The 451,876-nt window shown below is 63.5% G+C and carries 414 protein-coding genes, 1 tRNA gene, 37 pseudogenes and 1 riboswitch; of the genes and pseudogenes, 196 read left to right on the top strand and 256 right to left on the bottom strand.

The window, feature by feature from the left end; all coding sequences use genetic code 11:
• Positions 1-49: 49 nt before the first annotated feature.
• Positions 50-841, bottom strand: a complete 792-nt coding sequence (locus tag AC0V7N_RS19300; RefSeq protein WP_475450056.1) for an ABC transporter ATP-binding protein — start codon at positions 839-841, stop codon at positions 50-52.
• Positions 842-969: 128 nt separating this feature from the next.
• Between AC0V7N_RS19300 and AC0V7N_RS19295 the strand changes: the two genes are divergently transcribed.
• Positions 970-1,374 (top strand): cupin domain-containing protein, encoded by a 405-nt coding sequence (locus AC0V7N_RS19295; RefSeq protein ID WP_015317160.1) that lies wholly within the window; start codon positions 970-972, stop codon positions 1,372-1,374.
• Positions 1,375-1,391: 17 nt separating this feature from the next.
• Here AC0V7N_RS19295 and AC0V7N_RS19290 read toward each other — a convergent pair whose 3' ends face one another.
• From AC0V7N_RS19290 to hydA, 3 genes and pseudogenes are all read right to left on the bottom strand, one after another.
• Positions 1,392-1,769, bottom strand: coding sequence for a hypothetical protein (locus AC0V7N_RS19290; RefSeq protein ID WP_475450055.1), 378 nt, complete (start codon positions 1,767-1,769; stop codon positions 1,392-1,394).
• Positions 1,770-1,792: 23 nt separating this feature from the next.
• Positions 1,793-2,164: a hypothetical protein gene (locus tag AC0V7N_RS19285; protein ID WP_496627194.1), complete on the bottom strand. Its 372-nt coding sequence runs from the start codon at positions 2,162-2,164 to the stop codon at positions 1,793-1,795.
• A 2-nt stretch (positions 2,165-2,166) separates the two neighbouring features.
• Positions 2,167-3,556 (bottom strand): annotated as a pseudogene (hydA, locus tag AC0V7N_RS19280) (dihydropyrimidinase).
• Between hydA and AC0V7N_RS19275 the strand changes: the two are divergent.
• On the top strand, positions 3,443-3,679 hold the full coding sequence (locus AC0V7N_RS19275; RefSeq protein WP_496628045.1) for a hypothetical protein: 237 nt from the start codon (positions 3,443-3,445) through the stop codon (positions 3,677-3,679). The pseudogene hydA and the gene AC0V7N_RS19275 overlap by 114 nt on opposite strands.
• A gap of 2 nt (positions 3,680-3,681) precedes the next feature.
• Here AC0V7N_RS19275 and AC0V7N_RS19270 read toward each other — a convergent pair whose 3' ends face one another.
• The 3 genes and pseudogenes from AC0V7N_RS19270 to aptA all read right to left on the bottom strand — a co-directional run bounded on the left by AC0V7N_RS19270 (position 3,682) and on the right by aptA (position 6,813).
• Positions 3,682-4,932 carry a Zn-dependent hydrolase gene (locus tag AC0V7N_RS19270; protein WP_475450052.1) on the bottom strand — a complete coding sequence of 417 codons (1,251 nt, stop codon included), beginning with the start codon at positions 4,930-4,932 and terminating at the stop codon, positions 3,682-3,684.
• A complete protein-coding gene (locus tag AC0V7N_RS19265) occupies positions 4,933-5,358 on the bottom strand; it encodes an endonuclease domain-containing protein (protein WP_475450051.1) in 426 nt (141 codons plus the stop codon). It abuts the gene before it with no gap.
• Positions 5,359-5,485: 127 nt separating this feature from the next.
• Positions 5,486-6,813 (bottom strand): annotated as a pseudogene (gene aptA, locus AC0V7N_RS19260) (omega-aminotransferase AptA).
• A 209-nt stretch (positions 6,814-7,022) separates the two neighbouring features.
• On the opposite strand from aptA, the gene AC0V7N_RS19255 reads away from it, so the two are divergent.
• Positions 7,023-7,676 carry a TetR family transcriptional regulator C-terminal domain-containing protein gene (locus AC0V7N_RS19255; protein WP_475450050.1) on the top strand — a complete coding sequence of 218 codons (654 nt, stop codon included), beginning with the start codon at positions 7,023-7,025 and terminating at the stop codon, positions 7,674-7,676.
• A 290-nt stretch (positions 7,677-7,966) separates the two neighbouring features.
• Here AC0V7N_RS19255 and AC0V7N_RS19250 read toward each other — a convergent pair whose 3' ends face one another.
• A complete protein-coding gene (locus tag AC0V7N_RS19250) occupies positions 7,967-8,839 on the bottom strand; it encodes a helix-turn-helix transcriptional regulator (RefSeq protein ID WP_475450049.1) in 873 nt (290 codons plus the stop codon).
• Positions 8,840-8,943: 104 nt separating this feature from the next.
• Between AC0V7N_RS19250 and AC0V7N_RS19245 the strand changes: the two genes are divergently transcribed.
• Complete coding sequence (locus tag AC0V7N_RS19245) at positions 8,944-9,783, top strand: SDR family NAD(P)-dependent oxidoreductase (protein ID WP_475450048.1); 840 nt, start codon at positions 8,944-8,946, stop codon at positions 9,781-9,783.
• Entirely contained in the window at positions 9,780-10,502 is a 723-nt protein-coding gene (locus AC0V7N_RS19240; protein WP_496627193.1) for an SDR family oxidoreductase, read from the top strand. The genes AC0V7N_RS19245 and AC0V7N_RS19240 overlap by 4 nt, the downstream gene beginning before the upstream one ends.
• Here AC0V7N_RS19240 and AC0V7N_RS19235 read toward each other — a convergent pair.
• The 9 genes and pseudogenes from AC0V7N_RS19235 to AC0V7N_RS19195 all read right to left on the bottom strand — a co-directional run bounded on the left by AC0V7N_RS19235 (position 10,499) and on the right by AC0V7N_RS19195 (position 18,038).
• Positions 10,499-10,822 (bottom strand): hypothetical protein, encoded by a 324-nt coding sequence (locus tag AC0V7N_RS19235; RefSeq protein WP_475450047.1) that lies wholly within the window; start codon positions 10,820-10,822, stop codon positions 10,499-10,501. The genes AC0V7N_RS19240 and AC0V7N_RS19235 overlap by 4 nt on opposite strands.
• Positions 10,819-11,925, bottom strand: a complete 1,107-nt coding sequence (locus tag AC0V7N_RS19230; protein WP_475450046.1) for an IS5 family transposase — start codon at positions 11,923-11,925, stop codon at positions 10,819-10,821. Before AC0V7N_RS19230 ends, AC0V7N_RS19235 begins: the two co-directional genes overlap by 4 nt.
• Before the next feature lie 169 nt (positions 11,926-12,094).
• Entirely contained in the window at positions 12,095-12,472 is a 378-nt protein-coding gene (locus tag AC0V7N_RS19225) for a DoxX family protein (RefSeq protein ID WP_475450045.1), read from the bottom strand.
• A 68-nt stretch (positions 12,473-12,540) separates the two neighbouring features.
• A complete protein-coding gene (locus AC0V7N_RS19220; protein WP_475450044.1) occupies positions 12,541-12,999 on the bottom strand; it encodes a carboxymuconolactone decarboxylase family protein in 459 nt (152 codons plus the stop codon).
• An 11-nt stretch (positions 13,000-13,010) separates the two neighbouring features.
• On the bottom strand, positions 13,011-13,541 hold the full coding sequence (locus AC0V7N_RS19215; protein WP_475450043.1) for an RrF2 family transcriptional regulator: 531 nt from the start codon (positions 13,539-13,541) through the stop codon (positions 13,011-13,013).
• Positions 13,542-13,651: 110 nt separating this feature from the next.
• A complete protein-coding gene (gene preA / locus AC0V7N_RS19210) occupies positions 13,652-14,965 on the bottom strand; it encodes an NAD-dependent dihydropyrimidine dehydrogenase subunit PreA (RefSeq protein WP_475450042.1) in 1,314 nt (437 codons plus the stop codon).
• Positions 14,966-14,977: 12 nt separating this feature from the next.
• Positions 14,978-15,601: pseudogene (locus tag AC0V7N_RS19205) on the bottom strand (class I SAM-dependent methyltransferase); the annotation flags it as partial.
• 240 nt (positions 15,602-15,841) lie between these two features.
• Positions 15,842-17,182: pseudogene (locus AC0V7N_RS19200) on the bottom strand (NAD(P)-dependent oxidoreductase); the annotation flags it as partial.
• Between the two features lie 121 nt (positions 17,183-17,303).
• Positions 17,304-18,038, bottom strand: a complete 735-nt coding sequence (locus tag AC0V7N_RS19195; RefSeq protein WP_475450039.1) for a gamma-glutamylcyclotransferase — start codon at positions 18,036-18,038, stop codon at positions 17,304-17,306.
• 165 nt (positions 18,039-18,203) lie between these two features.
• Here AC0V7N_RS19195 and AC0V7N_RS19190 point away from each other — a divergent pair, with 165 nt between their 5' ends.
• On the top strand, positions 18,204-18,980 hold the full coding sequence (locus AC0V7N_RS19190; protein WP_475450038.1) for a VOC family protein: 777 nt from the start codon (positions 18,204-18,206) through the stop codon (positions 18,978-18,980).
• A gap of 81 nt (positions 18,981-19,061) precedes the next feature.
• Here AC0V7N_RS19190 and AC0V7N_RS19185 read toward each other — a convergent pair whose 3' ends face one another.
• On the bottom strand, positions 19,062-19,550 hold the full coding sequence (locus tag AC0V7N_RS19185; protein ID WP_475450037.1) for a hypothetical protein: 489 nt from the start codon (positions 19,548-19,550) through the stop codon (positions 19,062-19,064).
• A 218-nt stretch (positions 19,551-19,768) separates the two neighbouring features.
• Between AC0V7N_RS19185 and AC0V7N_RS19180 the strand changes: the two genes are divergently transcribed.
• A complete protein-coding gene (locus AC0V7N_RS19180) occupies positions 19,769-20,161 on the top strand; it encodes a DoxX family protein (RefSeq protein WP_475450036.1) in 393 nt (130 codons plus the stop codon).
• 21 nt (positions 20,162-20,182) lie between these two features.
• Here AC0V7N_RS19180 and AC0V7N_RS19175 read toward each other — a convergent pair.
• Positions 20,183-22,608 (bottom strand): annotated as a pseudogene (locus AC0V7N_RS19175) (GcvT family protein).
• A 243-nt stretch (positions 22,609-22,851) separates the two neighbouring features.
• Positions 22,852-24,390, bottom strand: coding sequence for a trimethylamine methyltransferase family protein (locus tag AC0V7N_RS19170; protein WP_475450035.1), 1,539 nt, complete (start codon positions 24,388-24,390; stop codon positions 22,852-22,854).
• 217 nt (positions 24,391-24,607) lie between these two features.
• Here AC0V7N_RS19170 and AC0V7N_RS19165 point away from each other — a divergent pair, with 217 nt between their 5' ends.
• Positions 24,608-25,198, top strand: a complete 591-nt coding sequence (locus AC0V7N_RS19165) for a transglycosylase SLT domain-containing protein (protein ID WP_475450034.1) — start codon at positions 24,608-24,610, stop codon at positions 25,196-25,198.
• 4 nt (positions 25,199-25,202) lie between these two features.
• Here AC0V7N_RS19165 and AC0V7N_RS19160 read toward each other — a convergent pair whose 3' ends face one another.
• From AC0V7N_RS19160 to AC0V7N_RS19135, 6 genes and pseudogenes are all read right to left on the bottom strand, one after another.
• Entirely contained in the window at positions 25,203-27,524 is a 2,322-nt protein-coding gene (locus AC0V7N_RS19160) for a dipeptide ABC transporter ATP-binding protein (RefSeq protein ID WP_475450033.1), read from the bottom strand.
• 47 nt (positions 27,525-27,571) lie between these two features.
• Positions 27,572-28,730 (bottom strand): annotated as a pseudogene (locus AC0V7N_RS19155) (ABC transporter permease).
• Between the two features lie 12 nt (positions 28,731-28,742).
• On the bottom strand, positions 28,743-29,777 hold the full coding sequence (locus tag AC0V7N_RS19150) for an ABC transporter permease (protein WP_475450031.1): 1,035 nt from the start codon (positions 29,775-29,777) through the stop codon (positions 28,743-28,745).
• A 227-nt stretch (positions 29,778-30,004) separates the two neighbouring features.
• Positions 30,005-31,663, bottom strand: a complete 1,659-nt coding sequence (locus AC0V7N_RS19145) for an ABC transporter substrate-binding protein (RefSeq protein ID WP_475450030.1) — start codon at positions 31,661-31,663, stop codon at positions 30,005-30,007.
• A gap of 325 nt (positions 31,664-31,988) precedes the next feature.
• Positions 31,989-38,041 (bottom strand): annotated as a pseudogene (locus AC0V7N_RS19140) (translocation/assembly module TamB domain-containing protein).
• Between the two features lie 2 nt (positions 38,042-38,043).
• Positions 38,044-39,972, bottom strand: a complete 1,929-nt coding sequence (locus AC0V7N_RS19135) for an autotransporter assembly complex protein TamA (protein WP_475450029.1) — start codon at positions 39,970-39,972, stop codon at positions 38,044-38,046.
• Positions 39,973-40,252: 280 nt separating this feature from the next.
• Here AC0V7N_RS19135 and AC0V7N_RS19130 point away from each other — a divergent pair, with 280 nt between their 5' ends.
• From AC0V7N_RS19130 to AC0V7N_RS19085, 10 genes and pseudogenes are all read left to right on the top strand, one after another.
• Positions 40,253-45,751, top strand: coding sequence for an alpha-2-macroglobulin family protein (locus AC0V7N_RS19130; RefSeq protein ID WP_475450028.1), 5,499 nt, complete (start codon positions 40,253-40,255; stop codon positions 45,749-45,751).
• 108 nt (positions 45,752-45,859) lie between these two features.
• Positions 45,860-47,116 carry a transglycosylase domain-containing protein gene (locus AC0V7N_RS19125; protein WP_475450027.1) on the top strand — a complete coding sequence of 419 codons (1,257 nt, stop codon included), beginning with the start codon at positions 45,860-45,862 and terminating at the stop codon, positions 47,114-47,116.
• Positions 47,017-47,949 (top strand): penicillin-binding protein 1C, encoded by a 933-nt coding sequence (locus AC0V7N_RS19120; protein ID WP_475450026.1) that lies wholly within the window; start codon positions 47,017-47,019, stop codon positions 47,947-47,949. The genes AC0V7N_RS19125 and AC0V7N_RS19120 overlap by 100 nt, the downstream gene beginning before the upstream one ends.
• Before the next feature lie 206 nt (positions 47,950-48,155).
• The gene (locus tag AC0V7N_RS19115; RefSeq protein ID WP_475450025.1) at positions 48,156-48,983 is read left to right on the top strand and encodes a M15 family metallopeptidase; all 828 of its coding nucleotides are present in this window, start codon (positions 48,156-48,158) and stop codon (positions 48,981-48,983) included.
• A gap of 107 nt (positions 48,984-49,090) precedes the next feature.
• Positions 49,091-53,464: a beta strand repeat-containing protein gene (locus AC0V7N_RS19110; RefSeq protein WP_475450024.1), complete on the top strand. Its 4,374-nt coding sequence runs from the start codon at positions 49,091-49,093 to the stop codon at positions 53,462-53,464.
• An 80-nt stretch (positions 53,465-53,544) separates the two neighbouring features.
• Positions 53,545-54,648 carry a TIGR03032 family protein gene (locus AC0V7N_RS19105; protein WP_475450023.1) on the top strand — a complete coding sequence of 368 codons (1,104 nt, stop codon included), beginning with the start codon at positions 53,545-53,547 and terminating at the stop codon, positions 54,646-54,648.
• A 212-nt stretch (positions 54,649-54,860) separates the two neighbouring features.
• Positions 54,861-55,889, top strand: a complete 1,029-nt coding sequence (locus AC0V7N_RS19100; RefSeq protein WP_475450022.1) for a sulfate ABC transporter substrate-binding protein — start codon at positions 54,861-54,863, stop codon at positions 55,887-55,889.
• Between the two features lie 81 nt (positions 55,890-55,970).
• Positions 55,971-56,822, top strand: a complete 852-nt coding sequence (gene cysT, locus AC0V7N_RS19095; RefSeq protein ID WP_475450021.1) for a sulfate ABC transporter permease subunit CysT — start codon at positions 55,971-55,973, stop codon at positions 56,820-56,822.
• Positions 56,815-57,699 (top strand): sulfate ABC transporter permease subunit CysW, encoded by an 885-nt coding sequence (gene cysW, locus AC0V7N_RS19090; protein ID WP_475450020.1) that lies wholly within the window; start codon positions 56,815-56,817, stop codon positions 57,697-57,699. Before cysT ends, cysW begins: the two co-directional genes overlap by 8 nt.
• A gap of 13 nt (positions 57,700-57,712) precedes the next feature.
• Positions 57,713-58,752: pseudogene (locus AC0V7N_RS19085) on the top strand (sulfate/molybdate ABC transporter ATP-binding protein).
• Between the two features lie 53 nt (positions 58,753-58,805).
• Here AC0V7N_RS19085 and AC0V7N_RS19080 read toward each other — a convergent pair.
• Together AC0V7N_RS19080 and AC0V7N_RS19075 are read right to left on the bottom strand one after the other, a co-directional pair.
• Entirely contained in the window at positions 58,806-59,291 is a 486-nt protein-coding gene (locus AC0V7N_RS19080; protein ID WP_475460399.1) for a GNAT family N-acetyltransferase, read from the bottom strand.
• Positions 59,291-59,572 carry a type II toxin-antitoxin system TacA family antitoxin gene (locus tag AC0V7N_RS19075; RefSeq protein WP_475450018.1) on the bottom strand — a complete coding sequence of 94 codons (282 nt, stop codon included), beginning with the start codon at positions 59,570-59,572 and terminating at the stop codon, positions 59,291-59,293. Before AC0V7N_RS19075 ends, AC0V7N_RS19080 begins: the two co-directional genes overlap by 1 nt.
• Positions 59,573-59,818: 246 nt before the next feature.
• Between AC0V7N_RS19075 and AC0V7N_RS19070 the strand changes: the two genes are divergently transcribed.
• From AC0V7N_RS19070 to AC0V7N_RS19060, 3 genes are all read left to right on the top strand, one after another.
• On the top strand, positions 59,819-60,805 hold the full coding sequence (locus AC0V7N_RS19070) for a sulfate ABC transporter substrate-binding protein (protein ID WP_475450017.1): 987 nt from the start codon (positions 59,819-59,821) through the stop codon (positions 60,803-60,805).
• 251 nt (positions 60,806-61,056) lie between these two features.
• Positions 61,057-61,506 carry an RrF2 family transcriptional regulator gene (locus AC0V7N_RS19065; RefSeq protein ID WP_027029809.1) on the top strand — a complete coding sequence of 150 codons (450 nt, stop codon included), beginning with the start codon at positions 61,057-61,059 and terminating at the stop codon, positions 61,504-61,506.
• 178 nt (positions 61,507-61,684) lie between these two features.
• Positions 61,685-62,821, top strand: a complete 1,137-nt coding sequence (locus tag AC0V7N_RS19060; RefSeq protein ID WP_475450016.1) for a hypothetical protein — start codon at positions 61,685-61,687, stop codon at positions 62,819-62,821.
• Here AC0V7N_RS19060 and AC0V7N_RS19055 read toward each other — a convergent pair.
• The 9 genes from AC0V7N_RS19055 to AC0V7N_RS19015 all read right to left on the bottom strand — a co-directional run bounded on the left by AC0V7N_RS19055 (position 62,816) and on the right by AC0V7N_RS19015 (position 72,760).
• The gene (locus tag AC0V7N_RS19055; protein WP_475460397.1) at positions 62,816-63,298 is read right to left on the bottom strand and encodes a gluconokinase; all 483 of its coding nucleotides are present in this window, start codon (positions 63,296-63,298) and stop codon (positions 62,816-62,818) included. The two genes, AC0V7N_RS19060 and AC0V7N_RS19055, sit on opposite strands and share 6 nt — an antisense overlap.
• A 68-nt stretch (positions 63,299-63,366) precedes the next feature.
• On the bottom strand, positions 63,367-64,353 hold the full coding sequence (locus AC0V7N_RS19050) for an ABC transporter permease (protein WP_475460395.1): 987 nt from the start codon (positions 64,351-64,353) through the stop codon (positions 63,367-63,369).
• Positions 64,354-64,367: 14 nt separating this feature from the next.
• Positions 64,368-65,348, bottom strand: coding sequence for an ABC transporter permease subunit (locus tag AC0V7N_RS19045; RefSeq protein WP_496627192.1), 981 nt, complete (start codon positions 65,346-65,348; stop codon positions 64,368-64,370).
• A complete protein-coding gene (locus AC0V7N_RS19040; RefSeq protein WP_475450015.1) occupies positions 65,345-66,892 on the bottom strand; it encodes a sugar ABC transporter ATP-binding protein in 1,548 nt (515 codons plus the stop codon). Before AC0V7N_RS19040 ends, AC0V7N_RS19045 begins: the two co-directional genes overlap by 4 nt.
• A gap of 80 nt (positions 66,893-66,972) precedes the next feature.
• Entirely contained in the window at positions 66,973-68,100 is a 1,128-nt protein-coding gene (locus AC0V7N_RS19035) for a sugar ABC transporter substrate-binding protein (protein ID WP_095202062.1), read from the bottom strand.
• Between the two features lie 309 nt (positions 68,101-68,409).
• On the bottom strand, positions 68,410-69,438 hold the full coding sequence (gntR, locus tag AC0V7N_RS19030) for an HTH-type transcriptional regulator GntR (RefSeq protein WP_475450014.1): 1,029 nt from the start codon (positions 69,436-69,438) through the stop codon (positions 68,410-68,412).
• A gap of 132 nt (positions 69,439-69,570) precedes the next feature.
• Positions 69,571-70,800: an MFS transporter gene (locus AC0V7N_RS19025; protein ID WP_475450013.1), complete on the bottom strand. Its 1,230-nt coding sequence runs from the start codon at positions 70,798-70,800 to the stop codon at positions 69,571-69,573.
• Positions 70,801-70,984: 184 nt separating this feature from the next.
• Positions 70,985-71,761 (bottom strand): FadR/GntR family transcriptional regulator, encoded by a 777-nt coding sequence (locus AC0V7N_RS19020; RefSeq protein ID WP_475450012.1) that lies wholly within the window; start codon positions 71,759-71,761, stop codon positions 70,985-70,987.
• Positions 71,762-71,869: 108 nt separating this feature from the next.
• Positions 71,870-72,760 (bottom strand): NAD-dependent epimerase/dehydratase family protein, encoded by an 891-nt coding sequence (locus AC0V7N_RS19015; protein WP_475450011.1) that lies wholly within the window; start codon positions 72,758-72,760, stop codon positions 71,870-71,872.
• Between the two features lie 119 nt (positions 72,761-72,879).
• Here AC0V7N_RS19015 and AC0V7N_RS19010 point away from each other — a divergent pair, with 119 nt between their 5' ends.
• Positions 72,880-73,818 (top strand): NAD(P)-dependent oxidoreductase, encoded by a 939-nt coding sequence (locus tag AC0V7N_RS19010; RefSeq protein WP_475450010.1) that lies wholly within the window; start codon positions 72,880-72,882, stop codon positions 73,816-73,818.
• 18 nt (positions 73,819-73,836) lie between these two features.
• Here the strand turns inward: AC0V7N_RS19010 and AC0V7N_RS19005 are convergent, their stop codons facing one another.
• Together AC0V7N_RS19005 and AC0V7N_RS19000 are read right to left on the bottom strand one after the other, a co-directional pair.
• A complete protein-coding gene (locus AC0V7N_RS19005; protein ID WP_475450009.1) occupies positions 73,837-74,619 on the bottom strand; it encodes a FadR/GntR family transcriptional regulator in 783 nt (260 codons plus the stop codon).
• A 183-nt stretch (positions 74,620-74,802) separates the two neighbouring features.
• Entirely contained in the window at positions 74,803-75,792 is a 990-nt protein-coding gene (locus AC0V7N_RS19000; RefSeq protein WP_475450008.1) for a sugar-binding protein, read from the bottom strand.
• 486 nt (positions 75,793-76,278) lie between these two features.
• Here AC0V7N_RS19000 and AC0V7N_RS18995 point away from each other — a divergent pair, with 486 nt between their 5' ends.
• From AC0V7N_RS18995 to AC0V7N_RS18945, 11 genes are all read left to right on the top strand, one after another.
• Positions 76,279-77,019, top strand: coding sequence for an ATP-binding cassette domain-containing protein (locus tag AC0V7N_RS18995; RefSeq protein ID WP_475450007.1), 741 nt, complete (start codon positions 76,279-76,281; stop codon positions 77,017-77,019).
• Between the two features lie 35 nt (positions 77,020-77,054).
• Positions 77,055-78,053: an ABC transporter permease gene (locus AC0V7N_RS18990; RefSeq protein WP_475450006.1), complete on the top strand. Its 999-nt coding sequence runs from the start codon at positions 77,055-77,057 to the stop codon at positions 78,051-78,053.
• Between the two features lie 178 nt (positions 78,054-78,231).
• Positions 78,232-79,059: a helix-turn-helix domain-containing protein gene (locus AC0V7N_RS18985; protein WP_475450005.1), complete on the top strand. Its 828-nt coding sequence runs from the start codon at positions 78,232-78,234 to the stop codon at positions 79,057-79,059.
• A 120-nt stretch (positions 79,060-79,179) separates the two neighbouring features.
• On the top strand, positions 79,180-79,623 hold the full coding sequence (locus AC0V7N_RS18980) for an SRPBCC family protein (RefSeq protein ID WP_475450004.1): 444 nt from the start codon (positions 79,180-79,182) through the stop codon (positions 79,621-79,623).
• Between the two features lie 11 nt (positions 79,624-79,634).
• A complete protein-coding gene (locus AC0V7N_RS18975; RefSeq protein WP_475450003.1) occupies positions 79,635-80,429 on the top strand; it encodes an FAD binding domain-containing protein in 795 nt (264 codons plus the stop codon).
• Between the two features lie 61 nt (positions 80,430-80,490).
• A complete protein-coding gene (locus AC0V7N_RS18970) occupies positions 80,491-80,973 on the top strand; it encodes a (2Fe-2S)-binding protein (RefSeq protein WP_475450002.1) in 483 nt (160 codons plus the stop codon).
• Positions 80,974-80,985: 12 nt separating this feature from the next.
• A complete protein-coding gene (locus AC0V7N_RS18965) occupies positions 80,986-82,353 on the top strand; it encodes a xanthine dehydrogenase family protein molybdopterin-binding subunit (RefSeq protein WP_475450001.1) in 1,368 nt (455 codons plus the stop codon).
• Between the two features lies 1 nt (position 82,354).
• Entirely contained in the window at positions 82,355-83,359 is a 1,005-nt protein-coding gene (locus AC0V7N_RS18960) for a xanthine dehydrogenase family protein molybdopterin-binding subunit (RefSeq protein WP_475450000.1), read from the top strand.
• 8 nt (positions 83,360-83,367) lie between these two features.
• Positions 83,368-84,249, top strand: coding sequence for an AAA family ATPase (locus AC0V7N_RS18955; RefSeq protein WP_475449999.1), 882 nt, complete (start codon positions 83,368-83,370; stop codon positions 84,247-84,249).
• 202 nt (positions 84,250-84,451) lie between these two features.
• A complete protein-coding gene (locus AC0V7N_RS18950; RefSeq protein ID WP_475460393.1) occupies positions 84,452-85,588 on the top strand; it encodes a vWA domain-containing protein in 1,137 nt (378 codons plus the stop codon).
• Positions 85,588-86,475, top strand: a complete 888-nt coding sequence (locus AC0V7N_RS18945) for an amidohydrolase family protein (protein ID WP_475449998.1) — start codon at positions 85,588-85,590, stop codon at positions 86,473-86,475. Before AC0V7N_RS18950 ends, AC0V7N_RS18945 begins: the two co-directional genes overlap by 1 nt.
• Positions 86,476-86,520: 45 nt before the next feature.
• On the opposite strand, the gene AC0V7N_RS18940 is transcribed toward AC0V7N_RS18945, so the two are convergent.
• The 12 genes and pseudogenes from AC0V7N_RS18940 to AC0V7N_RS18885 form a co-directional block, all read right to left on the bottom strand.
• Positions 86,521-87,786, bottom strand: coding sequence for an ABC transporter substrate-binding protein (locus AC0V7N_RS18940; RefSeq protein ID WP_475449997.1), 1,266 nt, complete (start codon positions 87,784-87,786; stop codon positions 86,521-86,523).
• A 40-nt stretch (positions 87,787-87,826) separates the two neighbouring features.
• Complete coding sequence (locus AC0V7N_RS18935; RefSeq protein WP_475449996.1) at positions 87,827-88,663, bottom strand: carbohydrate ABC transporter permease; 837 nt, start codon at positions 88,661-88,663, stop codon at positions 87,827-87,829.
• Entirely contained in the window at positions 88,660-89,583 is a 924-nt protein-coding gene (locus AC0V7N_RS18930; protein ID WP_475449995.1) for a carbohydrate ABC transporter permease, read from the bottom strand. Before AC0V7N_RS18930 ends, AC0V7N_RS18935 begins: the two co-directional genes overlap by 4 nt.
• On the bottom strand, positions 89,576-90,733 hold the full coding sequence (locus tag AC0V7N_RS18925) for an ABC transporter ATP-binding protein (RefSeq protein WP_475449994.1): 1,158 nt from the start codon (positions 90,731-90,733) through the stop codon (positions 89,576-89,578). The genes AC0V7N_RS18930 and AC0V7N_RS18925 overlap by 8 nt, the downstream gene beginning before the upstream one ends.
• Positions 90,730-91,566 (bottom strand): metallophosphoesterase family protein, encoded by an 837-nt coding sequence (locus tag AC0V7N_RS18920; protein WP_475449993.1) that lies wholly within the window; start codon positions 91,564-91,566, stop codon positions 90,730-90,732. Before AC0V7N_RS18920 ends, AC0V7N_RS18925 begins: the two co-directional genes overlap by 4 nt.
• A gap of 245 nt (positions 91,567-91,811) precedes the next feature.
• A pseudogene (locus AC0V7N_RS18915) lies at positions 91,812-92,218 on the bottom strand (carboxymuconolactone decarboxylase family protein).
• Positions 92,219-92,601: 383 nt separating this feature from the next.
• Entirely contained in the window at positions 92,602-94,098 is a 1,497-nt protein-coding gene (locus AC0V7N_RS18910) for an ATP-binding cassette domain-containing protein (RefSeq protein ID WP_496627191.1), read from the bottom strand.
• Complete coding sequence (locus AC0V7N_RS18905) at positions 94,098-95,147, bottom strand: WD40 repeat domain-containing protein (RefSeq protein WP_475449992.1); 1,050 nt, start codon at positions 95,145-95,147, stop codon at positions 94,098-94,100. The genes AC0V7N_RS18910 and AC0V7N_RS18905 overlap by 1 nt, the downstream gene beginning before the upstream one ends.
• The gene (locus AC0V7N_RS18900; protein WP_496627190.1) at positions 95,144-97,267 is read right to left on the bottom strand and encodes an ABC transporter permease subunit; all 2,124 of its coding nucleotides are present in this window, start codon (positions 97,265-97,267) and stop codon (positions 95,144-95,146) included. The genes AC0V7N_RS18905 and AC0V7N_RS18900 overlap by 4 nt, the downstream gene beginning before the upstream one ends.
• A gap of 75 nt (positions 97,268-97,342) precedes the next feature.
• On the bottom strand, positions 97,343-98,368 hold the full coding sequence (locus AC0V7N_RS18895) for a substrate-binding domain-containing protein (RefSeq protein WP_496627189.1): 1,026 nt from the start codon (positions 98,366-98,368) through the stop codon (positions 97,343-97,345).
• Between the two features lie 86 nt (positions 98,369-98,454).
• On the bottom strand, positions 98,455-99,441 hold the full coding sequence (locus AC0V7N_RS18890; protein WP_475449989.1) for an ABC transporter permease: 987 nt from the start codon (positions 99,439-99,441) through the stop codon (positions 98,455-98,457).
• Positions 99,442-99,710: 269 nt separating this feature from the next.
• Positions 99,711-101,143 (bottom strand): annotated as a pseudogene (locus tag AC0V7N_RS18885) (DHA2 family efflux MFS transporter permease subunit).
• Between the two features lie 122 nt (positions 101,144-101,265).
• Here AC0V7N_RS18885 and AC0V7N_RS18880 point away from each other — a divergent pair.
• Together AC0V7N_RS18880 and AC0V7N_RS18875 are read left to right on the top strand one after the other, a co-directional pair.
• The gene (locus AC0V7N_RS18880; protein ID WP_496627188.1) at positions 101,266-102,267 is read left to right on the top strand and encodes an ornithine cyclodeaminase family protein; all 1,002 of its coding nucleotides are present in this window, start codon (positions 101,266-101,268) and stop codon (positions 102,265-102,267) included.
• The gene (locus AC0V7N_RS18875; RefSeq protein ID WP_475449987.1) at positions 102,264-103,772 is read left to right on the top strand and encodes an HAL/PAL/TAL family ammonia-lyase; all 1,509 of its coding nucleotides are present in this window, start codon (positions 102,264-102,266) and stop codon (positions 103,770-103,772) included. The genes AC0V7N_RS18880 and AC0V7N_RS18875 overlap by 4 nt, the downstream gene beginning before the upstream one ends.
• Here the strand turns inward: AC0V7N_RS18875 and AC0V7N_RS18870 are convergent, their stop codons facing one another.
• From AC0V7N_RS18870 to AC0V7N_RS18805, 14 genes and pseudogenes are all read right to left on the bottom strand, one after another.
• Complete coding sequence (locus tag AC0V7N_RS18870; RefSeq protein ID WP_475449986.1) at positions 103,773-104,576, bottom strand: 3-methyl-2-oxobutanoate hydroxymethyltransferase; 804 nt, start codon at positions 104,574-104,576, stop codon at positions 103,773-103,775.
• A 56-nt stretch (positions 104,577-104,632) separates the two neighbouring features.
• Entirely contained in the window at positions 104,633-104,944 is a 312-nt protein-coding gene (locus tag AC0V7N_RS18865) for a MocE family 2Fe-2S type ferredoxin (RefSeq protein WP_475449985.1), read from the bottom strand.
• 14 nt (positions 104,945-104,958) lie between these two features.
• Positions 104,959-106,041 carry a fatty acid desaturase gene (locus AC0V7N_RS18860; RefSeq protein ID WP_496627187.1) on the bottom strand — a complete coding sequence of 361 codons (1,083 nt, stop codon included), beginning with the start codon at positions 106,039-106,041 and terminating at the stop codon, positions 104,959-104,961.
• 49 nt (positions 106,042-106,090) lie between these two features.
• Positions 106,091-107,265, bottom strand: a pseudogene (locus AC0V7N_RS18855) (aldose 1-epimerase family protein).
• Positions 107,266-107,275: 10 nt separating this feature from the next.
• The gene (locus tag AC0V7N_RS18850; RefSeq protein ID WP_258589388.1) at positions 107,276-108,058 is read right to left on the bottom strand and encodes an ATP-binding cassette domain-containing protein; all 783 of its coding nucleotides are present in this window, start codon (positions 108,056-108,058) and stop codon (positions 107,276-107,278) included.
• Positions 108,055-109,059: an ABC transporter permease gene (locus AC0V7N_RS18845; protein WP_475449982.1), complete on the bottom strand. Its 1,005-nt coding sequence runs from the start codon at positions 109,057-109,059 to the stop codon at positions 108,055-108,057. The genes AC0V7N_RS18850 and AC0V7N_RS18845 overlap by 4 nt, the downstream gene beginning before the upstream one ends.
• Positions 109,060-109,120: 61 nt before the next feature.
• Complete coding sequence (locus AC0V7N_RS18840) at positions 109,121-110,065, bottom strand: sugar ABC transporter substrate-binding protein (protein ID WP_475449981.1); 945 nt, start codon at positions 110,063-110,065, stop codon at positions 109,121-109,123.
• Positions 110,066-110,088: 23 nt separating this feature from the next.
• Positions 110,089-111,003: a sugar phosphate isomerase/epimerase family protein gene (locus tag AC0V7N_RS18835; RefSeq protein ID WP_475449980.1), complete on the bottom strand. Its 915-nt coding sequence runs from the start codon at positions 111,001-111,003 to the stop codon at positions 110,089-110,091.
• A gap of 55 nt (positions 111,004-111,058) precedes the next feature.
• Positions 111,059-112,144 carry a Gfo/Idh/MocA family protein gene (locus AC0V7N_RS18830; protein WP_475449979.1) on the bottom strand — a complete coding sequence of 362 codons (1,086 nt, stop codon included), beginning with the start codon at positions 112,142-112,144 and terminating at the stop codon, positions 111,059-111,061.
• Positions 112,145-112,179: 35 nt separating this feature from the next.
• Positions 112,180-113,241 carry an ABC transporter ATP-binding protein gene (locus AC0V7N_RS18825; protein ID WP_475449978.1) on the bottom strand — a complete coding sequence of 354 codons (1,062 nt, stop codon included), beginning with the start codon at positions 113,239-113,241 and terminating at the stop codon, positions 112,180-112,182.
• A gap of 1 nt (position 113,242) precedes the next feature.
• Positions 113,243-114,334 (bottom strand): ABC transporter ATP-binding protein, encoded by a 1,092-nt coding sequence (locus AC0V7N_RS18820; RefSeq protein ID WP_475449977.1) that lies wholly within the window; start codon positions 114,332-114,334, stop codon positions 113,243-113,245.
• Positions 114,331-115,287, bottom strand: coding sequence for a carbohydrate ABC transporter permease (locus AC0V7N_RS18815; RefSeq protein WP_475449976.1), 957 nt, complete (start codon positions 115,285-115,287; stop codon positions 114,331-114,333). Before AC0V7N_RS18815 ends, AC0V7N_RS18820 begins: the two co-directional genes overlap by 4 nt.
• On the bottom strand, positions 115,284-116,144 hold the full coding sequence (locus tag AC0V7N_RS18810; protein WP_475449975.1) for a carbohydrate ABC transporter permease: 861 nt from the start codon (positions 116,142-116,144) through the stop codon (positions 115,284-115,286). Before AC0V7N_RS18810 ends, AC0V7N_RS18815 begins: the two co-directional genes overlap by 4 nt.
• An 83-nt stretch (positions 116,145-116,227) precedes the next feature.
• Positions 116,228-117,841, bottom strand: coding sequence for an extracellular solute-binding protein (locus tag AC0V7N_RS18805; RefSeq protein ID WP_475449974.1), 1,614 nt, complete (start codon positions 117,839-117,841; stop codon positions 116,228-116,230).
• Positions 117,842-118,198: 357 nt separating this feature from the next.
• Between AC0V7N_RS18805 and AC0V7N_RS18800 the strand changes: the two genes are divergently transcribed.
• Positions 118,199-119,227 carry a LacI family DNA-binding transcriptional regulator gene (locus tag AC0V7N_RS18800; RefSeq protein WP_475449973.1) on the top strand — a complete coding sequence of 343 codons (1,029 nt, stop codon included), beginning with the start codon at positions 118,199-118,201 and terminating at the stop codon, positions 119,225-119,227.
• 14 nt (positions 119,228-119,241) lie between these two features.
• Here the strand turns inward: AC0V7N_RS18800 and AC0V7N_RS18795 are convergent.
• The 10 genes and pseudogenes from AC0V7N_RS18795 to AC0V7N_RS18750 all read right to left on the bottom strand — a co-directional run bounded on the left by AC0V7N_RS18795 (position 119,242) and on the right by AC0V7N_RS18750 (position 128,681).
• Positions 119,242-120,190, bottom strand: a protein-coding gene (locus AC0V7N_RS18795) for an IS630 family transposase (RefSeq protein ID WP_475449972.1) whose coding sequence is annotated in 2 segments (ribosomal slippage) — positions 119,242-119,853 and positions 119,855-120,190 — 948 coding nt in all. Because the reading frame shifts where the segments join, the coding sequence is not laid out codon by codon here.
• Positions 120,191-120,280: 90 nt separating this feature from the next.
• Positions 120,281-120,730, bottom strand: coding sequence for an aconitase X swivel domain-containing protein (locus AC0V7N_RS18790; RefSeq protein WP_475449971.1), 450 nt, complete (start codon positions 120,728-120,730; stop codon positions 120,281-120,283).
• Positions 120,727-121,976 (bottom strand): annotated as a pseudogene (locus tag AC0V7N_RS18785) (aconitase X). The gene AC0V7N_RS18790 and the pseudogene AC0V7N_RS18785 overlap by 4 nt, the downstream one beginning before the upstream one ends.
• Positions 121,977-122,040: 64 nt before the next feature.
• Positions 122,041-123,105 carry an ABC transporter ATP-binding protein gene (locus AC0V7N_RS18780; protein ID WP_475449970.1) on the bottom strand — a complete coding sequence of 355 codons (1,065 nt, stop codon included), beginning with the start codon at positions 123,103-123,105 and terminating at the stop codon, positions 122,041-122,043.
• Entirely contained in the window at positions 123,105-123,893 is a 789-nt protein-coding gene (locus AC0V7N_RS18775) for an ABC transporter permease (protein WP_475449969.1), read from the bottom strand. The genes AC0V7N_RS18780 and AC0V7N_RS18775 overlap by 1 nt, the downstream gene beginning before the upstream one ends.
• Complete coding sequence (locus AC0V7N_RS18770) at positions 123,893-124,762, bottom strand: ABC transporter permease (protein ID WP_475449968.1); 870 nt, start codon at positions 124,760-124,762, stop codon at positions 123,893-123,895. The genes AC0V7N_RS18775 and AC0V7N_RS18770 overlap by 1 nt, the downstream gene beginning before the upstream one ends.
• A gap of 66 nt (positions 124,763-124,828) precedes the next feature.
• On the bottom strand, positions 124,829-125,890 hold the full coding sequence (locus AC0V7N_RS18765; protein WP_475449967.1) for an ABC transporter substrate-binding protein: 1,062 nt from the start codon (positions 125,888-125,890) through the stop codon (positions 124,829-124,831).
• Between the two features lie 38 nt (positions 125,891-125,928).
• Positions 125,929-126,912 (bottom strand): PfkB family carbohydrate kinase, encoded by a 984-nt coding sequence (locus AC0V7N_RS18760; protein WP_496627185.1) that lies wholly within the window; start codon positions 126,910-126,912, stop codon positions 125,929-125,931.
• Positions 126,909-127,952, bottom strand: a complete 1,044-nt coding sequence (locus AC0V7N_RS18755) for an ADP-ribosylglycohydrolase family protein (protein ID WP_496627184.1) — start codon at positions 127,950-127,952, stop codon at positions 126,909-126,911. Before AC0V7N_RS18755 ends, AC0V7N_RS18760 begins: the two co-directional genes overlap by 4 nt.
• 3 nt (positions 127,953-127,955) lie before the next feature.
• Entirely contained in the window at positions 127,956-128,681 is a 726-nt protein-coding gene (locus tag AC0V7N_RS18750; RefSeq protein WP_475449964.1) for a GntR family transcriptional regulator, read from the bottom strand.
• 189 nt (positions 128,682-128,870) lie between these two features.
• Here AC0V7N_RS18750 and AC0V7N_RS18745 point away from each other — a divergent pair, with 189 nt between their 5' ends.
• From AC0V7N_RS18745 to AC0V7N_RS18735, 3 genes are all read left to right on the top strand, one after another.
• A complete protein-coding gene (locus AC0V7N_RS18745; protein ID WP_475449963.1) occupies positions 128,871-129,128 on the top strand; it encodes a hypothetical protein in 258 nt (85 codons plus the stop codon).
• 206 nt (positions 129,129-129,334) lie between these two features.
• Complete coding sequence (locus tag AC0V7N_RS18740; protein WP_475449962.1) at positions 129,335-129,628, top strand: hypothetical protein; 294 nt, start codon at positions 129,335-129,337, stop codon at positions 129,626-129,628.
• A gap of 361 nt (positions 129,629-129,989) precedes the next feature.
• The gene (locus AC0V7N_RS18735; protein ID WP_475449961.1) at positions 129,990-131,060 is read left to right on the top strand and encodes a sensor histidine kinase; all 1,071 of its coding nucleotides are present in this window, start codon (positions 129,990-129,992) and stop codon (positions 131,058-131,060) included.
• Positions 131,061-131,066: 6 nt separating this feature from the next.
• Here the strand turns inward: AC0V7N_RS18735 and AC0V7N_RS18730 are convergent, their stop codons facing one another.
• From AC0V7N_RS18730 to AC0V7N_RS18710, 5 genes are all read right to left on the bottom strand, one after another.
• Positions 131,067-131,552 (bottom strand): pyridoxamine 5'-phosphate oxidase family protein, encoded by a 486-nt coding sequence (locus AC0V7N_RS18730; RefSeq protein ID WP_475449960.1) that lies wholly within the window; start codon positions 131,550-131,552, stop codon positions 131,067-131,069.
• 465 nt (positions 131,553-132,017) lie between these two features.
• A complete protein-coding gene (locus AC0V7N_RS18725) occupies positions 132,018-132,182 on the bottom strand; it encodes a DUF3309 family protein (protein WP_475449959.1) in 165 nt (54 codons plus the stop codon).
• A 191-nt stretch (positions 132,183-132,373) separates the two neighbouring features.
• On the bottom strand, positions 132,374-132,913 hold the full coding sequence (locus tag AC0V7N_RS18720; protein WP_475449958.1) for a hypothetical protein: 540 nt from the start codon (positions 132,911-132,913) through the stop codon (positions 132,374-132,376).
• Between the two features lie 344 nt (positions 132,914-133,257).
• Positions 133,258-133,884 (bottom strand): hypothetical protein, encoded by a 627-nt coding sequence (locus AC0V7N_RS18715; RefSeq protein ID WP_475449957.1) that lies wholly within the window; start codon positions 133,882-133,884, stop codon positions 133,258-133,260.
• Between the two features lie 550 nt (positions 133,885-134,434).
• Positions 134,435-135,130 carry a methyltransferase family protein gene (locus tag AC0V7N_RS18710; RefSeq protein ID WP_475449956.1) on the bottom strand — a complete coding sequence of 232 codons (696 nt, stop codon included), beginning with the start codon at positions 135,128-135,130 and terminating at the stop codon, positions 134,435-134,437.
• Between the two features lie 271 nt (positions 135,131-135,401).
• On the opposite strand from AC0V7N_RS18710, the gene AC0V7N_RS18705 reads away from it, so the two are divergent.
• Positions 135,402-138,209, top strand: a complete 2,808-nt coding sequence (locus AC0V7N_RS18705; protein ID WP_496627183.1) for a tetratricopeptide repeat protein — start codon at positions 135,402-135,404, stop codon at positions 138,207-138,209.
• On the opposite strand, the gene AC0V7N_RS18700 is transcribed toward AC0V7N_RS18705, so the two are convergent.
• The 8 genes and pseudogenes from AC0V7N_RS18700 to AC0V7N_RS18665 form a co-directional block, all read right to left on the bottom strand.
• Positions 138,206-139,222, bottom strand: coding sequence for an ABC transporter substrate-binding protein (locus tag AC0V7N_RS18700; RefSeq protein WP_475449952.1), 1,017 nt, complete (start codon positions 139,220-139,222; stop codon positions 138,206-138,208). The genes AC0V7N_RS18705 and AC0V7N_RS18700 overlap by 4 nt on opposite strands.
• Positions 139,215-139,982 (bottom strand): ABC transporter ATP-binding protein, encoded by a 768-nt coding sequence (locus AC0V7N_RS18695; protein WP_475460388.1) that lies wholly within the window; start codon positions 139,980-139,982, stop codon positions 139,215-139,217. The genes AC0V7N_RS18700 and AC0V7N_RS18695 overlap by 8 nt, the downstream gene beginning before the upstream one ends.
• A complete protein-coding gene (locus AC0V7N_RS18690) occupies positions 139,979-140,800 on the bottom strand; it encodes an ABC transporter permease (RefSeq protein WP_475449951.1) in 822 nt (273 codons plus the stop codon). Before AC0V7N_RS18690 ends, AC0V7N_RS18695 begins: the two co-directional genes overlap by 4 nt.
• 35 nt (positions 140,801-140,835) lie before the next feature.
• Positions 140,836-141,444 carry a YkoF family thiamine/hydroxymethylpyrimidine-binding protein gene (locus AC0V7N_RS18685; RefSeq protein ID WP_475449950.1) on the bottom strand — a complete coding sequence of 203 codons (609 nt, stop codon included), beginning with the start codon at positions 141,442-141,444 and terminating at the stop codon, positions 140,836-140,838.
• Positions 141,435-141,548, bottom strand: a riboswitch (TPP riboswitch). Its footprint overlaps the gene before it by 10 nt.
• Positions 141,549-141,608: 60 nt before the next feature.
• Positions 141,609-142,646: a formyltransferase family protein gene (locus AC0V7N_RS18680; protein WP_475449949.1), complete on the bottom strand. Its 1,038-nt coding sequence runs from the start codon at positions 142,644-142,646 to the stop codon at positions 141,609-141,611.
• Positions 142,647-142,970: 324 nt separating this feature from the next.
• A complete protein-coding gene (msrA, locus tag AC0V7N_RS18675; protein WP_475449948.1) occupies positions 142,971-143,489 on the bottom strand; it encodes a peptide-methionine (S)-S-oxide reductase MsrA in 519 nt (172 codons plus the stop codon).
• Between the two features lie 54 nt (positions 143,490-143,543).
• A pseudogene (locus AC0V7N_RS18670) lies at positions 143,544-143,660 on the bottom strand (hypothetical protein); the annotation flags it as partial.
• Positions 143,661-143,663: 3 nt separating this feature from the next.
• The gene (locus tag AC0V7N_RS18665) at positions 143,664-145,232 is read right to left on the bottom strand and encodes a glycosyltransferase family 39 protein (protein ID WP_475449946.1); all 1,569 of its coding nucleotides are present in this window, start codon (positions 145,230-145,232) and stop codon (positions 143,664-143,666) included.
• Between the two features lie 178 nt (positions 145,233-145,410).
• Between AC0V7N_RS18665 and AC0V7N_RS18660 the strand changes: the two genes are divergently transcribed.
• Both AC0V7N_RS18660 and AC0V7N_RS18655 read left to right on the top strand, forming a co-directional pair.
• Positions 145,411-146,118 carry a hypothetical protein gene (locus tag AC0V7N_RS18660; RefSeq protein WP_475449945.1) on the top strand — a complete coding sequence of 236 codons (708 nt, stop codon included), beginning with the start codon at positions 145,411-145,413 and terminating at the stop codon, positions 146,116-146,118.
• A gap of 70 nt (positions 146,119-146,188) precedes the next feature.
• Entirely contained in the window at positions 146,189-147,589 is a 1,401-nt protein-coding gene (locus AC0V7N_RS18655; protein ID WP_475449944.1) for a flavin monoamine oxidase family protein, read from the top strand.
• Between the two features lie 127 nt (positions 147,590-147,716).
• Here the strand turns inward: AC0V7N_RS18655 and AC0V7N_RS18650 are convergent, their stop codons facing one another.
• Positions 147,717-148,187 carry a GNAT family N-acetyltransferase gene (locus AC0V7N_RS18650; protein ID WP_475449943.1) on the bottom strand — a complete coding sequence of 157 codons (471 nt, stop codon included), beginning with the start codon at positions 148,185-148,187 and terminating at the stop codon, positions 147,717-147,719.
• A gap of 1,009 nt (positions 148,188-149,196) precedes the next feature.
• Between AC0V7N_RS18650 and AC0V7N_RS18645 the strand changes: the two genes are divergently transcribed.
• Positions 149,197-149,433: a Y4oE-related protein gene (locus AC0V7N_RS18645; RefSeq protein ID WP_475449942.1), complete on the top strand. Its 237-nt coding sequence runs from the start codon at positions 149,197-149,199 to the stop codon at positions 149,431-149,433.
• A 119-nt stretch (positions 149,434-149,552) separates the two neighbouring features.
• On the opposite strand, the gene AC0V7N_RS18640 is transcribed toward AC0V7N_RS18645, so the two are convergent.
• From AC0V7N_RS18640 to AC0V7N_RS18620, 5 genes are all read right to left on the bottom strand, one after another.
• On the bottom strand, positions 149,553-149,870 hold the full coding sequence (locus AC0V7N_RS18640) for a hypothetical protein (RefSeq protein ID WP_475460386.1): 318 nt from the start codon (positions 149,868-149,870) through the stop codon (positions 149,553-149,555).
• 97 nt (positions 149,871-149,967) lie between these two features.
• Positions 149,968-150,162 carry a hypothetical protein gene (locus AC0V7N_RS18635; RefSeq protein WP_475449941.1) on the bottom strand — a complete coding sequence of 65 codons (195 nt, stop codon included), beginning with the start codon at positions 150,160-150,162 and terminating at the stop codon, positions 149,968-149,970.
• Positions 150,147-150,386 (bottom strand): ABC transporter permease, encoded by a 240-nt coding sequence (locus AC0V7N_RS18630; RefSeq protein ID WP_475449940.1) that lies wholly within the window; start codon positions 150,384-150,386, stop codon positions 150,147-150,149. Before AC0V7N_RS18630 ends, AC0V7N_RS18635 begins: the two co-directional genes overlap by 16 nt.
• Positions 150,383-150,583 (bottom strand): hypothetical protein, encoded by a 201-nt coding sequence (locus AC0V7N_RS18625; RefSeq protein WP_475449939.1) that lies wholly within the window; start codon positions 150,581-150,583, stop codon positions 150,383-150,385. The genes AC0V7N_RS18630 and AC0V7N_RS18625 overlap by 4 nt, the downstream gene beginning before the upstream one ends.
• Before the next feature lie 2 nt (positions 150,584-150,585).
• Positions 150,586-151,332, bottom strand: coding sequence for a glycoside hydrolase family 108 protein (locus AC0V7N_RS18620; protein WP_475449938.1), 747 nt, complete (start codon positions 151,330-151,332; stop codon positions 150,586-150,588).
• Between the two features lie 326 nt (positions 151,333-151,658).
• On the opposite strand from AC0V7N_RS18620, the gene AC0V7N_RS18615 reads away from it, so the two are divergent.
• Positions 151,659-152,348, top strand: a complete 690-nt coding sequence (locus tag AC0V7N_RS18615) for a class I SAM-dependent methyltransferase (protein ID WP_475449937.1) — start codon at positions 151,659-151,661, stop codon at positions 152,346-152,348.
• Between the two features lie 607 nt (positions 152,349-152,955).
• Positions 152,956-154,095 carry a class I SAM-dependent methyltransferase gene (locus tag AC0V7N_RS18610; RefSeq protein ID WP_475449936.1) on the top strand — a complete coding sequence of 380 codons (1,140 nt, stop codon included), beginning with the start codon at positions 152,956-152,958 and terminating at the stop codon, positions 154,093-154,095.
• Positions 154,096-155,047: 952 nt separating this feature from the next.
• On the opposite strand, the gene AC0V7N_RS18605 is transcribed toward AC0V7N_RS18610, so the two are convergent.
• The 3 genes from AC0V7N_RS18605 to AC0V7N_RS18595 form a co-directional block, all read right to left on the bottom strand.
• Positions 155,048-156,868, bottom strand: coding sequence for a hypothetical protein (locus tag AC0V7N_RS18605; protein ID WP_496627182.1), 1,821 nt, complete (start codon positions 156,866-156,868; stop codon positions 155,048-155,050).
• Positions 156,826-157,179 (bottom strand): terminase large subunit domain-containing protein, encoded by a 354-nt coding sequence (locus tag AC0V7N_RS18600; RefSeq protein ID WP_496627181.1) that lies wholly within the window; start codon positions 157,177-157,179, stop codon positions 156,826-156,828. The genes AC0V7N_RS18605 and AC0V7N_RS18600 overlap by 43 nt, the downstream gene beginning before the upstream one ends.
• 546 nt (positions 157,180-157,725) lie before the next feature.
• A complete protein-coding gene (locus AC0V7N_RS18595; RefSeq protein WP_475449933.1) occupies positions 157,726-158,886 on the bottom strand; it encodes an FAD-dependent oxidoreductase in 1,161 nt (386 codons plus the stop codon).
• Positions 158,887-158,959: 73 nt separating this feature from the next.
• Between AC0V7N_RS18595 and AC0V7N_RS18590 the strand changes: the two genes are divergently transcribed.
• A complete protein-coding gene (locus AC0V7N_RS18590) occupies positions 158,960-159,412 on the top strand; it encodes a MarR family winged helix-turn-helix transcriptional regulator (protein ID WP_475449932.1) in 453 nt (150 codons plus the stop codon).
• Positions 159,413-159,442: 30 nt separating this feature from the next.
• Here AC0V7N_RS18590 and AC0V7N_RS18585 read toward each other — a convergent pair whose 3' ends face one another.
• The 4 genes from AC0V7N_RS18585 to AC0V7N_RS18570 all read right to left on the bottom strand — a co-directional run bounded on the left by AC0V7N_RS18585 (position 159,443) and on the right by AC0V7N_RS18570 (position 161,325).
• Positions 159,443-159,796, bottom strand: a complete 354-nt coding sequence (locus AC0V7N_RS18585) for a hypothetical protein (RefSeq protein ID WP_475449931.1) — start codon at positions 159,794-159,796, stop codon at positions 159,443-159,445.
• A gap of 84 nt (positions 159,797-159,880) precedes the next feature.
• Positions 159,881-160,576: a terminase large subunit domain-containing protein gene (locus AC0V7N_RS18580; protein ID WP_475449930.1), complete on the bottom strand. Its 696-nt coding sequence runs from the start codon at positions 160,574-160,576 to the stop codon at positions 159,881-159,883.
• A complete protein-coding gene (locus AC0V7N_RS18575) occupies positions 160,533-160,928 on the bottom strand; it encodes a hypothetical protein (protein WP_475449929.1) in 396 nt (131 codons plus the stop codon). The genes AC0V7N_RS18580 and AC0V7N_RS18575 overlap by 44 nt, the downstream gene beginning before the upstream one ends.
• Positions 160,921-161,325, bottom strand: coding sequence for a hypothetical protein (locus AC0V7N_RS18570; protein ID WP_475449928.1), 405 nt, complete (start codon positions 161,323-161,325; stop codon positions 160,921-160,923). Before AC0V7N_RS18570 ends, AC0V7N_RS18575 begins: the two co-directional genes overlap by 8 nt.
• A 627-nt stretch (positions 161,326-161,952) precedes the next feature.
• On the opposite strand from AC0V7N_RS18570, the gene AC0V7N_RS18565 reads away from it, so the two are divergent.
• From AC0V7N_RS18565 to AC0V7N_RS18555, 3 genes are all read left to right on the top strand, one after another.
• Positions 161,953-162,222 (top strand): hypothetical protein, encoded by a 270-nt coding sequence (locus AC0V7N_RS18565; RefSeq protein WP_475449927.1) that lies wholly within the window; start codon positions 161,953-161,955, stop codon positions 162,220-162,222.
• A gap of 121 nt (positions 162,223-162,343) precedes the next feature.
• Positions 162,344-162,649, top strand: coding sequence for a hypothetical protein (locus AC0V7N_RS18560; RefSeq protein WP_475449926.1), 306 nt, complete (start codon positions 162,344-162,346; stop codon positions 162,647-162,649).
• 97 nt (positions 162,650-162,746) lie between these two features.
• A complete protein-coding gene (locus tag AC0V7N_RS18555) occupies positions 162,747-163,343 on the top strand; it encodes a TMEM175 family protein (protein WP_475449925.1) in 597 nt (198 codons plus the stop codon).
• 8 nt (positions 163,344-163,351) lie between these two features.
• On the opposite strand, the gene AC0V7N_RS18550 is transcribed toward AC0V7N_RS18555, so the two are convergent.
• Positions 163,352-163,777: a DoxX family protein gene (locus AC0V7N_RS18550; protein WP_475449924.1), complete on the bottom strand. Its 426-nt coding sequence runs from the start codon at positions 163,775-163,777 to the stop codon at positions 163,352-163,354.
• A 223-nt stretch (positions 163,778-164,000) separates the two neighbouring features.
• On the opposite strand from AC0V7N_RS18550, the gene AC0V7N_RS18545 reads away from it, so the two are divergent.
• The 6 genes from AC0V7N_RS18545 to AC0V7N_RS18520 all read left to right on the top strand — a co-directional run bounded on the left by AC0V7N_RS18545 (position 164,001) and on the right by AC0V7N_RS18520 (position 166,618).
• Positions 164,001-164,369, top strand: coding sequence for a VOC family protein (locus tag AC0V7N_RS18545; protein WP_475449923.1), 369 nt, complete (start codon positions 164,001-164,003; stop codon positions 164,367-164,369).
• A 56-nt stretch (positions 164,370-164,425) separates the two neighbouring features.
• Positions 164,426-164,611, top strand: a complete 186-nt coding sequence (locus AC0V7N_RS18540) for a hypothetical protein (protein WP_475449922.1) — start codon at positions 164,426-164,428, stop codon at positions 164,609-164,611.
• Positions 164,612-165,145: 534 nt separating this feature from the next.
• Entirely contained in the window at positions 165,146-165,325 is a 180-nt protein-coding gene (locus AC0V7N_RS18535; RefSeq protein ID WP_027052489.1) for a DUF3606 domain-containing protein, read from the top strand.
• A gap of 204 nt (positions 165,326-165,529) precedes the next feature.
• On the top strand, positions 165,530-165,985 hold the full coding sequence (locus tag AC0V7N_RS18530; protein ID WP_475449921.1) for a GFA family protein: 456 nt from the start codon (positions 165,530-165,532) through the stop codon (positions 165,983-165,985).
• A gap of 118 nt (positions 165,986-166,103) precedes the next feature.
• Entirely contained in the window at positions 166,104-166,340 is a 237-nt protein-coding gene (locus AC0V7N_RS18525; protein ID WP_172227022.1) for a DUF982 domain-containing protein, read from the top strand.
• Positions 166,341-166,372: 32 nt separating this feature from the next.
• Positions 166,373-166,618, top strand: a complete 246-nt coding sequence (locus tag AC0V7N_RS18520; protein WP_475449920.1) for a DUF982 domain-containing protein — start codon at positions 166,373-166,375, stop codon at positions 166,616-166,618.
• A gap of 83 nt (positions 166,619-166,701) precedes the next feature.
• Here AC0V7N_RS18520 and AC0V7N_RS18515 read toward each other — a convergent pair whose 3' ends face one another.
• The 3 genes from AC0V7N_RS18515 to AC0V7N_RS18505 all read right to left on the bottom strand — a co-directional run bounded on the left by AC0V7N_RS18515 (position 166,702) and on the right by AC0V7N_RS18505 (position 167,675).
• Positions 166,702-166,836 (bottom strand): hypothetical protein, encoded by a 135-nt coding sequence (locus AC0V7N_RS18515; protein ID WP_280175430.1) that lies wholly within the window; start codon positions 166,834-166,836, stop codon positions 166,702-166,704.
• Positions 166,837-166,926: 90 nt separating this feature from the next.
• Positions 166,927-167,214 carry a hypothetical protein gene (locus AC0V7N_RS18510; protein ID WP_475449919.1) on the bottom strand — a complete coding sequence of 96 codons (288 nt, stop codon included), beginning with the start codon at positions 167,212-167,214 and terminating at the stop codon, positions 166,927-166,929.
• A gap of 86 nt (positions 167,215-167,300) precedes the next feature.
• Complete coding sequence (locus AC0V7N_RS18505) at positions 167,301-167,675, bottom strand: MgtC/SapB family protein (protein ID WP_475449918.1); 375 nt, start codon at positions 167,673-167,675, stop codon at positions 167,301-167,303.
• A 272-nt stretch (positions 167,676-167,947) separates the two neighbouring features.
• Between AC0V7N_RS18505 and AC0V7N_RS18500 the strand changes: the two genes are divergently transcribed.
• The 3 genes from AC0V7N_RS18500 (at position 167,948) to AC0V7N_RS18490 (ending at position 169,717) form a co-directional block, all read left to right on the top strand.
• Positions 167,948-168,244 carry a hypothetical protein gene (locus tag AC0V7N_RS18500; RefSeq protein WP_475449917.1) on the top strand — a complete coding sequence of 99 codons (297 nt, stop codon included), beginning with the start codon at positions 167,948-167,950 and terminating at the stop codon, positions 168,242-168,244.
• A gap of 612 nt (positions 168,245-168,856) precedes the next feature.
• Positions 168,857-168,930: transfer RNA gene (locus AC0V7N_RS18495), tRNA-Gln, on the top strand.
• A gap of 595 nt (positions 168,931-169,525) precedes the next feature.
• Positions 169,526-169,717: a hypothetical protein gene (locus AC0V7N_RS18490; RefSeq protein WP_475449915.1), complete on the top strand. Its 192-nt coding sequence runs from the start codon at positions 169,526-169,528 to the stop codon at positions 169,715-169,717.
• 1,051 nt (positions 169,718-170,768) lie between these two features.
• Here AC0V7N_RS18490 and AC0V7N_RS18485 read toward each other — a convergent pair.
• Positions 170,769-170,933 carry a hypothetical protein gene (locus tag AC0V7N_RS18485; RefSeq protein ID WP_475449914.1) on the bottom strand — a complete coding sequence of 55 codons (165 nt, stop codon included), beginning with the start codon at positions 170,931-170,933 and terminating at the stop codon, positions 170,769-170,771.
• Between the two features lie 291 nt (positions 170,934-171,224).
• Here AC0V7N_RS18485 and AC0V7N_RS18480 point away from each other — a divergent pair, with 291 nt between their 5' ends.
• Positions 171,225-171,431: a hypothetical protein gene (locus AC0V7N_RS18480; RefSeq protein ID WP_475449913.1), complete on the top strand. Its 207-nt coding sequence runs from the start codon at positions 171,225-171,227 to the stop codon at positions 171,429-171,431.
• 7 nt (positions 171,432-171,438) lie between these two features.
• Here the strand turns inward: AC0V7N_RS18480 and AC0V7N_RS18475 are convergent, their stop codons facing one another.
• Together AC0V7N_RS18475 and AC0V7N_RS18470 are read right to left on the bottom strand one after the other, a co-directional pair.
• On the bottom strand, positions 171,439-172,566 hold the full coding sequence (locus tag AC0V7N_RS18475) for a PAS domain S-box protein (RefSeq protein WP_496627180.1): 1,128 nt from the start codon (positions 172,564-172,566) through the stop codon (positions 171,439-171,441).
• Between the two features lie 79 nt (positions 172,567-172,645).
• Positions 172,646-172,885, bottom strand: a complete 240-nt coding sequence (locus AC0V7N_RS18470) for a hypothetical protein (RefSeq protein WP_475449911.1) — start codon at positions 172,883-172,885, stop codon at positions 172,646-172,648.
• A gap of 272 nt (positions 172,886-173,157) precedes the next feature.
• Here AC0V7N_RS18470 and AC0V7N_RS18465 point away from each other — a divergent pair, with 272 nt between their 5' ends.
• Positions 173,158-173,463 (top strand): hypothetical protein, encoded by a 306-nt coding sequence (locus AC0V7N_RS18465; protein WP_496627179.1) that lies wholly within the window; start codon positions 173,158-173,160, stop codon positions 173,461-173,463.
• 78 nt (positions 173,464-173,541) lie between these two features.
• Here AC0V7N_RS18465 and AC0V7N_RS18460 read toward each other — a convergent pair whose 3' ends face one another.
• Positions 173,542-174,192: a hypothetical protein gene (locus tag AC0V7N_RS18460; RefSeq protein ID WP_475460126.1), complete on the bottom strand. Its 651-nt coding sequence runs from the start codon at positions 174,190-174,192 to the stop codon at positions 173,542-173,544.
• A gap of 247 nt (positions 174,193-174,439) precedes the next feature.
• Here AC0V7N_RS18460 and AC0V7N_RS18455 point away from each other — a divergent pair.
• The 3 genes and pseudogenes from AC0V7N_RS18455 to AC0V7N_RS18445 all read left to right on the top strand — a co-directional run bounded on the left by AC0V7N_RS18455 (position 174,440) and on the right by AC0V7N_RS18445 (position 177,764).
• A pseudogene (locus tag AC0V7N_RS18455) lies at positions 174,440-175,440 on the top strand (aldo/keto reductase).
• Positions 175,441-175,658: 218 nt separating this feature from the next.
• Positions 175,659-176,567, top strand: a complete 909-nt coding sequence (locus AC0V7N_RS18450) for a tyrosine-type recombinase/integrase (protein ID WP_475454997.1) — start codon at positions 175,659-175,661, stop codon at positions 176,565-176,567.
• A 3-nt stretch (positions 176,568-176,570) separates the two neighbouring features.
• Positions 176,571-177,764: an IS91 family transposase gene (locus AC0V7N_RS18445; RefSeq protein WP_475453809.1), complete on the top strand. Its 1,194-nt coding sequence runs from the start codon at positions 176,571-176,573 to the stop codon at positions 177,762-177,764.
• 471 nt (positions 177,765-178,235) lie between these two features.
• Here AC0V7N_RS18445 and AC0V7N_RS18440 read toward each other — a convergent pair whose 3' ends face one another.
• The gene (locus tag AC0V7N_RS18440) at positions 178,236-179,111 is read right to left on the bottom strand and encodes an MEDS domain-containing protein (RefSeq protein ID WP_475460121.1); all 876 of its coding nucleotides are present in this window, start codon (positions 179,109-179,111) and stop codon (positions 178,236-178,238) included.
• Positions 179,112-179,272: 161 nt separating this feature from the next.
• On the opposite strand from AC0V7N_RS18440, the gene AC0V7N_RS18435 reads away from it, so the two are divergent.
• Together AC0V7N_RS18435 and AC0V7N_RS18430 are read left to right on the top strand one after the other, a co-directional pair.
• Positions 179,273-180,991: a putative bifunctional diguanylate cyclase/phosphodiesterase gene (locus AC0V7N_RS18435; protein WP_475460119.1), complete on the top strand. Its 1,719-nt coding sequence runs from the start codon at positions 179,273-179,275 to the stop codon at positions 180,989-180,991.
• A 4-nt stretch (positions 180,992-180,995) separates the two neighbouring features.
• Positions 180,996-181,280, top strand: a pseudogene (locus tag AC0V7N_RS18430) (aldo/keto reductase); the annotation flags it as partial.
• Between the two features lie 25 nt (positions 181,281-181,305).
• Here the strand turns inward: AC0V7N_RS18430 and AC0V7N_RS18425 are convergent.
• Entirely contained in the window at positions 181,306-182,232 is a 927-nt protein-coding gene (locus tag AC0V7N_RS18425) for a quinone oxidoreductase family protein (RefSeq protein WP_475460116.1), read from the bottom strand.
• 199 nt (positions 182,233-182,431) lie between these two features.
• A complete protein-coding gene (locus AC0V7N_RS18420; protein WP_475460114.1) occupies positions 182,432-183,838 on the bottom strand; it encodes an amidase in 1,407 nt (468 codons plus the stop codon).
• 168 nt (positions 183,839-184,006) lie between these two features.
• On the opposite strand from AC0V7N_RS18420, the pseudogene AC0V7N_RS18415 reads away from it, so the two are divergent.
• Positions 184,007-184,569: pseudogene (locus tag AC0V7N_RS18415) on the top strand (TetR/AcrR family transcriptional regulator).
• 24 nt (positions 184,570-184,593) lie between these two features.
• Positions 184,594-184,770: a hypothetical protein gene (locus tag AC0V7N_RS18410; RefSeq protein ID WP_475460108.1), complete on the top strand. Its 177-nt coding sequence runs from the start codon at positions 184,594-184,596 to the stop codon at positions 184,768-184,770.
• Positions 184,771-184,817: 47 nt separating this feature from the next.
• Here AC0V7N_RS18410 and AC0V7N_RS18405 read toward each other — a convergent pair whose 3' ends face one another.
• Together AC0V7N_RS18405 and AC0V7N_RS18400 are read right to left on the bottom strand one after the other, a co-directional pair.
• On the bottom strand, positions 184,818-185,348 hold the full coding sequence (locus AC0V7N_RS18405; protein ID WP_475460106.1) for a dihydrofolate reductase family protein: 531 nt from the start codon (positions 185,346-185,348) through the stop codon (positions 184,818-184,820).
• Positions 185,349-185,665: 317 nt separating this feature from the next.
• Positions 185,666-187,660, bottom strand: a complete 1,995-nt coding sequence (locus AC0V7N_RS18400; protein ID WP_475460384.1) for an AI-2E family transporter — start codon at positions 187,658-187,660, stop codon at positions 185,666-185,668.
• A gap of 173 nt (positions 187,661-187,833) precedes the next feature.
• On the opposite strand from AC0V7N_RS18400, the gene AC0V7N_RS18395 reads away from it, so the two are divergent.
• The 3 genes from AC0V7N_RS18395 (at position 187,834) to AC0V7N_RS18385 (ending at position 190,336) form a co-directional block, all read left to right on the top strand.
• On the top strand, positions 187,834-188,403 hold the full coding sequence (locus tag AC0V7N_RS18395; RefSeq protein WP_475460103.1) for a TetR/AcrR family transcriptional regulator: 570 nt from the start codon (positions 187,834-187,836) through the stop codon (positions 188,401-188,403).
• Between the two features lie 116 nt (positions 188,404-188,519).
• A complete protein-coding gene (locus AC0V7N_RS18390) occupies positions 188,520-189,389 on the top strand; it encodes an SDR family NAD(P)-dependent oxidoreductase (protein WP_475460101.1) in 870 nt (289 codons plus the stop codon).
• 44 nt (positions 189,390-189,433) lie between these two features.
• The gene (locus AC0V7N_RS18385; RefSeq protein ID WP_475460098.1) at positions 189,434-190,336 is read left to right on the top strand and encodes an SDR family oxidoreductase; all 903 of its coding nucleotides are present in this window, start codon (positions 189,434-189,436) and stop codon (positions 190,334-190,336) included.
• Between the two features lie 7 nt (positions 190,337-190,343).
• On the opposite strand, the pseudogene AC0V7N_RS18380 reads toward AC0V7N_RS18385, so the two are convergent.
• From AC0V7N_RS18380 to AC0V7N_RS18370, 3 genes and pseudogenes are all read right to left on the bottom strand, one after another.
• A pseudogene (locus AC0V7N_RS18380) lies at positions 190,344-191,422 on the bottom strand (D-alanine--D-alanine ligase family protein).
• Between the two features lie 16 nt (positions 191,423-191,438).
• Positions 191,439-192,056, bottom strand: coding sequence for a C39 family peptidase (locus AC0V7N_RS18375; protein ID WP_496627178.1), 618 nt, complete (start codon positions 192,054-192,056; stop codon positions 191,439-191,441).
• A 448-nt stretch (positions 192,057-192,504) separates the two neighbouring features.
• Positions 192,505-193,020, bottom strand: coding sequence for a hypothetical protein (locus tag AC0V7N_RS18370; protein WP_475460090.1), 516 nt, complete (start codon positions 193,018-193,020; stop codon positions 192,505-192,507).
• Positions 193,021-193,448: 428 nt separating this feature from the next.
• Here AC0V7N_RS18370 and AC0V7N_RS18365 point away from each other — a divergent pair, with 428 nt between their 5' ends.
• Positions 193,449-193,703, top strand: a complete 255-nt coding sequence (locus AC0V7N_RS18365) for a hypothetical protein (protein WP_475460087.1) — start codon at positions 193,449-193,451, stop codon at positions 193,701-193,703.
• A 203-nt stretch (positions 193,704-193,906) separates the two neighbouring features.
• Positions 193,907-194,815 (top strand): rRNA adenine N-6-methyltransferase family protein, encoded by a 909-nt coding sequence (locus AC0V7N_RS18360; RefSeq protein WP_496627177.1) that lies wholly within the window; start codon positions 193,907-193,909, stop codon positions 194,813-194,815.
• Between the two features lie 18 nt (positions 194,816-194,833).
• On the opposite strand, the gene AC0V7N_RS18355 is transcribed toward AC0V7N_RS18360, so the two are convergent.
• Both AC0V7N_RS18355 and AC0V7N_RS18350 read right to left on the bottom strand, forming a co-directional pair.
• Positions 194,834-196,033 (bottom strand): aminotransferase-like domain-containing protein, encoded by a 1,200-nt coding sequence (locus tag AC0V7N_RS18355; protein ID WP_475460382.1) that lies wholly within the window; start codon positions 196,031-196,033, stop codon positions 194,834-194,836.
• A gap of 132 nt (positions 196,034-196,165) precedes the next feature.
• Positions 196,166-196,617: pseudogene (locus AC0V7N_RS18350) on the bottom strand (GNAT family N-acetyltransferase).
• A gap of 340 nt (positions 196,618-196,957) precedes the next feature.
• On the opposite strand from AC0V7N_RS18350, the gene AC0V7N_RS18345 reads away from it, so the two are divergent.
• Positions 196,958-197,893 (top strand): IS110 family RNA-guided transposase, encoded by a 936-nt coding sequence (locus AC0V7N_RS18345; RefSeq protein WP_475460083.1) that lies wholly within the window; start codon positions 196,958-196,960, stop codon positions 197,891-197,893.
• A gap of 73 nt (positions 197,894-197,966) precedes the next feature.
• On the opposite strand, the gene AC0V7N_RS18340 is transcribed toward AC0V7N_RS18345, so the two are convergent.
• Positions 197,967-198,722: a pyridoxamine 5'-phosphate oxidase family protein gene (locus tag AC0V7N_RS18340; RefSeq protein WP_475460081.1), complete on the bottom strand. Its 756-nt coding sequence runs from the start codon at positions 198,720-198,722 to the stop codon at positions 197,967-197,969.
• A 56-nt stretch (positions 198,723-198,778) separates the two neighbouring features.
• Between AC0V7N_RS18340 and pdxR the strand changes: the two genes are divergently transcribed.
• Together pdxR and AC0V7N_RS18330 are read left to right on the top strand one after the other, a co-directional pair.
• Positions 198,779-200,194 (top strand): MocR-like pyridoxine biosynthesis transcription factor PdxR, encoded by a 1,416-nt coding sequence (pdxR, locus tag AC0V7N_RS18335; RefSeq protein ID WP_475460380.1) that lies wholly within the window; start codon positions 198,779-198,781, stop codon positions 200,192-200,194.
• A gap of 95 nt (positions 200,195-200,289) precedes the next feature.
• Positions 200,290-201,240, top strand: a complete 951-nt coding sequence (locus AC0V7N_RS18330; protein ID WP_475460078.1) for an IS481 family transposase — start codon at positions 200,290-200,292, stop codon at positions 201,238-201,240.
• A 193-nt stretch (positions 201,241-201,433) separates the two neighbouring features.
• Here the strand turns inward: AC0V7N_RS18330 and AC0V7N_RS18325 are convergent, their stop codons facing one another.
• The gene (locus tag AC0V7N_RS18325; protein ID WP_496627176.1) at positions 201,434-201,739 is read right to left on the bottom strand and encodes a hypothetical protein; all 306 of its coding nucleotides are present in this window, start codon (positions 201,737-201,739) and stop codon (positions 201,434-201,436) included.
• Positions 201,733-201,930 carry a hypothetical protein gene (locus tag AC0V7N_RS18320; RefSeq protein WP_496627175.1) on the bottom strand — a complete coding sequence of 66 codons (198 nt, stop codon included), beginning with the start codon at positions 201,928-201,930 and terminating at the stop codon, positions 201,733-201,735. The genes AC0V7N_RS18325 and AC0V7N_RS18320 overlap by 7 nt, the downstream gene beginning before the upstream one ends.
• Positions 201,931-202,048: 118 nt before the next feature.
• Between AC0V7N_RS18320 and AC0V7N_RS18315 the strand changes: the two genes are divergently transcribed.
• Positions 202,049-202,645 carry a DUF922 domain-containing Zn-dependent protease gene (locus AC0V7N_RS18315; protein WP_475460073.1) on the top strand — a complete coding sequence of 199 codons (597 nt, stop codon included), beginning with the start codon at positions 202,049-202,051 and terminating at the stop codon, positions 202,643-202,645.
• A 6-nt stretch (positions 202,646-202,651) separates the two neighbouring features.
• Here the strand turns inward: AC0V7N_RS18315 and AC0V7N_RS18310 are convergent, their stop codons facing one another.
• Positions 202,652-203,185 (bottom strand): RBBP9/YdeN family alpha/beta hydrolase, encoded by a 534-nt coding sequence (locus tag AC0V7N_RS18310; RefSeq protein ID WP_475460070.1) that lies wholly within the window; start codon positions 203,183-203,185, stop codon positions 202,652-202,654.
• Between the two features lie 109 nt (positions 203,186-203,294).
• Here AC0V7N_RS18310 and AC0V7N_RS18305 point away from each other — a divergent pair, with 109 nt between their 5' ends.
• Complete coding sequence (locus tag AC0V7N_RS18305) at positions 203,295-203,774, top strand: Lrp/AsnC family transcriptional regulator (protein WP_475460067.1); 480 nt, start codon at positions 203,295-203,297, stop codon at positions 203,772-203,774.
• Between the two features lie 10 nt (positions 203,775-203,784).
• Here AC0V7N_RS18305 and AC0V7N_RS18300 read toward each other — a convergent pair whose 3' ends face one another.
• Positions 203,785-205,317, bottom strand: a complete 1,533-nt coding sequence (locus tag AC0V7N_RS18300; protein WP_475460065.1) for an acid phosphatase — start codon at positions 205,315-205,317, stop codon at positions 203,785-203,787.
• A 371-nt stretch (positions 205,318-205,688) separates the two neighbouring features.
• Between AC0V7N_RS18300 and AC0V7N_RS18295 the strand changes: the two genes are divergently transcribed.
• Complete coding sequence (locus tag AC0V7N_RS18295) at positions 205,689-206,945, top strand: cytochrome-c peroxidase (RefSeq protein WP_475460062.1); 1,257 nt, start codon at positions 205,689-205,691, stop codon at positions 206,943-206,945.
• 162 nt (positions 206,946-207,107) lie between these two features.
• Complete coding sequence (locus AC0V7N_RS18290; protein WP_496627174.1) at positions 207,108-209,543, top strand: EAL domain-containing protein; 2,436 nt, start codon at positions 207,108-207,110, stop codon at positions 209,541-209,543.
• 320 nt (positions 209,544-209,863) lie between these two features.
• Here AC0V7N_RS18290 and AC0V7N_RS18285 read toward each other — a convergent pair whose 3' ends face one another.
• Both AC0V7N_RS18285 and AC0V7N_RS18280 read right to left on the bottom strand, forming a co-directional pair.
• Positions 209,864-210,568: an SDR family oxidoreductase gene (locus AC0V7N_RS18285; protein ID WP_475460054.1), complete on the bottom strand. Its 705-nt coding sequence runs from the start codon at positions 210,566-210,568 to the stop codon at positions 209,864-209,866.
• Positions 210,565-210,696 (bottom strand): hypothetical protein, encoded by a 132-nt coding sequence (locus tag AC0V7N_RS18280; protein ID WP_496627173.1) that lies wholly within the window; start codon positions 210,694-210,696, stop codon positions 210,565-210,567. The genes AC0V7N_RS18285 and AC0V7N_RS18280 overlap by 4 nt, the downstream gene beginning before the upstream one ends.
• Between AC0V7N_RS18280 and gcvA the strand changes: the two genes are divergently transcribed.
• Positions 210,695-211,594 (top strand): transcriptional regulator GcvA, encoded by a 900-nt coding sequence (gcvA, locus tag AC0V7N_RS18275; RefSeq protein ID WP_475460051.1) that lies wholly within the window; start codon positions 210,695-210,697, stop codon positions 211,592-211,594. The two genes, AC0V7N_RS18280 and gcvA, sit on opposite strands and share 2 nt — an antisense overlap.
• A 126-nt stretch (positions 211,595-211,720) precedes the next feature.
• Positions 211,721-212,317 carry a hypothetical protein gene (locus AC0V7N_RS18270; protein ID WP_475460048.1) on the top strand — a complete coding sequence of 199 codons (597 nt, stop codon included), beginning with the start codon at positions 211,721-211,723 and terminating at the stop codon, positions 212,315-212,317.
• Here AC0V7N_RS18270 and AC0V7N_RS18265 read toward each other — a convergent pair.
• The gene (locus AC0V7N_RS18265; protein WP_475460046.1) at positions 212,314-213,063 is read right to left on the bottom strand and encodes a hypothetical protein; all 750 of its coding nucleotides are present in this window, start codon (positions 213,061-213,063) and stop codon (positions 212,314-212,316) included. The genes AC0V7N_RS18270 and AC0V7N_RS18265 overlap by 4 nt on opposite strands.
• Before the next feature lie 318 nt (positions 213,064-213,381).
• Here AC0V7N_RS18265 and AC0V7N_RS18260 point away from each other — a divergent pair, with 318 nt between their 5' ends.
• A complete protein-coding gene (locus AC0V7N_RS18260) occupies positions 213,382-214,512 on the top strand; it encodes an NAD(P)/FAD-dependent oxidoreductase (RefSeq protein WP_475460044.1) in 1,131 nt (376 codons plus the stop codon).
• A 121-nt stretch (positions 214,513-214,633) separates the two neighbouring features.
• Positions 214,634-215,316 (top strand): annotated as a pseudogene (locus tag AC0V7N_RS18255) (YoaK family protein).
• 13 nt (positions 215,317-215,329) lie between these two features.
• Here AC0V7N_RS18255 and AC0V7N_RS18250 read toward each other — a convergent pair.
• Together AC0V7N_RS18250 and AC0V7N_RS18245 are read right to left on the bottom strand one after the other, a co-directional pair.
• Positions 215,330-217,405: a tetratricopeptide repeat protein gene (locus tag AC0V7N_RS18250; protein WP_475460042.1), complete on the bottom strand. Its 2,076-nt coding sequence runs from the start codon at positions 217,403-217,405 to the stop codon at positions 215,330-215,332.
• Positions 217,406-217,518: 113 nt separating this feature from the next.
• Positions 217,519-217,992: a MarR family winged helix-turn-helix transcriptional regulator gene (locus tag AC0V7N_RS18245; RefSeq protein ID WP_475460039.1), complete on the bottom strand. Its 474-nt coding sequence runs from the start codon at positions 217,990-217,992 to the stop codon at positions 217,519-217,521.
• 124 nt (positions 217,993-218,116) lie between these two features.
• Here AC0V7N_RS18245 and AC0V7N_RS18240 point away from each other — a divergent pair, with 124 nt between their 5' ends.
• Entirely contained in the window at positions 218,117-218,932 is an 816-nt protein-coding gene (locus tag AC0V7N_RS18240) for a p-hydroxycinnamoyl CoA hydratase/lyase (RefSeq protein WP_475460037.1), read from the top strand.
• Positions 218,933-218,957: 25 nt separating this feature from the next.
• Positions 218,958-220,478 carry an AMP-binding protein gene (locus tag AC0V7N_RS18235; protein WP_475460034.1) on the top strand — a complete coding sequence of 507 codons (1,521 nt, stop codon included), beginning with the start codon at positions 218,958-218,960 and terminating at the stop codon, positions 220,476-220,478.
• Between the two features lie 5 nt (positions 220,479-220,483).
• Here the strand turns inward: AC0V7N_RS18235 and AC0V7N_RS18230 are convergent, their stop codons facing one another.
• Positions 220,484-221,197, bottom strand: coding sequence for a 3-keto-5-aminohexanoate cleavage protein (locus AC0V7N_RS18230; protein ID WP_475460032.1), 714 nt, complete (start codon positions 221,195-221,197; stop codon positions 220,484-220,486).
• Positions 221,198-221,384: 187 nt separating this feature from the next.
• Here AC0V7N_RS18230 and AC0V7N_RS18225 point away from each other — a divergent pair, with 187 nt between their 5' ends.
• Complete coding sequence (locus AC0V7N_RS18225; protein WP_475460030.1) at positions 221,385-221,579, top strand: hypothetical protein; 195 nt, start codon at positions 221,385-221,387, stop codon at positions 221,577-221,579.
• Here AC0V7N_RS18225 and AC0V7N_RS18220 read toward each other — a convergent pair whose 3' ends face one another.
• From AC0V7N_RS18220 to AC0V7N_RS18210, 3 genes are all read right to left on the bottom strand, one after another.
• Entirely contained in the window at positions 221,580-223,679 is a 2,100-nt protein-coding gene (locus tag AC0V7N_RS18220; RefSeq protein ID WP_475460027.1) for an EAL domain-containing protein, read from the bottom strand. It abuts the gene before it with no gap.
• A 92-nt stretch (positions 223,680-223,771) separates the two neighbouring features.
• Positions 223,772-225,421, bottom strand: a complete 1,650-nt coding sequence (locus AC0V7N_RS18215) for an ABC transporter substrate-binding protein (RefSeq protein WP_475460025.1) — start codon at positions 225,419-225,421, stop codon at positions 223,772-223,774.
• A gap of 24 nt (positions 225,422-225,445) precedes the next feature.
• Positions 225,446-226,678, bottom strand: a complete 1,233-nt coding sequence (locus AC0V7N_RS18210) for a M24 family metallopeptidase (RefSeq protein WP_475460023.1) — start codon at positions 226,676-226,678, stop codon at positions 225,446-225,448.
• 185 nt (positions 226,679-226,863) lie between these two features.
• Between AC0V7N_RS18210 and AC0V7N_RS18205 the strand changes: the two genes are divergently transcribed.
• Complete coding sequence (locus tag AC0V7N_RS18205) at positions 226,864-227,757, top strand: LysR family transcriptional regulator (protein WP_475460021.1); 894 nt, start codon at positions 226,864-226,866, stop codon at positions 227,755-227,757.
• A 226-nt stretch (positions 227,758-227,983) separates the two neighbouring features.
• Here the strand turns inward: AC0V7N_RS18205 and AC0V7N_RS18200 are convergent, their stop codons facing one another.
• From AC0V7N_RS18200 to AC0V7N_RS18180, 5 genes and pseudogenes are all read right to left on the bottom strand, one after another.
• A complete protein-coding gene (locus AC0V7N_RS18200; RefSeq protein ID WP_475460018.1) occupies positions 227,984-228,406 on the bottom strand; it encodes a nuclear transport factor 2 family protein in 423 nt (140 codons plus the stop codon).
• Between the two features lie 123 nt (positions 228,407-228,529).
• The gene (locus tag AC0V7N_RS18195) at positions 228,530-228,886 is read right to left on the bottom strand and encodes a c-type cytochrome (RefSeq protein ID WP_496627172.1); all 357 of its coding nucleotides are present in this window, start codon (positions 228,884-228,886) and stop codon (positions 228,530-228,532) included.
• Positions 228,887-228,920: 34 nt separating this feature from the next.
• Positions 228,921-231,126: pseudogene (locus AC0V7N_RS18190) on the bottom strand (xanthine dehydrogenase family protein molybdopterin-binding subunit).
• Positions 231,127-231,128: 2 nt separating this feature from the next.
• On the bottom strand, positions 231,129-231,599 hold the full coding sequence (locus tag AC0V7N_RS18185; protein ID WP_475460010.1) for a (2Fe-2S)-binding protein: 471 nt from the start codon (positions 231,597-231,599) through the stop codon (positions 231,129-231,131).
• A 155-nt stretch (positions 231,600-231,754) separates the two neighbouring features.
• Positions 231,755-232,579, bottom strand: coding sequence for an SDR family NAD(P)-dependent oxidoreductase (locus AC0V7N_RS18180; RefSeq protein WP_496627171.1), 825 nt, complete (start codon positions 232,577-232,579; stop codon positions 231,755-231,757).
• Positions 232,580-232,699: 120 nt separating this feature from the next.
• Between AC0V7N_RS18180 and AC0V7N_RS18175 the strand changes: the two genes are divergently transcribed.
• Positions 232,700-233,638 (top strand): GlxA family transcriptional regulator, encoded by a 939-nt coding sequence (locus AC0V7N_RS18175; protein ID WP_475460005.1) that lies wholly within the window; start codon positions 232,700-232,702, stop codon positions 233,636-233,638.
• 38 nt (positions 233,639-233,676) lie between these two features.
• Here the strand turns inward: AC0V7N_RS18175 and AC0V7N_RS18170 are convergent, their stop codons facing one another.
• The 4 genes from AC0V7N_RS18170 to AC0V7N_RS18155 form a co-directional block, all read right to left on the bottom strand.
• Entirely contained in the window at positions 233,677-233,886 is a 210-nt protein-coding gene (locus AC0V7N_RS18170; protein ID WP_475460003.1) for a hypothetical protein, read from the bottom strand.
• A gap of 52 nt (positions 233,887-233,938) precedes the next feature.
• Positions 233,939-234,598, bottom strand: coding sequence for a DUF3313 domain-containing protein (locus AC0V7N_RS18165; RefSeq protein WP_475460000.1), 660 nt, complete (start codon positions 234,596-234,598; stop codon positions 233,939-233,941).
• 2 nt (positions 234,599-234,600) lie between these two features.
• Positions 234,601-234,936 carry a hypothetical protein gene (locus AC0V7N_RS18160; RefSeq protein WP_475459997.1) on the bottom strand — a complete coding sequence of 112 codons (336 nt, stop codon included), beginning with the start codon at positions 234,934-234,936 and terminating at the stop codon, positions 234,601-234,603.
• 254 nt (positions 234,937-235,190) lie between these two features.
• Positions 235,191-235,799 carry a TetR family transcriptional regulator gene (locus AC0V7N_RS18155; protein ID WP_496627170.1) on the bottom strand — a complete coding sequence of 203 codons (609 nt, stop codon included), beginning with the start codon at positions 235,797-235,799 and terminating at the stop codon, positions 235,191-235,193.
• Positions 235,800-236,242: 443 nt separating this feature from the next.
• On the opposite strand from AC0V7N_RS18155, the pseudogene AC0V7N_RS18150 reads away from it, so the two are divergent.
• Together AC0V7N_RS18150 and AC0V7N_RS18145 are read left to right on the top strand one after the other, a co-directional pair.
• A pseudogene (locus AC0V7N_RS18150) lies at positions 236,243-236,691 on the top strand (ester cyclase).
• A gap of 239 nt (positions 236,692-236,930) precedes the next feature.
• Positions 236,931-238,001, top strand: a complete 1,071-nt coding sequence (locus tag AC0V7N_RS18145; protein ID WP_475459991.1) for a phosphatase PAP2 family protein — start codon at positions 236,931-236,933, stop codon at positions 237,999-238,001.
• Between the two features lie 89 nt (positions 238,002-238,090).
• Here AC0V7N_RS18145 and AC0V7N_RS18140 read toward each other — a convergent pair whose 3' ends face one another.
• Both AC0V7N_RS18140 and AC0V7N_RS18135 read right to left on the bottom strand, forming a co-directional pair.
• Positions 238,091-238,627, bottom strand: a complete 537-nt coding sequence (locus tag AC0V7N_RS18140) for a hypothetical protein (RefSeq protein WP_475459989.1) — start codon at positions 238,625-238,627, stop codon at positions 238,091-238,093.
• Between the two features lie 121 nt (positions 238,628-238,748).
• Positions 238,749-239,075 (bottom strand): DUF1330 domain-containing protein, encoded by a 327-nt coding sequence (locus AC0V7N_RS18135; RefSeq protein ID WP_044550660.1) that lies wholly within the window; start codon positions 239,073-239,075, stop codon positions 238,749-238,751.
• A gap of 177 nt (positions 239,076-239,252) precedes the next feature.
• Here AC0V7N_RS18135 and AC0V7N_RS18130 point away from each other — a divergent pair, with 177 nt between their 5' ends.
• Positions 239,253-239,945 carry a winged helix-turn-helix transcriptional regulator gene (locus AC0V7N_RS18130; RefSeq protein ID WP_496627169.1) on the top strand — a complete coding sequence of 231 codons (693 nt, stop codon included), beginning with the start codon at positions 239,253-239,255 and terminating at the stop codon, positions 239,943-239,945.
• Positions 239,946-240,001: 56 nt separating this feature from the next.
• On the opposite strand, the gene AC0V7N_RS18125 is transcribed toward AC0V7N_RS18130, so the two are convergent.
• Positions 240,002-240,400 (bottom strand): helix-turn-helix domain-containing protein, encoded by a 399-nt coding sequence (locus AC0V7N_RS18125; protein ID WP_475459986.1) that lies wholly within the window; start codon positions 240,398-240,400, stop codon positions 240,002-240,004.
• On the bottom strand, positions 240,400-240,696 hold the full coding sequence (locus AC0V7N_RS18120) for a type II toxin-antitoxin system HigB family toxin (protein ID WP_475459984.1): 297 nt from the start codon (positions 240,694-240,696) through the stop codon (positions 240,400-240,402). The genes AC0V7N_RS18125 and AC0V7N_RS18120 overlap by 1 nt, the downstream gene beginning before the upstream one ends.
• A 131-nt stretch (positions 240,697-240,827) precedes the next feature.
• On the opposite strand from AC0V7N_RS18120, the gene ada reads away from it, so the two are divergent.
• The 4 genes from ada to AC0V7N_RS18100 all read left to right on the top strand — a co-directional run bounded on the left by ada (position 240,828) and on the right by AC0V7N_RS18100 (position 243,840).
• Positions 240,828-241,940 (top strand): bifunctional DNA-binding transcriptional regulator/O6-methylguanine-DNA methyltransferase Ada, encoded by a 1,113-nt coding sequence (gene ada, locus AC0V7N_RS18115; protein ID WP_475459982.1) that lies wholly within the window; start codon positions 240,828-240,830, stop codon positions 241,938-241,940.
• A 12-nt stretch (positions 241,941-241,952) separates the two neighbouring features.
• Positions 241,953-242,171 (top strand): hypothetical protein, encoded by a 219-nt coding sequence (locus AC0V7N_RS18110; RefSeq protein ID WP_496627168.1) that lies wholly within the window; start codon positions 241,953-241,955, stop codon positions 242,169-242,171.
• Positions 242,172-242,554: 383 nt separating this feature from the next.
• Positions 242,555-243,100, top strand: a complete 546-nt coding sequence (locus tag AC0V7N_RS18105; protein ID WP_475459977.1) for a methylated-DNA--[protein]-cysteine S-methyltransferase — start codon at positions 242,555-242,557, stop codon at positions 243,098-243,100.
• Positions 243,097-243,840 (top strand): 2OG-Fe(II) oxygenase, encoded by a 744-nt coding sequence (locus tag AC0V7N_RS18100; RefSeq protein ID WP_475459974.1) that lies wholly within the window; start codon positions 243,097-243,099, stop codon positions 243,838-243,840. The genes AC0V7N_RS18105 and AC0V7N_RS18100 overlap by 4 nt, the downstream gene beginning before the upstream one ends.
• A 9-nt stretch (positions 243,841-243,849) precedes the next feature.
• Here the strand turns inward: AC0V7N_RS18100 and AC0V7N_RS18095 are convergent, their stop codons facing one another.
• Positions 243,850-244,752, bottom strand: coding sequence for a LysR family transcriptional regulator (locus tag AC0V7N_RS18095; protein WP_475459971.1), 903 nt, complete (start codon positions 244,750-244,752; stop codon positions 243,850-243,852).
• A gap of 121 nt (positions 244,753-244,873) precedes the next feature.
• Here AC0V7N_RS18095 and AC0V7N_RS18090 point away from each other — a divergent pair, with 121 nt between their 5' ends.
• Positions 244,874-245,788 (top strand): alpha/beta fold hydrolase, encoded by a 915-nt coding sequence (locus tag AC0V7N_RS18090; protein WP_475459968.1) that lies wholly within the window; start codon positions 244,874-244,876, stop codon positions 245,786-245,788.
• A gap of 96 nt (positions 245,789-245,884) precedes the next feature.
• On the opposite strand, the gene AC0V7N_RS18085 is transcribed toward AC0V7N_RS18090, so the two are convergent.
• From AC0V7N_RS18085 to AC0V7N_RS18075, 3 genes and pseudogenes are all read right to left on the bottom strand, one after another.
• Positions 245,885-246,814, bottom strand: coding sequence for a sigma-70 family RNA polymerase sigma factor (locus AC0V7N_RS18085; protein ID WP_475459965.1), 930 nt, complete (start codon positions 246,812-246,814; stop codon positions 245,885-245,887).
• Between the two features lie 183 nt (positions 246,815-246,997).
• A pseudogene (locus tag AC0V7N_RS18080) lies at positions 246,998-247,737 on the bottom strand (alpha/beta hydrolase).
• A 187-nt stretch (positions 247,738-247,924) separates the two neighbouring features.
• Positions 247,925-248,512: a dihydrofolate reductase family protein gene (locus AC0V7N_RS18075; RefSeq protein WP_475459961.1), complete on the bottom strand. Its 588-nt coding sequence runs from the start codon at positions 248,510-248,512 to the stop codon at positions 247,925-247,927.
• A 110-nt stretch (positions 248,513-248,622) separates the two neighbouring features.
• Between AC0V7N_RS18075 and AC0V7N_RS18070 the strand changes: the two genes are divergently transcribed.
• Positions 248,623-249,039: a winged helix-turn-helix transcriptional regulator gene (locus AC0V7N_RS18070; RefSeq protein WP_475459958.1), complete on the top strand. Its 417-nt coding sequence runs from the start codon at positions 248,623-248,625 to the stop codon at positions 249,037-249,039.
• Positions 249,040-249,289: 250 nt separating this feature from the next.
• The gene (dinB, locus tag AC0V7N_RS18065) at positions 249,290-250,537 is read left to right on the top strand and encodes a DNA polymerase IV (RefSeq protein ID WP_475459956.1); all 1,248 of its coding nucleotides are present in this window, start codon (positions 249,290-249,292) and stop codon (positions 250,535-250,537) included.
• 21 nt (positions 250,538-250,558) lie between these two features.
• On the opposite strand, the gene AC0V7N_RS18060 is transcribed toward dinB, so the two are convergent.
• Together AC0V7N_RS18060 and AC0V7N_RS18055 are read right to left on the bottom strand one after the other, a co-directional pair.
• Entirely contained in the window at positions 250,559-250,903 is a 345-nt protein-coding gene (locus AC0V7N_RS18060; RefSeq protein ID WP_475459954.1) for a hypothetical protein, read from the bottom strand.
• A 25-nt stretch (positions 250,904-250,928) separates the two neighbouring features.
• Positions 250,929-251,941 (bottom strand): annotated as a pseudogene (locus AC0V7N_RS18055) (PIN-like domain-containing protein).
• Between the two features lie 344 nt (positions 251,942-252,285).
• On the opposite strand from AC0V7N_RS18055, the gene rsgA reads away from it, so the two are divergent.
• Positions 252,286-253,323, top strand: coding sequence for a ribosome small subunit-dependent GTPase A (gene rsgA, locus AC0V7N_RS18050; protein WP_475459951.1), 1,038 nt, complete (start codon positions 252,286-252,288; stop codon positions 253,321-253,323).
• 130 nt (positions 253,324-253,453) lie between these two features.
• Here rsgA and AC0V7N_RS18045 read toward each other — a convergent pair.
• Positions 253,454-253,863: pseudogene (locus AC0V7N_RS18045) on the bottom strand (sterol desaturase family protein).
• A gap of 305 nt (positions 253,864-254,168) precedes the next feature.
• On the opposite strand from AC0V7N_RS18045, the gene AC0V7N_RS18040 reads away from it, so the two are divergent.
• On the top strand, positions 254,169-254,639 hold the full coding sequence (locus AC0V7N_RS18040; RefSeq protein ID WP_475459945.1) for an NUDIX hydrolase: 471 nt from the start codon (positions 254,169-254,171) through the stop codon (positions 254,637-254,639).
• 116 nt (positions 254,640-254,755) lie between these two features.
• Here AC0V7N_RS18040 and AC0V7N_RS18035 read toward each other — a convergent pair whose 3' ends face one another.
• The gene (locus AC0V7N_RS18035; protein ID WP_475459943.1) at positions 254,756-255,682 is read right to left on the bottom strand and encodes a LysR substrate-binding domain-containing protein; all 927 of its coding nucleotides are present in this window, start codon (positions 255,680-255,682) and stop codon (positions 254,756-254,758) included.
• 131 nt (positions 255,683-255,813) lie between these two features.
• On the opposite strand from AC0V7N_RS18035, the gene AC0V7N_RS18030 reads away from it, so the two are divergent.
• The 5 genes from AC0V7N_RS18030 (at position 255,814) to AC0V7N_RS18010 (ending at position 260,998) form a co-directional block, all read left to right on the top strand.
• A complete protein-coding gene (locus tag AC0V7N_RS18030; RefSeq protein ID WP_475459941.1) occupies positions 255,814-256,620 on the top strand; it encodes an ABC transporter ATP-binding protein in 807 nt (268 codons plus the stop codon).
• A gap of 18 nt (positions 256,621-256,638) precedes the next feature.
• Positions 256,639-257,430, top strand: a complete 792-nt coding sequence (locus AC0V7N_RS18025; RefSeq protein ID WP_475459938.1) for an ABC transporter permease — start codon at positions 256,639-256,641, stop codon at positions 257,428-257,430.
• A 115-nt stretch (positions 257,431-257,545) separates the two neighbouring features.
• Complete coding sequence (locus AC0V7N_RS18020; RefSeq protein WP_475459936.1) at positions 257,546-258,466, top strand: ABC transporter substrate-binding protein; 921 nt, start codon at positions 257,546-257,548, stop codon at positions 258,464-258,466.
• Positions 258,467-258,552: 86 nt separating this feature from the next.
• Positions 258,553-259,467: a nucleoside hydrolase gene (locus AC0V7N_RS18015; protein WP_475459933.1), complete on the top strand. Its 915-nt coding sequence runs from the start codon at positions 258,553-258,555 to the stop codon at positions 259,465-259,467.
• A 199-nt stretch (positions 259,468-259,666) separates the two neighbouring features.
• Entirely contained in the window at positions 259,667-260,998 is a 1,332-nt protein-coding gene (locus AC0V7N_RS18010) for an APC family permease (RefSeq protein WP_475459931.1), read from the top strand.
• Positions 260,999-261,363: 365 nt separating this feature from the next.
• Here the strand turns inward: AC0V7N_RS18010 and AC0V7N_RS18005 are convergent, their stop codons facing one another.
• The gene (locus AC0V7N_RS18005) at positions 261,364-262,140 is read right to left on the bottom strand and encodes a helix-turn-helix transcriptional regulator (RefSeq protein ID WP_475459929.1); all 777 of its coding nucleotides are present in this window, start codon (positions 262,138-262,140) and stop codon (positions 261,364-261,366) included.
• Positions 262,141-262,271: 131 nt separating this feature from the next.
• Here AC0V7N_RS18005 and AC0V7N_RS18000 point away from each other — a divergent pair, with 131 nt between their 5' ends.
• Positions 262,272-263,702, top strand: coding sequence for an amidase (locus AC0V7N_RS18000; RefSeq protein WP_475459927.1), 1,431 nt, complete (start codon positions 262,272-262,274; stop codon positions 263,700-263,702).
• A gap of 24 nt (positions 263,703-263,726) precedes the next feature.
• On the opposite strand, the gene AC0V7N_RS17995 is transcribed toward AC0V7N_RS18000, so the two are convergent.
• Entirely contained in the window at positions 263,727-264,911 is a 1,185-nt protein-coding gene (locus tag AC0V7N_RS17995) for a Gfo/Idh/MocA family protein (protein WP_475459924.1), read from the bottom strand.
• A 290-nt stretch (positions 264,912-265,201) separates the two neighbouring features.
• On the opposite strand from AC0V7N_RS17995, the gene AC0V7N_RS17990 reads away from it, so the two are divergent.
• From AC0V7N_RS17990 to AC0V7N_RS17915, 16 genes and pseudogenes are all read left to right on the top strand, one after another.
• Positions 265,202-266,095 (top strand): MurR/RpiR family transcriptional regulator, encoded by an 894-nt coding sequence (locus AC0V7N_RS17990; RefSeq protein WP_475459922.1) that lies wholly within the window; start codon positions 265,202-265,204, stop codon positions 266,093-266,095.
• A 78-nt stretch (positions 266,096-266,173) separates the two neighbouring features.
• Positions 266,174-266,956 (top strand): SDR family oxidoreductase, encoded by a 783-nt coding sequence (locus AC0V7N_RS17985; RefSeq protein WP_475459919.1) that lies wholly within the window; start codon positions 266,174-266,176, stop codon positions 266,954-266,956.
• On the top strand, positions 266,953-268,497 hold the full coding sequence (locus AC0V7N_RS17980) for a mannitol dehydrogenase family protein (protein ID WP_475459916.1): 1,545 nt from the start codon (positions 266,953-266,955) through the stop codon (positions 268,495-268,497). Before AC0V7N_RS17985 ends, AC0V7N_RS17980 begins: the two co-directional genes overlap by 4 nt.
• A 130-nt stretch (positions 268,498-268,627) precedes the next feature.
• Positions 268,628-269,542, top strand: a complete 915-nt coding sequence (locus AC0V7N_RS17975; protein ID WP_475459913.1) for a sugar phosphate isomerase/epimerase family protein — start codon at positions 268,628-268,630, stop codon at positions 269,540-269,542.
• 125 nt (positions 269,543-269,667) lie between these two features.
• Positions 269,668-270,483: a substrate-binding domain-containing protein gene (locus tag AC0V7N_RS17970; protein WP_496627166.1), complete on the top strand. Its 816-nt coding sequence runs from the start codon at positions 269,668-269,670 to the stop codon at positions 270,481-270,483.
• The gene (locus tag AC0V7N_RS17965; RefSeq protein ID WP_496627165.1) at positions 270,372-270,701 is read left to right on the top strand and encodes a hypothetical protein; all 330 of its coding nucleotides are present in this window, start codon (positions 270,372-270,374) and stop codon (positions 270,699-270,701) included. The genes AC0V7N_RS17970 and AC0V7N_RS17965 overlap by 112 nt, the downstream gene beginning before the upstream one ends.
• Positions 270,702-270,995: 294 nt before the next feature.
• A complete protein-coding gene (locus AC0V7N_RS17960) occupies positions 270,996-272,540 on the top strand; it encodes a sugar ABC transporter ATP-binding protein (RefSeq protein ID WP_475459908.1) in 1,545 nt (514 codons plus the stop codon).
• Positions 272,537-273,508 (top strand): ABC transporter permease subunit, encoded by a 972-nt coding sequence (locus AC0V7N_RS17955; RefSeq protein WP_496627164.1) that lies wholly within the window; start codon positions 272,537-272,539, stop codon positions 273,506-273,508. Before AC0V7N_RS17960 ends, AC0V7N_RS17955 begins: the two co-directional genes overlap by 4 nt.
• A 258-nt stretch (positions 273,509-273,766) precedes the next feature.
• Positions 273,767-274,747 (top strand): ABC transporter permease, encoded by a 981-nt coding sequence (locus AC0V7N_RS17950; protein WP_475459901.1) that lies wholly within the window; start codon positions 273,767-273,769, stop codon positions 274,745-274,747.
• 364 nt (positions 274,748-275,111) lie between these two features.
• Positions 275,112-275,477: an Ig-like domain-containing protein gene (locus AC0V7N_RS17945; protein WP_475459899.1), complete on the top strand. Its 366-nt coding sequence runs from the start codon at positions 275,112-275,114 to the stop codon at positions 275,475-275,477.
• A 9-nt stretch (positions 275,478-275,486) separates the two neighbouring features.
• Positions 275,487-276,329 carry a COG3904 family protein gene (locus AC0V7N_RS17940; protein ID WP_475459897.1) on the top strand — a complete coding sequence of 281 codons (843 nt, stop codon included), beginning with the start codon at positions 275,487-275,489 and terminating at the stop codon, positions 276,327-276,329.
• Between the two features lie 7 nt (positions 276,330-276,336).
• A pseudogene (locus tag AC0V7N_RS17935) lies at positions 276,337-276,573 on the top strand (ABC transporter permease); the annotation flags it as partial.
• 240 nt (positions 276,574-276,813) lie between these two features.
• A complete protein-coding gene (locus tag AC0V7N_RS17930; RefSeq protein WP_475459894.1) occupies positions 276,814-279,438 on the top strand; it encodes a hypothetical protein in 2,625 nt (874 codons plus the stop codon).
• A 144-nt stretch (positions 279,439-279,582) separates the two neighbouring features.
• The gene (locus AC0V7N_RS17925) at positions 279,583-279,990 is read left to right on the top strand and encodes a transposase (RefSeq protein ID WP_475450548.1); all 408 of its coding nucleotides are present in this window, start codon (positions 279,583-279,585) and stop codon (positions 279,988-279,990) included.
• A complete protein-coding gene (locus AC0V7N_RS17920; protein WP_475450547.1) occupies positions 279,987-280,844 on the top strand; it encodes an IS3 family transposase in 858 nt (285 codons plus the stop codon). The genes AC0V7N_RS17925 and AC0V7N_RS17920 overlap by 4 nt, the downstream gene beginning before the upstream one ends.
• A gap of 577 nt (positions 280,845-281,421) precedes the next feature.
• Complete coding sequence (locus tag AC0V7N_RS17915; RefSeq protein ID WP_475460378.1) at positions 281,422-282,444, top strand: aminopeptidase; 1,023 nt, start codon at positions 281,422-281,424, stop codon at positions 282,442-282,444.
• A gap of 539 nt (positions 282,445-282,983) precedes the next feature.
• Here AC0V7N_RS17915 and AC0V7N_RS17910 read toward each other — a convergent pair.
• Entirely contained in the window at positions 282,984-284,051 is a 1,068-nt protein-coding gene (locus AC0V7N_RS17910; RefSeq protein ID WP_496627997.1) for an alpha/beta fold hydrolase, read from the bottom strand.
• Positions 284,052-284,238: 187 nt separating this feature from the next.
• Here AC0V7N_RS17910 and AC0V7N_RS17905 point away from each other — a divergent pair, with 187 nt between their 5' ends.
• Positions 284,239-284,874 carry a class I SAM-dependent methyltransferase gene (locus tag AC0V7N_RS17905; protein ID WP_475459888.1) on the top strand — a complete coding sequence of 212 codons (636 nt, stop codon included), beginning with the start codon at positions 284,239-284,241 and terminating at the stop codon, positions 284,872-284,874.
• A gap of 18 nt (positions 284,875-284,892) precedes the next feature.
• Here the strand turns inward: AC0V7N_RS17905 and AC0V7N_RS17900 are convergent, their stop codons facing one another.
• The 4 genes from AC0V7N_RS17900 to AC0V7N_RS17885 form a co-directional block, all read right to left on the bottom strand.
• Complete coding sequence (locus AC0V7N_RS17900; RefSeq protein ID WP_475459885.1) at positions 284,893-285,714, bottom strand: sulfotransferase family protein; 822 nt, start codon at positions 285,712-285,714, stop codon at positions 284,893-284,895.
• Complete coding sequence (locus AC0V7N_RS17895) at positions 285,714-287,210, bottom strand: glycosyltransferase family 4 protein (protein ID WP_475459882.1); 1,497 nt, start codon at positions 287,208-287,210, stop codon at positions 285,714-285,716. Before AC0V7N_RS17895 ends, AC0V7N_RS17900 begins: the two co-directional genes overlap by 1 nt.
• A 650-nt stretch (positions 287,211-287,860) precedes the next feature.
• Positions 287,861-288,910: a DUF5666 domain-containing protein gene (locus tag AC0V7N_RS17890; protein WP_475459879.1), complete on the bottom strand. Its 1,050-nt coding sequence runs from the start codon at positions 288,908-288,910 to the stop codon at positions 287,861-287,863.
• Positions 288,907-289,776, bottom strand: a complete 870-nt coding sequence (locus AC0V7N_RS17885; protein WP_475459877.1) for a DUF6502 family protein — start codon at positions 289,774-289,776, stop codon at positions 288,907-288,909. Before AC0V7N_RS17885 ends, AC0V7N_RS17890 begins: the two co-directional genes overlap by 4 nt.
• Positions 289,777-290,160: 384 nt before the next feature.
• On the opposite strand from AC0V7N_RS17885, the gene AC0V7N_RS17880 reads away from it, so the two are divergent.
• Positions 290,161-290,550 carry a Ros/MucR family transcriptional regulator gene (locus tag AC0V7N_RS17880; protein WP_475460376.1) on the top strand — a complete coding sequence of 130 codons (390 nt, stop codon included), beginning with the start codon at positions 290,161-290,163 and terminating at the stop codon, positions 290,548-290,550.
• 34 nt (positions 290,551-290,584) lie between these two features.
• Here the strand turns inward: AC0V7N_RS17880 and AC0V7N_RS17875 are convergent, their stop codons facing one another.
• The 3 genes from AC0V7N_RS17875 to AC0V7N_RS17865 form a co-directional block, all read right to left on the bottom strand.
• A complete protein-coding gene (locus AC0V7N_RS17875; RefSeq protein WP_475459875.1) occupies positions 290,585-291,400 on the bottom strand; it encodes a sulfotransferase family protein in 816 nt (271 codons plus the stop codon).
• 6 nt (positions 291,401-291,406) lie between these two features.
• On the bottom strand, positions 291,407-292,912 hold the full coding sequence (locus AC0V7N_RS17870; protein ID WP_496627996.1) for a helicase HerA domain-containing protein: 1,506 nt from the start codon (positions 292,910-292,912) through the stop codon (positions 291,407-291,409).
• Positions 292,913-293,235: 323 nt separating this feature from the next.
• Positions 293,236-293,883, bottom strand: a complete 648-nt coding sequence (locus AC0V7N_RS17865) for a glutathione S-transferase family protein (protein ID WP_475460374.1) — start codon at positions 293,881-293,883, stop codon at positions 293,236-293,238.
• Between the two features lie 252 nt (positions 293,884-294,135).
• Here AC0V7N_RS17865 and AC0V7N_RS17860 point away from each other — a divergent pair, with 252 nt between their 5' ends.
• Positions 294,136-294,444, top strand: coding sequence for a hypothetical protein (locus tag AC0V7N_RS17860; protein ID WP_475459872.1), 309 nt, complete (start codon positions 294,136-294,138; stop codon positions 294,442-294,444).
• A gap of 123 nt (positions 294,445-294,567) precedes the next feature.
• Entirely contained in the window at positions 294,568-294,939 is a 372-nt protein-coding gene (locus AC0V7N_RS17855; RefSeq protein WP_475459870.1) for an endonuclease domain-containing protein, read from the top strand.
• An 84-nt stretch (positions 294,940-295,023) separates the two neighbouring features.
• On the opposite strand, the gene AC0V7N_RS17850 is transcribed toward AC0V7N_RS17855, so the two are convergent.
• The 3 genes from AC0V7N_RS17850 to AC0V7N_RS17840 all read right to left on the bottom strand — a co-directional run bounded on the left by AC0V7N_RS17850 (position 295,024) and on the right by AC0V7N_RS17840 (position 297,883).
• Entirely contained in the window at positions 295,024-295,854 is an 831-nt protein-coding gene (locus tag AC0V7N_RS17850; protein WP_475459867.1) for an aldo/keto reductase, read from the bottom strand.
• A 142-nt stretch (positions 295,855-295,996) separates the two neighbouring features.
• The gene (locus AC0V7N_RS17845; protein ID WP_496627995.1) at positions 295,997-296,629 is read right to left on the bottom strand and encodes an outer membrane protein assembly factor BamB family protein; all 633 of its coding nucleotides are present in this window, start codon (positions 296,627-296,629) and stop codon (positions 295,997-295,999) included.
• A 33-nt stretch (positions 296,630-296,662) separates the two neighbouring features.
• Positions 296,663-297,883 (bottom strand): helix-turn-helix domain-containing protein, encoded by a 1,221-nt coding sequence (locus AC0V7N_RS17840; protein WP_475459865.1) that lies wholly within the window; start codon positions 297,881-297,883, stop codon positions 296,663-296,665.
• Positions 297,884-298,215: 332 nt separating this feature from the next.
• Between AC0V7N_RS17840 and AC0V7N_RS17835 the strand changes: the two genes are divergently transcribed.
• The 3 genes and pseudogenes from AC0V7N_RS17835 (at position 298,216) to AC0V7N_RS17825 (ending at position 300,344) form a co-directional block, all read left to right on the top strand.
• Positions 298,216-298,965 (top strand): DUF899 domain-containing protein, encoded by a 750-nt coding sequence (locus AC0V7N_RS17835; RefSeq protein WP_475459863.1) that lies wholly within the window; start codon positions 298,216-298,218, stop codon positions 298,963-298,965.
• A 77-nt stretch (positions 298,966-299,042) separates the two neighbouring features.
• Entirely contained in the window at positions 299,043-299,294 is a 252-nt protein-coding gene (locus AC0V7N_RS17830; protein WP_475459860.1) for a hypothetical protein, read from the top strand.
• A gap of 46 nt (positions 299,295-299,340) precedes the next feature.
• A pseudogene (locus tag AC0V7N_RS17825) lies at positions 299,341-300,344 on the top strand (zinc-dependent alcohol dehydrogenase family protein).
• On the opposite strand, the gene AC0V7N_RS17820 reads toward AC0V7N_RS17825, so the two are convergent.
• Genes AC0V7N_RS17820 through AC0V7N_RS17810 form a run of 3 tightly spaced genes read right to left on the bottom strand, consistent with a single transcriptional unit; the run spans position 300,341 to position 305,056 of the window.
• Entirely contained in the window at positions 300,341-301,822 is a 1,482-nt protein-coding gene (locus AC0V7N_RS17820) for a pyridoxal phosphate-dependent decarboxylase family protein (protein ID WP_475459858.1), read from the bottom strand. The pseudogene AC0V7N_RS17825 and the gene AC0V7N_RS17820 overlap by 4 nt on opposite strands.
• Positions 301,822-303,411, bottom strand: coding sequence for a hypothetical protein (locus AC0V7N_RS17815; RefSeq protein ID WP_496627994.1), 1,590 nt, complete (start codon positions 303,409-303,411; stop codon positions 301,822-301,824). The genes AC0V7N_RS17820 and AC0V7N_RS17815 overlap by 1 nt, the downstream gene beginning before the upstream one ends.
• A complete protein-coding gene (locus AC0V7N_RS17810; RefSeq protein WP_475459854.1) occupies positions 303,398-305,056 on the bottom strand; it encodes an ATP-grasp domain-containing protein in 1,659 nt (552 codons plus the stop codon). The genes AC0V7N_RS17815 and AC0V7N_RS17810 overlap by 14 nt, the downstream gene beginning before the upstream one ends.
• A 413-nt stretch (positions 305,057-305,469) precedes the next feature.
• Here AC0V7N_RS17810 and AC0V7N_RS17805 point away from each other — a divergent pair, with 413 nt between their 5' ends.
• Positions 305,470-305,742, top strand: coding sequence for a hypothetical protein (locus AC0V7N_RS17805; RefSeq protein WP_475459852.1), 273 nt, complete (start codon positions 305,470-305,472; stop codon positions 305,740-305,742).
• On the opposite strand, the gene AC0V7N_RS17800 is transcribed toward AC0V7N_RS17805, so the two are convergent.
• Positions 305,743-306,753: a zinc-dependent alcohol dehydrogenase family protein gene (locus AC0V7N_RS17800; RefSeq protein ID WP_475459849.1), complete on the bottom strand. Its 1,011-nt coding sequence runs from the start codon at positions 306,751-306,753 to the stop codon at positions 305,743-305,745.
• A 94-nt stretch (positions 306,754-306,847) separates the two neighbouring features.
• Here AC0V7N_RS17800 and AC0V7N_RS17795 point away from each other — a divergent pair.
• Positions 306,848-307,776, top strand: a pseudogene (locus tag AC0V7N_RS17795) (LysR family transcriptional regulator).
• A 103-nt stretch (positions 307,777-307,879) separates the two neighbouring features.
• Here AC0V7N_RS17795 and AC0V7N_RS17790 read toward each other — a convergent pair.
• The 5 genes from AC0V7N_RS17790 to AC0V7N_RS17770 all read right to left on the bottom strand — a co-directional run bounded on the left by AC0V7N_RS17790 (position 307,880) and on the right by AC0V7N_RS17770 (position 313,632).
• Positions 307,880-309,034 carry a substrate-binding domain-containing protein gene (locus AC0V7N_RS17790; RefSeq protein ID WP_475459845.1) on the bottom strand — a complete coding sequence of 385 codons (1,155 nt, stop codon included), beginning with the start codon at positions 309,032-309,034 and terminating at the stop codon, positions 307,880-307,882.
• Positions 309,035-309,123: 89 nt separating this feature from the next.
• Entirely contained in the window at positions 309,124-310,110 is a 987-nt protein-coding gene (locus AC0V7N_RS17785) for an ABC transporter permease (protein WP_475459843.1), read from the bottom strand.
• Positions 310,107-311,681 (bottom strand): sugar ABC transporter ATP-binding protein, encoded by a 1,575-nt coding sequence (locus AC0V7N_RS17780; RefSeq protein WP_475459841.1) that lies wholly within the window; start codon positions 311,679-311,681, stop codon positions 310,107-310,109. The genes AC0V7N_RS17785 and AC0V7N_RS17780 overlap by 4 nt, the downstream gene beginning before the upstream one ends.
• Before the next feature lie 454 nt (positions 311,682-312,135).
• Positions 312,136-312,867, bottom strand: a complete 732-nt coding sequence (locus AC0V7N_RS17775; protein ID WP_496627993.1) for a DeoR family transcriptional regulator — start codon at positions 312,865-312,867, stop codon at positions 312,136-312,138.
• Between the two features lie 144 nt (positions 312,868-313,011).
• Complete coding sequence (locus tag AC0V7N_RS17770) at positions 313,012-313,632, bottom strand: TetR/AcrR family transcriptional regulator (RefSeq protein WP_475459838.1); 621 nt, start codon at positions 313,630-313,632, stop codon at positions 313,012-313,014.
• Positions 313,633-314,007: 375 nt separating this feature from the next.
• On the opposite strand from AC0V7N_RS17770, the gene AC0V7N_RS17765 reads away from it, so the two are divergent.
• The 3 genes from AC0V7N_RS17765 to AC0V7N_RS17755 are packed head-to-tail and all read left to right on the top strand — an operon-like array spanning position 314,008 to position 317,755.
• Complete coding sequence (locus AC0V7N_RS17765; RefSeq protein WP_475459836.1) at positions 314,008-314,481, top strand: (2Fe-2S)-binding protein; 474 nt, start codon at positions 314,008-314,010, stop codon at positions 314,479-314,481.
• Positions 314,478-315,461 (top strand): FAD binding domain-containing protein, encoded by a 984-nt coding sequence (locus tag AC0V7N_RS17760; RefSeq protein WP_475459834.1) that lies wholly within the window; start codon positions 314,478-314,480, stop codon positions 315,459-315,461. Before AC0V7N_RS17765 ends, AC0V7N_RS17760 begins: the two co-directional genes overlap by 4 nt.
• Positions 315,458-317,755: a xanthine dehydrogenase family protein molybdopterin-binding subunit gene (locus tag AC0V7N_RS17755; protein WP_475459831.1), complete on the top strand. Its 2,298-nt coding sequence runs from the start codon at positions 315,458-315,460 to the stop codon at positions 317,753-317,755. The genes AC0V7N_RS17760 and AC0V7N_RS17755 overlap by 4 nt, the downstream gene beginning before the upstream one ends.
• A 153-nt stretch (positions 317,756-317,908) precedes the next feature.
• On the opposite strand, the gene AC0V7N_RS17750 is transcribed toward AC0V7N_RS17755, so the two are convergent.
• Together AC0V7N_RS17750 and AC0V7N_RS17745 are read right to left on the bottom strand one after the other, a co-directional pair.
• Positions 317,909-318,550, bottom strand: coding sequence for an outer membrane protein (locus tag AC0V7N_RS17750; RefSeq protein WP_475459829.1), 642 nt, complete (start codon positions 318,548-318,550; stop codon positions 317,909-317,911).
• Positions 318,551-318,803: 253 nt separating this feature from the next.
• Complete coding sequence (locus AC0V7N_RS17745; protein WP_475459828.1) at positions 318,804-319,763, bottom strand: AraC family transcriptional regulator; 960 nt, start codon at positions 319,761-319,763, stop codon at positions 318,804-318,806.
• Between the two features lie 347 nt (positions 319,764-320,110).
• Here AC0V7N_RS17745 and AC0V7N_RS17740 point away from each other — a divergent pair, with 347 nt between their 5' ends.
• The 4 genes from AC0V7N_RS17740 (at position 320,111) to AC0V7N_RS17725 (ending at position 325,233) form a co-directional block, all read left to right on the top strand.
• Complete coding sequence (locus AC0V7N_RS17740; protein ID WP_496627992.1) at positions 320,111-323,773, top strand: autotransporter outer membrane beta-barrel domain-containing protein; 3,663 nt, start codon at positions 320,111-320,113, stop codon at positions 323,771-323,773.
• A 238-nt stretch (positions 323,774-324,011) separates the two neighbouring features.
• Complete coding sequence (locus tag AC0V7N_RS17735; protein ID WP_496627991.1) at positions 324,012-324,731, top strand: SPFH domain-containing protein; 720 nt, start codon at positions 324,012-324,014, stop codon at positions 324,729-324,731.
• Positions 324,728-324,862: a hypothetical protein gene (locus AC0V7N_RS17730; RefSeq protein ID WP_496627990.1), complete on the top strand. Its 135-nt coding sequence runs from the start codon at positions 324,728-324,730 to the stop codon at positions 324,860-324,862. Before AC0V7N_RS17735 ends, AC0V7N_RS17730 begins: the two co-directional genes overlap by 4 nt.
• An 83-nt stretch (positions 324,863-324,945) precedes the next feature.
• Entirely contained in the window at positions 324,946-325,233 is a 288-nt protein-coding gene (locus tag AC0V7N_RS17725) for a hypothetical protein (protein WP_475459817.1), read from the top strand.
• 25 nt (positions 325,234-325,258) lie between these two features.
• On the opposite strand, the gene AC0V7N_RS17720 is transcribed toward AC0V7N_RS17725, so the two are convergent.
• The 10 genes from AC0V7N_RS17720 to AC0V7N_RS17675 form a co-directional block, all read right to left on the bottom strand.
• A complete protein-coding gene (locus AC0V7N_RS17720; protein ID WP_475459815.1) occupies positions 325,259-326,140 on the bottom strand; it encodes an EamA family transporter in 882 nt (293 codons plus the stop codon).
• Between the two features lie 182 nt (positions 326,141-326,322).
• Positions 326,323-327,408, bottom strand: a complete 1,086-nt coding sequence (locus AC0V7N_RS17715) for a histidine kinase dimerization/phosphoacceptor domain -containing protein (protein WP_496627989.1) — start codon at positions 327,406-327,408, stop codon at positions 326,323-326,325.
• Between the two features lie 119 nt (positions 327,409-327,527).
• Complete coding sequence (locus AC0V7N_RS17710; RefSeq protein WP_475459812.1) at positions 327,528-328,214, bottom strand: aspartyl/asparaginyl beta-hydroxylase domain-containing protein; 687 nt, start codon at positions 328,212-328,214, stop codon at positions 327,528-327,530.
• Positions 328,215-328,272: 58 nt separating this feature from the next.
• The gene (locus AC0V7N_RS17705; RefSeq protein WP_475459810.1) at positions 328,273-329,766 is read right to left on the bottom strand and encodes an efflux transporter outer membrane subunit; all 1,494 of its coding nucleotides are present in this window, start codon (positions 329,764-329,766) and stop codon (positions 328,273-328,275) included.
• An 11-nt stretch (positions 329,767-329,777) separates the two neighbouring features.
• The gene (locus AC0V7N_RS17700; protein ID WP_475459806.1) at positions 329,778-332,933 is read right to left on the bottom strand and encodes an efflux RND transporter permease subunit; all 3,156 of its coding nucleotides are present in this window, start codon (positions 332,931-332,933) and stop codon (positions 329,778-329,780) included.
• A gap of 3 nt (positions 332,934-332,936) precedes the next feature.
• Positions 332,937-334,196, bottom strand: coding sequence for an efflux RND transporter periplasmic adaptor subunit (locus AC0V7N_RS17695; RefSeq protein ID WP_475459803.1), 1,260 nt, complete (start codon positions 334,194-334,196; stop codon positions 332,937-332,939).
• Positions 334,180-337,329, bottom strand: coding sequence for an efflux RND transporter permease subunit (locus AC0V7N_RS17690; protein ID WP_496627987.1), 3,150 nt, complete (start codon positions 337,327-337,329; stop codon positions 334,180-334,182). Before AC0V7N_RS17690 ends, AC0V7N_RS17695 begins: the two co-directional genes overlap by 17 nt.
• Entirely contained in the window at positions 337,326-338,480 is a 1,155-nt protein-coding gene (locus tag AC0V7N_RS17685; protein WP_475459798.1) for an efflux RND transporter periplasmic adaptor subunit, read from the bottom strand. Before AC0V7N_RS17685 ends, AC0V7N_RS17690 begins: the two co-directional genes overlap by 4 nt.
• Positions 338,461-338,673 carry a hypothetical protein gene (locus AC0V7N_RS17680; protein WP_475459795.1) on the bottom strand — a complete coding sequence of 71 codons (213 nt, stop codon included), beginning with the start codon at positions 338,671-338,673 and terminating at the stop codon, positions 338,461-338,463. The genes AC0V7N_RS17685 and AC0V7N_RS17680 overlap by 20 nt, the downstream gene beginning before the upstream one ends.
• A 122-nt stretch (positions 338,674-338,795) precedes the next feature.
• Positions 338,796-339,509 carry a hypothetical protein gene (locus tag AC0V7N_RS17675; RefSeq protein ID WP_475459793.1) on the bottom strand — a complete coding sequence of 238 codons (714 nt, stop codon included), beginning with the start codon at positions 339,507-339,509 and terminating at the stop codon, positions 338,796-338,798.
• 255 nt (positions 339,510-339,764) lie between these two features.
• On the opposite strand from AC0V7N_RS17675, the gene AC0V7N_RS17670 reads away from it, so the two are divergent.
• The 4 genes from AC0V7N_RS17670 to AC0V7N_RS17655 all read left to right on the top strand — a co-directional run bounded on the left by AC0V7N_RS17670 (position 339,765) and on the right by AC0V7N_RS17655 (position 344,295).
• Positions 339,765-340,490: a response regulator gene (locus AC0V7N_RS17670; protein ID WP_475459790.1), complete on the top strand. Its 726-nt coding sequence runs from the start codon at positions 339,765-339,767 to the stop codon at positions 340,488-340,490.
• Positions 340,487-341,728 (top strand): ATP-binding protein, encoded by a 1,242-nt coding sequence (locus AC0V7N_RS17665; RefSeq protein ID WP_475459788.1) that lies wholly within the window; start codon positions 340,487-340,489, stop codon positions 341,726-341,728. The genes AC0V7N_RS17670 and AC0V7N_RS17665 overlap by 4 nt, the downstream gene beginning before the upstream one ends.
• A 161-nt stretch (positions 341,729-341,889) precedes the next feature.
• Positions 341,890-342,471, top strand: coding sequence for a DUF1353 domain-containing protein (locus AC0V7N_RS17660; protein WP_475459786.1), 582 nt, complete (start codon positions 341,890-341,892; stop codon positions 342,469-342,471).
• 105 nt (positions 342,472-342,576) lie between these two features.
• Positions 342,577-344,295 carry a caspase family protein gene (locus tag AC0V7N_RS17655; RefSeq protein WP_475459784.1) on the top strand — a complete coding sequence of 573 codons (1,719 nt, stop codon included), beginning with the start codon at positions 342,577-342,579 and terminating at the stop codon, positions 344,293-344,295.
• 128 nt (positions 344,296-344,423) lie between these two features.
• On the opposite strand, the gene minE is transcribed toward AC0V7N_RS17655, so the two are convergent.
• From minE to AC0V7N_RS17635, 4 genes are all read right to left on the bottom strand, one after another.
• Positions 344,424-344,699: a cell division topological specificity factor MinE gene (gene minE, locus AC0V7N_RS17650; RefSeq protein ID WP_095200674.1), complete on the bottom strand. Its 276-nt coding sequence runs from the start codon at positions 344,697-344,699 to the stop codon at positions 344,424-344,426.
• Complete coding sequence (gene minD / locus AC0V7N_RS17645; protein WP_475459780.1) at positions 344,696-345,511, bottom strand: septum site-determining protein MinD; 816 nt, start codon at positions 345,509-345,511, stop codon at positions 344,696-344,698. Before minD ends, minE begins: the two co-directional genes overlap by 4 nt.
• A gap of 70 nt (positions 345,512-345,581) precedes the next feature.
• Positions 345,582-346,412, bottom strand: a complete 831-nt coding sequence (minC, locus tag AC0V7N_RS17640; protein ID WP_475459777.1) for a septum site-determining protein MinC — start codon at positions 346,410-346,412, stop codon at positions 345,582-345,584.
• An 85-nt stretch (positions 346,413-346,497) separates the two neighbouring features.
• On the bottom strand, positions 346,498-346,953 hold the full coding sequence (locus AC0V7N_RS17635) for a hypothetical protein (RefSeq protein WP_475459774.1): 456 nt from the start codon (positions 346,951-346,953) through the stop codon (positions 346,498-346,500).
• A 103-nt stretch (positions 346,954-347,056) separates the two neighbouring features.
• Here AC0V7N_RS17635 and AC0V7N_RS17630 point away from each other — a divergent pair, with 103 nt between their 5' ends.
• From AC0V7N_RS17630 to AC0V7N_RS17620, 3 genes are read left to right on the top strand one after another with little or no spacing between them, the layout of a single operon-like run.
• Positions 347,057-347,605, top strand: a complete 549-nt coding sequence (locus AC0V7N_RS17630; protein WP_475459771.1) for a hypothetical protein — start codon at positions 347,057-347,059, stop codon at positions 347,603-347,605.
• Between the two features lie 43 nt (positions 347,606-347,648).
• Positions 347,649-348,050: a UvrD-helicase domain-containing protein gene (locus AC0V7N_RS17625; RefSeq protein WP_475459769.1), complete on the top strand. Its 402-nt coding sequence runs from the start codon at positions 347,649-347,651 to the stop codon at positions 348,048-348,050.
• 38 nt (positions 348,051-348,088) lie between these two features.
• Positions 348,089-349,597, top strand: a complete 1,509-nt coding sequence (locus AC0V7N_RS17620) for a 3'-5' exonuclease (RefSeq protein WP_475459766.1) — start codon at positions 348,089-348,091, stop codon at positions 349,595-349,597.
• 15 nt (positions 349,598-349,612) lie between these two features.
• Here AC0V7N_RS17620 and AC0V7N_RS17615 read toward each other — a convergent pair whose 3' ends face one another.
• Together AC0V7N_RS17615 and AC0V7N_RS17610 are read right to left on the bottom strand one after the other, a co-directional pair.
• Positions 349,613-350,065, bottom strand: a complete 453-nt coding sequence (locus AC0V7N_RS17615) for a hypothetical protein (protein ID WP_475459763.1) — start codon at positions 350,063-350,065, stop codon at positions 349,613-349,615.
• A gap of 52 nt (positions 350,066-350,117) precedes the next feature.
• A pseudogene (locus AC0V7N_RS17610) lies at positions 350,118-350,342 on the bottom strand (hypothetical protein); the annotation flags it as partial.
• Positions 350,343-350,441: 99 nt separating this feature from the next.
• Between AC0V7N_RS17610 and AC0V7N_RS17605 the strand changes: the two are divergent.
• The 6 genes and pseudogenes from AC0V7N_RS17605 (at position 350,442) to AC0V7N_RS17580 (ending at position 354,653) form a co-directional block, all read left to right on the top strand.
• Positions 350,442-350,882: a VOC family protein gene (locus AC0V7N_RS17605; RefSeq protein WP_475459761.1), complete on the top strand. Its 441-nt coding sequence runs from the start codon at positions 350,442-350,444 to the stop codon at positions 350,880-350,882.
• Between the two features lie 264 nt (positions 350,883-351,146).
• Positions 351,147-351,671, top strand: a complete 525-nt coding sequence (locus AC0V7N_RS17600; RefSeq protein WP_475459759.1) for a hypothetical protein — start codon at positions 351,147-351,149, stop codon at positions 351,669-351,671.
• Positions 351,672-351,685: 14 nt separating this feature from the next.
• Positions 351,686-352,099 (top strand): phage holin family protein, encoded by a 414-nt coding sequence (locus AC0V7N_RS17595; protein ID WP_475459757.1) that lies wholly within the window; start codon positions 351,686-351,688, stop codon positions 352,097-352,099.
• On the top strand, positions 352,080-352,745 hold the full coding sequence (locus tag AC0V7N_RS17590) for a hypothetical protein (RefSeq protein WP_475459755.1): 666 nt from the start codon (positions 352,080-352,082) through the stop codon (positions 352,743-352,745). Before AC0V7N_RS17595 ends, AC0V7N_RS17590 begins: the two co-directional genes overlap by 20 nt.
• A gap of 288 nt (positions 352,746-353,033) precedes the next feature.
• A pseudogene (locus AC0V7N_RS17585) lies at positions 353,034-353,986 on the top strand (DMT family transporter).
• Positions 353,987-354,218: 232 nt separating this feature from the next.
• Entirely contained in the window at positions 354,219-354,653 is a 435-nt protein-coding gene (locus AC0V7N_RS17580) for a hypothetical protein (protein ID WP_475459752.1), read from the top strand.
• A gap of 39 nt (positions 354,654-354,692) precedes the next feature.
• Here AC0V7N_RS17580 and AC0V7N_RS17575 read toward each other — a convergent pair whose 3' ends face one another.
• From AC0V7N_RS17575 to AC0V7N_RS17540, 8 genes are all read right to left on the bottom strand, one after another.
• Positions 354,693-354,842 carry a hypothetical protein gene (locus tag AC0V7N_RS17575; RefSeq protein WP_140708733.1) on the bottom strand — a complete coding sequence of 50 codons (150 nt, stop codon included), beginning with the start codon at positions 354,840-354,842 and terminating at the stop codon, positions 354,693-354,695.
• A gap of 24 nt (positions 354,843-354,866) precedes the next feature.
• A complete protein-coding gene (locus AC0V7N_RS17570; RefSeq protein WP_475459749.1) occupies positions 354,867-355,190 on the bottom strand; it encodes a DUF2934 domain-containing protein in 324 nt (107 codons plus the stop codon).
• A gap of 113 nt (positions 355,191-355,303) precedes the next feature.
• Positions 355,304-355,909, bottom strand: coding sequence for a BA14K family protein (locus AC0V7N_RS17565; protein WP_475459747.1), 606 nt, complete (start codon positions 355,907-355,909; stop codon positions 355,304-355,306).
• Positions 355,910-356,035: 126 nt separating this feature from the next.
• Positions 356,036-356,557, bottom strand: coding sequence for a DoxX family protein (locus tag AC0V7N_RS17560; RefSeq protein WP_475459744.1), 522 nt, complete (start codon positions 356,555-356,557; stop codon positions 356,036-356,038).
• A gap of 334 nt (positions 356,558-356,891) precedes the next feature.
• On the bottom strand, positions 356,892-357,371 hold the full coding sequence (locus AC0V7N_RS17555) for a tetratricopeptide repeat protein (protein ID WP_475459742.1): 480 nt from the start codon (positions 357,369-357,371) through the stop codon (positions 356,892-356,894).
• 35 nt (positions 357,372-357,406) lie between these two features.
• Positions 357,407-358,378: an MBL fold metallo-hydrolase gene (locus AC0V7N_RS17550; RefSeq protein WP_475459740.1), complete on the bottom strand. Its 972-nt coding sequence runs from the start codon at positions 358,376-358,378 to the stop codon at positions 357,407-357,409.
• A gap of 115 nt (positions 358,379-358,493) precedes the next feature.
• Positions 358,494-358,715 carry a DUF680 domain-containing protein gene (locus tag AC0V7N_RS17545; RefSeq protein ID WP_475459737.1) on the bottom strand — a complete coding sequence of 74 codons (222 nt, stop codon included), beginning with the start codon at positions 358,713-358,715 and terminating at the stop codon, positions 358,494-358,496.
• Positions 358,716-358,763: 48 nt separating this feature from the next.
• Entirely contained in the window at positions 358,764-359,012 is a 249-nt protein-coding gene (locus AC0V7N_RS17540) for a DUF680 domain-containing protein (protein ID WP_475459735.1), read from the bottom strand.
• Positions 359,013-359,452: 440 nt separating this feature from the next.
• On the opposite strand from AC0V7N_RS17540, the gene AC0V7N_RS17535 reads away from it, so the two are divergent.
• The 3 genes from AC0V7N_RS17535 to AC0V7N_RS17525 are packed head-to-tail and all read left to right on the top strand — an operon-like array spanning position 359,453 to position 364,658.
• Positions 359,453-363,565, top strand: a complete 4,113-nt coding sequence (locus AC0V7N_RS17535; RefSeq protein ID WP_496627986.1) for a Pls/PosA family non-ribosomal peptide synthetase — start codon at positions 359,453-359,455, stop codon at positions 363,563-363,565.
• On the top strand, positions 363,562-364,023 hold the full coding sequence (locus tag AC0V7N_RS17530; protein ID WP_475459733.1) for a GNAT family N-acetyltransferase: 462 nt from the start codon (positions 363,562-363,564) through the stop codon (positions 364,021-364,023). Before AC0V7N_RS17535 ends, AC0V7N_RS17530 begins: the two co-directional genes overlap by 4 nt.
• Positions 364,020-364,658, top strand: coding sequence for a 4'-phosphopantetheinyl transferase family protein (locus AC0V7N_RS17525; RefSeq protein ID WP_475459731.1), 639 nt, complete (start codon positions 364,020-364,022; stop codon positions 364,656-364,658). Before AC0V7N_RS17530 ends, AC0V7N_RS17525 begins: the two co-directional genes overlap by 4 nt.
• Positions 364,659-364,667: 9 nt before the next feature.
• Here the strand turns inward: AC0V7N_RS17525 and AC0V7N_RS17520 are convergent, their stop codons facing one another.
• Positions 364,668-365,762 (bottom strand): KamA family radical SAM protein, encoded by a 1,095-nt coding sequence (locus AC0V7N_RS17520; RefSeq protein WP_475459729.1) that lies wholly within the window; start codon positions 365,760-365,762, stop codon positions 364,668-364,670.
• A gap of 401 nt (positions 365,763-366,163) precedes the next feature.
• The gene (locus AC0V7N_RS17515; protein ID WP_475459726.1) at positions 366,164-367,210 is read right to left on the bottom strand and encodes an SDR family oxidoreductase; all 1,047 of its coding nucleotides are present in this window, start codon (positions 367,208-367,210) and stop codon (positions 366,164-366,166) included.
• A 114-nt stretch (positions 367,211-367,324) separates the two neighbouring features.
• Between AC0V7N_RS17515 and AC0V7N_RS17510 the strand changes: the two are divergent.
• Both AC0V7N_RS17510 and AC0V7N_RS17505 read left to right on the top strand, forming a co-directional pair.
• A pseudogene (locus AC0V7N_RS17510) lies at positions 367,325-367,809 on the top strand (cupin domain-containing protein); the annotation flags it as partial.
• Between the two features lie 75 nt (positions 367,810-367,884).
• On the top strand, positions 367,885-368,280 hold the full coding sequence (locus AC0V7N_RS17505; protein ID WP_496628015.1) for a helix-turn-helix domain-containing protein: 396 nt from the start codon (positions 367,885-367,887) through the stop codon (positions 368,278-368,280).
• A gap of 188 nt (positions 368,281-368,468) precedes the next feature.
• Here AC0V7N_RS17505 and AC0V7N_RS17500 read toward each other — a convergent pair whose 3' ends face one another.
• From AC0V7N_RS17500 to AC0V7N_RS17490, 3 genes are read right to left on the bottom strand one after another with little or no spacing between them, the layout of a single operon-like run.
• Positions 368,469-368,681 carry a tautomerase family protein gene (locus AC0V7N_RS17500; RefSeq protein WP_027046318.1) on the bottom strand — a complete coding sequence of 71 codons (213 nt, stop codon included), beginning with the start codon at positions 368,679-368,681 and terminating at the stop codon, positions 368,469-368,471.
• Between the two features lie 30 nt (positions 368,682-368,711).
• Positions 368,712-369,602 (bottom strand): SDR family oxidoreductase, encoded by an 891-nt coding sequence (locus AC0V7N_RS17495; protein WP_475459720.1) that lies wholly within the window; start codon positions 369,600-369,602, stop codon positions 368,712-368,714.
• A gap of 11 nt (positions 369,603-369,613) precedes the next feature.
• On the bottom strand, positions 369,614-370,351 hold the full coding sequence (locus AC0V7N_RS17490; protein WP_475459717.1) for an SDR family oxidoreductase: 738 nt from the start codon (positions 370,349-370,351) through the stop codon (positions 369,614-369,616).
• A 103-nt stretch (positions 370,352-370,454) separates the two neighbouring features.
• Between AC0V7N_RS17490 and AC0V7N_RS17485 the strand changes: the two genes are divergently transcribed.
• From AC0V7N_RS17485 to AC0V7N_RS17470, 4 genes are all read left to right on the top strand, one after another.
• Positions 370,455-371,348, top strand: a complete 894-nt coding sequence (locus AC0V7N_RS17485; RefSeq protein ID WP_475459715.1) for a LysR family transcriptional regulator — start codon at positions 370,455-370,457, stop codon at positions 371,346-371,348.
• Between the two features lie 127 nt (positions 371,349-371,475).
• The gene (locus AC0V7N_RS17480) at positions 371,476-372,411 is read left to right on the top strand and encodes a hypothetical protein (RefSeq protein WP_496627985.1); all 936 of its coding nucleotides are present in this window, start codon (positions 371,476-371,478) and stop codon (positions 372,409-372,411) included.
• Between the two features lie 207 nt (positions 372,412-372,618).
• On the top strand, positions 372,619-373,209 hold the full coding sequence (locus tag AC0V7N_RS17475) for an ankyrin repeat domain-containing protein (RefSeq protein ID WP_475459708.1): 591 nt from the start codon (positions 372,619-372,621) through the stop codon (positions 373,207-373,209).
• 6 nt (positions 373,210-373,215) lie between these two features.
• On the top strand, positions 373,216-373,725 hold the full coding sequence (locus AC0V7N_RS17470) for a YHS domain-containing (seleno)protein (protein ID WP_475459706.1): 510 nt from the start codon (positions 373,216-373,218) through the stop codon (positions 373,723-373,725).
• An 11-nt stretch (positions 373,726-373,736) separates the two neighbouring features.
• Here AC0V7N_RS17470 and AC0V7N_RS17465 read toward each other — a convergent pair whose 3' ends face one another.
• The 5 genes from AC0V7N_RS17465 to AC0V7N_RS17445 all read right to left on the bottom strand — a co-directional run bounded on the left by AC0V7N_RS17465 (position 373,737) and on the right by AC0V7N_RS17445 (position 381,408).
• Positions 373,737-375,914 carry a tetratricopeptide repeat protein gene (locus AC0V7N_RS17465; protein WP_475459704.1) on the bottom strand — a complete coding sequence of 726 codons (2,178 nt, stop codon included), beginning with the start codon at positions 375,912-375,914 and terminating at the stop codon, positions 373,737-373,739.
• Between the two features lie 176 nt (positions 375,915-376,090).
• Positions 376,091-377,056, bottom strand: a complete 966-nt coding sequence (locus AC0V7N_RS17460) for an IS481 family transposase (protein WP_475455276.1) — start codon at positions 377,054-377,056, stop codon at positions 376,091-376,093.
• Positions 377,057-377,494: 438 nt separating this feature from the next.
• The gene (locus AC0V7N_RS17455; RefSeq protein WP_475453809.1) at positions 377,495-378,688 is read right to left on the bottom strand and encodes an IS91 family transposase; all 1,194 of its coding nucleotides are present in this window, start codon (positions 378,686-378,688) and stop codon (positions 377,495-377,497) included.
• A 3-nt stretch (positions 378,689-378,691) separates the two neighbouring features.
• Positions 378,692-379,600 (bottom strand): tyrosine-type recombinase/integrase, encoded by a 909-nt coding sequence (locus tag AC0V7N_RS17450; protein ID WP_475453807.1) that lies wholly within the window; start codon positions 379,598-379,600, stop codon positions 378,692-378,694.
• A gap of 236 nt (positions 379,601-379,836) precedes the next feature.
• On the bottom strand, positions 379,837-381,408 hold the full coding sequence (locus tag AC0V7N_RS17445) for a serine hydrolase (RefSeq protein WP_475459702.1): 1,572 nt from the start codon (positions 381,406-381,408) through the stop codon (positions 379,837-379,839).
• A 170-nt stretch (positions 381,409-381,578) separates the two neighbouring features.
• On the opposite strand from AC0V7N_RS17445, the gene AC0V7N_RS17440 reads away from it, so the two are divergent.
• The gene (locus AC0V7N_RS17440) at positions 381,579-383,240 is read left to right on the top strand and encodes an acyl-CoA synthetase (RefSeq protein ID WP_475459699.1); all 1,662 of its coding nucleotides are present in this window, start codon (positions 381,579-381,581) and stop codon (positions 383,238-383,240) included.
• A gap of 73 nt (positions 383,241-383,313) precedes the next feature.
• Here the strand turns inward: AC0V7N_RS17440 and AC0V7N_RS17435 are convergent, their stop codons facing one another.
• Both AC0V7N_RS17435 and AC0V7N_RS17430 read right to left on the bottom strand, forming a co-directional pair.
• Complete coding sequence (locus AC0V7N_RS17435) at positions 383,314-384,075, bottom strand: hypothetical protein (protein ID WP_475459697.1); 762 nt, start codon at positions 384,073-384,075, stop codon at positions 383,314-383,316.
• A gap of 39 nt (positions 384,076-384,114) precedes the next feature.
• The gene (locus AC0V7N_RS17430; protein ID WP_496627984.1) at positions 384,115-385,176 is read right to left on the bottom strand and encodes a hypothetical protein; all 1,062 of its coding nucleotides are present in this window, start codon (positions 385,174-385,176) and stop codon (positions 384,115-384,117) included.
• Positions 385,177-385,592: 416 nt separating this feature from the next.
• Between AC0V7N_RS17430 and AC0V7N_RS17425 the strand changes: the two genes are divergently transcribed.
• A complete protein-coding gene (locus AC0V7N_RS17425; protein ID WP_475459693.1) occupies positions 385,593-386,567 on the top strand; it encodes a nucleoside hydrolase in 975 nt (324 codons plus the stop codon).
• 66 nt (positions 386,568-386,633) lie between these two features.
• Here AC0V7N_RS17425 and AC0V7N_RS17420 read toward each other — a convergent pair whose 3' ends face one another.
• Both AC0V7N_RS17420 and AC0V7N_RS17415 read right to left on the bottom strand, forming a co-directional pair.
• Positions 386,634-387,143 carry a DUF1036 domain-containing protein gene (locus AC0V7N_RS17420; protein WP_475459690.1) on the bottom strand — a complete coding sequence of 170 codons (510 nt, stop codon included), beginning with the start codon at positions 387,141-387,143 and terminating at the stop codon, positions 386,634-386,636.
• A 179-nt stretch (positions 387,144-387,322) separates the two neighbouring features.
• Positions 387,323-387,604: a hypothetical protein gene (locus AC0V7N_RS17415; RefSeq protein WP_475459688.1), complete on the bottom strand. Its 282-nt coding sequence runs from the start codon at positions 387,602-387,604 to the stop codon at positions 387,323-387,325.
• A 362-nt stretch (positions 387,605-387,966) separates the two neighbouring features.
• Between AC0V7N_RS17415 and AC0V7N_RS17410 the strand changes: the two genes are divergently transcribed.
• From AC0V7N_RS17410 to AC0V7N_RS17385, 6 genes are all read left to right on the top strand, one after another.
• Complete coding sequence (locus AC0V7N_RS17410) at positions 387,967-388,830, top strand: hypothetical protein (protein WP_475459685.1); 864 nt, start codon at positions 387,967-387,969, stop codon at positions 388,828-388,830.
• 339 nt (positions 388,831-389,169) lie between these two features.
• Positions 389,170-391,056, top strand: coding sequence for a molecular chaperone HtpG (htpG, locus tag AC0V7N_RS17405; RefSeq protein WP_475459682.1), 1,887 nt, complete (start codon positions 389,170-389,172; stop codon positions 391,054-391,056).
• A gap of 166 nt (positions 391,057-391,222) precedes the next feature.
• The gene (locus AC0V7N_RS17400) at positions 391,223-392,059 is read left to right on the top strand and encodes an ABC transporter permease subunit (protein WP_496628014.1); all 837 of its coding nucleotides are present in this window, start codon (positions 391,223-391,225) and stop codon (positions 392,057-392,059) included.
• A gap of 13 nt (positions 392,060-392,072) precedes the next feature.
• On the top strand, positions 392,073-392,912 hold the full coding sequence (locus tag AC0V7N_RS17395) for an ABC transporter permease (RefSeq protein WP_475459678.1): 840 nt from the start codon (positions 392,073-392,075) through the stop codon (positions 392,910-392,912).
• On the top strand, positions 392,909-394,051 hold the full coding sequence (locus AC0V7N_RS17390; protein ID WP_475459675.1) for an ABC transporter substrate-binding protein: 1,143 nt from the start codon (positions 392,909-392,911) through the stop codon (positions 394,049-394,051). The genes AC0V7N_RS17395 and AC0V7N_RS17390 overlap by 4 nt, the downstream gene beginning before the upstream one ends.
• Positions 394,044-395,222, top strand: coding sequence for an ABC transporter ATP-binding protein (locus AC0V7N_RS17385; protein WP_475459673.1), 1,179 nt, complete (start codon positions 394,044-394,046; stop codon positions 395,220-395,222). The genes AC0V7N_RS17390 and AC0V7N_RS17385 overlap by 8 nt, the downstream gene beginning before the upstream one ends.
• A 48-nt stretch (positions 395,223-395,270) precedes the next feature.
• On the opposite strand, the gene AC0V7N_RS17380 is transcribed toward AC0V7N_RS17385, so the two are convergent.
• Positions 395,271-396,251 (bottom strand): GlxA family transcriptional regulator, encoded by a 981-nt coding sequence (locus tag AC0V7N_RS17380; protein ID WP_475459670.1) that lies wholly within the window; start codon positions 396,249-396,251, stop codon positions 395,271-395,273.
• Between the two features lie 220 nt (positions 396,252-396,471).
• Positions 396,472-397,173, bottom strand: coding sequence for an alpha/beta fold hydrolase (locus AC0V7N_RS17375; protein WP_475459668.1), 702 nt, complete (start codon positions 397,171-397,173; stop codon positions 396,472-396,474).
• Between the two features lie 187 nt (positions 397,174-397,360).
• On the opposite strand from AC0V7N_RS17375, the gene AC0V7N_RS17370 reads away from it, so the two are divergent.
• On the top strand, positions 397,361-398,905 hold the full coding sequence (locus AC0V7N_RS17370; protein WP_475459665.1) for a winged helix-turn-helix domain-containing protein: 1,545 nt from the start codon (positions 397,361-397,363) through the stop codon (positions 398,903-398,905).
• A gap of 57 nt (positions 398,906-398,962) precedes the next feature.
• On the opposite strand, the gene AC0V7N_RS17365 is transcribed toward AC0V7N_RS17370, so the two are convergent.
• Positions 398,963-399,331: a hypothetical protein gene (locus AC0V7N_RS17365; protein WP_475459663.1), complete on the bottom strand. Its 369-nt coding sequence runs from the start codon at positions 399,329-399,331 to the stop codon at positions 398,963-398,965.
• Between the two features lie 337 nt (positions 399,332-399,668).
• Between AC0V7N_RS17365 and AC0V7N_RS17360 the strand changes: the two genes are divergently transcribed.
• The 5 genes and pseudogenes from AC0V7N_RS17360 to AC0V7N_RS17340 all read left to right on the top strand — a co-directional run bounded on the left by AC0V7N_RS17360 (position 399,669) and on the right by AC0V7N_RS17340 (position 404,405).
• On the top strand, positions 399,669-399,953 hold the full coding sequence (locus AC0V7N_RS17360) for a hypothetical protein (RefSeq protein WP_475459660.1): 285 nt from the start codon (positions 399,669-399,671) through the stop codon (positions 399,951-399,953).
• A 333-nt stretch (positions 399,954-400,286) separates the two neighbouring features.
• On the top strand, positions 400,287-401,831 hold the full coding sequence (locus AC0V7N_RS17355; protein WP_475459657.1) for an FAD-dependent monooxygenase: 1,545 nt from the start codon (positions 400,287-400,289) through the stop codon (positions 401,829-401,831).
• 746 nt (positions 401,832-402,577) lie between these two features.
• Positions 402,578-402,864: pseudogene (locus AC0V7N_RS17350) on the top strand (aromatic-ring hydroxylase C-terminal domain-containing protein); the annotation flags it as partial.
• A gap of 101 nt (positions 402,865-402,965) precedes the next feature.
• The gene (locus AC0V7N_RS17345; protein WP_475459655.1) at positions 402,966-403,673 is read left to right on the top strand and encodes a hypothetical protein; all 708 of its coding nucleotides are present in this window, start codon (positions 402,966-402,968) and stop codon (positions 403,671-403,673) included.
• A gap of 90 nt (positions 403,674-403,763) precedes the next feature.
• Entirely contained in the window at positions 403,764-404,405 is a 642-nt protein-coding gene (locus tag AC0V7N_RS17340; protein ID WP_475459652.1) for a glutathione S-transferase family protein, read from the top strand.
• A gap of 61 nt (positions 404,406-404,466) precedes the next feature.
• On the opposite strand, the pseudogene AC0V7N_RS17335 reads toward AC0V7N_RS17340, so the two are convergent.
• The 3 genes and pseudogenes from AC0V7N_RS17335 to AC0V7N_RS17325 form a co-directional block, all read right to left on the bottom strand.
• Positions 404,467-405,275 (bottom strand): annotated as a pseudogene (locus tag AC0V7N_RS17335) (hypothetical protein); the annotation flags it as partial.
• Between the two features lie 176 nt (positions 405,276-405,451).
• Positions 405,452-405,622, bottom strand: coding sequence for a hypothetical protein (locus AC0V7N_RS17330; RefSeq protein WP_475459650.1), 171 nt, complete (start codon positions 405,620-405,622; stop codon positions 405,452-405,454).
• 144 nt (positions 405,623-405,766) lie between these two features.
• Positions 405,767-406,117 carry a hypothetical protein gene (locus AC0V7N_RS17325; protein ID WP_475460370.1) on the bottom strand — a complete coding sequence of 117 codons (351 nt, stop codon included), beginning with the start codon at positions 406,115-406,117 and terminating at the stop codon, positions 405,767-405,769.
• Between the two features lie 287 nt (positions 406,118-406,404).
• On the opposite strand from AC0V7N_RS17325, the gene AC0V7N_RS17320 reads away from it, so the two are divergent.
• Both AC0V7N_RS17320 and AC0V7N_RS17315 read left to right on the top strand, forming a co-directional pair.
• Entirely contained in the window at positions 406,405-406,845 is a 441-nt protein-coding gene (locus AC0V7N_RS17320) for a lipid-binding SYLF domain-containing protein (RefSeq protein ID WP_475459648.1), read from the top strand.
• Between the two features lie 181 nt (positions 406,846-407,026).
• Complete coding sequence (locus AC0V7N_RS17315; protein WP_475459646.1) at positions 407,027-407,464, top strand: VOC family protein; 438 nt, start codon at positions 407,027-407,029, stop codon at positions 407,462-407,464.
• 45 nt (positions 407,465-407,509) lie between these two features.
• Here AC0V7N_RS17315 and AC0V7N_RS17310 read toward each other — a convergent pair whose 3' ends face one another.
• Complete coding sequence (locus AC0V7N_RS17310; RefSeq protein ID WP_475459643.1) at positions 407,510-409,132, bottom strand: ABC-F family ATP-binding cassette domain-containing protein; 1,623 nt, start codon at positions 409,130-409,132, stop codon at positions 407,510-407,512.
• Positions 409,133-409,542: 410 nt separating this feature from the next.
• Between AC0V7N_RS17310 and AC0V7N_RS17305 the strand changes: the two are divergent.
• Together AC0V7N_RS17305 and AC0V7N_RS17300 are read left to right on the top strand one after the other, a co-directional pair.
• A pseudogene (locus AC0V7N_RS17305) lies at positions 409,543-409,853 on the top strand (hypothetical protein).
• A gap of 31 nt (positions 409,854-409,884) precedes the next feature.
• The gene (locus AC0V7N_RS17300) at positions 409,885-410,232 is read left to right on the top strand and encodes a hypothetical protein (protein ID WP_475459639.1); all 348 of its coding nucleotides are present in this window, start codon (positions 409,885-409,887) and stop codon (positions 410,230-410,232) included.
• A 158-nt stretch (positions 410,233-410,390) separates the two neighbouring features.
• Here AC0V7N_RS17300 and AC0V7N_RS17295 read toward each other — a convergent pair whose 3' ends face one another.
• Both AC0V7N_RS17295 and AC0V7N_RS17290 read right to left on the bottom strand, forming a co-directional pair.
• The gene (locus tag AC0V7N_RS17295) at positions 410,391-411,020 is read right to left on the bottom strand and encodes an NADPH-dependent F420 reductase (protein WP_475459636.1); all 630 of its coding nucleotides are present in this window, start codon (positions 411,018-411,020) and stop codon (positions 410,391-410,393) included.
• A gap of 23 nt (positions 411,021-411,043) precedes the next feature.
• Positions 411,044-411,742 carry an SDR family NAD(P)-dependent oxidoreductase gene (locus tag AC0V7N_RS17290; protein ID WP_475459633.1) on the bottom strand — a complete coding sequence of 233 codons (699 nt, stop codon included), beginning with the start codon at positions 411,740-411,742 and terminating at the stop codon, positions 411,044-411,046.
• A 430-nt stretch (positions 411,743-412,172) separates the two neighbouring features.
• Here AC0V7N_RS17290 and AC0V7N_RS17285 point away from each other — a divergent pair, with 430 nt between their 5' ends.
• Together AC0V7N_RS17285 and AC0V7N_RS17280 are read left to right on the top strand one after the other, a co-directional pair.
• Entirely contained in the window at positions 412,173-412,802 is a 630-nt protein-coding gene (locus tag AC0V7N_RS17285; RefSeq protein WP_475459630.1) for a glutathione S-transferase family protein, read from the top strand.
• Positions 412,803-412,902: 100 nt separating this feature from the next.
• A complete protein-coding gene (locus AC0V7N_RS17280) occupies positions 412,903-413,391 on the top strand; it encodes an RrF2 family transcriptional regulator (RefSeq protein ID WP_475459628.1) in 489 nt (162 codons plus the stop codon).
• Here the strand turns inward: AC0V7N_RS17280 and AC0V7N_RS17275 are convergent.
• From AC0V7N_RS17275 to AC0V7N_RS17260, 4 genes are all read right to left on the bottom strand, one after another.
• Positions 413,374-414,405, bottom strand: a complete 1,032-nt coding sequence (locus tag AC0V7N_RS17275) for a mechanosensitive ion channel family protein (protein WP_475459626.1) — start codon at positions 414,403-414,405, stop codon at positions 413,374-413,376. The two genes, AC0V7N_RS17280 and AC0V7N_RS17275, sit on opposite strands and share 18 nt — an antisense overlap.
• Before the next feature lie 66 nt (positions 414,406-414,471).
• Positions 414,472-414,900, bottom strand: a complete 429-nt coding sequence (locus AC0V7N_RS17270) for a cupin domain-containing protein (RefSeq protein ID WP_475459624.1) — start codon at positions 414,898-414,900, stop codon at positions 414,472-414,474.
• Positions 414,901-414,960: 60 nt separating this feature from the next.
• Positions 414,961-415,713 (bottom strand): SDR family oxidoreductase, encoded by a 753-nt coding sequence (locus AC0V7N_RS17265; protein WP_475459622.1) that lies wholly within the window; start codon positions 415,711-415,713, stop codon positions 414,961-414,963.
• A gap of 64 nt (positions 415,714-415,777) precedes the next feature.
• Complete coding sequence (locus AC0V7N_RS17260) at positions 415,778-416,257, bottom strand: carboxymuconolactone decarboxylase family protein (protein WP_475459619.1); 480 nt, start codon at positions 416,255-416,257, stop codon at positions 415,778-415,780.
• Positions 416,258-416,384: 127 nt separating this feature from the next.
• Between AC0V7N_RS17260 and AC0V7N_RS17255 the strand changes: the two are divergent.
• Positions 416,385-417,361 (top strand): annotated as a pseudogene (locus tag AC0V7N_RS17255) (LysR family transcriptional regulator).
• On the opposite strand, the gene AC0V7N_RS17250 reads toward AC0V7N_RS17255, so the two are convergent.
• Positions 417,340-417,939 carry a YdeI/OmpD-associated family protein gene (locus AC0V7N_RS17250; protein ID WP_475459614.1) on the bottom strand — a complete coding sequence of 200 codons (600 nt, stop codon included), beginning with the start codon at positions 417,937-417,939 and terminating at the stop codon, positions 417,340-417,342. The pseudogene AC0V7N_RS17255 and the gene AC0V7N_RS17250 sit on opposite strands and share 22 nt — an antisense overlap.
• Positions 417,940-418,251: 312 nt before the next feature.
• Between AC0V7N_RS17250 and AC0V7N_RS17245 the strand changes: the two genes are divergently transcribed.
• The 3 genes from AC0V7N_RS17245 (at position 418,252) to AC0V7N_RS17235 (ending at position 419,529) form a co-directional block, all read left to right on the top strand.
• Positions 418,252-418,386 (top strand): hypothetical protein, encoded by a 135-nt coding sequence (locus AC0V7N_RS17245; RefSeq protein WP_475459611.1) that lies wholly within the window; start codon positions 418,252-418,254, stop codon positions 418,384-418,386.
• 3 nt (positions 418,387-418,389) lie between these two features.
• The gene (locus tag AC0V7N_RS17240; RefSeq protein WP_475459608.1) at positions 418,390-418,821 is read left to right on the top strand and encodes a type II toxin-antitoxin system VapC family toxin; all 432 of its coding nucleotides are present in this window, start codon (positions 418,390-418,392) and stop codon (positions 418,819-418,821) included.
• A gap of 96 nt (positions 418,822-418,917) precedes the next feature.
• Positions 418,918-419,529 carry a hypothetical protein gene (locus AC0V7N_RS17235; protein WP_475459605.1) on the top strand — a complete coding sequence of 204 codons (612 nt, stop codon included), beginning with the start codon at positions 418,918-418,920 and terminating at the stop codon, positions 419,527-419,529.
• Between the two features lie 25 nt (positions 419,530-419,554).
• On the opposite strand, the gene AC0V7N_RS17230 is transcribed toward AC0V7N_RS17235, so the two are convergent.
• Positions 419,555-420,028: a cupin domain-containing protein gene (locus AC0V7N_RS17230; protein ID WP_475459603.1), complete on the bottom strand. Its 474-nt coding sequence runs from the start codon at positions 420,026-420,028 to the stop codon at positions 419,555-419,557.
• Between the two features lie 65 nt (positions 420,029-420,093).
• Here AC0V7N_RS17230 and AC0V7N_RS17225 point away from each other — a divergent pair, with 65 nt between their 5' ends.
• Positions 420,094-420,549: a MarR family winged helix-turn-helix transcriptional regulator gene (locus tag AC0V7N_RS17225; protein WP_475459600.1), complete on the top strand. Its 456-nt coding sequence runs from the start codon at positions 420,094-420,096 to the stop codon at positions 420,547-420,549.
• Between the two features lie 130 nt (positions 420,550-420,679).
• On the top strand, positions 420,680-421,408 hold the full coding sequence (locus AC0V7N_RS17220) for an SDR family oxidoreductase (protein WP_475459597.1): 729 nt from the start codon (positions 420,680-420,682) through the stop codon (positions 421,406-421,408).
• A gap of 25 nt (positions 421,409-421,433) precedes the next feature.
• Here AC0V7N_RS17220 and AC0V7N_RS17215 read toward each other — a convergent pair whose 3' ends face one another.
• Genes AC0V7N_RS17215 through AC0V7N_RS17205 form a run of 3 tightly spaced genes read right to left on the bottom strand, consistent with a single transcriptional unit; the run spans position 421,434 to position 423,852 of the window.
• The gene (locus AC0V7N_RS17215) at positions 421,434-422,390 is read right to left on the bottom strand and encodes a LysR family transcriptional regulator (protein WP_475459595.1); all 957 of its coding nucleotides are present in this window, start codon (positions 422,388-422,390) and stop codon (positions 421,434-421,436) included.
• 5 nt (positions 422,391-422,395) lie between these two features.
• Positions 422,396-422,935, bottom strand: a complete 540-nt coding sequence (locus AC0V7N_RS17210) for a hypothetical protein (protein WP_475459592.1) — start codon at positions 422,933-422,935, stop codon at positions 422,396-422,398.
• An 11-nt stretch (positions 422,936-422,946) separates the two neighbouring features.
• On the bottom strand, positions 422,947-423,852 hold the full coding sequence (locus AC0V7N_RS17205) for a S1C family serine protease (protein WP_172226514.1): 906 nt from the start codon (positions 423,850-423,852) through the stop codon (positions 422,947-422,949).
• A gap of 484 nt (positions 423,853-424,336) precedes the next feature.
• On the opposite strand from AC0V7N_RS17205, the gene yghU reads away from it, so the two are divergent.
• Positions 424,337-425,203, top strand: a complete 867-nt coding sequence (gene yghU, locus AC0V7N_RS17200) for a glutathione-dependent disulfide-bond oxidoreductase (RefSeq protein WP_475459589.1) — start codon at positions 424,337-424,339, stop codon at positions 425,201-425,203.
• Positions 425,204-425,287: 84 nt separating this feature from the next.
• Here yghU and AC0V7N_RS17195 read toward each other — a convergent pair whose 3' ends face one another.
• Both AC0V7N_RS17195 and AC0V7N_RS17190 read right to left on the bottom strand, forming a co-directional pair.
• Positions 425,288-425,617 (bottom strand): DUF1236 domain-containing protein, encoded by a 330-nt coding sequence (locus AC0V7N_RS17195; protein ID WP_475459587.1) that lies wholly within the window; start codon positions 425,615-425,617, stop codon positions 425,288-425,290.
• Between the two features lie 704 nt (positions 425,618-426,321).
• A complete protein-coding gene (locus AC0V7N_RS17190) occupies positions 426,322-426,537 on the bottom strand; it encodes an exopolysaccharide production repressor protein (protein WP_475459585.1) in 216 nt (71 codons plus the stop codon).
• A 236-nt stretch (positions 426,538-426,773) separates the two neighbouring features.
• On the opposite strand from AC0V7N_RS17190, the gene AC0V7N_RS17185 reads away from it, so the two are divergent.
• The 4 genes from AC0V7N_RS17185 (at position 426,774) to AC0V7N_RS17170 (ending at position 429,516) form a co-directional block, all read left to right on the top strand.
• Positions 426,774-427,514, top strand: coding sequence for a sulfotransferase (locus AC0V7N_RS17185; protein ID WP_496627982.1), 741 nt, complete (start codon positions 426,774-426,776; stop codon positions 427,512-427,514).
• Positions 427,515-427,636: 122 nt separating this feature from the next.
• Positions 427,637-427,921: a hypothetical protein gene (locus AC0V7N_RS17180; RefSeq protein ID WP_475459581.1), complete on the top strand. Its 285-nt coding sequence runs from the start codon at positions 427,637-427,639 to the stop codon at positions 427,919-427,921.
• Positions 427,922-428,032: 111 nt separating this feature from the next.
• Entirely contained in the window at positions 428,033-429,373 is a 1,341-nt protein-coding gene (locus tag AC0V7N_RS17175; protein WP_475459579.1) for a DUF535 family protein, read from the top strand.
• Entirely contained in the window at positions 429,370-429,516 is a 147-nt protein-coding gene (locus AC0V7N_RS17170) for a hypothetical protein (RefSeq protein WP_496627981.1), read from the top strand. Before AC0V7N_RS17175 ends, AC0V7N_RS17170 begins: the two co-directional genes overlap by 4 nt.
• Positions 429,517-429,530: 14 nt before the next feature.
• On the opposite strand, the pseudogene AC0V7N_RS17165 reads toward AC0V7N_RS17170, so the two are convergent.
• Positions 429,531-429,822: pseudogene (locus AC0V7N_RS17165) on the bottom strand (hypothetical protein); the annotation flags it as partial.
• A 127-nt stretch (positions 429,823-429,949) separates the two neighbouring features.
• On the opposite strand from AC0V7N_RS17165, the gene AC0V7N_RS17160 reads away from it, so the two are divergent.
• Positions 429,950-430,177 (top strand): hypothetical protein, encoded by a 228-nt coding sequence (locus tag AC0V7N_RS17160; RefSeq protein ID WP_258582499.1) that lies wholly within the window; start codon positions 429,950-429,952, stop codon positions 430,175-430,177.
• A gap of 147 nt (positions 430,178-430,324) precedes the next feature.
• Positions 430,325-430,537, top strand: coding sequence for a hypothetical protein (locus tag AC0V7N_RS17155; RefSeq protein WP_475459574.1), 213 nt, complete (start codon positions 430,325-430,327; stop codon positions 430,535-430,537).
• Between the two features lie 51 nt (positions 430,538-430,588).
• Here the strand turns inward: AC0V7N_RS17155 and AC0V7N_RS17150 are convergent, their stop codons facing one another.
• The 4 genes and pseudogenes from AC0V7N_RS17150 to AC0V7N_RS17135 form a co-directional block, all read right to left on the bottom strand.
• The gene (locus AC0V7N_RS17150; protein ID WP_475459572.1) at positions 430,589-431,809 is read right to left on the bottom strand and encodes an amidohydrolase family protein; all 1,221 of its coding nucleotides are present in this window, start codon (positions 431,807-431,809) and stop codon (positions 430,589-430,591) included.
• 345 nt (positions 431,810-432,154) lie between these two features.
• Positions 432,155-432,646 (bottom strand): annotated as a pseudogene (locus AC0V7N_RS17145) (isochorismatase family protein).
• A gap of 91 nt (positions 432,647-432,737) precedes the next feature.
• Positions 432,738-433,205: a WapI family immunity protein gene (locus AC0V7N_RS17140; protein ID WP_475459570.1), complete on the bottom strand. Its 468-nt coding sequence runs from the start codon at positions 433,203-433,205 to the stop codon at positions 432,738-432,740.
• Between the two features lie 61 nt (positions 433,206-433,266).
• Positions 433,267-434,805: a WD40 repeat domain-containing protein gene (locus AC0V7N_RS17135; RefSeq protein ID WP_496627980.1), complete on the bottom strand. Its 1,539-nt coding sequence runs from the start codon at positions 434,803-434,805 to the stop codon at positions 433,267-433,269.
• Between the two features lie 374 nt (positions 434,806-435,179).
• Here AC0V7N_RS17135 and AC0V7N_RS17130 point away from each other — a divergent pair, with 374 nt between their 5' ends.
• Complete coding sequence (locus tag AC0V7N_RS17130) at positions 435,180-435,287, top strand: putative RiPP precursor (protein ID WP_475459565.1); 108 nt, start codon at positions 435,180-435,182, stop codon at positions 435,285-435,287.
• A 1-nt stretch (position 435,288) separates the two neighbouring features.
• Here the strand turns inward: AC0V7N_RS17130 and AC0V7N_RS17125 are convergent, their stop codons facing one another.
• From AC0V7N_RS17125 to ku, 5 genes are all read right to left on the bottom strand, one after another.
• Positions 435,289-436,482 (bottom strand): hypothetical protein, encoded by a 1,194-nt coding sequence (locus AC0V7N_RS17125; RefSeq protein ID WP_475459562.1) that lies wholly within the window; start codon positions 436,480-436,482, stop codon positions 435,289-435,291.
• Between the two features lie 129 nt (positions 436,483-436,611).
• On the bottom strand, positions 436,612-437,382 hold the full coding sequence (locus AC0V7N_RS17120; RefSeq protein ID WP_475459560.1) for an exodeoxyribonuclease III: 771 nt from the start codon (positions 437,380-437,382) through the stop codon (positions 436,612-436,614).
• Between the two features lie 173 nt (positions 437,383-437,555).
• A complete protein-coding gene (locus AC0V7N_RS17115; RefSeq protein ID WP_475459558.1) occupies positions 437,556-438,209 on the bottom strand; it encodes an alpha/beta hydrolase family protein in 654 nt (217 codons plus the stop codon).
• Positions 438,210-438,438: 229 nt separating this feature from the next.
• The gene (locus tag AC0V7N_RS17110; RefSeq protein ID WP_475459555.1) at positions 438,439-439,551 is read right to left on the bottom strand and encodes a tetratricopeptide repeat protein; all 1,113 of its coding nucleotides are present in this window, start codon (positions 439,549-439,551) and stop codon (positions 438,439-438,441) included.
• Positions 439,548-440,456, bottom strand: a complete 909-nt coding sequence (gene ku, locus AC0V7N_RS17105; RefSeq protein WP_475459553.1) for a non-homologous end joining protein Ku — start codon at positions 440,454-440,456, stop codon at positions 439,548-439,550. Before ku ends, AC0V7N_RS17110 begins: the two co-directional genes overlap by 4 nt.
• A 342-nt stretch (positions 440,457-440,798) precedes the next feature.
• Here ku and AC0V7N_RS17100 point away from each other — a divergent pair, with 342 nt between their 5' ends.
• On the top strand, positions 440,799-441,749 hold the full coding sequence (locus tag AC0V7N_RS17100; RefSeq protein WP_475458680.1) for an IS481 family transposase: 951 nt from the start codon (positions 440,799-440,801) through the stop codon (positions 441,747-441,749).
• A 122-nt stretch (positions 441,750-441,871) separates the two neighbouring features.
• Here the strand turns inward: AC0V7N_RS17100 and AC0V7N_RS17095 are convergent.
• The 4 genes and pseudogenes from AC0V7N_RS17095 to AC0V7N_RS17080 form a co-directional block, all read right to left on the bottom strand.
• Positions 441,872-442,160, bottom strand: a pseudogene (locus AC0V7N_RS17095) (GIY-YIG nuclease family protein).
• Positions 442,161-442,276: 116 nt separating this feature from the next.
• Positions 442,277-444,775, bottom strand: coding sequence for a DNA ligase D (gene ligD, locus AC0V7N_RS17090; RefSeq protein ID WP_475459551.1), 2,499 nt, complete (start codon positions 444,773-444,775; stop codon positions 442,277-442,279).
• A 109-nt stretch (positions 444,776-444,884) separates the two neighbouring features.
• Positions 444,885-445,109, bottom strand: a complete 225-nt coding sequence (locus AC0V7N_RS17085; RefSeq protein ID WP_475460368.1) for a hypothetical protein — start codon at positions 445,107-445,109, stop codon at positions 444,885-444,887.
• Positions 445,110-445,220: 111 nt separating this feature from the next.
• Complete coding sequence (locus tag AC0V7N_RS17080; RefSeq protein ID WP_475460366.1) at positions 445,221-445,397, bottom strand: Flp family type IVb pilin; 177 nt, start codon at positions 445,395-445,397, stop codon at positions 445,221-445,223.
• 440 nt (positions 445,398-445,837) lie between these two features.
• Here AC0V7N_RS17080 and AC0V7N_RS17075 point away from each other — a divergent pair, with 440 nt between their 5' ends.
• A complete protein-coding gene (locus tag AC0V7N_RS17075; RefSeq protein ID WP_475459549.1) occupies positions 445,838-446,152 on the top strand; it encodes an EthD family reductase in 315 nt (104 codons plus the stop codon).
• Between the two features lie 4 nt (positions 446,153-446,156).
• On the opposite strand, the gene AC0V7N_RS17070 is transcribed toward AC0V7N_RS17075, so the two are convergent.
• The 6 genes from AC0V7N_RS17070 to AC0V7N_RS17045 all read right to left on the bottom strand — a co-directional run bounded on the left by AC0V7N_RS17070 (position 446,157) and on the right by AC0V7N_RS17045 (position 451,495).
• A complete protein-coding gene (locus AC0V7N_RS17070) occupies positions 446,157-446,465 on the bottom strand; it encodes an EthD family reductase (protein ID WP_475459547.1) in 309 nt (102 codons plus the stop codon).
• 77 nt (positions 446,466-446,542) lie between these two features.
• The gene (locus AC0V7N_RS17065) at positions 446,543-447,763 is read right to left on the bottom strand and encodes a GNAT family N-acetyltransferase (protein ID WP_475459544.1); all 1,221 of its coding nucleotides are present in this window, start codon (positions 447,761-447,763) and stop codon (positions 446,543-446,545) included.
• Between the two features lie 29 nt (positions 447,764-447,792).
• Complete coding sequence (locus AC0V7N_RS17060) at positions 447,793-449,025, bottom strand: GNAT family N-acetyltransferase (RefSeq protein WP_475459541.1); 1,233 nt, start codon at positions 449,023-449,025, stop codon at positions 447,793-447,795.
• A 3-nt stretch (positions 449,026-449,028) separates the two neighbouring features.
• Positions 449,029-450,123 carry a polysaccharide biosynthesis protein gene (locus tag AC0V7N_RS17055; protein ID WP_496627979.1) on the bottom strand — a complete coding sequence of 365 codons (1,095 nt, stop codon included), beginning with the start codon at positions 450,121-450,123 and terminating at the stop codon, positions 449,029-449,031.
• Positions 450,120-450,329 carry a hypothetical protein gene (locus tag AC0V7N_RS17050; protein ID WP_496627978.1) on the bottom strand — a complete coding sequence of 70 codons (210 nt, stop codon included), beginning with the start codon at positions 450,327-450,329 and terminating at the stop codon, positions 450,120-450,122. The genes AC0V7N_RS17055 and AC0V7N_RS17050 overlap by 4 nt, the downstream gene beginning before the upstream one ends.
• Positions 450,326-451,495 (bottom strand): glycosyltransferase, encoded by a 1,170-nt coding sequence (locus tag AC0V7N_RS17045; protein ID WP_475460364.1) that lies wholly within the window; start codon positions 451,493-451,495, stop codon positions 450,326-450,328. Before AC0V7N_RS17045 ends, AC0V7N_RS17050 begins: the two co-directional genes overlap by 4 nt.
• Between the last annotated feature and the right edge of the window lie 381 nt (positions 451,496-451,876).

Here is a 451,876-nt window from a genome sequence, read left to right as displayed (position 1 = left end):
GGCCACCCTCTCCCCGTTGGGGAGAGGAGGAAGACCGTCGTTCACCCCCTCAATCATCATAGCTGTGCCCTGCCCTCAAGCCGTCGCGCACGCGCGCGGCGATCGCCAAAAACTCCGGCGTCTCGCGGATGTCGAGCGGCCTTTCCTTCGGCAGTGTCGATTCGATGATGTCGCTGACCCGGCCGGGCCGCGGCGACATGACGACAATGCGCGTCGAGAGATACACGGCTTCCGGTATGGAGTGGGTGACGAAGCAGATGGTCTTGTTGGTCCGCCCCCACAATTCCAGCAACTGCTCGTTGAGGTGGTCGCGCACGATCTCGTCCAGCGCGCCGAACGGCTCGTCCATCAAAAGCAGGTCGGCGTCGAAGGCCAGCGCGCGGGCGATCGAGGCGCGCTGCTGCATGCCTCCGGACAGCTGCCAGGGGTATTTCTTCTCGAACCCCGAGAGGTTGACGAGGTCGAGCGTGCGCTTGATGCGCTCCGCCTGCTCCGCCCCGGACAGGCCCATGATCTCCAGCGGCAGCCCCACATTGCGTTCGATGGTGCGCCACGGAAAAAGCGCCGCAGCCTGGAAGACATAGCCATAGGCGCGTTTCTCGCGCGCCTGTTCCGGCGTCATGCCGTTGACCGAGATCGTCCCCGAGGTCGGCTTCTCCAGATCGGCGATGACGCGCAGCAGCGTGGTCTTGCCGCAGCCCGATGGCCCGATGAAGGAGACGAACTCCCCCTTGCCGATGGTCAGGTCGACATTGGACAGTGCCTGCACCGGCCCGTCATTGGTCTGGAAGGTGAGGCCCAGTTTGCTTGCCGCGACGACGGCTGGCGAAGTCCCGGTCATCGGCTGCAGCCTGCCTGTTCCCGCCCCTGCGCCGGCCGGATTCCGATTGCTTTTATCGCGATGTTGTTTTCCACTCGCCCAGTCCCATTGGTCTTTGTTCCACTCAATCGACGCCCGGAGTTTCCCCGATGTCGCCCAAACCCACTTGCCATCTTATCCGCCCTGAAAGCACTTATGAAGGCAAGCAGGGTTTGACCTATTTCGCCGGCATCGCCACCGAGTCGGTCGGCTCTTCCGGCATCTGCATGCATGTGCTCACCATGCCGCCCGGCGCCCGCGCCAAGGCGCATCTGCATGAGAACCATGAAACGGCGATCTACGTGCTCTCCGGCGAGGTCCATACCTGGTATGGCGACCGGCTCGAGCACCACATCGTCGTCAAGGCCGGCGACCTCTTCTACATTCCGGCCGGCGTACCGCATCTGCCGGCCAATCTGAGCAACGCCCCGTCCTCGGCCGTCATTGCCCGCACCGATCCCAACGAGCAGGAAAGCGTCGTCCTGCTGCCGGAACTGGATGCACTGGTCGCCTGACGCTGACGGGATCGCCGTCATTTGCACCGCGAGACTTCCCCCATGACGTTGCCATCTTCGTCGGTGATCGTCAGCTTCTTGGCATTTTTGGCACTGTGCTTGATGGTGAACTTGGTCGGCTCCTGCCCCTCTTCGCCTTCCGCCTCGCATGTCGCTGTCACCACCAGCGATCCGTCGGCCTGCGCTTGCGTCTTCGTGAACGTGCAGGCGCTGGCGGCGGTGATCAATTCCTTGTCGGTCAAAAGCAGCATCTGATCGGCGGCGACTTCCTGGCCGTTGCGGTTGATACAGCCATATTTGTCGCCATAGGGTTTCGACAGATCGATACCTGCCGCGGAAGCCTGGCCAGCAGCCAAAACGACAACCATCGCAACAGACAGACTAAAACCACGCATGCTCATTCCCCCATTGCCCAACGTTAAGAACATGATTGCAGCGGCCCCAGTTCCTCAAGGCCGGGAATGGTGACGAAGAAACCATCCTCTCCCTTGTTGGTGACCACGATGGTTTCGATCGTTGTCCCCGCCTCACCCTCGGCGGAACAGGTAGAATTCACGGACTGCGCACCCGGCATCGTCGTCAATTGCTGCTCGAACCGGCAGCCGCTGCCATAGGTCTCGATGCCTTCTGCCGTCAGCAGGACATAGGCGTCGCTGTCCTGATACCCGGCCTTAACGCCGGCACAGCCGACATCATTGCCCCAGGAACCGGCCAGCACACCGGCCGCATTTGCCGGACCACCGGCAACTGCCGCCAGGACCAGTAAGATGAGCGCGGCCGAACGCGCCAAGCTCAGACCCCGGTCGCCGGAATACCTGACCGTTCCACCTTGCGCGGCGCGGTGATGTCTTTCCACGTCGACAGCGCCCGGTTGACCGCCGCGTTCGGCTCGCGGCCGACGAACTGGCCATGGCCGGGCTTGGCCTTGACCTCGGCTTCCTCGATCGATAGCTCGCCGCGCGAGAAGACGAAGCGCGGCAAGCCGGTCACTTCGAAGCCTTCGAACACGTTGTAGTCGATGACCGACTGCTGTTTCTTCGACGAGATCGTCTTTTTGCGCTTCGGATCCCAGACGACGATGTCGGCGTCAGCACCTTCGACGATGGCGCCCTTTTCGGGTACATGTTGAGGATCTTGGCGATGTTGGTCGAGGTCACAGCAACGAACTCGTTCATCGTCAGCCGGCCGGTGTTGACGCCCGTGGTCCACAGCACCGGCAAACGGTCTTCCAGACCACCGGTGCCGTTGGGGATCTTGGTGAAATCGCCGACGCCGTTGCGCTTCTGCTTGGTGGTGAAGGCGCAATGGTCGGTCGCCACCACTTGCAGCGATCCAGCCTGCAGGCCGGCCCACAGCGAATCCTGATGCAGTTTGTTGCGGAAGGGCGGGCTCATCACGCGGCGCGCCGCATGATCCCAGTCCTTGTTGAAATATTCGCTTTCATCGAGCGTCAAATGCTGGACCAGCGGCTCGCCGAACACGCGCATGCCCTTCTGCCGCGCCCGGCGGATGGCCTCGTGCGCCTGCTCGCAGGAGACATGCACGACATAGAGCGGCACACCCGCCATGTCGGCGATCATGATGGCGCGGTTGGTCGCCTCGCCTTCCACTTCCGGAGGGCGCGAATAAGCATGACCCTCGGGTCCGTTGTTGCCGGCGGCGAGCAGCTTCTGCGACAAAGCGGCGACCACGTCGCCATTCTCGGCATGCACCAAAGGCAGCGCGCCAAGATCGGCGCAGCGCTGGAACGACGCATACATCTCGTCGTCATCCACCATCAGCGCGCCCTTGTAGGCCATGAAATGCTTGAACGAGGTGATGCCCTTGTCGACGACAGTGGCCATCTCGTCGAACACCTGCTTGCCCCACCAGGTGATCGCCATGTGGAAGGAATAGTCGCAGGCGGCCTTGGAGGTCTTGTTGTCCCACATCTGCAAGGCTTCCAGCAGCGACTGCTGCGGCGCCGGCAGGCAGAATCGACCACCATCGTCGTGCCGCCGGCAAGGGCCGCGCGCGTGCCGGATTCGAAATCGTCGGCCGAATAGGTGCCCATGAACGGCATTTCGAGATGGGTGTGCGGATCGATGCCGCCCGGCATGACATAGCAGCCGGTGGCGTCGTACTCATGGTCGCCATGCAGGTCCGAGCCGATGGCGACGATCTTGCCGTGGCTGAACAGCACGTCGGCTTTCCACGAGCGGTCAGCGGTGACGACGGTGCCGTTCTTGATGACTTTGGTCATTTTCTTGTTCCCTTGTTCTCTTCGCGCTTCTTTACGAGCGGCGTTTGGAATCTAGATCTCTAAGCTCACTCCACGATGACAGCCGTCTCCACCACCGCGTGGAACAGCACATCGGCGCCCGCCGAAGCCCATTCCTTGGAGATCTCTTCAGCCTCGTTGTGTGACAACCCGTCAACGCAAGGGCACATCACCATGGCGGTCGGCGCGACGCGGTTGATCCAGCAGGCGTCGTGGCCTGCGCCGGACACGAGATTGCGGTGTGAATAGCCGAGGCGTTCGGCGGCGTCGCGGATCGCCTTGACGCAACCGGCGTCGAAGGTGACGGGATCGAACGCGCCGACCTGTTCGACCTTGTACTGGATGTCGAGCGCCTCGCAGATCGTGTCGATGCCTTCGCGGATGCGGCCATCCATCGCGTCCAGCACTTCCTTCTCGGGCGAGCGGATGTCGATGGTGAAGACGGTGCGGCCGGCAATGATGTTGCGCGAATTGGGAAACACTTCCATGTGGCCGACCGCGCCGACGGCGTCGGGCTGGTAGTCCATGGCGATCTCATGCACCAGTTCGATGACGCGGGCCATGCCGAGACCGGCATTGCGGCGCTTCGGCATCGGCGTCGAGCCGGTATGGGCTTCCTTGCCGGTCAGCGTCACCTGCAGCCATTTCAGGCCCTGGCCGTGGGTGACGACACCAATGTCGATGTCTTCATCTTCCAGAATAGGACCCTGCTCGATATGCAGTTCGAAGAAGGCGTGGATCTTTCGGTCGCCGACCTTCTCGGTTCCCTTCCAGCCGATACGCTCCAGCTCCTCGCCGAATTTCTTGCCCTGCTTATCGGTATGTTCGTAGACATCGGCCTGCTCAAGCACGCCGGCGAACACGCCGGAGGCCATCATCGCCGGGGCAAAGCGCGAGCCTTCCTCATTGGTCCAGTTGGTGACGACGATCGGATGCTTGGTCTTGATGCCCAGGTCGTTGAGCGAGCGCACGACTTCCAGCCCGCCGAGCACACCGAGCACGCCGTCATATTTGCCGCCGGTCGGCTGCGTATCGAGATGGCTGCCGACATAGACCGGCGGCAGGCTGGGATCGGTGCCTTCGCGGCGGGCAAACATCGTGCCCATCTCGTCGAGGCCCATTTCGAGCCCGGCGGCCTCGCACCAGCGCTTGAACAGATGCCGGCCCTCGCCGTCCTCGTCAGTCACGGTCTGGCGATTGTTGCCGCCGGCAATGCCGGGGCCGATCTTCGCCATCTCCATCAGCGAATCCCACAAACGGTCTGAATTGATTCGCAAATTCTCGCCGGGTGCGGCCATTCAAAACCTCTCCAATTGCGCGGCGTCCCCCTCCCCCTCGAGGGGAGGGTGGCCGCGAAGCGGTCGGGTGGGGTCGCCTGACATAAGCTCGACCTTCCCTTTGACCACCTGCGCGACATGCCAGGCGCTGTTTATGACATCGGGCTCGTCAACGCGAAAGATATCGAACCCGAGCGAACGCAGATAGGCATCGCGAACGGCGTCGTGCCGTTTGCCCTTTTCGTGTTCGTGCAGATCGCCATCCACCTCGACCACCAGCTTCACAGCGAAGCAAGCGAAGTCGACGATATACGGCCCGATCGGGCACTGACGGCGAAACTTTATGCCGATCGATTTGAGATCGCGCAGCTCGTACCAGAGCAGGGATTCACCCTTGGTCGCGTGAACTCGAAGCGCGCGCGCCTTTTGGCGCATTTCGAAGCTCACGCGAGTCCGGGGCATCAGCGGCAGCCTCGCGGCAAAAGATCAGGTCGGCGCCCCGTCGCACCGACCCCACCCGACCGCTTCGCGGCCACCCTCCCCTCGAGGGGGAGGGATATCCGCGCCCAGTTTGTCAATCGATCGACCTCAGCACTTCACGCACATGGTCGATCAATTCATTGATCTGGCCCTTGGTGATAATCAGCGGCGGCGACAGCGCGATGATGTCGCCGGTGGTGCGGATCAGCGCGCCGCGCTCGAACGCCTTGACGAAGGCCGAGAAGGCCCGCTTGGTCGGGCTGCCGGCGATCGGCGCCAGTTCGATCGCGCCGATCAGGCCGATGTTCCTGATGTCGATGACATGCGGCTCGTCCTTCAGCGAATGCAGCGCGTCTTCCCAGTATGGCGCCAGTTCCTCGCCACGGGTGAGCAAGCCCTCTTCCTTGTAGGTGTCGAGCGTGCCGAGTGCCGCGGCGCAGGCAATCGGGTTGCCCGATAGGTGTAGCCGTGGAAGAACTCGATCATGTGCTCGGGGCCGGTCATGAAGGCGTCGTGGATTTCCTTCTTCACGAACACCGCGCCCATCGGGATGACGCCGTTGGAGACGCCCTTGGCGGTGGTCATGATGTCGGGAGTGACGCCGAAATAGTCGGCGGCGAACGGCGCGCCGAGACGGCCGAAACCGGTGATGACCTCGTCGAAGATCAGCAGGATGCCGTGCTTCGTGCAGATTTCGCGCAGCTTCTGCAGATAGCCCTTGGGCGGCAGGATGACGCCGGTGGAGCCGGCGACCGGCTCGACGATGACGGCGGCGATGGTCGAGGCATCATGCAAAGCGACGATGCGCTCCAGCTCGTTGGCGAGCTCCGCGCCATATTCCGGCACGCCCTTGGAGAAGGCATTCTTCTCCGGCAGATGCGTGTGCGGCATGTGGTCGACGCCACCGAGCAGCGTGCCGAACATCTTGCGGTTGGTGACGATGCCGCCGACCGAGATGCCGCCGAAATTGACGCCGTGATAGCCGCGTTCGCGGCCGATCAGGCGGGTGCGCGAGCCCTCGCCCTTCACGCGGTGATAGGCGATCGCCATCTTCAGCGCCGTCTCGACCGATTCCGAACCGGAATTGGTGAAGAAGACGTGGTCCATGCCCTTGGGCGCCAGGTCGACCAGGCGGTTGGCCAGTTCGAAAACGATCGGATGGCCCATCTGGAAGGCCGGCGCGTAGTCGAGTTCGGCGGCCTGGTGCTGGATCGCCTCGGTGATCTTCGGCCGGCAATGGCCGGCATTGACGCACCAGAGGCCGGCGGTGCCGTCCAGCACCTTGCGGCCGTCGCTGGTGGTGTAATGCATGTCCTTGGCGGACACGAACATGCGTGGCGCCTGCTTGAACTGCCGGTTTGCCGTGAACGGCATCCAGAATGCGCTGAGATCGTTCGGCGTGACTTTCAGCCGGTTGGACATGACCAAGACTTCCCCTTGTAAACTGTTTCGGTGCGTCCAACGCTTGGTCTTTGCCGCGCTTTCATGCTACGCAAATTTTTGACCGATTGGACAAACGTTAGCACCGCCCTGTCGGCGGTCAAGGGATTACTAGCGGAAATGCGGCTCCTGAAGTGCGTTCCACAGGCTAGGGAAAAACTGGTCCAGAGAATTGGTCCAGATGACCCTCAATGCGAGGGCTTGCAACGGTGAACACCGGCACGGACGCCCCTCGCCGCACCCGCATCCAGCAGGAAAAGCGGGAACTCATCCTGGAGGCCGCACTCGAGGTGTTCTCCACCAACGGCTTCCGCGGCTCGACCATCGACCAGATTGCCGAAGCGGCCGGCATGTCGAAGCCCAACCTGCTCTATTACTTCCGCCGCAAGGAGGACATTCACGAGACGCTGATGCAGCGCCTGCTCGACACCTGGCTGGCGCCGCTCAGGGAACTCGACGACATCGGCGATCCGATGACCGAGCTCAGGAGCTACATCAGGCGCAAACTTGAAATGGCGCGCGATTTCCCGCGCGAGAGCCGGCTGTTCGCCAACGAGATCCTGCAAGGCGCGCCGCGCATCATGCCGCTGCTGGCCGGCGAGCTGAAAACGCTGGTCGACGAGAAAGCCGCCGTCATCAAGGGCTGGATGCGCGCCGGCAAGATCGCCAGGACCGACCCCTGGCACCTGATCTTCTCGATCTGGGCAACGACGCAGCACTACGCCGATTTCGACGTCCAGGTCCGCGCCGTGCTCGGGCCGAACCGCGGCGGCGACGGCCGCTTCGAGGACGCCGCGAGGTTCCTGGAGCAATTGTTTCTTGAGGGGCTGAAGCCGAAGGGGTAGCAGCGAGATCACGTCTGGTATCAACTTGGCAGTCGCCGGGCTATCCCAGACGGTGGAGATTGGCCGAAGCGCACATTGATTTCGTCATTCTAGGGCGAAGCAAGGAGCGAAGCGACGCGGCGTAGACCCTAGAATCCATGCCGCGACTTCAACGCGCCGCAACGGTACAAATTCTGCTCCGCTGCATTCATTGTTCAAGGTCACGGAATGGATCCCAGGGTCTCCGCGACGCCGCTTCGCGGCTGCTCCGCCCTAGGATGACGAAGTTGAGGGGCTGCCGCCAGCCAACGTCAGGCGCTGCGCCGCTCGGCTGGCAGCGCGTCCAGCAGCGTCTGCAGCTTGGCGATCGAGTTCTGCTCGGCGAGCGGTGTGTAGACGATCAGCTTCATGTCCGAGCCGTCATCGATCGACAGGCTCATATGCTCGAACACCATCGCCCCGGCGATCGGATGCCGCAGATGCTTCATGCCCGACAGGCGGTGCACGACATCACGTTGCGGCCACCATTCGCGGAACTCGGGACTTGAGCGCATCATCAGCGCGATCAGCCGCTCGAAATCCGGATCGCCGACATACTTTGCGCTTTCGGCGCGAAACGCCGCAAGGGTTGCGCGCGCCAGTTGCTCCCAGTCGACGAGCAAATGCCGCCGGTGAGGATCCGTGAACACGCCGTGGATGATGTTGCGGGCGTCGCCCTCCAGCAGGCCGTAATCGCCGAAAATGGCAACGGCTCCGTCATTCCAGGCCAGCACATCCCAGCGCGGACCGACGACATAGGCAGGCTGCAGGACAAGGCTTTGCAGCATATGCAGCAGGGGGCCGTCGACCTTTCCAGCCGCGATGCGCCGTCGCTCCGGCTGCTGGCGGCCGGCGAGTGTGAACAGATGCCGCTTCTCGGCGGCGTCGAGGCGCAGCGCTCCGCACAGCGCCGTCAGCACCTCCACGGAAGGGCGCACATCCCTGCCCTGTTCCAGCCAGGTGTACCAGGTGGTGCCGACGCCGGCGATCATCGCCACCTCTTCGCGACGCAGGCCCGGCGTGCGCCGCCTGAGACCGGTCGTGATGCCGGTTGCCGAGGGCGTCAGCCTTTCGCGGCGCGAGCGCAGGAAAGCACCGAGTTCGCGCCGGCGGCTGTCTTCAGCGGAATGAGAGGGAGCATCCATGATGCCTATTATAGCAGTACTGATACCAGGATAAAGTTTGAACTGTTTGAGATCCGTCAGGCGTCCCATCTTGCGTCTGGAGCAACAGACAGGAGGCTCCCGACATGGATCTGAAAGACAAGACAATCCTCATCACCGGCTCGACCGACGGCGTCGGTCGCGTCGTGGCGCAAAGGCTGGGTGCCGCCGGCGCTCGCGTGCTGGTGCACGGTCGCGACGCAACGCGCGGCAAGGCGGCAATCGCAGAGATCGAAGCCGCCGGCGGCAAGGCCGAGTTCTTCGCCGCCGACCTCGCCTCGCTGGCCGAAATTCGCCGCCTCGCCGAGGCCGTACGCGCCCGAACGGACCGGCTCGATATCCTCATCAACAATGCCGGCATCGGCACCGCGGGTGCCAAAAGACAGGTCAGCGCCGACGGTTACGAACTTCGCTTCGCCGTCAACTATCTCGCCGGCTTCTTGCTGACCTCGGAGCTTCTGCCGCTGCTGAAGGCCAGCGCTCCGGCGCGCATCGTCAATGTTGCCTCGGCCGGCCAGCAGGCGATCGACTTCAGCGATGTCATGCTGACCCACGGCTATAGCGGCGTGCGCGCCTACTGCCAGAGCAAGCTGGCGCAGATCCTGTTCACCGTCGATCTGGCGGAACAGCTGAAGGGCACCGGGGTCACCGTCAACGCGCTGCATCCGGCGAGCTACATGAACACCACCATGGTCCGCCAGGCCGGCGTGACGCCATGGAGCTCGGTCGAAACCGGCGCCGACGCCATCGTCAACCTCGCCACCTCACCCGCGCTCGAAGGACGCGCCGGCCTCTATTTCGACGGCCTGCGTGAATCCCGCGCCGACGCCCAGGCCTACGACGCCAAGGCGAGACAACAATTGCGAAGCCTGAGCCTCGACCTTGTCGGCCCGGCCTCCTCAAAATCGAAGGAACAACACTCATGACCGACAGAACCGAACACACAGTCATCATCGGCGGCTCGTCCGGCATCGGCCTGGCAACCGCGCGCAAGCTGATTGGGCCCGGCATGAAGGTGACCATCACCGGGCGCAACCAGGACAAGCTCAACAGCGCCTGGAAGAGCCTCGGCGGCGCCGCCGACAAGGCCGCCTTCGATGCGTCGAAGCCGGACGAAGTGCGCCAATTCTTCGAGCGCCTCGGCCCGTTCGACCACCTCGTTCTGGCGGCGAGCGGCGGCAAGGGCCTTGGCCCGTTCGAGACCCTCGACCTTGCCGACATCGGCAGCGGCGTCGAAGAGAAAGTACGGCCGCAACTGTCCTGCCTGCAGGCAGCCCTGCCGACGCTGAACAGATCGGGGTCGGTGACCTTCATATCGGCGGTGTCGGCTCAGGCCACCATGCCCGGCGTCGCCGGCATCGGTGCCGTCAACGGCATGCTGCTGACCGTGACGCCGATCCTGGCTGTCGAACTGAAGCCGTTGCGCGTCAACGTCGTCGCGCCCGGCGTCATCGACACGCCGTGGTGGGACTTTTTGCCCGACGAGCAGCGGCAGGCGGTCTTCGCCGAATATGCCGGCAAGACCCCTGTGGGCAGGATCGGCCGCGCCGAGGATGTCGCCTCGGCGATAGCCTTTCTCGTCTCCAACGGCTTCATGACAGGCCAAGTGTTGACCTGCGATGGCGGCTTGCGATTTGCCGCCTAGCAGGCTGTTGAAGAAGTCCACTTGCGGGCGACGAAGTCTGCTTCGTCACCGCCATGGAAGCAGATTTGTCCACTGATGGAGCCGTCTGGTTGGATTTCGGCCCAGCCATTGCCTTGGGCTTCGTCCATTTCGTCATTGCCTTGCCAGGAGAAGGCGGCATTGTTGCCGTCGCCCGCGCCGAAGATCTGCCCAGTGACGCAGCCGAAGGCGAATTCGCCGGAGCCGTCGGCCGCGAACTCAATGTAGGCGGCCTCCATCATGTCGCGATAGTTCTCGACATAGTCGGGCATCGCGACGATCCAGCGGCCGGTGAGGCTCATATCGGCGCTGCCAGCAGCTTGGGCAAGCGGATCAGATTGTAGGCCGCCAGGTTCAAGGTGAAGGCCGCGCCCACACGGGCGCATCCTCGCAGCTTGACTTTGGCCATGCCGGCCGAGGCCTTGATCCAACCGAACACCTCCTCAATCCGCTTGCGGCGGCGCTGGCTGACCGCATAGCCGGCGTGGCGACGCGTGCGGCCATCGACCGCCGTCACGCGAGGCTTGCCGGTTTTGCTCAGATGGCCGTCGACGGCGATATGCGGCGTGACCTTGCGCTCGCGCAGATCCTTGATGAAAGCGCGCACGTCATACGCCTTGTCCGCACCCAGTGTGATGCGCCGCCGCGACGGTCTGCGATCCAACATGGCGAGCGCGGCATCACGTTCGCCCGTACCTGTCGCTTGGGTAATGCCGCCATCGACCGCCAGCCCATGACGGTTCTCCATCAGCGCATGCCCCATGTAGCAGAGCTTCGCCGGCTGCCCGTCGCCCTTCTTGTAGAGCCGTGCCTGCGGGTCGCTCGTGCTCTGATGTGTGTCGTTGGAGCGCTTCTCCTTGTGGAAGCCGCGCTCGGCGTTACGGCCCGCTCCATCCGGGTCGTTGTCGTCCCCGTCCTTGCGGCGGAAGCTCTTGATCGAAGCCCAGGCCTCGATCAGCGTCCCATCCACCGAGAAGTGGTCCGACGACAAAAGCCGCTTCACCTTTGGCTGAGCAAGCACCGCGCGCAGAAACTTTGCCGCGATCTCACCTTCCAGCAGCCGATCCCGGTTCTTGGTGAAGCTCGAATGATCCCAGGCCGGCTCGTCTACACCAAGCCCCACGAACCAGCGGAACAGAAGATCAAACTCCATCCGCTCCATCAACTGACGCTCCGAGCGAATGCCGTAGAAGGCCTGCAGCAGCATCGCACGCAGCAAACGTTCCGGCGCGATCGACGGGCGGCCGAGTCCGGGCGGATAAAGCACCGCAAAATCGCCGTCCATCTCCACAAGAGCGGCGTTCACGATCTCTCGTATCACCCGCAGCGGATGGTCGCGGCGAACCCGCGCCTCAAGGTCGACATACGAAAACAGCGAACCTGTCCGTTCGTCTGAGCCGCGCATCCACAAATCCCCAAATCATCCGGGGAGCAGTGAATCACGCTCCAAACAGCCGCGCCAGTACTTCTTCAACAACCTGCTAGAGCAATTCCAGGAAAAGTGCGAAGCGGTTTTCCGTCCGGAATTGCGTCAAACAAGGAACTAGAGCGGTTCACCGCTCTAGCTCCGCCCTTCAGAGCGACTGCGCGATGAGCGCCAGGAACCCACCGCTCAGCGCGACGTTTCCGACGAAGCCGTTGATGCGCGCCGCGCGGTCCGGGCCCTGATGGTCCCAGAAATTGTGGAACATCGGCGTCGCGGCGATCAGGAACAGCACCAGCACCGCGCAGGCGATCGCGGTCCACAAGCCTGCCATCACCAGCACGCCGGCGATGACCTGCAGGACGATGCCGGCCCACAGCGCCAGCCGCGCCTGTGGCACGCCGCGCGCGGCCATCAGCCCGGTCAGGAAAGCCGCGTTCTGGATGTTGCGCAGGCCGGCGAAGACGAAAGCGCCGCCGAGCAACAGGCGGCCGAGAAACAACAAAGTCGAAGGCAAATCGGCAGACATCAAACACTCCCTTTGAAAACAGTTGGAGCGCCGCCTCCCCGGCGGCGCTCCCAAACACATCAGGACGATCAGGCCGCCTTGGCCTTCTCGACCGGGTGGATGGCCTGGAACGGAATGCAGAGCCGGTTCCAGGTGTTGATCATCCCGAGCGCGACGGACAGCTTGACCAGTTCCTCTTCCGAGAAATGCTCGAGCGTGCGGGCATAGAGCTCGTCCGATACGCCATTGTTGGCAATCAGGGTCACCGCCTCGGTCCAGGCAAAGGCAGCGCGCTCGCGCGGGGAAAACAGCGGCGATTCCTTCCAGGCCGCGACGAGATAGAGCCGCTGCTCGGTCTCGCCGTCGCGCCGCGCCTCGCGGCTGTGCATCTCGACGCAATAGGAACAGCCATTGATCTGCGATGCCCGGAGCTTGATCAGGTGCAGCAGGCTGACCTCGAGCCCGCATTCGTCGACCGCCTTGTTGAGCGTCGACACCGCCTTCATGATCTCGGGCGCCTTGGCGAAGAATTGCATCCTCTGTTTCATCGTCTTTCCTTTCACATCTGCTTTGGGGGTTGAGGGGTTGAACTGGGTTTCTGCGGCCGCTGTTGGCGCGCCACGAAGGCACAACTCGCGGCAAACGATCTCGGATCGCCCTCCGCCGCATAATCCGCCACGATGTCGGACAGCTTTGTTTCGGCGAGCGCTGCGCGATAGGCGCGCTCAGCCCTGAGCATCGCGGCATTGATGCCGCAGGGTTTGACATAGGCCGACGCATCGATCTTGACCGGACCGTTGCGGCGGATTTCGCCGCAGCGAAACGCCGGTTCGCGCCCTTCGACGGCCAGCACGATGTCGAGCAGCGTGATGCGTTCGGCCGGCCGCGCCAGTCTATAGCCGCCCGCCGGACCCGATACCGATTCCAGGATGCGCGCGGCGCTCAGCATGTTGAGATGTTTAAGCAGATAGCTCGGCGACAGGCCGAACGCCTCGGCGAGCGCCGCACCCGGCATGGTGCTGTTGCCCTCGACGCTCGCCAGCGTGGCCGCGCAATGGATGGCCGCTTCAACGCCCTCGCCCAGCTTCATGATGACGATCTCCTATTCATGGATATATTTTATCGTGGATAATTTTTATCTGCAATGGGAAAATGAAAACGGCGCCCGAAGGCGCCGCTCTTTCTGTTGAATGTCCGCCCCTACTCCGCCGCCACCTTGGCCATCGGGTTGTTCGGGTGCGTGGTCCAGTTGGCGTAGATCGGCGACACCGGCTTGCCGGTGCGCTGGTCCATCACGCCGACCGCCAGCGGCTCCATGGTGATGCAGTTCTCGACCGGGCAGACATTGACGCAGAGATTGCAGCCGACGCATTCGGCCTCGATCACCTCGAAATGCCTGACGCCGTCGACCATGCTGGTGATCGCCTGGTGGGAAGTGTCCTCGCAAGCGATGTGGCAGCGGCCGCATTTGATGCAGGCGTCCTGGTCGATACGCGCCTTGGCGATGTAGTTGAGGTTGAGATACTGCCAGTCGGTGATGTTGGGCGTGGCGCGGCCGACGATGTCGTCGAGCGAGCGGTGGCCCTTCTCGTCCATCCAGTTTTCAAGACCGGCGATCATCTCCTGCACGATCTTGAAGCCATAGGTCATCGCCGCCGTGCAGACCTGCACGTTGCCGGCGCCAAGCGCCATGAATTCGGCGGCGTCACGCCATGTGGTGATGCCGCCGATGCCGGAGATCGGCAGGCCCTGCGTTTCCGGATCACGCGCGATCTCGGCCACCATGTTCATGGCGATCGGCTTCACCGCCGGGCCGCAATAGCCGCCATGCGAACCCTTGCCGTCGATGGTCGGCTGCGGCGCGAAACTGTCGAGGTCGACGGAGGTGATCGAATTGATGGTGTTGATCAGCGACACCGCGTCGGTGCCGCCGGCAAGTGCAGCCCGTGCCGGCTTGCGCACATCGGTGATGTTGGGCGTCAGCTTGGTGATGACGGGCATGCGGGTGTTGGCCTTGCACCAGCGCACCACCATCTCGATATATTCCGGCACCTGGCCGACGGCGGCACCCATGCCGCGCTCCGACATGCCGTGCGGGCAGCCAAAATTAAGCTCGATGCCGTCGGCTTCCGTCTCCTCGACCACCGGCAGGATCGCTTTCCAGCTCTCCTCGACGCAGGGCACCATCAGCGAGACGACGATGGCGCGGTCGGGCCAGTCCTTCTTGACCTGCTTGATCTCGCGCAGATTGACCTGCAGGTCGCGGTCGGTGATCAGCTCGATGTTGTTGAGGCCGAGCAGGCGGCGGTCGGCGCCCCAGATCGCGCCATAGCGCGGGCCGTTGACGTTGACCACCGGCGGCCCTTCCTCGCCCAGCGTCTTCCACACCACGCCGCCCCACCCTGCCTTGAAGGCGCGGATGACGTTGTAGGCCTTGTCGGTCGGCGGCGCCGAGGCCAGCCAGAACGGATTGGGCGATTTGATGCCGACGAAATTGTTGCGGATGTCTGCCATGACAGGTCCCTTTCAGCCGAGACGAAGAAGCAGTTCGACGGGTGCGAGAATGCCGCCTTCAAGCGCGGCGGTGAGATTGGCGATCTTGGTGCGGGCGTTCTCACCCATGATGAGACCAACGCCGGGCGCCGGCTTTTTTCCCTCCGCCTGCGCGGCGGCCATCCGCGCACGCAACGCGGCGAAAAATTCGATGGCGAAGGCGCCGCGCGGGCGCTCCGCGATCACGGAGAAACCGGAAGCCGTAGCCGCTGAGCGATAGTCATCGGGCGTGGCGACGAAGGACATTGTCTCGTCGGATGCCCATGGCACCGGAAAGGTCAGCGCGCCGTCCTTCAGCCGCATCACATCATAGACGGCGAAGACGCCGCCCGACTTGAGCACGCGTGCGGCCTCGCTCATCAGTTTTTTCTTGTCGGGAAGGTTCATGCCGACATGCAGGATCATGGCGGCATCAAAGCTATTATCGCCAAACGGCATATCCAGCGCGCTGCCTTGCACGAACCGAACCTTGTCGGCCATTCCCACCCGCTTCGACAGGCTGGTCGCGATGTCGACATAGCTTTGCGTCAGATCGATGCCGGTGACATCGGCGCCGGTATTGTTGGCGGCAAAGCGGGCTGGACCACCGACGCCGGAACCGATGTCGAGCAGCCTGGCCCCCGGCTTCAACCCCATCTGACCGATGAGTTCCCTGGTGGCGGCGATACCGCCAATGTGGAATTCGTCGACCGCTTCGAGATCGCCGGCGCGCAAATGGGCAATGTCCACGCCGGTATCGGCGAGCACGGCAAGAATATGCTGCTCAAGACCCGATACGTCGTAGTGACGGGCGATGCCCGATTCCACCGAGGCCATGATCTCTATCCCTGTGTCAGAACTCCTGTTGATGCTCTCGGCCGCGTCGCGGCCCTGCGCCACGGCCGAGACGGTCAGGTCGTCGCCGCCGAAGATGCAGTCGCCGCCGGCCCAGACCTTTGCCAGCGAGGTGCGCCCTTCCGCGTCGACCTTGATACGGCCTGCTTCGAGCTCGATCGAGGCACCGCTGCCGTTGAGGGCGGCCGGGACAAAACTCTGGCCGATCGCCTTGAACACCTGATCGGCAACCAGCGTCAGCGTCTCGCCGGTGCCGGCGAGCTTGTCGCCGTTGAGCGCGGTGTATTCGAGTTCGATGCCCGATACCTTGCCACCCTCGGCGATAACGCGCTTCGGCTGCAGCCAGTGGCGGATGGTGACGCCGTTGGCGGCGGCCAGATCCTGTTCGAAGCCCGAGGCGTTCATGTGTTCCTGGCCGCGCCGGTAGCAGATCGTCACCTCCTCGGCGCCGAGCAGCTTCGACTGCACGGCGGCGTCGATCGCCGTCATGCCGCCGCCGATGACGACGACGCGCCGGCCAACCGGCAGGCCGGAGAGATCGCTGGCCTGGCGCAGCTCGGCGATGAACTCCACCGCGTTGGTGACACCGGCCGCGTCCTCGCCATCGGCGCGCAGCGCGTTGACGCCGCCAAGCCCCATGCCGAGGAACACCGCATCGTAATTGCGGATCAGGTCGGAGAGCTGGTAGTCGCGGCCGAGCGCCTTGCCGTTCTGGATATCGATGCCGCCGATCGCGGTGACATAGTCAACCTCGGCCTGGGCGAAATTGTCGACGCTCTTGTAGGCGGCGATGCCGTATTCGTTGAGGCCGCCGGCCTTCGGCCGCGCCTCCAGGATGGTCACATCATGGCCATGACGGGCCAGCCGGTGCGCGGCGGCAAGGCCGGCCGGGCCGGCGCCGACCACGGCAACCGTCTTGCCGGTCGGTTCCGGGCGCGGATAAAACTGCTTGTTCTCGGCCATCGCGACATCGGTGGCGTAGCGCTGCAGGCGGCCGATCTGCACCGGCTTGCCCTCTGCGATCTCGCGCACGCAGACCTCTTCGCACAGCGTTTCGGTCGGGCAGACGCGGGCGCACATGCCGCCGAGAATGTTCTGGTCGAAGATGGTCTTGGCCGAGCCGATCGGATTGCCGGTCGAGATCTGGCGGATGAACAGTGGAATGTCGATCGAGGTCGGGCATGCATTCATGCACGGTGCGTCGTAGCAGAAATAGCAGCGGTCGGATTCGACCAGCGCCTCGTGATGATCGAGCGGCGGATGCAGGTCGGAAAAATTGTCGGCGTACTGGTCGGCCTGGAGCCGGCCGCCGACGATACCTTCCTTGAACTGGCCTTCTGGCATTGTCAGTTCCCCATGTTTTCGTTTTGGGGAAGGCTAGCACGTTTTGTTTTTTTATCAATTGGTCAATTTTCGGCGCAAGTCGCTGAAAGGACTGAATAAAAACATGATTTTTTTACTCATGTTATACCATGGACGGCTGCTCTGGCCGGGGCGGGTAGCCCTCGTCGACCGGCCGGCCATGGATAGCCCGGACCTCGTCCGCCACCAGTTGCTGCAACCGCCACAGATTGCGGTCGTGGATGCCGAATGCTTCGAGGTGACTGACCGTGTTGTAGAGATATTCCGCACCGGAGCCGATATGCCCGCAGGCCCTGGCCAACACGCGCGCCACCTTGTCCAGCGGCTGGTTCGGTGACGTCCCCCTGCCCTTCACGCCAACCCAGAAGCCCAGCGCCCGCAGCCCGCCTTGCGCCGTATGCACCGGCAGCCACCGAACCGAGCTGATGCTCTCATGGTCGCTGATCTCGCGCCGCAGCAGCCTTTCGATCTGCGCCGGCTTTTCACCCTCCGGCAAGCGGTAGATCACCCCGTTGCAGCGTCCGCCCCGTTCGAGCGCCATCATCAGCCCCGGCTGCTCGGCACTGCCACGCCAACGCACCATGTCGAGGCAGAAGGAGCGGTGCCAGCCGAAGGCCGTGGCGAGCCGTTGCTCGACCGATTCGAATTCCGGCTTCCAGATCAGCGACCCGTAGGCGAACACCCAGAGCGGCCCCTCATCCGCTTCAGCGGCAAGCCGCATGGCGAGGGTCCGGAAATCCTCGTCGGTCAGTTCGGTCCAGTTCGGGTCCGGGCCGGGATCGGCCTCTTGCCGATGGCAGAGTGCAACAAGCTCAGGCGTGAGCGACATAAGGCGCATGAACAACCCCCTTGCCATACAGAAATCGAAAACCGCGGGACACGCAACCGGGGAACACATGTCATGGGCAGACATTATTGTTGGGCGGTTGTCGGATTTCCGTCGCCCGGATCGTCCTGGGGTGGATCGGATAACGATCAATGCTGAACGGTGAGGAGACCGACCATGCCGAAATCCCCGATGCCCTTCTTCTGGTACGAGCTGATGACAACAGACCTCGACGCCGCCGAGGCCTTCTACACCAAGATTGTCGGCTGGACGGCGCAGCCTTTCGACAAGGCGCCCGGCATGCCGCGCTATATCGTCATGAATGTCGGTGAGCGCGGCGTCGGCGGCCTGATGACGATGCCCGAGGATGTCAAAAAGATGGGCGCGCCGCCCGCCTGGCTCGGCTACATCCATACCAAAGATGCCGACGACGCAACGAAATCGCTGAAAGCAGCCGGCGGCGGCGTTCACTGCGAACCCGGCGATATTCCAGGCGTCGGCCGCTTTGCCGTCGTTGCCGACCCGCAAGGCGCGACCTTCATGTTCCTGCAGCCGAACGGCCCCGACCAGCCTGTCGTGCCTGCCAGCACGCCTGGCCACATCGGCTGGCATGAGCTTTACACCAGCGACTGGAAGGCCGCGTTCGATTTCTATTCCGACCAGTTCGGCTGGGCCAATGCCGGCGACTTCGACATGGGCCCGATGGGTATCTACCAGACCTTTACGGCCGGCCCTGAATCCGGCGGCGGCATCATGAACAAGCCTGCGCAGATCCCCGTCCCGGTCTGGCAGTTCTATTTCAATGTCACCGGCATCGACACGGCCGCAAAACGTGTCACCGACAATGGCGGCAAGATCCTGATGGGGCCGATGGAGGTCCCCAGCGGCAGCTGGATCGTGCAGTGCCAGGACCCGCAAGGCGCGCATTTCGCCTTGATGGCGCCGGTGCGCTGACGGCAATAAGCGCCGCTGGCACGAAGCGACGGCCTTTCATCGCACCACCGGTGAAAGGCCGCATGCCTCTGCGTGGCCAACTTATTCCGGCGTCAGCACCGCGACCTTCAGCTCAGCCTTTTTCGCGCCGCTGAACTGGACGGTGGCCAGGCCGGCCGCGAGCTTGAAACGCACGCTTTTGCGGATACCTGGGCAGGTTTTCACGCCGCTATAGCCCGCCGACTTGATTGCCTTGCCGTCCTGAATGACATCGATCCAGGCCTCGCCGGACAGGCTGATCTGAATGGCCCCCTCGGGCGGCACCACCACGCTGGCGACAGCGCCAAATGTCCCCTCTCCCGGGGCGTGTTCGGGCGGCAGCGTAAAACCGGCTTTCTCCGCCGGGACCAGCGCCATATCCGCGGCGGCACCCACCGCCAGCGCCGCTCCGGGCGGCGTTGCGGGCGCCGCGGCAAACAGCGCCTGCTCCCGCGTTACCGGCCATTTGAAGGCCTCGCAGCCGGCGTCCTCGGCCATGGCCAGGCTGGTGCCTGCAAGGAGTGCGAACAGGCTGATGATGATTTTTTTCATGGCAAGGGAACTTTCATGGCAGGGAACCCGCATGTTCAGAGTGTCCATATTAATACAACCATAGCGATACAAATGCAACCCAGGCGAGAACAATATCAAAGGGCATACCAGGGAACATTTCCAATCACCGATTGTTGATGGCATGCCATGGGAAGTGAATGGTCCAGCGCCGGGCGATAATCTATGGCCGGGCCGGGAGGGTGAAAATGGAGTTTCAGATGAAGCTTTTTGAAGGCCTCTCCAAATACCAGCCGCAGGCGCTCGGCTTGCTTCGCATCATGACCGCGCTGCAGTTCATCGAGCATGGCAGCCAGAAACTGTTCAATTTCCCCGTCAGCGCCGAGCCTCACGCCCTCACCGGGCTGACGACGGCCGCCGGCATTCTCGAATTCGCCGGCGGCATCCTGCTGGCGCTTGGCCTGTTCACGCGGCCCGTCGCGTTCCTCTTGGCCGGCGAAATGGCGATCGCCTATTTCATGGCGCACTACCCGCGCAACTTCTTCCCGGCCAACAATGGCGGCGACGCGGCGATCTCCTTCTGCTTCATCTTCCTCTATCTGGTCTTCGCCGGCGCCGGCGCCTTCGCCCTGGACAACCGCGGCAAGGCCTGACGTCCCAAGCGGGGTGAGTCCTCATCCCCGCATCCGTTCGAAATTCGCATCGAACAGCGGCGCCGCCTGCATGCGCGCCGCGTGGCGCTTGCCCAGCAGCTCGATTTCGAAGCCGTCACTCTCGTCGGCGATCTCCTTCGGCACATAACCGACGGCGACCGACTTTTTCGAGTGATGCGCGTAGCCACCAGACGTCACCCAGCCGCGCACCGCGCCGCCGAACCAGATCGGTTCGTCGCCGATGACATCGGCGTCGTCGGCATCGACGATGAAGGCGCGCAGCCGCAATTTGCCACCCTGCTTGCGCTCGGCCAATGCCGCCGCCTTGCCGATGAAATCCGCCTCCTTGCTATAGGCGACGAAGCGGTCGAGCCCGGCTTCCAGCGGCCCGTAGATCGGCCGGTATTCACGCCCCCATGAGCCATAATTCTTCTCCAGCCTGAGCGCATTGAGCGCGCGCGAGCCGAACAGGCCGATGCCGAAGTCTTCGCCCGCCGCCATTAGCGCCTGATAGGCGGCACGCTGATATTCCGGCGCCACCCAGATCTCGTAGCCGAGATCGCCGGTGTAGCTGACGCGGCCGACCAGGCACGGCGCCATGCCGACATCCATCTTCGCCACCGCCATGAACGGAAACGCCGCGTTGGAGACATCCGCGCGGCTGACCTTAGCCAGCACCTCCCGCGCCTTCGGCCCGGCAATCGCAAGGCCGGTGAGTTTCGCGCCCAGCGCCTCGATGTGAACCGAGCCGTCGCCTGGCAGATGCGCCTCGAACCAGCGCATGTGATATTGCTCGGCAATACCGGAGCCGGCGAGGAACCAGCCGTCAGGACCGAGATTGGCCAGCGTAAAATCGCCGATCAGTCTGCCGTCTTGCTTCAGCATCGGCGCCAGCGTCATGCGGCCAGGTTTCGGCAGCTTGCAGGCGAGCATCTTATCGAGCCACGCAGCAGCCCCCTCGCCCGTCACCTTGTATTTGGCGAAGCTCGAAATCTCCGACAGACCAACGCTGCCTCGGACCGCCGCGACCTCCCCAGCGACATGGGAAAAATCGCTGGAACGCCGCCAGGAGAACTCGTCCTTGATGCCTTCCGGGCATACCAGAGCGGCACTTCCAGCCCATAGGCGACGCCAAACTGCGCGCCCTTGGCCGACAACAAATCATAGACCGGCGTCGTCTTCAGCGGCCGCCCTGCAGGCAGTTCCTCATTGGGAAAGCGGATCGAGAAGCGCCTGGAATAGTTCTCGCGCACCTTGGCATTGGTGTAGGCCATCGTCGCCCAGTCGCCATAGCGCGCCACATCCATGGCCCAGATGTCGGCGCCGGGATCGCCCTCGATCATCCAGTTGGACAGCGCCAGACCGACGCCGCCGCCCTGCGAAAAACCGGCCATGACGCCACAGGCGACCCGAAAACCCGGCAGGCCGCGCACCGGCCCAACCAGCGGATTGCCGTCCGGCGCAAAGGTGAAGGGCCCGTTGATGATCTGCTTGATGCCGGTGTTCTGGAAGGCCGGGAAATGCCGGAACCCGACCTCCAGCGACGGCGCGATGCGGTCGATGTCGGGCGCCAGCAATTCATGACCAAAATTCCACGGCGTCTGGTATTCGGACCAAGGCTTGTTGGCTTTCTCATAGGTGCCCATCAGCATGCCGCCACGCTCCTGGCGCAGATAGAGTTCACCGTCGAAATCGACGGCATGCATGATCTCTTCTCCGGTCTTGGCGTTCCAGGCGGCGACTTCCGGCATGTCCTCGGTGATCAGGTACATGTGCTCCATGGCCAGCACCGGCAGTTCGAGCCCGACCATGCGACCGACCTCGCGCGCCCACAGGCCGCCGGCATTGACGACATGCTCAGCCACCATCTCGCCCTTGTTGGTGATGACGCGCCACATCCCGTCGGGCCGCCGTACGATGTCCTTGACCTTGGTGAAGCGTTCTATTTCCGCTCCAAGTTTCCGCGCGGCCTTGGCATAGGCATGGGTGACGCCGGAGGGATCAAGGTGGCCGTCCTCCTTGTTTCTGACGGCGCCGACGAACTGCTTGGGGTCGAGCAGCGGCATCAGTTCGGCCGCCTCTTTCGGCGAGATTTCTTCCAGCTCAATGCCGAGATAGCGGCCCTTGGCGACGACGCCGCGCAGCCAATCCAGCCGCGCCTCGGTCGCCGCCAAGAGCACGCCGCCGGTCAGGTGCACGCCGGTCGCCTGGCCGGAAAGCTCCTCGATCTCCTTGTAGAGGTTGATGGTGTATTTCTGCAGCTTGGCGACGTTGGGGTCGCCATTGATCGTGTGCATGCCGCCCGCCGCGTGCCAGGTCGAGCCTGAGGTCAGCTCGTCGCGCTCCAGCAGCACCACGTCGGTCCAGCCATGGCGGGCGAGATGGAACAGCACGGAACAGCCAACGACGCCACCGCCAATGACCACGACCTTTGCATGCGATTTCATAGGTTTTTCTCTGATATCAATGAGTTGGATGGGTGAAGTGAATCGGAAAGGGAGGAGCCAGGCGGCCCCCCTCTGGCCTGCCGGCCATCTCCCCCTCAAGGGGGGAGATCAGCAGCGGCTGCGCCGCGCTCTTCTTTTTAACGTCTATGATTGGCGAAAGAGAACATGACAGCCGATCTCCCCCCTTGAGGGGGAGATGTCCGGCAGGACAGAGAGGGGTGCACGCGCGCAAACCGGTGACCATCACGGTTCGCCCTGCCCGATCGCTTCCTTGCGCCTGGCGACATAGGCCTCCAGCGCCTCGCGCACGGCGACATCCATCACCGGCTCGACATAGTCTTCCAGCGCCTTCTTCCACAGCCGCGTCGCGCGCGCGGTGGCGTCGAGGCCGCCGGCCTCCTGCCAGGCTTCAAAGTTCTGCCAGTTGGACAGGATCGGCTGGTAGAAGGCGGTGGCGTAGCGCTCCAGCGTGTGCGGCTCGCCGAAGAAATGGCCGCCCGTCGGCACCGCGCCCAGGGCCTCGACGGCAAGCTCGGCCTCATCGACCACGATCGGGCGCAAAAACTCCATCATGTGCTGGATCATCTCGACATCGATGATGAATTTTTCGAACGACGCCGTCAGCCCGCCCTCCTGCCAGCCGGCGGCATGGTAGACGAGGTTGCCATGGCCGAGCACCGCGCCCCACAGCGCCATCAGCGTTTCGTAAGCGCCTTGCGCGTCCGCCGCATTGGAGGCTGAGCCCGGTGTCGTGCGGTAGGGCAGCCCATAGCGCCGCGCCAACTGCCCCGACGCGATGTTGGCCTTGGTATTCTCCGGCGTGCCGAAGGCCGGCGCACCGGACTTCATGTCGACATTGGAGGTGAAGGCGCCATACATCACCGGCGCGCCGGGACGCACGAGCTGCGTCAGCACGACACCGAACAGCGCCTCGGCATTCTGCTGCGCCAAAGCACCCGCCAGCGTCACCGGGCTCATCGCCCCCATCAGTGTAAACGGCGTCACCGCCACCGACTGGCCGAACTCGGCCATCGTCATCAGTCCTTCGGCCATCATCTCGTCGAAGCGGCGCGGCGAGTTGACCGAGATGATGGTGGCGATACCGGGGTCGTCGCGCAGTTGGTCCAGCGTCAATCCGCGCGCGATCGCCATCATCTCGATGCCGTCCAGCGCCCTGCCCCGGCCGATCGCCGAAACATGGAAACTCTTGTCGGTCAGCGTCAGATTGGTGAAGTAGGTGTCGAGATGGCGCGAATTGGCCGGCAGCTCGACCGGCGCGCAGACCTGGTTGCCGAGCATGTGGACGCAGTTGAAATGCTGTGCCAATCGGGTCAGGTCCGCGTAATCCCGCAGATTGCCGGCGCGGCGGCCACGCTCCATGTCGTGCACATTGGGTGGCCCGGCAACGAGTGTGAAATTGATGGTGCTGCCGCCGAGATGGATCGTGTTGGCCGGGTTGCGTGGTGTCAATGTGTAGTTGGACTGCGTAGTCTTCAGCGCCTCGTCGACCATGCCGCGATCGATGCGGACATTCGCCGAGGCGTGATCGACCCTGGCACCCGCCTTCTCGAACAGCGACAGTGCGCGCGGGCTCATCACCTCGATGCCGAAATTTTCCAATATATGCATCGATGCCTGGTGGATCGCCTCGATCTGGTCGGGCGCCAGCAACGCCATCGGCGGATAGGGATTGGTCACCCGCCTGGGGGGCAGCTGCGGGATCGGCGCGGGCCCCCGATTGCTGGTGCGCTCGGCGCCGCGCTTGCGTCTTGGTTCGTTCATGCCAGGCATCAAAGCCTTGGCAAACAAAGCGAGCTGTCAGAAATACGCCGTTTGCAGGCGTGATTTTAGCCACGGCGGCATTTTAGGAATATCGTTTTATAAAAAACGACAAGATGTGTCGGATTATTAATACGTCACTTTCTTAAGCCTTCGCGCCGGCGAAGCGTTAACAGCGACAGCAAGATTCCCTTTATGATTTCGGCCTATTGCTCGTCCCATGCGTAGGTCGAGTTTTAGTAAAATTGTAGCGATTGGCGTTCTGCTGGCACTGTCGGCCTGCGCGACAGCGCCCAGCCACATCAACAATGTCTGTGCCGTCTTCGACCAGAATGACGGCTGGTTCGACAATTGGCAGTCGGCCGCCGAACGCGCCTCGCAGAAATACGGCGTCCCCGTGCCCGTACTGATGGCGACCGTGCGCAAGGAATCCGGCTTCAAGAGCAACGCCCGGCCGCCGCGCACCAAGCTGCTCGGCTTCATTCCGTGGAAGCACGTCTCCTCGGCCACCGGCTTCTCGCAGGCGCTGGACGGCACCTGGTCGCAATATCAGCGCGAAACCGGCAACTGGGCGGCACGACGCACGAAGTTCGCCGACGCCGTCGATTTCGTCGGCTGGTATCATTCCAAGACCGCCGACACCTACGGTGTCGCCCGCAACGACACCTACAATCTCTATCTCGCCTACTATCTTGGCTGGACCGCCTATGGCCGCGGCAACCGCGGCGACGCCGGCGTCCAGGGCTATGCGCGGGCCACCGACAAGATGGCCCGAGACTATGAAGCGCAGCTACGGCAATGCGGCAGTTGACGGCCTAATGCCGCCGCGTCGTGTCTTTCGGCTTTGAGACACCGGTTTCCGAAACCTCGTCGCGCACTTCGTTGCGACGGGCTCGCATCCCAGCCTCACCCTGCTCCACGGCCTCGCCGATCTCGTCCGCTCCCGCGGTCGACGCTTTGCCACGCGGACGGTTGGGCGCTGTTCCTGTCGAACCCGGGCCGCTGCCATGCGGCGCATCTTCCGGCACGCCCTCATGGGCAGCGTGCTCCTTGTCGAACTTGATCACCGGCTCCATCGTCGCCAGCACGTCGTCGGACAGCCAGCACAGGCTCATATGGCCGTCGCCGAGATGCTTGACCGGCGGCACCTTGGTCTCGCACAGATTGTCCGGCACCAGCTTCTTGTAGCCGCAGCGTGTCTGGAACGGGCAGCCGGACGGCGGGTTCATCGCCGAGGGGATGTCGCCTTCCAGCACGATATGCCGTTTGACCACGCTGGTGTCGGCGATCGGGATCGCCGACAAAAGCGCCTCGGTATAGGGATGGTAGGGCGGCGCAAAGATCTGGTCGGTCGTGCCTTGCTCGACGATGTAGCCGAGATACATGACGACGACGCGGTCGGCGATGTAGCGCACGACGGACAGATCGTGGCTGATGAACAGCATCGTCGTCTTGTTCTTGCGCTGAATGTCCATCAACAGCTCGGTCACCGCCGCCTGCACCGACACGTCGAGTGCGGAGACCGGCTCGTCGGCCACCACGACCTTGGCGTCGCCGGCAAAGGCGCGCGCCACGCCGATGCGCTGCTTCTGGCCACCGGAAAGCTGGCGCGGCTTGCGCGTCTCGAAGGCGCGCGGCAGCTTCACCAGGTCGAGCAGTTCCAGCATACGCTTGCGGCGGTCAGCGACCGTCTTGCCGACGTTGAATTTCTCCAGCGTGCGGATGATCTGCGAGCCGACCGAATGGCTGGGGTTGAGCGTATCGAACGGGTTCTGGAACACCATCTGGATCGACGACACGGTTTCGACGCTGCGCTTCTCGATGCCGGTCGACTGGATTTCCTTGTTGCCCAAGGTCACCGTGCCGGCACTTGCCGTCTCCAACCCGAGCAGCACCTTGGCCAGCGTCGATTTTCCGCAGCCGGATTCGCCGACAATGGCGACGGTCTCGGATTCGCGCGCCATGAACGAGATGGTCTCGTTGGCCTTGACGACGCGGCCTTCACTCGAGCCGAACACCTCGCTGCCGCCGACCTTATAGTATTTCCTCAGATCCTCGATCTTGAGCACCGGCGCGCCGGGCACGACGCGCTCATTGACCTTCTTGGCGCCGGGCGGCAGCGCTTCCCAGTCGATCTCGTTGAAACGCACGCAGCGCGAGAAATGGCCCTCGTGGCCCGCGACCTCGATCATCGGGATCTCGGCGGCGTTGCAGACGCCCTCGACGAAATGGTGGCAGCGCGGGCCGAAATTGCAGCCCTTGGGCCGCTCATGCGGCAACGGCAATTGCCCGGGGATGGAGATCAACGGCCGCGAATTCTTGTCGGCGCCCGGCAACGGGATCGAACGGAACAGCCCTTGTGTGTAGGGATGGCGCATCCGGTCGAACACATCCTTGATCTTGCCGGTCTCCACCGCTTCGCCCGAATACATCACCGTGATGCGGTCGCAGGTTTCCAGGATGAGGCCCAGATTGTGCGACACGAAGATCATCGAGGTGCCGAACTTCTCACCAAGCCCCTTGACCAGTTCGACGATGCCCGCCTCCACCGTGACGTCGAGCGCCGTCGTCGGCTCGTCGAGCAGAAGCAGCGCCGGCTTCGACAGCAGCGCCATGGCAATGACGATGCGCTGCTGCTGGCCACCGGAGAGCTGGTGCGGATAGGAGCGCATCATGCGCTCGGGATCCGGAAGCTTGACCGCGCGTACCATGTCGAGGGAGCGTTTGTAGGCCTCTTCCTTCGACACCTTGTCGTGGATCAGGGGCACTTCCATCAGCTGCTGGCCGACCTTCATCGCCGGATTGAGGCTGGCCATCGGCTCCTGGTAGATCATGGCGATCTTGTTGCCACGGATGGCGCGCAGCTCCTCGTCGGAGAGCTCGCCCATGTCCTTGCCCTGGAACTTGATCTTGCCGCCAACGATCTTCCCGATGTTGGAGAGGTCGCGCATGATGCCGAGCGACACGGTCGACTTGCCGCAACCGGATTCGCCGACAATGCCCATCGCTTCGCCGGGCATGACCGTGCAGGAAAAATCCATGACGGCCGGTATCTCGCCCTTGCGGGTGAAGAAGGAGATCGACAGGTTCTCGATCTCGATGATCGGTTCTGCGGGATTTCGAACTGCCTCGTTCATGGGTCGCTCCAATCCAATTTTACCAGATGCGGGCCAGAGCCCGTCAATCAGTCCTTCATCGATTGCTCGCGCAGGGAATCGGCGAGCAGATTTCAGCCCCAGCACGAAGCTCATCAGCGCGATCGTCGGCGGCAGCGCCGGGTGGATGAAGGAGCGCAGCAAGCGGCTGGCGTCCTTGATCGCCGTGCCCCAATCCGGACTTTCAGGCGCCAGGCCGAGGCCGAAATAGCCCAGCGTACCGAGCAGGATCGTAGTGTAGCCGATGCGCAGGCACGCATCGACGATCAGCGGTCCGCGCGCATTGGGCAGGATTTCCCACAGCATGATGTACCAGGGCGATTCACCGCGCGTCTGCGCCGCCGCCACATAGTCGCGCGTCTTGATGTCCATCACCAGGCCGCGCACGATGCGGAACACGCCGGGACTGGAGGCAAACACCACCGCCACGAAGATGTTGAGCTGGTTGGGATCGATGTGGACGATATGCAGCGGGTCCTTGTCGAACACCAGGCCCAGATAAATCCAGCCGCCGACGATCAGGGTGATGCCGAGCAGGATGTACAGCCGGTCGGGCCGGTTCTTGTAGCGCGTCCAGAACAGCACGCTGAAGAAGATGATCGGAAACAGGAAGAACACGCCGGCCATGGCATAGGGGATTGGCGTGTCCATGATGCCCGGCGTCACCAGCAGGTAGAACAGCAGGATCACCGGGAACGCCAGCACCAGGTTGGCCAGGAACGACAACACGGTATCGATCTTGCCGCCATAATAACCGGCCGGCAGGCCAAGCGTGATGCCGACCATCAGCGCAAAGCCGGTCGCCGCCGGCGCGATGATCAGCACGATCTGGCTGCCATAGACCATGCGGGAAAACACGTCGCGCGCAAGCTTGTCGCCGCCGAACAGATAGACCAGACCTGACTGCGGCTCGACCGCGCCCGGCAGCACGTCCTTCATCACGGGGATCTGGGCCAGCGGATCGAACGGCGAGATGGTCGCCGCGAAGATCGCCGTGAACAGCCAGAACAGGCAGATACCGACACCGACGATGCCGACGCCGCTGTCGTACAGCTGTCCGTAGAGCGCGAGCTTCTTCTTGTAGGCGAAGCTCGCCCCCATGACGATGATGAGAGCGATCCAGACCGGCCAGAAGCGCGACAGCACTTCGAGAACGACGGTGAAGGCACTGATATATTGGACCTGCATGCGCTTCGCCCCCTACTGAACTCTGATACGCGGATTGAGAAACGCGTAGCCGACATCGGAAATGAGCTGCGTGATCAGGACGATGAACACCGAGACCAGCGAGCAGCCGAGCAAAAGATCGATGTCGTTGTTGCCGGCCGCCTCGACCAGCGTGTAGCCAAAACCCTGATAGCGGAACATCACCTCGACGATGACGACGCCGGTCAGCAGCCAGGGAAACTGCAGCATGATGACGGTGAACGGCGCGATCAGCGCATTGCGCAGCGCATGTTTGACCACCACGCTGCCGAAGGAGAGACCCTTCAACCGGGCGGTGCGGATATATTGCTGCGTCATCACCTCGACCATCGAGGCCCGCGTCATGCGGGCGATATAACCGATGCCGTAGATCGCCAGCGTCATGACCGGCAGCGTGAAATTGTAGAAGGTGATGCCTTGGCTCGCCGACGCGGCCGAGCCGTTCAGCCAGCCAAGCCACGAGGCGAAGATGACGGTGAAGATGACGCCCGACACATATTCGGGTGTCGCCGTCGAGGCGATCGAGGCCACCGACAGCACCCGGTCGGTTCGCGAGCCCTCGCGCATACCGGCCAGGATGCCGATCAACAGCGAGATCGGCACCATCACCACCAGCACCCAGAACATCAGGATGCCGGTCGCACCAAGGGCGGGGAACAATTTCGAGGCGACCGTTGCCTTGAACTTGGTCGAGCAGCCGAAATCACCCTCGAAAACGCCGGCGAAGGTCGGCACGATCGGATCATTGCAGAACGAGAAACGCTGCGCCGGCTTGCCGGTCGCCGGATCGGTCACCGGCTGCTTGGGCATGACGCCAAGCCACTGCCCATAGCGGACGAAGAAGTTCTGCCGGTAGCCATGCCCGGCCAGCCAGCTCTCGAGCTGCTCGGCCGACGTATGCATTTCGGTCTGGCTGATCGCCAGCTTCTTCAGATTGGGTTCAAGGTTGATCAGGAAGAAGACGACCATGGTCAGGCACAGCATCGTCAATGCCATGGTGCCAAGACGCCTGATAACGAAGGAAAGCATGGCGGCCCCCTGCCGATGGGTTGGGGTTTGAGCCGGCTATGAAAGCCAACCCTGCCGTGACCGGCGAGGCTGGCTGTCAAACAGGCCTTCGGATGCGATCAACCCTGTTTTTGTTGCATGACCTTGCCCGGGAGTCCGCAATTTTTTTAGAGAAGCGCGGACCAACGGGGACAGATGATGCAAACAGCAGGGAAAGAGGCTGACGCCCCTTTCCCTTGTCTGTGCGATCAAGCCTGGTCGAGCCAGATCTTGCCGTAGTCGCGCTCGAAGGTCGGGTGCATCTTGTAGTTCTGCACCGCCTTGACCGAGTGGCTGTAGAGCTTGCGCCAGTAGGGTTGGATGATGATGCCGGAATCCTGCAGGACCTGCTCGATATCCTTCATCATTTCCTTGCGCTTGGCGGCGTCGGCAACGGCGAGCGCCGCATTGAGCTTGGCATCCCAGTCGGGGTTCGACCAGCCGGCTTCGTTCCAGGCCTCGCCGGTGCGATAGGCCAGCGCCAGAACCTGGACGCCGAGCGGCCGCATGTTCCAGTTGGTCATCGACAGCGGATACTTCAGCCAGTCGTTCCAGAACGTAGAACCCGGCAGCACGGTGCGCTTCACCTTGATACCAGCGTCGCGCAGCTGCGCGGCGATCGCATCGCCGGTATTCTTGTGCCAGTCCTCGTCGACGGTGATCAGTTCATGTTCGAAATCGGCCTGCCCGGCTTCCGCCATCAGCGCCTTCGCCTTGGCCGGATCACGGGCAACCTTGGGCAGCTCGTAATATTCCGGATGGATCGAGCAGACATGGTGGTTCTCGGCGACCGAACCGGCATTGCCGTAGCCGAGCTGGAGGACGACGTTGTTGTCGACAGCAAGCTGCAGCGCGTTGCGCACCTTCTGGTCGCCGTAAGGCTTGTTGTTGACGTTGGTGCGGCAGACGATGGTCGAGGCGGTGACGACCTCGGACTTGACCAGGCTCATACCGTCGAGGATCGACACATAGTCGGCCGAGGTCTCGAAATTGGTGTGCACTTCGCCAGCTTCGAAAGCGCTGACCATGGCTGCCGGATCGGTGCCGTAGTCAATGAATTCCAGGCCATCGAGGAACACTTCGCCGTCCCACCATTTGTCGTCGGCGCGGCGCTTGTAGACCACTTTCTGGCCGACATCATAGGAGACGAGCTCGAACGGGCCGGTGCCGATCGGGCAGGCCTTGAAGTCGCCGCCCTTTTCGTCGAAGGACTTGTGGACGATGAGAGCAACATAGTCGCAAATGCCGGGGATGATCGAGATGTCGGGCTTGGTGAGCGACAGCTTGACGGTCATGTCGTCGACCTTGGTAACCGCGCCTTCACGCAGCTTGCCCGTCTTGTCGTCGAACAGCGTGCCAAGACGGCCGGGCATGGAATTGCCTTCGGCGGCCTTCTCGCCCCAGCGGTTGAAGTTGTGTACTACGTCATCGGCGGTGAAAGCATCGCCGTTGTGCCAGGTCACGCCCTTGCGCACATGCAGGATGTACTGCGTGGCGTCGTCGTTGACGTCCCAGCTTTCCAGCAGATAGGGGCGGAACGTGTATTCGGTGGTGTACTTGACCAGTGGCTCAAGCGCCTGGCGCTCGGCATTGGCGATCTCCGACCAGTCGGCCTTGCGTGGGTCCTTCGGATCCTTGATCCACTGGGCGATCTTGAGAGTGCCGCCCTTCTTGCCCTTTACCTCATCCGCCTTTGCCGGCGTCGGGTCGGCGAGACCGAGCAGGCCATAAGCCATCGCCGTCGAGGCGCCGAAGACGCTGGCGAGCGCCAGGAATTCGCGGCGATCGACATTACCTGCCTTAGCTTCTTCGGCCATGGCCAGGATGTGATCCGGAACGCTGTCGCCATTACTCTTATAGATTGTCATGACTAACTCCCATTGTTGGCTTTCCGCCGATTAACATTCCGCATCCAGGCCATGATGTCAAAGACGGCTTGGATTGGGAACATGTTAGCGAATGTGCAACTTTGAAAAGGGAGCGGTACGCGCGATAGCGACAGTCTTGACGCAAAATTGCTAGTGCGCCCAGATTCCGCCAAAATCTACTCACGGCGATTAAACTGAGACATTGGCACGGGTTACGACAGCGCCAGTTCTGGCCAGGATGAGGGCCAGTGCCTCACCCGGGATGAGGGCCAGTGCCTCACCCGGGATGAGGGCCAGCGCCTCACCCGGGATGAGGGCCCGAACCTCAATATTCCTTTTCGTAGAAGATGCCGCCCTTGGCCTCGCCGGCGTCCGTCGCCTCGCCGCGCAACTTGACGCCGCGCCCGACATTGAGGTCGATGGTCGCCTTGCCGGAACCCGGTTTGTCGCCCTTCTGGATGGTCACATAGGTGCGGTCGTTCAGGTATTTGCCGGCCGAGACCGCCGTTCCGCCCTGGCTGTCCGTGGTCACGTCGAGATCGTCGACGCCGATGGCGCTGCGCAGGTTCTCCAGCAGCGACGTCGATCCGCCAACGCCGGCCAACTGCGCGGCGGCTTCGGCCAGCTGCGCGATCTGCAGCGGCGACAGGTTCGACATTGAGCGGCCGAAGATCAGTTGCGCCAGCACCTCGTCCTCGGGCAGCGCCGGCACCGAGGAGAAGGTGAATTTCGGATTGGTCGCCTCGCCCGACACCACGATGGTGACGGTGGCGCTGGTCGTCGTCGTTGTCGCGGTCAGGTTGAGGTAGGGCACCAGCGAGCCGGAGAAGCCGACTGTGCCCTCGGTGAAGGTCAGCCGCTTGCCGAGGATCGACAGCCGGCCGCGCTGCAGGGTGAAGGTGCCGACCGCCTGTGGCGACGACGCCGGCCCGGTCAGCCTGAGCGAGCCGCCGAGCTCGGCATCGACGCCCCTGCCCTGGATGAAGATCTGGTTTGGCGCGTTGACGGTGACATCAAGGGCAAGCCCGCTGCCGCCGCCCTTGCCGCTGGTCGTCGCGGGGCGCAGCGCCTTGTCCTGCGCCTTGACCGCGCCCGGCGCGTTCTTGTGCTTGACGTCGAGTGCCGAGAGCGACCCGGCAATTTGTCCGGAACGGTGATGACGGTCTTGGCGAGGTCGACGGTGCCGGCAATCACCGGTGCCGATGTCAGCGGCCCCTTGATCGTCAGGTCGCCGCCGAGATTGGCCGTCACCACGCGCCCGTCCGTATAACGGCCGTCGGTGAGCTTGATCGACAGGTCGGCCGGAAAACCCTGCGCCGGGTTGATGCCGACCGTGCCGCTCGCCGACAGACTGCCGCGCGTCGACAAGGTTCCGGTCAGCCGGTTGATCCTGGCGACGCCGCCGCCGATCGAGACGTCGGCCGTGAGATCGTTGACGGCCAGCCCCGAACGCGCATCGACCAGCCGCGCACCCGAGGTGCTGACGCTGCCGCCGATGACGGGCGATGTCGCCGGACCACGCACCTGGACATTGACATTGGCGGTTCCCGTCAGTGCCAGGCCTTGCGCGGCAAGCTTCTGGCTGAGCATGCCGAACGGCGCGGCGCCGTTGAAGTCGAGCACCAGCGCCGGCGTACCTGCCGTCGTCATCGTGCCGCCGCCCTTGAGGCCAAGCCCGGCGCCGTCGCTGACATTGGCGTTGAAGGTCAGCTTGTTGCCGGCAAAGGTGCCGGACGAGGAGACGCCCACGGCACCGACACCGGCACCTCGGGTTTGAGACGTTTGCACGCCGGCCGCATCGATGTTGAACGCCACGGCGGGGTTCGCCGGCGCGCCGGTCACCTTGACCGTGCCGGAAATCGAACCTGCGGCATCGAGGCCTGGCGAGAAACTGTTGGCGAGCGACATCGGCACCTTCGCCAGCGTCGCATTGATGTCGAGCGCCTGCCCGACCTTGCCGGTCACTGTCGCCGTGCCGCCGCCGAGATTGAGCACCAGCCGGTCCAGCGTCGTCGTGCCGTTGGCGATGCTGAGTGTCGAAGCCTGGGCGATGGCCACCTTGATGCCCTGGACGGTCGCCTGGCCGGAAGCCAGCTCGATGGTGGTGGTGCCGTTGGCCACCTTCACCCGGCCGGCGGCCTTGGCCGGAATGCCCTTGACGGTGGCGCCACCGGAAAAGCCGGTCCAGTCACCGTCGCGCTTCAAATCGACATCGATGCCGCTGATCACGGTGCCGCCCGATGTGACAGTGTCGGCGCGGATCTTGCCCGAGATCACCGGAGCGGCGAGATAGTTGGCGATCAGCGCATCGATGGAAACCGCCTTCGCCTGCAAGTCGCCGCGCGTGATCGAACCGGTGGCCGCCTTGATGGCGACCTGGGGTGCTGCGCCGTTCTTGGTGAAGGCGATCGTACCGCGCACATCGCCTTCGGCCTTTTCCAGCGCCAGCGCGGCGAGCGGCCCAATGTCCGGCAGGTCGAGCGAGATGGTGCCTTCCGGCACGAACTTGTCGTCCAGCGCCAGATCGCCGGAGATCTTGTTCTTGCCCAGCGACAGAAGCAGGCCGTTGATGGCGCTCTTGCCGTCCGCCGTTGCCAGCACGGCGCTGCCTTGCAAGGCCTGTCCCGCGACATTGCCGGTCAATTGCACATTCGCCGCCGGATTGGAGGCATCCGCCTTGCCGGTGGCGGTGAGCCTCAGTCCGGTGATCTCGCGCTCCGCCACCAGCAGCCGATCGCTGTTGATGGTCAGCGACAGATCAGGTGCGATGGCCGGCCCCTGGGCATTCAGGGCAAAGGCAATGGCGCCCTTGGCGTCCTTGGATAGCAGCGAGATGTCGCTCAGCGCGCCTTTGATGTCGGCGGCCAGCTTGTTGTCGGCAAGGCTCGCTTGCCCGCCGGCGGTCAGCGCACCAGACGTCAGCTTCAATCCGTCTATGTTGATACTGCCGTTGGGGTCGCGCTTCAGCGTGGCGCTGATCTGAGCGCGTTCGCCAAGCATGCCGCGCGCCGCCGCCGGCAAGGCCGATGATGGGGCATCCGCATTCAGCTTGAGATCGATTGAGCCGTCGCGCAGCGATACCTGACCGGCGACCTGGCTGTTCAGCGCATCGCTTTTGAGCGAGCCGCTGTCGATCGCGACGGCGTCCGATGTCAGCCGGGCGTTGAGCGCGGCCGTGACCTTGCCGGCGATCAACGGCGCGATCGCGGCATTGTCGAGACCGACCTTGTCCACCGACACCGTGCTGGAAACCGGTCCGGCGCGGTTCTTGAGATCGAACGCGTCCGAATGCAATGTCAGGACAAGTCCCTCCACCTTAGCCGGGCTGGTGGTGACCGAAGGCAGGATCGCGGAGACATCGAGGCGGGCCTGCGTGCTCTCGCCCACCACCTTTGCCGACAAGGACTGGACCTCGATCTTCACCGGACTTGCGGCACTTCCGAAGGTCAGCGGCAGGCTGGGGCCGGATGAGGTGAGATCAAGCGCAAAATCGCTGGCGCCGTTCGGATTGATGGTGCCGGTGGCTTTGCCGGAAATCTTGTCGCCGGATAGCGTGGCATGGTCGAGGGCGACGCCGCCGGCCAAGGTGTAGGTGCCGGCCGCATCGACCGCGAGCGGCCCGAGCCCAGCCTGACGGGTCTGGCTGGTTTCGACGCCGGCCAGCTGCGCGTTGAACCGGACCTCCGGAGCAGCCGGCGTTCCGGTCATTTGCGCCGTGCCCCCGAGCGTACCCACGGCATCGAGGCCGGGCACAAAATCATTGGCAAGCGCCGCCGGCAGCGCTGAGAATTGCGCGGCGAGATCGAGCGTCTGGCCGGCGCTGCCCGACAGCGTCACCGCACCGCCACCGATGTCGAGCGCCAGCTTCTCGATGCTGGTGGTGCCATTGGCGATGGTCAGGGTCGAGGCTTCAGCGATCGCTGCCTTGATGCCGCGAACCGTGGCTTCGCCCGAGGCGATCTCGACGCTGGTGGTGCCCTGAGCGATCTCGACCCGGCCGGCCGCTGTCGCCGGAATGCCCGCTATGGTGGCGCCGCCGGTGAAATTGGTCCAGTCGCCGTCGCGCTTCAGGTCGACGCCGATGCCGCTGATTTCGGTGGCGCCCGACGTGACCGAGTCAGCCTTGATGGTGCCCGCGATCGCCGGCGCCTTGAGATAGTTGGCGATCAGCGCGTTGACCGCGATGGTCTTGGCCGTCACCTCGCCGCGCGCAATCGAGGTGCTCTTGGCATCGATGGTGACAGACGGCGTCTCGCCGTCCTTGGTAAAGCCGATGGTGCCGCTGATGTCGCCGGTTATCGCCTGGCCGGCGAGCGCCGCCAACTGGTCGATGGCGGGTGCGGCGAGCGTCAGCGTGCCCAGGGGCATGAACTTGTCATCGAGGGCCAGGTCACCCGAAACCTTGTTGTCGCCAAGCGAGACCAGAAAACCGTTGATCGAACGCTTGCCTTCACTCGTCACCAACGCCGCCTTGATGTCGAGCGGCTGGTCGTTGACGGTCCCGGTCAGCGAAACATCGGCCGAGGGGCTTGCTATGTCGGCCTTGCCGCTCGCCGTCAGCTTGATCGCCTTCACCGTGCGGCCCGAGGCGGTCAGGCTGTCGCTGCCGGCGGAGACGGTGAAGTCCGGAGCTGTCCTGGCGCCACTGGCCGACAGGGCGAAATCGACACCGCCGGCAACCGGCACGCCGACCATCGGCGACAGCACCGAAACGTCGCCCAGCGTGCCCTTGATGTCGGCCTGGATGTCGGTGCCTTGCGCGCTGGCGGTGCCGCTGGCGCTGAGCGAGCCGGAGGTGAACGAGATCGAATTGGCGGCAAACGAGCCCTGCGGATCGCGCGTCGCGGCGGCCGAGAATTTCACCCGCTCGCCCAGCACCGAGCTGATCTGTGGCGGCAAGGCGGTCGACACCGCGTCGGCATTCATCTTCAGCTGCATCGACAGGTCGGCGAGCGCCACCGTCATGGTCAGCGAGGCGTTCAGCGCATCGGAGCGCAACGTACCCTGGTCGATGGTGATGGCGTCCTTGCTGAGCGACCCCCCCAGATCGACATCGACCTTGCCGGTGATCAGCGGCGCCAGCGTCGCCACGTCGGTCTTCAGCCCACCCGCGGTCAGCTTGACGGCAAACGGCCCGGCGCGGTTCTGGATGTCGAAGCCGTCGGAGTGGATCTGCGCCGCAAGATCATTGAGCTGGGTGCCGCCCGCCACCACCGAAACCAGCGAGGCACCAATGTCGATGATCGGCGCCTTGCCGTCGCCAAGGGCGCGGGCGGTGACGCTCCTGATGACCACGGTGATCGGCTGTGCCGCATTGCCCACGGTGATCGGCACAGGTGCGCCCTTGGCAGCAATTTCAACCGACAGGTCGCTGGCGCCGGCTGGGTCGGCAATGCCGGTTGCGGTGCCATGTATGGCATCGCTCTCGATGTTGGCGCGGTCAACGCTGATACCACCGGCCGATGTGGCGGTGCCGGCGATGTCGAAGCTGGTCTTGCCGGCAAACAGCGGCCTCAGATTTTCCGGCAGGAAAGGCGCGAACGCGCCGTCGCCCTTGGCCTCGACATGATTGCCCTTGTCGGTAAGCTGATGACGGCCCGTCAGCTGGGTGACGATCTTGCCGTCGACGGTGAAGGTGGCGATGCCGTTCCAGTTGGCAAGCGGTCCCGTGCCCGAAACGGCTATGTCGACCGGCGGCGCATCGGGCAGCTTGAGCAGATTGGCGATGATGCCGCCGGCCGGTTCCGATGCCTTGAGGTCGAGGTCGAGCCTGTTGTCTGCTGGCGCGAAGTGGATCTTGGCGTCGACATTGCCTTGCTTGCCGTCATGGCGGGTGACGTTGAGCGTGGTCTCGACCGCCAGCGGCGCGGCATCGGCCTTGAGCATTCCCTTGGCGGCGAGTTCGGCGATGCCGCTGCCAGCCAGTTGCTGGCCAAGCGCGATTTCGGGCAGGTCGATCTGCTTGATGTCGATGGAAACCGGCAGCGTCGTCGTGCCGCTCTGCGCCGGCGGCTGCGTGCCGGCCACCGGCAGGCGTGCCAGTTCGATGCGCTCGGCCGCGATGCGGTCGGCACTGAAACTTTTGGACAGCAGTGACAGCGGCGACCAGTCGACGGCGACCTTGCGCGCCACCAGCCAGGCACCCTGGCGGTCTTCCAGCACGACATGGTCGACGCTGAGCGCGCCCGACCAGATGCCGTCAATGCCGCTGACGGTGATCTTGCGATCGTCGTTCGAGGCCAGCCGCGAGATGATGCCGGCGAGATTGTCGCGTCCGCGCTCGGTCTTGGTCAGCACGACGAGCGCGCCGACCGCGCCCGCGACCACGATCAGCAGTGTGTAGAGGACAAAGCGAAGGATGCGCCGGACCGTTTTCATCGTCAAAATGCCTGTCCGATGCCGGCATAGATGCCGAAATGCGGATCGCCGGGATCGCGGTTGAGCGGCACGGCCGCATCGATGCGCAGCGGCCCGAAGGGCGTCACATAGCGCAAGCCGACACCGGCGCCGACCTTGACGTCGGCGAAATTGGGCACCGACTTTGTCGACACCGTGCCGGCATCGACGAATGGCACGATGCCGATCGTATCGGTGACGGCGATGCGCATTTCGACCGAGGTCTCGAAGAAGGACAGGCCGCCGATCGGCTGGCCGTTGAAATCCTTGGGGCCGATGCCTTGATAGGCGTAGCCGCGCACCGAACCGCCGCCGCCGGAATAGAAGCGCCGGTCGGCCGGAACGTTTTCCAGACTGGTGCCGACGATCGAGCCTACGGCGACGCGCTCGGCCATCACGAACTTCGAGGCCGTATCCAGCGACTGATATGCCGATCCCTCGCCCTTCAGCTTGAGGAAGGCGGCCCCGCTCATGATGTCGTAGCTCGGTTCGGCATAGGCCAGCACCCGGAAGCCGCTGGTCGGGTTCAGCCGGTTGTCGCGGTTATCATAGACATATTGCAGCGGAATGCTGGCGATCAGGTACTTGTGCTTGCCGAAGGCGTCGTGGATGCGCGAGTAGTCGAGCGCGACCTCGGCCGAGACGGTCTGCTTCTTGTCGAGTTCATAGGACAGGCCGGTGCTGCCCTTGACCGAGAAATGGTCGTACGCGTCCGGATGCTCGAGCACGGTCTTCACACTGGCAAAGAATTTCGACGCCGGCCCGATCACGCCGGGTTTCTCGAACATGATGCCGGCATTGTAGTTCAGATCGGACAGATTGTTGCTGCCGATACCGCTGATAGCGCCGTCGATGCGCAGCTTTTCCGCGTGGCCAAACAGGTTGCGGTGCCCCCAATAGCCTTCCAGACCAAGGCCCTCGGTATTCGAGAAGGTGCCGCCAAGGCCGAAATAGCGCGGCTTGCGCTCGCTGACCTGGACGCCGATCGGGATGTTGCCGTCGGCGTCGAGCTTGTCGGCTTCCTTGAACGTCACGCTGTTGAAGACTTCCAGCGCCAGCAGCCGGTCGCGCGCGTCGCTGATCTCCTGCGGCGAGTACTGCTTGCCGCGTTTCAACCCGGTCATGTATTCGGTGAAGTCGCGGTCGACTTTCTCGGTGCCTTCCACCGTGGTCGCGCCATAGCCGGCGACCGGCCCGGCTGCGACCGTCAGCGTCACATCGAGCGTCGAGGTGGCATGGTCGGCGACGATCTGCCGGTCGGTGACCTTGGCCAGCGGCCTGCCCTGCTCCTTCAGCGTCCGCACGATCAGCGCCTCGGCCTTGAGCACCGCGCCGGAGCCGGCGTCGCCACCCGATATCAGACCGTAATCGGCGCTCATCAGCCCCGCAGCGTCGCCTTCCAGCCTGATATTGCCGAGGGTGAATTTGGGCCCGGCGGCGATGGTGATCGCCACCGGAATGGGCTGCGGGCCCTTGAATTCGGCGTCTGGCGGCAACTCGTCGAGCGGCTTGCTGTCGATGGTGATGGTGACAACGCCTTCGTAACGGGCATCGGCATAGAGGGCCGCAACCAGCTGTTCACGGTCGCTGCGCGCCTTGGCCATCAGCCCGAGCGAGCCTGAGACCGGCCGATCCTCATCGCCTTTCAGCGCCGAGGCGTTTTCAAGCTTCTTGACCAGATCCTTGTCGGCATCGGGCGCCGTGATGGTCACGGCATAGCGCAGCGGATCGACGATATCGGCGTCCTCGTCGTTGGACGATCCCCACAGTTTGATGCCGAAAAGCTCGAACGCGGCTGCTGGCCTCGATTCGGCGGCCAGCGCGGTCGCGCACATCATGGCCAAAAGCAGGGCGCGCGGAAGAACGCGCCCTGGCGCGGTCCTTCCTGACATCTGCTTTTCATGCGCCGGCATTAAGACAACCTAGGTTACAAAACTAAAATTGGAATGAAGTTCTGAAGCGCTCGTAAAGGGGCCACAATCCAATTGTCTGAAATATGACGGGCTTGGAATTCACACCTTCTGCGTTTCCGCAAGAAAGCGTGATCCCCTGTCCCGTGGAGGTTACTGTTCGCATACCGGTCCTTGGCCGGGAAATAAACCGTTGGCAGGCGGAACCTGCCGCGTTCGCGCGTTGACAAGCTTGACTGAAGCTTGAACATGCGCGGACGTCTGCATTTGTCTGGAGGGTGTTATGGCAATGCGCGCGGCTCGTGGTCTGTCTATCCTTATCCTTCTTTTCTTTGCCTGGGCCAATGTCTTAGCCTGGAGCAGCGTCGCGCAAGCGGCCGAGGCCCGGCGAATCGCAACATCAGACAATTCCGACTATTTCGGCTTTGACCTCAGATCCGACCAGAATGTCACCCTCGACCAGTGCAAGACGACATGCCTTGGCGATCCGGCCTGCCGCGCCTTCACTTACAACACCAAAGCCAAATGGTGTTTTCTCAAATCCGACTACAACCAGCTGAAGCCCTTCAGCGGCGCGGTTGCCGGCAAGATCGTCAACATTGACGGCGATCCCGATATCGGCGCCCCGCCGGAACTCGCCTTCTTCCCCAACTGGATGGCCGATCAGGCCCAGCAATACCGCAACAAGCTGCTTGGCCCCGCTTTTGACAAGCCGACCGAGGGCATGGCGGCCCTGATCAACGCGGCCGAGCAGGCCGTTCTGACCGGCGACCATCGCTCCGCCATGCAGAAATACGAAGCCGCGGTCTCGGTGATGCCCGACGATGGCCGGCTCTGGCTCGATCTGGCGCGTGAAACGCTGGCCGTGCAACCCGCCACCAACACCTCCGAGGCGTCTACCTTGCCGATGAACGGCACTTCGGCTGCTTTCAACGCCTACAAGCTTTTGCGCACCACCAAGACGCGCGCCGACGTGCTGGCCCTGCTTGGCGCCGGCCTCGACAAGCGCGATCTCTACCGCCCGGCGCTGCAGGCCTATGAGGCGAGCCTTGCGCTCGTAACGTCCCCGGCCGTCCAGGCCGACTATGCCGATCTCAAGGCCCGCAAGGGTTTCCGTGTCGTCGACCACAGCGTCGATGCCGACACCAGCGCGCCGCGCATCTGCGCGCAATTCTCCGAGGAACTGGTCAAGACCGGCGTCGACTACGCGCAGTTCGTCACCGTCGACAACGCACCGCCCAAGGGCGTCGAGGCCAAGGACAAGCAGATCTGCGTCGAAGGGCTCGAACACGGCCAGCATTACGACGTCACCTTCCGCGCCGGCCTGCCGGCGGCCATCGGCGAAGTGACCGCCGCTCCCGTGGTGCTGTCGATCTATGTGCAGGACCGGGCCCCATCCGCTCGCTTCACCGGCGACAGCTTCGTGCTGCCGGCCGGCGCACGCCGCGGCATTCCGGTCGTCACCGTCAACATGAACGCCGCCCAGATGAAGCTCTACCGCATCGGCGACCGTTCGCTGGCGCAGCTTCTGTCGGGCTACCAGTTCCTGCACCAGCTCGACAGCTATGACATCTCCAACATTTCCGAGCAGATGGGCGCGCCGGTCTGGCAAGGCCAGATCGACATCGTCAACGACCTCAACAAGGAGGTCACCACCTCCTTCCCGGTCGACGAAGCGCTGCCGCAACGCAAGCCCGGCGTCTACGTGCTGACCGCCCAGCCGGTCAACGACAAGAGCGACAACTATGGTTCGATGGCCACGCAGTGGTTCGTCGTCTCCGACATCGGCCTGTCGACCTATACCGGCCAGGACGGGCTCAATGTCTTTGCCCGTTCGCTGGGCTCAGCCAAGCCGATAGGCGGCGCCGAACTGACGCTGGTTGCCCGCAACAACGAGGTTCTCGGCACCGCGACATCAGACGCCGACGGCCACGCCGTCTTCAACCCCGGCCTGACGCGCGGCGACGGCGGCATGGTTCCGGCGGTGCTGATGGCCAAGCAGGGCGACAATGATTTCGTCTTCCTCGATATGTCCAAGGCCGGCTTCGACCTGTCCGACCGCGGCGTCACCGGACGCGCGGCGCCCGGCGCGCTCGACGTCTATGCCTGGACCGAGCGCGGCATCTACCGCGCCGGCGAGGATGTCCATGTCGCCGCCCTTGCCCGCGATGGCGCCGCCAAAGCGGTCGAGAACCTGCCGCTGACCTTCATCTTCGCGCGCCCCGACGGCGTCGAGGACCGCCGCATCGTCAGCGACGGCGCCTCGGCCGGCGGCCATGCCGTCGACCTGCCGCTCGAACCCAACGCCATGCGCGGCACTTGGTCGGTGTCGATCCACACCGACCCGAAGCAGCCGGCGGTCGCCAGCCAGATGTTCCTGGTCGAGGATTTCGTGCCGGATCGCATCGAATTCGACATGAAGGCCGACAAGCAGGAAATCGAGCGGGGCGAAACCGCCAACATCAACATCGACGGCCGCTTCCTCTATGGCGCGCCGGCGGCGGGCCTGGCGCTGGAAGGCGAGTTGACGCTGTCGACGGCGCGCGACTGGGACCGCTTCCCCAACTTTTCCTTCGGCCTCGCCGACGAGCAGTCGGCGGAGCCCTCGGTCACGCCGCTGACCAACCTGCCGGTGGTTGGCGATGACGGCAAGGCGACCTTCCCGATCTCCGTCGACCAGTTGCCCTCGACGACCAAGCTGGTCGACGGCAAGGTGACGGTGCGCATGCGCGAGACCGGCGGCCGCGCCATCGAGCGCTCGCTCAACATCGGCATCCGCCCGCAAGGCCATATGATCGGCATCCGTCCTGATTTCGCCGACGATGAAGTGCCGCAGGGCGGCACGGCCAAGTTCAGCCTGATCGCCGTCGATCCGGCCGGCAAGCGCGAGGCGCTGAAAGGCGCGCAGTGGACGCTGGTCAAGGTCGAACGCAATTACCAGTGGTACCGCTCCAACAATTCGTGGAACTACGAGCCGGTCACCTTCACCAAGTCGATCGCCAACGGCCAGATTGACCTCAACGCCGATGGCGACGCCACGGTCTCGGTCCCGGTCGACTGGGGCCAGTACAGACTCGAGGTCGAGACCTCCGATCCCGAGGGTCCCGCCACCAGCTACGAGTTCGACGCCGGCTGGTATGTCGCCTCGACCACCACCGAGACGCCTGACGGCCTGGAGATCGCCCTCGACAAGGACAATTATGCCGCGGGCGAAGTGGCTAAGCTGAAAGTCTCGCCGCACTTTGCCGGCGAACTTCTGATCAATATCGGCTCCGACAAGCTGTTGAAGACCATCACGGCAACGGTGCCGGTTGGCGGCAGCACCGTCGACATTCCGGTCGGCGACGACTGGGGCGCCGGCGCCTATGTCACGGCAACCCTGTTCCGGCCGGGCGATGCGCAGGAGACGCGCATGCCGGCCCGCGCCATCGGCGTGAAATGGCTGACGGTCGATCCGGGCTCGAAGAAGCTCGCCATCACCTTGACGCCGCCGGACAAGACCATGCCGCGCCAACAGCTGTCGATCCCGGTTTCCGTGGCCGGCGTGCAGCCGGGCACCAACGCCTATGTCATGGTCGCCGCCGTCGATGTCGGCATCCTCAACCTGACCAATTACAAGGCGCCGGACCCGGAGAACTGGTTCTTTGGCCAGCGCATGCTGGGCATGGAGATCCGCGACATCTATGGCCGCCTGATCGATGGCTCGCTCGGCACCACCGGCAAGCTCAGGACCGGCGGTGACGGCGCCAACATGCAGGCGCAAGGCAGCCCGCCCACCGAAAAGCTGGTCGCCTTCTTCTCCGGCCCCGTCCAGCTCGATGCCGACGGCAAGGCACGGATCGACTTCGACATCCCGCAGTTCAACGGCACCGTGCGCGTCATGGCTGTCGCCTGGACCAAGGAAGCGGTCGGGCATGCCCAGTCGGATGTGATCGTGCGCGACCCGGTGGTCATCACCGCCGGCCTGCCGCGCTTCCTGGCCCCTGGCGACGCCGCCGTCATGCGGCTCGACGTCGCCGACACCGACGGCCCGGCCGGCGACTATGCCTTCTCGATCGATACGACGGGCGATCTGTCGACCGGTGACAAGCCCCTGCCCCAGAAGCTGACGCTCGCCCAGGGCAAGCGCCAGACGCTGACCGTGCCGCTGATCGCAAAGACGGCGGGCAATGCCTCGCTCACCATCAAGCTGGCGCACGCCGACGGCACCAAGGTCGAGCAGACGCTCTACGTGCCGGTGCGCCCGGCGCAATTGCCGGTCACCACGCGCCTTGTGGTCGACCTCAAGGGCAATGGCGGCGCGCTGCGCGTCGACAAGGAGCTCCTGGCGGCAAGCCTGCTTGAGGGTGCCTCCGTCAGTGTCGGCGTTTCGCAGGCGGCAGCCTTCGACGTGCCGTCGCTGCTGATGACGCTCGACCGCTACCCCTATGGTTGCGCCGAGCAGACCACCAGCCGCGCCATGCCGCTTCTCTATGTCAATGAGATGGCTTCCGGCATCGGCATGGAAAGCGACCCCGACCTGCACGGCCGCATCCAGGATGCCATCTACAAGGTGCTGAGCTACCAGTCCTCGAGCGGCAGCTTCGGCCTGTGGGGTCCGGGCTCAGGCGATCTGTGGCTCGACGCCTATGTCAGCGAGTTCCTGACCAGGGCGCGCGAGCAGAAATACGATGTGCCGGCTCTCGCCATGAACCAGGCGCTGAGCAATCTGCAGAACTCGCTCGGCTACGACCAGAGCGTACAGGACCGCGGCAGCGAGATCGCATACGCCCTCTACGTGCTGGCCCGCAACAAGAAGGCCTCGATCGGCGACCTGCGTTACTATGCCGACACCCAGCTCGAAGCCTTCTCGAGCCCGATGGCCGTTGCCCAGCTGGCGGCGAGCCTTGCGCTCTACGGCGATACCCAGCGCTCGGAGGCGACGTTCAAGACCGCGCTTCAGCTCGCCAAGTCGCAGACCGACTACGACTGGTACCGCTCCGACTACGGCTCGGCGCTGCGCGACGGCGCGGCGATGCTGTCGCTGGCGGCGGAATCGAAGCCGGTGTCGACGATCGTGCCGGAGCTGATCAAGCTGGTGACCAGGGAACGCGCCGAAGTCCGCTGGACCAGCACCCAGGACGATTCCTGGATGCTGCTGGCGGCTCGCGCGCTGAAGGAAGGCAATGACTCGATCACGCTGACCGTCAATGGCGCGCCGCATTCGGGCGGCTATTCCAACCAGGTCAACGGCTCCGAGCTGGTCGACAGCCCGCTCGAAATCGCCAACACCGGCAAGACCCCGCTGCAGGCCGTCGTCACCACCGTGGCGTCGCCGATCCAGCCCCTGCCGGCCGGCGGTGACGGCTTCACCATCAACCGCACCTACTACAAGCTCGATGGCACCGAAGCCAATGTGACGGAGGCGACCCAGAACGAACGCTATGTCGTCGTGCTCAAGGTCACCGAACAGAACAGCTGGCCGTCGCGCCTGCTGGTCACCGACCTGTTGCCCGCCGGCTTCGAAATCGACAATCCCGGCCTGGTCTCCAGCGCCCAATTGACGAACTTCTCCTGGCTGGCACAGACCGACGCCGCGCATCTCGAATTCCGCGACGACCGTTTCGTCGCGGCGTTCAACCCGGCCGACGGCGAGCACGACCACAATCTGACCCTCGCCTATGTCGTGCGCGCCGTGACGCCGGGCACCTACGCCCATCCGGCGGCAACGGTGGAAGACATGTACCGGCCGCAATATTCGGCCCGCACCGCCACCGGCATGATGGAGATCAAGGCACCGTAAGGCGCCTGTTGTGACGATCATGCAAATGGCGATTGCGCTCAGCACAGCTCCCTTCTCCCCGTCACTATACGGGGAGAAGGTGGCGGCAGCCGGATGAGGGGCAGCGCCATGCTCTCCAGAAAATTTCTCCATCGAGCAGCGATAACCGCAGCGTCCTGCGCCGGCCTTGCAGTCCTCTCCGCAGCCTCCCTCTGGGAACTCGACCGCGCCTTTCCGCCGCCGCTGCCGGCGGAACTCACCGTCTCCACCGAAGTCCAGGACCGCGACGGCCAGCTGTTGCGCGCCTTCGCCACGCCGGACGGCTACTGGCGGCTCGAAACCCGGCTCGACCAGGTCGACAAGCAGTTCGTCGACATGCTGGTCACCTATGAGGACAAGCGCTTCTGGGACCATCAGGGCGTCGACGTGCTGGCACTCGGCCGCGCTGCCGGCCAGCTGATCACCAGCGGCCACATCGTCTCCGGCGGTTCGACGCTGTCGATGCAGCTCGCCCGCCTGATCGAGCCGCGCGAAAGCCGCAGCCTCGGCTCCAAGATCAAGCAGATGCTGCGCGCCATCCAGATCGAGCGGCGGCTGTCCAAGCGCGAGATCCTCGAACGCTACCTGACGCTGGCGCCCTATGGCGGCAACCTCGAAGGCGTGCGCGCCGCCTCGCTCGCCTATTTCGGCAAGGAACCGAAGCGGCTCACCGTCTCCGAAGCCGCCCTGCTCGTCGCGCTGCCCCAATTGCCGGAAAAACGCCGGCCCGACCGCAACCTCGAAATCGCGCATGCCGCCCGCGACCGCGTGCTGACCCGCATGGTGTCCTCGGGCCTGATCGGCGAACGCGAGGCGGCACGCGCAGCGCTCGACGATGTTTCGGGCCTGCGCCGCACCTTGCCGGCGCTCGCCGCGCATGCCGCCTATGCGATGCTGCCCAGGGCCGTTCCCGGTCAGCCGCTCAAGCTGACGATCCGCAAAAGCGTCCAGCAAGGGCTTGAACAAGTCGCGCGCGACGCCGCGACCAAGCTCGGGCCGCGTCTGTCCGTCGCCATGGTGCTGGCCGACTCCCGCACGGGCGACATTCTGGGCGAAGTCGGCTCGGCCAATTTCTTCGACGCCAGCCGTTCCGGCTGGATCGACATGACCAAGATCGTGCGTTCGCCTGGCTCAACGCTGAAGCCGTTCATCTATGGCCTTGCCTTCGAACAGGGGCTGGTGGCGCAGGAAACGCTGATCGAGGATAGCCCGGTCGATTTCGGCGGCTACCGGCCCAGAATTTCGACATGGGCTACCAGGGTGATGTCAGCATCCGCCAGGCGCTGCAATTGTCGCTCAACGTACCGGCGATCCGCGTGCTCGACGCGGTGGGGCCGGCGCGGCTGACGGCGCGCTTCCGCCAGGCCGGCGTCAACCCGATCCTGCCGGTCAACGAGGCGCCGGGCCTCGCCATCGGCCTCGGCGGCGTCGGCGTCACGCTGCGCGACCTCGTCCAGCTCTATACGGGGCTCGCCAATGGCGGCAAGACGCACACGCTGCATGACGGCACCGAGCCGGCCAATGCCGAGCGCACCACCGCCACCATCCTCAACGACCAGGCCAACTGGCAGATCATCGACATCCTCTCGGGTGTAAAGCCGCCGGAAGGCGCCTTGCAGCGCGGCATCGCCTACAAGACCGGCACCTCCTACGGCTACCGCGACGCCTGGTCGGTCGGCTTCGATGGCCGCTATGTGCTTGGTGTCTGGGTCGGCCGGCCGGATGCCAGCGCCGTGCCGGGCCTTTCCGGCTATGTCTCAGCTGCCCCGATCCTGTTCGAGGGCTTTGTCCGTTCCGGCCTGGCCACTGTGCCGCTGCCGGGCAAGCCACCCGGCGCCTTCACCCCCAAGCGCGAGGACCTGCCGGTGACGCTTGCCCGTTTCGGTGCCGGCGCCGACGGCCTGGTGCAGGCGACGCCGACCGAACCCGCGCCGACCATCATCTTCCCGCCGGACGGCGCCCGCGTCGACCTCGCCACCAATTCGGCCGATGCCTCGCCGCTGGTGCTGAAGCTGCAAGGCGGCCGCGCGCCATTCCGATGGCTGGCCAATGGCAAGCCGCTCTCCGGCATCGACCGCCGCCGCACCGCGACCTGGCTGCCCGACGGCGCTGGTTACTCGACGCTGACCGTGATCGACGCGGCGGGGCGGGCGGCGAGCGTGAAAGTGTTCGTTGAATAGACGGCTGGAAGCGATTCATCGAACTGGCTTTCTGAAAACTCTGCGAATAGCGAGATACCCTTCTGATGTTAGTCGCGAGGCGCCCCCCTCTGCCCTGCCGGGCATCTCCCCCTCAAGGGGGGAGATCGAATGTCCTTGCCGCTTTCGCCAATTGTCGATGGTGGAGAAAGACGCCAAAGCTGCCAATCTCCCCCCTTGAGGGGGAGATGGCCGGCAGGCCAGAGGGGGGTGCCTCGCGCAAACCTCTCTTGTCGGCAGCCTCGGCACTGGCAGCAACAATCCTCGTCACGGCAACCCCTTTCTCTGCTTGCGCCAACCCCCTGCCCGCCGGCTTCGTCCGCCTCACCGATATCGCTCCTTCGATCCGCCAGGACATCCGCTACGCCGGATCGGACGATTTCCTGCACCGCAAGGTGAATGGCTACGACGCGCCGGTCTGCATTCTAACCTTGCAGGCAGCGCAAGCCCTGGCTGGCGTCCAGCAGGCAATGGCCGCGAAAGGCCTGACACTGGTCGTGTTCGACTGCTACCGCCCTGCCCGCGCCGTCGCCGACATGGGCAAATGGACACGAGAGGGCGGGCCGCCCGATCCGCAATGGTATCCGAAGGTCCGGCGTGGCGACCTCATCGCCAAGGGCTATGTCGGTGAACTGTCAACCCATTCGCGCGGCTCGACCGTCGATGTCGCGATTGCGAGGCTTGGCGGTCCATCCGTCTCCAAGCCGGCCTGTGGCGCCATCGATGCCGATACGCTCGACTTCGGCACCGGTTTCGACTGTTTCGACCCGATGAGCGAGACGGCCCACCGCCCGCTCGGCAGTGAAGCGACAGCAAACCGCAAGCTGCTCGTCAGTGCCATGCTTGCCGGCGGTTTCAAGAACTATGCACGCGAATGGTGGCACTTCACGCTGACAAACGAACCGTTCGCCAGGGAGCGCTTCGACTTCCCGATCGCCGCCGAGCGAGGCGAAAGCGGCACCAGGCCGCAGGAATTGCTGTGCAGCAGGCCGCTAATTCAGAAAGTTGTTGTATAATTACAACATAAATTACTGGTAACTAATAATTGCCCAGAAATCGGGCAAACTCAAATTGCAATTTTCTTCCGTAAGGTTACCCATGTCCGTGGGTAGGAGGGCTTCTCATGAAGCTTACGTCGGATTTCGACGTCGCGTTTGCGCGCGGCGATGTTCAACTGTGTCCAAAGCGCCGCCGCCTGCTCCTTCTGGGAACAGCGCTCGGTTCGACGCTGATAGCACTCTCTGCTTCCCCGTCCTTCGCGGCCAACTGCACGCAACCGGCCTCGCCCTCACCAATCACCGTCACCGGTGCGGCGACACCGATATCCTGCACCAACACCGTTGCACGCACGGCAACCGTGGCCGGCGACAACGCGATCGGTATTGTGACGACGGGTAACGGCAACACCGTCGACATCACCAACAGCGGCCTGCTGACGACAAATCCGACCTCGCTCATTCCCGGTCCCAGCTTCTCGCAATCGAAAGGCGCGCGCGGCATCTATGCCGGCACCAACGGCATCGGCGCCGACATCACCATCAACAACACCGGTACGATCAATTCCTACAGCGACAGCATCAAGGCGGTCAGCGCCGCCACGAGCGGCCCTGTGTCAAGCAGCGACACGCATATCAGCATCACCAATTCGGGCAATTTGACCGCGGGCCCCAATGCCGAGGGCATTTTCGCCAACGCCAGCTATGGCTCCAACAATGCCGTGACGATCGACAACACCGGGGCCATCCAGACCGGCGCCAGCGCCTCGATGAACGGCACCTCCTCCGGCATCTTCGCCGATGTCGACGGCGACAACGGCAAGGTCAACGTCACCAACAATGGCGCAATCAGCACGACAGGCGCCAGCGCCGCCGGCATCTCGGCGATCGCCAGCTACTATCATGGCGATAACAGCAGCATCGTCATCAACAACAAGTCAGGTGGCACGATCACCACCGCCGGCGTCAGCGCCTATGGCATCTTCGCGCAGGCTGGCAGCATCGCACCAACCAACTCCCCGCCGAACCCCGACAATGGAGGCACCGTCAAGATCACCAACGCCGCCACCGTCAGCGCTGGTTACATGGGCATTGCCGGCTTCGCCTATGGCACCGGCGGCAACATCACCATCGACAACAAGGGCAATGTAACCTCCGGCACCGGCGGCGCTGATGGTTCCGATGGCATCAAGGCGTCGTCAAACAGCGGCAACTCGACGATCACCATCACCAACACCGGCAATATCGACACCACCAGCGGCGGCGACAAGTCGGTCGGCATCGAGGCCGTCAACGGCCCTGGATTCACCGGCTCCAACCTGAACATCTCGGTCACCAACTCGGGCAACATCACCACGGCCGCGGAATCGGTCGGCATCAAGGCCGCCTCGACCGGCGCCAACGGCGTGGTGACGGTCGACAACAGCGGCGCCATCCAGACCGGCGCCAGCGTCTCGACCATCGGCGGCTCGACCGGCATCTTCGCCGATGCCGATGGCGACAACACCAAGGTCAGCGTCACCAACAGCGGCGCGATCACTACGATCGGCACCAGCGCGGCCGGCATCTCGGCGATCGCCAATTACTACAATGGCAACAATGGCAGTGTCGTCGTCAACAACAAGGCCGGCGGCACCATCACCACGACCGGCAACGATGCCTATGGCATTTTTGCCCAGGCCGGCAGCATCGCGCCGAGCAACAACATTCCGAACCCGAACAATGGCGGCACGGTCAAGATCACCAACGCCGCCACCGTCAGCGCCGGTTACATCGGCGTCGCCGGCTTCACCTATGGCACCGGCGGCAACATCACCATCGACAACAAGGGCAACGTCACCTCCGGCACCGGCGGCGCCGATGGTTCCGACGGCATCAAGGCATCGGCCAACAGTGGTGACTCGACGATCACCATCACCAACACCGGCAACATCGATACCACCAGTGGCGGCGACAAGTCGGTCGGCATCGAGGCCGTCAACGGCCCGGGATTCAACGCCACAAACCTGGTCATCTCCGTCACCAATTCGGGCGACATCACGACAGGCGCGGAATCGGCGGGTATCAAGGCCGCCTCGAGCGGCGCCAACGGCATGGTGACCGTCGACAACAGCGGCGCCATCCAGACCGGCCCCAGCATTACGACCAATGGCGGCTCGACCGGTATCTTCGCCGATGTCAACGGCGGCAACAGCCTGGTGAAAGTCACCAACAGTGGTGCGATCACGACCAGCGGCACCACCGCGGCGGGCATTTCGGCGATCGCCAACTACTATGGCGTCGTCAGCGGTAAAGTCATCGTGCCCACCAACAACGGCAGCGTCGTCGTCAACAACAAGGCCGGCGGCGACATCACCACCACGGGCAGCGACGCCTTTGGCATCTTCGCCCAGGCCGGAAGCGTCAACCCACAGAACCAGAGCCCCAACGCCGACAACGGCGGCACCGTCACCGTCACCAATGCGGCGACCATCAATTCCGGCGGCAAAGGCATCGGCGCCTATACCTACGGCTCGAACGGCACGGTCACCGTCACCAACAGCGGCGGTATCTACTCGGCCAATGAGGAAGGCATCTACGCCAAGTCGAACGGCGACAGCAGCAACGTCATCGTCACCAATTCGGGATCCGTCAACGCCTATGGTGGCGTGGCGGGCGTTGCCGCCTATACAAGTGGCACCGACAGCAACATCGTCATCACCAACAACAAGAATTCCAGCCTCTACGGTGTCGGCTTCGGCGTCATCGCCGAGACCACCGGCGCGGCCAGCACCATCACCGTCACCACCGATGGTGAGGTGTATGGCGAACTCGGCGGCATCAAGGTGAATTCGACTGGCGGGGCCACCATCAATGTCGGCACGTCGGGCTATGTCGGCGCCGACAACTTCCTTGCCATCAAGTCGACAATCGGAACGGTCGAGATCAACGACAATGGCGTGATTGCTGGCAGGGTCGAGTTGAGCGACGCCGGCAACGTCATGAACATCGATGACAAGGGCACCTTCCGGGCGTTTACCGACAGCACTTTCGGCGCCGGCAACGACACGCTCAACAATGCCGGCGTCGTCAACGCGTCGGGCAGCTATTTCGGCTCGTCGCCGAACACGGTCACCCTCTCCGGCCTCGAAAACTTCATCAACGGCAGCCTTGGCTCCGGCCCCGGCCTGACGACGATGATCGACGGCGTGGTCGGCGACAAGCTGACCACCTCCGGCAATTTCACCGGCCAGGGCAACTCGAAGCTTGGCGTCGACGCCGATTTCTCGAACAACACAGCGGACACGCTGACGATCGGCGGCAATTCGTATGGCCACACCAATCTTGTGGTGAACGTCACCGCCATTGCGCCCGGCGTACCGACCGCGACCTTCATCCCGGTCGTCACCGTCACCGGCACGACCTCGGACAGCAATTTCGATGTCCCCGCACCGGTCAATGCCGGCCTGTTCGCCTACGACCTCTTCCTTCAAGGCAATCAGCATGGCCTGCGCTATGTCGGTCTCGGCAACGCAGCCTTCGAACTGCCGGCCGGCATCACCGGCGCGCAGAATGTCTGGCAGGACACGACCGGCTTCTGGCAGGACCGCATGGCCGACCTGCGCACGGAGGCCAGCGGAACGCACAATGCCGACATGCCCGAAGAGAACCTGAAAACGCGCATGGGCGGCATCTGGGCCCGTGCTTCGGGCGACTGGTCAAGCCAGGACGCCGACACCAGCTACACCGATCCGGTCTCGCAGCAGACAGAGACGCTCAATCTCGATCGCAGGCAACAAACCGGCGCTTTCCTTGGCGGCATCGATATGGGCCTGGAAGGTGTGGCCGGCGGCGACATGCTGTTCGGCGTCATGGCCGGCTACGTCACCTCGAAGCTCGACTTCAAGGCAACGGATGACAGCTGGGACTACAAGGGCGGCACGGTCGGCGCTTATGCGACCTATCTCAACTGCGGCTTCTACCTCGACGGCCTCGTCAAGGCCGACTTCCTCAATGTCGACATCAACGACGGCCAGGGCGGCGTCAGCGACAAGGCGAGCACCAACGCCACCAACATCGGCGTGCGTCTCGACACCGGCTACCGCGTCGCCACGAGTTGGGGCTTCGTCGAACCGCAGGCCAGCCTGGAATGGGTCCACACCACCATGGACTCGCTTTCGATCTTCGGTGGCGACGTCGACTTCCAGAACGGCAGCAGCGGCCGTGCCAGGATCGGCGTGCGCATCGGCACCGACATGCAGATGAATGGCATGACCGTCAGCCCCGACCTGACGCTCAGCGTGTGGAACCATTTCGGCAGCGACAACGCCGTCAACATAGACTTCCCCGGCAACGCCTTCTCGGCCACCGACAGCGCCGGCAACGGCACATCTGGTGAAATCGGTGTCGGCGTGAATGTGGCGAGCGCCAGCAACTGGTCCGGCGTGGTGCGCGGCAGCGTCCGCTTCGGCGACCACTACAGTGCCGGTTCCATCGGCGCGGCCATACGCTACGGCTGGTAGAGTCCGGCGATTGCATTGAAATTCTTGCGCCGGCCCTCGTGGCCGGCGTAGTCATGAATGGGTCCATCCATGGAGCAAGCGTGAGCACATCCAAGGTCACCGACGAGACCCCGGCAAAGCCGACGGAAACAGCTCCCGCCGGGCCGGCCGAGCAGCAGACGAACGTCTCGTTGTCGCGCGGCTTCATCGGCTGGATGGAGACGGCGCAATGTTCCCTCGCCTTCACTTCCTACCAGACCGGGCAACTGTTCCTGGTCGGCCTGACCGGCGACAAGAAGGCCTCGATCCACCAGACCAGCTTCACCAGGGCGATGGGGGTGACCGTTGCCGGGCAGCGCATCGTGCTTGCCTCCGACACCGCAATCTGGCGGCTCGAAAACATCCTTGGACCTGATCAGATTGCCAACAACGTCTACGACCGCATGTATATGCCGCGCGCCGCCTCCTACACCGGCGACCTCGACATCCATGAACTGGCGGTGCGGGAAGACGGGCAGATCGTCTTCATCAACACCAAATTCTCGTGCCTGGCGACGCTGAGCCCGACGCACTCCTTTCGGCCGCTGTGGAAGCCCTCCTTCATCAGCAAGCTGGTGCCGGAGGATCGCTGCCATCTCAACGGCCTGGCCATGCACAATGGCCGCGCGCGCTATGTCAGTGCCATCAGCCGCTCGGACTCGGTCAGCGGCTGGCGCGACCGCCGCTGGGAAGGCGGCATGATCATCGACATCGCCGAGGACAGAGTGGTGGTCGACGATCTGTCGATGCCGCATTCGCCGCGCGTCCATGACGGTGCGCTGTGGGTGCTCGATTCCGGCCGCGGCTTCCTGGTCCGCATCGGCCTCAAAACCTGGGAAAAGCAGAACATCGCCTTTTGCCCCGGCTTCCTGCGTGGCCTGAGTTTTCATGGCCGCTTTGCCCTCGTCACCACCTCGCTGCCGCGCGACGGTCTGTTCAAGGACCTGCCGCTGCAGGCCAATCTCCAGGCGCGCGACGCCGAGCCGCGCTGCGCGCTCTACATCATCGACCTCCACACCGGCGGCATCGCCGAGTGGATCGAACTCAAGGGGCACATCACCGAGCTGTTCGACATCGCCGTCATTCCGGGCTGCCGCTGCCCTTCCTCGGTGCCGCTCAACAGCCCCAACATGGCTTCGCTGATCACCATCGACAGCGAAGGTTGAGTGGCCGCCTCTCCGCGACGTCCTTGTCACCACCTGACTCGCGCCTAGTTGGGAAACCTGGCCAGCTTGCCTTCTCAGGCCATGAGGAAGAAATTTCTCCAAACAACGAAATCTCATCGAAGATTTTCTTCAGGAGGGCAAAAAAGGCAACATTCGATGCATCTAATTTCTATCAATTCGGTAGATTTGGCGCGGGTTCAACGGAGGCAGAAATGACCAAACCTCATTTCAGGAAACTGCTCGGCGCACTGGTCGCCACATCTGTCCAGTTCGGCACGCTCGGTTTCGCGTTTGCCGACACCACCATCCTCAACGTGTCCTACGATCCGACACGCGAGCTCTACAAGGCCTATGACGAAGCCTTTGCCGCCCACTGGAAGGCCGAGACCGGCGAGACGGTGACCATCCAGCAGTCGCATGGCGGATCGGGCGCCCAGGCGCGCGCCGTGATCGACGGCCTCGACGCCGACGTGGTGACGCTGGCGCTCGAGGGCGACATCAACGCCATCGTCTCCAAGTCGAAGAAGATCAACCCCGACTGGCGCAAGAAATTCGAAAACAATTCAGCGCCTTACACCTCGACCATCATCTTCCTGGTTCGCAAGGGCAACCCCAAGGGCATTCACGACTGGAGCGACCTCGTCAAGGATGGCGTCCAGGTGATCACGCCCAATCCCAAGACTTCGGGCGGCGCGCGCTGGAACTACCTCGCCGCCTGGGCCTACGCCAACGCCCATGATGGTGGCGACGAAGCCAAGAACAAGGAATTCGTCGGCAAGCTCTACGCCAATGCCCCGGTACTCGACACCGGCGCGCGCGGCTCGACCGTGACCTTCGCGCAAAAAGGCATCGGCGACGTGCTGATCGGCTGGGAAAACGATGCCTATCTGGCACTCGACGAATTCGGCGCCGACAATTTCGAGATCGTCTATCCCCCGACCTCGATCCTGGCCGAGCCGCCGGTGGCGATTGTCGACGCCAATGTCGATGCCAAGGGTACGCGCAAGGTGGCCGAAGCCTATCTCGGCTGGCTCTACTCCAAGGAAGCGCAGACGATCATCGCCAAGAACCACTATCGTCCGGCCAAGCCCGAGCTCGTGGCGCCGGCGGATATTCCGAAAACGCCGGAAATCAAGCTGATCTCCATCGACGATCCGCTTTTCGGCGGCTGGAAGAAGGCACAGCCTTATCATTTCGGCGACGGTGGTATATTCGACCAGATCTATAAGCCGGCCCAGTGAGGTTCGGTCGTCCCGAAGAAGCCCGCGAATGGGCTCCTTCGGCAAAGTCTGGTTGAATAAGAAGGGACAATCCAGAACTCCATGACCACAGCACCCGCGCAGGCGGGGTGGCGATTCAGGCAGCCGAGTGTCATTCCGGGTTTCGGATTGACGCTCGGCTTCTCGCTTGCCTACCTCACCCTCATCATCCTCATTCCGCTTTCCGGGCTGGTCTGGCGCTCGGCGTCTCTCGGCTGGGCTGAATTCTGGGCGATCGCCAGTGACCGCCGCACCCTCAACGCGCTGGAAATCAGCTTCGGCACCGCCTTCCTCGCGGCGATCGTCAATGTCGTCTTCGGCACGCTGGTCGCCTGGGTGCTGGTGCGCTACCGCTTTCCTGGCCGTCGCATCGTCGACGCCATGGTCGACCTGCCCTTCGCGCTGCCGACGGCGGTGGCCGGCATTGCGCTCACCACGCTCTATGCGCCGAACGGCTGGATCGGCAAATTGCTGATGCCGCTCGGCATCAAGGTCGCCTACACGCCGCTCGGCATCGTCGTCGCACTCGTCTTCATCGGCCTGCCCTTCGTCGTGCGCACCGTGCAGCCGATCATGGAGGAAATCGACAAGGAGGTGGAGGAAGCAGCCGCCACGCTTGGCGCCAGCCGCTTCCAGATCATCACCCGTGTGCTGTTTCCGGGCTTGGCGCCGGCCATCATCACCGGCTTTTCGCTGGCCTTTGCGCGCGGCGTCGGTGAATACGGCTCGGTCATCTTCATTGCCGGCAATCTGCCCTACAAATCCGAGATCGCGCCGCTGCTGATCGTCATACGGCTGGAGGAATACAACTACCCGGCGGCGACCGCGATCGCGGCGATCATGCTCGCTCTGTCGTTCGTCATGCTTCTGGTCGTCAATCTCGTGCAGACATGGAGCCGCAAGCGCTATGGCTGATCCCGAGATCAAATCCTACGAACCATATCACGAGAGCCGCTCGGCCGCGGTGACCGAAAGCCGTCCGGCGCAGGCCGTGCTGATGGCCACCGCTTTCGCCTTCCTCGGCATCTTCCTGCTCTTGCCGCTGATCATCGTCTTCCATGAGGCGCTGGCGAAAGGCATCGGTGCCTATACGCAAGCACTGGTCGAGGCGGACGCACGCTCGGCCATCCACCTGACGCTGCTCGTCGCTGCGATCTCGGTGCCGCTCAATGTCGTCTTCGGCATCTCCGCCGCCTGGGCCATCGCCAAGTTCGAATTCAAGGGCAAGGCCTTCCTGACCACGCTGATCGACCTGCCCTTCTCGGTCTCGCCGGTTATTTCAGGTCTGGTCTACGTGCTTTTGTTCGGCGCGCAAGGGTTGCTTGGAGCATGGCTGAAGGGACATGGCATCCAGATCCTGTTCGCCGTGCCGGGCATTGTGCTCGCCACTGTCTTCGTCACCTTCCCCTTCGTCGCCCGCGAGCTGATCCCGCTGATGCAGGAACAGGGCAATGGCGATGAAGAGGCAGCGCTCTCGCTCGGCGCCAATGGCTGGCAGACCTTCTGGTACGTGACGCTGCCCAACATCAAGTGGGGACTGCTCTACGGCGTGCTCCTGTGCAACGCCCGCGCCATGGGCGAATTCGGCGCGGTGTCGGTGGTGTCAGGCCATATCAGGGGCCTGACCAACACCATGCCGCTGCATGTCGAAATCCTCTATAACGAGTACAACGCCGTCGGCGCCTTTGCCGTCGCCTCATTGCTTGCCGGGCTGGCGCTGGTCACACTGGTCTTGAAAACACTGCTCGAGATGCGCTACGGCGCCGAGCTTGCCGCGACGCGCGGACATTAGCAGAGGGATTTGTATGGAAGTTCGCGTTGCCAACGTGCGCAAGGAGTTCGAGCGGTTTCCCGCACTCCACGACGTGTCGCTCGACATCAAGTCGGGCGAGTTGATCGCGTTGCTGGGGCCATCCGGCTCCGGCAAGACGACTTTGCTCAGGCTGATCGCAGGGCTGGAGCGGCCGACCCGTGGAAAAATCTTCTTCGGCGACGAGGATGCTTCGCAGAAGTCGATCCAGGAGCGCAATGTCGGCTTCGTCTTCCAGCATTATGCGCTGTTCCGGCACATGACCGTGGCCGACAATATCGGTTTCGGCCTGAAGGTCCGGCACGGACCCTCGCGTCCGCCGGCGCAGGAAATCCGCCGCCGTGCCTCCGAGCTTCTCGACCTCGTCCAGCTTTCCGGTCTCGAAAAGCGTTATCCGGCGCAGCTCTCCGGCGGCCAGCGCCAGCGTGTCGCGCTGGCCCGCGCCATGGCGATCGAACCCAGGGTGCTGCTGCTCGACGAGCCGTTCGGCGCGCTCGATGCGCAGGTGCGCCGGGAACTGCGCCGCTGGCTGCGCGAGATCCATGACCGCACCGGCCACACCACCGTCTTCGTCACCCACGACCAGGAAGAGGCGCTGGAACTTGCCGACCGCGTCGTGGTGATGAGCCAGGGCCGCATCGAGCAGGTCGGCACCGCCGACGACATCTACGACACACCGAACTCACCGTTCGTCTATGGCTTTATCGGTGAATCGAGCTCGCTTCCGGTCAAGGTCGAGAATGGCGAGATCTGGCTTGCCGACCGTCCGATCGGGCTGACGGCGCCGCATGCGCCGAGGGCGACGCGACGCTGTATTTCCGCCCGCACGATGTCGAACTGCTCGACGGCTGCAGCGGCTGCATCGCCGGCACGGTCGCCGCCAGCCGCCGCGTCGCCGGCACGAGGCGGGTTGAGCTCGAGATCGGCGGCGAGCGCCAGCGGGTCGAGATCGAACTGCCGGTCGACCATCCGGCGGCGCAAAAGAGCCGGGTGGCCTTCCGTCCGGGGCGTTGGAAGCTGTTTCCGGCGGCCTGAGACCACGGTGATCCTGGTACGCCAAAGCGACATCTCGGTCCGATGGCAGTGATCTACCCTTTCACCAGGCCTTTCAACGACAGCGCCAAGGTCATCGGATTTTTAGGGGAAGCCGCGAAGCCATAGTGCTCATAGAAGGCTTTCGCCTCGTCCGATATGGCATGAACAAAAATGCCGCGAATCCCGAGGATCGTCGCGGCGTGACCGGCGCGCAGAACGGCGTCTTGCAGCAACGCTGCACCCAGCCCCTTCCCTTGCCAGCCTGCGTCCACGGCGAGACGCCCGAGCACAACCATTGGGATGGGATCCGGCATGTTGCGACGGATGGGGCCAGGCGCCTCCGCAAGATCAAGCCCGCCCGAAGACAGGCAGTAATAACCGATAACGCGCAGGCCTTCCGCCACCACATAAGTACGCGACGCGCCACCGACCTGATTGGCCCGTGCCCTGCGGCGAAGCCATTGGTCGAGGCTTTCGGTACCACTTTGGAAAAGTTCGAGATCGTGGTTTTCGGCCAGGGGCGCGGGCGCCGATAGCATCAGTCCTGCCATGGCTTGGGCGCGTTCATAAGGCGCGCAAAACCTTCCCCGCCTGGCGGTTCATCAAGGATTTCGAGATAGTGCCGGTAACTCTCGGGATCCACCTTGATCAGGGTTTGGTCGAGTAGCGTGTCCTCGGCTGCACGGTAGGCGGCATCGATCATGAAGTCGGAACGGGTTTTCCCGCGTAATTTCGCGGCACGGTCAATCAACATGCGCATATCCTCTCGGATGCGCAGATTGACGGGCTTGGCGTGGGTCTCAGATGCGGCCTTTGTCATGGAAGACTCCTTTCCACCATTCTAGCACTTCGCATACACAATGTGTATCTATTTGTCGCCTTTGCCAGGGAGGGACTGGGAGGGGTCGGCAGAGCGACTCCACTTGAAAGAAAATCCTACGATCCGTCTGTTCGGGCAACGGTTTTTCTAGCAATGAGCGCCAAGCCCTCGACCCCATACCTCGTCGCGTGCCACGCGCCACGGCTATGGTCTGGACATAAACGCATTGCATCCGGAGCCTTTTTCATGAAGCGATTTTTCCTCGGCGTTGCCACTGTTGCCGGCCTGTTCCTCGCATCCTCCCAAGCCTGGTCCGCCGACAAGCTGCTCAACGCCTCTTATGACGTCGGCCGCGAACTGTTCGTTCAGGTCAACAAGGCCTTCGTCGCCGGGCATCCAGGCGTGACCATCGACCAGTCTCATGCCGGCACCTCGGCGCAGGCGCGCGCCATCGCCGAGGGTCTCGGCGCCGATGTCGTCACCTTCAACCAGGTCACCGACATCGACTTCCTGGTCAAGAAGGGCCTTGTCTCGGCCGATTGGCAGAAAGATTTCGCCAACAACGCCTCGCCCTTTTATTCGCTGCCGTCCTTCCTTGTCCGCGCCGGCAATCCCAAGCACATCAAGGACTGGAACGATCTGGTGCGCGACGACGTGCAGGTGATCTTCCCCAACCCGAAGACGTCGGGCAATGCGCGCTACACCTATCTGGCCGCCACCGCCTACGCCAAGGAAGCGTTCAAGGGCGACGACGCCAAGGTGAAGGAGTTCATCACCAAGCTGTTCAACAACGTGCCGATTTTCGACACGGGCGGCCGCGCCGCGACCACGACTTTCGTGCAGCGCGAGATCGGCGACGTGCTGATCACCTTCGAATCCGAAACGCGCGGCATCCGCAAGGAGTATGGCGACGACAAGTTCGAGCAGGTCACGCCGTCGGTCAGCCTGCTGGCGGAATTCCCGGTGGCGATCGTCGACAAGGTCGCCGACGAGCACGGCACCCGCGATCTGGCCAAGACCTATCTCGATTTCCTCTACACGCCCGAGGGCCAGGACATCCTGGCCCAGAACGGCAACCGGGTGCGCGACGCAGCCGTCGCCGCCAAATACAAAGCCGATTTCCCCGAAGTGCGCCTGCTGACGGTGGAAGACGTCTTCGGCGGCTGGGACAAGATCCAGAAAGAGCATTTCGCCGCCGGCGGCCTGCTCGACCAGGCCTATGGCAGCCGCTGACGGCTACGGCATACAAATAACAGATGAGGGAAAGCCGGCAACAAGCCGGCTTTCTTCATTTTTTGCCATCAGTCATGGCGAATACGGCGCCATCCCTGCAAAACGTTACAAAGAATCAACGCGTTTGTGCCTAACGTGCCATTTGGCGTCTTGTTGTCGCGAAATGCCTTCGCGCGGTGAAGCCGTCATTATTTGCACACAAACAGCCGCCAGATGCGAGGTGGTTGGGGCTTCAACGGGTTGACTCGGGCATGCTGACAAAAAAAGGCAAATACGGCCTCAAGGCCCTCGTGCATCTTTCCAGCCTTCCGATTGGCCAATTGGCCTTCGTCAACGACATCGCGGTCGCCAACAACATCCCGAAGAAATTCCTCGACGCCATCCTCGGCGAATTGCGCAATGCCGGCTTCGTGCAGAGTCGCAAGGGCAAGGAAGGCGGCTATCGCCTCGCCCGCCCGGCCTCCGAGATCAAGATCGGCCATGTCGTGCGCGTGCTTGATGGGCCGCTGGCGCCGATTCCCTGTGCCAGCCGCACGCAGTACCAGCGCTGCGAGGATTGCGACGAGGCGACCTGTCAGGTTCGGCACATGATGCTGGAAGTGCGCCAGGCGATCGCCGAGGTGCTGGACAATCGCAGCCTCGCCGCCATGCGCGATGCCGATAACGACGATTTCCCGGTCGAGCTGTCGTCGCAAATCTAATGCATGTCGCCCAAAAGTGACCTCGGTTTTGGGAGAACGACATGCATAACAACAAAGATCTAAAGCGCGTCGCATGACGCGCTTTAGATCGGCGGCTGGCGATCGGCGTTCATCACTGTAAGATTGCGCGATGCGCGCAGGCGCATTGCAGCAACAGGAACGGATGGACGCCCGCGGGATGAGGCTGTCGAAGTTCGCGAGATCCCGAAAAACGGCCCGCAGGCCGACCGCCACGGCCAGGTTCCAGACTGAAATCATCGCCGACGTCCCCGTGCCGGAAAGGGCCGAGGACGTGCGCTTCTTCAGCCGCAAGATCGTCCACCCCGGCAAGGTGCGCCGGTTCTCGAACCAGGACCTGCGCGAAAGCGCGATGGCTCTCTTCTATCTCGTGGTCGCGGCTTCAGTGCCGGTGCGCTGGTGGGCGTCGATCTGCGATCGAATGTCCAGGCTTCGCCGGAAACGCCATCTGCGCAAGCAATTTCCGGGCTATGCCGACGCGACGCGCGCCGTGCTTGGCAAGGATATCGATCCGCGCGGCCTGTTCGAGGCATTGCTCGCGGCGCGCCATCGCCGCCGGCTGCAGCTTGCCGCGCACCTCGCCGGCTTCCGATGGGCGCCGACAATCCGGCTGGAGGGACAGCAAGGACTGCAGGCAGCGTTGCGGCGCGGCCACGGCGCGATCGTCTGGTGCGATCAGTTCACCTCCCAGACCATCCTCGGCAAGCGCGCCCTGCACGAAGCCGGCATCGAGGCGCACCAGGTGAGCGTCAACTCCCACGGTGTCTCGGAATCGATGTTCGGACTGCGTTTCCTGAACCAGCCGCTGGTCAAGGTCGAGAACCGTTACCTCAAAAGCCGCATCGTCTTCGAACGCGACGACGCCTATCAGGTCACCATCCGCATCCAGAAGATTCTGAAGCGCAATGGCGTGGTGCTGATGACCAACACCATCCACGCAGGCTCGACCTTCACGGAGGTCGCGCTCGGCGAAGGCGGCTGGACGCATCTTGCCTCGGCACCGGCGAATTTTGCCGCAAGAGGCAAGGCGGCGCTGTTTGCCATGTCGACCTTCGAGACCGTTCCCTTCCGCGAATACCGGGCCGTCATCAGCCCGGAGCTGTTGCCGGCTGAAGCGGCGACGGGACGGGACGGAGCCAAGGACATGGTGCTGCAGGCACGCTATATCCTGCTCAAGCGCGACCGGCTGCTCGAAGCGCTGAAACTGTTTCCCGAACAGATGCTGGTCTGGTCTGGCAGCCGGAGGATGACGGAAGCCTCGGACGATGCCCTGATCGGCGACGATACCGGCTTATGACGTAGCCAGCAGCCGCGTCGCGTCGGCAACGACATCGGCAACGGGACGCGTCGCGTCGATTGTCAGGGCCTGCTCATCCCTCCCCGGCGGCTCCAGGATGGCGAACTGACTGTCGACCAGGCTTGCCGGCATGAAATGGCCCTTGCGGCTGGCCACGCGTCGACGCGCGGTGGCGGGATCGATCTCCAGATAGACGAAGACGATATCAGGGTAAAAAACGCGCAGCCGTTCGCGATAGCTGCGCTTCAGCGCCGAGCAGGCCGCGACCACGCCCTGCCCTTTGCCGACCGACGCAGCGATGCGCCCGCCGATCGCATCGAGCCAGCCTTCGCGCAACTGATCGGTGAGCGGCTCGCCGCTTGCCATGCGCGCCACATTCTCCGCCGGGTGGAGCCGGTCGCCCTCGATGAAGACTGCGTTCAGCGCGGCCGCCAGCGCGATGCCGACAGCCGACTTGCCGCAGCCGGCGACGCCCATCACCACGATGGCCGGAGATGCCGAGCCAGGAACGCCTATCAGCGCCGGCACTGCCCTTTCGTCCACGGTCAGCGGCTTGCCGGCGCGCGGCCGTAGAGCAGCAGCATGGCGACGATGACGACGCCATAGATGATCTGCCGCCCCGCCTCCGGCATCTGCATGACCGACAGGATGGATTGCAAGAGCGTGATCAAGATGACGCCGGCGACGGTTCCGAGATAGGACCCGCGCCCGCCGAGGATCGAAGTGCCGCCAAGCACCACCGCGGCGATCGACGGCAAGAGATAGGCATCACCCATCGATTGCGCCGCCTTGGAGGCATAGCCGGCAAGCAGCACGCCGCCGAAGGCGGAGAGCCCGCCGGAGACGGCGAAGGCGATCATCACCACCCGCCTTGTGTCGATGCCCGAGAGATAGGCGGCGCGCTCGCGGTTGCCGATGCCGTAGACGGTGCGGCCAAAGCCGGTGCGGGTCAGCACGAAGACCATTGCCGCGCCGATGACAGCCCAGATGATGACCGCGTTGGGCGCGCCCGGAATGGTAAAACCCGTCGCGAGGTAGCGCATGGCGCGGGTCGCCGAATCCTGGGGCGAGAAGCCGCCGGTGTAGACCACCATCAGCCCTTGCGCGACGGCGTTGGTGGCGAGCGTGATGATCATCGAGGGAATGCGCAGATAGGCGACGCCGATGCCGTTGACGATGCCGATCAGGACGCCGCAGAAGATGCCGAACGGAATAGCCAACACCACCCCGGCCGGACCGTAGGCGGCCGCAGCGCAGGCCATCATCGCGCCGGCCGCCACCGACCACGGCACCGACAGGTCGATCTGGCCGAGCAGCACGACCAGCATCATGCCGGTGGCGATGACGCCGAGGAACGAGGCCACCTTGAGCTGCTGCAGCAGATATTCAGGCGACAGGAAGCTTCTGGAATAGAGGCTGCCGAGGAACAGTAGCAGCACGATACAGGCGAATGCCGTCAGCACCGCCGGATCGGCGCGGCGGATGAATTTCGGCATGCGGCCGGCAATGCCGCCGTCGCTCTTCCCAACCATCGGCGTCGTTTCGCTCACAGGAACCACTCCAGCCGGTTGCGGACCCGAAACAGGGCGAAGGCGCCGAGGCTGACCGCGATCAGCAGGATAACGCCCTGGAACAAAGGCTGCCAGAGCGGATCGAAATCGAAGACGAACAACAAATCGCCGATGGTGCGGAAGGCAAGCGCGCCGAAGATGGCGCCGATAGCGCTGCCCTTGCCGCCGAACAGCGAGACGCCGCCGAGCACCACAGCGGCGATTGAGAACAGCGTGTAGGCGTTGCCGCTGGCATAGGCCGCGTCGCCCGTATAGGTGAAGAAGGTCAGGAACAGTCCGCCGATCGCGGCCAGCAGCCCGGCCAGCGTGTAGGCGGCGAACTTGCCGCGCCTTATCGGCACGCCGGACATGTAGGCCGCCGTCTCCGACGAACCCGCAGCGTAGGCTGCCCGGCCAAGCACCGAGCGGCTGAACGGCACCCAGATCACCAGCACGATGGCGAGGAGCACGACGAGGCTCGCCGGCACCACATCGAAGACGCGGCCGGTCATCGCATCGGCCAGATCCTCATTGACCGAACCGCCCGGGAACGGCCGCAGCAGAAGCCCGATGCCGTAGAAAACGGCTCCGGTGGCGATGGTGGCGACGATCGGCTGCAGCCGGCCGTAGATGACGATGGCACCGTTGATGGCGCCGCAGAGAAGACCGACCGCCAGCACGACGATGACGCCGAGCGCCGTCTGCATCGGCGTGCCCACCACCAGCCAGGACGCAAGACAATTGGTCAAAAGGAAGATCATGCCGACGGACAGGTCTATGCCGGCGGTGATGACCACCAGCGTCTGCGCCATGGCGACGAAGGCGAGCAGCACGCCCTTGTTCGCCGCCGTCTGCACCACATTGGCGGTGAAGCCGGCCGGATGGTTCGAGGTGTAGATGACGAACATGACGATGAAGATGCCGAGCGCCAGCAGCGTTCCGCGCTGCTCGGCCAGCCAATAGCGCCAATCCTTCACGCACTTGCTCCCAGGCCCACCGGGCTCTCCTCGCCATGGATATTGAGCGCGCTTGAAATCAGCGCCCGCTCGGTGATCTCGGCACCGATCAACTCGCGCTTGACCGCGCCGTCATAGAGCACCAGCACCCGGTCGCAGCAACCGATCAGCTCGTCATAGTCGGTCGAATAGAAGAGGATGGCGGCACCCGCATCCGCCAGCTTGCGCATCAGCTGGTAGAGCTCCTGCTTGGTGCCGACATCGATGCCGCGCGTCGGATCGTTGAGCAGGATGATGCGCGGTTGGCGCATCAGCCATTTGGCGATCACCACCTTCTGCTGGTTGCCGCCCGACAATGCGCCGACCGGGATGTCGAGGCCCGCCGTCTTGATCGCCAGAAGGCCGACCATGTCGTCGATCAGCCGCTGTTCGGCGGCGCGGTCGATGATGCCGCCCCTCGACAGCCTGTCGAGCGCGGCGAAGGACAGGTTTTCGCGCACCGTCATCGGCAGCATCAACCCTTCGGTCTTGCGGTCTTCCGGGATCAGCGCCATGCCGATACCATCCTGCCGCGCCTTGGCGGGGCTGCCGATCGCGACCGGCTTGCCGTCGATCAGCACCTCGCCGGAAAGGCCGCGCAGCACGCCGAAGAAGGCAAGCAGCAATTCGCGCTGGCCCTGGCCGTCGAGACCGCCGAGACCGACCACCTCGCCTGCCCTGACGGTGAGCGAGATGTTGTCCAGCCGGTCGGTCCACGACAGCTTGCGGGCTTCGAGCCTGGGGGCGGCTGTGGCTGGCACGGTCGCCGGCTTGGGCGGGAAGATGTGACTGTATTCGCGGCCGATCATCAGTTCGACCACCTCATTGTCGCTCTTGGAGCCGGCCTTGTAGCTGGCGACGTTGCGGCCGTTGCGGAACACCGTGCACTGATCGGCGAGTTCCGCGATCTCGTTCATGCGATGCGAGATGTAGAGCAGCGCCAGTCCTTCCCTGCGCAACCGCTTCAGCACGCCAAAAATGTTTGAGACATCCGCCGCGGTGAGCGCGGATGTCGCCTCGTCGAGGATCAGGATGCGCGGCTTTCTGGCCAGCGCCTTGGCGATCTCGACCATCTGCCGGCGCGACAACGGCAAGTCCTTGACCAATGCCAACGGGTGGATGTCGGCAGCACCCGCGCGGGCAAGGGCTTCCTCGGCGATGCGGCGCTGCGCCTTGCGGTCGATCATGCCGAAGCGTTTGGGCGGGTCGGATATGACGATGTTGTCGGCGACGCTGAGTTCGGGAACCAGCGACAGTTCCTGGAAGATACAGACGATGCCGGCCTTGTTGGCGGCAGCGGGCGAAGCGAAGGTCACCTCGCGGCCATCCAGCGTCATGCGGCCTTCGTCGGCCGCGACAACGCCCGCCATCACCTTGATCAGCGTCGATTTGCCGGCGCCGTTTTCGCCAAGGATGGCGTGGATGCTGCCGGATGTGACGACAAGCTCCGCCTTTTCCAGCGCCCGCACGCCACCATAGCGCTTGGATATGCCTTCCATCTGGAAGAGCGGAACCGTAGCGTCCATCGGCCCTCCCGAGGCACTTTGACGACTAGGATATCGAGTGGTCGGCGCCGCAGGAAATCCCACGGCGCCGGGTGTGCAGCCTACTGGTCAGCCTTGGTTTGACCCATGATTTCCTGCGCCGTGAAATTGATGCCGCAGGTCGGGAAGGAATTGCCGACGAAGAAATTGTCGGACTGGTCGGGGAAGAAATCCTGACCGGCCTTGAAGTTGGGATCCTCGACGATCGCCAGCGGCAGCTTGACCGACTGCGGGACGACATTGCCTTCAAGCGCTGCGATCGCCGTCTTGATGGCAACCGCCACCTGCGCCGGGCCGGTACCGGCTGACGAGCATTTCAACCCGTCGGCCGCGTGGGCCGCGCAGAACTTGCGGAAGCCGTTCTCGGTCTCGCCGCCGAACGGCACGAACGGATGCTTGGCGTCGATCATCGCCTGCACGATGCCGGTGTCACCGCCCTGTCCCGTGACGCCGTCGAAGGGGCCATTGGTGGCGATTGCGTCGGCCGAAGCCTTTTGCGCAACGCCGTCATCCCACTTGCCGACGACCTCGGTGACCGCCCATTTCTTGCCGGACGCATCAAGAACCTCGTGGATGCCATTGTGGCGGTCGGTGTCGACGGAGGTGCCGGCAACACCGCGCACCTCGAGCACCTTGCCGCCGTTCGGCACATGCGAGACCAGCCACTTGCCCCAAAGCTCGCCAAGACCTTTCTGGTCGACGTTGACGTTGATGGCGTCCTTGGTGTCGAGAATGTTGTCGAAGGCAACCAGCACGACGCCGGCCTCCTTGGCGCGCTTGATCACCGGGCCGAAGGCGGTCGGGTTCTGCGCGTTGACGACGATGGCGTCATAGCCGGAATCGATGAAGTTGTTGATCGCCGAAATCTGCGCCGGCACGTCTTCGCCGGTCGAGACGACCTTGAATTCCTTCAGCTTCGCCGCGACATCCTTCTGCGCCGCATAGGCCTTCGCGGTCTGCACCATCTGGATACGCCAGGTGTTGGCGATATAGCCGTTGGCGAGCGCAATGCGGTATGGGCCGGCCTTCTTGGGGAATTTGAAGAACAGCGTGTCCGCGGCCCAGGGTGCGAAGCAATCCGGCTCGGCAGCCGGGCCCTTGACGATTTCAGGGCCTGCGGCAATCGCCGACGAGCTCAACATAACGAATGCAGTGGCGGCAACGATGCCACCGACAAGTGACTTGATCATCGATAATCCTCCCAGTTGCAGTTCTGATTTGTCGGTTCAGTTTTTGTGGAATTTTTCGCGTTTCTGGGCGGCTCCTCCGCCTTGCCCAGTCACGCCTGCCAGGTGCCGAAGACCTCCGCGATCCCTCCCCTTGCCGCCCCATTCAGCGGGGCGAAATTTATCATATTATCCATAATAAACAAGCATGAGCTGTTGCTTATGTATAATAAACAGACCTAGCGCCTAAATGGCGATACCCGCGCAGGGGAAATGGTAGCGCTACCATGACGTAGTGTAAAGCGCCATTTGCAGGCCTTCTCGAAGGCGTGTTCAGCGCGCCGTGCTCTCGCGGCGCATGAGCTCGAAGCCGAGATCGACGATCCGCTGTTCCGGCCTATCGCCGGCGATCGCCGCCAGCGCCATGGCGACCGCGCGCCTGCCGATTTCGTAGCGGTGGGTGCGGACGCTGGTGATCGAGGGAAAGGCCACCTGCATCATGTCGAGATCGTTGAAGCCGACGATGCCGATCGTCTTCGGCACGTCGATCGAGGCCCGATGGCACTCGAACAGCACGCCGAGCGCAATGTCGTCATTGTTGCAGAACACGCCGTCGAGAGTCGGCATCTTGGCCAGCGCGTCGCGGAACAGTTCGCGGCCGAGCGGCACGCTGGACAGTACAGGCGTGGTGGTGACCAGGCGCGGATCGAACAGGCCGGCTTTTTCCATCGCCGCGCGATAGCCGGCAAGGCGCCGCTGCGAGCGTGGGTCCATGCGCGCGCCGATGAAGCCGATCCGCCGGTAGCCCGCCTCGATCAGGTGCTCGGTCGCCGTCCTGCCGCCGTCGAAATGCGAGAAGCCGACCAGCATGTCGACGGGATCAGGCCCGGTCTCCATGACCTGCACCACCGGGCAGCCGGCATTTTCCAGCAATTTTCGCGAGGTTGGCGTCTGGTCGATGCCGGCGACGATCAGTGCTGCCGGCCGCTGCGAGCCGAACACCTGTAAGAGCCGCTCTTCCTCGAGGCCGGAATAGTGCGTGTTGCCGAGCTGGATGCGGAACGGACTGTCCGACAGGCTGTCATAGATGCCGCGCACCACTTCGGCGAAGACGTTGTTGGTGAGCGACGGCACCAGCACGCCGAACACTTCCGCGCGCGCCGAGGCCAGCGCCCGCGCATTGGGGTCCGGCACATAGCCGAGTTCGTCGACGGCGGCCTGGATCTGGCGGCGCAATCCCTCGGAGACACGCTCCGGCTCACGCAGTGCGCGTGACACGGTGATGGCGCCGACGCCGGCCTTGCGCGCGACATCCGATATGGTCGGGCGGCCGCCGCCCCGGCGCGAGCGCGGCTTGATCAAGGCCACCGCCCGCAGCCGCCGAAGCGCACCCGCAATACGATCATCTCAGCTGTCGCCATCTCACCGGCCCGTTGCCGCACCCCATGGCCTCTGGGGTCGCGCAGTGCCTGCCCATTGTCAAGCCGAGGTGCCTCAGGCTGCTAAGACGGCCCTGTCCCTTGCCTTCCACATGAACAGCCCGACGGCCAGTATGTTCAGCAGATTCCAGGCGATGCCGTTAAGGAAGGCGGCAGCGTAGGAACCGGTCAGATCGTAGATCCAGCCCGACATCCAGCCGCCGATCGCCATGCCGAAAATCGTTGCCATCATGACGATGCCGATACGCTGGCCGGCCTCCTTGGCGGGCAGATATTCGCGCACGATGATCGCATAGCAAGGCACGATGCCGCCTTGCGACAGGCCGAACACCAGCGACACGACATAGAGCGAGGCGAGCCCGTCGAACGGGATGTAAAACAGCAGCGACAGGCATTGCAGCACCGAACCGATGATCAGGGTTTTCGCGCCACCGATGCGATCGGCGATAAAGCCGGAGGCAAGCCGGCTGACGACGCCCGCCGCCATCATGATCGACAGCATGTCGGCGCCATGCGCCATGCCGTAGCCAAGATCCATGCAATAGGCGACGATATGTACCTGCGGCATCGACATCGCCACGCAGCAGCCGAGGCCGGCAACGACGAGCAGCACCTGCAACGCCGCCGGCGACATTGGCATCGGCTGCACCGACCGGCTTCCCGGCGAACCGGCGGCAGCCGCCTCCGGGGCGCCGCGCCGCAGCAACAGCACCAGCGGCACCATGGTGACCAGGCAGAAGATGCCGATCGCCGCATAGGTGAAGCGCCAGCCTTCCGCCTTGATCATCGTCGGCATGATGGTCGGCCAGAGGGCGCCGGCGAGATAGTTGCCGGCGGCCGCCGCCGTGACGGCAACGCCGCGCCGGCGGTTGAACCAGTGCGAGATATCGGCGATCAGCGGTCCGAAGATCACCGACGTGCCGACGCCGATCAGCACCCCCTGGGCAAGGGTGAATTGCAGGATCGAGGTCGAAAGTGCTGCCAGCAGCAGGCCGGCCGAGAGCGCCACGGAAGAAATCAGCGCCGGGATCCAATAGCCCATCCGGTCGATGGCGCGACCGACCAGCACATTGCCGGCGGCAAAGCCCACCATGGTCGCGGTGTAGGGCATGGATGCCGCGGCGCGGTCGACGCCGAACTCGGCTTGCACGGCGGGCAGCACCACGACGACGGCCCACATGCCGACCGCACCGATCGTCGCCAGCACCATCGAGATGGCCAGCCGCATCCAGGCGTAGGAGCTGTCGATGCCGGGGCTGGCCTGGCTCAAGTCGGTTCGGGTCAAAGGCGTTTCCTGTCGGCGGTCTCGAAAACCGGCTGCCGTTTGCGCCACTATCGGCACATTCTGAGCTCGCAGCAGCGCCAGGGCGGGCAAATCCGTGGCTCCAGACCCGAAATATCTGCAATGGCCTCCCGCCGGGATCGCGCGCAAATAGCCGGAGCAATCATGATGCTGGCTGATTCGTTATCTAACGCGACTTGATCACGTGGTCGGTGTTGGCCAGCAATTTCCGCACCGCGGCGCGCGCGGCATCCGGCCGCTGCAGGCGGATGTTCTTCTCGATCGCCTCATGCAGTTTCTGCGCATGGTTGAGGTCGTCAACCGCTCGCGTCGTAAAGGCGAACAGGTGATCGAAGGCGGATTCGATCAGCACGCCGAGCGGCACCAGCAGATCGTTGCCCGAGGCCCGCAATATGGCGAGATGGAAGCGCGTGTCGGCGCGCGTGCGTTCCTGCAGGCTGGCCGCCTCGCCCATCTCACGGCAGGCCTGGCTGATCTCGGCCATCTGCTCGTCGGTCCGCCGCATGGCGGCGAAGGCGGTCGCCTCCGGCTCGATGATGTGGCGGAACTCCTGCACCGTCTTCAGGAACACCTCGCGGTCGGGCGACGTCGCGTACCAGGCGAGCACATCGCGATCGAGCAGGTTCCAGCGCTCCTTCGGCTCGACCCAGCTGCCGATCTTGGGGCGTGAGGCTAGCAGGCTCTTGGCCATCAGCATCTTGATAGCTTCACGCACCGCCGAGCGACTGACGCTGAAGGTCTCCGACCATTTGGCCTCATTGGGCAGGATGGTGCCGGGCGGATAGTCGCCGCGCACGATCCGCAGGCCAATTTCGCTGGCCAGCGACGTGTGCACGCTGGCGCCGGGAATGCGCGCCGCATCGGCCCGGCGAACACCGGCCGGGCGCTCGACGGCAGCCGCCTTTTTCGGCGATTTTTCCTTGTTCGGCTTCGCGTCCCGCATACGCTTCAGAAAGGCCGGTTTACGGAAGCTGTCAAGCGCGGCAAGCGCGTTCAACCCCAAAGGGGGCCGCTGTGCACAGATCAGGCCGCTATCCTATGCCCAGCGGTCCTACTTCACATATTTGCGCCAGCTATGCTCCGGGCGGAAACCCAGCATGTCGCGTGCCTTTCGGTTCGACAGCAGCGTCTCGTATTCGCCGAGTTCGGCCTTGACCGGCACATTGGGATAGAAGCGCTTCAGGAGTTCGGCCGTCGGCAGATCGGACGAGGTGTCGTCATTGGCGGCGTTGAACACCTGGAAGCCGAGGCCGTCCTTCTCGACGGCGCGCAGTGTGATCTGGCCGAGATCGCGCGCGTCGACATAACTCCAGGCGATGCGTTTGCGAAAACCGGGATCGGCGAACCATTTCGGGAACAGCGAATATTCGTGCGGCTCGATGACATTGCCGATGCGCAACGCATAGATGTCGGTGCCATTGCGCTGCGCGAAGGCACGCGCCGTCTTCTCGTTGACGATCTTGGACAGCGCATAGCTGTCCATCGGGTCGACGTCATACGCCTCGTCGAACGGGAAATATTTGGGGTCGCGTGGCTCGTTGGCGAACACCAGGCCATAGGTCGTCTCGCTGGAGGCGATGATCACCTTGCGGATGCCAAGCTTCACCGCCGCCTCGATGACATTGTAGGTGCCCATCGCGTTGATGCGGAACACCTCATTGTCCGGCGTGATCATGATGCGAGGGATGGCGGCGAAATGCACCACCGCATCGACCGGCTGCGGCCGCAGCGACGGATCGAATTCGTGCAGGCCCATATAGCTCGACAGCGCGTTGAACACCTGCCCGCTGTCGGTGATGTCGGTGATCAGCGTGCGCACCTTGGGGTTGTCGAGCGGCTTTGTGTCGATGTTGAGCACCTGGCAGCCCTGCTCGACAAGATATTGCACGACATGACGCCCAGCCTTGCCGCTGCCGCCGGTGAACATGATCCGCTTCGTCATTCTGGTCTCCATGACAGGCTCTGGAATTCCCGTGTATTGTCAGACAATATTGCTTTCTGCAACCGTATATGGCTAAAACGGCAACGCAATTATCGATAATCCGGGATAGGAACGACGACATGAACACCACCGCCGCGCGCGAAAAGATCGGCTTCATCGGCCTTGGCCTGATGGGGCACGGCATCGCCAAGAACATCGTCGACAAGGGCTATCCCCTGACATTCCTCGGCCGCAAGAACCGCAAGCCGGCCGAGGATCTCCTTGGCCGCGGCGCCAAGGAGGCCGCCACCTCTCGCGATGTGGCAGTGGCATCCGATATCGTCTTCATCTGCGTCACCGGTTCGCGCGAAGTGGAAGCCATCATCCGCGGCCCCGGCGGCCTCAAGGAAGGCCTGAAGAAGGGCTCGGTCGTCGTCGATTGCTCGACCTCCGATCCAGTCTCGACCGTGGCGCTCGCGGCGGAATTGAAGGAGGTCGGCGTCGACTTTGTCGATGCGCCGCTGAGCCGCACGCCGAAGGAAGCTTGGGAAGGCACGCTCGACGCCATGGTCGGCGCGCCCGACGCTCTCTTTGCCCGGGTCAAGCCGGTGATCGAAACCTGGGCCGGCCGCATCGTCCATATCGGCGACACCGGCGATGGCCACCGCATGAAGCTGCTCAACAATTTCATCTCGCTGGGCTATGCCGCCATCTATTCCGAGGCGCTGGCCCTGGCCGAAAAGGTCGGCATCTCACCGCCGCGTTTCGACAGTGTCATCCGCAACGGCCGCATGGATTGCGGCTTCTACCAGACATTCATGCGCTGGACGCTGGAAGGCGACCGAGACGCCCACAAATTCACCATCGCCAACGCCTTCAAGGATCTGACCTATCTGGAATCCATGGCGGGTGCGGCCGGCATCGCCAACCCGCTCGGCAATGCCACCAAGAATTCCTTCGCCGGCGCCCATGCCACCGGTCCGGCCGAGCAGTTCGTGCCGATGCTGGCCACGCATATCGCCAAGGTGAATGGGGTAGACCTGATGCCGACGAAGGATGGCAAGAAGCAGACGATCTGAAGCGCGAATGGCCGGCCCCTATCGCCGCCGGCTTCCGATCCCTTCATCGGTGTCGGCGAGCAGCTTGCGAACCGCGTTGCGCGCCGCCGCCGGCCGTTGCAGGCGGATGCTCTTCTCGATCGCCTCATGCAGTTTCTGCGCCCGCCGCTGGTCGCCGACCTGGCGCGTGGTGAAGACGAAAAGATGGTCGAGCGCGGACTCGATCAGCACGCCGAGCGGCACCAGAAGGTCGTTGCCCGAGGCCCGCAGGATGGCGAGGTGAAAGCGTGTGTCGGCGCGGATGCGTTCCGGCAGGTTCGCCGCCTCGCCCATCTCGCGGCAGGCCAAGCTGATCTCGGCCATCTGCTCGTCGCTGCGCCGCATGGCGGCAAAGGCGGAGGCTTCCGGTTCGATGATATGGCGGAACTCCTGCACCGTGCGCAGGAAGGCTTCGCGATCGGGTGCGGTCGCGTACCAGGCAAGCACGTCGCGGTCGAGCAGGTTCCAGCGCTCCTTCGGCTCCACCCAACTGCCGATCTTGGGGCGTGACGCCAAAAGGCTCTTTGCCATCAGCATCTTGATCGCCTCGCGCACCGCCGAGCGGCTGACGTTGAAGGTCTCGGCCCATTTGGCCTCATTGGGCAGGATGCTGCCGGGCGGATAATCGCCGCGCACGATTCTGAGACCAATCTCGCTGGCGAGCGAGGCGTGGACGCTGGACCCGACAAAGTGCGCCGCATCCGCCCTGCGCACGACCGCCGGACCGCTGTTGGCTTGAGCCTTGGCCCGGCTGGCTTGTTTCTTTGCCTTCTCGTCCGGCATCCACGTTCCAATAGGTCGGTCGTCTGTCGCCCGGATTGACCCGAAGCTGCACCGCGCGCCGATCCCGTTGCCGAAAATCCAAACCACGGACGCGTCAAGGCCGGAGCCTGTTGCCCCTCGCCACGGCGTCTCGCTCAGGAATTGACGGGGCGCCCGTCAGCGGAGCGCCCCGGATCGAAAGACTTACTTCTGGATACAGGTGTCGACCGTGTCCTTGGTACATTCGTCGAGGCCGGTGAACACCGGATCGGCGACCTTGGTGCCCTTGATGAGATCGATCATCACCGAAGGCGCCTTGTAGCCCATTTCGAACGGCCGCTGGCCGACCAGCGCGGTGACAAGGCCATCCCGGGCGATCGCCACCTCGTCGCCGATCGTGTCGGCGGCCCCGATGACGAAGTCGTTCTTGGCTATCCGGTCCTTGAGCGGCCCGAACAGATCGCGATAGGGCTGCGGCGCGCCGAACAGCGGCCAGCCGCCCATGATGCCGAAGGCATCGAGCTTGGGATTTGCGGCGAGGATGTCGGTCATCGCCTGCACGCCCTTGGCGCCATCGTCATTGGTGAACACCGGGCAGCCGGCGACTTCCGTCCAGCCGCCTTCACCGGCAAGTGCCGCGAGGCCTTCCTTGCCCGACAGCGCGTCACGCATGCCTTGCGCACGACGCAGGATGTTGTCGGCCGCAGGATTGCCTTCGATGGTGCAGATCGTGCCGCCGTTCGGCTTGCCCTTCTTGATGTACTCGCCGATCTTCTTGCCCATCAGATAGTTGTCGGTGCCGAGATAGGTCTTGCGAAGTGCTGCATCCTCCTTGGCGAGGTCGGCGTCGATGGTCATGATCGGGATCGTCGGGTTGGCGGTCTTGATCGTCTGCGCGATCAGCGGCGCGTTGGACGGTGAAATCGCCATCGCCACCGTGTCGGCCTTGCTCAGCATGTCCTGAACGATCTGCGCCTCGCCGGCTTCGTCGGAAGTCGATGCCGGACCGGTGTAGAAGCATTCATATTCCGAGCTGGCGTTTTCCTTGTTCCACTTCTCGCAACCCTGGTGGATGGCTTCGAAGAACGGATTGTCGAGACCTTTCACCACGATGACGAGCTGCTTCTTGGCCAAAGCCGGCCCAGCGCCCAGCGCCATGGCGGCGACGGCGGCGAGCAAAACTGTTTTCCTCATATCAGTCCTCCCTTGGAAACAGACGGACACGGCGTGCCCGCCACACAGACCAACCCGGGAGCGATGACAGAGGATCGTTATGCGAGCGCTCGTGTCACCAAGCCAGGTCGATAAGCATTTTTCAGTTCGGTCAGCCAGATCCAGAGTGGGCTGGCAAGGACCGACAATTTCCACCAGACCGCGCGCGATAAACCGGCAACAGGGTCGGTGGAGTACTCCTCCAGCACTCAGCTAATAACGGCGCGAAGCCAACGTCAATGCCATTTGTCCTACAAAACGGATTTTTCGAAATGGCAAAATCTGTGTCCTGGAAGTCGCCGACCTTATTTCCCCGACAATTGCCGGTTCTTATTCGTCTGACAATTGACGCCCGCGCGGGCATTTGCGTAAATGCCTGCCATCGCTGTTTCCGGGAGGAGCTGGAGAGAGCGATGTGAAAGCCGCATCCTGTCCTGGGCCTGCGGCAGCACGGGGAGGCAAAGGCTGGTGGCGGTTCTCGAACTCACCAACATCTCGAAGCATTTCGGCGCCATCCAGGCGGTCAACGACGTGTCGTTGTCGATCGAGCCCGGCCAGGTCGTCGGCCTGATGGGCGACAACGGCGCCGGCAAGTCGACACTGGTCAAGATGATCGCCGGCAATTTCCGGCCGAGCCATGGCTCGATGCGCATGGACGACAAGGAACTGATCCTGCACAAGCCCGTCGAGGCCCGCCAGCACGGCATCGAGATCGTCCACCAGGACCTGGCACTCTGCAACAATCTGACCGCGGCGGCGAACGTCTATCTCGGCCGCGAATTGCGGCGCGGCGTCGGCCCGTTCCGCATCCTCGACTACGCCACCATGTACAAGCGCGCCGGCCAGATTTTTGCCGAGCTGAAGTCCGAGACCCGGCCACGCGATCTCGTCAAGCAGATGTCCGGCGGCCAGCGCCAGGCGGTGGCGATCGCCCGCACCAGGCTGTCGCAGGCCAAGATCGTGCTGATGGACGAGCCGACCGCGGCAATTTCCGTCAGGCAGGTGGCCGAGGTCCTGAACCTGATCCGCCGGCTGCGCGACCAGGGCATATCAGTCGTGCTGATCAGTCACCGCATGCCCGACGTCTTCGACGTCGCCGACCGCGTCATCGTCATGCGGCGCGGTCGTAAGGTGGCCGACAAGACGATCGCGTCGAGCTCGCCCGAGGAAGTCACCGGGCTGATCACCGGCGCCATCGAACAGGTTTGATTTTCAAGCGTTTTCTCTATGGGGTAAGGTCGACGATGGCACTGACAATTGACCAGCCGATCGTGCACAAGCAGCAATCCTTGTTGACAAGGATGTTCGCCAGCCAGACCTTCTGGGTGGTGATAGCCGTGATCCTCGCCTGCCTGTTCCTGTCGTTTGCCACCGACGCGTTCGCCACCTCGAAGAACCTCTACAACATCACCCGTAATGTCACCTTCGTCGCTATCATCGCGCTCGGCATGACCTTCGTCATCATCACCGGCGGCATCGACCTGTCGGTTGGTTCGGTGCTGTGCCTGTCGTCGATGGTGCTGGCCGTCACCATGCATGCCGGCTATTCGATCGAAATCGGCATCCTGGCCTCGATTGCCACCGCACTCGCCATCGGCGCCTTCAACGGCATTCTGATCGCTTATATCGGCTTTCCACCCTTCGTCGTCACACTTGGCATGCTGTCGATCGCCCGCAGCCTGGCCATGGTTGCCTCCAACAACACCGTCGTCTTCCAGTTTGGCCCGGACCACAACAAGCTGCTGGCGCTTGGCGGCGGTGCCTGGGTATTCGGCATCGCCAATCCGGTGCTCTACACCATCATACTGGCGCTGATCACCGGCTTTACCCTGCGCTGGACCAAGTTCGGCCGGCATATCTTCGCCATTGGCGGCAACGAGCACGCGGCAACGCTGACCGGCGTCCCGGTGAAGCAGATCAAGGTCGCGGTCTACATGATCTCAGCGCTGGCGGCCGGCATTGCCGGCATTATCCAGACCGGTTGGCTGGGTGCGGTCACCACCAATCTCGGCACCGGCATGGAATTGCAGGTCATCGCCGCCACCGTCATCGGCGGCGCCAATCTGGCCGGCGGCGTCGGCACCGCCTTCGGCGCCATTGTCGGTGCGGCCCTCATCGAGGTGATCCGCAACAGCCTCGGCCTGCTTGGCATCAACGCCTTTTGGCAAGGTGTCTTCATCGGCGGCGCCATCCTGCTTGCCGTGCTGTTCGACCGCATCCGCAATTTCAGGCGCAGCGATTGAGATCTGTCGTCGTCGAAGCGTTATTCGTTCCGGTGCCTATCGCTCAGTCTGAAAATCGGCTGAAGCGGCTCGCCATGGCTACCCGCCAACAGCCTATGCCTTGACGGAGACCGGAAACCGGCCGCACAATCCTCGATGCAGGCGAAGGGAGGCCAGTCGTCTGCGGGAGGTTATACCCATGACGGACGCGATCAGGCTCTACTGGGGCCGGTTCGGACATGTTTCTGTCCTGAATGTCGCAAGCGACTTCGTCACCCATGCCCATGTCGAGGCGCATCTGATCATCTGGCTCGAAGGCACCGCCGGCGAGATGACCATCGGCCGCGAGACGGTCCGGCTCGGACCCTGCACCGCCGCCGGCATCAATTCCTTCCAGCCGCACAGCCACGTCCTGTCGCAGAACGGCAGGCCGGGCCTGTTCCTGGCCTTCTACATCGATCCCGACTGGGCGCGGCGTCGCCGCGACCTGCCCTCCTCCGCGCCGCTGTTTTCGCAGGCGGCCATCACGCTGGAGCCCTGGCTGCATCAGGCAGCCGCCAGCCTGCTCGACCATCTGACCGACAATGAAAGCGTCGACGATGTCGCCAATTACGAGATCGAGCGCTTTATCGACTCGGTGCTCGATGCCGCCGATGCCTCGGCGCCGCACGAAGCGCGCATTCGCATCAACACCATGCAGGATTTCCGCGTCCGCAAGGCTATCCAGCTGATGAAGGCCAATGTCTGCGAGCGCATCTCCTTCGATGACGTGGCGCGCAGCGTCGGCTTGTCGCGGCCGCATTTCTTCGCTTTGTTCAAGGAACAGACCAATCTGACGCCCAACGTCTACTGGAACACGCTGCGCATGGAGGAAGCGGTGCGGCAGCTGCAGTGGTCGCAGGAGCCGCTGATTTCGGTTGCCTGCAATCTCGGCTTCACCACGCAGGGCAATTTCTCGCGCTTCTTCCGCGACCATGTCGGCGTGCCGCCGACGCTCTACCGCGAAGCCGCGCGGGCGAACGCCTGAGCCTGCCTGCCGAGCCCGCTTTTTCAGACTCCTTGATACGCACACAAGACGCTTTGATAAGCGTCGCCGCGGCCGGCGCCCTACCCTTGCCCAGCTGTCGCATTCGCAAGGGAACGTCCTATGGCCAAAGTCACCATCTCCAGCGTCATCGACGCGCCGGTCGAAAAGGTCTGGGCGCGCATACGCGACTTCAACGGCCTGCCGGGCTGGCATCCGCGCATGGTCGAAAGCCATATCGAGGACGGCAAGGACGCCGGCACGATCGGCTGCGTGCGCAATTTCGAGCTCGCCAGCGGCGCCCGCATCCGTGAAAAACTGCTCGACTTCTCCGATGAGACCTTCCTCGTCAGCTATTCCATCCTGGAGACGCCGCAGCCGCTCACCAACCACAAGGCGACATTGCAGCTCAGGCGCGTCACCGACGGCGACCGCACCTATGCCGAATGGACCGCCAGCTTCGATGCAGCCCCCGAAGAAGCCGACAAGATCGCCGCTGGCATGGGCGCCAACGTCTTCCAGGGCGGCTTCAATGCCCTGAAGAGCCATTTTGCCGGCCAGAGCTGAAGGAGCGAGCCATGGCGCTGGCACTCCAGACTTTCGCAACGGTGAAGGACGCCAACGCGGCACTGAAAGCACAGGGCACTCGATATCTCGGCGGCGGCACGCTCGTCATCCGCGCGGCCAATGAAGGTGATGTCTCGATCTCCGGCCTTGTCAGGTCGACCGACCCGGCTTTGTCGGCCATCGCGGTCTCCGGTAGCAAGGTCCGCATCGGCGCTTCGGTGACGATGGCGGCGATCGCCCGTCATCCCGACCTCGGCACGCTCGCCAAGGCCGCGCGCGCCGTCGGCGGTCCGGCGATCCGCAACATGGCGACCGTCGGCGGCAATCTGTTCGCGCCGGCGCCCTATGGCGATTTCGCCGTGGCCTTGCTGGCGCTCGACGCCATGGTCGGTACTGATGACGGCGAATTGCCCATCGAGGCATTTCTTTCCGCGCGTGACGACAGCCGTGCCATCGTCACGTCAGTCAGCTTCACGCTGCCGAAGGCCGACAGCTTCCGCTTCCTGAAAGTGTCGCGGGTCAAGCCCAAGGGCGTCTCGGTGCTCAGCATCGCCGCGGTTCTGGAACAGGCTGCCGACGGCACTATCTCTTCGGCGCGGATCGCGCTTGGCTGCATGGCTGACCGGCCGGTGCGTGCCAAGGCGGCGGAAAAGGCGCTCAAGGGAAAGTCGCTTGACCAGAACGGCATCGCGGCAGCGCTGGCCGCCGCCACCGAAGGCACCGCACCGATCACCGATCCGATCGCCAGCGCCTGGTATCGCGCTGAAGTCCTGCCGGTCCATCTCGGCCGGCTGCTGCTGACCTGAAATCACCCGTTGGGGGGCGCGCGTCTGTCCGATCCGTCGGACAGGCGCGCAAGGAGGAAACATGGCGAAGGTCCCGGTTCAGTTCACGCTCAACGGCTCCGAAAAAGCCGAATTCATCGACAGCGGCACGACGCTGCTCAACGCCTTGCGCGACAAGGTCGGCGACACCTCGCCGAAAGGCGGCTGCCACCAAGGCACCTGCGGCGCCTGCTCCGTCATCATCGACGGTGAGCTGAGGCTGTCCTGCCTGACGCTGGCTGAAACCTGCAACGGAACAACCATCACCACGCTGTCAGGACTGTCGGAAAGTGGCGTCTTGCATCCCTTGCAGCGCGCCTTCCTCGACGCCTTCGCCACGCAATGCGGCTTCTGCACGCCGGGCATGATCATGGCCGCAAAGGTGCTGCTCGACCACACGCCCAACCCCAGCCGTGTCGAGGTGGTGGAGGCGCTGTCCGGCAACATCTGCCGCTGCACCGGCTACGAGCCGATCATCCAGGCGGTGCTCACCGCCGCGCGGTCCAACTCTCAGAACGCGGCTTGAGGGAGCAAAAGAATGGAACTGCGGAAAAACTACTTCGCCGATGTGCGCAAGGACGATCTGCACGAGATCGGCCAGCCGAGACCGCGCTCGGATTCGCCCGGCCATGTCACCGGCAAGACAGCCTTTTTCGCCGACCGCAACTTTCCCGGCATGCTGCACCTGAAGATGGTGCGCAGCCCGCACCACCATGCCCGCATCCGCTCGATCGACACCTCGGGAGCGGAGAAGCATCCGGGGGTGGTCAAAATACTGACCGCCAAGGACGTGCCGCACAATGTCTACACCATCCTGATCCTGATCCAGATCGGGCCGGAGGACGAGACGGTGCTGGCCGACGGCAAGGTGCGCTGGAAGGGCGAGGCCGTGGTGGCGGTGCTGGCCGAGACCGAGCGCGCCGCGCAGGAAGCCGCCGCCAAGGTCAAGGTCGACTACGAGGTGTTGCCGGCCGTCTTCGACATGGAGGAGGCGCTGAAACCCGGCGCGCCGCTGGTCAACGAATATCACGGCCAGAACTATTATCTCTATGACAGCGGCGAGTGCCGCAAGGTGCGTTTCGGCGACGTCGAGGCGGGCTTCGCCGGCGCCGATCACATCCTCGAACAAAGCTATCAGTCCTCGCCGATCGAGCATGCGCCGACCGAGACCACCGGCTGCATCGTGGCGCCCGAGGGCAATGACCGCTTCACCTGCTACACCAACACGCAGGCGATGTTCTTCACCCTCGACAACGCCTCGATCATCCTGCAGATGCCGGGCAGCAAGCTGCATTTCGTCGGCGGCACCGTCGGCGGCGGCTTTGGCGGCAAGGTCGACGTCATCGTCGAGCCGATCGCCATCCTCGGCGCCAAGCTCACTGGCCGCCCGGTCTCCTTCATCTACAGCCGCGAAGAGGAGATGCAGATCTCTTCGCCCCGCGCCGCCGAAAAGGTCGTCATCAAGGACGGCGTGATGAAGGACGGCCGCATCATCGCGCGCAAGGTTACCGGCTACACCGATGCCGGCGCCTACTCACGCCACTCGCCCTATGGCGCTCAGAAGGGCGCCGGGCACTATCCAGGCCCCTACACCATCCCGAATGTCTGGATCGACACCTACTGCGTCTACACCAACCGCACGCCGTCCTCGGCCATGCGCGGCTTCGGCGTCACCATCGGCGACTTCGCGCTGGAGGTGCAGATGGACAAGCTGGCGCGGCTGATCGGCATGGACCCGCTCGAATTCCGCTTCATCAACGCCTATCGCGACGGCGACATGAAGGCGCATCGCCAGCCGACCGAAGGCGCGGCGTTGATCGAGTGCATGCAGGAGGCCTCGCGCGCCGCCAACTGGCCGGTGGCGGAGAAGTACATGGCGATGTCCTCCTACGTGAAGGGAGCCTGAGATGGCGATCCGGCGCGGACGCGGCGTTGCCGCCATCAACTATCCCACGGGCATGAATCTCGGCGGCGACCCAACGCAGGCGCTGGTCCATTCGACACCGACCGGCAACTTCATGGTGACACTGTCGTCCGTCGATCTCGGCCAGGGCATGAAGCAGATCATGGCGCAGATCTGCGCCGAGACGATCGGCGTGCCGACCGACCGTGTCGTCGTCGACACCGCCGATACCGATACCGGCCCGCACTGCATGGGCACCTTCGCCTCGCGCGGCACCCACCGCGCCGGCAATGCCGTCATCCAGGCGGCGAAGGAAGCGCGCCAGGTGATGCTGGAAGTGGCGGCTGAGGAACTGGAGGTCAACGCCTCCGACCTCGAGACCGATGGCCAGGGCAACATACTGATCAAGGGTGCGCCGCAGAAATCGATCTCGATCTTCGATGTCGCGCTGTCGGCGCATTTCAAGCGCGGCCGCTCGATCTCAGGCCGCGGCATGTTCCTGATCCCGCGTTCCTATCCCGAGAAGGAAACCGGCGCGATGAAGCCGTCGACCTGCTATGCGCATGCCTGCACCGTGGCCGAGGTCGAGGTTGATGACGAGACCGGCGAGGTCACGGTGCTTAACGTGAAGAACGTCTTCGAGATCGGCCGCGCGCTGAATCCGAAAATGGTCGAGCAGCAGCTGGTCGGCGGTTCCTGGATGGGCATCAGCCACGCGCTCTACGAGACGACCGAGCCCTATTATCCCAACCGCGACCATGGCGGCACCGATTTCAACCAATATCTGATGCCTGGACCCGGCGACCTCGCCGAGACTGAGATCATTGTGTTGGAACGGCCGTCGGCCGACGGACCTTACGGCGCCAAGGGACCGGGCGAAATGTGCGCCAATCCGCAGATACCGGCGGTTGCCAACGCCGTCTTCGACGCGGTCGGCGTGCGCGTCGACACGCTGCCGATCACGCCGGAGCGCATCCTGCGCGCGCTCAAGGCGCAAGCGGCGAATTGAGAGACGCGATGTCTGGAGTGAATGCAGAGACTGTCGCGACCTCGCCGGAGGCGGTGGCGCAGCATCTCGCCGCCTCGCGCTATCTGGCCGACGACAGCCTGGCAACCGCCATCTTCCTGGCGATCCGGCTCGGCAAGCCGCTGCTGCTCGAAGGCGTACCGGGCGTCGGCAAGACGGAAGCGGCCAAGGCAATCGCCGAGCTGCTGGGCCGCGATCTGGTACGGCTGCAATGTTACGAAGGCATCGATGCCGCGCATGCGCTCTACGAATGGAATTATCAACGCCAGCTGCTCGCCATCCGCCATGCCGGCGAGCATGAGATCGATATCTATGACGACCGGTTTTTGATCGCTCGCCCGCTCCTGCAGGTGCTGAGGGCACCAGAGCAACGCGTGCTGCTGGTCGACGAGATCGACCGTTCGGACCATGAATTCGAGGCGCTGCTTTTGGAATTCCTCTCCGATTTCCAGATCAGCATTCCCGAGCGCGGCACCATCCGCGCCACCGCACAACCGATCGTCATCCTGACCTCGAACCGCACCCGCGAACTCGCCGAAGCGCTGCGCCGGCGCTGCGTCTACCACTGGATCGGCTATCCCGATGCCGAGCGCGAAGCCGCCATCATCATGCTGCGCGCCGGCGATGTCGCCGAGGCCACCGCGCGCGCCGTGGCGTCAGCCGTGCAGACCATCCGTGCTCGCCCGCTGGCCAAGCCGCCCGGCATCGCCGAGGCCGTCGAATGGGCCAATGCCGCCACCATCCTCGAAAAAGGCGGCAGCCCCTGGCCGGAAGCCTTCCGTCGCGCCATCGGCGTGCTGATCAAGGACGAGGAAGATTTGTCCTGCATCGCGCCGGAGCTTGGCCGGATTGTTGAGGAGGCTCTGGGGTGACGCGGGACCTCAATGATCCGCAACGCTGGCGGGACAGCCCCCCTCTCTGTCCTGCCGGACATCTCCCCCTCAAGTGGGGAGATCACCTGTCATTGCGGCTTTCGCCAATCTCCAGCGTCGCAGAGCTGAGCGAAGCGTCAAAGCTGCCAATCTCCCCCCTTGAGGGGGAGATGTCCGGCAGGACAGAGGGGGGCGACACACAATAATGCGGGGAGAAAGCTTGCCCCGCGCCGCCGCACCCTTGCTCGGTTTCGGCCGCCTGCTCCGCCGCTACGGCTTCGCCATCGCCCCCGAACAAGTCACCGGCTTCATGCAGGCAATAACACTGCTCGGACCACGCTCGATGGGCGACATCCGAGAGGCCGCTCTTGCCACGCTCGCCCCCTCGCCCGACCGCCGCGACGAATTCGAAGCGCATTTCCAGAGCCATTTCTACGGCAACACTTCAGCCGTGGTCGAAGGTGACGCCGATGAGGAAACCCGTATCAAGGATGATGGCGGCGCCGACGAAGAGCAGACCGAGGCCGATCGCAACGAAGAAGGCGGCGAACTTTCCTCGGTCCTGGAGCAATTGAGCACCCGCGATTTCCAGCGCGACGATCAAGGGCTGACCGCCTTCCGCCGCAAGCTGTCTACCGCCCTGCCCGCCCGCCGCTCCTTCCGCACCGTGCGCACCCATTCGCACGGCAAGCTCGATCTGCGCCGCTCGCTGCGCGAAATCGTCAGCGCCGACGGCGACGTCCCCTCGCCACTCCTGCGCCGCCGCCAAACGGTGCCGCGCAAGCTGCTGCTGCTGATCGATGTCTCCGGCTCGATGAAGCTGCACACGGCGGACTATCTCAAGCTGGCGCATGCCGCCGTGCAGGGTGCGGACCGCGCCGAAATCTTCACTTTCGGCACGCGGCTGACCCGCATCACCACGGCCCTCCGCATCCGCGACCGCGACCAGGCGCTGGCCCGCGCGGCCGCACAAGTTGATGATTGGGATGGCGGCACCAGAATGGGGCCGACCCTGCTCGCCTTCCTGTCGGTGCCACGCTTCTCGTCCTTTGCACGCGGTGCCGCGATCGTCATTCTCTCCGACGCGCTGGAGCGCGGCGACCATGCCGAGCTGGAGACAGCGATGCGAAGGCTGAGTGCCCGCGCCTTCCGGCTGTCGCTGGCAACACCTTTAGCCGGCGACCCGCGCTTTCGCCCAGTGACGGCGGCGCTCCGCGCCATCCTGCCGGTGCTGGACGATCTGGTCGACGGCTCCTCGCTCGCCGGCCTCGCCGATTTCATCCTGTCGCTCGCCCGCCCTGCCCCCGCGGCATCGACAATCTGGAAAAGGGTATCGTGATGCAGAAAGCCATCGACGCGCATTTCCACATCTGGCGCCAGCAGGACCAGCCCTGGCTGGTCGGGCCGATGGTGCCGCGCATCTTCGGCCCTTACGAGCCGATCCGCCGCGACTACCCGATCGGGGAATTCCTCGAAGACCAGAAAGGCGCCAGCGTCGAAAAGGCAGTCTATGTCCAGACCAACTGGGCGAAGGAGGATTTCGAGAAGGAAGTCGCCTTCCTGCAGAAAACGGCAGACGAGACCGGCTGGCCGCACGCCATCGTCGGCTATGCCGACATGACGGTCGACGATGTCCGCCACCAGATCGACCGGCTGATGAAATACAAGCTGCTGCGCGGCGTGCGCATGCAACTGCACTGGCACGAGACGCCGGCCTTCCGCTTCGCCGCCTCGGCCGATCAGGTCATCGCCCCCAAGGTGCGCGCCAATGTGGCCCGGCTGAAGGACTATGACCTGTCCTTCGACCTGCAGCTCTTCCCCGCCCAGATGAAGGACGGGCTGACGCTGGTCGGCGAAAACCCGCAAACCAATTTCATCCTCACCCATGCCGGCATGCTGACCGGCATGGAACCGGAAACCATCCAAGCCTGGACGGCCGGCCTGCGCACGCTGTCGGCGGCGCCGAATTTCTACGCCAAGCTGTCCGGCCTCGGCACCTTCGTCCACCGCAACGATCCGGCACTGATCGCCTATATCGTCGACAATGCGATCGACATTCTGGGCTCGGACCACCTGATGTTCGGCTCCAACTTCCCGATCGAGAAGCTCTGGACCAGCCACGCCGAGCTGATCAAGGCGCACCGCGATGCGGTGGCCAGGCATGGTGCGGCGGCCGAGGCCGATATATTCTGGAACACGGCGGAGCGGGTCTACAGACCCGTCTGACACAGGGGCAGCCGCCGCGCTGGGGCGGCTGCTCCTGGAAAACCCTTACTGCGTTGGCAGCATGCCTTCGACGTCGCTGGCCGCGTCGGTGAGCGCTTCCTTGGGCGTGGCCGACTGGTCGACGATGCGCGACAGATTGTCGACGATGGTCTGCGTTACCTTGACGCCGTTGGTGCCCGGGAAGGCATACCACGGAACCATCAGCGGCATCTGGCTCAGCCCGGCCTGGAACAGCGGGTTCTTCTTGTAGAAGTCGCCGAGATAGTCTGACGATTTCGCCGCCAGCTCATTGTTGGGGACATAGCCGGTGCCCGGCACGACGACGGAAGCGCCATAGGGGCCGGCGGCGAATTTCGCGAATTTCCAGGCGGCTTCCTGCTTGGCCGCGTCCTTGGTCAGGATAACCACGGCATTGCCGCCGGTCGGCAGATGGCCGTTGACCGGATCGATCAGCGGGATTTTGGCGGTGCGCAGCGTGAACTTGTCGCCGACGTTCTTGATCGTGTTGACCAGTGCACCAGTGGTCTGGAACTCGAAGCCGACCTTGCCGGCCGCGAAAGCCTGCTCGCCCGCCGGCTTGGTGAAGACCGGCATGCCGCCCTCCTTCACCATCCGCGCCAGGATCTCCACCGCCTTCTCGCCTTCCGGCCCGTTGAAGGCGACCTTGCTTTCGTCCTCGTTCAGCATCTTGCCGCCGGCGCCGAACAGCAGCGCCGAGAACATCCAGTCATCGCCCTGCCAACGGAAGTCGATGCCGTCGACACCGTTGCCAAGCGCCTTGATCTTGCCGCCAAGCGCGATGACCTCGTCCCAGGTCTTGGGCGGATTGTCCGGATCGCCACCGGCCGCCTTCACCAGGTCGGCGTTGTAATACATGATCGGGTTGGACGTGGCGAAGGCGAGACCAACCTGCTTGCCGTTGACTTGCGCGAGCTTCAGGATCGTGTCGGAGAAACCGAGCTCCGCCATGTTGCCTTCCTTCTTGACCAGCGGGCCGAGATCGACTGCAACGTCGCGCTCATTGAGCATGCGCAGGCGGTTGAGGCCGATGAAAGTGATGTCGGGCATTTCGTCGGTGCCGGCCTGGCGAAGGATGGTCTGGATGCCTTCCTCATAGGTCGCCGACGGGCTGGCGAACTGGATCTTGATGTCGGGATTTTCCTCCATGAACTTCTTCGAGATCGTGTCCATGACATTCTTGAAGAAGCCAGGCATCGGATAGTGGACCGTCAGCGTGGTTTCGGCATAGGCCGGAAGGGCCGCCGCCAGTGACGCCACTGCTGCGGCAAAAATCCTGGAAAAATGCTTCATTGCTCGTGCTCCTTGTTGGCCCAGTCAGTTATTGGCAAATTCAGCCTTTGAGACCGGTCATGGTGATGCCCTCGACGAAGCGCTTCTGCGCGAGCAGGAAAGCGGCGACGAGAGGAAGGGTGATGATCAGCGTGGCGGCCATCAGCGCGCCGTAGTCGTCGCCGGCCTCGGCTGCCCGGAAATACATCAGGCCGAGCGGCGGCGTGGCGTAGGCCTGCTTGCTGACCACGATCAGCGGCCAGTAGAGGTCGTTCCAGTGCGCAACGACGGAAAAGATCGCAAATGCGGTGACCGCCGGCCACGCATTGGGCACGATGACGCGGGCGATGATGCCGAGTTCCGACATGCCGTCGAGCCGTGCCGCGTGCAGCAGATCGTCGGGCATGGCGCGGAAGAACTGCAGGAACATGAAGATCGCGAACACCGATATGGTGAAGGGCGCCACCAGCGAGGTGTAGCTGTTGAGCAGCGACATCTTGTCGAAGGCGACATAGAGCGGCAGCGCCGTCGCATGGATCGGCACCAGCAGGCCGAGCATGACCAGCACCATCATCAGCCGCGCGGCGCGGAACTTCAGCTTGGCCATCGCATAGGCGCAAGGGATCGCGACCGCGACCTGGAAGAAGAAGATCAGGCCGCAGACGACGACGCCGTTCCACAGCAGCGTCGCCATCGGTACCTTGGCAAACGCCTTGGCGAAATTCTCGGCGAAGTAGAAATGCTGCGGGATGAGCGTCAGCGACGAAGTGAAGATGTCGCTCTGCGTCTTGCCCGCCGTCGAGATCATGAAGATGTAGGGCGCAAGGATCATCAGCGCGCCGAGCGAAAGCAGCGCGAAGCGGATGATGCGGCCGACTGGAATGGCGGTGCTGCTCATGTGTAGTGCACCCGCCGGTCGAGCACGCGGTATTGCAGAAGCATGAGCACGACCAGGATCGCCAGGAAGACGACCGTCATCGCCGAGGCGTAGCCGACGCGCAGATAGACGAACCCTTCCTGGTAGATGGTGAAAAGCAGCACTTCGGAGGCCTTGTTGGGGCCGCCATCGGTCAGCATCTTCACCGTTTCGAAAACCTTCACCGCATTGGTGATGCTGATGGTGACGACGAACAGCGTCGTCGGCCCGAGCATCGGCCAGGTGACCAGGAAAAACCGGTCGAGCGCCGATTTCGCGCCGTCGACGTGAGCGGCGGCATAGAGTTCGCGCGGGATCGCCGTCAGCCCTGCCAGGAACAGCACCATGTTGAAGCCGACCGACTGCCAGATGCCGATGATCGACAGGCTGTAAAGCACGGTGTTCGACGCGCCGAGCCAGTTCGGTCCGGGAATGCCGACCAGCGAGAGCAGCGCGTTGAGCGGCCCGATCGTCGGGTGGAAAATGTATTGCCAGACGGTGGCCATGGCGACGATCAGCGAGGCGACGGGCAGGAAATAGACGGTGCGGAAAAAGCCGCGCGCCCGCCCCTCGCCTTCGATCAACAGGGCAACGCCCAGGCCAAGGACGATCGAGACCGGCGCGACGATCGCCGTGTAGACCGATGTGTTCCACAGCGATCGGCGAAAGGTGCGGTCGTTCAGGAGATGCGCGTAGTTCTCGAAACCAACGAAGCGAAACTTGCCGTAGCCGAGTTCGAAATCGGTGAAACCGAGGAAGATGACGGCGGCCACCGGCAAGAGCGCGAACAGCAGCAGCAGCGCGATCGCCGGCGCCGCCAGCAGCCAGGCGGTCCGGTCCTCACTGCGCGCACGAAGTGCTGCGGCGCTCGGGACATTGCCCGCCAGCGCAACGCTAGACATAGGCCGGCTCCTGCGGCGCGCCCGCCACATCCGCGATGCGCAGACGCCGGCCATCCGGGCCGAAGACCATCGCTTGTTCGGGAGGCAGAAGAATGCCCACTGGCATTCCGGCGATCAGGTCCCTCGCCTCATGCGGCGCCAGCTTGGCGATGACACTGTCGCCGGAGGCGTCGAGGCGGCAATGGGCGATGACTTCCGAGCCGAGGAATTCGAGGCGCTCGATCTGCCCGGCAAGGCCGCTGCGCCCGCTGGGGGACAGTTTGACGGCTTCCGGCCGGATGCCGAGGCTGACCGGGCCGTTCGGCACTTTCTCCAGCAGGGCCAGCCGGATGCCCTCGAACCCGACGCGGCCGTTCTCGGCGAGTGCCTGGATGATGTTGATCCGCGGCTGGCCGACGAAACGCGCGACCTCGATATGGGCGGGATCGTTGTAGATCATTTCGGGCGCGGCAAGCTGCAGCAGATTGCCGCCGATCATCACCGCTACACGGTCGGCCATCGAAAGCGCCTCGGCCTGGTCGTGCGTCACATAGAGTGTCGGCACGCCGGCGCGGTGGTGCAGCTCGACGATCTCGCCGCGGGCATGGACGCGCAGATTGGCATCGAGGTTGGAGAGCGGCTCGTCCATCAGGAAGATGCTGGGATGGCGCACCATCGCCCGTGCCAGCGCCACGCGTTGCCGCTGGCCGCCCGACACCTGCCCCGGCTTGCGGTCGAGCAGATGGTCGATCTTGAGCAAACCCGCCATCTCGCGGACATCGCGCGCAATGCCGGTGCGGACTTCCCTCTGGCCGGGCAGCAAGGAGCCGACCAGCGGCAGACGCTGCGACCGGCTCAGCCGCTTCATGGCAAGCGGCACGGCGATGTTCTGGCCGGCCGTCAAATGCGGATAGAGCGCGTAGGACTGGAACACCATGGCGATGTTGCGGTCGGCCGCGGCAATCGGCGACATGTCCCTGCCGCCGACGAAGATGTCGCCGCTGTCGGCATGGTCGAGCCCTGCCAGGATGCGCAGCAAGGTGCTCTTGCCGCACCCGGAAGGGCCTACGAGTGCGATGAATTCGCCGGCTTCGACATCAAGGCTGACGCCGTTCAAAATGGCGTTGCCGCCGAAGGATTTCTTCAGGCCGCGAAGCGACAGCGCGCTCATGACGCGACCCGCTTTCGAACCTTGTGCGCCTCGTGCGGATAGACGTCGGCAACCACGTCGTCGAGGACGTAAGCCGTCATGCCGGGGATGGCGACAATCTCGCTGGCAACCGTGTCGCCGAATTGATGGATCACGGCGCCAAGCAGCCGCTCGCCCGGCATGTCGCGTTCCATCTCGCCGACGACGAAGGCGGCCGACGGACCCCATATCAGCGAGGTGTTTTCGTATTCGCCTTGCCAGGCTCGGTGCAGGTGGCCACTTGCAAACAGCGCGACATCGTGAGCGGCGATCAGATCGTAGAGGCGCTGGCGTTGCGCCGGCCTGACGCTCCAGTAGCCGGTATCGCCCTCACCCGGCTCATCGACAAACAGCGGCTTATGGGCGAAGAGCGCGACGCGGCGGCTGCCCCGGCTTTCAAGCGTGGTCCGCAGCCAGTCGAACTGCGCCTCGTCCTCGGCATCGTCAAACCCCATCAGCAGGCTGTCGAGCCCGATGAAGCGCCAACTTCCAGCGTCCTCCATCCAGTAATCCGGCCCGACCAGCCGGCGCCAGCGCTCGAGGCGTCCGGCATTGACCGGCTGCAGCGAACCCGGGAGATGGCCGACATCGTGATTGCCGGGCACCAGCAGCATCGGCGTGGAGATTTCCCGCATCAAATCCATGCAAAAGGCGATGTCGTCGTCCCTGTCGGCACCGTCGACGCTGAGGTCGCCGGTGTGGATGACAAGGTCCGCACCGCTCTGCTCGATCCAGGCGGCGAGCGGTTGCCAATTGCCGTTAAAGTGCGGCTTGGTCGGGCTGAAATGGGTATCTGTGATCTGAACGATTTTCATGCCGGCTCCACCATGCGAGCCGAGCCCCCCGGCGAGCGGCATCGCATGGGGCTTCCTTAGTGCCGTTCCATGTCACTTCCTTAACAGCGGCTGGGATAAATTGTGCAATTGCGAACAGTGGTCAGCGAAGAGCGTCAGAGAAGATTACCGCAGCACAGAAATTGAAGATATTTCAGATACTTACCGTCGTTAGTCGGCGCATCGGCCGCGCTCACAATCCTGTGACACGCGGCAGCAAGACAGGTTCACTTCACCTCGAATTGCGGATCGACCGGAATCTGCATCGCCGTCACCAGATGGTTGGTCTGGCCGGCGAGTCCGATGATCGACACCAACTCGCCATGCTGGGCGTCGGTCATGCCCTTGGCTCGCGCCGCCGCCGTGTGCGAGTGAACGCAGTAGGAGCAGCCATTGGCGGTCGACACCGCGATGTAGATCATTTCCTTGGTCAACGGATCGATGGCGCTATCGGCAACCATCACCACCTTGAGCTGCTCCCACACACGCTTCAGCGACGCCGGATCATTGGCCAGCCCGCGCCAGAAATTGTTGACGAAATCCGATTTGCGCGTCGCACGGATGTCGTCGAACACGGCCTTCACCGCCGGGATTTTTCCACCTCAGCATCGCTGAGGAGTTTTGTGGTGGCCATGGCGTTTTTCCTTCGTTTGGATCGGCGGATCAGGTCGTTGATTCATGTCTCTAACAAAGATGACTAATCGGCTCGTCTGATTCAGTTTTTGATGCGGATTGGAGCAAACCGTGGACGTCTGCGGAGCCCCCTCACCTTCGTCATCCTAGGGCGGAGCAGGCGCGAAGCGCCGTCGCGGAGACCCTAGGATCCATGCCGCGACCTTAGCCATAGAGTGCAGCGGAGCAGAATCCTGCACCGTAGCGGCGCTTAGGAGGCCCGGCATGGATCCTCGGGTCTGCGCCGCGTCGCTACGCTCCTTGCTCCGCCCGTGGATGACGAAGGGACAGGCGTTTTTGCCAATTACCAACGTATACGCACCGCCAAGCACCGGCCAGCACCCCCTAATGCACCGCCGCGTACATGATCTTCTCCTCCGTCGCTTCCGCCGGTGAGACTTCTTCCACGATGCGCCCCTGCCGACAGACGAGTATCCGGTCCGACAGGTTCATGATCTCCGGCAGGTAGGACGAGATGACGACCACGGCCAACCCCTCGTCGGCCAGCCGGTTGATGATCTGATGAATCTCGGCGATGGCGCCGACATCCACACCGCGCGTCGGCTCGTCGAAGATGACGATGCGCGGCTGCTGCACCAGCCCCTTGCCGATCACAACCTTTTGCTGGTTGCCGCCGGAGAGCTCGACCACGCGCGCATTGTCGTTGATCGCCTTGATGTTGAGCGTCTTCGTCCACTCGGCCGACAGCGCGCGCATCTCCTGCTGGTTGATCACCCAGGCCTTTTCGCGGCCCGCCGCCAAGAGCCCGCCGAACAGGTTTTCGGCAATGCCCATCGTCTCGAAAATGCCCTCGCTCTTGCGGTCTTCGGTGACATAGACGATGCCGTCGGCAACAGCTTCACTCGGCACGAGATAGCGTACCGGTTTGTCGTCGAGCTCGATCGCGCCGCCGCGCAAAAAGTCGCGCTTGTAGATGCCGGAGACGATCTTGAAGGTCTCGGTGCGGCCGGAGCCGATCAGCCCGAACACACCGGTGATCTGGCCCTCGAAGATCGAGAAGGAATTGTTGCGCACGACATTGCTCATCGAAATGTCCTGCACCGACAGCACCTTCTTGCCGGCCTTGCGCAGCTTGGCCTCGTCGCGCTGGCGATAGATCTGCCCCGACAAAGTGCGCCCGACCATGGCGGCGACGATCTTGTCGCGGTCGAAGGCGGATGTATCGTCGGTTACGACCAGTTCGCCATCGCGCAAAATGGTGATGCGGTCGGCGATGGCAAGCGCCTCTTCCAGCGCGTGGCTGATGAAGACGATCGAGACGCCGCTCGCCTTCAGCCGGCGGATCAGCGCGAAGAAGTGCCGTTTCTCTTCCGGCGTCAGCGTCGCCGTCGGCTCGTCGAAGATGATGATCTCGGCATTGTGGTGAACGGCGCGCGCGATCTCGACCATCTGCCGCTTGGCCGCGCCCAGCGTCGCCACCATGGCGTTGGGGTCGACCGGGAAATTCAGCGACTGCAGGAACTGCTGTGCTGAAATATACGTGCCGCGCAGCCGGTTGAGGAATTTTTCAGTACCGAGATAGAGGTTCTGCGCCACCGTCATCGACGGCACCAGGCTGGTTTCCTGGAACACCATGGCGATGCCGGCCTCGAGTGCCGCATGCGGCGAGGCGTAGGCGATCTCCCGGCCCTTGTGGAACATCTTGCCCGAGGTGGCGTCGACAACGCCGGCTATAATCTTGGTCAGCGTCGATTTCCCGGCACCATTTTCGCCGAGCAGCGCATGGATCTCGCCCTTGCGCAGGTCGAAGCTGACATTTTTCACCGCAGGCACGCCGCGATAATTTTTGGTCACGTTCTCCAGGCGAACGATCGGTTCCATCAGAAACCTCCCGTATCGACAGCCAGCACACAATCACCGCCCTTGGAGGCGATGAACAGCCGGCCGGCCTTTTCCGTCACGCTGCAGATGCCGTGACGCGTGCCGTTGGCGCGGCTGTGCAGGCTGAATTGCGGCTGCATCTCTGCGTCGAGCTTGACCACCAGCCCGTAAGAGCGGCTCGGCGACCATGGCTTATGGATGCCCATCGTGCGAATGCCGCCGCATTGCAGCGGTTCGAGGAAACTGCGGCTGGAGGCCAGCGCCGGCGCAATCCAGTAGGCCGGCGGCACCTGGTCGATCATGTCCTGCCGGTAGTGCGTTTCCTGCAGCACGAATTCGATCAGCCGGTTGCGCGGTGCAAACAGGGCCAGCCAGGCGCCGCCATCGCCAGAAGGCGAAAGCCGCGCGGGATAGCCGGGCAGATGCGTCAGCACGGTTGAACGGTTTCCGGTCGCGCCATCGAAGCGGATGATCTGATGGCGCCAGCTCTCGCTCACCAGCACATCCCTACCGACGGGATGGAGCCCATAGGGAAAAGCGAGATCGCCGGCCACCTTGCGGAATTCGCCGCCCGCCGCGTCCCGCCTCCAAAGCGAACCGGAGGCGCCTTTCTTCACCAGATCGGCGGCCCACTGCGACGCCAAGTGCTCCGCCGAACCATTGGCCAGCCACAACACGCCGTCTTCGGCATAGGCGAGCGCAGTGATGCAGCGGACCTCCGTCGGTAGCGAAACCTCCTTGCCTGATATCAGCAGCTTGCCACTTTCCAACCCGACCGTGAGTTCGCCCAATGGCGACAACGCCAGCGCAGTGATCGGAGACGCAAAGGTCTCGACGATTTTGGGCTCAGCTCCGGCGGCGAGCGAATAGACGGCGTTGCCACTGGAGGCGAGCAGCCTGTCATTGGAGGCCAGCAAATTATCCGGCTCGGTCAGCTCGGCAAAAGCCGGCGCATCATCGAGCCGCGTGTTGGGCCGGAAAGCGCCGTCGAGCGGCGGGATAGTGACCGCGTTGCCGCGAAACATATCCAGGATCGGATCGAGCATCATGGCTTTGCTCCCCAATAGGAAGCCGGGCTGGTCCAGTTCGGGTCGGCGCCCGAAATCTTGTAGCGGCCGATGCGGTTGTTGAGGATGCCGCCGACGAACAGAAATCCTTTGTGCTCGCGCATCGAGGTGACCATTGGATGCGCGCCGCCGGTGAGGTCCCCCATCGCCTCGACGATGCCACCCTTCTCCGTAAATTTCACCACGCCGCCGGTGTTGATGTTGGGGAACAGCCATTCGTCCTGCGGCAGCCGGCGCGTCATGCGCTTGCGCATGTCGGGATGGCGCAGCGACAGGTCGAAGCTCGGCGTGCGCATGCCGAGCCACGCCATCCAGTAATTGCCGTCCGACGCCCGGTTGATGTTGTCGGGATAGCCCGGCATGTCGCGGATGACGCATTCGGCGGTGCCGGCCTTCGGCCCCTCCAGCCAGTAGCGATGCACGCGGCAGGCCCAGCTCTCGGCGAAGAACAGCGACTTGCCGTCGTGCGCCATGCAAACGCCGTTGGTGTAGCGGTAGCCGTCGAGCAGCGTCTTGGTCGAGCCATCCCTGGGATCGTAGACCAGCAGCCGCCCGGTGGCGCGGTTCTCGATCGAGTCCAGCGCCCAGTCATGCGCGTCATAGCGCTTGGTCGAGTCGGTAAAATAGATGCGGCCGTCCGGTGCGATGTCGCAGTCATTGGGGTCGCGCAGGCGTGCATCGTCGACGATCGAGGTCCACGAGCGCGACGTCTCGGCCGACAGGCGTTTTACCTCGCGCTCCGGCGAAACAGAATAGAGCCCCATGGCACCGACGCAGCTGATCAGATTGCCCGATTTGTCGAAGGCCAGCCCCAGCGGAAAGCCGCCAATGTGAGCAAACACCTCCGACTTCACATAGTCCGGAGCGAAGAAACGAACGATCTCGCCATGGCGCGTGCCGCAATAGAGATTGTCGTCGCGGTCGAGGATGACGTCTTCCGGCCCTTCCAGTTCGCCGAGCCCGATATGGTCGGCGGCCGACAGACGGTTGTCGAGTTCGTAAGGCGTGCCGGAACCCGGCACCGCCGACTGTGTCTCGCCCATCTTGAGATAGACCGGCGCGACATAGACTTCGTTCAGCACCTTGTGGCGGTTCTTCAGCCAGCGGATGTCGATGGTCACCGCCACCGCCAGCATGATGCCGAGCACCATCTGGTTGGTGCCAGTGCCATAGCCCAGCCGGATCAACCCATTGGTCATGGTGAGCACGATGATGGCGCCCATCAGCCCCTTGATCACCGAGCCGCGGCCGCCGCCGAGGCTGACGCCGCCAACCACCGCCGCCGTCAGCGCCATGATTTCGAGGTTGAGGCCGGTGCCCGGCCCTGCGCCGCTCAAGCGGCAGGCGATGAGGAAGCCGCCGATCGAAGCGCAGAAGCCGGAGAAGACATAGGTCATGAACACGGTGCGGCGCACGCGGATGCCGGCATTGTGCGCCGAACGTCGGGAACCGCCGACCGCCAGCACGTGCCAGCCGGGCCGCGAACGCGTCAGCGCGATATGAGTGACGATGGCGAGGATGATCGCCAGCCACACCGAGACCGACAGACCCCAGAAAGTGCTGTCGCCGATGAAATCGAGCACATCCGAGGTAGCGGTCGAAAGCTGCACGTCAGCGGCATAGGTGGTGACCAGGATGTCGAACAGCGCCCGCCCGAAAATGAAGGTGACCAGCGTGGTGAGGAAGGCGCGCAGCCGCAGATACCCGACGAGGTAACCGTTGATGGCGCCGAAGACGAGACCGGTGGCGAGCGAGGCCGCCAGCGCCAGCCAGATCGACTGTTCGAGGATGAAGAAGACATAAACGGCGGAGAAACAGGACAACGCGAAGATCGAGCCGACGGAGAGATCGATGCCGCCGCCCAGCATCACCACCGTCATGCCGGTGACCACCATCGAGAATTCGCCGAGCTGGCGGGTCGATTCCTGCAGCGCGTTCAGCTTGAAGAAGCCCGGAATGACCGAGCCGAAGGTCACCAATGTCACCACCAGCGCCAGGAATGGAATGGCGTTGTCGGTCCAGCGTTTGGTCAGGATCTCGCCGACGAGATGGTCGGGCACGAGATTGTAGCGCCAGGACTGGAGGCGTTCGCGAAAGGACATTGGCTGCCGCTGATCAAGAGAAAGAGGTGGCCGAACTGTCCGGCCACCTCGTAGCATTCGGTCTGTAAAACCGGCTTACTTCGCCGCCGCCTCGGCCTGCAGCGCCTTCAAATCCCAGCAGCTGTCAGGCTTCAGGTCGGCCTTGGTCGTCGCCTTCTCCAGCGTGTAGATGTAGGTGTGCGAGGTGCCGGCCGGCTGGCCGCTCTGCAGCAGGAACTTGATGATGGCGTTCATGTCGCCAGACTGGCGGGCGAGATCGGTCATCACCACGGCACCATAGGTGCCGTCGGCCAGCTTGTCGCAATCGGCCGCCTTCTCGCCGCCGCCGGTGGTGACCAGAAACACCTTGCCGTCGAGCTTGGCGTCGCGGATCGCTGCCGATGCGCCGGTGGCGTCACCATCCCAGAAATCGATGATCGAGCAGATATCCGGATTCTGCTGCAGCATGGTCGTCGTCACGTTGCGCGAGGTGGTCGCATCCCAGTTGGAGTCGGGCTTGGCCACCACCTTGAAGTCGGGATGCTTGTCCAGCACCTTCATGATGCCGGCATACTGGTAAAGGCTGGAAGAGTTCGCCTGGTCGCCCTGCACCAGGCCGATCTTCTTCGACGAGTTCTCACCACAGCCCTTGATCGCCGCTTCGGCCTCGAGCTGGCCAAGCCGGTCCCAGTCGCTGCCGACGAAGGCGTCGGCCGGGAAGTTGGCGGGGTTGTCGACCAAAAGCACATAGGTGCCGGCGGCTTGCGCCTTCTTCATCAGCTTGGAATAGGAGTTGAGGTCCGGCGCATGGATGATCAGCACGTCGGGCCTGGTGTCCGACGAGATGGCGTCGGTGATCGCCTGCGCGCCGGCATCGACCACCCAGTTCGGGTCTCGCGTCTCGAACGTGCCACCCCAGGCGTCGACTTCCTTCTTCAGATAGTGCGCCCAGCCCTGCGCCAGGTCGAAGCCCATCGCCAGCGGTACCAGCATGACGCGCTTGCCCTTCAGCGCCTGCGCGTAGGCGGCCGGGCCGGGATCGTCGGCGGCGAAGGTCGGCGCCACGAAGGCGGTAACGGCGAGCGCCGTTGCGGCGGCCATAAGTGTCTTGATCAGTCTCATGTCACGTCCTCTGGTTCGGTTTTCATTGCCGGCCGATCGTCGCGATCGCGCCGGGTACCCGAGCAAGATGGGCTAGCCCATCTGCTCTAAATGTCGCCCTGTTGCGCGGTCTGTTCGTCGCGCGGATTGATGATGCCGTCGACGATGATGGCCCCTAACAGGATCGCCGCCTTGATCAGGTTTTGGTAAAGCAGCGGAATGTCGATGATGGTCATGGCGTTGAGCAGGATGCCGATCAGTGCCGCCCCGACCAGCACATTGCGCACCCCGCCCCGCCCGCCCGACAGGCCGATGCCGCCGATCACCGCCACCAGCACGATGTCGTAGAGCAGCGTCGAATTGACGATGCGGGTGTTGATCGAATGCAGGCTGGCCGCCGTCAGCAGGCCGGCGATCAGCGCGACGAAAGCCGAGAGCACATAGCGCAGCACCAGCATCGGCCGCACCGGAATGCCGATGTTGCGCGCGGCGACCGGGTTGTCGCCGGCGAAATAGATATAGCGACCCCATTTGGTGTAGCGCAGGAACAAGAAGAACAGGAAGGCTAGCCCGGCGAAGACGAACACTTCGATCGGGATGTCGAGGAGGCGCAGGCCGCCGAGCAGTTCGACCCAATGGCCCTGCGGCACCGGCACCGCATCCTGCGTGATCAGTTGCGAGCGCACATAGCCGAAGACGAACGAGCCTGTCGCCAGTGTCACGAAGATCGCCGGCACATCGGCATAGGCGACGAGAAAGCCGTTGAGCAGGCCGATGGCGAGCACGCCGGCCAGTACGTAGGCGAAGGCCAGCCCATCCGAGGTGCCGGTGTTGAGCAATTGCAGATACCAGGCGACCGACATCGCCATGATCGCCACCGCCGACAGATCGATGCCGCGGCCGATGATGACGACCGCCATGCCGAGCGCCAATATGCCCAGCACCGACACCGAGCGGACGATGGCGACGAGGTTGTTGGGGTCGATGAAGCCCGGCAGACCTATGGCAGCCGCAATGAACAGCACCACCGCGATGGCAAAGACAATGCCTTCCTGATTCAGGCTCGTGAGATTTAGCCAGCCAATCGCGTTCATGTCTGCATTTGCCCCGATGGCAGCGCTGCCATCCCGAACGCAGAGCTAATCGCCTCGGCGCCGGTTCGTCAAATGAATCTGCGTTCAGAACGAGGCTTGATGTCGATATTCGCCGAGTGGACGCATTGATTGCCGAAACTGGCGCAATGCCCGGAAACTCCTGCATTTTTGGCAATCGATTGCGCCATCGCAGTCATTCGCGAAAGTAGAGCATCAAGGCGAAAGGATGAGGCGGAATTTATCTCCGCATCTAGCGAAGAAACTCGATTTCAATTCCGGGCTTCATGGCCGGAAACCTCTGCCCCGGCGGCGGGCGGCAACACCAGAAAACGCAGCGCCGCCACCAGCCCGATGGCGCCGATGACGAGGAAGGCGATTCGAAAATCTATGAGGTCGAGTGCCGGCTGTGCCCTGGCGATCTGCGACAGATTGAGGATCGCCGCCGCCACTGCGACGCCAAACAGCATGGCGACCTGCTGCAGCATGGATGACAGCGTCGCCGCCGAGCTGCGCTGCGCCGCGTCGATATCGGCGAAAGCCAGCGTGTTAAGCGCCGTGAACTGCATCGAGCGCGACAGGCCGGCGATCAGCATCAGCGCCACCACCAGCGCTTGCGGCGTCTGCGGCGAGATTGCCCCGCAAGCCATGATCGAGGCCGAGGCGATGATGCCGTTGACCACCATCACCGAGCGGAAACCGAAACGCCGCAGCGTTGGCGTCGTCACCGTCTTCATGCCGAGATTGCCGAGGAAATAGGCCAGGATCATCAGGCCGGCGTCGACGGGCGAGAGGCCGAAGCCAACCTGGAACAAAAGCGGCAGCAGGAACGGCGTGGCGTTGATCGCCACCCGGAAGATGGTGCCGGCGGCAAGTGTCGAGATGGCAAAGGTCAGCACCTTGAACGAGGAGAGATCAAGCAGCGGATGCGGCGCGCGCCGCAGATGCCGCACCGCCAGCCAGCCGATGACGATGCCCGCCGCGATCAGCAGCACCGTCGGCAGCACGCCATCCTCGGGATGCGCGATGCGCTCGAGGCCGTAGAGCAGGCAGGCGAGCCCGAGCGAGGTCAGGAAAAATCCCGGCCAGTCGAGCGGCTTGGGATCGGCTTCGCGGTCGCCGGGGATGAAGCGGGCGACCAGCGCCAATCCGATCAGCCCAAGCGGAATGTTGATGAAGAAATTCCAGTGCCAGGACAGATAGGTCGTGATGAAACCGCCAAGCACCGGCCCGACCACCGGCGCGAATAGTGCCGGCCAGGTGATGAGCGCGGTGGCGTTGAGGAGTTCGGACTTAGAGGCATTGCGCAGGACAAGAATGCGGCCGACCGGCGTCATCAGCGCACTGGCCAGCCCCTGCACGGCCCGGGCGACAACGAATTCGGTCAAATTCCCAGAAAAGCCGCAGGCGAGCGAGGCCAGCGTGAACAGCGCGATCGCCACGAGAAGATGTTGCGCGCACCAAAGCGGTCGGCGAGCCAGCCCGACAGCGGCACGAACACCGCCATGGTCAGCATGTAGACGGTGATACCGATGCTCATCGCCACCGCCGGCACGCCGAAGGAGGCACCCATCTGCGGCAGCGAGGTCGAGATGATCGTCGAATCCAGCAACTGCATGAAGAAGGCGATGGCGACGATCAAGGCCACGCGCCGCGCATTGGTGGCCGTTTCGGCTAAGGCTTCAGTCTCGGGAATGGCAGTCATGACGGGTCCGGTTTGAACAGCATTTGCCCGGCTGCGTCCAGACACGGTGCAACAAACTTTCGTGTCGCGTCGCGGCCTGCTATGGGATGGGAGGGGTGGACCGAGGAAAGCATGCGCGTAAAATGAAGCCCATCTATATCGACTATCTCAATGCCCTCGACATCGAAGCGCTTGCCATGACCGATGGCGAGATCATCGCCGCCGTGGAGGCTGGCCTGGTCGCCCAGGGCAAGGGCCAGACGGTGATCGAGCCGCGCGTACACCTCGAACCGGACCCATCCTTCCACGGCCATTTCAACGTGCTGCGCGGCTATGTGGCGCCGCTCGACACGGCGGGCGTGAAGATCGTCGGCGACTATGTCGACAACTATCTGCACGGCCTGCCCTCGGAATTCGGCATCCTCAATTTGTTCGATCCGCGCACCGGCACACCGCGCGCCATTCTCGACGCCACCGTCATCACCGACATGCGCACCGGCGCCGTCACCGCCATCGGCGCCAAGCATCTGGCGCGCAAGAACTCCAAGGTGCTCGCCCATATCGGCGCGCGCGGCACCGCCTACTGGAATGTGCGGCTGCTCGACCATCTCTTCGACTTCGACGAGATCCGTGTCCATTCGCGCCGCCCGGAAAGCCGCGACGGCTTTGCCGCCAAGCTTTCGGCCGATCTCGGCAAGAAGGTCACTGCGGTCTCTGATTGGGAGAGCTGCGTCAAGGGCGCCGACATCGTCGTCGAGGCCTCGCGGCTGCCGGAGCCGCAGCCGCTGCTCAAGACCGAATGGATCAAGCCCGGCGCGCTGGTCGTGCCCTATGGCACGATGAGCGCGGTGGAGCTGTCGCTAACCGACATCATGCAGAAAATGGTCGTCGACGATTGGGGCCAGTGCAAGGGCGGCAAGTTCGGTTCGCTGCGCGCCCATGTCGAGACCGGACGGCTCAGCGAAAAGACGCTGCATGCCGAACTCGGCCAGATCGCCGCCGGCCTCAAGCCGGGGCGCCAAAGCGAGGACGAAACGATCCTGTTCTGGCATCGCGGCCTGTCGCTGTCCGATATTGCGTTGGGAAAGGCGATGCTGGCCAAGGCCCAGGCGCAAGGCATTGGCCAGAGGCTGCGTTTCGCATGAGCGCGCTCGTCCTCACCGGAGCCGGCGTCAGTGTCGGCGATGTCGCCAGCGTCGCCCGTGAAGCACGCAAGGTGGAGATCGGACCCGATGTTATCGGCAGGCTGGAAAAGGCGCGCAAAGTGCTCGACCAGGCCGCCGCCTCCGGCCAGCAGATCTATGGCTTGAACACCGGGCTCGGCGCCAATCTCGGCACGACGGTCGAGGGCGACGCCAGCGCCTTCCAGCGCCAGTTGCTTGAGGGGCGCAGCGGTGCCGTCGGCGAAGCCCTGCCGGTCGAGGCCGTGCGGGCAACCATGCTCGCCCGCCTGACAATGCTGTCCGCCGGCGGCTCCGGCCTGTCGCCCGCCGTCTTTGTCGCTCTGGTCGATGCGCTCAATGCCGGCGTCCATCCGGTCATGCCGTCGCTCGGCTCGATCGGCGCCGGCGACCTCGTGCTGATGACCGCCCTTGCCCGTGTGCTGATCGGCGAAGGCGAGGCCGATTACCAGGGAAGGCGCATGCCGGCGGCCAAGGCGCTGATGATGGCCCGCCTGGCCCCGATCAGCCTGGCGCCGAAAGATGGACTGTCGCTGATCAACGCCTCGGCGGTCTCCTCGGGCAGCGGCGCGCTTTGCGTTACGGATGCGCTGTCGGCGCTGGCCCAGCAGCAGCAGGCCGGCGCGCTGACCATGGAAGGTTTCGGCGCCAACCGCACCATCCTCGATCCGCGCCTGCAGATGGCGCGGCCGGCCGCCGGACAGCAGGAGGCGGCGAAGGCCCTGCACGATCTGCTAGCCCGCGACGAGATGCCGGCGCCGACCACTATTCAGGACCCGCTGTCGATCCGCTGCATGCCGTCGATCCATGGCGCGCTGATCGAGGCGATCGGACAGGCAAAACGCGCCGTCGAGATCGAACTCAACGCCGCCGCCGACAACCCGCTGGTGCTGGGCGATGATGAACTGGTGCTGTCGACCGGTAATTTCCACACGGCCGCACTTTCGCTCGCCTTCGAGACGCTCGGCCTGGCGATCGCGCAATGCGCCGCCGCGAGCGTCGCCCGCTTCATCCAGCTCTCCGGTTCGGGCCGCAACGGCCTGACCAAATATCTGTCGCCCATCGGCGGCGCTTCGGCCGGTTTCGTGCCGCTGCAGAAGACGGCGACATCGATCCTGGCCGCGATCCGCCACAAGGCCAATCCGGTGATGCTCGACTTCCTGCCCGTTTCGGAAGGTGTCGAGGATCACGCGACCCAGTCGCTCCTCACCGTTTCGAAATGCGCCGGAATGATTGCGCTGTGGCGACGGCTGATCGCCTTCGAGCTGATGGCAGCCGCCCAGGCCGTCGACCTGCGTGAAGGGTTGACGCTGGCGCCACGCACCGGCGCGATCTACGCGGCGGTGCGCGCGCATGTATCGATGCTGAAGGACGATCGGCCGCTGGGGGCCGACGCCGAGGTGCTTCACGCCATGCTCGCTGATGGAACATGGCAAGGCGCCGCGACGGTCGGCAAAGAACCCGAGTAGTCAGCTCTTTGCGTCTACCTTTTTCAGGAACAGGCTGAGCTCGGCCGGATCCATATGCACGATGTGCCTGTCCTCGGGATAGGCGCCGCTGTTGACGTCGGCGACATATTCGGAGAAGGCCGCCACCCGCTCGGCCTGCAGCCGGTCATATTCGGCGGCGAAGTTGCGGTAGACCTTGGAGTGGCGCGGCATGTGGCCCCGGTTCTGGCCAAGAATGTCCTCGGCGAACAGATATTGCGCGTCGCAGCCGGTGCCCGCCCCCATCGACAGCATGATCAGCGAGGTGCGCTCCGAGATCGCCTTGGCCACCTCGACCGGCACCACTTCGATCTCGGCGCCGATGGCGCCGGCGGCCTCCAGCTGCTTCACCGCTTCGAAGACCTGGATGGCGGTGTCGGCGGTCTTGCCGACCGCCTTGAAGCCGCCGGTCCAGGTGGCGCGGGACGGAATGAGGCCGACATGGCCGATGACGGGAATGGCGTCGTCCGCCATGCGCTTGATCGTGGCGTAGCCAGCACTGCAATAGACCGCGTCGGCGCCGGCCTTGTAGAGCCGGAAGGACCAGCGGACAAAATCATCCGCCGTACCGATCTCGAAGAAGTTTTCGCCCGGCATGGTGAACAGGCTGGGTGCCGCATCGCGGTACTGTGGGTTGAGCACCAGTTCGGGCGGCACCGAGACGATGTCGACCCCTGCCCGTTCGGCGGCCTCCGCCTCGTCGAGCGTCAGCACGCGCAGCATGGTCAGCTGACGCTTGCCCTTCATGGCGCGCAGATCGGCGACGGTCGGTCTCTTTCGGCTCATTAAAACGTCCCCTCTGTTGCTTGCCGCGATGCGCGATTGGTTGATCATGCCACGCGTCAGATCTGGATCATGACCTTACCGGCCTCGATCTTTACCGGATAGGTGGCGAGATTGACGCAGACCGGCGCGCCTTTGGCGGCACCCGTCTTGTAGTTGAAGCGGCCATTGTGCTTCGGGCATTCGATGATGTCGTCCATCACCAGCCCGTCGGCCAGATGCGCCCTCTCATGCGTGCAGAAGCCGTCGGTGGCGAAGTACTCGTCATCTGGGCTGCGATAGATGGCGAAGGTTCGTCCGCCATGATCGAAGCGGATGACGTCCTCTTCCTCGACATCGTCCACCGCGCACGCTTCAACCCAATCGGCCATCTCGGTCTCCTCAGCTATTCGGCCGCCGCCGACATATCGACCTCGTGGAACTCGCCGCGATAGGGCCTGGCCGTCGGCGGTAATTCGCGCTTGAGATAAAAATCCTCGTATTTCAGTTGCCGGAGCAGAACCGGCCAGACCTCGCGATAGGCATGCCACATTGACGGGTTCGGCTCAGGCAGATCCTGCTTGATCAGCTCGTGCAGCCTGGGCAGCGCGTGATACGGCACCATCGGGAACATGTGGTGCTCGACGTGATAATTCATGTTCCAGTAGATGAACCGGCTGATCGGGTTCATGTAGACGGTGCGGGTGTTGAGCCGATGGTCGACGACATTGTCAGCGAGCCCAATATGCTGCAGCAGGCCGGTCGTCACCATGTGCCAGGTGCCGTAAAGGCGCGGCAGGCCGATCAGCACCAGCGGCACCCATGACCGCAGCGCGATCGCCAGCGCGATCGTCGCGACATAGATGGCGACGTGCCAGCGGGCGACGACCACGGCCTTGTGCTGTTCCATCTCGGGTATGTAGCTCTTCTCGTCCTCCGACAGCGTGCCGAAGGCCTGGCGCACCAGCGTTGGCAGCGAATAGCGGAAGTCGAGAATGCCGGTGAAGGCCAGTCCTGCCTTCAACAGGTCGGGCGGCCGCATGACGGCGATCTCGGCGTCGCGGCCGACGATGATGGTGTCGGTGTGGTGGCGGGCATGGCTCCAGCGCCATTGCACGGGATTGCGCATCAGCATGAAGGAGGCAATGTGGTAGACGACGTCGTTCATCCAGCGCGTGCGAAAAGCCGTGCCGTGGCCGCATTCGTGCCAGCGTGAGTCGCTCGACGAGCCGTAAAGCACGCCATAGACGAACAGGAACGGCACCACCCACCACGAGCCCCAGAACCAGACGATGCCGGCAGCCGAGCCCACGATGACAGCGAGCCAGATGATGGTGTCGCGGATCGCCGGGCCGTCGGAGCGCTGCATCAGCTCCTTCATCGCCTTGCGCGGCACGTCGGTGTGGTACCACTCGGCCGAAGCCAGGCCGGTCTCGATCGAGGCCCGCGTGCTTTCGCCGACCAGGCTGTAGTCGCGTTTTTTGCCCATCACACCGACCTCCGGTTTCCGGCCCGCCAGCCGGAGCATTCCTGTCGCATCATGCCCCCAATCTCGGAAAATTTCCCGACGGACTGGGATAATCCTGCTGCGGCTGCCTTGCGATCGCTGCGATCCTGCCTTCCGCCGCCGCAATCTCACCGCCGCCATCGAGGACGCGAAACACCGCATCGTAGGCCCGGGCTTCGCCATGCTCCAGCCAGATCATCTCGCCGCGTTCACGCGCGGCGAGATCGCCGAGCACATGATGGGTCGAGGGCTCTATGCCCAGCGCATACTGGCCGGCCTGGAAATTCTGCCACTGATAGGCGCAAGGCAGCTGATCCTTGCGCGTCACCATTTCGAAGCCGAGACCGAGCCGGTCGTTGACCACCGCCACCGGCACTTGGCCTTTATCGTCGGCGCCCATCTCATGCTGCCAGACCTGCTCGCTGAACCCCAGCTGCGGCGCCGGCGCCGTGCGGTAGCCGACCTTCTGCGCCTCATAGCGCTCGCCGGCATGGCCGGCCCACACCACATCGCGGATCGGCGCCAGATAGCGCGAGCCCGCGTCGAGCAAGGGATGGCTGACATTGATGTGGTAGAAATACATATGCGGCGTGCGGTTGAAGCCGTGATTGACGACACGGTCGGAAAGCCGAATCTCGGTGCCGCCGACATCGGCCTCGATGCGCCGGATGAGATGCAGATCCTCGCCGAACACCGCCGACTGCTGGACGATGCCTTCGGCCCACAGCACGCAGCGGTCGCCATCCCAGCGCTCGCCATAGCCGGTCAGCCGCGCCGGGATCGCGCCGACGCGGCCATGCAGCGAATGGGTCACGGTCTTCTTGCCGGGATAGTTGTAGTTTTCCGCCGGCACTTCTTCGCGGCCCAATATGTGGTCGAGGCCGCAGGTGACCAGCAGGCCGGAAAGGAGCGTGCCCAGGCGAGCCCGCTCTCCCCCTCATAATCGTGCAGCCCAGGATGGCGAAAGCCGCTCGGCGAATGCCAGCCGATCGCCTGGCCCTTGAAGTCACAGTCCGAGATATCAAGCGCCCGGTCGACCAGCACGGTGAAGCGCAGGCCCGAGCCGGTGCGGAACTCCAGCATGCGGATGCCGCGCTCGACACCGTCGCCAAGCGTCATCAGCCGCACGCCGGCGAATTGCGACAGCATGCCGGAGCGCTCGGCCACTTGCCGTCGCGACAGCGTCTTGCCGTAAAGCTCTACCATGCGACGCCCTTCACTTTGCCCTCGCCTCCTTGAGCAGGGCCGACATGTCGGCGCCGGTGATGATGCTTTCCACGGTCAGGAGGTCGGTGTCGGCGACGATCTGTTCGGCGACGATTTCACCGCGGCGCATGACGATGATGCGGTCGGCGACCTGGAACACGTGGTGGATGTTGTGGGTGATCAAAAGCACCGAATGGCCGGCGTCGCGCACCTCCTTGACGAAGCGCAGCACGCCGTGGGTTTCCTCGACGCCGAGATTGTTGGTCGGCTCGTCGAGGATGATCACCTTGGCGGCGAACTGCATGGCGCGCGAAATGGCGATCGACTGGCGCTCGCCGCCCGACAGCGTCGAGACCAGCGCATCGGCGTCGAGCTTTTTCGAGATGCCGACGCGCTTGAGCAGTTCGGAAGCGGCCTTGCGCAACTTCGCCAGATCAAGCGGCGCGAAGACGCCGAGCCAGCCGAATTTGACCGGCTCGCGGCCGAGGAAAAGGTTGCGGGCGATGCTGAGATCCGGCGCCAGCGACGTGTCCTGGTGGATGGTCTCGATGCCGAGGTCCATCGCATCGCGGGTCGAGCGGATCGAAACCTTTTCGCCGCGCACGAAGATATCGCCACGATCGACGGGGAACACGCCCGAGATCGCCTTGATCAGCGTCGATTTGCCGGCGCCATTGTCGCCGAGCAGTGCCACCACTTCGCCTTCCCGCAGCGTGAGCGAGGCATTCTTCAGCGCACGCACGCTGCCGAAGGATTTTTGCAGGTTCTGTAGCCGCAGCACTTCCATCGTCAGCTCCTTGCGGCGTTCTTCTGCAGCAGAGCGTGCAGGATGAGCATGGCGAGAATGATGAGGCCGACAAAGATGTTATAGGCGAGCCCCGGCACGCCGATCAGCACGATGCCGTTGCGGATGGCGCGCAGCATCAGCGCGCCGACAATGGTGCCGAGGATGGTGCCGCGCCCGCCGGTCAGCGCCGTGCCGCCGACCACCACCATGGCGATGACTTCCAGCTCATAGCCGGTGCCGGCCACCGGCGAGGCCGCCGAGATGCGGAAGGCGCTGATCATGCCGGCAAGACCGGCCAGCACCGAGGTCGCGATGAACAGCCAGATCTTGACCGCGTCGGCCGGCACGCCGCGCGCCACCGCCGCGTTGCGATTGGAGCCGATGGCGCTGATCCAGTTGCCAAGCTTGGCGTAACGCAGGATGTAGATGGCAAACAGCGACAGGCCGATGAACCACCACAGCGACGTGTAGAAGCGGAACGAGCCGATGTTGAAGCTGCCGGCGAGCAGCGTCACGAAGAAGCCGGGCTGGTCCCAGGATTTCAGCGGAAACCCTTGCGTGATGTAGAGCGCTGCGCCGCGCACGACGAGCAGCATCGACAGCGTCACCAGGAAGGACGAGATGCCGATCTTGGTAACGATCAGCCCATTGATCGCGCCAATCGCGATGCACAGGAGAAGCCCCGCCAGCAAGGCGACGCCGATATCCCAGCCGCCGTTCTGCACCAGCAGCATCACCACCACCGGCGCCAGTCCGAACACGGCACCGACAGAAAGATCGAATTCGCCCGCCGTCAAAAGCAGCGTCATGCCGAGCGCGATGATGCCGAGCTCTGGCAGGAACGCCATCATGTTGGAGATGTTGAGCGGTGACAGGAAATTGCGGTCAGCGATGGCGAACACCGCCAGCAGGACAATGAGGATGACGAGCGAGGAGAATTGCGGCGAGCGTATCAGGCTCGATCTGCGTTTCCCGACAGGCATTTCGTCTTCTGCGGCGATCGTCATGACTGTTTGAACCATGCTTTGAAAATGGCGCCCGCCGCGCCAGGCGGCGGGCGCTGCTTTCTCACTTCTTGTCGTAGAGCTTCAGGATCGGGTCGACGCTCGACGCGTCGTAGAGGCCGAAAGTGTGGATGTCGTAGCCGATCGGTTCGCCCGAAGCGGCGAGGCCGAGCAGCGCCACCGGCATGAAGCCCTGCGCCGACGGGTACTGCCAGGCGGCGGCGTTGACGAAGCCGTCCTTGACGGCCTGCGCCGTCTCCTTGGAGTTGCCCCAGCCAACGACCGGGATCTTGCCCGCCGGCACGCCGGCGCCGTCGAACACCCGCTTGACGCTGGCCGCCACGGAATCGCCGAGCGCGATGATCGCCGGCGGATTGTTGGCCACCATATAATCGGTCATCTTGGCGATGATGCCGGCCGGATCGGTGCCGCAATCGACGACGTCATATTTGATCCCCAACGGGTCGAACACGCTGGCGATGCCCGCGGTTTCCAGCTGCTGATAGCTGGCGCCGGGCACTTCCACCGGCAGGAACACCTTGTCGCCCTGCTTCACCATCTTGTGGTCGACCAGATACTTGGCCCAGATGACGCCGGCTTCCTTCAGATCGGCGCCGACATAGGCCTGGCGTCCCGTCGCCGGATCGTCGGTGTTGAAGAACACGATCGGGATGCCGGCCGCCTTGGCCGCCTTCACTTCTTCCGTCCACAGGCCGGGCTGCGCCGACGTGGTGGCGATGCCGTCGGGCTTTGCGGCCAACGCCGAATTGAAGGCCTCCTTCTGCGCCGCCATGTCGCCGCCGCTGAAGGAGATCTTGCAGGTCACCTTGAGCTGGTCGCAGGCTTTTGTGGCGCCGGCGTTCCAGTCGATCCAGAACGCATCCGACGGGCCGCCATGCGACAGCAGATAGAAGGTCTTCTGACCATCCTGCGCCAGCGCCGGCGAGCCGAGGGCGACGCCGGCGAGCACCGTCGCGGCGGCCGCCAATTTCCAAGCGAATTTCAACATTGTTTCCTCCCTTGTTGGAGCCATCAGAGGCCGTTGGCGCGGAACTTCCCGTCGAGGAATGTCTTGGCGCGCGGCACGTCGTCTTCCGACAGATGCTCGATGATGACGGGGATGTTCGGGTGCTTTTCCGCCAGCCGCTTGAGGTAGAGGTCATAGTTCAGCGAACCGAGACCCGGCGCCGGCAGCTCAATCTCGCCGACGCCGCGGAAGGTGTGGCTTTCCATCGCATCGGCGTCGCCGATATCGGCGTGCTTCTCGGACTTGTCGTCGCCCGAGCGCTTGACGTCCTTGGCGTGGGCTATCTTGATCTTGTCGGTCAGCGTGTCGAACACCTGGTTCATGATCTGGTCCATCCTGTCGATGTTGTGCGTCTCGAAATAATTGGTCGGGTCCATCAGCAGGCCAAGGCCGGGATGGTCGACCTGCGCGAACATCTTCACCGTCTCCTCGACCGAACCGACGACGTTGTTGACATAGGTTTCGAGCAGGAAGACCGCGCCATGGTCATAGGCCGTCTGGGCGAGGTCGGCGATCACCTTGCGGCATTCCTCGAAACCTTCCTCGGTCTTGTTCTTGGGGTGATGCACCCAATCGGATTCGGTGTTGTAGGTGCCGGTTTCCGAGATCACGTAAGGGCTACCGAAATGGCGGGCGTTGCGGATGATCTCCTTGAGATAGCCGACGCGCTTGTCGCGCTCGGTCTTGTCGGGATGGATGATGTTGGTATAGCCCGACACGCAGCAGACGGGCAGATTTTGGTCGCGGAAGACGTCGCGCACCTTCTTCGCCTTGTCCTTGGTGATCTGGCCGGCGGACAGGTCGACATCCCGAAAATGCAGGTCGAGCTGCACCGTGTTGAAACCGAGCCCGCGGATCTTCTTCGCCGTCTCTTCGAGGCCGTACGGGAAATAGCCCGTGAAAATACCTGCCTGCATCATGGTGTGAATTCCTCCCTGTAAGCGATTCAGTTGTCTGGTGTTTCGGTTGTGGTGATCAGATAGCGATTTCGGAAAGCTTGACCGTGCGGCCTTCCGCCATCGAGCGGTAGCCCGCCTCGACCAGCGCCATGGTCTTGACGTTGTCGGCGACCGAGAGCGCCGGCGGCGCGCCGGTTTTCACCGCGTGCTGCAGCTGCTCCATGACGCCGATGAAGGCATGCGGGAACCACATGGTGTCCCAATGAGGCGTGACCCACTCGCCGCCGGTGGTTTCGGCCGAGGCATAGGTCAGTGTCGAGGCTGCCCCTGTCGGCCAGCCGATCGTACCCTTGGCGACGCCCTTGGTGCCGTCGACGCGCCAGTTGATGTGCTGGTCGTCCTTGTAGCCATCCTGCCGCGGACCGGACCAGACGTCCTCCAGCGATACGGCAAGCACGCCGGACGGGAAGCGCAGCGTCGAGACGGTGATGCCGTCCAGATGGTCGAATTTGGTGCGCGGATCCTTGCGCGTCAGCGTCGTGATCTCGTCGGGATCGCCAAACAGGAAGCGCAGCACGTCGAGATGGTGCACGCTCATATTGGCGAGCGTCAGCCGGTCGTAATCCTCGAGGAACGTCTGCCAGTGCGGGATGGCATGCATGTCGATCTGCGCGAAGACGATGTCGCCCAGCGCGCCGCTGTCCATGATCTGCTTCAGCACGCGCATCGACTGGTCGTAGCGCATGTTCTGGTTGACCGAGAGGATCTTGCCGGCCTTCGCCGCCTCGTCGCGCAGCTTGACGGCTTCCTCGACCGACAGCGCCAGAGGCTTCTGCGCCAGGATCGCCTTGATGTGCTTCTGCTTCAGCGCATGGCGGATCAGCGCCGGCTGCAAGTCGGGCGGGAAGGCAAGGTCGATGATCTCGACGTTGGTGTCCTCGATAAGCTGTTCCGGCGTGTCGTGCACGGTCGGGATGTCCCAGCGCGTCGCGACCTTCTGCGCATTCGCGGGGGTGCGCGAGGCGATCGCCACGACCGGAAACCCGGCTTCCTTGTAGGCGGCCAGATGACATTCGGCCATGATCATGCCGGCCCCGACACAGCCGATCTTGTATTCCTTGGTGCGGACCTTAACGTCCGGCTCGAAGCCTTTGGCTGTCATGTCTTCCTCCCGAAACTCTGTCCTCGCGGCCGCAATCATCGCGCCAACGCGCCTCCGCTTTGCCCGAAATAATGCACGCGGGCCGGCTCGCAGGATATCGCCACCATCGCATCCGGCCTGATGTCAGGCTGGCCGCGCAGCAGCGCCTTCAGCCGCGCCTGCCCGGCGGCGAGTGTCACGACGGTGTAGCCGCCAAGGGGCTCGACCTCGAACACCCGCGCCGGGCGGCCCTGGCCCCCATCCGCCCACGGCCTGACCTTGATGTCTTCCGGCCTCAGCCCGATCTCGACAGCATCGGCGGGAGCCGCCTTGTCGGCAATCCGGATCGTGCCTTCAGCGGCTTCGACCCCGCCCTCGCCCCGGGCGGATTTCAGAATGTTCATGACAGGCGAACCGAGCAGCCGCGCAACATAGGTGCTGGCCGGACGGTCATAGATCTCGGCCGGCGCGCCGATCTGCCGGATCCTGCCATTGTCCAGTATGGCGATGCGGTCGGCGATCGACATCGCCTCTTCCTGGTCGTGGGTGACATAGATCAGCGTCTTGCCGAGCTCGCCCTGGATGCGCTTCAGCTCGACACGCGTCTCCTCGCGCAGCCTGGCGTCGAGCGCCGAGATCGGATCGTCCATCAGATAGGCATTGGGGTCGCGCACCAGTGCACGCGCGATCGCCACGCGCTGCCGCTCGCCGCCCGAAAGCTGCGCCGGCGGCTTGTGCAGGATGTGGCCGATATGCAGCTTGGCGGCGACGTCGGCGACCCGCTTTTTGATCTGCAGCTCGGCAACGCCGCGTTCGACCAGCGGAAAGCGCACATTGTCGAGCGCGCTCATATGCGGGAACAGCGCCAGGTTCTGGAACACCATCGCCACATTGCGTTCGGCCGGCGACACCGCGTTGACCGGTCTGCCGCCGATCAGGATTTCACCGGCGTCCGGGCTCTCTAGCCCGAGCACCAGGCGCAGGATCGTCGACTTGCCCGACAGCGGCGGCCCGAAGAAACAGAAGAACTCGTTGTCGTTGACCGTGAACGACGCGTCGTCGACGGCGAGCGTGTTGCCGTAGCGCTTGGTCACATTGCGAAAGACGATGTCCGCCATCTCAAGCCGCCTTCATCGCAACGCCAGAGGCGGCATCGAAGACACGTACCGACGACGCGTCGGGGGCGACAACCGCGGTCTGTCCGATCGACAACCCGACATCATTGTCGAAGACCGCCTTCACGGCGCCCTCGCTTTGGCCGAGATGGACGATGGTGCGCGCGCCAATGCGCTCGACGAAGGTGACAGGCATCGCGAGCCCGCGCCCATCCTGCGCCAGGGCCACCTGCTCTGGCCGGAAGCCGTAAAGCACATCGCCGCGTGCCCCACGCAAGGTCGCCGCCAGCTCGCCCGGCAGCGGCGGCGTGATGCCCAGCGGCCCGAGATCGACGACCAGCCCGCGATCACTCTCCGCCGGCTTGCCCTTGAGCAGGTTCATGCCCGGCGCGCCGATGAAGCGGGCGACGAAGACATTGACCGGATTGTTGTAGACCTCGAGTGGCGTGCCGACCTGCTGCAGCACGCCATGGTCCATGACGGCGATGCGGTCGGCCATGGTCATGGCTTCGAGCTGGTCATGGGTGACATAGACCATGGTCTGCCTGAACTGGCGCTGCAGCTGTTTGAGTTCGGTGCGCATGACAGCCCGGAACGCCGCATCAACATTGGACAGCGGCTCGTCGAGCAGGAAGATCGCCGGCTCCATGATCGCCGAGCGGCCGATCGCCACGCGCTGCAAGATGTTGACCGAGAGCCGGTCGGCCTTGCGGTCGAGCAGCGGCGTCAGCTGCAGCAGCTCGGCGATGGCGCCGACGCGGCGGTCGATCTCGGCCTTGGCCGCACCGCGCATCCTCGGCCCGTAGGCCAGGTTCTGGCGCACCGTCATATGGGTGAAGATGGCATAGTTCTGGAAGACGAAGCCGACGCCGCGCCGGCCCATCGGCACGCCGGCCATGTCGCGTTCGCCAAACAGGATCCTGCCGCTGGTCGGCTCCTCCATGCCGGCGATCATGTTCATCGTCGTTGACTTGCCGCAGCCGGATGGCCCGAGCAGCGCCATGAACTCGCCATCGGCGATGTCGAGGTCCATGGTCTTCAGCGCGGTGAAGTCGCCGAACGTCTTGGTGAGGTTGCGCAGCTGGATCGTGCTCATGCCGCCACCTGCCTTGTCCGCGCCATGCGCTTCATGGCGAACACCGCAACGATGGAGAGCACGATCAGGATGGCGAGCGCGATTGCGGCGACATAGCCCCAGATCAGGTCTTGCGTGGTGACCTTGTAGATGTAGACGGAGATCGTCTCCGTGGCGACGCCGGGACCGCCGCCGGTCATGATATAGAGCGTGTCGAATATCTTGAAGTTCTCGATCACGCGGATCGCAAGCGCGATGATGATGATGGTCTTCATCTTCGGCAGCACGATGGTGACGAAGCGCTGCCAGGGATTGGCGCCGAGCAAGGTCGCCGCCTTGATCTGGTCCTCCGGCACGCCGACGAGGCCGGCGAGAAGGATGAGAAACATCAGCGGGGTCCACTGCCAGATATCGGCGATCATCACCGCGATCAGCGCCAGGGTCGGGTCCGACAGCCAGGCGATGGTGACGCGTGTACCCGTGATGGCGGACAGGATGTCGTTCACCGGGCCGCCCGACTGGAACAGCATGAAGAACATGTAGCCGGCCACTGCCGGCACCACCATCATCGGCATCAGCAGGATCGAATAGAAGATGCGCTTGCCGGGAAAATCGTCGGCAAACAGCGTCGCCAGTGCGAGGCCGAGCAGGAACTCCGCCGGCACGCAGACGACCATGACGATCGCCGTGCGCTTCAGCGCGCTCCAGAAACGCGCATCGGCGGCAAGATCGGTGTAGTTGGCAAAGCTGTTCCACATCTCCCACGCGTTCCACCAGCCGAGACCCGAAAGCGGCGACCAGTCGGTGACGCTGATGTAGAGCTGCATCAGCAGCGGAAAGACCGAGATGAACAGCACCAGAACCTGCGCCGACAGCGTCAGCCGGAAGCCCAGCCGCGCGCCTTCGTCCCGCAGGGCCGGCTTTGTCCGCGCGTCCATCTCGCCCTCCGAAATCGTCGTCATCACCGCGCTCATTGCTTGAGCGCTCCAAAGGTCAGCCCGCGCACCAGATGGCGCTGGATGGCGATGCCCATGATGACGGGCGGCACGGCGGCGATGAGCCCAAGCGCTGCCTTGGCGCCATAGAGCTGACCGGTCATCGAGGACGACAGCGAAGCCATGTAGACGGGGATGGTCACCCATTCGCGCGTCGTCAGAAGCAGCGCGATCAGATAGTCCGACCAGTTGAGGATGAAGACGAAGAGGGCAGCGCTGGCGAGCGGCGCACGCATCATCGGCAGCGTGATGCGGGTGAAGACGCGCAGCCGCGAACAGCCTTCGACCAAGGCGGCTTCCTCGATCTCGCGCGGCATGTCGTCGAAGAAGGTCTTCATCAGCCAGAAGGCGAACGGCAGAGTGACGATGCCGTAGATCAGCGCCAGCCCCCACCAGCTGTCGGTGAAGTTCAGGAAGGCCCACATGATCATCACCGGGATCATCACCGCCATCGGTGGAAACAGCCTGAGCTGGATCAGCGCCAGCGGCAGGTTCTGCCCGGAGCCGAAGCGCGACAGACCGTAGGCAGCCGCCGTGCCCGCCGACATGGCGATCGCGGTGCCGAACACTGCTGACAGCAGCGACGACAGGATCGGTTTCAGCGCGGTGCGGTCGAGCGCCACGATCAGGCTGTTGGTGGACTCGCCGAAGACGAAGCGGAAATTGCTGAGCGTCGGGTTCTTCGGCCACCATGTCAGCTCGGCACCCGTCGCCGACCATTCAGCGATCGGCTTGAAGGCCATCGACACCATCCACAGGATCGGCACCAGCGTCACCGCCATCGCCGCGAGGATCGCGGCGTAGCGGAATATCTCGAAAGGAACGGAACGCTTCATCTGGCTGCTTTTGCTGGTGGCGTTGAGTGCGGAGGGGAAGAGCTTTCGCCCCTCCCCCTCCGGCTCTGATCCAGGGAGACGGATCAGCTGATCGGATCGAGAACGGTCGGCCAGGCCTCCTTGTTGGTTCTGATGGCTTCGAGCAGTTTGTCCTCGCCGATGCGCCGGGCGATCTTCTTCCACTCGGTCTCGGTGTCGGCCATCGCCTGCTCCGATGTCTTGGCCTTGGTCAGCGAGGCCATCAGGTTTTCGTCCAGAGCGTTATGGAAGGCGGTGGCGCCGGGATAGTTGATGGTCGGCACCGTGCGGGCGACCGTCTCGCGCACCACGTCCATGTGGTAGGCGTGGTAGGTCTGGCGCACCAGTGGATCGGAGAAATCCGAAAGCCGGAACGGATCGAGATAGCCGCCCGGGTTAGCGCTCATCCAGGCATAGATGCGGGCCGAGCCCAGCCATTGCAGCAGGAGATAGGCGACCTCCTGGTTTTTCGACTGCGACGAGACCATGCCGGTCAGCGAGAACCACAGCACCGAGCGGCTGATCAGCTTGCCGTCGATCTCGCGGCCGGGCGGCAGCATCGAGCCGATCTTGCCGATGACGGCCGAATCCTTGTTGCCGGCATTGTCGAGGAATTTCGGCAGGTTGGAGAAGGCGCAGGTCATCGCCGCTCCGCCCTTGGCGAAATTGCCATACTGCTCCGGCCAGCCCCACGAGATCGCATCCGGCGAGTGATGGACGAGCGATTCGACATATTCGTTGGTGGCGGCGATGCCGTGTTCGGAATTGATCAGCGGCTTGCCGTCGTCGCCGAACAGGAACTGGTTGGGCGAAGCCATCGAGACATAGCGCTGGTACCAGTTGGTGTAGCCCCAGCCCTGGTTGCGCAGGTCGGTCGAGCCGAACAGGCCCTTGTCCGGACGCTGGAAAAAGGCGGCGATGTCGCCGTGCTGCTTCCAGGTCTTCGGCGGCGTCAGATCGTAGCCGTATTTGTCCTTAAAAGCCTTCTGTTCGGCGGCGTCGCCGAACAGGTCGGTGCGGTAGACCCAGGTCTGGAAGTCGCCGTCGAGCGACACGCCATAGTTCGAACCGCGATATTTGTTGAGCAGCGACACGCCCTTGGCGCCGTCGACATAACCGGTCTTGGGATCGTCCCATTCGGGCTTGTACTGGGCGACGAAGTCGTCGAGCTTGGCGATGCCACCGGTTTCGGCGAGGTCACCGAGGCGGTTCCATTCGGTCGAATAGATGTCATAGGCCCCACCCTTGGTGGAGATGTCCTGCATCGTCTTGGTGAATTCCTGGCCATTCGGCAGGCCGACGATTTCGATCGGAATGCCGGTCTCCTTCTCCCACAATTCCTTGATCGACGGCGCGCCGGCCGGGAAAGGCTGCGTGAGCTGGCCGATCGAGCCGTCCGACAGGCCGAGCACGATCTTCGCCGGCGCCTTGCCGGCGCCCTTCAGCGCCTTGGCCGCCTCGATGGCGCGGCCTTCCGGCGTGTCGGCGCCATACTGGTAGCGCTCGGCGCCCTCGAAGCCGGTCGGGCCACCGATCATGCCGGGTGCCAGTGCGTCGGCGGCATAGGCGCGGCCGGGACGAATGAATTGCGGTGCGATACCCGTGGCGGCAACGAACACCGCCGCCTTTCCTGCGGACGCCAGCAACCGGCGTCGCGATATGCGGATCAGATCAGACATTGGAATTCCTCCCTCAGGGCTCAATGTTCCTCCACGAGCCCATGAGGGATATTGACGGCAGGACAGGAAGACTGTCAACATCATAAATAATCAAAACACCTCACAACATCGCAATTGGGCGAGGAAATGCGTCATACCGGGGTCCATATATCGCTCCAGATGCCTCGATTTGATGGGAAATGTGTCTTCCCGTCCCGGAATAGGCGTGCCGGGCGATCTGATTTAGCCCGACGGCTTGCGCTTCGGCCAAGGCCGGATACATCATTTCCCATCAGAATCGCCGATGGCGAGGAGTCGTGGCCATCAGGCCGGCTGCCGGTGTTGCGTGATGCTGATGCGTTGAGGAGATGAAAGACGGTGCGTTCCACCCTGACTGACATAGCCCGGGAAGCCGGCGTTTCCGCCGCCACCGTCGACCGCGTGCTCAACAACCGCCCTGGCGTGCGAGCCCGCACGCGCGAAATCGTGCTCGAAATGGCGCAGCGCCTCGGCTACATCGCCGAAGGCCCGAACGGGATGCCGCCGCGGCCCTCGCCGGGCGAAGTCATCCGGCTCGACTTCGCGCTGCCGGCCGGCACCAATTCCTTCATCAAGATGCTGCACCGGCACATCGAGGCGCAGGCTTTGGCGCGCCCGGATCTCGATGTCCACATCGCCACCATAGAAGGTTTCAATCCCGACCGGCTCGCCCGCCTGCTGCAGGAATTGCGCGGACAGACGCAAGGCGTCGGCGTCATCGCACTCGACCATCCGACGGTGCGTGAGGCGATCCGCTCGCTGTCGGCCAATGACATCAAGGTGGTGACCATCGCCTCCGACATCCTGCATGTGCCGAGGGTCGCCTATATCGGCATTGACAACCGCGCCGCCGGGCGGCTGGCCGGCTATCTGCTCAACCGTTTCATGGGGCCGGAACGCCCCGGCAAGGTGGCGCTGTTCGCCGGCTCGCTGTCCTATCGCGGACACGAGGAACGCGAGATGGGATTCCGGCACATATTGACCGAGGAATCGCCCAATCTCGAGATCGTCGAAATGCGCGAAATGCTCGACGACCGCGAAAAGGCCTATTCGGAGGCATCAGCGCTTCTGGACGGGCACCCCGACCTTGCCGCGATCTACAATGTCGGCGCCGGCAACACCGGCATCGCCCGCGCGCTCAAGGAGCGCGGCCGCGCGCAATCCATGGTCTTCCTCGGCCATGAGGTAACGGACGGCACCAAGGACCTGCTGCTCGACGGTACGCTCGACGCGGTCATCGACCAGAACCCGCGCGTCGAGGCCCGCGAGGCGCTTAACACTCTGACCCATGCGGTCCGGGGATTGCCCTATGAACTGCACCAGCCGAGACTGCAGGTGATCTTCAAGGAAAACATCCCGGAGATTTGAGCGGCTAGAGCCTTTCACGTTTTGACGGAAGCGTAGCCTGCGTTTTCGAAGTAGTTCCTGCATTCGGCTGCCTCGATGGTTTCGACGAGGTGGCCGATGTGGCGCCAAGTTTCCTCGACGGTGCGTTTCTGAGCCTGACGCATCCAGTGTTTGATCTTGGCGAAGGCCTGCTCGATCGGATTGAGGTCCGGAGAGTAGGGCGGCAGGTACCAAAGCCTGGCGCCGGCAGCCTTGATCATCTGCCTGATGGCTGCCGACTTATGACTTCCCAGATTATCCATGACGACGATGTCGCCGGGCTTCAGAACGGTGATGAGCTGCTGCTCGACATACGCGCGAAAGCATTGGCCGTTGATCGGTCCGTCGAAGACGCAAGGTGCTGCGAGCCGATCCCAGCGCAGCGCGCCAAGGAAGGTCAGCGTGCGCCAGTGCCCGTGCGGAGCCAGGCCGCGCAGCCGCTTGCCCTTCGGCCCCCAACCTCGCAGCGGAGCCATGTTGGTCTTGATCCAAGTCTCATCGATGAAGACCAGGCACTGCGGATCGAGGCCGGTCTGCCAGGATCGCCATCGCTGACGCCTGCGGGCAATATCGGCGCGCGCCTGCTCAAGGGCGAACAGCGTTTTTTTTGAAGCTTAGGCCCTCGCGGCGCAGGAACAACCACACCGCGTTGTGCGAGACCTTGACCCCGCGACCAGCCAACTCATCCTTCAGACCGTGCAGCGTCAGATGCGGCATCTCACGTATACGCGCCTCGATGAAGGCACGGTGCGGCTCCAGTAGCCTCTTGCGATGCCCACCCATCTTGCCCGGCGCCACCGAGCCGGTCGTCCCATGGCGCTGCAACAGCTTCACCGCGGCCGAAATCGAAATGCCGAACCGTTTGGCGGCAGACCGGCGGCTTTCACCACTCAAAACTGCCGCCACAACCCGCTCGCGAAGGTCATTGGAAAGAGGTCGGGTCATCAGATGCTGGCCTCCACTCCAGCCAGCATCTTGAATCACAAAACCGACAAATCGGGAATCCCCTTCGATTCCATCAAGCCGTGAACCGCTCTAGCTTTCAGTTCTAACCCTGATGATCGCCCGGCCGTCCGCACCAGTACCGATTGCTATCCTGTCGCCGGAAACGATGCCCGCAATGTCGCAGACCACCAGCGGCATGTGGATGGCGTAGAGAAACTCGGCGACGATCGCCCCCACCGCCAGGATCGGATCTGGCCGTTGCAAAAGAATACCGGCCGGCGCCGTGCCCCGGCGGATCGCTTCGGCTAGCACCGAGGACGAGGAGGACGAGCCGCGTCCGCTCGGCATGACCAGGATCTTGCCGGTGACGTTCTGGCCGAGGCCCGGATGCGAATGATCCGTTATGTCGCCGGTCTCGGCATCGACACCGCCCCAGAAGCTGAGCGGCTGCGGGAACACCAGAGCTAGGCCATCGGCCTCGCCGGCCAGTTGGAAAGTGCCCAGCCGTTCGACGGCTCCTGTTGCAACCGGCTGCGTCATGAGGCACTCCGCACGACATGTCCGACCGCGGCGGAACGGATGCAATCCTTCATGTCGGCGAAGGCGACGGTCACGCCAATATTGCCCGGCGCGTAATGTGCCCACTTGCCGGAATTGGTCATCACCACGCCGTCGAGCCGCTCGAGGATGGAGGTGACATAGGTGCAGGTGTCGGCGACCGGGATCAGGCCGAAAGCCTCCATGCCGGCAAGCGCGCCCTCCTCCTGCAACCGCGTCAGCGTCGCGCGACCGGTGTTGACGTAGATCGGGATGCCCCGGCCAGGGGCTGTCTCGCGCAGCAGCGGCAACAGGCGCATCCATTCCTCATGCGAGAAATGCGGCGTGCCCAGTGAGACCGCCGAGAGCAGTGCACCGTCGGACACCATCGACAGCCTTGCAAGCGCATGATCGAGATCGGCACGGGTGATGCGGATCGTCTCTTCCGGCACGTGGCCGTGGAACGCCTCATCGAGCGTTCCAGCCTCCGGCGTGATGCCGACCGCATGAAACAGCGCCACGGCACCTGTCGTGGCAGCCGCCGCGCCCAGCGCCTTCAACTGATCTTCGTCGCGCGGCTGTGGCAGACCGGCAATGACCGGAACGCGGTCGCCACTCGATTGCCCGATGATCAGCCCGGCACCGACGAACAGGCTGTCGCTTGGTTCGGCCTCGGCGATATCCAGTTCGAACAGGATGCGGCCACGCCGGTTTTCGCTGAGATGCAGGCCCCAGGCCGGCGCGCGTCCGGTCATGGCGCAGCACAGATCGATGAAATCGCCATAGCGGTTGGTGCGCGCGCCGATCACCGAATTGGCAAAGACGATGGCATTGGATTCGCCCCAGGCGATCTGTTGCCCGAATTCAGGCCGAAACCGCGTCTGATACGGCGCGCAAGTGAAGGTCGCCTGGCAGCCAAGCTCCATATGCGCCTTCATCAGCCGCCGCGCCGGCACCTCTTCCGCCGCCGGCATTTTCACCATGCCGGGTGGATGAGGTCGAACGAGCCGACATTCAGCGTCGTCGGCACCTGCACGCGCCCGCCGCCCTCGACCAGCCGTTCGACGAAATCGAGCCCGGCCTTGCCGTGATAGAGGCAGCCATCGATGTGGGCACCGGTGATGTCGAGCAGGCTGCTGGCGCCGATGGCATTGGAGAAGGCGACGAGGATCTTCATGGCCGCCGCCGCGGATGGGCCTTGCCCGCCGTCGAGCATGGATCGGTCCTGTGCGGTCAGCTCAAGCGTCATCGGTGTGTTCCAGGCCTCACTCGACCTGATGGCGGGACAGCGCCCCAGCTGTCAATGCCATCACTCAACCCGCCGCGATCAACACTGTACTTTCCGGCGACCAGCGCAGCACCACGTCCTGCCCCTCAGCCAGCCTGTCGGCACCGGTGTTCTGCACGATGACCTTCAGCGTCTGGCCGGCACGCTCGACGAAGTAGGTGCTGTTGTTGCCGGCGAAGATGCGCTTGGAGACCTGGCCTTTCAGCATGTTGGCATCGCCATCCAAAGGCCCGGCATCGGTGGCAATGCGGATGCGTTCTGGGCGCACGGCACAGCTCGCCTTGGCGCCGGCGGCAACCGTCGCGCCCGCGCCGGCAGCGATCGCCGTGCCATCCGGCAGTCTGATGCCATTGCCCGTCGAGTCACCGCGAAAGATGTTGGCGTCGCCGAGGAAAGTCGCGGCGAATTCGCTCTTGGGCCGGTCGTAGATTTCTTCCGGCGGCCCTTCCTGCACCAGCCGGCCGTCACGCAAGATGCCGATGCGGTCGCTCATCGTCAGCGCCTCCTCCTGGTCGTGGGTGACGAAGATAGTGGTGATGCCGATCTCGCGCTGGATGCGCTTCAACTCGATCTGCATGTCGACGCGCAGCGCCTTGTCGAGCGCGCCGAGCGGCTCGTCGAGCAACAGCACGCGCGGCTTGGTGACGATGGCGCGGGCCAGCGCCACCCGCTGACGCTGGCCGCCGGAGAGCTGGTGCGGCCGGCGGCCGCCGAGCTTGCCCAGTTGCACAAGGTCGAGCGCGCGCTGCACTTCCGTCGCGATCACCGCCTTGGCTTCGCCGCGCACCGACAAGCCGAAGGCGACATTGTCGGCGACGCTCATATTGGGGAACAGTGCGTAGTTCTGGAACACCATGCCGATGCGCCGCTTCTCGACCGGCACCCGTTCGACGCTTTCGCCGCCGATGGAAATACGGCCGGAGTCGGGAAAGTCGAAGCCGGCGATCTGCCTGAGCAGCGTGGTCTTGCCACTGCCGGATGGCCCAAGCAGCGCATAGAAGCCGCCATCGGCGAAATCGATGGAGACATCGTCCAGAGCCTTGTGCGCGGCAAAGCTGCGGGAGACGTTCGATACCTGCACGCCGGCCATTATTTCTCTCCGCCGAATTTGAAGAAGCGCGCCGTGAGCAGCATCAGCGCCATCGACACGACGATGATGATCGTCGAGACCGCATTGATCTCGGGCGTAAAGCCCTTGCGGATCGCGGCGTAGATTTCGACCGGCAGCGTCGTCTGGCCAGGCGTCGCCAGGAAATAGGAGACGACGAACTGGTCGAACGAAACGGCGAAGGCGAACAGCCCGCCGGCAATGACGCCCGGCATGATCCAGGGCAGCGTGACCCGCATTGTAACCTGCCACTGGTTGGCGCCGAGCGAGCGCGCCGCCTCTTCCAGCTCCGGCGCGAAGGTCTGCAGCCGCGCCGAGACGACGACGATGACATAGGGCAGCGCCAACGCGACATGGCCGAGCAGGATGGCGAACAGGCCGCGACCAATGCCGACGCCGAAGAAGAAGATCAGCATCGCCGTGCCGGTGATCAGCCACGGAATGGCGATCGGCGGAAACAGCAGCGCCTGCAGCACTTTCTTGCCTGGGAATTCATAACGATAAAGCGCCAGCGACGCTGCCGAGCCCAGCACCACACTGATGATGGTGGTGATGACGGCGATCTCGAGGCTGTTCCAGGTGGCCGCGATCAGCTGGTCGTTCTGCCACAGCGAAGCGTACCATTCCGTCGTCCACTCGAACGGCAGCTGGTAGAAGGGCGAGACGTTGAACGACATCAGCGCCATGATGATGATCGGCAGATAGAGGAAGGCGAGCAGCAGTCCGATATACAGGCGACCAAGTCCTTCAAGGACGCGCGTCGTCATCATCACGCAGCCCTCCGCAGCACCGGCGATGCAATCGCCAGGATGACCAGCACCACGGCCAGCAGGATGAAGGAGAGTGCCGCCCCCAGCGGCCAGTTGAAGACGGCGACGAACTGGTCCTCGATCACCGTACCGTAGAAGGTGCCGGTGCGGCCGCCGAGGATGCGCGGCTCCATGAAGGAACCGACGACGGGCACGAAGATCAGTGCGGCGCCAGCGACCAGGCCGGGCATCGACAGCGGGATGATCACCCGCTTCAGCACCTGCAGCCGCGAGGCTCCGAGCGAGCGGCCGGCCTCGATCAGCGAGTCATCGATCGCTTCCAAGGTGAGATAACAGGTCAGCACCATGTAGGGCACATAGGAGTGCACCAGCCCGATGATGACGGCCGGGTAGGAATACATGAGATCGATGTTGATCCTAAACGGCAGCACGGCGTTGAGCGCGGTGTCGAGAATGCCGCCCTCGCGCAAAACCATTGCCCAGGAGAAGATGCGCACCAGTCCGTTCGACCAGAACGGCAGGATGACCAGCAGGAAGATCGCTTCGCGGCTGCGCCCCTTCAGCACCTTGGCCAGCACATAAGCGGCGGGATAGCCGATGACGATGCACCACAAAGTCACTTCGAGGCCGAGGCGCAACGAGGCGAGCAGCAGTGTCAGATAGAGGCTCTGCGAGAAGAAGGCGGCGTAGTTGCCAAGCGTGAACGCCCACGGCTTTCCCGACAGCGGCAGCTCGGTCATGAACGAGAAGAAGACCATGGCCGAGAGCGGCAGGAAGATCGCCACCGTCAGCCAGAGATAGGCCGGTGCCAGCAACGGCAGAGCCGATCTCAACTCGCTGCGCGATGCGGTCGCACTCTGTGCTGCCATGCCACCCTCCTCCCCAGGATTGAAGGACCAGCCGGCGCGAACCGCCGGCTGGTCCGGACGCGAACTTTACTTCACGTCGACCTTGAGCTGCTGCCAGAGCGCCAGATAGGCCTCGCGCTGGGCGTCGGTGATCGGCGCCTGGAACTGGATGCGCTTGGCGACCTCGGGATCACCCATCACCTTGCGGTTGAAGGCTTCCTCGGGCAGCGCGTCCACCGCCTTGGTGTTGGCGGAAACCGGAGCGCCGACCTTTGTGACCCATTCGACATAGAATTTCGGGTCGATCATGTAGTTGATGAAGGCTTGCGCACCCTCGACGTTCTTGGAGCCGACGGGAATGGAGAAGGCATCCAACCAGGCGACGGCGCCTTCCTGCGGAATGACCAGCGAAACCGGCAGCTTGAAGTGCGTCTTGGCGCGGTCGGCCGAGCCGCTCCAATAGGTGCCGATGTCGATCTGGTTGGAGGCGACCATCTGGTTCCAGTCGTTCTCCGAGCTCCAGAACGTCTTAATCTGCGGCATCAGCGAGGTCAGCTTCGTCTTGACCGCATCCATATCCTTGATGTCGTTGATGTTCTGGCCGGTGGCGATGGCGCCGAACTGCACCGCCTCGACGGCGTCGTCGCGGATGACGACGCGGCCCTTATGCGCGGGGTCCCACATTTCGGCGATCGACGTCGGCGGCTTGTCGAAGGATTTTTCATTGATGGCGAGCGCCGTCAGGCCCCACACCCACGGCACGCCATAGACCTTGCCGTCATGGTCGAGCATCGGCGAGCTGGCCTTGTCCTTGCTGATGTCGGCATAGTTCGGCAGCTTGGAGGTATCGATCGGCTGGATCAGCTTCTCGGCCATCGCCTGGTCGTTGAAGGCGGCGTTGATCATGACGACGTCGTACAGGCCGGGATTGGTCCGGATCTTGGTCAGCATTTCCTGTTCGGAATTGAAGAAGTCGTTGACGACCTTGTTGCCGGTCGCCTTCTCGAAGGCCTCGACGGCCCATGGCTCGTCGGCGCCGTAGCCTTTCCAGTTGAGCACATGCACTTCAGCGGCACTGGCGGCCAGCGTGAGCGCGGTGGTGAAGACGGCGGTCGCCGTCAGCAGAGCAGTCAGTCTTGGCATGCGCATGTTGGTTCCTCTCTTTGTTTGCCCGCTTCCCGGGCTTGTCAGGCTGTCTGATGGGCCTTCTGGGTCTGGCCCGGCGCGCCGGTCGAAGGACCATTGGCCTGGCTCAGGAAAGTCTGGATTTCCGCATCGGTCGGCGCCGATGAACCGCCATGGCGGGTCACCGAAATGGCCGCCGCCGCATTGGCGTAGCGCGCCGCCTCGAAGGGTGGCACGCCGCGCGCCAGCGCGCTGACGAAAGCGCCGATATGGGTGTCGCCGGCGCCGTTGGTGTCGATGGCATCGACCTTGAACCCGGCGATGGTCTGCGCCGTGCCGTCGGCCAGCCTGATATGGCAGCCCTTGGCGGCGGAGCGGATGACGACACCGGCGGCCTGCGGGCAGTGGTCGGCAAGCAGCCGCGCCGCGAGGCTCTCAGTATCACCAGGACCGACAATCTCGGCGGCTTCCGTCGTGTTGCAGCTCAGCCATGTGGTGCGGCCAAGCACACGCGACAGGATGGAGCGCGGAATGTCCGCAATGACCGGCGTCGGGTCGAAGACAAAGGGAATGTTTTCCGGCAGCGCCTCGATCCAGTCGGTGAGCGCGTCGCGGCTGTGGGGATAGCTCAGCGTATAGCCTGAGGTGAACACCCGATCACCCGGCGCCACCGATACCGGCGCCATCATGTCGAGGCTGAGCACACTTTCAGCACCTGGCCACGACACGAAAGTACGTTCGGCATCGCTTGAGATCATGGCAACGCAATTGCCGCTGTCCATGACAGGCGATGGCGGCGTCAGCGTGTCGATGCCCTCGGCGGCGAAGGCAGCGCGCAGGAAATCGCCATTCCGCCCGCTGCCGAGCTGACCGCCAAACACCACTGTCATGCCGGTTCGGATGGCCGCGACCATCATGTTGAAGCCGCCGCCGGCAACCTGGGCATAGCTCGATGCGGTCTTCTCGGTGCCCGGCGCCGGCAAGGCGTCGATGCGGTAGACATAGTCGACCACCGCGCTGCCGATATGGACGAGACGCCCGCTCATGCCGCCGCGTCCTTGCCGGAACCGGTTTTTTGCGCAAGGCCTTTGGACGTCCGCGCCGCAACCAGGTCGGCGGCCAGCGCCTGAACCTGTGCCATGTCGATACCCCTGAGGCCGGCGACGCGATCGCTTGGCAACCGCGAAAACCCAGCGCACGCGCCGGCCATGCCGGCCGCGATGGCGCCGATCGTGTCGGTGTCGCCACCCAGATTGGCGCTGATGACCGCCGCTTGCCATGGGTCGCCGCCGGCGACTTCCAGCACCGCGAAGGCCGCCGGAACCGATCCCTGACTGGCGACGCCGGTGCCGACCAGATCGGTGATCAGCCGGATCGCGTCCCTCGTCACCTTGCCGCGAACCAGATCCCGTGCCCAGACGATGCGCGCGGCGATGTCGCCGCCGGTCACCCAATGGCCAAGCGTCGCCCCTCGCCTCGCCGCCGCGATGGCACTGTCGGATGCGGCGCGCCAGTCGCCGCCGGCAACGCCGCGGCTGACGGCGGCCGCGACGGCGGCGGCCGAGGCTATGGCGATAGAGGTGTTGTGCGTCGCGCGGCAGGTCTCGGCCACCTTGGCGACGAACGTGTCGAGTGGCTCCAGCGGCATCATGATGCCGACCGGCGCGATGCGCATGGCCGCGCCATTGGTGTCGCCGCTACGTCCCGCCTCTTCCGCCGGCACGCCATTGTTGATGGCGTCGATGGCGCGCTTGGTCGACGGCCCCAGAAGATCGTAGCTGCCGCGCGCCTTGACCTCGCGCTCCCAGTCCAGCAGCGCGTTGACCCAGCGCGCATGGTCGAAACGCTCGCCCGACTCAACCAGGATGCGGCCAAGCAACAGCGCCTGTTCCGTATCATCGGTGATGGTGCCGGCCGCGAGCCCCTTCGACACCGGATGGTCGGCGAAGGGCGCGATGAAATCCTCGACATGGCCGTGGAGTTCGGCAATGCGGGCCGGCGACAAAAGCTGCGTCGGCATGCCGAGCGCATCTCCCAGCGCGCCACCGACAAGCGCGCCCATGGCGCGATCAAGCGTGTCCGGCATCGCTCAGAACCTCATATGCAGCGCGAAATGCGCGGGATTGAGCAGGCTGGTGACATATTCGATCGGCCGGTCATCGGCCGCACGCGTCAGCCGGCGTCCACGCAGGAACGGCGTGCCTTGCGGGCAACCGAGGATGGCGGCATCCTCGGCATTGAGCATCTCGATGCCGACCCATTCCTCGCCATGGTCGGGAATGAGGCCGGCGCCGCGCAGCGTCTGGTGCAGCGACCCTTCGCGCAGGCCGCGCAGTGGCACATCCTCCAGCTCCGGCGAAAGCGGCAGGCGGCTGCGCTCGATGGAAATCGCATGGCCGTCGCTGGCATTGGTGCGCACCCGGTCGACGGCGATGAAGAACGGGCTTTCGATGCCAAGCAAGGCAGCGAGATCGGCGTCTTCGATGACCTCCAGCCGCAGCGTCCTGGTCTCGGCATTGGCGCCAGCATTGGCCAGCGCTCGTGACCAGCCGATCGAATCGTCGACCGGCTTGCCGTCGAAAGTGACGAAGGAGCCGATGCCGACCTTGGTGGTGATCAGCCCGCGGCTGGACAGTTCCTCAAGGCCCTTGCGGACCGTGTTGCGGCTGACGGAGAAGCGCTGGACGAGCTCGTTCTCGCTTTGCAGGCGGTCGCCGAAGCCGAGAACGCCGGAGCGGATTTCATGCTCCAGAACGGTGGCGATCTGCTCGGGCTTGCCCGTGCCGGGAGACAGTTGAACCGTGTGCCGCTTCATATGCATACCTGTTCAGTGAACCTGTATAGTCCTGTTCAATATACGGCGACAAAACGCGTTGTCAATGCGATACCGAAGGCAACTCAAAGCAGGCAGCGGGTTCCGGAGACCCCGGCAAAATACGGTTGAAAGCCAGACAGCCGCCCCTTGGGTCCGGTAGTGTGATAGGTTGCGCGTCGAAGGAGCCACATGTCCCATTCAACAGAGCACAAGAATCCCAAGCTGATCGTCGTGGTCGCGTTCGACCGCGGCGACGACGGTGAATTGTTTCCAGCCTTCGGCCCCGCCGACCAGCAGAGCGAAGACCGCGCCATACGCACCGCCAGGGCGCTGGCGGCAAAACATGTCGGCGTCATCGCCTGGAGTCGCGATGCCGACCCGACACTTGGCGACTACGGGCCGCCGACCACGCTGTTTGTCAGCGGCGACGTCCCGGACATGGAGTAATCAGCCGGCGCCAGGATTCTGACCGGCGCTCAATGTCGCGGACATGGGTGGGAAATATCGCTAGAGTTCCAATTGCGGGCCCCAGTCAGAGCCAGAGAAATAAAATATCGTTTTAATATATATTCATCTAGGGGAACTGTTTTCTCTCGACCTCGTTTGTCCGCAGGTCGTTTATTCCAATGACCTCCACAGAGAGGAATACCCCAATGAACTTCAAGATGCTCACGATGGGCGCGATGGCGCTTGCAATGACCACTGGTGCGGCTCTTGCCGGCACGACCACGGGAACATCCGCGCTCGACGATCCGGCGAAGATGTCGCCGTTCTTCACCGATGCCGGCATGAAGACCATGAAGTCCGAAAAGGAATTCAAGACCGCCTGGATGGCCATGAAGGAAGAAGATCGCGCAGGCATGACGAAGGAATGCGGCGACAAGGCCATCGCCAAGTCGCATGACAATTTCTGCAAGATGACCAAGCAGCTCGGCGGCGCGAACTGACGCACCGCGATTTGGGCGAAGGCCTGAATGGAACAGCTGACAGAAGGCGGGCCAGATGCCCGCCTTTTTCTGTTCGGTGGCAGCAAAAAACCCGCCACCTCCCCCCGAAGGCAGCGGGTTCTTCGCGCGACCGGTGAGGGCATCCGAAAGAAAGACCGGCCGCCACGAGCGGGCTATCGATCGCACCGTTGCCGATGCGCCGTCATTCAAATTTGACATAGGACAAGCAACCTTGCCGTCGGCGGGGCGGGATGGGATCATCACATCGCCGTGCCGCCAGATTCAATTCGCGACAACGGTCAAGCAAAGATATAGAGCTTACCCTTGGAGCGGCAGAACGCTGCTCGTCTGGCTTTTGCCCATGTTTCAGCCCATTGCGAATATCGAGGATGCACAAACGCTGGCGCAGGCGATCGTCAACACGATCACCGAACCATTCCTGGTCCTCGACGAGCAGTTTCGCGTGCTGGCCGCCAGCCGCTCCTTCTACAAGACATTCGAAGTCGACCCCGCGCAGACCCAGGGCTCATTGCTCTACGCGCTCGGCGACGGCCAATGGGATATTCCCGCACTTCGCCTGCTGCTGGAAACGATCATCCCTGAGAAAACCGCCATGGACGGTTTCGAGGTGGAGCATGATTTCCCACGGATCGGCCGTCGCACCATGCTGCTCAACGCCCGCAAGGTGCTTTACGACCACAGTTCAGCCATCACCATCCTTCTCGCTTTCAACGACATAACCGCCCGTCGGGTGATTGAGAGAGAAAAGGAAGAGCTGCTCAAGCGCACGGAAGATCTGCTCCACCAGAAGGACGTGCTGCTGCGCGAGATGGAGCACCGGGTTGCCAACAGCCTGCAGATCATCGCCAGCATCCTGTTGCTGAAGGCACGCTCCGTCACCTCGGAAGAGACGCGCCAGCATCTCAAGGATGCCCACCAGCGCGTTCTGTCGGTGGCCGAAGTGCAACGCCATCTTCACACCTCGGCCGGCATCGACGAGATCGATGTCGGCTCCTACCTTCCGAAACTGTGCAGCAGTCTCGCCTCGTCAATGATTGGCGAAAGTCAGCCGATCACGGTCACAGCGACGGCCGAAGGCGGCAGGATGGACTCGCAAAAGGCAGTCAGCCTCGGTCTGATCGTCACCGAACTCGTCCTCAACGCCATCAAGTATGCCTTCCCCAAAGAGAAGGACGGTGCTCGGATACAGGTGAGCTATGAAACCGCCGGTAGCGACTGGAAACTGACGGTTTCGGACAATGGCGTCGGCAAGATCGCCAACGACCTGCCGGCCACCGGCCTTGGAACGGCCATCGTCGAGGCACTGGTGAAACAGCTCGATGCCAAGGTGGACGTCGTAAGCGACACCGACGGCACAAGCGTCTCGGTCACCCGGGCGACATTCACCTCACGTGTACCTCGCGCGGCGTAACAACCGCTACCACGAGGCCTGCCTTCCCGACATCGTCTCGATCCTGATCTGATAGAAGAGATGGCTGCCCGAGGGCGCGAGGGTATCGCCAGGCTTCAGGGCTCCCGGCTCCCACCAATTCGCGTGCGTGGCAAGAAGCGACCAGGCAAGCCGGCGGTCGCCATCGACCGGAGCTGTCATCCTTTCGACGCCGGTCATGCCGGCATCCGGATCAGGCGCTTTGAGCAATTCCTCGAACAGGCCTTCCACCACGACGCTCCTCCAGCCATCGACACCGCCGACATCGTCGACCTGAAGGCAGACATGGGGATTGGCCCGCATCCAGTCGACTTTCCTGCCGGGAAGCGAGAAACTGAAAATGGAATTCTCGCTAAAGGCGAAATGGACCGGCACCACATAGGGTTTCTGGTCACGCACGCAGGCCAGGCGACCAAGGCGTTGCGTCTTCAAAAGGGCGACGCAGTCCTGCCGCGTCATCTCCTTGATGTTCATCCAATCCTTCTTCCTGTTCAAGCCGCGCGATCGATGCGGCGTATCCCCTTGATAGCCTCTGCTTCCGCTATGCCGATCAAAGCGTCTATGCCCTGGATGGTCTCTATATGACCGCGAGCCGCCACCATCCGCCGCAGGATGTGGAGATCATCGCGAATTTCGCAGAGTGTCGCTCTGAGTGTTGCGGGCATTGGGCAGCCTTCCGCAAACTCAACTGTCTCGACGCAAGCCGGTTCCCTCGGCTCCAACGCAAAAGCCCGCTCCGGCATACCGGGGCGGGCCTTGGAGGAGGATGAAGGGGTGGGACCCTCTCCTCTTGTTTCCACGGGGGGTGTGGACCGAAATCAACATACGAGATTCCAGCCGGATTTCGGATCACAAGCCGGCTTGCTTGCATCACGATCCGGTGCGCTTCGGCCGCGACGCGGTCACGAGATTGCGATCGTCCCGACGACTTGCAGGCAGCTAGATACGCCCTAGCACGACAAGCACGACAATGATCAACAGCACAAGCCCGAGCCCGCCGCCGCCATAGTAGCCAGTGCCATAGAACGGACCGCCGCCCAGACCGCTGAAGCCGCCAAGCAGCGCAATGACAAGGATGATGATGAGTATGGTGCCTAAGCTCATGGTTCCCGCTCCCGTAGGCGCTGATGCGCCGGTTTGAGCACCGTCACATGCGGTGTTTCGAAGACGAGAACGTTCGAGCGCGCGTACTGTTCCGCCGGATCATAATGAGATGGGCGCACGGAGAATATTCGCCGGCAAAATGAAAAAAGGCCCGCCACCTCGCGGCAGCGGGCCTCATCACGTTTACCGCCTCAGCGGCGCGAGATCATCAGGCACAGCTGCCGCAGGTCGCGGTCGTAGCTGCCTGAGCTGGCCAGCACATCGACGCAGCGCTTCTTCATCCGCGCCACCTGGCTGTCCGACATTTCGGCGACAACACCTGACAGGCTGGGATTGCTTGCGTTGGACGGAGTGCTTGGGTTTGTTTCGCCAACGCCGATGCCAACGCCCGCACCGACGCCACTACCGATACCGACACCCGCGCCGACGCCAACACCACTTTGGCCGCCTACCGCGGCGTCGAGTCCTGCAGAGACGCCGTTGTTGCCGCCGACGCTGGCGCCCGCGCCCGCATTGACGCCTGTGCCGCCACCGATCGATGCACCGGCACCCGCATTGACGCCGCCACCGCCGCCGACAGAAGCACCGACGCCGGCATTGACACCGCCACTACCGCCGACCGAGGCGCCGGCGCCAACGCCGATCCCAGCGGCATGGGCCGGCATGCATAGAGCGGCTACGACTGCGCCGCCCGCGAGGATTGTGGAAAGTCTTTTTGCGATACCGAACATGGCTCTCTCCTTGGGTTGCCTTGAACAGACCGGACTTCAGAACCGGCTGTATCACCAACCCGAGCCTCTATCATTGGTTGCTAAAATACGAAGGACAACCACAGGTATAGTTACCCGTGTACCGGCCAATTCAAGACAACTGAACCCATTGGGGAGATATTGCCTCGGCGGAGACGTTCTTCGCCTGGAGGCCTGAGAACCGACCCCTGATTGTCGACGTTACGAACACGCTCCGCAGCAGAAAGCCCGCCGAAATGGCGGGCTTTCCGACCGGCCGGAGGCCAGGAGAGTGCTGTCAAGCCTCACGGCTGATTCTGCACTTCCGTTCCTGGCGGTCCTGGCCCTCAGCGGCGGGCGATCAGCAGGCAGAGCTGACGCAGATCGCGATCATAGGTGCCCTCACTGCTGAGCACGTCGACGCAGCGCTTCTTCATGCGCGCCACCTGGCTGCTGGACATCTGGGCCACGGCACCCGGCAGGCTCGGATTGCTGGGATTGGTGGGGTTCGAGGGATTGCTGGGGTTGGACGGATTTGACGGATTGCTGGGATTGGTTCCAGCACCGATGCCCACGCCGACACCGACGCCGATGCCACCAGTGCCGCCGACATTGGCGCCGAGCCCTGCAGTGACGCCGCCCGAACCACCAACATTGGCACCGGCGCCGGCATTGATGCCATTGCTGCCGCCGACGGAAGCGCCGAGCCCGGCGCTGACGCCGTTCGAGCCGCCGACATTCGCACCCGCCCCGGCATTCACGCCGTTGGAGCCACCGACAGAAGCGCCGACGCCAGCGTTGACGCCACCGCTACCGCCGACCGAAGCGCCGACGCCGGCATTGATGCCGCCGCTGCCGCCCACCGAGGCGCCGACACCGACGCCGAGCCCAGCTGCGTTTGCCGGCATGGAAAGAACGAGGACCATTGCACTACCTGCCAACACACTGGCGACTGTTTTGATGGTAAAAGCCATAACACTCTCCTGTTGTCGTTGCGCTAAGTCAGCCGGCGTACAGCCGACTGCAAATCCAGCCACGTGGCAGGTGAGATTCAGTTTCAAATCAGCGTATACTTGCTTAGATGATGGTATTTGTTGATAGAATATGGAAACTATAAGAGTAATAAAACTATAATACACGTGTAAAAAATATTCCACATCAAGAACGATGATTATCGGCATATTCGATCATAAAGAAAGAAAAACGATTCCTGGGAAATCGCTGCTTCCGTCATTGCTGGTAGACATCTCCGCCTGGCGCATAGCGTGAGGATGGACATCGGCCACGATGGCCGAGCCTGTCAGCAATCTGCAGAACCCGGCTGGAGGCATTGGAAAACCAGGCAGTCGACAGGCCAGTTCCAGGAAATGTGGGAACCGGTTTTCCCGCAGGAACCGCGCCAAAAACAAGAGAGGGAGCGGTCAGCGTTTCTGTGAAACGGCGAACTACCCTAGGGAAGCGCTGTCAGCCAACCCCAAGCCAGACGGGATCGGCCACTCCAGCCCTTCATCGACAGTCTTGCTCTCAGAATATGCGGTAGAACAGCCTGTAGTGCACACGTTCCATGTAAGCGCGATACTCCGGCGCGGCGGCCAGCAGGGCCTCCTCGCGCACGATGCGATATAGCTGCAGATAGGTGATGACCGCATAGACCGCGAGGTTGTGGAAGGAAAAGGCCGACAGCAGAAAGAGCACATGGCCGGCAAGGTAGCCGGCATAGATCGGGTGCCGCACAAGCCGGTAGGCGCCGCCCGTCATCACGCCGCGATTGGCAGGCAGGATGGCGAAGGACCGGCCCAGCGATATCTTGCCCCAGATGACAAACAACAGCGCAACCAACTGCAACGGCGCGGCGAAGTAGACCGGAACAAGCGCCACGCCAGGCTGGAGGCTGATCAACGCGACCCCGAAACTGGCGGTCACGGAGACGATGACCGTGAGCGGATTCCAGTCACGCGTCACGGGACGCCGCGACAACAGCAGCCAGGTGAAGGTGAGTATCTCGGAAATCGCCACCAGCGCGGCGTTGAGCCGGGTCGGATCCTCCACGACCTGATACACGCCGCGATAGACGAACAGCCCCGCGCACGCCAGGGCACAGAGGCGAAAGAAGCCTTCGCGCAGGTCGACCAGCAGGTCACGCCTTCGCGCGGCGGAGAAGAATCCGCCCCCGTTGTTATGCGAAAACGCTTCACTTTTTGACGTGAGCAAGGCAAGCACCCCGATGATCCCTCGAAGCGACCATTGCACGCAACCATTGCCGGGCAGTTAACCGGCAAGATCGGAAAGACGCTAATCGAACCTGCGTCAGGCGCGAGATCAGGTTCGGACACTGTCGGAAGCGGGGCTGCAATTTATGCTTGCATTTTGGAACAAATAAGGAACAATACACGGATTACCGCTGAGGCGGACCAAGGTTTTTCGGGGGAGGACCAGCGATATGGCGAGCTGGAAAGGTGCGGGTTTGCCCACAGCCGCGATTCGATTACCTGTGCCCATCAAGGTTTCGCTCAGCCGGCTTTTGGCTGGGCTCGCGGTCATTCTTGCCCTGAATGTGTCGGTGCTCGCGGCCGCCGCCCAGGACACGACAAGGGATCCCGCAGCCGCGAAAGTCCTGCTCGATCGCGCCGAGGTGCGGCTTATAAAACACGACTTCGAAGGCGCACTTCTCGATTATGATAAGGCGATCAGCCTCGATCCCGAGAACGCCGAAGCCTATTTCAGCCGGGCCGGCGCCAGGACACTGAACGGCGATATGGTCGGTGCAGGGGCGGATTGTCGTCGCGCCGCCGAACTCGATCCAAAATGGGAGGGAAGCTGCAGTGAACAGGTTGTGGGCAACGACAGCGAACCGGCACCGTTGCCAAACACACAACAGCCGACGCCGCGAGCCGTCTCTCCTGATGTAACGGCCACTCAAGACACGCTGGCCGCAAGGGCCCTGGCGGCGACCGACCCGCAGGCCCTGGAAGCGATCCTTGGAGGCGATGCTTTCCTGGACATGGGCAAGTACGATCAGGCGATCGGCGCCTACAACCAGGCGATCTCACTCGATCCGAACAACCGGTTCGCCTATTTCGGCCGCGGCAAGGCCTGGGCTGCCAAACGCGCCTATGAGCAGGCGATTGCCGACTACGACAAAGTCATCGAACTTGCTCCCAATTTTGCCGCGGCGCATTTTCGCCGGGGCCTCGCCAAGGTCACGTCAGGCGACATCGATGGCGCTCTCGCCGATTGCGACCGGGCCGCCACCCTCGATCCGAAGGCGCGCGCACACTTCTGCAAGGGCATTGTGTGGCAAGCGAAAGGCGACCCAGATCGCGCGTTCGCCGCTTATTCCGTGGCGATCGAGATCGATCCGGAGGACGATGCCAGCTATTACGGGCGCGGCATGGCGCGGGCCGGCAGGAAAGACTATGACGGCGCCATTGCCGATTTAGATCAGGCGATCAAGCTCGATCCGGGCAATGCGGACTATCTCGTCAGCCGCAAGGCGGCGGTGGCGGCGAAAGCCGAACTGCAACCCGGCACCGAACCTGCGGTCCCGCAGGACGCTGACAATGATACTCGGTCCGAAGGCAAGCTTTCGACCGCCGAGATGGCGGCACTCATTCAGGCGACCGACCCGCGCGTTCTGGCCGCGGTACAGCGCGGCGACAGCCTGTCGGATGCCGGCAATTATGACCAGGCAATCAGCGCGTATGGCAAGGCGATCGCGCTCGACCCCGACAGTCCGCTTCCCTATTTCGGCCGCGGCAATGCCTGGTCCGCCAAGCGCGCCTATGATCGGGCGATTGCCGACTATGACCAGGTGATCAAGCTCCTCCCGAATATGGTCTCTGCCTATGTTCGCCGGGGCATGGCCAAGGTCACCACCGAGGACGCCGAAGGTGCTCTTGCCGATTGCGGCAGGGCCGCCAAGCTCGATCCAAAGGTGCTGGATGCATATTTCTGCATGGGCATGGCCTGGCACGTAAAGGGCGACGCCCAGCGGGCGATCGCAGCCTATTCGGCGGCGATCGAGATCGATGCCAAGGATGCCCCCAGCTACTACGGGCGCGGCGTGGAGCGGGCCGACAGCAAGGATTACGACGGCGCCGTTGCTGACTTCGACCAGGCGATAGGGCTCTATCCAGGCAATCCAGACTACGCGGTCGCCCGCAAGGCGGCGGTGGCCGCGTTGAAGAAAGGTGGTGCCGCGCCGAGTGCCGTCGGATCGGATCCCAAGAACCTCAACGCCTTCATGGATAGTGGCGATGCGTTCTACAAGACGCGCAAATACGATCGCGCCATCGCCGAGTACAGCCGCGCGATCGCGCTCGATCCAAGGAAGGCCGCAGCCTATGTCGGCCGAGGGATGTCACGCGTCGAGAAGGGTGATTATGATGGTGCCATCGACGACTACGGCAAGGTGATCGAGCTTTATCCGACCTATTTCGACGCCTATTTCGGCCGCGCCGTTGCCTGGGGCAAGAAGGATCAATTCGATCGCGCCATCGACGACTACGATCGCGCGATCGAACTTGATGGCAGCTATGCGCCCGTTTATTTCGGGCGTGGCAGCACCTGGTTCGCCAAGCGCGACTACGATCGAGCCATTGCCGACTACGATCAGGCGCTCGAACTTGATCCAAAGCTGGCCATCGCCCGCAAAGGCCGCAAACTAGCGGTAGCAGCGAAAGCGAAAGCGCCCGCCCCCGCACCGGCCGGTCGGGTTCGAAACAAGGTTGCTGAAGAGGCCATCGAGTCGGGCACGATCTGGCGCTCTCAAAATCAGTTCGACCGTGCCATCGAACAATACAACATCGCGGTTGCCGTCGACCCGTCCAACGCCCGCGCCGACAGTTTACGCGGCTTCACCTTCTCGCTGAAGGGCGAACCCGACCGGGCGATGGCGGACCACGATAAGGCAATAGAACTCGACCCGAATTTCATCGACAGCTATTTCTATCGTGCCTTGCTCTGGCGGCAGAGGGGCGACATCGACCGCGCCATCGCGGATCTGAGCACGATCATTTCGATACAACCCAACAATGCGGACGCCTATATATTGCGCAGCCGCGGCTGGGCCGCCAAACACGATTGCGATCGCATTATTGCCGATTCCACAAAGGCAATAGGCCTTCGGCCGGCCAACGCGGAAGGCTGGTATAATCGTGGTTTCTGCTGGAACAAGAAGGGGAAATACGACCGCGCCATCGCCGATCTAGATGAAGCCCTGCGCCTCGATCCAAACTTTGCCAATGCCCGCAGGGAGCGCGATGCGGCGACCGCAGCCAGCTCAACTGCCGCCCCCTAGCCCAGAGTTGAATTGCTGAAATACTCCGCGAAATCAGGGCGCTGCGCCAAGACCTTGCCATCGGCATCGCGCAGAATGCCAGCCGTGAAGAGATAGTCGCCGATCGCGTCCATCTTGGTTGGATCCATCGTGCCGATGGCGCCGTTTTCACCGCGCAGATAGTGGCCGTCGATCAGCGCCTTCAGCGACGCCTCGATCAATGCCGGATTGGTCAGGGCATCCTTGTTGGCGGCGATCAGCAGCGTGGCGGCTTCCCCGGGATGATCGACGGTGAACTGATAGCCGCGCCGCGTTGCCTGGATAAAGGCCGCCGCCAATGCCGGGTTTGCCTGGAGATAGGCTTCGCTCGACGAGATCAGCGTCGTGTGCTCGTCGGGTACGCCATAATCGGCATAGACGAAGCTGCGCTGCTTGATGCCTTTGAGTTCGGCCTCCACGCCCTCCCAGGTCGAGACCTCGAGCGTGAAGTCGACCGAGCCATTGGCTAGCGCTTCATAGGCCGAGGTGCCGAGCGTCACCGTTTCGAAACTGCCCTTGCCGCCGTCGTGGCGGATGATGGTCGAGATCAGCGCGTTTTCCCAGGCGCTGCCGAAGCCGCCATAGGTCAGGCCGTCAAGGTCCCTCGCGCTCTTGATCTCGTTGCGCGCCGCATTGAAGACCACTCGTCCGGTTTCGGACTGCACCACCGCATAGACGGCCTTCAAGTCGGCACCGGTGGTCTTCTGGGTGAACAGGCTGATGGTGCCGTTGATGCCGAAATCGGCGACGCGGTTGGCGACCAGCGTGCCGGCGCCGGTATCGCTGTAGGGCAGAATGTCGACATCGAGGCCGGCCTCGCGATAAAAACCCTTGTCGCGGGCGACGAACAGCCCGACGTGGTTGGTGTTGACGGTCCAGTCCAGCGCGACGGTGACTTTTTGCGTTGCCGCGAAGGAGCGGTTCGGTCCGGCGATCAGCGGAAGACCGCTGGCAAGGGTGAGCAGCAAGGCCTGCCGGCGCGTCAAGTCAGTCATGGTCATGTCCTTTGGATGTTTGAGGGTCGAGCAAAATGTCGAGGATCTCGGCCTCGAGTGCGCTGGCCTGGCGCGCGGCGGCGCCGCTCGGATCGCGCGGGCGCGGCAACGGCACCCTGATTTCCCGCACCACACGGGCCGGGCGCGCCGACAGCACATAGATGCGGTCGGACAGGAACACGGCCTCGCGCACATCATGCGTGATCAGCAGCGCCGTCCAGCGATGATACCGCCACATCTGTTCGAGCCAGCGCTGCATGGCCGCGCGGGTCAGTGCGTCGAGCGCGCCGAACGGCTCGTCGAGCAAAAGCATGTCGCGCTCCTGCACCACCGTGCGCAAAAGCGCCGCGCGCTGGCGCATACCGCCCGAAAGCTGTGCCGGAAAATGCCGCTCGAAGCCGGCAAGCCCGAACTCGGCAAACAGCGGCGCGACGCGCGCCCGTGCCGCCTTGCGCCTGACGCCTTGCACTTCGAGCCCGAGCGTTGTGTTGTCGAGGATGCGCCGCCACGGCATCAGTGCGTCGCGCTGCGGCATGAATGCAAAATGCCTGCCATGATCGTCGAGTGGCGTGCCGTCGAAGAACAGCTCGCCCTCGCCATGTTCCGCCCCCGTCAAGAGCTGGAACAGCGTTGACTTGCCGGCGCCCGAAGGCCCAAGGATCGAGACGAATTCACCGGCATCGACGCTGAGCGAAATGTCGGCGAGCACATCGAGCCCGCCAAACGCCTTGCGCACATGCCGCAATTCGAGCCGGCTCATCGCCACGGCCCCTTCCCTGCCTGCTGCCGGTCGGCCCGCTCCCAAGGCATGGCGAGGCGCTGCAAGAGCACCGTCAGCCCGAATAGGACGAGGGTGAGTGCGGCACTGACACCGACGGCGGCCAGCACCAGATCGGGGCGGAAATTGTTCTTGGCGTTGAGCATGTAGATGCCCAACCCTTTGGCCGCGCCGGCATACTCGGCGAAGATGGCGCCGACCACGGCATAGGTGATGGAGATCCTCAAGCCCGCAAAGAAATACGGCAGCGCCGAAGGCAGCCGTGCCAGCACGAAGACGCGCCAGCGCCCTGCCCCCATGGCACGCAGCATCTGACCGATCTCGGCCTCGGTCGCCTCGTAGCCCTGCACCAGAGCCACAAGCATCGGGAAGAAGGTGACCAGCGCCACCAGCATGATCTTGGGCGTCAGTCCGAAGCCGAACCACAGCACCACCAGCGGCGCGATCGCCACCAGCGGTAAGGTCTGGCTGACGATGAAAACGGGAAACAGCGCGCGCCGCAGCGGCTGGAAGAAGTCGACCAGCATCGACAGCGCGAAGGCGGCACCAAGCGAGCAGGCAAAGCCGATCAGCGTGGCGCGGATGGTGGGAATGGCGTTGTCGATCAGCGCGTCACGATTGAGCATCGCCTGTTCGAAAACGCGTGAGGGTGCCGGCAGAATTGTCGGCTTGATGCCGGAATAGGTGGCGTAGAGCTCCCATGCCACAAGGAGCAACCCAACCGAGATGACGGCTGGTACTGCCTTGGCAAGGGAACTCGCGAGCGGGCGCGGCGCGACTGATGATGGGACCACGGGCATAACCTTTGACGAGGTCGCGCGGAAGCGCGGCCGGCTTAGACAGCCGACGGGCTGTTGGCCGAAACCGTGACGTCGAGGGTTACGTGGCCGGCGCCCGGGCCGAAGCGGCAGAAGGCTTCGTTCAGCGCCGAAAAGATCGCGCCCGTATCGCCGCGCAGTTTGGTGCAGAAGTTCTTGGAGCGATCGTAGACGCCGGACTGTTTCAGGAAATCGATGCAGCCGTAGATCTCGTCCATGTGGTCGCCGGTGCCCATCACATAGAGCGAGAATTGCGCCGCCGCCGGCTGGCCGGTGGCAGCGGCGTTGCGCACGGCGGCGATGGCGGCGTCCTTGCGTGGGCCGAGCGGCCCGACAGGTCCGCCAAACGCGTCGGAGCGGCAGATCGGATCGTCCGGCTCGCCCGGGCAGCCGCGCGAAATGGCCGCCGACAGCACGCAATGCTTGCCGCTCAGCGCCGCCGCCACGAACAGGTCGCGCAAAGCCGGGAACAACACTTCGGGTGGCCCGACCAGCAAGGTCGAGATGTCGTCGGTCTCGATCCTGAGCCTGTCCCGGTAGGGATCGAGCGCGCCGAGCGCGCCAAGGATGACGCCGACGAAATCGTCGGCCATGGGGTATAGGGAAATCTGTGCGCCTGAAAACATCGCCCGCCTCGCTCCGCTGGTATTACCCAGATCAGCTTCTAGGGTCTGTGGGCTTGCCGCCCCCGTCTCAGCCCCGACCGTACGGAGCACCCCTGTGGATGGCCGCGTTAAAGCACCATTCGAACGGAAGGGGAAGCCGTTTTTTCAGCGCACCGGGCCAACTCTCACGCCTGCCCGTCTTCCACCTCGCCGAAAAGCCGGATTTCGGGGCGCACTCTTCCGGCTTGAGAACGCGCGAAGATGGCATGCACTTTGACGAACCGTTTGAGCAGGCGGCCATAGGTGAGATAACGGACCCTGCCATCGGCAAGATCGAACTCGACGCTCCCCCATCGTCTGACTGGCACGTGTCCGCTCGGCGGGCCCAGCCGTCTGATCTGGAACCCCAGCCTGACCTTGTGCCCGGAGACATTCAGATAGATGCCTGGAACAGTGCCCAGCACATGCCACATCAGGACAACATGCCCGATCGACATCTCAGGCGAAATCATCGTGTGGGCCGCCTCGAGCCGCGCCCAGACGAAATCACCGGCCGGCTGCCGCATTCCCGAAACGCTGCCTTTGCAGTAGGCGGGCGCCACCTCGCTCACCAGCATGCGCATCGCGCTCGCCACGCTGTCGGTCAGGACGCGCAGCGACACCCAGTCCGCTTCGGAAAACGACACCTGCCCGAGAATGTCGCCATCATCGAAATCCGCGGACATCTTGTGCAGCGTCACGCCGCCATGAACGGCGTGCTGGCCGTCCACGGCCAGGCGATGGAGAGGGTGCGGCCCCCGATAGTTGGGCAACAGCGCCGGGTGAAGATTGAGGCCGCCCTTGGGAAAGGCGCCGAGCAAGTCCTGTGGTATCAGGGCTGGAAACGCAAAACAGATCAACACATCGGCTTTGGCCTCCGACAACTGGCTGGCGAGTGTGCCCCAATCATAGGGCCGGCCAAATTCGATCACCCTTGCCGGCGTGTTGCCGATATAGCGTTTGAGCAGCAGTTTGCGTCTCAGCCTTCGGCGAAAATTGCCGATGCTGAAATGTTTCTGGCGTTGACGGAACGCCGGCACGACAATCGCGTGGATCAGGTGACCTGCTTCAAGCCATCCTGCCAGCAGCGGTCCGGTGTAACGGGTGATGTCGAGCACAAACACGGCCGAAAGCCGGCCTGACCCGGTCTGCGGGCTCAAAAGCACCGGCCGTTCAAGGCGCACATCAAGCCAATCCCCATCGCGGGGCGTTCAGACGGCAAGCCAGCCTCATCGGCGGGCCTGACCGGGTTTGCAAAGTAAGTCTGTCGGTCAGGGAGCCTTGACAAGTGAGGACGGCACCGTGGCGGTGACATCGGAAAGCCGTCCGCCCTTCACCAGAAGTGGCTTCTCATAGATTTTCTTCATGCGTATCTCCTGAAGCAAATCAGCAGGTGCAGTTGGCCAGCAACGCCACCAACTGTCAATCGCCAGGCGGCGGCTGACAGTTGGCATTCACGCGGCCACAGGAATTCTGCCGCCTTACTTCTCGAAAATGATCCGCAAACCTTACGAAACGGCCTTCTCGCGCACCGGCAGTTTCCAGCCCGGCCTGACGAAATGGCAGGTGTAGCCGTTGGGATATTTCTCCAGATAATCCTGGTGCTCGGGCTCGGCCTCCCAGAAGGCACCAACTGGCGCGACTTCGGTGACGACCTTGCCGGGCCACAGGCCGGAGGCATCGACATCAGCGATAGTGTCTTCAGCAACGCGCTTTTGCTCGTCGCTGGTATAGTAGATCGCCGAACGGTAGCTCATCCCGACATCGTTGCCCTGGCGGTTGCGCGTCGTCGGATCATGTATCTGGAAAAAGCGCTCCAGCAACGTGCGATAGCTGATCACCGCCGGATCGAAATTGATCTCGATGGCTTCGGCATGGGTGCCGTGGTTGCGGTACGTGGCGTTGGGTACATCCCCACCGCTATAGCCGACACGGGTGGAGATGACGCCGGGATAGCGCCGTATCAAATCCTGCATACCCCAGAAACAGCCACCGGCCAGCACTGCGCGTTCGATCGAAGTCGCCATGTCACGTCTCCTCAAAAGGCAATTCCAGCTCAGGTAGCGGTTTCCCGTCCGGAATTACGCAGACAAAATTGGATTTTCCAATAAATGGGCATTGTCGTCTGCTTCGTCCAGTCGCGTAGAACGAACGCGGCCATCTGCGAACGATATCATGACCCGGCCGGGGGATCGACCGCTTCAGCCGCGCGGATGCCGGGTCCGGCTGTCGGCGGCAATCGGCAGATACCGTGTGCCGGGCGGAATGGCGGCAAAACTGATGGGCACAGGCGGCGCCTTGTGCGACCAGTTGAAAAGAACGGTCTTGACCGGGAGGTTGCCCAGCCATGCCCGCAATTGCGGCGGCACGCCATGCCCGGGCCAAACCATCAGCATGCCGTGGTCGCGCAATCGCTGGCTGGTGATCCAGGGCGCGAACCGCATATCGAGTTCGGTGAAGATCGACGGCTTGTCATAGGCATTGAGGCCCGCCAACATAGCCAGATCTGCATCACCACCGACGATGTCGAGCCGGCCGGGTGCCGCCGCATGCCAGACCGCCTCGGCCTCATCTGAGATCGGCCGCGCCGGCCAGCAGACGGGTTCCATGTGCCCCAACAAATTGCAGCTCGTCCAACGCATGGCCGCGTAGGCGCCGGACATGCTGACGATGCAGATCAGCGCGCAGATCGCCAGCCTTCGCATCTCGATGGCGCCAAGCCGATGACCCACAAGGGCGAGCACCAGGACACCGACAAGATTATACATCGGCGCGCCCCACGCCTCGCCGGTACCAGTGAACAGTGAAGCCACCATGATGAGGACCGCTGGTCCAAGCCCCATCCACGTGAGATAGACGAGCGTGCTGCGTTCGACAGGCTTATCCGGCGCGGGCGAGCGCCGCAGCAATCCGGATATCGCCAGCACCAGAAGAAAGCCGGAAAGGCCAGCCAGTTGGACGCCGATATAATAAAGGCGTGCGCGGTGCTCCATCACCCATTGGTCACGGTCGGCGAAATAGGTCAGCGGCAGGAAATCGATGCGGTAGAGCGCGATGGCCAGCGGCGTGGCAATGGCGAGAAAAACGGCAAGGCCAAGCCATGGCCAAGGCGTCGCCAGCCGGCTGCGTGCACGCGCATCGGACAACAGCCAGAGAGCACCGAAGGCAAGCAACAGGCCGGTGGAGAACTTGGCATAGAGCCCGACGCCCGACACCAGTCCGAGCGCTAGCCACCAGCCCGGCCCGCCGCCGCGGCCGGCGCGCCAGAGCAGCCAGCAGATGGCCGCCCAGAACGGCATCTGCGCATAGTCGTGATTGAATTGCGGGGTCGGCCATCCGAAGAAATAGATCGATGGCATCAAGAGCACCGCGGCGAGCGCGCGGTTTCGCCCAAGCATGTCGCGGGCCAGCAGATAGACCAGCACGAAGGTCGACGAGATCGTCAGCTGGGCGAGCAAATATTGCGGCCAGCGGAACGATCCGGTCAGAAGATGGCTGGTTTGGAGCAGCCAGCCGGGAAGCTGCGGGTGCTTGTAGGTCAAAAGCACCCATTCGCGGCCCCACATGAAGCCTTCGACGACATCGCGAGGCGGTGCGGCATCGACCAGCGCGGGCACCACCGTCCAGCAGGCGATCTGCACCAGGCACAAAAGCGCCAGCAAATACCAGGGATGACGGATGAGACCGGGCCAGACTGATGAACGGTCTATGCCCGCGACGGGCGACCTGGCCGGCAGCCAGCCATCTATGGAGTGATCAATTCCCGACATGCGGTGCTTAAATCACACCGACCGGTTTTCCGAATAGTGCCGATATCAAAGCTTACGAAAATGTATATTTGCGCCGCCATTGCGGGGCCAAGATTGAGCGCGAGTTTCGGCGGTCCGTTGCCCTCCCCCGGCAGAACAGCCCGCACATCTGATCCTGTCTGAACATCCCGGATATTCGATGCGTCACCAGCATGCCGTCATCCACCACCGCGCGCTCGACTTCTGGCTGGCGCGTGCGGCCGTCCTCGTCATCATCTGTCTGCAGCTCCTGGTGATCAACGATCTCTCGTTCGGCCCGCGCTGGCTGGCGCCGGCGCTGGAGGCTGCACTGCTCGTGCCTCTGTCCGTCGCCACCGCCTGGACACAAGCCGCCACCCTGAGAGCGGTCGAGGAAGAGCACTGGTATCTGGTCGGCCGGTTTCGCGTCATGATCCGCAGGACGGCGCTGGTGATGACCGGCGTCGTCAGCGTCATGAATTGCGGATCGCTGGTGTTCCTCGTGCGCGCCTTGCTGGCGGGCCATGCCGGCTCCAGCGGCGAGACGCTGCTGATCGACGCGCTCAACATCTGGGTCACCAATGTCATCGTCTTTGCCTTGTGGTTCTGGAGCACCGACCGCGGCGGGCCGCCGACCTGCGGCCTCGTCAAACGCGCCCAATCCGATTTCCTGTTCCCGCAAATGACCTTGAACGACCGTGAAATCCGCGACTGGCTGCCGGGATTTGTCGACTATTTCTTCCTCGCTTTCACCAACGCGACGGCGTTTTCGCCGACCGACACCTTGCCGCTCTCCCAGCGCGCGAAGCTTTTGATGATGGCCGAAGCAATGATCTCGCTGCTGACGATCGCGCTGGTTGCGGCCCGCGCCGTCAACATCCTCGCTTAGGTCTTGCCAAGCCGGGTGATTGACGCAAAGTTCGGTCCGGCCGGATGGCTGGGCTTTTGGCGGGGGCCAGGTGGAAACGGACGTTGCGATTGTCGGCGGCGGCATTGCCGGCCTGTACGCCGCCTGGCGGCTCGCGATCGTGGGTGGCAGGCGCATTCACCTGTTCGAAGCGTCCGGCCGGCTCGGAGGCCGTATCCATACGCTTCACCCCGCGCCGGGCCTGACGGTCGAACTCGGCGCGCAGTCAGTGCGCGACGACCATCATCTCCTCATCCGGCTGCTGCGGCAACTGCACATCGACACGGTTCCCGAGCAAGGTGACGATGCCGGGCTGGCGCATCTGCGTGGCCGGACCCGGTCGCTGGCCGAGGTCCGCAAGGCACGCTGGCGCCGTCCCTTTGCCTACGATGTCACGGTCCGCCTGCAGCGTGGCGGTCCCGGCAGGCTGCTGCGCATGGCGCGCAAAAGATCCACTGATGTGGCAGGGCTTGCCGCGGATCTCGGGCCGCGGCTCTCGCAACTGCTTGATGCCGAGGAGATCGCCTATCTGTCGGACCATTCGGGCTACGGTTTCTGGACGGCGAGGGCCAATGCCGAGGCTGTGCTCGACTGGGCCGAACACAGCCTGTTCAAGGGCACCCACCAACTGTTCGACATCCCCTCCGGCATGTCCAGCCTGGTCGACGCGCTGGCGGCGGCAGCACGCGGCCTGGGCGTGGAAATCGTCACCGGTTGCACCCTCGCCAGCCTGGAGTGCGACGCCGACGGTTCTGTCACACTGGGCTTTGGAGGAGGCCGGCAGCCGATTCGCGCGGCAAGCGTGATCCTGGCACTCCCCAAGGCGGGCATCGGCGGGATCGAGGGCTTCAACCGGCTCGGCACGGTCCGCGCATTGCTTGGCGCCGTCGACGCCTGGCCGGCGGTGACCTCGGCCATCCTCTATCGCGACTGCTGGTGGACAGAGATCGGATTGCGCACGGCGATCGCCGTGACCGATCTGCCGCTCGGCATGATCAGGCATTTTGGCGCCGAGGACTGGCGCGAACCCAATGGCCTGGGCGCACTTGCCATGTTCGCCAATGGCGAACGCAGCGCCTTCTGGCGTGACATGTCTCTTCCTGATGGTGAATGGCTGGCACCGGATCATCCCGCCATGACCGAAATCCACCGCATGGTCGAGGCGGTCTATGGGCCGAAACTGGGGCATGCGCCTCCGCTTCCCCTGAAGGCCATGATCCGCGACTGGACCGTCACGCAATTCGGCGGCGGCTTCCATCTCTGGGCGGCAGGCAGCAGTCCCGGCGAAGCAGGCGCGCTAGCCCTACGGCCGGTCGCCGATGCGCCGGTCCATATTTGCGGCGAGGCATGGGCGCCCAGGCAGGCATGGATCGAAGGCGCGCTGGAGACCACGGAAAGCATGCTGTGTCGCCATTTCCAGTTACCGGGATTTCTCAAGGGAACCGCGCCCTGAGCAAGCCATAGGGACAAACGCAAAATAGCCCGCCCGGCGAACCGGAGCGGGCTATTGATTTGTCTGCGGGCGCGTCAGTGGCGCTTGCTTTGCATCACTGCGGAAACGCGAGTGGCGGGCGACACCCTCAATCCGCGCCGAGATCGCGTTCGAAGACGACCTGGTCGCGCAGCGGAATGCCGTTCACAGCCAAGCCTTCGGGGTAACCGGTCGACGGCCCGAACGCATCCTGCACGATGCGATACATTCGAAAGCCCTGTCTTTGGTAAAATCGCAAATTGCCGATATCGGCGGTCGCGGTCGCAACGATCAGGCGCCGGCCGTTGCGCTCGCGACAGCGGGTGATTGCCGCCGCGACAAGGGCACGCCCCAACCCCTCGCTCTGCCTTGCCGGACGGACCGCAAGGCTCTTGAGTTCGAAGACACCGCCCTCGCCTGCCTCGATGACCTGCACATGGCCGATGATCCTGTTGCCATCGCGCGCGACCAGCACCTCGCCCTGATCGATATAGAAGGAGATCTGCGTCGGAGAATCGTCGGCAAGGGTAAACAGCGGCAGCAATATTTCGCGGTCCCCGTCATATCGTTCAATCTGCATCCGTAAGCCCAAGCTGGATCAATGCCGCCGTGAGTTCGGCAGCCTTGCTCCGGGATATAGCAGCGGCCGGTCAGGAGCCACAAAACGCAAAAAAGCCCGCCCCGGCGTGAGCCGAGGCGGGCTTTGGGTCGATCGAGCCGTCCGGTACGGATTTTCGACGCCGGGCAAAGCCTGGAGCTATTCCGCACGATCACTTCGAACAGAATATCCGAAGTTCACTCGCAGACACGCCGATCAGGAAGGCTGCGGCGAGCGTCCGAAGGGCAATTGATAGTGCCTTCATCTCGATCGAACCCCGGTTGCTCCTCGCCTGGATGCCTTCGCAGTCAGGAATGCATGTGAAGAATAGTGGCGGTCGATCGCGGCCCGCCGCGTGCAATCTGTCATCCAAACCAGCCAAACGTAACGCTAACCACCAAGACCGCGATCAGGATTGAGAGCGGCACCGCCATGAACAGTCCAGCTTCTAAAAATCGGGTTTCCTTGTCACTGAACATTAGGCCTGCCTCATTAAGCTTCGCTCAGATAGACGCTGCGAAGCCTGTTTCAGTTCCGAATGCCGGCGACCTGCGATCCACGAGCGGTTTGGCCAAACGTGGTTGCCTGGAGAGCGAAATCAGTTCGGTTCCCCAATGATGCCGGCCATCTATTTTGCAATGATACGGGAGGCCAGCGCATCATTCGATTGGTGCTCCCTTCCGCCTCAACAAAGGCGCGCGGGGCTTCCGAAGCAAATTAGCCCACCCAAATGCTGGTGTTCCTGGAGATGCGACAAGGCAGACTGAGGGCGAAAGTGCCCGACGAAAAGCCCGCCGGCCGGAGCCAGCGAGCCTTGCCCTTCCTTCGTTCGCATGTTTCGCCGATATGAGCAGGGGTGCATCATCTTCGCCAGTCGGCGCTGCCATCCTCAAGGCCCTGCCGGTCAGGCCCAGTGGCCTTCCGCTGCCAGTCCCCTCTAGCAACCAAGCCGCTGGGCCGCAGGTGACGTGATTTGCGCCTCATATGCGGCATGAAGGCGCCGAACAGAAGGTGTTGCTCGATGCTCCGGACTGACAATGGCGCGGCGCTCAGGCTTTCAGATTTTGCCGATCCTAACGATGCAGTGATTGCCGCAATCGAACTCTATGGGCCGGAAGCGCAGACTGCGGCGGCCTACTGTGCCATGGAAGCACACTTCGCCGGGCGACCGGCCGATTTCCGCCTCTGGTGCGAAGTCTTTCGCGCCTTCAAAACCAGATTCCATTGAGAGGCACATATATCGTGGCCTAAGGCCGGCCACGGCCATCAGCGCGTTCGCGCCGCGTAGCCTGCCGGGAAGATAACGAAGCAACCACCAGCAATACAGAAGCCCGCTTCTGCGGCCTTTCAGTCTTCCGTCGCCGGCCTGAACTTCCGCATGATCACCTCAAACAAAATATCCGATATCCACATGGCGCAGACGCCGATGAGAAACGCCGCCGCCAGCGTCGTCGTGTCGTCATTGGCCAGCGGCAGGCCGGTGGCGCGGGAATATTGGACCACGGGCAGCGTCAGATAGGCGGCCGCGAGCGCGCCGCAGATCGGCGACGCCACCATTTCGCGCAGCTTGTAGCGGTGCCGCGACAGGGCGCGCAGCACACCGCCAGCCAGACCGGCGACGACGACCGGTCCCTTGATGCCGAGCAGGTCGAAGAAATCGTGCATCATTTCATCGCCCTCGCGATGAGAAAGCCGAAGACCGATCCGGCGCCGAATATGCTCCACCCGCCGAGCAGCATGGCTGAGTCCAGGGCGACGACAGTCATGGCTTCCACCCGCACAGTTTTTCGCCCTTGCGGTTGTGCGCCAGCAGCGCCTTGACCTCGGCGTCCGACAGCGCATCGACAGCCGCCGCCGACAGGCGCAGCGGGGTCGACACCGCGCAGAACCCGCCTTTGACGGTCGTGCAGCCGGCCAGAGCGGCCAGGACGGACACAAGCATTAATCCCTTGCCCATGATCTGAGCTCCTTTCGCGCGGTAGCCGCCGGCAGCGCCCCGATATCGTTCTGGACCTGGTCGGCGATATCGTGCGCCGCGGCCTCGGCGGCCGCCTGCCGGGCACGCTCGCTGCGCTCGCCGGCAAGCCGCTGGCGAACGCCCCAGCCGAACGCCGCCAGGATCGCCGCACCGATGCCGAGAAGGGTCGGATTGCCAAGCAGGAAGGACAGCAGCGCGCTCATTGGTTTGGCTCATCCTTGACCAGATAGCCGACGGCAAAGACCGCGATCGGCAGAAGCGTGGCCCAAGTCTCGGCGTCGTACCAGGACGGCCATACGTTGCGCACGAAGACGCCGGAAACCGACACGGCCGCGGCGGCGATGGTCGCGGCCGTCAGCTTGTTGGTCGGGCGGATGGTCGGTTGGGTGATGGTGGCCATGATCAGAAGATCCCTTGCAGGGCGACGGCAATGTGGTGCCAGGCGGCATAGGCAAGCAACAGGCAGGCGGCGATGATCCCGCCTGCCTTTGCGGCAACCGGAATCCCCGAACCGGCAGCTGCCGGCAACGTCGGCTCGGTCGCGGGCATTTTGCCGGCCGGCGTTTCAACCTCGGGCGGCCGCGGGGCCGGTCCGGGCGCCGGCGTCGCAGGCTGCACGGGCGTGGGCACCGTCACTAGGCCCGACATGAGCAAGGCCTGGGCTCGCACGGACTTGACGCGATCGGACCAGCCGCGCCCGAATGTTGCCCATGTCGGCAATCGCTTGAGAAACGCCAGTCGTGCATCGCAAAGCTGGTCGATGACGACGCCGGCCGGCCTTGCCCTGGCCGCAGCCAGTGTAGCCGGACCGATGCGGCCATCCTGCGAGACACCGACGGTGGCCTGCAAGTATTTGGCCGCCCTGCCCGGCCCGCTGTTCACCGCGAAATCGAACACGGCGTAGTCGACGCCATCGGGCAATTCGGCGCCAAGCACGGCATCCCAATAGAAGCGCCGGTAGACGGTCGCGACCTGGTCATCTCCGATCTTCTTCAGATCGGCCTTGCTGGCGTCGGCCTTCACGTAACGGCGAAAATTCGCCAGCGTCACGCCCTTCATCGTAGCGCCGCCCGGATCGGCCGGATTGTCCGACCAGCCGCCCTCGGATTTCAAGACAAGCGCAAGCGCCCGCGCGAAGTTGCGGTCCATGGGTTTTCCTTTCGGATGGGGTTGGTCGAGGCCGGCGCCGAGCCGCGCGCCGATGCATTTCACAGTCGAACTGATGCGTGACGGCAAAGCCGTGAAACGTGCCGAGGTTCAGGCCGGCAGCAATGTTGAGGCCGTGCGTTCATAGAAGAAGAACTCGATGCGCTGGACGAGGATAACGTCCAGGAGTCAATCTCTATTGACCCGTCAGGTTCGATGAAGAGCCCGCTTGACCAGATCGTGCTCGCAGTCGTTTTGGGGAAGAAGTTTGCGTTTTCTTCTGCGCTCGCCTAAAGCACCTTAGGCAGCAACGGGGGTGTAATTGGCGTATGGGTGCTGGACGTATTTCCACAAACGAGCTGGATGAATTTGTATTGGAGTGTGACCGCCGAGGCGGTCCGCAGCACCCCAACTGCGGCTCTTATTTCAGTGATCTTTCACTTACCTACACGACTAAAGTCGACGAGGGACTTGATCCGTTTTCGGAAGCCTACACGGGACAACAGATCGCGCTCTATGAGGAAGTATCAGGGCGCAAGCTTGACCAGATAACCGGCGAACAGTCTGAGATCGGAATAGATGCTAGGACGAACACGGCCAATCCGTACGGCATTCGTCATGTCAGTTTCATCGCCAAGCATTCGCGGGCCGTTCTTTCCGCCCTTATGGCCGCCAATGTACCGCCATCTCCCAAGATTCTCGATATGGGCAGCGGCTGGGGTCTCAGCTCGGAAATCATGGCCTTTTGCGGCGCCGAAGTCACTGGCGTCGACATCAATCCCGATTTTGTGGAATTGAACCGCAGGAGAGCGGCGCGCATTGGCCTGCCCATCACGTCTATTCATTCGACATTCGATGCCTTCGAAACTGATGAGCGATTCGACATGGCGTTTTTTTATGAATGCCTTCACCATGCCGTACGCCCTTGGAGCGTGCTTGAACGTGTCGGCAAATTCGTCAAGCCCGGTGGCAAGATCGTAGTCGCCGGCGAGCCGATCAACGATCAATGGCGGCATTGAGGCATACGCACCACGGATCCTCTAGCTATCTACTGCATCCGCAAACACGGCTGGTTCGAAAGCGGCTGGTCCATGCCATTCCTACATGCGGCTTTTGACCGTGCTGGCTTCCGACTGGCAATTGCTCACGGTGTTGGCATCGACAACGGGCCAATAGGCGTCGCAGTCAGGAAAGATGAACCGGACCAGCACGATTTCACAATTGCTCTGCCGTACATGACGGCGCTCAGCCAGCTTCACGAGAGCTTGGCGAAGTGGTCCACCGAGCCACTCCGCCGCCCTGCGAGGATGCTAGCGCCGCTCCTCCGACTTGTCGGGTTGTAAGGATAACGCACCACCTTCTTGGCTGTCAGCGTGCCTGGGTGCGATATCCACGCTCGCTTCCCCGCCCCGATGACCGCTCCAAAGGCAGCGATGTCAGGCGCGGGAAAGTGTGGGGACCGGTGAAGGTTCCGGGCAGAGAGCCGGATTATGGCGAACTGATACGGGTGACGCAGGCTGGCGTCAGGACGAGCCCGTCTCAAGTTGGAGCGTGATGTATTTGCGCGGCCAGGTTGCCGATGCTGTGGTTCTGCTCTAACGCTGGTGGACACTGGAGGGACCGGCCATGATCAGAGAGATCGCGCGAAACACTCTGCCTCTTGGTCTGCGAATCGCCGTGCGAAAGTACTTTCCGCCTGACCCGCGTCGTGTCGCAATTGCCGACTTGGCGAGTCGCATCCGAGCAGCGGATCATACTAAAACACCGAGGGCGGCAAGTGAGCCGGCCACCATCAAGGAAGATGTCCTGCTGGCCCCAGAGGTCAGTGTGGAGGCGGTAAGGCCGGAGCCAGCTATCGCTCCGATAGCAGCGCCACGGGCGTCAAGGCCGATTTCATCGCTCGAGGAATTCGACAGCGTTCTTGCTGACGTCAAGGCCTTGCCGACAGAGTTGGAGCGCGTGAAGGTGCTTGCCAACTGCCATTTGGCCGACCCCAGCATCGTGACGATGCCAGAGGATCCCTTCTCGCCGGAGTACCATCAGCGCGTCCTCGAAATCTACTACAAGCTCTCCAATCGCAAAGAGTACAGCGCGGCCGAGTGCGAGCGAAGCCCGATTAACGTCGAAAGGACGATCTTGAAACCCGGCGTTTACACGCACGATGGCGGGTTCCTTGGGAACTACCTCGAAGCATACGGTCAGATCATCAAGCAGATGAATTTGAAGCCGGGAATGCGGGTTTTGGAGTATGGCCCAGGCGACGGGCAGATATCATTGTATCTGGCAAGGCTCGGCTGCGATGTCACAGTCGTGGATGTTGACGAGTCTTATCTTTCCATCATCCAGGGGCAGGCCCAACGGCTCGGCGTATCCATCAAGACCGTGCATGGCGACTTCCTGACCGGAGTCGATTTCGAGCCGTTTGACCGCATTTTCTTCTTCCAGGCCTTTCATCATTCGCTTGTTCACCAAGAAGCCCTGCAACAGATGCGCGGTATGTTGAACCCTGGGGGCTTTCTTCTCTTTGCCGCTGAGCCGATCATCGATCCCGCCGGCTATTGGGCTGATGCGGTTCCCTACCCGTGGGGACCTCGTCTCGACGGATTATCCCTCAGAGCCATCATGGCTCACGGCTGGATGGAACTAGGCTTCCATGAGTCATATTTTCGCGAGGCGCTTACGCGCGCCGGATGGATACCCGGCAAATATGATTCGCCCACTAATGGACTGGGCAATTGCTATTTTGGTAGGCTCACCGTTGCTTAAACCACGCGCTAACAATCCAGTGGCCGAGAGGCGGAGCCTTACCTGGATCCGCTTGCCTATGTCCTCGCGGCCGCCCTGCGCAGTACCGCACCGGTTCTGTACGTCGGCACAACTGTAATTCGAGCCAACCTAAGTACCGAGATCGACGGCTCCATCCGCGGGCACTGCCACGGAATTACTTGGATGACTATGCTGAAAGCTGCCAATTGCCAACCGTAGCGTGAAAAGCTGTCCTAGCTGAATGCGTCGGATGGGAGTGGCATATCGGTTTCGAGCTAGGCGGTTGCCTCGCCAGCCCTTTGCGCCCTGTGACATCAAGCGCATCAATCTTGATGCTGAGAATCGCAACAGCTGAATTGCTAAGGACAATCCGCGGGAATTAGGCGCTGGCCCTCTCTGTGCACAGCGTTGGCGCTTATCTAACTCGCCTAGCCCTGATGATGCCAAAGACGCTGCAAGTGCTGACAGCGAAGACGGCATTCGCCACTGCAAAGACATTGGTATTCCCACTTACGGATATCCGTAGTGGCGGTATAGCGAGGCCAATGGTGGACAAGGTGTTGAACGAAGTCGCGCCTGTGAATGGAAGCCCGACTTGTCTACCGACAGTGTTGTCCAACGTCGCCGTGGTGAGCGAGAGCGAGCCGATCAGGACTGTCAACGTCGTTGTTGCACCGCCCTTGAATTCAAACACGACATCGACGTCCCAGTCGCCGGCAGTCAACGCCAATGTTCCCATGTTTGCTGAAACACTATTGGTCAGTGCGACGGCCGACCCGGTGGCGACCACTGTCTCCAGATACTCTCCACATTGCCGGCTACGGCGTTGTCATTCGTCGCGGTGCCGACGGCCTGACCGTTGTCGTTGGCGGTCGAGGGTAGATTGCCGTTAACTTTCTTGGAGGACGCCGCCGTGTGGCCAGCAATCGCACCGCCCGCGTTACCCTGGAGGTCAACGCCCTTGATGATATACTTGTCGTTGGAGCCACCTAGGCCGATGCCGAAACCACCATTGCCGGTAAGGCCGTGACCGTCGCCGATCTTGCCGCCAACAACGCGGAACTTTGGACGCCGCTGCCGAATTGCAAACCATGGTTTCCGTTCTGGCACACGGCGGGTTGATGAAAGAAATGTTTGAAACACCGCTGTCGACCGCATTAAAGCCGAAGGATCCGTTCAAAAAGATGTGTGGGTTAATGAAGTCGATACCGTTAATGGTACCGCCCACAGAGGTCTGCAAACGAATCCCTTCATTGGCCGACGACGAAAACCAGCACTGATCGAATATGCATCTTGACACTGCGCCGCCGGACGCATCGATAAGAAGCGCCCGCTGAGAGGTGTCAAAAAAGCAATCATTTGCCCACAAGGAATTAATGCCTGCCGCGCCTGGGCTTAGGCAGAGATCATTCCCTCCGTGGATGATTTGGCATTCTGCCAGAGTAAGGTCACAGCAGGCACTGACGAAAATACCGGCGAACGGCTGCGATGCATTAGGAGCATCCATCAGGATATCGGAAACAGACAGATCGAAACCACCCTCGATCCGAATGCCGATACCAGAAGTTGCGACGGTGTTGATGATGTAGCCTCTCTCGATCGAGACGGACGCAGGACCATTGGCGATACGGACGCCTTGAAACGGCGAGTCCATATAGAAGTTTCTTAGCAAAAAGCGGCTAGCGCTGGCCTGTGCGTTCACATAGTTGCCGCCCGTGCGAGGCACGGACGACTTGAACGCCAGATCGCGGATCGAAACAAAGGAGGCCGCGACATCAATTACGTTGGCCGTCGCGGAAGTCGTGCGAAGCACGGTAGCGCTGCCCTGACCGGCAAACGTAACGTTGGCTGCCAGCGGGATGACTGTACCGTCGACATCGAACACGCCAGCCGGAAGTTCAACCAGTGCACCATTGGCGCCAGCTGCGTTCACGGCGTTGTTGATCGCAGCGCGATTGACGGCACCACTGGCTGCCGTACTGGCACCAAAATGTGTTGGCCTGATCCGCTCCTTGAGCACGGCTGGGATGGCAAGGGCGACTGCACCCGTTTCCGAGCGCTGGAAGAAGGTTCCGTTCTGAATCGCCTGCTTCGTCTGCAGCGGCGACATGATTTTGTTGGAAATAGCGCCAGCTTCCGCCTCGGCCTGGCTGGCGTATGTCAGGGTAGCCGCCGACACGGCCGCCGACGAAGCCGAGCCGGCGGCAGCGGTCGCTGAAGTCCCCGCATTGGTCGCCGATGTCGCAGCACTCGACGCCGAGCCGGCCGCCGCCGTGGCCGAATTGCCGGCGTTGGTCGCGCTGGTGGCGGCCGCGGATGCCGAGCCCGACGCGGCAGTGGCAGAGCTGCCGGCATTGGTTGCGGAGGTCGCGGCATTGCTCGCACTCGTCGATGCGGCAGTGGCCGATCCGGCGGCGGCGGAAGCACTGCCGGCCGCGGCCGTCGCGGCCGCTTGCGCATCGCCCAGCGTGTCGTCGGACAAATAGAGCGACAGCGTGATGTTGTCGGTGCCGATCACCGGCTCATCGGTCTGGAATGAATAGACCATGCCGGCATTTATCTCGCCCGCCTGAATGTGGACTGTCGTCCCCTTCTGCATGGTGCGCGAGGTGCGGGCGTCGGCCGCGCGGAACCACTGGCCCTCGCTTGCCGTATAGATGCCGTTCTGGCGCGCATCGGTCTGAGCCTTCACCAGGACGCGATCGCCGACTTCGAGCTGTATAGTGTCGATCACCTGCAGCCCGTAGAGGATTTTGTCTGCCGAGGTCGCCACGCGGCAGGGTTCGCGTTGGTGACATAGACAACATCGGCCTCCGTATCCCAGGCCAGCTCGACCGCGGCCGACGGATGGTCCCAGCCGAAATCGAGCGCGCCGATGCGCGGCCAGTAGCGTGGCAGCCGGAACGGCTCGCAGGCAATCAGCGCCTCGGCCACCGGAAAGATGCGGCCCGAGCCCAGCACCGGAATGCCGCGCGCGCGGGCCTCGCGCTCATGCGCGGGATAGGCGGCAACGATCGCCGCGCGTTCTTGCGCCGAATAATGCGCGGCATCGTCGATGGTCATGAAGGTGACGTGACGGGACATATGAGCTTGCCCTAATTATCTGCCGTGACGATCTGCGGCCATTGATAATACTGTTCATCAATGCGAAGTTGCTGATGACTCGGGGGAGATACATGATCCGCATAGCAATCGTTGTCGCCATTGCCGCCAGTGCATCAGCATGCCAATCGAACGTTCCGTATGATACGAGTAAGAAGACCTGCAAGATGTACGATCTCCACGGGTACCAGCACAAAGTCTGTGCCCCGGACACACCGAACAAAGTATGCAATGTCTGGTTCAATCCGATTTCGGGTGACGAAAGGATATGGTGCCAACCGCTTACCCGGAAAGCGACCGACCCTAAGGCCCGCGCCAGACAGCTTGCGGGCAGCCAATACCCCTGATCCGATCTCAGCCTCCTCTTTGATCCTCAACTCGACCTGATCGGCCATCGGGAACATCACGGCGGCAGCGCTGCTTGAGTTGGTGTGCGGCGCCCTACGAAGGCCCCTCTCCGACCGAGCTTCGCTCGGCCACCTCTCCCAACTCCGTGGGGCGAGGAACCCAAGTTCTGATAGGCCTCGTTCACCCAGCTGTCGCCATCTCGGCCCGCATCTCGGCGTGCTGGCGCACATGCTCCAGCGTCAGTTCGAGCCCGATATGCGACAGCTCGGTCGCGGCAGCCTCCGCGGCATGCGTGGCGGGTTCCACCACGCGCTCGAACATCTCCTGCTCGTAGAGCCTCACGGCTTGTCTCCAATCGCCGGCCTCGACCAGATGACGGGCGAGTTCGGCGGCGTCCAGCATGGCTGCGTTCACCCCTTCGCCGCCGAAGGGCGACATGACATGGGCGGCGTCGCCCAGCAGCGTGACGCCGGTCCGGTTCGGCCAGTGATGGCCGATCGGCAGCGCGTATATTCCACGCGCCACGATGTGGTCGTTGCCAGCGGCAATCAGCGCGACAAGCTCCGGCGCCCAGCCGTCGAATTCGGCGATCAGGCGGGCGCGCGCCGCCGCCGGCGCCGCGAAATCGAAGGTTCTCTCCGCCCAGTCCGCCGGCACGCGGAAGATGGCATAGCCTCGCAAATGCGCATTGGCGTTGCGCTGCACGATCATGCTGCGGCCGTCGCCCTCGGCGCCGATCTTGCCGCGCCCGACCAGTTCTGAGATCTCGGGATGACTGGCGTCGACGTCGTCGATGCCGAATTCGATGAAGGTCAGCCCGGAATATTGCGGCCGGTAGCGCGAGACCAGCGGCCGCACCCGCGACCAGGCGCCGTCGGCGCCGACGACGAGATCGAACGAGCCAAGCAGCTCGGCGCCGACGGCAAGATCATAGGCGCCGTCGGGCCGTGCATAGACTTCGCGCAATTCCTTGCCCCATTGCACGGTGCCCTCCGGCAGCGAGGCGAGCAGGATGTCGCGCAGCGCCGAGCGGTCGACTTCCGGCCGGTCGCCGCTGTCGTCGTCATCGGCCAGCACCAGGCGGCCATCCCTGTCGTAGAGCCGGCTGCCCTGGTCCTCATAGCGCGCGATACCCAGGAACTCTTGCTCCAGGCCGGCGCGCCGCAAGGCAAGCTGGCCGGATTCGGCATGCAGATCGAGCGTGCCGCCTTGCGGCCTGGCGAGCGCATGCTCTTCACGCTCGAAGACAGTGGCGGCGATGCCGTTGCGGTGGAGAATACGTGCCAGCGTCAGCCCGGCGGGGCCGGCGCCGACAATGGCGATGCGTGGATGCTGGGTCATGGACAGGGGTCTCGCATCGATTTATATAGGAGCCTATATAATAAACATAGGCACCAATGCAAGTCTGGGAATCATGACCGACTGGAAACTGTTCGAAAACCCCGCCCCGCTCATCAACATGGCCTCGCGCAGCCTCGCTCGCCTCGGCGAACGCCGGGTGAAAACCTTCGGCTTCTCGATCGGCCAGATGCCGGTGATCTATCTGCTGCGCGACGGCGGGGCGATGTCGCAGAAGGAGCTGGCGCGCTTCGCCAAGATCGAGCAGCCGTCGATGGCGCAGATGCTGGCACGCATGGAGCGCGACGGCCTGATCCGCCGCACGCCCGACCCCAACGATGGCCGAAGCCACCTGATTTCGCTGACAGAGGTGGCGCTGAAGAAACTGCCCGCCGCGCGCGAGGCATTGCATGAAGGCTCGGAGCAGGCGCTGGTTGGTTTCAGCGAAGACGAGGTGGCTGCGCTGCTGGGGATGCTGCGGCGGCTGAACGAGAACCTTGACCGGATGGTGGCTCGGGAAGCGGAGTGACAGGTCCAAAACCTGGGTTATGAAACCCACTTAGCCCTTATACCCCTCGTTCAAACAATCATTCTTCCAGGCCCAGTCGAAGTCGGCCCGTGACATGGACTGGCCCATGCCCGGCTCGACAAACGGGCCGGCGGAGTTGTCGATATAGACGATGAAGCGCGCCTCCTTGGTGAAGGCGCCAACCTTGGCGGTGATGACGCCGCAGGTCTGGCCGGTCGAACTGTCGCCGGTCAGCTGGACGTGTGAGAATGTGGCGGAAGGATCGTTCACCAGCTGGTGCATCTTGCCTTCGGCGGCAGTGATTGCATCGGCGCGCCAATCGCCGCTGCCGCTACAGGCTGAAAGCAGGGCGGAGAGGAGGAGCAGTTCTGCAATTTGGCGCATGTAAGACCCCGAACGTCGCGCCGGACGCTACTCGGACACCGGTCGCCGCAAAAGCGGCATTGCAAATCATGGTTTCGCGGCGGTTCATCCTTTCGCCATCCTCTCAACCTCACCCGCCGACAAAAACAGCAGCACCACATCGCTCATGCCAAGCAGCGGCGTGAATGTGACGATGGTGATGCCGCCCGTCGCGTTGGTGCGGGTCAGGCCTTCGGAATAGATGTCGAGCGGCGGTTCCTCGTCGAACCAGACGCCGTGCAGCGTCTCGCCCTGCCATTTCTCGCGGCCCTTCTCGAAACTCTTGAACGACAGCACGCTCTCGCCGGCCTGCACATCGCCGCCGCCGCCATGGCGCACCACGACACTGTCGAGCGCGCCCGGCGCGCCGCGCCCCAAAATGGTCTGACGAATAGCATCGGCCGGGATCATGCCGGTGCCCCAGGCCGCCTGCTGCTGCGGCGGGCCGATGAGCACGCGCTGCGGGTTGTCGCGCGTGCCCTCGCCGGTGACGCCGGCGGCCCACAGCCGCACGGGCGTGTCGAAAACCTTGCCTTGCCACCACGCGGGATAGCGGCCGGTGAGGTGCATGGCCCATTCGGCACCCCCTGCCCTGGTCTTGCCAAGCTGGTTGCCGGCCATGAACAGGCGTTCGCGGTTGACCGCGCCGGCAGCATGAAATTCGGCCTGGCGTTGATACGGCGTGTAGGCCGCCAGCTGGTTGGTGCGGCGCCGGCGATCAAGCTCCGCCAGCAGCGCCAGATATTCCGTCTTCGCCGCCATCAGCGGGGGCTTCGAGGAACGGCCTGAGGACGGCTTCGAGGCCGCGGATACGGCTGCGGATCTCTTCATCGCTCAGGGCATCCAGATGATTGATGGCGACATCAAAATCCTTGGGCAGGACTGACAGCACGATCTTCAGATACTGGTCCGGCTTGTCGGCCCGCACCTCGGCGATAACGCCGGCGCCATGCGCCCGGAAGTCGGCCCGCACGGCGGCGAGAAAGTCATCGCCCAGCGTTTTCCTCGTCCGCTTCGGGCGGGGTTTTTGTGCAACCGAGGCGCTGCCGGCGGACTTGCGCCTTGCCGGCCTCGCCTTGCGGCGTGCCGGCCCGGGGGCGAGATCATCAGCCATCGACCTGGCCCATCGTCTCTGCGGCGGCATCGCTGGCTGCCTTGCCCGCCTTCGGCGCCGGTCCGGCCGGCTTCCTCGAACGGTTTTTTTTCTTCGCCCGCTTGGCTCGTTTCGGCTTTGCCACCGCGGCAGGTTTTGCAGCACCGGCACGTTTTGCCGCGCTGGCCTGCGCCTTGAGCCGCGCCAACACGAGGCCCATGGCCTGCCCGCCGATGCCGGCTTGCGGAAAACCAAAGCCGCCGCCCGCATCCCGCATCATGCCGATCCGCACGCCGGGCGCGACCAACTCGATCCGGCCCAGACGCGGCTCGGGTGCGGCGCCCTCGAACGCGCCAATGGCGCTGACGATTTCGCGGCCGTCACCGTCGGTGATGATCGTGGCGTAACGTTGGGTCATTGGCTTCTCGCAAAGGTCGCGTTCTACGGCGCCCCCCTCTGTCCTGCCGGACATCTCCCCCACGAGTGGGGAGATTGGCTGTCATCCCGGCTTTCGCCAATCACCGACGTTGAAGGAAAGGCGCTGCCGCCAAAGCTGCCGATCTCCCTCCTTGTGGGGGAGATGTCCGGCAGGACAGAGGGGGGCGCTGTCCCGCCAGCATTTCAATGTTGGCACAAAGCCGCTTCGCTTGATGAAATCGCCAGAAACACAAAACCCGCCTCGGCGGCGGGTCGTTGGCGCAAATCAGCACCATGGACAAATATGTAGCATGGCTGCCCTCACCCGGTCAACAGTTTATAAGAAAAAATTCCTATTTCCCATTTTCGACGCCAAGACGAGGACGCGAACGCATCGCTTGAGGGGCAGCCGGAAAAACAAAACCCGCCTCGGGGGCGGGTCATCGGCGCAAATCAGCACCATAGCCAAAATTATAGCACAACTGCCCTCACCCGGCAACCGGATCGGCGTTAACCGGGCGCCTCCAGCCCGCATTGGCTAGCCGGCTTTTCATAAACCGGCGGCTGTGGGATCATCAGCGGAAGCTCATGGAATGATTCGCGTCGCACGGCCTTGTAGGAGAGGACGATGGACAGACCAGCCATGGCATCCGTGTTCAGGATGCGGCATGCTCCAGCCTCGGTTTCCGGTGTGCGCAGCACCGGTCAGGGCCAGGCCGACCCGGTGATCCGCGTGAACTCGCTCGGCGACGCGATCCGCTTCGTCGCCAATGCCTTTCCCCACTACGACATCAGCGCCGCCGCCATCACCTGCGGCGATCCGTCGATCCCGCGCCTCGACTGCCTGGACGTGAAGGCGGTGTGGCGCGAGTATGGCGAGCGCCTGACGCAGGAATAAGCCATTGGCCGCGCGCCGACGCCCTGCCCGGCATCCCCAGCCAAACCGGCTCCGCGCCTGGCTTCGGATCGGAAACGCCGCTGGCGCGTTTCACCTTTGGTCAATGGAGGGAGCAATCACCATGAACGTCGCCAATCTGCAACTCGAGGGCCTGCTGATGGCCGTCGCATCGATCAACCACGTCCTGGTTCGAAAAGGCATACTGACGGCGCAGGAGATCGACATTGCGCTGCGCAAGGCCGAGGCCGGCGAAACCGGTGAGGAGCGATCCGGCGGCATGTCGGCATCAAGCCGCGACGCCGTCAATTTCCCGATCCGGCTGCTGGAACTCGCCAACCAGTGCCAGCCCGAGGCGGACATGCCCTCATTCTCGAAGTTGGCCCGCATGGTCGGCCAGATGAAGGAGCCATACAACGACCAGATCTGAGACCAGCACGCGGTTGTCGCGCCTTTGACGCCGGCCTGCCCGCGGCTCGCCTTGTCGCGTCTATCCATTTTCATGCGCCTTCGCCTATAACAGCCGAATGCCCGCAACATCCCAACTCCCCCGCAATCGCCTGGACGCGCTGGTCGATGGCATCCTCGCCATCACCATGACGCTGCTCGTCTTCGGGCTCCGGCTGCCCGACGATATCCATGGCAATTTGTTCGGCGCGCTCGGCGAGCTGCGGCCGAAGATCGTCTCCTGGGTGGTCTCCTTCCTCATCCTGGCGCTGTGCTGGCAGCGCCATGTCATCGACTTCCGCCAGGTCGGGCATGTCGACGGGCGGCTGTTCCGGCTGGTCGTGCTCTGGCTGCTGGTGACCAGCGTGGTGCCGTTCACCACGACACTGATCGGCGAGCATGACGAACTCCTGCAATCGCACATCGTCTACGCCGTCAACATCACCGCTATCCAGCTTGCGGCCGTGCTGCGCGACCTGCACCTGAAAGCGCACCCGGAGCTGTTCGTCGACGGCAAGGCCGAGGGCCACGAGGTCGGCTGGCGGCCGGCCCTGATCATCGGCCTCAGCGCATTGGCCAGCGTCGCGCTTGCCTTCTGGCGACCGACCGAGGCGTCGCTCGCCTATCTGCTGATCTGGCCGCTGACGCTGCTCTCCAACCGGCTGCGGCAGCGATAGGGCAAGCCTCAAGCCCGGCCCGGCCAGCCCAGGTTCAGCGCCAGCACCCTGCCCGGCCCGTGCACGGCGGCGAACAGCAGGCCGGCCATGAAGGAAAAATGGTCGACGAAGAAGCCGAACTCGTTCTGGTTGGCGGCCCAGTGGCTGGGACCGTGGAAGGTGAAGCCGAGGAACAGCACATAGGCCGCGGCGACCAGGGCCGCCTGGGTGAAGAAGGCACCGCTCAGGAAACACAGCACCAGCGCCACCTCCAGGAACGCCGCGCACCAGGCGAGGAAGAGCGGGAAGGGAAAGCCGGCGGCGGCGATATAGCCCGCGGTGGCGCCCATGCCCATGAACTTGAACGTCACCGCCATCAGGAAGACGGCGGCAAAGATCAGGCGGGCAATGAGAAGGGCCGCGGTCTGCCACGGTGATTGAGTGATGTCCGGCATGCTGTCTCTCCAGGGTTTGCAATGGCTTTCGACCCAAGGACGAGCGACGCCCTGCAGTTCCGACACCGGCCCCGAGATTTTTTGTCCGCAAGCGTTGCCGCGCCGGATATAGGCACCGGTCTGGCGCCCGCGGGCAGGACGCCGTGCTGGGGCTCCAAGCTTGCCGCCGCCTACCCCGAAGGCTATTCCTCGCACTTGATCCGTTTGTGAGGAGAGCCAGCGAATGGCGACGGTCCGGTATCTCGTCAGCGATGTCGAGTTGGCGATAGCATTTTACACCAGGCATCTGGATTTCGTACTGCAGCAGCAGTTCGGTCCGGCGATGGCCATCCTGAAGCGCGACGACCTGACGTTCTGGCTTGCCGGCCCGATGGCGTCGGCGGCAAGACCGATGCCGGATGGCCGCACGCCCGAGCCGGGCGGCTGGAACCGCATCGTGCTGCAGGTGCAGGACCTGCCGGCGCTCGCCGCCCGGATGCGCGAGGCCGGCGTGCCGTTCCGCAACGAGATTGTCGACGGCCCGGGCGGCCGCCAGATCCTTTGCGAAGACCCGTCCGGCAACGTCGTCGAGCTTTTTGAACCAAGAGCATGATTTCGGTTTGCCGGCTGATGGTATGATCGTTCCCGCCCAAGGGGAGGGAATCAAGCATGGCCAAGGCCTTGACCATCGCCGCGCCACAGCATCCGGCATTGAGCACCGCCTATGAACGCCGGGAGATGCTGATCCCCCATCTCGACGCGCTGCTCGACAAGGTCGAGGCCGCCGGCTGGGATCGCGGTCAGGCCGCTTCGGCCCTCATGTATCTCGCCGCCAAGCGGCTGAGGCCGGCCTGAGGCAAGAGGGGCAAGCCGGCGCGTCTGACCTGCCGTCCGGCATTCACGAACAATTAATGATCAAGAAACTTGTTCGTAACCGGCAACGTGCTACTTTTAAGCCGGGGCTAATGCACTGATATGTCCGGTGCAGCTATTTGGGTGGGTTGTGTTTTGGGCGCGAGCGTAAGGTTCGGGACGAAGTCCTATCTGGTTCAGTCATCGGTTCTGGAATGTAACGGCTGCGGCGGCACCGGGCAGGTTTTCCAATGCCCGCGCTGGACAAGCTCCAACGGCCTTTGCTGCCCCGCCGGCACGCATCACCGCGGCTGTCCAGGCGCCAGCGCGCCTTGCGCCGATTGCGGCGCCACCGACCAGCACGGCGCCGACCCGACCCAGCCATCGGCCTGAATCGGCATCTTGCCACCGGGCCTTGTCCGGCCCGTCCGCCGCCTGCAGTGGAACCGGCAGCACAAATCTCTGTTATGTCTGACCGCGGCATCCCATATACCGGTGTCCGCGCGACCGTGCGGCTGACAGAAAGTGAGGCACGCCATGCCCGACGACAAATCGAAGATCAAACAGGACCGCAAGCTGGTTTCAAGCGAGGAGACCTATGAGGTCGCCGCCTTCGCGCGCAAATACGGCATCCCGCAGAGCGAAGCCCAGACCATCATCAAGCGCTACGGCCCTTCGCGCAAGAAGCTCGACAACCACATGGCCGCGCGCGGCTAGAAGGTGGCGGCCGCGCGCCGCAACCATTTCGCCGGCATGGGCGTTGAAGGGTCAACCGGGCTCGGCGGTACAGGTGAATAGGTTACGGGTGAACAGGATGTCGTTTTCCCGGTTTCAGGCCAGCGAATGACCGACGAGCCTCTGTTCCGCCCGAGCCCGTAGCGTGCCAGACTGCCGAAAGCCAGACTGAGGGAGGCTGCGACCATGTCCGACACCATACGCAGGACCGGCAGTTGCCTGTGCGGCGGCGTGCATTTCGTCGTCACCGGCCAGCCGACGCGGGTTGGTCTTTGCCACTGCAAGGACTGCCGCAAGGCGGGCGGCTCGGTCTATTCGGCCTTCGCCATCTGGCCACGCGACGTCTTCGAGACATTGGGCGAAGTCGCCAGCTACGGCACGCGCAGCTTCTGCCCGACCTGCGGCAGCCGCGTCGCCTGGCTCAGCGACACCGAGGTCGAGGTGATGCTCGGCAGCCTCGACGTCGCGCCGACCGACCTGGAGCCGCAATACGAATTGTGGATCACCCGCCGCGAGACGTGGCTGCATGCCTTGCCCGGCACCGATCAGTTCGAGCATGACCGGCCCGATGACCGACAAACGCCGGAAGCTACTGATCCGCCGACGCCGAGACCTTTGTCGGACGCCGTCGCGCACGATTGAAAATTGATCTTTCGGGCCTGGAACCCTCCTCCGCCGGCGGCGTTATCCGGCGCCCCTTGTGAGTGCCGTTGTTGCACAACCGCTGTCACTGTCGGGCGACATGCCACGGAGATTTCAGTTGAACGACAAGATGTTTCCCCGACCGATCCGCCTGAAATTCGCCTCCGAGCGCGAGCGCGTGGTGCGCAGCGCCTGGGAGGGCCTGGAATGCCTCGGCGACTGGCCCGCCGGCCAGGGCCGGCAATACCGGGCAGCGTTGCGCAGCTGCCGCGACGCGCTCGACGGCTGGACGCCGCCGGAAAAGGCGATGCGGGCGATGATCGACGCCGCACGCGAAGCCCACATCCTCCAATAGCGGGCCCACATCCTCTAATAGCGGGAAAGACAATGGCCGATGTGATGCTGTCGACACCGATGCGGATCAAGCCGCATGGCGCGGACACGATCCGCGAGGTGGCGACGCTTCAGGACGCCAGTGAAATCCTGATCGACTGGCCGCATGCCAGCCGCGGTCCTTTCTACCAGGCGGCGCGCGAGAAGATCGAGGCGGCGCTGGAAAACAAGGACGGTACGGCACAGGCGCAGGAGGCCTTCACGGCCCTTTGCGACCACGCCGGCGTGCTGGTTCGCTAGGTTATTTCGGGAAGCCAGCAGTTTTCTTCAACAAAAAAGCAGGCGATATCCTCGCCTGCTTTTTTGCGGAACCCGAGTCCTGATTATTCCGCGGGCAGATCGCCATCCACGATCGGATGGGAGGTTTCAAACCCAAAACCCTTCGGCGCCATCAGCATCAGGACGATCACTATGGCGATAGAGGCAATAATCGTGGCCGTTCCGGCAATATCCTTCAAGGCCCTGTCCTTCAATTTTAAACTCTCGAAAGAAACGTTTCCTGCTGGATGAGGTTCCGTTTTGCGGAAACAACGCCGACGGTCCGCCTTCTATTGAGCTGGCGGCTGCGCCGGCACTTCGCCCGGCTTGATCACCGGTGTCTTGCCTTCATCAGGCGCCGGCGCGGCCATGCCCTGATCGCCGGTGGCTGGCGGCTTCAGCACCCCGCCACAATCGTTGAGCTTTTCGGTCAGATTGCCGCCGCCGGACTGCTGCTTGCCGCCTTGATCCGTCTGTATCCGGCATTTGTCGGCCTGCTGTGCCGGGTTCTGCTGCGTCTGGGCCGCTGCCGGCACGGCCAGGGCCAGCACCAGCGACGCAATAGTGAGAGGTTTCATCTCGGCCTCCTTTTGCTTGCACGGCCGCCCGGGGCGGCCTTCCCTTCGCAGGGACAACGCCCGACTGCGCAAAAGGTTGGCTGGATCTAGCCGCGCGGCCGTTTGGCGGGTGCCGAAGCGGCTTTCTTCTCTCCGCCAAGGCCGACCCGTGGTTGAAGCCGATGCAGAAGCCCCGCGACGACCAGGACGATCAGCGTGGCAAACCCGGCCACCTGCCACAGGCCGAGACCACAGGCGACGCCGATCGCGCCGGCAAGCCACATGCCGGCCCCTGTCGTCAGCCCATGAACTTCTCCGCGCGAAAACAGGATCGAGCCGGAAGCGCGGAAAGCGACGCCGGCGGTGACCGCCTCGATCTCGTTCGGCTGCAATGAGCGGGCCTGGCTCTTGCCTATCTCGCCAGTCTGTTTCCTCAGTGCCTGATCAGCGAGATTGCTCTGCGTCGTCCTGGAACGGGACATCTGGCGGATCGGTTCTTTGCGGGCACGCCTCGTAGCGGTGCTCGCGGCTGCCGCAGAAGGAACAGCACATGGCTTCGCGGCCTTCGTTTCCCGGCCACCATTGCGGTGTTTCGTAAGGTTTCCTGCTGTCCATGCCCAGCAATGCGCGACGCGTGATTTGGTTGCGCGGCGGCCTCGCGCCACCTCTCGCCATGCCCCTGTCGTGGAACCGGCGGACAGCCAATGGGTTTTGTGGGACAATGCATGCTGCGTCAAAACAAAGAGAAACCGTCATGTCCGCTCGCCTTCTTATCCTGTCGATAACCCTCGGCACCGTGCTCGCGGCGACCGGGCTGGCCGAGGCCCGGCCCGACAGCCGCGGCATGAGCTGCGCCGAGATCCGGGCCATGATCCAGAGCCGTCGCGCCGTGGTGCTGACCACCGGCCCGAACACCTATGACCGCTATGTCAGGCAGTTCGGCAATGAATGTGACTGGCCGGAAGTGCCGATGTCGGCCTATATCCCGGCGCGCGATGGGCACTGCCCGGTCTACCGCTGCGAAGAGCCGGTCAACAACTTCCCGAATTAAGGGGCCGCCGCACCGGCACCCATCGATTTGAAAGCCCGCGCTCTCGGCCAGAGTTGCGCGGGCCGATCGGAGGCCCGATCTTCGGCAGGCGATGGAGGGCACCACCTGCCGCCAGGCACAAACTTTTAGAGACGGCTAATGTTCCATCAAGCTGGCGGCCCAACACGACAACGTTGCGGCTACATTAGCCTTCATGCATATTATAACTGCCGGGGGGCTCTCCATTTCCCGGCATGGCCCGGCTGCTCTCTCCCCCGAAGGAATGCGCGGCCGGGCCGCCTGGTGGTGGAAGGCCTTCCGCGTTCGCACCATATCCGCCCAAATTCAGTCTGGTATTGATCCTCCACGCAGCGGCCCTATGTCGTGCCGATCAACTTCCGTTCTTGGCTGGAGAAGGCAGGACCAAGGTCTTGCGCCTTGCTTGCTAAGGTCCGGCGTTACCGCTTTGGTTCCGGTAACATTCGTTGGACGTTCCGGTATTTTAGCCAATGCGCACATAGGGTTATGACGTTACGTCACTTCCATATCAGAGCAAGAAACGCTGCGAAGAGCCGCTCGGCAATTTCCCGAATTGACGGCACGCCGTGCCGGCTCCATAACCGTCCCCACTTCTCCCGCTTCGTCTAATGGTAGGACAGCGCCCTTTGAAGGCGTGAATCGTGGTTCGAGCCCATGAGCGGGAACCAAATAAAATCAAGACCTTAGTTGGAAAGCGGCGGGAAATGTCGAATATCAGTCTAATAAACGTTGGCGAACGGCAGAGAATTTGACGGTCATGCAAGACTACATCTACGATAGCGAGTCAGGCGTGCACGTAGCCTCAATTGTAGATGGAATGTCTACCAGGCGACTGATGGCCAATTAATCGCACTTAGAGACGGCAACATGTACGCGCCGAACGGTAAGTCCATCGGTGGCTTACAAGGCTTGGGATCGGCAACCACCGGGCAAGCGCTACCATCTGAGTTCAAAGCTCGATTGACGAAATAATTACCCGCCGCCTCACGGTGGCGGGCCAAAGTTTCTAGAGGAAGACGATACGAAGCGCCCCGAGATCATCACCACCACGCTCGCTGACGAGTAGGTCGCGGAACTCAATCGCCTGCTGTGCTGCCTTGGTGCGCTTGTCGAGATCATCGAACGTGACGAGCCTGGCCTTACGCTACCCTTCGCGTGGGTAGCAGCCTGGCTTTCGGCTTCTATTTGTCAGCGGTGAAAAAGACAGCGTGCCCGCGTGATCGATGGGCCGGAACGAATCCGCCTGCGAGGTGTTAACAACCCATGGACACCATGGAACACGCCAACGAGCGCTTCAAACGAACCGAGCTTGCGATAGAACAGTCGGAAGAAATGGTGGCCGAGAATGTCGCGCGGCGCGCCAGGCTGAGCACGCAGCGATGTCTCGTCGAGGCCACACACAGCTTGGTGGAGATCAATCCCGCCATCCGCAATCAAAGACTTCGGACTGGTTGAACCCGGTCGGCGATCATCTATCGGAACGGATCGTGTCGATGATGGAGCTTCAAAATGGGTCTGGCAACTTCCGCGGTGATGGTTCTGCTTTCTTGCAACCCTGGCGCCCCGTCCGTCTGCAAGCCGATCGACATGGCTCCCGCCATTTTTGCATCGCTTGACGAATGCCATCTGGCATTGGCTGACAGGCTCGCGGGCGCCCCCAACGGGGAACTGGTCGGGCGGTGCCGTTCGGTCGACCGGTCCGCAACAGGCTCACTGCCTGCCGGCTATAGGACGGTTGTCGTCACACGCGGCAAAGGGGCTGATGCCGTGAGCAGTCGGTACATCGTCCTGCACAAAGATTGAAGCCCGCCACAGTAGGGCGACACGTACCGGTGGTGGCTGGTGAAGCTCTGCTTCGAGAATGAAATCGATGCCTGCGAGGCCTTGCCCCCTGATGGCCCGCCGAGAAAACCCCAACGAAATCTCGGCGAGCCGGCCGCCCAGGTACAAGGGACAATAGAACGACCAACTGAGTTACGAGTCCGTCATCCACAAAGTTGCGGGAAATCGTCAAGCCGCCCAAACCACGGCAAGACCCGACGATCCATCGAATAAACGCCCGCGAATTTGCCTGAACTGATTCGCGGGCAGCAGCTTCCGAGTCCTAAGCCTAGCTTCCGCGATCACACCATAGGCTAAGGCGGTCATGTGGTTCACAGTACAACCACAAGCGGTCGATTCCTCAGGGATGTAGCCACTTAGAAAGCCCGCCGCAGGTCGCTCCTGTGGCGGGCTTTTCCTATGGGGACCAAGGTCTTGGTGCCCTCCTACAAAGGTCTGACGTAACCGCTTTGGTTCCGGTATCGTCCATTGGACGTTCCGCTATTTTATCCAATTGGAATATAGGGTGATCAGGCTTTGCGGGCGGGCAGAGACCCGCCGCCCCATTCACGGCGGCGGCGGGCGCCCCTAGGGATCGCGGGACTTGCCGGGGCGTTGGAACCCCTGCCGCAAAATCAACTTTCAGCGCCGCCTGATGTTCCGGCGCTCATTCTTGGCGGGCGTTTCAACGCTTCTCTGGCTTCGGCGTGATCTCATCGACCCGCACCTTGTCGCCGATCTCTTTCGCCAGCGCCAAGGCCTTGGTTTTGTCCTTTGTGGTCAAGACCGTACGCCAGGTGGGCTTTTCAAAGACGCTCACGACGTAGGTTGTGGCCGGCTTTTCAGTCATCGGCGGCCCTCCCTCCTTCGTCTGCATGCTTCATATATATTAGCATACTTGCATATAATTGTCAGCCAGCCGCCCAGGCCGGCCGGGCACGGCCCACTCCTTGTCCAACCAGCTTCTTGTGCCGGGCCGCCGCCCCTTTGCACGAACTTTGAAGGCGGCAAACGTGGTCGAGCCTATGCGCAGGAGCAGCCCTCCTGCGGGCATTCCCGGGGGCTTTGAACCGGTCTTCCTGAAACCATTTCATCGACCCTGCGTTGACCATCGGGGCATGGCCAGACACAGGAGATATTCATGACCGTCAACTGCCGCATATCCATCGACAACCGGCCGGACGCCACCGACGCCATTTTCCAGGCGGTGCCGCGGATCGGGGAAAGCGTTTTGCTGTCGGTCGACGGCAGTCCGCAGGATCTCCGGGTCTCACGTGTCGTGCATGTCCCCGACGGCACGTTGGAAGGCGCCGCCATCATCGTCGAGGTGACGACCAACATCCTCTAGTCGAAATCTAGATGCCGAAGCCCAGCGCGGAGGTGCCGTCCTCGGCGTCGACGCCGGCTTGCGGCACGATGATCGATGCCAGCGGCGCGCTGAGGCGCCAGCTGAGATGGCCGGGCGAGCGCTCCAGTTCGGCCGAGCCGCCCAGCGACTGCGGCGCCACACGCTGCAGGACGACGGTGCCGAACCCCTTGCGCACGCTGTCGTCGCTGCTTTCGCTGGGGCGCGGCGTGGATGTCTCGGTCCAGAGCAGCTGGAACTCCCGCCCGCCCGAAACACCGGAGCCCTGGGCACCGGTGCCCTGAGCGCCGGACTCGATTGTCCAGGTGATCTCGACCCGGCCGTCTTCGCTGCCCAGCGCGCCATATTTGGACGAGTTGGTGCCAAGCTCATGGAAAGCCATGCCGAGATTCTGCACCGCATTCGACTGCAGCGTCAGCACCGGGCCGGAGAGCAGGATCTGCTCGTCGCGGCCGAACGGCTTCAGATGTTCCTGGATCAGGTCGAACAGGCTGGCGCCGGCCCACTCCGAGGTGACAAGCAGATCGTGCGAGCGCGACAGCGCCATGATGCGGGCACGGATCAGTTCCTCGAATTCGCGCGGATCGCTCGAGCGCTTGCTCGTCTCCCTGACCATCGACAGGATGACGGCGAACTGGTTCTTGACGCGATGGTTGACCTCCCGCATCAAGAGCCTGATGCGGCGCTCGCTCTCCTTGGCGGCGGAAATATCGCGGGCGATCTTCGAGGCGCCGACGATCTCGCCCTGGGCGTTCTTGATCGGCGAAACCGTCAGCGAGACGGAAATGAGCGTTCCGTCCTTGCGCTTTCGTGTCGTCTCATAGCTCGCCACGCGATGACCACCGCGGACCCTGCTGATGATCTCGGTCTCCTCGCTCTTGAGGTGATCGGGGATGAGCATGAGGATGGACTGGCCCACCGCCTCCTCGGCGCTGTAGCCGAACATGCGTTCGGCCGCCAGGTTCCAGCTGGTGATGATGCTGGTCAAATCCTTGCTGATGATGGCGTCGAAAGAGGAATCGACGATGGCCGCGAGGCGTGCGTCGGCGGTCGCGGTCTGTTGCGGGTTGCTTGGTGCTATGTCAGCTGTCGCCGGCACGATGTCGCTCATTTGCATGAGGTAGCGCGCAAGCGGATCAAGGCAATCTTTCCCGGACGCAATTCGCACAGGCCGCGTGTCACGGCCAGCGCGGGCTTCACTCCGAAGGCCGATCGTTCGTCTTGCCTTCACCGTCAGGCAGCACACCGAACTCCTGCGACTTGACGCCCTGCTCGGCCATCAGGAACCCATCCGAGGCCAGGCCGCGCCGCAACAGCTCCCGGACCGCGGCCGAGCGGCTTGGCATGCGCTTTTCGAAGCGCCAGTTTTCAAGGGCCGCCAACTCATCGGCGGTAAGCATGATCTGCAGTCGCTCCGGGCGTTCCAGTTCAGCCATGTGCGCGCTCCTCGCTCAGGACTAAAAATACAGTGAGTTAGTATCTAGCTCATTCGGCTTATAATTATGGTAGTGCTCATCAGACGTCAAGACCGGCCAGTGAGCGCTCCACACATCAAACTCATGATGCGCATCAGACGCCGGATGCACATTCCTGTAACTATCCTAACTAATTGATTTTATTTTGATATTTAGAAAATCTAACTTGCCAGGTCGACGCCTGGGGCGCATGCTTCAAGCTGGACAGAAAACCGTTCCCTTTGGAGGTTTCGATGCGGTACGAATACTCCACGCGCCTGCGCGACGACGTCCATTCAGCGGTCGAAATGGCATTCAAGACGGCAGGCATCGTCAACATCTCGGCGACGGCCGAGCAGATCAGGGTCAGGAATCTGGCCGAGAACGTCGCCCTCGAGGACATTGAATACCTGGTGCTGCAGGCTGCCCAACTGCTTGGCGCGGCAATCGAATTCGACGCCTTGGGCAATGGCTTGGCACTGTCTGGAAACGGCGTTGTCGATGGTGAAGAACCAGCGATCAGCCCCCTCGTTTTTTCGCAGCCGGCCGCGATCCAATAGTCAAAAAGCAGTGCCGTCAGGCGGGCATTGTCCTGCCAACCGGCTCAAGCGGCGCTAGACCCAAACCAAGGTGGGGGTCTAGCCAAACAGCCTTGCTCCCAGGGTGAACGCACCGACAAGGGCTGCAGCGACCACACCCAAGGCTGTCCACAGTTGGGCGGGTTTCAGAGCACCCACTATCTCTGCGACAGTCATGTTGGACGGATCGAGCTCGACCTGCCCGACCGCAGCAGCCTGCACATTTTGCTGTTTAACCTTCAGGCGACCTCGCCAGCTTTCAAGGACACCGGTGAATTCCAGGGACCCGAACGATGCCGGCTCGACACTCAGATACTGCACGTACCAATCGTAACCTTTTTCAAGCAGCCCATCGACTCGTAGCCGATCATCGACAAGGACGAGCAAAGGCAGCCCACGGCTATATGCCATTGCGGCTTCGATTTGATTCCACGCGGTGGGAAAACTAACCGCTGAAAGAGTTTTCTCCTGAGTCGAACCCGGGCGCTCAATGCCTTCCACGAAGCGAAAGCGTTCGAGAGCGACCACGACAGCCCCTGCGCTGCGGTCCATCAACTCGGTAACGGCACGCAACGGCGCATCTGCGCTGAAAGTATTGCGTCCAATCGAGCAAGGGGTAAGCCCAACCGCGCGCAGTCGTGCTTCGAGTGCTTCGACAAAAGCTTCCTGCTTTGGACTTAAGCCCGTCCCGACGCTGACGAAGACGTCCATTCTCTGCCCCCCAGCAGGCAATTCATCATGTCAGACATTTATTCTTGAGAGAATAGCTGAATCTGAATCGGAGCAAAGCTGGGTTACCTTCGAAACCCTTGACTCAGCATCCCATCAGATATCAGCCGCAGCCTCGTGCGCGGGCAGGCCGCATGCCCTCCGTGGATCAGGCGGCGCCGCACGTCTGTGTGAATTGAACAAGTGCTCTATATAGTCTTGGCAAAACCCCCACCGGAGCACCGCGGCCATGACCCTCGCCACACGCAAACTCGGCAGCCAGGGACTGCAGGTCTCGGCCATTGGTCTTGGCTGCATGGGCATGAGCCAGTCCTACGGCCCGGCCGACGACGCCGAATCCATCGCCACGCTGCACCGCGCCATCGAGCTTGGCTGTACCTTCCTCGATACGGCGGAAGTCTATGGTCCGTACACCAACGAGGGACTGCTCGGCCGGGCGCTGAAGGGCAAGCGCGACCAGGTGACGATCGCCACCAAATTCGGCTTCCGCATCGAAAACGACAAGCAGGCCGGGGTCGACAGCCGGCCGCAACACATCCGCGAGGTCGTGGAAGCCTCGCTCGGCCGGCTCGCCACCGACCATATCGACCTGCTCTACCAGCATCGCGTCGACCCTGATGTGCCGATGGAGGATGTCGCCGGCGCGGTCGGCAGGCTTGTCGCCGAGGGCAAGGTGCGCTTCTTCGGTCTGTCGGAGGCAGGTGCCGCCAACATAAGCCGGGCGCATGCCGTCTTTCCGGTCTCAGCCGTGCAGAGCGAATATTCGCTGTGGGAGCGCAATCTGGAGCCCGAGATCATCCCGCTGCTCCAAAAACTCGGCATCGGCCTGGTGCCGTTCTCGCCGCTGGGCCGCGGCTTTCTCACGGGCGACGTCAAGCGCGCCGAGGATTATCCCGAGAGCGACTACCGCCGCAACGACCCGCGCTATCAGGGCGAAAACTACGACGCCAATGTCGAGGCTGCCGCCAAGGTGCGCGACATCGCGGTGGCCAAAGGCGTCAAGCCCGGCCAGATCGCGCTGGCCTGGCTGCTCGGCAAAGGCAGCGATTTCGCCGTCGACATCGTGCCGATCCCCGGCACCAAGCGGCGAAAATATCTGGAGGAGAACATCGCCGCCGCAGCGCTGAAACTCGACGCCGCCGAAATGGCCGCGCTGGACGAAGCGCTGGCGCCGGGAAAATCGCTGGCCCACGCTATGGTGAGCGTGGAATGGCGATGGTGGATCGGTAGCGCTCAGGTTCGTTCCATTCATCGGAACGGGCGATGCGCGCCGAGAGCGAGCATTTGCCGCAAAGCTCTCGACGTCTCGATCTGGGCCGGAGAACGAACCCGCTGCGCGGGAGGGCGCCTGCGATTGAGGTAGAGGGCACAGGCCGGGCGTCGCGCCTGCATTGAGCGTCGTCCGGCGGGGCAGAGCATGACGGGCTTCTTCAACAAGGAGCCTGACCATGCAGCACCCCGTTCTCGATGGACCCGTCAGCCTGCTGCGCCGGCGGCTGATCGACGACATGAACATGCGGCGCTTCTCACGCGAGACGCAGCGCAACTATCTCCGCGACATCGGACGCCTGGCGACATTCCTCGGGCGCTCACCAGACACCGCTACCGCCGACGACCTGCGCCGGTTCCAGATCGAGCAGCAGGAGGACGGCGTTCCCGTGCCAACGATGAACAGCATCGTGTCGGCGCTGCGCTTCTTCTTCACCCACACGCTCGACCGCCCGGACCTGGCGCGCAGGCTTGTCCGGCTGGCGCATCCGCGCAACCTGCCCGTGGTGCTCAGCCGCGACGAGGTGGCCCGGCTGCTCAACGCCACCACGTGTCTCAAGCACCAGGCCGCATTGTCAGTCGCCTATGGCGCGGGCCTGCGGGTCGCCGAGGTGTCGATGCTGAAGGTTGCCGACGTCGACAGCGAGCGCATGCTGCTGCGCGTCGAGCGTGGCAAGGGCGGGCGCTATCGCAACGCCATGCTCTCGGAGGACCTGCTCACGCTTCTGCGGGAGTGGTGGAAGGTCGGACGTCAGCAGGGCGTGATGCACCGCGACGGCTGGCTGTTCCCCGGACAGCATGCGATGAAGCCGATCAGCACGCGGCAGCTCTATCGCATAGTCGTCGAGGCGGCCCAGGCCGCCGACATCGCCAAGCGGGTCGGGCCGCACACGCTGCGCCACAGCTTCGCCACCCACCTGCTGGAGGACGGCACCGACATCCGGATCATCCAGGTCCTGCTCGGGCATGCCAAGCTCAACAACACCGCCCTTTACGCGAAGGTGGCGACCCGGACGGTGCGTGCCGTGACGAGCCCGCTCGACAAACTGGGGCTGTTCAAGCCGGGAGAGGTCTCGCCCGACATCTGAGCCGTGCGCGCCTCGATCGAGGTCGCGGACATCTTCCGTGCTGCCGGACCCGCTTACCGGGCCGCCCATGCAGGTCACCTGAGCCTCGCCCAGCTCAAGGTCATGTCGGCGATCGAGTATTGCCGCACCGCAGCCCTTGGCGGTCACGTCGAGGCTTGCGAGGACTGCGGCCAATGGCGGATCGCCTACAACTCCTGCCGCAACCGGCACTGCCCGAAGTGCCAGGGCGCGATGGCACGGACATGGTTGGCCGAGCGCGAGGCCGACCTGCTGCCGGTCGGCTACTTCCATGTCGTGTTCACGCTGCCCGCCGAGGTCGCCGACATCGCGTACCAGAACAAGGCGCTCGTCTACGACCTGCTGTTCAAGGCGGCAGCGGAGACGATGCTGACTATCGCCGCCGACCCAAGACACCTCGGCGGGCGCATCGGTATCACCGCGGTGCTCCACACCTGGGGATCGGCGATGACGCACCATCCGCACCTGCACATGATCGTGCCGGGCGGCGGCATCGCGCCGGACGGAAGCCGCTGGATATCTTCTCGGTCGGCCTTCCTGCTTCCGGTGCGCGTACTCGGCAAGCTGTTCCGACGGCTCTTCCTCACCCGGCTGGTCGCGCTACACGACGCAGGACGGCTCGCCTTCTTCGGATCGATGGCGCACCTGTCCGCGCGGCAGGCATTCGTGCGGCACCTGTCGCCGGTCCGCAAGAAGCGCTGGGTGGTGTACGCCAAGGCGCCGTTCGCCGGGCCGGAGGCGGTGCTCGCCTATCTGTCCCGCTATACCCACCGGGTTGCGATCTCGAACCGCCGCCTCATCCGGTTCGATGAGGCAGGGGTCACGTTCCGCTACAAGGACTATCGTCGTGACGGCACCGATCGGCAGCAGGTCATGACGCTCGCCACCGACGAGTTCATCCGCCGATTCCTGCTCCACATCCTGCCACGTGGCTTCCACCGCATCCGGCACTACGGCCTGCTCGCCGGCTCCGCTCGCAAGACCAGCCTCGCACGCGCCCGCGAACTGCTGAACGTCGTTGCGCCGTCGGAGGACGACAACTCGGTAGAACCGACTGATTTCCGTCCGCCATGCCGGTGCTGCGGCGGAAGCATGATCATCATCGAGACGTTCGAACGGTGGCGACAGCCGCGCGGACCGCCGGACACCACGGCGACGAACCGGGAGAACTCTCCATGACCCGGCATGGCATGCTCCAGCCTTCAGCCGCAGGCACTCAGCCTCCGGCAACGGACCCACGCGTGTCCATGGTCATTATCGACGCCGAACGGGTCGCGTCCGGCCGCGCGACGAGCCGACAATACCGCGTGACTGAAAGGCGAAACGGTCCGTCCGCATCAAACCCGCCACTTCCCAGCGGCGGTCGCGCCATCGCCGACACCAGCCGAAAATCGAAATCCCCATAACCATCGCCTGTGGCCCGCGGGTTCCTTCCTCGGGGACTTTCGTACGCCTGCCGGCGCCCGAAACTCTTCACGGTAGCAGCCCGGCAGCCTGTGGCTGCCGAGAAGTGATAGCGGACGTTCAACCCGCAGAGGCTACTCGGAACCGTATGGCGCTGTTTCATCGCTGCGCGAACAGCATTCGCAGGCCGCGTTGAGCGCTTGCCCTGGTCCAGCTTCCCATCGCAAGAGCAACCCCGGACTTGTGCTACTCGCCAAGAACCATGTGCAAGAGGTGGACCGTGCTTCGTGCATTGGTTTTCTTGAGAAGATTAGCCCTGTGGAACTCGACCGTTCGCGGGGCAATTCCCAAGGATCGTGCAATCTCCTTGCTCGAATAACCCCTGACGATTTGGGCGAGTACGATACGCTCGCGGGCAGTGAAAGCGGCGGGGCCAGTGTCCGCCAGGATATCCAGTGCGCCATTCAGCTTCCTGATTTCCTGCTTGGCGGCCTGGAGCTCCGGCGTCTCTAGAAATTCCCATTCCCCCTTTCGCCGGGTGATGGTGAATTGATGTGCACGCGCGACATCAAGCAAATCCACGGCCCTGCTTTTCGACAGGGAATAAGTGCACAACACGAGCATCTTCTGACCCGCCAGTGAGCGGTCGAGTTCATGCTCATATTGGCAAAACTCCTTCCAGTGGCTGGTCCCGATCCAGAATGCGTTACCGCTGATTCTGATCCCGGCATAGCCTCTTTCCAATGCCGCGCGCAGCTTCTCATGCCAGCCGCCGGTGATGCGCTGTATGTCGAACTCGCCGCCCGGAAGGTACCAGTCCGTAGCAGGGATCAACTCCATCTGACCGCCCATCAGGCGTGCATCGATGTCGGGGATGGATTGCCGGAGTGCATCCTTCGCCGTCTCTGCGTCGATCGGATCGGAGACCGCCCAGATGCAGAATTCGTTGTCCTCCAGGCCGGCCGCGAAATAGGAAGCGTTTATGGCAAGCAGGTCCTGTTCCGCTTCGTAGAAGACGCAGATATGTGTGCCCCAGGACATCTCGCCCATGACGCGGATGCCGGACTTGCGGGTCGCGTGGACAGGCTCATCGTTCATGTCGATGCCGCTTTCCGGATGCACGAGTACCTCACTGAACCACTAAATCAGTCGCGGCCGACGGCGGCCCACGCTACGTCGACCATTCCGTTACGGAACCTGTTGATCGTGCCAGTAGAATGTGCGCGATAGCTGGCCATTTATGGGGGCGTGCATCTCCGGAGACTATCAGCCGTGGCCCCAACATGACAGAGATTTTCAAGGCCGGGTTCGGCGGTCTGATCCGCACTACCGCGGCCGCCAATCCGCGCCGCTCAAGCGTGCCGGAAGCGATCGCGGCCCGGTTGCCCGATCTATCGAGGGATGGTGTGGCCATCAGCGATCTGCGTGAAAGGGGTATGGCGCTCGTCTACGTCAACAGCGCTTTCCAGGATATCACCGGCTATTCTAGTGACGAACTGATAGGGAGAAACTGCCGCTTCCTGCAAGGCAGCGATCGCCTTCAACCCGAAATCCAGTCCATGCGCGACGCAATCGCCCGGCGTGCGGATGTTGCCGTTACGCTGAAGAACTACCGCAAGGATGGTAGCTGGTTCTGGAACGAACTCCGTCTCGCGGCCATGAGCATCGCTGGTGGCGAGCCGACGCACTATATCGGACTGATCCGGGACGTGACGGCGAGCAGGGCCGCTGCCGCTCAAATTGCCCAGAGCACCCGCGCCGACATGCTGACCGGTGTGCTCAACAGATATGCCTTCGTCGAGGACGTAGACATCCTGCTGCGTACCGGGGAGCGGCCGATCCTGCTTGTCAAGATCGACATGGCTCGTTTCCATGACATCAACGAAGGTTACGGATATGATGTTGGCGACCAGGTGCTGATGCAGATTGCCCGACGCCTGACCAACACTGGCGCGGCACTGGTCTGCCGCACGGGATCCAAAGAGTTTGCGCTCGCCCAGCCGCTTAGGCATGCCGACGAGGCTCAAGCGACAATTGAAATGATCCGGCAGTCCCTGGCGCCTCGGTATCTCGTTGCCGGCGCAACGATCAGGATACGTTTCGCGATGGGCTATGTCGTTGGCAACCAAACGATGGACGCCATGACGCTGGTTCGTCGTGCCGGTGCCGCTTTGCATCGGTCGAAGTCGTCCGCGTTCCTTGATGTTTGCGCATTCAGCTCCGAGGACGATAGGCGCGCCCGAAACCGACTGCGAATGACCAGCGAAATGCAGCAGGCACTGGAACATGACGAGTTCGATTTTCACTACCAGCCGCAGGTTGACCTTTCCACGGGAACTATTGTCGGTGCTGAAGCCCTATTGCGATGGCACCATGGCCTGTTTGGGATTCAGTCGCCGGACAAGTTCGTGGGCCATGCCGAAGACACGGGTCTCATCCTCGACATTGGCGCCCGTGGTCTTCGCACCGTCGCGGACTTTGCCGCGCGCGTGAACAGGGACCGGCAAGTGCCCATAGTCTTCTCGTTCAATGTTTCGCCGCTTGAGTTCAAGCTTCGTGACATGCCGAAATTTGTCTCCGACGTGCTCACGGCCAGCGGCGCTGATGCTGCATGGATCAAGCTAGAGCTCACCGAGAGCTTGATGGTCGAGAGTTCCGCGGAAATGCTGTCGATCATGAGACATCTGCGCGAACTGGGCGTCGGCCTATCCATCGACGATTTCGGTACCGGTTACGCCAATCTGCGCTATCTCGAAGATTTCCCCCTCACAGAAATCAAGATCGATCGCGGTTTTGTCAAAGGGCTAGCACAAAGCCGATCCAAGCGGGTCATCATTGAGTCGATCATCAGGATTTCCAGAGAACTCGGCTTTCATGTCGTCGCCGAGGGGATAGAGACAGAGGTGGAACGCACGCTGTTGCGCGACATGGATTGCGATTTCGGGCAAGGATTTCTATTCGGTCGACCGGTCAATGCTGCTGGATTTGAATCGCTGGTTTAAGGGCTCGCGCGTCGAAGCGGCCGCCAAGGTGCGCGACATCGCAACGGCCAAAGGCGTCAAGCCCGGCCAGATCGCGCTGGCCTGGCTGCTCGGCAAGGGCAGCGATTTCGCCGTCGACATCGTGCCGATCCCCGGCACCAAGCGGCGAAAATATCTGGAGGAGAACATCGCCGCCGCATCGCTGAAACTCGACGCCACCGAAATGGCCGCGCTGGACGAAGCGCTCGCGCCAGGAAAAATCGCCGGCCCGCGTTATGGTGAGCGCGGCATGCCTATGGTGGATCGGTAGGCGACCAGGGCATCAACTCGATCCATCATGGCTTGAGCAGGATCGCTCCGGCCGACTTGCCGCCTTCCAGGGCAGCATGTGCAGCAGCTGCATCGGACAGGGGAAAGACCTTCCAGGTCGCGGGCTTGATGACGCCGGCTTTCACTGCTCCGAAGACCGCATCGGCGCGCTGGCGGTACTCAACAAGGTCGGTAGCATGCGCGCCGAGCCCGGGGCGGGTCAGGAACAACGAGCCCTTGGCGTTCAGCATGCCTACCGCGACGGGCTCAGGCGAACCACTGGACGCGCCGAACGAGACCATCAGGCCACGCGGGCGCAGGCTGTCCAGCGAGGCCGCGAAGGTCAACTTGCCGATCCCATCATAGACCACATGCGCCTTCTGCCCGTCGGTGAGCCTTGCGACCTCGGCTGGGAGATCGCAGGCCCCCCAGATGAGGACCGCATCACAGCCGAGGGCCTGCGCCCGTGCCACGCTGGCCTCCTTCGAGACCACGCCGATGACGAAGGCGCCCAGCGACTTCGCCCAGGGAACCATGATCTGGCCCAAGGCGCCCGCCGCTCCGTAGAGCAGGACGGCCGTGCCGGGACCGACGGCATAAGTGCTGTGCAGCAGATAATGGGCTGTGACGCCCTTGAACAGGATCGCTGCGGCATCGTCGGCGCTCAGTCCGTCAGGCAGGCGGACGAGACGTTCGGCCGGATAGAGACGGCCGCTGGCATATCCGCCGATCGGTCCGAGAATATAGGCGACGCGATCTCCGACCGCGACGTTGGCGACGTCGGGTCCGATATCGGCAACGCGACCGGCCGCTTCCAGACCCAGACCGCTCGGCAGCGGGATCGGCACGGAGCCGTTGCGTTGGGTCACGTCAAGGACGTTGACGCCGATCGCCTCCTGTTCGATCCAGACCTCGCCCTGAGCGGGTCGCGTCTCCGTAATGGGCTCAACCATTAAAACATCCGGGCCCCCGGTCTGCTTCAGGCGGATTGCGATACTCATCATCGACTCCTTTTCAACTCTTGTTCGATCCAGGACTGGCTTCGCGCGGACCGCCGACTTCGCAAGCCGAGAAGGGGCACGATGAGTGGATCCCCGAGTGCGCACCCAACATTAAGATACTCCTGGGTGCAGCCGTCTCGGGGTTACACGCCTAGATGTCCGGGTGCAGGTTGCGGACCGGGCTCACGCCCTCCAGCAGCGAAGCCACGTGCAGGATCGTGGACTCCGCCTGCCACTTGCCGACGATCTGCACATTGATCGGCAGCCCTTCCTTGCTCGTGCCGAATCGCATCGCGACACCGGGCAACCCGGTGACGTTGAGCGGCACGGTCGCGCCCTGGAGGTAGGTGGCATCCACGGTCTGGCCGTCGATGATGAACTCCTCGACGCCATGCTTGTGGGCCGGGATCGGCAGCACATGCGTGATCAGCGCGTCGTAGCGCGAGAAGTAGTCGGCATAGCCGTCGCGCAGCCGCTCGGCCGCCTGCTCGGCGTCGATATAGTCTTTCATCGACGTGTCGAGCAGCGAGAGCATGGTCTTGGACATCTTGTACATTTCGTTCTCGTGGCCGGCTGTCACCTCCGCGAACGCGGGCTTCATCTCCATCACATGCAGGCGGTTGAACACGTCGAGGGCGAAATCGCGCTCCAGCGCCGGGATACCCACCTGCTCGACGAAGACGCCGATGTCCTTCAGCGCCTCGGCCGCGGCCTTGACGGTCGCCGTCACCACGGGGTCGACTGGCCCGAAGCCGGGACCGACCATCCAGCCCACCCGCAGCTGGCGGTAGGGCTGGCGGCCGATGCCGGCATCGAACTCGACGGTACTCGTGGCAAATCCGTCCTGGCCGTCTGACCCGACCAACTGCGAGAAGGCGAGCGCGAGGTCGCGAACTGAGTGGGCCATCGGCCCGACATGCCAGAAGCGACGCGGCACGCGCGGCCAGATGCCGGTCATGGGCACACGGCCATGCGTCGCCTTGAGTGATGAGATACCGGTTTGTGCCGCCGGGCCGCGTATGGAGATGGCGAGATCGGTGCCGAGACCGATCGGCGACATGCCCGCCGCGATCGCCGCCGATTCACCGCCGCTCGAACCGCCCGGAGTGCGGGTCACGTCCCAAGGGTTGTTCGACCGGCCGGTGAGCAGGTTGTCGCTCTCGATCCAGTAGGAGAATTCGGGAAGGTTGGTCTTCGCCAGCAGGATGCCGCCCGCCTTTTTCATGCGCGCGACGCTGGTCGCGTCGGCGTCGGGAACGCGCGCCTTGAAGATCGGCGAGCCGCGCTGGGTCGCGACATCAGCCGTATCGATCGAGTCTTTCACCGTGAACGGGACACCGTGCAGTGGGCCGAGTTCATCGCCCGCCAACACCGCTGCCTCCGCCGCCTTTGCGGCTTTGAGCGCACCGTCCGCGAGTGTGACGATCGCGTTGATCTTTGGGTTCACCGCCGCAATGCGATCCAGATGCGCCTGCACGACCTCGACCGGCGAGACCTCCTTGGTGCGGATCAGTTCGGCCAGCTTGGTTGCGTCTGAAAAAATGATCTCTTTTGTCACGCCTGCATCTCCTGGTTGTATGGTTGTTGCAGCCAAGACTACCTGCCACTTGGTAGGGCGAAGATGGGCCTTTAGTTCCTCAATCAAGAGTTCCTCAATCAAGGCCCTATCTATCACTTGGTAGGTAGTCCGGCGAAAATGGTTCCCGGCAGAGATGCAAGGGATGAGATGAGTTTAAGTTCCAAGGAAGCCATCTTGGCGGCAGCCAGACGGACCGCTCAGGCACATGGCTACAGCGGCCTGAATTTCCGCGAGCTGGCGAACGAAGTGGGCATCAAAGCCGCGAGCATCTACCATCATTTCCCGAGCAAGGCTGATCTCGGCGCAGCGGTAGCCAAGCGCTATCGGGAAGACTCAGCTTCTGTTCTGGAGGCACTGTCGGGAGAATCCCAGATCCCGTGCGTGCCCTGCGCCAGTATCCCGATACGTTTCGTGAGTCGCTCGAGAATGGTAACCGCATCTGCCTCTGCAGCTTCATGTCCGCCGAGTATGACGACCTGCCAGAGCAGGTGAAGAAGGAGGTGCTGGCATCTGCCGACGTCAATGTGGCGTGGCTGACCAGGGTCCTGTCCGCCACCACCGAAATGGACGCCAATCAGAGCAGGCTGCGTGCTCGCGCCATCTTCGCCGCCGTCTCCGGTGCTCAGCTTATGGCGCGGAGCCGCTCGGACATCTCAGTCTTTGACGCATTGATCGATAGCTATCGTGAAGTTGGTCTACTGCCGGCGTAACGGCTGCGATGAAAAGGCGACCCGTTGGGCGCCTCAACGATCCCCGGCACCAAGCGGAGACAACATCTGGAGAAGAATGTCGCCGCCGCCGCGATCAAGCTCGACGCCGCCGAAATGGCCGCGCTCGACGAGGCGCTCGCGCCAGGAAGAATCGCCGGCCCGCGTTATGGTGAGCGCGGCATGGCTATGGTGGATCGGTAGCGTTTTCGTATGTCCCGGACATCCGGCCCCGCCGGCGAGCCACGGGATCAAGCGGGAATGTAGGTCAACCTGATCACATCCCCGTCAATCCGATCATGAGCCATGAGGCGGAGCGGCGGCCGGGGTCCGGCGAAATATGGCTTGCCGCCACCAAGCACGACGGGGTGCAGATAGATCCGATACTCGTCGATCAGGCCAAGGTCCGTGAGGCTTCGCGCCAGGCCCGGGCCGGCAACTTCGATCTCCCCGTCGCGCTCGGCCTTGAGCGCGCGGATCGCGCTCTCCAGATCACCCTCGACAAGCCGGGCGTTAGGGCCGACCGATTTCAACGTGCGCGAGACGACCCATTTCGGCTGCTTGCGCCACGCCGCCGCGAAGGCGTGCTCATCCGCATTCCATTCGGGACGATCATCGTCCCAGTAACGCATGATCTCATAAATTTGCCGACCGTACACACTGCCCGCCTGCCGCTCCGCTTCCTCGATGAAGTGGCGAAACAGCCCAGGGCCTGGCGCGAATCCCGTATGGTCGACGTAACCGTCCAGCGACTGGTTCATTCCGAACACAAGCCTGGCCATGCTCACCCCCCTTTCCTTGCGCGCCGTATCCGAGCGAAATCCGATTGCGTTATGCAATCGGTTGTAAGCTATATCGCCTGAGCTTCGCAATTGGTTTTTGGCGTCCTTGAACGCCTCACGGGCTCAGGTCACCGTATTCGCCGTATCCTGAAGATAGGCCGCTCCACCCGGCGTTGATCGATTGAGAATGTCTGCTCTCAGGCAAAAGCGAGGTTTACCTCTGCGCCCGACATGAGGCGCGAAGCAGTCGTTCACGCCACGCCGTCTGTAGGCAGCTTCGGGCCAAACTCGGTCATTCGCAATGATCGGCTTTGCCCCTAGCCCGCCGCCGCCGCAACCTTCCTCGGCGCAGCCCTTTGCCGTCTTGCGCGCCGCTTGGCAACCAGCTTCAGCGCAACCGCCGGCTCGTTCGACAGCGCGCCCGTCACGGCATCCACCATGCCATGGGCGACGAAATCCGCGTTGATGTCATGGGCGAGCTTGGCCGCCGCTTCCTTGTCGTCGTTGCCGGTCTCCGACCAGAACACGATGCCCACCCGCAGTGCGGCCTTCGCCCGCTTCAGCCGGCGCACCAGGAAGCGGGCGTGTTTGACGGAATCGCGGTTGAGGAAGCCGACCACCACGGTGTCGATGGTTTCGAGATCGAGGCCGCGGATGCTTGACGGCTCCATGTCGGCAAAGCCGGCCTTCGACGCGGTCGCGCCCTGGACTTCCAGCACCTGCGCCAGCATCGCGGCTGCGGCATCGTCGAGTTCCCCTCGCCCGCCGGCGCAAAGCACCGACAGGCCGGTGCCGTCGGGCAGGTCGGCCGCGTCCTCGCCAGTGGCATCGTCGGACTCGCCCGCCTCCCCGGCCTCCCCTGCGACGTGCGGGGCATCCTCCTCACCCGCCTCCTCTTTCGCGTCGTCGTCGAGATTGGCCACCAGCGTCAGCGCGCTGGCCGCCACTTGCCGCCTTTGCAGGTCGCCCATGACGCCGCGCACGCGGTCGCGCTCGCCCAGCAGAAGCGCCGGAATGGCGACCTTGTCGTAGAAGTCGACCAGATATTTTTCCTCGAGCATCTCCTCGGCGTGGTCGGTGGCTTCCTCCGGATCGCCGGCCAGCAGCCGCTGGTAGAGCCGCGCATGCGGTTCCAGCACCGGCTCGTTGCCGAACAGCACGTCGAGGAATTCGAACTGCGGCACGTGCCTGCCCAGCACCACCAGGCAGACGGTGAGCGGCGTCGACAGCACCAGCCCGAGCGGTCCCCACAGCCATGTCCAGAAGATCGCCGCGACGATGATCGCCAGCGGCGACAGTCCGGTTCGCGACCCGTAGAGCCAGGGTTCGACGACATTGCCGGTGACCAGTTCCATCACCACGAACAGGGCGGCCGTCCACGCGACGAGTTCCCAGCCGGGGGCCACGGCCAGCGCCAGGAACAATGGCAGCAGCGCACCGATGACCGGGCCGATATAGGGAACGAAACGCAGCGCCAGCGCCAGCAGCCCCCACAGCAAGGCATTGGGAATGCCGAGGATCCACAGCCCGATCGCGATCGGTATGGCGTAGACGATGTTGACGACCAACTGCATGAGCAGATAGCGGCCGACCCTTCTTCCCGCATCGCGAAGCGCCTCGGTGGTGCGGTGAAGGTCGCCATAGCCGACAAGCCGGATGAAGCGGTCGCGCAGATCCTCGCGCTCGAGCAGCATGAAGATGACGACGACGATGATCAGCCCGGCCGACCCGAGCGGGCTGATCAGCGGGCCGACGATGTTCTGCAGGACTTGGAGCGGCCTCTCACGCGCAACGATCTCGACCGGCACCGGCTCGCGCGGCGGCTTGTCCGGCGTGGCGGCCGGCAGCGTGGCGTCCTGCTTGTCGATCTCCTGGCCGACACGCTCGACCACGCTGCTCAATCTGGCGATGATCCCGCCGCCGACGCCGGTCTCCTTGAGCGAGCGGATCTTGGCCAGGATGTTGGTCTGATAGACCGGGATATTCTGCGCCAGTTCGCTGACCTGCGTGGCGACGATGAAGCTGAACAGGGCAAGGGCCGCGAAGGCGCCGAGCACACTGGTGATGACGGCGGCGATCCGGGGAATGCCGACCCGCTTGAGCGCCGAGACCAGCGGCGCCAGCGCGAAGGTCAAAAGCAGCGCGATGGCGATCGGCAGGAACACCTCGCGCCCGAAATAGAGCGCGGCCACCGTCGTGACGGTGGTCGCCACATTGGGCAACGCGGTTCGCGGGTGGGGCGCGGCGGCCGCAAGAATGTCTTCCAGCCCATGCGCCGCAGACGCCGTCCCGTTTCGACGATTGGCCACTATTTTGATGTCTCCCCTGCCGATGGCCATGGTCTGATATATTGAGCCGGCGTGCAACCTTCGCCGGCGGCAAAGCGCTGGTATCCAACGGGCAACAAGCCGGATGGCTCCGCCACCCTTGACATTTTGTGCAGGTGCTCATAAATGAGTGATCACTCACTCAAGCCGGTTCCAACATGGCCCGCCCCCTCAGCGAAGAAAAGCGCGACGCAATCCTGGCATCCGCCACCACCCTTGTGGCGACGCTGGGCACCGGTGCGGCCACGGCAAAGATCGCCAGGGATGCCGGCCTCTCCGAAGGCACGCTCTTCAACTACTTCGCCAACAAGGATGAGCTGCTCAACCAGCTCTACCTCGAGATCAAGGCCGACCTCGGCAAGGCCTTGCTGACGTCGTACCCATCGCAAGCCAGCCTGCGCGAACGCAGCCGCCACGTCTGGAACAACTTCATCGACTGGGGAGCAGAACACCCCATGAAGCGCAAGGCCATGCGCCAGCTCAGTGTTTCCGAGCGGATCACGGAGCAGAGCAGGCAGCAGGGCAACGCGGCCTTCGGCGACATCAATGAGATGATCGAGGAAAGCCTTGTCGACGGTGGGCTGAAGGGCTGCTCGATGACCTTTGCCGGAGGCATTTTCGAAGCGCTCGCCGAGACAACGCTCGAATTCATCGCCCGCGATCCGGGGCGACGTGATCACTACAAGGACGCCGGCTTCGCGTTCTTCTGGAACGGCATCTCGAAGTAGCAGGCCACAATCTCGATCAGCACCGTAGCAGACCACCGAAAGACACCTTCAATTCAATCGCAAAAATGAGTGCCTACTCACTCTTTTATATGACAACTCCCTGAAAGGATAAGACAATGTCGAAAGTCTGGCTGATTACCGGCAGCGCCCGCGGACTCGGGCGCGATATTACCGAGGCGGCCCTTGCCGCCGGCGACAGCGTCGTGGCGACGGCCCGCGATACCGGCCGCCTCGCCGATCTCGAAAGCCGCTACCCCGGGCAGTTGCGCGGCTTTGCGCTCGATGTCACCGACGCCAATGCCGCGCGGGCCGCGGTCGACTTTGCCCTGGAGACGTTCGGCCGCCTCGACGTTCTCGTCAACAATGCCGGCTTCGGCCATATCAGCCCCTTCGAGCAGACCGAGGAGGCCGATTTCCGGGCTCAGATCGACACCAATCTCTACGGCGTCGTCAACCTCACCCGGGCAGCAATCCCGGCCATGCGCGCCCGGCGTTCGGGCCACATCATCAACATCTCCTCGGTCGGCGGCCGTGTCGGCACGGCGGGGCTGAGCGCCTACCAGGCGGCGAAGTGGGCGGTGGGCGGCTTCACCGAAGTCCTGGCGCTGGAACTCGCCCCGTTCGGCGTCAAGATCATCTCGGTCGAACCGGGCGGCATGCGCACCGACTGGGGCACCACCGCCATGGCCAACGCGCCGGCGCTGCTGCCCGATTATGAGCCGAGCGTCGGCGCCGTGCTGAGCATGATCAAGGCCTATGCCGGCAATGCCATCGGCGACCCGAAAAAGGTGGCCGGCGTCGTCGTCGATCTCACCACGCATGACGCCCTGCCCGTTCACCTGATCCTCGGCAGCGACGCCTTGCACGTGTTTGGCCAGGCGGAAGCGGCACGCCAGCAGGCGGCGAAGGACTGGGCACCGGTCAGCACCGCCATCGATATCGAGGGCGTCGACCTGTCGTTCCTGTCGCGGGAGGGCCAGTCATGAGCGCCTAGACCACGCACGACATCCCGGCCCAGCAGGGACGCAAGGTGGTGATCACTGGCGCTACAGGCGGCCTCGGTTACGAGACCGCGCTGGCGCTGGCAAAGGCCGGCGCGGACGTGCTGATGACCGGACGCAACGAAGCCAAAGGTCGGGATGCGCTGGCCCGCGTCCAGGCCGCCATCCCCGGTGCCACCGTGCGCTATGCCCATCTCGACCTTGCCGACCTCGCCTCGGTCGAAGCCTTCAGCAACCAGCTCGCCGGCGAATGGGAGACCATCGACCTCTTGGTCAACAATGCCGGCGTGATGACCCCGCCGACCCGCCACGAAACCGCCGACGGCTTCGAATTGCAGTTCGGCACCAACTATCTCGGCCATTTCGCCCTGACGGCGCGCCTGCTGCCGCTGCTGCGCAAGGGGCAGAAGCCGCGCGTCGTTAATCTCAGCAGCGGCGCCCACCGCATCCAGGCGGCAATCCATTTCGACGATTTGCAATGGCGACAGCGCTATCGGCCCTGGGCCGCCTACGCGCAGTCCAAGCTCGCCATGATCCTGTTCGCTTTCGAATTGCAGCGCCGCAGCGATGCCAATGGCTGGGGCTTGCTCAGCAACGCCGCACATCCCGGCTATGCCCTCACCGACCTGCAAACCAGCGGCCCGCGCATGGGCCGCGACGGCCGGTCGTCACCGTTCGACTGGCTTGGCGTGCTGCTGGCGCCGGTTCTCTCCCAATCGGCCGCCGAAGGCGCGCTGCCGACGCTGTTCGCCGCAACGGCGCCGGATGCCAAGCCGGCCGGCTACTGTGGCCCGCAAGGCCTGTTCGAAATGAAAGGCGCGGTCGGCGAGGCCAGGATCGGCAAGCACGCGCGCGACACGGCCGTCGCCGCACGGCTGTGGGACGTGTCGCGGGATTTGACGGGTGTCGGGTGGCCGGATGCGACGGCCTAATGCAGGCTCAGGTTATCCGCGCGCCATGCCTGGCCAGCGCATGCTCGATCAGTACGTCGATGACCTGGCCATAACCAATGCCGATCGCCGCCAGCGCCTTGGCGTACATGGAAATGTCGGTGAAGCCGGGCAGTGTGTTGACCTCGTTGACCAGCAGCGAACCGTCGGCGCGCAGGAAGAAGTCGACGCGCGCCATGGCCTCGCAGCCGAGCGCCCGGAAAGCCTGCGTTGCCATCTCGTTTGTCCTGGCAACGACTTCAGCCGGGACATCGGCGGGCGCCTTCACCACCGCGCCGTCGGCGTCGAATACTTCGCTTCGTAGGTGTAGAAGCCATGCTTGTCGGCCGGGATGATTTCGCCGGGCGGCGACACGGTGATCGAGCCATCGGCCTTCTCCAGCACCGAGCACTCGATCTCGCGGCCGGCGACGAATTCCTCCACCAACAGCTTGCTGTCGTGCTGGAACGCCGCCTCGACGGCCGCCGTGAAGCCGGCGCTGTCGGTCGCCTTGCTGACGCCGAAGGACGAGCCCTGGCGCGCCGGCTTGACGAAGACCGGCAGGCCGAGCCGAGCCGCGATATCCTCGAAGGCCACGGGCTCGCCGCGCCGCAAGGTGACGGAGCGGGCAACGGCCAGCCCGGCCTCGCGCAGCAATCGCTTGGCGGCATCCTTGTCCATGGCGGCGGCGGAAGCCAGGATGCCGCAGCCGACATAGGCGACGTCAGCAACCTCGGCATAGCCCTGCACCGAACCGTCCTCGCCGAACGGCCCATGCAGCACGGGGAAGACGACGTCGACAGGGTCAAGCTGTTCACCACCCTTGGTGACAGCCACCAGCCGGCCCTTGCCGCCGGGCAGCAGGGCAACCTCCACGCCATCCTGCGACACTGCAGCCCCTGCCCCGTCGCCACCGGCCACGGACGACGGCTGCAGCAGCCATCTGCCATCCCTGGAAATGGCGATCGGCACCACCGCGTAGCGAGTCCGGTCGATCGCCTTCAGCACATTGGCCGCCGACAGACGCGACACGTCATGCTCGGCCGAGCGCCCGCCATAGAGGATGGCAACCCTGATCTTGTCCTTCATCGAAAATCCCTCGAAATCAAATGGTGACGGCAATGCCGCGATTGGCAAAGAAACGGTCGAAATCAGCTGGCGCCAACACTGCGTTTTCCTGTGTGGCGCCGGTATGGCCGGACGGGTTGTGAAAGCGAAAACCCTGATCCGATACCGCCGTCACCAGCACCAGGTGGCCCCCCTTCGACGGCGGCTCGCGCTCGGGCCAGCGGATCGAACTGCTGACCGAAGCGATGAAGAACCGCGATCGGCCAAGAATCGCCGGAATGTCGGCCGTTGCGACATTGGTCATCACCTGCGCCTCCAAGCCGAATTCCGCCGTCACGAAGGTGACGAAGGGCGCGTAGATCAGCCCCTTGATCGAGCCTTCACTGACGACATAGCCGCCATATCCAGTGCAGCGTCTCGCCAGTTCGATCGTCGGCACGATCTCGCCGCGCGTCGCCAGGATCATTTTCAGGCACGCCATGCCGCAGATGTTGGCGGCCCAGACAGCGTATTCGTCGAGCGTGTCAGCGCCTGAACCCTGCCACAACGGATCGCGCCGCAGCGCGGCCTCGGCGCCGTCGGCGAGCACGGCCAGCGTCATGTCAGGCGTTTCCCACTGGCTGAAAAACGGCACGGTTTCAGGCAACGGGTTCATGGATTTCTCGGGCTGCTCCGCATCGATCTCGTATACGAGAATACGAGATCGATGAAAAGCTGGTTAGGCCTGTTTTCAAAATTCGCTTCCAGCACACTTCCGCAATGGGCGCAGACATCAACCATTTCGTCATCCTATGGCGGAGCAAGGAGCGCAGCGACGCAGCGCAGACCCCTGGAGCTGCTCCGCAGCCCAAGGGATCCATGCCGGGACTCCGGAGCGTTGCTTCGGTCCAGGATTCTGCTCCGTTGCACCCGTCAGCAAGGTCGCGGCATGGATCCTCGGGTCTTCGCGACGCCGCTACGCGGCTGCTCCGCCCGTGGATGACGACATTGGGAGGCTTCGGCCAAACCCGAACGATGCTCCACGAGGCGAGCCGCGAAACAGGCCGCCAACCAATCCGATCCCCAGTGCAACGCCACTGGTGCGCCGCACGCCGCGCCGCCGCTTACTCAGCCTTCGTCCAGCCGAAAACCAGCCAGGCGTATTTCGATTTTTCGTCGGGCTCAGTGGTGTAGGTCATCTGGATATCGCCATCCTTGGCATAGATATCGAGCCTGGGCGCGGTATCCAGCTTGAGCCACAGCGAACTCTTGCTGAAGGACCAGCTTCCGCACCAGACGCAAGCCCCCGAAGTCGGGTCGCCGGGCTGATGGAAATTGTAGCGGCCGTCCGCCGTGATCTCGAGATAGTCGAACGCGCCGTAGAAGGCCGTCACCGTCTGCTGGAACTCGGCGGCGGCCGCCTCCTGTTCCTGCGTCGGCGCATCGGTCATGTCGCGTGGCGGCCGGATGGCTCCGCCGCTGAGCTTCCATTTGCCGACAAAGTCCTTCTCGGTCGGAAGATATTCCTCCTGAGCCTGCGCAGACGAAATATAAGCAACAGATGATATGATAGGCAGACCCGTGGCCCCAGCCGCAAGTAGAAGCGCGGCGGCACAGATCGCCCTGGTTGGGTTTTGCATAAAAAACAGTCCTCGACGGTAAGGCAATGGATCTCAGTTCGGGAGTTCTATTGAGCAATTTTTGGCGCGCGGTGCCTCGATGCCGATTCCCGCCGCCATTTGCACGGGTAGCATCGGCGCCACCAATCTGGCAACGCAAAGCCCCCCGCAAGTGCGGCCACCACCTTGCAAACGAAAACCCGCCGGGAGGGGGGATCCGGCGGGCTTTTGGAAAGCTGACATTCAGCTTTCAGATGTCTGACGGGGGATCAGACGTGGTGACAACTTTTATTGACGGCAGAGGTTCCACCCGAAACAAAAGAATGCCAGCGGCTCGTTCAAATGCCCGGAATTCAAACGGTGGCAGCGATTTCTTTTCGCGGGACCACGTCCCACTGGAACCTTCCACTCCCGAAGCGAGTTTTGTGGCGCGGTCGGGAGGACTTGAATTGGACAGTTTTCAGAGGCTGGAAGCACTGCTCGATAGCGCCGGCGGCGATGGCATCGACGAAGCGAACGCCTTGCTGCGCCGGTTCAAGGGCAAATCCCAGGAGGTTGCCGCAGCCATCGACGAGTTCATGCTCGACTTCAAGACCTTGGTCTTCGTTGTCGAGACCGGTGAAGAGGAGTTCGAGAAGCCGATCCGCCGGCTGGCGCGCACCCGGCTTTCCAGGCTCCGGCAACTGGTGAACGTGGCGGCATAGGAACCTTCAGCAGCTCCATCACGCCGACCGATACGCCCAGCGAGAGGACAGCCACGGCGTGTTTCGCCCCGCATGGCGGACGTTGACCATGGCCGTGAACCCCGCCTTTCAGTACCTTACCGAATTGTATGGGCCGCCCGATTGTCAAACCGTCGGATCGGGATGAAGCTTGGCGGAGCCTGTCAGCCGCAAGATACGCTGCCATGAAGGATCGACACATGCGCATCGAAGTCAGGCGCAAGCACTTGCGCATCGACCGCCGACAAGTCCTGCTCGGCATCGCCGGCACGCTGCTGGCCAGGCCCGCCATGGCCAAAGTGCCGACAGCCTATGATCCCAATGCCATGCCGGCGATGGACAGCCGCGCCGGCTTCATCGACTGGATGAAGAAGAACCGGGGCGAGGATGCCGGCTTCCTCGGCCAGCGCTGGGACCGCTTCCAGGCCCTGCTCGCCCACAAGGATGTCTGGGACCAGCGCGACAAGCGCGCCTATCTGATGACGCCGCGCGAGGAGTTCGTCACCAAGGCCAATCTGAGCCGCGCCTATGAATGGCACTATCTCGATATCGGCTACGGCGTGACGATCACCGGTCCGCACAGCGTCGCGCGTATGACCAACTCGCTGGAGATAAAACCCGGCGACAAGGTGCTCGAGATCGGCACCGGATCGGGCTACCAGTCGGCCTATCTGTCGAACCTCACCGACAAGGTGTTCTCGATCGAGATCATCAAGCCGCTGGCGGCAAGGACGCGCGCGCTCTACGACGCGCTGATCGCCAGGGGCTATTCCGAATACAAGGCGATCCACACCCGCAACGCCGACGGCTATTATGGCTGGCAGGAGGAAGCGCCGTTCGACAAGATCATCGTCACCTGCGGCATCGACCACATCCCGCCGCCGCTGCTGCAGCAGCTGAAGCCGAACGGCATGATGGTCATCCCGGTCGGCCCGCCCGGCGCCCAGCATGTGCTGAAGGTCACCAAGCACCAGGAAGCGGACGGGACGTTCCAGGTCACGCGCGCCGACATCTACAATGGCGGCACGCTGTCCTTCGTGCCCTTCACCAAGCTCGAAGGCGACGCCATCAAGGGCACGCATAGCGGCCCTTGAACCCTGGGACGGCGAGACTTATCCCTTCAACAGGGCAGCCAGCCGTGGAATGCCCTCGGTCACCGCGCGGCGGTCGGCGAGGGTGAAGGACAGCCGCAGCGTGTTGCGCCCGGTGCCGTCGGCATAAAAGGCATTGCCGGGCACGAAGGCGACGCGCGCCTCTTTCACCGAGCGCGCCAAGAGCGCGGTGGCGTCAGATCCTTCCGGCAGCGTCGCCCAGACGAACATGCCGCCTTCCGGACGGCTCCAGCTCACGCCCTCCGGCATGTTGGCTTCGAGCGCGCCGAGCAGGCCATCGCGGCGCTCGCGATAGGCGCCGATGAGTTTTTCGACCTGGCCGTCGAACACGGCTTCGGCGACGCGGTGCATGACCAGTTGGTTGATCGACGGGCTGTGCAGATCGGACGCCTGCTTCATCAGCACCAGTTTTTCCACCACATGGCGCGGCGCGCAGACCCAGCCGACGCGCATGCCCGGCGACAGGATCTTCGAGAACGAGCCGCAATAGAGCGTGCGCGCCTTGTCGATACCGCCGGACCTCGCGCAGTCGAGCGCCAGGATCGGCGGCACGCCTTCGCCGTCATAGCGCAGCGCCCGATAGGCGGCGTCCTCGATGACGGCGATGTCGAGTTCGCCGGCAAGGTCGAGCACCGCTTCGCGCTGATTTTTGTCCAGCGTGTTGCCGGTCGGGTTGGCGAAGTCCGGCACCAGATAGGCGAACTTGACCTTGCCGCCATTTGCGGCTGCCGCAGCGCGATAGGCATCCGGCGTCATGTTGCCGCCCTCAGGCCGCAGCCGGTCATAGCGCGGCTCATAGGCGTTGAACGCCTGCAGCGCGCCAAGATAGGTCGGCCATGTCACCAGCGCGGTGTCATTGGGCGACAGGAACAGCTTGCCGAGATAATCCAGCGCCTGCTGCGAACCGGAGGTGATGAAGATGTTGGCCTCGTCGCAGGCAACGCCGAGCTTGCCCATCTGCCCGGCGAGCCAGCGCCGCAGCGGCAGATAGCCTTCCGAGACCTGATACTGCAGCGCAGCCCCCGCCTCCGCACCGCCCAGCACCTCGGCATAGGCATCGCGGATGGCATTGGCCGGAAACAGCGCCGGATCGGGAATGCCGCCGGCGAACGAGATGATGTCCGGCTGGTCGAGCAGCTTCAGCAGCTCGCGGATTTCGGAGGCTTTCATGCGCGACGAGCGCGAAGCCAAGAGGTTCATAAGGGTCAAGTCACGCCTCCCCAGACGATTTTCATATAGGTCAATGTAGCTGACCTATATCCGCTTTGTCAGGCGATTTGAATAGTGCCTGAAAGCCTTCCGCTATACGCCAGTCGCCGCAGGGGCGGAACGCTACAGTGCTTTCTTGTAACCAATATGGCTGCCGGTGAAGCCGAGGCCTTCATAGAAGCGATGCGCGTCCGCCCGCCCCTTGTCAGTGGTCAGCTGGACGAGACTGCAGCCACGCGCCCGGCATTCTCCGATCGCCCATTCGAACATCAGCCGGCCGATGCCGCCCGAACGCCGATGGCCGGCGACCCGCACCGCCTCGATCTGCCCGCGCCAGGCGCCCTTGCGCGACAGCCCGGCAAGGAAGGTGATCTGCAACGTGCCGATCACCTCCGCGCCATCCACGGCCACCGCCAGCAACTGGTTGGGATCGGCATCGATGGCGTTGAAGGCATCGATATAGCCTTTCGCCAGCGGCAAGGAGGCATCTTCACGGGCGGCACCAGCGGATCGTCGGCCAGCATGGCGACGATGGAAGGCAGGTCGGCGGCTTGCGCCTTGCGGAAGGTGATCATGATGGCGGGATAGCGCGAGGCGGTGGGTGGCGGCAAGCGGGCTTTCCCTTCCCCCCCTTGTGGGAGAAGGTGGATCGGCGCGCAGCGCCGAGACGGTTGAGGGGTGTTCCAGCGGAGTGAGGCGTTGGCGTTCCCTGGAACACCCCTTGTATCTGCACGGAGGAGACTTTGTGCGATGGAAGCGACTGAGCCTCGAACCGGACGGCCATCCGATTCGAGGCTTGGCGAAGTCGCCCGACACCCCTGCGGCTACAACCGTGGATGAGCCTGGGATCTTCGCCTTCGTCACGCACGACCGAATAGTCGCTTGGCTCCAATCGCACGCACAAGGCAGGTTACCGTGAACACGATCCTCTGTGGAATAGATATTTCGAAAGACTGGCTTGATGCCCATATCGAGCCGATGGGAGCGGCAAACCGCTTCGCCAACGATGCGGCAGGCATCGCCGATCTGGCCGCCTGGTGTCAGAACCATGATGTCAAACTCGTCGTCATGGAGGCCAGTGGCGGCTACGAACGGTTGGCCTTCCTGCTCTTGTGGGAGATGGGCCAACCCTGCGGCATGGCCAATGCGAGGAGCGTTCGCTACTTTGCCGAGGCGATGGGTTTCCTGGAGAAGACCGACAGGATCGATGCCGCCGTGATTGCCCGTTATGGTGCCGTCAAGCGGCTCAAGCCGACGACGCCGCCAAGCGCGGCCCAGCAGCGGCTCAAGGCGCTGGTTGCGCGGCTTTCCCAGGTGGGAGGTGACCTCACCATTCAAAAGCAGCGCAAGAGCACTGCCGACGCCGAAACCATCGCAAGCCTTGATGAGGTGATCGCGCTGCTTGCGCGCCAGAGCCGCAGGCTCGAGGGTGAGATCGCCACGCTCATCGATGACGATCCGCTGTGGGCATGCCTCGACCGGGCCTTCCGCTCGCTCAAGGGTGTTGCCTCTCGCACCGTGGCGCGGCTGATGGCGCAGTTGCCGGAGATCGGCATCCTCTCCAACAAGGCCATCGCCAAGTTGGCCGGCCTGGCGCCGATCGCCAATGACAGCGGCAAGCGCAGCGGTCGAAGACCAGTGCGCGGCGGTCGGGCAGGGCCGCGCGGCGTCCTCTTCCTCGTTGCCAGCATCGTTGCCAAATATGATCCGCATCTGGCAGCTTTCAAGCAACGGTTGCAGGCTGCCGGAAAGGAGAAAATGGTCATCCGCATTGCGCTCGCCCGCAAGCTGCTCGTCATTCTCAATGCAAAAGCACGCGACGCGCGTAACGAATTCGCAAATGCAACTTGACACCCCAGATAGTCGCTCATCCGACCTCGCTTCGCGAGGCCACCTTCTCCCGCAAGGGGAGAAGGAAGAAGTGCTAACTACCCTCGCCCTCATACGCCCTTTGCGCCTCCATCAGCGCCCGATCCAGCCTCTCGCCCTCGGCATATCCAGCCAGATTCCCTGGCCGCTCGATACCAGGCAGCAGCCTTGGACACGGCTCGGCCGCGCCAATCACCATGCGTACCGGGATGACGCCGGCCCACACCGGATGACCATAATCCTCCTCGTCGTCGCCGACGCCCTTGGCGCGCACCTTGGCCGATGCTTCTTCGATGCGCATGCCGATCACCATGGTCGCCTTGGCTTCCTGCGCCGAGATCGGCCGCAAGGTCTCGCTGCGGCCGGGGTAGAAGCGCTCGACGACGCCGGCCAGCGCCTTCATCTTCTCTTCCGGCTCGTCGACGATCCGCGCGGTGCCAAAGCACATCGCCGAGCGGTAGTTGGCGGAATGGTTGAAGCCCGAGCGCGCCAAAACCAGCCCATCGAGATGCGACACGGTGAGACAGGCCGGCGTGCCGCCGCGCAGCTGGCGCAGCATGCGGCTGGCCGATGAGCCGTGCCAGTAGAGCATGTCGCCCTCGCGCCAATGGATGGTCGGCGTGCAATAGGGCTGGCCGTCGAACGTATAGGCGACATGGCAGAGCAGGCCGGCATCCAGCACCGCGAACACCGATGCGTGGTCATAGCTGCCACGATCATGCCGGCGCTTCACCCGGTTGCGCTTGCTGGTCGGAAAAGCGGCTGATGTGTCGTTCACGGCTTGCATCCTTGTCTCTGGTCTGCCAACCATGCGCTGTAATATTGGTCGATAAAAGGACCAATCCAGTGGATAAAAATCAGACCAATATGCCGGATTGGTCGGCGCTGATCCCGGTGCTGCCAGGCGACGGCCCACGCAGCCGCGAGCTTTATGCGGCGCTCAGACGACTGATCGAGACCGGCGCACTGGCCGCCGGCGCCAAATTGCCGACCACCCGCGACCTTGCCCGGCGTTTCGGCCTGTCGCGCTCGGCGGCGGTCGCCTGTTTCGAAATGCTGATCTCGGAAGGCTTTGCAACAGCCAAGGTCGGTGCCGGAACCTTCGTCGCGCCAGATGTGCCGCATTTGCCGGTGGCGCTGATCAAGCCGCGCCCGCCGGAGATCGATGCCGCCACGTCGCTGCCTTGCGGCCTTGGCGTGGCGGTGTCCGACCCGCGCACGCTTGATTTGTTCCGCATCCTGCTGTCGCGCCACCTCGCCCGCCCCGGCCCCGAGCATTTCCGCTATGGCGATCCGCGCGGCGGCCTGCCGCTGCGCACCGCGATTGCCACATACCTGCGAACCGCGCGCGGCGTGCGCTGCGATGCCGGCCAGATCGTGCTGACCTCGGGGACACAGCAAGGGCTCGACCTCCTGGTGCGAACGGCGCTTCGCCCCGGTGACGCTGTCTGGATCGAAAACCCTTGCTATCCCATGGCGTATGCAGCGCTGGCCGGTGGTGGCGCCAAGGTGGTTGGCGTGCCAGTCGACGCCGAAGGGCTCGATCCCGAGATCGGCGAAAGCCTCTGCCCGAACGCACGCGCGGCCTATGTCACGCCCTCGCATCAATATCCGCTCGGCGTGACGATGACGATGCGCCGCCGCCTTGCCTTGCTCGACTGGGCGCGGCGCAACGATGCCTGGATCATCGAGGACGATTACGACAGCGAGTTCCGCTATGCCGGCCCGCCGCTGACCTCGCTGCAAGGCATGGATGGCGCGAACCGCGTCGCCTATCTCGGCACGTTCTCGAAGGTGCTCTTCCCCGGCCTGCGCATCGGCTATGTCGTGGTGCCGGAGCCACTGCTTGATGCCGTCATGGCGGTCCGCGCACGCTCCGACCGCTACCCCTCGACATTGGCCGAAGGCGCACTGACCGATCTGCTCAACGAAGGCCATTTCGCCGCCCATCTCAGACGCGTGCGCCGCCGTGTGCAAGCCGCGCGCGATGTGCTGGTCGCGGGGCTCGAGGCGCATTGCGGCGATGCGCTTGATGTGACGGTGCCCGAACAGGGGCTGCATCTGATGGCGATGCTGAAGGGTGCGGGACCGGACACGGCGATTGTCGAAGCGGCAAAAGCGGTGGGCGTCGGCGCCCGAGCGCTGTCAGCGATGTTCGTCGACCGGGCGCCGAGGCACGGGCTGGTGTTGGGTTTTTCCGGGTTTTCGGATGAGGAGTTGAGGGCGGCGACGGTGCGGTTGGGCGGGGTGATGCAACAGCATCCCCTCCCTTCGTCATCCTAGGGCGAAGCAGCCGCGCAGCGGCGTCGCGGAGACCCTAGGTGTTTGATCCCTGGCTTTAATGGTGTGATATTTTCTTCCGAATGGAAGGAGGCACTATGGGACAGGTTCTACACGGCCGGGCCACGACGACAGAGGCAACCCGTCGAGCAATACAAAATAGTCAAGAGAGCCTGAAGAAGCTCGCCAAGCGCTATGGCATCGATCCGAAGACGGTCGCGAAGTGGCGGCACCGAACCTCGACCGCCGATCTGCCGACCGGTCCCAGAGAGCCGCGCTCGACAGTGCTGTCGCTCGAAGAGGAAGCCGCCATCGTCGCCTTTCGCAAACATACGTTGCTGCCGCTCGATGATTGTCTATATGCCCTTCAGCCGACGATCCCACACCTGACGCGCTCGTCATTGCATCGCTGCCTTCAGCGCCATGGCATTTCGCGGTTACCGCAGACGGGCGCCGACAAGCCGAGCAAGAAGAAGTTCAAGGCCTATCCGATCGGCTATTTCCATATCGATATCGCCGAGGTGCAGACCGCCGAGGGCAAGTTGCGTCTGTTCGTTGCCGTCGACCGGACGTCCAAGTTCGCCTATGCCCAGCTGCATGCGACCGCCGAAAAGATCACGATGGTCCAGTTCCTTCGGGATCTGATCGCAGCCGTGCCCTATGTCATCCATACCATTTTGACCGACAACGGCATCCAGTTCACCAATCGCAGTTGCGACCGCCATGCCCCCCAGCATGTCTTCGACGACGTTTGCGCCGATCATGGCATCGAGCACCGGCTTACCAAGATCAATCACCCCTGGACAAACGGCCAGGTCGAGCGGATGAACCGCACCATCAAGGAGGCCACCGTCACGCGCTTCCACTATGACGATCACGATCAACTGCGCCGGCACCTCGCCGACTTCCTAACAGCCTATAACTTCGCCCGCAGGCTCAAGACCCTCAAAGGGCTCACACCTTATGAGTTCATCTGCAAAATCTGGAAAAAAGAGCCCAAACGCTTCCGACTCGACCCAACCCATCAAACGCCAGGACTAAACACCTAGGATCTGCGCCGCGACGCCTATGACGGGCCAAAACAGGCCAGGATAGAGCACCAACACCCGGTGCCCTCACAACGGTGATGCGTCGGGATAACATCCTGGTTCCGCTGCATTTTCCGGCAGAATTCGCGGCATGGATCCTAGGGTCTGCGCCGCGTCGCTGCGCTCCTTGCCCCGCCCTAGGATGACGAAGCACTCAGTCCGCATCACCGGCGGGCTTCGCCTTGCCGCATTGCGCCAGCACCTTGCCAATGGCCCCGCTCGACCCCTTCAGCGGAAAACTGGCCGCGCCATATTTGACTGAACTGACCGACACATCGCCCTTCGAACGCAGGAGATCCAGCAGCGGATCGGCCTTCGCCAGATTGACCACGAAATAATTGTACATTTCCTCCAGCTGCAGCGTCTTGGTCACCGTCTTGCCGTCGGCCTTGAAGTCGAACGCGCCGCTGACGCCAGGCTCCGTCTGCTGGCCGCTGGCACCCAGATCGTAGCTCAGCACCGGCGTTTCGAACAGGTCAGCATCAGATACGCATCGCCCTTCGGTCCGCCGCAGACCGAGGCGGTCAGCACCTTGCCGCCTTCATCCTCCTCCATCTTCGCGCTCCAGCCGCCGCAGGACGCGGCAAAGGCCGGCCGCGCCGCCTGCAATGCGGCCACGGCACCGGCGACGACGAGATATCCCGTTTTCATGATTTCCCCCCATGACTGAGCCACGACATTTGCAGCACCCGTCGACAGCATATAGGAAAAGCGATCCGGTGGCATCGCCTGTTCAGCACGGCCGCTCGGCCCCGGTTTGGAGAGAGTTGTGTTTAGCGTTCGCCTGTGTCTTCTGCTGGCCGCCCTGGTGGCCTTGCCTGTGACCGCCCATGCCGAGTGGAAGCCTGTCGAGAAGGTCGAGACCTACGCCATTTCGGGCCAGTCCGGGCTGGAGCTCTACCGGTCGATCGGCGAGAACGGGCCGAATGTCGGCATTACCCGTGCCATCGCCTACACCAACTTCAAGCTGACCTGGGGGGTCAGGGACTACAAGCCCAGAGGCAAGGATTGCGTGCTGACGGCGGGGAAGCCGAAACTGGTCATCACCTACACCTTGCCAAGTCCTTCCGCGCCGCTGCCGCCGGCCGTCCAGAAGAACTGGGAGGTGTTCATCGCTGGCGTCAGCGCCCATGAGAAGGTGCATGGCGCCAGCATGATAAAAATGGTGCATGACATCGAAGCCGCGACAGACGGGCTGACCGTCGCCGACGATCCCAAATGCAGCAAGACCAGGGCCGAAGTGGTCCGTCGGCTCGACGCGATCTCGAAGGCGAGGATACAGGGCAGCCGGGATTTCGACCGTGTCGAGTTCGGCCAAGGCGGCAATCTGCAGAAGCTTGTCCTCGCTTTGGTGAATGGCGGCTGAGCGCCATCAAGCCTCGGACACCAGACCCTCGAGAAGCGCCAAACCTTCCGGCCAGTCGCCCAGGCCGCTGTCGGCATTGATATGGCCGAACGGCCCAATGACGGCGATGCGGCTGCCCCATTGCGCCGCCCTCGCCTCGGCATACTCCTGCGAGCCATAGGGGTCGTCGGTGCTGGTCACCACCAGTGAGGGAAAGCGCAGCCGGCCCTGCGGAATTTTGGCGAAAGCCATGCCGTAGCCAGGAAAGACCGCTGATGCCGGATCGGGCACGCCGACCAGCAAGGCGGCCCTCACCGGCCTCTGCGAAATCTTCTGCCAGTGGGCGATCAACAGGCAGGACAGGCTGTGCGCGACCAGCACCGGTGGCTCCGGGGCCGCGATCACCGCGGCTTCCAGCGCCGCCAGCCAGTCGGTGAAATCGGGCAGGGCCCAGCTTGACGGCTGGAAGCGCCGCATCGCCGGACTGGCGCTTTCCCAGCGCGATTGCCAGTGCGCCGGGCCTGAACCGCCGCTACCCGGCAGGATGATGAAATACGTCACGTCGCCTTGCTCCTATCGATTGAGGGCGCATGGTGGCGTCTTGCGCTGACATCGAGAATGGGAAAACCATCGGAAAAATCCCTTTATTGCCGATGAATTCAAGGTGCCCATGAAGAACCACGATAAGCGCGCGCCGCTCGATCCGACCGACATCGCCATTGTCGAGGCCATGCAGGAGAACGGCCGCATCGGCATGTCGGAACTTGGCCGAAGGGTCGGCCTGTCGCAACCGGCAACCTCCGAGCGGGTCAAGCGGCTGGAGGAGCGCGGCGTCATTGCCGGCTACACCGCGGTGATCGATCCGACGGCGCTGGGTCTCGGCATGATGGCCATCATCCGCGTGCGCACCACGCATGAGCACATCCGCCCGTGCCTGAAGCAGTTCGCCGAAATGCCTGAGATTACCGAGGTGCATCGGCTGACCGGCGAGGATTGCTTCATCCTGAAGGTGGTCGTGCCCTCGCCCGCCCACCTTGAAACCATCGTCGACGCCGTGGCGCGCCATGGTGCGGTCACCACGGCGCTGGTGCTGCGCAGCGAGACGCCGAAGCCGATCGGCCGCCCGCTGATCCGGCGATCAGGCGGTTAGCGGCCCAAGCCTACCGGCTGAGGTCAAGCGCCGCACTCAGATCCCCCATCGGCGGCTGGTCGTTGTTGCGCAGCGCCTTGTCGCGGGCGACGATGCCGGTCAGCACCGGCAGATCAAAGCGCGCGGTGATGAAGCGCAGGATCGACGTCGTGTCGTACTGCGTGTGGTCGACCGTACCCATCTTCGCATAGGGCGAGATGATGAAGGCCGGGATGCGGTTGCCGGGTCCCCAGCGGTCGGCCTTGGGCGGCGCGACATGATCCCAGAAGCCGCCATTCTCGTCATAGGTGACGACCACCAGCATGTGGCCCCATTGCGGGCTCTTCTCCAGATGCGCGACGAGGTCGGCCAGATGCTGGTCGCCGCTCGCCACATCGGTATAGCCGCCGTGCTCGTTGAGATTGCCTTGCGGCTTGTAGAAGCTGACGGCCGGCAGCTTGCCGTCATCGATCGCCTTGATGAATTCGGCGCCGTCCAGGCCGCCATCCCTGAGATGCGCGGTCCGCGCGGCGGTGCCGGGCGCATAGGCGGCGAAATAGTTGAACGGCTGGTGGTGGAACTGGAAGTTCGGCACCGGCGTCGCGTTCTTGCCATCGAGCGTCGCTTGCCAGGCGCCGGAATACCAGGCCCAGTCGATGCCTTTGAGTGACAGGAGATCGCCGATGGTGATGTCGTGCTGCGGCGGCAGTGTAGTCGGCTGCGCCGGATCGGCCAAGGCCTTGTCACCGCCTTCGACCGGCTTGTTGGCGCTCGGCTGATAAGGCGGCTGCATGGTGTTGACGGCGTAGAAGTCGGGCGTGATGGCGCCGTCATTGACGAATTTCGGCACACCGCCGAGCGCCGAGGCCGGCGAATTGTCGGCCACCTTCAGCGTCTTGCCATCCGCCTCGACGACGGCGATCTGCCCTTTCACCGGGCTGGTGTCGGCATGCGGATAGACCGGCACGCAGGCGCAGGCGAGCTGGAAATGGTTGAGGAACGAGCCGCCAAAGGCGCCCTGGAAGAAATTGTCGGCCAGCACGTATTTCTTCGCCACCGCCCACATCGGCAGGCCGGAGCCGTCATAATGGCCCATCACCAGCCCGCCGGCATCGGCCCAGGCGACGAACTTGTCGTTCCGGCCAGCGTCGATCTGCATCTGCTCCTGGTAGAAGCGGTGCCAGAGGTCGCGCGTGATGACGGAGGTCTTCTCGTTGAAGCCGGCAGCGTCGTCGATGGCGAAGCTGGCATTGCTGAGATGCGCCGACTGCGCCTCGGTCACAACAGGCGTCACCCCCTTGCCGGTCAGCCCACCCCAGGCCGGCGGCAGTTCGGTGAGCGGCTTGCCGTCACGGTCAAGCTGACGCACCTGGTCGGCCGAGACATTGGCCAGCCCATTGGCGCCGGGGAAACCACCATAGAGATTATCGAAGCTGCGGTTCTCGGCATAGATGACGACGACGGTGTCGATCTTGTCGTAACCGGGAGGGGCGGCGTGGGCAGCAGTGGCGAACGATGCCAGCGCCGTCGAGGCGAGGCAAAGCGAGAGAAAAGACCTGGTCATGGGAAGATGCCTCGTGGCTAGGGGATGGCTGGAGGAATTTTTCGACGCTAGGGCTGGTGCTTGTCAGCTTTGTGACATCTCGGCGTGTGCATGTGGATAGCAGGAAACGCCAGCCCGACAGCGCCCCCTCTGTCCTGCCGGACATCTCCCCCACGAGGGGGGAGATTGGCAGCTTTCGCGACCGCGCCTTTTCAAACTTTGGTGATTGGCGAAAGCCGAGACGACATCCAATCTCCCCCCGTGTGGGGGAGATGTCCGGCAGGACAGAGGGGGGCGCGAGGGAACGCAGCGCAGACGAAGTTGAACCTCACCAGCGGTCATCAATCCGTAGCAATACACTTCTAGCCAAGGGCAAACGGACTGGACTGCCCATGACACGATGGAAATCCGCTGCCTTCGCAACTTTTGCCGGCATCACGATCTTATGGCCAGCCGACGGCCTGCCAGCGGGCAGCGTCCACCCCGGCCCGCTATCGCGCGCCGACGCCTTCGCCAGGGCGCAGGCACTGACCGCGCTTGGCAAAAAGATGTTCTTCGACCCGGCGCTGTCGGCGTCGGGCAAGCAGGCCTGTTCGTCCTGCCATGACCCGCACCACGCCTTCGGCCCGGCCTCGGCCTCGCCGGTCGAGATGGGCGGGTCAAACCTCGACCAGCCGGGCGTGCGCGCCGTGCCCTCGCTGCGCTACCTGCAGGCCGCGCCCGCCTTCACCGAGCATTTCTACGATTCCGAAGACGAGGGCGATGAGAGCGTCGACAATGGCCCGACCGGCGGCCTGACCTGGGACGGCCGCGCCGACCATGGCAAGGACCAAGCGAAGATCCCCCTGCTCTCGCCCTTCGAGATGGCCAACAAGGATGAGGCCGCCGTCGCCGCCGCCTTGCGCAAGTCAGCCTATGCCGAAGAGTTCAAAGCAACCTTCGGCGACGAGGTGTTCGATCATCCGGGTGACGCCTTCGACGCCGCCGCCGAGGCGCTCGGCACCTTCGAGCAGAGTGCCGCCGATTTCTATCCCTATTCCAGCCGCTACGACGCTTTCCTCGCCGGCAAGGCCGAGCTCACGGCACAGGAAATGCGCGGCCGCGCGCTGTTCGAGGACGGGACCAAGGGCAATTGCGCCAGCTGCCATCTCAGCGAACCGGCCAATGACGGCGAGCCGCCGCAATTCACCGATTTCGGCCTGATCGCCATCGCCGTGCCGCGCAATGCGGCGATCCCGGCCAATGCCGATCCCAGCTATATCGATCTCGGCCTGTGCGGCCCGCTGCGCACCGACTTCCACGGCCGCAGCGAATATTGCGGCCTGTTCAAGACGCCGACCCTGCGCAACGTCGCGCTGCGCAAAAGCTTCTTCCACAACGGCACCTTCCACACGCTGCGCGACGCCGTCGCCTTCTACGTTAGCCGCGACACCGACCCCGGCCATTGGTACCCCAGAAATGCCGACGGCACGGTCAATAAATATGACGATCTGCCAAAGGCTTACTGGCCGAACTTAAATCAGGATCCGCCCTTCAACGGCAAAAAGCCCGGCGACAAGCCGGCGCTGAACGACGCCGAGATCGACGATATCGTCGCGTTTCTCGGCACGCTCACCGACGCCGATCAGCAGGCGGTGCCAGCGAACTGAACCGCCCTGCCCATTTTGGCCTGCCCGCTGGCGAAAGAAAGGGTTCTGGATTTGCCGGATTTGATGCGCCGCAACGCTTGGGACCGGTAAAGAAAGACATATCCCATTAGCGCTTCCTAAACCGCTCTACGATAACCCTCGTCACTCGATGGTGGGACTCTGATGAACGCATTCAGGCGAGCGGCCGGATTTGTTGTGATCCTGTTGACCGGCGCGGCGACGCTGGCGGCGTTGCATATCGATGCCCAGCGAAACTTCGCGCTGGCCAAGGAGCGCTATCTCGAGAATTCCCAGGCAGCTTCCAGAGCGACGGCCAAGACCGTCGAAGACGCCTTGCGGGCCGTCTATGAAAATGTGCGGACCTTGACCTATCTGCCCAGCGTCCGAAACCTCGACCGGCACGGCACCAATCTGGGCGACGAAGGCCGCGCGACAATCCAGCAGATCTACAACAACCTCGCCAACAACGTCTCCATTTCCGAGGTTTACTTCCTGCCGCTGGATTTCAACCCGGACCGCTTCGATGCGGTGACCGGCAAGCTCGAGGAGCCGATCCTCCAATTCGACCAGCTGATCGTCAATGCCAAGGCGAGATCCGAGGTCGCCGCGGACGCGAAGCCCGGAAAATTGGACCAGAATGCCCTGGTCCGCCCCCCCGAGGAGATCGAGACCTATGAATACCACGAACTGGCCAAACAGCTCGCCTGGCTGAAGACGAACTATCCGAATTCGAGCGCCATTGACGGGTTGAATGTGCCGATTATCGGCACGAAGGAGCTCATCACTTGCGACAACACCGATTTCATCCACACCGGCAATGACGCCGATCGCTCAGGCTTCATCCTTTCGGTCCCGGTCTTCGGCGGGGATGGCAGCTTGCGCGGCTCCGTGTCGGCGATCATGCTGACCTCGGCGCTGCGGAAACTGTTGCCGAGCAACGACTACGTCATCGTCAATTCAGGCTACGGGTTTGAATCCGACCAGCACAAGATGTCGACGGCCCTGGCGGCGGATTCCCGCGCCTTCACGGCGGCCGACCCCGATCTGATCTATTCCGAAGTCATCCCGCTCTCGCTCAACGATCCCAGGAGCGCATGGCGTCTCTGGGCCGGTTTTCCCAACAGCCGGTTCGATAGTAACCTGGACGTCCAGTCCGTGCGTGAATTCGAACTGGCCGGTTATGCGGCGGTCGCGGTGGTCACGCTGCTGGCGCTGGCCTGCTGGTACGCGATCGGGCGGACAATGACGATGCAGGTCGAGGCCGCCGAGACCCTGGAGCGGCGGGTCGAGGAACGAACCGCCGAGATCCAGCACCTCGCCACGCACGACATTCTCACCGGCCTGCCCAACCGAGGTCTCCTGGCCGAAACGATGGACGAGGCATTGAGAAGCCTCAGGGACGGCGAGAAACTGGCTGTCCATTGCGTCGATCTCGATCGTTTCAAACCGGTCAACGACACGCTCGGCCATCCGGTCGGCGACGAGTTGCTCGGTGCGGTGGCGAAGCGGTTGAAACACCATGCCGGCGAAACCGCCATGGTCGCGAGAATTGGCGGGGACGAGTTCGTCATCCTTCAGCTCCTGCTCGACGGCAACGATGAGGCCGGCGTGCTGGCAAGCCGCGTCATTCATGCCCTGTCCGACGAATTCTCCATCCAGGGTCACAAGATCAACATCGGTGGCAGCATCGGCATCGCCGTCTTCCCCGACGACGGGCAAAATTCGGAAACCCTTATCCGCAATGCCGACCTGGCTTTGTACAAGGCCAAGATGGAGGGTCGTGGCACCTGCAGGTCGTTCGAGCCAGGAATGGACGCGAGACTGCAGGAGCGGCGCCAACTCGAATCCGAACTGGCGCTCGGCGTGAAAAAGGAACAGTTCGTCCTGCACTATCAACCGCTGCACGACGCAAAGACCTCGCAACTCACCGGCTTCGAAGCGCTGGTGCGATGGAACCATCCGCGCCTCGGCCTGCTGCCGCCGTCGGAGTTCATCCAATTGGCCGAGGAGACCGGCGTCATTGACGCGCTTGGCGAGTGGATCATGCGGCGTGCCTGCGCCGACGCCGTGAAATGGCCCCTGCCCGTCAAGGTCGCGGTCAATCTCTCGCCGGCCCAATTCAAGCAGCAGGGGCTGCCGCTTCAGGTCGCCGCGGCGCTCGCGGCTTCAGGCCTGCTGCCGTCACGGCTCGAGCTGGAGATCACCGAGTCGGTTCTGCTGGCGAACAACGAAAACACGCTAAACACGCTGCACAGCCTGCGCGACCTCGGCATCTCCATAGCCATGGACGATTTCGGCACCGGCTATTCTTCGCTGAGCTATCTCAGGTCGTTCCCGTTCAACCGCATCAAGATCGACCGCAGCTTCGTCAGCCTGATGTGCGAGAGCAGCGAAAGCCGGGCGATCGTCAAGGCCGTCGCCGAACTCGGCACCACGCTCGGCATGACGACGACCGCCGAAGGCGTCGAGACCGAGGACCAGTACAGGCTGGTCAGGGAGAATGGCTGCACGGATGTCCAGGGCTGGTATTTTGGCCGCCCGATGCCGGCCTCCGAACTTCATACGCTTTTCGAACAGCCGGAAGCCCTGACCGCGTAATCTGTCTGACTGCCGCCTCCCCTTGGCAAGCGCGATCAGACCATGAAACGGCCTGTGCCGGTTTCAAGAAATGATTGAAGAACTGCGTATGGGTCGCGAGAGCCTTCGCCTCAGAACCTGGTTCCTCGCCCCCGCTTGCGGGTCGCTTGCGGGGGAGAGGCGACTCGGCAAAACCGAGACGGAGCGGGGGAACTGGTGCGACCGTGGCCTAAGCTTTCTGGGCAACGTCTTTTGCTTGGCGAAGGCCCCCTCTCCGGCCGCTTCGCGGCCACCTCTCCCCCACTTCCGTGGGGGGCGAGGAACCAAGCCTGGTCGACGCCTCACAGCGCCCGGATAACACCCCCATCCACACGGATGTTCTGGCCGGTGATATAGCCGGCGCCTTCCGATGCCAGGAACGCAATCGTCGCGGCGACCTCCTCCGAGGTGCCGTAGCGCTGCATCGGCACGTTGTCGCGACGCTCTTCGGTGGCCGGCAGGCTGTCGATCCAGCCCGGCAGCACATTGTTCATGCGCACATTGTCAGCTGCATAGGTGTTGGCGAATATCTTGGTGTAGGCGGTCAATCCGGCGCGGAAGACGGCCGAGGTCGGGAACATCGCGCTCGGCTCGGCCACCCAGGCGGTCGAGATGTTGATGATGGCGCCACCCTTCTGCTTGACCATCTGCGGGGCAACGATACGCACCGGCCGGATGACGTTGAGCAGGTAGACATCCATGCCGGTGTGCCACTGCTCGTCCGTGATCTCAAGGATCGGCGCGCGCGGCCCGTGGCCACCGCTGTTGACCAGCACGTCGATGCGGCCATAGCGCTCCAGCGTCAGGTCGACCAGCCGCTGCAAATCGTCGTTCGACTGGTTGGAGCCGGTGACGCCGAGCCCGCCCAGTTCCTTGGCCAGCGCCTCGCCCTTGCCCGAGGACGACAGGATGGCGACCTTGAAGCCGTCCGCCGCCAGGCGCTTCGCTGCCGCGGCACCCATGCCACTGCCACCGGCCACCACAACGGCTACTTTTTCTACACTCATTGGATTTTCCTCTCAGGATTGGCGGGCACCGCAAGCGGTGTTTTCGGGACTTGAGCGGTGATATAGCTGGTTTTCCGCCCCGTTCGAACCAGAATGCCTGAAATCAACCTGTAGAAAAACTCCTGCATGCCCGAAGCCTTCCTGAGCTTGCCGCCATTGAATGCGCTGCGCGCCTTCGAGGCCTCGGCGCGTCATCTCAACTTCCGCATCGCCGCCGAGGAGTTGAACGTCACGCAAGGGGCGGTTGCCCAGCACATTCGCGGGCTGGAGGCCGATCTCGGCACGAAGCTGTTCGAGCGGCTGCCGCGCGGCCTGGCGCTGACCGACGAGGGCCGCGCCTATGTGCCCAACATCCGCCGCGCCTTCGATCTGATTTCGGAGGCGACGCTGCTGCTGCGCCCCGAGCCGGCGCGGCTGACGATCAGCGTGACGCCGAGCTTCGCCACCAAATGGCTGATCCCCAGGCTGCAGGATTTCATGGCTGGCAACCCGCTGGTCGACCTGCGCGTGCTGGCCAGCGAAAGCCTGTCGAGTTTCCAGGCCGATGGCGTCGACATCGCGGTCAGGCAAGGCCGCCCGCCCTTCGGCGCCGGCCTGATCGTCGACCTGCTGTTCCCCCAGCAGATCATCGCCATCTGCAGCCCGACCCTGCTGCCGGCCGGCACAACCGAAATCGCGGCAGCCGAAATCCAGCATCACGTCCTGCTGCACGACGCCCACAATCTGTGGCCTGAATTCATGGAAAAGGCGGTCGGCCTGAAGATGACGACCGAGCTGAAACGCATGCGCTTCAACCAGACCAGCCTCGCCATCGACGCCGCCATCGCCGGCCAGGGCATAGCGCTGGCCAGCCGCTTCCTCGTCGCCGCCGATCTCGCCGCCGGCCGGCTGGTCCAGCCGGTCAGCGGCGAAATGCGCGGCACGCAGGATTTCTATGTCGTCATGCCGAGAAAACAGCGCCATCCCGAGCCGACACAAGCCGTGCGGCAATGGCTGCTCGATGCGGGGGAACGGGCGCTGCTGTGAGGGGCTATCCCTCGCAAGTTCTCTCGCATCGCCGTTGGCGGTTGGAGTAAGGGGATTCGCGCCTGCTGTGGTTGATCAAATTCGAGCCCCGATGACGTTGCCGCTGAATGGGGGTATGCAATCGATATGCAAAAAAACCGTTCGGAGACTGTTTTCGAAGGTTGGCTTGATGCCAACAGATTGCAATGGCGTTCCATCCCACCCGGCCTGAGCAAAACGCCCGATTACGTCATCACCATGAGCCCGGGCGTAGAGGTCGTCTTTGAACTTAAGCAGATCGAAACCGACCGCGACTGGAAGGATGAAGTCGTGCATGGTGGCAAGGTCGGCGGCTTTATTCGCGAGCGAATCAATCGCAGCAAGCCGCAGATTAAGGCTTCGGCGGCAGCGGGAAAGGGTACCGTATTGGTGATATTCAATAACTACGACCCGCTGCAACTATCCGGCACCGAGAACCATGATTTCATCGCCGCGATGTACGGCGATTTTACTCTGCAAATTGGTGTCGAAAGCCGGAAAATTGACAGACGCTTCCTCAGCGACGGCAGGTCGTTTCAACCGAACAAGAACACCTCATTCAGCGCGCTCGCCCGCCTCAAGGAGAGTGGTCGGGAGGCAGCATCAAGTGTCACCGTCTTCGAGAATATCTTCGCCTCGAAACCGCTCGACTATGGTATGTTGCCAAGATGTTTCGAGGTGATGCGTTTCGAATCGGATGCCTAAAGCCCCGTTCGTCGGAGATCGAGCATTGCTGCCTTGATGCCGAGCAATTCGAACTTTGGGCCGTAAATCGTCTCAAGCAACTCAAGCGCGATAAGCCCACACTGCGCGGTGGTTTTTAGTGCCATTTCGAGTTGCACACCATCTCCGTGCTGCAGGATTCCGAGCATCTTCCGTCGATCTGCTTCCTCGATCATCTTGAGGTTTGCTGTCACTGCACGCTCATTCGGGTGCCCACCGAAATCGATTGTACGCTGGTAAACGGTCTCGAAGCGTTGCGCCGCATGCCTATTGGCTGCGGTCACGGACTTCAACACCTCGACATGCTGAAATGCTTTCTTCGAAGCCTTCATGCCGGCTTCGTCTTCGTGGCGATCGAGCCAGATCTTGCCACGCGATTGATCCTTGTTGATATGCACGGCATAGGCCGCATATTCGAGTACCGAGCGACACTGCACATAGCACTCCGCTGCCTGTCCAGACATGGCAAGCCCGCTGGCAGTCCGGTACGCACCGATGCATCGGATGAACAGCATCGCGAGTATCTCGCTTTCGGGATTGAGCCAGTCTTTCGTGGCCTTGGCAAACTGGGCGTCGATTGCCACCAGCTTGACCACCGGCTCGCGCTTTTTCACAAAGGTCGCATATTGGTTCTGATGGGCAGCCTCTAGGAATTTCGAGAGCTCGTCATTGCCCCAGCCCGGTGGCTTTGGGTTGGACGACGGCAATTTGGTGCCTCTGTTTGTCATTCGACCCTCTACTAAAATCGCCCACCCCTAACCCTCCATCGTCTCTAGCACACTCAGCAGCGTGCCCTCCATGTCGGGCTCGCCGCCGGAACAGACGCACAGCATCTCGGCATCGCCCTCGCCCAACGAGGCATGGTCCATGGAATCGATGCAAACACTTTCGTCTTGACCTTGGACAGCATCGACACCGTGGCGCCGGTCAGCGCGCTGACCTCACGCAAGGTCCAGCCATACGTTTTTCTCAAAGCCCGCAGACAATCACCAAGGTTCGGTTGCTCCGACATTGTCAGCTCCATGGCGCGGCGATACGACAGATAGATGCAGTCGAATCCCTCCCCAAAAATCATCGTTATCGGTGGTGGCATTGCCGGCTTGTCGCTGGCTGCCGCCGTCCGGGACTGGGCCGCCGTCACCGTCCTCGAGCGCGAGCCGCATCTCGGCTATCACGCCAGCGGCCGCTCCGCCGCCTTGTTCACCGAGACCTATGGCAATCGGGTGGTGCGCGGGCTGACGCTGGCCAGCCGGCAGGCAATCGTCGAGGGCGGCTTCGTCGCCCATCGGCGCGGCGCGCTGAATGTCGGCTGGGCCGGAGACGGCGCGGCGATAGACCGTCTGGCCGGCGAATTGCAGGCCCTGGTGCCCGACGTGCGGCGCCTGTCGGCGGCCGAGCTGCATGCGATGGTCCCAGTCATTGCAGCCGAAGCCACCTGCGGCGGCGTCTATGAGCCGGACGCGGTCGACGTCGATACAGGCAAGATGCTGGCGGCCTGTGCTTCGGCGCTGAAGGCCAGCGGCGGCTTGATCCGCACCGGCGAGGAGGTCCGCACCGTCTCACCCAACGGCCACGGTCTGCGGGTGGAAACGAGCGCCGGCATCTACTCGGCCGACATCGTCGTCAACGCCGCCGGCGCCTGGGTCGATGTCGTCGCCGGGCTGGCGGGGCTCCCCGGCCTCGGCTTCCAGCCCAAACGCCGCACCGCCTTTCTGTTCGACCCGCCCGCCGGCACCGACATTGCCGGCTGGCCGCTGGTGGTCGATCTGCACGAACAATTCTACTTCAAGCCGGATGCCGGCAGGCTGATCGGCTCGCTCGCCGACGAGACCGATTCCGAGCCTTGCGACGCGCATCCGGAAGACCTCGACGTCGCCATCGGCGTCGACCGCATCGAACAGGCGACGTCGATGCGCATCGGCCGTCCCTCGACGCCGTGGGCGGGCCTGCGCACCTTCGCGCCCGACCGCACGCCGGTCGCCGGCTTCGACCCGCGCCTGCCCGGTTTCTTCTGGCTCGGCGGCCAGGGCGGCTACGGGTTCCAGGTGTCGCTGACCTTGGCCAGGCTGAGTTCGGCGCTGATGCGCGGCGAGCCCCTGCCCGGCGACGTCACGGCCATCGGCGTCACGGCCGCGGCGCTGGCGCCCGACCGCTTCCTGGCCCCGGCGACGCCATGAAGTTCAGGCCCTTCCCTTCGGCGCGGCCTATGCCGCACTCGTGACGGCAAGATGCCGCGCGGAAGTGGATCGCCGCGCCGGGATATGAGACGCTGTCTGGCCCCGGACGCGAGATGCCGCCATGAAACCCACACTGCCACTGCTGTTGAGCCTCAATGGCGGCTATGTCGATACGGCCGGCTCCTGGCGCTGCAGGGCCTGTTCACCGCGCACGTAACAGGGAATTTCGTCACGCTCGGTGCCTCGCTGGTGCTCGGCATTTCGGGCGTGCTGGCAAAGCTGCTGGCGCTGCCGGTGTTCTGTATCGTCGTCATCCTGACCCGGCTGGCCGGCGAACACTTGCGCCGGCGGGGGCATCAGGCGCTTGGGGTCCTGCTGGCGACCAAACTGGCGCTGCTTATCCTCGGCGCCGCACTGGCGATCCGCTTTGGCCCCTTCGCCAGCGGCGACAGCGCGGCCGCGATCGTCACCGGCATGGTGCTGGTCGCCGCGATGGCAATCCAGAACGCGGTTCACCGGGTCCATCTGGCGGCCGCCCCGCCTTCGACGCTGATGACCGGCACCACCACCCAGATCATGATCGACCTCGCCGACCTCATCGGCGGCACGGCACCGGAGGCCCGCCCAGCCCTCATTGCCCGCTTGCGTCGCATGGCGGCCGCGGTCGCCGTGTTCGCCGCCGGCTGCGCCGCCGCCGCGCTCGGCTATGCCTTCGCCAATGTCTGGTGCTTCGTCATCCCGCCGGTGATCGCGCTGGCCGCGCTGCTGCTGCGGCTTTCAGCGCCGGACGCGGAGACCAGGTAGTAGGCAACTTGCCTCACGGCGCTAGAGCACGCAGCGCAAGCCTGGCCGCTCGATATTCGTCGAAGTTCTTGGGACAATCGCTCACGGCGAGCCTGTAGAGTCGAAGGGCTTCGTCGCCATGTCCCTGGATCGAGCTAAGCTCGGCGCTATAGAAATTGGCCTCACACACGCGTCCGGTTTTCGTAGCCGTATCCGGGTCGTCGGCTGCGGCCAGCGTCTCGGCGGGCGTTTTCTCGCCGAGCAACATGCGGACCACCGGCGCCGGCCACTTCGTCATGTCGAGCTTGCTGGTCGCTTCCTGCAAATGATCCACCCCTGCAGTACGCCGGTCGGCCAGACCAAGCATGATAGCAAGATAGGCGTCGTCAGGCTTGAGCATTGCTGCTTGTTCCAAATCCGCTTGCGCTTTGCCAAGCGCACCGGAATACCAATTCAGAATGCCACGACCGGAGTAGCCATAGGCATCTTGGGGATCAAGGAGGATTGCCGTGCTGAAGTCGGCAATGGCGTGGTCAATGTCGCCGCCCTTATCGATCCAGGCGAGGCCTCTATCGCGGTAAGCGCTGGCGTCTTTCGGGTCGAGGCCGATCGCCTGGTCGAGATCGGCGATGACGCGGTCATAGTCGCCCTTACGAGACCAAGCCATGGCCCGATTACGGTAAGCCTTGGCGTATTTCGGATTGAGACTGATCGTCTGATCGAAATCGGCGATGGCGCGGTCGTAGTCGCTCCTGTCAACCCAAACCAGTCCTCGATTGTTGTAGGCATCGATGTTTTTCGGATCGAGGCCGATCGCCTTGTCATAGTCGGCAACGGCGTGGTCGTTGTCGCCCTTCCGATACCAGGTCAGACCACGGTTGCCGTAGAGCACCGCTTTCGTCGGATCGAGGGTGATTGCCTGGCTGAAATCGGCAATGGCGCGATCGTAATCACTCTTTGCAAACCAGGCTTTGCCTCGGTTGTAGTAGGCCGTGCCAAATTTCGGATCGAGGTCGACCGCCTTGTCGTAGTCAGCGAGGGCTCGATCATTGTCGCCCTTATGTGCCCATGCCAAGCCCCGGTTGGAGTAAGAAATGGCCAGTTTCGGATCGAGGGTGATGGCCTGATCGTAATCGACGATAGCGCGATCGTATTCGCCCTTATCAACCAAAATCACGCCTCGATTGACGTAAGCACGCATATATTTCGGATCTACTTCTATTGCCTTGGTGTAGTCGGTCATCGCACGATCGCGGTCACCCTTTTGCGACCACACCAGTGCCCGATTGTAGTAAGCGCCGGCGTATCTCGGATCGAGATTGATGGCCTGCTCGTAGTCGGCCATAGCGTGGTCGTAATCGCCCTTGGTAAACCAAATCAGACCTCGATTGGTGTAGGCATCGGCGCTTGGATGCAGGCTGATTACCTGGTCGCTGTCGGCCATGGCACGGTCATAGTCGCCTTTGTTAAACCATGCCATGGCTCGATTGTAATAGGCACCCGCAAACGTCGGGTCGAGGCTGATAGCCTGATCGAAGTCAGCCATGGCGCGATCCACATCGCCCTTGGCCGCAAGCGCGGCGCCCCGGTTGTTGTAGGTTTCGACCCGTTTCGGATCGAGATCGAGCGCCTTGGCGTAATCGGCGAGCGCACGGTCATTGTCGCCTTTTCTGAACCAGGCATAGCCTCGACCATTGTAGGCGTCGGCGCTTTTCGGCTCGATGCTGATCACCTTGTCAAAATCGGCCACGGCCTGGTCGAAATCACCTTTGTGAACATTCACCATGGCGCGTTGCCAATAGACGTCCACCCGCGCGGGCTCAAGGCCGATTGCCTGATCGAAATCGGCGATGGCGCGGTCGTAGTCCGCCTTGGCGTCCCAGCCAATGCCGCGCCTGAGGTAAGCGGTGCTGCGCTGGTCGGCGTGCCCGGCCGCGTCGTCGATGACTTGCGTGCAGGCTTCCATTTGCCGGGCGCCGCCGGCAACCTGGTTGACGCAATCGGCAAGATTAACGTCAGCCGGGGCACACCCCGGCAGCGCCAGCAAAACGACAATGCCGGCAAGCGCTCGCCAGCAAGGCCAACGCCGTTTCAGGACTGATCCGATCAACTCACCCCCGCGTCAAAGGCAGTTGCGCAACGTCTCGCGCACAACACGGGTTTGACTGTAGTCGATAAGTTTTTTTGAGCAATCGCTGAAGTGTCTACTTGAAAAGGCAGCCCTCAGTCTTCGTCCGTCCAGATCAGGCGCAGCAGGCGCAGCAGCGTCGCCCGCTCCTTCTTCGTCAGCCGTTGCAAAAACCTGTCCTCATGCCGGCGAACCTGTTGCCGCCATCCCGGCATGGCCTGTCTGGCCGCCTGCGTCAAGGTCAGCACCCGCACGCGCTTGTCCTCGGCATGGTCGTCGCGTTCGACCAGTCCGCGCTCTTCCAACTCTGCCAGCAGCGGTGCCATGTTGGCGCTCTTCATGCCGAGCAGGCGGCAGAGTTCTGCGGCACGGATGCCAGGCTTCTCATCGATCAGCGCCAGCATGCCGTAGGTGACCGGGCGCAGCGCCGCATCGGCCAGCTCGACCGAAAAATCGTTGAGCGCGAAAGCCGAGGCACGTCTCAGATTGTAGCCGATCTGCGCGTCGAGCGCGTCCTCGGGCATGGCACTTCGCGCGACAGTACTGGCGTGAACCTCTGTATCATCCATGCTGCAACCGATCACCGCGATCCCCCCTCTTGTCAAGCGAAAAAGACTATGCGACATAGCAATAAGGATAGCTATGCTCCATAGCAATTTTCCATAGCTGTGGTGAATCGGGAGGATACCGACCATGACCGACGAGACCGTTGCCTTCGATGTCGAGAACGGCATCGCCTGGGTGCGCTTCAACCGGCCGGCCAAGCGCAATTGCATGAACCCGGCGCTCAACCGGCGCATGATGGAGGTCCTCGACGAGCTCGAGTTCCGCGACGATGTCGGCGTGCTGGTGCTGTCGGGCGAAGGCAGCGCCTGGTCGGCGGGCATGGACCTCAAGGAATATTTCCGCGAGACCGAGGCCAAAGGCCTTGGTGCCATCCGCAAGGCGCAGGCGGAAGCCTATGGCTGGTGGCGGCGGCTGCGCTGGTACGGCAAGCCGACCATCGCCATGGTCAATGGCTGGTGCTTTGGCGGCGGCTATGGTCCGCTCTTCGCCTGCGACCTCGCCTTTGCCGCCGACGAAGCGCAGTTCGCGCTGTCGGAGATCAACTGGGGCATCCTGCCCGGCGGCGGCGCCACCAAGGTGGTGGTCGACCTCTTGTCGATGCGCGATGCCATGTACCACGCCCTGACCGGCGAACTGATCGACGGCAGGAAGGCCGCCGCCTGGAAGCTGGTCAATGAAAGCCTGCCGCTGGCCGACCTGAAGGCGCGCGTCACCGAGGTTGCGAACACCTTGCTGAAGAAAAACCCGATTGCGCTCAAGGCGACCAAGGATGCCATCCGCCGCGTCGCCGAGATGACCTACGACAATGCCGAGGACTATCTGGTGCGGGCGCAGGAGGCGGCGAACTTCCACGACAATTCGGGCCGCAAGGAAGGCATCCGCCAGTTCATCGACGAAAAGAGCTACAAGCCCGGCCTCGGCGCTTACGATAAGGCCAGATGACGCGACTGCCGCAATCTGGGAGGAGATGCGAATGCCGGCCTGGACAACGCCCGATCCCGTGGCCCTGCATGCCAGGGCGCAGCCGGATCGTCTTGCTTGTGTCGACCTGGTATCCGGCCGGCGCTGGACCTACCGCGCCTTCGACGAGGCCATCCAGCGCGCCGTCGGCGTTCTCGAAACCGGCCACGGCATCGAACCGGGACAACGGATCGCCACGCTTGCCCGCAACAGCGCCGATCTGCTGATCCTGCAGCAGGCCGCCATGCGGCTCGGCGCCATCTTCGTACCGCTCAACTGGCGGCTCGCCGCCGCCGAACAGCAGGCGATCCTCGAGGATTGCGACCCGGTGTTGCTGCTGCATGACACGGCAATCGACCTGCCATTGACCAAGCGCTGTATGCCTGTCGAAGTCGCCAGCTTCGCGAAAGCGGTCGAGGCGCAGGCACCGGCGCCGCGCCGTCCCCTGCCCGCCGGCGATGCGCCATCGATCATCCTCTACACCTCAGGCACATCGGGCCGGCCGAAAGGCGTCACCATCACGGAGCGCAACGCCTTGGCCACGGCGATCAATTTCGGCGTGCTCGGGCGGGTCGGCAATGCCAGCGTCTTCCTCTGCGACGCGCCGATGTTCCATGTCATCGGCCTCATCACCAATTTGCGCCCGCCGCTGCTGCAGGGCGGCACGGTGCTGATCTCGGCCGGCTTTGACGCCGGCGCCACCAACCGGTACCTCGCCGATCCGGCCCTTGGCGTCACCCACTATTTCTGCGTGCCGCAGATGGCCAGGATGCTGCGCGACCATCCGGATTTCGCGCCGGCGAACTGGACCACGCTGACCGCCATCTTCACCGGCGGCGCACCCAACCCGGCCGCCGACATCAACTGGTGGCTGGCGCAAGGCGTGCGCATGGCCGACGGCTTCGGCATGACCGAAGCCGGCACGGTGCTTGGCATGCCGGTCGAGGCCGACCGCATCACAGGCAAGGCAGGCTCGGCCGGCCTTGCCGCGCCGATGATCAGCCTGCGCATCGTTGACGACGAAGGCCGCGACGTCGCTGCCGGCGAACCAGGCGAGATCTGGCTGTCCGGCCCCTCGATCACATCAGGCTACTGGAATCGGCCGGAAGAGACGGCTAGCGCCTTCACCGCCGATGGCTGGTTCCGCACCGGCGACATCGCACGGCAGGATGAAGAAGGCTTCATCACCCTCGTCGACCGCCGCAAGGACATGTTCATTTCCGGCGGCGAGAACGTCTATCCCGTCGAAATCGAGATGGTGCTGCTCGACCATCCCGACATCGCCGAGGCCGCGGTGATCGGTATCGCCGACAAGCGCTGGGGCGAAGTCGGCCGCGCTTTTCTCGTGGTCAGACCCGGTTGCGCGCTCGATCCCGCCGATCTGGCTGCCCACTGCGGCGCCCGCATCGCCCGCTACAAGGTGCCGAAGGAGTTTCTGCTCACTGAAGCGCTGCCGCGCACCGCCTCCGGCAAGATCCAGAAACACATCCTTCGCACATGGACGGCACCAGCCGGCGGCCAGGACTGAGCCATTCAGCCGGCCGACCGGAAGATAGCGACGGCCGCGGCAACGATGTCCGCATTGTCCTTGGCCGCCGTTCCGTCGGCCAGCGTCCTGCCGTCCTCCAGCCCAACCCGCGTCGACCAGCGCATTTGGCGCGCCAGTTCCACGAACGGCCAGACGGTGGCATCGAAGCCATGCAGCAGGATCGGCCGCCGCACTTCGGCGTGCTCCAGCACGGCGGCGATCCCATGCGCCTCGTCGAGCGCTTTGGACAAATCCTGGATATCGATCTCGATCAGGATGCGCAGCACCCGGCCGGCAAGTGCCACGAAGCGCTCGGCATCGGCGACAGTGGCAAGCCCGGCCTCGATGCCGACGCCGCGCTGGCGCAACAGCTCCATCACGGCGGGCGCGTCGGCCTCCGACAGATTGACCGAGGCATAGTCGGGCAGCTCGCGCCAGCCGGCGATCGCCGCGCGGGTCCGCGCGACATCGTTTTCGATCCAGGCGCCGGTCGAGACACCGACAAGCGTGCCCGGGCAGGCCCGGCGCACGGCAAGCACTGTCGCGTCGACCGCGGCCAGGCTTTCGCGCCCGTCCGCACCGCGCGGATGGATGTGCAGTTCGGCGGCACCGGCGGCAACGCAGGCGGCAGCATCGGTCGCCATGGCCTGCGCCGTCAGCGGCAGCTTCGGGTGGAAATCGCGCGGACGCGCGCCGTTGACGCAGGCTTGGACAATCATGAATGTCACCTCGAACAAGGAGGTAGCAGTCTAGCCGTGCCGCAAGGCAGGGCAAAGAGTTGCGCGGCGTCTCTCCTGACAGCGCGGCCAGGATCCAGCGGCATTTGAATAAAACTCGCCTGTGGATATTTACCCCGCGTTCCGCCGGGCGGGCCAGATACATTAGGGCGGGATCATGGAGGGACCGTTGACCAGCGATTTTTCAGCCGCCCGTATCCATCTCGAACGCGCCTATCACTATCTGCGCGGCAATGACGAGACGAGCCGCTTGACATGCGAGGCCCTCGACCTGCTGATCGAGACGGTGGCGGAAGCACAGCACCGGCGGCCCGAGCCTGGAGTGGTGGAATTTCCGCATCAAACAGCGCGGCAAACCGGCTGATCAGGATGCCTTGCGGACACTTGCTCCGCTTGCCGGCCCGCTCGCACGGGCGACAATCTGCTCCAGCGGTTCCGGCCGGTGCAAGAGAAAACCTTGGCCGAAATCGACACCCATCGCCTGCAGGATGCCGAGCGTCTCCGGCTCTTCGATCTTCTCGGCCACGACGGCGCAGCCGACGCTGCGGGCAATGCCTGATATGGCCGAGACGATCTCGCGGTCGAAGCGGCTTTCGGCAATGTGCTCGATGAAGGAGCCGTCGATCTTGATGGCATCGACGGGAAAACGCCTGAGATATTCGAACGAACTCATGCCGGCGCCGAAATCGTCGAGGCTGACCTTGCAGCGCCGCTCGCGCGCCTTGCGCACGAACGTCTCGGCAGCGTCGAAATTGGTGACGGCGGCGGTTTCGGTGATCTCGAAGCCGATGCCGGAATGCGGCGCCCCGGTTTGCTCGATGATGCTGTCGACGAAGTCCCACAAACCGGGATCGCTCAGCGTCTGCGCCGACAGGTTGAAGCCGAGCGTGATCGCGCCGGACTTCATCGCCGCACCATGCCGCGACAGCGCGGTGCGGATGATCCAGCGGTCGAGCCTGGCGGCAATGCCGAAGCGCTCCGCCGCCGGAATGAAGTCGCCGGGCGGGATCAGCTTGCCACTACGCCCGACAAGGCGTGCCAGCACCTCGACATGGCGGTTTTCCTGCCACGGCCGGCCCAGCCTGTGGATCTCCTGGCCGAACAGTTTCAGCCTTCCGTCCTCCATGGCGTCGACCGTGTCGGCGGCGAGCCGCGCCGCGTTGAGGCCGCCGGAATTGGCCTCCGCCGAAAACACCGCGAAGCGATCGCGCCCGGCCGCCTTGGCCGCGTAGCAGGCGTCGTCGGCACAGGCCAGCGCGTCGGCGACCGTGGTGGCCCGGTCGTTGACGATGGCGATGCCGATGCTTGCCGCGAGCCGCCGCGCGGTCGCGGCAAGACCGAGATCGGCACCGCGCACGGCCGCCAGTATGCCGCCGGCCAGCCGCTCGGCTTGCGCCGCGTCGCAATGGGGCACCAGCAGGGCAAATTCGTCGCCGCCGAGGCGCGCCGCATGCGCCGATGGCGGCAGGCAGCGGCCAATGCCGGCCGCGACGCTCTTCAGCGCCAGATCGCCGGCGGCGTGGCCGGCGAAATCGTTGAGCGCCTTGAAGTAATCGAGATCGACATAGAACACCGCCAGCGGCACGCCCGTGGCGATGTGGTCGGCAAGCAGCCTGTCGAAGGCGGAACGGTTCCACAGGCCGGTCAGCGCGTCGTGACGGGCGGCGAAGGCAAGCTCCTGTTCGCGCAGCTTGTCCTCGGTGATGTCGCGCACCGTGCCGAGGATCTGGCCGGCAGCGCCCGCGGCGGCGACGAAACGCACCAGCGATTCGACATGGCGGACCTCGCCGTCGCGCTTGATGATGCGGTATTGCGAGGCGGTGACACCGTCCGAGCCGGGGGGCGGCTGGTGCGCGCGCTCGGTGGCTTCCTTGTCGTCGGGGTGCAGGAAGCTGTGCCAGAGGTCGGCCGCCACCTCGTCGGTGTCGGCGACGACGCCGAACATGTCCCTGGTGCGCGCGTCCCAGTAGCTTTTGTTGGTGGCAATGTCGTAGTGCCAGATGCCGGTGCCGCTGGCGGCGAGCGCCAGGCGGAAGCGCACATTGACCTTTTCGAGCTCGACCTCGGCCGCCTTCTGTCTGGAAATGTCGGTTTGCACGCCCATCAGCCTGACCGGCTTTCCGGACGCGTCGCGCTCGACGATGCCGCCGCGATCGAGCACCCACACCCAGTGGCCCTGCTTGTGCTTTAGCCGCAGTTCCGTCTCGATCGACGGGGTCAAGCCGGCAATGTGGGCGTCGCCGCTGGCCAGCGCCCGCTCGCGGTCGTCGGGATGCGTCAGTTGCAGCCAGAGATCGGCCGTGTCGGCAAGCTCGCCCTCCTCATAGCCGAGCATGCGCCACCATGTCGGCGAATAGAAGCAGCTGCCGTTTGCAATATCCCAGTCCCAGACGCCAAGATGAGCACGTTCGAGCGCCAGCGCCCAAAACTCTCCATTGCGACTTTTCTTGCCCTGACGCGCCATCTTCTGTTTCGCTCATCCCCGCCAGCGGGCAATCTGCAGCAAAACCAGAGAAGAAACAGTTACCGGACGCGACCCTCACCAACCTGCCGGCCTCAGGCCTGAAGCCAGGCCTTGTCGAAATAGGTCTCTCCCGTCGGGTGCATCCGGCGGCCCTGCAGGGCCGTGGCCGAGTGGCAAAACAGCTTGCGCCAGAAGGGCTGGATGAGGACGCCCGAATCCTGGAGTATCTTTTCGGCCTTGCCGATCAGATCGCGCCGCGCAGCCGGATCGGCGACCGACAATGCCTTGGTGACGATGTCGTCGAACGCCTTGTCGGAGAACGAACTCTCGTTCCATGCCTCGCCCGTCCGGTAGGCGATGGCCAGTGTCTGAACGCCGAGCGGGCGCATCGACCAGACCGTCAGCGAGAACGGATATTTGGTCCAGTCGTTCCAGAACGTCGATCCCGGCAGCACGGTGCGTTTGACCTTGAATCCTGCTTCGCGCAGTTGTGCGGCGATCGCGTCGCCGGTGTTCTTGTGCCACTCCTCGTCGAGCGAGATCAGCTCATGTTCAAAATCCGCCTGGCCGGCCTCAGCCATCAAGGCCCTGGCCTGCGTCAGGTCGCGGGCGACCGGCGGCAGTTTGGCGTAGTCGGGCTGGATGGGACAGACATGGTGGTTCTCGGCCGCTGAACCGAGCCCGGCATAGCCGAGCAGAAGCACGGCGGAGTTGTCGACCGCCAATTGCAGCGCCCGGCGCACCCGCGCGTCGTCGTAAGGCTTGGCCAGCACCGAGGTGCGCGCCACGATCGTGCCCGCCGTCAGGATTTCGGATTTCTGCAAGCCAAGCCCGTCCATCACCGCGACCATGTCGCCCGTCGTCTCGTAGTTGGTGTGGATCTCGCCCGACTCGAAGGCACTGACCAATGCCGACGGATCCGATCCGTAGTCGATGAACTCGATGCCATCGAGATAGACCTCGCCGCCCCACCAGGAGCCCTTCTCGCGACGCTTGAAGACGGCTTTCTGGCCGACCTCGTAGGACGCGAGTTCGAACGGCCCGGTGCCGACGGGATTGGCGATGAGATTTCCGCCCGACTTATCGTAGTCACGGTGGACGATCAGAGCCGGATAATCCGAAAGGCTGGGGATGATCGAGATGTCGGAAGCCGCCAGTTGCAGGCGCACCGTATGGTCGTCCACCTTGGTGACGACGCCATCACGCAGCTTGCCGGTCTTGTCGTCGATCAGCGCGCCCATGCGCCCGGCCATGGAGTTGCCGGCAGCGTTCTTCTCGCACCAGCGCGCGATGTTGAACGTGACGTCATCGGCGTTGAAATCGTCGCCATTGGTCCATTTCACGCCCTTGCGCAGGTGAAGGACATAGTCGGTCGCGTCCGCATTGACCTCCCAGCGCTCCAGGAGCATCGGCTCGAAGGTGAAGTCGGCCGTGTATTTGACCAGCGTTTCCAGGAACTGGCGCCCGGCATTGCCGAGTTCCGCCTCGTCGAACGTGCGCGGATCCTTCATCCCCTTGACCGCCGTGGCAACTTTCAGGACGCCACCCTTCACCGGCTCCCCGGCGCGTGCCGCCGTCGGCGCGGACACGCCTATCAACGCGTAAGATGCGGCCGTGGACAGGCCGAAGGCGCTGGCGATCGCCAGGAACTCGCGACGGTCAAGTCGCCCGGCTCGCGCCTCGTCGGCGAAGGCCGTCACCTTCGCCCTCGCCTGCCAATTATTTCCTTCGCTTATCGACATCTGATGTCCTCCTCCCTTAACCCCTCAGGCCGAGAGCCGGTCGCAATATCCATAGACCGACAGCCTCTCGACGCCGGTTTCCGTGATCAGCACCTGCTCCTCGAGCTTCACCCCCTCGCCGCCGTCTTCATGACCGATGAAGCTCTCGACGCAGACCGTCATCCCGGGCACGAACACCTCATTGTCGTCATTGCCGACATCGTCCCAGTCGGAGGCGTGCGCGATGATCGGGTACTCGCCGGTCATGCCGCAGCCATGCAGCACGGAGAGGTAACGGTGCTTCTGATAGGCGCCGGGGATCAGCCAGGCGCTTTCGGCAAACTCGCGAAAACCGAGCCCTGGGCGCAGCAGATTGACGTTTCTCTCGATCTGCTCCTGGGCAAGTCCGTAAAGTGTCCGCTGCGCCGCCGAGGCCCTGTTGTCGCCGGTCAGGAAGGTGCGCGAGAAGTCGCTGTAATAGCCATAGCAGCCGACCGCATCGGTATCGAAGGCGACGAGATCGCCGGCCTGGATGACCTTGTTTGAGGTTTCCTGGAACCAGGGATTGGTGTGCGCGCCGGAGGTCAAGAGCCGCGTCTCGATATAGTCGCCGCCACCGGCGATCAGCTTGCGGTGCAGCACCGACCAGAGCTCGTTCTCGGTGACACCGGGAACCAGCGCCGCCTCCATCTCGCGCACGGCGGCCTCGGTGAGGCGCAAGGAGGCGCGGATCATGTCGACTTCGCCTGATACCTTGAGGCCCCGCGCCTTTTCGACGGGGATCTGGGCGTCGATGATGTCGAAGCCGGCCGCGGCCAGCGCCAGCATGGCGCCGGTCGTCGTCGCCTCGACGCCGATGCGGCGGCCGTTGACGCCATGACTTGCGACCAGTTCCTCGATGTCGGCGACGAATTCCCTGAGATGGCCGACATGCTTGTGGCCGGAATGCAGCGGCATGATCGGCCGCGCCGGCCGGATCTCGTCGACGGTCGGGCGGTTCTCGGCCAGATGCTCGCAGGCGCGATACTCGAACAGCACCACCGGCCCGACCACCGGGATGAACACATAACGCGCCGGATTGCGCGCAGAGTAGACCTGCATGTTGCGCACACCGGTGGCATAGCGGATGTTGACCGGATCGAAGAGCAGCACGGCCGAGAGATTGTGGGCGGCGGCCTGCTGGCGCACGCGGTCCAGCCGAAGCATCTCGACGCTGCGCACTTGCTCGAGCGACAGCGTGGCGAATGTCTCGGCAGCGGCGTGAACCAGGCTCGGCATGGCAACCCTCCCGGCGGATGCAGACTGCACCCACCGCAATGAATTCTGATCATATGATGCGGCCCCGGAACGCCGTCCTGGACAGGTCGGATTCAAACGCGAGGCTTTGTTACGCAGGCAAATTGCGCTCGAGGGTGAACGAATTCCAATTGATTATTCCTCGGCAAATCATTCTAAATTCTCATATGACCTATCTCGACCGACGGCATTACCAGTTGTTGATCGCCGTGCGCCGGCACGGCCAGCTCAGCGCCGCCGCCACGTCGCTTGGCCTGACGCAGCCGGCGGCCAGCCACCAGATCCGGGAAGCCGAGCGCCGGCTTGGCATTCGCCTGTTCGACCGGGTGGGGCGGGGCATCAGGTTGACGGAGGCAGCCGAGCGATTGCTGGAAGCCGCCGTCTATGCCGAGGACACGCTGAAGACCGCGGAGGCCGACGCCATCCAACTGCATCGCGGCACATCACCGGTGTTGCGCATAGCCGTCGGCCATTACGACCATGTCCATTGGCTGCCGGCGGTCGCTGCCGCCCTGAGCAAGGAGCACGGCACGCTTAAGCTCGAATTCGTCAGGCTGGCAAACCACGACCTGCAGTCCGCAATCATCGCCGGAAGTGCCGACCTTTTCCTGTCGCCGGGCAGCCCGGAACTGGAAAACCTGCCGTCGATGCCGTTGTTCCAGGACAGGCTGGTCGGCGTCGTGCCGAGTTCCACCCAGACAAGCGCACCCTTGGCAGCCGAGTTCTTCAGGAAGCAAAGCTACCTGGCCTTCTCATACCATCCGGCGCACGGCTTCGAATACGAACGCTACTTCAGCCCGGCCGGCGTCTTGCCGAAGGAGATCGTTCGCATCGAGTCGACGAGCGCGATCATCGAACTTGTCGCCGCGGGCTTTGGGGCGAGCATCCTGCCCGCCTGGTGCGTCCCGCCAGACGCGGCGTTGCGCGGCATCACGCTTTGCGATCTCGCGCCGCAACCCGTGCATGTCACCTGGCATGTCTTCGGCAGGTCGAAACTCATGGAAGGCAATGTGAGCATAATGAACACATTCGCCGCGGCCATCAGCTCCGCCGCGAAGTGACGGTCACGGCGACCACATCGCCCCCGCCGAAGACTTGGCCGGCTGCCCTGGCTTGTCGAAGGGACCGCTTCGTTCGCAGCCGAGCAACGCCAGTGCGGCCACGAGGATGAGGGTACGAATAATCACACGATGCAGCATGCGTACGGTGAGAGAGATAAAACGCGTAGGCAATTCTGTCTGCGGTGGCTCCGTCGGCAATGCAGAGATCGACGGGAGGGTTCGTCCACTACGTGAGTGAGGACATCGCCGCCAACGAGTCCATGTAGTCACGCCACCCCACAATCTTCCGATCTTCAATCGTGACAACCGAGATGAAACGATTTTCGTAGAGTTTTCCGGAGCCGATTGCGTTGCCCTGAACTTCATACTCGAGGATGACGACGCCGGGGGTCTGGGAAATGTTCACCACGAGCGCGCCTGCGCCATGCAACACCATACCCTCTCCATAGCCCGCATACAGAGCCATGAGGGCTTCACGACCCACGAGCTTTGTTGGCCAGCCACGAAATCGATACCGAAACTCGAACACCGCATCGGGAGCGACCGCGTCGAAGTAGTGATCACCGTCGACAAGGCCTGCCATGCCCTGCATGACAATCTCGAAGAAAGGATCGAGGGCGGAAAACGCAGCATAGGCAGGATCACGCATCGCACTGCTCCGTGTTCGCAACACCAATCCTAACCGCACGTGCTGTCCCGCGGCGATGGATCGCGGCACTACAGCAGGTCCGACATGATTGCCCTGGTATTGTCGCTCAATCCGTGGCGAGCGTCACGGAGAACCGATGGACTTGAGGTAGGCGATGATATCCGCACGGTCCGACGCCTTGGACACTGAGATCGTCATTGTCGTGCCTGGGATTGCCTTGGTGGGCGCTGTCAAGAAGCCATCGAGTGTCTGTTCGTCCCAGGGTTTGGCGTAGGAGATCATTGCTTTCGAATAGTGGAAGTTCGGCGCCGTCCCCGCCTGACGTCCAAATACGCCAGCCAACCCTGGCCCGACCTTGTTCTGGCCGGTTGCGGCGTGACACGCCGCGCAACGGCTGAACAGCGTTTTTCCGTGGTCGGCGTTTCCCTCGGCGGCAGCTGTAGAAACGATGGCTATCGACAGCGCGAGAGCGAGCGACAAGGGATGGGACATTGCTAGTCTCCTGCGGGTTGCTTCAAGCCGATTTCAATTGCTCGGTGTCGATCGGCAGTTTGCGCAGCCGTATGCCCGTGGCGGCGAAGATGGCGTTGGTCACTGCTGGAACGATGGCCGAAGTTCCGGCCTCGCCCATTCCGCCCGGAGGCTCCGTACTCCCCACGATGTGTACCTCGACCGCCGGCGCTTCGTTCATGCGAAGGATCTGGTAGGTGTCGAAATTGCTTTGCTCGACACGTCCGTCCTTGAGGGTGATCTCGCCGTAGAGCGCCGCCGTAACGCCGAACATGATCGCTCCCTGAATCTGCGCCCGGACCGTATCGGGATTGATGGCGGTGCCGCAATCGACAGCGCACACGACGCGCCGGACACGAACCGTGCCGTCCCTCGACACCTCGACTTCGGCAATCTGCGCCATGTAGGTGGCGAAGACGGACTGCAGGGAGACGCCACGGCCAACCCGCTCAGGCAAGGGTTTTCCCCAGCCGGCCTTTTGCGCGGCCAGTTCAAGGACGGCCTTGGCACGCGGCGCCTTGTCGAGCAGCGCCAATCGATAGGCGACGGGATCCTGCCTGGCCGCAGCCGCCAATTCGTCCATGAAGCTTTCGGTCACGAAGACGTTGTGCGACGGTCCGACGCTGCGCCAGAAGGCAGTCGGAATGCCGGCAGGCTCCACCTGCAGATACTCGACATGCGTATTCGCCAGACCATAGGTGAGATTGATCGCACCATCGGTGGTGTCGGGGTCGAGGCCATTGTTGAACGCAGGCGGCAGCCATCGCGCGATGATCGACGAGCCCGCGAAACGATGGTTCCAGGCGATCGGCTCTCCCTTCACGTCGAGACCGGCAGAAATCCGGTCGAAGAAACAGGGCCGATACATATCGTGCTGGATATCTTCCTCACGAAGTCCAGACGACCTTCACAGGACCGTCGACATGACGCGCGATCTCGACGGCGCGCGTGACGCCATCGACCTCCAGGCGGCGCCCGAAGCCACCACCGATCAAATGATTGTGGACGACGACCTTGTCCAAGGGCAGGCCAGCAGCTTTCGCCGCTGCCGCCTGAACCCGGGAAAGGACCTGGTTGCCGACCCAGATTTCGCAGCCATCCTTGCGGACATGGGCCGTGCAGTTCATCGGCTCCATGGCAGCATGCGCGAGGAACGGAACCTGGTAAATCGCCTCGACCTTGGTGACGGCACCCGACAGGGCGGTGTCGACATCGCCGACATTCTCGGCAACCGGCCCGGCATTGAGCGTCGCCCTTTCGAGCTCGCCCACGATCGCGGCGGTGTCGAGCTTGGCGTGCGGACCATTATCCCATTCGATGACCAGGGCCTCCAGCCCTTTCTTCGCAGCGCCCATATGATCGGCCACGACCGCGACGGCGTCGTCGAGCCGCACGATCTGACGCACGCCCTTGACCGCCTTGGCTGCTGCGTCATCCACGCTCTTCACACGACCGCCGAAAACCGGTGATTGCACAAGCGTGGCGATCTTCACGCTCGGCGGCCGGGCGTCGATGCCATAGATGGCCGTCCCGTTGACCTTGGCCGGTGTGTCCAGACGCTTGGCCGGCGTGCCGATAAGCCTGAAATCCGCCGGTCGCTTGAGTACCACGGTTTCGGGAGCAGGAAGGGGTATGCGGGCGGCGTCAGCGGCAAGGTCACCGTATTCGACATGTCTGCCCGTCGGCGTGTGAACCACTTCACCGCCTTGCGCGCCGCAGGATGCCGGATCGACATTCCAGCGCTTTGCAGCAGCCTGCATCAGCATGGTCCTGGCGGTTGCACCGGCTTCGCGCATAGGCTGCCACGCCGCGCGTATCGCGTTCGAGTTGCCGGTTGCCTGTATCCCGCCCAGCAACGGATTTCCGTAGAGCTTTTCGTTGGGCGGCGCATGTTCCAGCCGCACGTGTTTCAAATCCACCTCCAACTCCTCGGCGATCAGCATCGGGATGGCGGTGTAGGTGCCCTGGCCCATCTCGACATAGGGCATGGTCAGGACGATCTGCCCGTCGCTTGGGATATGGATGAACGCGTTGGGGGTGAAACCTTCGGCATCGGCTGCCTGAGCGTCACCGTTTCCGAACGGCAGGCTCAAGCTCAGCATCAGGCCGCCGCCAGCGGCCGCTCCTGCCTGTAGAAACCTGCGCCGCGAGAGACCGTCCGGCGACCGATCCGTGGCAGCGCCTTCGGAAATCAGCTTGTGGAGCGTCATCGTCAGCCTCCCTGCCCGTTCGATTGCGCGGCCTGCTTGATCGCTTCGCGGATGCGTACATAAGTCCCGCAGCGGCAGATATTGCCGGACATCGCGTCGTCGATGTCGGCATCAGTCGGATGCGGGTTGCCGGCAATGAGCGCCGAAGCCGACATGATCTGGCCGGACTGGCAGTAGCCGCATTGAACGACCTCGCGGTCGAGCCAGGCCTTCTGGATTTGGGCGCCCGCCGCCGTAGCGCCGATTGCCTCGATCGTCGTGACCGCGGATGTGCCGATGCTGTCGACCGAAGTGATGCAGGAACGGGTGGCGACACCGTCAACATGGACCGTGCAGGCGCCGCAGAGCGCCGCGCCGCAACCGAATTTCGTCCCGGTCATGCCGAGCACGTCGCGCAACACCCACAACAGCGGGATGTCACCGTCGACATCAACCGTCCGGTCGACGCCGTTGACCTTGATTGTAAGGGCCATAGTTTCCTCCATGTCATGCGCGTGCGGAAGTTCAGTGCGCGCGAATTCACCCCCAGCCCTTGTTGTGCCGGGCAGCTTTTTGATCTGGGGATTGCGATCGAGAACGCCGTGACCAGGTGCCGGAAGAACCGGCCGGCGACAGAGAGCCCGTCAGGTCATGAGTCCGCTGGTTCAAGATGACCGATATTGTATCGGCGGGCGGGCACAGCCGCTGAAAGCTTCTCCAGCGACATCGCACGGCGTGCCGTCTCAAATGCATCCCACTGAGCCTTTTCGGCCAAGGATGGAATCGTGACGATCTCTCCCTGGTCGAGACCGGCAAGGGCAGCATCGACCATATCCTCCGCCGACATCACGATCTTGCTCGGCAGGTTGCGGATCGGAAGTCCGGCAATATCCCAGAATTCCGTCGCCGTCGTCCCGGGCAGGACTGCCTGGATGCGCACGCCCTTATCCGCCAGTTCATGATGTAGTGATTGGCTGAGAGCCAGAACGAAGGCTTTGCTGGCGCCGTAGACTCCGTTCAGTGTTTCCGGCGAAATCGCCACGATCGAGGCGATATTGACGATTGTGCCACCGCCTCGCGTGACGAAGCCGGGCGCCGCAGCGTAAGTCAGCCGGGTAAGCGCGCTGACATTGAGGCGGATCATCTGATCCATCTTCTCGACATCCGAACCAAGCAGCGGTGTCGTTGCGCCGACGCCGGCATTGTTCACCAGCATGGCAATGCCCGCATCCGAACGCAGGACCTCCTCGATCCGGGCCAGATCTGTCTTGTCGTTGAGATCGGCCGCGATCATCTCGACCGATCGGCCTGTCTCGTCTTTCAGGCGTTGGGCCAACACCGCGAGCCGGCTCCCGTTACGGGCAACGATGATCAGGTCATGACCGCGTCTGGCCAGACGGTCGGCGTAGACCGCGCCGATGCCTGAGGAGGCGCCGGTAATCAGCGCCGTCCCCTTGCTTTCAGTGACGCTCATGTTTCGTCTCCCTTGTGGGCCAGCCGGCCGTCGGCGTATGCTTAGGCAGAGACTAGGCTTGTGACGGCGCGGCTCAAATGTCATATAACCGACGTTTCAGGACATTGTGGGAGGGTCCCCATGCAACGCATCGGCTTCGTGGTCTCCCCTGGCTTCCGGGTCATGAGCTTTGCCGTGGCCTCGGCTTTCGAATTTGCCAATTTCGAGGTGGGTGAGCCGGCCTATGAGGTGCACCTGCTGTCCGAGACCGGCGGGTCGGTCCGCACCTCGCTCGGCATGAGCGTTGCTACGGAAAAGTTTGGCGACGCGACTTTCGATACGTTGATTTTTGGCCGCGGTACTGAAGCGCCGACACCGGGCCTGATCGAATTTGCACGGCAGGCTCCGACGCGATGCCGTCGGGTGGCTGCGACCTGCCTCGGCGCGTTCATTCTCGCTGAAGCCGGTCTGCTCGACGGCCGTCGCGCGACCACGCACTGGAACCGCGCGCGCGACTTGCAGGCCCGGTTCCCGAACGTGAAGGTCGATGACGACCGCATCTTTATCATCGACGGCCAGGTATGGACCTCGGCCGGGATGACCGCCGGGATCGACCTGGCGCTGGCCATGGTCGAACAGGATCTGGGCGCGGATGTCGCTCGTGCGGTTGCCAGGCATCTGGTCGTCTACCACCGGCGCGCCGGTGGTCAGTCGCAGTATTCGGCCCTGTTGGCGTTGGAGCCCAAGTCCGACCGTATCCAGAATGCCTTGGCATATGCCAGGCGCAATCTCGACACGCCGCTGACGGTTGGGCAGCTAGCGGACGCGGCGCATCTCAGCCCACGCCAGTTCAGCCGCGCCTTCCGCGCTGAAACAGGCCAGTCACCAGCCAAGGCGGTCGAGAATTTGCGGATCGAAGCCGCCCGGCTGATGATGGAGCAGAGCCGCCACTCCATCGACGTCATCGCCCGGCAAACGGGCTTCGCCGATCGCGACCGAATGCGCCGCGCCTTCCTGCGTGCCTTCGGGCAACCACCTCAGGTGATCCGACGGAACGCGCGCGCGGAGCTGGCAGCCTGAGAGCAGGCGCCTCTCGGTCATCCGCCGCGAATTGACCGTCACGGCGACCACACCACATGCGCCGAGGACTTCGCCGGCTGGTCGGGCTTGCCGAAAGGGCTGCTTCGTTCGCAGCCGAGCAGCGCCAGTGCGGCCACGAGGATGAGGGTACGAATAATCACACGATGCATTGGATGTCCTTCGATGAGGCTCAAGGCCGTCAACCAGAGCTGCCAGATGAAGAACCAGGCAATTGAAATGGCCTCCATGGCCGGGCGCTCCTGGTGGTTTGGGTTTCGGCAATCGCCGCTTCAGAGGCCGCTACTTCAGCTGCGCGACAAGCGCATCCGCTCCCTTGTCGACACCGGCCTGCGCGGCGGCCAGCGGTTGCATGCTGGCCTTGATGTTGATCGGGCTCGGATATTGCTTGGTGACGAAGGCCTTCAGCAGGCGGTTGGTCCCGGCGTCGAAGATCTCGACGGCGTAGAGGACGGAGCCGGTCAGCGACCCTTCGCGGTCGCGCGCGGTCTGCACGGTGTTGTAGACGCCGCCGGCGATGTCGAAGCGTGAGAGCGTACCGAGAACCGGCGTGTTGGCCTTGGCGCCGGTCAGCGTCAGCCGCACGCGCAACGTGTTCGGCCCCGGCTTGCCGGTGAGCGTGAAGCGGCTCTTCAGCCTCTCGGTAAAGCGGTCCTGCATGTAGCTGGCGATCGCGGCCCTGTCGCTCGCCGGCATCTTGCCGAACTGCCCGTCGGCGCCGCGATAGATGACGACGGGATCGACGATGACGCTGCTGTATTGTTTCCAGTCGACAGCGGTCGAATAGCTGTAAGGGACCCGTCCGGTTGCGTCGCGCGGATTGGGAGCAAGTTCGGCCGCCGACGACAATCCCGAATAGGCGATCGGATCGGCGCTGACGCAGCCCTGGACCGCCACGCAGAGGCAGCCGATGGTAAGGAAATTTCTGAAGATCTTGTGCATTTTCAATGTCCTGCTGCGAGCAAAAGCGTGATGACGGTGACCGGGCAGAGGCTCGCCGGCACGCACAGCATCACGCGGGCGGTGCGAAACCATGCATGCCGGCGCGACGACCTGTGCGCTGCATGGATGAGGAGCTTCGATGCAAGGTGCAGCAGCGGCAGCAAGGCGAGGATCGCCGCCAGCACCAGCAGCGCCTGTGGCCGATAGTCCGACAGCGCCGGGCCAGGGACCGCTGCGTGGACGCGGCCGAACAATCGCATCGCCAAGAGGGCCGTCATCAGGTCGACGAGGCATAGGGCAAGGCCGGTGGCCACCAATGGCGAAAAACGGAATGCCAAGGGCCGCCCGGCGGTCAGCGGACGAGGATTGCCAAACGCCGTCTGGTGTCGGATCTCGCGATCGACAGATGTCAGCAGGGCCGTGTCAGGTCCATGCGTTGGAAATGGTCCGCCGGAAACCTTCAGCCTAGCCAGTTGCCCGTTGTTTGCGGGCCATCCCGCGCCGCCCTTCGTCCCCGGCCGAACCATATCTGCACCCCTCGCTCTTGCGTTGGGTGTTCGTATAGCAGCCAAAAAAGGAATTTACAAACCGTCTAGTCGGTTTTTTTATTCGCCGCCCGACTGGAAGCGGAAGGCTCCTTTGCGGCGGCAGGCCACTGGGCGTTGTCGAGGAGGCGGTCGAACAGGCGCTCCAGATCCGCTTCCGACAGCGAGCAGATGCCCATCATTGTCGACAAAGCGAGGCCTTTGGCCGCGAACAGGCGAAGCGTCGCCAGATCGGGATCCGCCGCCTCGGCTCGAATGGCCTCGACCTTCCCGGCATCCGTCTCCCGCAGGCCGGAAAGCAGTGCCGGGTTTTCCGCTAGCGCGCCGAGCAGGCCGAAGGCCACCGAATGCGGTTCGGAGACGGCCTTGCGCTGCACCGAGATCTGCGCCGCCAGTTGCGGCTCGTTGCCGTCTGCGCCGGCCGCGGCCAGATAGTCTCTGGAAAAATTCTCGAAGAACTCGACCTGGTTTTCCAGCAGCGTCTTCAGCACCGCTTCCTTGGTGCGGAACTGGTGCATCACGCCCCCCTTCGACAGGCCGCCCTCGCGGGCGATGGCGTCCAGCGTCAACCGGCCCGGCCCATCGCGCGCGATGATGGCGAGCGCCGCCTGAATAATGGCATTTCGGGATCGTTCGGAACGGGAGACATTGTCCATGGTGGCTTCCTGCGGCATTTGCGGCGGCGGGCAGCGACAAGGCCTCCGCCCCCACGAGATAGACCTGAATCGCGGCAGAAACAATCCGCCCGGTCTGTTTATCATGCGTTGGTTCCCCCTCGCTTCGTCATCCACGGGCGGAGCAAGGAGCGTAACGACGCGGCGCAGACCCGAGGATCCATGCCGCGTCCTGGAAGCACTGCTGCGGTGCAGAATTCTGCTCTCGCTGCACCCTTCGACCAAAGCCCCGGCATGGATCCTCGGGTCTTCGCGACGCCGCTTCGCGGCTGCTGCGCCCGTGGATGACGAAGTCGAGGAGCCCCCTCCCCGTCTTTCGATTGGCCGGCAAGAACCGGAGTTTAGCGCTCCTCCGATCGTCCTAATGCTGCCCCCAGGTCATCGGCGACACCGATGCCCCCGCCAAACACAAAAGGAACCTCCCAATGACCAAGCAAGAAGACAACAAGGCCGTCGTCGTCAGATGGTTCACCGACTTCTGGGCGAAACCTGCGATCTGTCGGTGGTCGACGACATCGCAGCACCCGACATGCTGCTCAGATACTCCTTGCACGAGCCGCGCCGGGGCCGCGACGACATCAAGGCCTTCATGACCGATTTCCGCGCCGCCTTCCCGGATCTCAACTTCTGGGCCACCGCCGATCTCATCGCCGAGGGCAACTATGTCGTCGGCCAATGGGAGGGCGGCGGCACCCATACCGGCCCGGCCTTCGGCGATTTCCTCGCCGGCTCGCTGCCCGCCGCCACCGGCCGCGCCATGCGCTTCACCGGCACCACCGTGCTGAAGGTGATCGACGGCCGGATCGTCGAGGAGATCGGCCTCGACGACGGCGTCGCCGCACTCACCCAGCTCGGCCTGATCAAGACCGCCTGATTTACAGGGGCCATCGCCGACCAGGCGATGGCCCTTCGATTGCGAAGCGGCAATGGCATCGTCAATACTTATGCATTGAACGGCGACATCTTCGTCAACGATTCCTTGATGAAAAAGGAAGAATTATAGATATCTAATATTTGGGGCTTTTCTATATTCTAAAGTGAAACTGAATAGTAATACTTCATCGCCAAAAATGCCGTGAATAATCCTTCGGGCAGCTGGCGGGATGTCCTTCGATGAGTATGCGTACCGGGCAGCGGGACGGCGATCGCCGCCCCTTTGCCATTTTTGACCTGGACATCGCGGCGACCAGGAGCGGCTGGCTGCTGACCGCCCTGTGCCTGGCCTACGCGCTGGCCGCGCTTTGCCTGCAACCGGGCCGCTATTTGTACCTGGCGCAATCCTACGCCCAGCCATTCGTCTTCTTCCTGCCGGCGCTTCTTGCCGCCGGCCTCGGCGTGGTGGCGCTGACATTTGCCCGGCAAAGCCCGACACGGTTCATGCTCGATATGTTGAGGCAGCGCTGGCAGGCCGCCGCACCGGTGATCCTCCTGTTCTTTCTCGGCATCGTCGCCTTCACCACCTTCAAGATCGCCATCCCGGAGATCGTTCCCTTCTATGCCGACCGCTTGCTGGCAGAGCTTGACCTCGGGCTGCATGGCGCCGACCCCTGGATATGGACGCACAGCGTCGTTCCCGAACCAGTCTCGGCGGCTATTTTTATCGGCTACGGATATGGCTGGCACGTGCAATGGTTCGGCACGTTGCTGTTCGTCGCCTTCTGGAACAACCCGGTAGGACGTTTGCGTTATCTCTGGGCGCTCGCGCTGACCACGATCCTGTGCGGCACCGTCCTGGCCATGGCGCTGTCGTCCACCGGCCCGATATTTCATGACCAGTTCTACGGCGGCGATCGGTTTGCCGCATTGCAGACCGCGCTCGCGCAGAACGGCTACGCCGCGCCGGTCCAGACCTATGCCAACTATCTGCTTACAGCCTACGCAAGCGGCCGCCCCGAACTCGGCGGCGGCATCTCCGCCATGCCAAGCATGCATGTCGCCTTCGTAACGCTCAACGCGTTCTTCCTGAGCGGTTTCGGCCGCCGCTGGGCCATCGTCGGCTGGTCCTTTGCAGCATTCATCCTGTTCGGCTCGGTCTACACCGGCTGGCACTATGCCGTTGATGGCTACGTTTCGATCCTTGTCGTGTCCGTGCTCTGGTATCTGACCGGCCGTTTCGTTCTGCCGCAGGCGAGCCGCGACACCGTCGCGATCGGACTGCCGCTGCCCGAACCGGCATCGCCATGACCAGGCATGGCTGAGCGCCATGCCGCCACGACCTTTCGGGAGAGTGCCAGGCGACATAAGGTGCCGCCTGGCCTCATTGCTTGCTGAGCCTACTGGCTCGGCGCCATCGCGTGTTCGCAGGACACTTTTGGGTTCATGTCGGCGAATGTGCCGGTCGGGTTGCCCTTCCAGGCCCAGACATGCAGCTCGTAGAATTCACCCAGGCCGTAGCGGTTCGGCGCGCTGTTGAAGTTGAACAGCTGTCCGTCGAGCGACGCCGGGCCTTTCGAGGTGATGTACTCGACCGCCACCAGCTTAAGCCGGCCGTCGGCCATCGGCTCGTACATCACGGCCTCGGGACGGGCGATGTCGATCTTGTCGTCCTTCAGATACTGGCCGTTGACGTAGTGGGTGCCCATGGCGCCGCCGGTGATGCCGCTGGCGCAGGGAATGGGCGCATAGCCCTCGGCTGTCGCCGCCTTGACGTCGAGAAACCGGCTGTTGGCGGCCCGCACCTTGTCGGTCAGTGGATTGGGGCCGGACGCGGCTTCAGCCGCTTCCTGATGCGCCTGCGCGATGGGGGCGCAGACGGCCAGTATGGCCCCGGCCATGACGAGCCTGTTGCGAAGATTTGATTTCATATCCATTCCATTCTTCTTGAAAAAGCACAGCGGGCCGGCCGCCGAAAATACGGCGGCCCGGCAGGCAAGCGCCGTGGCTGTTGTTGCTTGGAGATCCCGAAATCGATGTGACGAGCGCCGGGAAGGATCATCCCTTCGGCAGATACGGGATCGTTCCGGCCAGATCGGTGTCGTCGATCAGCTGGAAACGGCTGTCGCTGCCGCCCTGACGCGCCGAAACGAAAGGCGCGTAGGCCGGATCGTTGGTGAAGGCACGCGCCGCCGCTTCCGACGGGAACGCCATCAAGGCGATCAGCGTGGTATCGAGCGGCTTGCCTTCAAGCGTCTTCACATTGCCGCTGCGCGACAGATATTTGCCGCCATGCTTGTGGACGATGTCGTGCACCGATGCGGCGTAGGCCGGCACCCATTTCGGGTCTTTCATCTTGATGTCGGCGATTACGTAAGCAGTCATGGTCGTCTCCTGGTTGCGGCGCACAGGGGTATCCCGTGCAACCGGCCAGAGGGCTCGCATGGCGGGACCCTCGCCAACCAGTCCGCGATCTGTACTGGGGTGGTACAGTTTCCGTACTGGCCGCTTCCTTCACGAGGGCCTAATGTTCGGCCCGGTTTCGAGGGAGGAACGCCAATCATGACCCAGCACGGATACAAGCAGTTCTGCCCGCTATCGATGGCCGCCGAGGTGCTGTGCACCCGCTGGACGATGGTGCTGATGCGCGAATTGGTGGCCGGTTCGACCCGCTTCAACGACCTGCGCCGCGGCGTGCCAAAGATGTCGCCGACCCTTCTGTCGCAACGGCTGAAGGAGCTCGAGCTGGCGGGGATCGTCGAGCGCAAGGCGGTGCCTGGCGAGAAAGGGATCTTCGACTATCGGCTGACCGAGGCCGGCCGAGATTTGCGCCCCGTCGTCGAGGCGATGGGGTTCTGGGGGCAGAAATGGGTCGAGTCCCGGCTGTCGCTCAAGAACCTCGATCCGTCGCTGCTGATGTGGGACATGCGGCGCAATCTGAACCCCTCGCCGCTCCCCGAAGGGCGCACGGTGATACAATTCCTGTATCAGGATCTCCCGGCATCCAAACGCTCGTGGTGGCTGATCGTCGAAAAGCACGGCGAGGTCGATTTGTGCTGGTACGATCCCGGCTTCGATGTCGACCTCTACGTCTCGACCGACCTGCACACGATGACGGCGATCTGGATGGGATTGCTGACCGTCGAGAAGGCCGGCGCAAAGGTTGCCCTGACCGGCGACCAGGCTATCGGCAAGCAGATGCAGACCTGGCTCGGGCTCAGCCCGTTCGCGGTGGAGCCCAAACGCGCGGCGTAGGAGAGCCCGTACGCGTCGCGAAAGCGTTCAGCTTTTCCCAGTCGTTGCGACGCGGCTTAGGCACGCTTGCGACCCCTGTCATTCGTAAGGTGATAGGGTTGCACGAGGACTTCGGCAGGAATGTTCCATTCCTTGTTCAGCTTGAAGACCATATCCAGTGTCAGAGCCCGCTTCCTGTTCAGCACCTCGGTTGCCCGAGGCGATGATCCGATCACCTCAGCCAGAGCCTTTCGCGACAGGCTGAACAGTTGCATGTGCGAATGAATGGCTTCAATGGGATCGGGGGCTTCAATCGGGTAGTGCTTGTCCTCATAAGCCTCGATCAGAGTTGCAAGAACGTCGAAGCGATCACCGTCGAGAGAGCCGACCTCCGGTTCATTCTCGAAATATTTGGTGATTTCGGCGATCGCCCAATCGTAATCGGCTTCGGTCTTAATGGGTCGAATGTTTTCCATCACACCTTCTCCGGATCAATCTTGTCATACTCTTTGTGTGTCCCGACGAATTTGATCAGGACCCGGTGAAATCTGTAGGCCACGTGGACAATCAAGCGGTACTTGTTGCCGCCAATGTCGAAAATGACACGATTGTCACCCACGAAATCGGCTGTCGCTCCAAACGCATCCTTGATGTCTGCCGGGGTCTTCCAATCGGCATTGCTGACAGCCACATACCAAGCCGTCAAAGGAGCTTCGGCCTGATTGTGTTTGGCCCAAAAATCCTTCAGCGCTTTCTTGGCGATGATCTGCATGGCCTGATATAGCAACTTCCCAAATTGGGAACAAGAGGAAGTTTCCCAATCTGGGAAGGACCCGTGCGAGGCATCCTGACAGTTGTCAGGAAACGGGTGGCGAGACCGTCTTCCAGCGGCTTCAATGCAGCATGTTCATCACCCTGGCCAGAGATCTGAAATCCACGCCGCTGCCGGTCACCGACGATCCACGCTGGGCGCGCATCGTCGCGCGCGACAAATCGGCCGACGGCGAGTTCTGGTATTCGGTGGCGACGACCGGCGTCTATTGCCGGCCCTCCTGCCCGTCGCGGCGCGCCAACCCCGGGAATGTGCAACTGCACGACACGCTGGCTCAGGCGAAGGCGACCGGCTTTCGCGCCTGCCGGCGCTGCAACCCGGATGGCCCCTCGCTGGAGGCCGGCAATGCCGCGATGGTCGCCGATGCTTGCCGCAGGATCGAGCAGAGCGAGGAGGAACCCTCGCTCGCTGAACTGGCTGATGCCGCCGGCCGCAGCGCCGGCTATTTCCACCGCGTCTTCAAGGCGATCACCGGCCTAACGCCGAAGGACTATGCCGCCGCGCACCGCGCCGCCCGGGTCCGCCAAGGTCTCGAAGACGGCGCCAGCGTGACAACGGCGATCTACGATGCCGGCTTCAATTCGAGCGGGCGTTTCTACGAGAAATCGACCGGCATGCTCGGCATGACGCCGACGCGCTATCGCGCCGGCGGCGCCAACGAGGACATCCGCTTCGCCGTCGGCGAATCCTCGCTCGGCACCATTCTGGTCGCGTCGAGCCAAAAGGGCGTCGCCTCGATCCTGCTCGGCGACGATCCCGACGCCCTGGTGCGCGACCTGCAGGACCGTTTCCCTAGGGCGAGGCTGATCGGCGGCGACCGCGACTACGAGGCGCTGGTCGCCGGCGTCGTCGGCTTCGTCGAGGCTCCACGGCTCGGTCTCGACCTGCCGCTCGACGTGCGCGGCACCGCCTTCCAGCAGCGCGTCTGGCAGGCCTTGCAGGACATCCCGGTCGGCAGCACGGTGTCCTATGCCGGGATCGCTGAACGCATCGGCGCGCCCAAGGCCACCCGCGCCATCGCCGCCGCCTGCGCCGCCAACAATCTTGCGGTCGCCATCCCTTGCCACCGCGTGATCAGGAAGGATGGCGCCCTGTCCGGCTATGCCTGGGGCGCCGAGCGCAAGCGCGGGCTGCTCGACCGCGAGGCGGGATCCGACAATGCCCACCGGTCTTCGCGGGGCTGACGAGGACCAGCGATGCGCACGATGGCAAGGTCTTCCACCGCCGGTGCGAACAGCCAGATCGCCAACGGTGTAGCTGTCAACGCGAAGTCACAGGTCTTGGCCGCCATCGGCGAACTGGTCGATGATGGCAAGGCCGAGTGGAGCCGCACCGCGAGTGGCGAGGTTGAGCTGCGGCTGTTGTCCGGCGAGGTTTTCCTGCTGGGCGAAGTGTCCGTCACGCGTGTCGCATGAACGTCGCGTTGGTTCCTTGACGGGTTTTGACCGTTCGAAGGCAAGTCGCCCGCCTTCGAGATTGGCTGAAACCTCACGCCCGTCGTCATCCACGGGCGGAGCAAGGAGCGTAGCGACGCAGCGCAGACCCGAGGATCCATGCCGCGACTTCTGGGCGCTGCTACGGTGCAAAATTCTGCTCCGCTGCACTCCACGGCAAAGGTCACCGAATGGATCCCGGGGTCTCCGCGACGGAGCTTCGCTCCTGCTTCGCCCTGGGATGACGAAGGTTGGGGAGGCTTCGGCTGATCTCCCCCACGGAAAGCGAATTTGAAAGCAAGCACCGGAGTGAGCGCCAACCGGCACGCGGTTAGGGTTCAGGCACAGACAAAGGAGTGAAGGCAATGAACCTGATGCAAACTCACATAACGACGGCACACGCCGCTCTCGACACCATCACCTACGCCATCGGTGAATCCTCCATCGGCAACATCCTGGCGGCGCGCAGCCCCATTGGCGTCTGCGCCATCCTGATCGGCTCCGACGCCGACACACTGGAGCAGGACCTCTCCAACCGCTTCCCCGGCAAGATGCTGATCGAAGACAAAAACGCGTTGCGCGGCGATCTCGCCGCAATCGCCCGCTTCATAGAAACGCCCAGCGCCAACCTCGACCTGCCGCTCGACATGAGCCACGGCACGCCGTTCCAGCAGCGTGTGTGGGACGCACTGCGCGCCATCCCGTGCGGCGTCACCATCACCTACACCGCGCTTGCCCGGCGGCTTGGCCAACCGAACGGCGCCCGCGCCGTGGCAACCGCCTGTGCCGCCAACGCCATCGCGCTCGGCATCCCCTGCCACCGCTTGGTCCGCGCCGACGGCACGCTGTCGGGCTACCGCTGGGGCATCGAACGCAAGCGCGCCTTGCTGGACAAGGAGGCGGCGATATGAACGCCCATGCCAGGGTTGCCGCATCGGTGGTGGAAGCCGCCGAGACACGCATCGCCGCTTACGACTGGCCGGCGCTGACCACCGAACTCGACGGTTTCGGCTGCGCGGTGATGGAAAAGCTGCTCTCACCGCAGGAGTGCCGGCAGATCGCCGGCCTCTACCCCGAGGAAAAACATTTCCGCAGTCATATCCACATGGCCAGGCATGGTTTCGGCAAGGGCGAATACCGCTATTTCCGCTATCCCTTGCCGGACCTCATCGGCGGGTTGCGCAGCGCGCTTTATCCCCGGCTGGCCGAGGTCGCCAACCGGTGGAACGAGCGCATGGGTATCGCTTTGCGCTACCCCGCGACGCATCCAGCGTTTCTCGACCAGTGCCATGGCGCCGGCCAGGTCAGGCCGACGCCGCTTTTGCTGCAATATGTGCCCGGTGACTTCAACTGCCTGCATCAGGACCTTTATGGCGACCTCGCCTTTCCGTTGCAGGTGGCGGTCCTGCTCTCCGAGCCGGGCGAGGATTTCACCGGCGGCGAATTCGCCCTGACCGAGCAGCGCCCGCGCATGCAGAGCCGGGTGGAAGTGGTGCCGCTGCGCCAGGGCGATGCGGTGGCCTTCGCCGTCCATAACCGGCCGGTGCAGGGAACCAAGGGCAACTACCGCGTCAATCTGCGCCACGGCGTCAGCCGCCTGCGCTCAGGCATGCGCCACACGGTCGGCATTATTTTTCACGATGCGAAGTGAGGTGCCGGCTCACGTCTCCCAATAGGGCGGATCGCCAAAAGCTTCGCGTAGCCATGTGGCGAGCGCGCGCAGTTTGGCGGATCCGCGCCTGTCCTCGGGACAGGCGATATAAATGGTGGCTCCTTCAGGCTCGGCGCCGACATCGATGACAGTCAATCGCTTGTCGGCGATCTCGGTCCGGATGAAATAGGCGGGGAGCAGCGCCAGGCCGAGGCCGGCAAGCGCGGCGTCGCGCATCAGAATCCCGTTGTTGACGCGCAGCGCGGTTTCCGGGCGGATCGTCACCAGCCGCCGCGCAACCTTGAACCGCCAGTCGGCGGCCCCCCGGATGGAATAGATGATGCCCTTGTGGCGTTTCAGGTCGTCGGTGGTCGCGGGCAATCCAAAGCGCTCGATATAGTCCGGTGAAGCCACCAGGAAGCGACGGCTGGAAGCCAGCTTCCTGACGATGACAGGTCCGTCATCGACGACCGGCCCGTGACGCACAATGGCATCGTAGCCATCGGCCACCACGCTGACGAAACGATCGTCGACATCAAGCGTCAGTTCGATCCCCGGGTGCCTGGCCAGGAAGCCATACAGCGCCGGGCCAAGATGGAGGATGCCGAAACTGGTCGGCGCCGATATTCTGAGCGGTCCAGCGAGTTCGCCGCGATGTTCGGCGATCTCGGCGCTGGCATCGGCCACCTCCTGCATGATGCGCTTGGCGCGCTCGTAAAAACCTCGCCCCGCTGCGGTGATCGAGAGCTTGCGGGTGGTGCGGTCGAGTAGCCTTGCGCCAAGGCTGCGCTCAAGCTCCGACAGCCGCTCGCTGATGACGGACTTGGACAGGTTCATGCGCCTGGCCGCTTCGGTGATCGAACCGGATTCCGCGACGGCGACAAAAGCGGCGGCGGATTCAAGCTTCAGCATTGTTCGGTTTTCCCGAATTCACAATCAGGCGACCGGTGCCTGACGAAATCAAGGGCATGGTGCCATAGTCGAAAAGACCGCGATATGGCGGCGGCAGAATAAAAGCTCGGGGTAGTGCATCATGTTTCGTCTTTTGGTTATCGTGCTTGGTCTGCTGTCACTCGCCGCTCCGGCCTTTGCAGGCGTGACCCCGTTTCCGACCGGCTTCAAGACGCAGTCGATCGAGACCAACGGCACCAAGCTTTATGTGCGCGTCGGCGGACAGGGACCGGCTGTCGTGCTGCTGCACGGCTTCGCCGATACCGGCGACATGTGGGCGCGGGCCGCGATAAAGCTGATGAAGGATCACACGGTGATCGTGCCGGACCTGCGCGGCATGGGCCTTTCTGCGCATCCAGACAGCGGCTACACCAAGAAGAACCAGGCGGCCGACATCGCCGGCGTGATGGATGCGCTGAAGATCGAGAAGGCCGACCTGGTGACGCACGACATCGGCAACATGGTCGGCTATGCGCTGGCCGCGCAATATCCCAAGCGCATCACGAAATGGGTCGTCATCGACGCACCGCTGCCGGGCATAGGTGACTGGGAGAAGATCAAGCAAAGCCCGCTGCTCTGGCACTTCAACTTCCGCGGCCCCGACATGGAGCGGCTGGTCGCGGGCCGCGAGCGCATCTACCTCGACCGCTTCTACAACGAACTGTCGGCCGACCCGAAGAAGATCGACGAGGCGACGCGTGTCCACTATGCAAAACTCTATGCACGGCCGCATGCCATGCATGACGCCTTCGAACAGTTCAAGGCATTCGACCAGGACGCCATCGACAACCCTGCAATGCTTTCCACCGGCGGCAAACTGGCCATGCCGGTGCTGGCAGTCGGCGCGGAGAAATCGGCAGGCACGACACAGGCCGACACCCTGCGTTTCGTCGCGGCGGACGTGACGGGAGCCATAGTGCCCGCATCCGGCCATTGGATCATGGAGGAAAACCCCGACGCCACGGTCAAGCTCATCACCGATTTCCTCTCCAGGTAACAACCGCCCGACGCGATCACTTCGGGCCTGCTGAACCGATCTCGTGAAAGTGGCCGCCGTTATTCTGGCGGCTGCCGACTCGGTGAAACGAACCTGTCATCCATCGGCAGCCACCATCTCCAGTATCCAGGGGCACGCATAATAGTCGGCAATGCGGTCGATGACGCCGCCCTCGGCATGGACCCGCACGAGATAGGCCGGCCGCCAGACCTCGTTTTGCCGCCTGTCGACAACCAGAACGTCCTCACCTTCCACCACGCCTGGCCGCATGCGCCAGGGCTCGCCTTGCTCATACTCGACAAAATAGGGCGAGCGGGAGAGCAGGCCATTGTAGCAGTCCGAAACCCGCAGCCGGGCATCGGCGCTGGTCAGCGCCCGCACCCCGTCCCAATCCCTGGCATTGAAGAGTTCGACATAGCGGCTAAGCAGCCGCTCCAGGTCCGGGTCATGCGCGGGTACCGCGACCGGTTGCGCTGGCAGGGCGGCGAGCTTGGCGCGGCCACGATTGAGCGCCGACTTGACGCCGCCCGATGTCGAGCCGACCAGGTCGGCGATCTCGTCCAGTGAATGATCGAGGACATCCTTGAGCAGCACGCAGGCGCGCTCCTTCGGCGGCAGGTGCACCACCAGCCGCTCGATGGCGCGGCCGGCGCCCGGACCAGCGGGCTCGACGGGCAGCACGATCTCATCACTGGCATAGCCTGCTTCGGCCTTGAGCCGCGTGCGGCGGCTGCGGATGAAGTCGATGCACCTGTTATGGGCGATGCGGAACAGCCATGGCCGCAGCGCCTGTGCATCGTCGAGCAGCCCGATCTTGCGATAGGCCTCGAACAGCGCCTCCTGCATGATGTCTTCACCGTCGAGGGCGGAGCCGGTCATGCGCGCGCAATAGCGGTGGAGGCGGACACGCAAATGCGAGACCGTCTCCAGGAACGCCCTGTAGCGCAGGTCGAACAAGCCTTCGGGGTCGAGGCGCGGCTCAAAGCCTTGCCTCGCTTCGGGGGATTTGCGGATCTGCTGGTTCATCGCGGCACGTCGCTCGGCGTTGCCACAGCATCGCGCAAGCGGCGCGCATCCACAAGCCGGCCCATGGTCAGGCCGCTCTGTTGTCGGCGACGTTGTCGCCAGCAACCGGCAGACCCAGCCTCGGTCGCAGCCAGGCGGCGAAGCGACCGATCGCGTCATCGGCTTCCGGCGCCCGGCCGGCCATCATCTGGAAGGAGTGCAGCATGCCGTCGAAGACGTCGAGCCGCGTCTCGACCCAGCCTGCCGCGCACGCTCGGCGAACATGCGGCTTTCGTCGACCAGCGTCTCGTCGGCGCCGGCCTGCAGGAAGACGGGCGGAAAGCCGGAGAGGTCGGCGTAGAGCGCGCTGACCTCCGGATCGAGCCGGTCGCTGTCGCCGATAAAATTGGTCACCAGCCAGTCGACGGACTCCCTGGCGAAGGCTGGATCCTTCTCGCGGTTGGTCTCGTAACTGGCGCCGGTCAGCGCCATGTCGAACCAGCCGGAGATGATCAGCGTGGCGGCCGGCAGCGGCCGGCCCTGGGCACGCAGCCGCTGCAGGACGCCATAGCTCAGCACCGCGCCGCAGGAATCGCCGGCAATCGCGATCCGCCTGGTGTCGAAGCCCTGGTCGACGAGCCAGTTCCAGGCCGCCATCGCCGCCTCGGTCTGGCCGGATGCTTGGCCTGATGCGCCAGCGGATAGTTATAGAGCAAGGCCCGGCAGCCGACGGCCTTGGCCAGATGGCCGACCAGCTTGCGGTGGGTGTAGATCGAACCGCCGAGGAAGCCGCCGCCATGCGCGTAAAACAGTGCCCCCTCCTCGTCCGCGCCCTTTGGCACGACCCATAGCGCCGGCACACCGCCGGTATCGACCTCGATATAGTCGACGCCGCCGGGTTCGCCGGTCAGCGCCGTCCAGCTGGTGTCGTTGAAATCGATCATCGCCTGCGGACTGTTGAACTTGCCGGCATTGGCGACGATCGCCGCATAGTGGTTCCTGTTCGCCTCGCTCTCGATACTCGCCATGATAAGTCTCCCGGGGTTGCGGATCGCGACTGCGCGACCTCTAGGAACCACAGACGAACGGGCGGACAAAAAGGATACGTCAGATCGGGATTTTCTCTCGCCCTCAACCCGCCTGCGCGTAGCGGTTGACCACCATGCCGCAGGCATAGGCCTTCGAGCCGAGCAGAAGCAGCTTGGCAAAACCGCCCTGGTCGAAGATGCGGCGACCAGCGCCCAGCACCGCCGGGTTGATGAACAGCTGGAACTCGTCAACCAGCCCGGCCGCGATCAGCGCCGAGGCAAAGCCGGCGCCGCCGAAGACGGCAATATCAGCACCCTCGCCTGCCTTCAGTGCAGCGACCTCGCGCGGCAGGTCGCCGCTCACCACCCTCGCGCGCTCCCAGCGCGAGGTTTTCAGCTTGTCGCTCGGCACCACCTTCTGTGCCTCCACGATGCGCTGAGCGAAGGCGAAGAATGGATCTGCCGGATACTTCTTCGCTGCATTGCCCCAATGGCTGAGATAGCCCTCTTCCGCCATCTTGCGGCTGAGCAGGATCGTATCGATGCCGGCGAAGATGGCGTTGAAGTCTCGCTTCAACTCCTCGTTCCAGCTGATGTCGTCGCCCCATTCCCAGAGCTGCCAGGGATGGTCTTCATTGGCGCCGACGAAACCGTCGACCGACATCTGCATCTGCAGGATCAGCTTTTTCATCCCCGTCTCCCTGTTGCTCCGGCTCAAATGGCATGATTTACTTTTGGAACCATTGACGGAGGACAAAAATGATGTCAATAGTAAAGTGATTTAAAAATGGAACCATAGAGATGTCGACGCGCGAAAGATCCGGCTGCCCGATCAACCTGTCGCTGGAACTGCTCGGCGACCGCTGGACGCTGCTCATCATCCGCGACCTGATCTTCGCCGGGAAAAAGCACTTTCGCGAATTCCTGCAGTCCGACGAAGGCATCTCGTCGCGCACGCTGGCCGAACGGCTGCAGACGTTGCAGGACGAAGGCATTCTTACCCGCAGCGACGACCCGAGCCACGGGCTGAAGGCGATCTACCGGCTGACCGAGGCCGGCATCGACCTGTTGCCGGTGCTGGCCACACTCGGCGCCTGGGGCAGCAAGCACCGCAAGGCCGACGACAAGCTGGCGCGGGTCGCCGATGAACTGGCGGCCGGAGGTGAACCAGCACTGGAACGGATGAAGGCCGCACTGCGGGCCGAGCATATTGTGTAGACGGCGGCATGCTGTCTTCCTTCTCCCCTTGTGGGAGAAGGTGGATCGGCGCGATAGCGCCGAGACGGATGAGGGGTGTTCCAGCGGAGTGAGACGCTGGCGTTCCCTGGAACACCCCTCATCCGTCGCCTTCGGCGACACCTTCTCCCACAAGGGGAGAAGGGGGAGCTTTCCACTGCCCGGCTTGACAACAATCGCCATTTGTTCTCTATCTGTTCCAGTCCATCAGCAACCCTGGATATGCAGCCGGATGGAAACGACAGCCACCATCCTGCATGCCGATCTCGACGCTTTCTATGCCTCGGTTGAACAACTGCTCGATCCGTCGCTGCGCGGCAAGCCGATCGCGGTCGGCGGCGGTGTGGTGCTCGCGGCATCCTACGAAGCGCGCGCCTTCGGCGTGCGCGGCGGCATGCCGGGGCGCAAGGCGCGCGAGCTTTGCCCGCAGCTGATCTTCGTCGGCGGCAATTTCAGCCACTACCAGCGGCTGGGCGACGCGGCGATCAAGGTACTCGACGATTTCACGCCGGTGGTCGAGCGCATTTCCATCGACGAGGCCTTCGCTGATGTCGCCGGCTGCACGCATCTGTTCGGGTCGCCGCACGAGATCGCCACGACGATCCGCCGCCGCGTGCGGGCTGAACTCGGCCTGCCGATCTCGATCGGCGTGGCGCGCACCAAGCATCTGGCCAAGATCGCCTCGCAGGTCGCCAAGCCCGACGGGCTGGTGGTGGTCGACCCTGGAACCGAGCTGGCCTTCCTGCACGATCTGCCCGTCGGACTGATGTGGGGCGTCGGCCCTGCGACCAAGGCGCGGCTGGCCGAAATCGGCATCGAGACCATTGGCCAGTTGGCGAGAACGCACAGCGGCGCGCTGACCCGTCTGCTCGGCCCGGCCGCCGGCGAAAAGCTGTCGGCGCTGTCGTGGAATCGCGACCCGCGCAAACTGGAAACCAAGCGCCGGGCGCACTCGGCCGGCGCCCAGTCAGCACTTGGCCAGAAACCCGCCGTGGCGCGGGTGATCGTGCCGACACTGCTGCATCTGGCTGACCGCGTCGCCAGCCGGCTGCGCGCCAAGGCGCGGCCCGGCCGCACGGTGACGGTGCGCGTGCGCTTCGCCGATCTCCGCGCCGTCACCCGTTCCATCACCCTCGACCAGCCTATCTCGGCGACCACCATGCTGGCCGAAATCGCGCAAGACCTGGTGCGCGGCGTGCTAGCCGATAACCCGCATGAGAGAACCATCTCGCTGCTGGCGATCTCGGTGTCACATCTCGAGGAAAGTGCCGCGTTGCAGCTCGACCTGCCGCTCGGCCTCGCCGACGAGAAACACCGGCCCGGCAGCCAAAAAGGCCTCGCCCGCTTCGGCGCCGACCGCGCCATCGACAAGATCCGCGAGCGCTTCGGCAAACAAGCGGTCGGCTACGGCACGGTGGCGCTGGAAGCGGCACGCTCCGTGCCCGACGAATTCAGGGAACTGGCGGAGAAGGAGTTGTGAGAATATCGGCTGAGTCGACAATCAGGATTGGTTCGGCAGGAGGTCTCCACTAGTAGGAAGCGCGGTAGCAGAGGCCGTGTTCAGCGCCGTATCAAAATGAGTTATGAGCATCTGAATAAGTCTCCCATGATATACACCATAGGTAACAGCGGTCATTTTAACGGTCTTTGACCCAACAATGTTAAACAAAAGGCAATCTTTAATAATCTTCGGTCTCATCCAAGCTTTGTTCACCCAAGATTCCGAAGTCAAGGTTAAGTCCCCTTCATCGTCTATTTGCCATGTGGAAATACGATTTTCAGCCATCCGACGCTTTATCAGCGTCAAAAGTTTCTCTGGATTATCTGAAAACGCTCGGACAGCCACGTATTAGCTCCTAACTCGTATTTTTTTATTGATCTTCGCCCGTCGGTCCAGCTATCTTGTCTTCGCTAGCCGCAACCGGATCCGAGTCTGAAATCCTCTTAGGACCGAACTCATCGGTAGGTGCGCCCTCAGGTGGCAGATCAAGATGGAACTTAACCTTCAATTTCTCTCCATTAACTTTGACGCGAACTGACTTTCGAGCTTCGATACGCGCTTCGACCTCGTTGATGGTTCTGCCAGCGACGTCGAGTTTAGTGTAATCTTTCGTAGCTCGCAGAAATCCCTCTGATGTATAAAGCCAAATCGACTTTCCGGTAACTTTTCTAAATTCACGGAGCAATTCGGGGCGAGGCCCAACAGTGCGCGAACCCTCGTACTGCCACCAATCCTCCTTTGTGTCGTCGATGACCAGAATGAAGTCAGATTTTTTTCCTTAGAGATATCCATGAGCTGTTCCCAGGCGATATAGTCGCCATAGCAGTCTGGCTCGGGCTTGTCCTTGGCATCCTTATAGCCCGGCGGGACTGATCCGCCGAACCTCGCCTTTCCCTTGATGTGCAGCTCCTTCAAAGCCTCGTCCGTCGGCTCTGGGCCGATCTTCCCTTCGAATATCGTAAGTATTAAATCTGTATAATCATCAGATGCGATAGTTTTTTCCATCTTCGAGCGCCCGTCAGACAATTCGTCTTGGACCTTTTTTAACGATGCTATCGCCGCCTCGGTGAAATATGGATGCTCTTTGCTATTTGCATGTTCAGTCAAAATCTTCCTTATACTTTCCTCTGTCTGTATATATTTGTTAATCTGCTTATGTATCGTCTTCGAACGATTACGACCATACTCCAAGGCAAACTGGTAAGGTAAGAAAACACGATGAGAAAAATTGGCGTAAATCGATAGCAGTTCGTCGCGAGTGTCATGGGAGTACCCATAAATATTCAGCAAAGCGCTCGCATCGAAGCTTATCAAGGCATCCTTCCAGAGCCTCTCGAACTCTTCCTTGTTCGGGCGGAAAAACTGATGCAGGGCGGTTCGCATTTCGAAAATTCCATTTGAACAAGCATCACGCGAACCAAAGATAACGTCAATCTAGCCTGCGAAATATTGCTGTAGATTCGGCAACAGGCGGTTGACGGTGGCACGCTCGGTGCCCGACGAATTTGGGGAACTGGCGGAAAGGAGTTGTGAGAGCGATCGGCCCGGTTCGTCCATAGCCATGCACCTTGACGCTGCTGGCGCTTCCCCGACCCCTTGTCTCGGGCAAATGCTTGCCAAACCCCGCCACGCCGCCCATACAGCGGCGTGGGCGGATCGCCTGCCCGAGAGGTCCGTGCCTTTCTCATCTTGCCGGGATACTGTCCGATGTCAGCGACGCCGCACCCTTGGTCCAGGCCGTGACCGCCCCTCAGCTACTCTCCCTCGCCAGCCTTGGCTGGTCGGATTTCTTCGGCGATCAGCTTGAACCCGATGACGCAGACCTGATCCCGACGCGCATTGCCATGGTGCATCGCGATCGCCTTAGTGGCCTGTCCCAGACGGGGCAAACGGACCTGACATTGCCGCCGCAGGCCACCACCGGCGACTATGCCGTCGGCGACTGGGTGCTGGTCGAGCCGCATGATCAGCTTGTGAAGCGTCGCCTGACCCGCAAGACGGTGCTGGAGCGCCGCACCCAGGGCGGCCGGGTGCCGCAGCTGGCCGCGGCCAATGTCGACACGCTGTTCATCGTCACCTCCTGCAATGCCGACTTCAACATCGCCCGGCTCGAGCGCTATCTGGCGCTGGCCAACGAGGCCGGAACGACACCGGTGATCCTGCTGACCAAGGCCGATACGGCTGAAGACGCCGAGGCGTACCAAAGCCAAGCCGCCGCACTGCAGCGCGGCCTGGCCGTGGTGACGCTGAACCCACGCATAGCGGATGCCGCGACCGCACTCGCCGCCTGGTGCGGCGCGGGGCAGACGGTGGCGCTGATCGGTTCCTCCGGCGTCGGCAAATCGACGCTGGTCAACACGCTGGCCGGATCGGCGCAGCAATCGCGGCAGCAGACCGGAGCCATTCGCGAACACGACGCCAAGGGACGCCACACCACCACGGCGCGGTCGCTGCATGCCATTGCCGGCGGCGGCTGGGTGATCGACACGCCCGGCATGCGCACGCTGCAGGTCAGCGACGTCGGCTACGGCATCGACACACTGTTTGCCGAGATCACCGAGCTGGCACCGCTATGCAAATTCCGCGACTGCACGCATGTGCACGAACCGGGCTGCGCGGTGCAGGCTGCCATCAAGGCCGGCACGCTCGATCCCGAGCGTCTTGCCCGCTGGCGCAAACTGTCGGAAGAAAACCAGCACAACACGCCGGTGCAGAGCGGGCCCCACGGAGCGAAGTCCCCCGCCGGCCGCGGCAAACGGCGCTGAACGACTGCCCTACTGCCCTACTGCCCTACTGCCCTACTGCCCTACTGCCCTACTGCCCTACTGCCCTACTGCCCTACTGCCCTACTGCCCTACTGCCCTACTGCCCTACTGCCCTACTGCCCTACTGCCCTCAAAGCCGCGCCGTGCCGAAAACCCGGTCCCACAACAGCGACGTCACACCGAAATTGGCGTTGTCGTCGATATGATGGTGCACCGCGTGGCGGCGCTTGAGTGCGTAGAGATAGCTGGGATGGGCGGATGCCAGTGGTGGATCATGTGGTGGACACTGATGTACCAGAGATAACCCAGCATCAGCCCGCAGCCGACCGCGCTGGCGGTGGCGAAACCGGAAACCATCCAGACGGGCAATGCGATCAGCGCATGCACGCCGAGGCTGAGCCAGGTCGGCGTGCCGACCGGACTGCGTTCCTCGACATGGTGACGGTCGTGCAGATCCCTGATGTAGGGAACGTGATGCAGGACGAAGCGGTGCAGAACGTATTCGATCAACGTCCACAGAACGAGACAGATCAGCACCATGCCGATCCATTCCGGCGCGCTCTCTTCCCCGGCCTCTATCAGCCCGGCCACCCCCAAGAGGGCGATCACCAGCGGATAGACCACGAAGTCGCTGTAGTAACCGATCAGACCCAGTTGCATTCCGGACGCCCCATCTGATTCTCGACGCCGCCCCAGAAACGATGCTACCAGATTGCCTAACTCGCGGGTGAGGTGCAATGCAGATGCATCTGACATAGCGTCGCAATTTCCCGGTGCAAGTTCGGCACCCATGATCCCTGCAGAATCGGCCGACTCGCACCAGCGCCGCAAACGGACATGCAATCATGGCAAAACGCAGTGCGGGCCTGCTGATTTATCGTCAAAGCGGTGGCGATATCAGCGTGCTTCTGGTCCATCCCGGCGGCCCATTCTGGGCGAAGAAGGACGATGGCGCCTGGTCGATCCCGAAAGGCCTCGTCGAGGAGACCGAGGACGAGTTGGCGGCAGCACGGCGTGAGACCGGGGAAGAACTCGGTATCACGGTCGACGGCCCCTTCAAGCGCCTCGGCGATTACAAGCAGCCGGGCGGCAAGATTGTCATCGCCTGGTCGGTCGAAACGCATGCTGAGATCGATGTGACCACCATCAAGAGCAACAGCTTCACCATGGAATGGCCGCCGCGGTCCGGGTCGATCAAGGAATTTCCGGAAGTCAACAAGGCCGGCTGGTTCACCCTGGCCGAGGCCGAGGTCAAGATCCTTGTGGGGCAGCGCCCGATGCTGTTGGATTTGCTGAAGCAATTGGATGCCGGTTAGCTGCCGGCCATGTCCCCGGGAACGCTCAAGTCGCGTTCGCGAAACGCGACGGTCGCAGGCACACAGATCGTTTCGCACACCACTGGATGGGCAGTTTTGCCAAACCGCTTTGTCTTTCAGCGGCGTCGATCCGGCCGTGTATTAAATTTTTTTCCAGCGCGGATGAGAAAATCCCGGAATGCCCTGACATGGGGGCGATCAAGAGACGCGGGATTCCATGCCAATGCATAAGGTTCTGGAAGAACCATCCAGTTGTCGAACGCTACGACCAGCCTTCCCTTGGCGAGCTCTTCCGAGACCATGGACATTTGTCCCAACACGAAACCGCCATCACTTGCTGCGGCATCGATGGCAGCACTCGAAAGGGAAAACGACAATTCACAGGCCTTCTCCGGTGGTGCCAAACCGACATGACCGGCCCAGTGGGACCATGACGGCGAGGACTGCTGTGGGTGTTGCCACTCAATCCCAATGAGAGCGCCCCCTAGCACGTCATCCGGGCTCGATACCGGGTGACGAGCGAGAAATGCGGGAGAGCAGACGGGCGCGACCGAATCGAAGAACAGGTCTGAAAAGTGGGCGTAGCGATGGCGCGCCGTGCCGTAGGAGATTCGAAAATCGACCTCTGCTTCCGCAAGAACCGGTTCATCGTCTTCCCCGATCAACCGCACATTTATACCTGGAAACAATCGGTGCCACTCGACCATGAGGGGCCTGATCCACCGAATGGTGATGGAGGGAGGGGCACTCAGCACTATTCCTGATTTAAGGCGCGCTCTCTGAAGAGAGTCCTGGGCCGAACGCAATTGGTCGAAACCTGCACGAATGCGTTCAAGGTATATTTCGCCCCAGGACGTTATGACCAGTTTGCGCCCTTGCCGCTCGAAGAGCGAAACTTTCACGTCCAATTCGAGCCCACGAATGTGCTGACTGATCGCACCGGGCGATACGTCAAGCTCCAGCGCAGCGGCAGTGACGCTGCCCAGCCGCCCGACCGCCTCGAAGGCCTGCAGGGCTCGCAGAGCGGGAAGACGGTTGGTCACAGAGACAATCTCGGTTTTATCGAGCCTCGATACATCAGCAAAACTAAAAAGGAATCAAGTTCTACCTTCTTGTTCGGCAGTGCCCGCCGTGAGACCCCGAACTGAAGAAAAACGATCACAGGGAACGGCAAATGGGACGACCGCGTGCTCCGGCTCAGGTGGCCAAAGGAGCATCTACGATACAAGAGGCACCTCCTCAAACCAAGTTATCCATCGACAATCTCAACGTTCGTTTTGGCTCCGTCATCGCGCTGAGCGATGTCAGTCTCGATATCGCCGACGGCGAATTCGTCTGCATCCTCGGCGCCTCCGGCTGCGGCAAGAGCACGTTGTTCAACGTCGTCTCGGGCCTGCTCAAGGCTAGCTCGGGAAAGATCGTGCTCGACGGCCAGGATGTCTCCAACCGCCCGGGCCAGGTCGGCTACATGCTGCAAAAGGATTTGATGCTGCCCTGGCGCACGGTGCTCGGCAACATCACGCTGGCCGCGTCGCTGACGCGCGGCGCCAACGCGCGGGATCGCGCCGAGGCAGCCGAACTCGCCAGCCGCTACGGCCTTGGCGATTTCCTCAACCACTATCCGCATGCGCTGTCCGGCGGCATGCGCCAGCGCGTCGCCATGATGCGCACCATCGCCGCCGGCCGCCAGGTGATGCTGCTCGACGAGCCGTTCGGCGCGCTCGACGCGCAGACCCGGCTTGGCATGCAGCAATGGCTGCTGCAGCTCTGGCGCGACCTCAAGCGCACCATCCTGTTCGTCACCCATGATGTCGATGAGGCGATCTATCTCGCCGACCGCATCGTGGTGATGACGCCGCGCCCCGGCCGTATCGCCGAAATCCTCAAAGTCGACCTGCCGAGGCCCCGGCCGCTGGAAGTGCTGACAACCGACACTTTCGTCGGCCTGAAGCGGCAGATCATGCAGCATCTCTACCACTGACAGTCGGGAGGCTCCAAAATGAACACGCGGTTTGGAACGGTGGCAGGGCCGCTCATGATCTGGGTCACGGCCATGGCACTTATCCTGGTCAGTTGGCAGTTGCTCGTCTGGGTTACTGGCCTTCCTTCTTACGTCATACCGACACCGGCCCAGGCATTTGGCACGCTCTACGAAAACTGGCCACGGCTCTCGATACTGACCGGCCAGACGCTCTATGAAACTATGATTGGCTATGTCATCGGCGCCTTGATCGGCTTCGTGCTTGCCTTGGCGATGGGACAGATCCGTGTCATCCAGAGGCTTGTCATGCCGGCGCTGATCGTTTCGCAGGCCGTGCCGATCGTTGCTATCGCCGCGCCTTTGGTCATCATCTTCGGTTTCGGTCTGACCCCCAAGCTGATCATCGTCGCCTGGATCGTCTTCTTCCCGGTCGTCGTCAATGTGCTCGACGGTCTGGCTTCGGTCGACCGCGATATGCTCAACCTCGCCCGCCTGATGGGCGGCGGCGGCCTGCGCACCTTCGCCATCGTCAAATTGCCGGCCTGCATCGGTCCGCTGTTTTCGGGCCTCAAGATTGGCGCCACCTATGCGGTGACCGGCGCCGTGATCGGTGAATGGACCGCCTCGTCCAAACAGGGCCTCGGCACCTACCTGCTCACCGCCAACGCGCAGATGAACACGGCCGGCGTCTATGCAGCCATGCTGCTTCTCACCGTCATCGGCGTCGGCTCGTTCCTGCTCGTCTTCGGGCTCGAGGTGCTGATGACGCCCTGGCGAACCAGATCGACAGCTCCAAAGTGGCTGCGATGAACCCTTCGTGGCGCGTTGCTGCGTGGGTCGATGAAGTCAAAAATAGAAGGGGATTACAATGAGATCGGTACTTCTCAAGACTGCCGGAATTGCCTCGCTTATGCTTGGTGCCCAGATGAGCTTTGCCTTGGCGGCGGAACTCACACCAGTGCGGTTCGTGTTCGACTGGTCTAGCGCCGACCACGAACTCATTCCGATTGTTGTCGGCCAGGAGAAAGGCTTCTACGAAGCAGAGGGGCTGAAGGTCGATGTGATCCTGCCGCCCGATTCCCAGACCACAGCGCGCCTCCTGGCTGTCGGTCAGGCAGATATTGGTTTTGAAGCGACGACTGATATCGTGTTCGGCGCGGAACAGGGTGTGCCCATCGTTTCGGTGGGTGTCTTTGTCCAGCACAATAACTGGGGCCTGTTCGGACGTCCGGGAGAGCCAATCTCGCTCGACAATCTGAAAGGCAAGTCCATCGGCATATTCACCGACTCCTGGACCAAGGCGATGATGCCCTTTATCTACAAGGCGGCAGGCATCACGGAAAACGACGTCTCGCTAATCATCGCGCAGGATTCGGACACACCGTTGCTTTTGGCCGGCAAGATCGACATTGCGACCAATACCACGAACTATCTGGTTCCAACTGTCCAGACGACCCTCAAGAAGGATCCGACCAGCCTGGTGGGTGCCGCGGCCGGCGTGCCTGACGTCCCGGTATGGGCCTATACCGCATCGACGGACTTCCTGAAGGCACATGCCGATGTCGGCAAGAGGTGGATGCGCGCCACCATCAAGGCGACGGAATGGGCTGCAGAGCATCCCGAAGAAGCTGCCGAAATGGTGACAAAGGCTTATCCAGACAGCGGCACTCTCGAATACAACACGCTCGGCTGGAAAGCTCTCGTGCCACTTCTGAAGGGTCCGGAGGGATACATGGCGCAGACCGATCAGCATTGGCTGCCGATCGCTCAGGCGCTCAAGGACACCGGTCAGCTGAAGGAAGTGCTTCCGGCGTCGAAGTACTACACCAACGAACTGCTGAAGTAGCTGCGGTCTCGCCCTCTCACAACAAGGGCCATCCCGACCGGGGTGGCCCGTCTTTTCCAGTACAGAAAAAGAATGGACTTTCAGGCATGGCCAAGAGCAGGATTATCATCGATTGCGACCCCGGCGTCGACGACGCCATCGCGCTCCTTCTGGCGTTTGCCTCGCCCGACGAGATCGAGATCGTCGGCATCACGACGGTCATCGGCAATGTCTCGCTGCCGTTGACGACCCGCAACGCGTTGCGCATCACCGCCATGGCCGGCCGTCAGGACATTCCGGTCTACGCCGGCTGCAGCAGGCCGATCATCCTGCCGCGCGTGCAGCGCGGTGCCTCGGTACACGGCACCGACGGCCTTGGCGACCTTGGCGTCGCCGATGCCACGCATCCGGTGCAGGGCCAGCATGCCGTGGATTTCATCATCGACACCATCCTGCGCGAGCCCGGCCAGATCACGCTCTGCCCGATCGGGCCGATGACCAACATCGCGCTGGCGCTGATCAAGGAGCCGTCCATAACGACCAAGATCAAGGCCATCGTCTTCATGGGCGGTGCTGCCTTCAGCCCCGGCAACACCGCGACCGACGCCGAATTCAACATCTGGATCGATCCGCATGCGGCGCAGGTTGTGCTGTCGTCCGGCATCCCGATGACCATGTTCGGCCTCGACGTCACCCGCCACGCGACGCTGACCCAGGCTAGGTTCGACCAGCTCGAGCGCGACGCCAGCCCGATCATGAAAACGGCCATCGCCATGATGCGTTACTATGGCAGCGGCGACGCCAGCCTGCACGACCCCTGCGTGACGGCATTCCTGATCGACCCGACGCTGTTCAAGGGCGTCGACGCGGTCATCGAGGTCGAGTGCGATCAATCAGGCAGCTATGGCCGCACACGGGCGGTCGAAAACGCCGCCGGCAAGGGCCTGCCGGTCCACGTCATCACCGAGGTCGATGATGAGCGGCTGTTCCAGTTGATCGACCAGCGGCTGCGGCTGCTGTAGCGGCTCCGGCAGGCCAAACCCATAGGGCGGCGCCTGCCCCGCATAATCCCTTGGGGTTATGGCCGCCTTGCGCCGGCTAAGTCATGCTCCGCCTCAACTTCGAGAAATGCGACCGTAAGCCCTTCGCCAACGCCTGACCTCCAGGCGCCAGCCGGCCTGCGGAAAAGCATCGGAAACAATCCTTTCCGGAGGCGGAACAATGCAAGACACAATCAAACTCGACCGCGCGCTCGGACTCTGGTCCGTGGTGCTCTTCGGCCTGGCCTACATGACGCCGATGATCGTCTTCGGCACTTTTGGCGCGCTGGCCGCGGCAAGCCAGGGCACCACCGCCATGGCCTATCTCGTGGCGGCGGCGGCCATCCTGCTCACCGCCATCAGCTACGGCGTCATGGCGCGCGTCTATCCCGTTGCCGGCTCGGCCTATACCTATGCCCGCCGCTCGATCAGCCCCAGCATCGGCTTCCTTGTCGGCTGGGCGGTGCTGCTCGACTATTTCTTCCTGCCGATGGTGATCTGGCTGATCGGTGCGGCCTATCTCGCCTCGGCCTTCCCCGCTGTCCCGACCTGGGTGTGGATCGTCAGCTTCATCGCGCTGACCACTGTGGTCAATGTCGTCGGCATCGCCTTCGCCAACCGCGTCAACTTCATCCTGATGCTGGTGCAGCTCGGCGTGCTCGTCGCCTTCCTGTTCCTGGCCGCCCGCTATGTCGTGGCGCTGAACGGCCCCGGCGGCCTCGTCTCGGTCACGCCTTTCTTCAAGACCGGCGTGCCCTTCTCGGCCTCGGTGGCGGGCGCGGCGATCGCCGCCTATTCCTTCCTCGGCTTCGACGCCGTGTCGACGCTGACCGAGGAGACCAGGGATCCCAGGCGCACCATGCCGAAGGCGATCTTGATCATTGCACTGGCCGGCGGCGTGATCTTCATTGCCTCGGCTTACATCACCCAGCTTGCCCATCCCGGTATGGATTTCGTCTCGGTCGACGCCGCCGCCACCGAAATCGCCAAGGCGATCGGCGGCGACCTGTTCGTCACCATCTTCCTGGCGACGCTGGTCGTGGCGCAGTTCACCTCAGGCCTTGCCGCGCAAGCGAGCGTCGGCCGGCTGCTCTACGCCATGGGCCGTGACACCGTGCTGCCGGTCTCGTTCTTCGGCAATTTGCACCCGAAATGGCACACGCCGATCCTCAACCTGATCCTGGTCGGCGTGGTCGGCCTTGCGGCGCTGACCATGGACGTCACCACCTCGACCTCTTTCATCAATTTCGGCGCCTTCCTCGCCTTCACCGCCGTCAATGTCTCGGTGATCGCGCTCTACCTCAAGCGCGACCAGCAGGTGCGGCCGCTCGGCGTGCTGATCGGGCTGATCGTCCCGGCGCTGGCGGCGGTCTGCGACCTCTTCCTGCTGTGGAACCTCGACGAGAACGCCAAGGTGTTGGGTCTCGTCTGGCTGGCGGTCGGCATCGTCTATCTCGCTTACCTCACCAGCTTCTTCCAGGTCGCACCGCCGGAAATGGACTTCGCCGAATAGGGCGCGGGCGGCGGCCTCTCACCTTGATGCAGGCCGCCGCTCTATATCGTTGTCAGGAATCGGAAAACCCGGCATCCGCTTGGCCAATTCCACTTGATGGACGCTTCGCGGATGTCGTCTGCGTCGCCATGCCTGAAGAGATATCATCAACGCAACGTAGCTCAACAGGGCAAGCATGCTCCACAGAACACCGAGATTGCTGATGACGGCAGCTACGAGAAACACAGAGGCAACCACCGCCACGGCGTAATACAGGACAGAGGCCCAGACATATCGTTCCATTTGAGAGCTACGCATCGGTCACTCTTACCCCGAAAGTGTGATTCATGATCCACCGATGCTGAGGGATTCATTGCGTTTTGAGCCTAGGTCAGAAACAGGCGGAAGAGTTCGGCCTGGCTGGATATAGCGAGTTTCGAATAGATCTGCCGGCGATGGACCTTGACCGTGTTGGGCGACAGCGACAGGACGGCGGCGAGCGAGAGGTTGGAATGCCCCTTGAGGATCAACGTAACGATCTCGAGCTCGCGGCGGGTCAGCAGCGGATGCTCTATCCGCGCCGCCGGGGCCGCGTTCTTGATGTCGAGCGAGAGGCCGGGGACATGATACCAGTGCCGCGCCGCGAGCGCGCAGACGATGGGTGCCGCGGATCTCAGCCGCTCCAGCTCATCGCCGGCAAACAGCGGCGCCGCACCAGTCCGCGACAGCGACAGCACGCCGGCAAAGCCGTTCTCCAGCTTCAGCACGAAACCGATCTCGTCGCCGATCTCGGTGGTCGCATAGTGGCGCCGATAATATTCGGTGTGCAGGAAATCGTCGGGCGCCAGCTCCCGCATCACGATCATGCGCTCGGCGCTGTCGCCGCGAACCGCGTCGTAGAACGGGTCCAGCACATAGGCACCGGCAAGGTAGCGGTCGACGATGATCGAACGCTCGGCGACGATCTTCTCATTGTAGAGATCGAAGGCGCGACCGGCAGGCGAATAGAGAAAGCCGTTCATCATCTGGAACGGCGTCAGCAGCCGCAGCGCCGCCGCCAGCGCATCGGGAAATCCGCGCGAGCCGATGGCGGATGCCGCAGCACCAAGGCCGGCATTCCAGGCACCGAAGGATGGATGCCAGCCTTTCTCAGTGGATTTCATGGAAACGGCGGACCTTCTCTTCCAGCGTTGGCGAGATTGTGCAGGTCCGGCACCCCCAGGCAAGCACGCTTTCCGTTTCCTTCCGAAAACCAAAGCCGACCGGCATGAATTCACTTCCGGAGACCCGAGCCATGACCCATCCGCTGGATCTGACAGCCAACGCCATCGCCGATGGCATCCGCACGGGCGCCTTCGGCGCCGAGACCGTGGTGGGCGAATCCATCCGACGCGCCAGGGCGGTCGGCGAGAGGCTCAACGCCTTTGCCGTCATCCGCGAGGAGCAGGCGCTGGAAGCGGCCCGCGAGGCCGATCGGGCCGTGGCGCGTGGCGAGGCGACCGGGCCGCTGCACGGCGTGCCGTTCGCGGCCAAGGACCTGACGCCGACTGCTGGCGATTTGACGACGCTGGGCTCATGGACGAAAGGAGATTGGGTGCCGGCCGAGACGGCGCTCTGCATCCGCCGTCTGCAAGCGGCCGGCGCGATCCTGATCGGCAAGACGACGACGCCGGAATTCGCCTTTTCCAGCTTCACCAACAGTCCGCGCTGGGGCGTGACGCGCAATCCGTGGAACCCGGAGCGCACCAGCGGCGGCTCCTCCGGCGGCGCTGGTGTGGCGGTGGCGACCGGCGTCGTGCCCTTCGCCGAAGGCACGGACATGGGCGGTTCGGTGCGCATCCCCGCCGCCTTCTGCGGCGTCGTCGGGCTGAAGCCCAGCCTCGGCCGCATCCCGATGACCATCCTGCCCAGCGTGTTCGACAACATCTCGCATTTCGGGCCGCTGGCACGCAGCGTCAGCGACGCCGTCGCCTTCATGCAGGCGACAGCGGGCGGCAGCGACGAGGATATCACCTCGCTGCCGATCCTGTTCGACGGGGTAGCCGCGCGGATGGGCGGGCTCGCAGGCAAGCGCTTCGCGCTGTCGCTCGACCTCGGCTACTACCAGATCCAGCCGCGGGTCGAAGCTGTCATCCGGCAGGCTGTCGCCGAAATGCGCAGCGCCGGGGCCATCGTCGACGAGGTGCCGATGCGCTGGACGCGCGCCGTCAACGACGAATGGTTCGATCTCTGGTGCGTCTTCATGTCGGCCTTCTTCGGCGACGAGCTTGCCGGTCATCGCCATCACATGGACCCATCGGTGGTCTCGATGATCGAACGCGGGCTGGCGATGAACGCGACCGCCTACAAGCGGGTCGAGCTGTTGCGCACCGCGATGTGGCGGGACATGGCACGGCTTTTCGAGCGCTATGACGCGCTGCTGTGCCCGACCTGCGCGATCACGGCGCCGCCGGTGACCGATACCGACGACGACTATGTCGCGACACTGCCCGACGGCCGCTTCAAGGGGCTGGACCTGACCTGCCCCTTCAACATGCTGCCGCAACTGCCGGCGCTGTCGCTGCCCGCCGGGTTTGCCGCCGACGGTCTGCCCGTCGGCCTGCAGATCGTCGGGCGGCGCTTCGCCGACGAGCAGGTTCTGTCGATGGCGGCGGCGATTGAGGCACGATTGGCGGTCGCCGGCCTCAATGCAGATCGGTTCGCTGCACCTAAGACAATCGCATAGGGTGGCGCCAGCCCCCACTCCGCCTCACCCAAACCTTGCCGCAGTCCACGCCCCACCCGTCGCGTTCGACTCCACCGCCGCTGCGACAAACTTCACACCGCGCGCGCCATCGACAACATCCGGAACCTGCGCCGCGCGCGCCGCATCAACCACGCCTCCGGACCGATGCACGCGGATGATGTCGGCGGCGTCGCGGTAGAAATTGGCGAAGGCCTCGATATAGCCTTCCGGATGCGCCGCCGGCATGCGCGAGACGCGCTGGCTTTCTGCCGTCGAGCCATGGCCGCCGCGCACCAGCGTGCGGGTTTCCTCGCCATATCGGGAAAAGCGCAATTCCTCCGGCCGCCCGCCCGACCATTCGAGGCCGGCCTTGTCGCCATAAATGCGCACGGAGAGATCATTGTAGTGGCCGGGCGAGGTCTGGCTGGCCAGGATCGTGCCGTGCGCCCCGCCCGTCCAGCGCATCATGACATGCGCATTGTCGTCGAGCCGGCGTCCAGGCACGGCGGTGAACAGGTCGGCCGACACCGCCTCGGCCTCGCAGCCCGAAATATAACTCGCCAGATTGAAGGCATGCACGCCGATATCGGCCAGCACCGCCGACTGCCCTGCCCTGGCCGGATCGGTGCGCCACTCCGCCTGCTTCTGGCCTTCGGCGTCGATCGGTTTGGTCAGCCAGTCCTGGATATAGGCGCCATGCACCGACACGATCCGCCCGAGCTCGCCCGCTGCCACCATGTCGCGCGCCTGCCGCACCATGGCGTAGCCGGTGTTGTTGAGCGTGACGACGAAGCGTCGCTTTTTCGCCTTCGCCAGCGCCACCAGCGCCTCGGCGTCATCAAGCGTCGTCGACAGCGGCTTGTCGCAGATCACATCGATGCCGGCTTCGAGGAAGGCGGTCGCGATCGGCGCGTGCAGATGGTTGGGCGTGACGATGACGACCGCCTCAATGCCATCCGGCCGCGCGGCTTCGGCCTGCGCCATCACGCGATAATCGGCATAGCTGCGCTCGGGCGCGATGCCGATTTCGGCGGCCGAGGCGGCGGCATTTTCCGGGTCGGAGGACAGCGCGCCGGCGACCAGCACGATCTGGTCGTCGAGGCGCATGGCGAGGCGATGCACGGCGCCGATGAAGGCATTGCGGCCGCCGCCGACCATGCCGACCCTCAGGCGCTTGCCCGCCGATCCATCCGATGTTGCGTAGACCATGTCTGAGATTCCTCCACCTATCACTTCGTCATCCTGGGGCGGAGCAAGGAGCGTAGCGACGCTGCGCAGACCCCAGGATCCATGCCGTGACCTCAAAGCGTTGCAACGGTGCAGGATTTTCCCTTCCGCTGCATTCCTCGACAATCGTCGCGGCATGGATCCCAGGGTCTCCGCGACGGAGCTTCGCTCCTGCTTCGCCCTAGGATGACGAACGGTGAGGGCCTACCACTTTCGAACACAGTTTCCAATTTCCATATTGTAATACGATCGTGCCGCGCTAGCCTGAGATCATGAGTGGGGCGGGCAAATCTTCGGGACGATCTCTTGCCGACGAGGCAGCGACGCGCAAGCGCGGGCGCTCTCTTGCCGCGTTGGGCTATATCCAGCCGCAGACCTATGAGGAGCTGCGCGCGGTGCTGTCCTCCGGCACGGTGCATTTCCCCAAGCGGCTGCGCCAGGTGGCGATCTTCATGTGGCAGCATCCGAGCGATGTCGCGCTCGGCACCATCGCCCAGGTGGCGGCGCAGGCGGGCGTGCAGCCTTCGACGCTGGTGCGCTTTGCCCAGATCTTCGGCTATTCCGGCTTTTCCGATTTCCAGGGCCTGTTCAAGGAGCACGTCAAGGGTTCGTGGCCGGAAGGACGTGGCGAGCCGCGCACCGAAGCCGAACCCAACGCAAATCTGCATTTCCTGCACGGCATGGTCGGCGCCTCGCAAGCATCGCTTGGCCGCATCGAGGCGGGCTTTGACGTCGACAGTTTCGAAAAGATGGTGGCCCTGCTGGCGGCCGCCGACCTGATCTATGTCATCGGCTCCAAGCGCGCCTTCCCCGTCACCACCTATCTGTCGCTGACTCTGTCGCAGCAAGGCGTGCGCAATGTGCTGGTCGACAATGTCGGCTCGTCGGCGCTCGACCAGGTCGGCTGCATTGGCGCGCATGACGCGGTGCTGGCCGTCTCCTTCAGCCCCTACAATTCGATCACGCCCGATCTGGTCGCGGTGGCGCATGAGCGCAAGGCCCGCATCGTCACCATCACCGACAGCACTTTCAGCCCGCTCATCCCCTTGTCGGACAGCTGGCTGGAGGTGGTGGAATCCGACTTTGCCGGCTTCCGCTCGCTGGCGGCGTCGCTGGCGGTCGGCATGGCGCTGGTCCAAGGCGTCGCGGCGCGGCGTGGCACATAAGGTGATGCTGGCACAATTGACTATCGGGAATTGCCGTTCCATATTTTGAAAAATAGAAACTTTGTTCCGGGAGGAGGAATGGAGCTTCATCTCCAAGGCAAGGTCGTGCTGGTCACCGGCGCGACGCAAGGCATCGGCCGCGCCATCGCCGAAACGCTCGCGCGCGCCGGCGCTGAGGGATTGGTGATTACCGGTCGCGACAAACTGCGTGGCGCCGAGGCTGCGGCAGCAATTTCGAGAATGGGCACTCCAACGGTCATCGTGCCTGCGGACCTCTCGGACCCAGCCGCTCCAGCCCGGTTGGTGGAGTTCTGCGTCTCCCACTTCGGCCGTATCGACGGCCTCGTCAACGCCGCCGGGCTGACCGACCGCGCCTCCTTCCTCGATGCCAGCCTCGACGACTGGGCCTCGCTGTTCGCCGTCAATGCGCGCGCGCCGTTCTTCCTGATGCAGGCAGCCATCGCCGACATGAAGAAGCGCGGACAACCCGGCGCCATCGTCAACATCCTGTCGATCAATGCCCATTGCGGCTCGCCGGAGCTCGCCGTCTATTCCGCCACCAAGGGCGCACTGACGACACTGACCAAGAACGCCGCCAACGCCCACCGCTTCGACCGCATCCGCGTCAACGGCATCAATGTCGGCTGGACCGACACGCCGGCCGAACGCGTGATGCAGGCCGAGACATTGGGCAATGGCCCGGGCTGGCTCGACGCCGCCAACGCCGCGCAGCCTTTCGGCAGATTGCTGTCGCCAAACGACATCGCCAACCTCGCCGTCTTCCTGCTCTCCGACGCGGCCGGCCCGATGACCGGCGCTGTGATCGACCAGGAGCAGTCGGTGATCGGGGCAAACCGGTGAACGCTGCTTCGACATCGCCGGAAACACTCGGGCCAGCCTTGCTCGACCGGCTTCCCGCCGCCGTCCAGACACCGGCCTATGACCGCGCATCCCTCGCCCCCGGCATGGCGCATCTCGGCGTCGGCGCGTTCCACCGCTGCCATCAGGCCGAATACACTGACGATCTGCTTGCGCTCCAGTTCGACCGCTGGGGCATCGTCGGCATCAACATCCGCCCGCCCAGCCTCGCCGACACGCTCGGCCGGCAGAGCGGCCTCTATACAAGGCTGATCCGCGAAAACAGCCACATCGAGGCCCGCGTCATCGGCAGCATTGTCCGCGTGGTCGACAGTCAGGCCAATGCCGCACCGGCGCTCGATATACTCGCCTCGCCCGACATCGAACTGGTGACGATGACGGTGACCGAAAAGGGCTACTGCCATATCCCGTCGAGCGGCGCGCTCGATCTCGACCATCCCGACATCGTCCACGATCTCGCCAATCCCGAGATGCCGCGCAGCGTCCCCGGCATTCTCGCGCGGGCGCTGGAGCTGCGCCGCGCCACGCATGGCCGGTCGATGACGCTGCTCTCCTGCGACAACATCCCGACTAACGGCGTCATCTTGCAAAATGTCGTGCGGACTTTTGCCGAACGGCGCGGCAGGGGTCTGGCCGACTGGATCGCGGCCAATGCCGCCTTCCCTTCCGCCATGGTCGACCGCATCGCACCGGCGGTGACGCAGGATGATCTCGACAGCGTCGAACAATGGTTCGGCTATCGCGATGGTGCCGTTGCCGTTTGCGAGCCGTTCCGGCAATGGGTGATCGAGCAGAAATTCGCCGGCCGCATGCCGCGCTGGGATTTGGTCGGCGCGACCTTCGTCGACGACGTCACGCCGTTCGAGCATCTCAAGATGCGGGTGCTGAACGGCGCGCAGACGACGCTTGCCACGCTGGGCGTGCTGGCCGGCCTCGAACACACTTTCAATGCCATCGCCGACCCGCTGCTCGCGGCTTTTGTACGGCGCATGCTGATCGAGGAAACGCTGCCGACATTGATGCCGGTGCCCGGTATCCTGCCTCTCGCCTATGTCGAGCAAAGTCTCGGCCGGCTGAAGAACACCGCAATCCGCCACCGCAACCACCAGATCGCCACCGATGGCTCGCAAAAGATCGTCCAGCGCCTGCTGAACCCGATCCGCGACCGCTTGAGCCAAAGCGCCAGCATCGGCCTGCTGTCGGTGCCCGTCGCCGGCTGGATGGCCTATCTGATCCAAGCCTCGGCCCGCTTCGGCAAACGCTGGCCGGTGTCGGATCCCTATGCCGGCAAGGTCGCCGAGATCGCCGACGCGACCGGCCACGATGCGCGGGCGCTGGTTTCCGCCATCCTGGCCATCGACACGATTTTCGATCCCGGCCTTGCCGCGAACGAGACGTTCCGCGCGGCCGTCACGTTGGTGCTCGGCGAGTTGCTTTCGGACGATCCGATGGCGGCCGTCCGGCACAGTCTCGAACAAGATGAGGTCGCGAGGTTGAAGCGATCCAAACAATCGGCATTATAGGCATTGGCCGTGAAGACACGACAAAAGCAATTCCAGGAAAAGTGTGAAACGGTTTTCCGTCCGGAATTGCGCAAAAACAAAGGGATAGAGCGGTTCAGCGTGAAACGATGAAGCGCTCTAGGGAGGCATGATGAAACTTGGACTGCTCACCGCACCATTCGCGGAGACGCCGCTTGCCGATGTCGCCGGCTGGGCACATCAGGCCGGCTTCGAGGCGCTGGAAATCGCCTGCTGGCCGAAAACGTCTGGCGCGACCCGCCGCTATGCCGGCACCAGCCACATCGACGCTGCTTCCACCTCTCCCGCGCAGGCGAAAGAAATCGTCGCCTCGCTGACGGAAAAGAACCTCACCATCTCCGGCCTCGGCTACTACCCCAACCCGCTGCATCCCGATGCCGCCCACCGCGAGGCGGTGATCGGCCACCTGAAGAAGGTGATCGTGCTGGCCGCCAATATGGGCGTACCGGTCGTCAACACCTTCTGCGGCGGCGATGCCTCGAAAACCGTCGACGTCAACTGGCAGGACGCGCTGAAAATCTGGCCCGAAATCGTCGTTTTTGCACGCGACCACGGCATCAAGCTTGCCTTCGAGAACTGCCCGATGATCTTCAGCTATGACGAGTGGCCGGGCGGGCACAACATCGCCTATTCGCCCCTGGTCTGGCGCCGCATCCTGGAAGCCTGGGGCGGCGAGGTCGGCATGAATTTCGACCCCTCGCATCTGGTCTGGCAGATGATCGACCAGGCCCGCTTCATCCGGGAATTCGGCCCCTACATGCTGCATGTCCACGCCAAGGATTTGATGATTGATCATGATGGACTTTATGAGCGCGGAATCCTCTCGGCCGGGATAGGCTGGCAGGTGCCGCGCATGCCGGGGCTGGGCGATGTCGACTGGAGCGGCTTTTTCTCCGGCCTCTACCGCGCCGGCTATGACGGATCCATCATCATTGAACACGAGGACAGGCGATTTGAAGGCAGCGACGATCAGGTGAAGCGCGGCTTTCTCCTCGCCCGCGACGTGCTGCGTCCCTTCGTCAAGTGAGGAGAAAGCATGTTGGCAACGACATGCGGAGAGAACAACGAGTTGAGCCGCCTGAATCTCTTTCTGAACGGCATGCCACAACGACTTGGAACTGAAACTGAAAAACAATGTGGAGGAGTACTGAAATGAAGAAAATACTGACCATGGTTCCGCTGCTGGCGGGCGCTGCCTTGCTGGCCTCGGTGGGCGTCTCGTCGGCCGCCGGCAAATACACGATCGGCATCTCCAACACCGTCCAGGGCAATGGCTGGCGCGAAGAGATGGTCTGCGCCATGAAGGCGCAGGCGCTCGCCTCCGGCGAGGTGGCAAAACTCAACATCGCCCACCGCAACACCGATGCCGCCGGCCAGCTCGAAGACATCCGCAACCTGATCAGCGCCAAGGTCGACGCCATCGTCGTCAACCCCGCCGATCCGGCCGGCATCAAGGCTGGCCTCGAGGAAGCCACCAAGGCCGGCATCGTCGTCGTTGCCGTCGACCAGGCAGTGACGGAACCGTCGGCCTACATCATCTCCAACAACCAGGAGCAATATGCCTATCTCGGCGCCAAATGGCTGTTCGGCCAGATGGGCGGCAAGGGCGAGGTGTTCTACATGCGTGGTGCGGCCGGCGCTTCGGCCGATAGTGATCGCGACAAAGGCTTCAAGAAGGCGCTGGCCGAATTCCCCAATGTGAAGGTGGCGCAGGAAGTCTTCACCGGCTGGCAGCAGGACCAGGCCAAGCAGCAGATCCTCTCCTTCCTGTCGACGGGAACGCCGTTCAACGGCATCTGGACGTCCGGCATCGACAACGTCATCGTCGACGCGCTGGTCGATCGCAGGCACCGCTGGTGCCGGTGGTCGGCGCCGACAATGCCGGCTTCGTCGGCCAGCTCAGCTCGGTCAAGGGCCTCGTCGGTGCGGCCGTCACCAATCCCGGCTCGATCGGCGGTGCGGGCGTGACGCTGGCGCTGCAGATCCTCGACGGCAAGAAGCCGGCCCAGCAGACCGTGCTGGTCGACCCGCAGCTCTGGGACAACGCCACCGACGAAGGCAAGGCCAAGCTGAAGGCCGCCGCCGACCCGTCGCTCAGCCCCGAATGGCCGGTCTCGATCTCGATCCCCGACTGGACGACGTATACGAAGGAGCAGATCGTGGCGTGCAAGGGGCCGGGCGAGTAAGGCTGGATCAATTGCATAGCGAGGACGGCGAACTGCCGTCCTCGCCATTGCAGGTCAGCACTCTACGAGGCCCCCCTCTGTCCTGCCGGACATCTCCCCCTCAAGGGGGGAGATCGGCAGTCGCGACGCCGGTTCTCTTCTTTCAGCGTCGAAAATTGGCGAAAGCCAAAACGACATCTATCTCCCCCTCGAGAGGGAGATGTCCGGCAGGACAGAGGGGGCCTCGTAAGGCGCCAACCATCGACCAGTTTGCTCTAGAAATATTTGAACAGATTGACCCGAGACCCAAACCATTTGACCACCAGCCCCCTCCTAGACGCGTCAGGCGTCGCCAAAAACTACGGCGCGGTCGCAGCGCTGCGCAACGCGTCGCTCTCCGTGCTGCCGGGCGAGGTGCATGCGTTGATGGGCGCCAATGGCGCCGGCAAGTCGACGCTGGTGAAGATCCTGACCGGCGCGATCTCGGCGAACTCCGGCCGCATCCTGATCCGCGGCGAGGCGCGCGACATCCGTTCGCCCGCCGCCGCGCGCCGTGCCGGCCTCTTGCCCGTCTACCAGGAGCCGTCGCTGATCCCCGATCTCGATGTGCTCTCCAATCTCAGGCTCACCGGCACGCCGGTCGAGCCGTTCCGCGCCTGGGTGCGTGAGCTCGGCATTCCCGACCTCGACATACGCGACACCGCGCGCGACATTCCGCTGGCCGTGCTGCGCGTGCTGGACCTGGCGCGCGCGCTGGCCGTCGAGCCCGACGTGCTGCTGCTCGACGAGATGACGGCGGCGCTGCCCGCCAACCTTGCCGAAAAGGTGCTGGAAGTGGTGCGCCGCCAGGGCGACGCCGGCCGCGCGGTGATCTTCATCTCGCACCGCTTCGTCGAAATCTCCGCGCTCTGCGACCGCGCCACCGTGCTACGCGACGGCGAGACCGTCGGTGTCGTCGACATCGTGCCGGGCGTCGAGGAAAAGATCGTCGAGCTGATGCTCGGCACCCGCATCGTCAAGACCCATGTCGCCGCCCGCAGCGCCGCCGAGAAGGCGGCGCCCGCCCCTGCCCGGCCGCGTCTGGCCGTGCGCAACCTGCGCGTCGGCAGCAAGCTCAGCGACGTCTCCTTCGATCTCAGGGATGGCGAGGTCGCCGGCGTCGTCGCGCTCGAAGGCCAGGGCCAGGACGAGCTGTTCGCGGCGCTGGCCGGTTCGATCCGGCCCTCGGGCGGTACCATTGAGGTCGATGGCTCTCAGGTGAAATTCTCGCACCCGATCGACGCCATCCGCGCCGGCATCGCCTATGTGCCGGGCGACCGTTCCGAGGCGCTCGCCATGCAGCGCTCGGTGCGCGAGAACATCGCCTTGCCCTTCAGCGCCGCGTTGCGCAACTGGGGGCCGATCAATATGCGCAAGGAGCGCGACACGGTGCTCAGCGCCATCGAGCGGCTGCAGATCGACACCCGCGCGCAAGGCGAGGTACAGCGCCTGTCCGGCGGCAACCAGCAGAAGGTGACCATTGCCCGCTGGATCGCGGCGGACGCGCGCACCATCCTGTGCTTTGACCCGACGCGCGGCATCGATGTCGGCACCAAGCAGGAGATCTATCGTCTGCTGCGTGAGCTTGCCGGCCACGGCAAGTCGGTGCTGTTCTACACCTCGGAGCTGGAAGAGGTGCAGCGCGTCTGCGACCGCGTCATCGTCATCTTCGGCGGCCGCCTGGTCGATATCTTTCCGGTCGAGGAGGCCGACGAGCCGGCCCTGATGCGCGCCGCCTACGGCCTGCCGCGCGGCGCCAAGGCCGATATCGGTATTCTGGCTGATCCCACGGCGAATGCCGAGCCGGGGGCGACGCCATGAACCACTTCCTGCGCCGCCAGGGCTGGGTCGTCGGCCTGCTCGCCCTCCTCATCGTGCTCTTCATCGCCACGAAGATCATCCAGCCGGCCTATGGCAGCGGTGATTTCGGCTCGCTCGCGCGGGCCGTGCTGCCCTACGCCTTTGCCGTCGCCGCGCAGACCGTGGTGGTCCTCGCCGGCGGCATCGACCTGTCGGTCGCCGCCATGATGGCGCTGACCAGCGTCACCGCCGCCTCGATGATGGCGGGCGCTTCCGAAGAATACGCGCTGTTCGTCGTGCCCTTCGTGCTCGCCATGGGCTTTGTCCTTGGCGCGCTCAACGGCCTCTTGATCGTCGTCACTCGCGTGCCCGACATCGTCGTCACGCTGGCCATGCTGTTCGTGCTGCAGGGCGCCGCTCTGCTGGTGCTCGATGCGCCCGGCGGTGCCGCCGCCGAATGGCTGAAGGCGCTGATTTCGGGCACCGTGCCGATACCGGGCCTGCCCGACGCCATCGACGCCTGGCTGCCCAAGGCGCTGCTGGTGCTGATCGTCTGCCTCTGCGTCATCTGGATCCCGCTCAGGCGCTTGCGCCTCGGCCTCTCCATCTACGCCATCGGCTCGAGCGAACTGGCGGCGTTCCGCTCAGGCGTGCCGGTCAAGCGCACCCGCATCATCGCCTATGCGCTGTCGGGCCTGTTCGCCGCCTTTGGCGGGCTGGCGCTGACCATGAGCACCGGCATCGGCGCGCCCATCCCCGGCCCCTATCTGCTCGCCAGCGTCGCCGCCGTGGTGCTGGGCGGCGTCGCGCTCGGCGGCGGCAAGGGCGGCCTGCTCGGCCCCATCGTCGCCGTCTTCGTGCTGCGCCTGGTGCGCACGGATCTCACGCTGCTCGCCATCGACCCCAACGTCACCGCCATCATCGAGGGCGCCATCATGGTCGCCGTGGTGATGTTCGGCGCGTTCATCACGATGCGGGGGCGGCAATGATGAGGGACGTGATGGTGGCGAAGCGGGATGGGGTTGGCGCTCTACGAGCCCCCCTCTGTCCTGCCGGACATCTCCCCCTCAAAGGGGGAGATTGGCAGTTTCAGCGCCTCACTCCTTCTTGCAACGTAGACAATTGGCGAAAGCCATCGTGCCGTCCGATCTCCCCCCTAGAGGGGGAGATGGCCGGCAGGCCAGAGGGGGGCGCCGTAGAGCGCTATCCTCCGAGAACATTACCCCATCGCGAACCGGACCCACCCAATGAGCACCACCGCGATCACCCCCGTCCCCATCGGCCGCCGCATAAAACGCTTCATGGCCGACCGCCCGCTCGTCCCGCTGATCATCCTGCTCGTCATCCTGGTGGCGATCCTGCAGATCCTGCGCCCCGGCATCGTCAACGAGCGCTGGATCGGCAACACCATCAAATTCGCCATTCCGCTGGCGATCCTCGCCGGCTGCCAGACCATGACCATGCTGACCGGCGGCATCGACCTCTCGGTCGGCACGGTGGCGACGATGAGCGCCTTCATCATGGCGACGCAGATCGTCAGCCAGGACCCGGCGGTGGCCTTCCTCTTGGCGATGATGCCGGCGCTGCTGATCGGCCTCGTCAACGGCATCGGCGTCGGCGTCTTCCGCGTCCACCCGCTGATCATGACGCTGGGCACCAGCCTGATCGGCACCGGCTGCCTGCAGGTCTACCAGCGCACGGTGATCGCGTCGGGCGCCAAAATCCCCGACTTCCTCGCCTGGCTCGGCACCGGCGTCACCTACGGCTTCCCCAACGCGCTGCTGCTGTTCATACCGCTGGCGGCCCTGATCGTCTTCACGCTCGCCCGCACCGGCTTCGGCCGCCTGCTCTACGCCGTCGGCGACAATGAGCGCGCAACGCGCCTGTCGGGCGTGCAATACTGGCAGGTCATCACCGCGCTCTACGTCACATCAAGCCTGCTCGCCGGCATCACCGGCCTGCTCTACATCGGCCTGATCAAGGCCCCTTCCCTGTCGCTGGCCGAACCCCTGGTGCTGCCCTCGGTGGCTGCCGCCGTTATCGGCGGCACTTCCATCTTCGGCGGCCGCGGCGGCTACACCGGCACCATCATCGGTGCCCTGATCCTGACCGTGCTGACGACGCTGCTGACGATCTTGCAGATGCCGGAGGGGGCGAGACGGATATTGTTCGGACTGATCGTGCTGTTCGTGACGGCGGCCTATTTACGGATTGTCGAGGAGCGGTAATACCAGAAGAGCCAAGATGGCGGCCTATGGAGATAACAAACAAGGCCACAAGACAGCGACAAGCGCGTCCAATTCACGACCAAAATTTCAAATACTGAATAAATCTATTGCGCGAAATACCGCCAATATGCAGAAATCCGCGTCCAGAAACGGGGGCTGATTAGTATGGCAAAAAATTCGAGAAAAAGCTGGCGCTATCTTTTGACGGCCCAGACAATTCAGAAGCCCGAGGACATTCGTTGGATGCTGCACCCTCTTTAGACTGGTGATTTCGAAAAGCTGTTGCATCCGCCCTTCGGAAACCAAATCGCCACGTGGCATTCGAGTTTCAATCAAATCTCTTTTGGCAAGAAAGCGCTATCCCATGATTCCCGCCAGACTTTCAGCCCTTGCCCTCGCGAGCCTTCTCGCCGTGGGCCTTGCAGCACCCGCCCATGCGCTCGAATGTCCGTGGCAATTGCGTTTCTGGCTCGGCGTGGACACCAATGGCAGCGCCATGGTTCACAGCGGGCAAAAATGCGTATTTCCCATGAACGCCAGCGGTACCCTCAGTCTAAAAATCGTTTCCCGCCCTAAGCATGGAGTGGTCACCCTCCCCAACCGCTCGACCATCGCCTATCAGGCGCAAAACGGCTACAAGGGCACCGACACTTTTGTCTTCGCCGCCACCGGCAAAAGCCAGATCAATCACGGCCAGTCGACAATCACCATGACCATGAAGGTTGACTGAACAATCATCATGGCAATTCGCGTTGCTTTGCTATCGGCCTTTTGCCTGAGCGTCGCCGCATCTCTTATATCCTTGGCTGCGATAGCGTCGGCCGCCGGGAAACAGCAGGCGCCCGGCGAGTGGCCGATGAATTTCGCTCTGGTTCGCAACGGCGATTGCACGCAAACCTGCGTTCAATGGATATCAGCCGAAGGGGCCATAACACGCGACACCGCCAGACGGTTCAAGACATTTCTGAAGCGGCTGAAGGGCAAGAAACTGCCTGTGGTATTTCAGTCTCCCGGCGGGGACGTGGCTGCCGCGCTAGCGATTGGACGCATGATCCGGAGCGCCGGCCTGGAAACAGCAGTGGGCAGAACGCAGCTGAACGGCTGCCCGATGCTGGTGCCGCGCTGTCCCGAAAAAATCGTCGAGAACGGCTGGTCGCAAGGCGAGGTCCATTCAGGGGGCGCCTACTGCTTCTCGGCTTGCCCGCTAGCCTTCATGGGCGGCCAGATCCGCGCTGCGGCTGTCAATGCCCGCATCGGCCTTCATCAAGTAACGATCAACGGCTACAGAGGGCCCGAGCAGGAAGCAAAGAGAGACCTTAACGCAATTTCGACGCGGTCCGACCCTGAGTTGAAGTCGATGCTTTCCAGCTATTTCAAAGACATGGGCGTCAGCAGCCAGGATGTGTTCGCCATGATGGGACTGGCGACACCTTACGGTTTTTACTGGGTCCAAAGTGCCGAGGCTCTGAAATCAGGCATCATTACAAAGGTCTTCGCGTACGCCGATGACCCGGGCTACATCATCAGCGGAACCGGCATGACGCATCCGGCCGCTCCGCCCGCGACGGACATCGTGCAGTGAGAGCGATCTGTCGCTCGCCGAACCGCTGGTGCTGCCCTCGGTCGCCGCCGCCGTGATCGGCGGCACCTCCATCTTCGGCGGCCGCGGCGGCTACACCGGCACCATCATCGGCGCACTCATCCTCACTGTGCTGACGACGCTGCTGACGATTTTGCAGATGCCGGAGGGGGCGAGACGGATTTTGTTTGGGCTGATCGTGCTGTTCGTGACGGCGGCTTATTTGCGGATTGTGGAGGAGAGGTAGGGGGCCTTGTCGGGCAGGTCTGCGTATCTCTGCTCCAAAAGGCACGAGTCGATAGCTGTTGCTTGCTCTTCAAGTTCAGCCCTTGAAGTTGCCTAGCGCTTCAGGTCTATTCGTACCGCTTTCGGCACATCGCATGAAAAGAACGAATGCGGCATGTGCTTCCTCTGTTCAATCGCACGTGGCAATCGTACATCTTGCATGTGAACTAGCGCCTGGATTGACAATTGTCGGGGGAAAGTCGTGGCCGCATCTTTGCAACAATTGGCGCGCAAGCAGTTCAATGAATTGTCGGAAGTCGAACTCCGTTTTGTCGAAGCCGTATCGGCAGGCGCGGACTTTGTCGGCGACGATCCAACTGGCCCGACGGGTCCCATCCGTGCGGTGGTCATTCGCTGGCTTTGCACAGACGTCGCGTGCGCGAAATATGTCCATGCCCGCGGCATCCGCATGGTCAAGAGTGAGATCGAAGGCGCTCTCGAGCTTCAATTCGTCAATATCGACTTCCCGGTCATCTTCGAGCATTGCTCTTTCGACCAAGACGTCGATTTCTCCAACGCCAAGCTTCCGCATCTACGCTTTTTCACGTGCCAGATGCAGGCGGTGACCGCAGACCAGATAGAGATATCCGGATCGCTCATTCTCAGTGAAACGCGATTCGAAGGCCGCGTGTCCCTGCGCGGCTGCCGTCTCAAGGACAATCTTCGATTGTTCGGGTCGCAACTTCGAGGACGCGACGGTCCATCGCTCAATCTCCAAGGCGCCTCCATCGGCGGCGCGCTCATTATGACCGGAGAGTTCCTGGCACTCAACGGGGTCCGCATTTTCGGGGCCACGATTCAGCGAAACCTCGAAGGCGAAGGCACAATCTTTGCAAAAACGAATTGCTTGCTCATTGAACTTACCAAGATCGGTGGCTCCGTGCTCCTTCGCCGCGGCTTCCGTGGGCTCGGCGGCGTGCGTATCTATGAATCCGAAATCGCCGGCTCGCTCGACATGCAAGCGGCGCGGCTCGCGTCGCGCGGCGACTTGCCCGCGTTGCTCATCTACGGGTCGTCCATTGCCAAGTCGGTTCTGCTGCGGCGAGACATGGCGACGGCGGATGGTTCAACGGCGGGGGTTGTCGGCCCAGTGGTGGTGCAGAACTCGGTCGTCGGCGGTAATCTCGATCTCACCGGCACGCAAATCCGCGCATCCCGCAAGGACGCCCTGGATCTTTTCGATGCGACGGTTCGAGGTCGATTGAGAGCGAATGGGCTCGACCTGACCGGTCGCGTAGTGCTGACCCGGGCCAAAATCGCCAACGACATCGAATTCACCAACGCGAAACTGGTCTCCGAGCAGGACACCACGCTGCTTGGCGTTGCGCTCGATTGCGGAGGGTCGATGTATCTCAACGGCGCCGACATCACCGGCCGAGTCAACCTCGCTTATCTGTCGCTCGCCAGCGATCTTCGCGCCGAATCCATCACCATCCGCGTGCCGAAAGGCACCGCGCTGGCATTGCGCTCCGCAAGGATCGGCGGCTTCGCCGATCTGCAAAACGCCAAGATCAATGGCATTGATTTTCAATACGGCACCACCGGATCGGATATCATGCTGGATGGCGCGGAGCTTACCGCCTCGACCGGTACCGCTCTGGTGTTCGATAATGGACGCTGCAACGGCTCGATCGCCGCACGAAAGTCCACATGCTCAGGTCGATTCAGCCTTGCCTCGGCATTGATTGCCAGAAACCTTGATCTCTCCGGGTCGACAATCTCAGTCGATGGCGGAATGGCTCTCAATGCGGACAGCACGACCATCGGCGGAGGACTCAGCCTCGCCGACGGCTTCGTCTCGCGTGGCAAAGTCGCCTTCAACCGCGCTTCGATTGCCGGCAACGTAGAATTGGGCCCTTGTCGGATGCATGGTCGAGCCGGAAGCGCCCTGTCGTTTCGGGCCGCCAAAATCGGTGGCGAATTTTACGCTTCGATGCGCGGGCCGTGGGGACACACGCGCCTTCTCGGAACACTCGATCTCTCATATGCGAGCATTGGAGATGACGTCGATCTGTCCGAGGCGCAACTCCTCCATCGGCGCGGGACCACGCTGTCACTGCGCCGTGCTAGCGTAAAGGGATCACTTTATCTGAACGATAAGTTTCGCACCAACGGAACAGTCGATCTGCGCGGCGCCGAGGTGCATGGCATCGAAGACGATGAACCCTCCTGGCCTCGACCGTCACGGCTGCTTCTGGATGGTCTGAGCTACACGCGCTTGATGCCGCTGACACCGCACGAGCGCCTGCGATGGATCGCGCTGCAGCCTGATTCGGGCACCGCAGCGCCGTCCTGGCAGCCGTTCGAGCAAATGACCAAAATCCTGCGTCAACAGGGGCGCGAGCGCGACGCGCGAACGGTTCTGCTGGCCAAGGAGCGCGCGGCAACCCGCAAGATCGAACCACGCGTCCGCCGATGGCTTTCATGGCTTTATGGTTGGGCCATGGGATATGGCTATCAGCCGCAACGTGCTCTTGTCGCGGTCGTACCGCTGGTTGCGATCATGTCGGTGTCCTTCTATCTGGGCGCCGATGCCCTGATGGTGCCGACGAACGATCCGGCGCGGATCGAATGGGCCGCGCACCACCCACTTCCAATGGGATATCCGCGCTTCAACCCGATCGCCTATTCGGTGGACATGCTGGTTCCCATCCTGTCCCTGCAGCAAAGGGATGCCTGGCGCCCGGCCGCCGAAAACGAATGCGGAACCCCGCCGTGGCCGTGCGGATTGGCGCTGCGCATCGGGCTGTGGTTCTACATCGCCTTCGGCTGGGTCATAACGACTTTAGCCGTGGCAGGGTTCGCCGGCCTGGTTCGAAGGACCTGACCTCGCATGCCTAACGGCCCGATGTCATGCCCCGTCACAGGGCTCACGATCATTTGGGCACGGGAATTACGGTGACAGTGCTGGACTGCACCCCGAGGGTGAGACACGGTAATTTCTGTGACAGGTTATCCTGGAGGATGACCTATGACAGACAGAATGACGTTCAGAACGTTTCCGACGGCATTTAAGTTAGCGGCGATCAAGCGGCTTGAGGCGGGCGAGGCCGTGTTGCCTTTGGCCCGCGAACTCGGCGTTTCACGCAAACTTCTGCATGACTGGCGCAAGGCGTGGGAGCTGCATGGGCCTGCGGGATTGAACCGTAAGCGCGGTCCCAAACCCGGTCGGCGTAAGTTACGCCCGTTGGCTGAACCGGCGGCAAAAGGCAGCAGCGGCGAACTGGCCAAGGCGCGCGTGAAGATCGCCGAGCTTGAACGCAAGATCGGACAACAGGCGCTCGATATCGATTTTTTTCACAAAGCCTTGCGCGCCTTGGACGCGGCGGATCGGCAAGGCTCAATCGCGCCCGTCTCACGGAAGTCATCGAAGCCATGACGGCATCTGACGCCGGCAAAGTTGACGTTCAGCATCTGTGCAAACTCGCCGGCGTGTCCCGGGCGAGTTATTATCGCCGCTTCGAGGCCCGTGCCCCGCGCGAAGCCGATGTAGAACTGACGAGCCATATCCAATTACTCAGCCTGCGCCACCGGTTCTATGGCTACCGCCGTATCACGGCCGTGCTCAGGCGTTCAGGCATGGTTGTAAATGCCAAGCGGGTTCAGCGGCTTATGCGCGAGGACAACCTGATCGCGATGCGCCGCAAGCCTTTTGCGCCACCCACTTCGGACAGCCGCCATGGCTTTCTCATTGTGCCCAATCTGTTGCGTGGCCTGGTGCCTTCGGGGCCGGACCAGATCTGGGTGGCGGATATCACTTATATTCGCCTGCGCGAGGCCTTCGCCTATCTCGCCGTCATTCTCGACGGCTTCTCGCGCAAGGTCGTGGGCTGGGCGCTGGCTCCCAACCTCGATGCCTCCCTTGCCGTGGCAGCGTTGGAGCACGCACTTGCCGATCGCAAGCCCAGACCCGCCAGCCTCATTCATCATTCTGATCGTGGCGTGCAATATGCTTCGACCGATTATCGCCAGCGCCTCGCTGGCCACGACATCACCGTCAGCATGAGCAGGCCCGGCAATCCCTATGACAATGCCAAAGCCGAGAGTTTCATGAAGACCCTCAAGACCGAAGAAGTCGACGGACGCCGCTTCAAGAACATCGAGCACGCAAGACGTTTCATCAGCGTCTTCATCGACACCATTTACAACACCGAGCGCCTCCACTCCGCCCTCGGTTACTGCCCGCCGCTTGAATTCGAAGCCAACTTCGCGCTAGCCCTAAACTCTAAATGAAAACAACCTGTCACAGAAATTACCGTGTCTCACCCTCGGGGTGCAGTCCAGTGCACTCTTTTCGTCGCTTATCGGTCGCTCACCCACCCCGCACCATCCCCCCGATCCTCTCCAGCAGTACCCCCTGCTCCCCCACCCAGAACCAGTGATCCTCCCCTCCACCTCGACAAACCGCGCCCCCGCAATCCGCGCGGCCAGATACCGTCTGGCCTCGACCCGCATCGCGCGGTCACCCGTGCGGTGGAGGACCAGCGTCTTGGCCGCGACCTTTGACAGCAGCGGCCGCACATCGGCGTCGCGCAGCGCTTGCAGCAGGCCGGCGACCGCGCCGGGATTGGGGCGGCTCTGAGCAGGCCGACCCGCCAGGCGCGCGTCTGGCGGTCGGCAGCGACGCTGGGCGCGACGGTCGCGAATGGCCACCTTGCCTGTCCTGCCAATTCGAAAGGCTGCCCCCGCCAGGTCTTGACGAAAATCGGTGCGCCTGACACGAGGGCAAATGGGGCATTCGCGCCATGGACGACGAGCAGGCGGTGGGCAAGCTGTGAAGCGCTTTTTTCGATTGCTTGCCGCCGTGGTCATGGCGTCCGGCGTGGCCGGCTGCACCAGCGTCTCCTACTACGCGCAGGCGCTGGAGGGCCATGTGCAGATCATGGCCGCGCGGAAAAATGTCGGAAAGCTCATCCACGATCCCTCGACGCCTGTGGCACTGCGCACGAAGTTGACGTCGGCGAGCGCCATACGTCGCTTTGCCACGGATGAGCTGGCGCTCCCCGATAACAGCAGCTACCGCAGCTATGTCGACATCGGTCGAGATAACGTGACCCTTGCCGTTTTTGCCGCGCCGCAATTCTCGCTCACGCCGATAACATGGTGCTTTGCGGTCTTCGGCTGCGTTCCGTACCGGGGTTACTTTTCCCAGAAATCCGCGGCTGAAAGTGCTGCCGAACTGCAGCAACAAGGCCTGGACGTCTACGTCTCGGGCGTCACCGCCTATTCCACGCTGGGCTGGTTCAGCGACCCGCTGCTCAGCACCATGCTGCGTCAGGACGCCATGTATCTCGCAGGCCTCATCTTCCATGAACTGGCGCATCAGAAAATCTATGTGAAGGGCGACTCCGCGTTCAACGAGGCTTTCGCGGTCGCCGTCGAAACCACCGGGGTGAGGAAATGGCTGCGCGCCACCGGCAATCGCGCCGGATTGCGCAGTTACGAAATCGATCGCCAGCGCAAAGCGGATTTTCTCGGACTGATAGCGACAACCCGGGACGAGTTGAGGCAGATCTATGGAAGTCCCCGCACCTCGCAGCAGATGGCTGCCGCCAAAACAGCCGCGATCGACAGGCTGCGGGTGCGCTACCGGCAAATGCGCGACAGGCGCTGGGCCGGATATCGCGGATACGATGCCTGGTTCAACAGCCCCATCAACAACGCAAAGCTCGCCGCGACGTCCGTCTACGGCGAACAGGTTCCGGCGTTCCTTCGCCTGTATGATTTGTGCTCAGGCGATTATCCCAGGTTCTATGCTTCCGTACGGCGGGTCGCGGCATTGCCCGAGCCTTCCCGTGCGGAGGCACTGAGGAACGCGACGACGTGTCATTGACGTTGACCAGCACGGCGGCCTCGCCACCCTGACCAACGCCGGTTCTGGCCGGCGCGCGCGGGAGCGGGGCCGGCCTTACCGTCCGCTCGTCATCCCCCGAATCCCCTCCAACAACACCCCCTGCTCCCCCCACCCAGAACCAGTGATCCTCCCCTCCACCTCGACAAACTTTGCTCCCAGTATCCTCGCCGCCAGATACCTTCCGGCCTCGACACGCACGGCGCGGTCGCCGGTGCGGTGCAGGACCAGCGTCCTGGCCGAGACCTTTGACAGCAGCGGGCGCACATCGGCGTCGCGCAGCGCCTGCAGCAGGCCGGCGACGGCGCCGGGGCTGGAGGCGGCCCTCAGCAGGCCGGCCCACCAGGCGCGCGCCTGGCGGTCGGCGGCGACGCTAGGCGCAAAGGTTTCGATTTCCGCCGGGCCGCCCCAGCCGGCGAGCAGGCGCTGCTGCCAGAGGTCGTATTGCGCCGATGTCAGCGCGAAGGGATAGTCGGGCGCGTGGCTGCCCTTGGCGAGCGAGCCCCAGAGAACCAGGCCGGTCAGGCGGTCGGGTGGTCGACGGCAAAGCGGATGCAGCCCGGCCCGCCCTCCGAGGCGCCGACGAGCACGGCGCGACGGCTGCCGGCCGCGTCCATCACCGCCAGTATGTCGCGCGCGGTCGCCTCGACGGTCGGGCGGGCGCCGACGCGGTCGGACAGGCCCATGCCGCGGCGGTCGAACAGGATCAGCCGGCCGAGCCGCGACACGGCATTGAGCCAGGCGCGGCAGCTCCTGTCTTCCCAGATGCGCTCGACATGCGAGATGAAGCCGGGAACGAGCACGATATCTGCCGGGCCGCTGCCGACGGTCTGATAGGCGATATGGATGCCGTCGACCTGGATATAGCGGGTTCTCGGCACCTCGGCATCGCTCGCGCGCAGCAAAGCGATCGTGGCGGGGTCCGGCGCCACGCCGAGTTCGTCGCGCAGCAGCCGCGTCGAGGTTTCGCCCTGGCGCTCGGCCGCCGCCCTGTCGCCGGCCGCCAGATGGGCGCGGATCAAATGGCGGTGCGCGCTTTCGCTCAAGGGGTCGAGGGCGGCAAGGCGCGTGGCGTGGACTACAGCGCCGCGCGGTTCGCCGCCGGCGATCTTGGCCTCGACCAGCCGCTCCAGCGCCTGCACCAGCCGGCTGCGCAAGGCCTCGCGGCGGAAGAACACCCATTCCTCGAATTCGGGACAATCCAGCAGCGAGAAACCGGCGAGATAGTCGTTCCTGTAGAGATCGGCAGCATCGTCGAGAAGACCGGCATCGCAGGCATGGTCGAAAGCCCGGGAGTCGGCCTCGACCGACAGCGCCGGGCGCAGGCTCAGCGATGTCGCGCTGGCTGATATGACCTCCTCTCCGAACGCGATGCGGATCTTGTAGAGCGTGCGCCGCAGCCGGGCGCGGGCGGCTTCCGCATCGGCCTCGGGCCACAGCAGCGTGGCGGCAACGTCGCGCGCCACCGGCCCGCCGGCCTCGGCGAGGTAGATCAGCAGCGCCGCCGCCTTGCGCAGGCCAAGCTCCACTGGCCGTCCGTTCAGCCGGAACTCCGGAAAACCCAGAAGTCGGAGTTGTATCAGCTCCATCGGTCCGCACGCGGCCGCCCAGCGAGAGGACGTTGAGGGGACGCCGGCCTTCTATCCCCGGTTTCGAGCCGATCCGGCCCGATCAACTCCCTTGGAGCGAGAAATGTCACCGGTCAATACATCAAGCCACCGCACATCCGAACCGCTAGCCGACGGCGTCCCTGCCGCCGGGCATGGGGGCTGAACCATGTGCCAGACCTGCCTCTCCTGGTATGCGCGCTGCGTCGCCCCCTATTTCGTCCACGCCGGCTGCTCGGCCGGCGCCTTTTCGCGGATGCGCCGGCGCGTCATCCCGCGGGCGCACGGCGTCGTCGTCGAGGTCGGCTTCGGCTCGGGCCTCAACCTGCCCTATTACGATGCCGCCAGGGTCGAGCGGCTGATCGGCATCGATCCCGACGGCACCATGCTCGGCCTCGCCGCACCGAAGAGCAGCGCTTCGCCCTTCCCAGTCGAATGCATCCGCGCCGGCGGCGAAAGCCTGCCGTTGGCCGATGGCGTCGCCGACACGGTGGTCGTCACCTATGCCTTCTGCACCATTCCCGACCCTCAAGCCGCGCTCAGCGAAATCCGCCGCATCCTGAAGCCAACGGGCCGGCTGATCTTCATCGAGCACGGCCAGGCCGAGGGGCCGCGCTGCCGCCGGTGGCAGCAGCGCCTGAACCGGCTGTGGGGATCGATCGCCGGCGGCTGCCATCTCAACCGCGATCCGTTGCGCCTGATCGGCGGGGCGGGTTTTCGCCTCATCGAAGTGCAGCATGGGCGGTTTCCGCTGCCCCTGTGGCAATTGGGCAGCCACCACGCCGGCATCGCGGCGGCAGGCTGACCGACCGTCGCCGGCGCCTCACCAGAAGCCGACCAGCGACCTCAGCATCGCCACCGGGCCAACCGCCTCGCGGCAGGTCTGGCGAAATCCTGCCCGGCCTGTGGCATCAAGCACGTCGTCGTCGACGGCGCGCAGGATGGTGCGGGCATTGCGCCATCCCATCCTGGCCAGCGCCGATGCCAGCTCGGCGCGCGCCGGGTCGAAGGCCTTTTCATCCGCAGGGCTTTCCGTAGGGTCGAAGTCGTTGCTGGCACCAAGTGTGTGCCTGGGGAGAGCCACCACCCGGCGGGCATCGAAGAACGAGGCAAGATCGAGAAAACGCGAGATCGAACCCAGGCAATCGTCAGGGTCCGACACCAACTGCTCATAGCGCACGAAATGTACCGGCGCGCCGGAGCGGCGAAGCGCGTCCATGGCGAAATAGAACTGGTTCCAGTAATCGGCCGGCGAGTGGAACCTGTATTCCATGCGCTTCGGCTCGGTGAAATCCTGCCTGACGTCGAAGGGCTGCGTGAGAAACGAACCGAGATTGCCGTTCGGCTTGAAAATCGTATCGTTCCTGGCAAGGCGGAACCACGACAGGATCTGGCTGACAGGGTCCTTGCTCAGGACGACGATGGGGAGGTCGCCATACTGTATATCGCGCCCGTTCATGAGCGCCGGAAAGACCCCGTGTTTCCAGAAGCCGTGATCGAAAACGATTTGTACGCCCAGATAGCGTTCGAGCAGATATTTCGCCAGATTGGTGCCGGATCGCGGCGTCCCCATCACCCGCACGGCAATATTGCCGGAGCGCTCCCGCGTCCCGCCAAGCGTCGACATATCGACAATGGTTCCCATCACGCCCCGCGAAATACCGGTTGATCGGCGCCCAATGCGCTGGGCTGCCTGGTCTGCCCGGCCGCCGGATGCGGCCCGTAAATCCTCGGCGCGAGATCGTCTGAGCTGATCCCTGCGACAGCGTCGGCTCCCGCGACAGCGTCGGCTTCCGCGACATGGTCGACAATGGTCGCGAAAAATTCTCGCTCGCGGATCGGGCGGTAGCGCGACGCGATGATGTGGCGCAATTCCGCCAGCCACACCGGATCGGTGCAGGCCTTGGCGACCGCGGCGCACCAGGCTTCGACGTCACGGGCGGGAATGGTCGGCATCAGCCCTTGCGTCGCCTCAGTCAGCGACGGCGCGTCCGAAATCAGCACCGGCAGTCCGAAATCGAGGCACTCGGCCGCTCCAAGCCCCCAGCCTTCGACCGCCGAGGGATAGACGCTGAATTCGGCGTCCCGGTAGAGCTCCGCCAGCTCCCGGTCGCTGAGGTTGGAACGGAACTGGACATGCTCGGCAAGTTCCGGATGCTGCGCCATGAAGGCGGTGAGCTCCTCATACATCCAGCCCCAGCGGCCGCACAGCACCAGCCTCGGCAGCCGCTCTCCCAGCAGCGGCAAAAGCCGGTGCCACACCTTGAGCAGCAGGATGTGGTTTTTGCGGATCTCGATCGTCGAGCAGTAGAGGACGAACTTGCGGTTCTGGTTTTGCTTTTCGATGGACATTTCCCGGTCGCTGACGCCTTCCCTGAGAAAAGCGCCGGGCGATGCCACCGCGACCTGCGGAACCCGGGCAACGCCGGAGGCCTTCGCATGGCATTTTACCCTGTCGGCGGTGTATTTCGAGACGCAGACGAGCAGCTGCGCATTCTCCAGCTGCCATGCCGTGTTGCGGACGAAACCGCGCGCGTGATGCGGACCGACGAATTGCGGGAAGTCGATCGGAATGAGGTCGTGCATCAAGGTGAAGATGCCGCTTTTGGCTTTCTTTCCCGCGAACTTGCCCGAGGCCAGTTCGTGCACGCTGGCGCTGGACAGAAAGCATATGGCGTTTTCGTCCTTCAGCGGATCTCCGCTATCGAGCCTGCTTGGGCGCAGCGCCGACTTCACGATCTTGAACAGCCGGATGGCCGTCTTCGACAGCTGAAACTTGACGCCGCGCCGCATCTCGGACCCCGAGAGGAAGATCGCCGCCACGCGATCGAACTCGCGCCCGGCAGCGAAGGGCGCCTCCCACATGATCGACAGCACTTGCCACAGCCGCGCCAGATACGAGCTTCCCTCGCCGCCAATCGGTTGCGGCAGATCGCCGTCGACGAGCCGGCGGAGATAGCGAAGTTCCGTTTCATCGAGCCTTTGACCCTGCCCCCAAGCATCGACGATGAAGAAGCCGACCGGCGAGCCCTTGCATCGCAGCGCCTGACGGATGAGCGCCGTTTCGACGCGCGGGATGCCCACTGGCGGATGCGGCCCCCAGCGAAACGGCAGGGAGGCATCAATATATAGTTTTTTCAATGGTTTACCTTCGAGGTTGCTTCACCGAAAATCAACTCGATCCGGAGGCAACAAAATCCGTGGCGGCCAAGCCGCGTCATTTCGGATTGTCTTGCCTTGTTCCGAGGCCCGAGGGTTTGAAATGATCGTCCTCAGGCGTCGATCTGATGTATGTGGGAAATTTACCCACGTCAAGAGCGAACGGTTGACTTGTGGTTAATTTTCCCACATGTTGAGTCCGTCAGCGACTGTGAGAGGAAAGGAAGCTAGGACATTCCATAGGATTCAGCGGACCGTCCGCCCCCCGTATGGTCCGCGGAAAGCAGCCGTACCAAAAAAGCTCACGCCCCTACCCAACGAGCCCCGTACGGCTGTGCCGGCCGGTTCCGTCTATCGCAAAGGACGGACCGGCCGGATCGTCGCGCCCGTCAGAACTCTGGCACATCCATCGCTTCGTCATCCTGGGGCGGAGCAAGGAGCGAAGCGACGCGGCGCAGACCCCAGGATCCATGCCGGGACTCGGAAGCGCTGCTACGGTGCAGAATTCTGCACCGCTGCACTCCACGATTAAGGTCACGGAATGGATCCCAGGGTCTCCGCGACGGAGCTTCGCTCCTGCTTCGCCCAGGGATGACGACGCGATGTGCGGCTTCCGAGAAACGATGAAGGCTCTAAGGCCCGCCCGGCCCACCAGGGCCGCCCGGCCCCCCTGGTCCCCCAGGTCCTCCAGGTCCTCCAGGTCCTCCCGGCCCATTCGGCCCGCCGGGGGGCTTGCCGGGAGGCATGCCAGGTTGGTGCGGCGACGGCCCGCCGGCACCTCGCCCGCGCGACGCCGACACGACATTGCCGTCGCGATCAAACCCGACCTCGATAAAAGCCCGGACAGCAGCCGTCGATGTCACATCGCCGTTCTGATTGTCGACGGCGACGCCCAGACCCGATTCCAGCAATTGTCCGCGCCGCTGCAGAAACGTCTCATAGAGAACATCGGCGACATGGGCCTGCGGCACCGGCGCTTCCGCCTCCAGATGCACGATCTTGTATCCGCCCGTGGCCTTGGTGAGGGTCAGCTGAACGCGCCGATTTGCCAGCGGCGACGATCCGGGTCCGATCTTGAGCCGCCCGACCAGCAACGCACCCGACCGCACCACCGCCAGGCCGCGAACCAGATAGTGCGTTTCATCCGGCCTGGCCTCCACCAGGCTGGCGACGATTTTCCCGTCGGGCCGGCGAATGCCGTGGACGGCGACGATATCGCCCACCCCGACCGTCGATCCCTCGGCAAGCTGACTGATGTCGACCTGCTGTCCCAGCACCCGTAGCGAGCCGGCGGTCTTGCGCTCGATCGGTCCCACCACCTCGCTGGTGACATGGATGGCGGAGGTCATCACACGATCGGCTTTTTGGACCACCGCGACGCGCACGACATGCCCGACCTTCAGGCTGTTCGGGGCTACGCGGACGCCGTCGATCCAGACCGGCACGTCAGGCTGGTACTGAACCCGCACGCCATTGACGAAAATGCTGCCGAAGCGCTGGATCGTGCCGACGATGCCGGTGCCGCCGATGCCCTGGTCGCCGTCGGTTCCCGCCGTCCAGCCGGTGCCGCCAATGCCCTGGTCTTTCGACGGTTCGGTCGCCCTCGCAAGCGGACTGAAGAACACTGCCGGCACGGCGGCCGCGAGCGTCAGGAAATCCCGTCTCGTCGGCCTCCCGCTCATGCCGTCTCTCCGCCGGCATCCTTGTTCTCAGGCGATTCCTCGGCAACCAGCGACGTGCCGTCGGCGGTGAGGATATAGACCCCCCAGTTCCACCGGCTGGTGCCGCCCGGATCGCTTTGAATGGCCTGGTTTGCGTATTTGTTGAGGCGCAGCAGCGTTTCGACCGCGATCTCGCGGCTGTAGGCCTCGAGCGACCTGGCAAGGTCTTCCGACAGCCCGTCATAGTGGACAGCGCGCTCGAGGAAGGGCGGCGCGTCGGCGAGAACGTTCTCGACCGAGGCGGCCGCATGGTCGCCAAGATTGCGGGCAAAATAGTAAAGCCGGACCTCGCCATCGCCGCGCGGCACCATCGCCCCTTCCATCAGCACGATGCGATCCTTGCTATCGATTTCGACCAGCTCCCGGTCGAGCCAGTCGTCGAGAACGGCTCGCGGCCTGAGATCGCGGGTCACCGATTCCACCAGGCCGGCGAAGGACGGCTCGCCCGCCTCGCTCGTCCGCGCCAGCGGCAACGGCACGCCTTTGGCATCGACGAACTGCGGATCGGCAAGCCAGCGCGCGACGATGGCGCTCGTCCTGGAAACGGAATCGGGCACCACCCGCACCGGAGCGCCCGCCCCTCTCAGCCGGCTGACTTCCTTCCTGTGGACGCCCGTCAGCAGGCTGACCCTGGAATCGGTCTGCTGCTTGTCGGGCAAGGCGAATTCATGCTCGGCCACATTGACGTAGAGCTGGCGCAGCAGATCGACGAAGGCCGGAAACGTCACGCCGCACTTGATGGCCAATCGCACCAGCGGGCGAAGGACCCGGTTCAACGCGTTCTGGACGCCCGCGGCATCCAGATATTGTCCCGCCGATTTGCTCATCGTCGCCTTCACTTCTCAATCGCGAGATCGATCATCCATCCCTCGGAAATTCCTGCCGAAAATAGCTTGTGGGAAATGCTTCCACAAGGGCGCCGGCCAAAGAAGCGACATCGGCGGTGCTTCTGTCGCGCAGTTCCGGCTGCCCGCACCCCGATGGCGAACGACGCCTCGACTTGGCCAAATCATCTTGGCTCACGCCAGTTGACACGTGTGAAATTTTCCCACAACTATGATCTGACAGATGTAACCACCAGACCATGCTCGTCAAGGAGAAGCCTTTTGAAGAAGCCTTATGTCAGACCAACCATCGTTCGGGCCGGGGGGATTTTCGAAGAAACGCCTGATGAAGTCACCGCCGGCGCCGGCCTCGGAAACGGAAAGCATATCGATCCGGTCATTTCCATAACCGCCGACATTGTCTCGTCCTATGTCTCGAACAATCCCATTCCCGCCGCCGAGCTTCCCGACTTCATCGGAAAAATACACGCATCGATCCGGAATATTTCGGATGGCGTTGCCGATGGCGGGCCCGACGAGATCAGATATGCCGTGCCCGTGAAAAAATCCGTCACGCCGGATTTCATCATCTGCCTGGAGGACGGCAAGCGCTTCAAATCGCTGAAGCGGCATATCGAGACGAACTATGGCCTGACGCCGGACCAGTATCGAAAGAAGTGGAACCTGCCGTCCAACTACCCGATGGTGGCGCCAAACTATTCCGCGACGCGCTCGAAACTCGCCAAATCCATGGGGCTGGGCCGCAAACAGAAATAGGCGGTTGGAAGCCGCGCCGCGCGGCGCACCAACCTCACCAGAAGTCGATGAACGACCTCGCTATCGCCGCGGGACCAATCGCCTTCCGGCAGGTTTCGCGAAATCCGGCCCGGCCCGTCGCATCGAGCACGTCATCGTCGATGTCGCGCAGGATGCGGCGCGCATTGCGCCAACCGATCCTGGCGAGCGCCGATGCCAGATCCGCGCGTGAGGGATCGAACGGACCCTGCCTGGCGGCCGGGTCCGCGGGCCGATCGATGTCATTGCTGGCACCGATCGCATGCCGAGGGATGGTCACGGTGGTGCCGGCGTCGAAAGGCGGGGACAGGTCGAGAAAACGCGAAATCGAAGCAAGGCAAAGCGCCGGCGTCGAAACGAGCTGCTCATAGCTGACGAAATGCACCGGCGCACCGGTGCGGCGCAGGGCTTCCATGGCAAAATAGAACTGGTTCCAGTAATCGGCAGGCGTGCGGAACCTGTACGCCATCCTGGGCCGCGTGAAATCCTGCCTGATTTCGAAAGGTCCGTTCAGGAACGGTCCGAGATGTCTGGCCGGCCGGAAAAGGCTGTCGTTCCTGCTATAACGGAACCATGACAGAAGCTGGGTAATGGGATCCTTGCTCATCACGATGATGGGCAAGTCGCCATATCCGAGGTCGCGCCCATTCATCAGGGCCGGAAAGATCCCATGCTTCCAAAAGCCTTGGTCGAAGACCACGGGCACGCCGAGATGGGTTTCGACCAGGTGCTTGGCGAGATTTGTGCCGGACCGCGGCGTCCCCATGATGCGCACCCGGGCGGCATTGCCGCCAGGCCGCCCCTGCGATCCGCCGGGAGTTGAACGCGTCATAGCCCCTCACAGCGCCAGGCTCCCCTGCTCCACCTCCTCGGCGTTGGGGTCGCCGGGCGCCGTGGCCCAGGCGAGTTCGACCAACGTCACGGTGCGCTTTCCCGTGCCGTCGAGCTGGCACACGATCAGGCCTTGCTCCTCGATATAGGTCAAGAGACGCCGCGCACGGCGCAGCGAGTGCGAACCATAGGCGCGCGCGATCGCGGCGTCGCTCGGGCACGGCCAGCCCTCCTTCGCCGCCCGCGCGATCATCATGAACACGCCCTGCATGTCGTCGGGCAGCAGCGACGCGCGGACGGAAACATCCCTCCAGGCGTCGTCGCCTGCCGCCATGTCGGAGCCGAGGCCGGCGCGGGCGCGCGTCAGCATGCGGCGAAATTCAGCCAGGTCCGGCACCACCGAGGCCAGCCCCTCGATGCGGCAGCGCACCACGAATTCCTGGTAGAGCACGCCGATCACGCGAAAACCCGCGTCGGGCTGTGCAAGAATGGCGCGCAGCACGCGGTCCACCCGCTCGCGCCGCTCCGCCAGATCCTCGGCGCTGATTTGCGGCTCCGCCGGTTCGGGGCCGATTTCCAGCGCCGCCGACTTCGCCGCCATCAGCTGGTCGAGCAGGTCCGGTGACGCCACCCGGCGCGGCGTGCGCGCCGTTTCGGGCGGCGGCGCGGCCAGGATAATCGCGCGGGCGTCCTCAAGGGCTGCCTCCGGCATCGCCATCAGCCGCGGCGTGCCGTTGCGCGGGCTGGTGTCGGTCGGGCCGATGCGCAGGCCGAGCGGCCGGCGCGACAGCGCCGGTCCCAGCGCCATGAACTGCCCGCGCTCCAGATCGCGGAAAGCTTCCGCCTGGCGCCGTTCCATGCCGAGCAGATCGGCGGCGCGCGCCATGTCGATGTCGAGGAAGGTGCGTCCCATGAGGAAATTGGAGGCTTCCGCCGCGACGTTCTTGGCGAGCTTGGCCAGCCGCTGCGTGGCGATGATGCCGGCCAGCCCGCGCTTGCGGCCACGGCACATCAGATTGGTCATAGCGCCAAGCGAAAGTTTGCGCGCTTCGTCCGAAACCTCGCCGGCCACCGCCGGCGCGAACAGCTGCGCCTCGTCCACCACCACCAGCATCGGATACCAGTGGTCGCGGGCAACCTCGAACAGCCCGCCGAGAAAGGCGGCGGCGCGCCGCATCTGGTTTTCGGCGTCGAGCCCTTCGAGGTTGAGCACGGTGGAGACGCGGTGGATGCGCGCCCGCTCCCCGGCCGCCTGCAGGCCGCGCTCGGTATGCTCCTCGGCATCGATCACCAGATGGCCGTAGCGCTCGCCGAGCGAGACGAAGTCGCCTTCGGGGTCGATAATGGTCTGCTGCACCCAGGGCGCGCTCTGTTCCAAGAGCCGGCGCAACAGATGCGACTTGCCGGAGCCCGAATTGCCCTGCACCAGAAGGCGGGTCGCCAGCAGTTCCTCAAGATCGAGGTTGGCTGGGGCGCCCGCATTGGTGTGTCCCATCTCGATCGCAACGGTCATGTCTCGACTCAAAAAGGTCTCCTGCGCGGCATGGGGCTTAGCAACCCAGGCGCTGCCCGTCGAGCGCCGATGGCCGGCCATGGAGTGTTGCACACAGGCGTGAGGGGCAACGATGGGTCCCTAAGGATGGTCGCCGGCCTGTGGATAGTAACCACCTGTTCACCATGGGCCAGCGTTCCGATTGAAGGCGCCAGGCATCCGCGTAGCCTGACCTTGCATCGCGCCCCAACGGGATGCACCCCAACGCCCCAAATGGCGGCCGGCGTCTTCAAGTTTCCTTTGTGTATGCGCCGGTCGTCAGTTTGCCCCTTACCGCTCCCAGCTTACGCGCCTTGCCGCGGCACCGGCGGCAAATGCGGCGCATCCAGCCCCTCGAAAGGGTCGCGCCAGGCGTCGATGGCTTCGAGCCGGCGATACCAGCTGATAAGCGCGGGATAGTCGCCGAGCGGCAGGCCGGCGACACCGTTGAAGGGCAGGAACGTCGCCATGCGGAAATCGGCATAGGAGACCCGATCTCCGACCAGCCATTGCCGGTTGCCAAGCGCCGCCTCCAGGATTGCCGCCGTCGTATCGAAGAGCCTCAGCCCCTCCTCGACCAGCTGATGATCGATTGGCCCTAAGTGATAGCGCTGCTTGGTGCCACGCTCGAAATGCACCATGTCGCAGGCCCGAGCAAAATTCTCCTTGCCCCAGCTCAGCCAGCGGATCATGTCGGGCTCGTCATCACCGGTGCGCCAGAAATCCGATCCGACATCGCGCGACAGCCGGCAGGCTATGGCGTCGGTCTCCCACAGGCTGCCGCCCGGCCACGCCAGTATGGGGATGGAAAGGTTGGGATTGAGCGGCCGGAATCGCTCCGCCTGTCCCGGCGCGAACGGTGACGCGAATTCGAAGGTCACCCGCGCCTTGAGGTGACGCGCCACCGCGACCGCCAGGCGCGGATTGGGATTGCGGCTGAAATACAGTTTCATGTCGCCCCCAGCCAACATCGGCTCGATCTTGTCACTCATGAATGCCTCTCCTTGTCCTGACCAACATCGCCAGACCTAGGACGGAGGTGGCCAGTGCAAGCCGACATTTCATCCATTCCCCGTGGACCGGGCCAGGGTGCATCAAGGTGTTTTGGCCGCCAATCGAAACCGGACGGATTGCACAAAGTTTGGGTTGACCGCCCCTGATGGCGAGGCGACACTTCACCTTGGACCAAGGCAGGAGGAAATGCGATGGACGAGCCCGAACGGTGGCGCCACATGTCGAGCGCGCCCAAGGACGGCAGCCGGATCCTGGTCACGGTCCGTCCCTCCGAACAAGGGCCGGCGGAAGTCGACCTCGCCTACTGGGCGCGCGGCGACCAGTTCGCCGGCGAAGGCTGGCGCGCGTCGGATTCCTCACCCGGCCGCGTCGTCGAATATGCCGACCCCGAGCTGAAATGCTGGATGCCCATGCCCTCGGCCAACCTCAGCCGCGGCGGCTCACTGCCGGCGCCCTGGGAGGGTGAGGATGCACAGCAGCTGGATGGGTCCGGGATCTGAACTTCGTAGTGCGCTGACGGCCACGCTGCCGATCTACCCCCAAGTGGGGGAGATGTCCGGCAGGACAGAGGGGGGCGCCGTAGAGCGCAAACGTCGCTACCCTACCTTGACCAGCGTCTGACAATGACCCACACGCCCCTGCCGCCAAGACAACGTGGCAACGCCAAATCAATGCGCAAGGTGATGACGGGCGCCGAGCTGAAGCTTTGGAACGAACTTCGTGCGCATCGTCTGATGGGGTTAGGCTTTCGGAGGCAATTTCCAATCGCTGGCTACATTGTCGATTTCGCTTGCCCGGAGAAAAAGCTCATTGTTGAAGTCGATGGCTCGCAGCATGGCGACGAAAATCTGGCGATAGCCGACCAGGCCAGGACGAAGCGCCTCGAACAGGACGGCTGGATCGTCCTGCGGTTCTGGAGTGACGATGTCATATGCGACATCGACAATGTCTGCCAACATATTGTCATCGCTGCGGGTTTGGGCGGCACAGGCTGACACGTCGGCGGGACAGCGCCCCCCTCTGTCCTGCCGGACATCTCCCCCACTTGGGGGGAGATCGGCAGCTTCGCCGGCGGCTCTTTAGAACAAAAACGAAGCCGTCGCCGGGTTCGGTCCATCCCGTCCATCTGCCGAATCCATGCCGGCGATCGTCTCCAGATCCTGCGCGTCGAGTTCGAAGTCGAAGACGTCGAAATTGGCCGCGATGCGGTCCTGGCGCACTGATTTCGGGATGACGATCAGCCCTTGCTGAAGGTGCCAGCGGATAATCGTCTGCGCGGCCGACTTGCCGTGCTTCCCAGCGATGCCCGCGATCGTCGGGTCGGTGAGCAGCCGGCCGCTGCCCAGTGGGCTCCAGCTTTCGGCGTGGATGCCGTAGCGGGCATGGAAATGCCTGAGGTCGCGCTGCTGAAAGCGGGGATGCAACTCGATCTGGTTGACCACGGGCACCGCGCCGGTCTCGCCGATGATCCGCTCCAGATGGTCCTGGTTGAAATTCGAAACGCCGATCGACTTGATCCGCCCCGCCTGCTTCAGCTCGACAAGCGTCTTCCACGCCTCGACATATTTGTCCTGGCTGGGCACCGGCCAGTGGATCAGGAACAGGTCGAGCTGTTCGACGCCGAGCTTCTTCATCGTGTCGTCGAAGGCGCGAAGGGCGGCGTCGCGTTGGTGGGCGCCGTTGCGCAGCTTCGAGGTGATGAACAGCTCGCTTCTCGGCACATCGGCTGCGCGGATCGCCTCGCCGACGCCCTCCTCGTTCTGATAGCCTTCGGCGGTGTCGATCAGCCGGTAGCCGGCCTTGATCGCCCAACCCACCACATCAGCCGTGATGCCGTGATCGACCTGCCACACGCCAAGGCCAAGCTGGGGAATGGTGGCGCCGTCGTTCAACGTGATCTGTTCGGGCATGGTCGGGTCCTTTGCGAAGAGATGTCCGGGCGGTCGCCCAACGCAGCCTATCTAGGCACGCGCTAGGCCGACGACCAGTCGCCGGCAGACAAATTCCCGAGGCTCGACATGCAGCCCTGATGTCTTCGTCAGAGGAAGCGGCTCATTTCGGCCGGCGCACCGCCCGCACCACCGCGGTGGATGTGCTGCCGCAGTAGAGGCGGTCGGCGCCGTCGGATTCCAGCCCCGAAACGCTTATGCCAGCCGGCATGTCGAGCCGCTCCAGAACCTTGCCGGTTTTCGGGTCGACGCGGCGCAGATCGCTCTCGTCGCCTTCCCAGGTGGCATGCCACAGCTCGCCGTCCACCCAGGTCACCCCGGTGACGAAGCGGCTGGATTCGATGGTGCGCAGAATTTTTCCGGTCTCGGGATCGATCTGATGGATCTTGCGCTCGCGGTACTGTCCTACCCAGAGCGTGCCTTCGGCCCAGGTCAGCCCGGAGTCGCGGCCGCCGCCGGGCGCCGGAATGGTGGAGAGCACCGCGCCGGTATCGGGGTCGATCTTCTGGATGCGGTCATCGGCGAGCTGGTAGAAATACCGGCCGTCGAAGGCGGTACCGGCATGGGCGGCGACATCGATCGAACGCAGCTTCTGTCCGCTTTGCGGATCGAAGGCATTCAGCCTGTCACCCGAGGCAAACCAGACGTTCTCGCCGTCAAAGCTCACCCCATGTATCCGCTCCACACCCGCAAAGGGTCCGTATTCGCGCAGGATTTCGGCCGCTGAATGTTTCATGTCTTGGTCCTCGATTGTGGTCATCCACCCTTCCTAACTACTTGGCAGCGGCGCCGGGAGTAACAAGGTGGTCGTGAATCCCGCCACCGGCGGCGTCATCCAGCGGCGCGCCCGGCCATGGCCGAAAGACTGCACCTTACCGGCCTCGGCAAGTGGCTCGAGCGCCCGCTGCACGCTGCGCTGGCCGGTTGCGAGCGCCAGTGCCAGGGCCGAGCTCGACCAGGCTTCGCCGTCTGCCAGCAAGGCCAGCACGGCCGCATGCCGCTCTTCGATTGGTCGCGCCAGCACCATCACCGCGCGCGCATGGCGCGGCGCCAGCGTGAAGCCGCGCTTGGTGGCGCTGATATCCGCCAGCGCGCCAAGCTCGGCGCGCAGCCGGCCGATCTCGACGCGCAGCCGCGCGCGATGCGATTCGTCCGCATGCTTGCCGCCAAAAGCCCGCGCCACGAGCTCCTCGCGCGAGACATCGCCGGGCCAGGCTTCGGCGAGCGCACGCGCCAGCGCGAACAGCACCGGCCGGCTCGCCAGCGAGACCGTTTTGTCCCCGGCGCGCACGGCGTAGCGAAACGCGTCGACGACCAGCGCCGGCGATGCCTGCAGCGCCTCGACCTCTTCGAGCAGCAGCGGCCGCTCCGTGCCTTGCGTGATCAGCCGCGCCGCGGGTGTTTCCAATGCCAGCGATGCGCTGTCGACCTCCGCCATGAGCCCGGGAATGCCGGCCTGGCGGGCGGCGTGGCGTGCCCATTCCAACGCCGCGCGCGCCGGCCTGGTCCGCAGCCGCCGCATGGCGATGCCGGCGACAGCAAGCTCATGCGCGGCCCGCGCGGCCGGCGGCAGCGGCGTCGGGTCAAGCCCGGCCAGCACATGCTCGGCCTCGTCGAGCCGGCCGATCAACAACAGGCGCCGCACCTTGAGGTGGCCGGCATGCGCGGCGTTCAGCCGGTCGCCATGCTTTTCCAGCGTCATGCGCGCCGCGTCGAGCGCCTTGGCCGGCCAGCCCAGGTCACGCGAGACCAGCGCGATCTCGGCCTCGGCAACGACGCATCTGGCGCGCGCGACGGCCTCTTTCGGGCTGAACGCGCGGGCCGCCCGCCGCAAGAGCAGCTTGGCGCGGTCGAAGTCGCCGAGCTGCGCCATGGCGATGCCGCGCAGCGCCAGCGCCGGCGCATCCTCGCGCAAGGCAACGCGGTCGAGCGCGCCGAGCGGATCGCCCGCCGCCAGCGCCAGTGCCGCCGCGGTGATCAGCGAGTCCATTCAAATCCCGTCACACTTGTAACTCCCACCCCAGCACGTCTGCGCCCTAACTTAAATCACCACCGCCGGTCAGCAAGCCGCACGGTTGACGCCAATTCCGGCACTGGTTAGCCTGAGCATCTCAGGTATTCATATTAAGCATCTCATTAGAGGTAGTTGAAAATGCCTGCAACCGAAGATCTCGAACACACTGCACGGCCCCGCCACCCCTGCTGCGCCGGGCCGGATGATGCAAATCCCGTCGCAGATGTAACTCACCCCACCCCGCTTCACCGCCCTAGCCTGGATCCCCAGGCAACAACAGCCCGCACCACTGGCAAAGGAGAAGACCAATGACCAAGCACATGACGATGCAGACCCCACCGGTCGTTTCGCAGCAGGAATGGGCGGCCGCGCACGCGCAGCTTCTCGTCAAGGAGAAGGCGACGCTGCGCGCCAAGGACGCGCTCGCCGCCGAACGCCGGCGCATGCCGTGGGTCGAAGTGGACAAGGCCTATGTGTTCGAGGGCCCCAACGGCAAGGCAAGCCTGCTCGATCTGTTCGAGGGCCGCCGCCAGCTGATCGTCTACCGCGCCTTCTTCGAACCGGGCGTCTATGGCTGGCCCGATCACGCCTGCCGCGGCTGCTCGCTTGGCGCCGACCAGGTCGGCCATCTCGCCCATCTCAACGCCCGCAACACCACGCTTGCCTACGCCTCGCGCGCTCCGCAGGCCGACATTGCGCGGCTGAAGACGCGGATGGGCTGGGACATACCCTGGTACACAATCACCGACAGCTTCGACAAGGATTTCGGCGTCGACGAATGGCATGGCCACAACGTCTTCATCCATGACGGCGACCGCGTCTTCCGCACCTACTTCATCAACAGCCGCGGCGACGAGGCGATGGGTACGGTCTGGAGCTATCTCGACGCCACCCCGCTCGGCCGCCAGGAGATCTGGGAGGACTCGCCCGAAGGCTATCCGCAAACCCCGCTCTACAGCTGGTGGAACTGGCACGACAATTACGAGGCCGGCGCCGACAAGAAATGGGCCGAAGTGTCGGCGGCGGGTGAAGCCGCGTTCAGGGACAAGGGCGAGTAGTAAGGCCTGTCCAGCTTGGTTTCCTCTCCCTCACGAATTGAGGGAGAGGAACCCATGTCCATCAAGGGATCACGACCATGAGCGATATCCATTCCGGCAGCGCGACTCCCGAAGACACCACCACCCTTGGCATTGCCGACTGGCTGTGCCTCGCCGCGGCACCCACCTTCGCCCTCATGGCGCTGCTGTCCTGCCTTCAGGGTAGTGACGCCACCATGCTGTGCATGGGCGGCTCGCCGCTGACCGGCATGGCCGCCATGTATCTCCTGATGAGCGCCTTCCACCTGGCACCCTGGCTGCGGGTCATCTCCGGCCGCCAGATCCGCTAGAGCCAGCCCCGCCTTATCGAAACATCCCACACGTCGGAGACAGACAATGAAGCTCGTCAGGCTGAGAGCGCCGGGTGGCTTGGACAGGCTCGAGCTGGTCGAGGAAGACCCGCCGAAGCCGGGCCCGGGTGACGTGCTGGTCAGGATCCGCGCCTGCTCTTGAACATGCGCGACGATTTCGCGGTGCAGGGCAAGACACCGCTCGCCGACGGCCGCGTGCCGCTGTCCGACGGCGCGGGGGAAGTGATCGCCGTCGGCAGCGATGTCGAGGCGTTCAAGCCGGGCGACAGCGTCGTCAGTGTTTTCTATCCCTGGTGGCCGGACGGCGACATGACGCCCGCCATCAGGCGAGACGTGCCGGGCGACAGTTTTGACGGCGTGGCCAGCGAATATGTCTGCATGCCGGCGCAAGCCTTCACCAGGGCACCTCGGGGCTACACCCATGTCGAAGCCGCGACGCTGACCTGCACCGGCGTCACCGCCTGGCGCGGCCTGGTCGTATGCGGCAAGGTGAAACCCGGCGACACGGTGCTGGTCCTCGGCACCGGCAGCGTGTCGCTGTTTGCGCTGCAATTCGCCAAGGCCGCGGGCGCTCTGGTCATCGCCACCTCATCCGACGAGGAAAAGCTGGAGCGGCTCAGAAGTCAAGGCGCCGACGCCACCATCAACTACAAGGCCGTGCCGGAGTGGGGCCGCAAGGCCAGGGAGTTGACGGACGGACGCGGCGTCGATCACGTGATCGAAGTCGGCGGTCCCGCCACGCTGGCGCAATCGATAACCGCCTGCCGGACAGGCGGCCACATCGCCTTGATCGGCGTGCTGACCGGCTTTGCCGCTGAAGTGTCTATCCCGGCGGTGTTTTCGAACCAGATCCGCATCAGCGGCATTTCCATCGGCAGCCGGGCCGACCAGGAGGACATGATCCGCGCGATAGACGTCAACCGCATCAAGCCGGTCGTCGACCGCCGCTTCCCGCTGCGCGACATCGCCGCCGCTTTCACGCACTACGCAGCCCGGAAGCATTTCGGCAAGGTCTGCCTGGAGGTTTAGACGCCTGCCGCCCTGTCGGCCAGATACCGGTCGAGAGTGTCCACGAAGCTGTCGATGTCGGCCACTGTCGTGCGATGGTTGACGATGGCACAGCGCACCACCAGCTCTCCGTTGAGGGTCGTCCACGAGGGCGCGGCCAAGCCGGATTCATGGAGGTCCAACACCAGGGTCCGCACAAATTCCGAGTTCGCCCCACGAATGCTGAAACAAACGATGTTGAGGGCGACAGGCGCTTTCAGCTGAAAGGCTGGATGGCGTTCCAGTCGTTCGGCGAGATGTCGGGCCAGCATGCATGTATGGGCGATCGAACCGCCGATGCGGTCCGTTCCGAGCGCCTCGATCGTCATCCATGTCTTCAAGGCGCGGAAGCCGCGCGACAGGTCCGGGCCGAGATCGCAAGGCCAGGTTTCGCCGGCGGCAAGTCCGCGATCCGCTCGCTGCAGATAGGCGGCCGGCTGCGCGAATGCGCGCTTATGGGCATCGCCATCCCGCACCAGCAGGAATCCGGCGTCGTAGGGAACCTGGCCCCATTTGTGAAAATCGAGCGCCACCGACGCCGACTTTTCGATGCCTTTGAAGAGATCGCGCAGGGTGTCGGACAGCACGGCAAGGGCACCGATTGCCCCATCGACATGAAACCAGAGTTTTTCGCTGCAAGCGATTTCCGCGATTTCGGCCAGCGGATCGATTGCCCCGGTGTTTACCGTGCCCGCCGTGCCGACGACCAGGAACGGCAATAATCCCTCGGTGCGGTCCTGTTCGATGGCCGCACGCAATGCGTCGGGCAGCATCCTCCCGGCATCGTCAACCGCGATGGTCCGGAGATTTGCCGATCCGATACCGGACAGCTGCATGGCCTGCGCGATGCAGGAATGGGCCTCGGCGGACGTATAGGCGACAAGCTGGCGGTCGCAGTTCCTGAGGCCGGTTTCCCGGACGGACCGTCCCAGCGCCTCGGTCCTGGCGATCGTTACCGCGACGAAGTTTGCCATCGAAGAACCGGTAAGAAACAGACCGCTCGCGCCATCGGGGTAGCCGAGCGCCTCGCTCATCCAGCGTACGATCTGCTGTTCGACAACCAGGCCGGCATGGTCACGGCCGCCGCAATTCATGTTCAGGCCGCCGGCAACGATTTCCGCCAGCATTCCGATCGGCGTGCCCGCACCATGAACCCATCCCATGAACGACGGATGCAAATTGCCTGTTGCGAACGGCATGATGTGCGCGCGCACATCATCCAGGACACCGCCGAGGTCACGCGGTTCGTTCGGCAATGGCCGGGTAAACCGTTCGCGCGCTTCATGGGTCGGCCGCTGCCATACCGGCCTCTGCCTGATCGTCTCGATGTGGGCGATCATGTCGTCCAGCAGGCCATGGGCGAGTTCGCGAAACTGATCCCAGTTCGCTGGATCAAGGCTGGCGAACGTGTCGGCCGCATCGCGCGCCGCCGCGCGCCCCTGCTTGACGTCAAGCGACATCAGGCACCTCGGAACTGATGAAGGACCGCCGACAATTTGTGGAAGAAAATGTCGAGCCTGGCTTCTATCGGCCTGAACGCCTGATGCAGCGACTGGCCGGTTGCCATTCTCGCCGAAACGTCGACCACATCGGCAGCGGAAGCGGCAACGCGCAGAACCGAGCGCGAGCCCAGGCGCACGGCTTGCCCGACATGGCAGATCGGCCCGCCGCCGGGACCGCGCATCAGCACCTGGATGCTCTGGCACGCCTCGAACGAAACGAAAGTGCCGGCGCCGTTGGTGACGGTCAGCGGGATCATGGCACGCGAGCCGAGATGGTCGCCTTCATCGTCCCGATGCAGTGAGATGCCTTCCACGGCGTCGATACGCGACCGCACCAGGCGGACAAACTCTTCCTTCACCAGGCCATGCCGAAAATCGTCAATCTCGGCATAGCGGTCGAGATGGGCGAGCGCCGCGATCCAGCGCAAACCCAGACCCAGGTTCATTTCCGACTTGAACGCGAAGCCCATCCGCCCGCGAAGAGCCGCCGGCCAGTCTTGCGCCGCGGTGTATTCCGCCAGGCCCGCCGGAAGATCGGCCCTTGCCGCAAGCTCCTCTGCCAATGCCGAAGGGATGAGAAGCGCGCCCGAAAATGGCGGTCCGGCGATGAATTTGGAGCCGGTCAAGGCCACCACGAAGCCGTCCGTCAGATCTTGCTTCAGCCGCGAAATCGAGCCGCGGAACTGGCAGGCATCGACGATAACCCGCACCCGTCCGGGGGCAAGGGCCGCGACATGGCGCGCGGCCTGTCGGGTCACCGCCGGCAAGCCTGTTTTCGACGCATCGAGCACGTGGACGAGCACATCACGATCACGCTTCAATTCCAGTTCGACGGTCGCGATGATCTCGGCATCGATTTCATGCTGATGGCGAGGCTCGCCGGTCTCGCTGCGGATGGCGATGGTGCGAACTTCAATACGGTCCGGCGCCAGTCCTTCAAGCGGCGCGCCGGCCTCAACGGCGCTGCCGAGTGCCGTCAAATCCGAGTAATGACACCCCGCCGCCGCGCGCGGCACGCCATTTCCCGTTTCGTCGGGGGCAACCAGCACATTGGTCAAGGGGCGCCTGGAGACGCCGGCAATCATGCACAGCGCGAGAAGCTCCGCATCCGTGCCGGAAGCGGCCAGGATGACGTGCGCGCCCAGGCAGCCAAGACTGCAAGCGATCCGGTCCCGGATGTCGGCGAACCAGTGATCGGATGCGACCGGGGAAGGCGATGCCATGTCGATAAGACGTTCAAGCTCGACCCCGGCGGCCAGGAAACCCTCCCGAGAAACGTTGCTCGCCGTCGTCGACGAGAACGAGATCTCATCGTCCACCGGGGTCAAGCGCGTTCCATACCGGTTACGCCGCGTGATCGCGTCCGGCCAGATGCGCCTGTCGCCGCCAGTCCCGAGCAGGAATGAGACGGAGGCGGGCGAATGGTGATCCAGGCCATCCGTTTGCGGGTCCGGACCTGCCGGCATCTGCAGGATCCCGCGCTGAGTTGCAGGCATGATGGTCTCCGTGGTCAGGGCGGCGGTGGCGAGGCGGTCAAAGCGGTTCATTGGCCGTCACGGCACCGGCCAGGTAGGAGATCTCAATGTCATGGCTGATCAGCGGTTGGAGATCGCTCGCCCGCTGTGTGAATTCCAGCCCGCACCGGTCGACATAGGGGCGATCGACGCGTTCACAGAAACCCGGATCGATGATTTTCTCGCCATCCCAAAGGACCGCGTGGCCGGTGTTGGGAATGGTCGGCGAAACCACACCTATGATCGCGGGCTTGGCCCACAGCATGTAAATGCTGCTCAGGAGCGCGAAACCGCATTTGTTGGCAACGCCCCGCATGATGGAATGGCTCATCGGACCGCCGAGCGGATAGGCCGGATCGCAGCTTCGTGCGATGGCCTCGATGTCCTCGTAGGTTCGGCCTGTGAACATCGCCAGGGCACAAACCAGGCAGTCGTCATCGGTCCGCTGGTAGACGGCAGGTTTACCCGTATGGGCGCATGTGATCGCCGGCGTCGGCATCATCCGTGCCACGCGCCTTGCCAGCGCGTTTTCGAACGCCGCAAAGAGTTTGCGCATGGCGCTCTTCTTGTAGGGAAAGATGCTCTCCCAATCCATGGAATGAACGATCATCGCTACATCCGCCTCGAACACCAGCAGGCGGCCGTCGGCGAGTTCGGCGCAATCGATGGCGAAGTAGTCCAGGCCGAGACGTCGATGAAGGGCGTCGAATGAACGCGCGTGACGCACCGCGAAGTCGCTGTCGAAGTTGGCCATCCACAACGCTTCTTCGGCACGCCTGTCTTCGTGCTGGGTCATGCCTGCGTTCAGGTAATGAACCATCCAGTGTTCGGACACGGCGAGATGGCTGGCATAGGGTCGCCCATTGATGAACGCGACGCGTTGCTTGCGGAATTTGCCGTCTGTCCCGCTGTAGTCGATGAACGGCGTAACAAAGAATTCGCCTTCGGCTTGGGACGCCAGATAGGTCGAAAGTTCCGCTCGTGTCGAGATTTTCTCCATCCCCTTGCCGGCATGCGTGCCGACAGGGCGGACAATCACAGGGTAGGCGTTGGCCCCGAAGATTGACGCAACCTCAATCTGGCCGGAAGCCAGTTGCTCGACCACGCCTCGCGAAACGCGGGCAGCGGCCGGGGCAAGTATGGAAGGCTCGTCCTTGAGGGCTTCCGCGACGCCGTCCCTGGACAGGGCCATGATGCGACGTGGTGCATTGTTCATGATCGGGCCTGCCCAATCGCGCAGCAGCCTGTCCAGATTCTCCAGCACGGCCAGATTTGCCGCGGACTCGCCGACAGCCACGAAGGCAACATCATGCTCGGGAACATCCCCGAGGTCCGCGGTGTCGGCGTCGACATAGTGGAGCAGAATGTTCGCGTCGGATGCCTCGAGCAGGAATTCGATCGGTGTGTTGGCCATGAAGTCGCCGGCGGTCACGAAAACAAGGACGTTTGGTCCGGTGCCGCGTCCGTTGCGGATCCGATATTTGCGACCGATCTCGAGTGCGGCCTTCTGGCTGAGCACCGCCTTGTCTTCCTCACCGATCGCATGAAGCAGGATCGACACATCCAGAAATGCCGCGGCGTCGGTGACATCGGCGCTGACGCGCCCGAAGAGCGCGTCCCACAAGGGGGAAATATCCCGTCCCTCGAAGACGGCCCGCACGATGGGCGCTTTGCCCATGATGAGGTTGGGATCTTCAAACGTATCGATTTGAACTGCCGCGCTAGTCAAGCCCTCAAGCCCTTATGTCATGCGGTGGTTACGGCCGGTTCAGCCTCCACGCCGCTACCTCGGCACGATGTGCGGCTCCACTCTGGTCCGCGGCGCTTGTGCGAGCCTTGTGGTGTCCTGGTGATGGGTCGGAATATCCGCGGCCGCCGGATCACAGGCGCTGATACGGATCGGGCTCTTGCGCGATTTTGGTAACTTCGTGGGAACGGCGGGACGGGCTTCACCGCAGCCCGATGCGCCGATCATCCATCAGCAACACCTAATTGACAGGCCGACGGAAACGGCGCTCACTGGCTCGCACAGGTGGATCGCAGCAACGAGCGGGCGATTTCGACCGCCGGCGTCACCTTGGGGAGGATGCCATGCCAACCGTAATCGGCCATCACAACATCTCGAAAGACAGCAAGCACTGGCTCAGTTCACCCAAGCGCAAGGAGCTTTTCGGCTCGCTTGGGATCACCAACCTCCGCACCTTCGTCGATCCGCAGAACCCGAAACGGGTGGCGCTGATGATGGACGTTCCTGATATGGATGCCCTGGCGGAAATGATGAAGAGCAAGGCAGCCGCCGACGCCATGGCGCACGACGGCGTGGTGCCGGAATCGCTGGTGATCCTGGTCGAAACGAAGGCGTAGCTACCAATCGAGGCGGACCGCGATCTTGCCGAAATAGCCGCCCTCCGCAAGCAGGCGGAATGCCTGGCCGATCTCCGCGATGCTAAAGGTCCGGTCGATCACAGGCTCGATGCGCGCGGCGCTGATGGCTTGCATCGCACGACCCAGGTCTTCGACGGAGCCGGTGTTGTTGCCTTGCACCCGAAGCGCCTTGACGATGATTGGCATCAGGTCGAGATCAAGCTTCGTTCCAGTCAGGAAACCGATCGTGTAGATCAGGCCGGTCTGGCGGGCGGCGGCGAGCGAGCGGGTGAATGTGTCGGGCCCGACGGTCTCCAGCACCAGGTCGACGCCGATGCCGTCGGTCAGGCGCCGGACCTCGTCATCCCAGTCAGGAAATTTGCGGTAGTTCACCGTCTCGTCGGCGCCGAGCGCACGCGCACGATCGAGTTTGGCATCGGACGACGAGGTGACGATAACGCGGGCGCCCCTGGCCTTGGCAAGCTGCAATGCGAAGATGGAGACGCCACCGGTTCCCAGCAGCAGCACCGTCGAGCCCGGCCCGGCATCGGCGACAGCGAGCGCATTCCAGGCCGTGGTCGCCGCGATGGGCAGCGTGGCGATCGCTTCCCATGACAGATGGTCCGCCGCCTTCACAACCGAAACGGCATCCACCGTCGCGATCTCGAGCAGCGAACCCGGCAACGATACGCCGCGCATCGTATTTGCTTTCGCTGCCGTGGGGCGGCCCGCGATCCACAGCGCCTTGGGGTGAATGGCGACACGATCGCCGGTCTTCAATCCGGTCACTCCATCACCGATGGCAATGATCTCGCCCGATCCGTCGGCAACCGGCGTCAGCGGAAAGACGATGCCGGGATATTGCCCCTTTGCAAGGGCGAGATCGATGAAGTTCAGGCTGGCGGCGCGCATGCGCACATTCACCTGGCCGTGTTGTGGCGCCGGCGGGTCGGGCAGATCGATCTGGCACAGGGAGTCGAGCGAGGGCTTGTTCAGGATGATGGCACGCATGTCTCGGTCCTTTCAGGATCATTGCACTGATATCATTTGACCACTGCAAGAAATGAATTGAAGAGAAAAAAATTGCAGGTTATTACTGCAAGATATGCAGCAATCGGATACCGTTCCTGATACCGACGCCTTGGCGGCATTCATCGCGGTCGCCGAGGAAGGCTCGTTCAGCGCCGCCGGCCATCGCCTCCACCGCGATGCAACCGTCATCTCGCGGCGTGTCCAGAACCTGGAGCAAAGTCTTGGCGTCCGGCTGGTCGAACGCTCGACGCGCCGGGTGGTGCTAACGGAAGCTGGTGATCTCTATCTCGGCCGGATTCGCCCACTGCTGGGCGGCCTGCTGGCTGCTGGTCAGGAAGCAGGGCGGTTCACGGATGGTGAGCCGCGAGGACGCCTGCGGCTGGCTTTGCCAGGCAGCTTTGGCCGCATGTGGCTGATGCCCATGCTGGTCGATTTCCTCGAGGCCTATCCCGGAGTGACGCTCGACGTCGCCTTTTCCAACCGTTTCGTCGACCTGATCGGCGAAGGCTTCGATCTCGCCATACGCCTCGGGGTATTGCCGACTCGCGGCTCATGACCCGCAAGCTGGCGGAGCGAAAGCGGATGATCTGCGCGTCGCCCGCCTATCTTCGACGGCGGGGCGTTCCCGCGTCGCCCGGGGATCTCATCGGTCACGAATGCCTGATCTTCGCCGGCAAGACGAACCCCAATGCATGGGAGTTCATCATGCCCGGTGCGAGGCAACTCGTGGTGCCCATTTCAGGACCTTTCATCTCGGACGATGCGGAAGCCTTGGTTCTGGCCGCCATTGCCGGACAGGGATTGCTCTACGCAACGGACTGGCTTGTTGGACGCGAGCTTGCCGACGGACGCCTGGTGCAGATTCTCGAAGGCTTTCCGGTTCCCAGCGAGGGCGCCGTCTATATGGTGCACCCCTCATCCCGCCATGTCCCGAACAAGACCCGCGCATTCGCCGACTGGATCGTCGAGCGGTTTTCCGGGAGCCTGCCTTGGCAGGGATGACGTATCGCAAGCGGCCGATCGAGGAGCCGAATAGACCATTCTCGCCCGGCAAAACCAGCCATGGGCGCGGGATCTCTCCCGCGCCCATGCGATTTTACTTACCTCAATTGCACTTCGGCTTGGCGCTGTTGCAGGCGTCGACGAGTTCGGCCGGCGGATCCTTGTGGAAGACGGTCTTGTAGGATTCCAGCACGTTGGACTGCACCACCGGCAGCGACTGCACGCCGACCCAGGCGGGCGTGGGTTGCCCGATCAGCGCCTTCATCATGGCGAGCGCCTCGGCGACGCCCTGGTCATAGGGGCGCTGCGAGCCGGTTGCCTTGAGCGGGCCGCCCTTGGCGATCTCGATCGCCGACTGCAGGCCTAGGTCGACCGTGGTGATCGGAATATCGATGCCTTGCGCGCGCATGGAAGACAGCGTGTCGAGCGCCGGCTGGTCCCAGACCGCGTACAGGCCCTTCACATCGGGATTGCCGGTGAGGAAGTCGCCGGCGATCTGCGACACTTTCGAGGGATCGGTGAAATCGACCTGCTTCATGACGATGTCGGGCCGGTTCTTCTTCATCCACTCGCTGACGCCCTTGGTGCGCTCGTTGGTGCTGAAATAGTCGACGCCGAAATTGACCAGGCCGATCGTGCCGCCCTTGGGCATGCAGGAGGCCAGGATCGTCGCCGCGATCTGGCCATTGCCCTGGCTGTCGGCCGAGATCATCGAGGCAAAATCCTTCGGCGATGAAAGGCCAACCGGGATGCTGTCCATGAAAACCAGCTTGATGCCGGCCTCGCCCACCTTCTTGTAGGTCGGCGCCGTCGCGGTGAAATCGACGGGAATGGAAATGATACCGTCCGGGTGCTGCTGGATGGTGTTCTCGATATCGGCGATCTGCTTGTCGACCTGATATTCGGCCGACGCCACGCCGGTGACGGTGACGCCATATTTGGCCAGCGTTTCGCTGATGCCCGCCACTTGCAGTTGCGACCAGTCGAGGTTCACCGTCTGCATGGAGATGCCGACCTTGAACTTGCCGGCCTTGACCTTGGCGGCTTCGTCGTCGGTCAATTTCAGCTCATCGGGCGAGGCTGCCTTTTCGCCATGCGGGCCTTGCCCGACAATGCCCTTGGGGCCAAGCGTCGCAAGGTCGACACCGGTAACGCAGGTGTCGGGCGTCTGCGCCAGGCTCATGGACGTCGACAGCGCGAAGGCGCTGGCGGCGAGGCTCAATGTGCAGAAAAGCGAGTGAATTCCTACCGATTTCATGACTTCCTCCGTTGATCTCTATTGTTTGTTTTGCCCTTTGGAGCCGGCGGTTTTCTGCTGATATTCGGTGATATCCGGGGATGCGCGCCTTACCTCCTCGTGAACGCGACCGCGGCGACGATGATTGCTCCCTTGATGACGAGTTGCAGCGACGAGCTGACGCCGAGCAGCACCAGCCCATTGTTGAGCGTGCCGATGATCAGGCTGCCGAGCAGCGTGCCGAGTACGAAGCCGCGGCCGCCGAACAGGCTGCAGCCGCCGAGGATGACCGAGGCGATGACATCGAGCTCCATGCCTTGCACGACGTCGGGCCGCGCCGCATGCGAACGCGCCGACAGGATCAGCGATGCCAGCCCGGCGAGCGTCCCCGTCAGCACGAAGGCCAGCGTCGTTACCTGCTTGATATGGACGCCGGAATAGAGCGCTGCTGTCGGATTGCCGCCGGCGGCGTAAACACGCCGCCCGTAGACGCTGTAGTGCAGCAACAATATGCCGGCGATGGTGACGCCGAGCGTCCACAGGATCGGCGCCGGGATGCCCAGCACCGAGCCCTCGCCGAAGATCGCGAAATAGTATTCGTTGGTGATGATGACCGGCTTGGTGTTGGTGACCATCAGCGCCAGGCCGCGCGCGCCGCTCAACGTGCCGAGCGTCACCAGGAAGGACGGGATTTCGAGGCGGGTGGTCAAGACGCCGTTGAGCAGCCCGATCAGCGCTCCTGTGCCCAGCCCCGCCACCGCGCCGACGACCCAGTTGTTGGCGACGAAAGCCATGGCCAGCGACGCGCTCATGCCCGAAAGCGCCAGCGTCGAGGCGACGGACAGGTCGATCTGCCGCGAGATGATGACGAATGTCATGCCCACCGCAATGATCGACACCAGCGTCGTCTGCCGGCCGATGTTGAGGAAATTGTCGATCGACAGGAACCAGGGCGACGCCAGGCTGAAGACGATCAGCATGATGGCGAAGGCGACATAGAGCATGTAGGGGCGCTCGCCCTGCAGCAGATGCCGCAGCGCCGAGCGACCTCCCGGCGGATTGACGGCAGCTTTTGCCGGGCTTTGGGTTTCGGTCATGCCGCGTGCTCTTCCGATGGCTGCGAAAGTTGAATGAGGTGATGGAGGTCCTCGGCGCTGCCGAATTCCGACCGCCCAATCGTCCTGGTGATGCCGCCATCGACGACGATCGAGATGCGGTCGCAGAGCTGCAGCAGTTCGGACAGATCCGAGGACACCAGCAGCACCCCGCTGCCTGCCGTCGCCGCGGCACGAATGACGCCGTAGATCTCCTCGCGCGCGCCGACATCGACACCGACGGTCGGCTCGTCGAGCAGCAGCACGCGCGGCCGCGGCTCGTTCCATTTGCCGAACACCACCTTTTGCTGGTTGCCGCCGGACAGGTTCTTTACGAGCGTCGACGCGCCTGGCGCCTTGACGGAAAGCCGGCGCATCGCGGCATTGGCGTGCTCGCCCGCTGGACCGCGCTGCAGCCAGCCGAGGCGCGAGAAATACGGCAAGCGCGGCAAGGTCAAATTGCGCTCGATCGAATGTTCGAGCACCAGGCCTTGGAGGTGCCGGTCCTCCGGCACCAGCGCGATGCCCAGTTGTATTGCCGCCGCCGGATCGGTGTCTTTCAACGAGACACTGTCGAGGCTGGCTTCGCCCGACTGGATGGGCCGCAGCCCGAAGATGGTCTGCAGGATTTCGGTGCGGCCGCTGCCGATCAGGCCGGCGAGGCCGTGGATCTCGCCAATGCGCAATTCGAGATTGACGCGATCGAGCCTGTCATTGCTGACATCAGTCAGTTCGAGCACAGGTTTTTGGGAGGAGCCGGCGGAAGCCGATGACGGCACGCTCTGCGCGGTTGCCGCGCCCGTCTTCAGAACCGCGTGATCTGGCCCGACGATCGCGCCGACCAATTGCCGCATATTGGTTTGCGCCGTGACGAATGTTCCGGCGTTCTGCCCGTCGCGGAACACGGTCACCCGGTTCGAGATTCGGAACACTTCGTTGAGGCGATGCGTGACATAGATCACCCCGACGCCACGTGCTGCGACCGCCCGTATCGCCTCGAACAGGATCTTTTCCTCGTCGTCGGTCAGCGCCGAGGTCGGCTCGTCCAAAATGAGCAGGCGGACGTCGCCCATCAGCGCCTTGGCGATCTCGGTCATCTGGCGATAGGCGAAGGGCAGCGACCCGACCATGGCGCGGGCATCGAGCGGGATGTTCTGTGATTTGAGGAACGCCTCGGCCTGCGCCACCATCTGGCTCTTCCTGAGGAAGCCAAGCCGCGTCTTCGGCTCTCGCCCCAGAAGCAGATTGTCGGCAACCGAGAGCGACTCGACCAGGCTCAGATCCTGGTAGACGACCGCCACGCCGGCATCGCGCGACTGGGCGGGCGAAGAAAACGAGACCGGCTTGCCGTCGATTTCGATCGAGCCGCCATCATGCACATGCACGCCGCTCAGGATCTTGATCAGCGTCGACTTGCCGGCGCCGTTTTCGCCAAGCAAAGCGTGCACTTCACCGGACAGGATTTCGAGGCTGACGCCGCGCAACGCATTGACGCCGCCGAACCGCTTCCTGACGCCTTCGACGCGCAGCAAGGGGACTTCGGATAGTGGCGCAATCGAACCCGGTTCGACCATGACGCCCGCACTTCCTCCCTTTGACGCGTCCCCTACCCCGGATCGTCGAGAGTCTCTTTTGAGACTTCCCTTACTTTTTTTGTGACTTTTCCATCAGCTTGGGCAAATGTCAAACGGAGTCAGGCCGACGGCCGACAATGCTGCACAAGGAATCTCAAGGGCTGGACAGCTGGTGGCAGTTCATCGTTCGTTTCGGGAGGCTGAAGCCTCCCCAACTTCGTCATCCACGGGCGAAGCAGGAGCGAAGCTCCGTCGCGGAGACCCGAGGATCCATGCCGGGACCTTTGCCATAGAGTGCAGCGGTGCAGAATTCTGCACCGTTGCGGCGCTCGGAGGTCGCGGCATGGATCCCTTGGGCTGCAGAGCAGCTCCAGGGGTCTGCGCCGCGTCGCTTCGCTCCTTGCTCCGCCCGTGGATGACGAAGTGATGAGCGGTCGCGCCAAGCCAACAGGAATCAAAACGAATCCGGCCCAACCTCGCCGTTTTCGGTGATCACCGCGTCAAAGCCGTCCATGACCGAGAAAAAGGCGCGCTTGAGCTTGCCGATCTTGCTTGAGTCGATGACCAGATAGTTTTCGCGCGCCAGGCTCATCACCTTCTGTTTCACCACCGCCTCGTGAAAATGCTCGCAGGTAGCGCCGCGCTTGGCATCGACGCCGGCGGCCGACAGGAAGGCGGCGTTGATGCCGACGCTGTTCAAGATGTCGAAATCATGCGTGCCCGAGAAAGACGCCGACGCGGGATGATAGACGCCGCCCAGCATGATGATCGTCACATTGGCCTTGCGGCTCAGGCGCTCCGCCACATTCATGGCGTAACATATTGCCGTTATTCGATAATTGTCGGGAATGAGATCGATCAGGTGGATCAGCGTCGTGCCGCAATCGATGAAGATCGTCTCGTCGGGCCGTATCTTGCGCACCGCATGCGCGCAGGCCTCGCGCTTCGCCGCCGCATGGCTGTCGGCCGCGGTCGCCAGCTCGTAGGGAATATCGGCCTCGATCTCGGCCGCCGCCAATATGTGCCCGCCGAGATAGGCGATCTGCCCCTGGTTGGTGGCGATGTCGCGCCGCACCGTCATCTCGGAGACGCCGAGCAGCGTTGCCGCCTCGCTGAGATGGATAACCCGCCGCTGCGACAGCAGATCGATCAGCCGGGCCGTCCTTTGCGCTTTGCGAGCTGTCATGCGTGGGCCTGTGCATCCCTTGAAATGTGAGGATTTTAACAACCGCTCTCATTCAGATGCAAGGCCGATGTGCGGGTTCGCCCTACCATGGCTAACGGACGCGCCTGTTTACGAGGTTTTTGCTTGGCACCGGTCGCGGAGGCGTCAGGCCTTGGCGGCCGCCCCAAACCGCAGCCCGTCCATCAGCAGCTTGACCAGCCGCCGCGAGCGGTCGCGCCATTCCGGAGTGTCGGGCGCCGAATAGATGCCCGACAGCGCGTGCAGCACGTCGGAGGCGTCGACATCGCCGCGAATGGTGCCGTCGGCCACCGCCGCCTCGACCAATTGCCGCAACGCCTGCGACACCCGGCCCGACGTGTCCGAGAACAGCGTCGAATTGGTGGAGATCAGGATGCGCAGGCTGGTCGCCAGGCCGCGCTTGGTGGCGATGTAGTCGACGAAACGCCGCATCCACTCTTCCAGGGCGACATCCGACGCATGCTTTGCCGCAAGCTCGCCGGCGGCGGCACACAGCGCCTCCACCTCGCGGCGATAGACCACTTCGACCAGATGCTCGCGCGTCGGGAAATGCCGGTAGAGCGTGCCGATACCGACCCCGGCGCGGCGCGCGATCTCTTCCAGCGAGGCATCGATGCCGCGCTCGGCAAACACAGAAGCCGCCACCTCGACCAGCCGGTCGCGATTGCGTTGTGCATCGGCGCGCAGCGGTTTTTCCTCTGCGGCCTTGTTTTCTGTGATGACGGCTTCGGCCAATTTTTTCTCCACGGACGAAATATGGGACTTGAACCCGGCCAGGCCAAGCCCCAACTAATAAACGGAGGCACCTCCGTTTTAAGTGGAGTGCTTCCATCATATAGGCAGGGAACCCCGTATGTCACGCACTGAGAGCTTGCAAGCCAGCGACAGCGTGGTCTCCCCCCTCGAGGGGGAGATGTCGCCGAAGGCGACAGAAGGGGTCGGTTCGACTGGGAGCGACTTCTTGCGACGGTTGCGGGTTAGCGCTCTATGTGAGGCGACCCCCTCTGGCCTGCCGGCCATCTCCCCCTCAAGGGGGGAGATTACGCTCCTCGCGCCCTTGCCCTCCCCCGCCTCGACACCAATTCATTCCCATCCGCGTCAAGCAACTGGAGCCAGACGCCCATGACAAAAATCCCCGTCCATCTCGATATCAACGGCCAGCATCACGAGCTGCAACTCGAACCGCGTGTCACACTGCTCGACGCCTTGCGCGAGCGGCTCGGCCTGACCGGCACCAAGAAAGGCTGCGACCACGGCCAGTGCGGCGCCTGCACCGTGCATGTTGATGGCGAGCGCGTGCTGGCCTGCCTGACGCTGGCAGCCCAGGCCGAGGGCCGCACCATCACCACCATAGAGGGGCTTGCACGGGGGGGCGAACTGCATCCCGTGCAGGCTGCCTTCCTCGAACAGGACGCCTTCCAGTGCGGCTATTGCACGCCGGGCCAGATCATGTCGGCGGTCGCCTGCATCCGCGAGGGCCATGCCGGCTCGGATGAGGAAATCCGTGAATACATGGCCGGCAATCTCTGCCGCTGCGGCGCCTATCCGCACATTGTCGCCGCTGTCCGCCAGGCAGCCCTGGAGGTCGCATCATGAGGGATTTTTCCTATTTTCGCGCCGGCTCGGTCGATGCGGCACGCCAGGCGGCCGCCCTGCCCGGAGCCATGCTGCTGGCCGGCGGCACGACACTGATCGACCTCGCCAAATGCGGCGTTGCAGAACCCGACAGCCTGGTCGACATCACCCATCTCAAGGGGCTGGACCGGATCGACGTGACCGAGCGCGGCGCCACCATCGGCGCGCTCGCCAAGATGGGCCACGTCGCCGACCATGCCGACATCAAGAGCCGCTTCCCCGCAATCTCCGAAGCGCTGTGGCAAGCGGCGTCGGCGCAGATCCGCAACATGGCGACCATCGGCGGCAATCTGATGCAGCGCACGCGCTGCCCCTATTTCCGCGATCCCGCGAACTTTTCCGCCTGCAACAAGCGGGAACCCGGCTCTGGCTGTTCGGCGATCGGCGGCGTCACCAGGGGACATGCGGTGCTCGGCACCAGCGAGGCCTGCATCGCCATGTATCCCGGCGACCTCGCCACCGCTTTGGTCGCCTTCGACGCCACAGTCCATCTCGGCGAGCGCCAACTTTTGGTCGATGACTTTTTCCTGCTGCCCGGCACCACGCCCGACAGGGAACACGCCATCGAGCCGGGCGAGATGATCACCGCCATCGACATCCCCTCATCCGCCGCCGCCCGCCGCTCGACCTATCTGAAGATACGCGACCGGCAATCCTATGAATTCGCCGCCGCGAGTGCCGCCGTCGGGCTCGAACTGGAAGCCGATGGCCGCACCATCCGCGACCTGCGCGTCGCGCTCGGCGGCGTTGCCACCAAACCGTGGCGGGCCCGTGCCGTGGAAGACGCGCTGAAAGGCAAGGTGCTGGAGCCGGAAACCGTTCGTGCCGCCAGCCTGCTCGCCGTCGAAGGCGCCGTCGACCATGGCGCCAACCACTACAAGATCGAGCTCGCACCGCGCGTTATCGCCCGCGCCATCCTCAAATTGGGAGAGACGGCATGACCGTTCACAACATCAGACATGGCGATGCGTCAGACGGCGCGCTGGCGGAAGCCGTCGGCGGCCGGCTGTCGCGCGTCGACGGCCCGGCCAAGATCACCGGTGCGGCCAAATACGCTGTCGAGCAGCAGCTCGAAGGCCTCGCCTACGCCGTGCTGGTCGAAAGCACGATTGCATCAGGCAAGGTGCGCGCGATCGACACCGCGCAGGCCGAGGCAGCGCCCGGCGTGCTCAAGGTGCTGACCCCGGACACCATCATCAGCCTGAGGACCGCGGCGGACTGGTTCGGCACGCCGCCGCCCGACAAGCCCTACTGCCCGCTGGCGCGCGACATCACCTTCTCGGGCCAGCACGTCGCCGCCGTCGTGGCGGAGACCTTCGAGCAGGCTGTCGCTGCAGCCGCGCTCGTCAAGATCAGCTATGACGAGACCCCGGCGATCGTCGACCTCAGCGACTGCAAGGCCGGCGACGGCATTCCGATCGACGCCATGACCAAGGAATGGGGCGATGCGCCGGCCGCCTTCGCCGCCGCGCCGGTGCGGATCTGCGCCGCCTACAACACGCCGCGCGAATACCAGGCGCCGATGGAGCCGCACGGCCTGATCGCCCGCTGGGAAGGCGATCATCTCACCGTCTGGGAGCCGAGCCAGTGGCTCGACGGCATGGCCCGTACCTATGCCGAATGGTTCGAAGTGCCGTTTGAGAATGTGAGGCTGGTCTCGCCCTATATTGGCGGCGGCTTCGGCTCCAAGGCGCTGGCGCTCAGCCATGGCGCGGTGGCCGCAAGTGCGGCCAAGATGCTGGGCCGGCCGGTGAAGCTGGTGATGACGCGGCCACAGACCTTTACCGGCTATGGCGGCCGCGCCGCGACCAGGCAGACGGTGACGATCGGCGCCGACCATGATGGCGTCATCCAGTCGATCGTACATCGCGGCGTCAATGAAACATCCATCGACGGCATGTGGGTCGAGCCGCTCGGCTCGGTCACCTCGATCATGTACGCGACGCCGAATTTCTCCTCGAAGCAGAATGTCGTGCGGGTGAACTCGGTGGTGCCGGGCGCCATGCGCGCGCCGGGCGAAAACCCCTCGGCCTTCGGCATCGAAAGCGCCATCGACGAACTCGCCTATGAGGTCGGCATCGACCCGCTGGAGATTCGGCTGCGGAACTACGCCGAGCAGGATCCGCACGCCAAAAAAGCCTGGTCGACCAGACAGTTGCGCGAGGCTTTTGCCACAGGCGCCGAACGTTTCGGCTGGGCCGGGCGCTCGCCAAAACCGCGCTCGATGCGCGACGGCAACCAGCTGATCGGCTGGGGTGTCGCCGCCGGCACCTATCCGGTGCGGCGTGCCTATGGCGAGGCGATCGTGCGCATCCTGGCCGACGGCTCGGTCGAGGTCGAAAGCTCCTCGATCGACATGGGCCAGGGCACCTACACCATCCTGGCGCAGACCGCCGCCGAAACGGTCGGCGTGCCGGCCGACGACGTGGTGGTGAAGCTGGGCGACTCCCGCTTTCCCCGCGCCGGCGTCACCGGCGGCTCGCGGCTGGCCGGCGTGATGACAGGTGCCGTCTACAAGGCGGCGACCTCGGCGCTCGACCAACTGATAGGCTTGGCGATCAGCGATCCGCGCTCGCCCTTCCACGCGCTGCAGGCCAACACGCTGGTTGTCGCCAACGGCCGTATCGGCTCGCCGCGCGGCGATGGCCCCGATGTCTCGATCGCCGAACTGCTCAAGAGCGTCGGCCGCGACCAGATCGAAGCCACCGGCGACACCATGCCGGCCAATTCGACCGCCGAGGACCGCTACAAGAACTACACCACCATCGCCATGTCGGTGCCGCACACCGAAGGCGACTATTCCCGCCACTCCTGGTGCGCGCATTTCATCGAGGTGCGCGTCGATGAGGATTTCGGCACGGTGCGTGTGTCGCGCGTCGTGTCGGCGCTGGATTCCGGCCGGCTCTACAACCCGAAACTCGCCGAAAGCCAGTGGAAGGGCGGCATCATCATGGGCATCGGCCAGGCGCTGCTGGAAGAAGGCATCATGGACCGCCGCCACGGCCGCATCGTCAACAACAACCTCGCCGACTACCTCGTGCCGACCAATGCCGACATTCCCGACATCGAGGTGATCTCGGTCGGCATTCCCGACCTGCACTCCTCGGTGCTCGGCGGCAAGGGTGTCGGGGAATTGGCCATTGTCGGCGTGGCACCCGCGATCGCCAATGCGGTGTTCCATGCGACAGGCAAGCGCGTGCGGGATTTGCCGATCACGCTGGAGAAGCTGATCTAGAGGCAGCGTGGCTGATCTCCCTCGGGGAGATGTCGCCGAAGGCGACAGAGGGGTCGTCGCGTTCAGAGCGCCGACCCCGTCCGCGGCAGCAGGCCGAGCCCCCCGGCCCCTGGCCTGCCCGCCATCTCCCGAGGGAGATTCGCAGCTCCAGCCTTAGAACTTGTAGCTGAGCCCGACGCGAACATCGTGCGTCTGCAGATCGACGCTCGTCACCGTGCCAGTTCCTTCTGCCAGCGAGAGCTCCTTGCTACCGAAATCGGAGTAGCGATATTCAGCCCGCGCGATCCATCTGTCGGTGAAGGCGTGCTCGATGCCCGCTCCAACCGTCCAGCCGGTATGGGTTTCATCGTGGATCAAGATGTCGCCGCTGGGAGTGCCGCTGATTATAGTCGCTTCATACTTGGCCGCGGCCACGCCGGCGGTGATGAAAGGCAACGTCCGATCGAAAGCATAGCCAGCCCGCAGCCGCGCCGAACCCGACCACTTGATTTCGCTCTTGGCCAAAGCGCTGCCGCCGAAGTTCGTCAGTCCATCGACATTGTTGTACGCGATGTCGGCCTCGGCGCCGAGCACGAAGCGGTTCGCCATTTCCTGATTGAAGCCGATATGGATGCCGCCAATAAATCCACTCGGATCGAGGGGGCTGTTAAGGTCCGTGGCCCCACCGATGCCGCCGCCGGCGATGAAGAGATTGGACTTTCCGGCCACGTAACCGACGTCGACGCCGGCATAGAGGCCGGACCAGTCGTAGCCGGAAACGGGCGAAACCTCATTAATATCAGCCGCGCATGCCATGCCGATCGGCGCGAGGATGAAGGCCGTAGCGAGAAGGATCGTTTTCATTGTTTGTCTGCCGCCCCAAGGGTTGTGGTCCCCGCCGCGAAAATGCTCCGCGGCAATCGAGCACCCGGTGTTGCATTGTCAGCCGGTTACGTCTTGGGCTGGGCCGCACTGGAATTGTCTGGGATAGCGGGGCGGCGCTTTCCCGGTTGGTGTGGCGATTCAGCCGCAGTCGATTTGGCGTTCGACAGGACTGGCGCCGGTGTGTCTACCTGGCGCCGCTCGGCGTCGAGCCGAAGCGGCGGCGGAAGCAGCGATTGAAATAGGACACGTCGGAGAAGCCGCTGAGCAGCGCGATCTCGCTGATGCGCATCCGGTCGTTGCGCCTGTCGGAAAGCATCCGGTGCGCCCTCTGCAGGCGCAATTCGAGAATGCGCTCGGCAAAGCTCACTCCGGTTTCCTGCAGGAGGTCATGGACATAGCGCACGGAGAGCCGCAATTGCGAGGCAACGCTCTGCGCCGAAATGCCGGGATCGGCGAAATTGTCCCGCATTTTTTGCAGGATGGCCTGCAGCCTTGCCGCGCGCAGCCCGCGCAGGCCCGCGAGTTCCGCAGCCTCGCCCTTGGCGCCTGTCGCCAGGCCGATCAGGTCGACGATGGTTTCGGTGGCATGGCCGACAAGATCGGGCGAGACCAGGGCGGGGCCGGCTTCCAGGAAGCTGCAATAGCGCTTGAGCATGTCGAGCGCCTCATTGTCGGCACCGATGGTCAGCGCCAACCGGTCCTCGACATGCGTGAAGGCATTCTCCAGCACGATGCGCGGGAGCACCACATTGGCCCAGACATTGTTGTCGCCACCCGTCATCTGCAATGCCTCCGAAGCCGAGACCAGCGCAGCCTCGCCCTTGCCCACACGATAGTCGCGGCCGATCTGGGTGCCGCTGAGCACCGTATCGCCATTGTTGACCAGCAGCAGATAGCCATCACGGCCGTCGGCGGCGATGTTGCTCGCCTTGCGGCTGGCATGCCTGATGGTCCCGGCCATCTGCCCGAGCACCAGCGGCCCGACGGCCGTGGCCTCGATCGCGGCTTGAAACGACAGCTTCTCGGAAATCGTATATTCGACCGACCAGATTTCGGCGACGTGGATGTCCTGCCAGAGCGCGAACCGTGCGTGGTGGTCCAGATGCGGCGGCAGGTCGACCGATGAGAAGACATTCTTTTGCAAGGAACAACCAGACCTTTTTCACGCGCGTATATTCACTTTGTTGTGCACCGTATTGGAGCAGATGACGATCTGTCCAGAGCCGGAAATACTTCTGCCATGGGCGACAATTTAAGTGCCGTTTCAGACAAGAATTCGCCTGGACTTCGCCGATCTGGACGGCGGAATTCCATAAATACTCGGGAATATCCGTAGAATCGGCGCGCTCGATGGTGCCAAACCGCCACAGTGGGCGGAAAAGGCGCGGCACTTCCCTCCAGTCCAATTCCAGTGCGGCCCTGCCCAAGACAATCCCTGGCGCCGATGACATGTCAGCACAGGGCGAAACGACTGCCACATCAGGGGATTGAATGCCGCAGCACAGATTTGGAAGCCGCAAGGCGAAGGCGTTGAAATATCTGGCGCTGACGTCGACCGCGCTGGTCTGTCTTGGCCAGCCAATCACTGCCTCGGCCGACGAGATATGGACCGGCGCTGCTTCCACGGATTGGTTCACCGCCGGAAACTGGAAAAACAGCGCTGTTCCCACGTCGGGTGACGACGTTTTGCTCAATCCGACGTTCCCGAATCCGACCGTGATAAGCGGCGCAAATGCCGCCGCGCACTATCTGTTTCTTGGCACCATTGCGAGCTACACAGGCTCGCTGACGATCAAAAGCGGCGGCACGCTCGCCAGCACTGCCGGCTATGTAGGCTACATTGCGAACGCGAGCGGCGTCGTGACCGTCACGGGAGCAGGCTCGGCCTGGAACAACAGTTCGGACCTCTTCCTTGCGTCAAGTACGAACAGCACCGGCACCTTGACGATCGCGAACGGCGGCGCTGTCAGCGACACCGTGGGTCATGTCGGCTACGGCGGCACCGGCACGGCGACCGTCGACGGGAGCGGCTCAACCTGGACCAACAGCGGCGACCTTTACATCGCCGAACATGGCACGGGCACGCTTGTTGTCACCAAGGGCGGCGCGGTCAGCAATGCCACGGGCACCATCGGTTGGCATGTAGGTTCCAACGGCATGGTGACGGTCGACGGTGCGGGCTCGAACTGGACAAACAGTTCCAATCTGCTCGTCGGCGATCAAGGCATGGGAACGTTGACGGTCTCGAACGGCGGCGCCGTCAGCAACGCCTCGGCCCATATCGGCCACTTGGCGGGCTCGACCGGCATGGTGTTCGTCGATGGCGCCGGCTCGACCTGGACCAGCAGCGGATCGCTGTCTGTCGGCGATTTGGGCAACGGCACACTGTCGATCAGCCATGGCGGCAAGGTCAGCAATGGCGGGGGAGTTGTTGGCGCAATCGCAGGCTCGACCGGCATGGTATTCGTCGACGGTGCCGGCTCGACCTGGACCAACAGTTCCAACCTGGCCGTTGGCGATTTCGGCGCCGGCACATTGGCGATCACCAATGGCGGCAAGGTCAGCAACGCCACGGCCTATATCGGCAATTCGATTGGCTCGACCGGCATGGTGTCGGTCGCCAATGCCGGCTCGACCTGGACCAGCCAGGACATGTATGTCGGCGGCCTCAGCACGGGCACGCTATCGATCTCGAACGGCGGCACCGTCAGCAGCGGTTCGGCCACCATCGGCTATGGTGCCGCCTCGACCGGCACGGTGTTCGTCGATAGTGCCGGCTCGACCTGGACAAACAGTTCCGACCTGTTTGTCGGCGCGCAGGGCACTGGTGCGCTGACGATCTCGAACGGCGGCAAGGTCAGCAATCAGAGCGGCATTGTGGGCTACATGGCGGGCTCCACGGGCATGGCGACCGTCGACGGTATCGGCTCGGTTTGGACCAGCAATTCTTCCCTCACTGTCGGCGCAGACGGCACTGGAACGCTGGCGATCTCAAACGGCGGTAAGGTCACCAGCACTGCTGGCTATCTGAGCTTTGATGCCGGTTCCGTGGGCACGGCGACAGTCAGCGGCACGGGATCGACCTGGACCAACAGCAGCCTCCTTTTTGTCGGCCAGCGTGGTGCGGGCTCATTGATCGTCTCGAATGGCGGCAAGGTCGCCAACACGGATGGCTTTGTGGGCGGCAGTGCCGGATCCATCGGCACGGCTAGCATCAGCGGCACCAACTCGACGTGGGCCAATAGCGGGAATCTCAATGTCGGTGGTTTTGGCCCAGGCACGCTGACGATTGCGAATGGCGGCACTGTGTCGGTCGGCGGTGTGGTCAACATCGCCGGCGTGGCGGGCTCCATCGGCACGCTGAACATCGGTGCGGCGAGCGGATCGCCGGCGACGGCCGCCGGCGCGCTCAATGCGGCGAGTATCCAGCTCGGACCGGGCGCGGGTACGATCAACTTCAACCACACCGACACGAACTACATTTTCGCGTCCGCGATGAGCGGCGCCGGCACGATCAACCAGGTCGCCGGCACGACGAACCTGACCGCCGATTCGAGCGGCTTCACCGGCGCCACCCATGTAAGCGGCGGACGGCTGGCCGTGAACGGTTCGCTGGCCGGCTCGCTGGTGACGATCTCGGGCGGCACGCTGGGCGGCAACGGCACGGTGGGCGGCATCGTCGCACAGTCCGGCGGCATCATCGCACCGGGCAATTCGATCGGCACCCTCAATGTCGCGGGCGACATCGACCAGGCAGCGGGCTCGGTCCACCAGGTCGAGCTCACCACGACCGGCCAGTCCGACCTCATCCAGGCGACGGGCACGGCGACGATCGCCGCCGGTGCTGTCCTCGACGTGGTCAAGACGGACGCAGCGCCTTATGTGCTGGGCACGCATTACACGGTGCTGCAAGCCGATACCGGTGTCGTCGGCACCTACACGCTCAGCGGGGCCGGCCCGTTCGTCGGCCTTGTCGCCAATTACGATGCGACGCATGTCTATCTCGATGTGGTGCAGGCAAAGTCCTTCGCCGCGGTCGGCCTGACACCCAACCAGATCGCCACCGGCGGCGGCACTGAGAGCCTGGGCAGCGGCAATCCGCTCTTTGACGCCATTATGGACCTGCCTAGCGAAGCGGTTGCGCAAGCCGCCTTCGATCAGCTGTCAGGTGAGATTCATGCCTCGGCCAAGGGCATGCTGGTCGAGGACAGCCGCTTCATCCGCGACGCCGCCAGCAACCGCATCGCTGCTGCCTTCGGCGATGGCAGCGGGGCGGCCCTGGCGGTCATGGCCTATGGCGAAGGTGGCCCTGAAATGGTCGCCGCCGACACCGATCGCTTCGCCGTCTGGGGCCAGGCGTTTGGTTCCTGGGGCAATACCGATAGCGACGGCAACGCCGCTGCCTTCGACCGCTCGACCGGCGGCCTGCTGGCCGGCGCCGACGCGTTGGTAGGCGGCTGGCGCGTCGGTCTGCTCGGAGGTTACAGCCATTCCTCTTTCGATGCCGACGACCGTCATTCCTCCGGCGACGCCGACAACTACCATCTCGGCCTTTATGGCGGCACCAACTGGGGCGCCATCGCCTTCCGCACCGGGGCGGCCTACAGCTGGAGCAGCATCTCCACCAAGCGCGCCGTCGCCTTCAACGGCTTTGCCGATCAGCTGTCGGCCGACTACGATGCCGGCACCGCGCAGATGTTCGGCGAGCTCGCCTACAAGGCCGATGCCGGGCAATTCAAATTCGAGCCTTTCGCCAATCTCACCTATGTCAGCGTGCACAGCGACGGCTTCACCGAGACAGGCGAGGATGCAGCGCTGACCAGCGCCGGCACAAGCACCAACGCCACCTTCACAACGCTCGGCCTGCGCGGTTCGACGGGCTTCATGCTTGGCGGCATCGACGCCACCGCGCGCGGCCTGCTCGGCTGGCGCCACGCCTTTGGCGATGTCACGCCGACCTCGACCTTTGCCTTCGCCGGCGGCGGCGCCTTCAGCATCGCCGGCGTGCCTATCGCCAGGGACGCAGCGGTGATCGAAGCGGGCATCGACATGAAAATATCGGCCAACGCGACGCTCGGCCTGTCCTATTCCGGCCAGTTCGGCGGCGGCGTGGTCGACAACGGCGCCAAGGCAAACCTCAGCGTGAAGTTCTGACGACAGCAGGCCGCCGGCTCACCGCCAAATCGACGTCGCCGTGCCTGCCTTTGACCGCGGAGCCCCCCATCACCATATGATCACTGCCAGATGACGATTGTCCTCCAAGAGGCGCAGTCATGATCGTTTCCATGGATTGCCGGCCAACGGTCCCCCGACGGGCCCCGATTGACGCCCTTTGCGACACTTGCCGCGGCCTTGCGCGATCGGAAGAGGTCGCGCCAACGGAGTGACGATCATGAACCCCATCACCTTGTTCCTCACCACGGTCTTCGCCCTCGCGGGCATCGGCCTCGGCGCCGCGACGAACCCGTGGGTCGGGGCACCATTCATTATCATCGCGCTGCTCATCGCCGCCTCGCTGAAGATGGCCAACACCTGGCAGAAATTCGTGGTCCTGCGCGCCGGCAATCTGCAGGGCGTCAGGGGCCCCGGGCTGTTCCTGATCATTCCGGTCATCGACAATGTCGTTGCGGTGATCGACGAACGCATCCAGACCAGCGCCTTCAATGCCGAGCAGGCGCTGACCAAGGACACGGTGCCGGTCGATGTCGATGCGATCATCTTCTGGCATGTCCATGACGCACGCCAGGCGGCGCTCGAGATCACCAATTACCGTGAGGCGATCGACCGCGTCGCACAGACATCGCTGCGCGAGATGATCGGCTCGTCGATGCTGTCCTCGCTATTGTCCGACCGCAAGGCGGCCGATGAGCATCTGCGGGATGTCATAGGTCAGAAGACCGCCGAATGGGGCGTGACGGTGATGTCGGTCGAGATCCGTGACGTGGCCATCCCCGTGGCGCTGCAGGATGCGATGTCGCGTCAGGCGCAGGCCGAGCGGGAGAAGCAGGCGCGTGTCATCCTCGGTTCCGCCGAGGCCGAGGTCGCCGGCAAGTTCGTCGAGGCAGCCAGATCTATGCCGGCCATCCCACCGCACTGCAGCTGCGCGCCATGAACATCATCTATGAGACGACGAAAGAACGCGGCGCGACGATCCTGATCCCGACTGCCATGGTCGACAGCCTGAACCCGGCAGGCGCCCTTGTCCGCGCTGGTCAATCGGCAACGCCCAAGGGGGCTGCGTAGCGGCCCGAAGCGAGGCTGTGGTACGACTGCAACTATCTTTTCAGGCAACGGGAGGACCTACGATGAAGCATGCACGAGGCAAGATGGCATTTGCCGTTCTGGTATTAGGATTGTCCCAAGGCCTCGGCGCGGCCCAGGCCGAGCAGATCAAGGCATCTGGCTGCGCAAGAGCCGGCACCGAAGCCGGTTGCATCATCCTCCAGGACGGCGACAAGACTTACGACATCACCTCTGCCAGCCCGAAGCCGGCGATCGATACCTACGGAACCGTGACTGGCACCATCAGCAGCAAAATGACCATGTGCATGGAGGGCAAACCGCTCGAAGCCGCCGAATGGAAGCCGGATCCAACCAAGGCCTGCACCAACTAGGGCGGCGCAATCGGCAGATCCGCCCCTACTCCGGCGAAGGCACCGGCGGCTTCGAGGTCAGCGCGGTACCGGCGGCCGCGACAATGACGGCGGCGATGCCGGCGAGTTGCGGCGGGGTCAGGCTCTCATGCAGGAACAGAAAGCCGGCCAACGCGCCGAGCCCCGGCTCCAGGCAGGTCAGCGTGCCGTAGATGCGGGCCGGCATGCGGGTCAGCGCCACCATTTCCAGGAAGAACGGCAATGCGCTCGAAAACAGGCCGACGAGCAGCGCGCTGACCAGGATCGAGGGCGCAAGCAGGCCCATACCCGCTTGCGCCACGCCGAAGGGTAGCGCCAGCACGGCGGCGATCGCCATGCCATAGGCGGTGGTGCGGGTGCCAAGCTCGGCGCCCGCCTTCTGCGCGAGCACGATGTAGAGCGCCCAGAAGCCACCGGCCGCGAGCGCCAGCATCACGCCCACGGGGTCGAGCGGCTGCAACGAATGGATGAAGGGCGAGAGCAGCACGATGCCGGCCACGGCAAGCGCGATCCAGGCAAAGTCGCTGGCGCGCCGCGAGGCCAGCGTCGCCACCAGCAGCGGCCCGGAAAATTCGAGCGCCACGGCGACGCCGAGCGGTATCCTGGCAAGGGCTGCGTAGAACAAAAGGTTGAGCGCGGCGAGCGTCACGCCATAGGCGACCAGCCAAGGCAAGGTGGCGCGCGACGGCCGCATCTGCCAGGGCCGCAGCACCGCGATCAGCATCAGCGCGCCGATGACCAGCCGCAGCGTCGTCGTGCCTTGCGCACCGATCTGTGGGAACAGCGTCTTGGCGAAGGTGGCGCCGATCTGGATCGACACCATGGCCCCCATCAGCGCCGCGACGGGCAAGGGTGCCGCTTCGCGACTGGCAACCGGTATCGATGTCACTTTGGTTTCATCCTTCCCTGCCGGGCATCAGCGCGACCGGCGGCATGGCTGGCAGCTATGGCCTCCCCGGGCAGGCCTGTCGTGAGGCACGGCAAGACAGTCGGCTGGGGCAAGCGCTGGAATGGGTCCGGAAGTCGGAAACACCCTTCCGGCCATTCACGGTATTGGTGGGGGCTACCTGCCTAAGCGGCGGCGGCAACAGAGCGCTTGAAGACGATGGTGACCCGCGTGCCCTCGTTGGCGCTCGAATTCACGTCGAATTCCGCCTTGGCGTTCTCGGTCAGCGAACGGGCGATCAGCGCGCCGAGCTTGCCGGGCTTGGGCCAGGTCTCGCCTTCCGGCAGGCCGATGCCGTCGTCGGCGATGACAATACGGCAGCCATCGCCGTTGACGATGCTATGCAGCGTGATCGTGCCGCCGTCGCGCCCTTTGAAGGCATGCTTGAGCGCATTGGTCAAAAGCTCGTTCACCACCAGCCCGGTCGGCATGGCGACGTTGACCGACACCGGATAGGTATCGACCTTCATGTCGAGGCGAATGCCCTCGACCGCATGCGAGTTCATCACCGCCGACGCGATCTGGCTGAGATACACGCCGAGATCGACCTCGTCCTTGTGATCGTCGCCCGACAGTGTCTGGTAAAGGATGGCCAGCGCGTCGACGCGGCCGGCCAGCCTCTCGAAACGCTTCTGGTCCGGCTCGGTGGCGTTGCGCGTCTCCAGCCGGATCAGCGCGGTGATCATCTGCAGATTGTTCTTCACCCGGTGCTGCAATTCGCGCAGCAGCGTATCTTTCTCACGCACGCGTTCCTCGACGGAGCCTGCATCCTCGGTCTCGCCATGGGCCGAGACGTCGACCAGCGCCACCAGCCGGAAGCAGACCTTGCCATTGTCATCCTCGATGACGTTGGAATAGGCGTCGACGATCGCCGGCGTGTCCTGCGCCCGCTCCAACCGGAACGTGCCGACGAAATCGGTCGCCTCGACCAACGCTTCGGACAGCGCGCGATCCTTCTGCTGGTGCAGGCCGGTGCCGGAAAGTGCCGCCCAGTGCTTCTGGGCGAGCCTGGCCGCCTTCAGCCCTGACAGTTTCTCGAATTCCGGGTTGGCATAGACGACGCGCTCCTTCGCGCCGAGGTCCGAAACGGCAATGGCGATCGGCACCTGGTCGAGGAACTTCTTGAACTGTTCGCTTTCCAGCGCGCTGGCAAGGTCCGGCGTATCGAGCAACTGCTCGACCGCTTCGGCCTTCTGTGTGTCGGATGTCATCTGCGGCGCCTGTGCTGTGCGTGGGCGCCATCAGTATCAGCGATAGGGTGCGCCTGCCATCACCAATGCAGGAGGAGGCGTTTTCGCGCGCCTTAGGCCGCCAAGACGCCTGCCGCCGATCAGCCGCCGAACGATACGCCCCTGCGGCGCATCCCCGCCTGCACGCCGCGCACGATCAGCCGGGACAGCATCTCCATGTCCCAGGGCATTCCCGGCCGCCAGACATCCAGCAGCAAGGCGATCCGGGCTTCATCGGCGTTGTTCATCACCTCGTGCGGGTAGGTGTCGTCCCACAGCATACCTTCGCCATCGGTGATCCGTTTCTCCTGATGGTTGATCATCATGATGGTCGCCGGGCGGCCATCGGCCTGCCGCGGGATGACCAGGCCAAGGTGAAACCGCATGATGCCGCGGAAAGGTCCGCGATGACTGGGTATGTGCTTGCGCGGCGCGAGGAACGAAATAGCCGCCGATTTGACTTCCGGGCATTCGGCAAGCAAGCGGCTGAGAACCGGCATCCGCGCGAGGTTCTCCGGCACCGCCATGTCATAGGCCTTGAGCACGAACATGCGCCAGTCAAGGCCGTCATTGGCCGAGATATCGGCCTGCTCCGGCATGATGTCGTGGAAGCGCGGGACCTTGCCCAGATGCACGCCAAGCGCCTCGTCGCGGATGTCGCGCCAGGCATGAGTGAATTTCGCCGCGTTCGGAAATTCGGTGGCGGTATCGAGGATCGCCGGCGCGTCTATCCGCTTTTCGTAGACACGCCGGATCACATCGGATGCAAGATCGTAGGTACGGGACATCTCATGGCCTCCACGCCATTATAAGCGGACGGTCGCTGGTTCTGGTCACACATTTTGTTCATTGCGTCGTGAGCTGCCCCGCCAGCCGTGGCCCGGTCTTGACGTCGGCGATCTCGGGCTTTGAGCTGTCGACCGTGCCATCCCAGCCACCGCCGAGCGCCTTGTTGAGGGCGATGTAGTTGGTCGCCAAAAGGACGCGGCTTTGCAGCAGTGAATCCTCGGCCGAATAGAGCGAGCGCTGGGCGTCGAGGACATCGAGAAGGCTGGTCTCGCCGGCCTTGTAGAGCGTGCCCTCGAGGTTCGCCGCCTCGCCATAGGATTTCGCCGACGAAGCAAGCTTGCTGATCCGGATGCGCTCCTGCGCCATCAGCACCAGCGCATTCTCGACATCCTCGAGCGCGGTCAGCACCGAGGCGCGGTAGGCGATGAAATACTGATCGCGCTGCGCCCGGGCGACATCGGCGGCCGCCTGCAGCTGGCCCGCGTTGAACAGCGGCACGCTGAGCGACGGCCCGAAAGACCAGCCGATCGACGAATTCTTGCCGAGATCGCCGAGATTGAGCGCCGCCGTGCTGATGTTTCCCGTCAGGCTGACCGAGGGGTAGCGTGCCGCCTCGGCCTGGCCGACCTTGGCGGTGTATTGCGCATATTGCCGCTCGGCCATGCGCACATCCGGGCGCGAAAGCAGGATGTCGGCCGGAATCCCGGTCGGCATCGGCAGGCGCGGCGTCGGGATCGGCTTGCTGCGCTTCAGCCGCTCGGCGAGTGCTGCCGGCGGCCGGCCGGTGAGCACCGACAGACGATGCACCGCCTCGGCATAGCTTGCCTCCAGCGTCGGCACCGCGGCCTCGGTGCTGGCCGCCTGCCCCATCGCCTTGGCGACATCGGCGGCGGTTGCCGTACCGGCGAGTGCCATTGTGCGGGTCAATTCGGCGGTCTGCCGTTGCGAGGCGGCCGAACGCCGGGCAAGCGCGATGCGGGCCTGGTAGCCGCGCGCCTGGGTGTAATAGGACGCGACATCGCCGACCAGGGTAAGCAGTGTCGAGCGCAGCTCTTCTTCGGACGCGTCGACGCCGTAGCGCGCGGCCTCGACACCCCTGCGGTTGGCGCCGAACAGGTCGAGCTCCCAGCTGGCATCGAAGCCGGCCTGGTATTCGCTATAGATGGCGTTGCTGCCCGTCGTCGTATCAGCCGACTTGTTGCGGGTGACCGAGCCGGAGCCGTCCACGGATGGCAGCAACGTGCCGGCGCTCTGGCGATAGCTGGCGCGCGCCTCGCGGATCTTGGCCTTGGCGGTGGCGACGTCGAGATTGCCGGCGACGGCTTCCTCGACAAGCGTGTTGAGCTGCGGATCGCGCAGGCGCTGCCACCATTGCGACAGCTGCGCCGGCTGGACGGATTTCGTCGGCTTCTCACCGCTCCAGTTTGCCGGCATCGGCAGGATGGGCGACTGGTAATCCGGGCCGACAACGCATCCGCTGAGCAAAACAGCCGTAATCATGGGCACAATGAGCCGCCCCGCGGCCACAGGGCCACGTTCAAAACCTGTCATGGGAAATGTCCTTATTGCTGGTTGGCTGTCGCCGGCTTCTCGTCCGTGTCTTGCCCAATGTCGGGCTTGGCCACCCTGCCCTTGAAGATCCGTCGCACCGTTACGAACAATAGCGGCACCAAAAAGACGCCGATCACCGTCGCCGCGATCATGCCGCCCATGACGCCGATGCCGACCGAGTTCTGCGCGCCTGAACCGGCGCCGCTGGCGATGGCGAGCGGCGTGACGCCGAGGATGAAGGCCAGCGACGTCATCAGGATCGGTCGCAATCGTTGTCGCGCCGCCTCCAGCGTCGCCTCGACCAGCCCCATGCCGGCCGCCTGCCGCTCGATGGCGAACTCGACGATGAGGATGGCGTTCTTGGCGGCCAGCCCGATCGTCGTCAGCAGGCCGACCTTGAAATAGACGTCGTTGGTCTGGCCGAAGAGGGTCGCCGCCGCGAGTGCGCCGAAGATGCCGATCGGCACCGACAGCATGACCGCGAACGGGATCGACCAGCTCTCATAAAGCGCCGCCAGGCACAGGAACACGACCAGCGCCGAAATCGCATAGAGCGACAGCGCCTGGTTGCCCGAAAGCCGTTCCTGGTGCGACAGCCCGGTCCATTCATGCGAATATCCGGCCGGCAGTTGCGCCACCAGCCTGTCGATCTCGTCCATCGCCGCACCGGAACTCACACCCGTGGCCGCCGCGCCCTGGATCTCGACCGCCGCCGAACCATTGTAGCGTTCAAGCCGCGGCGAACCGAAGGTCCAATGGCTGGAGGCGAAGGCAGAGAACGGCACCATGGCGCCGCTGGCATTGCGCACCTGCCATTTGTCCAGATCTTCCGGCTGCATGCGGAAGTTCGCGTCCGACTGCATATAGACCGGCTTCACCCGGCCGCGATCGATGAAGTCATTGACGTAGTCGCTGCCCCAGGCGCTCGACAGCGTGTTGTTGATGTCGGCGAGGCTGACGCCGAGCGCGCTGGCCTTTTCCTGGTCGATATCGATCGAGAATTGTGGCTGGTCCTCCTGGCCGTTGGGCCTTGTGGCGGTGAGCAGCTTGCTCTGTGCCGCGAGGCCCAGAAGCTGGTTGCGCGTCTGGATCAGCGCATCATGGCCGGCACCGTTGACGTCCTGCAGGTAGAAATCGAAGCCGTTGGTGTTGCCAAAACCCTGGATCGCGGGCGGGGCAAGCGCGAAGACCTGCGCATCCCTGATCTTGGAGAAGGCACCCATGGCGCGGCGGGCGACCGCTTGCGCCGCCAGGGCCGGCGATGAGCGCTGGCTGAATTCCTTCAGCGGCACGAAGGCAATGCCGACATTCTGCCCGGCGCCGCCGAAGCCGAAGCCGGAAGCGGTGAAGACGCCCTGGACAGCGTCCTTTTCGTCCTTGAGATAGTGGTCGGTCACCTCAGCCAGCACACGCTCGGTCCGGTCCTGCGTCGCGCCGACCGGCAGCGACACGCTGGTGATCAGGATGCCCTGGTCCTCTTCCGGCAAGAACGAGCTCGGCAGCCGGGCAAACATCCAGCCCATGGCGATGACGATGGCGAGGAACACGGCGAGGAAGCGCCAGGATCGGTTGATGATGCCGTGCGAGCCGTCGCGATAGGCCGTCGTGCCGCGGTCGAAGACGCGGTTGAACCAGCCGAACGGGCCGGTCTGCGTGGCATGGTCCTTGGGCCGCCGCAGGATCGTCGCGCACAATGCCGGCGTCAGCACCAGTGCCACCAGAACGGACAGCACCATGGCCGAGACGATGGTCACCGAAAACTGCCGGTAGATGATGCCGGTCGAGCCGCCGAAGAAGGCCATCGGCACGAACACGGCCGACAGCACGGTGGCAATGCCGACCAGCGCGCCGGTGATCTCGTTCATCGATTTTCGCGTCGCCTCCTTAGGCGACAGATCTTCCTCCTGCATGACGCGCTCGACATTCTCGACCACGACGATGGCGTCGTCGACCAGAAGGCCGATGGCCAGCACCATGGCGAACATGGTCAGCGTGTTGACCGAATAGCCGAAAAAGGAGAGCACGCCGAACGTGCCAAGCAGCACCACCGGCACGGCGATGGTCGGGATGATGGTCGCCCGCAGATTCTGCAGGAAGATGAACATCACCAGGAACACCAGCACGATCGCCTCGGCCAGCGTCTTGACCACCTCCTCGATCGACAGCCGCACGAAGGGCGAGGTGTCGTAGGGGTAGACGACCTCGACGCCTTGCGGGAAGGTCGAGCTCAGCCGGTTGATCGTCGTGCGCACCGCTTCCGCCGTGCTGATGGCGTTGGCGCCGGTGGCGAGGTTGACGGCGACGCCGGCCGCTGGCTGGCCATTGTATCTGGCCGCCGTCGTATAGCTTTCGGCGCCGAGCTCGACGGTGGCGACGTCGTTGAGGCGAACCAGCGAACCATCGGTCTGGCTCTTCAGGATGATGTTGCGGAACTGTTCGGCGGTCTGCAGCCGGCTCTTGGCCGTCACCGTGGCGTTGAGCTGCTGGCCCTTGCGTTGCGGCATGCCGCCGAGCTGGCCGGCCGAGACCTGCGTGTTCTGCGCCTCGATCGCCGAGGCCACGTCGCTCGGCATCAGCGTATATTTGGCGAGCTTGTCGGGATCGAGCCAGATGCGCATGGCATAGCTGGAGCCGAACAACTGCGTCGAGCCGACGCCTTCGACGCGCTTCAGCGTGTCGTTGATGGTCGAGTCGACATAGTCGGCAAGATCGGTCGAGTTCATCTTGCCGTCGCTGGAGACGAAGCCGATGACCATCAGGAAGCCGGTCGAGGATTTGGAGACGGTGATGCCGTTGCTCTGCACCACCTGCGGCAGCTGCGACTGCACCAGCTGCAGCTTGTTCTGCGTCTGCACCTGAGCGGTGTCGGGATCGGCCGCACTGGTGAAGGTCAGCGTGATCGTGGCCGCACCGGTCGAGGTCGAGGTCGCCGTCATATAGTCGAGATTGTCGATGCCGGTCATGCCTTGCTCGATGACCTTGGTCACCGAATTCTCGACCGTTTGCGCATCGGCGCCCGGATAGGTGGCGCTGATGTTGACCGTGGTCGGCGCGATCTGCGGATATTGCGAGATCGGCAGCGTGGTCAGCGCGAGCAGGCCGCCCAGCATGATCACGATGGCGATCACCCAGGCGAAGATCGGCCGGTTGATGAAGAATGCTGACATCGCTCAGTTCCCGGTCGACTGGCCGCTATCGGCCATTTTGGGCGTGGAAGATACGGACGAAGACGTTTGCGCCCGGTCCTTCACCTCGCCGGTCGTCTCGTCGATCGTCACTTCGACACCCGTCGCGTCGCCGCCGGGGCGCACCAGTTGCAAGCCCTCGACGATGACGCGGTCGCCATCGCCGACGCCGGAATCCACCAGCCAGTTGTTGCCGACGCTGTTGCGCACAGCGAGCACGCGGGTCTCGACCTTGCCCTGCGCGTTGATGACCATGGCGGTCGCCTCGCCCTTGGTGTTGCGGGTGACGCCGCGCTGCGGCACCAGGAAACTGTTCTGGGCGACGCCCTCCTCGACCAGCGCCCGCACATACATGCCCGGCAAAAGCAGGCGATCGGGATTGGGGAACTCGGCCCGCAGGGCGAAAGTGCCTGTCGTCTGGTCGACATTGGCGCCGGCGAATTCCAGCTTGCCGGTCTGCGTGTAGATGGTTCCGTTCTCGAGCTTCAGCTTGACGCTGACATTGGGGCCACTGAACTTCAGCCGGCCCTCGTTGATCGCCTGGCGCAGATTGAGCAAATTGGTGCTCGACTGCGTGACGTCGACATTGATCGGATCGAGCGAACGGATGGTGGTGAGCAAGGTGTCCTGATTGGCGGTGACCAGGGCGCCTGGCGTCAGCGACGACTTGTCGATGCGGCCGGCGATCGGCGCGGTGATCTTGGTGTAGTCGAGATTGATGCGCGCGGTTTCGACACTGGCCTTGGCGGACGCCACATCCGCATTGGCCTGGGCCAATGTTGCCGCGGCATCGTCATAATCCTGTTTGGAAACAACGTTCTGCTTCAACAAGCCGGCATAGCGGTCGAACTTGGCTTGCGCCGTCGGCACCGCCGCTTCGGCCTTCTGCTGGGCTGCCTGCGCGCTGTCATAGGCGGCCTGGTAGCTCGCCGGATCGATGAGGTAGAGCGGCTGCCCGACCACCACCTCGCTGCCCTCCTTGAACAGCCGCGCCTGGATGATGCCGTTGACCTGCGGGCGCACATCGGCGGTGAGCGAGGCTGACGTGCGTCCCGGCAGTTCGGCCGTGATCGCCACCGATTGCGGATGCAGCGTGACGACGCCGACTTCCGGTTTGCTTGCACCGGCCATGCCGGCGGGAGCTTTGCTCCCCTCCTGCGAACAGGCCGCCAGAAGAACCGTGGTGACGAGTATCGCCGCGAGCCGGCGAACCGGCAGGGAAGACGAGCTAGACTGGATAAACATGGCCTGGATGATCTTTCGCTGGAGTTGCGGTCGCCGTCTGGCTGTCGGGATCGGATCGCTCCACCAGGAGCCGGGCGAGATGCCGGCCGAGGAAGCGCTGGATGTCGTCCATGAAGGTATAGACGACCGGAACGTAGACGAGGCTGAGCACGGTCGAGGAGATGAGCCCGCCGATCACGGCGATCGCCATCGGCGCCCGCGTTTCGGCGTCGGCGCCGATGCCGAGCGCGATCGGCAGCATGCCGGCGCCCATGGCGATCGAGGTCATGACGATGGGCCGTGCCCGCTTGCGGGCGGCGTCGAGCAGTGCGTCGAAGCGGCTCATGCCACGCTCCTTCTCGGCGACCAGGGCGTACTCGACAAGCAGGATCGAGTTCTTGGCCGCAATGCCCATCAGCATCAATATCCCGATCAGCGGCGATATGCCAAGCGCCTTGCCGGTAATCAGCATGAAGCCGAGCGCGCCGCCGACCGACAGCGGCAACGCGACCAGGATGGTCACCGGCTGCACGAAACCGCGAAACAGCAGCACCAGCGTCAGGTACATCAGCAAAATGCCGGCGGCGATCGCGGTGGCAAAGCCCGAAAACAGCTCCTGCATGCGCGCCACGTCGCCGCGCGCCAGCTCATGCACGCCGGCCGGCAGGTTGCGCATCGCCGGCAAGGCATGGATGGAAGCGGTCGCCTGGCCGAGCGTCAGACCGGAAAGATCCGCCTCGACGGTGGCGCTGCGGCTGCGCCCCACCCTTGTGATGCTGTTTGGCCCGGCATTGAAGCCGATATCGGCGACCGCACCGAGCGGCACCGTGCCCTTGCTGCCGATCAGCGGCAGGACGGCCAGTTTCGCCGGATCGTCGATGGCGCCGTCGGGCAAGGTGACGATGATGGAAACCTGGCGGTCGCCGAGATTGAACTTGGCCAGGCTGGTGTCGGTGTCGCCTATGGTGGCGATCTTCACCGTCGACGCGATCTCGGTCGGTGTCACGCCAAGCTCGGCTGCCCTGGCGCTGTCCGGGCGCACGATGAGCTCCGGCTTGGTCGTCGCCGCCGTCGAGGTCGGATTGATGAGGCCGGGCACCGACTTCATTCCATCGATCAGCGCATCGCTCGCCTTCTGCAGCGCCTCGCCATCGTCGCCGACCAGCGTGATCGCCACCTTGGCGCCGGCAAAACCGTCGGCGCCGAACTGGATGCGGGCGCCCGGAATATCGTTGAGCTTCGGTGAGGTCTCGGCCTCGAACTGCTGCTGGCTGACGCTGCGCTCGCCGCGCGGCTTCAGATTGACGGTGACATTGGCGCTGCGCACCTCCGCGGAGGTCGACCCACGGTTCGGCCCGCCGCCCGAGGCGGCTGCGGTACCGATCGTGGCAAAGATGCTGTCGACGGCCGGCTCGTCCTTCAAGCGCCTGGTGATGTCCTGGACGACGGCGGTCGTCTGTTCGATCGTCGACCCCGGCTGCAGCTCGACCGAGATCATCGAGCGGCCGCGGTCGGTCGCCGCCATGAATTCGGTCGGCAGCTTGGTTGCCAGCGCCAGCGAACCGGCGAAGAAGGCGATGCCCGCGACAAGCGTGATCCAGCGATGGTCGAGCGCCTTGCGCAGCAGCCAGAGATAGGTCGGCACCCAGGCCGGCATATCGTCCTCGCTGTGGCCGCCGGCGCGCACCAGATAGGCGCCCATCAGCGGGGTGAGCATGCGCGCCACCAGCAGCGAAAACAGCACCGACACGCAGACGGCGACCGCGAAGGAAAAGAAGAATTTTCCGGGAATGCCAGGCATGAAGGCGACCGGCAGGAACACCGCGACAATGGTCGCCGTGGTCGCCACCACGGCAAGCCCGATCTCGTCGGCGGCCTCGATCGCCGCCTGGTAGGCGCTGGCGCCGGTTTGGCGCATGTGGCGCACGATGTTCTCGATCTCGACGATGGCGTCGTCGACGAGGATGCCGACCACTAGCGACAGCGCCAGCAAGGTGATGTTGTTGAGCGAAATGTCGAACGCCGCCATGACGGCGAAGGTTGGGATCAAGGACAGCGGCATGGCGACCGCCGAGACCAGCGTCGCCCTGATGTCGCGCAGGAACAGCCAGACGACGCCGATGGCGAGCAGCGCGCCGAGCCATAGCGCCTCGAATGCTGCGTCATAGCTTTCCTGGACGAAGCCGGAGGACGAGGTGACTTCGGTGAATTTCGCGGTGTCGGTCTTCGCACCGATCCCGGCGATCGCGGCGCGCGCGGCCTTGACCACGTCGATCTCGCTCGACCCGACCGACCTGTAGACGTTGAAGGCGACGACCTGCCTGCCGTCGAGATAGGCGGCCTGGCGCGGCTTTTCCCAGCTGTCGACCACCCTGCCGAGATCCGAGAGCTTGACGCCGCCGGCGCCCGACAGCGCGATGCGGGTGTCGGCCAGCGCCTCGACGGTTCCGGCACTGGCCAGCGTGCGCACCGATTGCTCCTGGCCGCCGACGCTGGTGCGGCCGCCCGGCTGGTTGACATTGTTGGAGGCAAGCTTCTGGCTGACATCGCCGGCGCTGATGCCGAGCGCGGCCAGACGGTCCGGATCGAGCTCAACGCGGATGACGCGGTCGACGCCGCCCGAACGGGTGATCTTGGAGACGCCGTCGACGCCGAGCAGCGCCTTGGCGACATCATTGTCGATGTACCAGCTCAACGCGTCCGGCGACATTGCGGGCGCCTCGACGACATAGGTCAGCACTGAATTGCCGGTCGCGCTCATCTTGGCCACGACAGGCGTCTGCGCCGCCGCCGGCAGGCTCGACTGCACTTCGGACACGGCGTTGCGGACATCGTTGGTGGCGGTCTCGGGATCGGTGCCGAGCGTAAACTCGACCGTGGTGACGGACGAGCCCTCGCTGATCGAGGTCGAGACGTCGTCGACGCCTTCGAGCGTCGCCACGGCGTTCTCGATCACCCGCGCCACCTGCACTTCCATTTCGCTGGGTGCCGCGCCCGGCTGCGAGACGGTGACGGTGACTGTCGGCAGGTCGATGTCGGGCATGTTGTTGGTGCGCAGCTGCATAAATCCGTAGAGGCCGGCAATGGTCAGCGACAGGAACAAAACGATGGTCGGCACCGGGTTGCGGATCGACCAGGAGGAAATGGCGTTCATCGCGCCGCCTCCGTCACCTTGCCGGCGGCGTCAGTGCCAGCTTGCGCCTCGGCGATACGCACCAGATTGCCGTCACTGAGGAAGCCGGCGCCGGCGACAACGACGCTGTCGCCTTCGGACAGCCCGCTTTCGATGGCGACGCGGCCGTTCTGGTGCGCGCCGATGGTGACGGCGCGCGCGGCGGCCTTGCCGGCGGCGTCGACCACGAAAACCATCGGCTTGCCGTCCTGCCAGACCAGGGCGGCCTCGGCGACGCTGAGGCTTTGCGAGGCCGCACCCGCGATCGAGACGCGGGCGAACATGCCGGGTTTCAGGCCCGATCCTTCGCCGAGCGCGACATAGACGGTGGCGAGCCGCGTCGTCGAACTGACCGTCTGCGCGATCGAAGAGACGCTGCCGGAAAAAGTCCGGCCCGAAGCGTCGACGACGCTGGCCGCCTGCCCGACCGAAATCGCCGGCAGGTCCTTTTCGGGGACAAGCACGCCGACCTCCAGCCTGCCGTCGCGGATGATCTTCATCAGCTCGGTGCCGGCCTGGACGATCGAGCCGGCAACCGCCGGCCGGTTGGAGACGACGCCGTCGAAGGGCGCGAGGATGGTCGCCTGGTCGAGCTCGGCCTGTAGCCGCTCAGCGGCGGCCCTGGCCTGCTCTACCGAGGCCCGGCCGGTCTTGACGGCGGTCGCCTTGTCTTCCGCCGTCTCGGCGCTGATTGCCTTGCTGGCCAGCAGCCTGTCGGCGCGGCCCGCAGCGGATACGGCGCTGTCCAGCGTCGCCTGGGCCTGGTCGACCGCGGCCTTCTGCTCGGCCAGCTGTGCCTTGAGCACCCAGGCGTCGAGCCGGGCGACGACATCGCCGGCCCGCACATGGTCGCCTTCGCTTACAAGCACTTCGGTCAATTTGAGGCTGGACGTCTCGGCGCCGACAGTCGCTTCCTGCCAGGCGGCGATGGTGCCGGTGGCGCTGATCGACGAGGCGATTGCCTCGGAGCGCACCTTTTCGACCGCAACCGTCAGGCTGGCCCGCGGCGCCACAGGAGCCTGCGCGGCGGGTTCGGCCGCGCCGCGCCCATGGGCCGTGAGCGCCGCCATGGCGACCAGGACGATCAGCACACCCGCCAGGACAAGATAGGTCTTACGCGATCTTGCGGTCATGATGTCCGTGGCCGTTGGGCTGCTGCGAAACCGGCAGCGACAGGCGCCAGGCGGCAAAACTCAGGCGCACCGCGCCCTTCAGCGTATCGGCCGGCAGGGCCGGCAGCGTGGCGGCATGGCTGGCGCGCTGGCCGAGCGAGAATCTTGGGGTGACCGATGCGATCAGCCGCAGCATCATCATGGCTTCCCACATTGCCGTGCTTCCATTTTGGATGATTTGAACGGTGGGATGGCGGACATGCCGCCATCCCACAAAACCGGCCGGCCCGAGAACGGGTTGGACACCGGGCCGGCCGGCGCAACCGGACGGAGTTGTCAGCCATTCCCGGGCTGGGGTGGCGGAAGCTGTCCGCCCTGGTCGGGCGGACCTCCAGGTCCGGCTGCATCTTCCGGCGGGCCGCCCCAGGGACCGGGGGGTGGTCCGTGGGGGCGTTCCGCCGAAGCCAGGATTTCGAGCTGTTCGGGCGTGAGCTTGGTGCGCAGCTCGGCGATCGCATCTTTCAGCTTGGCGGCCGAAGCCGCGCGCGCCGTGACCTCGTCGGCGAGCCTTTCCTGGAAGGCGAAGGGATCGGGTTTGCCGCCAGGACCCGCATCAGGGCCCTTGGCCTCTGGCTCACCGGGGCCGGGACCACCGGTGCCGCCGGGACCACGATCATGCCGTGGTGGCGCAAGCACCGCCTGCAATGCGCTGGTATAGTCGCGCCAGGCATCGAGCTGTTCACTGCGGATGCCGACGCGCGTTTCCAGCGCCGCCAGCCGGGCGGCCAGCATGAATTCCGGCGGCGGTCCCATGCGGTGCGGGCCGAAGCCTTCGGGGCCAAAACCCTGCGGACCCCAACCGTGCGGACCAGACCGCATCGGCCCATGCGGCCCATTCTGGCCGAACCAGGGCATCGGGCCATGGTCAGTTCCATCCTGAGCGATGACCGGCGGCTCGCCGGGCGCGGCCCCGGGGTCGGGCTGAGCCGCCAGCACGGGGTGGATTGCGGCGACGGAAAACAGGCCGAGCGCAAGAAGTCTGCTTCGCATGACGGTGTTCCTTTCTCTCATGCATCGGACGGCCATGAGGATAGGAAGCCTGTTTGTCTGCTTCGCGTCGGCATGTTGCCGAAGGTTTCCGCAAAGCGGCAATTTGTTTCCGAACGTTTCTCGCGGCCCGTTGGAAACATTGCGTTGCAATTTTCCATGCCGCTGGCGCGCGCTCTCCCTATAATCAGCGCAAGCCCCAATTTTCACGGGCCCTTATAATCACGGGCCCCATAATCACGGGCAAAGGCACGCATTATGCAGTCACAACCCCATATCCTCGTCGTTGACGACGACCGCGAGATCAGGACGCTGCTCGGCCGCTACCTCGACGGCCAGGGTTTTCGCGTCTCGGTGGCGGCGGACCGGCGCGAATGCGAGCAGAAGCTGGGTGCTGGCCAGTTCGACCTCGTCGTGCTCGACGTCATGCTGCCCGACGGTTCGGGGCTCGACATCTGCCGTGCCTTGCGCGATCGCAAGCCGCATGTCCCCGTCATTCTGCTGACGGCGCTGAAGGAAGATGTCGACCGCATCATCGGCCTGGAGCTCGGCGCCGACGACTATCTCGGCAAGCCCTTCAACCCGCGCGAACTCACCGCCCGCATCCGCGCCGTGCTGCGGCGCGCCGTACCGGAAGAGGCGCCCACCCCCCGCGCGCGCACTTACCGCTTCGCCAGCTACCGGCTGGAGCCGGACACCCGCAAGGTGATGGATGCGCGGGGCGAGCTCGTCGACCTCACCGGCGCCGAGTTCGACCTGTTGCAGGTGTTCCTCGACCGCCCCGGCCGGCTGCTGTCGCGCGACCAGCTGCTTGATCTTACGCAAGGCCGCGAGCGCGATCCGCTCGAACGCTCGGTCGACGTGCTGATGAGCCGGCTGCGCCGCAAGTTCTCCGATACCGGCGATGGACCGCTGTTCAAGACGGTGCGCAATGGCGGCTACCAGCTGACCGCGCGCGTCGAGGCGGTGGAGGCGCAGGCGTGAACTCGCTGCGCCGGCGCCTCATCCTGCTGCTGGTCCTTTCGATCGTCGGCGTCGTCGGCCTGGCGACGGCCGCCGTCATCAGCGTGCGCGGCGGCGGGCCGCCGCCGGAGCTGACCGTGCCCTGGATTGCCCAGCAGATGGAGCTCGTGGTGCGGCTGCTGCCGGGGCCGATCCCGGACGTGCTGCGGGTGCAATTCTCAGACCATCCGGCCGCCGGCAAGGTCGCCCGTGCGGAAACGGAAATGCTCAACGACATCCTGCAACACCGCGGCCTCGACCTTTTGGCGATCATCAGCGAGAAACCCGACGAAGCCGGCCAGACCGCCTCGGTGCAAATGCCCGACAGGCGCTGGGCGATCACTGAGGTGCCGCACCTCAAGCCGCCAGGGCGCGAATGGCTGGTCCTGGCCGGCTGGATCTCGCTGATCGTGGCCGGCGCCACCGCCGTCTCGGTCTATTTCACATCGGTGCTGATCCGGCCGCTCGAAATGCTGGAGGCCGCCGTCTCCAAGATCGGCTCGGACGGCGTGCTGGCGGCGGTGCCAGAAGTGGGCTCGGCCGAGGTCAAGGCGACGGCGCATGCGTTGAACCAGCTGTCGTCGCGGCTGCGCACCGCCATGGAAAGCCGCATGCGGCTGGTGGCCGCCGCCGGCCATGACCTGCGCACGCCGATGACGCGCATGCGCCTGCGCGCCGAATTCCTCGACGAAGACCGCGACAAATGGCTTCACGACCTCGACGAGCTCGACCGCATCGCCGACAGCGCCATCCGCCTGGTGCGCGAGGAGGTCAACCAGGATGCCGTCGAGCCGCTGGACCTGCGCAAGATGGTCGGGGATATCGAAGCCGAGATGGTCGCGCTCGGCCATGCCGTCTCGATCGGCCATCTCGACAAGGTTTCGGTGCGCGCCGGCGCGCTCGGCCTGCGCCGGGCGCTGCGCAACCTGATCGTCAACGCCGCCACCCACGGCAAGGCCTGCAGCATCGACCTCGCCTTAGACGACCGACGCGCCGTGCTGACCATTTCCGACAACGGCCCGGGCATCCCGCCCGACCTCATCAACAAGGCCTTCGAGCCCTTCTTCCGCGTCGACCCCGGCCGCCAGCAATTCATCCCCGGCGCGGGGCTGGGCCTCGCCATCGCCAAGGAAATCATCGAGCGCTACGGCGGAACGGTGACGCTGGAGAACCGCAGGGGTGGCGGGCTGGCGCAGACGGTGGTGTTCGCGGCGGTGTGAGGGGGTGGACCACGTGCGCCTCAGCGGCCCGAGGTCGTTGAAGGCATGTCCAAGTAAAAATGCACGTACCTATTTCGTGCTTAATTCGATTGTGCTTATATATGACACCAAGCTAAATATCCGACAGACATTCCCGTCTGGCGAATACGGTTGTGGACATCATGACCAAGACGAAAGATGCTGCGAGTACCGGGCTACAGGATTTCATGCGCGTGGCGCTTGGACCAGATCCTGAGCCAGATCCAAGGCCGACACCTGACGGAAAGCCGAGACTTATGGGGCCTCCGGCAGCGATCGTGGCGTTTTCTGATTGGAACTACTACTACACCAAGGACATTGTGGGGTGGCGCTCCGACACCAGTCCTGCCCGCACAGTGAGTGTCCCTGTCGGTTTCGTTACGGATCTGGCCAGCACGCCGTCCCTATTGTGGACATTCCTGCCGAAGACAGCCGAATACAGCTATCCCGCAATCATTCACGATTATCTCTATTGGTTTCAGCCCTGCGAGCGCAAAGACGCTGACGACGTCTTGAAGAGCGCCATGGTGGATTTGGACGTCGCGACGGCCAAGATCATGGCCGTCTATGGTGGCGTCAGGGCGGGCGGGGAAGGCGCCTGGGAAGCCAATGCAGCGGCGAAAGCCAAGGGCGAGAAGCGGGTCCTGAAGAAATTTCCGACCGATATGAAGATCAGCTGGGAGGAATGGAAAAAGCAGCCTGATGTATTTGCGCCTGACGAATAATCCCGAACCCCATTCAGAACGGTCACGATCAAACATGAAGAAGCTGCGGAGTCAGATTTAATCCAAGAGACGTAAGCCTGGGGTCATCTATCGAGGGGAAAGACGATGGCTGGAGGAAAGTATGCGCTGGTTGTGGGCAATGCTGCCTACAGCGGGGACATGGCACTGGCAAACCCTTGCAACGACGCCAAGGCAATGTCGGCCAGGCTTACCGAATTGAAGTTCAACGTGACCACGCGTCCAGACGCTACACTGGCCGATATGCAATCCACGGTCGCTGATTTCATCAAAAGACTCGAGGCAGAGCGGGCATCGGTCGGACTGTTCTATTTCTCCGGCCACGGCGTACAGATCAACGACCAGAACTACGTCGTGCCGGTCGACTTCGACAAACAGGGCGGGCAACTGGCTTCGCACCTGATTCCGGTCCAGCCGCTTATCGATGAGATGTCCAGCGATGTCACACTGATCCTTCTCGATGCCTGCCGGAACAACCCCAGTGCCCAAAGGATTATCGGATCCAAGGGGCTGGCCAACATCGATGAAGCGAGGACCCTGTTTGTCGGCGGAGCCTCTCCAACGCCGGGAGGCGATGTGGCCACCGTCTCTGGGTTGGGGGGCATGACCGCGGATTTGAACAAGAACACCTTTATTGCTTTCGCGGCCAGGCCTGGCGGCTTTGCCTATGACGGCAAGGGGCACCTGAGCCCATTCACCCAGGCGCTCGTCAACAACATGGACGCGGTCGACCTGCCTCTTCCCAACCTTATGGCTCGTGTCCGCCAGGAAGTCCTTTCGATAACAAAAGCCAAGCAGCGAACATGGGATAATTCCTCTCTTTTGTTTCCGTTCTTCTTCAACCCTGGATCGCTTCTTCTCTTTCTGGGAAACATCATGGCGCTGGTCGGCCTTCTGCTTTCCTTGATCCCATACTCGCTGGTGCTCACCACATATGGCGCCAGTTGGAAACAGATGGCAGCGGCTGCCGCGCTGCCATTGATCTCGCTGACCATTCTGCTGTTCGGCATGCAAAGCGTGTATTCACGCCTTCGCGGAAATTTCCAATATACCGACAGCGAAGAGAAGACAGTCCGCGGCCATCTCCTCCTCAGCCTGCAAAAAGGAGGCGTTGGCGGCTATTTGGGTGCGCAGCTTGCCGCGCTGTGGATCAGCGTGCCCTACTACATATCCTGGTTCCGTGAGTACGATCAGGGCAACACCTGGATCCCACCGGTGTCACTCGGAATCCTGACCATGGAGATGGCAATTGCCGCGGCGTTCATCGCTTGCCTGCTCGGCACCACCTGTATTTTCTTCACCCGGATAAAATGGTCGAGCCGCCGGCTGAAGCTTGTTCAGCACCCCAGGCAAGCGCAGATCCTGCTTGGGGCGGCTTGCGGCGGCATGCTCACCGGGGTGATCACGGCGCCGTTCCTCATGGGCTATTTCGGCAGCATGGACCGGCCGGAAGTGACGCCGGAATATCTTCTTCCCGGCTCCATCATAGGGGCTTCGATCGTCATCTTTTCGATTGTGAACTTCGATTTCGAGCGGCTGAACGCCAAGCGCCTGGGAGCGAGCGCGCTGGCCGCGCTTGCGGCCATGCTGTGCGGCGGTCTCGCGGCCATCGTCGTGTTCGGGCCGCTTTACGTATTCGGCATCGTGCAGTTTATCATACATAAGCTGGAACAGAACTTCGACGACCCGGTGATCATGATCAGCGGGGGCGCGGCCTACGGACTTCCGGTTGGATTGATCCTGGGCATCGTCATCGGCGCGGCCATAGTGCTGACAGAAAAGTGGTCTGCCCGACCGGTGATCTAGGCAGGCGGCCGATGCAGGCTCCCCACGGCAGGGGACCGCGGGTCAGGTGGGGGCTTGGCGCTGTCATCTCAGAACTTGGGTTCCTCGCCCCACGAACGTGGGGGAGAGGAAACCCAAGTCCTGCTAACTCACCCCGCGATCGCCATCGGCACCGCGCTCTTGTTGGGGATCTGGATGTCGATCTCCAGCGTCGACATGGTCTCGCCGCGGTCCATCGAGACCTGCAGGTAATCCTGGTCGATCTGCACATGCTTGGCGATCACCGCCATGATCTCCTCGCGCAGGATGGAGACGAGGTCGGGCTGGTTGCGGTTGCGGCGCTCATAGGCGAGCAGCACTTGCAGCCGCTCGCGCGCCACCGGCGCGCTGGAGCGCCGCTTGAAGAGGTCGAACAACACGTTCATGCCGCCCTCCTTCCCAACAGACGGTCGAGGAAACCCTTGCGCTCGAAGGGGACGACGACAGGCAGGTCCTCGCCTTCCAGCCGCCTTGCGGCGTCGAGATAGGCCTTGGCCGCCGTGTTGAGCGGCTCCGACAGCGTCACCGGCGAACCGAGGTTGGAGGCGCGCAGCACATCCTGGCTCTCGGGGATGATGCCGAGCAGCGGCACCGACAGGATTTCCAGGACATCGTCGATGCTGAGCATTTCACCCCGCGCGGCCCGCCCCGCGTCATAGCGGGTGACCAGCACGTGCTTGGCGATCTGCTCGCCCTGTTCGGCGCGCATGGTGCGGGCGTCGAGCAGGCCGATGATGCGGTCGGAATCGCGTACCGAAGACACTTCCGGATTGGTGACGATGACCGCCTCGTCGGCAAAGCGCATGGCGAGCTGCGCGCCGCGCTCGATGCCGGCCGGGCTGTCGCAGAACACGTAGTCGAACACCGAGCGCAGCTTGTCGATGACTTCGCCGACGCCCTCTTCGGTCAGCGCATCCTTGTCGCGCGTCTGCGAGGCCGGCAGCAGGAACAGCGTGTCGACCCGCTTGTCGCGGATCAGCGCCTGCGACAGTTTTGCGGTGCCCTGGATGACGTTGACGAGGTCGAACACGACGCGGCGTTCCGCGCCCATGATCAGGTCGAGATTCCTGAGGCCGACGTCGAAATCGACCAGCGCCACCTTCTTGCCGGTCTTGGCCACGGCAGCACCCAGTGCCGCCGTCGAGGTGGTCTTGCCGACGCCCCCCTTGCCCGAAGTGACCACCACTACCTTGCCCATGAAAAAAGCCTCCGTCGTTGTTATCAGTTTATTGTCCCGGGCCGGCTTGCCGGCCTTAGTCAGTTGGCCGTCAGCTCAAAGTCTCGACGCGCAGGCCGTCGCCGTCGAGGAAGGCCTGCACCGGTTTTCCGCGCGACACCCCTTCCATCTCCTCGGCGGTGATGTACCAGCCGTCGACCGACAAAAGCTCGGCCTCGTTGCGGCGGCAGAAGATGCGCGCGCTGGTGTTGCCCAGCGCACCCGCCGAAGCGCGCCCGCGCAGCGTGCCATAGACATGGATCGAGCCGGCGGCGACGATCTCCGAACCGGACGCGACCGAGCCGAGCACGATGACATCGCCATGCGCATGCATGATCGCCTGGCCGGAACGGATCGGCGCCTTGATCATCAGCGTGCCCGAATCGTAATGCGAAACCTGCGGCTCGCTTTCCCCGGTCTTGCTTGCGCCAGCCTTGCCCTTCGCAACGCTGCCAGCGTCGGCCCGCGCGTCCATGCGATGGTCCGGCGCCCTGCCCTCGGCCTTGCTGTCCGACGTGCCGGAACCCTCTTGCCCAGCCTTGCGGCCCGGCAGCAGCCCATCCGTCGTCGCCTCCTTGGCGCCGACCAGCAAAGGCGGCAGGTCGGGGCCGAGCGAGGCCCCTTCAAGCTCGATGGCATAGATGCGAATGCCGCGCGTACCAAGCTCCGTCACAAGTGCGGCGATCTCGCTCAGTGCGGGCTTCAGCACATTCAAATCCAGCAGCACCGGCCGCCCGGCAAAATAGCCCGGCGAGTTGCCGATCCAGTGATCCAGCCCCTGCAGCCACTCCGCCATGGGCGCTTCCGGGGTCAATGTGAAAGCGACGAAAGAACGGGCACGAAAGCGAATGGATTTGGCCTCGAGAGGAGCGGCAAAGGTCACGGCTGGCGAATCCTTACTGAGAGGTAAACGCTAGCGGGAGGATGGTTAACGAATGGTTAATGAGGGTGGGTGGGGAGCGTTGGAATTAAGGTTCCTGACACAGCCCTGCCGACTTGTGCAGCAAGTGAGCTGGCTGCGCATTCGGCAGCCTCAACGCGACTGCCATAAAAACCGCAAGTGCGACGAATGGCCAGCGCCTGTTGTCAAAAATAGTCGTGTGTAACGCGATGCCCAATACTTGTGCAAATTCATGCACCACGTAATGGTGCCGGCGGGTGGGTTTATTGAAAAGTGGGGGAATAGTGAAACGTGCTGTTTTGACAATATCGGTGTTGGCCGGCCTAGCAGGCTGCGCCACACCGCCAGAGAGGATTTCGGGAATTCCAAATTCCGGCCCCTGCACACAGGCTGACAGAGAGCGCCTCGCCGTCATATCCAACCAGCAGAACAAGGCTGCGACCGGTGATGCGCTGGGGGTGTTTCTGATTGGTGTGCCGGTGGCGTCGATGTCGGGTGGCGACCATGAAGCCGAGATTGCCATTCTCAAGGGGCGCTGTGGGCCGCCGAAGACCTAGTGGCGCTACGCATGCTCGAAGTACTGATGTTTCCTGTGCCACACTAGGCGAAAATCGATCGACCGACAAATGGCGTATGATGAAGGGGAACATGTCAAAGAGGTCTTTGCCTATTTTGGCAGAGCATACTATGAGGCGGGCGTCCTGGAGACCGGAATAGCGCTCGCGCTGATGCAGATAGATTTCCTAAATCGGGTTCGTGAACAGTATTTGGTAGATCAGGGAGCATCGTTTAACCGATCAAGCTATGAGGCCGAATTTGATCGCTTTATGGAGAATCAGCACGCCCAGACATTGGGAAATTTGATCAAAAGGGTCTGTGCATTACCTGTTATCAGCGACGGCTTGAAAGAGAGACTTCGAGAGGCGAAAAAACGAAGGGATTTCCTGGGTCATCACTATTTTAGGGAGCGAGCAGTTGTGTTCGCGAACCGCACAGGCCGCGACAAGATGATCGCTGAACTGCATCAAGATGGTGAGCTGTTCGAAACTCTCGACCGAGAACTTCACGCCGAGCTTGCTCCAACACGCGACAGACTCGGGATGAGCAGCAAACGATTCCAAGACCATGTTGCTCGACTTCACGACGAGTTCAAAATCGAACCACCGATAGACTAGCTTTCGTTGCCCCGATCTGGCGCGGGGAAGTTTGGGGGAAAAAATGCCTTGGTCTGATGGATTGGCGCTAGAGAGTCCTGCGTATCAAATCGCATCTTCAACGAATCCTCGGGTACGGGTGGTAGCGGGTCCGGGCACTGGGAAGTCGTTCGCTATGAAACGACGCGTGGCTCGCCTCCTGGAGCAGGGAATACAGCCTGCCGTGATTCTGCCAGTCACATTTACCCGCGTCGCGGCGGAAGACCTCCATCGTGAACTGATCAGCATGGATGTGGAGGGCAGCGACGGTATAACGGGAGTTACCCTTCATAGCCTTGCTATGCGCATGCTGATGCGAAATCACGTGCTTGGCGCAACTGGCCGAGTGCCCAGGCCTCTTAATGACTTTGAATTGGAACCTCTCATCTGCGACCTCATGGCCGCGCATGGAGGCAGATTGCGGTAAAGAAGCTAAAGCAAGCCTACGAAGCGGCATGGGCTCGATTGCAGCATGAACAGCCGGGGTATGTGCTCAATGCGGAGGACGCAGCGTTCCAACAGGATTTGCTAAGCTGGCTGCATTTCCATCGTGCGATGTTGATTGGTGAGGTGATCCCTCAGCTATATCAATACCTACGAAACAATCCGGCTGCTCAGGAACGAAGCGAGTTCCAACACATACTGGTTGATGAGTATCAGGACTTAAACAGAGCAGAGCAGTCCGTAATCGAGCTTCTTTCAGATCAGGCGCATGTCTGCATCGTGGGCGACGACGATCAATCAATTTACAGCTTCAAGCACGCACATCCGGACGGCATACGAGAGTGGCTTGTTGTAAACGCTGGCGCGGACGATCTTGGTCTAGATGACTGTCGGCGTTGCCCGACGCGCGTAGTTCAAATAGCTAACAGCCTAATCGGCCACAACCAAATCAGGCCAGTGCCACGCGCGCTTGTCGCCATGCCGGCAAACGGGCCGGGAGATGTCAGGATCATTCAATACCCTTCGCTAGCCCATGAGGTGAATGGTATCGCAAACATCATTGCTGAAATGGTTGCCGGCGGCACGCCTCCCGGCGACATCTTGGTGCTTGCGCAGCGGGGTGTGATCGGAACACCGATCTATGAGGCACTTGTAGCCCAACAAATTCCGGTTCGCTCCTACTATGCAGAGGCAGAGATTAACGCAGCAGAAGCCCGCCGCGCGTTTGCGAAGCTAAAGCTCCTTGTCAACCGAGACGACCGAGTGGCTCTGCGATGGCTGGTCGGCATTGATGGGAATAATTGGCACGCGGCTGGCTACCGGCGTGTGCGCGACCATTGCGAGGCATCCGGCCAAACACCGTGGCAAGCGTTGGAGCAAATCGCGGGAGGTGAGCTGACTTTGCCGCACACCGGCGGAATCGTCGTCGCCTTTAATGACCTCGTGGCCGAATTCAACGCCTTAGAAGCACTTCCTGACTTTACTGCCATCGTCAACCAGCTATTTCCACAAGGGCAAATCGCGACCCGCGACATAAGGCAACTGTCGTTGGATGTTCTTGCGGAAATGGAAGTGGAAGGCGAAGTCGAAAGTGAGGATGTTGGAGACGAGTTCTTGGCGCGCCTTCAAGAGGCGATCAATCAGCCGGATATCCCTTCGGAAATCGAAGACGTGAGAATCATGAGTTTGCATAAGAGCAAGGGCCTTAGCGCCCCGGTCACGATCATTGCGGGCTGCGTTCAAGGACTGCTGCCAAAACGGCCCAACAACACCCTTCCTGCCGCTCAACAAGCCCTAGAGATGGAGGAGCAACGGCGGTTGTTTTACGTCGGCATTACCCGCGTCAAGGCAGCACCCAACGCAGGTAAGCCGGGTACGCTGATCCTGGCATATTCCAAAAGCATGTCGGTCGCATCCGCGCTTGCCGCGGGGATCACGCCAGCCCAAATGCAGTATGGCCTTGCGACACTACACGCCAGCCAGTTTATTGCTGAGTTAGGTCCAGCGGCGCCGCAGCCGATCGCCGGCTGATCTAGCGACCGCAATCTAGGCATCCTTTCCGAGACGTGCCTCTTCGAGGACCTGCGCTGAGATTGTCGTCATAGCGCTAGCAACCTGCCACGCGTTGAAGAGTTCATCGTGTAACTTCTCAAGGTCGGCGAGCATCACATCGCGTCCTTCGTCTGTCTGGATGCGGAAGTTGTGCCTTTCAAAGAAGCCGTGGTTTAGACGATTCCGAGCCTTCAGCGCCGATGCGAAGCGATCTTCTAGTCTGTCATCTAGGCCAACATGCTTTTTGAGGGTGGTAAGTATCCGACCCAACGTGCTGCGGTCTATGTCGTCAAAAACCGCCTGGGCACCCTTGCGATCGGGAGTAACATGCCAGCCATTTTGAAGGCCATTTGCACATAGAAGAAGCGTACCCAACTCTGTCTCCAAGAGTTGCGCTGCTTCTGCCGTTATGCCGAATTTGGCATAGACTTCATCGCGCGTTGCCACGATGCAGATTATCCTTCACGACTATCGGCGGCAATATGCAACTGTGACGAAGCTACCAGCGGAGAAAATACGTGAGTTCTTCGCCAGGAGCGTCTGGTTGGATGGCATGGTCCTTCGAGGGCTCAGCCATCGCCCTACCCTTCGCCTTCAGCCCACGCGCGGCTAGCTCGGTAGCTGCGCGTGTGCCCAGGCGGTCGATTAGCGTCTGCGGCAAGGCGTCGTCGGCCGTCAGCGGCAGGGCGGCTTCCCGGTCGATCTCCATCGCGGCCCAGTGGCGCCCGCAAAAAAAGTTGAAACGCAGTGTCGGATCTACGCGCGGTCAACCGTCTTAAAGCAGGCGCCTGGACTGCCATCTCGACAACCAAAGGAATGATCGATGAGCAAGAAGATTTTCGTGAGCCTGCCGGTGAGCGACGTGAAGGCATCCATGGCGTTCTATGAAGCTCTCGGGTTCAAGAACAATCCCGGGTTCACCAGCGAGACGGCCGCGGGGATGGTGTGGAGCGACCACATCAATTTCATGCTGCTCAGCCGAGAAAAATGGCAGACCATGACCACTCGCCCCATCCCGCCATCAACGTCCAGCGAGGTCATGCTGGCGCTGTCGCTGGACAGCCGCGAGGCGGTCGATGCGATGGCCACGGCTGCTGCCGCGAACGGTGGCACAGCCGACATCAATCCGATCGAGGATCATGGCTTCATGTATACACGCGACCCCGCCGATCCCGATGGCCATGCCGTGGGCGCGATGTGGATGGATTTTTCCGCAATGCCTTCTGGCGACAAGGCGGAGGAAGGGCGCAGCCTGCAGTCTTAGAGAATTGGAGGTGCGGCTAAACACCAGCTGCGTTCGCACCGCGACAAGCTGATTGTCTTGACAGGGGCCGAGAGCCGACCCTCCGCTTTAGGCGTACTGCTTGAGATTGCAGCGCCGGGAGCACTTCGTTGCGTGTGGCAGGGTACCCTGCCACACGCAGCTTATTTGTGCCGAGATTCCGATCAGCTCAGGGATTTTTGCTAGCTGCCGGAACCGCTTGTTGATGGCGAAGTTCAACTCCTATCAACACAGGAGTGACTCGCCGTGAACACCTTAGATACAGACAACCTTTCGGGATCAGGAATCGCCAACGAGAACGGCTGGCAGGGCAATGCGGGCACTGAACGTGCCGGCGACAGCAAGGAAGCGCTCGGCAAGTTGAAGACGAGTGCGGCAGAAACCGCCGCGCATCTGAAAGATGCCGCGGCTTCAGTTTCGAGCGATGCCAGGGACTATGCCGGGTCTGTGGCATCCAATGCCGCCGGCGCCTTCAAGGACGCCGTCGAGTCCAACAAGACCGCAGGCGCCGATGCGATCGCCAACATCGCCCATTCCGTGAAGGACGCGGCCGACGGCATCGAGAAGCAATCGCCTCAGGTTGCAAGCATGGTGCGCAATGCTGCCGAAGGCGTCGAGCGGATCTCGACCGATATCAGGGACCGCAATGTCGGCGAATTGCTCGATTCCGTCACCAAGTTCGCGCAACGCCAGCCGGCCGCCTTTTTCGGCGTCGGCATCCTCGCCGGCGTGGTGCTGACGCGGATCATGCGAAGCTCCGATCGGTCCTGAGAAGGATCACGCGCATGGATGACGGAATGGATCACCGGCCATTCGGGAGCGTGCTCAGCGAAGCGGTAAGCCAATTCGCTTCGTTGATGCGCCTCGACCTTCGTCTGCTCGAAGCGGAAATGCGGGCCAAGACCACGACGATCGTGTCGTCGGGCGCATGCGGCGTGGCTGCCGCCATGTTCTTTGTCCTGGCAGCATTCGCCCTGGTTCAGTTCCTCATCCTTGCGATGATCCATTTTGGTGTCGGCGCGATGTTCGCCTGCCTGATCGTCGGCGCCGTTCTGATCGCCGCAGGAATGCTGTCTCTTCATTTGGCCAGGCGCGCGCTGATCGGGTGGACCATCACGCCCGTAGAAACCGTCAACCAGGTGCGGACAGACCTCGCAGCCTTGAAGCAGGGCATACGCTATGGCTCAACCCAGCAATGAGATCCGCGATATCCTGGTGCAAAGCCGCGCTGAACGGCAAGCGCTGTTTGCGCCGGTCAGCGAGTTGAGCCGCAGGCTCCAACCCAGGCATGTGGTGCAAGCCTCCACTGACTACGCCAAACAGAAGGTGATCGGGGTCCTGGGTGGCGTCTCGGATGCCGTCAAGGAGAATGGTGGCACCGCGGCCGCTGTGGCTTTGGGTGCCGTTGCTGTCTTCGATGCCGGAAGGAGAAGCGCTGGCGGCAATGTCCCCGACGGACATGCGGGCGCGGACATTGAAACACTTGCCAGCGGCGGGCATGCCGATGCTGGACCAAGCCGTTACCACGCACTTCCGCGAAGTGCCGTGTCAAACCTGGAGCGAACTAAGGTCATAGCCGGCTCCGCAGGAGGGCTATTTCTCGGCCATCTCATCGGCCGGGCATTTCAGCCAACAGCCAAAGAGCAGGCGCTGTTCGGCAAGGCAGCCGACGAAGTCCGGGACGTGGCGGCCCAGTTTGTCAGTGAGCATAAGCGCGGCGCTAAACTTGCGGCGGCGGAGTCCTTTGGCTTTGCCCGGTATAGCGCCGCCTTCTTGGCTGTCTTGGCGTTGGCGAGCGACTATTTTGTCCGCAATGAAGGCGTGCGCAATCCGCCCGACGCGTGATTGCCGGACAGCGTCAGGCGCAGTTCTTGCGTTCAGCCAGCTCGACACCAAGCCGGAACGCCTGCCCATCCGCGTAGGAGCGGGCGGCGACACACTGATTGTCTTGATATGGCCGCTTCAAGACGGCCTACTTGCCTGTCCACAGTACAGAAGGGCGGGAAAGAACTTCCTCGCTCCATCGAGGATATAGGCGGCCGAGCGCCCCACCCTTTCAAAACGGATGCACGACCCAACGACGCAGGCTATCCTGCCCCGATCGGGCCAAAATCATCCAAGGGGAGGCATGACATGCAGGCAATGCCGATAGCGCATCAGGCCGCGCAACCCGTGGCCGGCCCCATATCCTCCTTGGCCGGCTATCCGGCCGCCGTCCTGTGCTGGCTGCTTTCGGCTGGTGTCTATATCGCGGCCAAATGGGTGGCGCCTGAAATGCCGCCCTGGGGGCTCTGCTTCTGGCGGCTGACGCTTGCCTGCGCCATCCTGCTGCCGATTGTGCACGTCATCACGACGCGATGATCGGGCTTTTGCGAACGCGCGCCGTGGAGGTCGTCGCCGTGGGGGCGATCGGCCTCACGCTGTGCCAGGGTATGATCTACCATGGCCTCAACGACACCGATGCCACCACCGCCGGCATTATCATGGCGCTGTCGCCTGTCATGACGATGGTGCTCGCCCGTTTCGTGCTTGGCGAGCCTCTCGGGCTGTGGAAGTCGCTTGGCGCGCTGGTTGCGCTTGCCGGGATGATTTTCATCGTTGCCCACGGCAACCTGACGGCGCTGCTGCAACTCAAGGTCAATGCCGGCGAGCTGTGGATCGTCGGCAGCGCGTTCTGCTGGGGCCTCTACACCATGCTTTTGCGCCGTGCCAAATTCGGCATCGAACTCCTGCCGATGGTCGTGCTGCTGCTCGGCGCCGGTGCGCTGGTCGCCTTGCCTTTCCATTTGTGGGAATTGTTCAACGACGAACGCTCCGCCATGAACGTCCACAGCATTCTGGCACTCGCCTATCTGGCAGGTCCCGGCGGCGCCTTGATGTACTATCTCTACAACAAAAGCGTGGAAACGCTCGGCGCCGGCCGGGCGAGCATGCTGCTCTACCTGCAGACGGTGTTCGTCGCCATTCTCGCCTATCTGCTGCTCGGCGAGGGCTTGCACGATTACGATCTGGTCGGCGCGGCCTTCATCGTCGCCGGCATCGTACTCGCCACCGTGGTCAAACCAGCTCAACCACGCGTGGCGTAGAAATCTTGACGGCAGGGCCGTTGGTGCTTGGCCGACCGCCAGGCCGCAAGATCCCGGACCTATCCCCCAAAAGCCCTGCCGATCGGCCGTCTCGCCCCGTGGAGTTGGAGAACGCAGCCATGCTAGGCTCCATCAAGCCGGCTGAAGCTCGGGCCTGAGGGGGCAAGTCATGTTGGATCAATGGACTAATTTCTTCGTCATGGTGGGCGGTGGCGCGGCGGGGCTTGCCGGGTTGATCTTCGTCGCGATCTCGATCAATCCCGAACGCATTGTCCGCAACACGACGCACAAGAACCGGGCAATCAACATGTTGTCGGGCTTCAGCGCGATTTTCATGGCATGCAGCCTTGCGCTTCTGGGCGGTCAATATCTCCCGGCACTCGGCCTCGAATGGCTTTTCCTGTGGCTCATAGCGACATTCATCTTTGTCAGAGGGTATGTCGTCGCCATCATGTCGGGGATGAGTTCCATCGGGCTGACCGCGCCCCGGCTCGCGGGCGGCACGATGTGTTACCTTGCCGAAGTCACAGGCGCGATTCTACTTGTCCTCGGACGCAGCGCAGGCCTCTACATCGCGGCCCTTGGAACCATCGTTTTGTTCGCCTTCCTCATTTCGGGCGCGTGGCTCCTTATCATCGGCATCTACGAAGAGCCGGCCAAGGGATGAGTTGCACGCCTGGCGCTGCAGAGGCAAGCATCGAACACCTCAATGCCGCTTGAAATACTGCACCTCGCGCTCATGCTTCTCCGCCGCCTCGCGGTTATCAAACGTCCCCAGGTTCCGCCTTTTCCCGGTCTTCTCATCCTTCTTGCGCGAATAAAGCCGGTATTTTCCGTCCTTGAGTTTGCGGATCATCTCGCTCTCCCCAGTTAGGATCGATCAGGATTTCGGCCTGGCCTTGAGGCTGCGGGCGGCTTGCTCTGTCGCGGCGCGGTCGGTGCCCAGGCGGTCGATCAGGTCCTGCGCCTCGTCGCCCGATATGCCGGTGCGCACGGCCAGCGCTTCGACTTCCAGCACGTCGGTGCTGGCGATCTCGCGGGTTTGCGGCAGGGCGTCGTCGGCGGTCAGCGGCAAAGCGGCTTCCCGGTCGATCTCCATCGCGGCCTGGTGCCAGTGGCGTTCGTGGTCGCCATGGGCGCCGCCTTCGCGCTGCCAGATTGCGTAGGCGCGGTCACGGATTTTTTCGTTGCGGTCGTCGGTCATGTTGGTTTCTCCCTTGTGTGAGGGATGAACGCCGGGCCGGTGGGTTTGATCCAAAAATTTTGCGTGATCGAAATGGCCAGGGATCGCACGCGATTTGAAGCAGCCCGCGCCCCCTATTCGCACTGGCGCCTCGGCCCACCGGAATATGGCTGGTAGCTGTTGTCTTCGGGACGGTATGAGCGGTAGCGGCTGAAGCAGGATTGGACGTGGTCGTCCGAAAGGTCCGCTGTTGCAACCAGGGGCGCGGCGCCGCTTTCGACATAGCTGACTTCGGCAGGCTGCGCGGACTGATCGGCGGCGGCGGTGTCGAGATAGGGCGACACGCAGGGCCGCTGCTGTCCGCTATAGGACCTGTAGCTGTTGTCGTCGGGATTGTAGGAGCGGTAGCGGTCGGCGCACCAGCTGACATGGGCAGGTGGCAGCCTGGCCTGCTGCTCGCCCGCGTCGGGCGCCACGGCGCTTGTATTGGTCGGGTCGGGTGCCTGCACCCTGGCGGCGGCGTCGGGCACCGCGGGCTGCGCGGCGGCCACGCGCTCCAGGCCTTGCGCCGCCTTGTCGACGGGCTGTGCGTCCTTGGTCCAAAGCTGCGAGACACTGTCGGCGGGCCTTGCCTGATGCGCGGGCTTGGCGACAATCAGCCAGGCAGCGAAAGCCAACCCGCTGGCGAAGACCGCTAGGGTCAGCACGAAGCCGCCGACCAGTGCCAAAACCGCTTTCATCACACACTCCTTGGGCCCTCGCTAATAGAATGCGGAGCGTGCGGACTGGTTCCAACAAGCGAGCATATGGCAAGGGTCGGCGACTGGAGCGGCATGCCGATGCGCAAGGCAGGCCGCCTCGGCGCCTCAAACCGGCAACCGCACATCCCCAGTGAACTCGTTCTCCACGGCCAGCAATGCCTTGACCATTTCCTTGTCGCGCTGCCGCTTCTGGAGGGTGCGGGCCAGCAGCCAATCCAGCGAGATCCGGCCGGCGCCGGCGACGGCCAGCACGAACATGCCGCCTGATATCGCCAGATCCTTTTCGAAATTCAAGAGCTCGGTCTGGCTGGCGAAGTTGGTGTGGAACAGCGTGGCCGTCGCCAGGCAGAACAGGCCGAGGCCGATGGCGCCCAGCCGCGTCAGCACGCCCGTCGCCACCGAGAGCCCTGCCCCCAGTTGCAGCGCGATGGTGGCGACAAACAGCGGCAGGCCGACGCCCTGCGCGGCCATCGCCTTGGCGGCGCCGTCGAAATGGGTGGCCAGTGTCACGCCCTCATGCAGGAAGATGAAGGACATAAGCAGGCGGCCGACAAGCAGGGTCACGTCCCTGATGTGGTATTTCGTGGCGAGGCCGTTGAGCTTCGCAGCGATTTGGTTCGGTGTCATGGGTCAGCCTCCAATTTTTGGTCGCAGGCAAGCGCGGTGCGCGCCGTGGGGCGCGCGGCGTTTGCCGGATGTGAGTTCGAAAAGGCCGGAGCCGGCTCGAGGGAGAGGCGCCGGCTCCGGCAATGGGCGCCAGCCACGAGCGCCCGAGCTGCGATTCATGGTGGGATGAGTCAGCGCCAAGGCCCCTCATCCGGCCGCTTCGCGTCCACCTTCTCCCCGAGGGGAGAAGAGGAAAGCGCCAGCGCTGGCCACCTCCTCTCCCCTCGGGGAGAGGTCGGATTGCCCCGAATTGCTCCAGGCAATTCGGTCTTGGCAATCCGGGTGAGGGGGGACCCTACTGCGTCACCTTGGTGTCGATGGCTTTCTGCAGGTCGGAAAGCTCGTCGCAGCCAACGGGGCACAGCTTCTGCAGCGAGGCCAGCTGTTCCTTGGCCTTGGCCATGTCGCCGGTCTCGACATAGAGCTCGCCCAGATATTCGCGGGCGGCCTTGTGGTCGGGCTTCAGCTCCAGCGCCTTGTTGTAGTAGGTCAGCGCGGTGGTGAAGTCGCCGGTCTTGCGCAGCGTGAAGCCGAGCAGATTGTAGACGTCGGCCTGCTGGTTGTCCTGCGCCAGATCCCGCAGATCGGCCAACGCGCCCTTGTAGTCCTTGGCCGCGATCTTGGCTTGGACGGCGGTGAGGTCGGGCGCATCGGCGCCCTCGATGTCGTCGACCGCATAGGCCGGCATGATTGTGGCGACGGGAACCACGGTCAGCACGGCGATGGCGCCGAGCAGGCCGTAGAGGGCGTGCTTGCCCAGGAAGGATTGTTTCATTGTCTTTCTCGCTTGTCTGGATTGGGAGCTGACGCTCAAATCGATACGGGGGTGAAGCCGTAGGCATTGCCGTCCTTGACGAAGACGCCGGTGCCCGGGAACGGGAAGTGCGAACCGGAAATGCGGATGTTGTCCGCGATCACCCGGTCGATGATCTTGTGGCGGGTGGCAATCGCGGTCGGCCCATCCTGGTCGTAGCTGCCCTGCCATTCCGGATGCGGCGCCAGAAGGGCGGGCACATACATGGTGTCGGCCGAGATCATCAGCTGCTCCTTGCCGGAATTGGCGAGGTACACCGAATGTCCCGGCGTGTGGCCGGGTGCGGCGATGATCTGGATGCCGGGCGCAACCTCGGCACCGTCCTCGACCAGCTTCCAGTTCTTCCATTTCGGAAAGTTTTCGGCGATGCGCTTGCCCGCCGGCTTGCGGCCCTCGGGCAGCTTGGCCAGACGGCTTGGGTCGGTCCACCAATTGTATTCGGTGGCGTTGACGATCAGCTCGGCATTGGGGAACACCGGCGTGTTGGTGCCCTTCTCCATCAGGCCCCAGACATGGTCGGGGTGGAAATGCGAAATCATGATGGTGTCGATCGCCTTGTAGTCGATGCCGGCGGCGGCCATGTTGGCCGGCAGATGCGTGGCGTTGGCCTGCCACTGGCCGACGCCCGAGCCGGCATCCATCATGATCAGCTTGCCGCCCATCTTGAGCACGACGACGGTGAGCGGAATAGGCATGAAGTCGGTGGTCAGGCCGGCCTTGGCGAGCGCTGCCTTGGTGTCGTCGACGGAAACATCCTTGATGAAGGCCGGATCGTGCGGCTTCTTCCAGATGCCGTCATAGATGGCGGTCACCTCGATGTCGCCGACCGTGTATTTGTAGAAGCCGACGGTCGGCTCCACCGGCGTCTGCGCGAAAGCAGGACGGGTGAATTCAAGCTTGCCGGCAAGGCCGAAGGCAGCGGCGGCAGTGGCGGTTCCAAGCAGTGTGCGGCGTGTCATGCTGAACATGGGGTATCTCCTGTGAGGTTGCGTGGCGGCAGAGGTGACGGAGGGCCACGCCACATGGCCCCCCGTCCTGATTGCGGACTGGGTCGGGACCTCGAGGGTGTCCCAACCCGCGAACTCAGTTGCCCCAGTTGTCCCGGGCTGGTTCATCCGCATCAGATTTCATCGTCGCCTGGGCACTGTGCCGGATCATGTCCGGCTTGCGGATCGAGGCGGTGTAGCTGTTGTCGATGGTGGCGGTGGTCTGGTTGACGGGGCGGTCGCCAAAATGGTCGCTGCCGGCAAAGGCGCCGGTGGTGGCAACGAGGATGGCGGCGGCGGTGAGAGCGAGGGTTTTCATATCGATGGTTCCTGTTTGTTGAGAGATTGCGTGAAGCCGGGAGCGCGCTCAGCGACCCCAGAGGCCGTCGCGGTTGTGCTGGGCGAGGATGTCCTGCACCGAGCCCTGGCTCGGCCCGGTCATCACCTTGGTGTCGACGCTGTTCTGCTGCGCCGTGTAGGGGATGGACGCGGTGGCATTGGTGTCGACGGAGGCGACAGGCTGGTTGGCATTGTCGGCGCCGAAATGGTCGCTGCCGGCAAAGGCAGCACTCGAGGCAAGCAACATCGCAGCCACGCTGAGAGCGAGCTTGGTCATCTTGATAAATCCTGGTTTCGTTTCTTCGGGTCGCGGGCCGGCAGATTGGCCCCGCTGTAATGAAGACCCGGCAGGGCCGTGCTTTATTCCCGGGGGACGTGAGATTTTTTTGGAAGGGCTGGATTCAAAGGGTCGCGGCCAAGCAAAGCCTGGGTTCCTCGCCCCACGAATGTGGAGGCGAGGAACCCAGGTCTGGGAGCGCCGACGCCTTCGAAGATCCGCCAGACGGTCTCGCTCAGACACACTTCAGAAACAATATTCAACAGTTCGGAAAAACTGGCGAAAAGATCGGATGGCATAAGCATCCCTCAACGGCCGGGAATCGGCCGCCGCACGCGCGCACAATGGTCAGATGCAGCGGCGGCGCAGCCGGCAAGGCCTGCCAATTGCGGCGGCATGAACAGCCTGGCAATACGCAGTCAGGGCGAGAAAGTTTGGAAATGGATTACGGTATCGATATCGCCGCATTGGACAGGGACGCGGCAAGGCCGGGCAGAGAGCCCGAAACGGGCGACGCGCAGCCGAAAACCGGCGCCGGCTCCACAATGGTCGCGCGCGCCCAGATCCTGACGGGCGCCGACTTCGCCCAAGCGGGTCAGCCCGACGAGCGGCTGGACAAGGTCTTCGAGCAGCTTGCCGAAACATTCGCCACCTTGCCGGCGGTGATCTCCGACGGACGTAGCTGGACATATGAGGAGCTGGACAGCCGCGCCAACCAGTTCGCCCGTGTGCTGATCAAGCGCGGCGTGCGGCCGGGCCACAGGGTCGGGCTCATTCTCGACCGGTCGGCGGAGACCTATGTCGCCGTGCTCGCCGTCGTGAAGGCAGGCGCCGCCTTCGTGCCGCTGGCCACCGCCTTTCCGCAAGAGCGCATGGCGCTGATCATCGAAGACGCCGACGTCAGCCTGATCGTCACCATCGCCACCTATGCGTCGCGCGCCGACCAGCTGCCGGTTCCCCATGTGCTGATCGACAGCGCCGCCGCCGAGATCTCCAAACAGTCCGGCGCGCCGCTGAAGCCGCACAAGGCCGCCACTGCCGGCGACGACATCTGCTACATCCTCTACACGTCGGGCACGACCGGCAGGCCGAAAGGCGTGGCCATCAGGCACCAGAGCTTCGTCAACTTCATCCGCGTCGCCGCCGCATCCTACGGCTACAGACCGGGCGATCGCGTCTACCAGGGCATGACCATCGCCTTCGACTTTTCTTCCGAAGAGATCTGGGTGCCGTTCGTCGCCGGCGCGACCGTGGTGCCGGCACCGGGCCAGATGCCGCTCGTCGGCGAGGAGCTCGCGGATTTCCTGCGCCATCACGACATCACCTGCATGGCCTGCAGCCCGACCCTTCTGTCGTCAATGACATCGGATGTGCCCAGCCTGCGCACGCTCCTGGTCGGCGGCGAGGCCTGCCCGCACAATCTGGTGGTGCGCTGGTCGAAGCCGGGGCGGCAGATCCTCAACACCTATGGCCCGACAGAGGCGACCGTCACGGCAACGATGGGCGCGCTGACGCCGGACAAGCCCGTCACCATCGGCGCGCCGCTGCCCACCTATTCCATCGTCATTCTCGACCCTTCGCTGCCGGAACTGGCCGAGCCTGGCGAACTGGGCGAGATCGGCATCGCCGGCATCGGGCTCGCCGTCGGCTATCTCAACAGGCAAGACCTGACGGAACAGAAATTCATCGCCGATTTCCTCGGCCTGCCCAACAACCCGTCGCAGCGCATCTACCGCACGGGCGACCTTGGCCGGATCAACGGCGATGGTGAGATCGAGTATGCCGGGCGCATCGACACCCAGGTGAAGATCCGCGGCTATCGCATCGAACTCGGCGAGATCGAGGCGGTGCTGCTCGACCAGCCGGAGATCGCGCAAGCCGCCGTCACCACCTGGGAGATCGAGCCCGGCCGCGTCGAGCTCGTCGCCTATTATGCGCGCAAGGCCGGCCAGCCAGCGCTCTCGCGCGCCGACATTGCCCAGACGATGAAGCGCCGGCTGCCGGATTACATGGTGCCCTCCTATCTGGAGGAACTGCCGGCCATCCCGATGACGGTCTCCAACAAGGTCGACCTTCGCCAGCTGCCGAAGCCGACCAGCGTGCGGCTTTCCGCCGACCGCGCCATGGTGGCGCCCGGCAATGACGACGAGCGCTTCCTGGCCGAGGCGCTGGCCGCGGTGCTGAAATTCGAAGACGTGTCGGTCGAGGACAATTTCTTCGACGATCTCGGCGCCAACTCGCTGCTGATGGCGCATTTTTGTGCCCGCGTGCGCACCCGCAAGGAATGGGCGACCACGTCCATGCGCGATATCTATCTCTATCCAACGGTCGCGCGCCTGGCCAAACACCTGAGCGTGCCGGAAGAGATGACGACGGCCACCAACGAGCCTGTCCTCACCCGCCGGGCCTCGAATTTTGCCTACTGGACCTGCGGCATGGCGCAGTTGCTGTTCTACGGGGTCTACAGCTATGTGGCGCTGTGGGCGATCAACATCGGCCTCAACTGGATGTACGACGCGCTCGACGATCCGCTGCAGCTCTATATCAGATGCGTGGCGCTCTCGTCCGGCGTCTTCTTCGGCATGACGGGCTTCGCCGTCCTGACGAAATGGGTGCTCGTCGGCCGCTGGAAGGCCGAGGCGTTCCCGATCTGGGGCCTGCGCTACTACCGCTTCTGGGTGGTCAAGACATTGATCCGCACCGCCCCCGTCGTGCTTTTCCGCGGCAGCCCGCTCTACAGTTTCTACCTGCAGCTGCTGGGAACCAGGATCGGCAAGAACGCCGTCATCGAATCCCGATCCGTGCCCGTCTGCACGGATCTCATCTCGATTGGCGCCAACACCATCCTGCGCAAGGAATCGCTGATCCTCGGCTTCCGGGCGCAGTCCGGCTACATCCATATGGGACCGCTGACCATCGGTCGCGATGCCTTCGTCGGCGTCGGCTCGACGCTCGACATCGACACGTCGATCGGCGACGGCGGCCAGCTCGGCCATTCGTCCTCGCTGCAGCGCGGGCAAAGCATCCCGGACGGCGAACACTGGCATGGCTCGCCGGCCGTGCCGACCACGGCGGACTATTGCAAGGTGCGCAACGAGAACCCTTCCGACATCAGGCGCTTCCTCTTCGAAGCGGTCCAGCTGATCGGGCTGTTTGCCGTTGTCATCCCGCTGCCGCTGCTGTTCCACAGCTACTGGGAGAATGTCGGCGACGACTATCAGGAGACGATCGGCCTGGTCGCGATCGGCACCACGGTCACGCTTTTCGGCTATATCGCCGTGGCTTTTCTCGCCGCGACGCTGCTGCCGCGCCTGCTCAGCCTGGTGCTGAAGCCAGGCCGCACCTACGCGCTCTACGGTTTCCGCTACTGGCTGCAGGCCGCTACCGAATTCTCGAGCAATTCGCGTGTGCTGGGGCTGTTGTTCGGTGACAGCTCGGCGATCGTCTACTACATGCGTGCCATCGGCTGGAACCTCAACAAGGTGGTGCAGACCGGCTCCAATTTCGGCTCCAACCAGCAGCACGAAAACCCGCTTCTGTGCGAGATCGGCACCGAGACCATGGTGTCGGACGGCCTGCTCATGATCAACATGCACAAGTCGGCCTCCGCGTTCCGGCTCGAGCCGACGCGCATTGGCGAACGCAACTATCTCGGCAACAACATCTACTATCCGCCGGATGGGCGCACGGGCGACAACGTCCTGCTTGGCACCAAGGTGATGATCCCCATCGATGGGCCGCTGCGCGAGAATGTCGGGCTCCTGGGTTCGCCTGCCTTTGAAATCCCGCGCATGGTCAACCGCGACAAGGAGCTCATCGCCGGCGTCGACGAGGCGGACCGGCGCCAGCGCATCCCGTTCAAGAACCGCCACAATCTGGTGACGATCCTTCTGTTCATGGCAACGCAATGGGTCATGCTGTTCGCCACGCTGGCGATCTGGGACCGGGCGCTGAACTACTACACCGAATGGAACGAGGTCGCCCTCTTCGTCGCCGTCCTCCTGACCTCGGCGATCACCTTTCCGTTCTACATCTTTGTCGAGCGGGCAAGCCTTGGTTTTCGCAGGCTGAAGCCGCGGATAACGACGATCTACGACGTCGACTTCTGGCGTCACGAACGCCACTGGAAGCTGGCGGATTCGCCGATCGTGAACCTGTTTGGCGGCACGCCGTTCCGGCCGGTGATCCTGCGCCTGCTCGGCGTCAAGGTCGGCAAGCGCGTCTATGACGGCGGAGCCAACCTCACCGAACGCTCGCTGGTCGAGATCGGCGATGACGCCACGCTCAACGAAGGCTGCGTCATCCAGGCTCACTCGCTGGAGGAAGGCGCGTTCAAGTCCGACTACATCCGCATCGGCAAGGGCTGCACGCTCGGACCGTCCGCCTTTGTCCACTACGGCGTCGTGATGGGCGAAGGATCGGTGGCCGATACCGATTCCTTCGTGATGAAGGGCGAAGAGCTGGAGCCCTACTCCATCTGGCGCGGCAACCCGGCCAAGCTGCATCGCTTCGTGATCCCGGTCACGGAAGACGGCGCCAAGGCGTCGGCTTGAAGGCCGCAGACGTCCGCCTCGCCCCCGTGACCGAGGCCAACCGGGCCCTGGTCGCGTCGCTGGAACTGGCCCCGGACCAGATGGATTTCGTAGCAAGCAATGCGGAGTCGCTGGAGGAGGCTGAAGCCGACGAGGACGCCCGGCCGCGTGTCGTGATGGCCGAGGATCGCGTCGTCGGTTTCCTGATGTACGATGCACCGGAAGATGACGACGAAGCGCGCATCTACCGTTTCATGATCGACCGCGCCAGCCAGGGCAAGGGCTATGGCAAGGCCGCATTGCGTGAAGTGCTGCACGAAATCAGAAGCCTCGGCCACATCAGGCACGTTTCGATCTGCTATGAACCGGAGAATGAAGCGGCACGCCAGCTCTACCGCGCCGCCGGTTTCGTCGAAGAAGGGCTCGATGAGGATGGAGAAATGATCGCCGACCTCGCCCTGCCGAGGGATGACCGTTGACGCGGCCGCCCTCCCCTGAAGGCGCGTTGACCGAGGCGATGGCGGCAATCGCGCCCCGAGATGTCCGGACGGGATGCCGGGTGATAGGCGACGCGGACGAGGCCCATCTGCTGCCCGAGGAAGCGCGTTCCATCCCCGCGCGCCAGCCGGCCATGCGGCGCGCCAGCGGTGCCGCCCGCTGGATCGCCCACCAACTGCTGGCCGATATCGGCATCAGGAACGTCGCCATCCCGCGCGCTCCGTCCGGTGCTCCGGTCTGGCCGGAGGGAATAATTGGCTCGCTCGCCCATGACGACGACATGGCCGTGGCGGCGGTCACGCCTGTCGGCCGCATCGTCTCCCTCGGCATCGATGTCGAGCCCGCCCAGCCCCTGCCGGATGATATTTTCGCGATCGTTGCAACCGGCGCGGATCGGACAGACGCGGCGGATCGGCGGCTTGCCGGCCGCATCCTGTTTTGCGCCAAGGAAGCGGTCTACAAGGCGGCCTATCCGCTCGATCGCGAGGTACTGGGCTACGAGGATATCGCCGTCGACCTCGATGCAGGGCGTGCGACGACCAAGACCGGCCGCAAGGTCAGGCTCGCATACTGCGTTGCCCCGCGCGTGGTCGTCCTGGCGTTTGTCGGCGAATAGCGCGCCGCACTATTCGCTCACGATCTCCCGATAGGTCCTCACCGCGCCATCCAGCCCACGAATGCGCCAGATCTCCCCGTCCCGCGCCTCGATAGGGCACGGCCCGAGCGGCACCTTGCCGCCGCCTTCGGGCAGGTCGAGCACATAGACGGGATTGCAGATGCCCGACAGCCGCGCCCTCAGCGCCTCCACCAGCGCCTGACCCTCGACGATCGTGGTGCGCCGGTGCGCCATGCCGCGCGCGAGGTCGCCATGGTGCAGGTAATAGGGTTTGACCCCCAGCCGATACATCAGCTCGCGGCAGAGCTCTTCCAGCACCTCGACCGTATCGTTGACGCCTTTAAGCAGAACGCTCTGGTTGAGCAGCACGAAGCCCGCTTGCCGCATCGTCCGGCAGGCTGTTTCGGCGGCGTCGGTGATCTCGCGCGCGTGGTTGAAATGGGTGACGACGGTGACCATCAGTCGGCCCTGCAAGGCCTCGACCAGCCCTGATGTGATGCGCGATGGCAGCGCCACCGGCACGCGCGTGTGGATGCGCAGCAGCCGCACATGCGCGATCGCCTCGATGCGCGCGAAGATTTCGGCAAGTGCGGTGTCCGGCAGCGACAGCGGATCGCCGCCGGTCAGGATCACCTCGCGGATTTCGGGATGATCCGCGATATAGGCCAGCGCCGGCTCCAGCGCCTCGCGCGTATAACCCCGGCCGATCGAGGTCAGCGATTCCTTGCGGAAGCAGAACCGGCAATAGACCGCGCATTGATAGGTCGGGAACAACAGCACCCGGTCGGCATGGCGATGCGTCAGCCGGGGCACCGGGCTGAAATCATGGTCGGCGATCGGATCGCCAAGCTCGCCCTCCGTTTCCACCAATTCGCCTGGCGATGGGATCACCTGCGCGCGGATCGGATCGGCCGGGTCGTTCCAGTCGATCAGATCGAGATAGGCTTTTGGCGCGCGCACCTTGTGGAGCGCGGCGGCTCTCTGGGCGGCGTCGCGCTCGGCTGGCGACAGCGGCAGGGAGGCGAGATCGCGCACATGGCGCACGCCCTGGCGGACATCGTCCTGCCAGGCGGGGGCGCGGGTTGCATCTTTGAGGTCGGTCATATCAGGTCTCGGAGTGGTCGCGCGGACCTATCGGCCGGATGGGCGGCGCGGTCAACCATCACCGGAAGCCAACGACGCCCGCCGCGCCCTACGGCGCCCCCCTCTGTCCTGCCGGACATCTCCCCCACGAGGGGGGAGATCGATGTCAGGACGGCCTTCGCCAATCTCCAAAATTATAAGAGGAGAGCCGGCGCCCGAGCTGCCGATCTCCCCCCAAGTGGGGGAGATGTCCGGCAGGACAGAGGGGGGCGCCGTAGAGCACCTTTCCACGCCTCCACAAAAGCACTGTCGCAGGGGCGGACAAGGCGCTTCCTCACCCTCCCCCTTGTGGGGGTCCGAAGGACGGGCGAGACCCGTGGCTCGCCCCGGCAAGTCGCTGCGAAGCAGCGGAGTGGGGGTCTTCAGCCGTGACCTCTCTTCCCGCCCACCAACCCCAGCCGCAACAGGCTCTCGGCCGTGGCGACAATCGCCTCCTCGGCCGGGCGCGGCGTCCAGCCGAGCAGGCGCGTCGCCTTTTCGCTGGTGGCGTCCATCATCACGCCGAGATGCCTGGCCAGCATCTTCGTCGTCGGATCGCCGCGCAGCGCCAGCAGGCGGATCATCCAATTGGGGATCTCCCGCCTCGGCACCTTGGCTGCGGCCGCGCCCATCCGCCGGCGCAGTACCTTTGCGACATCCGCCATCCACAGGCTGTGGCCCGAAATGCCGATGAAGCGCTCGCCCTTGGCCGCGGGGCTGGTCATCGCCAGCAGATGCAGATCGGCAAGGTCGCGCACGTCGACATAGCCTGAGTTGACCTTGGGACAGCCGGGCATGCCATCCATCAGCCGCTTGATCAGCCCGATCGAATGCGAAAAATCGGCGGCGAGAACCGGGCCCAACACGGCGACTGGATTGACGACGGAGAGTTCGAGGCAGTGCCCTTCCCGGGCAATAAAATCCCAGGCGGCGCGCTCCGACAGCGTCTTCGATTTCTGGTAGGGCGCAACAGCGCCGCTAAGGTCGGTCCAGTCCGTCTCGTTGAAGGGCCGCGTCTGCGGCGCATGGCCCATGGCGACCGCACCGATGGCCGAGGTCAGCACCACGCGTTTCACGCCGGCATCGCGCGCGGCCTTGAGCACCCGCAGCACGCCGTCGACGGCCCGCCGCACCCAATCCTCCTCGCGCGTCTGGCTGCCGGAGGGTGTTGGTGAAGCACCGTGCATGACATACGCGCAGCCCGCCACGGCCTCGGCCCAGCCGGCGTCCGCGGTCAGGTCGGCGGCAACGAAGGACAGGAGGTCGCCGGGTTCAGTGCCGCCTTCCCTCAGCATCGCGCGCACCTCGGCTTCGCGCTTCAGCGAACGCACCGTCGTGCGCACGCGATAACCGGCGTCGAGCAGCTTGAGGATGCAGTGCGATGCGATGAAGCCTGAGCCGCCGGTCACCAGCACCAGTTCGTCGTTCATGTCGATCTCCTCTGTCGTCGCCGCTCGCGACGACGTTTGATCGACCCTCAGCTATGCCTGCCCGCTCGGATTGTGAATGCTTGAAAATCCGCATAAATTGCGCGAGAGTACAAAATGACCGGTGATCCCTTCTCCGACATCCTCAAATTCACCAGCGCGCAAACCATGGTGACAGGCGGCTTCACCGCCGGCGGCCCATGGGCGCTGCGCTTTCCGGCGCCCGAGAAAATCAAATTCTTCGCGGTGGTGAAGGGCAGTTGCTGGATCCGCCTCGAGGGCGAGGACGACCCCGTGCAGGCGCAAACAGGCGACGTGCTGCTGCTGGCGTCGCGGCGCTCCTTCATCCTCGCCAGCGACCTGTCCGTGCCGCCGCTCGACGCCATGGCGGTGTTCTCCGGCTGCAAATCGCGCAGCTCGGCGACGGCGAGGATTTCGCGCATATTGGCGGCCATGTCCTGCTCGACCAGGCGAGCGGGCGGCTGCTGGCCGACGTCTTGCCGCCATGGATCCACATCCAGGCCTCGTCGCCGCAAGCCACGATCCTGCGCTGGATTCTCGACCAGCTGGTGCGCGAGCAGGCGGACGGCCAGCCGGGCGCCAGCCTTGCCTCGGCGCAGCTGGCGCAATTGCTGTTCATCCAGGTGCTGCGGGCGCATCTGCAGACGTCGAGCCTGATGCCCGCCGGCTGGCTGCGCGCGCTCGCCGATCCCCGCCTGGCGCCGGCGCTGCGGCTGATGCATGGCGACCCCGGCCGCGACTGGCACCTGGAGGAACTCGCCAGGGCCGCCGCCATGTCGCGCACCAGTTTTGCCTTCCATTTCAGGCAGACAGCCGGCGTCGCGCCGCTGACCTACCTGACGCAATGGCGCATGCATCTGGCCGAGCGCGCCTTGCGCGAGGAAGATACGCCCGTGGCGGTGCTGGCCCGCTCACTCGGCTACACCTCGGAAAGCGCCTTCAGCAACGCCTTCAAGCGCGCCACTGGTACCGCGCCCAAGCGGTATCGGACCGCGGGGAAAGCCGAACGGCTGGAGGGTACGGAGACGCAGCCGCTGAGCCTGGTGTCTTGAAAAGTCAGGAGAGGCGGAGGCCCGAGACAGGTGGACAGCTCGGGGCTGTCCACCTGGCCCCCGCCTGATGCATGCCGCCCTAAAGGGGGCATCGGTTTTCAGGGAACCGACATGCAGGCCCGCGGACAGAGTGGACGTTGGCGTCCGCGGCGGCCAGTCGTCATATGACGGGTATCAGCTCAGAGCGGCTAGTCCTTGGCGCGATAGGCTTCCGGCACGACGAACACCTCGTCGGCCCGACCATAGCCGCCGTCAGCGACTTCCTCGACCAGCACCATCGTGTAGGGCCGCACGCCCTCGCCGAAAAAGTCGACGAACATGGCCGTCGTTCGATGGATGAGATCTTCCTTCTGCGCCTTGGAGAGCGCCGCCTGCGGCATCTTGATGTTGGCGAATGGCATGATCGTTTCCTTTTCCGTTGAAGTTGGATTTCAGGCTTTGGGATGGAGCAGGTCGGCAAGGCCGATCCGCTCCAGCAGCTGCGCGCGCACGCGGTCGGCAACGCCGTTGACGATGGTGGCGCCGTCATCCGACGGGTCGATGTGGACGCGAAACGGGCGGCTCCCGTGCGGCATGGCGACGAGATCGACGATTGCCGCCGCAATCTCGGCCGGATCGGCATCCGCCGGCTCAAGCGACGCCAGCCCTTTCAGTGCCTGCTGATCGGCACCGGCATAGGGACCGGACCAATAAGCGTCGGCGCGCGCCGCATCGGCAGGTGCCGCCGCATGGTGGAAATGCTCCGTGCCCTTGGTGAAAGCGCCCGGGACGACGATCGTCGTTTCGATGCCGAAGCGGGCGAGTTCCAGCGCATAGCTCTGCGCCAGCGCGTCCATGCCGGCCTTGGCGGCGAAGTAAGGCGCCAGGAACGGCGGCGTGCCGCCGCGCGTGCTGCTCGAACCGACCCAGATCATCTGCGCCCGGCCGAGAGACCGCATATGCGGCAGGGCGGCGCGGTTGACACGCTGCGTGCCGACGACGTTGACGTCATAGAGCTGCGCCAGCTGTTCGGGCGAGAACGCCTCGGCCGGGCCGAACCCCATATGCCCGGCATTGTGGATCAGCACGTCGAACTGGCCGGCCTCGGTGACGATCTGCTGGATCGCCGCTTGCGCCGAGGCGTCGGAGGTGACGTCGAGCGCAATGGTCCTCAGCGCCACACCCTCGTCACGGGCGAAGTTTTCCATCTCGGCTGCCGCCGCGCCACGCGCCGAGGGGTCGCGCATCGAGGCATAGACCGTATGGCCCGCCCTTGCGAGCGCCCGCGCCGTCATCGCGCCGAAGCCTGAGGAAGCACCGGTGATCAAAATTGTCTGTTTCATATCAGTCTCCTTCAGAGAACGCCGCCATTGGCGCGGATGATTTGTCCGTTGACCCAGCCGCTGTCCGGCCCGGCGAGGAACGCGACGACGCCGGCAATGTCGTCGGGCTGGCCGAGCCGGCCGAGCGGGCTCATCTTGCCGATGGCCTCGATCTGCGCCGCGCTCTTGCCGTCGGTGAACAGGGCGGTCTCGACCGGTCCGGGTGCCACCGCATTGACGGTGACGCGGCGCGCGCCAAGCTCCTTGGCGAGAATGTGCGTCATTGCCTCGACGGCCGCCTTGGTGGCGGCATAGACGCCGTAGCCCGGCTGGTAGAGGCCGACGACGCTGCTCGAGAAATTGACGATGCGGCCGCCATCGCGCAGTCGTTTTGCACCTTCGCGCATGCCACGGAACACACCGCCGAGATTGATCGCCACCTGCGTGTCGAACGCGGCGTCGTCGGTCGCGGCGATCGGCGAAAGCTTCATGATGCCGGCATTGTTGACGAGGATGTCGACACCGCCGAACGCCTTCTCGCCGGCGTCGAACAGTGCTGCAATGCCGGTCGGATCGGCGATGTCGGCCTGCACGGCAATCGCCTTGCCGCCTTCGGCTTCGATCGCACTGACGACCGCTTCGGCCTCGGCGCGGCCCCGTGCATAGTTGACGACGACGGCGACGCCGTCGCGGGCGAGCCGCTGTGCGATCGCCGCGCCGATGCCCTTGGAGGCGCCGGTCACGATCGCGGTTCTGGTTGGATTTGTCATGGAAGTCTCTCCGTGTTGTTGATGACACGGATATAGACGTTGCCATCTTCCGGATAATCAGCCACCTCTTGACATCACTATTCGGAAACTGCGAACAAAGCGCATGGATCGTCTGGACACGATGCGGCTCTTCGTTCGCGTTCTGGAGCGACGCAGCTTCACCGCTGCCGCCGCCGATCTCGGCCTGCCGCGCTCAACCGCCACGGAAGCGATCCGCCGGCTGGAAGAACATCTTGGCGCACGGCTGCTGGAGCGGACAACGCGGCAGGTCAACGCCACGCAGGATGGCGAGGCCTATTACCAGCGCTGCCTGTCGATCCTGGCCGAGATCGAGGATGCCGAGGCCGCCTTCCGCAACGCCGAGCCCTTCGGCCTGCTGCGCATCGACGCCAGCACGCTGCTCACCCGCACCTTCCTTTTGCCGCGCCTGCCGGAGTTCTTGGCCCGCTATGTCAGGATCGACCTGCAGATCGGCCAGAGCGACCGGCTGGTCGACCTCGTGCGCGAGGGCGTCGATTGCGTCATCCGCGTCGGCGAACCGCCCGACAGCGGCATGATCATGCGCCGCCTGGCCATGATCCGCGAGATGACTTGCGCCAGCCCAGCCTATCTCGAACGGCACGGCATACCCGCCTCCCCCGACGAGCTCGATGGTCATCAGGCGGTGGGCTTCGTCTCGTCGCGCAGCGGCGAGGTTCTGCCCTTCGAATTCACCGTCGGCGGCAAGACCCGCGAAGTCCGCTTGCCCGGCCGCGTCGCCGCCAACAATTCCGACACCGCCGCCGATCTGGCGCGGCTCGGCCTCGGCCTCATCCAGGCGCCGCGCTATCGCTTCGAGAAGGACCTGGCCGACGGCACGCTGGTCGAAGTGCTGGCCGACTACCCGCCCTCGCCGACGCCGCTGTCGGCGCTCTACCCGCAGAACCGGCAGCTCTCGCCACGCCTGCGCGTCTTCCTCGACTGGGCCGCGCGCATCTTCGCCGAGGCGAACCTTTAGAACGCAGCCATCGGTTCCGTTGCCCATCATGAGTAGCTCGCCGCTATCGACCCCATCGCTGACGAAACCGTAGGTGTTGAAGCAAAATGGCATTACTCTGCGCAGTCTGGGGTCTTGGGGCAAAAGGATGGATTTCAGCACGGGCCATGGCTACCTGCTCATTGGCGGCCTCATCCTGGTCGGTGCCGGGCTGCTGATCCTGTCGCTGATCGTCAATCTTCGCGTCGCCCACAGCGTGCGCGACGACGTGCGCCATCGCGAAAAGCTGCTCGAATATTACCGCAACATCTTTTCACAGCTGGGCGTGATCCTGATCGGCATCGGCGTGTCGCTGTTCATCTTCTTCTTCCAGCAGAACTATCAGGACCAGCGCAGACGCGAGACGGAACTGCAGCAGGTTCTCGCCAAGCTGGCGGCGCGCATTGCCCGCGGCGCCCCCGTCGTCGGCTCGCTTGGCGAATTCGACGCGCTGCTGGATGAAGGCGGGCCCTATGTCAGTCCGGAGCTTGGGGGAACGAACGCCGCGGTCAGCGCGCAGGGAACCGAGCTCGGCAAGCAGGTCGCCGAGATTCTTCTGGTCGAGCGCGATGTCGATATCCGGGACTTCGACATCCTGAACCTGTCGCGCGATTTCGAATCGTCGTTCGTCGTCAACGAGCTCGATCCGACGCTGTGGTTCAACATCGTGCGCGACGAGAGCGAGATCAAATATGCCACCACCCAGCTCGCCCTCGACTACAAGGACCTGCAGGACGCGATCGGCGGCGATCCGGTCGAGGTCGCGCTCGCCGATCCTGAAAAGCAACGCAAGGTCAAACATGAGGTGCTCGACATCTTTTACGATGCCGACCTGCTGCGCCAGCGCAGCAGGCGATTTCTCGGCCGGGCGTGCTGGCTTTTGAGCAACGGGCGCGGCTTCGTCAGCCTTCGACCGATCGATGCGATCGAGGCCGATGCCAGATCGCACCAGGAGTGGATCGAGCGGTCGAAACCGCTACTGACGCAGGCGAAATCGGGCAGCAGCGATTGCTTCAAACTGCTCCAGTTCGGCCCGCTGGCTTGAGTTGAGAACGAGAGGGCAAGGCCGCCACTCTGGTGTCAAATCCAATCACTCTCAACAACCGGGCTCGACCCATTGCGCCCCTGCGAATGAAGCCAGTCGTCCCAATGCCTTTTCCCGCCCATCCGCCCGCGCCCCGTCTGCCGGCATCTGCCCCGATGAGCCCAACGCAGCTTGTATGACTCAAAGCTAATATGATACCCTTGCATAATGCGCGGACTGCTGGCACTTGGGATGCTGGTACTGGCGGCTACAACAGCAGCCGCAGGTGAGCAATTGTTCGACTCCATCGCCGCCGGCGACAAGGGTGCCGTCGAGCAAGCCCTGGCAGGCGGTGCCGACGTCAACAGCCGGGCACGCGACCAGGCAACCCTCCTCATCGCTGCAGCGCTCGACAACCAGCCGGAAATCGCCGAATTCCTGCTGAGCAAGGGTGCCGACGTCATGGCGCGTAACTCGGGCGGCTTTACCCCGCTTCATGCTGCGGCCTTCTCGGGAAGCCTGCCGATCGCCAAACTGCTGCTGGAAAAAGGCGCGGTGCTCGAAGATGCCGCCAACAAGGCGGGGGCTACACCGTTGTTGGTGGCCGGCGAGGAAAACCACGTCGAACTGGCCGAATTCCTTATTGCGAAAGGTGCCGATGTGAATCATCCCGAGGGGCATGGCTACATGCCGATAACGCGCGCATTCTGGAAGGGTAACCCGGATATCATACGACTTTTCAAGCGCCATGGTGCTACCTGCCAAGCCAAAATCCTTGGCGAGGCCAACGCGGCGAAGTGCGCAGAAATCCACGATTAACGGAGGATGCAGATGAGCACGATGATCAAGTCACGACTGGTTCGGAATTTGGGAGCGGCTGCCTTGGTCGCGGTAGCTGCGGTCGCCGGCGTGGGATCGGCCTGGGCCGACGGTTCGGTAAACACCGGCTATTTCGGCGGTGTGGCGATCATGGGCTACGACACGGTCGCCTATTTCACGGACGGCAAGGCGGTGAAGGGCTCTGAGAACATCTCCTACAACTGGTTGGGAACGCCATGGCATTTCGCCAGCAAGAAACATCAGGAAATGTTCATGAGCGACCCGGTCAAGTACGCTCCTCAATATGGCGGCTACTGCGCCGGCGAAGTCGTGGGCGGAGGGGTAACGGTCAACGTCGACCCTGAGGCATTCAAGATTATCGATGGCAAGCTCTACCTGATCTACGACGTCGGCAATGCGGATGATTTCGCTGCGCATGCAGCTGAGTATATCCCGAAAGCCGATGCCAACTGGCCGAAGGTCGCGGCCAATTTGGGACTCGACAAGTATCACTAACGCGCGTGCATCTACTGAATCACCGCGAAGTGGAAGACCTTGCTTGAGTTGACGAAGGAATAGCCGCCGCTTCCATCGTCGCGGCGCTTGTAGACAGGTCCGCAGTCGGGGCGCCCGAACATATTCTCGCTCAGCTCGCACAATAGGTCGCCATCGATACGGACAGTCTCGGTGACCAGCCGCGTCGTGGAGCGGAAGGCTGCCTTGCCGTCGCTCCCGATCTGGAGGAAGGCTGGTTGGAGACCTGGTTCAAGCTGGCCCTGCAGCGTATGGCCCAGCACCAACGCGGCGATCTCCTTGCCGTTCAAGCGGTTGTGCTCATCGCCGCTGAAGGCGAACGGCCATTCGGGCAAGCCCGCCTGCTGTAACGCGTCGATGATGAGAGCCAAATCCTGCTGGTTGCGGTACTGGGCACCGTTGAGCCGGTATGCGGACAATGAATCGAACCCCGGTGTCGACATGGCATCCATTCCCTCGGCGACCGCCGCCCTCGCATCCTGCAGGCGGCCGGCGCGGGCATAAGCGGCACCAAGCGTGATCGTGAAATCTCCGACTGATGGCGCATCGTGGCGGGTGCGTTCGAGCGCCTCGATCGCCTTGTCGTTGCTACCTTGAATGAGAAAGACCAGACCGGCAATTTGCCGGTTGATGGGTGAAAGGTTGGGATCGAGCCTGAGAGCTGTCTCGACCGCTTCGGCAGCCTCGGCATGATTGCCGGCGAACAATTGCACGTATCCCAGAGCTATTTGCGTCTCAGCATCGCCGGGGCCAAGTGCGACGGCTCGCTCGACCGAAGCGATGGCTTCCTCGTAACGGCGATCCACGACCTGCATGATCCCAAGAATCGCATAAGGCGACGAAAGATCCGGGTCGAGTTGCAGCGCGCGGCTTGCCTTCTCATAGGCGCGCTTGCGCGCCGGTGCGCTTTGCATGATGTCGTTGAACGATTCGCGCCAGATGTAGACTGTCATGCTTGCATCCGCCGCGAAGGCTTCGGCAAAGGCTGGGTCGAGCTCCTCCGCCTTGTCGTAGAGCGTGAGCGCCTCCCGCAGCCCGTTGCGCCGACCGGTCCGTGCTGTCTGCTCGGCACGAAGGTAGAAGTCGTAAGCTTCGAGGTTTTCGGTCGGCGGGCGCGCCATACGCTCGCTTTCCGCTGCCGAAGGTTGCATGCCAAGCGCCTTGGCGATCTCCCCGCTCATCTCGTCCTGGACGGCAAATACGCCGGCCATGCCACGGTCGAACCGGTTGGCCCACAGATTGTCGCCCGTTGCCGTGTCGATGAGCTGGGCATTAAGGCGGATCTGCTCGCCGGTGCGGCGGACGCTGCCCTCGACAACGAAGCGCACGCCAAGGTCGCGCGCGACGTCCGCCAGTGCTGTAGGCTTGTTCTTGTAGGCAAATACCGAGTTGCGCGCGATGACGTCCAGACCGGAAAGCTTGGTGAGGTCGGTGATCAGATCCTCGGTGATGCCGTCAGCGAAATAGTCCTGGCCTGGATCGCCGCCGAGGTTTGCGAACGGCATCACGGCAACCGATGGCCGCGACGACACCGAGAACTTCTGCCACGCAAACATACCGGCAAGCACGGCAAATGCCAGAGCCGCGACACTCGCCAGGATCATGACGCGCGAGACCGGCCGGTGGGGCGCGGCCGTGACCTTACCCGATGCCGAGGGATCCAGCAGCAGCCGATACGCACGAACGGGATCGGCGATGTTCTTGAGGCGCTGCTCGCCAAGACTGGCAAAGCCGACATCCACCTTGTGCACCGCGTGATCGAACGCCGTGCCCGAGATACATACCCCCCCCGGCTCGGCCATAGCCTCGAGGCGCGCGGCGATGTTGACGCCATCGCCGTAGATGTCATTTTCCTCAACGATGACGTCGCCGAGATTGACGCCGATGCGAAACCGGATGTGGCGGGCATCAGCGGTGCCTTTATTGCGATCGGCCATCCGGCGTTGGATCATGGCAGCACACTGGACGGCATCGACGACGCTGGCGAACTCGACCAGCGCCCCGTCGCCCATGAGTTTGACCATGCGGCCGTGGAATTCCTTGATCGCAGGATCGACCAATTCGCGACGGCAACTTTTCAACCGCTCGAGCGTACCGACCTCGTCCTCGCCCATGAGCGTGCTGTATCCGACCACGTCGGCAGCAAGGATTGCGGTGAGCCGTCGCTCCATGTGATGGTGTCCTGCCTCGTCCACCCAAGCTTCGCCGACGAGCGTATTCGACTGGCATTTCGAATGCGAGCGTGCTCAGCACACTGGGCAGCGATAATGCAACCACGTCGTTTTTGCGGCCATTGCCCACATGGATCAGTTTACGAGCCAAAAGCGGATGCTGCCGAATGGATGCCCTAGGTGTTCAGTCCCGAGGTCAAGTGGACCGGATCGATGCGGAAGCGATCTGGCTGTTTGGCCCATGCCGTGCAGATAGCTTCGTAAGGTGTAAGGCCATGAAGGGTCTTGAGCCGCCTGGCGAAGTTGTATCCATCGAGGAAGGCGGCAAGGTGATTTTCAAGTTGCCGGTGGGTCTCATAGTGATATCGCCGGACGGTTGCCTCCTTCAGCGTCCGGTTCATCCGTTCGACCTGGCCGTTGGTCCATGGGTGGTTGGGCTTGGTGAGACGGTGATCGATGCCATGCCTCCAGCAGGTCCGGTCGAAGGGGTGGCCGCGCCAGCGCGCGGTCGGGCCATCCCGGTTCTTGGGCAGGTCGGCGAACTGGATGCCGTTGTCGGTGAGCACGGTGTGGATTTTGTAGGGGACGGCTTCGACCAATTCGTCGAGGAAAGCTCTGGCGGTGACTGTGGTCGCCTTCTGCATCAGCCGAGCGAAAGCGAACTTCGAGGTCCGATCCACTGCCACGAATAGGTAGAGCTTGCCCTCCTCGGTTCGGACCTCGGCGATGTCGATGTGGAAATAGCCGATTGGGTAGCGCTTGAAGGGCTGTTTGGCTGGCTTGTCGCCAGCGACCTCGGGCAGGCGGCTGATACCGTGGCGCTGAAAGCAACGATGCAAGGACGACCGCGTCAGGTGCGGGACCGTCGCCTGCAGAGCATAGAGACAGTCATCCAGAGGCAGTAGCGTATGCTTGCGGAAGGCGACGATTGCCGCTTCCTCCTCGGCAGTCAGAACGGTGGAGCGTACGGTCTTCGGGCCCATTGGCGCATCATGGACGAAGGTCCGCTTGCGCCACTTGGCGACAGTTTTCCGATTTAGACCGTGCTGCGTGGCGAGTTCTTTGAGCGGAGCTTTCGATCGCTGTATCGCTGTTCGGATGGCGTGCGTGGTCGTGGCGCTGCCGTGGAGTATCTGTCCCATAGCTGATCCCTGAATGAAGGGGCAGCTTGACTGATTCCCCCACACTCTGGGACCAGACACCTAGGGCCTACGAGATCGGACCTTTGAGGTTGAAGGTCCGCTATCGTTCTTTCCTCCCCATAAGCGGACCTACTGCTCTCGTGAAGAGTTTCGGGCGCCGGCAGGCGTACGAAAGTCCCCGAGGAAGGAACCCGCGGGCCACAGGCAATGGTTATGGGGATTTCGATTTTCGGCTGGTGTCGGCGATGGCGCGACCGCCGCTGGGAAGTGGCGGGTTTGATGCGGACGGACCGTTTCGCCTTTCAGTCACGCGGTATTGTCGGCTCGTCGCGCGGCCGGACGCGACCCGTTCGGCGTCGATAATGACCATGGACACGCGTGGGTCCGTTGCCGGAGGCTGAGTGCCTGCGGCTGAAGGCTGGAGCATGCCATGCCGGGTCATGGAGAGTTCTCCCGGTTCGTCGCCGTGGTGTCCGGCGGTCCGCGCGGCTGTCGCCACCGTTCGAACGTCTCGATGATGATCATGCTTCCGCCGCAGCACCGGCATGGCGGACGGAAATCAGTCGGTTCTACCGAGTTGTCGTCCTCCGACGGCGCAACGACGTTCAGCAGTTCGCGGGCGCGTGCGAGGCTGGTCTTGCGAGCGGAGCCGGCGAGCAGGCCGTAGTGCCGGATGCGGTGGAAGCCACGTGGCAGGATGTGGAGCAGGAATCGGCGGATGAACTCGTCGGTGGCGAGCGTCATGACCTGCTGCCGATCGGTGCCGTCACGACGATAGTCCTTGTAGCGGAACGTGACCCCTGCCTCATCGAACCGGATGAGGCGGCGGTTCGAGATCGCAACCCGGTGGGTATAGCGGGACAGATAGGCGAGCACCGCCTCCGGCCCGGCGAACGGCGCCTTGGCGTACACCACCCAGCGCTTCTTGCGGACCGGCGACAGGTGCCGCACGAATGCCTGCCGCGCGGACAGGTGCGCCATCGATCCGAAGAAGGCGAGCCGTCCTGCGTCGTGTAGCGCGACCAGCCGGGTGAGGAAGAGCCGTCGGAACAGCTTGCCGAGTACGCGCACCGGAAGCAGGAAGGCCGACCGAGAAGATATCCAGCGGCTTCCGTCCGGCGCGATGCCGCCGCCCGGCACGATCATGTGCAGGTGCGGATGGTGCGTCATCGCCGATCCCCAGGTGTGGAGCACCGCGGTGATACCGATGCGCCCGCCGAGGTGTCTTGGGTCGGCGGCGATAGTCAGCATCGTCTCCGCTGCCGCCTTGAACAGCAGGTCGTAGACGAGCGCCTTGTTCTGGTACGCGATGTCGGCGACCTCGGCGGGCAGCGTGAACACGACATGGAAGTAGCCGACCGGCAGCAGGTCGGCCTCGCGCTCGGCCAACCATGTCCGTGCCATCGCGCCCTGGCACTTCGGGCAGTGCCGGTTGCGGCAGGAGTTGTAGGCGATCCGCCATTGGCCGCAGTCCTCGCAAGCCTCGACGTGACCGCCAAGGGCTGCGGTGCGGCAATACTCGATCGCCGACATGACCTTGAGCTGGGCGAGGCTCAGGTGACCTGCATGGGCGGCCCGGTAAGCGGGTCCGGCAGCACGGAAGATGTCCGCGACCTCGATCGAGGCGCGCACGGCTCAGATGTCGGGCGAGACCTCTCCCGGCTTGAACAGCCCCAGTTTGTCGAGCGGGCTCGTCACGGCACGCACCGTCCGGGTCGCCACCTTCGCGTAAAGGGCGGTGTTGTTGAGCTTGGCATGCCCGAGCAGGACCTGGATGATCCGGATGTCGGTGCCGTCCTCCAGCAGGTGGGTGGCGAAGCTGTGGCGCAGCGTGTGCGGCCCGACCCGCTTGGCGATGTCGGCGGCCTGGGCCGCCTCGACGACTATGCGATAGAGCTGCCGCGTGCTGATCGGCTTCATCGCATGCTGTCCGGGGAACAGCCAGCCGTCGCGGTGCATCACGCCCTGCTGACGTCCGACCTTCCACCACTCCCGCAGAAGCGTGAGCAGGTCCTCCGAGAGCATGGCGTTGCGATAGCGCCCGCCCTTGCCACGCTCGACGCGCAGCAGCATGCGCTCGCTGTCGACGTCGGCAACCTTCAGCATCGACACCTCGGCGACCCGCAGGCCCGCGCCATAGGCGACTGACAATGCGGCCTGGTGCTTGAGACACGTGGTGGCGTTGAGCAGCCGGGCCACCTCGTCGCGGCTGAGCACCACGGGCAGGTTGCGCGGATGCGCCAGCCGGACAAGCCTGCGCGCCAGGTCCGGGCGGTCGAGCGTGTGGGTGAAGAAGAAGCGCAGCGCCGACACGATGCTGTTCATCGTTGGCACGGGAACGCCGTCCTCCTGCTGCTCGATCTGGAACCGGCGCAGGTCGTCGGCGGTAGCGGTGTCTGGTGAGCGCCCGAGGAATGTCGCCAGGCGTCCGATGTCGCGGAGATAGTTGCGCTGCGTCTCGCGTGAGAAGCGCCGCATGTTCATGTCGTCGATCAGCCGCCGGCGCAGCGGGCTGACGGGTCCATCGAGAACGGGGTGCTGCATGGTCAGGCTCCTTGTTGAAGAAGCCCGTCATGCTCTGCCCCCGCCGGACGACGCTCAATGCAGGCGCGACGCCCGGCCTGTGCCCTCTACCTCAATCGCAGGCGCCCTCCCGCGCAGCGGGTTCGTTCACCGGCCCCGTCCCGGTCGTTGAGAAACGCACGTCCGAAGAGCTACTTCTGGCGCAATGTGCTCGTTCTAACAGCTGAGCCGAACGGCAACCCCACCCTGCTCAGCCACTAGTCACCCACCCGCCGCAGCGTGCCGAGATGGTTGTCGTCGAGGAAGCCTATGGTCATGGCCGACGCCTTGCCGTCGGGGCTGACGACGAAGCTCACGCCGGTCGGCCAGTCGGGCGTCTCGGCATCGGGGAAGGTCAGGAACAGATCGCCGTCGTAATGCGTCAGTGAGTAGGACCGGGCGCCGGCCGGACCGACCTTGAGCACAAGGCTGTCTCCCGCGCTCGCCACGACGGCATCGCCGATGAAGTCGTTGGTGTAGCGGCCAGCATAGGCACTGGCCGGTGCGGCCGGCCTTGCCGGAGACGGCGGCGTGGCATAGGTGGCCTTGGCCGCCTCGACCACCGGACCGAACATGCCGGCATAGATGCCGTCCCACGCCTTGATCCAATCCTTCTCGACCGAACCCTCGAAAACGAGATCGGCAAAACTGTCGGACAGCCCCTCCGGCACGCCTGTCGGGAAGGCGTTGGCGAGGATGACGATGCCAAGCTTCTCCTCCGGGAAGACCGTCACCAGCGTGCGCGCGCCGACGCTGAAGGCACCCGCATGGCCCCAGCTCAGGCCATGACGGCCGAATTCGACATTCCAGCCGAGGCCGTAGAACGATGCGCCGCCGGAGACAGGGTTCTTGCCCCGCGTCATCAGCGGCACATGCGTCTGATCCAGCGCATCGGCGGCAATCACCGTCTTGCCGGCGTAGACGCCATTGCCGAGGATGAGGCGCACCCATTGCGAGAGATCGCGTGCGGTGGAACTGACGCCGCCAGCGGGCGCCTGCGCATCCGGATCACGCTTGATCTTCGCGGCCCAGGCGCCATCGACCTTTATATGCAGGGCTGCGCGGTCGGCGTGCTCGACGAAATCGGCGAGACGCGAACTGGTCGAAGCCATGCCAAGCGGACGATAGAGCTTTTCCTCGGCGACCTCCTCCCAGGATTTGCCGGTCGGCTTCGCGGCCGCGACAGCACCCTCGGTCAGTCCGAAATTGCTGTAGGAATAGCCGGCGCGAAAGCTCGACGATGGCGGCACGAAGCGCAGGCGATGCAGGATCTCGGCGCGGTCGTAGCCAATGTCCTCGAGGTCATCTCCGGCGGTGCCCGGAAGCCCGCCGCGGTGCGAAAACAGGTCGCGCACGGTGAGTTGACTGGTCGGATAGGGATCGGCCAGCCGGAAGGCCGGATCGAGGTCGGCGATCTTCGAATCCCAGGACACGATCCCGTCGCTGACCAGCGCCGCCACCACGGTGGCGGAGACCGGTTTGGAGAGGGACGCGATCTGGAACACCGTGTCCGGATCGACGGCCTCCGGCCTGCCGGCCTCGCGATGCCCGAACCCTTTCAGGAAGACCACCTGGTCATCATGCACGACCGCTATGGCGAGACCTGGCACACCACCGTCGGCGACGGCGGCTTGCGCCAGCGCTTCCAGCTTCGGCAGGGCGGCAGCGATGCGCTCGGGCGTGACGGGGTCGGCCGATGCGGCATGGGGCCAAATGACCATCACGGCGATGGCGGCCCAAATCCTCAAATGCCAAATCCTCAAATGACAGAGTTTCCGATCAAGCCGCATGCCCGCGCCTCCCCTCCGTGCATTCACCCGGCAAATAGTACAGCCTGGCGCCGGCGAGGCCAATGCTGGCTCACTCTCGACTTTCGCCGCGATCGACCCGCGTTGCGTTTTCGGGCAATCTCGCGTCGGCGCATCATGGGGAGATGATGCGCCGCCGAGGGAGGATTACAATGACCAGGACGCCAGCATCCGGCCTGCCGCGCTACGACGACGCCGTTTCGAACTTTCGCATCGAGGACGAAATCGCCAGGCTCGATGGCGACCCGGCAACCGGCATCAACGCCTATGTCGAATGCTGCGGCCGCCACACCGGCCAGAACCGGCTGGCGCTGCGCGCGATCTCCGCCGGCGGCGAGTTGCGCGAATTCAGCTTCGACGACCTCGCGGACATGTCGGGCCGCGTCGCCAACCTGCTCAGGGAGTTGGGCATTGGCCCCGGCGATGTCGTTGCCGGCATGCTGCCGCGCATTCCCGAACTGGTCGCGCTGATCCTCGGCACCTGGCGCATCGGCGCCGTCTACCAGCCGTTGTTCACCGCTTTCGGCCCGAGGGCGATCGAACACCGCCTGGGCTACAGCGGCGCAAAGTTGGTGGTGACCAATCCGGCCAATCGCGGCAAGCTCGATGAAATCGAGACCTGCCCGCCGATCGCCACCATTCTTGGTGCCGGCGACGTCTTGCCCGCAGGCGACATCGATTTCCGCGCCGCCCTTGCCGCCGCCTCCCCGAACTGCGAACCCGTCATGCGCAAGGGCGATGACCTGTTCATGATGATGTCGACCTCGGGCACGACAGGCCTGCCCAAGGGCGTGCCGGTGCCGCTTAGCGCCCTGCTCGCCTTCGGCGCCTATATGCGTGATGCGATCGGGCTGCGCGCCGACGACATCTTCTGGAACATCGCCGATCCCGGCTGGGCCTACGGCCTCTACTACGCCATCACTGGGCCGCTGCTGCTCGGCATCGCCACCACCTTCAACGAGGGCGCCTTCACCGCCAGGAGCACCTACGACGTCATCGAGCGGCTCGGCGTCACCAGCCTCGCCGGCTCACCCACCGCCTTCCGCCTGCTGCTCGCCGAAGGCCCCGAAGCCGCAGCCCGCATCAAAGGCCGGCTGCGCGTCGTCAGCAGCGCCGGCGAGCCGCTCAACCCGGAAGTGATCCGCTGGTTCGACGCCCATCTCGCCGCCCCAATCCACGACCACTACGGCCAGACCGAGAACGGCATGATGGTCAACAACCACCATGGCCTGGCCCATACCGTGCGGGCGGGGTCCGCCGGCTTCACCATGCCGGGCTACCGCATGGTGGTGCTCGACGAGGCCGGCAACGAACTCGGCCCCAACCAGCCCGGCATACTCGCCGTCGACATCGCCAACTCACCGCTGCGCTGGTTCGACGGCTATCACCAGGAGCAAACGCCGGCGATTGTCGGCGGCTATTACCGCACCGGCGACACGGTCGAATACGAGCCGGACGGCTCGGTCTCCTTCATCGGCCGCGCCGACGACGTGATCACCTCGTCCGGCTACCGCATCGGCCCCTTCGACGTCGAAAGCGCGCTCATCGAGCATCCTGCGGTCAACGAGGCGGCGGTTGTCGGCGTGCCCGACCCGCAGCGCACCGAAATCGTCAAGGCCTTCGTCATCCTGGCGCCCGCTTACCAGGGCAGTCCGGAACTGGCCGAGGAGCTGGCGCAGCATGTCCGCAAGCGGCTCTCGGCGCACGCCTATCCGCGCGAGATCGACTTCGTGGCGGAGCTGCCGAAGACGCCGAGCGGCAAGATCCAGCGGTTCCTGCTGAGGAAGGCGGAGGTGGAGAAGCAGAAGGGGTGAAGCGGGTCGCTCATACCGACCCAACTCGAGCGACGTCGGCGAAGCGCCATGTGCACTCTCACAAGGTTTGGTGCTATATTACCGCAGTGACCCTGCCCGCAGTATCGAGGCGACAACCGACTTGCGCTTGCCGGACTTCGATGCCACCTCGTCTTGCATAGTCTATTCGCACCTTGATCGGTGCCGTGAGTGCACGCCCACGTTTGCGCAGGGCACCTGCGCTAACCGCGCGGACACCGACGGCGCCAAGCGGCTTCGCAGCCGACATGATCGCCGCGCGGCAGGCTTGCACGACCGCGGCTGGTATGCCGGGTTTCCCTTTCAGTGTTTCCAGAGGGCCAAAGGAATATCCTCTGGTGAGGTCGCCCTGACCGGCTTTGGAAGGTCTAAGGACGGATGGCAGGACGATCGGTTGCCTGGCGGTCTTGGTAAAGGCAGTGGCTGTTGTGGTGGAGGCGGTGGCTGTCGTGGCAGAGCCAGTGGCTGTCGTGGCAGCGGCCGGACTACCGGGAGCGGCCGCCGATCCGTTTTCGGCGGACGGATCGGCACCCAGGCCGATACCCGTCGAAAGGCTTCCGCTTGTGTTGCCGACGTTGCCGCTGGCACTGACGCCTGCGTCGACTGACCCGTTACCTGCGCCGACCGAAGCTCCGACGTTTGCTCCGCCAACGCCGCCGACGCTCGCGCCCACCCCTACGGATGCGCCTTGCGAACCGGCGCTCACTCCAGCACCGATCCCGAGACCGCCGACCTTGCCGCCTATACCTGCTTCGAGAGCCGAGGCAGGCCCGATTGCGATACCGATCGTCAACGCGGCTGCGAAGTATTTTTTCATTGTCACCCTCCCTGCGCCATATATTTCGCTCCTTGTCTTTCACTGCGAAGGTGGTCGGGTTGGCAGCAATGCGGCGGGAAGAGCAGTGGTTGCCGGCAGGACAGGTTGCGGTGACTTTCGGCCCTTCACCTTATGTTTTCTCGGCAAGCCCGGCTTACGGGTTGGTTGGGCGACCGAACGCGACGGTGAACTTGCGAGCGCACTCTTGGCGGTACCTGCTTTAGGCGCGCGGACCACGGCCGCGTTCCGACGCTTGTCCTTGACGCTGTCGATTTCCTCACGCGCGGCACTGAGGCTGCGGGCTAAGCCGTTAGCCCTTTCACGCTCCTGGTCCAGCGCCGCACTCAAGTCTATCGAGTTCTGCTTTGAGGCATCGCGTTCCTTGCGAGCAATATCGAGGTCACGTATGGCTGAATCTGCTCGTTCACGTTCCAGCTCAAGTGCTTTTCGAGCTTGGTTTGAAGCGGCATCGGCCACTTGTCGGTCTTTTACGGCCTTGGCCTGTTCCACCGCGGCCAGATTTGCGCCTGTTTTGAGAGCATCGATAGTCTGACGAGCCGTGGCGAGTTCTTGTTCCAGGAGCTCAGCCTTATGGCGCTCCTTATCCAGCACCTGCGTCGCGGCAGCCTGGGAGGCATCCGTGGAGGGATGCGCCTCGGGCATCGCGCCTTTCTTGCTGTCCCAGAGACTGGCTTCCGCCCTGAAATTGTCGATGGCACGCTGCGCCGTCTCCAGATCGAGCGTGAGCGCATCGTCTGTTTGCTGCTGCTCTTTCAGGGCCTGCGCTTGCTTGGCCAGCTCAGCCCGTGCCGCGGCCAATTCGCGGCGTAGGGCTTGTTCATCCTCGCGGGGCGGCGTTTGCGCGCCCTTGAGGGCTTGTGCTTCACTGAGCGTCAGATTGAATATATCGGTTCCGACCGCGCCGGGTTGCACCTTGCCCGGTTCTTTCGCGATATCCGTGTGGTCCGAAACCGCGACCGACGAACGGCCGTCGGCTGGGGCAGTCACGGACGCATCGGGTGCCAGCTGACTATTTGCCGGAGACGTCAACAGCAGAATGAGGATTGACGAAACGAGGGATAGCATGGCGTCCCACTCCATGCCGCGTATCCCGTGAAGTAAAATCAAAGGCCGTCGTTTAGTAAAGGTGAAGTCACAGCGCGGATATCTTGATGCGGTACACAGCAACTGATTCATCACTGAACCTCACCTGGCGCGACCCTCACCGCGATCGTATTCTCCACTTGATTGAGCCACGGCGCTGGATGCCGCGTCACCTGGACGCTACCTTCTATTTCCCTGCTTGTTGTCATTCGAACGAACGAAACTCTTCCCCTGCTCAATTCCGGGAGACGGCTCTGTTCGAATCAGCGGCGCTGAGCATGCCCCGGCGGGAGCGCGACCAGACTTACGCAGGCAATGGTGCGGCGTGGATCAGTCGAGCACCGGAACCTTGACGGGGCAGACGCGTCAGTCTCTTGTCGCAACAGTTTCGGCCGGCAAGGGAGGTGCCCACCATGGAAAAGATCATCCTGGACTGCGACCCTGGGCACGATGACGCCATCGCCATCCTGCTGGCGGCGGGCAATCCGAAGATCGACCTGCTGGGCATCACCACGGTTTCCGGCAACCACAATGTCGAGAACACCACGCGCAATGCGCTCTCCGTGTGCACGGCCTATGGCATCAAGGTGCCGGTGGCGAAGGGCTCTCCCGGCCCGCTCATCATCGATCAGGTGCTGGCCGTCGAAATCCACGGCGAAACCGGGCTCGACGGCCCCGTGCTGCCGCCCGCCTCATTCGACCTCGACAAGCGGCATGCCGTCGACTTCATCATCGACACCGTGATGGCGCATGAGCCGAAGACGGTGACGCTGGTGCCGGTCGGGCCCTACACCAACATCGCGCTCGCCGTGCGCAAGGATCCGCGCATCGTCAGCCGAGTGAAGCGGGTCGTCGCGATGGGCGGCAGCTACACGCGCGGCAACATCACGCCGGCGGCGGAGTTCAACGTCTATGGCGACCCGGAAGCCGCCGACGTGGTGTTCCGGGCGAATTGGGACGTCACCATGGTGGGGCTCGACCTAACCCACCAGGCGCTGGCCACCCCGGACCTGCAGGACAGGGTGCGCGCCATCGGCGGCCCGATGGCCAAGTTCATCCTCGATATCTGGGAGTTCATAGCGACCACGCATGGCGGCCTGCTGCAGATCGAATATCCCGCCATCCATGACGCATGCTGCGTCGCGGCCATGATCGATCCAACCGTCTTCACCACCGAGAAGGCCGACATCCGCGTCGAGCTTGCCGGCCGCTGGACCAAGGGCATGACGGTCTGCAATTTCGAGAAAATGGGTGGCATGCACCATTTCGGCGGCACGGCGAGCGAGCAGACCGGCTTCCGCCACACCGTGGCGATGAAGCTCGACCATCCGAAGTTTTGTGATCTGATTGTTGATGCGCTGGAACGCCTTGCCAAGCAGAAGGCGTGATCCAAGCTTTTTGCGGACGATCCAGTCGCCGGCGGCCATGAAGGCTCGAGGCTCGGCCGAACAAAGCTATTGGCTATCGTTCTTGATGCTCTGCGTGACGTTGATCCCGTCCGCCTCGATCGTCAGCGTTTCATTCAGTTCGGAACCGCTGGCTTCAATCGACTTGGTAAAGCCGACCAATTTCGCTCCCGGATCGGATGGCCGACCCATACCTGGATTATCAATAATATTAAACGAGTGTTGCGCGACCCATAACTGCTTGTCTGGGCGCACAGCCCCCCATGTATTCGTATTTTTGACGTGTTTTCGTACGTAGTATGCGTTTGTCTCTGCGTAATACCAAAATACAGAGAGATGAAGCGCGCTGTCGAACTGGTCGCAACCGCCGTTCGGATTTAATATAAGCCATCCGCGAGACATAAATGAATCGTAGCCAGGTTGGGCGTAACCTATGGAAAAATAAACCGTCTGCGAAAAATTATTGCATATTCTTATTTCAGCCGAAGCGCGCTCTGCGTATCCCGCCAAGGGAAGCGCGAGCGATAGAACCGAAATGACACGTCTTGAGGCAGACATGCTAACCCCCATCGCGACGGAGCGGTCCGAACAATCCAAACCTCTTCCCGCCGGTCAAGACAAGTGAGTTGGCGGAGGTCTTCGTGGGTACGCTATCCCCAACCAAACTTGCGATGGCGGCCGGTGCAGATCGTCGAGGACCATATCAGGCTGACGGTAGCTTGTCACTTGGCGCCCATTCAGTGCGCCACGCCATCCGAAGCGTGCAGGAGCCTCCACGCCAAGCCGAGACGCCCGTGGAACTGCGACGCAAACCGCTCCGCGGCCACATCCTCCAGGCCGTCATCGACGAGCGCCTCGATGCTTCGCCGCATCAGGGCGAGTTGCATCTGCCTGGCGTGTTCGAGGTCTGCCTCTCGCATGATTGCCGTGACGTGGTAGGCGACGACGGGCTGGCCGAGGCATGACAGCAGAGCGCTGGCCTCGGCTGTTACAGCAGTAATCGCATCTTCGATCTTCATTCTGGCGCTCCACATCAAAATGATGCTGACGCCTCCCCATAAGGCGACGGTGGTCCGTCGCTTCTTTTTTAGAGTTCAAGCTGCCGCGCGCTCCCGAAAACGGCGCGTCAGTCTAAAAATTACTGTCTTCCCCGGATCCCTCCAGCAGCCTCGTTTGGCCAAGAACAGTATCCGCCAAATTTGATTCAAAGGCGATCGGATAGTTAACTGATGGTTAATGGCGGCGCCTGCTATCCCTCCCTGATCAGGATGTTTCGCCTAGACGTTTCCTGCCGCGCAATAGCCGCAAAGCTGCCCGATGGCTGCCTTGCCTGTTGATCGCCACGAAGAAAGGTTCTGTCATGCGGTTGGTCTGGACGGTCATGTTTGCACTCGCGAGCAGTGCGGCTTTCGCCGCCACGCCCGAGGATGATTATATCGCCGCGCGCGACAAGGCGATTGCGGCCATCGCGGCGATGGACAGCGCGAACACCCCGGTGGAAACGCTCGATGCCGCCAATGAAAAGGCTCGCGCCGATCTCGAAACGCGTCTCAACGCCCTGCTTGGCCCCTTCACGGTCAAGGATTTTCCGGCGGCCGGCAAGATCAACCTCGAAAGCCTCAGCTCCTCCGATGTCGGCTTCGGCATGCTGGACGGGTTGCGCCACGGTACCGATGATGGCCCCAGCATCGTGGCCTCGACACGCGGGCTGGTCGAGCGCTGGCTCAAGTCGCGCGCCGCCGAGACGGACGCCGATCTCAAACTGCCCACCAGCTTCGACGCGGCGCTGAAGCTCGATGCCTTCTACACCCAGGCCATCGGCAGCGACGCCGCCTTCACCGGCACGCTCGACTTCGCGCTGAAGACGCCTGATGGCGCCGACAAGGCGATCGCCCGCCTCGGCGGCTGGGCACAGGATGTCGGACCGAACTACGACCAGGAGGTCGTCGTCACGGTCGTCAAGGGCAACAGCGTGCTGATCGCCGAAGCACCCGCGACCCCGCCCATCCCCAAGATCGCGGCCTGCGACGCCGTGTGGGCCGCTGCCGACGCCGCCGCCCAGAAACTGGCCAAGCAGGCCACCGACGACAGCGACGAAAACACATCCGACGCCGCCAACGCCGCCTGGACAAAAGGCGACAACGACTTCCGCGCCTGCCTGGGCAAGAGCCTGCCGGCGGATGCTGCCTTCCCTGCGCTGCTTGCGCAGGCACAGGCGCTGGCGGATCATATGGCGGGGAAGTAGGCGCGACGCCGAAACTGCCAATCTCCCCCCTCGTGGGGGAGATGCCCGGCAGGGCAGAGGGGGGCGCGAAGGATCTCGACCTCACCCATTTGGCGGTGCGCGCGCCTCTATGAGATGTCGGCGGGCCAGCGCCCCCCTCTGGCCTGCCGGCCATCTCCCCCACGAGGGGGGAGATCGCAGTTTCGCCGCGGGCGCCCTCTTGTTGCCCTCGCATCCCACCACCATATCGTCGGCGCGCTGGCGCTGAACGCGGTTGCCAGCACCGTTAGAAATGGTTGAAAGGAAAGTCCTGCACGCGCCCCGGCGCGGCGGGCGGATGAACAGCGTGGGAAATTTGGAATGACGACGGATACGAAAGCGACGGAAACCAGGGCATTCGAGGCGGATGTTTCGCGGCTGCTGCACTTGATGGTGCACTCGGTCTATTCCGATAAGGACGTCTTCCTGCGCGAGCTGATTTCCAACGCCGCCGACGCCTGCGAGAAGCTGCGCTTCGAGGCCGTCAGCCGTCCCGAATTGCTGGGCGACGACCCCAAGCCGCGCATCTCGATATCGGCCGATCCGGACAACAAGGAGATCACCGTCGAGGACAATGGCATCGGCATGAGCCGCGACGACATGGCCGAGGCGCTGGGCACGATCGCCCGCTCGGGCACGCGCGCCTTCATCGAGCGCGTCGGCGCAGGCAGCGAGGACACGCAGCTCATCGGCCAGTTCGGCGTCGGCTTCTATTCCGCCTTCATGGTCGCCGACCGGGTCGACGTCATCAGCCGCCTGGCCGGCAGTGAGGAGGCCTGGCGCTGGTCGTCCGACGGCAAGGGTTCCTACGAGATCGCGCCCGCCCCGCTTGATGCGGCGCCCAGGCGTGGCACCCGCGTCGTGCTGCATCTGATGGACGACGCCGTCTCCTACACCGGATCCTACCAGCTCGAGCAACTGGCCAAGTCGCAGTCGGGCCATGTTCCCGTGCCGATCACGCTGGTGGAAAAACCCGGCGCCGAGGCGCGCGACATTGCCGACGGCACGGCACTTTGGGTCAGGCCGAAGAGCGAGATCAAGCCCGAGGAATATACCGACTTCTACCGTAGCGTCGCCGGCCAGTATGACGAGCCGGCCGCCACCATCCATTTCCGCGCCGAAGGCCGGCAGGAATATTCCGTGCTGGCCTTTGTGCCCGGCTCACGCCCGTTCGATCTCTTCGACCAGGACCGCAAGGGCCGCATGAAGCTCTATGTGCGCCGCGTCTTCATCACCGACGATGCCGACCTTCTGCCGCGCTATTTGCGCTTCGTGCGCGGCCTCGTCGATTCCGCCGACCTGCCGCTCAACGTCTCGCGCGAAATGATCCAGGAAAGCCCGCTGCTCGCCTCGATCCGCAAGGGCCTGACCAACCGCGTGCTCGGCGACCTCGTCAAGCTGGCGGAAAGCGATGCCGAGGCCTATGCGAAAATCTGGGAGAATTTCGGCGTTGTCCTCAAGGAAGGACTCTACGAGGACCATGAGCGGCGTGAGCAATTGCTGAAGCTCGCCCGCTTCCACTCGACCACATCAGGCGAAGGCTGGCGCGGCCTGGCAGACTATGTCGCGGCGATGAAGGAAGGCCAGAAGGCGATCTTCTTCATGGCTGGCGACGACCGCGCCCGGCTTGAAGCCTCGCCGCAGCTCGAAGGGTTCAAGGCGCGCGGCATCGAGGTGCTGCTCTTGACTGACCCGGTCGACAGTTTCTGGGTGACGATGGCGCCGGACTTCGACGGCAAGCCGTTCAAGTCGGTGACGCAAGGCGTGGCCGAGCTCTCCGACATCCCGCTGCTCGACGAGGCCAAGAAGCCGGAGCCAGAGGCGACGCCGGAAGTCGACAGCTTCCTGGCTTTCGTCAAGTCCGCGCTTGGCGACGCCGTCTCGGACGTCAAGGCCTCCGACCGCCTGACCGAAAGTGCTGTCTGCCTAGTCGCCCCGGAGCACGGCCCGGACCGCCAGTTCGAGCGGCTGATGAACGCCGCCGGCCGCCTCGACAAGGCAGCGAAGCCCATCCTCGAAATCAACCCGCGGCATGAGCGCGTGCTGGCGCTGGCCAGCCTCGGCGAAGAGGATCAGGCCTTCAAGGACGACGCCGCCCACCTTCTCTACGACGAGGCGCGCGTGCTCGACGGCGACAAGCCGGCGGACGCCAGGGCATTCTCGGAGCGTCTTGCGCGGCTGATCGCGCGCGGCATCTCGAAGGGCTGAGGCAGCGCCGACCGACCGTCCCCGACACTGGCTCAATCGCCGACTGTAGACATCGGTCTTCCAATCACCCAATCTTGGCCCCGGGAACAAAACAGGCGCTTCAAAGCGAGCGCACCGGGTGCTCATGAAACGACGATGGACATTGTATGATCCACGGCTGGCCTGGATGCTCGTCGCGCCGGTGTTCTTGCTGCTGATCTTCTTCCTGGTGCTGCCGATCGCGGTGATGGCCGCCTACACCTTCTTCACGTTCGTGACCGCCGGGGTGGAAACCAGCGCGCTGACGACAGCGAACTGGCACGAATTCTTCACCGACACCTATTATTCCGGCTTCCTCCTGAAGACGCTGAGGGTCGGCGCTATGACGGCGGTGCTCTGCGGGGTGCTCGGCTATTTCCCGGCCTATTTCATCTGGGCCACGACCTTCAAGCACAAATGGCTGCTGCTGCTTTTGCTCATCGTGCCGTTCTGGATCAGCTTCACCATCCGCACCTTTTCCTGGATCAACATCCTGGGCGAACAGGGCGTCATCAACGTCGCGCTGCTGAAACTGGGCATCATCAACGAGCCGTTGCCGATGCTTTACAACGAGGGCGCGGTGATCCTCGGCATGCTGCACTTCCTGCTGCCCTACATGATCCTCAACGTCTACGTCAGCCTTGAGGGCATCGACCGCACGTTGATTTCCGCCGCCCGCTCGATGGGTTGCACCAGCGCGCAGGCGTTCCGCGAGGTCACGCTTCCGCTGTCCCTGCCCGGCCTGGCGGCGGGTCTGCTGCTCTGCTTCGTGCTGGCCGCCGGCAGCTATGTGACGCCGCAGCTGCTCGGCTCCGGCCGCGACGCGCTGTTCGGCAATCTGATCTACGACACCATCATGGGCGAACTGAACTGGCCGATGGGCGCCACGCTTTCGATCGTGCTGTTTGTCGTGCTCGGCTTCGCTGCCGCCGTCTACACCCGCTACATGGGCATGTCGCAGATCGTCAAAGGACTTGGTGGATGACGGGGTTAGGCGGATGAAGGCGCGGCGCAAGCAGGAAGGCAGATGGGCCTGGCGGCTGACCGGCTTCGTCACGCTCTGCGTCTACATCTTCATGTTCGCGCCCATCGTGGCAACGGTGATTCTGTCCTTCAACGCCTCGATGTTCGGCGGCTTCCCGATGACCGGCTTTTCCCTGCAATGGTACGGCAAGCTGATGGCCAACGAGCAGGTGCTGGCCGCCTTCCGCACGTCGCTGTGGATCGCGCTGGTCACCGCCGCCGTCACCACGGCAATGGGCGCCGTCACGGCGTTTGCGCTGGTGCGCTTCGAATTTCGTGGCAAGCAGGCGCTGAGCACGCTGGTGATCCTGCCGGCGCTGGTACCGGAAACCATTCTCGGCGTCGGCCTGCTGGTGCTGATCAAGGCGATCGACCAGCCACGGACCATGCTTCTCCTGGTGCTCGGCCATATCCTCCTCGCTGTGCCTTACGTTGTGCTGATTACCCAGGCGCGCATGGTCGGCATCCGCCGCGTCTATGAGGAGGCGGCGCTCTCGCTCGGCGCTTCGCGCTTTTCGTCCTTCCGCGAGATCACGCTGCCGCTGCTGATACCGGCGGTGGTGGGTGGCGCCTTGCTCGCCTTCACCATCTCGTTCGACAACACCTCGGCCAGCCTGTTCTGGCGGCCGGCTGGCGTGGAAACCATGCCCACCCAGATCCTTTCGATGCTCAAGATATCGATCAGCCCGGAGATCAACGCGCTCGGCACCGTGATGATCCTGGTGACAGTCGGCATACCGCTGCTCGGCGGCCTGATCCTGCAAAGCCTGACCAGATTGAAAAGACGCGGCCAACCCAAGGAGGAAGCACGATGAAACTGTCCAATGGAAAGCGGCTTGAAAGGCTGCACGATAGATATCAAAACGGTGATCTGAGCCGCCGCACTTTCCTGACGCTGAGCGCCGCCGCGGCGGCCGCGGTAGGCCTCGACATGCCCTGGATGCGGCAGGCGCTCGCCGCGGTCGAAGAGGTTCGCTTCGACGGCTGGGGCGGCACGGTGCAGGACGCGATCGACAAATATGCCTTCCAGCCCTACACGACCAAGACCAAGATCAAGGTGGTCCAGGGCACGTTCGGTGACGAGGACGAGATCATCACCAAGATCAAGACCTCGAAACCCGGCGACTACCAGGTCATCCATTCCTCTGGCGTCAATTACTACATCAAATATGTGAACGGCGGCCTGACCTCGGAGATCAACGAGGCCAACATTCCCAACATGGCCAATGTGCTGCAGCCGATGATCGATCCATTCCGCAAGCTGACGCCGAAACTCTCGGCCGTACCTTACGACTACGGCACGACAGGCATCGCCTATAACACCAAGGTGATCTCGCCCGAGGAAGCCAAGGAAAAGGGTGCGGCCCTGCTGCTGGACAAGAAATATGCCGGCAAGGTCGGCGGCTATGACGATATGACCACCCGCGTCTGGTACGCGGCACTCGCCACCGGACAGGACCCCAACAACCTCAAGGACATGGACACGATCTGGGCCAAGGTGCGCGAGACGCGCGACCTCGCCAAAAAATTCTGGAGTTCCGGCGCGGAGCTGATGGCCCTGCTTTCCAAGGGTGAGATCGTGGTGACGGACGCATGGTCGGGCCGGGTCGCCGCCTTGCAGGACCAGGGCGCGCCGATCGGCTATCTCGATCCGGCCGGATCCTATGCCTGGATGGAGGACATGCTGATCCTGAAAGGCTCGCCGATGGCCGAGTGCGAGGAGTTGATCAACTTCATGCTCGACCCGGCGACCTCGATCGCGGTTGCCGAGGGCCAGAGCTATCCGCCCTCACTCGACCCGACAAAGGTCAAGCTCACCGAGAAGATCGAGAGGCTGCCGGCCTTCGACAAAACGGGCACGATGAAGGCGCTGACCTTCGCCGACCCGGTCTACTGGGCGACCAACGAGGACGCCTGGACCAAGCAGTGGAACAGGATCTCGAAAGGTGCCTGACAGCCACGACCTTTCAGAAGTGCCCCGACCGGCAGCGGCCGGGGCAGCAAGCGCCGGCGCGGGCGGACCCGCTCCGGGCGGCGGCGAGACAAGCCAGCCGGCGGTCGAGTTCCGCGACATCGACATTGCCTATGGCAAATTCGTCGCTGTGCGCGATTTCTCGCTCTCGATCGCCAAGGGCAGCTTCGTCACCTTGCTCGGGCCTTCGGGCTGCGGCAAGACCACGATCCTGCGTTCCATCGCGGGCCTTGTCGACATTTCAGGCGGCCAGATCATGATCGACGGGCGTCGGGTCGACGACGTGCCGATCTACAAGCGCAACATCGGGCTGGTCTTCCAGAGCTATGCGCTGTTCCCACACAAGAACGTCTTCGACAATGTCGCTTTCGGCCTGAAGTATCGTAACGTGCCGAAGCCCGAGATCGTGCGCAAGGTCGGCCAGGCGCTTGAAATGGTGCGGCTGCCGGGCAGCGAGAAGAAGCTGCCCTCGCAACTGTCGGGCGGACAGCAACAGCGCATCGCGCTCGCCCGCGCCATCGTCTTCGAGCCGCAGGTGCTGCTGCTCGACGAGCCGCTATCGGCGCTGGACGCGAACATGCGCGAGGAGATGCGCGTCGAGATCAAGAAGATCCAGAAGGAAACCGGCATCACCGCGATCTTCGTCACGCACGACCAGGAGGAAGCGCTCTCGATGTCGGATCGCATCGTGGTGATGAACGCAGGCGCTGTCGAGCAGATCGGAACCCCGCAGGAAGTCTACGAGCGACCTGCCACGGCCTTCGTCGCCGACTTCCTCGGCAAGGCCAACATGCTTGCCGGGATCGTGAGCGGATCCGGCCAAGGAACGGCGGTGGTGCTTGCCACCGGCCAGACGATCAACGTGACTTGTCCAAGGCCGCTTGCCAATGGCAGCAAAGTCACTGTCGTGGTGCGGCCGCAGAAACTGTCGGTCGGCGCGGCGGCGGGCGCCAACCGTCTGTCCGGCCGCGTCGTCTCGGCGGCCTATCTGGGCGGCAGCGCCATCTACGAGATCGACATTGGCGGCAAGACCAGCATCCGCGCCAACGCGCCGATCAGCGGTCGCGTCCTTCGCGAAGGCGAGACGATCGATCTTGGATTCGATCCGCAGGACTGCGTCCTGCTCGACGAGGACGGTCAACGGATTTCCTGAGAGCCAAGACGGCTCAGGCGCCGCTGAGGAGGCACGTCGCGGCGGGCTTCAGTGCTCCGCAGCAGCGGCAAGCATGCGGTTGGGATGCCTGAGATGGGTTGGCGTGATGCCGGTCTGCTGGCGGAACACCCGGCTGAAATGGCCGGCATTGGTGAAGCCGCAGCGATAAGCGATGTCACCGATCTGCAGCTCGCTGCCTTCGAGCAGCGACTTGGCATGATGCACCCTGAGCGCGAGATAGGCCGCCATCGGGCCGATGCCGAGCTCGGTGCCGAAAAGCCGTTCGAGCTGGCGACGCGAGCAGTTCAGGCGGCTCGCGATCTCGCTGACCGGCAGCGTCTCCTGCAGATTGCTCTCCATCAGCAGCAAAGCGCGCTTCACCGCGCGGCTCGACGCCGCTGGAAACAGGTCGCCGACGGGCTGCACGTCGCGGCTGTTTCTGATGCGGTCGAGCACCAGGATCTTGGCGGCCTTTTCCGCCGCCTTCCGGCCTATGAACTGGGAGACGAAATGGCCGGCAAGGTCGGCAGCACCCGTGCCGCCGGCGCAGGTCGAGCGGCCACGGTCGACGGAAAACAGGCTGTCGGCGTGCGCATTCACATCGGGGAACTGGCTGCGAAAATCCTTGATGTGGAACCAGCTGACGGCGGCGGCGTAGCCGTCGAGGAGGCCGTAGCGCGCCAGCACGAAGCTTCCCGTGCACAGCGCCGTCAGCGGCACCCCCTTCTCGGCGGCGCGCAACAGGAACGCTTCCTTGTCGGAACTCAAGCTACGGTTGGTGTCGAGCAGCCCGCCGACCACCACCACATTGTCGAAATCCTCGGGATTGCCGATCTCCTTCGTAGGGAGCAATTCGACGCCGCAGCTTGCCCGGATCGGCAGGCCGCGTTCGCCGACGATCTCCCAGTCGAACTCGATCCTGCGGCTGCGGTCGCCCTCATCGCCCGCCAGCCGCAGCGTGTCGATGAACAGCGACAGCGGCGACAGCGTGAAATCGCGAACCAGGAGAAACGCAAACCGCCTTGCCATTGTGTGTCCGGAACCGTCCCCTCACCCATGCCTGTCATCGCCGATGCGTATGGTTTGGCACAGCCACCAGGCCCCGCGCTTCTCAGGAGCGGCCGCTGGATGTCGGAGATAAGATCGAAGACCTCGGATATCAGGCGCACCGCGCCGTGGTCCGGGCACGGGTGAAACAAGAACAGCCCGGGCGCCAAGTGCCCGGGCTGTTCATCTCGATGATGTCTTCTCACTTCTTGCCGACGCCGGCAGCCGCCCGTTCGATGATCTTGGCGACAGCCGAGGGATCGGAGACGTAGACCGCGTGGCTGCCGGGCACTTCCACTGTCGTCGCGCCGGCCCGGGTCGCCATCTGGCGCTGTGCCGGCGGCGGGATCATATGATCGTCGGTGGCGACGAGATACCAGCTCGGCTTCACCCGCCAGGCCGGCTTGGTGACCTTGCCTTCGAGCGCCGGAATGCCCCACGGAACCTGCGAGTCCGCCATGAAGGCAGCGAGCGAGGGACGCACATCTGCGGCGAACGAGGCGGCGAACTTCTCCTTGTCGAGCATCAGGAAGCCATCGACGGGCGGCAGGATCGGCGGCACGGAAGCGCCGGGAGGTGGGTTGGCGATCAGGGTCGAAACCGACTCGCCGGCATCCGCCGCGAAGGCCGCGATATAGACGACGGCAGCCACCTTGGGATCGGTGCCGGCCTCCGACACCACGACGCCGCCATAGGAATGGCCGACCAGGATGACATCGCCCTTCGCCTCTGCGATGGCGCGCTTGGTCACCGCGACATCGTCGGCGAGCGAGGTGGTCGGGTTCTGGACGATGGTGACGTCGTAGCCGTCCTTCTTGAGCTGGTGGTAGACGCCTTCCCAGCCGGAGCCATCGACGAAGCCGCCATGCACGAGGACGACGGAATTTGCTGCATTGTTCGACATTTGAGTTCTCCTTTTTCAAAGTGTTGTCTGCGTTGGTTGCAGGAGGACTATGCCGCAGCTCCGGCGGGCCTGCTTTGAGGCGACCTTCAGGACCTCTTGATTTTACCTTGAGATGGCTTTGATTTTGCGGCCCCGACACGGCTACAGTGTCCGGAATCGCTATTAGCCGCGTTCCGGAGCCAGCAATTTGTCGTATCTTTTCGAGGATTTCGCTCTGGACGGCGACCGGCGCGAATTGCGCCGCGGCAACGATCTGATCGCCGTCGAGCCGCAAGTGTTCGACCTGCTGCAATATCTGATCGGCAATCGCGAGCGGGTGGTCAGCAAGGACGATCTGGTCGACGCGGTCTGGCAGGGACGCATCGTCTCCGACGCGACGCTGGCCAGCCGCGTCAACGCCGCGCGCAGCGCCCTCCAGGACAATGGCGAGCAGCAGCGCCTTGTCCGCACCATCCCGCGCCGGGGCTTCCGCTTTGTCGGCACCGTGCGCGAGGAAGCCGGCGCCGAGGCACCGGTGGAACAGGCGAAGCCTGGCCTTGGCATCCCCGCCCGCCCCTCCATCGCCGTGCTGCCTTTCGTCAACCTGAGCGGCGATGCCGATCAGGACTATTTCGCCGACGGCATGGTCGAGGACATCATCACTGGCCTGTCCCGCATCCGCTGGCTGTTCGTCATCGCCCGAAACTCCTCCTTCACCTACAAGGGCCGCGCGGTGGATATGAAGCAGGTCGGGCGCGAACTCGGCGTGCGCTACGTGCTGGAAGGCTCAGTGCGCAAGGTGGGCAGCCGCGTGCGCATCACCGGCCAGCTCATCGACGCCGAGGACGGCAGCCATCTGTGGGCCGAACGCTACGACCGCGAGCTGACCGACGTGTTCGCGCTGCAGGACGAGATCACCATCAGCGTGGTCGCGGCGATAGAGCCCAATCTGCGCCGGGCCGAGATCGAGCGCGTCAAGCGCCAGCGGCCCGACAGTCTCGATGCCTACGATCTTTTTCTGCGCGCGCTGCCCGACGTCTACACCTTCATGCCGCAGGGCGCCGCCAAGGGCCTGCCGCTGCTTAACCAGGCGCTGGCCATCGAGCCGAGCTATGCGCTCGTCCATGGCTTTGCCGCCTGGGCGCATCAAACTCTTTTCATTCGTGGCGGCATGCTGGTGGAGCATAGCGAGAAGGCATCCCGCCATGCCCATGCGGCGATCGAGCACGGTTCGGGCGACGCCATGGCGCTGGCTCTGGCCGGCTTCACCATTGGCCTCGTCGAGCATGACCGCAAGCTCGCCGACGAGGCGTTTTCGCAGGCGCTCTCGCTCAGCGCCTCCTGCGCCTTCGTCTATGCTTTCGGCTGCGTGCCGGTGGCCTATGGCGGCGACGCGACCCGCGCCATCGACTGGTGCGAGCAGGCGTTACGACTGAGCCCGCTGGACGCCATGAACTGCGTGCCGCAAGGCATGATCGGCTTCGGCAATTTTCTCGCCGGCCGGCATGAGCAGGCTGTCGCGGCAGGCCGGCGCGCGGTGGAGATGAACCCCGGCTTCAGCATCCTGCACGGATGGCTGGCCGCACCCCTTGCCAGGCTCGGGCGGATCGAGGAAGCAAAGGCGGCGGGAGCACGGCTCATGGCGCTCGACCCGCACTTCACCATTGGCCGCTGGTCGGCGGCAGTCGGGCTGGCGCCTGAAATCGTTGGCGATGTTACCGACGCGATGCGTGGGGCGGGATTGCCGGAGTAACGCTGCGTGCCCATTTGGCTTGGGCTAACCGGAGGACCGGCATGGGTATCGCGCCATCTAATCTTCGTACGAACTTCGCCAGGAAATCCAGGCTGCTAGTATCCATATGAAAATTAGGAAATAGAGTAAAAACAGCCGGAAGACTGTTTTGGCAAACAGCCACCCGACCGTATCGGTTGTACGGTATGCTATCAACGCGCCTCTGCCGGTGGCGTGATCGTTGAAGCCGTCGAAAAAGACAAAATAGATTGCGAGGAATAGTGATACGACAGCAAAAGCTTGGACTTTTGGCGGCGCCCGATATTTTTTTTGTGGTGCGGGAAGGGCTGTCACCACAATGATGAGGATGCTCGCCCAGTAAAGTGAAGACAGGGAATTGGCAGCAAAGAATGCACATTGCTCCTTTTCACTGAAATTTTCGGCCATAAGCTGACTGAAGAAAAGAGGTCATGGGGCCAAATGGCCCGCAAGATCAAAATATCACGAAAATAGCATGTGTAATTGCTGGGTACCAAATTTACAAGAAACCAAATCAAAGGCGTTGCAACAACCAAGCTGCAGAAAGCAGCCCTTATAAATCGGCGCCGGGAGGCAAGGTCGGCGGCTGCATTAGGCGAATTGCTCATACCGCTACTCGGTGGCTGCTCGGGCATAAGTCAGCATCTAAGGTTGCGAAAGACGCAGACTATTGGACACATCGATCTTCGATCAAGTTTCTTAGAAAAGCTAGAAAGGAAAACCGACGTAGAATTTCGGCGGAGAGATGACGTTTGCCCTGCCGACGGGCGACCGCATCGTGGTGCGGGCGGCGGCCGAGCTTCTGCCGGCGAATGTCGACGTGACAGGCGCGGCGAACCAGGACGGTTCGGTATACCGAAGGGTCGAATCGACCGGTTTCAAGGCCAATCTCACATTCGAGGACATGAAGACCGATGATTGGAACCGCCCGATGCGGTCGTCGGGCTTCAACGCCACGAAGACCGAGACCTTCACGGGGGCGCCGGCTTCACCGGCACGCCGACAGTCAATCGGGCGACGGGCGAAGTGACAGGCGTCGCCGTGATCACCGACGCCTACAAGAGGATCTGACCGGGCGAACGGCGCCAAATATTGGATGGCGCAATTCGAGTTTTGCCCATCGCCTTGCCACCGCCGTGCCCCGTTGCGGATCGATCGTCACATCGCTATATAGCCCCCGTCGGAAAAGGCAGAGTTGGTTCGGTAAGCCCAACTCCTCTCGGTAACGAGAGCTCTGGTCTTTGGCTTCGTGCACGAGATCCCCACGACGAACATCGGACGCTGTTGAGCGCCCAATCGTTCGTCCGTGTGGCTCTCAACCCGAGGAACGCTCCGGTCGAACGCATCGACCAAGGAGTAGTTCATGCCCAACCCGATCCCCTATGATGTCGTCATTGCCGGTGCCGGTCCTGTCGGCCTCTTTCTCGCCTGCGAGCTGCGTCTGGCGGGCCTCTGCGTGCTGGTGCTGGAGCAGGCCGAGAACCCCAGCTCGCCGTTGAAGCGGCTGCCCTTCGGCATGCGCGGCCTTAACGTGCCCTCCATCGAGGCCTTCCACCGTCGCGGCCTGCTGGACGATATTGCGGCGCCGCCCGCGAAGGATGGCCCGGGCGGCGGCACATTGGCTGCCGCCCACTGGATGCAGCAGCAGCGCCGCCCCGGCGGCCATTTCGCCGGCATCCAGTTCTACCTCGATGCCGTCGACAGCTCGAAATGGCCCTATCGCCTGCCAGGCCCGGCGAGCCCCGGCGTGGCAGTCGAGATGGAGCATTTGGAAATCGCGCTTGCCGCGCGCGCAAGCGCGATGGGCGTCGAGATCAGACGCGGCCTGGCCGTCGACAGCTTCAGCCAATCGGACGAAGAGGTGACCATCCGCGCCGGTGGCGAGGTTTTTCACGCAAGCTGGCTTGTCGGTTGCGACGGCGGCCGCAGCACGGTTCGCAAGCTTGGCGGCTTTGCCTTCACCGGCACCGATGCCGAGTTCACCGGCTATTCCGTTGAAGTCGAAATCGCCGATCCGGACGCACTGAGCCCCGGCCGCCACTACACGCCGACGGGCATGTGCACCTACTCAAAGCCAGGCACGATCGCGATGGTCGAGTTCGACGGCGCCGCTTTCCACCGGACAGAGCCGATCACGCCAGAGCATGTCCAGGCGGTGTTGCGCCGCGTGTCGGGCACGGATGTCACCTCGACGGCGCTGCGCCTCGCCACGACCTGGACCGATCGCGCCTATCAGGCAACCACTTACCGCAACAAGCGGGTGCTGCTTGCCGGCGACGCCGCGCACATCCACTCGCCGCTCGGCGGCCAGGGGCTCAATCTCGGGCTTGGCGATGCGATGAACCTTGGCTGGAAGCTTGCCGCCACCATCCGCGGCGAGGCGCCGGCCGGCCTGCTCGACAGCTATTTCGACGAACGGCATCCGGTGGGCGCGCAGGTGCTCGACTGGTCGCGCGCCCAGGTCGCGCTGATGCGGCCAAGCCGCAGTTCGCGCGCGCTCGAAGCCATCATCCGCGATCTCATCGACACGCGCGACGGCGCGACCTATTTCGCCGAGCGCGTCTGGGGCGTTTCGCTGCGCTACGATCTTGGCGGCAGCCACCCACTGGTCGGCCGCAGTGCGCCCGACTTCGAACTGGCCGACGGGACGAGGCTCGGCGAACGCTTGAGGAACGGGCAAGGCCTGCTTCTGGACTTTGATGCCAGCCCTGCCCTTCAGACGATTGCCAGCCGCTGGAATGGGCGGATCAGCTATGTCGCTTGCAACGCCGGGGGGCGGCTGGGCCTGAGCGCCGTGCTCGTGCGCCCGGATGGCTTCGTCGCCTGGGCTGCTGATGCCGAGCCAGACCTTGAGGGCGCTGCCCAGGCGGCGGCGCGATGGTTTGGCGAAGCTCTGGTCGAGCCGTAATCCCGTGACACTGCAGCCAGCGCATGACCCGTGACTTCGCATGCGCCGGAATAGCGACCTTGCCGGACAGCAGTCATCGACTGCCTCAGGCGCTACGGCCGAGTGTACGATTTATTTGCTCCCCTCCCGAAAATTTTTCCAGACACAAACATGGTGCCCCCAAACAGTAGAAAGTTCGCGATTCCCATAAGAGCGACGACTTGGAACCTGACGTATTCATATAGAGGCGTTTGGTCAGTTAGATTCGGGTAGACGCCGAAATAGCCAGGGCTGCCAAATAGATAGCTATAAATCTCCAAGAACGAGCACAATAAGACCGCGCCTATAAACATGCTACTCTGTGCTTTGAGGCGCCAGTCACTCCAATCGCTGCGTGAAACGGCAAAAAGAACCCAGATCGGGACAGAAATTACATATGCAATGCCGTAACAAATTGATAATGCAACGATGTTTATCCACATAATATTATTTGCAAGGCAAAAATCTTTTGAAGAATTATCACTCAGTTTTGAAAATTTCGGAAAAACAACCTCACACAATGGCTCTATGTCAGCATATCGATAAAACACAATCGATAGTATTCCAAAAAATACGCAAAAGATGAAGGACCATGCGATCATCTTTGCTATAATTATGCGCCCCGGCGGAATCGCCAATTTTCTTTGTTCAATCAAGCGTCCATTCCCGCCGAGATTTCATAGCAGCACTTCTTACCTTACCTTCCAAATCTTACTAAACGATGGGACGTTGGCCGCAGTGCGCCCGATTTCGAACTGGCCGACGGGATGAGGCCCGGCGAACGCTGAGGAACGGCCAAGGCCTGCTGCTGGACTTCGGCATCAGCCCTGCCCTTCAGGCGCTTGCCAGCCGCTGGAATGGACGGATCAGCTATGTCGCCGCGGGCGCCAGGGAGCGGCTGGGCCTGAGCGCCGTGCTCGTGCGCCCGGATGGCTTTGTCGCCTGGGCCGCTGATGCCGAGCCTGACTTTCAGGAGGCTGCGCGGGTCGCGGCGCGTTGGTTTGGCGAACCCTAATAGTTGCCTGCGCGTGCTAAAGGAACTGTTTGAGCCTGATTTCGGTTGTCTGCAGTGCGAACTGCCGTTCCACGAAGGCAGCTGATGAGCGAACATGAAACATGGCAGACAAGAAGCGTGGTTCCCTGCGAAAGGTCCTGAGTGGCATCGTCGCGGCAATTGCCACCGGCCCTGACCGCGCATCCCAGAGCGGCAAGGGCACCACTGTGGTCGCCGAATGGCCGCTGCCGCCATCGGCAACGCTTGGCTCCTCCATGCGCCTCAAGGGAATCGAACGCGAAGTTCGAGCCCGCCTGCCATGGGTCGTGAGGAAATTCGCCAAGGCCGAGACGGGCCGCATCGTCTTGCGCATGTTGAAAACCGACGCGGATGCATTCCAGGCAGCCTCGGCAACCATCTCCAGGACACTGGAGGGGATCGAAGCACTGGCCGTGCTTCCCCGCGAGGCAGAAGACATTCTCACCATCTCCGCCCGCGAACGTCACAAATGGCTCAGGGATGGCCGCCTGAAGAGCATCGGCACGCGCACCGTCAAGATGTGCGGGCGGTCCAAGGCAGTCACCTTCCGTGTCTTTGATCCACGCCACATCGAGGACATTCTCGATCGCGACCTGGCGACAGGCTGGCGGGAGGAAGATGCGCGGGAAGTCACCGAGAACAGGCGGCGCGGCGCCGGCAAGGCCGCACTGACGCGCGCGGGAAAGCGCGAGCGCAAGGCTCGCAGTGCCAGGACTTCAGGAAAGGAAGGCGCTCCGCAGCCAAAGTTGGAAGGCTGGGATACGTTCGAGGCGGAAGGCCTGCTGCGCTAAAAAACGAGGCAGCTTGTCGGGAACAGCCCCGGTCGTTCGTCCTCTGTGTGCAAGCGCAAGACCTGGACACCAACCCTTCGGAGCCTTCCAATGATCCCCACCATCACCGCCTTTGAACGCTCGCCCGATGGCGGCAAGGGACTGGCGCGCGATACGCGCGTTCGCTGGGCGCTCGAAGAAGTCGGGCAGCCTTACGAAGTTCGTCTTGTTTCCTCCGCCGGGATGAAGGCGCCTGGCCATCTGGCCATCCATCCCTTCGGCCAGATTCCCACCTATGAGGAAGGGTCTCTGTGCCTGTTTGAGACCGGCTCGATCGTCTTTCATCTTGCCGAGCAGCATGCGGGCCTGCTGCCTGGGGATCGCGATGCCCGCGCCCGCGCGATCACCTGGATGTTTGCCGCGCTCAACACCGTCGAGCCGCCGGTCCTCGATTTGACGACGGCCAGGATATTCGAAGCCGACAGGACCTGGGCCGAGGAGCGCCTGCCGCTGGTGAAAGACCGTGTTCGGGCAGTGCTGGACAAGCTCTCGGCCTATCTGGGCGCCGCAGAATGGCTCGGTGGTGCATTCAGCGCGGGTGATCTGTTGATGGTATCGGTGCTGCTTCGCCTGAGAATGTCGGGCATTCTCGACGAATATCAAAACCTGGCCGCCTATGTGGCGCGCGGCGAAGCGCGGCCCGCTTATTTCAGGGCTTTCGCCGCGCAATTTGCGGTCAACGGCCCATCGTAAAGCCGAGCTGCCAGCAGCCTGAGCCCTTCGGCGCGACCACAGTGGCGATTAGCGAAAATCAGGCAACCATGGCCGCAGCGGGCGGCGGGTCGCGGTCGTCGGATAGCGGGGCGTATCGGACATAGAAAGTGCTCAAGCGCGCCTGCCCGTTCGAACGCGACCAGAGTGTCTCCTCCAGTTTGAACATGTTTACGAGCTGCATCGTGGCGTGGATGACGACTGCAACATCGCGGCTTTCCTGGTCCTGGATCTGACCGTGGCGGCTCTTCAGTTCGCTGAGGATGCCGCCGGCATAGTCCGCAGGCGTCACCACCTCGACCCTCATGATCGGCTCGAGCAGTTGCACGCCGAGATGCGGCGCGGCTTCGCGAAAGCAGGCGCGGCCCGCAACCTCGAAAGCCAGGGCCGAGGAGTCGGTCTCGTGCCAGGCGCCGTCCACCAGCATCGCCTTGACGCCGATCATCGGAAAGCCCGCGAACGGCCCCTGCGACTGGATGCTGCGCAGCCCCTTTCGACCCCCGCCACATAGTCGTTGGGGATTGCACCGCCGGCGATCCTCGACGCGAACACCAAGTCCGGATTGTGCGCGTTCGGCTCGAACATGATCTCGACGCGGGCGAACTGACCCGTGCCGGCGAACAGCTTCTTATGGGTGTAGTCCTGCTGATGGCTGCGGGTGATCGTCTCGCGATAGGCAATTTGCGGGGCGCCGACATTCACCCCTTGATCGAACTCGCGGCGCACGCGGTCGATGATGGTGTCGAGTTCAACTTCGCCCATGGCGGCGATGATCGTCTGACCCGATTCCTCGTCCCATTTGACGTGGAAGCAGGGATCCTCGTCCGCTAGTCTCGACAGGACGATACGCAGCTTCCCCTCATCGGCTCTCGACTTCGCCTCGATCGCGAGTTGCAGCAAAGGCCATGGCGCGGCAGGTTTTTCCATGACGATAGGATCGCAGTTCGGCCGGCTATCCGCAACGGCTCAGACGCTTTGGCGATCCAATGTCGGCGGCGCGCTACGGTGCCGTTGCCTGCCGAAACCAATCAGCGGTCCTGCGACCAGGCCCCCAGGCCCGCCATGTCGGTCAGGCGGATCGCGGCCAAGGTCTCGATTTCCCTGGAGACCGGCATCTGCCGTATGCTCTGCGCCTCAGGCTCGCTCTTGGCGGTGGTGAAGCGGGCTTGGCCAATCATGGCTCGAACGGCGGTCAGCATGTGCAATGTTCCTTTGCTTGTCCTGGGCTAAGAACTTGACCGACGCATTTACGTTCCAAGGGCTGCTGACAAAAACGCTCGCGCCCAACGCTTCGACGCTGGGAACGGCATCTATGTGCTGATCGATGTCGGCGCCGGCACGGGCTACGGATATTTCGCCTTCGCGACCGCCGGGCTCAAATCGCCCTGCAATTCCTTCGGCAGTGGAAGGCTCGAGCATTGCAGGTGCACGTTGCGGGCGTAAAGCTTCCGCTGCTTCTGCTCGGCCTCCTTGGTGGCCGCTATGATCCCTAGCCCATACGGGCCAAGTGCCGCGAATTCCCAGCCCGGATGTTGTTTCTCGCGAACCGCGTAATCCGAAGCCGCCGCCCGGGCCTGCTGGCATTCCGACGATGCCCATTTCGGATCCTGCGGCGAAAGCGACGCGCCATAGTCGACCGGAGAGGTCGCGCATCCCGCCACCGTCGCGGCCAATGCGGACATCGCAATTCGCATCGCAGTTCTCATCCCCAAGCCCCTTCCCGTGAACCGCATCATCTCAAATTCCACACGACCGCAACGAAATGGCCGTGCCATGAATCCGGCAGAGCCCGCCGTACCAATCACGTATACGCGATGTCCAGCCCTTGCGCTTGCCATCGGCTCCGCTTCATGGCGATCTTCTCGCAGCCCGATTCAAGCGGCGTGCTGGAACCAAATGACGGGCGAGACTGTTCAATGGTAACTTTGACACGACGCTGACATCCAAGCCGGCAAAGCGGCGACATTCAGGAGCTCCCATCATGACTATCTCGTCCGGATTTCGTTCAATCGCGGTTGCCGCCATCGCCACCGCGGGCATTGGCTTTGCCAGTGCCGCGCATGCCGACAGCGGCACGATCCGCTTCGCCGTCTACAAGGCGGCCTTCTTCATCGGCGGCTCCGGCGGCGAAGGCACGTTCACCTTCCATGGTAAGTCGTATCCAATCTCCATCGGCGCCGTTTCGGGCGGCCTCGCCTTCGGCGTTTCCAAGACCTATTTCCACGGCACGGTGCGCCATATCAGGCGCGTCCGCGATGTGACGGGGGTCTATGGCGCGGCGGGCGGCGGTGGCACGATCGGCAAAGGCGCCCAGGTTATCCTCATGACCAACGACAAGGGTGCCCAGCTCGAACTCACCGGCAAGCAGGTCGGCCTGCAGGTCAACGCCGATCTCAGCGGCTTTGCCATCTCGCTGAAGTAATGGCCTCGTCCCTTTCGGGGACCGCTGGACACCAAAGAGGGCGGCGTCAGTTCGACGACCGCCTTTTTTCCACCCATAGGCTTTTGATCCAATAAGAACTTGATGGCGGCGAGGAAATTGTCGGCGCTGGCTAGCAGGTTTATGCGTTTACGGCCCAAACGACACTTTGTAGGTTGGACATATGACGCTCAAACGGATGGACAACATAGGAATCGTCGTCGACGACCTCGATAAGACGATTGATTTCTTTCGCGAGCTCGGCCTTGAGCTCGAAGGGCGGGCGACGATCGAAGGAGAATGGGCCGGACGTGTCACCGGACTGGGCGATCAGCGCGTCGAGATCGCCATGATGCGCACGCCGGACGGCCACAGCCGGCTCGAGCTGTCCCGCTTCCTCACGCCGCCTGTCGTGGCGGATCACCGCAACGCCCCGGTCAACGCTCTGGGCTACCTCCGTGTCATGTTCACTGTCGACGACGTCGACGACACGCTGGAAAGGCTCCGCAATCGCGGCGCGCGGCTCGAAGGCGAAGTCGTCCAGTACAAGGACGTGTATCGGCTCTGCTATATCCGCGGGCCTGGAGGCCTTCTCATCGGACTTGCCCAGGAACTGCGCTGAGCGCGACACGACGACGATGACAGGAAACGCGTCTCCGTCGTTAGATCAGCTCCTCAGTCCCGGCGCTTCCTGCCCGGTGCGCTCGACATACTCCGTATAGCCGCCGCCATAGGTGTGGATGCCTTCGGGCGTCAGTTCCAGCACGCGGTTCGAAAGTGCTGCCAAAAAGTGCCGGTCGTGCGAGACGAACAGCATGGTGCCTTCATATTGCGACAGCGCCTCGATCAGCATCTGCTTGGTGGCGATGTCGAGGTGGTTGGTAGGCTCGTCCAGCACCAGCAAATTGGGCGGGTCGAACAGCATCAGCGCCATCACCAGCCGCGCCTTCTCGCCGCCTGACAGCACCCGGCATTTCTTCTCGATCTCGTCGCCGGAAAAGCCGAAGCAGCCGGCGAGCGCCCGAAGCGGCGCCTGGCCGGCCTGCGGGAAATTGTCTTCCAGCGTCTGGAACACGGTGCGCTCGCCTTCGAGCAGTTCCATGGCGTGCTGGGCGAAATAGCCCATTTTGACGCTCGGCCCCCGCGCCACCGTGCCGGTGTCTGGGTCGGAAGCGCCGGCCACCAGCTTGAGCAGCGTCGACTTGCCGGCGCCGTTGACGCCCATGATGCACCAGCGCTCGCGGCGGCGGACCTGAAAGTCCAGCCCCTCATAGATGGTGCGGCTGCCATAGGCCTTGTGGACGTTCTTCAAGGTGACGACATCCTCGCCGCAGCGCGGCGCCGGCTGGAACTCGAAATTCACGATCTGGCGGCGCTTGGGCGGCTCGACGCGGTCGATCTTGTCGAGCTTCTTCACCCGGCTCTGCACCTGGGCGGCATGCGAAGCACGCGCCTTGAAACGTTCGATGAAAGCGATCTCCTTGGCCAGCATCGCCTGCTGGCGCTCGAACTGCGCCTGCTGCTGCTTGTCGGCGATCGCCCGCTGCTGCTGGTAGAACTCGTAATTGCCGGAATAGGCGGTGAGCGAGCCGGCGTCGATCTCGACGATCTTGTTGACGATGCGGTTCATGAACTCGCGGTCGTGCGAGGTCATCAGCAGCGCGCCGTCATAGCCTTTGAGGAACTGTTCCAGCCAGATCAGGCTTTCCAGATCGAGATGGTTGGACGGTTCGTCGAGCAGCATGACGTCGGGCCGCATCAAAAGGATGCGGGCCAGCGCCACGCGCATCTTCCAGCCGCCCGACAGCTTGCCGACGTCGCCGTCCATCATCTCCTGGGAAAAGCCGAGACCGTCGAGCACCTCGCGGGCGCGCCCGTCCAGCGCATAGCCGTCGAGCTCCTCGAAGCGATGCTGCGCCTCGCCATATTTCTCGATGATCTCGTCCATGCGGTCGGCCTGGTCGGGATCGGCCATCGCCGCTTCCAGTTCCGCCATCTCGGCCGCGACGTCGCTGACCGGCCCGGCGCCGTTCATCACTTCGGCGACAGCGCTATGGCCCGCCATGTCGCCGACATCCTGGCTGAAATAACCGATGGTGACGCCGCGATCAACCTGCACCTGGCCCTCGTCGGGCTGCTCCTGGCTGGTGATCATGCGAAACAGCGTCGTCTTTCCCGCGCCGTTCGGCCCGACAAGGCCGACCTTCTCGCCCTTCTGCAGGGAGGCCGATGCCTCGATGAAGACAAGCTGACGGCCGTTCTGCTTGCTGATGCTTTCAAGTCTGATCATGCGGTTTCCGGACTATGCCTGCGCTGAAAGGATTTGCCCGGCGCCTTACGCGAAGGACGGCCGCAAAGGAAGAGGCGCAAGCGCCGCAGACAGCCGATCTCCCCCCTCGTGGGGGAGATGGCCGGCAGGCCAGAGGGGGGCGCTGTCCCGCCGGCCTCTCAGTCCATCGATATGGCAGAAGCGTTCGCACCCTGTCCCAATGCCTGCGAGGTTGGCGATCCTTCGCGCCCCCCTCTGCCCTGCCGGGCATCTCCCCCACGAGGGGGGAGATTGGCAGCTTCACCCCCAGACACACTCCAGAAACAAGATTCAACATCCGGGAAAAACTGGCGAAAAGATCGTCTGCGATAACCATCCTCGTAGCAACCGGACAGCGGTCGCCACATCAAGGCAAAGGGATGGTCCCGACAATGCAACGACGTTCGATCGGATGGATGGCTGCCCTGACCGGCATTTCGCTCGCCATGCTTGCGGTCGCGCAGTCGGGTGCGGAGGCGGCGGTTACCCGGAGCGAATATGCAGCCAGCTCGGTCTCCAACTCGACGGAGCCATCCGGACCAAAGCCGAACCCGGTGCCAGTGCGAGCCAGCTCGCGCAGGCTACGGCACTCCAGGACAAGGCGAACCGGTTCTGTTCCGAGCGCAAGCAGGCGCAAGGCATCCGGACCTACGCCAACGCCCTGAAACTTCTTGGCGTGACGCCGGTCGACCTCGACCAGTGACAGCAACCATCAACCCCTAGGGAAGCCTCTCATGAACAAGCCGCTCCTCTCCGCCCTTGGTCTCGCCATCGCTCTCGGTCTGGCAATGCCGGTTGTCGGCGCCGCCAATGCGGCGGCCACGACCACCACGACGACGACGACCGCTCCGGCGACGACGACCGCCCCCGCGACCGCTCCGGCGGCTCCCGCTGCCGTGGACCTGGCGAAGACGCCGGTCAAGGCGGCCGCGCACAAGCACCACAAGAAGCACCACAGGCATGGGCGCAAGCACGGCCACCGCCACGCAGGCAAGAGGCACGGCCACAAGCACGTCGCCCGAAAGCACCACCACAAGCGTACCCACAAGAGGCACGGCCACAAGCACGCCAAGGCCGCTTGATATCGTTTCTCCCTTCTGACTTCCTCCCGGGAAAAGGCCGCCACTCGCTAAAAAGCGAGGGCGGCTTTTCTTATGTGCGATCAAGGCAAGGCGGCCTAGCTGGACGTCTGCCAAAACAGGCACTTACGGCAATTCCGCGATTCAGATCGTGAACCGCCTCAAGCCACCCCGAGCGCGGTCCGAACCTGCCGTCCGCTCATGCCGCTGTCGAACACGGCCGTGCCGGGATCGAAGCGCCTGGCCTGCGACAGCGGTCCGACCACGACCGGATCGAAGCCGGCATCGCTCACCAGTCGCACCGCCAGGGCAACAGCCTGTTCGTCATCGCCGGCAAGCGGGATGCCGATCCCGTCGCCGGCGCGATGTGCCTGCGATTGCAGCGTCGTCCACATCACCGTGCTGAAGGCGCGAACAAGTTTCGCGCGCGGCAGGAGCGGTGTGACGGAAAAGACCACGCCGTCCTTGCGGGCGAGCGCTGCGTCGCCGAAGGCGCCGTCGCGCGGCGGGTCGGGCACCGTGGCGTCGAGCAGCACCTTGTCGCCCAAGGCTGCCCCGATCTCGGCCGCGACATCGGGCCAGGCCCGAAACGGGATGGCCGCCAGCACGACATCCGCGCCGGCAATGGCGTCGAGGACCAGGCCGGCCGTGGCCTTGCCGCCAAGTCCGGAAAGCATCGAGCGCAGCCGTTCGGGATGCCTGACACCGAAACTCACGTCATGTCCGGCCTGCACCCACAACCGCCCGACCGTGCCGCCGATCATGCCGGCGCCCAGAATTCCTATTCTCATCGTCGCCTCCTGTTTGACCACGCTCACCACGGCAGTCTTTTGCCATCGCGAAAAAAGCCGCCGGTCGGGCCATCATCCGGCAAGGTCGCTGCCCACACGATCCCGGCGGCCCCTTGCGCCACCGGGCGTCCGCCCGGTCCGCCCATGTCGGTGGCGACCCAGCCCGGACAGATGGCGTTGACCAGCACGCCGGAGCCACGCAGTTCTGCCGCCAGCACGCAGGTCAGCGCGTTGAGCGTCGCCTTCGACGTCGAATAGGCCGGCGCCCCCGCCCCCATCGAGGCCAGCGAACCGCCTTCGGACGAGACATTGACCAGCCGGCCATGGCCGCCCGCCTTGAGCAGCGGCGCGAAGGCGGCCGCCGCGCGCCAGGCGCCGAAGACATTGGTCTCGAACGCCTCGCGGATGACGGTCCAGTCCGGCCGCAAGGCGCGCGAGCCGGTGTCGTAGTGGATGGCGGCATTGTTGATCAGCACGTCGAGCCGGCCGAACCGGCGCTGTACGTCGTCGGCTGCCCTTGCAGCGGCGTCAGGCGCTGCGACATCGAGCGCAATGGCCTCGACATGGCCATCGAGCCCTTTCGCCGCCGCCGCGCCCTTGGCAAGGTCGCGCACGCCGAGCAGCACGGTGAAGCCGAGTTTCGCCAGCTGGCGGCCGGTCTCCAGCCCGATGCCGCGATTGGCGCCGGTGATGAGGGCGACTTTGTTGGGGTGCGTGGTCATGGGTTGCTCCGGATCTCGATTGCTTGAAGAGAAAAATGGCACGAGCCGCATTGATTTATTAGGTGGTCGAGGCCGCAGTCATTGTGCGATTGGATGCATGAGTTGATTGGGGCTAGTTTCCAACGTTGCATTCCGTGGCGCCCCCCTCTGTCCTGCCGGACATCTCCCCCTCAAGGGGGGAGATTGGCAGCTTCGACGCTTCGCCTGTTCTGCGATGTCGAGGATTGGTGCAAGCCGGGATGCCTGCTGATCTCCCCCCTTGAGGGGGAGATGTCCGGCAGGACAGAGGGGGGCCAAGCGCCAACGCATCCAGACTTTCGCTCCCCAATCCCGCGCTCAGCATCTCGACGTTACTAAGCGTCCAACGCAGGAATCGGGTGTCGCCAGGCATCCCGCCATGCGATCGTTCACCCACCACAAAGGACCCGCCATGCTCACGCTTCACGATTATCTGCCATCGCAAAATGGCTGGAAAGTCCGGGTCCTGCTCGGCCTGCTGAAGATCCCTTACAAGACCCGCATCGTCTCGATTTTCAAGGGCGAGAGCCATACCGATGCGTTCCACGAACTCAACCCGGCCGGCGCCGTTCCCGTGCTCCAGCTCGAAGACGGCAGCGCCATCGCCGAATCCAATGCGATCCTCACCTACCTCGCCGAAGGCACGCCGCTCCTGCCGGCCGACCGCTACCGGCGCGCCAAGATCATGCAATGGCTGTTCTTCGAACAGTACAATGTCGAGCCCGTCATCGGCTCGCTGCGCTTCTGGACCTTGACCAGACGGCTCGAGCGCAACCACGCCATGGTTGCCGGCAAGCGCGAGGCCGGCGCCCGCACACTCGCCGCCCTGAACCGCAGCCTTGGCGAGACGCCGTTCCTCACCGGAAACGATCTCACCATCGCCGACATCGCCGTCTATGCCTACAGCCACCGCGCCGAGGATTGCGGGTTTTCTCTTGCGGACTATCCAGCATTCCGCGACTGGACCGGCCGCGTGAGCGACGCCATCGGCCAGGGCTATCCGGTCCATCCCTACAGCATCGATCCGCACTCGGGCGCTTGAGAGCTGGCTCATCCCACCCGCCGGAACCTGTCTGTTTACACTGCGGTAGAATAGGGATATTTCATATCCTTAATAGAGTTCGGTCGGCCGGAATCCGTGGATGATCCTGAAAAGCCAAGTCGAATGGGCACTGCACTGCTGCGCCATTCTCGCCGGCCTGCCCGAGGGGCGGTATCTCTCCACAAAAGCGCTCGCCGAATTCCACGGCCTTCCCAAGGAATATCTTTCCAAGGCGCTGCAAAGCCTGTCGCAGGCGGGTCTGGTCGATACGACGCTGGGTCCGTCAGGTGGCTACCGATTGGCGCGGCCACCGGCCGAGCTGACCTTCCTCGACATCGTGGAGGCGGTGGAGGGCAAGGCGCGGACGTTTGTGTGCAACAACATCCGCGAGAACAATCCGTGTCGTCCGCAGGGCTATTGCGAAAGCGGGCCCTGCCCGGTGGCGCGCATCATGTGGGAAGCCGACGAGGCCTGGCGTGAAAAATTGCGCGCCGTCAGGCTTTCCGAGCTCACCGCGGCACTGGCGCAGGAGATCCCCGCCGAACTCTGGAAGGACAGCTTCGAATGGGTGCTAGAGCGCGCCGGATGAACGCGAACGCATGACCGGCGCTGGCGGCAGGTCTCTCATCGCGGACAGTGCGCCGGCATAACCCTGGGGCGGCAGGGCAAGGGAAAGGCCACTCAGCTCGCAATGGCGATGGATAAGGTCGATCACTTCATTCCTCGCCGTCATCCGGTCGCCCGGACCGGCCACGCAAAAGAGCAGGTCCATCCCGACTGCCACCGCGTCGATCTCCTTGAGCGCGACAAGCGGTGCCGGCTCCTGGATGATCCGTTGGCAGCTCGCGAGAACGGTACGCATGGCCGCTTCGATGACGTGCGGCGCCTGCGTGGCCGCGATCCGCACCGTCAGGGTCATCTGCTGCGTCGCGTCGGGACGGCTGAGATTGGTCAGGCTGAGCTTCGCCAACACGCTGTTGGGCAGGACGACGATGTTGTTTGCGCCGGTCAGCAGATGCGTGGAGCGCCAGGTCGTCTCGACGACCCGTCCTTCCGTGCCGTCGCCCAGCATGATCCAGTCACTGAGCGTGTAGGGTTGCCCAAGCGTCAGCGCGATGCCGGAGAAGACGTCACCAAGCGTGTTCTGCAGCGCCAGCCCGACAATGATCGCGACCACGCCCGACGTTGCCGCCAGCGTTCCGATAGGAGCACCGAAAACGAAGCCTGTTATCGACAGCGCCACGCCGAGATAGATGGCAGCGACGACCAGGTCCTGGAGCAGGCGCGCCTCTCGCGGCCGGTGTTCCAGCACAATGTAGAGGCGCACGAAACCGACAAGCGTCCAGGCAAGGTGTACCCACCAGAGGATGCGCGCCGACTTCGCCAGATAGGCGCCCGCGCCTTGGACATCCGTGAGATCTGTCTCACCCACCCAATGCGGCAGGATACCGCTGAGGCCGAGCACCGCGGTCATGCCGGCGAAGAACAGGATCTGGACGACCAGGCGCGCCATCGGACGCCCACGCCCTTGGAAACACCAGACGACAATGCCAGCAGCCCCGAGAAGGTTGATCAGGATCAGAGCCAGATGATCGCCGAACATGGACTCACCGGTGGATTTGAGCTTGCAGGCGCGGCCGGACGCCAGGAAGACGTCCGGCCTTTGCGCCTACTTCTTGGCCGGATAGGTCAGTTCCTTCTGAGCGGTATCGACCACGAACACCGCCAGCAGCTTCGCGGGCTTCGTCTTGCTGCCGTTCTCGCTCACGCTGTGGCGATCGCCCGGCATCTCCGAAAAGCTCTCGCCGGCCTTGTAGACCTTGACCGGCCCGTCATTGACCTGGCTGCGGATGGAGCCTTCCAGAACCGTCGCGTAGATGAAGGCGGAGCTTGGATGCGTATGCGCCTCCGAAGTGCCGCCCGGGCCGTACTCGACCAGAATACCCTTGATGCTTTTGCCCGGAACATTCGGCAGTTCATGCTCATAGACGAGGGTGACCTTGGCCGCCTTCTCGCCGGCGTGATGGGCCTCTGTGGCTCCGGCCGGGCCGGCCAGGGCTGCCGTCATGACGAGGGCAGCAGTGATTGACTTGATCATTTGAAAACTCCTTTTTGTGTTGAGCGATGGCCGCGCCTGAGCCACGGCGCATCCTGGCAGTCACTTCCGCGCCGAGGTGGGAAACCACTGTTCGAAGGTGATGCGGCCAAGGCGGGGATTGTTGTCGGAGACGAGCGAAGTGTCGTTCAGCCGCGCGCCGAAGTAGAGCGCCTCCGGATCGGCCACCACCTCGCGAGGATCGCCGATCGCCTTGAGGTAGCGGGCGACGAGCTCGCTCATGCGCACGCGCTCTGGACCCGAAATCTCGATCATGCCGTTGATCGGCGCGGCGAGTGCGACCCCGGCCATGACGTCGGCGACGTCGTCGGATGCGATGGGCTGCACATAGGCCGGCGACAGATGCACGGCCTCGCCAACAGTGCCCGACTTGGCGATCCCGGCCAGGAATTCCATGAACTGCGTGGAATGAACGATGGTGTAGGGAATGCCGGAAGCCTTGATCAGCTCTTCCTGGACGAGCTTGGCGCGGAAATAGCCGCAGTCCTGCAGGCGTTCGGTGCCGACAACCGAGAGCGCGATATGGTGCTTGACGCCGGCGGCCCTGTCCGCCGCGAGCAGGTTGCGGCCCGACGTCTCGAAGAAGTCCATCGCCGCCTTGTCCTCGAAGGAGGGTGAGTTGGCGAGATCGATGACGACCTCCGCGCCTTGGAGCGCCTCCTGCAGGCCTTCGCCGGTGATGGTGTTGACGCCGGTATTCGGCGCGGCGGCAATCACCTCGTGGCCCTGCCTGCGCAGGCGTTCGGTGGTCTTGGAACCGATGAGACCGGTGCCCCCGATGATGACGATTTTCATAACAGTCTCCGTTTGCGGCCGCACTGTTGCGCCGCATCGATTGATGGGTTTGTTCAGCGACGGGTTAGTTCAGGCCGGCCTTGTCGAGACCGTAGGCCTTGTCCGCGGAGCCGGGTACGGTCCTGAAGGCGACGTTGACGCGGTTCCAGGCATTGATGGCCATGACCGAGAAGGTGAGGTCGGAGATTTCCTTTTCCGAAAGCTGTCCGCGCACGCGCTCGTAGAGCTCGTCCGGAATGCCACCTTCGGGGAGTTTGGTGACGGCCTCGGTCCAGGCAAGGGCGGCACGTTCACGGGGAATGAAAAGGGTCGATTCCCGCCAGACGGCGACATGATGGAGCCGCAGCTCGCTCTCACCGTGGATCTTGGCTTCCTTGACATGCATGTCGAGGCAGAAGGCGCAGCCATTGATCTGGGATGCCCTGATATGGACCAGATCGCGTATCTTTTCCTCGATGGCGCCATGTGTCTCGGCCATGCTGAGATCGATGAGCTTCTTGAACAATTCAGGCGATTGCTGCGCGGCGTTGAGGCGCTGTGTCATGGCTTTTCCCGTTTTGAGGATATTTTGTGTCCTTAAGGATATTTAATATCCATAATATCTGGACAGTAAAGCGCCACCCGCCTAGAATGCGGACATAAGGCTTATGTCGAAAAGTATGAGGGCGAGGATGGACGTCGTATCGGCGTTGCGAACGTTCCTGCGCGTGGCGCAGACAAAATCCTTCTCGGCGGCTGCCATCGACCTCAATCTGACGCAGCCGGCGGTATCCCGGCAGGTTTCGGCGCTCGAATCGCATCTCAAGACGCGCCTTCTGCATCGCACGACGAGCGCGCTCGCCCTGACTGCGGAGGGCGAACAGATGCTGCCGATGGCGCTGCGCGTCATCGAAGCGGTCGAAGCTCTCGGCCAGGCCAGCGGCGCTGAAGCGGCAGCCGTATCGGGAAAGGTGAGGCTCAGCCTGCCGACGCCGCTCGGCTTCTTCATCAGCGACCGCCTGGCAAGGCTGCTGGAGCGCCATCCGGCACTTCAAGTCGAATTGCTCCTTCGCGACGAGCCGTCGGACCTGGTCGCGAACGCAATCGATCTCGAGGTACGGCTCGGGCCGGTCGGCGACAGCAGCCTGATGTGCCGCCGGATCGGCTGGACAACCGCCTTTCTCGTGGCCTCGCCAGACTATCTCGAGGGACGCGACGCACCACGAACGCCGCAAGACATAAGGGATCACGCCTGCATCTGTTACAGCCGTGGCGGCGACGGCCGGTCATGGTCGTTCTCCAGCGGAGCGGATGAAATTGTTCTGCGCATCGAGCCTCGCCTTGTCGCCAACAATTCAATGGCCGTCCATCGCGCGGCATTGGCAGGAGCCGGGCTTGCGGTGCTCTCCCACATTCTGGCCAGGTCGGACATCGAAGCAGGCAGGCTGGTCAAGCTGATGCCGGATTTTCCGCCGACACGCCTGCCGATCAATGTCGTCTATCCATCCCGCCGGAATATACCGCCGCGTGTGACAACGGTCCTCGACTTCTTGTCCAGGCCGTGCGCGACGACATCCTGATGTCGTCGGCGGCGCCCTCACCGACCATCCCTATGGCGTCGCCCCACGCTCCGGCGCCGGACGCGTCCTACTTCTTGCCCTGCGGATAGATCGTCTCGCCGCGTTTCAGCATCGCGACGAAGGTCTCGATCTTCTTTTGGCGGCCGGCCTCGGTCTTCATGTTGTGGGTGCGGAAGGCGAGCGAGAAGCGGTTTTGCGCGCTGAGCTTTTCCAGCATCGCCTTGGCCGCCGGCTCGGCGTCGATCGCCGCCTGCAAATCGTCAGGGATTTTCATCTCCTTGCCGCTGCCATAGGCGCGCGCCCAGCGTCCGTCGGCCTTGGCGGCCTCGACCTGGCTCAGCCCCTGCCCGGTCATGCGGCCCTCCGCGACAAGCCGCGCGACATTGTCGATGTTGATCTTGCTCCAGATGCTCTTTTTGCCGCGCGGCGTGTAGCGCTGGAGAAAACTGTTCTCGTCCAGCCCCTTGCGCACCGCGTCGATCCAGCCGAAGCACAGCACGACGTCGACGGCTTCTTTCGGCGTGATCGACTTCAGCCCCGATCCAACCTTGTGCACCTTGATCCACACTTCGGTTTCCGTGGCGTGGTGTTGGCCGAGCCAGGCATAGAAACTCGCCGCGTCGGGGAATTCCCGGACCTTGTCGGGATCGACCTTGACCGGCGCCATCACTGGGCCTGCCGGTTCAGAATTGTTGTCGCTGGCATCACTGTCACCTTGCCTCCGTCTTCGTGCGATTCCCGCCATCATGGCATGGCCCACTGTCAGTTTTCGTCAGCAACGGGACACGCTGCCGCCAAGCAACGGAACGCACCCATCGCCGCGTTGCCGCAAGAGTGCAACCGCCATCGGGATCGGCATTTTCGGAAAAGATCAAATAAGCCTCTCGTCCGAACAGGCGGAATTCGCTATATGTGGCACATGGCCAAAACAAGCGCAGCATCGACCCTGACAGTCCGGAATGCGAAGACGGGAAAGTCCGTGACCGTTCGTGGCGCCGGGTCGTTGAAGGGTAGCAAGTTCGCGATCAAGAAGGGTGTGGACCTGACGAAGCCTATCGCCGAACAAGCTCTCAAGGGCGGCACCCAGGCCCCAAAACATGCGGCCAAAGGCTGATCCTTGCCGGGCATCCTGCTCGACACACATGTTCTCTATTGGCTGGTGAGCGAAACGGAACCGCTTTCCGACGATGCCTTGATAGCCATTGGCGAAAATCAAGAGACAGGTACCCTTTACGTTTCACCCATCACCGCATGGGAACTGGCAATCGCGGCGCGAAAGCCCGCTCATAAGAATCCGCCTGACCTTGGTGTCGATTCCCCTGCTCGCTGGTTTTCAGCTGCTGTCGAGGCAACAGCGGCGAAGATCATTCCGATCAAACAGCGGATAGCCATAGAAGCCGCGGCCGTGGTCACGACCACAGGGCACAAAGATCCCGGCGACTGCTATCTGATCGCCACCGCCCGGGTACGCAGGATTCCCATCATGACGCGGGATGGCGTGATGCGCGGGCTCGCGACACCGGACTACCTGCAGATTACGGACTGCTGATTCCTCCGGCATGGACGACGACACGCCGCCGGCCCCTGACACTTCCACTCACCGTGCTATACCACCGCAAGCTGTCAGGCTTGGGGATATGTTACGATGAAATTTCTGCTCTTCGCCCTTGCCTTGTTGCTACCGACCGTGGCCCTCGCCGAGCCGATCGAAACCCAAAAAATCATCACCGCGCTGACCGGTGACTTCAACGGCGACGGCGCGCCGGACCTTGCCATGGTGGTCGAGACCGCGCCGACCGATCCGATGGACATCCACTTCTTTCTCCGGGACAAGGAGCACAATTACCTCAAGCCCGTCGAAATCGTGCACGAACAGATCGGTGGCGAATGGAACGGTTACGACCGGCCGGGCTATGAGAACTCCGACACTGAGCCGGAGCTGACGATGCTGCCCAATGGCTCGATCAAATTCTATCTGCCGGCGCCGGAGATCGGCAGCGAGCGCACCAACCAGACGCTGACCATCGCCTGGCGCAACGGCGCCTTCATCGTTGCCGGCTTCGCCTATGAGTCCGTGGATTACCTGCAGGAGAATGTCGCCAGCGCCTGTGACTTCAATGTGCTGACCGGCAAGGGCACCAGCGAGAAGACGCAGCCGGACGGCAGCACGAAGCACAAGACGGTGTCTGTCGAAGGCCAGATCGTTGCCTTCAAGGACTGGAATTCGGGCGACGCCTTCTCCGCTTGCCAGGAATAGGCGCGCCCTGCCCCTGCGGCCGGCGTCAGACCCGCGGCGGTGCTGCCGGTGTCAGCCCGTGGCGGCGCATGATCTCCATCATCTTGGCCTTGTCCGGAGGCCCGCCGGCGGCGTCGTTGAGCAAGCCGAACACCTCGCGGAAATAGTCCGGGCCGATCGCCGCCGGCGTGATGACGCACAGGGCCTTTGCGTCTCGGGTGCCATTGTTGTCGAACCGGTGAACGGCGCCGCGTGGAATGCACAGCGCTTCCCCCGGCCCAACCTCGATCGGCTTGCCGTTCACGGTCCAGGTCAGAACCCCGTCAATGCCGTAGATCGTTTCCTCGTAGTGATCATGGCTGTGCGCCGGCGCAGGCAAGCGCTGTGCGCCTGGCACCATCAGCTCGAAAGCGGCGACACTGCCGTTCGAATTTTCACCCGATACCAGGAAGCGGACCGACAGCCCCTTGGTGCCGATGATCTCGTTGGCTGGATTGACCTGAAGATTCATGGCGGACATTGCGCAAACCCCTCCGGTAAATTACATTTACTAGTTGTCAGTAAACTCAATTTACGGGATCGTCAATGGCCACCTCCACCGAAGTTCTCCAGACCAAGACCGAGAACCTGCTGATCGGCGCCCTCTTGCGCGTGCCGGCACAAGCCATCCAGCGCCGGCTGATCAAGGAGCTCAACGCCGCCGGTTTCGACGAATTGCGCCTGCCGCACATGGCCGTGCTGCAGTTTCCCGGCCCGGACGGCGCGCGCCCTGGCACCATTGCCGAACGTGCCGGCATGAGCAAACAGGCCATCAACCAGCTGCTCAGCAGCCTTGAGGGCTACGGCTATCTCGTCCGCTCCGACGGCGAAGGCAGCGCACGCGTGGTGCACTCCACCGAGCGCGGCCACGCCGCTTTCTGGAAAATGGTCGACATATTGCGCGACATCGAGGAGGAGTGGCGCAGCGAGCTCGGGCCGGAGCGCTTCGACCAGCTGAAAGCGCTGCTGTTCGTCGTCTGGGACAGCCCGCTGGTGCGCTGAACGAAACGGCGCTTATGCGCGGCTGACACCATCGGCATCTCCGATAACACCATCGGTTTCTTCCGTTTTCCCGTGGCGCCCTGACCTGCCAATCCCTGCCCTTGTCCAATCCAGCAAAGGCAGAAGCGAAATGAGCATTTCAAACCAGAAAATCCTGATCGTCGGCGGCGGCTCCGGCATGGGCCTGGCGTTGGCCAGGCGCTGCGTCGAGGCCGGTGCCGAAATCGTCATCGCCGGGCGTAGCGAGGACCGGCTGCAACAGGCACGCGAGGACCTCGGCAATCCCCCTGGCCTGACGTTGACCGTGGTCGACATCGCGCGGGAGGACCAGGTCGCGGACCTGTTCGCGCGCATCGGCGGGCTCGACCACATCGTCAGCACGGCGGCCGACATCGAAGGCGCCTACAGGCTGCTGCCGGAGCTTGACCTCAAGGCGGCGCAACGCGCGGTCGACAGCAAGCTCTTCGGCCCGCTGCTGCTCGCCAAGCACGGTGCGCCACGGCTGTCAGCGAGCGGCTCGATGACCTTCGTCTCCGGCATCGCCGCCTACCGGCCGGCCGCGCGCGGCTCGGTCGTCGCCGCCGTCAATGCGGCGCTCGAAGGACTGGTGCGGGCGCTGGCCGTTGAACTCGCGCCGATCCGGGTCAACGCGGTCTCGCCGGGCTGGGTCGACACCACGATCTGGGCGCAGGTCGCCGGCGACCGCAAGGTCGAGATGCTTGCCGCGATGGCCGAGCGACTGCCCGTCGGCAGGATCGGCCAGCCCGACGACATCGCCGACGCCATTTTCTTTCTCATTGGCAATGGCTTTACCACCGGAACGACGCTGCATGTGGAAGGTGGACACCGGCTTGTCTGAACTGGACCGGCATCGGGAACTGCTTTCAAAGCAGGACCTTGAGGCGGCTTGTCGATTCAGGTCCTGAACTGGTCTGAGCACGTTCCGGCGCCAGCGTGTCGCGCGCGGCGGCGAGCAAGTGCCGCAGCGCCGGCGGCTGGACGCGCCGGCGTCGCCAGATCATCGTCAGGGGTGCCGCCCGCGCTGGGCCGGGCCACGGCAGTTCGACAAGATCGCCACGCTCCAGCGCGTCGCTGACCGCGAGACGCGGAACGAGGCCGAGCCCAGCACCGGCCGCCACCAGCCGGGCAATGGCGCCGATGCTGCCGAATTCGGCGGCAAGCTTTGGCGCCGCCATATCAGCCTCGGCAAAGGCGGTGTCGAACATATGCCGGTAGATGCATCCAGGCTCCGTCGCCACGAAGCGCTGCGCGGCAAGCCCTGCCAGGTCGCGCGGCGCGGTGCCTTGTCCCGGCGCCGCGATCAGAGCCAGCGGTTCGGCGCCTATCGTGCGCGTCACCAGGCGTTCATTGTCGGCGCCCTTCGCGGCATCGCGACGCTCGAAGCAGAAGGCGACGTCGACGTCGCCGTCCTCCAGCATGCGCAGCAGCGTGCCGCTGTCGGTCACCTTCATCCGCACGGTGATATCGGGATGGCTGGCCTGGAACCCCGGCAGCCACGGCGCCAGCCGGGCCGAGGCAATCGTCTCCAGCGCGCCGATGGTCAACGCCCCGCTTGTTTGCCCGGCAGCAGCCAGCACCGCAACTCGGGCCTCGCCATCGAGCCGCAAAAGGTCTTCGGCGATGGGCTTCAGGGCCAGCCCCGCCGGTGTCAGCGTCAGGCCCAATTTCGAGCGCGTAAACAAGGCAGCGCCAAGCTCGGCTTCCAGCGCCTGGATCTGGTCACTGACACTCGATTGCGCGAGGTGAACCGCCTCGGCGGCGCGCGTGATGTTTCGGCTGCGCGCCACCGCGAGGAAGGTTTTGAGCAGTCTTGGATGCATTGATCTTAAGCGAAAATGTTGGGCAGATCGGCAATTTTCGAGAGCTTCAGCTTGATGCAATCGAGTTCAAACGCTGCATAGTCCACCACGGCGCCGCCTCCGGAAACCGGTCGCTCGAACCCAGCCGTAACGACGGCATACCTTCCCTCGCCGTCCACCGAAATCAGGCTGGCAACCCAGCCTCTTTCATACCCTGCGGGGATCGGCAACGTCGCATCGCTGACAATATCGCGCACTTCGTGAGAAACCAGATCGAAGACGGACAAGGACGCCCAGTCATAAGCACCCGGGATATCCGCGCGCGCACTCAAAACGTTGAACGTGACGAGAGGCGCGTTGGCGCAGGAGAAAGGGGTACAAATGCTCACATCGCCTTTCGACGCCGATATCCTGGTGTATCTCGTCACACCCCGGTGCCGGTAAAAAAGTTCATCGGCCATGCCTTCGGCCGGCAGGGCGCTGGTCAAGACGATGAAACACTGCGAAGGGCTGTTGTAGAGCAGCCTTGTGGACCGAAGATTCGAGGGCAATCCCTGATCGATCATGACGCACGCGGCTACTGCAGCTGCGGCTTCTTCAAGAAACTGCCGCGGTCGGCGGATTTCACCCGCAGCCAGGTCTCGCGGCCGTCGCGCACCACCCGCATCGGGATCTCGGCGCCGGCCGAGCCGCTGTCCCACAGCTTGCGATAGAAATCGGCGAGCCCGTCGACGGCGCCGTCGCGGACCTCGGAGATGACATCGCCCTGACGCAGGCCGGCCTTGGCGGCCGGGCCGCCTTCGGTCACGCTCATCACCACCACCTTGCCGTCGCTTTCGGCCGACAGGGCGCCGAGCCACGGACGCGGCGGCCTGGCCACCTGGCCGCGCGTCAGGAGATCGTCGAGGATCGGCGGCAACAGATCGATCGGCACCACCATATTGATATCGGCGACCTCGCCGGCGCGGCTCATCTGCAGGCGCAGCGAGCCGATGCCGAGCAGCGCGCCATCGGCGCTAAACAGCGGCGCGCCACCCCAGGACGGATGCGCGGGCGCGATGAAGATCGCCTCGTCGAGCAGATACTCCCAATAGCCGGCGAATTCCTGCTTGGTGACGATCTTGGCCTCGACCGCCCGGCCGATGCCGTCGGCAAGCACCACCGCGTCGCCGATACGAGCCTTGCCGGCATCGCCCAGCGCCACGGCCGGCAGCCCGGTCGGCGCCAGCGCCTGGACCAGGCCGAAGCCCGATTCCTGGTCATAGGCCAGCGCGTGCGCGGGGATGACGCGGCCGTCATGCGCGGTCAGCCAGACCTCTTCTGCCTCGGTGATGAGATAGCCGATGGTCAGCACCAGCCCGTCGTCACGGATGACGACGCCGCTGCCTTCCCTGAGCGTGCCCAGCGCGCCGGCCGTAAAAGCATCCTCTGGGACGGTCGCGCGCACGGCAACGACGGAGCGCGGATTGGGATTGATGGTCATGATTTTGTCCTGCGATGCATATGCCGTGGCGGCTTCTTCTATAGGTATGCCTTGGAGGGGATGGTGCAAGGGGTGAGAGGCGGTCCGCGCAGCGGACGAAAAGCCAATTGCTTGGCTTTTCGAGCTTCGAACGCCCTGAGCCTGCGAAGGGCCGGGGCGCGGCGGGGCAGATCTTCCCTTCTCCCCTTGTGGGAGAAGGTGGATCGGCGCGCAGCGCCGAGACGGTTGAGGGGTGTTCCAGCGGAGTGAGGCGTTGGTGTTCCCTGGAGCACCCCTCATCTGACCTCGCTTCGCGAGGCCACCGCCCTGGGGCGAGCCACGGGTCTCGCCCCGCCCTTCGGACCCCACAAGGGGAGAAGGAAGGGCCAACGTCATCGCCAACATTGACAATAGTTCAACGCAAGTTGAACTTCCGCCTCCGCAGCCCTAGCTATGGATGGATCTGCCCATCCCGTCCCACGCTATCTTCCCCACGAGGCCCGACATGACAGACTACACCCCGCCGAAAGTATGGACCTGGAACAAGGCAAATGGCGGCGCCTTTGCCAGCATCAACCGGCCGATCGCCGGCCCGACGCATGACAAGAAACTGCCGGTCGGCAAGCATCCGCTGCAGCTCTATTCGCTGGCGACGCCGAACGGCGTCAAGGTGACGGTCATGCTGGAGGAGCTTCTGGCGCGCGGCCACAAGGGCGCCGAATACGACGCCTGGCTGATCAAGATCAACGATGGAGACCAGTTCGGCAGCGGCTTTGTCGAGGTCAATCCCAACTCCAAGATCCCGGCTCTGATGGACCGCAGCGGCGCCACGCCGGTGCGCATCTTCGAGTCCGGCTCGATCCTGGTCTATCTCGCCGAAAAGTTCGGCGAGTTCCTGCCGACCGAACAGCCGGCCCGCGCGGAAGTGCTGTCGTGGCTGTTTTGGCAGATGGGCTCGGCGCCATATCTGGGTGGCGGCTTCGGCCATTTCTACGCCTATGCGCCGCAGAAATTCGAATACGCCATCGATCGCTTCGCCATGGAAACCAAGCGCCAGATGGACGTGCTCGACCGCCGGCTGGCGGAGACAGAATATCTCGGCGGCAAGGATTACTCGATCGCCGACATGGCGGTGTGGCCCTGGTATGGCGGTCTGGCGCTCGGCCGCATGTACAATGATTCCGCCGACTTCCTGTCGGTGCAGGAATACAAGCGCGTGCAGCGCTGGGCAAAAGCGATCGACGAGCGGCCGGCGGTCAAGCGCGGCCGCATGGTCAACCGCGCCTTCGGCGAACCGGCCCTGCAGCTGCACGAACGCCACGACGCCAGCGATTTCGAGACGAACACGCAAGACAAGCTGGCGGCCGAATAGGCAAAGACAAAGCCGTTACTAATGAAAAACCCGTCACCAATGCGAAATTGGTGGCGGGTTTTTCATTCAGGCTAGTGCGAAAATTCAGTGCAGAACTTCGACGATCTGATGCGTTTCAGGGTCCACCAGGACCGTCTGATCATTGATGACGGCCACGCGGTACTTCACATCAGGCACTTCGCGCAGCACAACCGTATCCGGGACCGGTGAGCCGAGCTTCAGCTCGACGCCCAGGAGGTTGACCGATGCCAGCGGCTCCTTTTTGATGTATTGACGAACGACGGTCTCCTGCTCCGGTTGAACCACGACCCGCTGCGCCGGCTGCTGGACAACGACAACGTCTTCAGCCGCCGCCACACCAATGCCGCTCATCAGGACCAGTGCGGCTGCCGCACCCGAAAGATAATATTTCATAGTAACCTCCATTTGGCTGTTTGATTCCGAATTCCGCCTTCAGGGAAAACTCGCCCACAGCCGCTAGGTTCCATATCAATACACGCAATAAATATGGAGCTTGATCGATAAGGCTGATTTCGGGTGTTTTATGAACTAGTGGTGATCGCGTTCGTAATGCTTTTGAAAATCCATTGTTAGTTTTATGAATACAAAGATAACCTAAAATGGCCGCAAAAATGCCCTTGCTTCGGAAAGGTGCATCGGGATGCTTCTTTCCCAGGGGGAAGTCGATCCGCCGTCCCTGGCAACAGCTAACGTAGAGCGCACGGTGTCGTTCCCGATGCCGTCGTCCAAGGCGCGAAAAAGGCCCGCCCTGCCGGGAGCAGGACGAGCCTTAACTGTGCCGGCGGAGGTGGCAGCCTCACCGGGTCACATATGGAAAACGCCGGTGCCGGCATCCGGTTCCAGCCACCGAGTGGCGTGGCCTGCCATCGATGCAACCATGTCGTCGCGATGACGTTGTCCCGCGCATTCCCCCCGATAAACCTCCCAAGGACGATCGCGACATGGCTCCCCGACCCTCCGTGACCAGGCATCCCTTCACGCTGATGTTTGTCGTCATCGCGCCGATGGCGCCCTTTGCCGGCCTTGCCTGGCGCACCCGCGAATGGATGGGCTGGTAGCCGCGGCCGCCACTGCTGGTCGATGTCAGGCGCTCGGCCTCACAGCCAGACACCGTCGCGATGCAGCGGCGGAACAGCGTCGACCTCGTCCCGGCTTGTCGCCTCTCGCGCGCGCTTGAAGATCAGCCGCACGACGAGCGCGAAATAGCCGACCTGCAGGACAACCAGCACAGCTATCGTCCAGGCAAGCGCCTTCCAGAAAGAACCGGTGGCCATATAGGTCCAGACCGCGACAATCACTGAAGTGGCCGACATCCCAACGAGAAATTGTCCAAAATACATCGATGCCCAAAGCCGCCGAAACCGCCCCGGTTCAAACGACTCCCTTCCAGAACTCCCATTGCCCGCAGACAGCGTTCCATTATTTTAGCAACTTCGCAAGTATGTGATCGGCCGGTTCAGCAACGGCTATTGCGCGTTGGCTTGGTCCGGCGCAATTTGATGCTCACGGACGGAGATTGCGTAGAAAACAAGTCCGGGGGGATGGGGGAATGACGCTCAAATTGATTGGGGCCGGTTTCGGCCGCACCGGAACGTGGTCGACTTTTGCCGCGCTGAACAGGCTCGGCCTGCCCTGCTATCACATGCAGGAAGTGATTATGAACAAGGCCAACAAGGGCCATCTCGATTTCTGGCGCAAGGTGGCCAACAGCCCGCCCGGCAGCCAGCACGACTGGAACCGTGTCTTCGCCAATTATACGGCGACCGTCGACAACCCCGGCTGCTGCGTCTGGAAGGAATTGCTGGCCACCTATCCCGACGCCAAGGTGCTGCTTACCTTGCACCCGCGCGGCGCCGAGGCGTGGTACGAAAGCACCATCGATACGATCTATTTCACCAAGAATGTCTGGCAGTTCAAGATCCTGGAATGGCTGACGCCCTTCGGGCGGAAATTCGGCGACATGTCGAGCAAGCTGATATGGGGTCGCACGCTGGACGGCGTGATGGACGACCGTGACAGGGCCGTCGCGCGATACAACGCCTATATCGATGAGGTGAAGGCGGCGGTGCCGCCGGACAAGCTGCTGGTCTACAAGGTGACCGAAGGCTGGGCACCGCTCTGTGAGTTCCTCGGCGTGGCGCTGCCCAACGATCCCTTCCCCAACCTCAACGACCGCGAGACGATCAAGAAGATCATCCGCGACATCATCAAGGGGTCGTACATCATGCTGGGACTGGCGGTCGCCGCTGTGGTGGCGGTGGTTGCCGCGCTGTGGTGGTGGCTGGGGTAGCTGGAACCCGCAGCCCGAAGCGCGCCCGACCCCTTGCTGCCAAGACCCCTTGCTGCCAAGACTGGGAACCAACAGCTGCACCCCGAGTTTCGCCTTCAGTCTTTCATGGATTGGAGGCCAGCATGGCACCGCGCAGCAAACCACGCACCGACGATGACGACAGCCCTCAGGTCGAGGGTCCGACCATCGAGCAGTTGGACTGGGACGCTGTCAAGGGCGGCCAGATCCTGCCCGACTCCGTGCCGGAAAACGGCGACATGCGCTACGGCGTCGAAAAAGACGGCGACCTGCCCGAAGAAGACGACGACAACGCACTCCAAGACAGCGACGACGCCTTGCCCGACGATGAGGAAGAAGCCGCGATCAAGCGGCACCCAACGCGCGAGGGTCGGTTCGACGAGACGTGAGGGCTGGAAATTGCCGGCCCCTTTCAGCGCTACCAGCGCTTTCTCCCCCGCAATGTCGGCGTAATCCGTCCGGGCTAACCCCGCTCCCACAACAGCCGTGTGGGATGCATCTTGAGTTTCGAAACGAGCGAGCGCGCCGGGTTGCGGGGAACCGCTGGCGTCTTCAGCCAGGTCCTTGGCCTTTGCGGGCGGCTGGGGGTGCGGCAATCCAGGATTTTCCTCACCCGCTTCGCCTGCAAGCCGGTGAGCTCTTTCAAATGGTTCCGCTTTCTCGCGGGTTTCCGGCGGCGGCACCGGCTGGGCTGCCCGCATGACGATCTCATGCGCAAGAAGCCCTACAAATTCTTCGCCCTTGGGCTGCCCGGCCATCGCGGCTTCGACCTTCTGGTCGACCACTTCAATCTGGCGGCGGCGGGCCTGCCACGGGAAATGCTTGAGGCGGCCTGGCGCGGGCGGGCGATGGACATCGGCCAGGTCATCGGCCGACGCGATGCCTATGCGCTCACCATGCGTCTGTCCGTTCATTCCGGCACCAGCCACGAAGGCGCCTTCTCGATAAGGCTGACGCGGCAGAGCGACCGGCTCGACCTGGTCAGACTGAGCTTCGTCCTCTATCCCTTGGGCGCCAGCCCCCTGGGCACCGGCCGCTACACCGTCGCCATTGGCGGGCTCCAGGGCAGCAAGGAGCCGGAGGCCAAGCGCGCCGTCATCGAGGCCACGCGCGATCTGTGCGGGCTCAGGCCCAAGGATGCGGCACTGCTGGTCATGGAAGGCATCGCCATCGGCGGCGGCGCCGATCATGTCCTCGGCGTCTGCGATGCCAGGCACACCATCAACTTCCGCTCACCCGAAAAACGCGCCCGCAAGCGCGCCGACATGGACCGGTACTGGATCGATCGCGGCGGTTGCGAAGGCGGCGAATTCGGCTTCGCCATGCCGGTACGGAGCCGCGACATGGCAGCGCCGCTCAGCCGCCGCGATGTCTACAAGTTCGAATTCCTGGAGTTCGGCAAGCGCCTGTTTGCCTCACCGCCCAGGCTGAACGAGGTTCCACTTGACCTACCTGAAGAAAGGGCCTCGCCCGACGAAATGTGGAGAACAGCACATCATTGTCGGATGGCGGCCGGCCGTCATTTTGCCCTTCCCGGTGCCCGAATTCGCCCCTCGACAGGGACAGATATTATATCTCATTTGGCTAAAATAGCGGAATGTCCAATGAACATTGCCAGAACCGAACAAGGCCCCTCGGACCTTTGCTTCAGCCACCTAAGACCTTGGTCCCACAAGGAAACGCAAAGGGCCGATGCGGCTCGTCATCGGGAACATCCCGCCTTTGGCGTCGTTTGCCGCAAGGTCTCCGGACCGGACTGGATTTCGGAGGAAGAGCGATGCACCATCGGTCCATCATCACCAGAACAGGCCACGGCCCGGGCACGGCGATCGCCGTGTTGATGGTCGGACTTGTGGCGGTCGGGATTGTGTTCCTCGTCCTGGGCGGCTTGCTCTATTTCGGCGAGCAGCAGTCCAATGAACGCGCTCTGTCTTCCGTGCCTGCCCGATCGGCCCAGGCGACCGACCAGAGGGCGGTCGATTGATAGGCCAGCATGCATCAAACATCAGAGATTGCGGCGGCGACCGCCCCAGACGCGCCGTCGCCCAGCACCTTGCCATCCCTGGCCACCGCCTTGCCTCGGCGATAGGCCATCCGGTCCGGCACGGCCACCACCGCTTCGGGCACGTTCTGCGCCGCATGGCGACGAAGTCGGCGCTGGCGCCAACCACGATGCCGTAGTCCTCCAGCGCCTTGGCGCCGGCATGGGTCACCACATCGAAGGCGGCGGCGAGTTCGTGGTCCTCGTAGAGCCGGAGCGGTAGCCGATCATGTTGGCCCGCGAAAGGACCGGCGATGCCGCCCCTCCATGTCGACCGACCGCAACATTACCAAACCGTAATGTTGCCGCAAGACGTCAGACAGATCGTCCCGTCACAGTGTCCTTGGGCGATATGGCCCAAGTGGAGGAAAATGAGATGTACAGGAAACTTCTTTCCGCGGCGATTCTGGTGACGCTCGCAACCGCTCCCGCGCTTGCGGCGACAGAATATTTCGTCGCCCAGAAAGCGAGCGACAAGACGTGCTCCGTCGCCACGACCAAGCCTGACGGCAAGACCGTGATGATGGTCGGGAAGACGTCCTACAAAACCGAGGCCGAAGCGACGGCAGCGATGAAAGCAGCCGCCGACTGCAAGAAGAAGTAGGGTCCCGAAAAATGCCCGATGGCGCCGCGCGCGCCATCGAAGCCTCTTATTCGAACATGATCTCTTCCGAAACGGTTTCCACTTTTCGGGATCATGCGTAGACACCCGGCCGTTCCGGTTCGGCGTGATCCAAAAGGAAATGAACCCATGAACAAATCCATCCTCGCGGCTCTCGGCCTTGCGTTCGCGCTGGTCGTCTCGATGCCGGTTCTCGAAGCCAGCGCGGCTGCCACCACCGCAGCCGTGACCGCTGCGGCCACCACGGCTGCCCCGGCCGCCGTTCAAAAGGTCGCCGCCAAGAAGCACAAGAAACACAGAAAGCATTCCAAGAAGCACAAGACGGCAGCCAAGGCCTACTGATATCGGGCGGTCATCGCCTGCGATGACCCATCCCGGTTCCATCGGGATGGGTCAGGCTTGGACGGTGGCCAGCATCCGGCCATCCCTGGCCACCGCCCTGCCCCGGCGATAGACAGTGCGGTCCTTCGGCACGGCCACGACCGCCTCCGGCACATGCTGTGCCCGCATGACGACGAAATCGGCGCTGGCGCCAACCGCGATGCCGTAGTCTTCCAGCCCCAGCGCCCTGGCGCCGGCGTGGGTGACCACATCGAAGGCGGCGGCCAGTTCGTGGTCCTCGTAGAAGCCGGAGCGATAGCCGATCATGTTGGCCCGGTTCAGCATGTCGCCGTCGCCATAGGGCCACCAGGAATCGCGGATGTTGTCGGAGCCGCTGAACACGGTGACGCCTGCCTGCCGCAGAGCCGCCACCGGCGGGAAGGCATGGTTGCCGGGCGCGTTGGTCATGATCGCCACGCCGGCGGCCGCCAGCATCGCGCCGGCCTTCTTGAGCGCATCGGCCGGGATGTCGCCAAGCCCATAGGCATGGCTGACGGCGACATGGCCTTGCATGCCCAGTGCCTTTGTCCGCGCGGCGATCTCCTCGACCTGGAACAGACCGAGCGTGCCGCCATCATGCAGGTGGATATCGACGCCGGCGCCATGCTTCTGCGCCAGGGCGAACACCACATCGAGATGGCCCTTCACATCGCGGTCGAAGCTGGCCGGGTCGAGCCCCCCAATCAGGCCGCAGCCAAGCTTCAGCGCCTCGTCGAGCAGTTCCGCTGTGCCGGACGAGGACAGAATGCCGCTTTGCGGGAAGGCGACGAGCTGGATGTCGATGAGGTCGCGGTATTTTTCGCGCACGGCGAGGATGGTCTCGACATGGCTGAGCCCGACCGAGCCGTCGACCATGACATGGCTGCGCATGGCTAGGCTGCCATTGCCGACACAGAGCTCGAGCTGGTTCTTCGCCCGCTCCGCCATCGGCGCCGCGGCGGCAAGGTTCTGTGCCTGGAAGGCAACGCGCTCGCGCACGTCGAAACCGTTGGTGCAGGGAATGTGCGGGCGCCAAGCGTCGCCATAGAACGACGTGTCGAGATGGATATGCCCCTCGACGAACGCCGGCACGACAAGCTGGCCGCCGAGATCGATGATGGCAGGGTTGGCGAGATCAACCGGCGGCGCCTTGCCGGCCGGCGCGATGGCACTGAAGCGGCCACCGGTGACGGTGAGGTCGGCCAGCGACCCATCCGTCAGTTTCGCGTTGCGGAAAATCGTCTGTTCGCTCATGGGCACCCATCCCTGCTGAAAGCGCCAGTCCTCGCCGCCCCCTCGCCGCGGGTCAATGCGGCAGGCAAGAGAAACTGTTTCTCGGCAAATGTCCTGGCGAATGCTTCGGCGAAGCAAACCGCGAATCCGCGCTGCTGTTCCTGCCTATTCCGCTATCACGGAAGTTTCGAACGCCCGGCGACGTGTCATGGTGTTGCTGCGGCGGTACGAGCCGCCCTGGTTGACGCGGGCGCCCAGTCATCCCAACAATGCGCCCCCCCGTCCGCGTCGACCACGGCAAGCGTCCAGACGACGCAGCCTCCGCGCGAAGCGACGATCAGTCCGCAGCATCATTCTTTTGCAGCTTCAGCCGCCGACCAGCGCCTTCGTGGTCACCACAGTCGCGCCGGCCTCGACCAATTCGCCATTGTGCCGGGCGATGATCTGCTCCGCGCTCTCGCTGGCGCTGTCCAGCGTGCTGTGGGCATCGGAAACCACGGTGACGCCGAGCCCTCTGGCGATCGCGCCCTGGACGGTCGCCGCCACGCAAAAATCGGTCTGCGCGCCGAGGAGCACGACAGCCCCGCCCCCCTGCCCGGCAACCCAGTCGCCGAAGGCCGGATTGCTGAAAGCATCGCGCACGGATTAGGCGAAGGTCGGCTCATCGTCGCCCTGGCCAAGGGCGGGCCACACCGGCCAGCCCGGCTCACCCGGCGCCAGCGGGTCACCCTCGGGTCCATCATGCCTGACGAAAGCGACCTTGCGCCCACCGCGCCTTGCCCAGTCGATCACCGCGCGGGCGCGCTCGGCAATGGCAGGCGCATCATGGATCGGCGGCTCATGCACGCCGTCGAACATGCCGGTCTGGAGGTCGATGACAATGAGTGGCGCCTTGGCAGTGAGGCTGGGGGCTGACATGGGCGCGAAGATAACGTGGACGACGAGCGGGTCAAGATCGGCTAGGCCCTCGTACCGGAAAGCGGACAAGCTCTTGCCTCAGTTCTGCCGCTGCGTCCGAAAGCTGCGGGCCGATAGGTATCTTGAAGCCGTACTTGTTCCATTCTTCACCCCGCCTCGCCCATGGCGGTGCGCTCTCCAGTTGGAAGATCACCCTGATGTCATCGAGCTTCCAGTGGAACTCCAGGTTTGGCTCAAGAAACGTGCACCAAGATTTTTCAGCACGCCGCCGCGATGTCTGCTCCAGCCAATCGGCCAAACGCAATGCCTCGAAAGTCGTCAGGCAGGGATCACGGAAGCTCCACCTCCGACCATTGATGTAAGCTTGGCCGCCAACCATCAGCCAGTTCGAATCCCACTCGTCGTCGTGTAGATCTGGAAACTGATATTGCAGCAGAGACAACTGCAGCGAACCGTTCGGCCCTGTCAAAATCATTCTGGTCGGGCAATCGATGCCCAAGGTTGTTGCATTGGATTGTTGCCGTAGCGAATTTCGACGTTTCTGTCACCTGCTTCAGCACTCACCCCGGCGCCCCAGCAAACAGCACCACACCGTCGCCACCCGCCGCCGGCCAATCCCTGATGGTGCGGTCGTAGCCGCCGGTCAGCACCGTGCCGTCGGGAGCGAAGGCCACGGCGTAGATCGGGCCGGTCTGGCTATCGAACATAGCGATCTGGTTGCCTGTTTCCATGTCCCAAAGCCGCGCCGTGCCGTCGAGCGAGCCCGACAGCAGGCGCTTGCCGTCGGCCGACAGCGCCAGCGCATAGACCGTGCCTTCATGGCCCTCGAACCGCTTCACCTCGCGGCCGCTGTCGAGATCCCAGACCTTGATCGTCAGGTCGCCGCTGCCGGTGATCACATGGTGCCCGTCGGCGGTGAACACGGCGCCATAGGTGCCCTGCTCGTGACCGTGCCAGCTGCGCAACTGCTTGCCGCTTTCGATATCCCAGAGCTTCAGCGTGCCGTCGATGCTGCCGCTGAGCGCCTGCTTGCCGTCGGGCGAGACGGCGACCGCGCTGATCGACCAGTCGTGGCCGGTCAAAACATGCAGCACGGAATTGTTGACGAGGTCCCAGACGATGACATTGCCGGTGTCGTGCCCGCTGACGGCGCGCTTGCCGTCCGGGCTGATCGCCAGCTTGTTGACGCCGCCATTCTGGCCGGCCTGGAAGGCATGCTGCACCGCGCCGTCGGCCAATTTGCGCAGCACGATCTCGCCATCGTCGCCAGCCGTCAGCGCGCTGACGCCGTCGGGCATATAGAGCGCGGTGCGCGCCATATCCTTGTGGACACCAAGATTGCGGATCAGGTGCTTGCCGCCAATGTCCCACAGCTTGATCACATGGTCGGTGCTGGCGCTCATGATCGATTGGCCGTCAGGCGCCACCGAAAGCCAGACGACCGCGTCGCGATGGCCGTCAGGCTGCGTTGGCGCCGCCGGCGGCGGTGGCGGCAACGGCGCCACGGTGGGCGGCGGAATGACCGCGACCTCCGGCGGCGATGGGGCGACGGGCGTTGGCGCGGCCATGGGCGGCACGGGTGCCGGCGGGCTGGCAGCTACCGGTGGCGGAACGGGGGCTGGCGCAGGTGCCGGTTCGGAGGCCGGCGGCGCGCTGGCGATATCCTGGCCCTTCGGCTCGTCGGGTTTCGGTTCGGCAAGCTTGGGCTCATCAAGCTTGGGTTCGGCCGCCTTGGGTTCATCAGGCTTGGGTTCGGCCATCTTCGGTTCATTCGGCCGGCTGGCAATCTCGCCGCCGCTCCACGGGCCGAACCGGTCGACGGCCAGCACTGCCAGCACAATCAACGGCAAGGCGAAGAAAACCTTGCGCAGGCCGGGCTTGCCGGTCTCCTGCACCTCGGCCGCGCGGCCGAACAGCGGCGCGCCGGCCGGATGCGCCGGCCGGCCCGGCAAAAGGCCCGACCAGAACAGCAAAGCGCCGGCCAGGCAGGCAAACGCCGCCACGCAGAAAACCAGAAGCCGCAAGGAGGCAGCATTCGCCAGCAGCCCGGAAGCGCCATGCCAGGCAAAGCCACCGGCAAGCGGATAGATCCGCGCCAAGCAGTGGCAACCGCAACCAGCACAAGCGCCAGCACCCTGTCAGCCAATCTGTTCATCGCGCTCTCCGCCCGCGGATTTGGCGAAGATTATCAGCGCCGCTGTATACCGCAAAGCGCCGCCCTCGCTTCCTGCCCTCATGTATATCACCTGATATATCCCGGTTTGGGCCGGTGATATGTATAGAAACAACGGCTTAAGCATGTCGGGCCGCACTTTAGAGTGTCGATCTATGCGCAATCGGGCCGAAGCAATCGGCATCCTGTAGCCAGAGTCTCCCGATGTTTTGGTTGGGATAGTCTGGACTATCCCCAGCACAACATTGACAGAAGATCACGATGTGTCACTATCGTGACGGGATATAATGGAGATCTTGCATGAAGAAGATTTATGAGCGGCCCGCTCTGATCAAGAAGGGCAATCTGAAATCGATCACCGCTGCGACCAACGGCACGGTCGTGACCTCGAATCCGATACCGCAATAAGTCAGCCCGTCAGCGTCAGGTCGTCCAGCACCATTTGCCAATAGTGTTTCGTCGAAAGACGGACACGGGTTACCGCCTTGAGCATCGGGGCGTAATGCAGCGGCGTCAGTGCCGATAGCGCCAGTTGATCGCTGGCGACCAGTTGCTTGCCCAGCCAACACTCGATCAGCGCGATCTCCCCTTCAGACTTCAGCCACGCTGCGCTCAGCAGCATCGAGTGGAACCCGAACGGGCTGTCGCGGCTGAATTCGGCCGGGTAGCCGCTGCTGGTATAGGCGACGTGATCGCCCGAGACATTGCCGTTGACATAGCCTTCGCTGCCCTTGGTGTGATCCTGCGCCATGGCGTTGAGGTTGCGCCATTGCAGCCCGGCATGGCCGCACGGGATCTTGCGGAAGCCGCGCCCGGTGACGTCGTCGAAGCCGATCGTCCGCAGCGAGGTCTCGCCCGGCAGCGTTTGCGGCGAAAGCAGCCCGAGATCGGTCGGATAGGGCGAAAGCGCAAGCTGCCGGTCAAGGCCTCCGCCGGCGATCGCCACCATGTCGGCCTCGACGGCAAGGTCGAGCCGGAAGGGTAAACCAGGCGCCAGCACCAGGCTCTGCAGCTCTTGCCCGTTTGCCATCACCATCAAAGTTGCGGTGCTGTCCGCCGTCATCTTGCCGGCCAGGCTGCGCGTAGGCGCCAGGCCGACCGGCTGGGGCAGGTCCTTCGACACCAGGCCAGCGGGCGAGCCGGAGGCCAGGCGGAAATCGTGCGATTGCGTCTCATTGGCGCTGGGCGAATGCCAGCCCGGCGGCATCGAAACCGCGAACCGGTAGGCGCCGGGCGAGCGGATCGCGGCACTGGCCGAAGACGTCGACATGGCGAAGTTGGCAAAGCCGCCATTGTTTGTCCTGGTCGAAGCGACGAAGCCGCCTTGCCAGTCGAACAGCCGCACCATGACGCCGGCCATCGGCCGGTCGCCCAGGCCGTATGTCCCGTCGCGGTCGACATCGAAATAGACGAAGGATGAGTAGTTGACGGTGCCGGTGCTGTGCTCCCAGTTGGTACGCATGGCATAGTCGTTGGCCGGATACGACCGGCGAGCCGAGCGGCGCCGGAGACGCGCCTTGCGCAACAGCCAGACGACGCATGCCGCGACGACAAGGATGACGGCAGCTGCAAGCAGGATTTCGACCAGCCCGAAATCATGCATGACAGCCAGGCTTCCATGGCAACCGCTCGCGGCTGTCAGACATGCAATGCATCAATACCCCCCGATGCTCATCATCACCAGACTAGCGCGAGATGTCGCCTGCGGGAAACGACCGTGTGGATAACACCCTCACCTCAATTCCACCCAGACCGGCGCGTGGTCGCTGGCGCCGTCCTCACCGCGCACGTCACGGTCGATATCAGCCCCTTTCAGCCGGCGTGCGAGCGTCTTCGACAGCAATATGTGGTCGAGCCTTAGGCCCGCATCGCGCGGCCAGCGGTTGCGACGATAATCCCAGAACGTATAGAGCGTCTCCTTCGGATAGACCTTGCGCAGTGCGTCAAGCCAGCCCTGCTCGATCAGCGCCGCGAAGGCAGCCCGGCTTTCCGGCTGCACCAGCGCGTTGTCGTCATAGGAGCGGGTGGCATAGATGTCGCGCGGCTCGGGCACGATGTTGTAGTCGCCGGCCAGCACGACAGGCAGGCCGGTGTCGAGGAGCTGTTCGGCATGCGCCTCCAGCCGTGCGTGCCAGGCGAGTTTGTACTGGAATTTCGGCCCCGGCCGCGGGTTGCCGTTCGGTGCATAGAGGCAAGCGATGACGATGCCGTTCACCGCCGCCTCGATATAGCGGCTCTGCTTGTCGGCATCGTCGCCGGGCAAGGCATCGCGGGTCAGCACCGGTTCCGCGCCGCGCGCCAGGATGGCGACACCGTTCCAGGTCGGCTCGCCCTTCCAAACCGCGCCATAGCCGGCATCGGCGAGCGCGGTGCGCGGAAACTGCATATCGCGCGCCTTCAATTCCTGCAGGCAGACGACATCGGGTTTTGCCGCCGCCAGCCATGCCAGCAGGTTTTCCAGCCGGCTGTTGATGTTGTTGATGTTGAAGGTGGCGATTTTCATTTTTGGATGCCGAAAGCGCCCCTCGTTTCGTCATCCTCGGGCTTGACCCGAGGATCCATTCCGTGACGCCTGCCGCGAAACGCGGCGGTACAGAATTCTGCTCCGTTGCTGCTCTCGAAAGCCACGGCATGGATCCCAGGGTCTGCGCGCGTCGCTTCGCTCCTTGCTCCACCCTAGGATGACGAAGTCGATGGTTGCGCCACCCAAGCCTTCACCGTCTCCGCCAGCGTCTTCAGATGATCGGCCGTCGAAAATCCTGAAATGCTCTTGCGCGGCTTGAGGTCATGGTCGCCATCCTCCAGCCAGATCACCTCGATGCTGTCGGAGAGCCCATAACCGGGCACCTCGTCCGGTGTGCCGAACTCGTCGCGCGTGCCCTGGAAGATCAGCGTCGGCGTCTTCAGCCCGGCGAGATGCTTGGTCCGCAATTGCTCGGGCTTGCCGGGCGGATGGAAGGGATAGCCGAGGCAGACCAGACCCGAAATCTCGCCCTTGGCGAACATCTCGTCCGCCACCATCGAAGCGACGCGCCCGCCCATCGACTTGCCGCCGATGATGAGCTTGCCGGTCACGCCCTTGGCCCTGAGATCGGCGATCGCCTTCACATATTCCGGGTTCACGGTCTCGGCGCGCGGCGGCGGCTTGCGCTGACCGTAGCGGCGGGCGGCCATGTAGTGGAATTCGAAGCGCGCGACCTGGAAGCCGGCGGCGGCAAAAGCCTTCGCGGTAGCGGTCATCGAAGGAGAATCCATCGACGCGCCGGCGCCATGCGCGAGCAGGATGGTGACGGGGGCGGTGTCGAAGCCGTCGAAGAGGAAGGTGGTCATGGGGCATCTCGCGCGGCAGTGACGCTGCTGATCTCCCCCCTCGTGGGGGAGATGCCCGGCAGGGCAGAGGGGGGCGTGAAGGAACGCCAGCCTTCCGTTAGATCTCTCCAGGGCGAGGCGGCCTGAAATTGGCCGATCTGTCGGCGGGACAGCGCCCCCCTCTGTCCTGCCGGACATCTCCCCCACAAGGGGGGAGATCGGCTGTCATCGCGGCCTTCGCCAATCATGATCACCCCGCCGTCCGCGCCAGCTGCATATCCACGAACTGCACGCCCTTGGCCGCCACCCCGCCCCATTCCGACTCCGGATCGAGCTCCAGATAGCGCACCCACAGCCGGCGCGCCTCCAGCAAATTGCCGGCATCGAATTCCAGCCGCGCCAGGTTGAACACCGGGTCGGCATAAGTCTTGTCGAGCGCGATCGCCTTCTGCAGATGCCGTCGCGCCGAGGCGTCGCGGCCTTGCTCACTCATCAGCCCGGCGAGGTTGAACCAGGCCTCGACGAAGGCCGGGTCGAGCTTTATCGCCCTGGCATAGTCATGCGCGGCGTCCGCCGCGTGGCCGCCGGCGCGCAGGCAGTTGGCGCGGTTGAAGGCGGCGATGGCGTCGCTCGGGTCGATGGCGAGGCAGCGCTGGTAGAGCGCGGCAGCACCTTCATGGTCGCCGCCCTCCTCAGCCGCTTCGGCCTCGGCAAACAAGTCCTCCAGCGTGTCGTCGCCTTGTACCGCAGCACCCAGATCGAACAGCAGCTGCCCGTCGAGTTCGCTCTGGCCACCCTCGAGATAGATGGCGTCGGGGCGGCCATGCTGCGAGCCGACATTGAGCGACTTGGCGGTGAGCGAGGCGACCGGGCCGGAGCGATGCACGGAGCGCGCGATCGCGCCCCAGGTCGCACCGCCGGCCACCAGCCCGGCATATTTGCGCGCCAGGATCAGGTCGCGGAAGGAATAGGGTTCTGAATCATGCTCGAAAGCATCGAACAGCAACAACAGGTCAAGGTCGGCGCCGGACAGCCGCGATTGCTCGATCAGCGATTGCCGCGACAGTGACGACGCTTCCGGCGCCTTCATCAGGCCGAGCAGGCGCAAAAAGCCGTTCTCGCTGATCAGTGTCCGCCCGGCTGCGCGCTCGGCGGCAACGCGGCGCTCGATCCCGGCATCGCCGGTTTTCGTCAATCCAGCCTTGGCGAGAAGTGTTCGGCCGAACACGACATGCGTGGTGCGCCGGGTGATGCCGCGCCTGAGCTGGCCGTGCTGGCGCTCGACCTCGCGGGCCGCCAACCTAAGCGGAAACGCCGCCAGCGCGCCGATGGTGCCAAAAACGGCGCCCGCCGGTGCCGTCATTTCTTGCTCTTGCCGACCGCCTTCAGCAGACTGGCCTTCAGCGGATTTTCAGGGGCACCGCCCGCTGCCGCCTTCTTGGCAGCTGGCTTGGCCGCCACTTCGTCGGCCTTGCTCTTCGACTTGGCCGGCGGCTTCGACTGCGACAGGCTGGCCTTCAGCGCATCCATCAGATTGATGACATTGCCGCGCTCCGGTGCTGCCGCGATGATCGGCTTGTGGCCTTTGAGCTTCTCGCGGATCATCGCCATCAGCGCGATCTCGTAGCGGTCCTCATAGTTCTTCGGGTCGAAGGTGGTTTCCTTCTGCTTGATCAGCGCTTCTGCCAGTTCAAGCATCTCCTGGTCGGGCTTGCCAGCGGGGATGTTACCGAAATATTCAACTGTCCCGCGCACTTCGTTCGGATTCCTCAAGGTGCACACGAACATGCCGTTCTCGCGCGCGCCGATCGTCACGATGCGCTCGCGGCTGGACAGAACCAGCCGGGCGATCGCCAGCTTGCCGGACTTGCGCATCGCTTCGCGCAGCACGGCGAAGGTCTCTTCCGCCATCGCCCCATCCGGCGCCATGTAGTACGGCGCATCCTGGTAGATGACATCGACTTCGCCCTCGTCGACAAAGGCCTCGATGTTCATCGTATGGTTGGATTCGATGCGCACCGCGTCGAGGTCGGCATCATCGATGATGATGTACTGCTTGTCCTCGTACTCGTAACCCTTGACCAGGTCCGAGCGCTCGACGAGCCCGAGTTCCGGATCGACCGGCTTCATGTTGATGCGGTTGTGGGTCTTCTTGTGCAGCTGATTGAACGAGATGCGCTCGCTGGTGGTCGTGGCGGGGTATAGCCGCACCGGACAGCTGACGAGGCTGAGCTTGAGATAACCCTTCCAACTTGCCCTGGGCGCCATGATACACTCCTACGCGGCCATGCACTGACATTGACTGCAGCGCTTTTCGTCCGAAGGACGAACGAGCCTGCGCAAATCCTACACCGACCCCACACAATACCGGCAAATCCCTGACGAAATCTTCCGCTGCGTCTTTGAGGCCGTCGGGAGAGAATAATTCAAATTGTATGAAGCGTCGATGGCACCCAGCCCCTTCGGATCAAGCCAAGGAAGATGACCCGGCATCCCTCTCCTTCGTCATCCTAGGGCGGAGCAAGGAGCGAAGCGACGCGGCGCAGACCCTAGGTGTTTGATCCCTGGCTTTAATGGTGTGATATTTTCTTCCGAATGGAAGGAGGCACTATGGGACAGGTTCTACACGGCCGGGCCACGACGACAGAGGCAACCCGTCGAGCAATACAAAATAGTCAAGAGAGCCTGAAGAAGCTCGCCAAGCGCTATGGCATCGATCCGAAGACGGTCGCGAAGTGGCGGCACCGAACCTCGACCGCCGATCTGCCGACCGGTCCCAGAGAGCCGCGCTCGACAGTGCTGTCGCTCGAAGAGGAAGCCGCCATCGTCGCCTTTCGCAAACATACGTTGCTGCCGCTCGATGATTGTCTATATGCCCTTCAGCCGACGATCCCACACCTGACGCGCTCGTCATTGCATCGCTGCCTTCAACGCCACGGCATTTCGAGACTGCCGGAGGTGGACGCCGACAAGCCGGCCAAGAAGAAGTTCGAGGCTTATCCGATCGGCTATTTCCACATTGATATCGCCGAGGTGCAGACCGCCGAGGGCAAGCTACGTCTCTTCGTTGCCATAGATCGAACGTCCAAGTTCGCTTATGCGCAATTGCACGAGACAGCGGGTAAGATGCTGATGGTCCAGTTCCTTCAGGATCTGATTGCGGCCGTGCCCTATGCCATCCACACCATTCTAACCGACAACGGCATCCAGTTCACCAATCGGACCTGCGATCAGCACGCCCCTCAGCACGTCTTCGACGACATTTGCGACAAGCATGGCATCAAGCACCGGCTCACAAAGATCAACCATCCTTGGACCAATGGCCAGGTCGAGCGGATGAACCGAACCATCAAGGAGGCGACCGTCAAGCGCTTCCACTATGACGACCACGATCAACTGCGTCGGCACCTCGCCGACTTCATCACGGCCTACAACTTCGCGCGCAGGCTCAAGACCCTCAAAGGCCTCACGCCCTATGAGTTCATCTGCAAAATCTGGGAAAAAGAGCCAAAACGGTTCCGGCTCGATCCAACCCATCAAATGCCGGGACTAAACACCTAGGATCCATGCCGTGACTCTCAAGCGTCGCTACGGTTCAGAATTCTGATCCGCCGTATTCCACGACCACCGTCACGGCATGGATCCTCGGGTCAAGCCCGAGGATGACGAAGCGCGAGGTGGCCTCACCATCCAGTTCCACGAAACAGTTCGAACCAGTCTGGATTCGCCTTTTCGATCAATTCGATCTTCCATTGGCGTGGCCAGCGTTTGAGCGACTTCTCCCGCTGGATGGCGTCGGTGATGTCGAAATATTCCTCATACCAGACCAGTCGTTGCACACCGTATCGGCTGGTGAAGCCCGAACCCTGACCCGACTATGTTCTGGCATGCGACGGCCGAGATCTCTGGTGACACCGATATATATATCGTGCCGCCCTTCTGACTCGCGGCCATGTAGACATAGCCGGTCATGCGACGACTTTAGCTGGCGTTTCAGTTGGCGGCCATTCTGAGCCGCCGCATTTTACGGCCAACGCCACGGCATGGATCCTAGGGTCTGCGCGCGTCGCTTCGCTCCTTGCTTCGCCCTAGGATGACGAAAGATGGGGAGGCAAATCCCTGGCGAACTCCTCGATCTCCGCCCACGGATCCCCCGACGTCTCCAGCAGCCCCGGCAGCGACGAATAGTTCAGATCCTGCGGCGCATCGATAGTCTCCAGATCGCTCCAGCTCACCGGCGTCGAGGCCGGCAGATTGGTCCGCGCCCGCAGCGAATAGGGCGCCGCCGAGGTGTGGCCGCGCGCGTTGCGGTGATAGTCGATGAAGATGCGCTTCTTGCGGTTGTCCTTGCCCATGGTGGTGGTGAACGTGTCGGGCGCGGTCGCCGCCAGATGGGTTGATATGGCGCTGGTCGCCTGGTGCAGCTTCTTCCAGTTCTGCTTTGATGTCACCGGCACGGTGATATGGATGCCATTGCCGCCGGAGGTTTTTGCGAAAGGCACCAGCCCCAGCCCCTCCAGCTCGCCCTTGATGTGCACGGCCGCCTCCACCACTTCGCGCCACGAAATCCCCTCGCCCGGGTCGAGGTCGAAGACGATCTGGTCAGGCTTGTCGAGGCTGGTGCGGTGCGTGCCCCAGGTGTGGAACTCGACGACGCCGAACTGTGCCAGCGCCAGAAAACCCTTGGCGCCTTCGACCGACAGGAACGATTTGGTCTCGCCCTCCGAATTCATCGTCTCGAAAGTCACCACTGAGGGCGGCATGCCGGTGAAGGCGTGGCGCTGGAAGAAACAGTCTTTTGGCAAGCCGGTCGGGCAACGCACCAGCGACACCGGTCGGCCAAGAATGTGCGGCAGCATGAAATCGCCGACCAGCGCATAATAGACGGCGATGTCGAGCTTGGTCGGGCCGGTCTTGCCGAACAGCCGCCGCTCCGGATTGGTCACCCAGATGGTGGCGAGATCGGCTTCCGAGATCAGCCGCTTGCGTTTGGCCGAGACCGGCGTCGACAGGCCGACATCCCTGAGGCCGCGAAACACGCCATGGCGCAGCGAATTGTCCGCGGTACGGTTGGCATAGTGGATACGCGCCGAAAACAGCGGCTTCACCCAATGCATCTCGCGCATGATTTCGCGCGGCACGCCTTCGGGTGGCGTCGCGCCCGATGTCAGCGGCTCCAGCCGGGAGAGCAGGTCGGCCGCCGTCTCGGCGTCGAAGCCGGTGCCGACCTTGCCGCGATAGTGCAGTTCGCCGTCCTCCCACTCGGCCATGCCAAGGGCGGCCAGTCCTTCCGCCGCTTGCGAGATGGTGTAGCCGGCGATGACGAAATCGTCCTTCTGCAGCGCCTTGCACTTGGTCCAGCTCTTGGTGCGGCCGCTCTGGTAGATCGCGGTGGCGCGCTTGGAGACGACGCCTTCGAGCCCGAGCTCCGTCGCCTGGTCGTAAAGCCCCTGCCCCGAGCCTTCGACATGGTCGGAGAACTGGATGGCGGAGTTGGGGCCGAGGCCGCCAAGCAACTCCGCCAGCAGCGCCTTGCGCCGGATAAGCGGCGCCTTCAGCAAATCCCAGCCGTCGAGATGCAGCAGGTCGAAGGCATAGAAATGCAACTTGCTGCCGGCGCCCTCGGCCAGCGCATCCTGCAGCAGCGCGAAGCGGCTGATGCCCTTCGCATCCAGCACCATGATCTCGCCGTCGATGATCGCCTCGCGGCACGGCAGTTTGGTGAAGGCGTGCGGCAGGTCGCCATAGCGCTTCGTCCAGTCGATGCCGCCACGGGTGATCAGCCGCACCTGGCCGTCGGACAGATGCGCCATGGTGCGGTAGCCGTCGAATTTGATCTCGTGCAGCCAGAGCTCATTCGTGTTCTCGGCAAGGCTTTCGCCGCCCGGCGGTTTTGGCACCTGCGTCGCCAGTTGCGGCTCGATGCGGCTGAGCGCCGGCGCCTTCACCGCGCCCGGCAGCGTGCCGGGTTTCAGGGAACCCGGCTTCGGCGCGGATTTCGCTGACGGCTTTGGTGCCACCAACTCTTCGATGCGCAAACCGGATTTCACGCTTTCCGGCCGCGCTTCGAGAATATTCAGCGCCGTGTCGGCGGCGAGATCGCGCTCCTTGAACAGCAGCCAGTTCTTCTTGTTCTCATCCTCGCCTGGCTTGGGCTTCAGGCGGGTCAGCATCCAGCCGCCATTGAGCTTGTCGCCGGCGAGGCGGAACTTGAACGCCCCAGTGCGCAGGCTTTTCTCGACATCGTCCATCGGCGCCCAGGTGCCGGTGTCCCAGACGATCATCGGCCCGCCGCCATACTCGCCCTCGGGGATGACGCCCTCGAAGTCGATATATTCGAGCGGATGGTCCTCAGTCTCGACCGCCAGCCTTTTGTCGGCCGGGTTGAGCGAAGGCCCGCGCGGCACCGCCCAGCTCTTCAGCACGTCGCCGACCTGCAGGCGCAGATCGTAATGGTCCGCCGTGGCGTGATGCTTGTGGACGACGAAGCGGTTGCCGTCACCGGTGATCATCCCACCCACCGGCTCCGGCGTTTTGGTGAATTCGCGCTTGGCGCGATAGGTTTTGAGTTTTGGCGGTGTTGTCATGGTCAGGCGGTGGCGGATGCGGATGCGCCTTCCCGGCGCCGCGTTCCGTCACACTGTCCCGCCAGCATTTCAGATTTCCCAGCGCAGTGCGAAAAAACGGCGGCCACGCTCAATCGTCGGCAGCCGGCGTCAGCTCGAGCTCGGCCGGCGACAGGCCCTGCTGCAGCTGGCTTAGCCGGAACTCGTCCACCCAGTAGGCCTCGCCGTCGACCAGCACGCGTGCCTGGTAGGCACCGTCCGAAAAGCTTTGCGCGGTGATATAGACCTTGTGCGCGTCGAGCGCCTTGCGCACCGCGGCGCGCTTGGCATTCTGGCCGGTGACGGGACTGAACATGACGCTGCCCTCGGTCGCCCTGACACGCAACATGGCCGCTTCCACGGCCTGGCGACTGGTCTCAAGGATGACGGAGACGCGCTGTCCTGTCAATTTCGCGGCCGAGCAAGTTTACGATCCGCTGCTGGTGACCTTCGTGCCGATCGTCGTGAACTTGGCATTGATGGCATTGCCGAGCGCGCCGGCGCCGGTGATGATGGCAAGCGCGATAAGGGCGGCGATCAAGCCATATTCGATGGCGGTCGCGCCGGTTTCATCGCGCATGAAACGGGAAACGATTGCTTGCATTTCAAGCCCCTGGTTTCTTATCCCTCGCACAACCCTATAGAGACCCTGAGTTGCGGTTCGGTTAAATTTTGCCAAACTTTCGAACGTGCTTGCGGGCGGAGCTGAATCAAAACATGAAGCATCCGCCCAGCGGACACGGCTTGGTTGCAGGCGGTCCAGGTCGGAGCTGTTTTCAGCTTGCCGATCTGGAACCGCCCGCCCGCCTTGTGTCCTTCCCAAGACAGGAGACCAGATAGGCGCATCGACGCCGATCCGCTTTGACATGGATCAAGTGCCAAATGCGCCCACGGGTTTTGCCATTGTCAGGCGCGAAATATCTTCATGCGCCGGGGCCATTTTACTGGGTTCGCGAACCCCCCTTGTCGAAATCCGCTCCCGGCGAACGACATTGGTGCGGCGCCAGCGAGGCGCGATCACGTCAAACGACAGGGAGCACCATCATGGCCAAGATGCTTGTCATCTACAAAACCCCCGCCGATCCGGCGGCCTTCGAGCGTCATTACCACGACATTCACGTGCCGCTGGCCAAGCAATTGCCCGGACTGCGGCGCTACGAGATCAGCCGGCCGCCGATCATGAACGTCCTGTCGGGCGAGACGCCCTACAGGGTGGCGACCCTCTATTTCGACAGCCTGGAGGCCATTCGCACGGCCTTTGCCAGCGATATCGGCCGGGCCTGTGCGGTGGACCGGCGCAAATTCGCCGGCGATGACGATATGGTGGCGATGCTGCTCTTCGATACCGAGACGCTGTGAGAAGTCACACGTCCTCGCCGTCGAAGATCAGCATGTCGGCACCGCCGGTTGCGAAGACCTGGAGATCGGCGGCCGTCACCTGCCCTTCGGCGCTGGCGAAGGCATTCTGGATGGCGGCCAGGTCATCGAAGTGCAAGGTGGCGACCAGGTGGACTTTCGACGGCCCGGCCGGTGTCATCACCGGGCCGCGGCTGATTTCGTAGCGCCGCAATCCCGGAATGGTCTTGGCCAGCGGGATATGCTTTTCACGATAATAGGCATCGAACGCCGCCGGATCCCCGGGCGTGCCGTACATGACCACCAGGCTTGCCATCATTGCCTCCCGAAATCGTTGGATGCAGGAGCGTGATGACTTTGCCGGGAGCTTGTCAATCCGTCTGGACGGCAGCCTCAGTTCTTCAATCGCCGCAACCGCCGCATCATGCCCTGAACGGCCTTGTACAGCCCGGGCTTGGAGCGCACGAAAAGCTCGGTCTTCGCGCGCAGCTTGATATAGGCGGTCGACCCCCTGCCCTTCAGCGTCACCGCCTCGCACAACTCGGCCAGCACCGCGCTCGAAGCGCCGATATGCTGCTTGTAGCCCTGGCTGCCGACCGACAGGTCGAAATAACCGAGCCCCTGCGCGCGCGCCCACATCATCAGCTTGCCGATCGTCGTCAGGCCTGGCGAGACGTTGGGAACCGCGTCCTGGTCGATCCCGAGCAGCAGCGCGTGCAAGGTGCCCTTCATGACCAGCACGTAGATGACGGCGAGATAGGTTTCACCGGCACGCAGCCCGAACAGCCGCACCGAACCGTCGGAAAGGCCCTGCAGGGCGGCGTTGCGGTAGAACTCGACGACCGGCGCTTGCGTCAGGAGGTCGAAACGCCCGAGCTCGCGGAAGCGGTTGAGCCTGAGCTCCAAAAGCGTGGCGAACTGCTGCTCCACCATGTCAGGCGTCTCGGCTTCGACCAGATCGAGCTTACCCATCTGTTCGAAGCGGCGGGAGTGCTTGTAGAAATTCTTGGCGAAGGACGGTTTGCAGATGCGCTTGATCAGCGTCTCCGGATTGCCATCCAGGACCAGGCCAGAGGCGAGCTGGATCGAGTTGCGCACCACCGAAAGCAGCGCCAGCGGATTGTCGACGCCGTGGATCTGTTGCGGGATTCCCGCGATGTGGAAGCGATCCGTCGGCGACAGCACGGCGCGCACCGCCGCCCAGGCGTCGTCGGCACTCTGCCGGGTCCAGGGTCTCGCATCGGCCAACAGCGGCGCCGCGTAGTCGCACACGCCGCCGCTCAGCCATTCGATCACGTAATGGCCCGTGGCCCGGCGGCGCATCAGCGGCAGCAGCATGACCGGCGCACCCGTGGCGGCGTCATTGACCTCGACGACGAGCAACTCCGCGCTTTTGGGCATCAGCCGCTTGGCGATCCCTTCCACCCAGGCAAAGCCCTGGTGGCCGGTACACAGGCCAGTCTCCTCAAGGCGCAACCAGAGGGGCTTTACGGTGTCGAAGCTGGTGTGCAGCCGCGCCGCAAAGCGCGCGGCCATGCCGAAGCCGACGGTGATCGGCGAAAGCCTGACGGCGCCCTCGGTTGCCGCAGCCTGTCGCATTGCCTGGCTTGCCAAACGCTTCTCCTGTTCGTTCTGGCCCGCCCTCAGCGCCCTCCACGCAAGCGCCGCAAGCCCCGCATCGTTCCCTGAGCCGCTTTGAGCAGCCGTGGGTTTGAGCGCACGAAAACCTCGGTCCAGTCGCGGAACTTGATGGCAGTGCTCGCGGCATTGCCCCGCATCGTGAACCCGTGGCAGAGTTCGACCAGGACCGAACCCGTAGCGCCCATATTTGCCTTGTAGCTCTGGTTGCCGACCGACAGGTCGAAATAACCAAAGCCTTGCTTGCGCGCCCAACCCATCAACCTGCCCATGATTGCAAGTCCTGGTGACACATTGGGCACCGCGCTCTGGTCGATTGCTATCAGCAGAGCATGAACAGTGTCTTGATGAACCAGAAGATATTGGACCGCGATCAGAGCCTCGGCCACGCGCAGCCCAAACAGCCGCACCGCTCCGTCCGACAGGCCGCGAACAGCGGCGTTGCGGTAGAAATCGACGACTTTCTCCTGCGTCAGCAGGTCGAAGCGGCCAAGCTCGCGAAAGCGGCTGAGCCGCATCCGGACCAGTTCGCCGAAGATACGCTCCACCTCGGCCGGCGTGCCGGCCTCGACCAGTTCCACTTCACCGAGCCGTTCGAGCCGGCGCCAATCCTTGCCGAATTCCTTGACGAAGGAGGGCTTGCACAAGCGCTTGAGGACCGTATCCGGATCGCCGTCGATGGCGAGGCCGAAAGTGGTCTGGAGCGAATCGCGCGTCGCCGCGAGCAAGGCAAGCGGATTGGCGACGCCGTTGATCTGTTGTGGAATCCCCGTGATGTGGAACCGGTCCGCCGGCGGCAGCACGGAGCGCACCGCGGCCCATGCGGCCTGTGCGGATTGTGTGGTCCACGGCCTCGCATCGGCCAGCAGCGGTGCCGAATAGTCGCAGACGCCACAGCTCAGCCATTCTATCACCCGATGGCCCAGCGCCGGCCGGCGCATCAACGGCACCAGCATCCTGGGTTCGCCGGTCGCGGCGTCGTTCACCTCGACGATGAGCGGTTCGGCACCTTCCGGCATCAGCCGCGCGACAATCCCCTCGGCCCACGCATAATTCTGGTGACCGGTGCACACACCGCTTTCCTGGAAGCGCAGCCAGAGCGGCCGCACCGTTTCGAGACTGGTGTGCAATCGCGCCGTGTAGGCGTCGTTCGCTGCGACGGCAACTGGGGGCGAAACCTGCCCGTCGGGCAAGCCGTCCACCGCAGCAATTTGCACTGCCTGGCCTGCCAAATCCATCTCCTATCGTCTCGCCGCGGCGAACGCGACCGCCCGCCGCCAGGTGCCCAGGCGGCTGTTACGCTGCTGGTCCGGGTGCTCGATGTTCCACATGCGGTGATGCACGAAATACCATGATGCCGCGAGCACGAAGGTCTCGGAGACCGCCGAACCCAGCAGCGCCCACGGCGGGGACGCGATTGCCAGCAGGACCGCGATCAGCGCCAGCCCGACGATCGCGCCGCCCAAGGTGATGAAGGCGACGATCCGGAAATCGCCGAGGATCTCAAGCACAATGCGGGGCATGATGTAGAGCATGATCGGGATGAAATTCACTGTAACCAGAAGCCCGATAAAACCCACCGAGGCATCCTGCAGAGCCTGGGATTTGATCATCGGCAGGACGAACAGGATGGCGCATCCATAGGCCAGGCCGCCGAGCCCCATGACCACCGACCAGATCTTCGCCTGCGCCCAGACCCGGCGCGTTTCGCCCAGCCGCATCAACTTGGCGAGCTCCGGCTGAGTCATGTTCACGAAAGCAAGGCTGATGATGCGCAGCGGCGCGAACAGCACGATCACCGCCGCCAGCGGTGCATAGGCGGCAGGCCCGGCAATGCCCGCGACCAGCAGCGCCAGGCATTGACCCTGGATGTTGGTGGTGGTCGCGCTGAACGCCGACCAGCACAGCTGGCGCCACAGCCTGGTATAGCGCCGCCGCGTCGGCATGCGGAAGGAGATGCGAATTGTACGGCGCGCCAGCCGGACCAGGACGAAGATGCCAAACACATTCGCCGCGGCAAGCGCATAGAACACGGCCTGCAACGCATCCCGGGCGAACCAGATTGCCAGCCCGGCGAGCACGGTGCCGGCGATTGTGAAAGCGGCATCGCTGATGGAGACTACCACCTGTTGGCGGCGCGCGAAGAAGGCCGTGCGCATATGGCTGCGCAGCGACCATGCGCCGACGAAGCAGCCGGCGGCAATGCCTGAGGGGTCGCCCAGGAGATGCATCAGGACCGCGGTGCCGACCGCCATCAGCAGCGCCACCATCAGCGCCGCCGTTCCGAAGGCCACGTCATACGCATCGACGCCGGCGGTGTTGTTGCTCTTGCTCATCCATATCGAGGCGGGACGGCGGTGAGCGACCTGATGTAGGACAGGCCGACGCCGCCCATCACCATGCCGATGGCGAACAGGCCGTAGCCTTGCGCCGACAGCATGTGCAGCAGCATGATGTTGAGGGCGAAGTGGAAGCCGCTCTGCATCGCCTCGCCGCCGATCATCAGCACGAGACGCCGCACCAGATGGATCGGGAACTTCACGGCCGTGTCTCCGCCTGGCGCGTGCTTGCCGCCCTGCCCGGCCTTGCGATGGCCGCCTTCAGCTTGTCGGCGGCGATCGCGGCGATCGCCGCGGCCGCGACCGGCTCGCTGAACATCGTCTCGTAGCGCTTGCGCCCGGCGGCGACAAAACCGCGCCAGGCCTCGGGGGCAAGGATGATCTCCCGCAATTTCGCGGCAAGGGCCGGTGCATCGCCCGGCGGAACATGCCAGCCGGTCTCGCCGTCTGCGACCACCTCGACCAGCCCGCCGATCGCCGACACCAGCGGCGGACGGCCATAGGCCATTGCCTCGATGGCGACGCGACCGAGCGATTCCGGACGCCGCGACGGCACGGTGACGATGTCGGCCCAGCGATAATGCTCCGAAGGGTCCGGGATGAAGGGCAAGGCGCTGACCTGTCCGGCCAGCCCCATGGTCTCGACCAGTTCGGCCAGCGCATGCTCGCGCTCGACGCTTTCAAAGGCGCCGCCGACCAGCCGCACCTCGATCCGCGACTTGAGCTCGGCCGGCAGCGAGGCGATCGCCTGCAAAAGCACCTCCTGACCCTTGATCCGGTTGATGCGGCCAAGCAGCAGCACCCGCAGCGGGCGCGTGCCGTCATAGGTCATCGCTTGCGCCGCCGCCGGGCCGGCAACGCCATTATAGACGACGTAAGAGCGTGCGGATTTGGGCTCGCCGAACGTGGCGCGCGTCGCTTTCGAATTGAAGATGAGGTCGGCATGGCTCCAGTGCATCAGCCCGACGAGGATCCGGCGCAGCACGCCTTCGGGAATTTCATGGATGTGCAGCAATGCCTTGCTGGGCAGCAGGCGCGAGGCCAGCGCATAGTCGGCGACGATCGAGGTGTTGACGTAGACGAGGTCGCAATCGCGCAAGCGCCGCCAGGCCCGCCACAGCGCCACCGGCAGCCGCGCCATCTCGACGGTCGCCAGCCTCAGCATCGCCTGGCGCCTGAGCACCCAGAGCGGCTCGAAGACGATGCGGCTGGCATGAGGCTCCAGGATTTCGACGATCGGTCCTCTGCGCGGCAAGACCACCTCGATATCGGCCGACGGAAACGCGGCGCGCAACGCGGCGACGCTCTCCGCGAAGCTGCGGTCGGAACCGTAGAGTTCGTAACCCTGATGGATGCAAGCAATCCGCATCTTCACATGCATCTTTCTGTCAGGGTGGTGAGACGATTCCGCCGCCTGACGCTATCGGCGACCGGAAACTTCAAGCCAACACCCCTTTGGACTTCCCTCGTTGTCAGTGCGGTCAGAAACGGATGTAAACCCGGATCACCACACCAATGCTGCACGCCTTCCGCCGATTCCGACGCGCAGAAGTCCATTTGCAAGGATTATGCCGTTCTAATATATCCATTTACAGGCCAACCGGCCCGGCATTGCCTCGTTTCGATACACATACCTGTGGAAGGTTGACCGATAATGAAACAACCCGGGCGTTTGGAAGAAATATTTTACAACCTGGATGCGACAATGGCTGGAATCGGGTCTGGCAGGCATCTTGCAAGGCGGCGGTTT

Source organism: Mesorhizobium kamtschaticum, assembly GCF_056174585.1.
Note: the sequence above shows the minus strand (reverse complement) of the source record. Positions and strands in the feature narration are given on the sequence as shown.

Excerpts from the sequence above, each read along its gene's own strand:
- AC0V7N_RS19300 (WP_475450056.1), bottom strand. The coding sequence starts at position 841 with ATGACCGGGACTTCGCCAGCCGTCGTCGCGGCAAGCAAACTGGGCCTC.
- AC0V7N_RS19295 (WP_015317160.1), top strand. The coding sequence starts at position 970 with ATGTCGCCCAAACCCACTTGCCATCTTATCCGCCCTGAAAGCACTTAT.
- AC0V7N_RS19290 (WP_475450055.1), bottom strand. The coding sequence starts at position 1,769 with ATGCGTGGTTTTAGTCTGTCTGTTGCGATGGTTGTCGTTTTGGCTGCT.
- AC0V7N_RS19275 (WP_496628045.1), top strand. The coding sequence starts at position 3,443 with ATGGGTGTGCGGATCGATGCCGCCCGGCATGACATAGCAGCCGGTGGC.
- AC0V7N_RS19270 (WP_475450052.1), bottom strand. The coding sequence starts at position 4,932 with ATGGCCGCACCCGGCGAGAATTTGCGAATCAATTCAGACCGTTTGTGG.
- AC0V7N_RS19255 (WP_475450050.1), top strand. The coding sequence starts at position 7,023 with ATGCGAGGGCTTGCAACGGTGAACACCGGCACGGACGCCCCTCGCCGC.
- AC0V7N_RS19250 (WP_475450049.1), bottom strand. The coding sequence starts at position 8,839 with ATGGATGCTCCCTCTCATTCCGCTGAAGACAGCCGCCGGCGCGAACTC.
- AC0V7N_RS19245 (WP_475450048.1), top strand. The coding sequence starts at position 8,944 with ATGGATCTGAAAGACAAGACAATCCTCATCACCGGCTCGACCGACGGC.
- AC0V7N_RS19240 (WP_496627193.1), top strand. The coding sequence starts at position 9,780 with ATGACCGACAGAACCGAACACACAGTCATCATCGGCGGCTCGTCCGGC.
- AC0V7N_RS19235 (WP_475450047.1), bottom strand. The coding sequence starts at position 10,822 with ATGAGCCTCACCGGCCGCTGGATCGTCGCGATGCCCGACTATGTCGAG.
- AC0V7N_RS19230 (WP_475450046.1), bottom strand. The coding sequence starts at position 11,925 with ATGCGCGGCTCAGACGAACGGACAGGTTCGCTGTTTTCGTATGTCGAC.
- AC0V7N_RS19225 (WP_475450045.1), bottom strand. The coding sequence starts at position 12,472 with ATGTCTGCCGATTTGCCTTCGACTTTGTTGTTTCTCGGCCGCCTGTTG.
- AC0V7N_RS19220 (WP_475450044.1), bottom strand. The coding sequence starts at position 12,999 with ATGAAACAGAGGATGCAATTCTTCGCCAAGGCGCCCGAGATCATGAAG.
- AC0V7N_RS19215 (WP_475450043.1), bottom strand. The coding sequence starts at position 13,541 with ATGAAGCTGGGCGAGGGCGTTGAAGCGGCCATCCATTGCGCGGCCACG.
- preA (WP_475450042.1), bottom strand. The coding sequence starts at position 14,965 with ATGGCAGACATCCGCAACAATTTCGTCGGCATCAAATCGCCCAATCCG.
- AC0V7N_RS19195 (WP_475450039.1), bottom strand. The coding sequence starts at position 18,038 with ATGCGCCTTATGTCGCTCACGCCTGAGCTTGTTGCACTCTGCCATCGG.
- AC0V7N_RS19190 (WP_475450038.1), top strand. The coding sequence starts at position 18,204 with ATGCCGAAATCCCCGATGCCCTTCTTCTGGTACGAGCTGATGACAACA.
- AC0V7N_RS19185 (WP_475450037.1), bottom strand. The coding sequence starts at position 19,550 with ATGAAAAAAATCATCATCAGCCTGTTCGCACTCCTTGCAGGCACCAGC.
- AC0V7N_RS19180 (WP_475450036.1), top strand. The coding sequence starts at position 19,769 with ATGAAGCTTTTTGAAGGCCTCTCCAAATACCAGCCGCAGGCGCTCGGC.
- AC0V7N_RS19170 (WP_475450035.1), bottom strand. The coding sequence starts at position 24,390 with ATGAACGAACCAAGACGCAAGCGCGGCGCCGAGCGCACCAGCAATCGG.
- AC0V7N_RS19165 (WP_475450034.1), top strand. The coding sequence starts at position 24,608 with ATGCGTAGGTCGAGTTTTAGTAAAATTGTAGCGATTGGCGTTCTGCTG.
- AC0V7N_RS19160 (WP_475450033.1), bottom strand. The coding sequence starts at position 27,524 with ATGAACGAGGCAGTTCGAAATCCCGCAGAACCGATCATCGAGATCGAG.
- AC0V7N_RS19150 (WP_475450031.1), bottom strand. The coding sequence starts at position 29,777 with ATGCTTTCCTTCGTTATCAGGCGTCTTGGCACCATGGCATTGACGATG.
- AC0V7N_RS19145 (WP_475450030.1), bottom strand. The coding sequence starts at position 31,663 with ATGACAATCTATAAGAGTAATGGCGACAGCGTTCCGGATCACATCCTG.
- AC0V7N_RS19135 (WP_475450029.1), bottom strand. The coding sequence starts at position 39,972 with ATGCCGGCGCATGAAAAGCAGATGTCAGGAAGGACCGCGCCAGGGCGC.
- AC0V7N_RS19130 (WP_475450028.1), top strand. The coding sequence starts at position 40,253 with ATGGCAATGCGCGCGGCTCGTGGTCTGTCTATCCTTATCCTTCTTTTC.
- AC0V7N_RS19125 (WP_475450027.1), top strand. The coding sequence starts at position 45,860 with ATGCTCTCCAGAAAATTTCTCCATCGAGCAGCGATAACCGCAGCGTCC.
- AC0V7N_RS19120 (WP_475450026.1), top strand. The coding sequence starts at position 47,017 with ATGGGCTACCAGGGTGATGTCAGCATCCGCCAGGCGCTGCAATTGTCG.
- AC0V7N_RS19115 (WP_475450025.1), top strand. The coding sequence starts at position 48,156 with ATGGCCGGCAGGCCAGAGGGGGGTGCCTCGCGCAAACCTCTCTTGTCG.
- AC0V7N_RS19110 (WP_475450024.1), top strand. The coding sequence starts at position 49,091 with ATGAAGCTTACGTCGGATTTCGACGTCGCGTTTGCGCGCGGCGATGTT.
- AC0V7N_RS19100 (WP_475450022.1), top strand. The coding sequence starts at position 54,861 with ATGACCAAACCTCATTTCAGGAAACTGCTCGGCGCACTGGTCGCCACA.
- cysT (WP_475450021.1), top strand. The coding sequence starts at position 55,971 with ATGACCACAGCACCCGCGCAGGCGGGGTGGCGATTCAGGCAGCCGAGT.
- cysW (WP_475450020.1), top strand. The coding sequence starts at position 56,815 with ATGGCTGATCCCGAGATCAAATCCTACGAACCATATCACGAGAGCCGC.
- AC0V7N_RS19080 (WP_475460399.1), bottom strand. The coding sequence starts at position 59,291 with ATGCTATCGGCGCCCGCGCCCCTGGCCGAAAACCACGATCTCGAACTT.
- AC0V7N_RS19075 (WP_475450018.1), bottom strand. The coding sequence starts at position 59,572 with ATGACAAAGGCCGCATCTGAGACCCACGCCAAGCCCGTCAATCTGCGC.
- AC0V7N_RS19070 (WP_475450017.1), top strand. The coding sequence starts at position 59,819 with ATGAAGCGATTTTTCCTCGGCGTTGCCACTGTTGCCGGCCTGTTCCTC.
- AC0V7N_RS19065 (WP_027029809.1), top strand. The coding sequence starts at position 61,057 with ATGCTGACAAAAAAAGGCAAATACGGCCTCAAGGCCCTCGTGCATCTT.
- AC0V7N_RS19060 (WP_475450016.1), top strand. The coding sequence starts at position 61,685 with ATGAGGCTGTCGAAGTTCGCGAGATCCCGAAAAACGGCCCGCAGGCCG.
- AC0V7N_RS19055 (WP_475460397.1), bottom strand. The coding sequence starts at position 63,298 with ATGGGCGTCGCCGGCTGCGGCAAGTCGGCTGTCGGCATCGCGCTGGCG.
- AC0V7N_RS19050 (WP_475460395.1), bottom strand. The coding sequence starts at position 64,353 with ATGGTTGGGAAGAGCGACGGCGGCATTGCCGGCCGCATGCCGAAATTC.
- AC0V7N_RS19040 (WP_475450015.1), bottom strand. The coding sequence starts at position 66,892 with ATGGACGCTACGGTTCCGCTCTTCCAGATGGAAGGCATATCCAAGCGC.
- AC0V7N_RS19035 (WP_095202062.1), bottom strand. The coding sequence starts at position 68,100 with ATGATCAAGTCACTTGTCGGTGGCATCGTTGCCGCCACTGCATTCGTT.
- AC0V7N_RS19020 (WP_475450012.1), bottom strand. The coding sequence starts at position 71,761 with ATGCGGGACGCGAAGCCGAACAAGGAAAAATCGCCGAAAAAGGCGGCT.
- AC0V7N_RS19015 (WP_475450011.1), bottom strand. The coding sequence starts at position 72,760 with ATGACGAAGCGGATCATGTTCACCGGCGGCAGCGGCAAGGCTGGGCGT.
- AC0V7N_RS19010 (WP_475450010.1), top strand. The coding sequence starts at position 72,880 with ATGAACACCACCGCCGCGCGCGAAAAGATCGGCTTCATCGGCCTTGGC.
- AC0V7N_RS19005 (WP_475450009.1), bottom strand. The coding sequence starts at position 74,619 with ATGCCGGACGAGAAGGCAAAGAAACAAGCCAGCCGGGCCAAGGCTCAA.
- AC0V7N_RS19000 (WP_475450008.1), bottom strand. The coding sequence starts at position 75,792 with ATGAGGAAAACAGTTTTGCTCGCCGCCGTCGCCGCCATGGCGCTGGGC.
- AC0V7N_RS18990 (WP_475450006.1), top strand. The coding sequence starts at position 77,055 with ATGGCACTGACAATTGACCAGCCGATCGTGCACAAGCAGCAATCCTTG.
- AC0V7N_RS18985 (WP_475450005.1), top strand. The coding sequence starts at position 78,232 with ATGACGGACGCGATCAGGCTCTACTGGGGCCGGTTCGGACATGTTTCT.
- AC0V7N_RS18980 (WP_475450004.1), top strand. The coding sequence starts at position 79,180 with ATGGCCAAAGTCACCATCTCCAGCGTCATCGACGCGCCGGTCGAAAAG.
- AC0V7N_RS18975 (WP_475450003.1), top strand. The coding sequence starts at position 79,635 with ATGGCGCTGGCACTCCAGACTTTCGCAACGGTGAAGGACGCCAACGCG.
- AC0V7N_RS18970 (WP_475450002.1), top strand. The coding sequence starts at position 80,491 with ATGGCGAAGGTCCCGGTTCAGTTCACGCTCAACGGCTCCGAAAAAGCC.
- AC0V7N_RS18965 (WP_475450001.1), top strand. The coding sequence starts at position 80,986 with ATGGAACTGCGGAAAAACTACTTCGCCGATGTGCGCAAGGACGATCTG.
- AC0V7N_RS18960 (WP_475450000.1), top strand. The coding sequence starts at position 82,355 with ATGGCGATCCGGCGCGGACGCGGCGTTGCCGCCATCAACTATCCCACG.
- AC0V7N_RS18955 (WP_475449999.1), top strand. The coding sequence starts at position 83,368 with ATGTCTGGAGTGAATGCAGAGACTGTCGCGACCTCGCCGGAGGCGGTG.
- AC0V7N_RS18945 (WP_475449998.1), top strand. The coding sequence starts at position 85,588 with ATGCAGAAAGCCATCGACGCGCATTTCCACATCTGGCGCCAGCAGGAC.
- AC0V7N_RS18940 (WP_475449997.1), bottom strand. The coding sequence starts at position 87,786 with ATGAAGCATTTTTCCAGGATTTTTGCCGCAGCAGTGGCGTCACTGGCG.
- AC0V7N_RS18935 (WP_475449996.1), bottom strand. The coding sequence starts at position 88,663 with ATGAGCAGCACCGCCATTCCAGTCGGCCGCATCATCCGCTTCGCGCTG.
- AC0V7N_RS18930 (WP_475449995.1), bottom strand. The coding sequence starts at position 89,583 with ATGTCTAGCGTTGCGCTGGCGGGCAATGTCCCGAGCGCCGCAGCACTT.
- AC0V7N_RS18925 (WP_475449994.1), bottom strand. The coding sequence starts at position 90,733 with ATGAGCGCGCTGTCGCTTCGCGGCCTGAAGAAATCCTTCGGCGGCAAC.
- AC0V7N_RS18920 (WP_475449993.1), bottom strand. The coding sequence starts at position 91,566 with ATGAAAATCGTTCAGATCACAGATACCCATTTCAGCCCGACCAAGCCG.
- AC0V7N_RS18910 (WP_496627191.1), bottom strand. The coding sequence starts at position 94,098 with ATGGAACCGATCGTTCGCCTGGAGAACGTGACCAAAAATTATCGCGGC.
- AC0V7N_RS18905 (WP_475449992.1), bottom strand. The coding sequence starts at position 95,147 with ATGATGCTCGATCCGATCCTGGATATGTTTCGCGGCAACGCGGTCACT.
- AC0V7N_RS18900 (WP_496627190.1), bottom strand. The coding sequence starts at position 97,267 with ATGTCCTTTCGCGAACGCCTCCAGTCCTGGCGCTACAATCTCGTGCCC.
- AC0V7N_RS18895 (WP_496627189.1), bottom strand. The coding sequence starts at position 98,368 with ATGAGACTGATCAAGACACTTATGGCCGCCGCAACGGCGCTCGCCGTT.
- AC0V7N_RS18890 (WP_475449989.1), bottom strand. The coding sequence starts at position 99,441 with ATGAACGCGATTGGCTGGCTAAATCTCACGAGCCTGAATCAGGAAGGC.
- AC0V7N_RS18880 (WP_496627188.1), top strand. The coding sequence starts at position 101,266 with ATGAAGCCCATCTATATCGACTATCTCAATGCCCTCGACATCGAAGCG.
- AC0V7N_RS18875 (WP_475449987.1), top strand. The coding sequence starts at position 102,264 with ATGAGCGCGCTCGTCCTCACCGGAGCCGGCGTCAGTGTCGGCGATGTC.
- AC0V7N_RS18870 (WP_475449986.1), bottom strand. The coding sequence starts at position 104,576 with ATGAGCCGAAAGAGACCGACCGTCGCCGATCTGCGCGCCATGAAGGGC.
- AC0V7N_RS18865 (WP_475449985.1), bottom strand. The coding sequence starts at position 104,944 with ATGGCCGATTGGGTTGAAGCGTGCGCGGTGGACGATGTCGAGGAAGAG.
- AC0V7N_RS18860 (WP_496627187.1), bottom strand. The coding sequence starts at position 106,041 with ATGGGCAAAAAACGCGACTACAGCCTGGTCGGCGAAAGCACGCGGGCC.
- AC0V7N_RS18845 (WP_475449982.1), bottom strand. The coding sequence starts at position 109,059 with ATGACGATCGCCGCAGAAGACGAAATGCCTGTCGGGAAACGCAGATCG.
- AC0V7N_RS18840 (WP_475449981.1), bottom strand. The coding sequence starts at position 110,065 with ATGTTGAAATTCGCTTGGAAATTGGCGGCCGCCGCGACGGTGCTCGCC.
- AC0V7N_RS18835 (WP_475449980.1), bottom strand. The coding sequence starts at position 111,003 with ATGATGCAGGCAGGTATTTTCACGGGCTATTTCCCGTACGGCCTCGAA.
- AC0V7N_RS18830 (WP_475449979.1), bottom strand. The coding sequence starts at position 112,144 with ATGACAGCCAAAGGCTTCGAGCCGGACGTTAAGGTCCGCACCAAGGAA.
- AC0V7N_RS18825 (WP_475449978.1), bottom strand. The coding sequence starts at position 113,241 with ATGGCGGACATCGTCTTTCGCAATGTGACCAAGCGCTACGGCAACACG.
- AC0V7N_RS18820 (WP_475449977.1), bottom strand. The coding sequence starts at position 114,334 with ATGAGCACGATCCAGCTGCGCAACCTCACCAAGACGTTCGGCGACTTC.
- AC0V7N_RS18815 (WP_475449976.1), bottom strand. The coding sequence starts at position 115,287 with ATGAGCGCGGTGATGACGACGATTTCGGAGGGCGAGATGGACGCGCGG.
- AC0V7N_RS18810 (WP_475449975.1), bottom strand. The coding sequence starts at position 116,144 with ATGAAGCGTTCCGTTCCTTTCGAGATATTCCGCTACGCCGCGATCCTC.
- AC0V7N_RS18805 (WP_475449974.1), bottom strand. The coding sequence starts at position 117,841 with ATGTCTGATCTGATCCGCATATCGCGACGCCGGTTGCTGGCGTCCGCA.
- AC0V7N_RS18790 (WP_475449971.1), bottom strand. The coding sequence starts at position 120,730 with ATGACGCAGCCGGTTGCAACAGGAGCCGTCGAACGGCTGGGCACTTTC.
- AC0V7N_RS18780 (WP_475449970.1), bottom strand. The coding sequence starts at position 123,105 with ATGGCCGGCGTGCAGGTATCGAACGTCTCCCGCAGCTTTGCCGCGCAC.
- AC0V7N_RS18775 (WP_475449969.1), bottom strand. The coding sequence starts at position 123,893 with ATGATGACGACGCGCGTCCTTGAAGGACTTGGTCGCCTGTATATCGGA.
- AC0V7N_RS18770 (WP_475449968.1), bottom strand. The coding sequence starts at position 124,762 with ATGGCAGCACAGAGTGCGACCGCATCGCGCAGCGAGTTGAGATCGGCT.
- AC0V7N_RS18765 (WP_475449967.1), bottom strand. The coding sequence starts at position 125,890 with ATGCGCATGCCAAGACTGACTGCTCTGCTGACGGCGACCGCCGTCTTC.
- AC0V7N_RS18760 (WP_496627185.1), bottom strand. The coding sequence starts at position 126,912 with ATGAGCGGGCGTCTCGTCCATATCGGCAGCGCGGTGGTCGACTATGTC.
- AC0V7N_RS18755 (WP_496627184.1), bottom strand. The coding sequence starts at position 127,952 with ATGCCGGACACGCTTGATCGCGCCATGGGCGCGCTTGTCGGTGGCGCG.
- AC0V7N_RS18750 (WP_475449964.1), bottom strand. The coding sequence starts at position 128,681 with ATGAAGCGGCACACGGTTCAACTGTCTCCCGGCACGGGCAAGCCCGAG.
- AC0V7N_RS18745 (WP_475449963.1), top strand. The coding sequence starts at position 128,871 with ATGTCCCATTCAACAGAGCACAAGAATCCCAAGCTGATCGTCGTGGTC.
- AC0V7N_RS18740 (WP_475449962.1), top strand. The coding sequence starts at position 129,335 with ATGAACTTCAAGATGCTCACGATGGGCGCGATGGCGCTTGCAATGACC.
- AC0V7N_RS18735 (WP_475449961.1), top strand. The coding sequence starts at position 129,990 with ATGTTTCAGCCCATTGCGAATATCGAGGATGCACAAACGCTGGCGCAG.
- AC0V7N_RS18730 (WP_475449960.1), bottom strand. The coding sequence starts at position 131,552 with ATGAACATCAAGGAGATGACGCGGCAGGACTGCGTCGCCCTTTTGAAG.
- AC0V7N_RS18725 (WP_475449959.1), bottom strand. The coding sequence starts at position 132,182 with ATGAGCTTAGGCACCATACTCATCATCATCCTTGTCATTGCGCTGCTT.
- AC0V7N_RS18720 (WP_475449958.1), bottom strand. The coding sequence starts at position 132,913 with ATGTTCGGTATCGCAAAAAGACTTTCCACAATCCTCGCGGGCGGCGCA.
- AC0V7N_RS18715 (WP_475449957.1), bottom strand. The coding sequence starts at position 133,884 with ATGGCTTTTACCATCAAAACAGTCGCCAGTGTGTTGGCAGGTAGTGCA.
- AC0V7N_RS18700 (WP_475449952.1), bottom strand. The coding sequence starts at position 139,222 with ATGACTGACTTGACGCGCCGGCAGGCCTTGCTGCTCACCCTTGCCAGC.
- AC0V7N_RS18695 (WP_475460388.1), bottom strand. The coding sequence starts at position 139,982 with ATGAGCCGGCTCGAATTGCGGCATGTGCGCAAGGCGTTTGGCGGGCTC.
- AC0V7N_RS18690 (WP_475449951.1), bottom strand. The coding sequence starts at position 140,800 with ATGCCCGTGGTCCCATCATCAGTCGCGCCGCGCCCGCTCGCGAGTTCC.
- AC0V7N_RS18685 (WP_475449950.1), bottom strand. The coding sequence starts at position 141,444 with ATGTTTTCAGGCGCACAGATTTCCCTATACCCCATGGCCGACGATTTC.
- msrA (WP_475449948.1), bottom strand. The coding sequence starts at position 143,489 with ATGGCGACTTCGATCGAACGCGCAGTGCTGGCCGGTGGCTGTTTCTGG.
- AC0V7N_RS18665 (WP_475449946.1), bottom strand. The coding sequence starts at position 145,232 with ATGTCGGGAATTGATCACTCCATAGATGGCTGGCTGCCGGCCAGGTCG.
- AC0V7N_RS18660 (WP_475449945.1), top strand. The coding sequence starts at position 145,411 with ATGCGTCACCAGCATGCCGTCATCCACCACCGCGCGCTCGACTTCTGG.
- AC0V7N_RS18650 (WP_475449943.1), bottom strand. The coding sequence starts at position 148,187 with ATGCAGATTGAACGATATGACGGGGACCGCGAAATATTGCTGCCGCTG.
- AC0V7N_RS18645 (WP_475449942.1), top strand. The coding sequence starts at position 149,197 with ATGAAGGCGCCGAACAGAAGGTGTTGCTCGATGCTCCGGACTGACAAT.
- AC0V7N_RS18640 (WP_475460386.1), bottom strand. The coding sequence starts at position 149,870 with ATGCACGATTTCTTCGACCTGCTCGGCATCAAGGGACCGGTCGTCGTC.
- AC0V7N_RS18635 (WP_475449941.1), bottom strand. The coding sequence starts at position 150,162 with ATGGGCAAGGGATTAATGCTTGTGTCCGTCCTGGCCGCTCTGGCCGGC.
- AC0V7N_RS18630 (WP_475449940.1), bottom strand. The coding sequence starts at position 150,386 with ATGAGCGCGCTGCTGTCCTTCCTGCTTGGCAATCCGACCCTTCTCGGC.
- AC0V7N_RS18625 (WP_475449939.1), bottom strand. The coding sequence starts at position 150,583 with ATGGCCACCATCACCCAACCGACCATCCGCCCGACCAACAAGCTGACG.
- AC0V7N_RS18620 (WP_475449938.1), bottom strand. The coding sequence starts at position 151,332 with ATGGACCGCAACTTCGCGCGGGCGCTTGCGCTTGTCTTGAAATCCGAG.
- AC0V7N_RS18615 (WP_475449937.1), top strand. The coding sequence starts at position 151,659 with ATGGGTGCTGGACGTATTTCCACAAACGAGCTGGATGAATTTGTATTG.
- AC0V7N_RS18610 (WP_475449936.1), top strand. The coding sequence starts at position 152,956 with ATGATCAGAGAGATCGCGCGAAACACTCTGCCTCTTGGTCTGCGAATC.
- AC0V7N_RS18600 (WP_496627181.1), bottom strand. The coding sequence starts at position 157,179 with ATGTCCCGTCACGTCACCTTCATGACCATCGACGATGCCGCGCATTAT.
- AC0V7N_RS18595 (WP_475449933.1), bottom strand. The coding sequence starts at position 158,886 with ATGACCCAGCATCCACGCATCGCCATTGTCGGCGCCGGCCCCGCCGGG.
- AC0V7N_RS18590 (WP_475449932.1), top strand. The coding sequence starts at position 158,960 with ATGACCGACTGGAAACTGTTCGAAAACCCCGCCCCGCTCATCAACATG.
- AC0V7N_RS18585 (WP_475449931.1), bottom strand. The coding sequence starts at position 159,796 with ATGCGCCAAATTGCAGAACTGCTCCTCCTCTCCGCCCTGCTTTCAGCC.
- AC0V7N_RS18580 (WP_475449930.1), bottom strand. The coding sequence starts at position 160,576 with ATGGCGGCGAAGACGGAATATCTGGCGCTGCTGGCGGAGCTTGATCGC.
- AC0V7N_RS18575 (WP_475449929.1), bottom strand. The coding sequence starts at position 160,928 with ATGGCTGATGATCTCGCCCCCGGGCCGGCACGCCGCAAGGCGAGGCCG.
- AC0V7N_RS18570 (WP_475449928.1), bottom strand. The coding sequence starts at position 161,325 with ATGACCCAACGTTACGCCACGATCATCACCGACGGTGACGGCCGCGAA.
- AC0V7N_RS18565 (WP_475449927.1), top strand. The coding sequence starts at position 161,953 with ATGGACAGACCAGCCATGGCATCCGTGTTCAGGATGCGGCATGCTCCA.
- AC0V7N_RS18560 (WP_475449926.1), top strand. The coding sequence starts at position 162,344 with ATGAACGTCGCCAATCTGCAACTCGAGGGCCTGCTGATGGCCGTCGCA.
- AC0V7N_RS18555 (WP_475449925.1), top strand. The coding sequence starts at position 162,747 with ATGCCCGCAACATCCCAACTCCCCCGCAATCGCCTGGACGCGCTGGTC.
- AC0V7N_RS18550 (WP_475449924.1), bottom strand. The coding sequence starts at position 163,777 with ATGCCGGACATCACTCAATCACCGTGGCAGACCGCGGCCCTTCTCATT.
- AC0V7N_RS18545 (WP_475449923.1), top strand. The coding sequence starts at position 164,001 with ATGGCGACGGTCCGGTATCTCGTCAGCGATGTCGAGTTGGCGATAGCA.
- AC0V7N_RS18540 (WP_475449922.1), top strand. The coding sequence starts at position 164,426 with ATGGCCAAGGCCTTGACCATCGCCGCGCCACAGCATCCGGCATTGAGC.
- AC0V7N_RS18535 (WP_027052489.1), top strand. The coding sequence starts at position 165,146 with ATGCCCGACGACAAATCGAAGATCAAACAGGACCGCAAGCTGGTTTCA.
- AC0V7N_RS18530 (WP_475449921.1), top strand. The coding sequence starts at position 165,530 with ATGTCCGACACCATACGCAGGACCGGCAGTTGCCTGTGCGGCGGCGTG.
- AC0V7N_RS18520 (WP_475449920.1), top strand. The coding sequence starts at position 166,373 with ATGGCCGATGTGATGCTGTCGACACCGATGCGGATCAAGCCGCATGGC.
- AC0V7N_RS18510 (WP_475449919.1), bottom strand. The coding sequence starts at position 167,214 with ATGAAACCTCTCACTATTGCGTCGCTGGTGCTGGCCCTGGCCGTGCCG.
- AC0V7N_RS18505 (WP_475449918.1), bottom strand. The coding sequence starts at position 167,675 with ATGTCCCGTTCCAGGACGACGCAGAGCAATCTCGCTGATCAGGCACTG.
- AC0V7N_RS18500 (WP_475449917.1), top strand. The coding sequence starts at position 167,948 with ATGTCCGCTCGCCTTCTTATCCTGTCGATAACCCTCGGCACCGTGCTC.
- AC0V7N_RS18490 (WP_475449915.1), top strand. The coding sequence starts at position 169,526 with ATGGACACCATGGAACACGCCAACGAGCGCTTCAAACGAACCGAGCTT.
- AC0V7N_RS18485 (WP_475449914.1), bottom strand. The coding sequence starts at position 170,933 with ATGACTGAAAAGCCGGCCACAACCTACGTCGTGAGCGTCTTTGAAAAG.
- AC0V7N_RS18480 (WP_475449913.1), top strand. The coding sequence starts at position 171,225 with ATGACCGTCAACTGCCGCATATCCATCGACAACCGGCCGGACGCCACC.
- AC0V7N_RS18475 (WP_496627180.1), bottom strand. The coding sequence starts at position 172,566 with ATGCAAATGAGCGACATCGTGCCGGCGACAGCTGACATAGCACCAAGC.
- AC0V7N_RS18470 (WP_475449911.1), bottom strand. The coding sequence starts at position 172,885 with ATGGCTGAACTGGAACGCCCGGAGCGACTGCAGATCATGCTTACCGCC.
- AC0V7N_RS18465 (WP_496627179.1), top strand. The coding sequence starts at position 173,158 with ATGCGGTACGAATACTCCACGCGCCTGCGCGACGACGTCCATTCAGCG.
- AC0V7N_RS18460 (WP_475460126.1), bottom strand. The coding sequence starts at position 174,192 with ATGGACGTCTTCGTCAGCGTCGGGACGGGCTTAAGTCCAAAGCAGGAA.
- AC0V7N_RS18450 (WP_475454997.1), top strand. The coding sequence starts at position 175,659 with ATGCAGCACCCCGTTCTCGATGGACCCGTCAGCCTGCTGCGCCGGCGG.
- AC0V7N_RS18435 (WP_475460119.1), top strand. The coding sequence starts at position 179,273 with ATGACAGAGATTTTCAAGGCCGGGTTCGGCGGTCTGATCCGCACTACC.
- AC0V7N_RS18425 (WP_475460116.1), bottom strand. The coding sequence starts at position 182,232 with ATGGTTGAGCCCATTACGGAGACGCGACCCGCTCAGGGCGAGGTCTGG.
- AC0V7N_RS18405 (WP_475460106.1), bottom strand. The coding sequence starts at position 185,348 with ATGGCCAGGCTTGTGTTCGGAATGAACCAGTCGCTGGACGGTTACGTC.
- AC0V7N_RS18395 (WP_475460103.1), top strand. The coding sequence starts at position 187,834 with ATGGCCCGCCCCCTCAGCGAAGAAAAGCGCGACGCAATCCTGGCATCC.
- AC0V7N_RS18390 (WP_475460101.1), top strand. The coding sequence starts at position 188,520 with ATGTCGAAAGTCTGGCTGATTACCGGCAGCGCCCGCGGACTCGGGCGC.
- AC0V7N_RS18375 (WP_496627178.1), bottom strand. The coding sequence starts at position 192,056 with ATGAACCCGTTGCCTGAAACCGTGCCGTTTTTCAGCCAGTGGGAAACG.
- AC0V7N_RS18370 (WP_475460090.1), bottom strand. The coding sequence starts at position 193,020 with ATGCAAAACCCAACCAGGGCGATCTGTGCCGCCGCGCTTCTACTTGCG.
- AC0V7N_RS18360 (WP_496627177.1), top strand. The coding sequence starts at position 193,907 with ATGAAGGATCGACACATGCGCATCGAAGTCAGGCGCAAGCACTTGCGC.
- AC0V7N_RS18355 (WP_475460382.1), bottom strand. The coding sequence starts at position 196,033 with ATGAACCTCTTGGCTTCGCGCTCGTCGCGCATGAAAGCCTCCGAAATC.
- AC0V7N_RS18340 (WP_475460081.1), bottom strand. The coding sequence starts at position 198,722 with ATGGTTGGCAGACCAGAGACAAGGATGCAAGCCGTGAACGACACATCA.
- pdxR (WP_475460380.1), top strand. The coding sequence starts at position 198,779 with ATGCCGGATTGGTCGGCGCTGATCCCGGTGCTGCCAGGCGACGGCCCA.
- AC0V7N_RS18330 (WP_475460078.1), top strand. The coding sequence starts at position 200,290 with ATGGGACAGGTTCTACACGGCCGGGCCACGACGACAGAGGCAACCCGT.
- AC0V7N_RS18320 (WP_496627175.1), bottom strand. The coding sequence starts at position 201,930 with ATGAAAACGGGATATCTCGTCGTCGCCGGTGCCGTGGCCGCATTGCAG.
- AC0V7N_RS18305 (WP_475460067.1), top strand. The coding sequence starts at position 203,295 with ATGAAGAACCACGATAAGCGCGCGCCGCTCGATCCGACCGACATCGCC.
- AC0V7N_RS18300 (WP_475460065.1), bottom strand. The coding sequence starts at position 205,317 with ATGACCAGGTCTTTTCTCTCGCTTTGCCTCGCCTCGACGGCGCTGGCA.
- AC0V7N_RS18295 (WP_475460062.1), top strand. The coding sequence starts at position 205,689 with ATGACACGATGGAAATCCGCTGCCTTCGCAACTTTTGCCGGCATCACG.
- AC0V7N_RS18290 (WP_496627174.1), top strand. The coding sequence starts at position 207,108 with ATGAACGCATTCAGGCGAGCGGCCGGATTTGTTGTGATCCTGTTGACC.
- AC0V7N_RS18285 (WP_475460054.1), bottom strand. The coding sequence starts at position 210,568 with ATGAGTGTAGAAAAAGTAGCCGTTGTGGTGGCCGGTGGCAGTGGCATG.
- gcvA (WP_475460051.1), top strand. The coding sequence starts at position 210,695 with ATGCCCGAAGCCTTCCTGAGCTTGCCGCCATTGAATGCGCTGCGCGCC.
- AC0V7N_RS18280 (WP_496627173.1), bottom strand. The coding sequence starts at position 210,696 with ATGCAGGAGTTTTTCTACAGGTTGATTTCAGGCATTCTGGTTCGAACG.
- AC0V7N_RS18270 (WP_475460048.1), top strand. The coding sequence starts at position 211,721 with ATGCAAAAAAACCGTTCGGAGACTGTTTTCGAAGGTTGGCTTGATGCC.
- AC0V7N_RS18265 (WP_475460046.1), bottom strand. The coding sequence starts at position 213,063 with ATGACAAACAGAGGCACCAAATTGCCGTCGTCCAACCCAAAGCCACCG.
- AC0V7N_RS18260 (WP_475460044.1), top strand. The coding sequence starts at position 213,382 with ATGCAGTCGAATCCCTCCCCAAAAATCATCGTTATCGGTGGTGGCATT.
- AC0V7N_RS18245 (WP_475460039.1), bottom strand. The coding sequence starts at position 217,992 with ATGGATGATACAGAGGTTCACGCCAGTACTGTCGCGCGAAGTGCCATG.
- AC0V7N_RS18240 (WP_475460037.1), top strand. The coding sequence starts at position 218,117 with ATGACCGACGAGACCGTTGCCTTCGATGTCGAGAACGGCATCGCCTGG.
- AC0V7N_RS18235 (WP_475460034.1), top strand. The coding sequence starts at position 218,958 with ATGCGAATGCCGGCCTGGACAACGCCCGATCCCGTGGCCCTGCATGCC.
- AC0V7N_RS18230 (WP_475460032.1), bottom strand. The coding sequence starts at position 221,197 with ATGATTGTCCAAGCCTGCGTCAACGGCGCGCGTCCGCGCGATTTCCAC.
- AC0V7N_RS18220 (WP_475460027.1), bottom strand. The coding sequence starts at position 223,679 with ATGGCGCGTCAGGGCAAGAAAAGTCGCAATGGAGAGTTTTGGGCGCTG.
- AC0V7N_RS18215 (WP_475460025.1), bottom strand. The coding sequence starts at position 225,421 with ATGTCGATAAGCGAAGGAAATAATTGGCAGGCGAGGGCGAAGGTGACG.
- AC0V7N_RS18210 (WP_475460023.1), bottom strand. The coding sequence starts at position 226,678 with ATGCCGAGCCTGGTTCACGCCGCTGCCGAGACATTCGCCACGCTGTCG.
- AC0V7N_RS18205 (WP_475460021.1), top strand. The coding sequence starts at position 226,864 with ATGACCTATCTCGACCGACGGCATTACCAGTTGTTGATCGCCGTGCGC.
- AC0V7N_RS18200 (WP_475460018.1), bottom strand. The coding sequence starts at position 228,406 with ATGCGTGATCCTGCCTATGCTGCGTTTTCCGCCCTCGATCCTTTCTTC.
- AC0V7N_RS18185 (WP_475460010.1), bottom strand. The coding sequence starts at position 231,599 with ATGGCCCTTACAATCAAGGTCAACGGCGTCGACCGGACGGTTGATGTC.
- AC0V7N_RS18180 (WP_496627171.1), bottom strand. The coding sequence starts at position 232,579 with ATGAGCGTCACTGAAAGCAAGGGGACGGCGCTGATTACCGGCGCCTCC.
- AC0V7N_RS18175 (WP_475460005.1), top strand. The coding sequence starts at position 232,700 with ATGCAACGCATCGGCTTCGTGGTCTCCCCTGGCTTCCGGGTCATGAGC.
- AC0V7N_RS18170 (WP_475460003.1), bottom strand. The coding sequence starts at position 233,886 with ATGGAGGCCATTTCAATTGCCTGGTTCTTCATCTGGCAGCTCTGGTTG.
- AC0V7N_RS18165 (WP_475460000.1), bottom strand. The coding sequence starts at position 234,598 with ATGCACAAGATCTTCAGAAATTTCCTTACCATCGGCTGCCTCTGCGTG.
- AC0V7N_RS18155 (WP_496627170.1), bottom strand. The coding sequence starts at position 235,799 with ATGGACAATGTCTCCCGTTCCGAACGATCCCGAAATGCCATTATTCAG.
- AC0V7N_RS18145 (WP_475459991.1), top strand. The coding sequence starts at position 236,931 with ATGAGTATGCGTACCGGGCAGCGGGACGGCGATCGCCGCCCCTTTGCC.
- AC0V7N_RS18140 (WP_475459989.1), bottom strand. The coding sequence starts at position 238,627 with ATGGATATGAAATCAAATCTTCGCAACAGGCTCGTCATGGCCGGGGCC.
- AC0V7N_RS18135 (WP_044550660.1), bottom strand. The coding sequence starts at position 239,075 with ATGACTGCTTACGTAATCGCCGACATCAAGATGAAAGACCCGAAATGG.
- AC0V7N_RS18130 (WP_496627169.1), top strand. The coding sequence starts at position 239,253 with ATGACCCAGCACGGATACAAGCAGTTCTGCCCGCTATCGATGGCCGCC.
- AC0V7N_RS18125 (WP_475459986.1), bottom strand. The coding sequence starts at position 240,400 with ATGGAAAACATTCGACCCATTAAGACCGAAGCCGATTACGATTGGGCG.
- AC0V7N_RS18120 (WP_475459984.1), bottom strand. The coding sequence starts at position 240,696 with ATGCAGATCATCGCCAAGAAAGCGCTGAAGGATTTTTGGGCCAAACAC.
- ada (WP_475459982.1), top strand. The coding sequence starts at position 240,828 with ATGTTCATCACCCTGGCCAGAGATCTGAAATCCACGCCGCTGCCGGTC.
- AC0V7N_RS18110 (WP_496627168.1), top strand. The coding sequence starts at position 241,953 with ATGCGCACGATGGCAAGGTCTTCCACCGCCGGTGCGAACAGCCAGATC.
- AC0V7N_RS18105 (WP_475459977.1), top strand. The coding sequence starts at position 242,555 with ATGAACCTGATGCAAACTCACATAACGACGGCACACGCCGCTCTCGAC.
- AC0V7N_RS18100 (WP_475459974.1), top strand. The coding sequence starts at position 243,097 with ATGAACGCCCATGCCAGGGTTGCCGCATCGGTGGTGGAAGCCGCCGAG.
- AC0V7N_RS18095 (WP_475459971.1), bottom strand. The coding sequence starts at position 244,752 with ATGCTGAAGCTTGAATCCGCCGCCGCTTTTGTCGCCGTCGCGGAATCC.
- AC0V7N_RS18090 (WP_475459968.1), top strand. The coding sequence starts at position 244,874 with ATGTTTCGTCTTTTGGTTATCGTGCTTGGTCTGCTGTCACTCGCCGCT.
- AC0V7N_RS18085 (WP_475459965.1), bottom strand. The coding sequence starts at position 246,814 with ATGAACCAGCAGATCCGCAAATCCCCCGAAGCGAGGCAAGGCTTTGAG.
- AC0V7N_RS18075 (WP_475459961.1), bottom strand. The coding sequence starts at position 248,512 with ATGAAAAAGCTGATCCTGCAGATGCAGATGTCGGTCGACGGTTTCGTC.
- AC0V7N_RS18070 (WP_475459958.1), top strand. The coding sequence starts at position 248,623 with ATGTCGACGCGCGAAAGATCCGGCTGCCCGATCAACCTGTCGCTGGAA.
- dinB (WP_475459956.1), top strand. The coding sequence starts at position 249,290 with ATGGAAACGACAGCCACCATCCTGCATGCCGATCTCGACGCTTTCTAT.
- AC0V7N_RS18040 (WP_475459945.1), top strand. The coding sequence starts at position 254,169 with ATGGCAAAACGCAGTGCGGGCCTGCTGATTTATCGTCAAAGCGGTGGC.
- AC0V7N_RS18030 (WP_475459941.1), top strand. The coding sequence starts at position 255,814 with ATGGGACGACCGCGTGCTCCGGCTCAGGTGGCCAAAGGAGCATCTACG.
- AC0V7N_RS18025 (WP_475459938.1), top strand. The coding sequence starts at position 256,639 with ATGAACACGCGGTTTGGAACGGTGGCAGGGCCGCTCATGATCTGGGTC.
- AC0V7N_RS18020 (WP_475459936.1), top strand. The coding sequence starts at position 257,546 with ATGAGCTTTGCCTTGGCGGCGGAACTCACACCAGTGCGGTTCGTGTTC.
- AC0V7N_RS18015 (WP_475459933.1), top strand. The coding sequence starts at position 258,553 with ATGGCCAAGAGCAGGATTATCATCGATTGCGACCCCGGCGTCGACGAC.
- AC0V7N_RS18010 (WP_475459931.1), top strand. The coding sequence starts at position 259,667 with ATGCAAGACACAATCAAACTCGACCGCGCGCTCGGACTCTGGTCCGTG.
- AC0V7N_RS18005 (WP_475459929.1), bottom strand. The coding sequence starts at position 262,140 with ATGAAATCCACTGAGAAAGGCTGGCATCCATCCTTCGGTGCCTGGAAT.
- AC0V7N_RS18000 (WP_475459927.1), top strand. The coding sequence starts at position 262,272 with ATGACCCATCCGCTGGATCTGACAGCCAACGCCATCGCCGATGGCATC.
- AC0V7N_RS17995 (WP_475459924.1), bottom strand. The coding sequence starts at position 264,911 with ATGGTCTACGCAACATCGGATGGATCGGCGGGCAAGCGCCTGAGGGTC.
- AC0V7N_RS17990 (WP_475459922.1), top strand. The coding sequence starts at position 265,202 with ATGAGTGGGGCGGGCAAATCTTCGGGACGATCTCTTGCCGACGAGGCA.
- AC0V7N_RS17985 (WP_475459919.1), top strand. The coding sequence starts at position 266,174 with ATGGAGCTTCATCTCCAAGGCAAGGTCGTGCTGGTCACCGGCGCGACG.
- AC0V7N_RS17975 (WP_475459913.1), top strand. The coding sequence starts at position 268,628 with ATGAAACTTGGACTGCTCACCGCACCATTCGCGGAGACGCCGCTTGCC.
- AC0V7N_RS17970 (WP_496627166.1), top strand. The coding sequence starts at position 269,668 with ATGAAGAAAATACTGACCATGGTTCCGCTGCTGGCGGGCGCTGCCTTG.
- AC0V7N_RS17955 (WP_496627164.1), top strand. The coding sequence starts at position 272,537 with ATGAACCACTTCCTGCGCCGCCAGGGCTGGGTCGTCGGCCTGCTCGCC.
- AC0V7N_RS17950 (WP_475459901.1), top strand. The coding sequence starts at position 273,767 with ATGAGCACCACCGCGATCACCCCCGTCCCCATCGGCCGCCGCATAAAA.
- AC0V7N_RS17945 (WP_475459899.1), top strand. The coding sequence starts at position 275,112 with ATGATTCCCGCCAGACTTTCAGCCCTTGCCCTCGCGAGCCTTCTCGCC.
- AC0V7N_RS17940 (WP_475459897.1), top strand. The coding sequence starts at position 275,487 with ATGGCAATTCGCGTTGCTTTGCTATCGGCCTTTTGCCTGAGCGTCGCC.
- AC0V7N_RS17925 (WP_475450548.1), top strand. The coding sequence starts at position 279,583 with ATGACAGACAGAATGACGTTCAGAACGTTTCCGACGGCATTTAAGTTA.
- AC0V7N_RS17920 (WP_475450547.1), top strand. The coding sequence starts at position 279,987 with ATGACGGCATCTGACGCCGGCAAAGTTGACGTTCAGCATCTGTGCAAA.
- AC0V7N_RS17915 (WP_475460378.1), top strand. The coding sequence starts at position 281,422 with ATGGCGTCCGGCGTGGCCGGCTGCACCAGCGTCTCCTACTACGCGCAG.
- AC0V7N_RS17910 (WP_496627997.1), bottom strand. The coding sequence starts at position 284,051 with ATGGAGCTGATACAACTCCGACTTCTGGGTTTTCCGGAGTTCCGGCTG.
- AC0V7N_RS17905 (WP_475459888.1), top strand. The coding sequence starts at position 284,239 with ATGTGCCAGACCTGCCTCTCCTGGTATGCGCGCTGCGTCGCCCCCTAT.
- AC0V7N_RS17900 (WP_475459885.1), bottom strand. The coding sequence starts at position 285,714 with ATGGGAACCATTGTCGATATGTCGACGCTTGGCGGGACGCGGGAGCGC.
- AC0V7N_RS17890 (WP_475459879.1), bottom strand. The coding sequence starts at position 288,910 with ATGAGCGGGAGGCCGACGAGACGGGATTTCCTGACGCTCGCGGCCGCC.
- AC0V7N_RS17885 (WP_475459877.1), bottom strand. The coding sequence starts at position 289,776 with ATGAGCAAATCGGCGGGACAATATCTGGATGCCGCGGGCGTCCAGAAC.
- AC0V7N_RS17875 (WP_475459875.1), bottom strand. The coding sequence starts at position 291,400 with ATGACGCGTTCAACTCCCGGCGGATCGCAGGGGCGGCCTGGCGGCAAT.
- AC0V7N_RS17870 (WP_496627996.1), bottom strand. The coding sequence starts at position 292,912 with ATGACCGTTGCGATCGAGATGGGACACACCAATGCGGGCGCCCCAGCC.
- AC0V7N_RS17865 (WP_475460374.1), bottom strand. The coding sequence starts at position 293,883 with ATGAAACTGTATTTCAGCCGCAATCCCAATCCGCGCCTGGCGGTCGCG.
- AC0V7N_RS17860 (WP_475459872.1), top strand. The coding sequence starts at position 294,136 with ATGGACGAGCCCGAACGGTGGCGCCACATGTCGAGCGCGCCCAAGGAC.
- AC0V7N_RS17855 (WP_475459870.1), top strand. The coding sequence starts at position 294,568 with ATGACCCACACGCCCCTGCCGCCAAGACAACGTGGCAACGCCAAATCA.
- AC0V7N_RS17850 (WP_475459867.1), bottom strand. The coding sequence starts at position 295,854 with ATGCCCGAACAGATCACGTTGAACGACGGCGCCACCATTCCCCAGCTT.
- AC0V7N_RS17845 (WP_496627995.1), bottom strand. The coding sequence starts at position 296,629 with ATGAAACATTCAGCGGCCGAAATCCTGCGCGAATACGGACCCTTTGCG.
- AC0V7N_RS17840 (WP_475459865.1), bottom strand. The coding sequence starts at position 297,883 with ATGGACTCGCTGATCACCGCGGCGGCACTGGCGCTGGCGGCGGGCGAT.
- AC0V7N_RS17835 (WP_475459863.1), top strand. The coding sequence starts at position 298,216 with ATGACCAAGCACATGACGATGCAGACCCCACCGGTCGTTTCGCAGCAG.
- AC0V7N_RS17830 (WP_475459860.1), top strand. The coding sequence starts at position 299,043 with ATGAGCGATATCCATTCCGGCAGCGCGACTCCCGAAGACACCACCACC.
- AC0V7N_RS17820 (WP_475459858.1), bottom strand. The coding sequence starts at position 301,822 with ATGTCGCTTGACGTCAAGCAGGGGCGCGCGGCGGCGCGCGATGCGGCC.
- AC0V7N_RS17815 (WP_496627994.1), bottom strand. The coding sequence starts at position 303,411 with ATGAACCGCTTTGACCGCCTCGCCACCGCCGCCCTGACCACGGAGACC.
- AC0V7N_RS17810 (WP_475459854.1), bottom strand. The coding sequence starts at position 305,056 with ATGGGCAAAGCGCCCATCGTGCGGGCCGTCTTCGAGGGACGGGATATT.
- AC0V7N_RS17805 (WP_475459852.1), top strand. The coding sequence starts at position 305,470 with ATGCCAACCGTAATCGGCCATCACAACATCTCGAAAGACAGCAAGCAC.
- AC0V7N_RS17800 (WP_475459849.1), bottom strand. The coding sequence starts at position 306,753 with ATGCGTGCCATCATCCTGAACAAGCCCTCGCTCGACTCCCTGTGCCAG.
- AC0V7N_RS17790 (WP_475459845.1), bottom strand. The coding sequence starts at position 309,034 with ATGAAATCGGTAGGAATTCACTCGCTTTTCTGCACATTGAGCCTCGCC.
- AC0V7N_RS17785 (WP_475459843.1), bottom strand. The coding sequence starts at position 310,110 with ATGACCGAAACCCAAAGCCCGGCAAAAGCTGCCGTCAATCCGCCGGGA.
- AC0V7N_RS17780 (WP_475459841.1), bottom strand. The coding sequence starts at position 311,681 with ATGGTCGAACCGGGTTCGATTGCGCCACTATCCGAAGTCCCCTTGCTG.
- AC0V7N_RS17775 (WP_496627993.1), bottom strand. The coding sequence starts at position 312,867 with ATGACAGCTCGCAAAGCGCAAAGGACGGCCCGGCTGATCGATCTGCTG.
- AC0V7N_RS17765 (WP_475459836.1), top strand. The coding sequence starts at position 314,008 with ATGACAAAAATCCCCGTCCATCTCGATATCAACGGCCAGCATCACGAG.
- AC0V7N_RS17760 (WP_475459834.1), top strand. The coding sequence starts at position 314,478 with ATGAGGGATTTTTCCTATTTTCGCGCCGGCTCGGTCGATGCGGCACGC.
- AC0V7N_RS17755 (WP_475459831.1), top strand. The coding sequence starts at position 315,458 with ATGACCGTTCACAACATCAGACATGGCGATGCGTCAGACGGCGCGCTG.
- AC0V7N_RS17750 (WP_475459829.1), bottom strand. The coding sequence starts at position 318,550 with ATGGCATGCGCGGCTGATATTAATGAGGTTTCGCCCGTTTCCGGCTAC.
- AC0V7N_RS17740 (WP_496627992.1), top strand. The coding sequence starts at position 320,111 with ATGCCGCAGCACAGATTTGGAAGCCGCAAGGCGAAGGCGTTGAAATAT.
- AC0V7N_RS17735 (WP_496627991.1), top strand. The coding sequence starts at position 324,012 with ATGAACCCCATCACCTTGTTCCTCACCACGGTCTTCGCCCTCGCGGGC.
- AC0V7N_RS17730 (WP_496627990.1), top strand. The coding sequence starts at position 324,728 with ATGAACATCATCTATGAGACGACGAAAGAACGCGGCGCGACGATCCTG.
- AC0V7N_RS17725 (WP_475459817.1), top strand. The coding sequence starts at position 324,946 with ATGGCATTTGCCGTTCTGGTATTAGGATTGTCCCAAGGCCTCGGCGCG.
- AC0V7N_RS17715 (WP_496627989.1), bottom strand. The coding sequence starts at position 327,408 with ATGACATCCGACACACAGAAGGCCGAAGCGGTCGAGCAGTTGCTCGAT.
- AC0V7N_RS17710 (WP_475459812.1), bottom strand. The coding sequence starts at position 328,214 with ATGTCCCGTACCTACGATCTTGCATCCGATGTGATCCGGCGTGTCTAC.
- AC0V7N_RS17705 (WP_475459810.1), bottom strand. The coding sequence starts at position 329,766 with ATGACAGGTTTTGAACGTGGCCCTGTGGCCGCGGGGCGGCTCATTGTG.
- AC0V7N_RS17700 (WP_475459806.1), bottom strand. The coding sequence starts at position 332,933 with ATGTCAGCATTCTTCATCAACCGGCCGATCTTCGCCTGGGTGATCGCC.
- AC0V7N_RS17695 (WP_475459803.1), bottom strand. The coding sequence starts at position 334,196 with ATGTTTATCCAGTCTAGCTCGTCTTCCCTGCCGGTTCGCCGGCTCGCG.
- AC0V7N_RS17690 (WP_496627987.1), bottom strand. The coding sequence starts at position 337,329 with ATGAACGCCATTTCCTCCTGGTCGATCCGCAACCCGGTGCCGACCATC.
- AC0V7N_RS17685 (WP_475459798.1), bottom strand. The coding sequence starts at position 338,480 with ATGACCGCAAGATCGCGTAAGACCTATCTTGTCCTGGCGGGTGTGCTG.
- AC0V7N_RS17680 (WP_475459795.1), bottom strand. The coding sequence starts at position 338,673 with ATGTGGGAAGCCATGATGATGCTGCGGCTGATCGCATCGGTCACCCCA.
- AC0V7N_RS17675 (WP_475459793.1), bottom strand. The coding sequence starts at position 339,509 with ATGCGAAGCAGACTTCTTGCGCTCGGCCTGTTTTCCGTCGCCGCAATC.
- AC0V7N_RS17670 (WP_475459790.1), top strand. The coding sequence starts at position 339,765 with ATGCAGTCACAACCCCATATCCTCGTCGTTGACGACGACCGCGAGATC.
- AC0V7N_RS17660 (WP_475459786.1), top strand. The coding sequence starts at position 341,890 with ATGACCAAGACGAAAGATGCTGCGAGTACCGGGCTACAGGATTTCATG.
- AC0V7N_RS17655 (WP_475459784.1), top strand. The coding sequence starts at position 342,577 with ATGGCTGGAGGAAAGTATGCGCTGGTTGTGGGCAATGCTGCCTACAGC.
- minE (WP_095200674.1), bottom strand. The coding sequence starts at position 344,699 with ATGAACGTGTTGTTCGACCTCTTCAAGCGGCGCTCCAGCGCGCCGGTG.
- minD (WP_475459780.1), bottom strand. The coding sequence starts at position 345,511 with ATGGGCAAGGTAGTGGTGGTCACTTCGGGCAAGGGGGGCGTCGGCAAG.
- AC0V7N_RS17635 (WP_475459774.1), bottom strand. The coding sequence starts at position 346,953 with ATGGCAATCTCGGCTTCATGGTCGCCACCCGACATCGACGCCACCGGC.
- AC0V7N_RS17630 (WP_475459771.1), top strand. The coding sequence starts at position 347,057 with ATGGCGTATGATGAAGGGGAACATGTCAAAGAGGTCTTTGCCTATTTT.
- AC0V7N_RS17625 (WP_475459769.1), top strand. The coding sequence starts at position 347,649 with ATGCCTTGGTCTGATGGATTGGCGCTAGAGAGTCCTGCGTATCAAATC.
- AC0V7N_RS17605 (WP_475459761.1), top strand. The coding sequence starts at position 350,442 with ATGAGCAAGAAGATTTTCGTGAGCCTGCCGGTGAGCGACGTGAAGGCA.
- AC0V7N_RS17595 (WP_475459757.1), top strand. The coding sequence starts at position 351,686 with ATGGATGACGGAATGGATCACCGGCCATTCGGGAGCGTGCTCAGCGAA.
- AC0V7N_RS17590 (WP_475459755.1), top strand. The coding sequence starts at position 352,080 with ATGGCTCAACCCAGCAATGAGATCCGCGATATCCTGGTGCAAAGCCGC.
- AC0V7N_RS17575 (WP_140708733.1), bottom strand. The coding sequence starts at position 354,842 with ATGATCCGCAAACTCAAGGACGGAAAATACCGGCTTTATTCGCGCAAG.
- AC0V7N_RS17570 (WP_475459749.1), bottom strand. The coding sequence starts at position 355,190 with ATGACCGACGACCGCAACGAAAAAATCCGTGACCGCGCCTACGCAATC.
- AC0V7N_RS17565 (WP_475459747.1), bottom strand. The coding sequence starts at position 355,909 with ATGAAAGCGGTTTTGGCACTGGTCGGCGGCTTCGTGCTGACCCTAGCG.
- AC0V7N_RS17560 (WP_475459744.1), bottom strand. The coding sequence starts at position 356,557 with ATGACACCGAACCAAATCGCTGCGAAGCTCAACGGCCTCGCCACGAAA.
- AC0V7N_RS17555 (WP_475459742.1), bottom strand. The coding sequence starts at position 357,371 with ATGAAACAATCCTTCCTGGGCAAGCACGCCCTCTACGGCCTGCTCGGC.
- AC0V7N_RS17550 (WP_475459740.1), bottom strand. The coding sequence starts at position 358,378 with ATGTTCAGCATGACACGCCGCACACTGCTTGGAACCGCCACTGCCGCC.
- AC0V7N_RS17545 (WP_475459737.1), bottom strand. The coding sequence starts at position 358,715 with ATGAAAACCCTCGCTCTCACCGCCGCCGCCATCCTCGTTGCCACCACC.
- AC0V7N_RS17540 (WP_475459735.1), bottom strand. The coding sequence starts at position 359,012 with ATGACCAAGCTCGCTCTCAGCGTGGCTGCGATGTTGCTTGCCTCGAGT.
- AC0V7N_RS17535 (WP_496627986.1), top strand. The coding sequence starts at position 359,453 with ATGGATTACGGTATCGATATCGCCGCATTGGACAGGGACGCGGCAAGG.
- AC0V7N_RS17520 (WP_475459729.1), bottom strand. The coding sequence starts at position 365,762 with ATGACCGACCTCAAAGATGCAACCCGCGCCCCCGCCTGGCAGGACGAT.
- AC0V7N_RS17515 (WP_475459726.1), bottom strand. The coding sequence starts at position 367,210 with ATGAACGACGAACTGGTGCTGGTGACCGGCGGCTCAGGCTTCATCGCA.
- AC0V7N_RS17505 (WP_496628015.1), top strand. The coding sequence starts at position 367,885 with ATGCCCGCCGGCTGGCTGCGCGCGCTCGCCGATCCCCGCCTGGCGCCG.
- AC0V7N_RS17500 (WP_027046318.1), bottom strand. The coding sequence starts at position 368,681 with ATGCCATTCGCCAACATCAAGATGCCGCAGGCGGCGCTCTCCAAGGCG.
- AC0V7N_RS17495 (WP_475459720.1), bottom strand. The coding sequence starts at position 369,602 with ATGAAACAGACAATTTTGATCACCGGTGCTTCCTCAGGCTTCGGCGCG.
- AC0V7N_RS17490 (WP_475459717.1), bottom strand. The coding sequence starts at position 370,351 with ATGACAAATCCAACCAGAACCGCGATCGTGACCGGCGCCTCCAAGGGC.
- AC0V7N_RS17485 (WP_475459715.1), top strand. The coding sequence starts at position 370,455 with ATGGATCGTCTGGACACGATGCGGCTCTTCGTTCGCGTTCTGGAGCGA.
- AC0V7N_RS17480 (WP_496627985.1), top strand. The coding sequence starts at position 371,476 with ATGGATTTCAGCACGGGCCATGGCTACCTGCTCATTGGCGGCCTCATC.
- AC0V7N_RS17475 (WP_475459708.1), top strand. The coding sequence starts at position 372,619 with ATGCGCGGACTGCTGGCACTTGGGATGCTGGTACTGGCGGCTACAACA.
- AC0V7N_RS17470 (WP_475459706.1), top strand. The coding sequence starts at position 373,216 with ATGCAGATGAGCACGATGATCAAGTCACGACTGGTTCGGAATTTGGGA.
- AC0V7N_RS17465 (WP_475459704.1), bottom strand. The coding sequence starts at position 375,914 with ATGGAGCGACGGCTCACCGCAATCCTTGCTGCCGACGTGGTCGGATAC.
- AC0V7N_RS17460 (WP_475455276.1), bottom strand. The coding sequence starts at position 377,056 with ATGGGACAGATACTCCACGGCAGCGCCACGACCACGCACGCCATCCGA.
- AC0V7N_RS17450 (WP_475453807.1), bottom strand. The coding sequence starts at position 379,600 with ATGCAGCACCCCGTTCTCGATGGACCCGTCAGCCCGCTGCGCCGGCGG.
- AC0V7N_RS17445 (WP_475459702.1), bottom strand. The coding sequence starts at position 381,408 with ATGCGGCTTGATCGGAAACTCTGTCATTTGAGGATTTGGCATTTGAGG.
- AC0V7N_RS17440 (WP_475459699.1), top strand. The coding sequence starts at position 381,579 with ATGACCAGGACGCCAGCATCCGGCCTGCCGCGCTACGACGACGCCGTT.
- AC0V7N_RS17435 (WP_475459697.1), bottom strand. The coding sequence starts at position 384,075 with ATGAAAAAATACTTCGCAGCCGCGTTGACGATCGGTATCGCAATCGGG.
- AC0V7N_RS17430 (WP_496627984.1), bottom strand. The coding sequence starts at position 385,176 with ATGGAGTGGGACGCCATGCTATCCCTCGTTTCGTCAATCCTCATTCTG.
- AC0V7N_RS17425 (WP_475459693.1), top strand. The coding sequence starts at position 385,593 with ATGGAAAAGATCATCCTGGACTGCGACCCTGGGCACGATGACGCCATC.
- AC0V7N_RS17420 (WP_475459690.1), bottom strand. The coding sequence starts at position 387,143 with ATGTCTGCCTCAAGACGTGTCATTTCGGTTCTATCGCTCGCGCTTCCC.
- AC0V7N_RS17415 (WP_475459688.1), bottom strand. The coding sequence starts at position 387,604 with ATGAAGATCGAAGATGCGATTACTGCTGTAACAGCCGAGGCCAGCGCT.
- AC0V7N_RS17410 (WP_475459685.1), top strand. The coding sequence starts at position 387,967 with ATGTTTGCACTCGCGAGCAGTGCGGCTTTCGCCGCCACGCCCGAGGAT.
- htpG (WP_475459682.1), top strand. The coding sequence starts at position 389,170 with ATGACGACGGATACGAAAGCGACGGAAACCAGGGCATTCGAGGCGGAT.
- AC0V7N_RS17400 (WP_496628014.1), top strand. The coding sequence starts at position 391,223 with ATGCTCGTCGCGCCGGTGTTCTTGCTGCTGATCTTCTTCCTGGTGCTG.
- AC0V7N_RS17395 (WP_475459678.1), top strand. The coding sequence starts at position 392,073 with ATGAAGGCGCGGCGCAAGCAGGAAGGCAGATGGGCCTGGCGGCTGACC.
- AC0V7N_RS17390 (WP_475459675.1), top strand. The coding sequence starts at position 392,909 with ATGAAACTGTCCAATGGAAAGCGGCTTGAAAGGCTGCACGATAGATAT.
- AC0V7N_RS17380 (WP_475459670.1), bottom strand. The coding sequence starts at position 396,251 with ATGGCAAGGCGGTTTGCGTTTCTCCTGGTTCGCGATTTCACGCTGTCG.
- AC0V7N_RS17375 (WP_475459668.1), bottom strand. The coding sequence starts at position 397,173 with ATGTCGAACAATGCAGCAAATTCCGTCGTCCTCGTGCATGGCGGCTTC.
- AC0V7N_RS17365 (WP_475459663.1), bottom strand. The coding sequence starts at position 399,331 with ATGGCCGAAAATTTCAGTGAAAAGGAGCAATGTGCATTCTTTGCTGCC.
- AC0V7N_RS17360 (WP_475459660.1), top strand. The coding sequence starts at position 399,669 with ATGACGTTTGCCCTGCCGACGGGCGACCGCATCGTGGTGCGGGCGGCG.
- AC0V7N_RS17355 (WP_475459657.1), top strand. The coding sequence starts at position 400,287 with ATGCCCAACCCGATCCCCTATGATGTCGTCATTGCCGGTGCCGGTCCT.
- AC0V7N_RS17345 (WP_475459655.1), top strand. The coding sequence starts at position 402,966 with ATGGCAGACAAGAAGCGTGGTTCCCTGCGAAAGGTCCTGAGTGGCATC.
- AC0V7N_RS17340 (WP_475459652.1), top strand. The coding sequence starts at position 403,764 with ATGATCCCCACCATCACCGCCTTTGAACGCTCGCCCGATGGCGGCAAG.
- AC0V7N_RS17330 (WP_475459650.1), bottom strand. The coding sequence starts at position 405,622 with ATGCTGACCGCCGTTCGAGCCATGATTGGCCAAGCCCGCTTCACCACC.
- AC0V7N_RS17325 (WP_475460370.1), bottom strand. The coding sequence starts at position 406,117 with ATGCGAATTGCGATGTCCGCATTGGCCGCGACGGTGGCGGGATGCGCG.
- AC0V7N_RS17320 (WP_475459648.1), top strand. The coding sequence starts at position 406,405 with ATGACTATCTCGTCCGGATTTCGTTCAATCGCGGTTGCCGCCATCGCC.
- AC0V7N_RS17315 (WP_475459646.1), top strand. The coding sequence starts at position 407,027 with ATGACGCTCAAACGGATGGACAACATAGGAATCGTCGTCGACGACCTC.
- AC0V7N_RS17310 (WP_475459643.1), bottom strand. The coding sequence starts at position 409,132 with ATGATCAGACTTGAAAGCATCAGCAAGCAGAACGGCCGTCAGCTTGTC.
- AC0V7N_RS17300 (WP_475459639.1), top strand. The coding sequence starts at position 409,885 with ATGAACAAGCCGCTCCTCTCCGCCCTTGGTCTCGCCATCGCTCTCGGT.
- AC0V7N_RS17295 (WP_475459636.1), bottom strand. The coding sequence starts at position 411,020 with ATGAGAATAGGAATTCTGGGCGCCGGCATGATCGGCGGCACGGTCGGG.
- AC0V7N_RS17290 (WP_475459633.1), bottom strand. The coding sequence starts at position 411,742 with ATGACCACGCACCCCAACAAAGTCGCCCTCATCACCGGCGCCAATCGC.
- AC0V7N_RS17285 (WP_475459630.1), top strand. The coding sequence starts at position 412,173 with ATGCTCACGCTTCACGATTATCTGCCATCGCAAAATGGCTGGAAAGTC.
- AC0V7N_RS17280 (WP_475459628.1), top strand. The coding sequence starts at position 412,903 with ATGATCCTGAAAAGCCAAGTCGAATGGGCACTGCACTGCTGCGCCATT.
- AC0V7N_RS17275 (WP_475459626.1), bottom strand. The coding sequence starts at position 414,405 with ATGTTCGGCGATCATCTGGCTCTGATCCTGATCAACCTTCTCGGGGCT.
- AC0V7N_RS17270 (WP_475459624.1), bottom strand. The coding sequence starts at position 414,900 with ATGATCAAGTCAATCACTGCTGCCCTCGTCATGACGGCAGCCCTGGCC.
- AC0V7N_RS17265 (WP_475459622.1), bottom strand. The coding sequence starts at position 415,713 with ATGAAAATCGTCATCATCGGGGGCACCGGTCTCATCGGTTCCAAGACC.
- AC0V7N_RS17260 (WP_475459619.1), bottom strand. The coding sequence starts at position 416,257 with ATGACACAGCGCCTCAACGCCGCGCAGCAATCGCCTGAATTGTTCAAG.
- AC0V7N_RS17250 (WP_475459614.1), bottom strand. The coding sequence starts at position 417,939 with ATGGCGCCGGTCAAGGTCGATCCCGACAAGGTCCGGGAATTCCCCGAC.
- AC0V7N_RS17235 (WP_475459605.1), top strand. The coding sequence starts at position 418,918 with ATGAAATTTCTGCTCTTCGCCCTTGCCTTGTTGCTACCGACCGTGGCC.
- AC0V7N_RS17230 (WP_475459603.1), bottom strand. The coding sequence starts at position 420,028 with ATGTCCGCCATGAATCTTCAGGTCAATCCAGCCAACGAGATCATCGGC.
- AC0V7N_RS17225 (WP_475459600.1), top strand. The coding sequence starts at position 420,094 with ATGGCCACCTCCACCGAAGTTCTCCAGACCAAGACCGAGAACCTGCTG.
- AC0V7N_RS17220 (WP_475459597.1), top strand. The coding sequence starts at position 420,680 with ATGAGCATTTCAAACCAGAAAATCCTGATCGTCGGCGGCGGCTCCGGC.
- AC0V7N_RS17215 (WP_475459595.1), bottom strand. The coding sequence starts at position 422,390 with ATGCATCCAAGACTGCTCAAAACCTTCCTCGCGGTGGCGCGCAGCCGA.
- AC0V7N_RS17210 (WP_475459592.1), bottom strand. The coding sequence starts at position 422,935 with ATGATCGATCAGGGATTGCCCTCGAATCTTCGGTCCACAAGGCTGCTC.
- AC0V7N_RS17205 (WP_172226514.1), bottom strand. The coding sequence starts at position 423,852 with ATGACCATCAATCCCAATCCGCGCTCCGTCGTTGCCGTGCGCGCGACC.
- yghU (WP_475459589.1), top strand. The coding sequence starts at position 424,337 with ATGACAGACTACACCCCGCCGAAAGTATGGACCTGGAACAAGGCAAAT.
- AC0V7N_RS17195 (WP_475459587.1), bottom strand. The coding sequence starts at position 425,617 with ATGAAATATTATCTTTCGGGTGCGGCAGCCGCACTGGTCCTGATGAGC.
- AC0V7N_RS17190 (WP_475459585.1), bottom strand. The coding sequence starts at position 426,537 with ATGTCGGCCACTTCAGTGATTGTCGCGGTCTGGACCTATATGGCCACC.
- AC0V7N_RS17185 (WP_496627982.1), top strand. The coding sequence starts at position 426,774 with ATGACGCTCAAATTGATTGGGGCCGGTTTCGGCCGCACCGGAACGTGG.
- AC0V7N_RS17180 (WP_475459581.1), top strand. The coding sequence starts at position 427,637 with ATGGCACCGCGCAGCAAACCACGCACCGACGATGACGACAGCCCTCAG.
- AC0V7N_RS17160 (WP_258582499.1), top strand. The coding sequence starts at position 429,950 with ATGTACAGGAAACTTCTTTCCGCGGCGATTCTGGTGACGCTCGCAACC.
- AC0V7N_RS17155 (WP_475459574.1), top strand. The coding sequence starts at position 430,325 with ATGAACAAATCCATCCTCGCGGCTCTCGGCCTTGCGTTCGCGCTGGTC.
- AC0V7N_RS17150 (WP_475459572.1), bottom strand. The coding sequence starts at position 431,809 with ATGAGCGAACAGACGATTTTCCGCAACGCGAAACTGACGGATGGGTCG.
- AC0V7N_RS17130 (WP_475459565.1), top strand. The coding sequence starts at position 435,180 with ATGAAGAAGATTTATGAGCGGCCCGCTCTGATCAAGAAGGGCAATCTG.
- AC0V7N_RS17125 (WP_475459562.1), bottom strand. The coding sequence starts at position 436,482 with ATGCATGATTTCGGGCTGGTCGAAATCCTGCTTGCAGCTGCCGTCATC.
- AC0V7N_RS17120 (WP_475459560.1), bottom strand. The coding sequence starts at position 437,382 with ATGAAAATCGCCACCTTCAACATCAACAACATCAACAGCCGGCTGGAA.
- AC0V7N_RS17115 (WP_475459558.1), bottom strand. The coding sequence starts at position 438,209 with ATGACCACCTTCCTCTTCGACGGCTTCGACACCGCCCCCGTCACCATC.
- AC0V7N_RS17110 (WP_475459555.1), bottom strand. The coding sequence starts at position 439,551 with ATGACGGCACCGGCGGGCGCCGTTTTTGGCACCATCGGCGCGCTGGCG.
- ku (WP_475459553.1), bottom strand. The coding sequence starts at position 440,456 with ATGGCGCCCAGGGCAAGTTGGAAGGGTTATCTCAAGCTCAGCCTCGTC.
- AC0V7N_RS17100 (WP_475458680.1), top strand. The coding sequence starts at position 440,799 with ATGGGACAGGTTCTACACGGCCGGGCCACGACGACAGAGGCAACCCGT.
- ligD (WP_475459551.1), bottom strand. The coding sequence starts at position 444,775 with ATGACAACACCGCCAAAACTCAAAACCTATCGCGCCAAGCGCGAATTC.
- AC0V7N_RS17085 (WP_475460368.1), bottom strand. The coding sequence starts at position 445,109 with ATGTTCAGTCCCGTCACCGGCCAGAATGCCAAGCGCGCCGCGGTGCGC.
- AC0V7N_RS17080 (WP_475460366.1), bottom strand. The coding sequence starts at position 445,397 with ATGCAAGCAATCGTTTCCCGTTTCATGCGCGATGAAACCGGCGCGACC.
- AC0V7N_RS17075 (WP_475459549.1), top strand. The coding sequence starts at position 445,838 with ATGGCCAAGATGCTTGTCATCTACAAAACCCCCGCCGATCCGGCGGCC.
- AC0V7N_RS17070 (WP_475459547.1), bottom strand. The coding sequence starts at position 446,465 with ATGGCAAGCCTGGTGGTCATGTACGGCACGCCCGGGGATCCGGCGGCG.
- AC0V7N_RS17060 (WP_475459541.1), bottom strand. The coding sequence starts at position 449,025 with ATGGATTTGGCAGGCCAGGCAGTGCAAATTGCTGCGGTGGACGGCTTG.
- AC0V7N_RS17055 (WP_496627979.1), bottom strand. The coding sequence starts at position 450,123 with ATGAGCAAGAGCAACAACACCGCCGGCGTCGATGCGTATGACGTGGCC.
- AC0V7N_RS17045 (WP_475460364.1), bottom strand. The coding sequence starts at position 451,495 with ATGCGGATTGCTTGCATCCATCAGGGTTACGAACTCTACGGTTCCGAC.